This window comes from Streptomyces albidicamelliae, assembly GCF_025642175.1.
In the GTDB taxonomy this organism is placed as follows: domain Bacteria; phylum Actinomycetota; class Actinomycetes; order Streptomycetales; family Streptomycetaceae; genus Streptomyces; species Streptomyces albidocamelliae.
In genome coordinates this window covers 227,367-673,663 of sequence record NZ_CP106795.1, presented here as the reverse complement: position 1 = coordinate 673,663, position 446,297 = coordinate 227,367, and the positions used below count along the sequence as shown (strand labels likewise).

Annotated in this window: 423 protein-coding genes and 22 pseudogenes (1 of these 445 only partly in view); 242 read left to right on the top strand and 203 right to left on the bottom strand. The window is 72.4% G+C overall.

Translation table 11 applies throughout. The features are described 5' to 3' along the window. The 10 genes and pseudogenes from N8I86_RS03315 to N8I86_RS03270 form a co-directional block, all read left to right on the top strand. A protein-coding gene (locus tag N8I86_RS03315; RefSeq protein WP_263277050.1) for a PQQ-dependent sugar dehydrogenase crosses the window boundary here: on the top strand, nt 1-2,016 show its 3' portion. The gene continues 471 nt to the left of window position 1, outside the view; 2,016 of the gene's 2,487 nt are visible here — the last part of the coding sequence; its start codon lies off the left edge, out of view; the stop codon is at nt 2,014-2,016. Nucleotides 2,017-2,030: 14 nt separating this feature from the next. Continuing rightward, nucleotides 2,031-3,359, top strand: a complete 1,329-nt coding sequence (locus N8I86_RS03310; RefSeq protein WP_263277049.1) for a ThuA domain-containing protein — start codon at nt 2,031-2,033, stop codon at nt 3,357-3,359. An 87-nt stretch (nt 3,360-3,446) separates the two neighbouring features. Continuing rightward, nucleotides 3,447-4,566: pseudogene (locus tag N8I86_RS03305) on the top strand (inositol-3-phosphate synthase). Further along, nucleotides 4,563-5,488: pseudogene (locus tag N8I86_RS03300) on the top strand (SCO3242 family prenyltransferase). The pseudogenes N8I86_RS03305 and N8I86_RS03300 overlap by 4 nt, the downstream one beginning before the upstream one ends. Next, nucleotides 5,485-6,360: a sugar phosphate isomerase/epimerase family protein gene (locus N8I86_RS03295; protein ID WP_263277048.1), complete on the top strand. Its 876-nt coding sequence runs from the start codon at nt 5,485-5,487 to the stop codon at nt 6,358-6,360. The pseudogene N8I86_RS03300 and the gene N8I86_RS03295 overlap by 4 nt, the downstream one beginning before the upstream one ends. A 43-nt stretch (nt 6,361-6,403) precedes the next feature. Next, complete coding sequence (locus N8I86_RS03290; protein WP_404830776.1) at nt 6,404-7,045, top strand: EboA domain-containing protein; 642 nt, start codon at nt 6,404-6,406, stop codon at nt 7,043-7,045. Then, nucleotides 7,045-7,893 carry a TatD family hydrolase gene (locus tag N8I86_RS03285; RefSeq protein ID WP_263277047.1) on the top strand — a complete coding sequence of 283 codons (849 nt, stop codon included), beginning with the start codon at nt 7,045-7,047 and terminating at the stop codon, nt 7,891-7,893. Before N8I86_RS03290 ends, N8I86_RS03285 begins: the two co-directional genes overlap by 1 nt. A gap of 3 nt (nt 7,894-7,896) precedes the next feature. After that, nucleotides 7,897-9,066, top strand: coding sequence for a metabolite traffic protein EboE (gene eboE / locus N8I86_RS03280; protein ID WP_263277046.1), 1,170 nt, complete (start codon nt 7,897-7,899; stop codon nt 9,064-9,066). Beyond that, nucleotides 9,063-10,454, top strand: a complete 1,392-nt coding sequence (locus N8I86_RS03275; RefSeq protein ID WP_263277045.1) for a nucleotide pyrophosphatase/phosphodiesterase family protein — start codon at nt 9,063-9,065, stop codon at nt 10,452-10,454. The genes eboE and N8I86_RS03275 overlap by 4 nt, the downstream gene beginning before the upstream one ends. 12 nt (nt 10,455-10,466) lie before the next feature. Then, the gene (locus N8I86_RS03270) at nt 10,467-11,609 is read left to right on the top strand and encodes a sugar phosphate isomerase/epimerase family protein (protein ID WP_263277044.1); all 1,143 of its coding nucleotides are present in this window, start codon (nt 10,467-10,469) and stop codon (nt 11,607-11,609) included. 61 nt (nt 11,610-11,670) lie between these two features. Here the strand turns inward: N8I86_RS03270 and N8I86_RS03265 are convergent, their stop codons facing one another. From N8I86_RS03265 to N8I86_RS03255, 3 genes are all read right to left on the bottom strand, one after another. Next, nucleotides 11,671-12,084: an SRPBCC family protein gene (locus N8I86_RS03265; RefSeq protein ID WP_073895608.1), complete on the bottom strand. Its 414-nt coding sequence runs from the start codon at nt 12,082-12,084 to the stop codon at nt 11,671-11,673. A 122-nt stretch (nt 12,085-12,206) separates the two neighbouring features. Further along, nucleotides 12,207-12,437 carry a response regulator transcription factor gene (locus N8I86_RS03260; protein ID WP_073895610.1) on the bottom strand — a complete coding sequence of 77 codons (231 nt, stop codon included), beginning with the start codon at nt 12,435-12,437 and terminating at the stop codon, nt 12,207-12,209. Between the two features lie 217 nt (nt 12,438-12,654). After that, a complete protein-coding gene (locus N8I86_RS03255) occupies nt 12,655-13,476 on the bottom strand; it encodes a class A beta-lactamase-related serine hydrolase (RefSeq protein ID WP_263277043.1) in 822 nt (273 codons plus the stop codon). A 203-nt stretch (nt 13,477-13,679) separates the two neighbouring features. Between N8I86_RS03255 and N8I86_RS03250 the strand changes: the two genes are divergently transcribed. From N8I86_RS03250 to N8I86_RS03225, 6 genes are all read left to right on the top strand, one after another. Continuing rightward, a complete protein-coding gene (locus N8I86_RS03250; RefSeq protein ID WP_241841149.1) occupies nt 13,680-14,717 on the top strand; it encodes a permease in 1,038 nt (345 codons plus the stop codon). Next, nucleotides 14,714-15,445: a TIGR03943 family putative permease subunit gene (locus tag N8I86_RS03245; RefSeq protein ID WP_263277042.1), complete on the top strand. Its 732-nt coding sequence runs from the start codon at nt 14,714-14,716 to the stop codon at nt 15,443-15,445. Before N8I86_RS03250 ends, N8I86_RS03245 begins: the two co-directional genes overlap by 4 nt. A gap of 158 nt (nt 15,446-15,603) precedes the next feature. Then, nucleotides 15,604-16,047 carry a universal stress protein gene (locus N8I86_RS03240; RefSeq protein ID WP_263277041.1) on the top strand — a complete coding sequence of 148 codons (444 nt, stop codon included), beginning with the start codon at nt 15,604-15,606 and terminating at the stop codon, nt 16,045-16,047. A 257-nt stretch (nt 16,048-16,304) separates the two neighbouring features. After that, nucleotides 16,305-18,689 (top strand): phosphoketolase family protein, encoded by a 2,385-nt coding sequence (locus N8I86_RS03235; RefSeq protein WP_263277040.1) that lies wholly within the window; start codon nt 16,305-16,307, stop codon nt 18,687-18,689. 267 nt (nt 18,690-18,956) lie between these two features. Further along, nucleotides 18,957-19,553, top strand: a complete 597-nt coding sequence (locus N8I86_RS03230; RefSeq protein ID WP_263277039.1) for an Rv1733c family protein — start codon at nt 18,957-18,959, stop codon at nt 19,551-19,553. Between the two features lie 358 nt (nt 19,554-19,911). After that, a complete protein-coding gene (locus N8I86_RS03225) occupies nt 19,912-20,721 on the top strand; it encodes a LamG domain-containing protein (RefSeq protein WP_263277038.1) in 810 nt (269 codons plus the stop codon). Between the two features lie 9 nt (nt 20,722-20,730). Here N8I86_RS03225 and N8I86_RS03220 read toward each other — a convergent pair whose 3' ends face one another. Further along, nucleotides 20,731-21,099: an STAS domain-containing protein gene (locus tag N8I86_RS03220; protein WP_263277037.1), complete on the bottom strand. Its 369-nt coding sequence runs from the start codon at nt 21,097-21,099 to the stop codon at nt 20,731-20,733. A 197-nt stretch (nt 21,100-21,296) separates the two neighbouring features. Between N8I86_RS03220 and N8I86_RS03215 the strand changes: the two genes are divergently transcribed. Next, nucleotides 21,297-21,749 (top strand): ATP-binding protein, encoded by a 453-nt coding sequence (locus N8I86_RS03215; RefSeq protein ID WP_073895618.1) that lies wholly within the window; start codon nt 21,297-21,299, stop codon nt 21,747-21,749. Between the two features lie 150 nt (nt 21,750-21,899). Next, nucleotides 21,900-22,745 carry an SDR family NAD(P)-dependent oxidoreductase gene (locus N8I86_RS03210; protein WP_263277036.1) on the top strand — a complete coding sequence of 282 codons (846 nt, stop codon included), beginning with the start codon at nt 21,900-21,902 and terminating at the stop codon, nt 22,743-22,745. On the opposite strand, the gene N8I86_RS03205 is transcribed toward N8I86_RS03210, so the two are convergent. Further along, nucleotides 22,709-23,023, bottom strand: a complete 315-nt coding sequence (locus N8I86_RS03205; protein WP_263277035.1) for a hypothetical protein — start codon at nt 23,021-23,023, stop codon at nt 22,709-22,711. The genes N8I86_RS03210 and N8I86_RS03205 overlap by 37 nt on opposite strands. Before the next feature lie 164 nt (nt 23,024-23,187). Further along, nucleotides 23,188-23,451, bottom strand: coding sequence for a GlsB/YeaQ/YmgE family stress response membrane protein (locus N8I86_RS03200; RefSeq protein WP_263277034.1), 264 nt, complete (start codon nt 23,449-23,451; stop codon nt 23,188-23,190). 191 nt (nt 23,452-23,642) lie between these two features. On the opposite strand from N8I86_RS03200, the gene N8I86_RS03195 reads away from it, so the two are divergent. Together N8I86_RS03195 and N8I86_RS03190 are read left to right on the top strand one after the other, a co-directional pair. Next, nucleotides 23,643-24,005 carry an ArsR/SmtB family transcription factor gene (locus N8I86_RS03195; protein WP_263277033.1) on the top strand — a complete coding sequence of 121 codons (363 nt, stop codon included), beginning with the start codon at nt 23,643-23,645 and terminating at the stop codon, nt 24,003-24,005. Nucleotides 24,006-24,213: 208 nt separating this feature from the next. Then, the gene (locus N8I86_RS03190; protein ID WP_263277032.1) at nt 24,214-25,923 is read left to right on the top strand and encodes an LCP family protein; all 1,710 of its coding nucleotides are present in this window, start codon (nt 24,214-24,216) and stop codon (nt 25,921-25,923) included. Nucleotides 25,924-25,933: 10 nt separating this feature from the next. Here the strand turns inward: N8I86_RS03190 and N8I86_RS03185 are convergent, their stop codons facing one another. The 4 genes from N8I86_RS03185 to N8I86_RS03170 all read right to left on the bottom strand — a co-directional run bounded on the left by N8I86_RS03185 (nt 25,934) and on the right by N8I86_RS03170 (nt 28,496). Next, nucleotides 25,934-26,167 carry a hypothetical protein gene (locus tag N8I86_RS03185; protein WP_263277031.1) on the bottom strand — a complete coding sequence of 78 codons (234 nt, stop codon included), beginning with the start codon at nt 26,165-26,167 and terminating at the stop codon, nt 25,934-25,936. A gap of 102 nt (nt 26,168-26,269) precedes the next feature. Further along, entirely contained in the window at nt 26,270-27,115 is an 846-nt protein-coding gene (locus N8I86_RS03180) for a DUF1206 domain-containing protein (RefSeq protein WP_263277030.1), read from the bottom strand. 66 nt (nt 27,116-27,181) lie between these two features. Beyond that, entirely contained in the window at nt 27,182-28,051 is an 870-nt protein-coding gene (locus tag N8I86_RS03175) for a class II glutamine amidotransferase (protein ID WP_123439089.1), read from the bottom strand. A 157-nt stretch (nt 28,052-28,208) separates the two neighbouring features. Further along, nucleotides 28,209-28,496 (bottom strand): DUF4190 domain-containing protein, encoded by a 288-nt coding sequence (locus N8I86_RS03170; protein WP_073895632.1) that lies wholly within the window; start codon nt 28,494-28,496, stop codon nt 28,209-28,211. Nucleotides 28,497-28,729: 233 nt separating this feature from the next. On the opposite strand from N8I86_RS03170, the gene N8I86_RS03165 reads away from it, so the two are divergent. The 4 genes from N8I86_RS03165 (at nt 28,730) to N8I86_RS03150 (ending at nt 31,486) form a co-directional block, all read left to right on the top strand. Further along, nucleotides 28,730-29,578 (top strand): RNA polymerase sigma factor SigF, encoded by an 849-nt coding sequence (locus N8I86_RS03165; protein ID WP_073895634.1) that lies wholly within the window; start codon nt 28,730-28,732, stop codon nt 29,576-29,578. A gap of 140 nt (nt 29,579-29,718) precedes the next feature. Then, entirely contained in the window at nt 29,719-30,381 is a 663-nt protein-coding gene (locus tag N8I86_RS03160; protein ID WP_123439091.1) for a ScbR family autoregulator-binding transcription factor, read from the top strand. Between the two features lie 207 nt (nt 30,382-30,588). After that, a complete protein-coding gene (locus tag N8I86_RS03155) occupies nt 30,589-30,897 on the top strand; it encodes a hypothetical protein (RefSeq protein WP_263277029.1) in 309 nt (102 codons plus the stop codon). A gap of 4 nt (nt 30,898-30,901) precedes the next feature. After that, nucleotides 30,902-31,486 carry an NADPH-dependent FMN reductase gene (locus N8I86_RS03150; protein WP_241841052.1) on the top strand — a complete coding sequence of 195 codons (585 nt, stop codon included), beginning with the start codon at nt 30,902-30,904 and terminating at the stop codon, nt 31,484-31,486. 57 nt (nt 31,487-31,543) lie between these two features. On the opposite strand, the gene N8I86_RS03145 is transcribed toward N8I86_RS03150, so the two are convergent. Next, a complete protein-coding gene (locus N8I86_RS03145) occupies nt 31,544-33,574 on the bottom strand; it encodes a phosphocholine-specific phospholipase C (protein ID WP_263277028.1) in 2,031 nt (676 codons plus the stop codon). A 338-nt stretch (nt 33,575-33,912) separates the two neighbouring features. Here N8I86_RS03145 and N8I86_RS03140 point away from each other — a divergent pair, with 338 nt between their 5' ends. Then, nucleotides 33,913-35,127: a dipeptidase gene (locus tag N8I86_RS03140; protein ID WP_263277027.1), complete on the top strand. Its 1,215-nt coding sequence runs from the start codon at nt 33,913-33,915 to the stop codon at nt 35,125-35,127. Nucleotides 35,128-35,263: 136 nt separating this feature from the next. Here the strand turns inward: N8I86_RS03140 and N8I86_RS03135 are convergent, their stop codons facing one another. Further along, the gene (locus tag N8I86_RS03135) at nt 35,264-36,190 is read right to left on the bottom strand and encodes an SDR family oxidoreductase (RefSeq protein WP_263277025.1); all 927 of its coding nucleotides are present in this window, start codon (nt 36,188-36,190) and stop codon (nt 35,264-35,266) included. 86 nt (nt 36,191-36,276) lie between these two features. Between N8I86_RS03135 and N8I86_RS03130 the strand changes: the two genes are divergently transcribed. The 7 genes from N8I86_RS03130 (at nt 36,277) to N8I86_RS03100 (ending at nt 41,394) form a co-directional block, all read left to right on the top strand. Then, nucleotides 36,277-36,855, top strand: coding sequence for a TetR/AcrR family transcriptional regulator (locus N8I86_RS03130; protein WP_073895646.1), 579 nt, complete (start codon nt 36,277-36,279; stop codon nt 36,853-36,855). Nucleotides 36,856-36,972: 117 nt separating this feature from the next. After that, nucleotides 36,973-37,464: an SRPBCC family protein gene (locus N8I86_RS03125; RefSeq protein ID WP_263277024.1), complete on the top strand. Its 492-nt coding sequence runs from the start codon at nt 36,973-36,975 to the stop codon at nt 37,462-37,464. After that, nucleotides 37,457-39,076 (top strand): phytoene desaturase family protein, encoded by a 1,620-nt coding sequence (locus tag N8I86_RS03120; RefSeq protein WP_263277023.1) that lies wholly within the window; start codon nt 37,457-37,459, stop codon nt 39,074-39,076. Before N8I86_RS03125 ends, N8I86_RS03120 begins: the two co-directional genes overlap by 8 nt. Nucleotides 39,077-39,191: 115 nt before the next feature. Further along, nucleotides 39,192-39,644 carry a hypothetical protein gene (locus N8I86_RS03115; protein ID WP_073895652.1) on the top strand — a complete coding sequence of 151 codons (453 nt, stop codon included), beginning with the start codon at nt 39,192-39,194 and terminating at the stop codon, nt 39,642-39,644. A 67-nt stretch (nt 39,645-39,711) separates the two neighbouring features. Further along, nucleotides 39,712-40,593, top strand: coding sequence for an SDR family oxidoreductase (locus N8I86_RS03110; RefSeq protein WP_263277022.1), 882 nt, complete (start codon nt 39,712-39,714; stop codon nt 40,591-40,593). Nucleotides 40,594-40,646: 53 nt separating this feature from the next. Beyond that, complete coding sequence (locus tag N8I86_RS03105; protein ID WP_073895656.1) at nt 40,647-40,880, top strand: hypervirulence associated TUDOR domain-containing protein; 234 nt, start codon at nt 40,647-40,649, stop codon at nt 40,878-40,880. Between the two features lie 25 nt (nt 40,881-40,905). Beyond that, entirely contained in the window at nt 40,906-41,394 is a 489-nt protein-coding gene (locus tag N8I86_RS03100; protein ID WP_123439101.1) for an MSMEG_6728 family protein, read from the top strand. 13 nt (nt 41,395-41,407) lie between these two features. Here N8I86_RS03100 and N8I86_RS03095 read toward each other — a convergent pair whose 3' ends face one another. From N8I86_RS03095 to N8I86_RS03085, 3 genes are all read right to left on the bottom strand, one after another. Continuing rightward, entirely contained in the window at nt 41,408-42,208 is an 801-nt protein-coding gene (locus N8I86_RS03095) for a cytochrome c oxidase assembly protein (protein WP_263277021.1), read from the bottom strand. Further along, on the bottom strand, nt 42,208-42,735 hold the full coding sequence (locus N8I86_RS03090; RefSeq protein WP_073895662.1) for a DUF2243 domain-containing protein: 528 nt from the start codon (nt 42,733-42,735) through the stop codon (nt 42,208-42,210). The genes N8I86_RS03095 and N8I86_RS03090 overlap by 1 nt, the downstream gene beginning before the upstream one ends. Before the next feature lie 128 nt (nt 42,736-42,863). Beyond that, nucleotides 42,864-43,730, bottom strand: a complete 867-nt coding sequence (locus tag N8I86_RS03085) for an alpha/beta fold hydrolase (protein ID WP_263280056.1) — start codon at nt 43,728-43,730, stop codon at nt 42,864-42,866. A 152-nt stretch (nt 43,731-43,882) separates the two neighbouring features. On the opposite strand from N8I86_RS03085, the gene N8I86_RS03080 reads away from it, so the two are divergent. The 3 genes from N8I86_RS03080 to N8I86_RS03070 all read left to right on the top strand — a co-directional run bounded on the left by N8I86_RS03080 (nt 43,883) and on the right by N8I86_RS03070 (nt 46,275). Next, the gene (locus N8I86_RS03080) at nt 43,883-44,740 is read left to right on the top strand and encodes an MBL fold metallo-hydrolase (RefSeq protein WP_263277020.1); all 858 of its coding nucleotides are present in this window, start codon (nt 43,883-43,885) and stop codon (nt 44,738-44,740) included. A gap of 137 nt (nt 44,741-44,877) precedes the next feature. Next, complete coding sequence (locus tag N8I86_RS03075) at nt 44,878-45,303, top strand: DUF6003 family protein (RefSeq protein ID WP_073895666.1); 426 nt, start codon at nt 44,878-44,880, stop codon at nt 45,301-45,303. Nucleotides 45,304-45,354: 51 nt separating this feature from the next. Further along, nucleotides 45,355-46,275, top strand: coding sequence for a GNAT family N-acetyltransferase (locus N8I86_RS03070; RefSeq protein WP_263277019.1), 921 nt, complete (start codon nt 45,355-45,357; stop codon nt 46,273-46,275). Nucleotides 46,276-46,292: 17 nt separating this feature from the next. Here the strand turns inward: N8I86_RS03070 and N8I86_RS03065 are convergent, their stop codons facing one another. Further along, entirely contained in the window at nt 46,293-47,084 is a 792-nt protein-coding gene (locus N8I86_RS03065; protein ID WP_073896702.1) for an SDR family NAD(P)-dependent oxidoreductase, read from the bottom strand. 104 nt (nt 47,085-47,188) lie between these two features. Between N8I86_RS03065 and N8I86_RS03060 the strand changes: the two genes are divergently transcribed. Continuing rightward, nucleotides 47,189-47,788: a TetR/AcrR family transcriptional regulator gene (locus N8I86_RS03060; RefSeq protein ID WP_073895670.1), complete on the top strand. Its 600-nt coding sequence runs from the start codon at nt 47,189-47,191 to the stop codon at nt 47,786-47,788. A gap of 39 nt (nt 47,789-47,827) precedes the next feature. On the opposite strand, the gene N8I86_RS03055 is transcribed toward N8I86_RS03060, so the two are convergent. Further along, entirely contained in the window at nt 47,828-49,744 is a 1,917-nt protein-coding gene (locus N8I86_RS03055) for a glycoside hydrolase family 5 protein (protein WP_263277018.1), read from the bottom strand. 284 nt (nt 49,745-50,028) lie between these two features. On the opposite strand from N8I86_RS03055, the gene rpmG reads away from it, so the two are divergent. The 3 genes from rpmG to ykgO are packed head-to-tail and all read left to right on the top strand — an operon-like array spanning nt 50,029 to nt 50,661. Next, nucleotides 50,029-50,193 carry a 50S ribosomal protein L33 gene (gene rpmG, locus N8I86_RS03050; RefSeq protein WP_073895674.1) on the top strand — a complete coding sequence of 55 codons (165 nt, stop codon included), beginning with the start codon at nt 50,029-50,031 and terminating at the stop codon, nt 50,191-50,193. 47 nt (nt 50,194-50,240) lie between these two features. Beyond that, on the top strand, nt 50,241-50,501 hold the full coding sequence (locus N8I86_RS03045) for a type B 50S ribosomal protein L31 (RefSeq protein WP_263277017.1): 261 nt from the start codon (nt 50,241-50,243) through the stop codon (nt 50,499-50,501). Nucleotides 50,502-50,538: 37 nt separating this feature from the next. Next, a complete protein-coding gene (ykgO, locus tag N8I86_RS03040) occupies nt 50,539-50,661 on the top strand; it encodes a type B 50S ribosomal protein L36 (RefSeq protein ID WP_073895679.1) in 123 nt (40 codons plus the stop codon). 108 nt (nt 50,662-50,769) lie between these two features. On the opposite strand, the gene N8I86_RS03035 is transcribed toward ykgO, so the two are convergent. Next, on the bottom strand, nt 50,770-51,585 hold the full coding sequence (locus tag N8I86_RS03035) for a DUF427 domain-containing protein (protein ID WP_263277016.1): 816 nt from the start codon (nt 51,583-51,585) through the stop codon (nt 50,770-50,772). A 309-nt stretch (nt 51,586-51,894) separates the two neighbouring features. Between N8I86_RS03035 and N8I86_RS03030 the strand changes: the two genes are divergently transcribed. Next, a complete protein-coding gene (locus N8I86_RS03030) occupies nt 51,895-54,009 on the top strand; it encodes a SpoIIE family protein phosphatase (RefSeq protein WP_263277015.1) in 2,115 nt (704 codons plus the stop codon). Between the two features lie 7 nt (nt 54,010-54,016). On the opposite strand, the gene N8I86_RS03025 is transcribed toward N8I86_RS03030, so the two are convergent. Then, the gene (locus N8I86_RS03025) at nt 54,017-55,363 is read right to left on the bottom strand and encodes a hypothetical protein (protein ID WP_263277014.1); all 1,347 of its coding nucleotides are present in this window, start codon (nt 55,361-55,363) and stop codon (nt 54,017-54,019) included. Nucleotides 55,364-55,476: 113 nt separating this feature from the next. Between N8I86_RS03025 and N8I86_RS03020 the strand changes: the two genes are divergently transcribed. Continuing rightward, on the top strand, nt 55,477-56,775 hold the full coding sequence (locus tag N8I86_RS03020) for a molybdopterin-dependent oxidoreductase (RefSeq protein WP_263277013.1): 1,299 nt from the start codon (nt 55,477-55,479) through the stop codon (nt 56,773-56,775). Between the two features lie 316 nt (nt 56,776-57,091). Here the strand turns inward: N8I86_RS03020 and N8I86_RS03015 are convergent, their stop codons facing one another. The 3 genes and pseudogenes from N8I86_RS03015 to N8I86_RS03005 form a co-directional block, all read right to left on the bottom strand. Further along, nucleotides 57,092-57,883, bottom strand: a complete 792-nt coding sequence (locus N8I86_RS03015) for a class I SAM-dependent methyltransferase (RefSeq protein ID WP_073895691.1) — start codon at nt 57,881-57,883, stop codon at nt 57,092-57,094. Next, nucleotides 57,880-58,497 carry a TIGR04282 family arsenosugar biosynthesis glycosyltransferase gene (locus N8I86_RS03010; RefSeq protein ID WP_073895693.1) on the bottom strand — a complete coding sequence of 206 codons (618 nt, stop codon included), beginning with the start codon at nt 58,495-58,497 and terminating at the stop codon, nt 57,880-57,882. The genes N8I86_RS03015 and N8I86_RS03010 overlap by 4 nt, the downstream gene beginning before the upstream one ends. After that, nucleotides 58,494-59,209, bottom strand: a pseudogene (locus N8I86_RS03005) (glycosyltransferase family 2 protein). The gene N8I86_RS03010 and the pseudogene N8I86_RS03005 overlap by 4 nt, the downstream one beginning before the upstream one ends. 103 nt (nt 59,210-59,312) lie before the next feature. Between N8I86_RS03005 and N8I86_RS03000 the strand changes: the two are divergent. Together N8I86_RS03000 and N8I86_RS02995 are read left to right on the top strand one after the other, a co-directional pair. Further along, nucleotides 59,313-60,044, top strand: coding sequence for a response regulator transcription factor (locus tag N8I86_RS03000; RefSeq protein WP_263277011.1), 732 nt, complete (start codon nt 59,313-59,315; stop codon nt 60,042-60,044). A gap of 2 nt (nt 60,045-60,046) precedes the next feature. Continuing rightward, nucleotides 60,047-61,156 carry a sensor histidine kinase gene (locus tag N8I86_RS02995; RefSeq protein WP_073895699.1) on the top strand — a complete coding sequence of 370 codons (1,110 nt, stop codon included), beginning with the start codon at nt 60,047-60,049 and terminating at the stop codon, nt 61,154-61,156. Between the two features lie 18 nt (nt 61,157-61,174). Here the strand turns inward: N8I86_RS02995 and N8I86_RS02990 are convergent, their stop codons facing one another. Next, nucleotides 61,175-62,176, bottom strand: a complete 1,002-nt coding sequence (locus N8I86_RS02990) for an NAD-dependent epimerase/dehydratase family protein (RefSeq protein ID WP_263277010.1) — start codon at nt 62,174-62,176, stop codon at nt 61,175-61,177. Nucleotides 62,177-62,228: 52 nt separating this feature from the next. Beyond that, nucleotides 62,229-62,447, bottom strand: coding sequence for a hypothetical protein (locus N8I86_RS02985; RefSeq protein ID WP_263277009.1), 219 nt, complete (start codon nt 62,445-62,447; stop codon nt 62,229-62,231). A gap of 177 nt (nt 62,448-62,624) precedes the next feature. Between N8I86_RS02985 and N8I86_RS02980 the strand changes: the two genes are divergently transcribed. Next, on the top strand, nt 62,625-63,557 hold the full coding sequence (locus N8I86_RS02980; protein WP_263277008.1) for a hypothetical protein: 933 nt from the start codon (nt 62,625-62,627) through the stop codon (nt 63,555-63,557). Between the two features lie 43 nt (nt 63,558-63,600). Here N8I86_RS02980 and N8I86_RS02975 read toward each other — a convergent pair whose 3' ends face one another. Beyond that, nucleotides 63,601-63,978, bottom strand: a complete 378-nt coding sequence (locus tag N8I86_RS02975; protein ID WP_263277007.1) for a hypothetical protein — start codon at nt 63,976-63,978, stop codon at nt 63,601-63,603. Next, nucleotides 63,975-65,714, bottom strand: a complete 1,740-nt coding sequence (gene ctaD / locus N8I86_RS02970) for an aa3-type cytochrome oxidase subunit I (protein ID WP_263277006.1) — start codon at nt 65,712-65,714, stop codon at nt 63,975-63,977. The genes N8I86_RS02975 and ctaD overlap by 4 nt, the downstream gene beginning before the upstream one ends. Nucleotides 65,715-65,924: 210 nt before the next feature. Between ctaD and N8I86_RS02965 the strand changes: the two genes are divergently transcribed. Beyond that, nucleotides 65,925-66,461 carry an AAA family ATPase gene (locus N8I86_RS02965; RefSeq protein ID WP_404830775.1) on the top strand — a complete coding sequence of 179 codons (537 nt, stop codon included), beginning with the start codon at nt 65,925-65,927 and terminating at the stop codon, nt 66,459-66,461. 36 nt (nt 66,462-66,497) lie between these two features. On the opposite strand, the gene N8I86_RS02960 is transcribed toward N8I86_RS02965, so the two are convergent. Beyond that, on the bottom strand, nt 66,498-68,561 hold the full coding sequence (locus N8I86_RS02960; protein WP_263277005.1) for a SpoIIE family protein phosphatase: 2,064 nt from the start codon (nt 68,559-68,561) through the stop codon (nt 66,498-66,500). Between the two features lie 181 nt (nt 68,562-68,742). On the opposite strand from N8I86_RS02960, the gene N8I86_RS02955 reads away from it, so the two are divergent. From N8I86_RS02955 to N8I86_RS02920, 8 genes and pseudogenes are all read left to right on the top strand, one after another. Then, nucleotides 68,743-71,205, top strand: coding sequence for a SpoIIE family protein phosphatase (locus N8I86_RS02955; protein ID WP_263277004.1), 2,463 nt, complete (start codon nt 68,743-68,745; stop codon nt 71,203-71,205). 102 nt (nt 71,206-71,307) lie between these two features. Then, complete coding sequence (locus tag N8I86_RS02950) at nt 71,308-72,123, top strand: maleylpyruvate isomerase family mycothiol-dependent enzyme (protein ID WP_263277003.1); 816 nt, start codon at nt 71,308-71,310, stop codon at nt 72,121-72,123. Between the two features lie 89 nt (nt 72,124-72,212). Then, nucleotides 72,213-72,521, top strand: coding sequence for a hypothetical protein (locus N8I86_RS02945; RefSeq protein ID WP_123439863.1), 309 nt, complete (start codon nt 72,213-72,215; stop codon nt 72,519-72,521). Between the two features lie 77 nt (nt 72,522-72,598). Further along, nucleotides 72,599-72,896 (top strand): annotated as a pseudogene (locus N8I86_RS02940) (substrate-binding domain-containing protein); the annotation flags it as partial. An 86-nt stretch (nt 72,897-72,982) separates the two neighbouring features. Further along, complete coding sequence (locus tag N8I86_RS02935; RefSeq protein ID WP_263277002.1) at nt 72,983-74,308, top strand: FAD-dependent oxidoreductase; 1,326 nt, start codon at nt 72,983-72,985, stop codon at nt 74,306-74,308. A 69-nt stretch (nt 74,309-74,377) separates the two neighbouring features. Next, nucleotides 74,378-75,106, top strand: coding sequence for a FadR/GntR family transcriptional regulator (locus tag N8I86_RS02930; RefSeq protein WP_263277001.1), 729 nt, complete (start codon nt 74,378-74,380; stop codon nt 75,104-75,106). Between the two features lie 186 nt (nt 75,107-75,292). After that, nucleotides 75,293-76,435, top strand: coding sequence for a DUF3103 domain-containing protein (locus N8I86_RS02925; RefSeq protein ID WP_263277000.1), 1,143 nt, complete (start codon nt 75,293-75,295; stop codon nt 76,433-76,435). 250 nt (nt 76,436-76,685) lie between these two features. Continuing rightward, nucleotides 76,686-78,298 (top strand): annotated as a pseudogene (locus tag N8I86_RS02920) (sigma-70 family RNA polymerase sigma factor). A gap of 172 nt (nt 78,299-78,470) precedes the next feature. Here N8I86_RS02920 and N8I86_RS02915 read toward each other — a convergent pair. Further along, nucleotides 78,471-79,085, bottom strand: coding sequence for a TetR/AcrR family transcriptional regulator (locus N8I86_RS02915; protein ID WP_073895726.1), 615 nt, complete (start codon nt 79,083-79,085; stop codon nt 78,471-78,473). Between the two features lie 155 nt (nt 79,086-79,240). Between N8I86_RS02915 and N8I86_RS02910 the strand changes: the two genes are divergently transcribed. The 3 genes from N8I86_RS02910 (at nt 79,241) to msrA (ending at nt 82,912) form a co-directional block, all read left to right on the top strand. Next, complete coding sequence (locus tag N8I86_RS02910; RefSeq protein ID WP_263276999.1) at nt 79,241-81,445, top strand: MMPL family transporter; 2,205 nt, start codon at nt 79,241-79,243, stop codon at nt 81,443-81,445. Nucleotides 81,446-81,485: 40 nt separating this feature from the next. Further along, entirely contained in the window at nt 81,486-82,205 is a 720-nt protein-coding gene (locus N8I86_RS02905) for a DUF2993 domain-containing protein (protein WP_263276998.1), read from the top strand. A 185-nt stretch (nt 82,206-82,390) separates the two neighbouring features. Next, nucleotides 82,391-82,912: a peptide-methionine (S)-S-oxide reductase MsrA gene (msrA, locus tag N8I86_RS02900; protein ID WP_073895733.1), complete on the top strand. Its 522-nt coding sequence runs from the start codon at nt 82,391-82,393 to the stop codon at nt 82,910-82,912. Between the two features lie 85 nt (nt 82,913-82,997). Here msrA and N8I86_RS02895 read toward each other — a convergent pair whose 3' ends face one another. Continuing rightward, nucleotides 82,998-84,149 carry a glutathione-independent formaldehyde dehydrogenase gene (locus tag N8I86_RS02895; protein ID WP_073896706.1) on the bottom strand — a complete coding sequence of 384 codons (1,152 nt, stop codon included), beginning with the start codon at nt 84,147-84,149 and terminating at the stop codon, nt 82,998-83,000. A 484-nt stretch (nt 84,150-84,633) separates the two neighbouring features. On the opposite strand from N8I86_RS02895, the gene N8I86_RS02890 reads away from it, so the two are divergent. Together N8I86_RS02890 and sigJ (N8I86_RS02885) are read left to right on the top strand one after the other, a co-directional pair. After that, nucleotides 84,634-85,845: a S8 family peptidase gene (locus tag N8I86_RS02890; protein WP_352063884.1), complete on the top strand. Its 1,212-nt coding sequence runs from the start codon at nt 84,634-84,636 to the stop codon at nt 85,843-85,845. A 347-nt stretch (nt 85,846-86,192) separates the two neighbouring features. Then, nucleotides 86,193-87,107: an RNA polymerase sigma factor SigJ gene (gene sigJ / locus N8I86_RS02885; protein WP_263276997.1), complete on the top strand. Its 915-nt coding sequence runs from the start codon at nt 86,193-86,195 to the stop codon at nt 87,105-87,107. Nucleotides 87,108-87,172: 65 nt separating this feature from the next. On the opposite strand, the gene N8I86_RS02880 is transcribed toward sigJ (N8I86_RS02885), so the two are convergent. Next, the gene (locus N8I86_RS02880; RefSeq protein ID WP_263280053.1) at nt 87,173-87,910 is read right to left on the bottom strand and encodes an SDR family oxidoreductase; all 738 of its coding nucleotides are present in this window, start codon (nt 87,908-87,910) and stop codon (nt 87,173-87,175) included. A 234-nt stretch (nt 87,911-88,144) separates the two neighbouring features. Continuing rightward, nucleotides 88,145-88,492 carry a DUF1330 domain-containing protein gene (locus N8I86_RS02875; protein ID WP_073895741.1) on the bottom strand — a complete coding sequence of 116 codons (348 nt, stop codon included), beginning with the start codon at nt 88,490-88,492 and terminating at the stop codon, nt 88,145-88,147. Nucleotides 88,493-88,686: 194 nt separating this feature from the next. Here N8I86_RS02875 and N8I86_RS02870 point away from each other — a divergent pair, with 194 nt between their 5' ends. The 5 genes and pseudogenes from N8I86_RS02870 to N8I86_RS02855 all read left to right on the top strand — a co-directional run bounded on the left by N8I86_RS02870 (nt 88,687) and on the right by N8I86_RS02855 (nt 93,914). Beyond that, nucleotides 88,687-89,838, top strand: a complete 1,152-nt coding sequence (locus tag N8I86_RS02870) for a permease (RefSeq protein ID WP_263276996.1) — start codon at nt 88,687-88,689, stop codon at nt 89,836-89,838. Nucleotides 89,839-89,932: 94 nt separating this feature from the next. After that, a complete protein-coding gene (locus N8I86_RS02865; RefSeq protein WP_263276995.1) occupies nt 89,933-90,652 on the top strand; it encodes a FadR/GntR family transcriptional regulator in 720 nt (239 codons plus the stop codon). A gap of 71 nt (nt 90,653-90,723) precedes the next feature. Continuing rightward, a pseudogene (locus N8I86_RS38960) lies at nt 90,724-93,129 on the top strand (GMC family oxidoreductase N-terminal domain-containing protein); the annotation flags it as partial. Continuing rightward, nucleotides 93,030-93,233 (top strand): annotated as a pseudogene (locus N8I86_RS39205) (hypothetical protein); the annotation flags it as partial. The pseudogenes N8I86_RS38960 and N8I86_RS39205, both read left to right, overlap by 100 nt. Nucleotides 93,234-93,392: 159 nt before the next feature. After that, on the top strand, nt 93,393-93,914 hold the full coding sequence (locus tag N8I86_RS02855) for a GMC family oxidoreductase (RefSeq protein ID WP_263280052.1): 522 nt from the start codon (nt 93,393-93,395) through the stop codon (nt 93,912-93,914). 90 nt (nt 93,915-94,004) lie between these two features. Here N8I86_RS02855 and N8I86_RS02850 read toward each other — a convergent pair whose 3' ends face one another. After that, on the bottom strand, nt 94,005-94,178 hold the full coding sequence (locus N8I86_RS02850; RefSeq protein WP_263276994.1) for a hypothetical protein: 174 nt from the start codon (nt 94,176-94,178) through the stop codon (nt 94,005-94,007). A gap of 149 nt (nt 94,179-94,327) precedes the next feature. Between N8I86_RS02850 and N8I86_RS02845 the strand changes: the two genes are divergently transcribed. Then, nucleotides 94,328-94,492, top strand: a complete 165-nt coding sequence (locus tag N8I86_RS02845; protein ID WP_263280225.1) for a hypothetical protein — start codon at nt 94,328-94,330, stop codon at nt 94,490-94,492. A 47-nt stretch (nt 94,493-94,539) separates the two neighbouring features. Here N8I86_RS02845 and N8I86_RS02840 read toward each other — a convergent pair whose 3' ends face one another. Next, the gene (locus tag N8I86_RS02840) at nt 94,540-95,349 is read right to left on the bottom strand and encodes an SGNH/GDSL hydrolase family protein (protein ID WP_123439135.1); all 810 of its coding nucleotides are present in this window, start codon (nt 95,347-95,349) and stop codon (nt 94,540-94,542) included. Nucleotides 95,350-95,619: 270 nt separating this feature from the next. On the opposite strand from N8I86_RS02840, the pseudogene N8I86_RS02835 reads away from it, so the two are divergent. Then, nucleotides 95,620-95,988, top strand: a pseudogene (locus N8I86_RS02835) (VOC family protein); the annotation flags it as partial. A 58-nt stretch (nt 95,989-96,046) separates the two neighbouring features. Beyond that, entirely contained in the window at nt 96,047-96,664 is a 618-nt protein-coding gene (locus N8I86_RS02830; RefSeq protein ID WP_073895825.1) for a TOPRIM nucleotidyl transferase/hydrolase domain-containing protein, read from the top strand. 21 nt (nt 96,665-96,685) lie between these two features. On the opposite strand, the gene lpdA is transcribed toward N8I86_RS02830, so the two are convergent. The 3 genes from lpdA to N8I86_RS02815 all read right to left on the bottom strand — a co-directional run bounded on the left by lpdA (nt 96,686) and on the right by N8I86_RS02815 (nt 99,451). After that, nucleotides 96,686-98,098, bottom strand: coding sequence for a dihydrolipoyl dehydrogenase (lpdA, locus tag N8I86_RS02825; protein ID WP_263280051.1), 1,413 nt, complete (start codon nt 98,096-98,098; stop codon nt 96,686-96,688). Between the two features lie 284 nt (nt 98,099-98,382). Then, complete coding sequence (locus N8I86_RS02820) at nt 98,383-98,775, bottom strand: nuclear transport factor 2 family protein (RefSeq protein WP_263276993.1); 393 nt, start codon at nt 98,773-98,775, stop codon at nt 98,383-98,385. Then, entirely contained in the window at nt 98,756-99,451 is a 696-nt protein-coding gene (locus N8I86_RS02815) for an HAD family hydrolase (RefSeq protein WP_263276992.1), read from the bottom strand. The genes N8I86_RS02820 and N8I86_RS02815 overlap by 20 nt, the downstream gene beginning before the upstream one ends. A gap of 134 nt (nt 99,452-99,585) precedes the next feature. Here N8I86_RS02815 and N8I86_RS02810 point away from each other — a divergent pair, with 134 nt between their 5' ends. Together N8I86_RS02810 and N8I86_RS02805 are read left to right on the top strand one after the other, a co-directional pair. Beyond that, a complete protein-coding gene (locus N8I86_RS02810; protein ID WP_263276991.1) occupies nt 99,586-100,335 on the top strand; it encodes a TetR/AcrR family transcriptional regulator C-terminal domain-containing protein in 750 nt (249 codons plus the stop codon). Further along, nucleotides 100,335-101,219, top strand: a complete 885-nt coding sequence (locus N8I86_RS02805) for an alpha/beta fold hydrolase (protein ID WP_263276990.1) — start codon at nt 100,335-100,337, stop codon at nt 101,217-101,219. The genes N8I86_RS02810 and N8I86_RS02805 overlap by 1 nt, the downstream gene beginning before the upstream one ends. A gap of 21 nt (nt 101,220-101,240) precedes the next feature. Here the strand turns inward: N8I86_RS02805 and N8I86_RS02800 are convergent, their stop codons facing one another. The 4 genes and pseudogenes from N8I86_RS02800 to N8I86_RS02785 form a co-directional block, all read right to left on the bottom strand. Next, nucleotides 101,241-102,359: an NADAR family protein gene (locus N8I86_RS02800; RefSeq protein ID WP_263276989.1), complete on the bottom strand. Its 1,119-nt coding sequence runs from the start codon at nt 102,357-102,359 to the stop codon at nt 101,241-101,243. 60 nt (nt 102,360-102,419) lie between these two features. Continuing rightward, nucleotides 102,420-103,319 carry a YihY/virulence factor BrkB family protein gene (locus N8I86_RS02795; RefSeq protein WP_073895834.1) on the bottom strand — a complete coding sequence of 300 codons (900 nt, stop codon included), beginning with the start codon at nt 103,317-103,319 and terminating at the stop codon, nt 102,420-102,422. A 499-nt stretch (nt 103,320-103,818) separates the two neighbouring features. Beyond that, nucleotides 103,819-104,163, bottom strand: coding sequence for a hypothetical protein (locus tag N8I86_RS02790; protein WP_263276988.1), 345 nt, complete (start codon nt 104,161-104,163; stop codon nt 103,819-103,821). Between the two features lie 115 nt (nt 104,164-104,278). After that, nucleotides 104,279-104,608, bottom strand: a pseudogene (locus N8I86_RS02785) (DUF6584 family protein); the annotation flags it as partial. Between the two features lie 331 nt (nt 104,609-104,939). Between N8I86_RS02785 and N8I86_RS02780 the strand changes: the two are divergent. Continuing rightward, on the top strand, nt 104,940-105,437 hold the full coding sequence (locus N8I86_RS02780; protein WP_404830869.1) for a Rieske (2Fe-2S) protein: 498 nt from the start codon (nt 104,940-104,942) through the stop codon (nt 105,435-105,437). A gap of 103 nt (nt 105,438-105,540) precedes the next feature. On the opposite strand, the gene N8I86_RS02775 is transcribed toward N8I86_RS02780, so the two are convergent. Further along, nucleotides 105,541-106,020 carry a hypothetical protein gene (locus N8I86_RS02775; RefSeq protein ID WP_263276987.1) on the bottom strand — a complete coding sequence of 160 codons (480 nt, stop codon included), beginning with the start codon at nt 106,018-106,020 and terminating at the stop codon, nt 105,541-105,543. 487 nt (nt 106,021-106,507) lie between these two features. Here N8I86_RS02775 and N8I86_RS02770 point away from each other — a divergent pair, with 487 nt between their 5' ends. The 11 genes from N8I86_RS02770 (at nt 106,508) to N8I86_RS02720 (ending at nt 117,873) form a co-directional block, all read left to right on the top strand. After that, nucleotides 106,508-106,972 carry a hypothetical protein gene (locus N8I86_RS02770; protein WP_263276986.1) on the top strand — a complete coding sequence of 155 codons (465 nt, stop codon included), beginning with the start codon at nt 106,508-106,510 and terminating at the stop codon, nt 106,970-106,972. Then, a complete protein-coding gene (locus N8I86_RS02765) occupies nt 106,969-107,502 on the top strand; it encodes a GNAT family N-acetyltransferase (RefSeq protein WP_123439144.1) in 534 nt (177 codons plus the stop codon). The genes N8I86_RS02770 and N8I86_RS02765 overlap by 4 nt, the downstream gene beginning before the upstream one ends. A 201-nt stretch (nt 107,503-107,703) precedes the next feature. Continuing rightward, nucleotides 107,704-108,573, top strand: coding sequence for a nucleic acid/nucleotide deaminase domain-containing protein (locus tag N8I86_RS02760; protein ID WP_263276985.1), 870 nt, complete (start codon nt 107,704-107,706; stop codon nt 108,571-108,573). Beyond that, nucleotides 108,548-110,299: a WD40 repeat domain-containing protein gene (locus N8I86_RS02755; RefSeq protein ID WP_263276984.1), complete on the top strand. Its 1,752-nt coding sequence runs from the start codon at nt 108,548-108,550 to the stop codon at nt 110,297-110,299. Before N8I86_RS02760 ends, N8I86_RS02755 begins: the two co-directional genes overlap by 26 nt. 340 nt (nt 110,300-110,639) lie before the next feature. Further along, nucleotides 110,640-112,328: a WXG100-like domain-containing protein gene (locus tag N8I86_RS02750; protein ID WP_073895851.1), complete on the top strand. Its 1,689-nt coding sequence runs from the start codon at nt 110,640-110,642 to the stop codon at nt 112,326-112,328. 68 nt (nt 112,329-112,396) lie between these two features. Then, nucleotides 112,397-113,014: an SUKH-4 family immunity protein gene (locus N8I86_RS02745; RefSeq protein WP_073896739.1), complete on the top strand. Its 618-nt coding sequence runs from the start codon at nt 112,397-112,399 to the stop codon at nt 113,012-113,014. Between the two features lie 92 nt (nt 113,015-113,106). Continuing rightward, the gene (locus tag N8I86_RS02740) at nt 113,107-113,628 is read left to right on the top strand and encodes a cupin domain-containing protein (RefSeq protein WP_123439146.1); all 522 of its coding nucleotides are present in this window, start codon (nt 113,107-113,109) and stop codon (nt 113,626-113,628) included. Then, nucleotides 113,625-114,140 (top strand): GNAT family N-acetyltransferase, encoded by a 516-nt coding sequence (locus tag N8I86_RS02735; RefSeq protein WP_073895855.1) that lies wholly within the window; start codon nt 113,625-113,627, stop codon nt 114,138-114,140. Before N8I86_RS02740 ends, N8I86_RS02735 begins: the two co-directional genes overlap by 4 nt. Before the next feature lie 81 nt (nt 114,141-114,221). Next, nucleotides 114,222-114,965 carry a beta-phosphoglucomutase family hydrolase gene (locus N8I86_RS02730; protein ID WP_263276983.1) on the top strand — a complete coding sequence of 248 codons (744 nt, stop codon included), beginning with the start codon at nt 114,222-114,224 and terminating at the stop codon, nt 114,963-114,965. Continuing rightward, entirely contained in the window at nt 114,962-117,361 is a 2,400-nt protein-coding gene (locus N8I86_RS02725; RefSeq protein ID WP_263276982.1) for a glycoside hydrolase family 65 protein, read from the top strand. The genes N8I86_RS02730 and N8I86_RS02725 overlap by 4 nt, the downstream gene beginning before the upstream one ends. 83 nt (nt 117,362-117,444) lie before the next feature. Further along, entirely contained in the window at nt 117,445-117,873 is a 429-nt protein-coding gene (locus tag N8I86_RS02720; RefSeq protein ID WP_073895861.1) for a hypothetical protein, read from the top strand. Nucleotides 117,874-118,153: 280 nt separating this feature from the next. On the opposite strand, the gene snpA is transcribed toward N8I86_RS02720, so the two are convergent. Then, nucleotides 118,154-118,843 carry a snapalysin gene (gene snpA / locus N8I86_RS02715; RefSeq protein WP_263276981.1) on the bottom strand — a complete coding sequence of 230 codons (690 nt, stop codon included), beginning with the start codon at nt 118,841-118,843 and terminating at the stop codon, nt 118,154-118,156. Nucleotides 118,844-119,056: 213 nt separating this feature from the next. Here snpA and N8I86_RS02710 point away from each other — a divergent pair, with 213 nt between their 5' ends. The 3 genes and pseudogenes from N8I86_RS02710 to N8I86_RS02700 all read left to right on the top strand — a co-directional run bounded on the left by N8I86_RS02710 (nt 119,057) and on the right by N8I86_RS02700 (nt 122,657). Further along, the gene (locus N8I86_RS02710; RefSeq protein WP_263276980.1) at nt 119,057-120,094 is read left to right on the top strand and encodes a LysR family transcriptional regulator; all 1,038 of its coding nucleotides are present in this window, start codon (nt 119,057-119,059) and stop codon (nt 120,092-120,094) included. Between the two features lie 129 nt (nt 120,095-120,223). After that, nucleotides 120,224-120,803 (top strand): annotated as a pseudogene (locus tag N8I86_RS02705) (SDR family NAD(P)-dependent oxidoreductase). A 105-nt stretch (nt 120,804-120,908) separates the two neighbouring features. Then, nucleotides 120,909-122,657 carry a serine/threonine-protein kinase gene (locus N8I86_RS02700; protein ID WP_263276979.1) on the top strand — a complete coding sequence of 583 codons (1,749 nt, stop codon included), beginning with the start codon at nt 120,909-120,911 and terminating at the stop codon, nt 122,655-122,657. Between the two features lie 37 nt (nt 122,658-122,694). On the opposite strand, the gene N8I86_RS02695 is transcribed toward N8I86_RS02700, so the two are convergent. Beyond that, nucleotides 122,695-125,538, bottom strand: coding sequence for a type 2 lanthipeptide synthetase LanM family protein (locus N8I86_RS02695; protein ID WP_263276978.1), 2,844 nt, complete (start codon nt 125,536-125,538; stop codon nt 122,695-122,697). Between the two features lie 68 nt (nt 125,539-125,606). Then, on the bottom strand, nt 125,607-125,807 hold the full coding sequence (locus N8I86_RS02690; protein WP_198960451.1) for a DUF6229 family protein: 201 nt from the start codon (nt 125,805-125,807) through the stop codon (nt 125,607-125,609). Nucleotides 125,808-126,046: 239 nt separating this feature from the next. Here N8I86_RS02690 and N8I86_RS02685 point away from each other — a divergent pair, with 239 nt between their 5' ends. After that, nucleotides 126,047-126,685 carry a hypothetical protein gene (locus tag N8I86_RS02685; protein ID WP_263280049.1) on the top strand — a complete coding sequence of 213 codons (639 nt, stop codon included), beginning with the start codon at nt 126,047-126,049 and terminating at the stop codon, nt 126,683-126,685. Nucleotides 126,686-126,727: 42 nt separating this feature from the next. On the opposite strand, the gene N8I86_RS02680 is transcribed toward N8I86_RS02685, so the two are convergent. Further along, nucleotides 126,728-127,768 (bottom strand): spore photoproduct lyase family protein, encoded by a 1,041-nt coding sequence (locus N8I86_RS02680; RefSeq protein ID WP_263276977.1) that lies wholly within the window; start codon nt 127,766-127,768, stop codon nt 126,728-126,730. Nucleotides 127,769-128,029: 261 nt separating this feature from the next. Next, the gene (locus N8I86_RS02675; RefSeq protein WP_073895873.1) at nt 128,030-128,788 is read right to left on the bottom strand and encodes a TetR/AcrR family transcriptional regulator; all 759 of its coding nucleotides are present in this window, start codon (nt 128,786-128,788) and stop codon (nt 128,030-128,032) included. 129 nt (nt 128,789-128,917) lie between these two features. Here N8I86_RS02675 and N8I86_RS02670 point away from each other — a divergent pair, with 129 nt between their 5' ends. After that, nucleotides 128,918-130,141, top strand: a complete 1,224-nt coding sequence (locus N8I86_RS02670) for a saccharopine dehydrogenase family protein (RefSeq protein ID WP_123439157.1) — start codon at nt 128,918-128,920, stop codon at nt 130,139-130,141. Nucleotides 130,142-130,436: 295 nt separating this feature from the next. Here the strand turns inward: N8I86_RS02670 and N8I86_RS02665 are convergent, their stop codons facing one another. Then, nucleotides 130,437-130,928, bottom strand: coding sequence for a MarR family winged helix-turn-helix transcriptional regulator (locus N8I86_RS02665; RefSeq protein ID WP_073895876.1), 492 nt, complete (start codon nt 130,926-130,928; stop codon nt 130,437-130,439). Nucleotides 130,929-131,029: 101 nt separating this feature from the next. Between N8I86_RS02665 and N8I86_RS02660 the strand changes: the two genes are divergently transcribed. Further along, nucleotides 131,030-131,884, top strand: coding sequence for an SDR family NAD(P)-dependent oxidoreductase (locus tag N8I86_RS02660; RefSeq protein WP_263276976.1), 855 nt, complete (start codon nt 131,030-131,032; stop codon nt 131,882-131,884). A gap of 69 nt (nt 131,885-131,953) precedes the next feature. On the opposite strand, the gene N8I86_RS02655 is transcribed toward N8I86_RS02660, so the two are convergent. Further along, nucleotides 131,954-132,550 carry a TetR/AcrR family transcriptional regulator gene (locus tag N8I86_RS02655; RefSeq protein ID WP_073895880.1) on the bottom strand — a complete coding sequence of 199 codons (597 nt, stop codon included), beginning with the start codon at nt 132,548-132,550 and terminating at the stop codon, nt 131,954-131,956. 70 nt (nt 132,551-132,620) lie between these two features. Between N8I86_RS02655 and N8I86_RS02650 the strand changes: the two genes are divergently transcribed. Next, nucleotides 132,621-134,237 carry an FAD-binding oxidoreductase gene (locus N8I86_RS02650; RefSeq protein WP_263276975.1) on the top strand — a complete coding sequence of 539 codons (1,617 nt, stop codon included), beginning with the start codon at nt 132,621-132,623 and terminating at the stop codon, nt 134,235-134,237. A 40-nt stretch (nt 134,238-134,277) separates the two neighbouring features. On the opposite strand, the gene N8I86_RS02645 is transcribed toward N8I86_RS02650, so the two are convergent. After that, entirely contained in the window at nt 134,278-138,030 is a 3,753-nt protein-coding gene (locus N8I86_RS02645) for a glycoside hydrolase family 78 protein (RefSeq protein ID WP_263276974.1), read from the bottom strand. Between the two features lie 303 nt (nt 138,031-138,333). Between N8I86_RS02645 and N8I86_RS02640 the strand changes: the two genes are divergently transcribed. The 5 genes from N8I86_RS02640 to N8I86_RS02620 all read left to right on the top strand — a co-directional run bounded on the left by N8I86_RS02640 (nt 138,334) and on the right by N8I86_RS02620 (nt 142,138). Then, the gene (locus N8I86_RS02640; protein WP_241841085.1) at nt 138,334-139,137 is read left to right on the top strand and encodes a thioesterase family protein; all 804 of its coding nucleotides are present in this window, start codon (nt 138,334-138,336) and stop codon (nt 139,135-139,137) included. Between the two features lie 97 nt (nt 139,138-139,234). After that, nucleotides 139,235-139,477 carry a hypothetical protein gene (locus N8I86_RS02635; RefSeq protein WP_185091504.1) on the top strand — a complete coding sequence of 81 codons (243 nt, stop codon included), beginning with the start codon at nt 139,235-139,237 and terminating at the stop codon, nt 139,475-139,477. A gap of 62 nt (nt 139,478-139,539) precedes the next feature. After that, nucleotides 139,540-140,004, top strand: coding sequence for an ATP-binding protein (locus tag N8I86_RS02630; protein WP_260148703.1), 465 nt, complete (start codon nt 139,540-139,542; stop codon nt 140,002-140,004). Nucleotides 140,005-140,103: 99 nt separating this feature from the next. Beyond that, nucleotides 140,104-140,862, top strand: coding sequence for an IclR family transcriptional regulator (locus N8I86_RS02625; protein ID WP_263276973.1), 759 nt, complete (start codon nt 140,104-140,106; stop codon nt 140,860-140,862). Between the two features lie 118 nt (nt 140,863-140,980). Further along, the gene (locus N8I86_RS02620; protein ID WP_263276972.1) at nt 140,981-142,138 is read left to right on the top strand and encodes a PP2C family protein-serine/threonine phosphatase; all 1,158 of its coding nucleotides are present in this window, start codon (nt 140,981-140,983) and stop codon (nt 142,136-142,138) included. A 95-nt stretch (nt 142,139-142,233) separates the two neighbouring features. Here N8I86_RS02620 and N8I86_RS02615 read toward each other — a convergent pair whose 3' ends face one another. Then, nucleotides 142,234-142,659, bottom strand: a complete 426-nt coding sequence (locus tag N8I86_RS02615) for an ATP-binding protein (RefSeq protein ID WP_073895886.1) — start codon at nt 142,657-142,659, stop codon at nt 142,234-142,236. Between the two features lie 198 nt (nt 142,660-142,857). On the opposite strand from N8I86_RS02615, the gene N8I86_RS02610 reads away from it, so the two are divergent. Together N8I86_RS02610 and glpK are read left to right on the top strand one after the other, a co-directional pair. Next, nucleotides 142,858-143,625 (top strand): IclR family transcriptional regulator, encoded by a 768-nt coding sequence (locus N8I86_RS02610; protein ID WP_073895888.1) that lies wholly within the window; start codon nt 142,858-142,860, stop codon nt 143,623-143,625. A 43-nt stretch (nt 143,626-143,668) separates the two neighbouring features. Beyond that, entirely contained in the window at nt 143,669-145,183 is a 1,515-nt protein-coding gene (gene glpK, locus N8I86_RS02605; protein WP_263276971.1) for a glycerol kinase GlpK, read from the top strand. 104 nt (nt 145,184-145,287) lie between these two features. Here glpK and N8I86_RS02600 read toward each other — a convergent pair whose 3' ends face one another. Next, nucleotides 145,288-145,764, bottom strand: a complete 477-nt coding sequence (locus N8I86_RS02600) for an SRPBCC family protein (protein WP_073895892.1) — start codon at nt 145,762-145,764, stop codon at nt 145,288-145,290. A gap of 173 nt (nt 145,765-145,937) precedes the next feature. Here N8I86_RS02600 and N8I86_RS02595 point away from each other — a divergent pair, with 173 nt between their 5' ends. The 7 genes from N8I86_RS02595 to N8I86_RS02565 all read left to right on the top strand — a co-directional run bounded on the left by N8I86_RS02595 (nt 145,938) and on the right by N8I86_RS02565 (nt 156,002). Continuing rightward, complete coding sequence (locus N8I86_RS02595) at nt 145,938-146,894, top strand: DUF4344 domain-containing metallopeptidase (protein WP_263280048.1); 957 nt, start codon at nt 145,938-145,940, stop codon at nt 146,892-146,894. A gap of 200 nt (nt 146,895-147,094) precedes the next feature. Then, complete coding sequence (locus N8I86_RS02590; RefSeq protein WP_073895893.1) at nt 147,095-148,030, top strand: ABC transporter ATP-binding protein; 936 nt, start codon at nt 147,095-147,097, stop codon at nt 148,028-148,030. Beyond that, a complete protein-coding gene (locus tag N8I86_RS02585; RefSeq protein WP_263276970.1) occupies nt 148,027-149,406 on the top strand; it encodes an ABC transporter permease in 1,380 nt (459 codons plus the stop codon). The genes N8I86_RS02590 and N8I86_RS02585 overlap by 4 nt, the downstream gene beginning before the upstream one ends. Next, the gene (locus N8I86_RS02580) at nt 149,387-152,146 is read left to right on the top strand and encodes an alkaline phosphatase family protein (protein ID WP_263276969.1); all 2,760 of its coding nucleotides are present in this window, start codon (nt 149,387-149,389) and stop codon (nt 152,144-152,146) included. Before N8I86_RS02585 ends, N8I86_RS02580 begins: the two co-directional genes overlap by 20 nt. 185 nt (nt 152,147-152,331) lie before the next feature. Continuing rightward, on the top strand, nt 152,332-153,003 hold the full coding sequence (lexA, locus tag N8I86_RS02575) for a transcriptional repressor LexA (protein ID WP_073895895.1): 672 nt from the start codon (nt 152,332-152,334) through the stop codon (nt 153,001-153,003). A gap of 378 nt (nt 153,004-153,381) precedes the next feature. Then, nucleotides 153,382-154,995 (top strand): phospholipase D-like domain-containing protein, encoded by a 1,614-nt coding sequence (locus N8I86_RS02570; protein WP_263276968.1) that lies wholly within the window; start codon nt 153,382-153,384, stop codon nt 154,993-154,995. Between the two features lie 191 nt (nt 154,996-155,186). Continuing rightward, nucleotides 155,187-156,002 (top strand): transglutaminase-like domain-containing protein, encoded by an 816-nt coding sequence (locus N8I86_RS02565; protein ID WP_263276967.1) that lies wholly within the window; start codon nt 155,187-155,189, stop codon nt 156,000-156,002. A gap of 231 nt (nt 156,003-156,233) precedes the next feature. Here the strand turns inward: N8I86_RS02565 and N8I86_RS02560 are convergent, their stop codons facing one another. Then, the gene (locus N8I86_RS02560) at nt 156,234-157,478 is read right to left on the bottom strand and encodes an LmeA family phospholipid-binding protein (protein ID WP_263276966.1); all 1,245 of its coding nucleotides are present in this window, start codon (nt 157,476-157,478) and stop codon (nt 156,234-156,236) included. A gap of 308 nt (nt 157,479-157,786) precedes the next feature. Between N8I86_RS02560 and N8I86_RS02555 the strand changes: the two genes are divergently transcribed. The 3 genes from N8I86_RS02555 to N8I86_RS02545 all read left to right on the top strand — a co-directional run bounded on the left by N8I86_RS02555 (nt 157,787) and on the right by N8I86_RS02545 (nt 161,553). Continuing rightward, nucleotides 157,787-159,397 carry a GntP family permease gene (locus N8I86_RS02555; RefSeq protein WP_263276965.1) on the top strand — a complete coding sequence of 537 codons (1,611 nt, stop codon included), beginning with the start codon at nt 157,787-157,789 and terminating at the stop codon, nt 159,395-159,397. 178 nt (nt 159,398-159,575) lie between these two features. Beyond that, nucleotides 159,576-159,779, top strand: a complete 204-nt coding sequence (locus tag N8I86_RS02550; protein WP_073895899.1) for a cold-shock protein — start codon at nt 159,576-159,578, stop codon at nt 159,777-159,779. 88 nt (nt 159,780-159,867) lie between these two features. Continuing rightward, nucleotides 159,868-161,553 (top strand): DEAD/DEAH box helicase, encoded by a 1,686-nt coding sequence (locus N8I86_RS02545; protein ID WP_317633586.1) that lies wholly within the window; start codon nt 159,868-159,870, stop codon nt 161,551-161,553. A 2-nt stretch (nt 161,554-161,555) separates the two neighbouring features. Here N8I86_RS02545 and N8I86_RS02540 read toward each other — a convergent pair whose 3' ends face one another. The 4 genes from N8I86_RS02540 to N8I86_RS02525 are packed head-to-tail and all read right to left on the bottom strand — an operon-like array spanning nt 161,556 to nt 166,850. After that, nucleotides 161,556-162,563 (bottom strand): DUF5914 domain-containing protein, encoded by a 1,008-nt coding sequence (locus N8I86_RS02540; protein ID WP_263280046.1) that lies wholly within the window; start codon nt 162,561-162,563, stop codon nt 161,556-161,558. A 5-nt stretch (nt 162,564-162,568) separates the two neighbouring features. Further along, complete coding sequence (locus N8I86_RS02535) at nt 162,569-163,606, bottom strand: phytoene/squalene synthase family protein (RefSeq protein WP_073895901.1); 1,038 nt, start codon at nt 163,604-163,606, stop codon at nt 162,569-162,571. Beyond that, complete coding sequence (gene crtI, locus N8I86_RS02530; RefSeq protein WP_073895902.1) at nt 163,603-165,210, bottom strand: phytoene desaturase; 1,608 nt, start codon at nt 165,208-165,210, stop codon at nt 163,603-163,605. Before crtI ends, N8I86_RS02535 begins: the two co-directional genes overlap by 4 nt. Continuing rightward, nucleotides 165,207-166,850: a polyprenyl synthetase family protein gene (locus tag N8I86_RS02525; protein WP_317633585.1), complete on the bottom strand. Its 1,644-nt coding sequence runs from the start codon at nt 166,848-166,850 to the stop codon at nt 165,207-165,209. Before N8I86_RS02525 ends, crtI begins: the two co-directional genes overlap by 4 nt. Nucleotides 166,851-167,104: 254 nt before the next feature. Here N8I86_RS02525 and N8I86_RS02520 point away from each other — a divergent pair, with 254 nt between their 5' ends. From N8I86_RS02520 to N8I86_RS02485, 8 genes are all read left to right on the top strand, one after another. Beyond that, nucleotides 167,105-168,298 carry a lycopene cyclase family protein gene (locus N8I86_RS02520; RefSeq protein WP_263276964.1) on the top strand — a complete coding sequence of 398 codons (1,194 nt, stop codon included), beginning with the start codon at nt 167,105-167,107 and terminating at the stop codon, nt 168,296-168,298. 37 nt (nt 168,299-168,335) lie between these two features. Further along, nucleotides 168,336-169,067, top strand: a complete 732-nt coding sequence (locus N8I86_RS02515; protein WP_263276963.1) for a methyltransferase domain-containing protein — start codon at nt 168,336-168,338, stop codon at nt 169,065-169,067. A gap of 97 nt (nt 169,068-169,164) precedes the next feature. Next, complete coding sequence (locus N8I86_RS02510) at nt 169,165-170,721, top strand: FAD-dependent oxidoreductase (RefSeq protein WP_263276962.1); 1,557 nt, start codon at nt 169,165-169,167, stop codon at nt 170,719-170,721. A gap of 219 nt (nt 170,722-170,940) precedes the next feature. Further along, nucleotides 170,941-171,279: a universal stress protein gene (locus tag N8I86_RS02505; RefSeq protein WP_263276961.1), complete on the top strand. Its 339-nt coding sequence runs from the start codon at nt 170,941-170,943 to the stop codon at nt 171,277-171,279. A gap of 148 nt (nt 171,280-171,427) precedes the next feature. Then, the gene (locus N8I86_RS02500; protein ID WP_263276960.1) at nt 171,428-172,207 is read left to right on the top strand and encodes an SDR family NAD(P)-dependent oxidoreductase; all 780 of its coding nucleotides are present in this window, start codon (nt 171,428-171,430) and stop codon (nt 172,205-172,207) included. A 165-nt stretch (nt 172,208-172,372) separates the two neighbouring features. Continuing rightward, a complete protein-coding gene (locus tag N8I86_RS02495; RefSeq protein WP_073895912.1) occupies nt 172,373-173,203 on the top strand; it encodes an alpha/beta fold hydrolase in 831 nt (276 codons plus the stop codon). Nucleotides 173,204-173,213: 10 nt separating this feature from the next. After that, on the top strand, nt 173,214-173,999 hold the full coding sequence (locus N8I86_RS02490; protein ID WP_263276959.1) for a hypothetical protein: 786 nt from the start codon (nt 173,214-173,216) through the stop codon (nt 173,997-173,999). Between the two features lie 82 nt (nt 174,000-174,081). Beyond that, nucleotides 174,082-174,870, top strand: coding sequence for an AAA family ATPase (locus N8I86_RS02485; protein WP_123439876.1), 789 nt, complete (start codon nt 174,082-174,084; stop codon nt 174,868-174,870). Nucleotides 174,871-174,907: 37 nt separating this feature from the next. Here N8I86_RS02485 and N8I86_RS02480 read toward each other — a convergent pair whose 3' ends face one another. After that, nucleotides 174,908-175,699, bottom strand: coding sequence for a class I SAM-dependent methyltransferase (locus N8I86_RS02480; RefSeq protein ID WP_263276958.1), 792 nt, complete (start codon nt 175,697-175,699; stop codon nt 174,908-174,910). Nucleotides 175,700-175,901: 202 nt separating this feature from the next. Here N8I86_RS02480 and N8I86_RS02475 point away from each other — a divergent pair, with 202 nt between their 5' ends. Further along, nucleotides 175,902-176,654 (top strand): DUF3592 domain-containing protein, encoded by a 753-nt coding sequence (locus tag N8I86_RS02475; protein ID WP_263276957.1) that lies wholly within the window; start codon nt 175,902-175,904, stop codon nt 176,652-176,654. A gap of 10 nt (nt 176,655-176,664) precedes the next feature. Here the strand turns inward: N8I86_RS02475 and N8I86_RS02470 are convergent, their stop codons facing one another. Together N8I86_RS02470 and N8I86_RS02465 are read right to left on the bottom strand one after the other, a co-directional pair. Then, nucleotides 176,665-177,168, bottom strand: coding sequence for a DUF3592 domain-containing protein (locus N8I86_RS02470; RefSeq protein ID WP_263276956.1), 504 nt, complete (start codon nt 177,166-177,168; stop codon nt 176,665-176,667). 97 nt (nt 177,169-177,265) lie between these two features. Beyond that, nucleotides 177,266-178,201 carry an SDR family oxidoreductase gene (locus tag N8I86_RS02465; RefSeq protein WP_263276955.1) on the bottom strand — a complete coding sequence of 312 codons (936 nt, stop codon included), beginning with the start codon at nt 178,199-178,201 and terminating at the stop codon, nt 177,266-177,268. 315 nt (nt 178,202-178,516) lie between these two features. Here N8I86_RS02465 and N8I86_RS02460 point away from each other — a divergent pair, with 315 nt between their 5' ends. Beyond that, nucleotides 178,517-179,683: a hypothetical protein gene (locus N8I86_RS02460; RefSeq protein WP_263276954.1), complete on the top strand. Its 1,167-nt coding sequence runs from the start codon at nt 178,517-178,519 to the stop codon at nt 179,681-179,683. Between the two features lie 43 nt (nt 179,684-179,726). Here N8I86_RS02460 and N8I86_RS02455 read toward each other — a convergent pair whose 3' ends face one another. Beyond that, the gene (locus tag N8I86_RS02455) at nt 179,727-180,305 is read right to left on the bottom strand and encodes a TetR/AcrR family transcriptional regulator (protein ID WP_263276953.1); all 579 of its coding nucleotides are present in this window, start codon (nt 180,303-180,305) and stop codon (nt 179,727-179,729) included. Between the two features lie 143 nt (nt 180,306-180,448). Here N8I86_RS02455 and N8I86_RS02450 point away from each other — a divergent pair, with 143 nt between their 5' ends. Further along, nucleotides 180,449-180,898, top strand: coding sequence for a nuclear transport factor 2 family protein (locus N8I86_RS02450; RefSeq protein WP_263276952.1), 450 nt, complete (start codon nt 180,449-180,451; stop codon nt 180,896-180,898). 103 nt (nt 180,899-181,001) lie between these two features. Here N8I86_RS02450 and N8I86_RS02445 read toward each other — a convergent pair whose 3' ends face one another. From N8I86_RS02445 to N8I86_RS02435, 3 genes are all read right to left on the bottom strand, one after another. After that, complete coding sequence (locus N8I86_RS02445) at nt 181,002-181,619, bottom strand: hypothetical protein (protein WP_263276951.1); 618 nt, start codon at nt 181,617-181,619, stop codon at nt 181,002-181,004. 234 nt (nt 181,620-181,853) lie between these two features. After that, entirely contained in the window at nt 181,854-182,570 is a 717-nt protein-coding gene (locus tag N8I86_RS02440) for a hotdog family protein (RefSeq protein ID WP_263276950.1), read from the bottom strand. Continuing rightward, the gene (locus N8I86_RS02435) at nt 182,567-182,914 is read right to left on the bottom strand and encodes a helix-turn-helix transcriptional regulator (RefSeq protein WP_073895934.1); all 348 of its coding nucleotides are present in this window, start codon (nt 182,912-182,914) and stop codon (nt 182,567-182,569) included. The genes N8I86_RS02440 and N8I86_RS02435 overlap by 4 nt, the downstream gene beginning before the upstream one ends. Before the next feature lie 117 nt (nt 182,915-183,031). On the opposite strand from N8I86_RS02435, the gene N8I86_RS02430 reads away from it, so the two are divergent. Further along, nucleotides 183,032-183,451 (top strand): STAS domain-containing protein, encoded by a 420-nt coding sequence (locus N8I86_RS02430; protein ID WP_263276949.1) that lies wholly within the window; start codon nt 183,032-183,034, stop codon nt 183,449-183,451. A 30-nt stretch (nt 183,452-183,481) separates the two neighbouring features. Here N8I86_RS02430 and N8I86_RS02425 read toward each other — a convergent pair whose 3' ends face one another. From N8I86_RS02425 to uppS, 5 genes are all read right to left on the bottom strand, one after another. Then, nucleotides 183,482-185,209 (bottom strand): SpoIIE family protein phosphatase, encoded by a 1,728-nt coding sequence (locus N8I86_RS02425; protein ID WP_263276948.1) that lies wholly within the window; start codon nt 185,207-185,209, stop codon nt 183,482-183,484. A gap of 1,079 nt (nt 185,210-186,288) precedes the next feature. After that, the gene (locus tag N8I86_RS02415) at nt 186,289-187,479 is read right to left on the bottom strand and encodes a cysteine desulfurase family protein (RefSeq protein ID WP_263276947.1); all 1,191 of its coding nucleotides are present in this window, start codon (nt 187,477-187,479) and stop codon (nt 186,289-186,291) included. A gap of 343 nt (nt 187,480-187,822) precedes the next feature. Beyond that, entirely contained in the window at nt 187,823-188,818 is a 996-nt protein-coding gene (locus tag N8I86_RS02410; protein WP_263276946.1) for a hypothetical protein, read from the bottom strand. A gap of 194 nt (nt 188,819-189,012) precedes the next feature. After that, complete coding sequence (locus tag N8I86_RS02405) at nt 189,013-190,521, bottom strand: oxygenase MpaB family protein (protein WP_263276945.1); 1,509 nt, start codon at nt 190,519-190,521, stop codon at nt 189,013-189,015. A 2-nt stretch (nt 190,522-190,523) separates the two neighbouring features. After that, nucleotides 190,524-191,321 (bottom strand): polyprenyl diphosphate synthase, encoded by a 798-nt coding sequence (gene uppS / locus N8I86_RS02400; protein ID WP_385330638.1) that lies wholly within the window; start codon nt 191,319-191,321, stop codon nt 190,524-190,526. 285 nt (nt 191,322-191,606) lie between these two features. On the opposite strand from uppS, the gene N8I86_RS02395 reads away from it, so the two are divergent. Continuing rightward, nucleotides 191,607-192,611 (top strand): mechanosensitive ion channel family protein, encoded by a 1,005-nt coding sequence (locus tag N8I86_RS02395; protein WP_263276944.1) that lies wholly within the window; start codon nt 191,607-191,609, stop codon nt 192,609-192,611. 154 nt (nt 192,612-192,765) lie between these two features. Here the strand turns inward: N8I86_RS02395 and sigJ (N8I86_RS02390) are convergent, their stop codons facing one another. Next, on the bottom strand, nt 192,766-193,704 hold the full coding sequence (gene sigJ / locus N8I86_RS02390) for an RNA polymerase sigma factor SigJ (protein WP_263276943.1): 939 nt from the start codon (nt 193,702-193,704) through the stop codon (nt 192,766-192,768). Nucleotides 193,705-193,789: 85 nt separating this feature from the next. Here sigJ (N8I86_RS02390) and N8I86_RS02385 point away from each other — a divergent pair, with 85 nt between their 5' ends. From N8I86_RS02385 to N8I86_RS38955, 6 genes and pseudogenes are all read left to right on the top strand, one after another. Then, entirely contained in the window at nt 193,790-194,197 is a 408-nt protein-coding gene (locus N8I86_RS02385) for a hypothetical protein (RefSeq protein WP_263276942.1), read from the top strand. Between the two features lie 154 nt (nt 194,198-194,351). Continuing rightward, complete coding sequence (locus tag N8I86_RS02380) at nt 194,352-194,804, top strand: phosphatase PAP2 family protein (RefSeq protein ID WP_317633584.1); 453 nt, start codon at nt 194,352-194,354, stop codon at nt 194,802-194,804. Between the two features lie 215 nt (nt 194,805-195,019). Beyond that, nucleotides 195,020-195,391: a phage holin family protein gene (locus N8I86_RS02375; protein ID WP_073896776.1), complete on the top strand. Its 372-nt coding sequence runs from the start codon at nt 195,020-195,022 to the stop codon at nt 195,389-195,391. Further along, on the top strand, nt 195,388-195,867 hold the full coding sequence (locus tag N8I86_RS02370; RefSeq protein ID WP_263276941.1) for a DUF3618 domain-containing protein: 480 nt from the start codon (nt 195,388-195,390) through the stop codon (nt 195,865-195,867). Before N8I86_RS02375 ends, N8I86_RS02370 begins: the two co-directional genes overlap by 4 nt. 678 nt (nt 195,868-196,545) lie before the next feature. Further along, entirely contained in the window at nt 196,546-196,818 is a 273-nt protein-coding gene (locus N8I86_RS02365; RefSeq protein ID WP_123439198.1) for a hypothetical protein, read from the top strand. Between the two features lie 29 nt (nt 196,819-196,847). Beyond that, nucleotides 196,848-198,323: pseudogene (locus N8I86_RS38955) on the top strand (aminotransferase class I/II-fold pyridoxal phosphate-dependent enzyme). 71 nt (nt 198,324-198,394) lie between these two features. Here N8I86_RS38955 and N8I86_RS02345 read toward each other — a convergent pair. The 3 genes from N8I86_RS02345 to N8I86_RS02335 all read right to left on the bottom strand — a co-directional run bounded on the left by N8I86_RS02345 (nt 198,395) and on the right by N8I86_RS02335 (nt 200,074). Further along, the gene (locus tag N8I86_RS02345) at nt 198,395-199,144 is read right to left on the bottom strand and encodes an anti-sigma factor (protein ID WP_073895960.1); all 750 of its coding nucleotides are present in this window, start codon (nt 199,142-199,144) and stop codon (nt 198,395-198,397) included. After that, complete coding sequence (locus N8I86_RS02340) at nt 199,141-199,725, bottom strand: sigma-70 family RNA polymerase sigma factor (RefSeq protein ID WP_123439201.1); 585 nt, start codon at nt 199,723-199,725, stop codon at nt 199,141-199,143. Before N8I86_RS02340 ends, N8I86_RS02345 begins: the two co-directional genes overlap by 4 nt. Nucleotides 199,726-199,903: 178 nt before the next feature. After that, nucleotides 199,904-200,074, bottom strand: coding sequence for a CsbD family protein (locus N8I86_RS02335; RefSeq protein WP_073895965.1), 171 nt, complete (start codon nt 200,072-200,074; stop codon nt 199,904-199,906). Nucleotides 200,075-200,322: 248 nt separating this feature from the next. Between N8I86_RS02335 and N8I86_RS02330 the strand changes: the two genes are divergently transcribed. Beyond that, nucleotides 200,323-200,493: a DUF5670 family protein gene (locus N8I86_RS02330; protein WP_073895967.1), complete on the top strand. Its 171-nt coding sequence runs from the start codon at nt 200,323-200,325 to the stop codon at nt 200,491-200,493. Nucleotides 200,494-200,811: 318 nt separating this feature from the next. Here N8I86_RS02330 and N8I86_RS02325 read toward each other — a convergent pair whose 3' ends face one another. The 4 genes from N8I86_RS02325 to N8I86_RS02310 form a co-directional block, all read right to left on the bottom strand. Beyond that, nucleotides 200,812-202,098 carry a M48 family metallopeptidase gene (locus tag N8I86_RS02325; RefSeq protein WP_263276939.1) on the bottom strand — a complete coding sequence of 429 codons (1,287 nt, stop codon included), beginning with the start codon at nt 202,096-202,098 and terminating at the stop codon, nt 200,812-200,814. A 111-nt stretch (nt 202,099-202,209) separates the two neighbouring features. Beyond that, nucleotides 202,210-203,199: a glycosyltransferase gene (locus N8I86_RS02320; RefSeq protein WP_263276938.1), complete on the bottom strand. Its 990-nt coding sequence runs from the start codon at nt 203,197-203,199 to the stop codon at nt 202,210-202,212. A 173-nt stretch (nt 203,200-203,372) separates the two neighbouring features. Then, a complete protein-coding gene (locus N8I86_RS02315; RefSeq protein ID WP_073895973.1) occupies nt 203,373-204,311 on the bottom strand; it encodes a M56 family metallopeptidase in 939 nt (312 codons plus the stop codon). A gap of 15 nt (nt 204,312-204,326) precedes the next feature. Then, a complete protein-coding gene (locus tag N8I86_RS02310) occupies nt 204,327-204,716 on the bottom strand; it encodes a BlaI/MecI/CopY family transcriptional regulator (protein WP_073895975.1) in 390 nt (129 codons plus the stop codon). A 129-nt stretch (nt 204,717-204,845) separates the two neighbouring features. On the opposite strand from N8I86_RS02310, the gene N8I86_RS02305 reads away from it, so the two are divergent. From N8I86_RS02305 to N8I86_RS02270, 8 genes are all read left to right on the top strand, one after another. Further along, nucleotides 204,846-205,502 carry a DedA family protein gene (locus N8I86_RS02305; protein ID WP_241841094.1) on the top strand — a complete coding sequence of 219 codons (657 nt, stop codon included), beginning with the start codon at nt 204,846-204,848 and terminating at the stop codon, nt 205,500-205,502. Then, nucleotides 205,499-206,716, top strand: a complete 1,218-nt coding sequence (locus N8I86_RS02300) for a glycosyltransferase family 4 protein (protein WP_263276937.1) — start codon at nt 205,499-205,501, stop codon at nt 206,714-206,716. Before N8I86_RS02305 ends, N8I86_RS02300 begins: the two co-directional genes overlap by 4 nt. 102 nt (nt 206,717-206,818) lie before the next feature. Beyond that, nucleotides 206,819-207,655: an undecaprenyl-diphosphate phosphatase gene (locus N8I86_RS02295; protein ID WP_073895979.1), complete on the top strand. Its 837-nt coding sequence runs from the start codon at nt 206,819-206,821 to the stop codon at nt 207,653-207,655. Beyond that, entirely contained in the window at nt 207,652-208,524 is an 873-nt protein-coding gene (locus N8I86_RS02290; RefSeq protein ID WP_263276936.1) for a glycosyltransferase family 39 protein, read from the top strand. Before N8I86_RS02295 ends, N8I86_RS02290 begins: the two co-directional genes overlap by 4 nt. 373 nt (nt 208,525-208,897) lie before the next feature. Next, a complete protein-coding gene (locus N8I86_RS02285; RefSeq protein ID WP_263276935.1) occupies nt 208,898-209,125 on the top strand; it encodes a hypothetical protein in 228 nt (75 codons plus the stop codon). A gap of 13 nt (nt 209,126-209,138) precedes the next feature. Next, nucleotides 209,139-209,507 (top strand): Chromate resistance protein ChrB, encoded by a 369-nt coding sequence (locus tag N8I86_RS02280; RefSeq protein WP_317633583.1) that lies wholly within the window; start codon nt 209,139-209,141, stop codon nt 209,505-209,507. Between the two features lie 50 nt (nt 209,508-209,557). Then, complete coding sequence (locus N8I86_RS02275) at nt 209,558-210,712, top strand: MFS transporter (protein WP_263280044.1); 1,155 nt, start codon at nt 209,558-209,560, stop codon at nt 210,710-210,712. A 141-nt stretch (nt 210,713-210,853) separates the two neighbouring features. After that, entirely contained in the window at nt 210,854-211,714 is an 861-nt protein-coding gene (locus N8I86_RS02270) for an oxygenase MpaB family protein (protein ID WP_263276933.1), read from the top strand. Nucleotides 211,715-211,777: 63 nt separating this feature from the next. Here N8I86_RS02270 and N8I86_RS02265 read toward each other — a convergent pair whose 3' ends face one another. Then, the gene (locus tag N8I86_RS02265; protein WP_263276932.1) at nt 211,778-212,290 is read right to left on the bottom strand and encodes a GNAT family N-acetyltransferase; all 513 of its coding nucleotides are present in this window, start codon (nt 212,288-212,290) and stop codon (nt 211,778-211,780) included. A 33-nt stretch (nt 212,291-212,323) separates the two neighbouring features. Here N8I86_RS02265 and N8I86_RS02260 point away from each other — a divergent pair, with 33 nt between their 5' ends. From N8I86_RS02260 to N8I86_RS02245, 4 genes are all read left to right on the top strand, one after another. After that, entirely contained in the window at nt 212,324-212,461 is a 138-nt protein-coding gene (locus N8I86_RS02260) for a hypothetical protein (protein ID WP_158075346.1), read from the top strand. A gap of 212 nt (nt 212,462-212,673) precedes the next feature. Then, on the top strand, nt 212,674-214,146 hold the full coding sequence (locus N8I86_RS02255; RefSeq protein ID WP_263276931.1) for an FG-GAP-like repeat-containing protein: 1,473 nt from the start codon (nt 212,674-212,676) through the stop codon (nt 214,144-214,146). 176 nt (nt 214,147-214,322) lie between these two features. Continuing rightward, on the top strand, nt 214,323-215,690 hold the full coding sequence (locus N8I86_RS02250) for a PhoX family protein (protein WP_263276930.1): 1,368 nt from the start codon (nt 214,323-214,325) through the stop codon (nt 215,688-215,690). Nucleotides 215,691-215,708: 18 nt separating this feature from the next. Next, nucleotides 215,709-215,873 (top strand): hypothetical protein, encoded by a 165-nt coding sequence (locus N8I86_RS02245; RefSeq protein WP_263276929.1) that lies wholly within the window; start codon nt 215,709-215,711, stop codon nt 215,871-215,873. A gap of 139 nt (nt 215,874-216,012) precedes the next feature. On the opposite strand, the gene phoU is transcribed toward N8I86_RS02245, so the two are convergent. Both phoU and N8I86_RS02235 read right to left on the bottom strand, forming a co-directional pair. Then, the gene (gene phoU, locus N8I86_RS02240; protein ID WP_073896018.1) at nt 216,013-216,684 is read right to left on the bottom strand and encodes a phosphate signaling complex protein PhoU; all 672 of its coding nucleotides are present in this window, start codon (nt 216,682-216,684) and stop codon (nt 216,013-216,015) included. A 147-nt stretch (nt 216,685-216,831) separates the two neighbouring features. Beyond that, on the bottom strand, nt 216,832-217,338 hold the full coding sequence (locus N8I86_RS02235) for a TspO/MBR family protein (protein ID WP_073896020.1): 507 nt from the start codon (nt 217,336-217,338) through the stop codon (nt 216,832-216,834). 204 nt (nt 217,339-217,542) lie between these two features. Between N8I86_RS02235 and N8I86_RS02230 the strand changes: the two genes are divergently transcribed. Further along, nucleotides 217,543-218,256, top strand: a complete 714-nt coding sequence (locus N8I86_RS02230; protein ID WP_263276928.1) for a FadR/GntR family transcriptional regulator — start codon at nt 217,543-217,545, stop codon at nt 218,254-218,256. Between the two features lies 1 nt (nt 218,257). Next, nucleotides 218,258-219,091: a sterol desaturase family protein gene (locus N8I86_RS02225; protein WP_263276927.1), complete on the top strand. Its 834-nt coding sequence runs from the start codon at nt 218,258-218,260 to the stop codon at nt 219,089-219,091. A 223-nt stretch (nt 219,092-219,314) separates the two neighbouring features. On the opposite strand, the gene N8I86_RS02220 is transcribed toward N8I86_RS02225, so the two are convergent. The 6 genes and pseudogenes from N8I86_RS02220 to N8I86_RS02195 form a co-directional block, all read right to left on the bottom strand. Further along, on the bottom strand, nt 219,315-219,524 hold the full coding sequence (locus tag N8I86_RS02220) for a DUF6207 family protein (RefSeq protein WP_073896026.1): 210 nt from the start codon (nt 219,522-219,524) through the stop codon (nt 219,315-219,317). Nucleotides 219,525-219,614: 90 nt separating this feature from the next. Continuing rightward, complete coding sequence (locus N8I86_RS02215; protein WP_263276926.1) at nt 219,615-220,619, bottom strand: ABC transporter permease; 1,005 nt, start codon at nt 220,617-220,619, stop codon at nt 219,615-219,617. A gap of 23 nt (nt 220,620-220,642) precedes the next feature. Then, complete coding sequence (locus N8I86_RS02210; RefSeq protein WP_263276925.1) at nt 220,643-221,605, bottom strand: ABC transporter permease; 963 nt, start codon at nt 221,603-221,605, stop codon at nt 220,643-220,645. Beyond that, nucleotides 221,598-223,116 (bottom strand): annotated as a pseudogene (locus tag N8I86_RS02205) (sugar ABC transporter ATP-binding protein). Before N8I86_RS02205 ends, N8I86_RS02210 begins: the two are co-directional and overlap by 8 nt. 1 nt (nt 223,117) lies before the next feature. Next, nucleotides 223,118-224,215 (bottom strand): ABC transporter substrate-binding protein, encoded by a 1,098-nt coding sequence (locus N8I86_RS02200; protein WP_263276924.1) that lies wholly within the window; start codon nt 224,213-224,215, stop codon nt 223,118-223,120. 167 nt (nt 224,216-224,382) lie between these two features. Then, nucleotides 224,383-225,396 (bottom strand): LacI family DNA-binding transcriptional regulator, encoded by a 1,014-nt coding sequence (locus tag N8I86_RS02195; RefSeq protein WP_093480133.1) that lies wholly within the window; start codon nt 225,394-225,396, stop codon nt 224,383-224,385. 160 nt (nt 225,397-225,556) lie between these two features. On the opposite strand from N8I86_RS02195, the gene N8I86_RS02190 reads away from it, so the two are divergent. Then, nucleotides 225,557-228,157 carry a PA14 domain-containing protein gene (locus N8I86_RS02190; protein WP_263276923.1) on the top strand — a complete coding sequence of 867 codons (2,601 nt, stop codon included), beginning with the start codon at nt 225,557-225,559 and terminating at the stop codon, nt 228,155-228,157. 87 nt (nt 228,158-228,244) lie between these two features. Here N8I86_RS02190 and N8I86_RS02185 read toward each other — a convergent pair whose 3' ends face one another. Both N8I86_RS02185 and N8I86_RS02180 read right to left on the bottom strand, forming a co-directional pair. Further along, nucleotides 228,245-228,466, bottom strand: a complete 222-nt coding sequence (locus N8I86_RS02185; RefSeq protein WP_073896041.1) for a hypothetical protein — start codon at nt 228,464-228,466, stop codon at nt 228,245-228,247. Between the two features lie 114 nt (nt 228,467-228,580). After that, the gene (locus tag N8I86_RS02180; RefSeq protein WP_263276922.1) at nt 228,581-229,726 is read right to left on the bottom strand and encodes an FAD-dependent oxidoreductase; all 1,146 of its coding nucleotides are present in this window, start codon (nt 229,724-229,726) and stop codon (nt 228,581-228,583) included. Nucleotides 229,727-229,926: 200 nt separating this feature from the next. Between N8I86_RS02180 and N8I86_RS02175 the strand changes: the two genes are divergently transcribed. The 6 genes from N8I86_RS02175 to N8I86_RS02150 all read left to right on the top strand — a co-directional run bounded on the left by N8I86_RS02175 (nt 229,927) and on the right by N8I86_RS02150 (nt 236,224). Then, entirely contained in the window at nt 229,927-230,511 is a 585-nt protein-coding gene (locus N8I86_RS02175) for a TetR/AcrR family transcriptional regulator (RefSeq protein ID WP_263276921.1), read from the top strand. A 286-nt stretch (nt 230,512-230,797) separates the two neighbouring features. Continuing rightward, a complete protein-coding gene (locus N8I86_RS02170; protein ID WP_263276920.1) occupies nt 230,798-231,994 on the top strand; it encodes an exo-beta-N-acetylmuramidase NamZ family protein in 1,197 nt (398 codons plus the stop codon). 81 nt (nt 231,995-232,075) lie between these two features. After that, complete coding sequence (locus N8I86_RS02165; RefSeq protein ID WP_263276919.1) at nt 232,076-233,065, top strand: GNAT family N-acetyltransferase; 990 nt, start codon at nt 232,076-232,078, stop codon at nt 233,063-233,065. Continuing rightward, nucleotides 233,062-234,402, top strand: a complete 1,341-nt coding sequence (locus tag N8I86_RS02160; protein WP_263276918.1) for an ABC transporter substrate-binding protein — start codon at nt 233,062-233,064, stop codon at nt 234,400-234,402. Before N8I86_RS02165 ends, N8I86_RS02160 begins: the two co-directional genes overlap by 4 nt. Beyond that, nucleotides 234,396-235,358 carry a carbohydrate ABC transporter permease gene (locus N8I86_RS02155; RefSeq protein WP_073896053.1) on the top strand — a complete coding sequence of 321 codons (963 nt, stop codon included), beginning with the start codon at nt 234,396-234,398 and terminating at the stop codon, nt 235,356-235,358. The genes N8I86_RS02160 and N8I86_RS02155 overlap by 7 nt, the downstream gene beginning before the upstream one ends. Then, nucleotides 235,355-236,224 carry a carbohydrate ABC transporter permease gene (locus tag N8I86_RS02150; protein ID WP_073896055.1) on the top strand — a complete coding sequence of 290 codons (870 nt, stop codon included), beginning with the start codon at nt 235,355-235,357 and terminating at the stop codon, nt 236,222-236,224. Before N8I86_RS02155 ends, N8I86_RS02150 begins: the two co-directional genes overlap by 4 nt. Before the next feature lie 3 nt (nt 236,225-236,227). Here the strand turns inward: N8I86_RS02150 and N8I86_RS02145 are convergent, their stop codons facing one another. Both N8I86_RS02145 and N8I86_RS02140 read right to left on the bottom strand, forming a co-directional pair. Next, the gene (locus N8I86_RS02145; protein WP_263276917.1) at nt 236,228-236,971 is read right to left on the bottom strand and encodes a response regulator; all 744 of its coding nucleotides are present in this window, start codon (nt 236,969-236,971) and stop codon (nt 236,228-236,230) included. 145 nt (nt 236,972-237,116) lie between these two features. Further along, nucleotides 237,117-237,773, bottom strand: a complete 657-nt coding sequence (locus N8I86_RS02140; protein ID WP_263276916.1) for a CBS domain-containing protein — start codon at nt 237,771-237,773, stop codon at nt 237,117-237,119. Between the two features lie 211 nt (nt 237,774-237,984). Here N8I86_RS02140 and N8I86_RS02135 point away from each other — a divergent pair, with 211 nt between their 5' ends. The 4 genes from N8I86_RS02135 to N8I86_RS02120 all read left to right on the top strand — a co-directional run bounded on the left by N8I86_RS02135 (nt 237,985) and on the right by N8I86_RS02120 (nt 241,677). Further along, a complete protein-coding gene (locus N8I86_RS02135) occupies nt 237,985-238,899 on the top strand; it encodes a universal stress protein (protein ID WP_263276915.1) in 915 nt (304 codons plus the stop codon). Between the two features lie 23 nt (nt 238,900-238,922). Beyond that, on the top strand, nt 238,923-239,825 hold the full coding sequence (locus N8I86_RS02130; protein WP_073896062.1) for a universal stress protein: 903 nt from the start codon (nt 238,923-238,925) through the stop codon (nt 239,823-239,825). 85 nt (nt 239,826-239,910) lie between these two features. Further along, nucleotides 239,911-240,981: a zinc-dependent alcohol dehydrogenase family protein gene (locus tag N8I86_RS02125; protein ID WP_263276914.1), complete on the top strand. Its 1,071-nt coding sequence runs from the start codon at nt 239,911-239,913 to the stop codon at nt 240,979-240,981. Between the two features lie 21 nt (nt 240,982-241,002). After that, a complete protein-coding gene (locus N8I86_RS02120; RefSeq protein ID WP_073896066.1) occupies nt 241,003-241,677 on the top strand; it encodes a helix-turn-helix domain-containing protein in 675 nt (224 codons plus the stop codon). An 88-nt stretch (nt 241,678-241,765) separates the two neighbouring features. Here N8I86_RS02120 and N8I86_RS02115 read toward each other — a convergent pair whose 3' ends face one another. Continuing rightward, nucleotides 241,766-242,224 carry a pyridoxamine 5'-phosphate oxidase family protein gene (locus tag N8I86_RS02115; protein WP_263276913.1) on the bottom strand — a complete coding sequence of 153 codons (459 nt, stop codon included), beginning with the start codon at nt 242,222-242,224 and terminating at the stop codon, nt 241,766-241,768. A gap of 343 nt (nt 242,225-242,567) precedes the next feature. Here N8I86_RS02115 and N8I86_RS02110 point away from each other — a divergent pair, with 343 nt between their 5' ends. Next, nucleotides 242,568-244,286, top strand: a complete 1,719-nt coding sequence (locus tag N8I86_RS02110) for a GAF domain-containing sensor histidine kinase (protein ID WP_073896786.1) — start codon at nt 242,568-242,570, stop codon at nt 244,284-244,286. 345 nt (nt 244,287-244,631) lie between these two features. Then, a complete protein-coding gene (locus tag N8I86_RS02105; RefSeq protein ID WP_263276912.1) occupies nt 244,632-245,315 on the top strand; it encodes a CBS domain-containing protein in 684 nt (227 codons plus the stop codon). A gap of 156 nt (nt 245,316-245,471) precedes the next feature. Here N8I86_RS02105 and N8I86_RS02100 read toward each other — a convergent pair whose 3' ends face one another. Beyond that, nucleotides 245,472-246,125 (bottom strand): CBS domain-containing protein, encoded by a 654-nt coding sequence (locus tag N8I86_RS02100; protein ID WP_263276911.1) that lies wholly within the window; start codon nt 246,123-246,125, stop codon nt 245,472-245,474. A gap of 86 nt (nt 246,126-246,211) precedes the next feature. Continuing rightward, nucleotides 246,212-246,670, bottom strand: coding sequence for a cyclic nucleotide-binding domain-containing protein (locus tag N8I86_RS02095; RefSeq protein WP_263276910.1), 459 nt, complete (start codon nt 246,668-246,670; stop codon nt 246,212-246,214). A gap of 241 nt (nt 246,671-246,911) precedes the next feature. Here N8I86_RS02095 and N8I86_RS02090 point away from each other — a divergent pair, with 241 nt between their 5' ends. The 3 genes from N8I86_RS02090 to N8I86_RS02080 all read left to right on the top strand — a co-directional run bounded on the left by N8I86_RS02090 (nt 246,912) and on the right by N8I86_RS02080 (nt 249,538). Beyond that, nucleotides 246,912-248,276 carry an MBL fold metallo-hydrolase gene (locus N8I86_RS02090; protein WP_263276909.1) on the top strand — a complete coding sequence of 455 codons (1,365 nt, stop codon included), beginning with the start codon at nt 246,912-246,914 and terminating at the stop codon, nt 248,274-248,276. Nucleotides 248,277-248,462: 186 nt separating this feature from the next. After that, a complete protein-coding gene (locus tag N8I86_RS02085; protein WP_263276908.1) occupies nt 248,463-248,795 on the top strand; it encodes a rhodanese-like domain-containing protein in 333 nt (110 codons plus the stop codon). Further along, nucleotides 248,792-249,538 carry a sulfite exporter TauE/SafE family protein gene (locus N8I86_RS02080; RefSeq protein ID WP_263276907.1) on the top strand — a complete coding sequence of 249 codons (747 nt, stop codon included), beginning with the start codon at nt 248,792-248,794 and terminating at the stop codon, nt 249,536-249,538. Before N8I86_RS02085 ends, N8I86_RS02080 begins: the two co-directional genes overlap by 4 nt. Before the next feature lie 21 nt (nt 249,539-249,559). On the opposite strand, the gene N8I86_RS02075 is transcribed toward N8I86_RS02080, so the two are convergent. Then, nucleotides 249,560-249,847, bottom strand: a complete 288-nt coding sequence (locus N8I86_RS02075) for a metal-sensitive transcriptional regulator (protein WP_073896789.1) — start codon at nt 249,845-249,847, stop codon at nt 249,560-249,562. A gap of 81 nt (nt 249,848-249,928) precedes the next feature. Here N8I86_RS02075 and N8I86_RS02070 point away from each other — a divergent pair. The 3 genes and pseudogenes from N8I86_RS02070 (at nt 249,929) to N8I86_RS02060 (ending at nt 251,698) form a co-directional block, all read left to right on the top strand. After that, nucleotides 249,929-250,506: pseudogene (locus N8I86_RS02070) on the top strand (rhodanese-like domain-containing protein). Nucleotides 250,507-250,727: 221 nt separating this feature from the next. Next, nucleotides 250,728-251,018, top strand: coding sequence for a hypothetical protein (locus N8I86_RS02065; RefSeq protein WP_073896085.1), 291 nt, complete (start codon nt 250,728-250,730; stop codon nt 251,016-251,018). 122 nt (nt 251,019-251,140) lie between these two features. Next, complete coding sequence (locus N8I86_RS02060) at nt 251,141-251,698, top strand: DUF4383 domain-containing protein (protein WP_073896087.1); 558 nt, start codon at nt 251,141-251,143, stop codon at nt 251,696-251,698. Nucleotides 251,699-251,747: 49 nt separating this feature from the next. Here N8I86_RS02060 and N8I86_RS02055 read toward each other — a convergent pair. After that, nucleotides 251,748-251,908: pseudogene (locus tag N8I86_RS02055) on the bottom strand (IS5/IS1182 family transposase); the annotation flags it as partial. Between the two features lie 35 nt (nt 251,909-251,943). Here N8I86_RS02055 and N8I86_RS02050 point away from each other — a divergent pair. Continuing rightward, nucleotides 251,944-252,420 carry a hypothetical protein gene (locus N8I86_RS02050; protein WP_263276906.1) on the top strand — a complete coding sequence of 159 codons (477 nt, stop codon included), beginning with the start codon at nt 251,944-251,946 and terminating at the stop codon, nt 252,418-252,420. Between the two features lie 196 nt (nt 252,421-252,616). Here the strand turns inward: N8I86_RS02050 and N8I86_RS02045 are convergent, their stop codons facing one another. The 6 genes from N8I86_RS02045 to N8I86_RS02020 form a co-directional block, all read right to left on the bottom strand. Beyond that, nucleotides 252,617-253,066: a hypothetical protein gene (locus N8I86_RS02045; RefSeq protein ID WP_263276905.1), complete on the bottom strand. Its 450-nt coding sequence runs from the start codon at nt 253,064-253,066 to the stop codon at nt 252,617-252,619. A gap of 179 nt (nt 253,067-253,245) precedes the next feature. Further along, nucleotides 253,246-253,473, bottom strand: coding sequence for a hypothetical protein (locus N8I86_RS02040; protein ID WP_263276904.1), 228 nt, complete (start codon nt 253,471-253,473; stop codon nt 253,246-253,248). Nucleotides 253,474-253,555: 82 nt separating this feature from the next. Further along, nucleotides 253,556-253,735 (bottom strand): DUF6480 family protein, encoded by a 180-nt coding sequence (locus N8I86_RS02035; protein ID WP_073896093.1) that lies wholly within the window; start codon nt 253,733-253,735, stop codon nt 253,556-253,558. A 39-nt stretch (nt 253,736-253,774) separates the two neighbouring features. Beyond that, nucleotides 253,775-254,002, bottom strand: coding sequence for a hypothetical protein (locus N8I86_RS02030; RefSeq protein ID WP_073896095.1), 228 nt, complete (start codon nt 254,000-254,002; stop codon nt 253,775-253,777). A gap of 149 nt (nt 254,003-254,151) precedes the next feature. Further along, the gene (locus tag N8I86_RS02025) at nt 254,152-255,300 is read right to left on the bottom strand and encodes a MerR family transcriptional regulator (RefSeq protein WP_263276903.1); all 1,149 of its coding nucleotides are present in this window, start codon (nt 255,298-255,300) and stop codon (nt 254,152-254,154) included. Nucleotides 255,301-255,336: 36 nt separating this feature from the next. Further along, nucleotides 255,337-255,954 carry an RNA polymerase sigma factor gene (locus tag N8I86_RS02020; RefSeq protein ID WP_073896795.1) on the bottom strand — a complete coding sequence of 206 codons (618 nt, stop codon included), beginning with the start codon at nt 255,952-255,954 and terminating at the stop codon, nt 255,337-255,339. A gap of 262 nt (nt 255,955-256,216) precedes the next feature. Here N8I86_RS02020 and N8I86_RS02015 point away from each other — a divergent pair, with 262 nt between their 5' ends. Beyond that, nucleotides 256,217-258,247, top strand: a complete 2,031-nt coding sequence (locus tag N8I86_RS02015) for an ATP-binding protein (protein ID WP_263276902.1) — start codon at nt 256,217-256,219, stop codon at nt 258,245-258,247. Here the strand turns inward: N8I86_RS02015 and N8I86_RS02010 are convergent. Next, nucleotides 258,219-260,356, bottom strand: a pseudogene (locus N8I86_RS02010) (MMPL family transporter). The gene N8I86_RS02015 and the pseudogene N8I86_RS02010 sit on opposite strands and share 29 nt — an antisense overlap. 291 nt (nt 260,357-260,647) lie before the next feature. Here N8I86_RS02010 and N8I86_RS02005 point away from each other — a divergent pair. After that, nucleotides 260,648-262,150 carry a cryptochrome/photolyase family protein gene (locus tag N8I86_RS02005; RefSeq protein ID WP_263276901.1) on the top strand — a complete coding sequence of 501 codons (1,503 nt, stop codon included), beginning with the start codon at nt 260,648-260,650 and terminating at the stop codon, nt 262,148-262,150. 16 nt (nt 262,151-262,166) lie between these two features. Here N8I86_RS02005 and N8I86_RS02000 read toward each other — a convergent pair. Next, nucleotides 262,167-263,422: pseudogene (locus tag N8I86_RS02000) on the bottom strand (FAD-dependent oxidoreductase). Nucleotides 263,423-263,986: 564 nt separating this feature from the next. On the opposite strand from N8I86_RS02000, the gene N8I86_RS01995 reads away from it, so the two are divergent. From N8I86_RS01995 to N8I86_RS01985, 3 genes are all read left to right on the top strand, one after another. Beyond that, complete coding sequence (locus tag N8I86_RS01995) at nt 263,987-264,262, top strand: STAS domain-containing protein (protein WP_158075347.1); 276 nt, start codon at nt 263,987-263,989, stop codon at nt 264,260-264,262. A 41-nt stretch (nt 264,263-264,303) separates the two neighbouring features. Beyond that, nucleotides 264,304-264,750, top strand: coding sequence for an ATP-binding protein (locus N8I86_RS01990; protein ID WP_185091509.1), 447 nt, complete (start codon nt 264,304-264,306; stop codon nt 264,748-264,750). 150 nt (nt 264,751-264,900) lie between these two features. Then, nucleotides 264,901-265,077 (top strand): hypothetical protein, encoded by a 177-nt coding sequence (locus N8I86_RS01985; RefSeq protein WP_185091510.1) that lies wholly within the window; start codon nt 264,901-264,903, stop codon nt 265,075-265,077. 13 nt (nt 265,078-265,090) lie between these two features. Here N8I86_RS01985 and N8I86_RS01980 read toward each other — a convergent pair whose 3' ends face one another. Further along, nucleotides 265,091-266,611 (bottom strand): MFS transporter, encoded by a 1,521-nt coding sequence (locus N8I86_RS01980; RefSeq protein ID WP_263276900.1) that lies wholly within the window; start codon nt 266,609-266,611, stop codon nt 265,091-265,093. A gap of 264 nt (nt 266,612-266,875) precedes the next feature. Here N8I86_RS01980 and proP point away from each other — a divergent pair, with 264 nt between their 5' ends. Both proP and N8I86_RS01970 read left to right on the top strand, forming a co-directional pair. After that, on the top strand, nt 266,876-268,366 hold the full coding sequence (gene proP / locus N8I86_RS01975; RefSeq protein WP_263276899.1) for a glycine betaine/L-proline transporter ProP: 1,491 nt from the start codon (nt 266,876-266,878) through the stop codon (nt 268,364-268,366). A gap of 168 nt (nt 268,367-268,534) precedes the next feature. Beyond that, complete coding sequence (locus N8I86_RS01970) at nt 268,535-269,377, top strand: RNA polymerase sigma factor SigF (protein WP_263276898.1); 843 nt, start codon at nt 268,535-268,537, stop codon at nt 269,375-269,377. A gap of 288 nt (nt 269,378-269,665) precedes the next feature. Here the strand turns inward: N8I86_RS01970 and N8I86_RS01965 are convergent, their stop codons facing one another. Next, complete coding sequence (locus N8I86_RS01965) at nt 269,666-271,927, bottom strand: SpoIIE family protein phosphatase (protein ID WP_263280042.1); 2,262 nt, start codon at nt 271,925-271,927, stop codon at nt 269,666-269,668. Between the two features lie 463 nt (nt 271,928-272,390). Here N8I86_RS01965 and N8I86_RS01960 point away from each other — a divergent pair, with 463 nt between their 5' ends. Both N8I86_RS01960 and N8I86_RS01955 read left to right on the top strand, forming a co-directional pair. Then, nucleotides 272,391-273,968 carry an alpha/beta hydrolase gene (locus N8I86_RS01960; RefSeq protein WP_404830773.1) on the top strand — a complete coding sequence of 526 codons (1,578 nt, stop codon included), beginning with the start codon at nt 272,391-272,393 and terminating at the stop codon, nt 273,966-273,968. A 204-nt stretch (nt 273,969-274,172) separates the two neighbouring features. Further along, complete coding sequence (locus tag N8I86_RS01955) at nt 274,173-274,451, top strand: glutaredoxin domain-containing protein (RefSeq protein ID WP_317633643.1); 279 nt, start codon at nt 274,173-274,175, stop codon at nt 274,449-274,451. Between the two features lie 176 nt (nt 274,452-274,627). Here N8I86_RS01955 and N8I86_RS01950 read toward each other — a convergent pair whose 3' ends face one another. Continuing rightward, nucleotides 274,628-276,244: an ADP-ribosyltransferase domain-containing protein gene (locus N8I86_RS01950; protein WP_263276897.1), complete on the bottom strand. Its 1,617-nt coding sequence runs from the start codon at nt 276,242-276,244 to the stop codon at nt 274,628-274,630. A 199-nt stretch (nt 276,245-276,443) separates the two neighbouring features. Here N8I86_RS01950 and N8I86_RS01945 point away from each other — a divergent pair, with 199 nt between their 5' ends. Continuing rightward, on the top strand, nt 276,444-277,121 hold the full coding sequence (locus N8I86_RS01945; RefSeq protein ID WP_263276896.1) for a macro domain-containing protein: 678 nt from the start codon (nt 276,444-276,446) through the stop codon (nt 277,119-277,121). A gap of 11 nt (nt 277,122-277,132) precedes the next feature. Here the strand turns inward: N8I86_RS01945 and N8I86_RS01940 are convergent, their stop codons facing one another. Further along, a complete protein-coding gene (locus N8I86_RS01940; RefSeq protein ID WP_263276895.1) occupies nt 277,133-277,381 on the bottom strand; it encodes a hypothetical protein in 249 nt (82 codons plus the stop codon). 163 nt (nt 277,382-277,544) lie between these two features. On the opposite strand from N8I86_RS01940, the gene N8I86_RS01935 reads away from it, so the two are divergent. Next, entirely contained in the window at nt 277,545-277,868 is a 324-nt protein-coding gene (locus N8I86_RS01935) for a hypothetical protein (protein WP_073896127.1), read from the top strand. Between the two features lie 211 nt (nt 277,869-278,079). Continuing rightward, a complete protein-coding gene (locus tag N8I86_RS01930) occupies nt 278,080-278,283 on the top strand; it encodes a hypothetical protein (RefSeq protein WP_263276894.1) in 204 nt (67 codons plus the stop codon). Nucleotides 278,284-278,293: 10 nt separating this feature from the next. On the opposite strand, the gene N8I86_RS01925 is transcribed toward N8I86_RS01930, so the two are convergent. Next, nucleotides 278,294-279,334, bottom strand: a complete 1,041-nt coding sequence (locus N8I86_RS01925; RefSeq protein WP_263276893.1) for a helix-turn-helix domain-containing protein — start codon at nt 279,332-279,334, stop codon at nt 278,294-278,296. A 22-nt stretch (nt 279,335-279,356) separates the two neighbouring features. Beyond that, complete coding sequence (locus N8I86_RS01920) at nt 279,357-280,328, bottom strand: MerR family transcriptional regulator (RefSeq protein WP_263276892.1); 972 nt, start codon at nt 280,326-280,328, stop codon at nt 279,357-279,359. 153 nt (nt 280,329-280,481) lie between these two features. Here N8I86_RS01920 and N8I86_RS01915 point away from each other — a divergent pair, with 153 nt between their 5' ends. Next, nucleotides 280,482-281,948 carry an alpha/beta hydrolase gene (locus N8I86_RS01915; RefSeq protein ID WP_263276891.1) on the top strand — a complete coding sequence of 489 codons (1,467 nt, stop codon included), beginning with the start codon at nt 280,482-280,484 and terminating at the stop codon, nt 281,946-281,948. Nucleotides 281,949-282,056: 108 nt separating this feature from the next. Further along, complete coding sequence (locus N8I86_RS01910; RefSeq protein WP_263276890.1) at nt 282,057-282,470, top strand: thiol-disulfide oxidoreductase DCC family protein; 414 nt, start codon at nt 282,057-282,059, stop codon at nt 282,468-282,470. Here N8I86_RS01910 and N8I86_RS01905 read toward each other — a convergent pair. Beyond that, nucleotides 282,439-282,813 (bottom strand): SgcJ/EcaC family oxidoreductase, encoded by a 375-nt coding sequence (locus tag N8I86_RS01905; RefSeq protein WP_123439252.1) that lies wholly within the window; start codon nt 282,811-282,813, stop codon nt 282,439-282,441. The genes N8I86_RS01910 and N8I86_RS01905 overlap by 32 nt on opposite strands. A gap of 244 nt (nt 282,814-283,057) precedes the next feature. On the opposite strand from N8I86_RS01905, the pseudogene N8I86_RS39200 reads away from it, so the two are divergent. Further along, nucleotides 283,058-283,296: pseudogene (locus N8I86_RS39200) on the top strand (hypothetical protein); the annotation flags it as partial. Here the strand turns inward: N8I86_RS39200 and N8I86_RS01900 are convergent. After that, entirely contained in the window at nt 283,293-284,216 is a 924-nt protein-coding gene (locus tag N8I86_RS01900; protein WP_317633582.1) for a LysR family transcriptional regulator, read from the bottom strand. The pseudogene N8I86_RS39200 and the gene N8I86_RS01900 overlap by 4 nt on opposite strands. Nucleotides 284,217-284,554: 338 nt before the next feature. On the opposite strand from N8I86_RS01900, the gene N8I86_RS01895 reads away from it, so the two are divergent. Together N8I86_RS01895 and N8I86_RS01890 are read left to right on the top strand one after the other, a co-directional pair. Beyond that, entirely contained in the window at nt 284,555-285,724 is a 1,170-nt protein-coding gene (locus N8I86_RS01895; protein WP_263280039.1) for a YbfB/YjiJ family MFS transporter, read from the top strand. 77 nt (nt 285,725-285,801) lie between these two features. Beyond that, on the top strand, nt 285,802-285,996 hold the full coding sequence (locus N8I86_RS01890; protein ID WP_263276889.1) for a hypothetical protein: 195 nt from the start codon (nt 285,802-285,804) through the stop codon (nt 285,994-285,996). A 128-nt stretch (nt 285,997-286,124) separates the two neighbouring features. Here N8I86_RS01890 and N8I86_RS01885 read toward each other — a convergent pair whose 3' ends face one another. Together N8I86_RS01885 and N8I86_RS01880 are read right to left on the bottom strand one after the other, a co-directional pair. Next, entirely contained in the window at nt 286,125-286,631 is a 507-nt protein-coding gene (locus N8I86_RS01885; RefSeq protein ID WP_079192553.1) for a DUF1003 domain-containing protein, read from the bottom strand. Nucleotides 286,632-286,792: 161 nt separating this feature from the next. Then, on the bottom strand, nt 286,793-287,044 hold the full coding sequence (locus N8I86_RS01880; RefSeq protein WP_263276888.1) for a hypothetical protein: 252 nt from the start codon (nt 287,042-287,044) through the stop codon (nt 286,793-286,795). Nucleotides 287,045-287,426: 382 nt separating this feature from the next. Here N8I86_RS01880 and N8I86_RS01875 point away from each other — a divergent pair, with 382 nt between their 5' ends. Next, nucleotides 287,427-287,945 carry a hypothetical protein gene (locus N8I86_RS01875; RefSeq protein ID WP_263276887.1) on the top strand — a complete coding sequence of 173 codons (519 nt, stop codon included), beginning with the start codon at nt 287,427-287,429 and terminating at the stop codon, nt 287,943-287,945. Between the two features lie 683 nt (nt 287,946-288,628). Here the strand turns inward: N8I86_RS01875 and N8I86_RS01870 are convergent. Further along, the gene (locus N8I86_RS01870; protein WP_404830868.1) at nt 288,629-288,826 is read right to left on the bottom strand and encodes a helicase associated domain-containing protein; all 198 of its coding nucleotides are present in this window, start codon (nt 288,824-288,826) and stop codon (nt 288,629-288,631) included. Between the two features lie 295 nt (nt 288,827-289,121). On the opposite strand from N8I86_RS01870, the gene N8I86_RS01865 reads away from it, so the two are divergent. Next, on the top strand, nt 289,122-290,648 hold the full coding sequence (locus tag N8I86_RS01865) for an NHL domain-containing protein (RefSeq protein WP_263276886.1): 1,527 nt from the start codon (nt 289,122-289,124) through the stop codon (nt 290,646-290,648). 52 nt (nt 290,649-290,700) lie between these two features. On the opposite strand, the gene N8I86_RS01860 is transcribed toward N8I86_RS01865, so the two are convergent. Then, nucleotides 290,701-291,231, bottom strand: coding sequence for a hypothetical protein (locus N8I86_RS01860; protein WP_073896816.1), 531 nt, complete (start codon nt 291,229-291,231; stop codon nt 290,701-290,703). Nucleotides 291,232-291,271: 40 nt separating this feature from the next. Further along, on the bottom strand, nt 291,272-292,369 hold the full coding sequence (locus N8I86_RS01855) for a hypothetical protein (RefSeq protein ID WP_263276885.1): 1,098 nt from the start codon (nt 292,367-292,369) through the stop codon (nt 291,272-291,274). A 401-nt stretch (nt 292,370-292,770) separates the two neighbouring features. Between N8I86_RS01855 and N8I86_RS01850 the strand changes: the two genes are divergently transcribed. Together N8I86_RS01850 and N8I86_RS01845 are read left to right on the top strand one after the other, a co-directional pair. Next, on the top strand, nt 292,771-293,490 hold the full coding sequence (locus N8I86_RS01850) for a hypothetical protein (RefSeq protein WP_263276884.1): 720 nt from the start codon (nt 292,771-292,773) through the stop codon (nt 293,488-293,490). Between the two features lie 66 nt (nt 293,491-293,556). Further along, nucleotides 293,557-295,386, top strand: coding sequence for an FG-GAP-like repeat-containing protein (locus N8I86_RS01845; RefSeq protein WP_263276883.1), 1,830 nt, complete (start codon nt 293,557-293,559; stop codon nt 295,384-295,386). 330 nt (nt 295,387-295,716) lie between these two features. Here the strand turns inward: N8I86_RS01845 and N8I86_RS01840 are convergent, their stop codons facing one another. Beyond that, a complete protein-coding gene (locus N8I86_RS01840) occupies nt 295,717-296,112 on the bottom strand; it encodes a peptidase inhibitor family I36 protein (protein WP_263276882.1) in 396 nt (131 codons plus the stop codon). 204 nt (nt 296,113-296,316) lie between these two features. On the opposite strand from N8I86_RS01840, the gene N8I86_RS39195 reads away from it, so the two are divergent. Further along, nucleotides 296,317-296,433: a hypothetical protein gene (locus tag N8I86_RS39195; protein ID WP_352064236.1), complete on the top strand. Its 117-nt coding sequence runs from the start codon at nt 296,317-296,319 to the stop codon at nt 296,431-296,433. A 66-nt stretch (nt 296,434-296,499) separates the two neighbouring features. Here N8I86_RS39195 and N8I86_RS01835 read toward each other — a convergent pair whose 3' ends face one another. Together N8I86_RS01835 and N8I86_RS01830 are read right to left on the bottom strand one after the other, a co-directional pair. Then, nucleotides 296,500-297,534: an STAS domain-containing protein gene (locus N8I86_RS01835; protein WP_263280038.1), complete on the bottom strand. Its 1,035-nt coding sequence runs from the start codon at nt 297,532-297,534 to the stop codon at nt 296,500-296,502. Nucleotides 297,535-297,928: 394 nt separating this feature from the next. Beyond that, nucleotides 297,929-298,051, bottom strand: coding sequence for a hypothetical protein (locus N8I86_RS01830; protein ID WP_263276881.1), 123 nt, complete (start codon nt 298,049-298,051; stop codon nt 297,929-297,931). Between the two features lie 248 nt (nt 298,052-298,299). Between N8I86_RS01830 and N8I86_RS01825 the strand changes: the two genes are divergently transcribed. Both N8I86_RS01825 and N8I86_RS01820 read left to right on the top strand, forming a co-directional pair. Then, nucleotides 298,300-298,554: a hypothetical protein gene (locus tag N8I86_RS01825; RefSeq protein ID WP_263276880.1), complete on the top strand. Its 255-nt coding sequence runs from the start codon at nt 298,300-298,302 to the stop codon at nt 298,552-298,554. A gap of 497 nt (nt 298,555-299,051) precedes the next feature. After that, nucleotides 299,052-299,912: an alpha/beta hydrolase gene (locus N8I86_RS01820; protein ID WP_263276879.1), complete on the top strand. Its 861-nt coding sequence runs from the start codon at nt 299,052-299,054 to the stop codon at nt 299,910-299,912. Here the strand turns inward: N8I86_RS01820 and N8I86_RS01815 are convergent. Further along, complete coding sequence (locus N8I86_RS01815) at nt 299,909-300,502, bottom strand: DUF6098 family protein (protein ID WP_317633642.1); 594 nt, start codon at nt 300,500-300,502, stop codon at nt 299,909-299,911. The genes N8I86_RS01820 and N8I86_RS01815 overlap by 4 nt on opposite strands. A 39-nt stretch (nt 300,503-300,541) precedes the next feature. Further along, nucleotides 300,542-300,769, bottom strand: coding sequence for a DUF5133 domain-containing protein (locus N8I86_RS01810; protein ID WP_263276878.1), 228 nt, complete (start codon nt 300,767-300,769; stop codon nt 300,542-300,544). A gap of 421 nt (nt 300,770-301,190) precedes the next feature. On the opposite strand from N8I86_RS01810, the gene N8I86_RS01805 reads away from it, so the two are divergent. The 4 genes and pseudogenes from N8I86_RS01805 (at nt 301,191) to N8I86_RS01790 (ending at nt 303,917) form a co-directional block, all read left to right on the top strand. Beyond that, entirely contained in the window at nt 301,191-302,417 is a 1,227-nt protein-coding gene (locus tag N8I86_RS01805) for a PP2C family protein-serine/threonine phosphatase (RefSeq protein WP_404830772.1), read from the top strand. A gap of 58 nt (nt 302,418-302,475) precedes the next feature. Further along, nucleotides 302,476-302,799 carry an STAS domain-containing protein gene (locus N8I86_RS01800; RefSeq protein WP_263276876.1) on the top strand — a complete coding sequence of 108 codons (324 nt, stop codon included), beginning with the start codon at nt 302,476-302,478 and terminating at the stop codon, nt 302,797-302,799. Between the two features lie 509 nt (nt 302,800-303,308). After that, nucleotides 303,309-303,537 (top strand): annotated as a pseudogene (locus N8I86_RS39190) (hypothetical protein); the annotation flags it as partial. Nucleotides 303,538-303,653: 116 nt separating this feature from the next. Continuing rightward, on the top strand, nt 303,654-303,917 hold the full coding sequence (locus N8I86_RS01790) for a hypothetical protein (protein WP_263276875.1): 264 nt from the start codon (nt 303,654-303,656) through the stop codon (nt 303,915-303,917). Nucleotides 303,918-304,205: 288 nt separating this feature from the next. Here the strand turns inward: N8I86_RS01790 and N8I86_RS01785 are convergent, their stop codons facing one another. The 4 genes from N8I86_RS01785 to N8I86_RS01770 form a co-directional block, all read right to left on the bottom strand. Next, nucleotides 304,206-305,189, bottom strand: a complete 984-nt coding sequence (locus N8I86_RS01785) for a helix-turn-helix domain-containing protein (RefSeq protein ID WP_263276874.1) — start codon at nt 305,187-305,189, stop codon at nt 304,206-304,208. Between the two features lie 237 nt (nt 305,190-305,426). Beyond that, on the bottom strand, nt 305,427-306,023 hold the full coding sequence (locus tag N8I86_RS01780; protein WP_073896190.1) for an NADPH-dependent F420 reductase: 597 nt from the start codon (nt 306,021-306,023) through the stop codon (nt 305,427-305,429). Between the two features lie 40 nt (nt 306,024-306,063). Continuing rightward, nucleotides 306,064-306,882, bottom strand: a complete 819-nt coding sequence (locus N8I86_RS01775; RefSeq protein WP_263276873.1) for an inositol monophosphatase family protein — start codon at nt 306,880-306,882, stop codon at nt 306,064-306,066. 186 nt (nt 306,883-307,068) lie between these two features. Next, a complete protein-coding gene (locus tag N8I86_RS01770; RefSeq protein ID WP_079192556.1) occupies nt 307,069-308,574 on the bottom strand; it encodes a GMC family oxidoreductase in 1,506 nt (501 codons plus the stop codon). A 340-nt stretch (nt 308,575-308,914) separates the two neighbouring features. Between N8I86_RS01770 and N8I86_RS01765 the strand changes: the two are divergent. Continuing rightward, nucleotides 308,915-309,069, top strand: a pseudogene (locus tag N8I86_RS01765) (IS5/IS1182 family transposase); the annotation flags it as partial. A 75-nt stretch (nt 309,070-309,144) separates the two neighbouring features. Here N8I86_RS01765 and N8I86_RS01760 read toward each other — a convergent pair. Further along, a complete protein-coding gene (locus tag N8I86_RS01760; RefSeq protein WP_263276872.1) occupies nt 309,145-309,882 on the bottom strand; it encodes an SDR family NAD(P)-dependent oxidoreductase in 738 nt (245 codons plus the stop codon). Nucleotides 309,883-309,966: 84 nt separating this feature from the next. Here N8I86_RS01760 and N8I86_RS01755 point away from each other — a divergent pair, with 84 nt between their 5' ends. After that, on the top strand, nt 309,967-310,566 hold the full coding sequence (locus N8I86_RS01755; RefSeq protein ID WP_073896201.1) for a TetR/AcrR family transcriptional regulator: 600 nt from the start codon (nt 309,967-309,969) through the stop codon (nt 310,564-310,566). A gap of 216 nt (nt 310,567-310,782) precedes the next feature. Here N8I86_RS01755 and N8I86_RS01750 read toward each other — a convergent pair whose 3' ends face one another. Continuing rightward, the gene (locus N8I86_RS01750; protein WP_263276871.1) at nt 310,783-311,682 is read right to left on the bottom strand and encodes an MMPL family transporter; all 900 of its coding nucleotides are present in this window, start codon (nt 311,680-311,682) and stop codon (nt 310,783-310,785) included. A gap of 31 nt (nt 311,683-311,713) precedes the next feature. On the opposite strand from N8I86_RS01750, the gene N8I86_RS01745 reads away from it, so the two are divergent. Continuing rightward, nucleotides 311,714-312,556, top strand: a complete 843-nt coding sequence (locus tag N8I86_RS01745; RefSeq protein ID WP_263276870.1) for an aminoglycoside phosphotransferase family protein — start codon at nt 311,714-311,716, stop codon at nt 312,554-312,556. 362 nt (nt 312,557-312,918) lie between these two features. Here N8I86_RS01745 and N8I86_RS01740 read toward each other — a convergent pair whose 3' ends face one another. The 3 genes from N8I86_RS01740 to N8I86_RS01730 all read right to left on the bottom strand — a co-directional run bounded on the left by N8I86_RS01740 (nt 312,919) and on the right by N8I86_RS01730 (nt 316,790). Beyond that, nucleotides 312,919-313,989, bottom strand: a complete 1,071-nt coding sequence (locus N8I86_RS01740; protein WP_073896205.1) for an alpha/beta fold hydrolase — start codon at nt 313,987-313,989, stop codon at nt 312,919-312,921. 514 nt (nt 313,990-314,503) lie between these two features. Continuing rightward, nucleotides 314,504-315,940: a dihydrolipoyl dehydrogenase family protein gene (locus N8I86_RS01735; RefSeq protein WP_263276869.1), complete on the bottom strand. Its 1,437-nt coding sequence runs from the start codon at nt 315,938-315,940 to the stop codon at nt 314,504-314,506. A 229-nt stretch (nt 315,941-316,169) separates the two neighbouring features. Beyond that, a complete protein-coding gene (locus N8I86_RS01730) occupies nt 316,170-316,790 on the bottom strand; it encodes a TetR/AcrR family transcriptional regulator (RefSeq protein WP_263276868.1) in 621 nt (206 codons plus the stop codon). Between the two features lie 173 nt (nt 316,791-316,963). Between N8I86_RS01730 and N8I86_RS39185 the strand changes: the two genes are divergently transcribed. Beyond that, entirely contained in the window at nt 316,964-317,866 is a 903-nt protein-coding gene (locus N8I86_RS39185) for a hypothetical protein (RefSeq protein ID WP_404830771.1), read from the top strand. Next, entirely contained in the window at nt 317,829-319,139 is a 1,311-nt protein-coding gene (gene secY / locus N8I86_RS01720) for a preprotein translocase subunit SecY (protein WP_073896208.1), read from the top strand. Before N8I86_RS39185 ends, secY begins: the two co-directional genes overlap by 38 nt. A 119-nt stretch (nt 319,140-319,258) precedes the next feature. On the opposite strand, the gene N8I86_RS01715 is transcribed toward secY, so the two are convergent. After that, a complete protein-coding gene (locus N8I86_RS01715; RefSeq protein WP_079192558.1) occupies nt 319,259-319,843 on the bottom strand; it encodes a hypothetical protein in 585 nt (194 codons plus the stop codon). A gap of 639 nt (nt 319,844-320,482) precedes the next feature. Here N8I86_RS01715 and N8I86_RS01710 point away from each other — a divergent pair. Beyond that, complete coding sequence (locus N8I86_RS01710; protein ID WP_263276867.1) at nt 320,483-321,196, top strand: SDR family NAD(P)-dependent oxidoreductase; 714 nt, start codon at nt 320,483-320,485, stop codon at nt 321,194-321,196. A gap of 153 nt (nt 321,197-321,349) precedes the next feature. Here N8I86_RS01710 and N8I86_RS01705 read toward each other — a convergent pair whose 3' ends face one another. Next, nucleotides 321,350-322,054, bottom strand: a complete 705-nt coding sequence (locus tag N8I86_RS01705) for a YoaK family protein (protein ID WP_073896211.1) — start codon at nt 322,052-322,054, stop codon at nt 321,350-321,352. A 13-nt stretch (nt 322,055-322,067) separates the two neighbouring features. Then, complete coding sequence (locus tag N8I86_RS01700) at nt 322,068-322,718, bottom strand: response regulator (protein WP_073896212.1); 651 nt, start codon at nt 322,716-322,718, stop codon at nt 322,068-322,070. A 671-nt stretch (nt 322,719-323,389) separates the two neighbouring features. Here N8I86_RS01700 and N8I86_RS01695 point away from each other — a divergent pair. Both N8I86_RS01695 and N8I86_RS01690 read left to right on the top strand, forming a co-directional pair. After that, entirely contained in the window at nt 323,390-323,719 is a 330-nt protein-coding gene (locus N8I86_RS01695) for a hypothetical protein (RefSeq protein ID WP_093471806.1), read from the top strand. Between the two features lie 213 nt (nt 323,720-323,932). Continuing rightward, complete coding sequence (locus N8I86_RS01690; RefSeq protein ID WP_073896213.1) at nt 323,933-324,211, top strand: GlsB/YeaQ/YmgE family stress response membrane protein; 279 nt, start codon at nt 323,933-323,935, stop codon at nt 324,209-324,211. Between the two features lie 167 nt (nt 324,212-324,378). Here N8I86_RS01690 and N8I86_RS01685 read toward each other — a convergent pair whose 3' ends face one another. Beyond that, nucleotides 324,379-324,732, bottom strand: coding sequence for a hypothetical protein (locus N8I86_RS01685; protein WP_263276866.1), 354 nt, complete (start codon nt 324,730-324,732; stop codon nt 324,379-324,381). Nucleotides 324,733-324,901: 169 nt separating this feature from the next. After that, on the bottom strand, nt 324,902-325,459 hold the full coding sequence (locus tag N8I86_RS01680; protein WP_263276865.1) for a TetR/AcrR family transcriptional regulator: 558 nt from the start codon (nt 325,457-325,459) through the stop codon (nt 324,902-324,904). A 171-nt stretch (nt 325,460-325,630) separates the two neighbouring features. Here N8I86_RS01680 and N8I86_RS01675 point away from each other — a divergent pair, with 171 nt between their 5' ends. After that, a complete protein-coding gene (locus tag N8I86_RS01675; protein ID WP_263276864.1) occupies nt 325,631-326,464 on the top strand; it encodes an oxidoreductase in 834 nt (277 codons plus the stop codon). A gap of 69 nt (nt 326,465-326,533) precedes the next feature. Here N8I86_RS01675 and N8I86_RS01670 read toward each other — a convergent pair whose 3' ends face one another. The 4 genes from N8I86_RS01670 to N8I86_RS01655 form a co-directional block, all read right to left on the bottom strand. Then, nucleotides 326,534-328,741 (bottom strand): xanthine dehydrogenase family protein molybdopterin-binding subunit, encoded by a 2,208-nt coding sequence (locus N8I86_RS01670; RefSeq protein WP_263276863.1) that lies wholly within the window; start codon nt 328,739-328,741, stop codon nt 326,534-326,536. Then, on the bottom strand, nt 328,738-329,727 hold the full coding sequence (locus tag N8I86_RS01665) for an FAD binding domain-containing protein (RefSeq protein ID WP_073896223.1): 990 nt from the start codon (nt 329,725-329,727) through the stop codon (nt 328,738-328,740). Before N8I86_RS01665 ends, N8I86_RS01670 begins: the two co-directional genes overlap by 4 nt. After that, nucleotides 329,714-330,244 (bottom strand): (2Fe-2S)-binding protein, encoded by a 531-nt coding sequence (locus tag N8I86_RS01660; protein WP_123439276.1) that lies wholly within the window; start codon nt 330,242-330,244, stop codon nt 329,714-329,716. Before N8I86_RS01660 ends, N8I86_RS01665 begins: the two co-directional genes overlap by 14 nt. A 140-nt stretch (nt 330,245-330,384) precedes the next feature. Beyond that, nucleotides 330,385-331,122 carry a class I SAM-dependent methyltransferase gene (locus N8I86_RS01655; RefSeq protein WP_263276862.1) on the bottom strand — a complete coding sequence of 246 codons (738 nt, stop codon included), beginning with the start codon at nt 331,120-331,122 and terminating at the stop codon, nt 330,385-330,387. A gap of 341 nt (nt 331,123-331,463) precedes the next feature. On the opposite strand from N8I86_RS01655, the gene N8I86_RS01650 reads away from it, so the two are divergent. Together N8I86_RS01650 and N8I86_RS01645 are read left to right on the top strand one after the other, a co-directional pair. Further along, nucleotides 331,464-331,898 (top strand): VOC family protein, encoded by a 435-nt coding sequence (locus N8I86_RS01650; protein WP_073896228.1) that lies wholly within the window; start codon nt 331,464-331,466, stop codon nt 331,896-331,898. An 80-nt stretch (nt 331,899-331,978) separates the two neighbouring features. Beyond that, a complete protein-coding gene (locus N8I86_RS01645; RefSeq protein ID WP_073896231.1) occupies nt 331,979-332,623 on the top strand; it encodes a DUF1963 domain-containing protein in 645 nt (214 codons plus the stop codon). Nucleotides 332,624-332,670: 47 nt separating this feature from the next. On the opposite strand, the gene N8I86_RS01640 is transcribed toward N8I86_RS01645, so the two are convergent. After that, complete coding sequence (locus N8I86_RS01640) at nt 332,671-333,174, bottom strand: winged helix-turn-helix transcriptional regulator (protein ID WP_263276861.1); 504 nt, start codon at nt 333,172-333,174, stop codon at nt 332,671-332,673. Nucleotides 333,175-333,269: 95 nt separating this feature from the next. Here N8I86_RS01640 and N8I86_RS01635 point away from each other — a divergent pair, with 95 nt between their 5' ends. Continuing rightward, entirely contained in the window at nt 333,270-334,682 is a 1,413-nt protein-coding gene (locus tag N8I86_RS01635) for an MFS transporter (RefSeq protein ID WP_263276860.1), read from the top strand. Nucleotides 334,683-334,844: 162 nt separating this feature from the next. On the opposite strand, the pseudogene N8I86_RS01630 reads toward N8I86_RS01635, so the two are convergent. Further along, nucleotides 334,845-335,178 (bottom strand): annotated as a pseudogene (locus N8I86_RS01630) (hypothetical protein). 86 nt (nt 335,179-335,264) lie between these two features. Then, entirely contained in the window at nt 335,265-336,257 is a 993-nt protein-coding gene (locus N8I86_RS01625) for a SecDF P1 head subdomain-containing protein (protein WP_263276859.1), read from the bottom strand. Between the two features lie 160 nt (nt 336,258-336,417). Here N8I86_RS01625 and N8I86_RS01620 point away from each other — a divergent pair, with 160 nt between their 5' ends. Beyond that, on the top strand, nt 336,418-336,741 hold the full coding sequence (locus N8I86_RS01620) for a hypothetical protein (protein WP_263276858.1): 324 nt from the start codon (nt 336,418-336,420) through the stop codon (nt 336,739-336,741). Between the two features lie 113 nt (nt 336,742-336,854). Continuing rightward, nucleotides 336,855-337,544 carry an SDR family oxidoreductase gene (locus tag N8I86_RS01615; protein WP_263276857.1) on the top strand — a complete coding sequence of 230 codons (690 nt, stop codon included), beginning with the start codon at nt 336,855-336,857 and terminating at the stop codon, nt 337,542-337,544. Here the strand turns inward: N8I86_RS01615 and N8I86_RS01610 are convergent. The 4 genes from N8I86_RS01610 to lanKC form a co-directional block, all read right to left on the bottom strand. Continuing rightward, nucleotides 337,480-339,378 carry an ATP-binding cassette domain-containing protein gene (locus N8I86_RS01610; protein WP_263276856.1) on the bottom strand — a complete coding sequence of 633 codons (1,899 nt, stop codon included), beginning with the start codon at nt 339,376-339,378 and terminating at the stop codon, nt 337,480-337,482. The genes N8I86_RS01615 and N8I86_RS01610 overlap by 65 nt on opposite strands. A 79-nt stretch (nt 339,379-339,457) precedes the next feature. After that, nucleotides 339,458-341,206 carry an ABC transporter ATP-binding protein gene (locus N8I86_RS01605; protein WP_263276855.1) on the bottom strand — a complete coding sequence of 583 codons (1,749 nt, stop codon included), beginning with the start codon at nt 341,204-341,206 and terminating at the stop codon, nt 339,458-339,460. Between the two features lie 133 nt (nt 341,207-341,339). Continuing rightward, on the bottom strand, nt 341,340-341,483 hold the full coding sequence (locus N8I86_RS01600; protein WP_241841109.1) for a SapB/AmfS family lanthipeptide: 144 nt from the start codon (nt 341,481-341,483) through the stop codon (nt 341,340-341,342). A 96-nt stretch (nt 341,484-341,579) separates the two neighbouring features. Continuing rightward, nucleotides 341,580-344,138, bottom strand: a complete 2,559-nt coding sequence (gene lanKC / locus N8I86_RS01595; protein WP_263276854.1) for a class III lanthionine synthetase LanKC — start codon at nt 344,136-344,138, stop codon at nt 341,580-341,582. 354 nt (nt 344,139-344,492) lie between these two features. Here lanKC and N8I86_RS01590 point away from each other — a divergent pair, with 354 nt between their 5' ends. Together N8I86_RS01590 and N8I86_RS01585 are read left to right on the top strand one after the other, a co-directional pair. Continuing rightward, nucleotides 344,493-345,167, top strand: coding sequence for a HEAT repeat domain-containing protein (locus N8I86_RS01590; RefSeq protein WP_263276853.1), 675 nt, complete (start codon nt 344,493-344,495; stop codon nt 345,165-345,167). Next, nucleotides 345,161-346,255 (top strand): HEAT repeat domain-containing protein, encoded by a 1,095-nt coding sequence (locus N8I86_RS01585; RefSeq protein ID WP_123439286.1) that lies wholly within the window; start codon nt 345,161-345,163, stop codon nt 346,253-346,255. Before N8I86_RS01590 ends, N8I86_RS01585 begins: the two co-directional genes overlap by 7 nt. Here N8I86_RS01585 and N8I86_RS01580 read toward each other — a convergent pair. Together N8I86_RS01580 and N8I86_RS01575 are read right to left on the bottom strand one after the other, a co-directional pair. Further along, a complete protein-coding gene (locus tag N8I86_RS01580) occupies nt 346,183-347,013 on the bottom strand; it encodes a helix-turn-helix transcriptional regulator (RefSeq protein WP_263276852.1) in 831 nt (276 codons plus the stop codon). The two genes, N8I86_RS01585 and N8I86_RS01580, sit on opposite strands and share 73 nt — an antisense overlap. Before the next feature lie 296 nt (nt 347,014-347,309). Next, nucleotides 347,310-347,465, bottom strand: coding sequence for a hypothetical protein (locus N8I86_RS01575; RefSeq protein ID WP_185091513.1), 156 nt, complete (start codon nt 347,463-347,465; stop codon nt 347,310-347,312). A 459-nt stretch (nt 347,466-347,924) separates the two neighbouring features. Between N8I86_RS01575 and N8I86_RS01570 the strand changes: the two genes are divergently transcribed. After that, the gene (locus tag N8I86_RS01570; protein WP_263276851.1) at nt 347,925-348,200 is read left to right on the top strand and encodes an alpha-amylase; all 276 of its coding nucleotides are present in this window, start codon (nt 347,925-347,927) and stop codon (nt 348,198-348,200) included. Nucleotides 348,201-348,222: 22 nt separating this feature from the next. Here N8I86_RS01570 and N8I86_RS01565 read toward each other — a convergent pair whose 3' ends face one another. Further along, complete coding sequence (locus tag N8I86_RS01565; RefSeq protein WP_073896244.1) at nt 348,223-348,435, bottom strand: helix-turn-helix domain-containing protein; 213 nt, start codon at nt 348,433-348,435, stop codon at nt 348,223-348,225. A gap of 260 nt (nt 348,436-348,695) precedes the next feature. On the opposite strand from N8I86_RS01565, the gene N8I86_RS01560 reads away from it, so the two are divergent. After that, nucleotides 348,696-349,745: a fatty acid desaturase family protein gene (locus tag N8I86_RS01560; RefSeq protein WP_263280036.1), complete on the top strand. Its 1,050-nt coding sequence runs from the start codon at nt 348,696-348,698 to the stop codon at nt 349,743-349,745. Between the two features lie 89 nt (nt 349,746-349,834). Here the strand turns inward: N8I86_RS01560 and N8I86_RS01555 are convergent, their stop codons facing one another. From N8I86_RS01555 to N8I86_RS01545, 3 genes are all read right to left on the bottom strand, one after another. After that, complete coding sequence (locus N8I86_RS01555) at nt 349,835-350,254, bottom strand: SRPBCC family protein (protein ID WP_263276850.1); 420 nt, start codon at nt 350,252-350,254, stop codon at nt 349,835-349,837. Between the two features lie 54 nt (nt 350,255-350,308). After that, the gene (locus N8I86_RS01550) at nt 350,309-351,319 is read right to left on the bottom strand and encodes an aldo/keto reductase (protein ID WP_263276849.1); all 1,011 of its coding nucleotides are present in this window, start codon (nt 351,317-351,319) and stop codon (nt 350,309-350,311) included. A gap of 266 nt (nt 351,320-351,585) precedes the next feature. After that, nucleotides 351,586-352,206 carry a cysteine hydrolase family protein gene (locus N8I86_RS01545; RefSeq protein WP_073896827.1) on the bottom strand — a complete coding sequence of 207 codons (621 nt, stop codon included), beginning with the start codon at nt 352,204-352,206 and terminating at the stop codon, nt 351,586-351,588. A gap of 235 nt (nt 352,207-352,441) precedes the next feature. Between N8I86_RS01545 and N8I86_RS01540 the strand changes: the two genes are divergently transcribed. From N8I86_RS01540 to N8I86_RS01515, 6 genes are all read left to right on the top strand, one after another. Then, complete coding sequence (locus tag N8I86_RS01540; RefSeq protein ID WP_263276848.1) at nt 352,442-352,798, top strand: hypothetical protein; 357 nt, start codon at nt 352,442-352,444, stop codon at nt 352,796-352,798. An 80-nt stretch (nt 352,799-352,878) separates the two neighbouring features. Continuing rightward, nucleotides 352,879-354,156 (top strand): MFS transporter, encoded by a 1,278-nt coding sequence (locus N8I86_RS01535; RefSeq protein WP_263276847.1) that lies wholly within the window; start codon nt 352,879-352,881, stop codon nt 354,154-354,156. 30 nt (nt 354,157-354,186) lie between these two features. Next, nucleotides 354,187-355,464, top strand: coding sequence for a HEAT repeat domain-containing protein (locus tag N8I86_RS01530; RefSeq protein WP_263276846.1), 1,278 nt, complete (start codon nt 354,187-354,189; stop codon nt 355,462-355,464). Between the two features lie 131 nt (nt 355,465-355,595). Further along, a complete protein-coding gene (locus N8I86_RS01525) occupies nt 355,596-359,375 on the top strand; it encodes a CHAT domain-containing protein (RefSeq protein ID WP_263276845.1) in 3,780 nt (1,259 codons plus the stop codon). A gap of 33 nt (nt 359,376-359,408) precedes the next feature. Beyond that, nucleotides 359,409-359,783: a CATRA system-associated protein gene (locus N8I86_RS01520; RefSeq protein ID WP_073896251.1), complete on the top strand. Its 375-nt coding sequence runs from the start codon at nt 359,409-359,411 to the stop codon at nt 359,781-359,783. 10 nt (nt 359,784-359,793) lie between these two features. Beyond that, complete coding sequence (locus N8I86_RS01515; RefSeq protein WP_185091515.1) at nt 359,794-360,510, top strand: hypothetical protein; 717 nt, start codon at nt 359,794-359,796, stop codon at nt 360,508-360,510. A 114-nt stretch (nt 360,511-360,624) separates the two neighbouring features. Here the strand turns inward: N8I86_RS01515 and N8I86_RS01510 are convergent, their stop codons facing one another. The 3 genes from N8I86_RS01510 to N8I86_RS01500 are packed head-to-tail and all read right to left on the bottom strand — an operon-like array spanning nt 360,625 to nt 361,973. Continuing rightward, nucleotides 360,625-361,011: a hypothetical protein gene (locus N8I86_RS01510; protein ID WP_073896252.1), complete on the bottom strand. Its 387-nt coding sequence runs from the start codon at nt 361,009-361,011 to the stop codon at nt 360,625-360,627. A 30-nt stretch (nt 361,012-361,041) separates the two neighbouring features. Next, a complete protein-coding gene (locus tag N8I86_RS01505) occupies nt 361,042-361,215 on the bottom strand; it encodes a hypothetical protein (RefSeq protein ID WP_158075352.1) in 174 nt (57 codons plus the stop codon). A gap of 38 nt (nt 361,216-361,253) precedes the next feature. Then, nucleotides 361,254-361,973 (bottom strand): hypothetical protein, encoded by a 720-nt coding sequence (locus tag N8I86_RS01500; RefSeq protein WP_143611302.1) that lies wholly within the window; start codon nt 361,971-361,973, stop codon nt 361,254-361,256. 239 nt (nt 361,974-362,212) lie between these two features. Between N8I86_RS01500 and N8I86_RS01495 the strand changes: the two genes are divergently transcribed. Then, complete coding sequence (locus N8I86_RS01495) at nt 362,213-363,166, top strand: helix-turn-helix domain-containing protein (RefSeq protein ID WP_263276844.1); 954 nt, start codon at nt 362,213-362,215, stop codon at nt 363,164-363,166. Here N8I86_RS01495 and N8I86_RS01490 read toward each other — a convergent pair. Both N8I86_RS01490 and N8I86_RS01485 read right to left on the bottom strand, forming a co-directional pair. Further along, a complete protein-coding gene (locus tag N8I86_RS01490) occupies nt 363,127-365,508 on the bottom strand; it encodes an ATP-binding protein (protein ID WP_263276843.1) in 2,382 nt (793 codons plus the stop codon). The genes N8I86_RS01495 and N8I86_RS01490 overlap by 40 nt on opposite strands. A 347-nt stretch (nt 365,509-365,855) precedes the next feature. Continuing rightward, on the bottom strand, nt 365,856-367,982 hold the full coding sequence (locus N8I86_RS01485) for a CATRA conflict system CASPASE/TPR repeat-associated protein (RefSeq protein WP_263280035.1): 2,127 nt from the start codon (nt 367,980-367,982) through the stop codon (nt 365,856-365,858). Nucleotides 367,983-368,071: 89 nt separating this feature from the next. On the opposite strand from N8I86_RS01485, the gene N8I86_RS01480 reads away from it, so the two are divergent. The 6 genes and pseudogenes from N8I86_RS01480 to N8I86_RS01455 all read left to right on the top strand — a co-directional run bounded on the left by N8I86_RS01480 (nt 368,072) and on the right by N8I86_RS01455 (nt 374,253). Continuing rightward, the gene (locus N8I86_RS01480; RefSeq protein ID WP_143611304.1) at nt 368,072-368,425 is read left to right on the top strand and encodes a CATRA system-associated protein; all 354 of its coding nucleotides are present in this window, start codon (nt 368,072-368,074) and stop codon (nt 368,423-368,425) included. 19 nt (nt 368,426-368,444) lie between these two features. Further along, on the top strand, nt 368,445-371,321 hold the full coding sequence (locus N8I86_RS01475; protein ID WP_263276842.1) for a hypothetical protein: 2,877 nt from the start codon (nt 368,445-368,447) through the stop codon (nt 371,319-371,321). Further along, nucleotides 371,285-372,721 carry a CHAT domain-containing protein gene (locus N8I86_RS01470; RefSeq protein ID WP_263280034.1) on the top strand — a complete coding sequence of 479 codons (1,437 nt, stop codon included), beginning with the start codon at nt 371,285-371,287 and terminating at the stop codon, nt 372,719-372,721. The genes N8I86_RS01475 and N8I86_RS01470 overlap by 37 nt, the downstream gene beginning before the upstream one ends. 134 nt (nt 372,722-372,855) lie before the next feature. Then, nucleotides 372,856-373,251: a hypothetical protein gene (locus N8I86_RS01465; protein WP_073896258.1), complete on the top strand. Its 396-nt coding sequence runs from the start codon at nt 372,856-372,858 to the stop codon at nt 373,249-373,251. A 218-nt stretch (nt 373,252-373,469) separates the two neighbouring features. Beyond that, nucleotides 373,470-373,798, top strand: a pseudogene (locus N8I86_RS01460) (phosphatidylserine decarboxylase). A 14-nt stretch (nt 373,799-373,812) separates the two neighbouring features. Then, on the top strand, nt 373,813-374,253 hold the full coding sequence (locus N8I86_RS01455; protein WP_263276841.1) for a VOC family protein: 441 nt from the start codon (nt 373,813-373,815) through the stop codon (nt 374,251-374,253). 108 nt (nt 374,254-374,361) lie between these two features. Here N8I86_RS01455 and N8I86_RS01450 read toward each other — a convergent pair whose 3' ends face one another. Beyond that, entirely contained in the window at nt 374,362-374,844 is a 483-nt protein-coding gene (locus tag N8I86_RS01450; protein WP_263276840.1) for a GNAT family N-acetyltransferase, read from the bottom strand. A gap of 89 nt (nt 374,845-374,933) precedes the next feature. Next, a complete protein-coding gene (locus N8I86_RS01445; protein WP_263276839.1) occupies nt 374,934-375,668 on the bottom strand; it encodes an SMI1/KNR4 family protein in 735 nt (244 codons plus the stop codon). A gap of 155 nt (nt 375,669-375,823) precedes the next feature. On the opposite strand from N8I86_RS01445, the gene N8I86_RS01440 reads away from it, so the two are divergent. Then, nucleotides 375,824-376,402 carry a Type-2Aa cytolytic delta-endotoxin gene (locus N8I86_RS01440; RefSeq protein WP_263276838.1) on the top strand — a complete coding sequence of 193 codons (579 nt, stop codon included), beginning with the start codon at nt 375,824-375,826 and terminating at the stop codon, nt 376,400-376,402. Nucleotides 376,403-376,502: 100 nt separating this feature from the next. Here N8I86_RS01440 and N8I86_RS01435 read toward each other — a convergent pair whose 3' ends face one another. Then, a complete protein-coding gene (locus N8I86_RS01435) occupies nt 376,503-376,688 on the bottom strand; it encodes a hypothetical protein (RefSeq protein ID WP_073896264.1) in 186 nt (61 codons plus the stop codon). A gap of 413 nt (nt 376,689-377,101) precedes the next feature. Between N8I86_RS01435 and N8I86_RS01430 the strand changes: the two genes are divergently transcribed. The 4 genes from N8I86_RS01430 to N8I86_RS01415 all read left to right on the top strand — a co-directional run bounded on the left by N8I86_RS01430 (nt 377,102) and on the right by N8I86_RS01415 (nt 382,332). Beyond that, nucleotides 377,102-378,364 (top strand): hypothetical protein, encoded by a 1,263-nt coding sequence (locus tag N8I86_RS01430; RefSeq protein WP_263276837.1) that lies wholly within the window; start codon nt 377,102-377,104, stop codon nt 378,362-378,364. Next, nucleotides 378,361-379,428 (top strand): FUSC family protein, encoded by a 1,068-nt coding sequence (locus N8I86_RS01425; RefSeq protein ID WP_263276836.1) that lies wholly within the window; start codon nt 378,361-378,363, stop codon nt 379,426-379,428. Before N8I86_RS01430 ends, N8I86_RS01425 begins: the two co-directional genes overlap by 4 nt. Nucleotides 379,429-379,663: 235 nt before the next feature. Continuing rightward, a complete protein-coding gene (locus N8I86_RS01420) occupies nt 379,664-380,878 on the top strand; it encodes an MFS transporter (protein ID WP_263276835.1) in 1,215 nt (404 codons plus the stop codon). 182 nt (nt 380,879-381,060) lie between these two features. Continuing rightward, on the top strand, nt 381,061-382,332 hold the full coding sequence (locus N8I86_RS01415) for an MFS transporter (protein ID WP_263276834.1): 1,272 nt from the start codon (nt 381,061-381,063) through the stop codon (nt 382,330-382,332). Nucleotides 382,333-382,632: 300 nt separating this feature from the next. On the opposite strand, the gene N8I86_RS01410 is transcribed toward N8I86_RS01415, so the two are convergent. Next, complete coding sequence (locus N8I86_RS01410; protein ID WP_263276833.1) at nt 382,633-383,004, bottom strand: MarR family winged helix-turn-helix transcriptional regulator; 372 nt, start codon at nt 383,002-383,004, stop codon at nt 382,633-382,635. A gap of 397 nt (nt 383,005-383,401) precedes the next feature. Between N8I86_RS01410 and N8I86_RS01405 the strand changes: the two genes are divergently transcribed. Together N8I86_RS01405 and N8I86_RS01395 are read left to right on the top strand one after the other, a co-directional pair. Beyond that, the gene (locus N8I86_RS01405; protein ID WP_263276832.1) at nt 383,402-386,227 is read left to right on the top strand and encodes a multifunctional oxoglutarate decarboxylase/oxoglutarate dehydrogenase thiamine pyrophosphate-binding subunit/dihydrolipoyllysine-residue succinyltransferase subunit; all 2,826 of its coding nucleotides are present in this window, start codon (nt 383,402-383,404) and stop codon (nt 386,225-386,227) included. 131 nt (nt 386,228-386,358) lie between these two features. Then, nucleotides 386,359-387,864: an SLAC1 family transporter gene (locus N8I86_RS01395; protein ID WP_317633581.1), complete on the top strand. Its 1,506-nt coding sequence runs from the start codon at nt 386,359-386,361 to the stop codon at nt 387,862-387,864. A gap of 121 nt (nt 387,865-387,985) precedes the next feature. Here the strand turns inward: N8I86_RS01395 and N8I86_RS01390 are convergent, their stop codons facing one another. Next, nucleotides 387,986-389,131: a TDT family transporter gene (locus N8I86_RS01390; protein WP_263276831.1), complete on the bottom strand. Its 1,146-nt coding sequence runs from the start codon at nt 389,129-389,131 to the stop codon at nt 387,986-387,988. Nucleotides 389,132-389,423: 292 nt separating this feature from the next. Here N8I86_RS01390 and N8I86_RS01385 point away from each other — a divergent pair, with 292 nt between their 5' ends. After that, nucleotides 389,424-390,428 carry a GlxA family transcriptional regulator gene (locus N8I86_RS01385; protein ID WP_263276830.1) on the top strand — a complete coding sequence of 335 codons (1,005 nt, stop codon included), beginning with the start codon at nt 389,424-389,426 and terminating at the stop codon, nt 390,426-390,428. A 173-nt stretch (nt 390,429-390,601) separates the two neighbouring features. Then, on the top strand, nt 390,602-391,018 hold the full coding sequence (locus N8I86_RS01380) for an ester cyclase (protein WP_073896835.1): 417 nt from the start codon (nt 390,602-390,604) through the stop codon (nt 391,016-391,018). 47 nt (nt 391,019-391,065) lie between these two features. Here N8I86_RS01380 and N8I86_RS01375 read toward each other — a convergent pair whose 3' ends face one another. The 3 genes from N8I86_RS01375 to ribB form a co-directional block, all read right to left on the bottom strand. Continuing rightward, a complete protein-coding gene (locus tag N8I86_RS01375; protein ID WP_263276829.1) occupies nt 391,066-391,968 on the bottom strand; it encodes an FG-GAP repeat domain-containing protein in 903 nt (300 codons plus the stop codon). A 179-nt stretch (nt 391,969-392,147) separates the two neighbouring features. Next, nucleotides 392,148-392,852, bottom strand: coding sequence for an HAD family hydrolase (locus N8I86_RS01370; RefSeq protein ID WP_263276828.1), 705 nt, complete (start codon nt 392,850-392,852; stop codon nt 392,148-392,150). Continuing rightward, entirely contained in the window at nt 392,849-393,505 is a 657-nt protein-coding gene (gene ribB / locus N8I86_RS01365) for a 3,4-dihydroxy-2-butanone-4-phosphate synthase (protein ID WP_260148732.1), read from the bottom strand. The genes N8I86_RS01370 and ribB overlap by 4 nt, the downstream gene beginning before the upstream one ends. Before the next feature lie 256 nt (nt 393,506-393,761). Here ribB and N8I86_RS01360 point away from each other — a divergent pair, with 256 nt between their 5' ends. Beyond that, on the top strand, nt 393,762-393,953 hold the full coding sequence (locus tag N8I86_RS01360; protein WP_263276827.1) for a hypothetical protein: 192 nt from the start codon (nt 393,762-393,764) through the stop codon (nt 393,951-393,953). 112 nt (nt 393,954-394,065) lie between these two features. On the opposite strand, the gene N8I86_RS01355 is transcribed toward N8I86_RS01360, so the two are convergent. Both N8I86_RS01355 and N8I86_RS01350 read right to left on the bottom strand, forming a co-directional pair. Continuing rightward, nucleotides 394,066-395,271 (bottom strand): cytochrome P450, encoded by a 1,206-nt coding sequence (locus tag N8I86_RS01355; protein ID WP_263276826.1) that lies wholly within the window; start codon nt 395,269-395,271, stop codon nt 394,066-394,068. A 108-nt stretch (nt 395,272-395,379) separates the two neighbouring features. Then, entirely contained in the window at nt 395,380-395,706 is a 327-nt protein-coding gene (locus N8I86_RS01350) for a UBP-type zinc finger domain-containing protein (RefSeq protein WP_263276825.1), read from the bottom strand. Nucleotides 395,707-395,887: 181 nt separating this feature from the next. Here N8I86_RS01350 and N8I86_RS01345 point away from each other — a divergent pair, with 181 nt between their 5' ends. Continuing rightward, nucleotides 395,888-396,478, top strand: coding sequence for a lysozyme family protein (locus N8I86_RS01345; RefSeq protein WP_263276824.1), 591 nt, complete (start codon nt 395,888-395,890; stop codon nt 396,476-396,478). Between the two features lie 1,327 nt (nt 396,479-397,805). Further along, nucleotides 397,806-398,795: a polyphosphate kinase 2 gene (gene ppk2 / locus N8I86_RS01340; RefSeq protein ID WP_263276823.1), complete on the top strand. Its 990-nt coding sequence runs from the start codon at nt 397,806-397,808 to the stop codon at nt 398,793-398,795. A gap of 140 nt (nt 398,796-398,935) precedes the next feature. Here the strand turns inward: ppk2 and N8I86_RS01335 are convergent, their stop codons facing one another. The 4 genes from N8I86_RS01335 to N8I86_RS01320 all read right to left on the bottom strand — a co-directional run bounded on the left by N8I86_RS01335 (nt 398,936) and on the right by N8I86_RS01320 (nt 401,935). Then, nucleotides 398,936-399,427 (bottom strand): hemerythrin domain-containing protein, encoded by a 492-nt coding sequence (locus N8I86_RS01335; protein ID WP_123439315.1) that lies wholly within the window; start codon nt 399,425-399,427, stop codon nt 398,936-398,938. Between the two features lie 101 nt (nt 399,428-399,528). Further along, nucleotides 399,529-400,173, bottom strand: a complete 645-nt coding sequence (locus N8I86_RS01330) for a response regulator transcription factor (protein WP_073896286.1) — start codon at nt 400,171-400,173, stop codon at nt 399,529-399,531. Continuing rightward, the gene (locus N8I86_RS01325; RefSeq protein WP_263276822.1) at nt 400,125-401,402 is read right to left on the bottom strand and encodes a sensor histidine kinase; all 1,278 of its coding nucleotides are present in this window, start codon (nt 401,400-401,402) and stop codon (nt 400,125-400,127) included. The genes N8I86_RS01330 and N8I86_RS01325 overlap by 49 nt, the downstream gene beginning before the upstream one ends. Next, the gene (locus N8I86_RS01320; RefSeq protein ID WP_263276821.1) at nt 401,399-401,935 is read right to left on the bottom strand and encodes a CPBP family intramembrane glutamic endopeptidase; all 537 of its coding nucleotides are present in this window, start codon (nt 401,933-401,935) and stop codon (nt 401,399-401,401) included. Before N8I86_RS01320 ends, N8I86_RS01325 begins: the two co-directional genes overlap by 4 nt. A gap of 442 nt (nt 401,936-402,377) precedes the next feature. Between N8I86_RS01320 and N8I86_RS01315 the strand changes: the two genes are divergently transcribed. Beyond that, nucleotides 402,378-403,148: an SAM-dependent methyltransferase gene (locus N8I86_RS01315; protein ID WP_263276820.1), complete on the top strand. Its 771-nt coding sequence runs from the start codon at nt 402,378-402,380 to the stop codon at nt 403,146-403,148. A 15-nt stretch (nt 403,149-403,163) separates the two neighbouring features. Here the strand turns inward: N8I86_RS01315 and N8I86_RS01310 are convergent, their stop codons facing one another. Further along, nucleotides 403,164-404,240, bottom strand: coding sequence for a GlxA family transcriptional regulator (locus N8I86_RS01310; RefSeq protein WP_263276819.1), 1,077 nt, complete (start codon nt 404,238-404,240; stop codon nt 403,164-403,166). Between the two features lie 142 nt (nt 404,241-404,382). On the opposite strand from N8I86_RS01310, the gene N8I86_RS01305 reads away from it, so the two are divergent. Beyond that, nucleotides 404,383-405,189 (top strand): dienelactone hydrolase family protein, encoded by an 807-nt coding sequence (locus tag N8I86_RS01305; protein ID WP_263276818.1) that lies wholly within the window; start codon nt 404,383-404,385, stop codon nt 405,187-405,189. Nucleotides 405,190-405,231: 42 nt separating this feature from the next. Here N8I86_RS01305 and N8I86_RS01300 read toward each other — a convergent pair whose 3' ends face one another. Then, nucleotides 405,232-406,317, bottom strand: coding sequence for a helix-turn-helix domain-containing protein (locus N8I86_RS01300; protein WP_073896294.1), 1,086 nt, complete (start codon nt 406,315-406,317; stop codon nt 405,232-405,234). 99 nt (nt 406,318-406,416) lie between these two features. Here N8I86_RS01300 and N8I86_RS01295 point away from each other — a divergent pair, with 99 nt between their 5' ends. After that, on the top strand, nt 406,417-407,607 hold the full coding sequence (locus N8I86_RS01295) for an MFS transporter (protein WP_263276817.1): 1,191 nt from the start codon (nt 406,417-406,419) through the stop codon (nt 407,605-407,607). Nucleotides 407,608-407,639: 32 nt separating this feature from the next. Here N8I86_RS01295 and N8I86_RS01290 read toward each other — a convergent pair whose 3' ends face one another. Further along, complete coding sequence (locus N8I86_RS01290; RefSeq protein ID WP_263276816.1) at nt 407,640-409,064, bottom strand: VCBS repeat-containing protein; 1,425 nt, start codon at nt 409,062-409,064, stop codon at nt 407,640-407,642. Between the two features lie 188 nt (nt 409,065-409,252). Between N8I86_RS01290 and N8I86_RS01285 the strand changes: the two genes are divergently transcribed. The 3 genes from N8I86_RS01285 (at nt 409,253) to N8I86_RS01275 (ending at nt 412,629) form a co-directional block, all read left to right on the top strand. Then, nucleotides 409,253-410,071, top strand: coding sequence for a DUF3592 domain-containing protein (locus tag N8I86_RS01285; protein ID WP_263276815.1), 819 nt, complete (start codon nt 409,253-409,255; stop codon nt 410,069-410,071). A gap of 133 nt (nt 410,072-410,204) precedes the next feature. Beyond that, on the top strand, nt 410,205-411,317 hold the full coding sequence (locus N8I86_RS01280) for a S8 family peptidase (RefSeq protein WP_263276814.1): 1,113 nt from the start codon (nt 410,205-410,207) through the stop codon (nt 411,315-411,317). A 649-nt stretch (nt 411,318-411,966) separates the two neighbouring features. Next, nucleotides 411,967-412,629 (top strand): hypothetical protein, encoded by a 663-nt coding sequence (locus tag N8I86_RS01275; RefSeq protein WP_263276813.1) that lies wholly within the window; start codon nt 411,967-411,969, stop codon nt 412,627-412,629. Between the two features lie 21 nt (nt 412,630-412,650). Here the strand turns inward: N8I86_RS01275 and N8I86_RS01270 are convergent, their stop codons facing one another. The 5 genes from N8I86_RS01270 to N8I86_RS01250 all read right to left on the bottom strand — a co-directional run bounded on the left by N8I86_RS01270 (nt 412,651) and on the right by N8I86_RS01250 (nt 416,654). Then, entirely contained in the window at nt 412,651-413,196 is a 546-nt protein-coding gene (locus N8I86_RS01270) for a carboxymuconolactone decarboxylase family protein (RefSeq protein ID WP_263276812.1), read from the bottom strand. Beyond that, nucleotides 413,193-413,654 (bottom strand): DUF6187 family protein, encoded by a 462-nt coding sequence (locus N8I86_RS01265; protein WP_263276811.1) that lies wholly within the window; start codon nt 413,652-413,654, stop codon nt 413,193-413,195. The genes N8I86_RS01270 and N8I86_RS01265 overlap by 4 nt, the downstream gene beginning before the upstream one ends. Continuing rightward, nucleotides 413,647-414,987 carry an FAD/NAD(P)-binding protein gene (locus tag N8I86_RS01260; RefSeq protein WP_263276810.1) on the bottom strand — a complete coding sequence of 447 codons (1,341 nt, stop codon included), beginning with the start codon at nt 414,985-414,987 and terminating at the stop codon, nt 413,647-413,649. The genes N8I86_RS01265 and N8I86_RS01260 overlap by 8 nt, the downstream gene beginning before the upstream one ends. After that, nucleotides 414,984-415,433, bottom strand: a complete 450-nt coding sequence (locus N8I86_RS01255) for a DUF6423 family protein (RefSeq protein WP_263276809.1) — start codon at nt 415,431-415,433, stop codon at nt 414,984-414,986. The genes N8I86_RS01260 and N8I86_RS01255 overlap by 4 nt, the downstream gene beginning before the upstream one ends. Nucleotides 415,434-415,682: 249 nt before the next feature. Continuing rightward, the gene (locus tag N8I86_RS01250) at nt 415,683-416,654 is read right to left on the bottom strand and encodes a DUF6235 family protein (protein ID WP_263276808.1); all 972 of its coding nucleotides are present in this window, start codon (nt 416,652-416,654) and stop codon (nt 415,683-415,685) included. Between the two features lie 696 nt (nt 416,655-417,350). Here N8I86_RS01250 and N8I86_RS01245 point away from each other — a divergent pair. Further along, nucleotides 417,351-418,484 (top strand): hypothetical protein, encoded by a 1,134-nt coding sequence (locus tag N8I86_RS01245; protein ID WP_263276807.1) that lies wholly within the window; start codon nt 417,351-417,353, stop codon nt 418,482-418,484. A 62-nt stretch (nt 418,485-418,546) separates the two neighbouring features. Here the strand turns inward: N8I86_RS01245 and N8I86_RS01240 are convergent, their stop codons facing one another. After that, nucleotides 418,547-418,720, bottom strand: coding sequence for a hypothetical protein (locus N8I86_RS01240; protein WP_198960457.1), 174 nt, complete (start codon nt 418,718-418,720; stop codon nt 418,547-418,549). 104 nt (nt 418,721-418,824) lie between these two features. On the opposite strand from N8I86_RS01240, the gene N8I86_RS01235 reads away from it, so the two are divergent. Then, complete coding sequence (locus N8I86_RS01235) at nt 418,825-419,610, top strand: endonuclease/exonuclease/phosphatase family protein (protein WP_263276806.1); 786 nt, start codon at nt 418,825-418,827, stop codon at nt 419,608-419,610. Nucleotides 419,611-419,754: 144 nt separating this feature from the next. Then, entirely contained in the window at nt 419,755-419,958 is a 204-nt protein-coding gene (locus N8I86_RS01230) for a cold-shock protein (protein ID WP_073896324.1), read from the top strand. Between the two features lie 89 nt (nt 419,959-420,047). Here the strand turns inward: N8I86_RS01230 and N8I86_RS01225 are convergent, their stop codons facing one another. After that, entirely contained in the window at nt 420,048-420,416 is a 369-nt protein-coding gene (locus tag N8I86_RS01225; protein ID WP_073896327.1) for a gas vesicle structural protein GvpA, read from the bottom strand. Nucleotides 420,417-420,862: 446 nt separating this feature from the next. On the opposite strand from N8I86_RS01225, the pseudogene N8I86_RS01220 reads away from it, so the two are divergent. Next, nucleotides 420,863-421,273: pseudogene (locus N8I86_RS01220) on the top strand (sigma-70 family RNA polymerase sigma factor); the annotation flags it as partial. An 84-nt stretch (nt 421,274-421,357) separates the two neighbouring features. Here N8I86_RS01220 and N8I86_RS01215 read toward each other — a convergent pair. The 17 genes from N8I86_RS01215 to N8I86_RS01135 all read right to left on the bottom strand — a co-directional run bounded on the left by N8I86_RS01215 (nt 421,358) and on the right by N8I86_RS01135 (nt 437,738). Then, on the bottom strand, nt 421,358-421,804 hold the full coding sequence (locus N8I86_RS01215) for an ATP-binding protein (RefSeq protein WP_073896330.1): 447 nt from the start codon (nt 421,802-421,804) through the stop codon (nt 421,358-421,360). A 94-nt stretch (nt 421,805-421,898) separates the two neighbouring features. Beyond that, nucleotides 421,899-422,246 (bottom strand): STAS domain-containing protein, encoded by a 348-nt coding sequence (locus N8I86_RS01210; protein WP_241841122.1) that lies wholly within the window; start codon nt 422,244-422,246, stop codon nt 421,899-421,901. 123 nt (nt 422,247-422,369) lie between these two features. Continuing rightward, nucleotides 422,370-422,846, bottom strand: a complete 477-nt coding sequence (locus N8I86_RS01205; protein ID WP_263276805.1) for a hypothetical protein — start codon at nt 422,844-422,846, stop codon at nt 422,370-422,372. 298 nt (nt 422,847-423,144) lie between these two features. After that, the gene (locus N8I86_RS01200) at nt 423,145-423,876 is read right to left on the bottom strand and encodes a dienelactone hydrolase family protein (RefSeq protein ID WP_263276804.1); all 732 of its coding nucleotides are present in this window, start codon (nt 423,874-423,876) and stop codon (nt 423,145-423,147) included. A 91-nt stretch (nt 423,877-423,967) separates the two neighbouring features. Next, entirely contained in the window at nt 423,968-424,993 is a 1,026-nt protein-coding gene (locus tag N8I86_RS01195) for an MBL fold metallo-hydrolase (RefSeq protein ID WP_263276803.1), read from the bottom strand. Between the two features lie 128 nt (nt 424,994-425,121). Next, complete coding sequence (locus N8I86_RS01190) at nt 425,122-425,982, bottom strand: DUF6282 family protein (protein ID WP_263276802.1); 861 nt, start codon at nt 425,980-425,982, stop codon at nt 425,122-425,124. After that, nucleotides 425,975-427,759, bottom strand: a complete 1,785-nt coding sequence (locus N8I86_RS01185) for an isocitrate/isopropylmalate family dehydrogenase (protein WP_263276801.1) — start codon at nt 427,757-427,759, stop codon at nt 425,975-425,977. Before N8I86_RS01185 ends, N8I86_RS01190 begins: the two co-directional genes overlap by 8 nt. Next, a complete protein-coding gene (locus N8I86_RS01180) occupies nt 427,756-428,529 on the bottom strand; it encodes an alpha/beta fold hydrolase (RefSeq protein WP_263276800.1) in 774 nt (257 codons plus the stop codon). Before N8I86_RS01180 ends, N8I86_RS01185 begins: the two co-directional genes overlap by 4 nt. Continuing rightward, nucleotides 428,526-429,461 (bottom strand): beta/alpha barrel domain-containing protein, encoded by a 936-nt coding sequence (locus N8I86_RS01175; protein WP_073896347.1) that lies wholly within the window; start codon nt 429,459-429,461, stop codon nt 428,526-428,528. Before N8I86_RS01175 ends, N8I86_RS01180 begins: the two co-directional genes overlap by 4 nt. Nucleotides 429,462-429,494: 33 nt before the next feature. Further along, nucleotides 429,495-430,928 (bottom strand): FAD-binding protein, encoded by a 1,434-nt coding sequence (locus N8I86_RS01170; RefSeq protein ID WP_123439339.1) that lies wholly within the window; start codon nt 430,926-430,928, stop codon nt 429,495-429,497. A gap of 54 nt (nt 430,929-430,982) precedes the next feature. Continuing rightward, complete coding sequence (locus tag N8I86_RS01165) at nt 430,983-431,573, bottom strand: YciI family protein (protein WP_263276799.1); 591 nt, start codon at nt 431,571-431,573, stop codon at nt 430,983-430,985. Between the two features lie 58 nt (nt 431,574-431,631). Then, the gene (locus tag N8I86_RS01160) at nt 431,632-432,621 is read right to left on the bottom strand and encodes an NAD(P)H-dependent flavin oxidoreductase (RefSeq protein ID WP_263276798.1); all 990 of its coding nucleotides are present in this window, start codon (nt 432,619-432,621) and stop codon (nt 431,632-431,634) included. A 399-nt stretch (nt 432,622-433,020) separates the two neighbouring features. Next, nucleotides 433,021-434,049 carry a LysR family transcriptional regulator gene (locus N8I86_RS01155; protein ID WP_263276797.1) on the bottom strand — a complete coding sequence of 343 codons (1,029 nt, stop codon included), beginning with the start codon at nt 434,047-434,049 and terminating at the stop codon, nt 433,021-433,023. A gap of 115 nt (nt 434,050-434,164) precedes the next feature. Further along, on the bottom strand, nt 434,165-434,812 hold the full coding sequence (locus N8I86_RS01150; RefSeq protein ID WP_206745526.1) for a TetR/AcrR family transcriptional regulator: 648 nt from the start codon (nt 434,810-434,812) through the stop codon (nt 434,165-434,167). A 66-nt stretch (nt 434,813-434,878) separates the two neighbouring features. Further along, a complete protein-coding gene (locus N8I86_RS01145; protein ID WP_263276796.1) occupies nt 434,879-435,580 on the bottom strand; it encodes an HAD family hydrolase in 702 nt (233 codons plus the stop codon). Continuing rightward, entirely contained in the window at nt 435,577-436,722 is a 1,146-nt protein-coding gene (locus tag N8I86_RS01140; RefSeq protein WP_263276795.1) for an acyl-CoA dehydrogenase family protein, read from the bottom strand. The genes N8I86_RS01145 and N8I86_RS01140 overlap by 4 nt, the downstream gene beginning before the upstream one ends. Before the next feature lie 44 nt (nt 436,723-436,766). After that, nucleotides 436,767-437,738 (bottom strand): ScbA/BarX family gamma-butyrolactone biosynthesis protein, encoded by a 972-nt coding sequence (locus N8I86_RS01135; protein WP_263276794.1) that lies wholly within the window; start codon nt 437,736-437,738, stop codon nt 436,767-436,769. A 202-nt stretch (nt 437,739-437,940) separates the two neighbouring features. Between N8I86_RS01135 and N8I86_RS01130 the strand changes: the two genes are divergently transcribed. Further along, nucleotides 437,941-438,588: a ScbR family autoregulator-binding transcription factor gene (locus N8I86_RS01130; protein ID WP_123439345.1), complete on the top strand. Its 648-nt coding sequence runs from the start codon at nt 437,941-437,943 to the stop codon at nt 438,586-438,588. A 104-nt stretch (nt 438,589-438,692) separates the two neighbouring features. Here the strand turns inward: N8I86_RS01130 and N8I86_RS01125 are convergent, their stop codons facing one another. After that, nucleotides 438,693-439,958 (bottom strand): MFS transporter, encoded by a 1,266-nt coding sequence (locus N8I86_RS01125; RefSeq protein ID WP_073896373.1) that lies wholly within the window; start codon nt 439,956-439,958, stop codon nt 438,693-438,695. Nucleotides 439,959-440,069: 111 nt separating this feature from the next. Here N8I86_RS01125 and N8I86_RS01120 point away from each other — a divergent pair, with 111 nt between their 5' ends. Further along, nucleotides 440,070-440,447, top strand: coding sequence for an ArsR/SmtB family transcription factor (locus N8I86_RS01120; protein ID WP_263276793.1), 378 nt, complete (start codon nt 440,070-440,072; stop codon nt 440,445-440,447). A 96-nt stretch (nt 440,448-440,543) separates the two neighbouring features. On the opposite strand, the gene N8I86_RS01115 is transcribed toward N8I86_RS01120, so the two are convergent. Continuing rightward, the gene (locus N8I86_RS01115) at nt 440,544-441,092 is read right to left on the bottom strand and encodes a hypothetical protein (RefSeq protein WP_263276792.1); all 549 of its coding nucleotides are present in this window, start codon (nt 441,090-441,092) and stop codon (nt 440,544-440,546) included. A gap of 136 nt (nt 441,093-441,228) precedes the next feature. On the opposite strand from N8I86_RS01115, the gene N8I86_RS01110 reads away from it, so the two are divergent. Then, nucleotides 441,229-441,582, top strand: a complete 354-nt coding sequence (locus tag N8I86_RS01110) for an antibiotic biosynthesis monooxygenase family protein (RefSeq protein WP_263276791.1) — start codon at nt 441,229-441,231, stop codon at nt 441,580-441,582. A gap of 225 nt (nt 441,583-441,807) precedes the next feature. Here N8I86_RS01110 and N8I86_RS01105 read toward each other — a convergent pair whose 3' ends face one another. The 4 genes from N8I86_RS01105 to N8I86_RS01090 all read right to left on the bottom strand — a co-directional run bounded on the left by N8I86_RS01105 (nt 441,808) and on the right by N8I86_RS01090 (nt 446,197). Continuing rightward, nucleotides 441,808-442,641 carry a PIG-L family deacetylase gene (locus N8I86_RS01105; protein WP_263276790.1) on the bottom strand — a complete coding sequence of 278 codons (834 nt, stop codon included), beginning with the start codon at nt 442,639-442,641 and terminating at the stop codon, nt 441,808-441,810. 207 nt (nt 442,642-442,848) lie between these two features. Next, nucleotides 442,849-444,075, bottom strand: coding sequence for a hypothetical protein (locus N8I86_RS01100; protein ID WP_263276789.1), 1,227 nt, complete (start codon nt 444,073-444,075; stop codon nt 442,849-442,851). Nucleotides 444,076-444,299: 224 nt separating this feature from the next. Then, on the bottom strand, nt 444,300-445,649 hold the full coding sequence (locus N8I86_RS01095) for a PQQ-like beta-propeller repeat protein (RefSeq protein WP_263276788.1): 1,350 nt from the start codon (nt 445,647-445,649) through the stop codon (nt 444,300-444,302). After that, nucleotides 445,646-446,197, bottom strand: coding sequence for a SigE family RNA polymerase sigma factor (locus tag N8I86_RS01090; protein ID WP_073896393.1), 552 nt, complete (start codon nt 446,195-446,197; stop codon nt 445,646-445,648). Before N8I86_RS01090 ends, N8I86_RS01095 begins: the two co-directional genes overlap by 4 nt. Nucleotides 446,198-446,297 lie beyond the last annotated feature (100 nt).

The window sequence follows — 446,297 nt, the reverse complement described above, 5'->3', positions numbered from 1 at the left end:
CCCTTCGACGGCGTGAACCGGCTCTCCCGCTTCGTGCTGAACACCGACGGCACCCTCGACAAGGCCAGCGAGAAGAAGATCCTCGACGTGTCCACCACGCGCGGCCTGTGCTGCCACGTCGGCGGTGACATCGACTTCGACGCGGACGGCAACCTGTACCTGTCGACCGGCGACGACTCCAACCCCTTCCAGTCCGACGGCTACAGCCCGCTGGACGAGCGCGCCGACCGCAACCCCGGGTTCGACGCCCAGCGCACCGCGGGCAACACCAACGACCTGCGCGGCAAGATCCTGCGCATCAAGGTCGCTGCCGACGGCTCGTACTCCATCCCGGACGGCAACCTCTTCGCGCCCGGCACCGCCAAGACGCGGCCCGAGATCTACGCGATGGGCTTCCGCAACCCCTTCCGGTTCAGCGTCGACAAGAAGACCGGCATCGTCTACGTCGGCGACTACGGCCCCGACGCCGGCGCCGCCAACCCCGGCCGCGGCCCGGCCGGCCAGGTCGAGTTCGCCCGCGTGACCAAGGCCGGCAACTTCGGCTGGCCGTACTGCACCGGCGCCAACGACCCCTACGTCGACTACGACTTCGCGACGAAGACCTCCGGCGCCACCTTCGACTGCTCGGCGCCGAAGAACCACTCCCCGCACAACACCGGTCTCACCGACCTGCCCCCGGCCCAGCCCGCCTGGATCCCGTACAACGGCCCCTCCGTACCCGAGTTCGGCGACGGCTCCGAGTCCCCGATGGGCGGCCCGGTCTACCACTACGACCCCGCGCTCGACTCGCCGGTGAAGTTCCCCGAGGCCTACGACGGCGACTTCTTCGCCGGTGAGTTCGGCCGCCGCTGGATCAAGCGCATCAGCAGCGACGCCGACGGCAAGGTCCAGTCGATCAAGGACGTCCCCTGGAGCGGCACCCAGGTGATGGACATGGCCTTCGGCCCCGACGGCGCCCTCTACGTGCTGGACTACGGCACCTCCTGGTTCGGCGGCGACGACAACTCGGGCCTGTTCCGCATCGAGAACGCCACCGACGGCCACTCCCCGGTGGCCCAGGCCGCCGCGGACCGCACCTCCGGACAGGCGCCGCTGAAGGTGGCCTTCTCCTCGGCCGGCACCACTGACCAGGACGGCGACGCCCTCACCTACGGCTGGGACTTCGGCGACGGCGCCACCTCGACGGCGGCCGACCCCACCCACAAGTACAAGAAGAACGGCACCTACACCGCCACGGTGACCGCCAAGGACACCACCGGCCGGACCGGCAGCGCGAGCGTCCGGGTCGTCGTCGGCAACACCGCGCCCAGGGTCACCCTGGAACTCCCGCAGGACGGGCAGCTGTTCAGCTTCGGCGACGCCGTACCGTTCAAGGTGAAGGTCACCGACCCCGAGGACGGCAAGGCGGTCGACTGCGCCAAGGTCACCGTCAACTTCATCCTCGGCCACGACACCCACGGCCACCCGCTGACCTCCGCCCAGGGCTGCTCCGGCACCATCCAGACCAGCGCCGACGGCGGCCACGACGAGGACGCGAACATCTTCGGTGTCCTCGACGCCCAGTACACCGACGGCGGAGGCGGCGGCCAGGAAGCGCTCACCACGCACGCCCGCAGCGTCCTCCAGCCCCGCCACCGCCAGGCCGAGCACTTCGGCGACTCCTCCGGCGTCACGGTGAGCGCCCGCAGCAGCGCCCACGGCGCCAAGGTGGTCGGCGACATCCACGACGGCGACTGGATCTCCTTCACCCCGTACGTCCTGTCCGACGCCAAGAAGATCACCGCGCGCATCGCCTCCGGCGGCGCAGGCGGCACCCTCGAGGTACGCGCCGGATCCGCGACCGGCACGCTGCTGGGCAAGGCCACCGTGCCCGCGACCGGCGGCCCGGACACCTACCAGGACGTCACCGCCGGCCTGTCCCGCGCACCGCGCGGCACCACCACCCTCTACCTGGTCTTCAAGGGAGGCGGCGGAGCCCTGTTCGACCTGGACGACTTCACCTTCACCACCGGCTGAGAGGAGGGCACACCATGCGACCCACGGGCAGAATCACCACCGCGGTGCTCGGTGCCGCCCTGCTCCTCGGCTCTGTGACCGCACCCGCCGTGTCGGGCCCGGCCCACACCAAGCGCGTCCTGGTCTTCTCCAAGACCGCGGGCTTCCGGCACGACTCCATCCCCGAGGGCGTCGAGGCCGTCCGGCAGCTCGGCCGGGCGAACGGCTTCACCGTCGACACCACCGAGGACGCGGGCGCCTTCACCGGCAAAAACCTCAGCCGCTACGACGCCGTGGTCTTCATGTCGACCACCGGTGACGTCCTCGACGCCGCCCAGCAGGACGCGTTCGAGGGGTACATCCGGCACGGCGGAGGGTACGTGGGGGTCCACGCGGCCGCCGACACCGAGTACGACTGGGCGTTCTACGGCGGCCTCGCGGGCGCCTGGTTCCAGAACCACCCGGCGATCCAGCCGGCCACGGTGAACGTGGAGGACCGCGCCCACCCGGCGACCTCGCACCTGGGACGGACCTGGGAGCGCACCGACGAGTGGTACAACTACCGCTCCGACCCGCGCGACCGCGCCCACGTCCTCGCCTCCCTCGACGAGACGTCCTACACCGGCGGCACCATGAACGGCGACCATCCGATCGCCTGGTGCCAGGACTACCAGGGCGGCCGCGCCTTCTACACCGGGGGCGGCCACACCAAGGAGTCCTACGCCGACCCCGCCTTCCGGCAGCACCTGCTGGGCGGCATCCGCTGGGTCATCGGCGACACCCAGGCCGACTGCCGGCCCGAGAACGGCTACCGGCCGCTCTTCGACGGCACCTCCCTGGACGGCTGGCGACAGGCGGGCCCGGGCGGCTTCACCCTCTCCGACGACGGCACGCTCACGTCGACCGGGGGACTGGGGCTGCTCTGGTACACCCCGTCGAGCTTCGGCTCGTACTCGCTGAAGCTCGACTGGAAGGCCGCCGGCGACGACAACTCCGGGGTGTTCGTGGGCTTCCCGCCCTCGGACGACCCCTGGTCGGCGGTCGACAACGGTTACGAGATCCAGATCGACGCCACCGACGTGCCCGAGAAGACCACCGGGTCCGTCTACGGCTTCCGGTCCGCCGACCTGAAGAAGCGCGACCGTGCGCTGAACCCGCCGGGGGAGTGGAACACGTACGAGATCCGGGTGCAGGGCGAACGCCTGCGCGTCTGGCTCAACGGCGTGAAGATCAACGACTTCACCAACACCGATCCGGCCCGGAGCCTGCGCGACGGACACATCGGCATCCAGAACCACGGAACCGGTGACGACGTGTCCTTCCGCGACATCCGGATCAAGGAACTGCCCGCCACGGGCAGGTGAGCGGCGGCGGGCGGGGGACGCCGGACCCCCGCCCGCCGTCCTGGTCCCCCACTCACCCGGGGCTCGTGCCCGTCAAGGAGGCTGCCCATGTCCGCGTCCCTTCCCCGCACCCGCGTGGGAGTGTGGCTGATCGGTGCCCGCGGCTCCGTCGCCACCACCGCCGTGGCCGGCTGCGCCGCCGTAGCGGCGGGCCTGCACCCGCCCACCGGCATGGTCACCGAGACGCCCCCGTTCGCCGACAGCGGTCTGCCGGCCCTCACGTCGCTGGTCTTCGGCGGCCACGACACGATGGACTGCCCGCTGCCCAAACGGGCGGAGGAACTGGCCGCGGGCGGTGTCCTGCCGCACGGCCTCCCCGCGGCCGTGGCGGCCGAACTCGCCGCCGCGGACGCGGAGATACGGCCGGGCGGGCCGGCCCCGGCGACACCCGCGGCACCGAGCGGCTGATCGCCGCCTTCACCGCCGACATCCAGGACTTCGTACGGCGCGGCGGGCTGGAGCGGGCCGTCGTCGTGAACGTGGCCTCCACCGAGCCGGCCGCCGACGGCGGGGCCCTGCCGCCGAGCTCGCTGTACGCGGCTGCGGCCCTGCGCGCCGGCTGCGGCTACGTCAACTTCACCCCGTCGACGGGACTGCACCACCCGGCACTGGCCGCGGCCGCCGCGGCGAGCGGTGTGCCGTACGCCGGCCGGGACGGCAAGACCGGCCAGACCCTGCTGCGCTCGGTCCTCGGACCGATGTTCGCGCAGCGGGCGCTGGACGTGCGCGCCTGGTCCGGCACCAACCTGCTGGGCGGCGGCGACGGCGCGGCGCTCGCCGATCCCGCGGCCGCCGCCGCCAAGAACGCCGGCAAGGAACGCGTCCTCACCGACACCCTCGGCGGCAGCCCGAGGGCGAGGTCCACATCGACGACGTACCGGCGCTCGGCGACTGGAAGACCGCCTGGGACCACATCGCCTTCGACGGGTTCCTCGGCACCCGCATGGTCCTGCAGACCACCTGGCAGGGCTGCGACTCGGCGCTGGCGGCGCCCCTGGTCCTGGACCTGGCCCGACTGACCCTCCGGGCACAGGAGTCGGGCGTCCGCGGGCCGCTGACCGATCTCGGCTTCTACTTCAAGGACCCGGTGGGTCAGGGGCCTTCGGCGCTCGCGGAGCAGTACGCGGCCCTCGTACGGTTCGGACGGCAGCTGCGGGAGGCCGCGTGAGCGCGCGCGCCTGGGCCGAACTGCTGCGTCTGCCCGCGCTGTTCACCGTACCCGGGGACGTGCTGGCCGGGGCGTCGGCGGTACCGGGCCGGCCGGGCGGCCGCACCCTGCTGGCGGCCTGTTCCTCCCTCTGCCTCTACGAGGCCGGCATGGCCCTCAACGACTGGGCCGACCGCGCGGAAGACGCCGTCGAGCGACCGCACCGGCCCCTGCCCTCCGGCCGTGTCCGCCCCGCGGCAGCCCTCAGCGCGGCCGGTGCCCTCACCGCCGCGGGCCTGGCCCTCGCCGCCCGCGCCGGCCGCCCCGCCCTCGCCGTCGCGGCACCGCTCGCGGCGACCGTGTGGGCGTACGACCTGGTCCTCAAACGCACGCCTGCCGGGCCCGTGGCGATGGCGGCGGCCCGCGGTCTCGACCTGCTGCTCGGCGCGGCGGCCACCGGGCCGGCACGCGGATCGGTGCGCCGGGCCCTGCCCTCCGCAGCGCTGCTGAGCGCCCACACCCTGGCCCTGACCGCGGTCTCCCGGCACGAGACCACCGGGGGAGCCGTACTGCCGCCGCTCGCCGCACTGACCACGTCGGGCGCCCTCGGGCTGCTGCTCGCCCGTGAACTCCCGGCGGGCCGGGGTGCCGCACCCACCCCCGGTCCGCCGGGCAGCGCCGGCGCCCGGCCACGGACGGCCCGGCACCCGCTCGACAGGGTGCTCACCGCCGCCTACACGGCCCTGGCCGCCCGCCCCTACCTCCACGCCGCTCTCCACCCCTCACCCCAGCTCACCCAGCGCGCCGTCGGCGGCGGCATCCGCGCGACCATCCCCTCCAGGCCGCCCTGTGCGCCCGCGCCGGCGCCCCCGTCGCCGCGCTGTGCACCGCCGCGCTCGCCCCGCTCGCGGCGCGGTTCGCCAGAAAGGTGAGCGTCACATGACCCTCCGTTTCGGATACGGCACCAACGGCCTCACCGACCTGCGGCTGGACGACGCGCTCGCCCTGCTCGCCGACCTCGGCTACGACGGCGTCGGCCTGACCCTCGACCACATGCACCTCGACCCGCTCGCCCCCGGCCTCGCCGGCCGCACCCGCCGGGTCGCGAAGCGGCTGGCCGAGCTGGGCCTCGACGTCACGGTGGAGACCGGCGCCCGCTACGTCCTCGACCCGCGCCGCAAACACGGGCCCTCCCTGCTCGACCCGGACCCGGAGGCCCGCGCCCGGCGCGCGGACCTGCTCCTGCGGGCGGTACGGGTCGCGGCGGACCTCGGCGCGCGGGCCGTGCACTGCTTCAGCGGAATCGTTCCGCCGACGGTGCGGGAACCGGCCACGGCATGGCAGCGGCTCACCGCGTCCCTCAGGCCCGTCCTGGAGGCCGCGGGCACCGCCGGCGTCCCGCTCGCCGTCGAACCCGAGCCCGGCCACCTCCTCGCCACCCTCGCCGACTTCCACCACCTGCGCGAGCTCCTCGGCGACCCGCCCGCCCTCGGCCTCACCCTGGACATCGGGCACTGCCAGTGCCTGGAACCCCTGCCGCCCGAGGACTGCGTGCGCGCCGCCGCGCCCTGGCTCCGGCACGTCCAGATCGAGGACATGCGGCGCGGGGTCCACGACCATCTCCCGTTCGGGGAGGGCGAGATCGACTTCCCGCCGGTCCTCGCGGCCCTCGACGCCTCCGGCTACCAGGGCCTCACGGTCGTGGAACTGCCCCGCCACTCCCACGCCGGCCCCCACCACGCGGAGACCTCACTGCCCTTCCTCCGCCGCGCCGCCGCCCGTCCCGTTCCCGTACCGGAAGGGAGCGCGTCGTGAATCCGCTCCGCCGGGACCGCGCCACCGATGAAGGGAGCACGCCGTGACCCACGCCACCGTCGCGGCGTCGCCCTCCCTCGGCGCCCTGCGCGACCACCTCGACGCCCACCCCGACCGGGCCGCCCGCGAGTGGTGCCGGCAGGCCCTGGCCGAAGCCGCCGACCATCCCGGCGGACACGGCCCGATCACCGTGTGGGAACTGCGGCTCGCGGAGGCCGGGCGCCGCTGCGGCAGCGGGCACGCCGACGCCGCCCGCGTCCTCATCCTGCACGCGGCCGGCGCCGACACCACCGCCCTCACCCGCGTCTACCGGCAGGGCACCGCCGCCGAACGCCGGGCCGTCCTGCTCGTCCTGCCCCACCTCGTGCCCGGACCGGACGCGCTCCCCCTGGTGGAGGACGCCCTGCGCACCAACGACACCCGGCTGATCGCCGCCGCCGTCGGCCCCTACGCGGCCCGCCACCTGGACGGCCACGCCTGGCGGCACGCCGTCCTCAAGTGCCTGTTCACCGGCGTCCCCGTCGACGCCGTGGCCGGCCTCGCCCAGCGCGCCCGCGCCGACGCCGAACTCGCCCGCATGCTCACCGACTTCGCGGCCGAACGCACCGCGGCCGACCGTCCCGTCCCCAGCGGCCTGTACCGCGTGCTGGCCCTGGCCGGCGTGGAGACCCGCAAGGAGTCCTGATGCGCCTGTTCGACCCCCACATCCACATGACCTCCCGGACCACCGACGACTACGAGGCCATGCGGGCCGCCGGGGTCCGCGCGCTGGTGGAGCCCTCCTTCTGGCTCGGCCAGCCCCGCACCTCACCCGCCTCCTTCCTCGACTACTTCGACTCGCTGCTCGGCTGGGAGCCGTTCCGCGCCGCCCAGCACGGCATCGCCCACCACTGCACGCTCGCCCTCAACCCGAAGGAGGCCAACGACCCGCGCTGCGCCCCCGTCCTGGACGAACTGCCCCGCTATCTCGTCAAGGACCAGGTCGTCGCGGTCGGGGAGATCGGCTACGACTCGATGACCCCCGCCGAGGACAAGGCCCTCGCGGCACAGCTCCAGCTCGCCGCCGACCACGGCCTGCCGGCCCTCGTGCACACCCCGCACCGCGACAAGCTCGCGGGCCTGCGCCGCACCCTCGACGCCGTCCGCGAGTCCGCCCTGCCCATGGACCGGGTCCTGGTCGACCACCTCAACGAGACGACCGTCGAGGAGGCCAAGGACAGCGGCTGCTGGCTCGGGTTCTCCGTCTACCCCGACACCAAGATGGACGAGCGGCGGATGGTGGAGATCCTGCGCGCGTACGGGCCGGAGAAGGTGCTCGTCAACTCCGCGGCCGACTGGGGCCGCAGCGATCCGCTGAAGACCCGCGCGGTGGCCGACCTGATGTTGGCCGAGGGCTTCACCGAGGACGACGTCGACCGGGTCCTGTGGCGCAACCCGGTCGCCTTCTACGGGCTCAGCGGACGTCTGGACCTCGACGTGGCCCCGGCGGACGCCACCCATGAGGGCAACTGCCTCGCCCGCGGCGGGGAGTGAGGGATGCGCTTCCGGCATCCGGACGGCACGACCGTCCACCTCGCCTACTGTACGAACGTCCACCCGGCCGAGACCCTCGACGGTGTCCTCGCCCAACTGCGCGACCACTGCGAGCCGGTACGGCGCCGGCTCGGCCGTGACCGCCTCGGCGTCGGCCTGTGGCTCGCCCACGACGCCGCCGGCGCCGTGGACACCGACCCGTCCGCGCTGCGCACGCTGCGCGGCGAACTCGACCGGCGCGGGCTGGAGGTCGTCACCCTCAACGGGTTCCCCTACGAGGGCTTCGGCTCCGACGAGGTCAAGTACCGTGTGTACCGGCCGGACTGGGCGGATCCCGAGCGCCTGGAGTACACCACCGCGCTGGCCCGGATCCTCGGCGCGCTGCTGCCCGACGACGTCACCGAGGGCAGCGTCTCCACCCTGCCGCTGGGCTGGCGCACCACCTGGACCGCCGAACGCGCCCGCATGGGACACGAAGCCCTGCGCACCCTCGGCGCCCGCCTGGACGCGCTGGCGGAGCTGACCGGCCGCTCGATCCGCATCGGCCTGGAACCCGAGCCCGGCTGCACCGTGGAGACCACCCAGGACGCCCTGGCCCCGCTCACCGCCGTGGACCACCCCCGTATCGGCGTCTGCGTCGACACCTGCCACCTCGCCACGTCCTTCGAGGACCCGCGGACCGCACTGGACGCCCTCGCCACCGCACGGATCCCCGTCGTGAAGTCGCAGCTGTCGGCCGCCCTGCACGCGGAACACCCCGGCCGCCCCGAAGTCCGGGACGCCCTGGGCGCGTTCGCCGAGCCCCGCTTCCTGCACCAGACCCGCACCGTCACGCCCGCGGGCCCGCGCGGCACCGACGACCTGCCCGAGGCACTGAACGGCGACGCCCTCCCCGTGACCGCACCGTGGCGCGCCCACTTCCACGTCCCCCTGCACGCCGACCCCGACGGACCGCTGACCGCCACCCTCCCGGTGCTCCGCGCCGCGCTCACCCGTCTCGTCGGCGGACCCCGCCCGCTCACCCGTCATCTGGAGGTCGAGACGTACACCTGGCAGGCGCTCCCGCCCGGCCTGCGCCCCCGCGGCCGGGGCCGGCTCACCGACGGCATCGCCGCCGAACTCGCCCTCGCCCGCGACCTGCTGACCGATCTGGGCCTGAAGGAGCTGCCATGACCGGACCCACCCCGCTGCTGGTCCTCGACGTCGTCGGCCTGACCCCCCGGCTCCTCGCCCACATGCCGCACCTCTCGGCGCTCGCCGAGGCCGGCTCCCGGGCCCACCTCGGCACCGTCCTGCCCGCCGTCACCTGCGCCGCCCAGTCCACCTTCCTCACCGGGACACTCCCCGGCGAGCACGGCATCGTCGGCAACGGCTGGTACTTCCGCGAGCTCGGTGACGTCCTGCTGTGGCGCCAGCACAACGGCCTCGTCGCCGGCGACAAGATCTGGGACGCGGCCCGCCGCGCCCACCCCGGCTACACGGTCGCCAACATCTGCTGGTGGTACGCCATGGGCGCCGACACCGACATCACGGTCACCCCGCGCCCCGTCTACTACGCGGACGGCCGCAAGGAACCCGACTGCTACACCAGGCCGCCCGCCCTGCACGACGAACTCACCGCAAAGCTGGGCACGTTCCCCCTCTTCCGGTTCTGGGGGCCGGGCGCCGACCTGGTCTCCAGCCGGTGGATCATCGACGCCACCCGGCACATCCTGCGCACCCGCCACCCCGACCTGGCGCTCTGCTACCTCCCGCACCTCGACTACGACCTCCAGCGCTACGGCCCCGACGACCCGCGCTCCCTGCGGGCCGCCACCGACCTGGACACGGCGCTGGCCCCGCTGCTCGACGAGGCCCGCGCCGAGGGCCGTACCGTCGTCGCCCTCTCCGAGTACGGCATCACCCGCGTCAGCAGGCCCGTCGACATCAACCGCGCGCTGCGCCGGGCCGGCCTGCTGGAGGTGCACACCCAGGACGGCATGGAGTACCTGGACCCGATGGCCTCCCGCGCCTTCGCCGTCGCCGACCACCAGATCGCCCACGTCTACGTGCGCCGGCCCGAGGACCTGGCCGCCACCCGCGCCGCCCTCGACGGGCTGCCCGGAATCGAGGAGCTCCTCGACGACGAGGGCAAGAAGGCCCACCACCTGGACCATCCGCGCTCCGGCGAACTCGTCGCCGTCGCCGAACCGGACGCCTGGTTCACGTACTACTACTGGCTGGACGACGCCCGCGCCCCCGACTTCGCACGGCTCGTGGAGATCCACCGCAAACCCGGCTACGACCCGGTCGAGCTGTTCATGGACCCCCACGACCCCTACGTCAAGCTCAAGGCCGCCACCGCGCTCGCCCGCAAGAAGCTCGGCCTGCGCTACCGCATGGCGGTCGTGCCCCTCGACCCCTCACCCGTCCGGGGCAGCCACGGCCGCCTCCCCTCGAGCGACGACGACGGTCCGCTCCTCCTGTGCTCCACCCCCCGCGCCGTCGGCGACCGCATCGCGGCCACCGACGTGAAACCGCTCCTGCTCCACCTCGCCGGTCTGAGCACCGACCACCTGTGAAGGAAGGCATTCGTGAACAACACGCCTGACACCGACGACCAGCTGCGCCGCACTCTTGGCATCGGCCGCCGTCGCTTCCTGAGCACCTGCACCGCCGTCACGGCGGGCGCGATCGCCGCACCCGCCTTCGGCGCGAGCCCCGTCCAGGCCGCTCCCCGGCCGGGCGGTGAGCACGGCAAGGGGCAGGTCCTCGTCCCGGCCGACAAGCGCGGCATCATCCTGTACACCGTCCGCGACGCCGTCGGCCGCGACCCGCAGTCCACGTCGCTGCCGTCCGGCTTCCGGGAGGTGTTCGAACAGCTCGCCCGATTCGGCTACCAGCAGGTCGAGTTCGCCGGCTACGGCCAGCACGCCAACGCGCCCGGCGGAGCGAACCTGGAGTCCGTCGAGGGCGCGAAGCAGCTGCGCCGCTGGCTCGACGACTACGGGCTGCGGGCCCAGGGCAACCACGGCTTCATCCCCGGTTCCTGGCCGCTGAGCAGCACCGACCTGGACACCTTCAAGAAGCACCTGGAGATCGCCAACATCCTCGGCATGGCCCACGTGGGCACCGGTGGCGACCCCACCGGCAGCGCCTACAAGGCGGACTGGGACGTGGCCGCCGACAAGTGGCACGCCCTCGGCGAGCTGGCCCGCCGTGCCGGCCTCAAGCTGTACACCCACAACCACGACGCCGCCTACGGCTTCCTCCTCGACGGCGGCCCGCTCGACGCCCAGGGCCGGCCGACCCGCAGCTCCGGCATCCGCAAGCTGGAGTACTTCCTCTCCATCACCGACCCGAAGCTGGTCTGGCTGGAGATGGACATCTTCTGGGCGCACGTGGCCCAGTACAAGTTCCGCACCTACACCGCCCACGACGGCTCGACGCAGACGGACATCTTCGACCCGGCCGGCCTCGTCACCCGCCACGACAAGCGCTACCCGCTCTTCCACGCCAAGGACGGCGTCGTCAACGCGACGAACGGCATGGGCTACGACATGGTTCCGTTCGGCACCGGTGTCATCGACTACCGGACGTTCTTCTCCCGCGTCGGCCACCGCAACTACCACAACCCCATGGTCGAGCAGGACAACGCCCCGAGCTCCACCAGCCCGGGGCAGTCCCTGGAGCACGCGGCGATCGGCTACCGCAACCTGGCCGCGCTGCGCCGCTAGCGGCGGCGCCCGGCACACGAGTGCCTCCCCGGCGGCCCCGGGGAGGCACTCGCCCCTTCGCTCAGCCGGCCGTGTTGTCGGTCCGGATGCGCACCTGCTCCTCCAGGCGGCGCAGGCTGCCGTCCAGCGCGTCGTTGACCGCCTGCTCGCCCGGGTCGTGGCCGGCCTCGAAGAAGGACAGGTGGACGGTCACCTCGCTGGCACCGCTGCCGATGCCGGCGACCTGCAGCCAGCCGGTGTAGCTGCCCTGCTCCCGGGTGCCCCACTCCAGGCGCATCTGGTCCGGCCGGGCCCGCAGCAGGGCCGCCATGTCCTGTCCGGAGCGGTCCTCGTGCACGGTGACGGCGGGCGGGTCCGCCGCGTCCACGTGCAGCGCCTCGGGCAGCCAGGCGTCGAGCTGAGCGGTGTTGGCCGCCTGGTCGAAGACGTGCTCGGGCTGTGCGGGCATCGTGCGGGAACGTTCGTACTCGGCCATGGCCGTACCGCCCCTCCGGTCGGAATCCTTACCCCGGCCGCGTGCCCCTTCGGGAGCCACCGAAAAGTCGGCATCCTGCGCAAACGGGACGCGGGGGCGGCCGGTCGCCGCCGTCGGCGCCGTCACAGGCCCAGCGCGATCGCCACACGGGTCAGCTCGGCGGTGTTGGTGATGTCGAGCTTGGCCCGGATGCGGCGCAGGTAGGCGTCGACGGTGTGCTTGGAGAGCCCCATGTGGCGGGCCGTCTGCAGGTAGGTGCGGCCGGCGGCGATGTGCCGGAGCGTCTCCCGCTCGCGCGGAGCCAGCTCGGGGGCGGGGGCTTCGGTCTGCGGAAGGGTGAGAGTGGCGCTCATGGGGGTTCCTCCGGCGGGCGGCTCGGGGGTCGCTGCGCTTGCGGGACAGCGGGGAGGTCTCTGACCGTTTAGGGCGATTTGCCCTTGTTTCAATAGATTGCGCGCCCGACTTCATGGGGATGTCCGCCGACTGTCACAGGCGCGTCACAGGGGCGGGGAGGTGGTTTGAACCACCTCCCCGCCCCTGTGTTCACCCGCGCCCCGGGCCGGCCCGCCGTCACGCCGCGGCGTCGCGTACCGCCCGTTCCACCAGGGAGACCCCGTCGCTCATGGACGCGCTGCCGTTGGACAGGGCCGCCACGAGGTAGCGGTGCCCCTTCACGGTGACCTGGCCGATGCTGTTGACGTCCCACAGCCCGGTGGTGTTGCGCTGCAGCCAGCCGTTCTTCAGTGCCTGACCGGCAGCGGACCCCGGGAACGCCGAGACCCCCCAGGTCTGCTCTGGCACGACCTTGTTCATCAGGGTCCGGACATAGGCCCGGGACTGCGCGTCCAGGGCGCCGCGGCCCTTCTTCGCGGTTCCGGCGTCGTCGAAGACGGCGCGGAGCAGTCGTATCTGGTCGCCCGCCGTCGTCTTCGTCAGTCCCCACCTCGGGCCCGAGCCGCCGGTCGTCTCGGTCAGTCCGAGGCGCTTGTTGGCCGCGGCCAGGCCGGGGGCCCGGCCGATCGCCCGCCACAGGGTGTTGGCCGCCGCGTTGTCGCTGCGCCGGATCATCGGCTCGGCGAGTTTGCGTTCCGCGGCCGTCAGGTGCCGCCCCGCGTCCTGCGCCTCGAGCAGCAGTGCGGCGAGGATGTCGACCTTGACGATGCTGGCGGTGTCGTACGCCCTGTCCGCCCCGCGGATCACGGGGGTGCGGCCCGCGCCGTCCAGGTCGAGCACGGCCGTCGTGGCGTGCGGTGCCTGCTTCTCCGTGGCCGTGCCGGAGCCGTTGGCGGCCGCCGCCGTCGCGGGCGCCACCAGGCCGAGGGAGAGCAGGGCCGCCGTCGAGGCCAGGAGCGTGCCGGCCGCGGAGCGCGAGGTGGGGGAGGGGTAGGACATGGCTCCTGAACGTAGACAAAATGTGCGTCCGGCGACGTGGCCGCCATCACTTCCGACCCTGTTCGCACCGGATTGTGAGAAGAGCCACCGTCCCGGTCGGCCGGTCGCGCATTGGGGTGCTCGCCCGCGCGCGGCGGCGTGTACGCGCGGCCGGACGGTTGCCCTCGCATATCGTCGCCCGGACACCGACATCCGGAGTGATGATGGACAAATCGGATGAGTTGGTCGGTGTGGCCGAGGGTGTGGCGGTCGTACCCGTCGCCCCGCCCCTGCGCCGCATCCGCCCGTGGCCGTTCGGCGCCGCCCTCGTGCTCGCGGCCGGTGCCACGGCCGCGGCGCTCCTCGTGGGCGCCCGCTGGCTGGACCAGCCCGCGGTGCAGGCCTGGCGCACCGTCTGCCTGGCCATCACCGTCCAGGCCCTTCCCTTCCTCCTCCTCGGGACCGCCCTGTCCGGCGCCATCAACGCGTTCGTGCCGGCCGACCTGTTCACCAGGGTGCTGCCGAAGCGGCCCGCCCTCGCGGTGCCGGTCGCCGGAGTCGCGGGCGCGGTGCTGCCGGGCTGCGAGTGCGCCTCCGTACCGGTCGCCGACAGCCTGATCCGCCGGGGCGTGACCCCGGCCGCCGCGTTCGCGTTCCTCCTGTCCGCGCCGGCCATCAACCCGGTCGTGCTGACCGCCACCGCCGTGGCGTTCCCCGGCAACCCCGCCATGGTCGCCGCCCGGCTGCTCGCCTCGCTGGGCACCGCCGCCGCCATGGGCTGGCTGTGGCTCTGGCTGGGCAAGGAGAAGTGGCTGCGGCCCCTCGTGCGCCACCGGCACACCGGCCACCGGCACGGTCACAGCCGCTGGACCGAGTTCCGGCTCGGCTTCCAGCACGACTTCCTGAACGCCGGCGGCTTCCTCGTGCTCGGCGCCATGGCCGCGGCCACCTTCAACGTCGCCGTGCCCCGCTCCGTCCTCGACACCTTCTCCGGATCCACCTGGCTGTCGGTGCTCTTCCTCGCGGCGCTCGCCGTGCTGCTGGCCGTCTGCTCGGAGGCCGACGCGTTCGTCGCGGCCTCCCTCACCGGCTTCTCGCCCACCGCCCGGCTCGCGTTCCTGGTCGTCGGCCCGATGGTCGACCTGAAGCTCATCGCCCTCCAGGCCGGCACCTTCGGACGTGCCTTCGCCTGGCGGTTCTGCGCCGCCACCACCGTGGTCGCGGTCGCCGCGAGCGCCCTGATCGGAGGCGTACTCCTGTGAGACGGCCCGTACAGAGCATGCTCCTGACACTGACCGGTCTCGGCCTGCTGCACGCGACCCTCCTCACCGACACCTATCTGCGCTACGTGAAGGCCGGACTGCGTCCCCTGCTGATCGTCTCCGGGCTGGTCCTGCTGGTCCTCGGCCTGGCGGGAGCCGCCGTCCGGGGATGGCAGCAGACCGCGGCGGGCACCGGCCACGAGCACGGCCACGACCACACCGGCACCCCGCGCGTCGCCTGGCTGCTGTTCCTCCCGGCCGTGAGCCTGCTCTTCTACGCCCCGCCCGCGCCCGGCGCGTACACCGCCGCCCACGCGAGCGACAAGCCGATCACCGTGCAGCGGGGATTCGCCCCCCTGCCAGCCGGCTCACCGCTGCCGCTGACCCTCACGGACTTCACCAAGCGCGTCCAGCAGGACCGCAGCCGCGCCATCGCCGGCCGCACCGTCCGGCTGACCGGGTTCGCCAGTCCGGCGGGGGACGACGGCTGGTACCTCACACGGATCATCTTCAGCTGCTGCGCCGCCGACTCCCAGACCGTCAAGGTGCGCATGTACGGCGGTGAGGTCCCCGCGGCCGACACCTGGCTCGCCGTGACCGGAACCTGGCACCCCCGGGGAACCCTCGGCACGAGGACCGCCACGGCGGCACTCGACGTCCGGGACGCCCGGCCCGTCACCCAGCCGGTGAACGCCTACACCGACGACCTGCCGCTCCGGCCGTCCTGACCCCGGCCGCGCACCCGCCGCGGGCGCGCCCCCGTCGGCGGTAAGCCGCCGTCATGCCCCCGGCCGCCCAATTCTGGCGGCAGGGCGGCACCGCGGGCAGCGTGGAAGGAGGGAACAACGCGCGGGCCGGCGCCCTTGCCGCAGGAGAGGTGGCACACATGGACAGGGAAGTCTCCCAGCCGCGGGTCGTGGTGGGCGTCGACGGCTCGCCGTCCTCCTACGAGGCGCTGCGCTGGGCCGTACGCTACGCCGCCCTCGTCGGGGGCACCGTGGACGCGGTCACCGCCTGGGAGCTGCCCGGGCTGTACGGATGGTCGGCGCCGGCCGTCGACACGGACATCGACGTGGACGAGGCCCGGCAGCGGATGACGCGGGAACTGACCGACGTGCTCGGCGAGGAGGGGGCGGCCTCGGTCAGTACCCACGTGGCCCACGGCAACCCCGCCGAGGTGCTGCTGCGGGCCGCCGAGGGCGCCGAGGTCCTGGTCGTCGGCAGCCGGGGCCGGGGCGGCTTCGCCCGCGCGCTGCTCGGCTCGGTCAGCCAGCACGTCTCGCAGCACGCCGGCTGCCCGGTCGTGATCGTGCGCGCCCCGGCGTCGTAGGGCGGCGCCATCCGCGCAGCGGCCGGCCACCCGCCCCCGGACGTCCTTCCTGCGCGGCGCCGCCGCCGAGGGGCCGGTCGGCCCCGGCCGGGGACCACCGGTCCCTCGCCCGGCCGCCGGAGCGCCACCACGCTGGAAGGCGACCGCCCGTCCGGGAGGTGGAGACCACGCCCGCCCGGGGTACCGCGACACAGGACCCGCCGCCCGCCGTCGCACCCGGAGCCCGCCCGACCCTGCCGACCACCATCGGAGTTCCCATGACCGAGAAGGCCGTCCACCAGGACGCCCCCGCACTCACCGACGAGGAACTGCGCACCCTGGACGCGCACTGGCGCGCCGCCAACTACCTGGCCGCCGGCCAGATCTACCTCATGGCCAACCCGCTGCTGACCGAACCGCTGCGAGCCGAGCACATCAAGCCCCGGCTGCTCGGCCACTGGGGCACCTCGCCCGGCCTCAACCTCGTGTACACGCACCTCAACCGGGTGATCAAGGCGCGGGACCTGGACGTGCTGTGCGTATGGGGACCGGGACACGGGGGACCGGCCGTCCTGGCGGGCTCCTGGCTGGAGGGCAGCTACAGCGAGACGTACCCCGACGTGTCCCGGGACGCGGCCGGCATGGGACGGCTGTTCCGGCAGTTCTCCTTCCCCGGCGGGGTGCCCAGCCACGTGGCCCCCGAGACGCCCGGCTCCATCCACGAGGGAGGCGAACTCGGCTACTCCCTCGCGCACGCCTACGGCGCCGCCTTCGACAATCCCGACCTGCTGGTGGCCTGCGTCATCGGCGACGGCGAGGCGGAGACCGGCCCGCTCGCCACGTCCTGGCACTCCACCAAGTTCCTCGACCCGGTGCACGACGGAGCCGTGCTGCCGATCCTCCACCTGAACGGCTACAAGATCGCCAACCCGACCGTGCTGTCCCGGCTCCCCGAGGACGAACTCGACGCGCTGCTGCGGGGATACGGCCACGATCCCCTGTACGTCGAGGGCGACGACCCCGCCGAGGTGCACCGCGCCCTCGCGGCCGCCCTCGACGAGTCCCTGGACCGCATCGCGCGTGCGCAGCGCGCCGCCCGGGCCGAGGGGACCGCCGAGCGCCCGGCCTGGCCGATGATCGTCCTGCGCACCCCCAAGGGCTGGACCGGCCCCGCCGAGGTCGACGGCGAACCGGTCGAGGGCACCTGGCGCGCCCACCAGGTCCCGCTGGCCGGTGTCCGCGACAACCCGGCCCACCTGCGGCAACTGGAGCAGTGGCTGCGGTCCTACCGGCCACAGGAACTGTTCGGACCCGACGGACGGCCCGGCCCCGACGTCGTCGCCTGCGTGCCCGAGGGGGGCAAACGGCTCGGGGCGAGCCCGCACGCCAACGGCGGCCTCCTCGTCCGCGCCCTGCCGATCCCGTCCCTCGACGACTTCGCCGTACCCGTCGACAAACCGGGCACGACCCTGCACGAGCCCACCCGGGTCCTCGGCTCGCTCCTGCGGCAGGTCATGGCGGACACCCGGGAGAGCCGGAACTTCCGGCTCGTCGGCCCCGACGAGACCGCCTCCAACCGCCTCCAGGCCGTCTTCGACGCCAGCGGCAAGGCCTGGCAGGCGGCGACGCTCCCCGTGGACGAGCACCTCGACCGGCACGGCCGGGTGCTGGAGATCCTCTCCGAGCACCTCTGCCAGGGCTGGCTGGAGGGCTATCTGCTGACCGGACGGCACGGCCTGTTCTCCTGCTACGAGGCGTTCGTGCACATCGTCGACTCGATGGTCAACCAGCACATCAAGTGGCTGAAGACCTCGCGCACCCTGTCCTGGCGGGCTCCCGTCGCCTCGCTCAACTACCTGCTGACCTCCCACGTCTGGCGCCAGGACCACAACGGCTTCTCCCACCAGGACCCCGGCTTCGTCGACCACGTCCTCAACAAGAGCCCCGAGGTGGTCCGCGTCTACCTGCCGCCGGACGCCAACACCCTGCTGTCGGTCGCCGACCACGCGCTGCGCAGCCGCGACTACGTCAACGTGATCGTGGCCGGCAAGCAGCCCTGCTTCGACTGGCTGACGATGGAGCAGGCCCGGGACCACTGCGCGCGCGGCGCCGGGATCTGGGACTGGGCCGGCACCGAGAACGGCGGCGAACCCGACGTGGTCCTGGCCTGCGCCGGTGACGTGCCCACGCAGGAGGTGCTGGCCGCCGCCCAGCTGCTGCGCCGCCACCTGCCCGGCCTCGCGGTACGCGTGGTCAACGTGGTCGACATGACCCGGCTGCTGCCGCGCGACGACCACCCGCACGGCATGGGCGACTTCGAGTACGACGGCCTCTTCACCGCCGACAAGCCGGTGATCTTCGCCTACCACGGCTATCCGTGGCTGATCCACCGCCTCGCGTACCGCCGCACCGGGCACGGCAACCTGCACGTGCGCGGATACAAGGAGTCGGGCACCACGACCACCCCGTTCGACATGGTCGTCCGCAACGACCTCGACCGCTACCGGCTGGTCATGGACGTCATCGACCGGGTGCCCGGGCTCGCGGTGCGGGCCGCCGCGGTACGCCAGGCCATGGCGGACGCACGGACCCGGCACCAGGCCTGGATCCGCGCGCACGGCACCGATCTGCCCGAGGTCGCGGACTGGACCTGGGAGGGCTGAGCGCACCCCGGGCGTTCCGGCCTCTCGGACGGCCGGGACCCGGGGGGAGGTGCACGATGGTGTAGTGACCCTCGGTGGCCGAAGCCGGGAGACCGTCCCGGTGCCGCTCGCCGTCCGCCTCGCGGTTTCCGTGCCCGGCGAAGCGGACGCGCGATGCGCGCCGGCCGGCCGCCCCGGCACCCGGACCCCGGTCCGGGCGCGCCGGACGCCGAGCGCACGGGCACGCCCCGAGGCGTGGCCGCCGGCGCACGAGAGGAGGCGGTGACGATGACCCGGACACCTCCCACAACGGTCACCCCGGTACGGCTGTGGCGATGGCGCCGCAACCCGCTCAGACGCCACAGCGACGTCGTCGAGGCCTGGATCGTCCTGGCCACCTGGGTGCTCGTCCTCGTCGGCGGAGCCCTCGCCGGCATCCTGGCGGCACAGTCCTCCGACGCGGCGTTCACCGCGCGCCGGGCCCAGCTGCACTCCGTGTCCGCCGTGCTGACCGACGACGCCGCGCGGACCCCGCCGTCCTCGACCGGCTACGACGACGGGCGGGTCTGGGCGGCCGTGCGCTGGGCCGACCCCGACGGCTCGGTGCACACCGACCGGGCCAAGGTCTTCCCGGGCGCCCCCGCCGGGAGCCGGCTGACAGTGTGGGCCAACCGCTCGGACCACGTGGTGCCCGCCCCGGTGACGGGGTCCGCGGCCGACGCTCAGGCGGCCCTCACCGGTGCCATCGTCGCGCCGTCGGCCGCCGCCGCCGTCTGGGCCGCGGGATGGGTCGTGCGCAACCGGCTCATCCGTCGGCGCATGGCCGAGTGGGACGAGGAGTGGAAGCGGATCGGGCCGCGCTGGGGGACCCCGAGCGGAGCCTGAGCGACGGGACGCGCCCCGGCCGGAAGACGACGCCGTGCCCGGGGCCGTGCGACAGGGGACGGGTGGGACAGGGGCTGTGCGGACAGGGGCTGTGCGGACAGGGGAGGGCGGGAAGGGCCATCCGCTTCTCGCGGATCCTGATTGCGCGGTGCGCGGCTCCCGGCCGCTTCCCCGCGTCTGTTTCGGGTCCTTCCCGCCACCACCAGCACACCACGGAATCGGCTTGGGCACCAGGGGCGCACCACCGGGTTCCGTGACCCCGGCGCGCTTCGGTGCGCCGCCCCTCGAAGGGGTGGTTCCCGAGGCCCGGCCGGAGTGTCGGCGCATGAGGCGGAAGGCAGCCGGTGAGAAACACGGCATGCAGCAATCGCATCCGGGCAGCCCGTTCCCGGTTCCGCGCACCCCGTCCCCGACCGACGTCGTCTTCACGGCGGACTTCGCCTCCACCGAGCAGTGGGTGGAGGGCCGTTCCTGGGCCTATCCCGGCGGCGGCCCGGTGAACCCGGACGACGACAAACTGGACTACCTCGTGACCGACCCCTCCTACTGCCGCACGGGCCTCTTCCGGGCCGTACGCAGGCGGGACGGCAGATGGAACACGGGGCTGCTGACCACCGAGGGCAGCGACCAGTCGTTCATGGTCCGCTCGGGAGACGTGCTGGAGGCCCGGGTGCGGCTGCCCCGCGAGGTCGGGGCGTGGCCGGCGATCTGGACCTGGCGCGACGGCGGCCAGGAGATCGACGTCTTCGAGTACCACCCGGACAATCCGAACCTGCTGGAGTTCGGCAACCATGTGCGCGACACCGGCTCCGCCTTCCGCAGCGACGCCGTACGGCCCGGCGCCTGGATCGACCTGAGGACCGAGTTCGGGGCCGAGTCCGTCGTCTGGTGGGTGAACGGCACCCGGGCCTTCGCGGACCGGCGCGGGGTGGGCCGCCGCTGGCACGCGTACCTCATCGTCAACCTGTCGGTGTGCGCGGGCCGCTACCACCCGGCGCCCGCGCCGGCGACGCGCGAGATGTCGTACGAGGTGAGCGGTCTCCTCGTACGCCGTCCCGCGCCGGCCGGGGGCAAGCCCCACGCGCTGCACACCGAGGACGGGGACGCGCCGGCGGTGCCGCCGCCCGCCGCCGGGGACGCGGCCGCCCTGGACGACGCGACCGGATGAGCGGCCGGATCAGGCCGCCATCGCCTCCCGGACGTCCGGGTAGCAGTCGATGAGGGTGGTGAGGCCGACGATCTCCAGGGTCCGCAGGACGGGCCTGCGGACGCCGGCCAGCCGCAGCCACCCGCCGGGATCGTGGGCCTGGTGGGCGCCGATGAGGACGTTGATGCCGCTGGAGTCCATGAAGGCGACACCGGTGAAGTCCGCGACGGTCCGGGCCGCCCCCGGCGGGTCGGGCATCAGGGCCTGCCGGAGCAGACCCGAGGTGTGGTGGTCGATCTCCCCGGCCAGCGTTACGACGGCGACGCCGTCCACGACGGCGCGGCTGATCGACAGCCCGTCCGGTTCGGCTGCTTCGTATATGTGTGCAGTGTCTGCCACGCGTTCCTCGACAACGCTCGACGATCCTTGACCACAGCTTCCCCCCACCCCCTGGCTGCCCCGGATCGCGCGGAGGATGCCTGAGGACCCGTCTCCGATCGGCAGGCGTGCCGGACGGGAACCCGGGTACACGCGGCTCTGTGAACGGGGTGACGAAGTGTGTCCGGAAGGAATCGGGCTCCCTCGATGAGGGTCCCTTGGCGCCGCACCGCGAGCCGTTGCAGCTGGCGGTGGAGCTGGACGGCGGCGACGGCGGGTGCATCGCACGGGCCCGCGACCGGGCGGGGGTGTTCCTCGCCCGGGCGCAGGCGGCCCACGGCGTGCCGGTGACGGCACGCACGATGGACCTGACCCAGCTCGTCGTCAGCGAGCTGGTCACCAACGCCTGCAAGTACGCGCCCGGACCGGTGCTGCTGGTCCTGCGCATCGCCGACGGCGCGGTGGAGACGGAGGTCTGGGACAGCGATCCCGTCCTGCCGGTGGCCAGGGCCGCCGACCCGGGCCGGGTGGGCCAGCACGGTCTGGAGATCGTGATGGCCGTCGTCCAGGGCTTCGAGGTACGGCGCGAACCGGTCGGCAAGCGCATCATCGCCCGCATCGCCCTCTGGGACGACCCCGTCCGGGACGTCGGCGACAGCGCCTCCCACTGACTGACGCGGTCCGGCGGAATCGGCGCACCCGCCCGGTGCGGGGACGTGGTTTCGCCCGCGCCGGTGCCGGAAACCCGGCGGCGCGACGAGGACCGTCCCGGCTGCACGTCCGGGACGCGCCGGCGAGCCGTCGAGGGAAGGAGCGGGTCGATGACCTGGTACCAGACACCCGGCACGGCCCTGGTGACCGGAGCGTCGTCGGGCATCGGCGCCGAGTACGCCCGGCAACTGGCCGAGCGCGGCTGGGACCTGGCTCTGGTGGCCCGGCGGGCCGAACGGCTCACCGCGCTCGCGGACCGGCTGCGCGAGCACACGGGAGCGGCCGTGGAGACGCTGGTCGCCGACCTCGCCCGCCCCGCCGATCTGGCCCGCGTCGAGGCGCGAGCCGCCGCCGACGACGTGACCCTGCTGGTGAACAACGCCGGGATCAACGGGTACGGGCCGTTCGCCGAGGCCGACCCGGCCCTGCTCACCAAGGTGCTCCACGTGAACGTCGTGGTGCCCACGGTGCTGACCCGCGCGGCCGTCCCGGGCATGCTCACGCGCGGCCGGGGCACGGTGGTCAACGTCGCCTCGCTGCTGGCGTTCGCGGGGGACCTGCCTCCCGGCCCCCTCCCGCACCGGGCCGTCTACGCGGGCACGAAGGGCTTTCTCGTGACGTTCACCAGGACCCTGGCCGCCGAACTCGCCGGCACGCCGCTGCACGTCCAGGTCGTCTGTCCCGGTCTCACCGCCACCGAGTTCCACCTCACATCGGGCGACGCTCCCGTACCGGGCGAGGAACGGGTCCACGACGACGGCGGGATGGCCGCGTCCGACGTCGTCACCGCGTCCCTGGCCGCCCTCGACTCCGGCGAGGCGGTGTGCGTGCCCGGTCTGCGGGAGGCGGAGGCCGTGGACCGGCTCGCCGCCGCGGAACTCGCCCTGCGCGAGGGCTCCGGGCGGTCGCTCGCCCCTCGCTACCGGACCGTGGCGTCCTCGGACATCGGCGGCTGAGCACGGTCGTACACGCCGGCCGTCGCGCCGTGGGCGACCACCGCCGTTGGCGGGAAGTGCCGGTCCGCCGCGGCACCGCCCTGCGAATGGCGGCCGGAACTCGGCAGCCGGCACAGCAGCGTCATGAAGCCGAACGCGGCGACGAACAGGACCACCGCACAGACCGCCCAGGCCGAACTCCGCACCCCGCTCACGACCTGGGCGGTCCATGCGGCGAGGCCGGTCACGGCGGCGAGGGCCTCATGGCCCGGTACGAGCCACAGCGGCAGCCGTGTCACACCCGTGTGCGCCGGCGCGGCCCGCCGTGGCGGATCCACACGGCGGCCTCAGGGGTCAAGGGAACAGAAGTGGCCCTCCATGGGGGAACCCCCGCCGGATCCTCTTCTCCGGCGGGGGTTCGGGCTGTGCCGGCCGACGACGGGCCGCGTCCCGGCGGGCGCCCTCAGTTCCGTACCTTGACCCGGCTCAGGGCGGCCACGCCGAGCGCCGCGAGGGCGATCTGGATGAGCCACTCGATCCAGTCGACGCCCTTGGTGTCCGCGACACCGAGTCCGGCCGCGATGGCGGTCCCGATGAAGGCGGCGACGATACCGACCACGATCGTCCAGAGAATGCCGATGTGCTGACGGCCGGGGACGACGAGCCGTCCCAGGACACCGATCACGATGCCGATCACGAGTGCGCTGATGATCCCGGATATCTCCATGGCTGGCAGGCCACCCCTTCGTCGTTGGTGGCATACGTCTGCCCCCTCGGCATCGCGCCACGCTCACGGGCGCGGCGTTCCCGCGCCGTCCGTCCGGACGCGGCACCCCGCCCCGGGGTCCCTGGAACGCCCCGCCTACACTTGGTGAGCACGTGTGCCCCGACGGTGACGAGCGCGGACGGGAGGAAACCGTGAGGAACGACGGCACCGGCTTCGAGGATCCGCCCGCCGAGGTGCTGTCAGACGCCGCCGCTGCGTTCGGCCTGCTCGCCTCCGCGGCCCGTCTGCACCTGATGTGGGCCCTGTCGCAGGGGGAGAGCGACGTCACGCATCTCGCCGACCGGGTGGGCGGAGCCCTGCCCGCCGTCAGCCAGCACCTGGCGAAACTGAAACTCGCCGGCCTCGTACGCTCCCGCCGCGAGGGCCGCCGGCAGGTGTACTACGTCGACGACCCCGACGTCGTCACCCTGGTCCGGGTCATGGTCCGTCAGCTGACCGCACGCCCGCGCCACCGCACCGCGGGAGCCGACCGGCTGCGCGGGACCGGAGCCTGAGACCACCCGCCCGGCGGCGGGCGGCACATGAGATGCCTCACCTGTGAATTGCGTATGGATCTGTACGGTTCGCGCCACGCGTTTGTTAGATTGCGCAACTACGCAACCGAGGTGAACCACCCCTTCACCTGCCCGCACACCGCCGCGCGACCCCGTCCGCTCTCCGGACGGCCCGGCCCGACGGGCCCGACCGTTCCTGGGAGTGCAGATGAGCGACCCGTGGGACGGGCCTTCCGGTCGGGCCACGCGCAGCCGTGACGCGCGGGTGCCGGGACAGCGTACGGCCGGACCCGACGGGCCGCGTCCCTCCGGCGGCCGGGCCGCGGCCCGGCTCGCCGCCCGCTCCGGTGGCGGCAGGCGGCCCCGCCGCGGCCGTCGGGCGGGCCGGGGCAGGCGGATCCTGAAGGTCCTCGCGATATGCCTGTCCGTACTGGTCGTGCTCACCGCGGGCGCGGGCTGGTGGTTCTACGAGCACCTGAACGGCAACCTCCACAGCGTCTCGCTCGACGGCAAGGGCGGCACGGAGAAGGCCGACGCGTTCGGCCGCACCCCGATCAACATCCTGGTCATGGGCTCCGACGGGCGGACCAGCAAGACCGACTGCAAGCTGGGCGGCGGCTGCCGGACCACCGGCGTGCAGACCGGCAGCAACGCGGACGTGCAGATGGTGATGCACATATCCGCGGACCGTTCCAACGCCACCGTGATGAGCATCCCGCGCGACACCATGACGAAGGTTCCGGCCTGCAAGGACCGGGAGACCGGCCAGGCGACGAACGGCTACTACGGGCAGATCAACAGCGCGCTGCAGTACGGCCCCGCCTGTCAGGTGGCCACCGTGCACCAGCTCACCGGCATCCCCATCGACCACTTCGTGAAGCTCGACTTCTCCGGTGTCGTCAAGATGTCCGACGCGGTCGGCGGGGTCTCCGTGTGCGTCAGCGACGACGTCTACGACACCTACTCCCATCTGAAGCTGTCCAAGGGGACCCACACCCTCAAGGGAGTCGCGGCCCTCGAGTTCGTCCGCTCCCGGCACGGCTTCGGCGACGGCAGCGACCTGGGCCGGACCCTCTCGCAGCACATCTTCCTCAGCGCGATGATGCGCAAGTTCAAGGGCGCCGGCACGCTCACCGACCCCACCGCGGTCTACTCGCTCGCCGACGCCGCGACCAAGGCGCTGACCGTGGACGACGGCCTGGGCACGGTGAAGAAGCTGATCGCGCTGGCCGACGACGTCAACAAGGTCCCCACCAAGCGGATGACCTTCACGACCATGCAGACGGCCCCCGACCCGGCCGACGACAACCGCCTGGTGGTGGGCCCGGGCGCGAAGACCCTGTTCTCGACCATCGCCGGCGACCAGTCCCTGACCACCGGGTCCGGCAAGAAGTCCGGGGCGGCGTCCGCGACCGCGAAGGCCGGGGCGTCCGCCTCGCCGGTGCCCGCGTCGGAGATCGCCGTGACGGTGGAGAACGGCACGTCGATCGGCGGCCGCGCCTCAGCCGTCGCCGCCGCCCTAGTCGACCAGGGCTTCAGCTCCGCCACCACGGCCAACGCCCCGAGCCCCGCGACGGCCACCACCCTCACCTACGGCCCCGGCCGAAAGGGCGCCGCCCGGACGGTCGGCGAGGCGCTGGGACTGCCCGCGTCCCATCTGCGGGAGGGGGCCGGTGCAGGCCTGACCCTGGTGATCGGCGGCGATTGGCCGAGGGGCACCGGCTATCCCGGCGGCAACTCCTCGCCAGCGCCCGCCGACACCGGGGCCGCGATCTCCCACGCACACGCCTCCACGGCCGCCGAGGCCAGGACGTGCGCCAAGGTCAGCCCCTACCGGACCGTCTCCTTGAAGGGCGTCTCGATGACGCCGTCGCAGGCGTACGCCGCGGCACGGAGCAAGCCCGACTCCGACGAATGAGCCGGCCCGGTCAGGGACTGGCGATGTCGAAACCGTAGCGCAGGGGCTCCTCGGTGACGGTGTGGTCGCGGCGGTAGACGTACACCGCTTCCGCGCGCATGCCCTCGACGGACGCGCCCTCCACCTGGCAGGGGCAGGTCACCTGGACCGTGCGGGGCCGGGCGGAGACCTTCATGCGCAGTCCGTGCGCGGGCCCTCCCTCGAGCACCGCGATCTCCCAGCCGGTCACTTCGGTCGTTTCCACGGCCGACAGTTTAGAGGTTGCGCAAGTTTCCGTCCGGTGAGCCGGATCACCTTCCGGACGGCCGCGTCCCCGGGTCCGCGGCGGCTGGGCCGGGCCGTCGGCTCAGATCTTCCGCCAGCGCGCGTTGCACCACGAGAAGAGCCCGAACGCGGCCAGGCCGAGCGCGATCAGGGCGAGCAGCCAGGGGCCGGCGGGCAGGTCCCGGAACGCGCGCAGGGTGTCGTCCATGCCCTTGGCCTTGCCCGGCCGGTGCTGGACGGCCGCGACGACGGCGAAGACGCCGGCCACCGCGAAGACGAGGCCGCGCGCCGACCCGCCCGTGACCCCCAGGAAGTCGGTGACCTGCCGGGTCCGCTTCGACATCTCCCCGACGCGCAGGTCCTCCCGGAACTTCCGCTGCACCGCGCGGAACGCGATCCACAGACCGGCGCCCACCACGACGAGCCCCGCGACACCGACGAGCCACTGGCCCGCCGGCCACTTGAGCACCATGGCGGTGACGTCGTCGGACTGCTTGTCCGAGGAGCCGCTGCCGCTGCCCCGGGCCCCGGCCGCGTACGACAGCACCGAGTACGACAGGAAGGCGTAGAACACGAACCGGCCGGCGTTGGCCGCGCGCTTCGACAGCTTGGAACCGTCCGGTCCCGTCCCGCCGAACACGGCCTCCGACAGACGCCACAGCCCCATGCCGGCGAGCGCGATGCCGACGACCCACAGCAGCACCGACCCGAACGGCTTGTCGGCCAGCTCGCCGAGGGCGCCGCCGCGGTCGGCCTGCTGCCCGCCGCCGTCCCCGGCGAAAGCGATCTGGAGCGCGATGACACCCACGAGTACGTAGATCAGCCCGCGTGCCGCGAATCCGGACCGCGCCGCCACCACCATCGCCTTGCTGTCGGCCGCGCGGCGGGCCTTGAACCGTCCGTGAAGTGCCCAAGACTGTGTCCCCATACTTCGCCGATGCCCCCGGCTCCCGGTCCGACACCTGTCCGGGTAACTCCGGCCGGGTCCGCCGCGCTACCCCGTCCGCTGCGAGGCCGCCGCGGTGGGACGCAGGTCGGCGAGGGTGAGGGGATGGGCGGGCGGGTCGGGCAGGACCAGACGGGACGTGGTGTGCAGATGCGCGTCGACGTGCAGCAGCTCGCCGGGCTCCATGAGCCGCCAGTGCGGGTGCTCGTCCATGGGCTCGCTGGCCACGACGACCGCCGGGCGGTCGCCCAGACCAGGCGAGTGCACACGCATCCGGCCGTGGCTGCCGGTGTGGTCGAGATGCCGCGAGCCGTGATGGCCGCCCGCCGGCCGCCGGAGCACGTACAGCTCGTGCGTGGCGGGATAGCGCAGCGCCCACAGTTCACCGGGGGTGACGAGAATGATGTTGAGGGCGTACAGCGGCAGGTTCCCGGCGGTCCAGCGGGCCGCCGCGGCGATCCCGGCGGAGACGTCGCCGCCGTTCGCGGCGGTCTCCCGGGTCACCAGGGCGAAGAAGCGCTCGGAGTCGGTGTCGCCGTGCACCAGGGACAGGTCGTCGCCGAGACGGCGGTCGAGTTCGTCCAGCCCCTCGATCACGCCGTTGTGCGCGAGCAGCCGCCCCTGCTGCTCGAAGGGATGGGTGTTGCGGACGTCCAGGCCGCCGGTCGAGGCGAAGCGGATGTGGGCGATGAAGGTGGCCGACTCCACCTGCCGGGCCTCCTGGGCGAACGCGCGGTCCTCGTAGGCGGCCATCGGTGCCTTGTGCACCTCGGGGGTCCCGTCCGGGGCGAAGAACCCCAGACCGGTGCCGTCGGGTTCGCGGTGACTCTGCGCACTGAGGCTGTCGGGGGCGTCCAGCAGCCAGAACGTGGCGAAGGTGCGCAAGGGGGAACTGCTCAGCCCGAAAAGGCGGCACACGGTGTCCTCCTTCGTCGCCGCTGTACGACCATCGTCGCGCGCCCGGCGCCGCCCCGCACGTGGCACGGCACCCCGCGCGGGGTGGGGCCGCGCACACGCCGGGGTGCGGCCCACCCCGTAGGTGGACCGCACCCCGTACGGCGTGCCCGGCCGGGCGTCAGCCGCCCACGTGCCAGCTGAAACCGCCGTTGTGCGCGGCGACGGAGAACAGCACCAGCCACAGCACCACGTCGACGATGCCCAGGACGATGCCGGCCTTCGCCATGCCCGCGCCGTTCTTCACCGCGGCCTGCCGCCGGGCCACGGCGCCGAAGACGATCGCCAGCGGGCCGAGGACGATGTTCAGGACGAAGAGCCCGACGATGCCGCAGCACAGGCTCGCGACCGCCAGACCGTTGGTGCCCGAACGGGAGGAACTGGCAGAGTGGCTGCCGTAACTCGTCATGACGACTCCAGTGTTGACGGTTGTCGGGCCGAACGGCCCCCACGTTTCTTGGTTTTCGCTTGACCGACCGGATGCCCTCTTTACCCGCCGGCATGTCGGCCCGGTTTTCCCGGCCGGGACGCCCGGCTGCCGTCGATCCCTTCCGAACGGACAGGCATGCATGGCGAGCGTGCGGGTACGAGGCGTGTCGTTGACAACACCGCAGATACGGACCCATCCGGGAGGGGAACACCATGACGACGCAGACCGTGGCGGGTCAGGACACGCGAACGGCATCCGAGTTGCCGCAACTCGTCGACCCGTCGAGCGTGGCTCCCCGGGACGCGCGGGCGCTGTCCAAGGTGTTCTTCGACCAGCTCGCGGTGCTGGAGGAGGGCACGCCGGAGTTCCAGTACGCGCGCAACACGCTGATCGAGATGAACATGTCCCTCGTCCGTTTCGCGGCGGCGCGGTTCCGCAGCCGTGGGCCGGAGGAGATGGAGGACATCGTCCAGGTCGGCATGATCGGCCTGATCAAGGCGATCGACCGGTTCGAGCTGTCCCGCGAGGTTGAGTTCACCTCCTTCGCGGTGCCGTACATCGTGGGCGAGATCAAGCGGTTCTTCCGTGACACGTCCTGGGCCGTGCACGTGCCGCGGCGGCTGCAGGAGGCCCGGGTCCAGCTGGCCCGCGCGACCGAGGAACTGCGCAGCCGGCTCGGCCGTACCCCCACGGTCAAGGAGCTGTCCGAGCTGATGTGCCTGTCCGAGGACGAGGTCATCGAGGCCCGGCTCGCGGCGAACGGCTACAACTCCGCCTCCCTCGACGCGGCCATCAACAGCAGCGAGGACGGGGAGACGGCGCTGCAGGACTTCCTCGGGACCGAGGACACGGCGCTGGAACTGGTCGAGGACTTCCACGCGCTGGCCCCGATGATCGCCGAACTGCCCGAGCGGGACCGCCTGATCCTGCATCTGCGCTTCGTCGAGGAGATGACCCAGGCGCAGATCGGCGAGCGCCTGGGCGTCTCCCAGATGCATGTGTCGCGTCTGCTGTCGCGCACCCTGAAGCGGCTCCGGGAAGGCATGCTGACGACCCAGTGAGACCGTCCCCCGGTCGCCAACCGGGCGTACGACTACGGCTCCAAGAGGCCGCGGTGACCCTGTCGCCGCGGCCTCCTTGCCGTATCGCCGTGCGGTATGGTACGAGCTGGATGGTTTAATCTTCAGCTTGAGGAGGGTCGATGGCTCAGCAGGAGCGAGCTGTCCGGACCCGACGCGCGGTTCTGGAGGCCGCGGCGGCCGTCTTCGCGGAGCGCGGGTACGCGGCGGCCACGATCGCCGAGATCCTCCAGCGGGCCGGCGTCACCAAGGGCGCCCTGTACTTCCACTTCGACTCCAAGGCGGCCCTCGCCCAAGGCGTGCTGCAGGAGCAGATCACCACCGAGTACCACCTGCCCCGCGAACTGAAGTTGCAGGAGTGGGTGGACGCCGGCATGACCCTGGCCAAGCGCCTGCCGCAGGAGCCGATGCTGCTCGCCGGGGTCCGGCTCTCCGCGGACCTCCAGGGCCGCGACGTCTTCGGCAGCGCCTGGCCGGCCTGGGCCGAACTGACCGCCCGCGTGCTGGCGGAGGCCAAGGAGCGCGGGGAGGTGCTCCCGCACGTCGTGCCGGAGGAGTCCGCGCAGGTCTTCCTCGGCGCGTGGATCGGGGTGCAGTTCGTCTCCCAGGGTGTGGCGGGCTGGACCGACCTGGACGCGCGGATGTCGGCACTCTTCAAGCACCTGCTTCCCGCGATCGCGGCGCCGTCCGTCCTCGGCCGCCTCGACACCGCCCCCGACCGGGGCGCCCGGGTGCTCGCCGAGGTACGGCGAAGGCCGAAGGCCCTCGCGAACGCCACCGGCTGATCCACACGGCCGGACCGCTCCGCCGCCGTCCGGCAGCCGGGCCCGTGTGTCCTCGGGGACGCCGCCGGAAAATCCGTGGGGGCGCCGCGGGTTCAGGTGCCATCATGTCCGGCGTGACCACGACACGAAACGCCTGTGCCGCGTAGACGGCCCGGAGAGGTCCGGACCGCCCTTTGCCAGCGGCACCGGACACACGCCGCGACGACGGTGATCGACGGCCTGTCCCGCCGTGCGCTGGGTGAGATCGATCGGCTCGAACGCACGCGGGCCTACCTGGGGCCGGGAGAGGTCGCCGCGGCCGTGCGCCTGTGGAAGGAGTACGTCCGGACCCCCGAGCGCCTGCTGTGGCAGGACCACGAGCGGGGCAACAGCCACTGGGACTGCTGCGGCGGTGATCCCTGGGAGGCGCGTGCGCTCCTCGGCACCGTGACGCACGCGCTCTCGGCTCGCTCGGCGCGCGAACTCAGGGCCGTCGTCGCGAGGTCCGATGGGGTGTGGGGCTCGGCGGTAGGTTGATCGGGTGAGTTCACTGCCGATGATTCTGCTGCTGTCGGGGAGCCTGCGGACCGGATCGACCAACGAGACCGTGCTGCGTACCGCGCATGCCGTGGGTCCCTCCGCCGGGGTCGCGACTTCGTTCTACGACGGCCTCGCCGGGCTTCCGCACTTCAACCCCGACGACGACAACGACCCCCTGCCCGCTCCGGTGACCGCACTGCGTACGGCGATCGAGCGGGCGGACGCGATCCTCGTCTGCACGCCCGAGTACGCGGGCACGCTGCCGGGGTCGTTCAAGAACCTGCTGGACTGGACCGTCGGCGGCACCGAGATCTGTGACAAGCCGGCCGCGTGGGTCAACGCGGCTGCTCCCGGCCGCGGGCAGGGCGCCGAGGCCACCCTGCGGTCCGTCCTGGGCTACACCGGCGCCGACATCGTGGAGCCGGCCTGCGTACGGATCCCGGTGGACCGGGGCATGGTCGGCCCGGACGGCCTCCTCACCGACCAGGAGGCCCGCGAGCGGCTCCGCGCGACCCTCGAACTCCTGGCCGGCGCGTCCGCCCCCCGTCCCGGCGGTCTCCGGTCTCCCGCGGGAGGGGACGAGTAGCGCTGTGCGCCGAGGCGGGCCGTCGGGGCCCTGGTCGTCCCGACGGCCCGGTGGGGGTCAGCCGCTCACGCTCGCCCCGCCCGTCTCCAGGTGCCCGGTGAACCGCCGCGACCAGGTGGCGTCGGAGTCGACGGTCACCGTGAAGTCGTACCAGCCGTCCTGGTACGCCACGGCGTTGAAGAAGTCCTCCGCCGAGGCGCCCGCTGCGACGGTGTACGTCCACGGGCCGTCGCCGCGGTAGTGGTTCGAGGTGATGGTGAACTTCACCTGGGCCGCACCCGAGTTGGTCATCCTGAAGTACACGGCCGGCTTTCCGGTGCCGGGCTCCACGGCGTACCGGGATTTCACCTCGGCCGCCTTGCCGGCCTTGGTCGCGTCGCCCCTGAAGCGCCGCAGGAAGCGGTTCGGGCCGAGCATCGTCAGGTCGTACCTGCCGTCGCCGTAGCCCGCGCCGATGGAGAAGTAGTCGGAGGTGGTGCCGCCCGCGTCGACGGTGTACTGCCAGGGCGTGGTGTCCCGGTAGGCGCCCGGATGGATGGAGAAGTGGGCCGCCCGGGACGCCGGTGCGCCCTGGTTGGACATGGTGAACCAGGCGGTGATCTTCCCGGCGGCCCCGAACTCCAGGCGGTCCAGGTAGCCGTTCGGCTGGTACGGCAGCGCACGTGCCGGACGCGTGCCGCTCTCCTGGGCGGGCAGGGCGTTGTTCGTGGGCACCGGGTTCGGCAGGGGACCGCAGGTGCTCATGCCGAGGACACCGGTCGCCGGCAGGTCCACCGGGCCGTACACCGGGTGGGCGAAGTCGAAGACCCCGGTGAGGTCGCCGCTCACCCTGCGGCGCCAGTCGCTGATGTTGGGGCAGGTGGCGGGCGTGCCCAGCGCGCTCGTCCAGGTCTCCAGGAAGCGCAGCACCGAGGTGTGCTCGAACACCTCCGAGGAGACCCAGCCGCCGCGCGTCCACGGTGACACGACGATCATCGGGACGCGGAAGCCGAAACCGTACGGCACCCCGTTGAGGAACTCACCGGCCGTACCGGCGGGAGGCGCCGGCGGGGGCACGTGGTCGAAGAAGCCGTCGTTCTCGTCGTAGTTGAGGAAGAGGACCGTCGAGTCGAAGACGTCCCGGTCGGCCGTGAGGGCCTGGTGGACGAGACCGACGAAGTGGGCGCCGTCGCCGGGCGGGGCGTAGGGGTGCTCGGAGAAGGCCTGGTTGGGGACGACCCAGGAGACCTGCGGGAGGGTGCCCGCGACGACGTCCGCCTTGATCGCGGCCGCGATGTCGTCCGGGGTCGAACCGGTGGCCCTCGGCACGGAGGACATGCCCCGGTCGTACAGCGCGCTGCCCGGCTTGGCGCTCGCGAAGGTCTTGAAGTAGGCGCAGCCGTTGTCGCCGTAGTTGTCCGCCGCGTTCTGGTAGACCTTCCAGGTCACCCCGGCGCCCTGCAGGGCCTCGGCGTAGTTCTGCCAGGTCAGGCCGGACTCGTCGCCGCCGTCGTAGCTGGACTGGTCGACCTTGCCGCTCCACAGGTAGGTGCGGTTGGGCCCGGTGGCGCTGAGCGTGGAGCAGAAGTAGGCGTCGCAGATCGTGTAGTTGTCGGCGAGCGCGTAGTGGAACGGTATGTCGGACCGGTCCAGGTAGCCGAGGGAGCGGACGTTGCCGACTCCCGCGACCCAGTTGTCCATACGGCCCTTGTTCCAGGCGGAGTGCTGCGAGGACCACGAGTGGGGCAGGTCGCCGTCGCACTGCGCCAGCGTCTCGCCGTCCTTGCCGCCGGCGGGCGGGGTCGCGCTGAGCTTCCACGGGTACTGGCGGCCCGTGCCGTTGGGCTGATCGAAGACGCCGTATCCGCCGTTCAGGGGGATGCCACTGCGGTCGTCGAAGCCGCGGACGCCCTTCAGGCGGCCGAAGTAGTGGTCGAAGCTGCGGTTCTCCTGCATGAGGATCACCACGTGCCGAACGTCCTTGATCGTGCCGGTCGCCGTGGCCGTCGCCGGTGCGGCGGCCGCCGTACGCGGACCGGCGCCGAGCGTCGCACCCGCTGCGATGGAAGCGCCGAGCCCCACGAAGCCTCTTCGGCTGATCGGTGTCATTCGCCCCGTCCTCGTCTCAGGGGTGCCCCAGCGGCACATCGCCAAGGTGCCCGCGGCGAGGGTCAGGGTCCATAACGCGCGATGACACGAGGATGAAGAAGGGCGTCCGCTTCTCGCTGCCGGCCGGCGGCCCGGGTCGGCCCGCGTCCGGCGGGAGTTGCGGGCCGTGTGGCCGCGCCCCGCCGGGGCAGGATCACCGGGTCCGGCGCCGCCGCCCGGGCACCGGGGCGGCACGAGGGGGAGGAGCGCGCACGGCAGTCGTGGCCGCCTCCCCTCCCCGCACGAGTGCGGCCGTGCGCGCCGGCAGCCCGTTCCCGTCGACGAAGGAGTACGAGCCCATGAGCGATGTCGTAGCCGAAGCCCTGCGGAGCACACCCGTCGTCGACGGCCACAACGATCTGCCGGTGGCCCTGCGCGCCCGTTCCGGCTACAGCGTCGAGGGTCTCGCGGACGGCCGGCCCGATCTGCACACCGATCTGCCCCGGTTGCGCGCGGGAGGCGTCGGCGCGCAGTTCTGGTCCGTGTACGTCTCCTCCGAACTGCCCGAGCCCGAGGCGGTCGTGGCGACCCTGGAGCAGATCGACGCCGTGTACCGGCTCGTAGCCCGCTACCCGGAGGCCCTGCGCATGGCCTACACCGCCGCCGACGTCGAGAAGTCCTTCGCCGACGGCCGGATCGCCTCGCTGCTGGGTGTGGAGGGCGGCCACAGCCTCGCGGAGTCGCCGGGTGTGCTGCGGTCGTACGCGCGGCTCGGGGTGCGCTACGTGACCCTGACCCACAACGACAACACCTCCTGGGCCGACTCGGCCACCGACGAGCCCGGGGTGGGCGGTCTCGACGACACGGGGCGGGCGATCGTCGCCGACCTCAACCGCACCGGGATCCTCGTCGACCTCTCGCACGTCGCCGAGTCCACGCAGCGCGCGGCCCTCACGGCGTCGACCGCGCCGGTGCTGTTCAGCCACTCGTCGGCCCGGGCCCTCAACGACCATCCGCGCAACGTCACCGACCCGGTCCTCGAACTCCTCCGGGACAACGGCGGGGTCCTCCAGCTGACCTTCGTGCCCTACTTCATATCCGCGCAAGTGGCCGAGTGGGCCGAGGAGTTGCAGGCGGAGCGCGAACGCCTCGGGCTCGCCGCCGACACCTGGCGGTGGCCGCGCGCGCCCCGCCCCGGCGAGGACCCGGCGGCGGTCGCCGAGGAGCACGCGGACCTCTTCGACACATCGCCCGACGACCGCCTGCGCCGCTGGCTGGAGGCGCATCCGCGACCCGAGGTGACCGTGGCCGAGGTCGCCGACCACGTGGAGCACGCCCGTGACGTGGCAGGCGTCGACCACATCGGCCTCGGCGGGGACTACGACGGCGTCGACCATCAGCCGGCCGGCCTCGCCGACGTCTCCGGCTACCCGGTGCTGCTCGGGGAACTCGCCGGCCGGGGCTGGTCCCGGACCGAACTGGAGGCCCTGACCGGGCGCAACGTCCTGCGGGTGCTGCGGGCGGCCGAGGAGGCGGCGACCGAGCCGCTCTGGCCGACGGCGCCCCTGCGGTGAGCAAGTAAACGCGAATGTAGGGGTGTTGAGGTGCCAACCGGCTTCGAGGCCGTTCAACCGCCCGGTGTGGGCATCCGCGTCGAGGACGGCGGGCCGGGGTCGCACGCCTCCCGTGGCGGACCCGGCCTCCCGCCGGTCAGGCGCCCGTGGGGGCGGGTGCCCGGAAGTAGTGGCCCGCCTCCAGGTCGGCCAGGAGACCCGGGCGGGTCGGCGCCCAGCCCAGGAGCTCCCGGGTCAGTGCGCCGGACACCGGGACGTCGGTGCCCAGGAAACCGCTCAGCCAGGTGAAGTGCTCCGGCGCGGCCTCCGGCGGCACGGAGACGACCGGCACGCCGAGGTGGCGTCCGATCACCTCGGCGACGTCGCGGATCGCCACACCCTCCTCGGCCACTCCGTGCAGCACCGACCCGGCGGGGGCCTTCTCGACGGCGAGGTGGAACAGCCGGGCGGCGTCGAGGCGGTGGACGGCGGGCCAGCGGTTGCCGCCGTCGCCGACGTGGCCGGACACCCCCTTCGCGCGGGCGATCGCGACCAGGGTCGCCATGAAGCCGTGGTCGCCCTCGCCGTGGCAGGTGGGGGAGAGCCGGACCACGGAGGAACGCACCCCCCGGGAGGCGAGGTCGAGCGCCGCCTGCGCGGTGGCCGACCGGACGGAGACGGGCGAGCCGTCCACGGTGGGCCGGTCCCGCTCGGTCGCCACCCGCCCCGGCGCGAGGCCCACCACGCCGGAGGCGATGACGAGGGGGCGGCCGGTCCCGGCGAGCGCCTCCCCGAAGACGTCCACGGCCCGGCGATCGGCCTCCGCTGCGCCCTGGAAGTCGCCGGTGAAGGCGATGTCGTGCTTGAAGGCGAGGTGGATCACGCCGTCCGACGCGGCGGCCGAGTCCCGCAGGAGGTCCAGATCGTCGACGGTGCCGCGGACCACCTCCGCCCCGGCCGCGGTGAGAGCGGCGGCGGAGGTCCCGGAGCGGGCCAGCCCGACGACCCGGTGGCCCGCGTCGACGAGCTCGGGGACGACGGCGGATCCGATCCAGCCGGACGCACCGGTCACGAAAATGCGCATGGCAAAGCTCCCGGACAGTTCGATGTCAGTTACTGTCATCGACCCTACACCTGATGTCAGGCACTGTCATCGCGTACGATCGGCCCATGGGTAGATGGGAGCCGAACGCGCGGGGGCGCCTGGCGGAAGCGGCGTTGGAGCTCTACAGCGAGCACGGGTACGAACAGACCACCGTGGCGGAGATCGCCAAGCGGGCCGGCCTCACCGAGCGGACCTTCTTCCGGCACTACGCCGACAAGCGCGAGGTGCTCTTCGCCGGCTCGGGCGAGCTCCAGGACCTCTTCGCACGGGCGGTCGCCGAGGCTCCGGAGCGGGCGGCACCGGTCGACGCGCTCGCGGCGGGCCTCGACGCGGTCTCCGGGGCGTTCGCCGACCGGTGGGAGCACGCGCGCCGACGGCACGCCGTGGTCGTGGCCAACCCCGAACTCCAGGAGCGCGAGCTGATCAAACTCGCCTCGATGACGGCCGCGGTCGCCGGCGCCCTGCGCGGCCGCGGGGTCACCGAGCCGGCCGCGAGCCTCGCCGCGGAAGCCGGGACGGCCGTGTTCAAGGTCGGCTTCGAACGCTGGATCGCGGCGGCCGAGGAAGGCGAGATGGCGGGCCTGCTGCGGGCGGCGCTCGCCGAGCTGAAGGCGGTCACCGCCGGACACGCGGCCGCGGTCTGACGCTGCCGCTCTGCCTCCCCGGGGCCCCCGTCCCGGGCCGGTTCCCCAGGTTGGAGCGACGGTGTCCGGGGCACTCGGCCGGGGTTCCGACCCGAGCCCGTGAGACCGGAGGCGTTCGTGGCCGTACGTCATCGCCTGATCAAAGCCAGCCCCGCAGCGGTGTGGGACGTCCTCGCCGACGGCAGCAGATACGCGGAATGGGTGGTGGGCACGTCGTCCGCGTCCCCCGGACTCGGCCGGTGGCCGGAGCGGGAGGCGTCGATCGGCTACCAGGTACGGCTCGGCCCGTTCCGCCTGGGCAACGAGACCGTCGTACGGCGCTGCGAGGAGGGCTCCCTGCTGGAGCTGGAGGCCCACGCCGGCATCCTCGGCACGGCCCGCATCGCGATCGAGCTGCGCGAGTGGGGCGAGCACTGCCTGGTCATCGTCGACGAACACCCCCTCCAGGGGGCCGGCGGGGCGCTGCACAACGTCGGCTTCGAGGCGCTGATACAGCTGCGCCACCGCGCCATGCTCGCCCGCCTCGCCAAGGCGTGCGAGGACGGGGAACGCGACCGGGGGCGGGCCGCCCGGCGACTGCCGCGCGGCGGAGGGGCCCGCCATGCCTGACGCCGTGGTGATCGGGGCGGGCCCCAACGGACTCGTCGCCGCGAACCTGCTGGCCGACGCCGGATGGAGCGTCCAGGTCCTGGAGGAGCAGCCGGAGCCGGGCGGCGCGGTCCGCCACGACCGGGGCGTCGACCCGGACTTCGTCAACGACCTGTTCAGCTCGTTCTATCCGCTGGCGGCCGCCTCCCCGATCCTGTCCGCGCTCCGTCTGCAGGACCACGGGCTGCGCTGGAGCCACGCGCCGCACGTGCTGGCGCATCCCCTGAGCGACGGCCGGTGCGCCGTCCTGGACCGGCACCTCGACACCACCGCAGACTCCCTCGAGGCGTTCGCGCCCGGCGACGGAGCGGCCTGGCGGCGCCTGTGGGACCTGTGGGACACCATCCGCTCCGACCTGCTGGGTGCCCTGTTCACCCCGTTCCCGCCTGTCCGGGCGACCACCCGGCTGGCGCTGAGACTGCGGGCCGCGGGCGGCCTGCGCACCGCACGCTCCCTGGTCCTCCCGGTGCGCCGGCTGGGCGAGGAGGAGTTCCGCGGCGAGGGTGGCCGCCTGCTGCTGGCCGGCAACGCGCTGCACGCGGACCTCACCCCCGAGTCGGCGGGCAGCGGCGGCTTCGGCTGGCTGATGTCGATGCTCGGACAGACGTACGGCTTCCCCGTCCCCGTCGGCGGCTCCGGCGCCCTCACCGAGGCGCTGGTGCGACGTCTGGCCGCGCACGGGGGAGAGGTGCGCTGCGGGGAGCGCGTGGCCGCCGTCGCCGTACGCGACGGACGGGCCGTGGGCGTGCGGACCGCCGGCGGGGAGACGGTGCCCGCCCGCAGGGCCGTGCTCGCCGACGTGGCCGTACCGGTCCTCTACCGCGAACTCGTCGGCCCCGAGCACGTGCCGGCGCAGCTCATGGAGGACCTGCGGCGCTTCCAGTGGGACTTCGCCACCTACAAGGTCGACTGGGCGCTGGACGGGCCGGTGCCCTGGCAGGCCGAGCAGGCCCGCCGGGCCGGGACCGTCCACCTGGCCGACGGCATGGACGAGCTGACCCGCTTCGCCGCGCAGATCGCCATGCACCAGGTACCCGACCGCCCCTTCGCCCTGTTCGGCCAGATGACCCTGTCCGACCCCGTCCGTTCCCCCCGGGGCACCGAGTCCGCCTGGGCCTACACGCACGTCCCGCACGACATCCGGTCGGACGCCGGTGACGAGGGCATCACCGGCGACTGGGGGCCCGCGGACCGGGACCGCATGGCGGACCGCGTCGAGCGGCAGGTCGAGCGGTTCGCCCCCGGCTTCCGCTCCCGCATCCGCGCCCGCCGCGTGCTCGCCCCGCCCACCCTCCAGGAACTGGACGCCAACCTCCTCGGCGGCGCCATCAACGGCGGTACGACCGCCCTGCACCAGCAGCTCGTCTTCCGGCCGGTACCCGGCACCGGCCGCCCGGAGACCCCGGTGGCGGGACTCTTCCTGGCCTCCGCCGGCGCACACCCGGGGGGCGGTGTGCACGGTGCCCCGGGCGCCAACGCCGCCCGCGCCGCACTGCGCGCGCACCGGGCACCCGGACTGGTCCGCGCCCAGCGTCTGCTGACCCGCCGCGACCGGGCCGGGCACCCGGTCTGAGCGGCCGTTCCGGCGAACGCATCCGGACGTCCGACACAGCGAGAAGAGGTGCACACAGACGGTACGCACCGAGTCCCACGGGCCGGCACCCCGGCCACCGCACCAAGGGAGCGTCATGAGCGAGCACCAGGACGGACCCGACCGCCGGCACCGGCGACCCGACGGAGTCAGCGACAAGACCGTCGAGGCCCTCGGATCCCTGTCCAAGGCACTGGAGACCACCGAGCGGGCCCGCGGCCATCTCTACAGCTTCCACCAGCTGACCGGCGGAGCCGACCTGGAACTGGACCGGGCGGTACGACTGCTGCGGGAGGCCGGCCATCCCGAGTGGGCCGACAAGGTCCAGTCGGAGATCCTCGGCCGCAACGTCATCCCCGGCCACTGGACGTTCCAGGTCGTCGAGGCCTACGACGACACCTACTACCGGCCGTTCCGCGACCTCGAACGCAGCGCCGTCGACGAACTCGCCGAGGGCCGGGACCACCTGTACGAGGCGGAGATGAAGGAAGCCCGCCGCACCGCCGGCCATCCGGACCACTCGGCGGTGCCCGGGGCCACCGAGTGGTGAACCGTGCCGGACGCCCGCCTCCGCGGAGCAGCCCGGTGACCGGCCCGCAGGACAGAAAGGCCCTCCCGTGCGAACCAGCCCCCTGAAGAACCGGACGGTCGTGGTGACCGGTGCCGCGCGCGGCATCGGTGCCGCGCTCGCCCGCGAACTGGCCGCGCGGGGAGCCAGAACGGCCCTGCTCGGCCATGAGAAGGACCTGCTGGAGGAGCTCGCCGCGAGTCTTCCCGCACCCGCCCTGGCACTCGGCGCCGACGTGACCGACCTGCCCGCGCTGCAGGCGGCCGCGCGCGAGGTGCGCGGCCGGCTGGGCCCGCCGTCGGCGGTGATCGCCAACGCGGGCATCGCGGAGGCGGGCCCCTTCGACACCACCGACCCCGCCGACTGGCGGCGGGTGATCGACGTCAACCTCACCGGCAGCGCGCAGACGGCGCGGGCGTTCCTGCCCGACCTCTACGCCACCGCGGGCCACTACCTGCAGGTCGCCTCCCTCGCCTCCCTCGGCGCCGCCCCCCTGATGAGCGCCTACTGCGCCTCCAAGGCCGGCGTGGAGGCCTTCGCCCACGCGCTGCGGGCCGAGGTCGCCCACCGGGGCGTCGGCGTGGGCATCGCCTACGTCAACTGGACCGACACCGACATGGTGCGCGACGGCGACCGGCAGGCCGCGCTGCGTGAACTCCGCGCCCACATGCCGCGCCCCGCCCGGCGCGTGTACAGCACCGAGACCGTCGTCGGCCGTCTCGTACGCGGGCTGGAACGCCGGCGCACCGCCGTGTACGCGCCGCCGTGGCTGCGCCTCGTGCAACCGGTACGGGCGGTGCTGCCCCCACTGGTCCTGCGCCTGTCCCGCCGTGAACTGGCCCGGCTGGAAGCCGGGGGACCGCTCCTGCCCACCGGGCTGCTCGGCGCCGGGGGCGAGGCCGACCGCGCCGCCACGGGACGCGCCACCTGACCCCCAAGGCCCGTCCGGGGCCGGGGAGACATCGGGCAAGGAAGGAACACACCATGGCGAAGAAGTCACAGCGCAAGTCGGACGACACGTTCCGCAAGGGCGACAAGGTGGCCTGGAACAGCCACGGTTCGACCGCCGAGGGGAAGGTCGAACGCAAGATCACCAAGCGCACCGAGGCCGCCGGACGCGAGGTCGACGCCTCCCCCGAGGAGCCGCAGTACGAGGTGCGCAGCGACAAGTCCGGCAACACCGCCGTGCACAAGCCCTCCGCCCTGCGCAGGCGGTGAACGACACCCGCGGAGGACGGCGACCATGCAGACGTTCCTGCCCGATCCCGACTTCCGGCGCTCCGCACTGCTCCTGGACCGCCGCCGCCTGGGCAAGCAGCGGGTGGAGGCCCTCCAGGTGCTGCGCGGACTGACCGTGCCGGGATACGGCTGGCGCAGGCACCCGGCCGTGCGCATGTGGAGCGGCTACGAGGAGGCGCTGGTCCGGTACGGCCTGGAGGTCTGCCGGGTGTGGCGGGAGCAGGGCCACCAGGACAGCTGTGCCGCCTCGCTGGTCGCCGGGTTCGCCCACTGCCGCCCGGGCTCGCCCGTGCGCGGGCAGCACGACCTGGCGGCCGCGGGCGAGCTGCCGCCCTGGCTCGGCGACGAGGGCTTCCACCGCAGCCACCAGTCCGCGCTCGTCCGCAAGGACCACGACGCCTACGCCGACGCGTTCCCCGGCGTACCGGACGATCTGCCGTACGTGTGGCCCGGATCCGACCGGGAACGCGGGGAGGCCACCGTGGACGGCTGACCGGCACGCGGCCTCAGGCCCGCGCCGGGTGAGCGCGGGGTGCGGGGCGCCAGGTGGTCACCAGGGCCGCCGCGAGGAGGAGTTCGGCGATGTCACCGCCGTAGTACATGATCTCCGCACCGCCCCGGACCTCGGGGACCGGGGCGTGGACGTCGACCCAGAAGCCGCCGTACATCAGCTGCGCGACGACCGAGTGCACGGCGATGGCGCAGCCGAGGAGGACGAGCCGGGTCCGGACACCCGGACGGCCCGGAGCGGGGTCGGGCCCGGCGACGGCATGGGCGAACAGGCAGCCCGACAGCAGGAAATGCGCGTGCAGCAGCCAGTGGCCGGCCGGCCGGTCCATGGCGGCGTTGTAGAGCGGCGTGAAGTACAGGACGGCGAGACTGCCCGTCGACAGCACCAGGCCGACGGCCGGGTGGGCGAGGAACCGGGCCGGTCGGCCGTGCAGGACGCCGGTCAGCCGGCGCGCTCGGGGCGCCGGCAGCACCCGCAGCAGCAGGGTGACCGGTGCGCCCAGCACCAGGGCGAGCGGGGCGTACATCCCGATGAGCAGATGCTGCGCCATGTGCCCGCGGAAGTCGGCGTGCGCCCACGGCGCCACGGGCGGCAGCAGTGCGACGGCCAGCATGAGCAGCCCCGACAGGAAGCAGGCGGTACGCCGGCGGCTCCAGCCCCGCACCGGGTTGCGCAGCCGGGCCAGCCGGCCCAGGTACAGGTAGCCGCCGGCCCAGAGCAGCAGGACCAGGGCGGGCAGCAGCTCCGGGAGGGCGCCGCCCGCGGAGTGGTGCATGTGCGGGGTGCCCGGATGCATCAGGCGGTCCGTCCGGCGCCGGTGGCCGGCGGTTCGACGGGCCGGCCGCCGCGGGCGAGGAGCCGGCCGCCCGCGACGAGCAGTGCCCCGAGGACGAGGAAGCCGATGTCCCACCACCTCTGGTGGGGTCCGCCGCGGACGTGGTGGATGCCCAGGATCTGGTGGTCGAGGACGCCTTCGACCAGGTTGAAGAGGCCCCAGCCGACCAGGATCCAGCCCCACAGGGCCCGCGAGGTCCACACCTGGCGTCGTCCGGCCGTCACCCGCGAGTACAGGATCGCCAGACCGGTGAGCACGGCGATCCAGCACACGGTGTGGAAGACCCCGTCCCACACGGTGTTCATCCGCAGACCGGAGACGGTGTGCGGATCGTAGTACCGCACGCCGATGCGGTCGTGGTTGGTGCTGGTGAGCATGTGGTGCCACTGGAGGAGCTGATGCAGGAGGATGCCGTCCACGAAGCCCCCGAGTCCCACCCCCAGCACGATCCCCGGTAACCGCAGACTCGTCGGCGTGCTCTGCGCCATGGTCACGCTCACGCTGGTCGCCCTGCCTCTCTGCTCCGTCGAAGTCGGCCGTCCTCAAGAGGAATTACCAGTTCCCCGGGCCCGCCGCCGCAGCATCCTCGGCCAAATGCCGACCGGCCCGGACGCCCTCAACCGGCCGCCGCGAAGAAGTCGCCCAGGGCGGCCGCGAGTTCCCCCGGGGCCTGTTCGGCCACGTGGTGCCCGGAGTCGATGCCGTGGCCGCGGACGTCGACGGCCCAGCGCCGCCAGATGGCGACCGGGTCGCCGTACAGCTCCTCCAGGTCGTCCCGGTCGGACCACAGGACCAGGGCCGGGCACCGGATCCGCGCCCCGGCGGCCCGGTCCGCCTCCTCGTGCCGCCGGTCGATCGTCAGGCCGGCCCGGTAGTCCTCCAGCATGGCCCGGACGACCCGGGGGTCGCGGGTGGCCCGCCGCCACTCGGCGTGGTTCTCCCGCCCCATGGTCTCCGGGTCGCCGCGGTACCAGCTGTCCGGATCGGCGTTGATCACGCGCTCGGGGACGTCCGGCTGGGCGAAGAAGAACCAGTGCCACCACCGTGTGGCGAACTCCGCCGTGATCCGGGAGAGGTGCTCGCTCAGCGGGAGGCAGTCGATCAGGGCCACACGCGAGACCACGCCGGGATGGTCCAGCGCAAGCCGGAGCGCCACCGGGCCCCCGCGGTCGTGGCCGGCGAGTGCGAACCGCTCGTGGCCGAGCGCGCGCAGCACGGCGACGACATCGCCGGCGACGGCGCGTTTGGCGTACCCCGCGTGGTCGGGCGTCGGCGCCGGGCCCCGGGACCTGCCGTAGCCGCGCAGATCGGGACAGACGACGGTGAAGCCGCGGCGGACGAGGAGCGGGGCGACCCGGTGCCAGGTCGCCGACGTCCGCGGATGTCCGTGCAGCAGCACCACCGGCGGCCCTTCGCCGCCGTGGCGGACGAAGATCGACGCGCCGTCCGTCCGTACCCGCCCGGCCTCGAACCCCTCGAACACGAACCGGCCCTCCGTCCTGTCGGTGCCGCCTGCCGCGACGCGGTGCCACGGTTCGCGTGGCACCACCCGCCGAGGGGTACCCCGTCCGGCGAAGAGCGCACCGGCTCCTGCGGCGGCGCCGGTGCCCGGCCTCGGGCGAAGGGCGGCCGACCATGTCCGGGAACCACGCCGACCCCGCCGGTGACGCGGTCGACATCCACTTCATCGGCAACGCGACCGTCCTGCTGCGCTACGGCCCGCTGACCCTGCTGACCGACCCGAACTTCCTGCACCGCGGCCAGTACGCCTATCTCGGGCACGGCCTCGTGAGCCGGCGTCTGACCGAACCCGCCACCGGACCGCGCGAACTGCCCGGCCTCGACGGGATCGTGCTCTCCCACCTGCACGGTGACCACTGGGACCGGCAGGCCCGCCGGCACCTGGACCACGACGTCCCGGTGCTGACCACACCCCATGCCGCACGCCGGCTGAAGGTGATCCAGGGTTTCGGGCGCACCGCGGGACTGCGGACCTGGCAGGGGCTCACCCTCACCCGGGGCGGGGCACAGGTCCGGGTCACGGCACTGCCCGGCCGGCACGCCGGCCACCCGGTGCTGAGGGCCCTGCTGCCGCCGGTGATGGGCAGCATGCTGGAGTTCGGCCCCGTCGCGGGCCCGCCCCGGCTGCGGCTGTACCTCTCGGGCGACACGCTCGTGTACGACGGCCTCGACGAGATCACCGAGCGCTTCCCCACCGCCGACCTGGCCGTCCTGCACCTGGGCGGAACCCGGCTGCCCGGCGGCTTCGTGGTGACCATGGACGGCGCGCAGGGCGCGGAACTCGCCCGGCGCCTCGCGCCCCGCAGCATCCTGCCCGTGCACTACCACGACTACACGGTGATGCGGTCGCCGCTGTCCGCCTTCCTGAGCGAGGCCGACAGGGTCGGCCTGGGCGACCGGATCGTGCACTGCCGCCACGGCGGACACGCCACCCTTACGGCCGCTCCCGGAGCGGTGCCGGTGGTCCGCTGACCGCGCGACGCGCCGGTGCGCCGAGCGCGGTGGCGCCGGTGGGCCGTACCCCGGCACGGACGGGGTAGGCGGGACGGCGACGGACCGACGAGTTGTGCCGCGGCGACGCGCCGACGACATGTGACGAGGAGTCGCTGATGACCGATGACGCCTACCTGTTCCTCGTGGAGGACCCGGACTCGCCCCTGGGCGTGCCGGTGCCCGCCCTGGGCGAATTGTCGTGCATGGAGACGGCCTCGGTGCGGGCCTGGCTGCACGCCCAGGGTGTGCCGGCCACCTCCCCGTGCCTGCGGGTGGTGGCCCCCGAGGACACGGACGACATCCCCGGCGGCGCGGAGCGGCTGCCGGTTCCGCTGAGCGACGAGGAACTGAGCCGGCTGCGCCACCACAGGGCCCCGGAGACGGTCGCCGCCGTGGAGAACGACCTGCTCGCCTACCGGGACTGCACGGACGGCCGCGACGAACTGCTCGCACGGGCCCTGGCCGCCGGTGTCAGCCCCCACCGCATCGCCCGGCTCACCGGTGAGGACCTCGCCGCGGTGACGGCCGCCGCCGGTCGCTGACGCACCTCGGCACGGTCGACAGGGCGGCCCCGATGGCGGAGGGTTCACCTCATGTCTGATCTCCAGGAGCGGCTGCCACACGGTTACCGGGCCCGGCCGGCGGGCACGGCCGACGCGGGCACCGTCCACCGTCTGGTCACCGCCTGCGAGCGTGACCTGCACGGCCGCGCGGTGACCGACTTCGACCGCATCGCCGCCGACCTCGGCGTGCCGGACACGGATCCGGCCGCCGAGGCGGTGCTCGTGCGCGACACGAGCGGCGAACCGGCCGGCTGGGGCTGGGTGAAGGGGCGCCGGGCCCGGGTCGACGTCCACCCCGGGCACCGGGCGCGGGGTCTCGGCGGCGCGCTGCTCGACTGGGCGGAGGTACGCGCCCGGTGCCTGGGGAACGACCGCCTGTCCCAGTCGGTCCCGGACAGCGACCCCGGGGCGAGCGCGCTGCTCCGGGCCGGTGGCTACGTCCCGCTCGTCACCGAGTGGCTGCTGGAGATCGGCCTGCCCGCCGGTCCGGCGGTGCCGGGGCCACCGCCGGGTGTCACGATGCGGCCCTTCCGGCCCGGTGACGAACAGGCGGCGTACCGGGTCACGGAGGACGCGTTCGACGAATGGCAGCAGCGGCGCAAGAGCTATCCCGAGTGGGCCCGGCTCACCGTCGAACGCGCGGCGTTCGCCCCGGCCGCCTCACCGCTGGCCTTCGCGGGCGGCGAGCTGGTCGGCGTCGTGCTCTGCGAGGACGATCCCGGCAGCGACGAGGGATACGTCGAGCGGGTCGCGGTACGACGGGACCAACGCGGCCGGGGGATCGCCCGCGCGCTGCTGCACGAGGCGTTCCGCACCTTCCACGACCGGGGGAAGCGGTCCTGCACGCTGTGGACCCACACCGACACCGGGGCGCTCGCGCTCTACGAGGGCATCGGCATGACGGTCCGGCGCAGCTCCACGGTCTACAGCAAGCCGCTCATCGCGGTGTGACCCGGCCCGACCGGCCGTCAGCGGCTCGCCCGCTGGGCGGCCACGATCGTGTCCACGGTCCGGTCCGCGCCGGCGAGCCGCTGCACACGCTCCGCGAATCCGGGGAACTGCGACGCGACCTTCGTGAGGAACCGCAACTCCAGCGGCGCCACGTTGAGTTCGGCGACGTCCCGTTCGATCGCCCGCGCCACGCCCCTGACCACCCGGTCCGGCGACACGGTGCGGACGCCGCCCGGCGTCGGTGAGCCCGTCTTCGCGAACATCCCGAGGTCGCGTACGAATCCGGGCTGGACGATCGAGACGCCGACCCCCGTGCCGTGCAGGTCCTGGCGGAAGGCCAGCGAGAAGCCGCGGAGTCCGAACTTCGAGGCGTTGTACATGGTCGACGACTTGGTGGCGGCCATGCCCGACAGCGATCCGACGAAGCAGACGTGCCCGCGCCCGGCGGCGACCATCCCGGGCGCCAGCAGCCGGGCGAGCACCGCGGGGGCCCGCAGGTTCACCGCGAACGCCCGGTCGATCTGCTCCGGGGTGTAGTCCAGCACGTCGCCGCTGGACGGGAGGGCCGCGTTGGCGACGAGTATGTCCGTGCCGGCCGCCTCCTCGGCGAGGCGCCGCACGTCGTCGGGGTCGGCCAGGTCGGCCAGGACCGTGCGCGCGCCGTACCGCTCGGCGAGGGGTTCGAGGGCCTCCCTGCGGCGCCCGGTGAGTATCAGACGCGCGCCGCGGTCCGACAGTCCGGCGGCGAGTGCGCTTCCGATGCCCCCGGTGACCCCGGTGAGCAGAACTGTTGCCCCAGCAATGTGCACGGCCATCCTCCATGTCTGTTCGTTCGAACGAACAATAGGTAGGGCGGGCGGAGCTGTCCACCGGTCCGTCCGGACGCCCGGGCGCTGATGGAACAATGAGCGGCATGCAGAACGCCGCCCTCGCCGCCCCGACGCGCCAGCGCATCATCCAAGCCGTCCTGCGGATCATCGGGGAGGACGGAGTCGCGGCCGTCACCAACCGGCGCATCGCCAAGGAAGCCGGAGTGTCGCTGGGTTCGGTCACCTACCACTTCGAGACCCAGCACGATCTGTTGCGGGAGAGCCTGCTGCACTTCGTGCGCGAGGAGGCCCGGCACTTCACCGAGTTGGCCGACCAGTGCCAGACGGAGGGCATCGCCATCGAGGACGCCGCCTCGCTGGCCGGCCAGGTCGCCTGTGGCACGGTGTTCGACAGCGCCCATCTCGCCCCCTTCGAGCTGTACATCCACTCGGGGCGCGACGAGCGGCTCCGGGAGGCGGCGGCCGAGGCGTTCCATGCCTACGACCGCCTCGCCACCCGGATCCTCACCGCGCTCGGCGTCCCGGACGCGGAACGGCTGGCGGCCACCACGGTCGCCCTGGTGATGGGCCTGCAGCTGCGGCGGCTGGCCACGGGCAGCCCCGCCGACGACCTGGTCGACGCCCTGCTCCTGCTCGTACGCGGAGCCGGCGACCGGCTGCCGGGGCAGGACCGGCCGGCGTGACGGCGACGGCACGGCCCCGGCCCGGACAGCGCCGCGTCGTCAGGACAGCCGGCGGCACAGCAGTGCGTCGGGGCCCGGCCTGCTGCCGAACCTCGTGGTGAAGGCGATGCCGGCGGCGTACTCGTCGGCCGCGCACTGCCCCTTGTAGTCGCCCTGGGCGAAGTCGCCGCCCGCGGCGTCGGCGGGCCGGTTGTCCGACCGGTCGAACCACACCGTGCGCCCCGCCCCCGCCAGGGGGTCGCGGCCGGACACGCACAGCGCCGCCGACACCCGCTCGCCGCGCACGCTGTAGCCGGCGAGGAAGGCGCCCGCGGGGCACTGGAGCTTGGTGTACCCGGACGCCCAGTCGCCGCCGGCGGGGACGTGGCGTTCGTCGGTGACGACGGTCTGGCCGCCCGTGGAGGAGCGCAGGCCGTCCGTGCCGCTGTCGGTGCACAGGCCGCGGCCACGGGTGTGGCTGAGACCGATGAGCCGCAGTCCGTCCGGACAGGCGGCCTTGTACGCCCCGGGGTCCCAGTCGCCCGTGGCGCGGACGCGCACGGACTCCACCGCGTCACCGTGGTCGACGGCGAGCATCCGCCACACGGGGACGGGGGCCACGGGGCCGGTCCGGCCCGCCGCCTGACCGAGGTGCCGCCAGGCCGCACCGCGCCAGTCGTCCGCGTCGAGGACGCCGGATCGGTGCCCGGCGCCGTCGTAGCGCAGCAGCGCCCAGTCGTCGTGTCCCGCGTGTCCCACCAGCGGCCAGTAGGCGTAGTCGGTGTCGTGGTCGGCGAAGTAGTCGGTGATGGCGGTGAACCAGGTGCGGGCGGCCTGGTTCGTCTCACCGGAGCCGATGCCGAACTCGCTGATCCAGACGGGCGCGGTGTAGTGCCGGCCGCTCTCCTCGACGAAGAACGCCTCGTCCGCCAGGGCCGCGGACAACTGGTCGCGGGTCAGGTCCTGGTAGCGGGCGTCGTGGGTCTCGCCGATGCCGGTGGCGCCGCTGTGGTGGGGGCCGGTGTAGCCGTAGAAATGGGCCGAGTAGACCAGCTTGTGGGCGTCGACGAGGGTGTGGGACAGAGTGCGGGCGGGTGTGAGGACGGGCCTGCCGTGGGGGAGTCCGTCCACGGGGACGCCGGTCCAGTTGATGCCTTCGACGACGATGAGCAGCCTGGGGTCGGCCTCCGTGAGGATGCGGTCGCCGGCCGCCTGGGCCGCGGCGTACCAGTCGTGGGCGTCGCCCATGCCCCAGTTCGGGTCGTCGAGCACGTCGCGCCGGACCTCGTTGTAGAGATCGGCGCCGACGACGCGGGGCACGCCGGCGTAGCGCCGGGCCATGTACACCCAGTCGTCGGCCCACGCCTGGGTGGACTGTCCGCTGTTCCACCGCTCGTTGCCGTCGACGCCGCAGCACCAGCGCGAGGTGTTGGTGTGGTTGTTGAGGATCACGGCGAACCCGCTCCCGTCGAGCGCTTCGACCACCGCGTCGAAGACCTGCAGCGGTGTCCTGCCGCGGAGCCGGGGGTTGGCGGCCACGGCGGCGTCGGGGACGGGCGTGGTGCTGTGGATCATCTCGTTGGAGAACGGCAGGCGGACGGTGTTGATGCCCAACTCGTGGAAGTCGGCCATCAGTTGCGGCAAAGCGACCCGGTCGAGACCCAGGGGTATGCCGTGGGAGTCCTGGCCCGCGTGGTGGTTGGCGGGATCGGCGACGCTGCCGCTGCCGGTCCAGGACCCTTGTGCGCCGTCCCAGTTGGCCGCCCTCAGCCGGAAGCGGTCGCCCCGGCTGTCGACGATGTAGCGGCCCCGGGTCGACAAGGGCGCCGACCAGGCGCCCGGGTCCGACGCCTCGGCGGTGTGCGCGGTGCGGGCGGGTAAGGGCTGGGCGGCGCCCGCCGTCGTGGCGGTGGCGGCGACGAGCAGGAGTCCCGCGGCTGTACAGGCCAGGCGGAGGCCGGCAGGTGCGATCGGCATAAGGGCAGCCCTCGAAGGTGGGGTGGGGGAGAGCAGGGTGGCCGAAGGGGCGGTGCGGCCTCCGGCTGAGCGGAGTCTCCACCACGGCTCGCGCCGAGGGAAGAGCGCGAGCGGCGTCCCCGCGCCCGCCCGGAGACGCCGGGAATAGGTGGGGGCCCCTTCCGGTTGTGGCCGGTGGACCTCGCGGGGCCGGAACCTACCGGGAATGACACGGCAGGGTGCGGTGTTGCAGACATGTGTGACATGGCCCGGTCAATCCGGGGTCCGGATGAAGGGAGAACCCCATGGCCCGCAGCACTCTGCGTCCCGTCGTCAGGCTCAGGTCGACGGCCGGGACCGGCGTCACCTACGTGACCCGCAAGAACCGTCGGAGCCACCCCGACCGGCTCGTCCTGCGCAAGTTCGATCCGGTCGCCGGCAAGCACGTCCCCTTCCGCGAGGAACGCTGACCCCACGCCGCCGCCCACCCGGCGGCGGCCACCAGGAGGCACCACCCATGAGGCCCGGCATCCACCCCGAGTCCCGGCCCGTCGTCTTCCGCGACCGCGCCGCCGACGCCCTGTTCCTGATCCGCTCGACCGCGACCACGTCGAAGGCGATCGAGTGGCGGGACGGACACACCTATCCGCTGATCGACGTGGAGATCTCGTCGGCCGGCCATCCCGTCTACACCGGCACGGCGCGGGTCGTGGACAGCGCCGGCCGCGTCGAGCGCTTCCAGCGGCGTTACGGCCGCCGGGCGGCACTCCGCGGCTGATCACGCCGTACCCACCCCAGCACGAGGAGGCCCAGCCATGAAGGTGCGCAAGTCCCTTCGCTCCCTGAAGTCCCAGCCCGGCGCCCAGGTGGTACGCCGCCGCGGCGTGGTCTTCGTGGTCAACAAGAAGAACCCCCGCCTCAAGGCCCGCCAGGGCTGACACGGCTCCCCTGAGATCCACGCACACGGAACGGCCCCGGCCGGCTCGCCGCCCGCCGGGGCCGTCCGTGTGCGCCGTCAGCGCGCCGGGGCCGTTCCGTGTGGGCCGTCAGTGCGCCGGTCCGGGGGACAGGGCGGCCGTGAAGGGCGTGACCGGCCGATCGAGGCGCTCGCCGTCCACGGTGATGTCGACCGCCTCGTTGTAGAACGCGAGCAGCCCCCTGACGGCACCGGCCGCCGGCAGGGGATCGGCGTAGCTCCAGACGATGTCGGCGGGGACGTCCCCCTCGCCGCGCCAGGACCAGTACGCGGCGGTGCCCTTGTAGGGGCAGGCCGTCCGGTGCTCGGTGGGCTCGAACAGGTCCAGGCGGACGTCCTCGCGCGGGATGTAGTAGCGGGTGGGCAGCCCGGTCTCGAACAGCAGGACCGGACGGCCGGTGTCGGCCACGACGGTGCCGCCGATCTCGATCCGCACGTGCCGGCTGCTCGGCAGGGCGTCCACGCGTTTGTACGGGTCCCGCGGGTGGACGAAGATCTCCTCTTCCTCCTCGTACCAGTGGTCGAGCCCCCTGCCGGTACGGCGGAACCACTCGAAGGCGATGTGCCCGGCCAGGTCGGCGGCCGGGAACGTCCAGGCCGCGTTCTCCAGCAGTTCGCCGCCGACCAGGAGGTCGTAGAAGACCGTCGAGCCGGTATGGGTGCCGGTGCGCGGGTTCCCCGCCGGGCGCAGCAGGTCTGTGCGGACCTCGTCGCGCGGGAAGGCGTACAGCGGTACGGGGACGTCCGGCTCCCACACGAGGACGGGACGACGGCTGTCGACGACCGTGACGTCGCCCTTCCGGCCGCGGACCCATCGCGCGCTGGGCTCCCACCGGAGCCCCTCGGGAGTGCCGCGCAAAGACGGGGCGGTGCTCGGTGTGCTCATGCCGGATTCTCCCTCTCCCCGGGCGCGCGGGCGACTCCGGCGACGGACGAAGGCCGGCGGGTTCCGGCCGTCGTCCGTCGCCGTCCGGCCGGGGCTTCCCGGCCTTTTCCGGACCGGCTGCGGGCGGTGCCGGGAGCCCCGGACCGTCCGTGCGGGACCCCGTGCCGAGCGCGGTACAGGAGCGTAGCGTCCCCGTATGGACGACGTCGGACGCGTGCGGTGGGGTCGTTCCGCGCGTTGCGGGAAGACGAGTCGTAAGACGTCGCCGTGAGCCGTCCCCCGGGCTGGAGGTGCCGCGTGGGAGAAGCGGTGGATTCGCCCAGGAACGAGCAGGCGCGGGACGCGGCGTTCGCCGAGACGGTGCGCCGCACGGGTGCCTCCATCGGTGCCCTCTACCTGCTGGCCCCCGACGGGCAGCAACTGCTGCTGGACGTGCTGTGCGGAGCCCCGGCCGACTTCGCCGCGCCGTGGACCAGGATCCCGGTGACCGCTCCGGCGCCGGTGGCGGCGGCGGTACGCGAGGAGCGGATGGTGTGGCTGGGCAGCCAGGAGGAGCTCGCCCGCGCCTATCCGCGCACCGCCATGGCGCTGCCGTACCCGCTGGTGCTGGCCGCCGCACCGGTGACCGGAGTGCGTCGCTGGGGCGTGCTGCTGCTCATGTGGCCGGCCACGCGTCCGGCGTACATGACCCAGCGGGAACGCGGGAACATCGCGTCCAGCTGCGGCCGGCTGGCCAGGCTGCTGGAGGAAGCCGTCGAGGACGGGTCCCTCGTGACCCCCGGCGACAAGCCGCGCGTGCTCCCCGCCGGCTCGGGGCACCGGCCGGCGAGCCCGGAGCTGGCCGTCGCCGACTTCGTCGAACGGCTGCCCGGCGGCAGCTGCGCCCTCGACCTCGAAGGGCGCTTCACCTACCTCAGTTCCGGCGCCTGCGAACTGCTGGGCAAGGAGGCCGGCGACCTGCTGGGCACCCTGCCGTGGAACTCCCTGCGCTGGCTCGACGACCCCACCTACGAGGACCGCTACCGTGCCGCCGTGATCAGCCGCAGGCCCGTCGCCTTCACGGCCTGCCGCCCACCGGACGGCTGGCTGGACTTCCACCTCTTCCCCGACGCCAGCGGCATCAGCATCCGGATCGTCCCCAGCGGCGCGGACACCCCGCCCACCCCGGCACCCCGCCACTCCAGCCGGAGCGTCACCCCGGCGCGCGCCGGGCGGCTCTACCAGCTCACGCACCTGGCCGCCGCGCTGACCGAGGTCGTCGGGGTCCAGGACGTCGTCGACCTCGTCGCCGACCAGATCATGCCCGCCTTCGGCGCCCAGGCGCTGGTGCTGTCGACGGCCGACGCCGGCCGCCTGCGGATCACCGGCTACCGCGGGTACGACCCCCGCACCATCGAGCGTCTCGACGGCCTGCCCGTCGACACCGGGTTCACCCCCGCCGGCCGGGCCATCCGCACCGGCATCCCGGCGTTCTTCTCCACCCCGGAGGAGATGCGGCGGGCCCACCCCGAGGCATCGAAGATCAGCCGGAAGCAGGCGTGGGCCTTCCTGCCCCTCGTCGTCTCCGGCCGTCCCGTCGGCTGCTGCGTCCTGTCCTACGACCGGCCGCACGCGTTCCCGGCCGAGGACCGCGCCGTCATGACCTCGCTCGCCGGCCTCATCGCCCACGCCCTGGACCGCGCCCGCCTGTACGACACGAAGCACGAGCTCGCCCACGGCCTCCAGCAGGCGCTGCTGCCCCGCGCCCTGCCCGCGATCCCCGGGCTGCGGGTCGCCGCCCGCTATCTGCCCGCCACCCGGGGCATGGACATCGGCGGCGACTTCTACGACCTCATCCCGCTCGGGGACACGGCCGTCGCCGCCGTCATCGGCGACGTCCAGGGACACGACACCGCGGCCGCCGCCCTCATGGGCCAGGTGCGCACCGCCGTCCACGCCCACTCCGCTCTCGGCACCGCACCGGACCAGGTGCTCGCCGGAACCAACCGGCTCCTCGGAGACCTCGGCCCCGACCTGTTCACCAGCTGCCTGTACGCCCACCTCGACCTCGCGGGCCGCCGGGTCACCCTGGCCAGCGCCGGGCACCCGCCGCCGATCGTGCGCCGGTCCGCACACGACACCGGCCCGCTCGACGTGCTGCCCGGACCGCTGCTGGGCGTGGATCCCGAGGCCGTCTACCCGGTGACGGAGATCCCTCTCACCCCCGGCCTGATGCTCACCTTCTACACCGACGGCCTCATCGAGCGGCCGGACGTCGACCTCGACGACGCGATCGCCGGCCTCGCACGCCATCTGGCCCACGCCGACCACCGGGACCTCGACGCCCTCATCGACGGCGTGGTGGGGCAGTCGGGCTCCCATGCCCGGCGCACCGACGACATCGCCCTGCTCGTCCTGCACGAGGCGGCGGACCGGTCACTCTGACGGACCGTCACCATCCGGTCAGCAAAAGATGGTTGATCAGCAGCGCCAGGACGGCTTGCGCGGTCAGCCAGGCACGGGGGTGCGACAGGAAGGCGCAGGCCGGGAGCAGCCACAGCGCGAACGGCAGCCAGATGCGTTCCGTCTCCGCCTTGCTCATCCCGGACAGGTCGGCGACCAGCAGGGCGACCAGGGCGGCCGCCACGAGGACGGCGAGACGCGTCCGCGCGGCGGCCCCGTCGGGCGTGGTGCCGCCGCGGCGGGTGAGCAGGACCGTCGCGGAGCGGCGCAGGCCCGCCGCCGTGGCCAGGCCGGTGATGAGCACGGTGCAGGCCAGGTTGGCCCACACCCAGTAGCCGTAGGGGCGTTTGCCGCCCACGCCCTGGTAGTAGCGGGTGATCAGCAGGTGGTAGGCCGTCCACCAGTCGAACCCGGCGAGGGCGAACACGACGGGGACCACGGCCAGTCCGGCGACCAGCGGCAGCAGCAGGGCGGGGCGCCGCCGCAGCCCGTCCCGGCCGAGCACCAGTACCGCGGCGCCGATCAGCGCGAAGAGCGTCAGGCCGTAGGAGAGGTAGCAGGTCAGACCGAACAGCAGTCCGGAGCCGGCCGCGCAGGCCAGGGACCGGCGGGTCAGCGCGAGCGCGAGCAGGGCCACGGCCCACGCGGCCACGGCGGCGAAATAGGCGTCGGCGGAGGCGCCTTGCCACACGGCGGCCGGAGCCAGCACCAGGAAGGGGGCGGCCCGCCGCGCCAGGGACTCGTCGGCCAGGGCCCGGACCGCGACGAGCACCGCCACGCACCCGGTCGCGCCGACCACCACGCACCACGTCCCGGCCCAGCCGCCGCCGTGCAGCCCGATCCGGTCGAACAGGACGAAGGTCACGGTGGCGCCCGGCGGATGACCGGCCACGTGCGCGGGCCAGGGGTCGGGGGTGCCGCTGACGATGTGGTGGGTGAAGTCCCGCAGGGTGGCCGGGATGTCACCGAACCGGTCGATGACGCGCAGGTACTCGTTGCGGGTGGTCAGCCGGTCCGCGAGGCCCCGCTGCCAGCCGTCGACCAGCGCGAGCGACCCGATCCAGGCCGTGCAGGTCGCCCAGGCGGCGGCCAGCACCCCTCGCCACGGCAGCCGGGCCGCGAGCGGCGGGCCGTACACGACGGTGGCGGCGGCGACCACGAGTGCCGCCGGAGTGCCGGGGCCGACGTGCGGATCCCACTCGGCGAGCACCGGCGGCCAGTGCACGAACAGGGTGTGGCGGGTGTCCTGGATGTGGCGGCCGGTCAGTACGGCCGCCGTCACGAGCAGGACGGCGGCACCGGCGGCGTACAGGTCGCGGCGAAGGGAGCGGGTCACACCCGAACGCTAGGCCGGGGGAGCGGCGGCGGACCGCCGCCCGGGCCGGACGTCAGCGTTTCGTCACGGGTCGCGCACCGGTGCACGGCACCTTCCCGGCCTACCGTCGGGACATGAGCGACCATCCCCGGCTCCCCACGTCCCCCGGCTTCTGGCGCAGCCCCCTGCGCGGCCCGTGGTTCACCTCCGTGCTCGGCCTCGTCCTGCTCGTCGGCATCACCGTGCTCTTCGTGACCGGTCTGGTGTCGTACGCCGCCTACAACCCCGACCTCGCCCCGGTGAACGACCAGACCCCGGACAAGGGGCTCCTCGGCTTCTACCTCTTCGCCTGGCCGACCGGCCCGGTGTGGCTGTACCGGTTCACCCAGGGCACACACGTCACGCTCGGCATCACCCTGGTCCCCGTGCTGCTCGCCAAGCTGTGGTCGGTGGTGCCGAGGCTCTTCACGCTGCCGCCGGCCCGCTCCGTGGCGCACGCCCTGGAGCGGATCTCCCTGCTGCTCCTGGTCGGCGGCGGCCTGTTCGAGTTCACGACCGGAGTGCTCAACGTCCAGCTGGACTACGTCTTCCCGGGCTCCTTCTACCCGCTGCACTTCTACGGGGCCTGGGTGTTCTTCGCCGCGTTCGTGGCCCACGCCGCGCTGAAGGCACCGACCGCCGTGCGCACCGTACGGCGGCGTATGCGGGAGGGTGCCTTCCCGGAACGGCCGGCCGCTCCGGCAGCGGACACTCCGCCGCCGTCGGACCCCACGGCGCCGGACAGCCTGGTGTCCCCGCGACCCGATCCGCCCACCGTCTCCCGGCGCGGCGCCCTCGCGCTGGTCGGCGGCGGCTCGCTGCTGCTGTTCCTGACCACCGTCGGCCAGAGCCTTGGCGGCCCCTTCCGCCGTACGGCCCTGCTCGCCCCGCACGGCACCGCGGATCCGGGCGGCGGTCCGAACGGCTTCCAGATCAACAAGACGGCCCGCTACGCCGGGATCACCCCGGCCGACACCCATGACGACGTCTGGCGGCTGGTCGTCACCGGCCGCACCGGCACCGTCCGGCTCAGCCGCGCCGACCTGCTCCGACTGCCGCAGCACAGCTCGTCGTTGCCCATCGCCTGCGTGGAGGGCTGGTCGACCGCCGACCAGTGGTGGCGCGGCGTACGACTGCGCGACCTCGCGGCACTCGTCGGGTACGACGGCGATCCGCCGGACGTGTTCGTGGAGTCCCTGCAACGGCACGGCGCCTTCCGTCGCGCCGCCCTGCGCGCCAACCAGACCGCCGACCCGCGCTCCCTGCTCGCCCTGTACGTCAACGGCGAGGAACTGTCGCCCGACCACGGCCACCCGGCGCGGATCATCGTGCCCGCCGCGCCCGGCGTGATGAACACCAAGTGGGTGGCCCGCCTCACCTTCGGAGACCTGTGATGCCTCGCCGCGTGCTGCCCCTCGGCAGCCCCCTCCAACTGCTTCTGCTCGCCTGCTCGTTCGCCCTCGCCGCCTACGCCGGGGTACGGCTGCTCGCCGGGGACTGGCGGGGCGTGGCGCTGTGGATCGTAGGTGCCGCGCTGCTGCACGACCTCGTCCTGCTGCCGCTGTACACGGCGGCGGACCGGGCGGTGACGCGCGGCCTCGACGCCGGCGGACAGCGCGCCCGGACGCCGTACGTGCGCGTGCCGGCCGTGCTGTCGGGACTGCTGCTCCTCGTGTGGTTCCCGCTGATCAGCGGAATGGTGAGCGAGCGCTACCGGACGGCCACCGGGCTGTCCCCGGACGGCTTCCTGGCGCGCTGGCTGCTGATCACCGCCGCACTCTTCGGCGGCTCCGCGCTGCTGCTGGCGCTGCGGGTGCGCAGGGCGGCGAAGCACCTGCCGCCCGCCTCCCACTGAGCGGCGCGCCGCCAGCCGGCCCTGCGTCCGTGGCGGAGCAGGGCCGGAGTGCCGAGACGGGCCCAGGAGAACGGGACCCCGTCGGCCGGTGAGGCGCCGACGACGTCGACGACCTGCACTTCGGCGCGTTCGTCCACGTTCACCGGCAGGGTCTCGGCGATCAGCAGGCCGCCCGGGCGCAGGAGGCCCGCCACGCGTTCCAGCAGGGCCTGCGGATTCCCGCCGATGCCGACGTTGCCGTCCATCAGCAGGACGGTGTCCCAGCGGCCCTCGCCGGGCAGCGGCTCGAACACCGAGCGGCGCAGCGCCCGCGCCCCGTCCTCCTCGGACGCGGGCGGCGCCAGCCGTCCCACCGTGCGGGCGACGGCCGCCTCGCTGACGTCGATCCCGAGCACCGTACGGCCGCGCGCGGCGAGTTCCACGACCAGCCGGCCCGGTCCGCAGCCGACGTCGAGCACGGCGCCCTCGCACCGGTCGAGCACCGCCCGGTCGGTCGCGTCCGCCCGGGCGCACCAGCGCTCCACCTCCAGCGGCAGCAGCCAGCCGTCCGCGCGGCGCAGGAACAGCGGGCCCCGGCCGGTGCGCAGCGCCGCCGCGTACGGGTCGGCGGCCGCCCACGCGTGCCGGGCGGCGGGCGGGGCGCTCATCGCCGCGCCACCGGCGCGCAGCGGGCCAGCCGCGCGGCGAACCGGCCGTGCGGGGCGAGCGCCGCCACGGCACGGGCGTCGGCGGCGACGTCGACGTCCCGCAGCACGGGCAGGTCGCGCACCCGCAGCCCGGCGGCGACCAGCCGCTCACGCTGCAGCGCGCCCGTCACCGGCGTCGACATGGGCACACCCCGCAGCAGCGCCGGATCGGGATCGGCCAGGCCCAGGGCCCAGAAGCCGCCGTCCTCCGCCGGGCCCAGACACGCGTCGCAGTCCGCGAAGTCCACCGTCAGCAGTTCCGGCGTCACCTGCGGAGTGTCCATGCCGATCAGGAGCGCGGGACCGGGACAGTGCGCGAAGGCGTCCGCCAGCCGCTCGTCCAGTCCGCCCGCGCACTGCGGGACGACCTCGAACCCGGGCGGCAGCCAGGGTCCCGGGGCCCCGTCGAGGACGAGGACGCGCCGGGACGCGGGCGCGGCCGCCACGGCCCGCAGCGTGTCGGCGAGGGCCGCCTCCGCGAGCTGTGCCGCCTCCTCGGGGGAGAACGGCGGGGTGAGCCGCGTCTTGACCCGTCCCGGGCGCGGTTCCTTGGCGATGACGAGCAGGGTGGTCACCGTACGGCCCTCCGTTCGGCACGGGCATCGGACCCGGGTGCTTCGGCCAGGACCCGGCGCATGTCCCGCACGGCCTGCCAGGTGCCGCGCCAGGTGCCGGTCACCTTCGACGCACCGGTGCGCGGCAGGTACGGCACGTCGTGCTCGGCGATCCGCCAGCCGGCGTCGGCCGCGCGCACCACCATCTGCAGCGGGTAGCCGCTGCGCCGGTCGGTGAGGCCGAGCGCGAGCAGCGGCTCACGGCGGGCGGCACGCAGCGGCCCGAGGTCGTGCAGACGCAGGCCGGTACGGCGGCGCAGCATGCGCGCCAGGGCGAGGTTGCCGGCCCGCGCGTGGACGGGCCAGGCACCCCTGCCCCGGGGCGTCGCCGCCCGAGGACCAGGTCGGCGCCGCCCTCGTGGACCTCCCGTACGAAGGGGACGAGCAGCGAGGGGTCGAGGGAGGCGTCGCAGTCGCAGAAGCAGACGAGGTCGGCGGTGGCCGTGGTCAGCCCGGCGTGGCAGGCGGCGCCGAAGCCGCGCCGCGGCTCGTGCACCACGGTGGCGCCGAGCGCGCGGGCGACCTCGGCCGAGCCGTCGGTGGAACCGTTGTCGACGACGACGGCGCGCCAGCCGGCCGGAATCCGGGCGAGCACCCAGGGCAGGGCCTCGGCCTCGTTCAGGCAGGGCAGCACCACGTCGACGTCCGTGGGAGTGGTCGTCACGCTTTCCACCCTACGAAGCGGAATCGGGCATAAGGGACAGCTGATCCTTACGAAACACGGACGCCGCCCGCGGGGGCCCACGAAGGGCGCCGCACGGTGCGAGGCTGGAGCCATGCACCAGCAGTACGAGCCCCACGGGTCCGCGGCCGCCGACGTTCCGGCCCGGGTCCTGGTCGTCGACGACGACCCCACCGTCGCCGAGGTCGTCACCGGCTACCTCCACCGCGCCGGCTACGCGGTCGATCGGGCCGGCGACGGCCCGACGGCCCTCACCCACGCCGCCGCGCGCCTGCCCGACCTCGTCGTGCTCGACCTCATGCTGCCCGGCATGGACGGCCTGGAGGTCTGCCGGCGGATCCGGGCCCGCGGCCCCGTGCCGGTCATCATGCTCACCGCCCGGGGCGACGAGGACGACCGCATCCTCGGTCTGGAGGTCGGCGCCGACGACTACGTCACCAAACCGTTCAGCCCCCGGGAACTCGTCCTGCGCGTCGAGTCGGTACTGCGCCGCAGCCGCCCCGCCACCGCCGGGCAACCGCTCGCCGCGGCCGGCCTGTCCGTCGACCCGGACGCCCGCCGCGCCACGAAGGAAGGCAGGGAACTCGGCCTCACCCTGCGCGAGTTCGACCTGCTCGCCTTCTTTTTGCGGCACCCCGGCCGGGCCTACAGCCGCGAGGACCTGATGCGCGAGGTCTGGGGCTGGGACTTCGGCGACCTGTCCACCGTCACCGTCCACGTCCGCAGGCTGCGCGGCAAGGTCGAGGACGACCCGGCCCGGCCCCGCCTGATCCAGACGGTGTGGGGCGTCGGCTACCGCTTCGAGGCCGCCGGGGCGGTGGACTGACCATGCGCGACACCCTCCTCATGGCCCTGTACGCCTTCGCCGGCGCCACCGCCTCCGGACTGGCCGGAGCGGCGGTGCTGCGCCTGATCCGCCGGCGCTCACTCACCGCCTCGCTCACCGTGGTCGCGGCGGTCGGAGTGGTCGCCATGCTCTCCGGAACCCTCGCCGTCGCCTGGGCGATGTTCCTCTCGCCGCACGACCTGAGCGTCGTCACCACCGTCGTCGCGATGGCGGCCGTCGTCTCCCTGGCCACCGCCCTGCTGCTGGGCCGCTGGGTCGTGGCCCGCAGCCATGAACTGGCTCTGGCGGCACGCTCGTTCGGCGACGGCGGCACCTTCGCCGCCCCCGACGGCCCGGCCACCGCCGAACTCGACGCCCTCGGCCGGGAGCTGGCCGCGACCAGCGCCAGGCTCGCCGAGTCCCGCGAGCGGGAGCGGGCGCTGGAGACGTCGAGGCGCGAGCTGGTCGCCTGGATCTCGCACGATCTGCGCACCCCGCTGGCGGGCCTGCGCGCCATGTCGGAGGCGCTGGAGGACGGGGTGGCCACCGACCCCGGCCGCTACCTGAGGCAGATGCGCACGGAGGTCGAACGGCTCAACGACATGGTCGGCGACCTCTTCGAACTCTCCCGCATCCACGCGGGCACCCTCCCGCTCAGCCCCTCCAGGATCTCCCTGTACGACCTGGTCGGCGACGCCCTGGCCGGGGTCGACCCGCTGGCCAGGGAGCACGGGGTGCGCCTGGTGGGCGACCGGGTCGAGCCGGTGCCGGTCGAGGTGGACGGCAAGGAGATGAGCCGGGTGCTCGGCAACCTGCTGGTGAACGCCATCCGCCGCACCCCGTCCGACGGCACCGTCGCGGTCGCCGCCGAACGCACCGGCGAGGGCGTGCTGCTGTCGGTCACGGACGGCTGCGGCGGCATCCCCGAGGAGGATCTGCCGCGCGTCTTCGACACCGGCTGGCGCGGCAGCGACGCCCGGACGCCACCTGCGGGCGCGGGCCTCGGCCTCGCCATCGTCCGGGGCATCGTGGAGGCGCACGAGGGCCGGGCGACCGTCCGCAACATCCCCGGCGGCTGCCGCTTCGAGGTGACCCTCCCGGCCGCGCCCTGACCCGTCCGCGCCCTCGGCTCACTCCCCGCGCAGGCCGGCCCGCGCGAACTCCCGCATGCCCTCGGCGAATCCGACCTGCGGCAGCCAGCCCAGCGCGGTTCGCAGCCGCGAGGAGTCCGCGGTGATGTGCCGCACGTCGCCGAGCCGGTACTCGCCGGTGACCACCGGTTCCGGCCCCCCGTACGCGGCGGACAGCGCCGACGCCATCTCGCCGACGGTACGCGGCTCCCCGCTGCCGGTGTTGTAGGCCGTGAGGGCCCCGGGCTCGGTCTCCGCCTGAAGGGCCGCCACGTTCGCCGCGGCCACGTCCCGCACGTGCACGAAGTCCCGGCGCTGGCGTCCGTCCTCGAACACCCGGGGCGCCTCGCCGCGGGCGAGCGCCGAGCGGAAGAAGGACGCCACCCCGGCATAGGGGGTGTCGCGCGGCATCCGGGGGCCGTACACGTTGTGGTACCTCAGCGACACGGCCGACCCGCCCGTGCACCGGGCCCACGCGGCCACCAGGTGCTCCTGGGCCAGCTTGGTCGCCGCGTACACGTTCCGGGGGTCGGCGGGGGCCTCTTCGCCGACCAGGCCGGGGGCGAGGTCCCGGCCGCACTCAGGGCACCGCGGCTCGAACCGGCCCGCGTCGAGGTCGGCCACGGCCCGTGGGCCCGGCCGCACGGCACCGTGCCGCCCGCACGCGTACGTGCCCTCCCCGTAGACGACCATCGAACCGGCGAGCACGAGGTGCCGCACGCCCGCGTCCGCCATGGCGGCGACCAGCACGGCCGTACCCAGGTCGTTGCGCGAGACGTACTCCGCCGCGTCGGCGACCCCGTCGCCGAGGCCGACCATCGCCGCCTGGTGGCACACGGCGTCCACACCGGCGAGGGCCGTGGCGACGGCCGACGGGTCGCGGACGTCCGCGCCGGGATCCTCCCGGACGTCGTACACGAGCGGCTCGTGCCCGCCCGCCCGCAGTGCCTCCACCACATGGGACCCGATGAACCCGGCACCGCCGGTGACCAGTACGCGCATGGGGCCACGCTAGGACGGCCACCGCCGGGAGCACGGGCGCCGGGCCGCCACGTCACGACTCCGTAAGAGGTGCCCGGCTCCGGGAGGTGGACATCCGGTCCTGCTCGCGCCGGACCGCCTCGGCGGCGACACGCCGCATCACCGGCCGCCACGACTCCGGCGCCGCCACCCCGAGGCCGGCCACCTTGCCCGCGTCGTCGGCGCGGCGCAGTGCCACCGCGGCCTCGTGGTCGCGATCCGCCTCGAACTCAGCCTGCTCCCGCGCGCTCATGGGGCCGCCCTGACAGCCGAGGGCGCGGGCGCTCTCTGTTCCTCGTGGGGGCAGGTCTGAACCCCTGTGCGCAGGGCGGGGAAGGTCAACCGGGCGGTGCAGGGCCTCCGTTGATGCCACCGTATTCTCGAGGTCCGCCGGGCACCCGCGCGCCGTCCCGGCCTACGCTTCCCACCCATGACCACCGATCCGGGCACGCCCACCCACGAGACCCTCCTCGACCGCTGGCTCGACGATCTGCAGGTGCTCGCCGCACGGCTCGAACAGGTGCATCTGCCCGCCGACTTCCCGTTCGACTACTCGCCCGGCTCCCTGGCCGTTCTGGAGCGGGCGCTGCTCGACGGGGAGCACGACGACGCCTTCCGCCGTGCCGCCACCGCGTACATCGGGGAAGTGCTCATGGACGTCTGCGGCGGCCGGTGGGACATCGATCCCGCGACGGGAGGCGAGGACGGCGATCCGCTCGTCAGCCCCGACCCCGCCCTCGGCCTGCCCCCGCTGTCCGTCGGCACCCTCGTCGACGTCGCCCTCGCCGAAGGCTCCGGTGAGGTGCTGACGCGTGAGCGCGACCGGCTGGCCGACGCCGTGTCCGAGCGGCGCCGGACCGCACCGGGCTGGGAGCCGCACAAGGAACGCTCACCGCTGGACCCGATCGGCCCCCAGCCGGCGGACGCATGGCTGCAACTGTGGCTCGCCGAGCGGGAGGAGGCCCACCCGGAGTGGGCCCGCCGAGTGCGCGGATCCGACGACCCGTGGGACGGCGACTTCACCCCCGCCGGCCTGGACCTGCTGGAGCAGCGGCTCCGGGAGCGCTACGGCACGCTCGCAGAGTTCGACGCCGACCGGGAGAGCCCCTTCCTGCAGGGCGCCGTCTGGTACCTGGGGCAGGTCCTCTGCCGGCACCACGACAGCACCTGGGTGTACTGGGCGATCGAGCCGGACGCTCCGCGCGGCAGCCACCACCACGCGGAGAACCCCTGGTCCGGCATCCCCTTCACCCACCAGCCGCACAAGCGCGGGGCCGCCCCCCGTGACCCCCTGGAGATGCTCCGGGGCGTCATCCGCTACGGCACCGGCCACCGTCTGACGAAGATCATCGCCGACGTGTAGCCGGGGCGCGCCGCCGTCCGGGCCGGAGCCGGTACCGGTCGCGTCAGCGGGTCAGCCAGGCGGCACCGGTGCTGACGCCGATCGACGAGGCGAGCAGGAGGCACGCCCACACGGCGTGCCGTCGGAGCAGGGTGCGGCGCAGGTCGGCGTAACGGGCCTCGTACTCGCCGCGCAGGCGCCCCGCGCGGTCGGCGAACGCCTGCAGGGCCTGCCGGGTCAGTCCGAGGCGCTGCTCGGTGTAGTGGCGTGTCAGGTCCTCGGCCTGCCCGGTGGTGAGCCAGGGCAGGCGCGCGCAGAGGGCTTCGGCCTCGCGCTGCGCCTGCTCCCGTTCCGCCTGCAGGAGGAGGAACCCCTCGACCTCGTTGGCGAGTTCCCCGCTGCCCCGGTCCGGCGGGGCCCCCTGACCGCGTGGCGACGTCAAGACCGGCCGCTTTCCGGTCCGTGGGTGTCCACGACGTCGCGCCTGGCGAGGTTCGCCTCGTGTTCGAACTCGGCGATCTCGGGGTGGTGCAGGTCGAACGCCGGGGATTCGCTGCGGATCCGCGGCAGGGTGACGAAGTTGTGCCGCGGCGGCGGGCAGGACGTCGCCCACTCCAGCGAACGGCCGTACCCCCAGGGGTCGTCGACGCCGACCATCTTGCCGTACCGGCCCGTCTTCCACACGTTGTAGAGGAACGGCAGGATCGACAGGCCGAGCAGGAACGAGCTGATCGTGGAGACGGTGTTCAGGGCGGTGAAGCCGTCGGTCGCCAGGTAGTCGGCGTACCGGCGCGGCATGCCCTCGGCGCCGAGCCAGTGCTGCACCAGGAACGTGCCGTGGAAGCCGACGAACAGTGTCCAGAAGCACATCTTCCCGAGCCGCTCGTCCAGCATCCGGCCGCTGAACTTCGGCCACCAGAAGTGGAAGCCGGCGAACATCGCGAAGACGACGGTGCCGAACACCACGTAGTGGAAGTGCGCCACCACGAAGTACGAGTCGGAGACGTGGAAGTCCATCGGCGGCGAGGCCAGGATGACACCGGTCAGACCACCGAAGAGGAAGGTGACGAGGAAGCCGGTCGCCCAGAGCATCGGTGTCTCGAAGGAGATGCTTCCCTTCCACATCGTGCCGATCCAGTTGAAGAACTTCACGCCGGTCGGTACGGCGATGAGGAACGTCATGAAGGAGAAGAACGGCAGCAGTACTCCGCCGGTGACGTACATGTGGTGGGCCCACACCGTCACGGACAGACCGGCGATCGCGATGGTGGCCGCGACGAGGCCCATGTAGCCGAAGATCGGCTTGCGGGAGAAGACCGGGATGATCTCGGTGACGATGCCGAAGAACGGCAGCGCGATGATGTACACCTCTGGATGGCCGAAGAACCAGAAGAGGTGTTGCCACAGCAGGGCGCCGCCGTTGGCGGCGTCGAAGACGTGGGCGCCGAACTTGCGGTCCGCCTCCAGGGCGAACAGCGCGGCCGCGAGGACCGGGAAGGCGAGCAGCACGAGGACGGCCGTCAGCAGCACGTTCCACACGAAGATCGGCATGCGGAACATGGTCATGCCGGGCGCGCGCATGCAGATGATCGTGGTGATGAAGTTGACGGCGCCGAGGATGGTGCCGAAGCCGGAGAAGGCCAGACCCATGATCCACAGATCCGAGCCGAGCCCCGGGCTGCGGACGACGTCCGACAGCGGGGAGTAGGCGAACCAGCCGAAGTCGGCCGCGCCCTGCGGGGTGAGGAAGCCACCGACCGCGATGGACGAGCCGAACAGGTAGAGCCAGTAGGCGAACATGTTCAGCCGCGGGAACGCCACGTCGGGCGCGCCGATCTGCAGCGGCATGATCCAGTTCGTGAAACCGGCGAACAGCGGCGTCGCGAACATCAGCAGCATGATCGTGCCGTGCATCGTGAACAGCTGGTTGTACTGCTCGTTGGAGACGATCTGGATACCCGGGCGGGCCAGCTCGGCGCGCATCAGCAGCGCCATGACGCCACCGATCAGGAAGAACGCGAACGACGTGCCCAGATAGAGCGTGCCGATCGTCTTGTGGTCGGTGGTCGTCAGCCACCTCACCACGACGTTCCCGGGCTGCCTCCGTTTGATCGGCAGCTCGTTCTCGTACGAGTCCTCGGCTGCCGCGGCACCGTGGGGGTCGTTGAGGATGCTCACAAGAAGGTGTCTCCAGATGCTCGCGGTTCACATCGTCCGTAAGCCGCCATCCTTTCCGGGCCGGGGGCCGGATGGCGGCGTGGAGCGGCCCGAATGCACCCTTCGGCATGACAGTCCAACCCGACTGGAGTAGCCGGCGCGTCGCCCGTGCGACGACCGGCACGCAGCGTCGGCCCCGCGGCGAGCCCGGGCGCCGGTACGCTGCGGCGGATGAGAGTGGGCACCGGACAGACCCCGCTGGTCGTGCTGCGCGGCAACAGCGCCTCGGGGAAGTCCTCCGTCGCCGCCGGTGTCCGTGACCGGTTCGGCCGCGGCGTGGCCCTGGTCGCCCAGGACAACCTGCGCCGCGTCGTCCTGCGCGAGAGGGACCGGCCCGGCGCGGCGAACATCGGCCTGATCGACCTGACCGCCCGCTACGCCCTGGAGGCGGGGTACCACGTCGTGGTGGAGGGCATCCTGTCCGCCGACCGCTACGGCGAGATGCTCGCCCGGCTGCGCGCCGACCACCGCGGCCCCACCCACGGCTACTACCTGGACGTACCGCTCGACGAGACCCTGGCCCGGCACGCGGGCAAGCCCATCGCCGACGAGGTCGACGCCGCGCTGCTCCGGGAGTGGTACCGCCCGCGGGACGTGCTGCCGGGAGGGGTCGAGACGGTCATCGGTGCGGACAGCACCCTCACCGCCACGATCGACCGCGTCATGACGGAGACCGGTCTCGCCGGCCTTCCCCGCTGGGGGATCTGACCGGGCCCCGCGGATCACGAGCGCCCGCCATGCCCCCTACAGCGCGCGGGCGATGAGGAGGGCCACGTCGTCGTGGTCGTCGGGGTGACGCAGGCCGTGGAGGAGGAGGTCGCAGGTCTCCTCCAACGGGCGCCGGGGCTTGTCCAGGAAGCTCAGCAGGACGCCGAGACGGTCGTCTATGGGGTGCTGACGGGTCTCGACCAGACCGTCGGTGTAGAGGACCAGCAGGTCACCGGGGAGCAGTTCGAACGACGTGGCCTCGAAAGCGATGCCGCCGACGCCGAGCGGGGCGGCGGCGGGCAGATCGAGGAGCGCGGGGGAGTCGCCCCGGACGAGGGCGGGCGGCATGTGTCCGGCGTTGGCGATGGTGCACCGCCGGGTGCCGGGGTCGTACACCGCGTACAGGCAGGTGACGATGTAGTGCTCCAGGTCGCAGGTGACCTTGTCCAGGTGCTGGAGCACCTCCGCCGGAGCGAGGTCGAGCTCGGCGTAGGCGCAGGTGGCGGTGCGCAGCCGGCCCATGGTGGCGGCGGCGTCGATGCCGTTGCCCATGACGTCGCCGACCACCAGCGCGGTCTTGTCGCCGGCCAGGGAGATGACGTCGTACCAGTCGCCGCCGACCTCACTGGTGGCCTGCGCGGGCTGGTAGCGGGAGGCGACCTCCAGGCCCGTGTGGTGCGTCGAGTGGTCGGGCAGCAGACTCCGCTGGAGGGTCAGCGCGGTGTTGCGCACGCTCTGGAACCAGCGGGCGTTGTCGATGGCCACGGCGGCCCGGCCGGCGAGTTCACCGGCCAGGACCACGTCGTCGTCGTCGAACGGCGCCGGATTGCGGGTGCGCTTGAGATCGAGGGCGCCGATCACCTCGCCGTGGGCGATCAGGGGAACCGCGAGGTACGAGTGGACGCCGGCTCGGGCCAGCAGCGCCCCGGCCTCCGCGTCCCGGGCGATGCGCGGCAGGTCCCGCGCCCCGACGTGGCGGACCAGCACCGGCCGGCCGGTGTGCACGCAGAGGGTGACGAGACGGTCGCCGTCGTACGTGGCGAGATCACCGGGCGGGTCGGCGGCGCGCTCGGCGACGGTGGGGTGGGCGGCCTTCAGGGCGAGCGCCCGGAAGAGCTCGGGGCCGTTGTCGGGCTTGCGGATGCGGCGGCAGGCCAGCGCGGAGTCGAGGACGTCCACGGCGACCACGTCGGCCAGCGCCGGAGCGGCGATCTCCGCCAGCTCGTCGGCGGTCTGCTGGACGTCCAGGGTGGTGCCGACCCGCGTCGAGGCCTCGGCGATGAGTGCCAGGCGCCGTCGCGCCCGGTCGGCCTCGGCCGCCGCGCGGTGCCGTTCGGTGACGTCGACGACCGAGACGGCCGCGCCGAGGATCCGGCCGCCAGGGTCCGCCAGCCGGTAGAAGGAGAGCGACCAGGCGTGATCGTGCTCCGGATCGACGGGTGGACGGCCCACGTGGTACTGGTCGATGAGCGGCGTGCCGGTGGTGAGCACCTGACGCAGGGCCGATTCGACGGTGTCGACGTCCGGGAACGGCAGGGTCTCCCGCAGACGGCGGCCGATGTGGTCCTCGGCGGGAATGCCGTCGATGCGCTCCAGGGCCGGGTTGACCAGCAGGTAGCGCAGGTCGGGGTCCAGGAGGGCGAGGCCGATGGGGGACTGGTTCACCAGCTGCTCGCACAGCGCCAGATCCGTCTCGACGCGCTGGAGAAGGGTGTGGTCCGCCGCGATGGCCAGGGCGTAGACGTCCCCGAGGTCGTCCAGCAGCCGCATCGCGCGGAACTCCGTCAGCCGGGTGCTGCCGTCCTTGTGCCGTACGGGGAAGGCGCCGGCCCAGCCGCGGCCGGTCTCCAGCACCTCCGTGAACAGGCTCGTGACGGCCTGCAGATGCTCGGGACGCACGAGCAGACGCGTCGCGTTCTCGCCGAGGGCCTCCCGAGCCGTGTAGCCGAAGAGGTCCTCGGCCTGCGGCGTCCAGAAGACCACCCGGCCACGGGTGTCGATGGCCACCGCGGCCACACTGAGCACATCCAGCAGACCGGTCGGCCGCGGCAGCTCGGGCCGCTCGTCGTCGTGGCCGGTCTCGAAGGATTCCACTGCCATCCCGGATCCACCTCCACCGGCCGGCCGGGCCGGTCTCGCGGTCGGTGCCGGCCGGCCGTGCGGGTCTGTGCTGAGGGCCGGTACCCCCATGGTCCCCCCGGTGCCGCCGGGGCGCACTGATGGCCAACATTAAGCCCATCGCGCGCATAAATGGGACCATTGTCGTGTAAGGGTCTAAATGATGGAATCTCCGCGAAAGGGCATCTCCGCATCCACGTCCGCGGGACCGGATGACCTCTTCGACGCGTCCAGCGACGCGGCCGCGGTGATCGCACCGAACGGCGTCGTGCTCGGCTGGACCCTGAGCGCCGAGGCGCTGCTCGGCTACCCGGCACGGGAGGTCGTCGGCGGCTCCGCCGCGCACCTGCTGGCCATGCCCGACGATCCCCTGCGGGCCGCGGCCGTCGCCGAGCGGTGCCGCGCCGGTCACGGCTGGAGCGGGCTGATCGCCGTACGGCACCGGGACGGCCGCTGCCTCGACGTCCACCTCCTGGTCTCGGCGTCCTTCCGGATCGGCGCGGACGAGTGCTTCCTGGTGTCGGCGCGTGAGCAGCGACCGCAGTGGACGGTCGCCCGGTCCGTCCTCGACGGATTCCTGACCCGCCTGCCGGTCGGCATGGCCGTCATGGACCAGGAACTGCGCTACGTGTGGCTGAACGACACCCTGGAGCAGTTCGGCGGCGTCCCCCGCGAGCAGCGGCTCGGCCGCCGGATGAGCGAGGTGCTGCCGGGACTGCAGGCCGAGGCCCTGGAAGGGCTGATGCGCAAGGCGCTGGCGACCGGGGTCCCGGTCACCGACTACGAGTACGCGGGATGGAGCTGGGCCGACCCGCACCGCCAGCACGCCTTCTCCACGTCGTTCTTCCCGCTGGTGGACGCCGACGGCGCCGCCAGCGGCGTCTGCTACCTGGTCCAGGACATCACCGAGCGCTGGACCGCCCGCCAGCTGCTCACGCTCGTCAACGAGGCGGGCACCAGCATCGGCACGACCCTCGACGTGCTGCGGACGGCACAGGAGCTCGCCGACTTCGCGGTACCCCGCTTCGCGGACTTCGTCGTCGTCGACCTGCTGGAACCCGTCCTCAGCACCGAGGGGCACGGAGCGTGGCTGACCGACGCGGGGCCCGCTCCGGTCACCCCGGCGATGCGTCGCGCCGGCATGCAGTCGGTGCGGGCGGGCTGCCCCGAAGCCGTGGCCCGCATCGGCGAGGAGGTCGGCTTCCTCCCCCCGCCCCGCGACGTGAACATGCTGATCAGCGGGGAGCCGCGGCTCATCCCGGTCCTCGACCCGTCGGACGCCCTGTGGGCCAGGGAGGAGCCCGTGCGGGCGAAACGGATCCGCGAGTTCGGCCTGCACACGATGATCGCGGCGCCGATGCGGGCCCGGAACACCGCCCTCGGACTCACCACCTTCGCCCGGTCGCTCAACCCCGTCCCCTTCGGGCCCGACGACGTCCTGCTGGCCCGGGAGCTGGTCGCACGGGCGGCGGTCTGCGTCGACAACGCCCGCCGCTACACCAGGGAGCACATGGCGGCGGTGACGCTGCAGCGCAGTCTGCTGCCACCCGCCCTGTCCGGCGGCACCGCCCTGGAGGTCGCTTCGTCCTACCTGCCCGCGGACCCGACGGGCGGCGTGGGCGGCGACTGGTTCGACGTGATCCCCCTGTCCGGCGGCCGGATGGGCCTCGTCATCGGGGACGTGGTCGGTCACGGCATCGCCGCGGCGGCGAGCATGGGAAGGCTGCGCACCGCCGTCCAGACACTGGCCGACATGGAGCTGCCCCCCGACGAACTCCTCGCCCACCTCGACGACCTCGTGCTGCGGCTGAGCGACGAGGAGAACGCCGCCGGCTCCGGAGAACGCAGCACGACCACCTTCATCGGCGCGACCTGTCTGTACGCCGTCTACGACCCCGTCACCAGGCGCTGCGAGATGGCCCGGGCCGGGCACCCGCCCCCCGTCGTCGTCGCCCCCGGCGGACGCGCCTACTTCCCGGAGATCCCCGCCGGACCCCCGCTGGGGCTCGGCGGCATGGCGTTCGAGGCGACCGAGATCGAACTGGCCGAGAACAGCCTCTTCGGCCTCTACACCGACGGCCTCATCGAGGGCGGTGACCAGGACGTGGAGCGGGGCATGTCCCGGCTCGGCGCGGTGCTCGCGCGCACCGGGCACAACCTGGGCACGCTCTGCGCGTCCGCGGTGCACGAACTCGTCCCCGTGCCGCAGCCCGACGACATCGCCCTGCTGCTGGCCCGGACCCACGCCCTCGGCGCCGACCGGCTCGCCACCTGGGAGGTGCCCCCCGACCCGGCCGCCGTGGGCGATCTCCGGACCCGGGCCATCCGCCAGGTCGAGGAGTGGGGCCTCGGGGAGCTCGCCATGACGACCGAGCTCATCGTGAGCGAACTGGTCACCAACGCCATCCGGTACGCCGCCCTGCCCATCCGGCTACGGCTCCTGCGCGACGCCCGGCTGACCTGTGAGGTCTCCGACGCCAGCAGTACCGCGCCCCGGCTGAGGCACGCCCGGAGCACCGACGAGGGCGGTCGCGGCCTGTTCCTGGTGGCCCAGCTCGCCCACCGCTGGGGTGTCCGGTACACCGGGGACGGAAAGATCATCTGGGCCGAGCAGGAGATCCCCTGACACCTCGGGCGGCGGACCTGCCCGGATTTGCCTTCGAGTGGACTCCAGCAGCGACACTGGGCCCGACGTGACAGGGGTTCAAGCACAGGAACGGCGGCACCGATGGCAACGACGAGCAGGGCAGGACATCCGCTGCCGTACGACACCTACCGCGAGGCCGTGGCGCGCGAGACCCGGCGCTTCGCCGACACGGTCGCGGGCGCCGACCCGGCGACCGCCGTGCCCTCCTGCCCGGACTGGACCCTGGACGACCTCACCGTCCACGTGGGGGCGCTGCAGCGCTGGTTCTCGGCACTCCTGACCCGGCGGGTGCAGGAGCCGCCGCGCAGCCGCGAGGTGGACCTGGGGCTGCCGGACGACGTGCGGGACCGTCCGGCATGGGTGGCGGCGGGTGTCCCCGCCGTGGCGGACGTGTTCGAGGCCACGGACCCGCTGGCCGCGATGTGGGCGTGGGGCGAGGACCAGCACGCCCGGTTCTGGGCCCGCAGGATGCTCTTCGAGACCCTGGTCCACCGCACGGACGCGGAGCGCGCCGTCGGCCGGACGCCGGACGTCGACCCGGCCCTGGCCGCCGACGGCGTGGACGAGTTCCTCGTCAACCTCCCCTACGCGGGTCTCTTCGCACCGGGCGTGGAGAAGCTGCGCGGCGACGGCGAGACCGTCGCCTTCCGGTGCGCGGACGCCGCGGACGGGGCCGTCGAGGAGTGGCTGGTACGGCTGGACCCGGACGGTTTCCGCCTGCTGCCCCCGGCCGAGGACGAGGCGGCAGCGCCCGCACCGAGCACCGTGGCGGTACGAGGGCGGGCGGCGGATCTGCTGCTGTTCCTCTACGGCCGGGTGTCGCACGGGGACCCCGCCCTCGACGTCACCGGAGACATCCGGGTCCTCGACCGGTGGGTCGCCCACACGGCCTTCTGAGCAGCGGGGTATCCGTAGCGCGGTGGGTGCTCGCGGCCACCGCGTACCGCCGGGGTGTCAGCCTGCCGCCCGGGGGAAACCCGGGCGCCATGGCAGCACACGAGCGGCAGGAGCCTTCCCCCTCCGACCGGCAGGTGGTGGACCGGCTGGTGCCCGTCTGGCTCGCGGAGACGGAACGCCACGATCCCGGCGCCGCCCGACGGGCCCGGGAGGGCTGGCGGAACGGCACGCTGGGCGGCGAGTGCGCGCAGGACCTGGCCACCTGGGTGACCGCGCGGGTCACCGACACGGCCTTCAACGAGGACGAGGGCCCGGAGGTCGAGGGCCCCGCGCGCATCACGCCCGCGGACAAGGAGAGCGTGCACCGCTGGCTCGCGGCCCAGGGGCATCCGGTCTGACCGCCCGACGGTCGTGCGAACACGTGATCAACGAGCTCGCCGGCCTCGGGGAGGTCCACCACCCCGCCCACGCTCGTGTCGTCCTGCTGAGCGGCCGGGGCGCCCCCGACCACGCCCGCCCCTCCCGCCCGTTCCCGCTCAGCCATGTCGACCCGGCGCACCGGGACGGCGGGCGGCTCGCGGCGGAGCGCCTGCCCGCCCGCGGCTGCCGCAGGCTCGCCGAACGCCCCGACCGGGACGCGGTGTTCGCCGCCTAAGACCTCCTGGCCCAGGGCGCCTGCCAGGTGCTGCGGGAGCGGGTGCCGGCGGGTGCCGGAGGGCGTGGCGGTGATCGGTTGCGACGACTCGGCGGTCGCCCCCTGCCGGCCTGGGCTCAAGAGAGGGTGGCCGGGCAGCGGCCGGGAGGCGTAGGATATTCATCGTCCGATGAATTACTGCTCTCCCGGAAGGGCAGGGCCGACATGGAACGCACCACATGCTGTGTCGTGGGAGGCGGCCCCGCGGGCATGGTGCTCGCCCTCCTGCTGGCCCGGGCCGGCGTCGCCGTGACGGTGCTGGAGAAGCACGCCGACTTCCTCCGCGACTTCCGCGGTGACACCGTCCACCCCTCCACCCTGGCGCTGCTCGACGACCTGGGGCTGGCCGAGCGCTTCGCCCGGCTGCCGCAGCGCCGGGTGCGCACCGTCCAGCTGCCGGTCGGAGCGGGCCGCTCGGCGGTCACGGTCGCCGACCTCGCCGTACTGCGCGGTCCGTACGACTACGTGGCGATGGTGCCCCAGTGGGACCTGCTCGACCTGCTCGCGGACGAGGCCCGCCGGGAGCCGGGCTTCGAGCTGCGGATGAACACCGAGGCGACCTCGTTCCTCACCGAGTCGGGACGCGTGTGCGGTGTGCGCTACCGGACCGCGGACGGCCGTACGGGAGAACTGCGCGCCCTCCTCACCGTCGCCTGCGACGGCCGCGGATCACTGGCACGCCTGCGGCCGGAGCTCGGACTGCGTGGCTTCCCCTGCCCGATGGACGCCTGGTGGTTCCGGCTGCCGCGGTTCGAGGGCGACCCGCGCGGGCTCTTCGGCGGAGCAGGCGACCGCTTCCTGACCGCGATGATCGACCGCGGGGACTACTGGCAGTGCGCCGCGCTCATCCCCAAGGGCACCGACGCCGAGCGCCGCGCCGTCGGACTCCCGCGCTTCCTGGCCGACTTCACCGCCGCCGTCCCCTGGATCGCCGGCCGCACCGGCGCCCTGGACTCCTGGGACGACGTCAAGCTGCTCGACGTACGGCTGGACCGGCTGCGCCGCTGGCACCGGCCGGGCCTGCTGTGCATCGGCGATGCCGCGCACGCCATGTCCCCGGTGTTCGGCATCGGCATCAACCTCGCGGTGCAGGACGCCGTGGCCGCCGCCCGCATCCTGGCCGGGCCGCTTCTGCGGGGACGGGTGAGCCTGCGTGACGTGCGCGGGGTGCAGCGCCGCCGCGGATTCACCACGGTCGCCACACAGGCGCTCCAGCGCACGGCGCACGCCCGCTTCATCGCTCCTGTGCTGCGGGGCCGGCCGCCCCTCGGCAGCGCGAAGCGCGCCCGGCGTGCCGCGCGGCTGATCGCCGGGATGCCCTGGACGCGGCGCCTGCCCGCCTACTTCCTCGCGTACGGCGCACTCCGCGAACGTCCGCCCCGGGAGGCGGTGCGAAGCGGCCGCCCCGCGGCGGCGGCCCGGTCAACTCCGCGTCTCCTCGGGGGCATTGACGACCTCCGAGGGCAGCTGCTTCACTGGCGCCGTGGCTGAGCCACCGAACCACCGAGCCGCCTTCCGGTGAACCGCCGGACCGCCGTACCGACGCATCGGAGACCCCGCGTGGCCGTCGAAAGCCTTCCCCGCCGATCCGTGGTCGACCTGCTCGAGGACCGGCTGCGCCAGGACATCCTCGGCGGTACCCACCGGCCCGGCTCGCTGCTCCCTCCCGAACGGGAGCTGGCGGCCGGATACGGCGTCACACGCACCACCCTGAAGCACGCGCTGACCCGGCTGGAGAAGGCGGGGCTGCTCAGCACCCGGCACGGCGTCGGGACCTCCGTGCTGGACTACCTGCGGCTCGGCGGTGCCGACCTGCTCCCGATGCTGGCCACGCAGGACTCCGCCTGGCTGAGGGAGGTCTTCGAGGTGCGGCGGCACATCGGCGCGCTGATCGCCGGCCGGGCCGCCGCCCGGCGCACGGCGCGGCAGGCCAGGTCGCTCGAGGAGCTGCTGCGCCGGGTGGCCGAGGCGCCGGACGCCGACGCCACCCAGCTCGCCGACGTGGAGGTGCACCGCGAACTGGCCCGGGCCACCGGCAACCGGGTCTATCTGCTCCTCACCAACACGCTCTTCAACGCCTACCTCCCGGTGCGGGGCGCCCTGCGGTCCCCGTTCGAGGACGCGGCCGGGGCGGCGGCGCGGCTGGCACCCGTCGTGCACGCGGTGTCCGAGGGCCGGCCCGAGGACGCGCGGCGTGCGGCCGAGACGTACCTGAGGACCACCGAGAAGCTCATGCTGAGCTCGCTGAAGCCGGCCCGGCGCGGGGAGGCGGGCGGGCGCCCCGGCTAGCGGATCGCCCCCTCACCACCCTCCCGCGGCGGGCCGGGGCCGATTCCCGGCCCGCCGCCGTCGAGGAGACGCGCGTGCGGCACGTCTCTGGATTGTCATGCACGCGCCATACCGTTATCGCCGACCCCCACGCACGCCGTACCGCGTCCCCGCGGTGCGGCGGCCGACCACAACAGAAGGAGCACGGTGAGCAGACCCAGCAAGCGACGCGGCGCCCTGATGGGCATCACGCTGGCCGCCGTCATCGGCACGGCGCAGCCCGCGATCGCCTCGACCGCACCCGACCCGGCGCGCCCGGCCACCGAGTCCCGGCATGCCCAAGTCCACGACATCGAGGACCGGATCGCACGCTCCCTGTCCTCCTCGCTGGCGGCGCCCGGGTGGAGGGAACAGGTGCGCAGGGCCGCGCTCGGCACACCGGAGGTGGACCTGCGGGCCCTGGCCGCACGGTCCGCGGACCCCGGGGGTCGGCGGCTCGAGACCGCGGTCACCACCGCGGACCGGCACATCGCCGCCCTCAAGGGGCTGCCCGCGGCGACCGGTTCCCTGCTGCGCGTACGCCTCGGCGCCCCCTCCATGCGCGGGCGCCTCGAAGACGGAGCCACACCGTGGGTCGCCGTCGCGGCGGCCGACGAGCGCACCAGGACCATCACCGCCTACGACAGCCGGGGCCGCGCGCACGCCGTGGACGCCACCCGGATTCCCGACCGTCCCCTCTACGTCCTGGACATCGACGTCGCCAAGGCCCACCGCGCCGGACTCGCGGTGCTGCGCGGCGCCCTCGCCGACAAGGGCCTCGCCACCCCGCGGGACCGGGCCGCGAACGGGGCCGGTGCGGCCGGCTGGTGGGCCACCAAGGTCACGGCCGTCGAGGTGAACGACGACGAGGAGCCCTGGTTCAAGGGCGGTGCCGAGATGTTCGCCCTGGTGACCGGCTTCGGGCCGGACGGCAAGGCCCGCGTCGACTCGGTCGACATGCCGTACCTGGACGACGACGGCACGGTCTACCACCCGAACCAGATCCTGGTGAACTGGTCCAGCTACAAGTACGACCTCGCCGACGTCGTCATGATGGAGGACGACGACGGCACCAACTACAAGGCCCTGGCCCAGGCCCTCACCACCGCCCTGCTCACCGTCACCGACCAGGGGACGTACATCCCCCTGGTGAACGCGGTGCTGAGCGCGATGCCGGACTCCTGGTTCACCGACGACCCCGACTACGTCGAGTCCTGGTACACCCTGTCCAGGAACTCCACGGGCCGGCTCGACGGGGCCGCGGGCAACGGCTGGATGACCGTGGAGCCGTACTTCGTCCAGCAGTTCTGACGCTCGCCCCCCCGCCCGGTCCCGGGCTCAGGGCGCCGAGCCGTCCGGGTGCGCGCCGCGGTCGCGCAGCCGGGCGGCCAGTCGCCGACGTGTCCTCACTGTCCGTCACCGGACCGCAGCCTCGCGTGGAAGGTGCGGCCCGGCGGGAAATTCCGGGGACGAGTTTTCGAACAAGTGTTATCCGGGGCGCCCCCGGCGGTCTCCCAGGCATCGGACACAATCGTTCGGCGTCGAGGACGGGAAGCATTTGATGAGCGCACAGCACGGGGCGGGGTCGGCGGCGTTGGTGATCGCCGCGCGGGAGGGGGACACGCAGGCCCAGGACGCCCTGGTCAACGCGTACCTTCCGCTGGTCTACAACATCGTCGGGCGGGCGCTGAACGGCTCGGTGGACGTCGACGACGTGGTGCAGGAGACCATGCTGCGCGCCCTGCACGGCCTGGACGGGCTGCGGACTCCGGAGCGCTTCCGCTCCTGGCTCGTCGCGATCGCGATGAACCAGGTGCGCACGCACTGGCAGGACCGGCAGAACGCCCCGGGCGCCGTGGACGAGGCCCAGGACCTGGCTGATCCGGGTGCCGACTTCGTGGACCTGACGGTGATGCAGCTCCAGCTCTCCGGGCAGCGCCAGGAGACGGCGCGGGCGACGCGCTGGCTGGAGCCGGACGACCGCGGTCTGCTGTCGCTGTGGTGGCTGGAGTGCGCCGGGGAGCTGACCCGGACCGAGGTCGCCGCCGCCCTCGACCTGTCCACCCAGCACACCGCGGTCCGTGTGCAGCGGATGAAGGCGCAGCTCGAGGCCGCCCGCGTGGTGGTGCGGGCGCTCGACGCGCGGCCCCAGTGCGAGGAGCTCCGGGTCGTGCTCGCCGCCTGGGACGGACTGCCCTCGGCGCTGTGGCGCAAGCGAATAGCCAGGCACGCCCGCGAGTGCGTGCGCTGCTCCGGCCTGTGGTCCGGACTGATGCCCGCGGAGGGGCTGCTGGCCGGACTGGCGCTGGTCGGAGTCTCGTCCGCCCTCCTCGCGAGCGTGCGCTCCGCCACCGGCGGGATGGCCGCCGCCGGTTCCGCGACCCCCTCGGCGCGTCGGCCGGCCCGGTGCCGGGCCAGGGCCGCGCGGCCTCCCGCACCGAGTCCCTGCGCCGGCGGCGCATGCGGCGCCGGGCCGTCAGCGCTGCCGTCGTGGCGGCCTGCGTCGCCGGCGGCGGCTTCTGGTACTTCGGCACGGACTCCGGTGACGGTGCCGGTGGTACGACCGCCGAGCGCGCGGAGGCCACCCCCGTCGTGGACCTCTCGGCGCCCAGCCCCGAGAAGAGCTCACCCTCGGCCTCCGCCTCACCGTCGCCTTCCGTCTCGAAGACGAAGAAGGCACGCCCCTCCAAGTCGCCGAGCCCCACTCCGAAGAAGACGACGCCCGCGCCCCGGCGTTCCACCCCGCCGGCTCCCACGCCGGCCGGTACACCGCAGTCCCAGCCGGCCCCGTCGGGCACGGTCGCGCAGGTGGTCGCGCTGGTGAACAAGGAGCGCGCGAGCGCCGGCTGCGGTCCGCTCACCGAGGACCCGCAACTGGAGAAGGCGGCCCAGAACCACTCCGACGACATGGCCGCGAGAGGCTTCTTCGACCACACCAACCCCGACGGCGCCGACCCGGGGCAGCGCATCACCGCGACGGGCTACCGCTGGTCCACGGAGGGCGAGAACATCGCGCAGGGGCAGCAGACCGCCGCATCCGTCATGGACTCCTGGATGCACAGTCCCGGCCACCGCGCGAACATCCTCAACTGCTCCTTCAAGAACATCGGCGTGGGCGTCCACAAGGGCGCGGGCGGTCCGTGGTGGACCCAGGACTTCGGTACCCGCATGTGATGCCCGCGGTCCGAGGGGCACGGGGACCGAGGCGGGCACGGGGACCGAGGCGGGCACGGGGACCGAGGCGGCCACGGACGCCGGAGACGGTGGACCGTGCCCGCGCGGGGCCCCGGGCCTCGCGGGACTCCGGCCCTCGTGAGCGGCCCGGAAGGCGCCGCCGCCCGCCCCGCTACGGGGTGCCGATCCCCCGCAGGATGCGGAAGGCCCGCAGCAGGGTCGCCGGGCCCGTGTCCGTCGGGCCGGTCGCCCGGCGTGCCCGGCGCGTCCGCAGGACGGCGCGTACCGCGGACAGCGCGGCGCACGCGATCACGGCCGCCTCGAGGTCGGCGTCCGGAGTGTCCGGCGGGAGCCGGCGCCGGACCAGGGCGGTGAGCCGCTCCTCGAAGTCGGAGAAGGCCTGCACGAGGCGGGCCGTGACGACGTTCTCGATGTCCTCCAGCGGATGGCTGAGGGCGGTCAGGGTGGAGGCCGCGAACGGCTCGGCCGCCTCCAGCAGGGCGTTGCACACCGCGTCCAGGGGCTCCTCGTCCGCGGGACGCGCGGCCAGGGCGTTCTCCACGTACGCGAAGATCTCGACCCCGTCCGGCAGCAGCAGCGCCTCCTTGCTCTCGAAGTAGCGGAAGAACGTGCGCACCGAGACGTTCGCGTGAGCGGCGATGTCCGCGACCGTCGTGGCCTCGAAGCCCCGCTCCCGGAACAGGCGCGCGGCTCCCTCCAGCAGCAGGCGCCGCGTCTCCACCTTCTTGCGCTCACGCAGTCCGGCGGTGGCGGTCTCGTTCGGCATGGGGCGAGCCTCCGCCATGCTGTCGCGACTGTCAATCGGCACGCGTGTCACGCCGGGCACCTCCTCTTCACATATGTCATCCATGCCAATTGTCATGCATGCCATTTCTTCTCTAGAGTGCGCGTCAGTCGTGACACTTTCCTCTGGAGGCCACGGTGCCCCGTTCCTCGCCCCACCTCCCGGCGCCGGCCGGAGCGTCCGCCGGGCCGCGTCCGCCGACCGGACCCGAGCCCGCGCCCGGCCGGCTCGGCCGCCTCGGCGCCCACTGCGCCCGGCACCCCGCGGCCGTCGTCGCCGTCTGGCTGCTGGTCCTCGCCGCGGCCCTGGCCGGACGGCACCTGGCCGACCCCACCTTCAGCGACCAGGTCAGCCTGCCCGGCACCCCCTCCCACACCGGTGCCGACCTCCTGGCCCGGTCCCTGCCGGACGCGGGCAGGCCCAACGGCAAGGTCGTCCTCCACACCGGCTCCGGCACCGTGGACGACCGGCGGTCCGCCGTGGACCGGACCCTGGCCGAGCTGCGCGACCTGCCCCGTGTCACCGCTGTCTCCGCGCCCGTGACCAGCGACGACGGGCGTACCGCGTACACCACCGTCTCCTTCGACGAGCAGCTGAAGAGCCTCGGTCACGACTACACCGCGAAGCTGGACAGGGCGACGGAGCACGCCCGGGCGGCGGGGCTGGGCGTCGCGTACGGCGGCGACCTCGAACAAGTGGTTCGGGAACCGGCCGACGACAAGCTCAGCGAGGGTGTGGGCGTCGCCACCGCCCTCGTCATCCTGCTGCTGGCCTTCGGCAGTGTCCTCGCCGCGCTGATGCCCCTGGTCACCGCGCTGATCAGCGTCGGCGTCGGTCTCGGCGTCGTGGGCGTCGTCGCCGCCACCCTCTCCTTCGCCACCTCCGCCACGACCCTCGCGGGCATGATCGGCCTCGGCGTCGGCATCGACTACGCGCTGTTCCTGACCACGCGCTTCCGGCAGGACCTCGTCGAGGGGCGCGATCCGGTCGAGGCCGCGGCGCGCACCGCGCACACCAGCGGACGCGCCGTGCTCATCGCCGCCCTGACCGTGGCCGTCGCCATGCTCAGCCTCTACGCCTGCGGCCTGACCTTCATCGGGAAGATCGGGCTGGCGGCCACCCTCGCCGTCGTCGTGACCGCCGCCGCCGCCCTCACCCTGGTCCCGGCGGGCCTGGGACTGGTCGGCCGGCGCATCGACCGGCTACGGGTGCGCCGCCCGGTGGCCGAGAGCACGGGAGCGCGCGACGGCTGGCACCGCTACGCCGACGTCGTCTCCCGGCGCCCGTGGACGTTCCTGGCCGTCGGCCTCGCGATCCTCGGCGTGTGCTCCGTGCCCCTGCTGTCGATGCGCCTCGGCCACGTCGACGCCGGAGCGGACCGGGCCGGCAGCAGCACGCGCACGGCGTACGACTGGATCGCGCACGCCGACGGGCCGGGCTTCGGCCCGGGGGCGAACGGCCCCGTCCTCGTCGTCGCCGACGTGAGCCGGGCGACGACACCCGTCGACCGGATCTCCGAGGACCTGACCGCCGCTCTCCGGGGCACCCACGGCGTCGCGTCCGTGAGCCCCGTCAGGGCGAGCGCGGACGGAAAGGTCCTCGCCGCCACGGTCACCCCGGCGACCGGCCCCCAGGACCGGGCGACCGGCGACCTGCTCGACACCCTGTCCGGGCGGACGCTGCCTAAGGCCCTCGACGGCACGGGAGCGAAGGCGTACCCGACCGGCAGTGTGGCCGGCCAGGCGGACTTCCGCGCCACCATCGGCGAGCGGCTTCCCCTCGTCATCGGCATCGTCCTCGTCCTCGCCTTCCTGCTGCTGATGACGGTCTTCCGCAGCCTGGTGATCCCCCTCAAGGCCGTCGTCCTCAACCTCCTCACCACGGCCGCCTCCTACGGCGTGCTCGTGGCGGTCTTCCAATGGGGCTGGGGCGACTCGCTGCTGGGCCTGTCCGAACCGGTGCCCATCGAGTCGTACGTCCCGATGATGATGTTCGCCATCGTCTTCGGCCTGTCCATGGACTACGAGATCTTCCTGCTGTCCCGGATCGCCGAAGCCTGGAACCGCACCGGCGACAACAGGCTCTCCGTGGGGGAGGGGCTGTCCTCGACGGCGCGGGTCATCTCGGCCGCCGCCTTCATCATGACCGCGGTGTTCCTGTCGTTCACCGCCTCGCCCACCGTGGTCGTGAAGATGCTCGCGCTGGGGCTGGCGATCAGTGTGATCATCGACGCGACGGTGGTCAGGCTGGTCCTGGTGCCGTCGGCCATGTTCCTCATGGGCCGGGCGAACTGGTGGATACCCCGCCGGCTCGACCGGCTCCTGCCGCACGTGCACGCCTGACCGTCCCGCACCCACCCGACCGAACCGGAGCAGAACCCCCGTGATCCTCAACCGCCGAGGCAGGACCCTCACCCTGGTCGCGGCCGCCGCGACACTGGCCGCCGTCGTCTGCGCGACCGATCTCCTCGTCGAGCACCGGACCGAGGCGAAGGTCGCCGACCGGGCGTCGCACAGTCTGCGCCCCGACGGGCCGGTGCACGTCGACCTCACCACCTCGCTCGCCGGACTGCGCACCCTCGGCGGGGACGTCGGCGACGTGGAGGTGAGCGCCGAGGGCGTCCACCGCCACCACGCCGTGATGGACGTGACCGTCCAGCTGAAGGACGTCACGACGGACGGCCGCAGCGCCGGCGGCACGGCCACCGCCACCGTCGGATACGACCAGGTGACCCGGCGCCTGGGGGCACTCGGCGACGGGCTGACAGCCGGCGGACAGGACGGGGACCTGGTCCTCGGTGGGAGCGTCGGGACGCTGGGGCTGCCGGTCACCGTGCGGGCGAAGGTGTCCACCAGGTCCGACGCCTTCACCATCACACCCACCACGGTCGGTGTCCTCGGCCGGAACGTGCCGGTCGACGACCTCGACGCCCTGCCGGCCGCGTCCGGGCTGCGGGACCGGCTGAAGCCCCGCACGGTCGCCGTCACCGGACTGCCCCGCGGGGTCGCGCTGACCTCCGCCCGCGCCGGCGGCGATGGCCTCGCCCTCAACTTCTCCATAGCCGCGGGACCGACACCGCAAGGGGACGGGGGAGCCGCCTGACCCCCCGGCGGAAGGGCCGTCCGGCAGGGCGGCGACCGGGAATCAAACGCGCCGCTCCCCGGTTGCAGAATGTGTCGTGAGCGGCCGTCGACCGGCCGCTCGTGGACAGCAAGAGGCCGAGTGACCGTGGGGCCGGCACGCCGACGAGCGCGCCGGCCCGTGGGTCGAGCGTGAGGGAGCGACCGATGACAGTGGGAACCGAGCGAGCCGTGCTGGCGGGCGGTTGTTTCTGGGGCATGCAGGACCTGGTCCGCAAGCAGCCGGGTGTCGTGGGCACGCGCGTCGGCTACACCGGCGGTGACACGCCGAACGCCACCTACCGCAACCACGGCGACCATGCCGAGGCCATCGAGATCCTCTTCGATCCCGCGGCCACGAGCTACCGCGACATCCTGGAGTTCTTCTTCCAGATCCACGACCCGACGACGCGGGACCGCCAGGGCAACGACATCGGGCGAAGCTACCGGTCCGCCATCTACTACACCGATGCGGAGCAGCACCGCGTCGCCGTGGACACCATCGCGGACGTCGAGGCGAGCGGTCTGTGGCCGGGCAAGGTCGTCACGGAGGTCGAGCCGGTGGGCGACTTCTGGGAGGCGGAGCCCGAGCACCAGGACTACCTGGAGCGCTACCCCAACGGGTACACCTGCCACTTCCCGCGCCCGAACTGGAAGCTGCCGCGCCGGACTCCGTCCGCCACGAACTGAGACCCGGCCGCCCCGCGGCACCCGAGAAGGTCCCGGCGCACCCGTGCGCCGGGACCTTCCGCGTCATGCGGACGTCACGACCGCCTCACGCGGCGAGTGCGTGACCCGGGTGCAGCACCACCTTGGTGTAGCCCTCGATCCGCTTGTCGAACTTCTCGTACGCCAGCGGTGCGTCCTCCAGCGGCAGCTCGTGCGAGACCACGAAGCTGGGCTTGGCCCGCCCGGCGATGATCATGTCGCGCAACTGGCGGTTGTACCGCTTGACGTTGCACTGACCGGTGCCCATCTGCTGGCCCTTCTCGAACATCTTGCCGATGGAGACCAGCAGCTGGCCCTGCTTGGCGTGCTCGTCGGGTCCACCCGGGTCGGACGGCACGTACAGACCCGGTACGCCGAGCATCCCGGTGGGCCGGACCGTCATGACGAGTTCGTTGAGGACGATGGCCGGTTCCTCGTGGCTCGTGTCGTGCGACTGGGCCTGGTAGCCGACGGCGTCCACGCCCTTGTCGGTTCCCTCGCCTCCCGTCTGTTCCTTGATCTGTTCGGCCGGGTCGCCCTTGGTGAAGTCGATGGGGATCGCCCCGATCTCCTCCGCCTTGGCGAGGCGCTCGGGCACGCGGTCCACGGAGAACACCTTCGACGCACCACGCAACAGCGCGGAGTAGGCGGCCATCAGGCCCACCGGGCCCGCGCCGTAGACGGCGACGCTCTCGCCCGGGGAGACCTGGGCGAGCTCGCATCCGTGGTACCCGGTCGGGAAGATGTCGGCGAGCAGCACGAAGTCGGTCTCGAATTCGTCGCCCGGCGGCAGCTTCAAGCAGTTGAAGTCCGCGAACGGCACCCGCAGCAGCTCTGCCTGGCCGCCCTTGTAGGGGCCCATCGCGACATAGCCGTAAGCTCCGCCGGCGAAGCCCGGATTGACCGTCAGACAGAACCCGGTCTTTCCGGCGAGGCAGTTCTTGCAGAATCCGCAGGCCACGTTGAACGGCATGACCACGCGGTCGCCCTGGGACAAGGAGGTCACACCGCTGCCGACCTCCTCGACGATGCCGAGGTTCTCGTGCCCGAAGACGATGCCGGCCTCCGCTGCGGTGCGGCCCTCGTACATGTGCAGGTCGGAGCCGCATATCGCGGTCGACGTCACCCTCACCAGCACGTCGTTCGGGTGCTGGATCTGCGGATCATCGACGTCCCTCACCGTCACGCTGAACGGCTTTTCGTAGACGACGGCTTTCACCTGGACCACCTCCGCGGCTGGCGCTGGACGACGGCGGTGGAAAGGCCGCTGCCCGGGGGACGCACAGGGGGAGCGTGGGCCCGCTGTCCATGCCGTGGCCCCCATGCGCTCGTTTCACCGCCGGTACTTACCAGGTAACGACCCCGGGACAGGGGTTGCAACCCATACCGGCGCGCATCCTCGATGTCGTACACAAGTGCGAATTCCTGGGCCGAGGTGCGCCCCTCCGTGGATGGCCGGTGAAGGAATGGTCACGGACTTTTCTTGATCGTTCCTTGGTGATTCAACCAACGCGACGGGCTGCGCGAATGCGTGCGGGTTGCCTCGTGGATGCGTGAGTCCTGTGGAGATCGGCCTCGCCCGGGCCGCCGTCGCGGGAGGCGGGGATTGATCTGCTCGCGACAAGTAGGCACGCTCCATGGCGCGAGCAGGGCTTCGCTGCTCGCGCGAATCCCCCCACACACACAGCATGAGGAGACCCCTCTTGACGGCGCATCACAAACGCATAGGCAGGGCCAAGACCGTCACCGCGATCGCGGCCGCTGCGACCGTCGCGGGCACCGCCCTGTACGTGACCCCCGCCGCGCAGGCGGACCAGCCCGCGGAAGGCGTGGTCTACGGCCTGAACGCCGAAGGAGCCGTGTCCGGCAGCTACATCGTCCTGCTGGACCAGAAGACCTCGGGCGCCGAGAAGCAGGACCTGGCCCAGGAGTACGGCGGGCAGCTCAGCCGGACCTACGGCTCGTCGGTCAACGGGTTCTCCGCGGACAGCCTCAGCGAGACCGAGGCCAAGCGCCTGGCCGCCGACCCCGCGGTCGCCACGGTGGTGCAGAACAAGAAGTTCCACATCGACGCCACGCAGGACAAGCCGCCGTCCTGGGGGCTGGACCGCATCGACCAGAAGGACACCGCGGGCGACGGCAAGTACACCTACCCCGACAAGGGCGGTGAAGGGGTGACCGCGTACGTCATCGACACCGGCGTACGCATCAGCCACAAGGACTTCGGCGGCCGTGCCGCCTACGGGTTCGACGCGGTCGACAAGGACGACACCGCCGACGACGGCAACGGGCACGGCACCCACGTGGCCGGCACCATCGCCGGCACGGCCCACGGGGTGGCCAAGAAGGCCAAGATCGTCGCCGTCAGGGTCCTCGACGACAAGGGCTCCGGCACCACCGAGCAGGTCGTCGCCGGCATCGACTGGGTGACCAAGAACCACAAGGGCCCGTCCGTCGCCAACATGAGCCTCGGCGGAGGCGTCGACCAGGCCCTCGACGCGGCGGTCGGCAAGGCCATCGCCTCGGGCGTGACGTTCGCGGTCGCCGCCGGCAACGAGTCGGCCGACGCCGGCCAGAGCTCCCCGGCGCGGGTCCCCGAGGCCATCACGGTCGCGTCCAGCACCAAGGACGACGCCCAGTCGGACTTCTCCAACTTCGGCAAGACGGTGGACCTGTACGCCCCCGGCTCCGACATCACCTCCGACTGGAACGACAGCGACGAGGGCACCAAGACGATCTCCGGCACCTCGATGGCCACCCCCCACGTCACGGGCGCCGCCGCCGTCTACCTGGCCGGGCACCCGGACGCCACCCCGGCCCAGGTCGCGACCGCCCTCACCGGGGGCGCGACCGCCGACAAGATCACCAACCCCAGCAGCGGCACGGCCAACAAGCTGCTCAAGGTGATCGAGTAGGTTCCCTTCCCACCCCGACCGACCGGACCCCGTGACCCGGCGGTGCCCGCCCCCGAGGAAGAAGAGGCGGCGTCGCCGGGGCGCGGGGCCGCCGGGGTCGGGGACGAGAGAGAGGCGCCCGGTAGGGGATCGTCCCGGCTTCCGGGTCGTAGGAGCGCTGGCCGCCGAGCACCGCGCGGCGGGCCGCGCCGTCCTGCGGGGCGTCGACTCCGGGGCCCGAGCGGGCCGACGCGGTCGCGACCGGCCCGCCCCGGCGGGAGGGCCGCCGTAGGATCACGGCGGGCCCTCCCCGCGCCGCGGGCACGCCACCGCGAGGGCACGGGTCGACCTGCGGAGGCACCGGCACCATGGATGAGCGACAGCCCCTCACCGACGACTCGCTGCGGGCGGCGGCGGAGGCGTTCGAGCGGCTGCGGCCACGGCTGTTCGGTATCGCCTACCGCGTCCTGGGCAGCGTGTCCGAGGCCGAGGACGTCGTGCAGGACGTGTGGGTCCGCTGGCAGGGCACCGACCGCGGCGCGGTGCTCGACCCCGGGGCGTACCTGGCGAAGGCCGCCACCCGTCTGGCGGTCAACGTGGCCCGGTCGGCACGGGTCCGCCGTGAGGCCTACGTGGGCCCGTGGCTGCCCGAACCCGTGGACACCAGCGTGGACCCCCAGGTCGGCGCGGAGCGCGGCGAGGCCCTGGAACTGGCCGTGCTGCTCGTCCTGCAGCGGCTGAATCCCGTGGAGCGGGCGGCCTACGTCCTGCGCGAGGCGTTCGCCTACGCCTACGACGAGATCGCCGGCATCCTGGAGCTGAGTCAGGCCAACACCCGGCAGATCGTCAGCCGGGCCCGCAAACGCCTGGCCGCCGAGCGCCGCGCACCCGTCGACAGCGCCCAGCACCGGCGCCTGCTGGACGCGTTCGTCGCCGCCGCACGCCACGGGGACGTGGCCGCGCTGGAGGACGTGCTCTCGGCGGACGTCGTGGCGTACGCGGACGGCAACGGCATGCGCGGCGTGGCACGCCTGAGGGTCGACGGAGCATCGCGGGTGGCGAGGGTCAGCGCGTTCGCGCGGAAGTTCTTCCCGCGGGCCGTGTACGGCGTGGTCGAGGCCAACGGCCGGCCCGCCGTGCTGCTCGTCCAGGACGGAGCCGCCGTCGCCCTGGTGAGCGTCACCGTGGGTCCGGACGGGATCGACGGGCTCTACTGGGTGCTGGCGCCCGACAAGCTGCGGGCGTACGAGCGGTCGGCCCACAGGCTCACCGGGCAGCCGTAGCACCGGCGGGGCGGCACGCGTGCACGTGTGGTCCGTGGACGCGTGCCGCACCCCGGGTCCGCCGGTCAGTTCCGCTTGAGCCAGTCCTCGTAGCGGGTGGTCACGACGTCCACCGTGTCGTCGCCGGTGAGCACGTCGGGCATCCCCGCGAACAGGCCTGCGGTCTCGTCGGTGACGACGGTACGGCCGTCGGGCTTCACCTCCAGGGTGATCTCGCCGAGCCGGTCGAGTCCGTGCACCTCGGGTCCGGCGATGTTGCGCACGCCGTTCGACGGTTCGGACTGCGCCGCCTCCGCCACGGCCGCGGCGACATCGGCGGAGGCGATCGGACGCAGCCGCAGGGAGGGCAGCCGCACCTCCCCGCCCTCGCTGGTCATGTCCATCACGGGGGCGACGAACTCGAAGAACTGGGTGGCGCGCACGATGCTGTACGGAACGCCACTGCCCTTGACGGCGTCCTCCTGGGCGACCTTGGCCCGGTAGTAGCCGTAGTCCGGCACCTGGTCGACGCCGACGATGGAGAGCGCCACATGGTGCCGGACACCCGCCTCCCGCTCCGCCTCGCCGAGGTTGCGCCCCGAGCGGGTGAAGAAGTCCAGCGCCGGCTCGGCGTCGAAGGAGGGGGAGTTCGACACGTCCACGACCACGTCCGCGCCCTTGAGGGCGTCCGCCAGACCCTCGCCGGTGAGCGCGTTGACGCCCGAGGAGGGGGAGGCCGCCACCGCCTCGTGACCCCTACCGCGCAACAGCGCGATCACCTGCGAGCCGATGAGCCCCGTACCGCCGACGACCACGATCTTCATCACTGTCTCCATCCGTTGATCCGGCTTGGCTGACGGACACCGGTGAGGCCTCACCGGATCCGGTGCGGGAACCCGCACATCAACAAGACAGGACAGCTGCCGGGTCTGTGACAGCCGAGGTGACGCGGATCCCGCCCGCCACGGCGACGCGGGGCCGCCCGGTCCCACGGCCCGCCGCGCGCCTTCCCAGTCTGTGGCCGTGTGTCGGGCCGTGCCAGCGGACGTGGCCGCGGGTCACGGGTGGGGCAGGGCCTCCCGCATGGCCTCGGCGGTGGCCGTCGCGTCGTAGTCCTCACCGACTCCCGGTACGAAGATGATGTCGCCGTCGATGTGGCGCGAGCGCAGCGGCGCGATCGCCCGGTAGGCGTCCGAGTCCCACCACGCCCGCGCCTCGGTCATCGAAGGGAAGCCGATCACCACGACGTGCCCCGGCCAGGCGCCCTCCTTCACCTCGTGCTGGGCGGCGTGCACGAGGAACCGGCCGCCGTACGGTTCGAAGGTCGCGGTGATCCGGGCGATGTACTCGGCGATCTCCGGGTGCGGGGCGGCTTCCCGCAGGTGGCCTATCACGTAGGCGGTCATGGCATCCTTCCGGCCGGTCGGCGTCTGACGTCGACGATCGTGCCACCGGCTGGGACGCGGGGCGATTACTTTTCGGGTAAGCGCCCGGCCTCCCGTTCGGGGCACCGGCCGGCCGCGGACGCCACCGCCCGCCCGTCTCCGGCGGCGGCGTGTCCTTCGCTCGCGCGCGGTGCCCCGAACGGGAGGCTGCGAGGATGCACGCCGTACTGCACGCGTTGTCGATCACCGGGTCCATGACCTGGGAGATCACCTGGGCCCTCATCCTGGGGTTCACCCTGTCCGCCGTCGTCCAGGCCGTGGTCCGCAAGTCCACCGTCGTCTCCCTGCTCGGCGACGACCGGCCCCGTACCCTCGCCGTCTCGGCCGGCCTGGGAGCGGCGTCCTCCTCCTGCTCGTACGCCGCCGTGGCGCTCGCAAGGTCGCTGTTCCGCAAGGGTGCGAACTTCACCGCCGCCATGGCCTTCGAGATCGCCTCCACCAACCTGGTCGTCGAACTGGGCGTCATCCTGGCGCTCCTGATGGGCTGGCAGTTCACCGCGGCCGAGTTCGTCGGCGGCCCCGTGATGATCCTCGTGCTGGCCTTCCAGTTCCGGCTGTTCCTGAGCGAGCGGCTGCTGCGGCAGGCTCGCGAGCAGGCGGAACAGGGTCGCGCCGGGTCGATGGAGGGGCACGCCGCGATGGACATGTCCGTGCGGCGCGGCGGCTCCTTCACCGAGCGGCTGTTCTCCCGCGAGGGCTTCACCGCCACCAGCCACGTGTTCGTCATGGAGTGGGCGGCCATCCTGCGCGACCTGGTCGTCGGCCTGCTCATCGCCGGTGCCGTCGCCGCCTGGGTGCCCGACTCGTTCTGGCGCGCCTTCTTCTTCGAGGGACATCCGCTCGCCGCGAAACTGTGGGGACCCCTCATCGGTCCGGTGGTGGCGATCGCCTCGTTCGTGTGCTCCATCGGCAACGTGCCGCTGGCGGTGGTGCTGTGGCAGGGAGGGATCAGCTTCGGTGGCGTGGTCGCGTTCATCTTCGCCGACCTGCTGATCCTGCCGATCCTGAACATCTACCGGAAGTACTACGGCCGCAGGACGGCGGTCTTCCTCCTCGGCACCTTCTACGCCGCGATGGTCCTCGCGGGGTACTTCGTGGAGTTCGTCTTCGGCGGCCTCGGGCTGATCCCGGACCAGGCCGACGCGAAGGTCCCCATGGAGGGCGTCCGCTGGAACTACACCACCTGGCTCAACATCGTCTTCCTCGCCCTCGCCGCCGTGCTCGTGGTCCGGTTCCTGCGGACCGGCGGGGCGGCCATGCTCCGCATGATGAGCGGCGCACCGGACCCGGGCGGCGGCCGGCGCTGAGGGCCGATACCCGCCGTAACACGCCCAGTTCGCACCCCGCGGGGCCGGGCCGGCCGTGCCGTGCCCATTGACTCCACCGCGTCGCACTGGTTCAGTGGCTCATCCACTGAGCCACTGGGAGGACGGCGTGGCGGCACTGCCCCGAGAGACCATCGTGGACGTTCTGGAGGGCCGACTGCGGGAGGACATCCTCGACGGACGCCATCCGGCGGGCAGTTACCTGCCGCCGGAACGCACACTCGCCGACGGATACGGCGTCACCCGCACCACCCTCAAGCACGCGTTCGGCCGTCTGACACAGGCAGGGCTGCTGGAGACCCGGCACGGCGTCGGCACCCGCGTACGGGACTACCTGCGCCTGGGCGGCGCCGACCTGCTGCCCATGCTCGTACGGCACAGCCCCGACTGGATCGGCGAGGTCTTCGAAGTACGGCGTGGCGTCGGCGCGTTGATATCGGAGCGCGCCGCGCTCCGGGCGACCGACCGGCAACGGGACGAGCTGCGCGCCCGGTTGGCGGCCGTGCGCGGCGCGCCGGACGCGGACGCGGTGCAGCTCGCGGACATCGAGGTGCACCGCGCCCTGGCCCGCGCCACCGGCAACCGCGTCTACGTCCTGCTGACCAACACCCTCTTCAACGCCTACCTGCCGGTGCGTGCCGCGCTCAGGGCCCCCTTCACGGAACCCCAGGCGGCCCACGAGCGCCTCGAACCCGTGGTGGACGCGGTGACGGCCGGTGACGCGGCGGCCGCCCGGCGGGCCGCCGAACACTATCTGACCGTCACCGAGCGGATCATGCTGGAGGGTCTCGCGTGAACACCGGCAGCTCCACGCACGCGACAGCGCACAGCGGCCCGCCCGCTCGCGGGACGGCCTTCAGCGAGACGATGGTCGGCACCCTGCGGCTCGACGGCGAGGACCGCACCCGGCGGACGCGCCTCGACCTCACCGTCTCGGCCGACCGGGTCCTACGGCTCCTCGGCACCACCGAGGCCCGCGCCACCGGCCGGATACGTGTAGCCGGATGGGCCGACGCCCCGGACGTCGAGGGCGAGTTGGAGATCTCACCGCTCGCCCGGCGCCGTATCCGCTATCGCGTCGACTTCACCGCCGACGGCCGCCGGCTCACCCTCGACGGCTGGAAGTCCGTCACGCCGCGCAGGCCAGTCACCTCCATGACCGTCCTGCCGTACACCCTCCTGGAGGACGGTGTGCGGATCGGCACCGGCACCCTGCGCTTCCCCCTCGCCACGCAGCTCCTCCCCTTCCTCGCCGGTTTCCGCTTCCCCAGGCGGGAGGACGGCGCCGAGTTCCTCCGGCCGCGCTGGCGCGGGGAACCGGGACGCACCGAGGTCTGGTACACGACCGTCACCGACCCGGCCACGGGCGCCGGGCTGTGGCTGCACCACGAGCTGACCGCCCCCGACGACGGGTCCGAGCCGTACGCGCACGGCTGGGCCGCGGTCTTCCCCAAGGACGGTCCGGTGCGGCACGCCCGCTTCGGCCCCACCGGGTGGCGCCCCCGGGAGACCGGGTTCGGCGCCGACGGAGTCGAGGTGCGGCCCGGGCGCCTCTCCGGTTCGGCGGACGGCGGTGCACTGCGCTGGGACCTCGCCGAACAGCCCACCGACGGCCCGCTGTTCACCTTCCCCCGCTGGGCCTGGCGCCGCCCGCTGCTGCCGGCCGCCCAGATGCTCCCCGCCGCGCGCGCCCGCTACGACGGGACCTTCACCCACGACGGCGAGACCCTCATCCTGAGCGCGGCACCGGGCGCGTCGGCACGCATCTACGGGCACGGCAACGCCCGCCGCTGGGCCTGGCTGCACGCCGACCTCGGCGGGGGAGACGTCCTGGAGATCGTCGCCGCCGTCTCCATGCGCCCCGGCCTGCGCCGGCTCCCCCGCTGGTCTTCCTCCGGCTGCGCCGGCACGGTCGCACCTGGCCGCGCCGGGCCGAGCGGTCCGCGGCCGGCTGGGCCGGAGGGGACGCTTCCGTGCCGACATCGCGCTGCCCACCTGGACCGTCGTCGGCCGCAGCGGGCTGCGCCGGGTCCGGGTCGAGGTCACCCAGCCCGCGGACCGCACCCTCTCGCTCGACTACACCGACCCCGACGGCCGGCACGCGACGTGCCGCAACAGCGAGCGCGCCGACGCGCACGTCCTGCTGGAACGGCGGCGGTTCGGCGGCTGGCGCACCGAGGCCGAGTGGACCCTCGACGGAACCGCCCACGCGGAGGTGGGCACCCGATGAGCCTCGCCGGACTCGTCTCCGCCCTCATCGCCGACGACGCGGGCGCCGACTGGACCCGCCGTGTCCCCGCCCGGCTGGAGACGACGCTCGCCGCTCTGCCGTTCGCCGCCCGGGCCGGCGTCCGGGCGGCGGCGCGCGGCATGGACGCCTACGCCGTCGTGCGCACCGGACGCACCCTGGGCGCCCTCACCGCCCCCGAAAGGGAGTCCGTGCTGGCGGAACTGGCCGCGCGCCCCGGCCTCCAGCCGCTGCTGGACGTGCTCAAGGTGCCCGTCCTCATGGCGGCCGGCACCGAGCGGATGCTCCAGGACGGTCCCGCGCCGCGCGCCCTCCCGCGCGCGGACCCGCCCCTCGACCTGACACCCGCATCCGAGTGGCCCGCCCGCTCCACCGCCGACGCGGTGGTCATCGGCTCGGGCGCGGGCGGGGCGACGGCCGCCCGGACCCTGGCCCGCGCCGGACTGGACGTGGTCGTGCTCGAAGAGGGCCGGCACCACAGCACCGAGTCCTTCGGCCGGCGTCCGCCCCTGGACCGGTTCACCGAGCTGTACCGCGACGGCGGAGCGACGATCGCCCTCGGCCGCCCGCCGCTGCTGCTGCCGGTCGGCCGCGCCGTCGGCGGTACGACCGTGGTCAACTCCGGTACCTGCTACCGCACTCCGGACCACGTCCTGACCCGCTGGAGCGAAGACTTCGGGTTCCGGCCCGCCGACGGCTTCGACCGGTACCTGGACGAGGCCGAGCGCGCGCTGAAGGTGGCCGTGCAGCCTCTCGACGTCCTCGGGAACAACGGCCGTCTGACGCTCGCCGGAGCCCGGGAACTCGGCTGGCGGGCCGCCCCCCTGCGCCGTAACGCGCCGGGCTGCCGGGGCTCCTGCCAGTGCGTGGTGGGCTGCCCCACCGGCGCCAAACAGAGCGTCCAGCTCTCCGTGCTGCCCGACGCCTGCGCCGCGGGAGCACGCATCGTCACCGGGGCACGGGTCGAGCGCGTCCTCGTCGACGCGGACCGGCCCGGGGGGCCGCGGGCGGCGGGCGTCAGGGTACGCCGGGACGACGGCGCCTTCGAGATCCTCGCGCCGCTCGTCGTCGTCGCGGGGGCGCCCTGCAGTCCCCCCAGCTCCTGCGCCGCTCCGGCCTCGGCCGGCACCCGCGCCTCGGTCGCAACCTCAGCGTCCACCCGGCCACGAGCGTCGCCGGACGCTTCGCCGAACCCGTCACCGCATGGAAGGGCGTGCTGCAGAGCGTCGGCGTGGAGGAGCACCACGCGCGGGGCGTCCTCATCGAGGCCACCGCCACCCCGCCCGGGATGGGCTCCTTCGTCCTGCCCGGACTGGGCGCCGAGCTGCGCCGCGAACTGGAGGGCGCCGACCGGCTCGCCACGCTCGGCGCGATGATCGCCGACCGTCCTTCCGGCCGGGTCCTCGGCCGCGACCGCACCCTGCTCCGCTACGACCTGGACCGCCGGGACGCGGGCCGGCTGATGCACGCCGTGCGGGCCATGGGCGAGCTGCTGTTCGCCGCGGGCGCCGAGGAAGTGCTCACCGGCGTCCCCGCCACCCCCCGGGTGCGCACTCTCGCGGAGCTGGACACCGTCCTCGCCGGAACCAGCGCGCGGCAGCTGCATCTGACGGCGTACCACCCCACCGGCACGGTCGCCGCGGGCGCGGACCCGCAGCGCTGCCCGGCCGACCCGGAGGGCCGCCTGCGCGGTGTACGGGGTGTGCTCGTCGCCGACGCCTCGGTGCTCCCCAGCTGCCCGCAGGTGAACCCGCAGGTGAGCATCATGGCAGCGGCGCTGGCGATCACCGAGGCGCACACCGGCCGTTGAGCCGCGGGTCGAGCGCGCGCCCTGTCACCATCCCGCCGGAGCGGGACCGTGACAGGGCGGCCGGGCGAGGCACCTCCGTGAGCGACCGGGTCAGACCGCGGGTCCGACGGCCTCCGGTACGGCCTGCCGCTCCGCCCCGCGGGCTTGGGTCGGCAGGGTGAGGACGGCCAGACAGGCGAGGGCGGCCAGGGCGGCGAAGAAGGAGAAGCCCCACGGGTGGCTGACCCCCCGGGCGGTGACGAGGTCTGCGGGGAGGGGCGGCACGGGACCGTGTGGGGGAGCGTGCTCAGGAGGGAGTGGTGAGCGCCGTGTCGACCTGTACGAGCCGCGGACCGTCCGGGCGCTCGGCGAGTACGGCACGCAACTCCGCCGCGCCGTGCACCTGTCGGGCCGGCACGCCGTAACCCTCCGCGATGCGGGTGAAATCCAGACCGGAGGTCGCGCTCTACGCCCGGCACGAGGCGTCGCGCAGTCCGGCCCAGCGCCGGCTGGTCCCGTTCATGGCCGAGGTGCTGGGCGAACGGGTCGGCCCGGCACAGCTGCCGCCCGGCCCGCTGACCGACGCCGGGATCCGCTGACCCGCGCGTCCTTCGCGCGCGCGGACGCCGGGGGTGCGGCGCGGGGCTCACACCGCGCCGCTGAGCAGGGGCAGATAGCCGAGGGACTGCCCGGGGGCCGTCGGGTGGTACGACTGCATGGGATCCAGCCAGTCGACGCTGCGCATCCACGGGTTCGCCGAACAGATCTCGTGCCCGGCGAAGGCGGTACGGGCGTCCGCGAACGTGAACCCGTGGGCGACGGCACGGGCTGCGATCACCGCGTTCAGGCCGTCCACGGCGTCGTTCAGGGCTCCCCGCTCCACGTCCTGGAGACCGCGCGAACAGCCGCCGTGCAGCTGGTAGAAGTGCGGGTAGCCGAGCACCACGACACGTGCGGCCGGCGCCTTGCCCCTGATGGCCGAGTACAGCACGTCGAGACGGCCCGGCAGGGTGCCCTGCACGAACGAGCGGGCCGCGGTGATGGCGGACAGGCACGCGGTCCGGCCGGGCAGCGCGCAGGTGGCCATGACCTTCGCGAAGCCCGAGTCACTGCCGCCGACCGTGAGGCTGACCAGCCCGGTGTGCGGCCCCAGCGGGCCGAGTTGCTTGTTCAGCACGTCGTCGGTGTGCGCGCCGTTGCACGCGGTGAAGCTGAACGAGGACGGCGCGTGGGCCGCGGCCCACAGGGCGGGGTACGACCGCGTGCTGCGCAGGCAGGACAGGCCGGCGGAGAGGTAGTCGCCGGCCCCGACCCCCGACGAGTAGGAGTCGCCGAGCGCCACGTAGGCCAGGGCTGCCGAGCCGGGCGCCGGACGCGCGGTCGCGGGACCGGCCAGGGTGCAGGCGACGGCGAGGAGGACCGAGGACGCGCGGGACGCGATGCGGGACTGTCTCATATCCCCCTGATAGCGCGGCCGGGGCGGCTCGGCCCGCCCTGACCGGGCACGCTCCGTGACCCTGTTGCCGAACACCGGTGATGATGCGGCCACCCGGCACGCCCGGGGAGACCGCCTCGGCGGATCGCCGGCGACGGGCCTCCCCGCCCCGCCGGAGTTCACCCGGTGGGCCGTCACCCGTTCGGCGGTACCCGCACGTGCGTCGAGTGTGCCAGCGGGTTGCCGGAATCCCCTGGACGGCGCACCGTGTTCATGATCGGATGACCGGCCATGACCTCCTTGATCCGCCACATCACCATCGACGCCGCCGACCCCTACACCCTCGGGAGCTTCTGGGCCGAGGCCCTGGACGGCTCGCTCGCCGACGACGACTTCCCCGGCGATCCGGCGGCGCTGGTCACGACCCCGGCGGCCACGTTGCTGTTCATCAGGGTCGACGACCGCAAGACCGTGAAGAACCGCGTGCACTGGGATCTCCAGCCCGAGGACCGCAGCCGGGACGAGGAGGTCGAGCGCCTGCTCGAACTCGGCGCCACGCTTCAGGGGGACCACCGGCGGCCCGACGGCACCGGCTGGGTGACACTGCGGGACCCCGAGGGCAACGAGTTCTGCGTGGAGCGCAGCGCCGCGGAACGCGCCACTGACTGAGATCGGAAATTCCCTGGCGTGACGCCCGGCGGGAGCCAACACTCGTCGCATGGCTGACATGGGGGAGTTCCGGGACGCGGTCACGGCGTGGGCGGCCGGTGCTCCCGGCGACCCCGCACGGGAACTGGCCGCGCGGCTGTCCGTCCGGGCGGTCGTGCTCCTGGAGGGGCCGAGCGACGCCGCGGCGGTCAGCGCGCTCGCCGTACGCCGCGGCCGGAACCCGGCGGCCGAGGGGATCTGCGTCCTGTCCATGGGCGGCGCGATGAACGTCGGCCGCTTCGCCGGCCTCCTCGGACCGCCCGGTCTGGGCCTTCGCCTCACGGGACTGTGCGACGAGGCCGAGCGCGGCTACTACGCCCGCGGTTGGGAGCGGGCCGGTGTGCCGCGGCAGGAATTCTTCGTCTGCGCGGCCGATCTGGAGGACGAGCTCATCCGGGCACTCGGCGTGGCGCGGGTGGCGGAGCTGATCGGGGTGGAGGGCGACGAGCGGGCCCTGCAGACGTTCCTGCGCCAGCCCGCCCAGCAAGGCCGCGGCTCCCAGCAGCAGTTGCGGCGCTTCCTCGGTACGAAGAAGGGCCGCAAGATCCACTACGGCCGCGTCCTCGTCGAGGCCCTCGACCCCGACCGCGTGCCCGCCCCGCTCGACGCGCTGCTCAGCAGCCTCTAAGGCGGGACGGGCCCGGGCGCTTCACATGTTGATCATGTGGCCCGCCAGGCCGTGGACCGCCTCCTTGACGGCCTCGCCGAGCGTCGGGTGGGCGTGGACGTTGCGGGCGACCTCGTGCACGGTGAGGTCCCACTGCTGAGCCAGCGTCAGTTCGGGCAGCAGCTCGGTGACATCGGGGCCGATGAGGTGTCCGCCGATCAGCTCGCCGTACTTCGCGTCGCTGATCAGTTTGACGAAGCCGGTGGCGTCGCCCAGTCCGTGCGCCTTGGCGTTCGCGGTGAACGGGAACTTCGCCACCTTGACGTCGTAGCCGCGTTCACGTGCCTGCGCCTCGGTGTAGCCGAAGCTGGCGATCTGCGGCTGGCAGTACGTGGCGCGCGGGATCATCGCGTAGTCGAGTTCCATGGTCTCGGCGTCCGCGAGCGTCTCCGCGGCGATCACTCCCATGGCCTCGGCCGCGTGCGCGAGCATCAGCTTCGCGGTGACGTCGCCGATGGCGTAGAGGTGCGGGACGTTCGTACGGCAGCGGCCGTCGACCTCGATCGCGCCGCGGTCGGTGACCTGGACGCCGGTGTTCTCCAGGCCGTAACCGGTCACGTTGGGGGCGAAACCGATCGCCTGGAGGACCTTGTCGGCCTCCAGGACCTGCTGGGCGCCGTCCTTGCCGGTCACCGTGACCCGGACCCGGGGGCCCGACTCGTCGATGGCGTCGACGCGCGTGGAGGTGAGCGTCTCGACGCCCAGCCTGCGGTACTGCTTGGCGAGTTCGGCGGAGACCTCGGCGTCCTCCAGCGGGGCGAGGCGGTCCAGGAACTCGACGATCGTGACCTTCACGCCGTAGTTGTGCAGGACGTAGGCGAACTCGACGCCGATCGCGCCCGCGCCCGCGATGACGATCGACTCCGGGAGGTCCTCGGCGAGGATCTGCTCCTCGTAGGTGACCACGCGCGCGGTGCGGCGGGTGCCGGGCAGCAGCCTGGGCGTGGCGCCGGTGGCGATGATGCAGTGGTCGAACCCGATGGTGCGCGTGTCGCCCTCGAAGCCGGAGACCTGGAGGGTGTGCGCGTCGAGGAACGTGCCGTGTCCGTCGATCTCCGTGATGCGGTTCTTCTTCATCAGGTAGTGGACGCCCTTGACCCGGCCGTCGGCGACCTTGCGGCTGCGGCGGAACGCCTCGCCGTAGTCGAAGGACACCTCACCGTCGACGCGGATGCCGAAGGTCTTCGCCTCGCGGGTGAAGATGTGCGCCAGCTCCGCGTTGCGCAGCAGGGCCTTGGTGGGGATGCAGCCCACGTTCAGGCAGACACCGCCCCAGTACTTCCGCTCGACGACGGCGACGCGCTTGCCGAGCTGGGCGGCGCGGATCGCGGCGACGTAGCCGCCGGGGCCGGCGCCGAGCACCACCACGTCGAAGTGGTCGTCCTGCTCGTCCATCATCGATGCCTCCTCTTCGGGGCGCATGCCGCCGCGGTCGAGGACCGGTGCCCTGGCTCCGGCCCGGAGTCGGCCGACCGGACGACGCCGGCGAGCAGCGGGACCGATCGGCGATCATGGACTCTACCCGTGCGTCCGCCGCCCTTCTCGGCGGCCTCCACCTGCTTCACGCTTCAACCAGATGAGGCTGTTGTCGGGAGATCCCCGCACGTCTTGCCCGCCGACAGCCCACCGAGCGCCCGCCGCACCGCTACGGCTGCTCGGCTACGCCTGCCCGGCTACGGCTACCCGGCTACGCCTCCGGTCGGGACGGGAGTGGCCTGGTGGTAGTACATCCGCCAGCCGGCCTCCCCGTCGCCCCTGCGCCACAGCGAGCTACGGCGCGCCCGCCTGCCGGCGATCGTCGTCTCGTAGGTGAGGTGCACCACGCCCGGAGCCAGGACGACACCGGTCATGTGCGACGGCTCGTACCGCGGCCCGTCCTCGGTGCTGCCGGACATCTCGGGCAGCGCGGCGAGCATCTGCTCGTAGGTCCAACGCCGGCCCGAGGCCCCGACCTCCACGAACTCGGGGTCCAGCAGCCGCCCGGCCACTTCCCGGGACATCCGTGCTCGCGGGTCCATGAGCCGCAGCTCGGCCCGGATCACCTCGGCCACGTCATCCGGTGCGGTGCGCATGTGCCTGCTCCTGTGGTCGTGCCGGTGCGCGGTGTTCCGCGAAGGACAGGATGTGCGGGGCCGCCTCGCGCAGGCTGCGGAAGTGGCGGTGCACGCCGTCCACCGCGACGGCGGTGTTCACGCCCCACACCGTCATGCCCGCCTCCCGTCCGGACCGCACGCCGGACGGGGCGTCCTCGATGACCAGGCAGTCCTGCGGCGCGGCGCCCAGCAGCTCGGCCGCCCGCAGATACGGCACCGGGGACGGCTTGCCCTCCTCGACGGCGGCCGCGTCCACGATCAGTCGCGGCACCGGCAGATCGGTCCGCCGGAACCGGCCCCGCACCCGGTGCGCGTAGTTCGAGGTCACCAGCGCCCAGCACTGCGTCGGCAGTGCGCGCAGCAGTTCGGCCGCGCCGTCGAAGGCCGTGTAGACGCCGGTCCGGACGTCGTCGTCCTCCAGGTCGTGCAGCGCCGCCAGGCACTCCTGCGGGTCCCGGTCGGGAGCGACTTCGGCGAAGGTCTCGAGCGGACGGGTGCGCAGCGCCACCCGGTGGACCTCGTCCGCGTCCAGCCCGTACCGCCGTGCCCAAGTCGCCCATACCCGGCGCTGGTTGCTCACCGCGTCGATCAACGTGCCGTCGACGTCGAACAGTACGTACCTGGCGCGGTCGGGCCGCGCGGCTTCACCGGTCACTCGATGATCATGTCAGGCGGGGCCGGTCGAGAGGGAGTCGATATCCCCGGATCCGCACCTCCCTTGTTATGCGTCCACTGGACGCGTACTCTGCGTCCGATGGACGCGTGTTCCCCGGACCTGTGAGCGGACGGATGCCCGAGCGACCGAACCCACGGCACGAGCCGTCGAGCGAGCCGAGCGCCCCGGTGGGCTCGGCCGCCTGGTGGAGCGAGCGGTACGCCGTCCGGGCGCGACAGCGGTCCCGGGCCGGCGGCATCACGCTCGGCGCGATCATGGACGCCTCGCTGCACATCGCCGACGAGCAGGGCCTGGACGCCCTGACGATGCGCGCCGTCGGCGAGCGGATGGGGCTGCGGCACACCTCCCTGTACCGGCACGTCCCGAGCCGCGAGGCACTGCTGGTGGAACTGGTCGACCACATGCTGGGGGAGATCGCCCTGCCGGACTCCGGCCCGGCCACCGACTGGCGTGCCGGGACGGAGGCCGGCGCCCGGGAGTACCGGCGGGTGCTGCTCGCCCACCGCGCCCTCGTGCCCCTGCTGACGCGGGGTCAGCTGCTCGGGCCTCATGCCCTGCGCGCCCGGGAACACGGCCTTCGCCTGCTGACCGACGCGGGCTGGTCCGCGGAGAGCGCGGTACGGATCTACCTCACGGTCACGCACCACGTCGTCGGCACCGTACTCCTGGACACCGGGGGAGCGGCCCGCACACCCGGTGAACGCGCGGCCATGACCGGCCTGTTCACCTCGCTGCCCGCCCGGACACACCCGCTGCTCACCGCCCATGCGGCGCTGCTCAACGGCGTGGACGGCGACGGAGAGTTCGACTTCGGTCTGCGCTGCCTCCTGGAGGGCATCGCCGCAACACGGGAGAGCCACTGATGGCCAGGACCGCCATGCCCACCGGCGACCGGTGGACCGCCGGGGGAAGCCGTACGACCGTCGACGGGCGGACGGGCCGCCACACGCTGTTCGTCCGCCAGGACGGTCCGGCCGACGGTCCGCCGGTGACGCTGGTGCACGGCTTCCCCACCTCCTCCCACGACTGGTCGCCGACCGTGCCCCGGCTGGCGGCGCACGGGTACCGGGTCACCACCTTCGACCTTCTCGGCTTCGGCCACAGCGACAAACCGCGCCGGCACACCTACTCGGTGCTGGAGCAGGCCGACCTGGTGGAGGCCCTCTGGAGCGGCCTCGGCATCGGCGACACGGCGCTGGTCGCCCACGACTACGGCGTGAGCGTGGCGCAGGAGCTGCTGGCCCGCGACCCCGCCCGGATCACCCGCATGGCCTGGCTCAACGGCGGCCTCTACCCGGACCTGCACCGGCCCGTCCGGGTACAGCGCTTGCTGCACGGCCCGTTCGGTCCGCTCCTCGCCCACGCCGTCACCGAACGCGGGTTCCGGACGACGATGCGTCAGGTGCTGGGCCGGCCCGTCCCGCCCGAGGATCTGCACACCATGTGGGAGAGCGTCCGCCGGGACGGGGGCCGTCTGCTGGCTCCGCGGCTGCTGCGCTACATCGACGAGCGCCGCACGCACGAGGCGCGCTGGGTCGGGGCGCTCGAAGGCTACGGTGGCCCCACGCTGTTCCTGTGGGGGCCCGCCGACCCGATCAGCGGGGCCCATGTCCTCGACCGTGTCCGCCGGCGCATGCCGTCCGCGACCGTGACGGAACTGGCCGGGCCACCCGCCGTGGGCCACTACCCGCAGGTCGAGGCCCCGGACGAGGTCGCCGCCCATCTCCTCGGCTTCCTCGCGGCCTGAACGACGGGCGGTGCCGGCCGCCTACAGTCCGGAGAACCCGCCGCGCCGCACGCGCAGTTCGGAGCGGACGAGTTCGAGGAGGCGACCGGCCCAGTTGCGGCCCCGGCCGCCGTTGTCACCCCAGAAGGCCGAGTCCACGTCGTCGTAGATCACCGTGGCGTCGTCCGTCGCCAGCAGGATGTCGGCCAGCTCGGGGTGCTGCTCGAACTTGGCGTGCAGCAGCCTGGTCATCACGGCGACGCGGGCCTGCTCCCACCCCTCGCGGCGCGGTGCCCCGGCCGCGATCCCGCGTGCCGCGGCAGCGGTGTCCGCCGCCGAGACCGCCGCGGCGATCTCCGGCCGGGCGACCGACAGGGCCCAGTAGGCGTGCGTGACCGAAGGGTGGCTGACCTCCCCGACAGTGATCGGGGCGGGGTAGTCGTTGCGCAGGGCCAGCCGGCCCGGATCGGGCACCGGTTCGTCCGGACAGGAGTGGGGAAGGTGGACCGCGGGGGCCTGCGGCGCCGCCGGCCCGTCCGCTGCGGCGCGCACCCGCAGCTCGGCCTTCCGGCCGGCCCGCTCCTCGAAGTACGCGAGGGCCCGGTCGTAGGCCTCCTGGGTGACCGGCGGGTCGGCCGGCAGGTAGGTCCGCCCTCCGGGCCCCGCCACCAGCGTCCGCAGCGGCCAGTCCTTGCTGTCCATGTCGCCGAGCGCGTACCGCCGCCGCGAGGCGGGGACGGCCAGGAACGCGGTGCGTGCCGCGGCCCGGTTCTCCTCCGTCCGATCGGCGAGGAAGACGTCGACGGCGGCGAGGCAGCGACCCGTCGAGTCGGGGCGCCCGTTGAGCCGGTCCACGGAGTCGCGGACTTCGGCGACCAGCAGTTCGGGGCTCAGCCGGCTGCGGGGCTCGCCGAATGTCCAGGTCGCCAGACCGTGCGCGGATGCCCTGGCACCGTCCGGCAGGGTCGTGGCGACCCACCCGGAGCGGACCTTCTCCTCGAACTCGTCGAGGGTGACCAGGCCCCAGCAGTCGACGAGTCCGTCGGCGTAGATGACGAGGTCGGTCAGGAAGTGGCTCCCGTTGCGGATGAAGGCGTGCCGCCAGGTCCCGGGTATGCGGACGCCGTCCACGACGCGATAGGTGTTCCTCTTGCCGATCATGCCGCGATTGTGTCGCAGCGGCCGCCCGGGTTCCCCGCGACGGCCCTGTCCGTACGCCGGTCAGCCGTCCGCACGCGAGGCGTCCCCGCCGTTCAGCTCGGCGGTGAACTGCGCACCGGTGAGCAGGGCGAGGTTCGACAGCCACAGCCAGATGAGGAAGACGACGACACCCGCGAGGGAGCCGTACAGGCGGCTGTAGGTGCCCAGCAGACTGGCGTACAGGGCGAAACCCGCGGAGACGGTCAGCCACAGGGCGGCGGCCAGGCCGCCGCCGGGCAGGCTGTGGCGGCCCCGGCGGGCCGCGGGCGGACCGGTGTGGAAGACCACGACCACCAGGACGGCCACGAGGCACAGCAGCAACGGCCAGCGGGCGACGCTCCAGATCAGCGGCACGGTGTGGTCCAGATGCAGCAGGCGGCCCACGTCCTGGGCGATCGGCCCGCTCAGCATCAGGACGAGGGCGCTGACGACGAGCAGGGTGAGCAGGACCAGCGCGGTGGCCACGATGCGGGGGGCCTTGCGCCAGGGCGAGCGGCGATCGGGCAGGCGGTGCATGCGGTGCAGGGCCCGGCGGAAGACGGCCAGGTAGCTGCAGGCCGACCACAGGGCGCTCGCGGCGCCGGCGGCCAGCAGGGTCCACGCGGCCGACTGCCGGGCGAGCATGCGACCGAGGACACCGTGCAGTTCGGCGCCGGACTGGCCCGGCGCGTAGTGGGTGACATGGGCGACGAACTGTTCGGCTGTGCCGGGGCTGATCAGCCCGAAGGCGAGGACGGTGACGAGCAGCGCCGGCAGTACCGCCAGGATGGCGTAGTACGTCAAGGCCGCGGCGTAGTCGGTGATGTCGTCGTTCCACATCCGCACCGGGGTCCGGCGCAGGGCAGGCCACCACGAGCGGGCGGGCCGGCGGAAATGGCCGGCGCTGCGCGGCCGCCGGGCCGGTGGCGATTCAGCGGACATGAAGGATCCCGAGGGCAGAGCGGCCGGAGGCCGGGCGGACGTGAGGCGTGTGCGGCGCGGTGGCGGCGGAACGATCGGCCTCCGGCGCACCGCCTGTGCCGCGCTCCCGGGGAGTCTGCCGTGCCGTCAGGTCCGCGGCCGTGACGTTTACCGCCACCGGCTCGCACGCTGCCGGTTCGCCCGCTTCCCGGTCGTACTCCGCCGGCTTGTCTCCCGCCGGCTGGGGACGGGAGCCCGCCGGGGGAGCATGGCATTCCGGTGGTCTCTGCTGGCTGGTCATGCGCACTTCCTCTCCCTGTGCACCCGTGTCACGCGCGGGGGCCACCACGGGCTTCACTCGGACGGCCACCGGCCGCCGGCGGGCTGTGACGCACCTTCCCCGAAATCGCCCGGCCCACCACCACGCGTGGTGATCGGTCCGCGCGGGGAGAGGGGAGACGCGGTGCAGGCCGGGGCACCGCCGACGCCGAGCCGGTCCCTGCCTCTACGATCCGGTTGATCACCGAACCGGGAAGGGACATGGTCGAAGACCGGGAGAGGGCTCGCCGCACGGCAGGGAGACGTCAGGGGGAGTGTCGACGACACCGGGCTTCGGCTCACCACCGCGCACAGCTCGGCCCGCTTCGACTGGCACCTCTGCGAGGGTGGGCACGCGGGTCTGGCGTTGGTCGTGCTCGACGGAGTCGACCAGGACGCGCTCGGTCTTGGTGGCCGACCAGCGGCGGTCTTTGTCGTACGGGAGGAAGCGGCCGGTTCCCGCGAGGTCCACGACGGCCTCGAACGGTTGGGAGAGCGGGTCGCCCTGTCGGACGGGCCCGAGAGTCGGCACGTACGCCACGGGCATCACGGCCTCCATCCAGTCCCAGTGAAGCGCATGCTCGCACGCTACTCGAGCCGGGCATGTCGGGCGTGGACTGGACGCCTTCCCTCTCGCTGTTACCCACCCCCGGTGACTTGGGTCAGTCGAAGAGGGCAACGAGTCCATTCACCCAGATGGCGAGGAACACAAGGACCGCCCCCAGGCAGCCGACGCCCGCCAGGACACCGCCGACCGTCCACCGCTCGGAGGGCGCCTCGTACTCACCTTCCAGGTCGCCCTGGTAGGACGCGGGATTGTCCCAGTCGACGGGGTGCCCCAACTCCTCGGCGCAGGCGGTCCGTACAGCGACCAGCTGCTCCTTGGCGAAAGCGGTGGCGGCCTTCGCTTCGGGGCCCTGCCAGGCGAGGGCCTTCATCCGCCGTCCGGGAGATTCGTACCGAGCCTCGAAGGCAGCGGTCTCGTCGTCGTTCCGGTCCTCTTCCGATCAGCGCCCCACCGTCGCCGGTCTCCTCGACCGGCTCGCCTCCGCGGACGGAGCCGGCGGTGACACGGACACAGCCGTGTTGCTGGCCGAACCCGGCTGGATGCCTGACCGGGTCGCCCGGCTGGTCCAGACACACAACGTCACCGACCTGCTGGGCACCCCACCAGCCGAACAACCCAGTCCTGCCCGCCCCGTCAGCCCGCCACCGGCCCCCGGGCCGCATCGGGCACCGCCCCCGACCACGGGACACCACCACCCCGTCACCCCGGCCTCGCTGCAGTCCGCACCCGCCGGGCCCACCCCGGCAACAAGGCCGTTGGGTGTCATCCCGCGCCCGCCCGGGCAAAGCCTCGAACCCGGGCGGCCGATTGCCCGGCGCAGCACCGTGCTCGGCCTGGCAGGCACCGCTCTCACTGCGGGAGCCGGTCTCACCGGCTGGAAACTACTCACCGACCACGCCTCGGACTCCGGCGCCAGGCCTTCGGAGTCACCCAGCGTGTCCCCCTCACCGAACTCCACCAGTTCCTCGAAGGAGCTCGCGAAGACCACCGACATTCCGGAGGGCGGCGGCAAGGTCTTCAAGAGCGAGGGGGTGGTTGTCACCCAGCCCGAGGCGGGCACCTTCAAGGCGTTCTCGGCGACGTGCACCCACGCGGGCTGTGCGGTGACGAGCATCGCCAACGGCGTCATCGCCTGCCCCTGCCACGGCAGCAGCTTCTCGATCACCGACGGAAGTGTGCAGAGCGGGCCGGCGACCAAGGCGCTGCCCGCGACACGGATCACGGTGGACGGCGACGCGATCACGCTGAGCTGACTGTGCCGGGTCCGCCCGCTGTTCATGCACCCTCGGCCCGGTCTCTTTCAGCAGCGTCCGCTGCTCGGTCCTCGCCGCCCTCGGTACACCATGAGGAGCGCTGTCAGGAGGACTCGGACGGCGAGGCCAGTGACTTGAGGTGCTTGTGCCACGCCGCGCTCACGCTGGGCGGGATCTTCGTGGTCAGGCCCTCTTCCCTGGTGAAGGCGAGGCCCTCGCTGTAGGCGCCGCCACCGCAGCCGTCGGACTGGCGGGTCAGCTTGACGTCGGAGGACGCGTCGATCTCGGGATGGGTGCTGCCCTTGGGAGTGACGCGTAGGCGGACTGTGCCGAGATTCGGGGCCACGTCATCGGGAAGAGGCAGACTGATCCGGGTGATGTCCCCCCGTTCCAGGTGGTCCTTGACGCACTTACCGCCTGCACACAGTTCGTAGGAGGCGCCGGCAAGGTCGGTGTAGCCGCGCTGGAGGAACATCACGCCGACCTGGGAGGTGACGCCGACTCCGGCGCACGGCTTGGAACTGCTGCACGCCGACGCGGTCATCGCCACGACGGACACGGCGGCGAGGACTGTGCATCTCACCGTTCGCTTCACCACTTCTTGCCCCCTCCTGGGAGCGCCTTCTCTGCCAGAGCGATGTCTGTGAAGAACCGCCGGAGTCACCGGAGATCACGCACGATTCACCGCCTGAGTACTTGAAGCGCTTGCTGGTTTCCGCCACCTTCCAGCCGCACACTTCGCTGGAGCGGGCACCTCCGGTGCAGAACTTCTGCCCTTTGGACGAGCGCGTGGTGAAGCGGTTGTCCACTCGCCGCATCACACTAGTTCTGGCCGAAGAGTTTCACCGAGCCCTTGTCGTCGGCGTAGTTGTCGACATCGACGAAACCGACCGTGACCGAGTTGTCGGTGCCGCTGTCGTCCCAGCTGCCCAAGTATCCGTTGGCGTAGGTGCAGTGTCCGGCGCTGACGATCTACGGGTGACTCTTGTCCGTCCAGGCGAAGCGGGTGGTGCACACCTTCAACTTATTGTGCAGATCGCCGTCGGGCCAGTGAGCGTCTCCTGGAACTGGTGGACACCGGGATTGACGCGGACGGTGACGGTGTCGATGCCGTACCACTGGCCGAGCGCGTCGGCGAGTGGAGCGTTGTCCGCGGCGATCTCGACGATGACCCTGTTCGTCTCGGCGTCGACCTCTGCACTGGCCGGCGCGGAGGCACCGGGCAGGTCGTCCTCGTCGAGCAGCAGTACTTCGTCGGCGTGCTGGTTCGCGAGCCGGACGCGTCCGGAGCACGGTTGGCCGGCATGGCCGTCATGAGGCGAGCGCGTCGAGTGCCGGCCCCAAGCCGGCCGGTCGCGGTCGGTCCGCGTGAGAGGAGATCGAAAAAGCCCGGCGCGTTCCCTCGTGGCCCGTTCCTTGCGCGGGAATGTCCGGTTCTCCGCTGCTGCCGCCCCACCGCGGCCGGTGCCAGGAAGGATCCGGCACCGGGCCGGATTACCGATGCGGCGTCCGCTTTCGGCAGGATGGGCACATGACCGAGATCCGTACCCCCCGCCTCCTCCTCCGCCGCTGGCACGACGACGACCTCGTGCCGATGGCGGACATCAACGCGGACCCACGGGTCATGCGCTGGATCGACGACGGCTCGGTGCGCGACCTGGACCACACGGCCGAGGCCATCGAGCGGTGGGAGGAGGAGTGGGACGAGGAGGGCTTCGGACTCTTCGCCGTCGAGCTGCTGGCCTCGGGCGAACTGATCGGCTTCACGGGACTGTCCGTGCCCGAGTTCCTGCCGGAGGTGATGCCCGCGGTGGCGATCAGCTGGCGGCTCGGATCGCAGTACTGGGGCCAGGGGTACGCCTCCGAAGCCGCGCACGCCACGCTGGAGTTCGCCCTCCAGGACCGCGGCCTGGACCGTGTCGTCGCCATCGACCGCGTCGGGGACAACGCCTCCGAGAACGTCATCCGCAAGCTCGGCATGGAGCTCGAGCGTGAGACGGCACACCCGGTCCACGGCTACCCGCTGCGCGTCCACGCCATCGATCTCACCGAGTTCCAGGCGTAGACCGGCTGGACCGGGCATCGCCGAGCATGCCTTGCCGGCGGCCGTCCGGCGCCGGCCGTCGGGCGTCGCCGGGCAGTCCTCGCCGGCGGCCTCGGGACCCGCCGAGCATGCCGTGCCCGCGGCCTTCGGTCCCCGCCGTGAGTGAATCCCCGCCTGCGCATAGGGTGGAGCAGGTAAGTCCGCCACCGTGAGAGGTCTGTGATGCCCGAGCTCCCCTCGGACCCCGCCGTCGCACAGTTCGGCCCCCAGGGGCTGCGCCGCATCAGCGTCCCCGCCTCCTACGGAACCGTGCCGGCGTCGGCCCGTGCCCACCTCGCACAGGTCGGTGTGCCGCTGCACGTCGGCCCGTACTTCATCGCCGCGGACGACACCGACGGGCCGACCCTCGGGATGTACACCGGTCACCACGGCGTCGCTCTGCAGGGTGACTGGGCGGAGTGGGTGCGCATCGGCACCGACCGGCTGGCCGACCTGTGCGTCCGCACCGACGGCTCGGTGCAGGCCCTCTTCCTCGGTCGCGGGGAATCCGCCCTGTTCGTCAGCTCGGACGTCGCTGCCTTCACCCACTGCGCCGCCGTCCTGGACCGCGCGCTGCCGGTCATCGCCGCCTCCGAAGGACTCCAGTCCGCCGCCGAGGCGTTCGCCGCACTGGTCCGGGAGATCCGCCAGATCGACCCGGAGGCCGTCGCCGACCGGGAGAACTGGTGGTCGCGGGTGCTCGACGACGTCCGCCACACCCTCAACTTCCCGTTCTCGTCCGCTTTCGAGTACGTCGGCGAGGACGGCACGAAGCAGATCGTCACCGCCCAGACCGGCCCTGGCCGCCTGCACCCGGAGGAGCAGCTGTGGCAGCAGCTCTCCTCCGCCGGGGTGGAACCCGAGCAGGTCCGCCGCGTCTACTGCGAACTCGAACCGTGCATGATGCCCGGCCACTACTGCGCCGCCTGGCTGCAAGCCGTCTTCCCGCACGCGGAGTTCACGCACAGCTTCGACTACGGCAGCACCGCGGAGTCCCGCGAGGAAGGCCTCAAGGAACTCATCACCCATGCCGCGCAGCAGGCCCGGCAGTGACTCGCCGCCCGGGCGCCGCGGGAACGCGGGCGGTGCCATGACCGCGGATCCCGCCGCGCGCTGGTCCCGGCCCGCTTCCGGGCGGGAGCCCGCCGCGGCCGCCCTGCTAGCCTGGCTCGGCGATCCCGGCGCCCCGGGCCTCGCGGTCGTCACGGGCGCCGAGGGCAGCGGCAAGTCGCGGCTCCTCGCCTGGCTGATTGGCCACGGCACCCGGCCCGGGACCATCGGCGAACGCCGCATCCACGGCTTCGTGCCGCTGCCCGGCCAGACCGCGACCACGGCCGCCTGGATGCTCGGCGACCAGCTGTCGAACGCCGCGCGCTCCCCGGGCGACCTGGTGGCCGCGCTCGCCGCCGACCCGCGCCGCACGGTCATCGCGCTGCCCGAACTGCACGGCGCCGAGCAGCCCGGTCCCGTCGTCGAACTCGTCCTGCGACTCGCCGCGTTGGACCATGTCCGGGTGCTCGTGGAGGTCCGCTCCGGTACGCGATGGGAGCGGGCGCTCACCGCCGGGCCCTGCGCCCGCATGGACCTGGACGAGCCACAGTGGACCGACGAGGCCCGCCGCGCGTCCTGGGACGCGTCCCATCCCGTCGGCCCGGCCGGCCGCGCGGAGCAGGACCCGGAGCCGGAGGTTCCGTTCGACCTGGACGACCCCGTCTCGGTCTGCGCGGCCGATCCCTGGAGCGTGACCACCGCGTACGAACGCTCCCAGGAGAACCACGGCGGACTGCGCGCCGCCTGGCTGCGGGCCGGCGCCTCCCTGACCCGTGAGAAACCGGCCGCCGAACGCGCCCTGGTCCTCCGCGCCGCCCTCGGCGACGCCGGTGATCCGCGACTGGCCGCCGCCCTCGACTCCGCTGTCCGGGACGCCTCCTGGGCCGTCGTGTGGCACCGGGTGCGCGGCGACGTCACGCCACCGTGGCCCGGCCCGGTGCGCTCCCTGGTGGCGGGTACCGGCCCCCTGGCCGGACAGCTCGTCGTCGCCGACCACCAGGGCACCGTCCGGGTCCTCGACGCGGAGAGCGCCCGCTCCACGGGCCGCCTCCCGCACTCCGCGCCCGGCGTCCGCGCCACCGCCGACCACGGCGACGGCACCGTCACCGTCCTCGACGAACACGGCCTCCTGCACACCCAGCGCGCCGCAGAGTCCGCGCGGCCCAAGGGACTCGCCGCTCTCCTCGACGACGGCCCCTCCGCGCAGGAGCGCCTGCTCGCGGCCGTACGGGAGTACGCACAGCGCCAGCGGGAGACGGTCACCGCGCTGACCGGCGCCGGAGACCGTGTCGTCCTCGGTGACGCCGCCGGGACGGTGCACGTGGTGTCCGCCGGCGCAGAGCCGCGCGCCGCCGCCCTGCACCGGGGGCGCGTCACCGGGGTCGCCGGCACCGACCTGCCCGTCTCCGCGGCGGGGGACACCGTCCTGCTGCTGTACACGGGCGGCGCCGACGGCACCGTACGCGCATGGGCCCCCCACACCGACGCCATGCCCGAGCCGGTGGCCGCCCGCAACTGCGCCGTCGACGCGGTGGCGGTGGCGACGGTCGACGCCGGGCTCGTCCTGGCGATCGCCTGGGCCGACGGTCTCGTCGAACACCGGGCCCTGGACGACGACAGGCTGCGCACCTTCCACCCCGGCAGCCGGGCCCACGCCCTCGCCTTCACGGCGGAAGGTGACCTGCTGGTGGGGACGGACGAGGCACTCCTGCGGATGCGGGCACGGTGAGGGCCACCGCGCGGTGACGGCCACCGCGCGGTGAACGACCGCCCGGGGGTGACCGACCGCCAGGCGGTGAACGACCGCCTGCGGTGAATGTCCCACGCCCTCCACCGGCGCCGACACCCGGATGCGCGCCGGACCACCACCGGTACCTCACCGGGCAGTTGCAGTGCCCTGCGTTCCGCATCCGTGTGACGTCCGGTCAACTCCGTTGCCGTCACCGTCGGATGGGACCCTTGTCACGAACTCGTGACGCGGCCGGTTTACCCTTGTGTACCTGACAACGTTCTCCTTTGCTGGGGGGAGCGGGAGACGCAGTAGTCGACGGGGGACGGAGCGCGCGGCCATGGGGCTGGTACTGCCGAGCATCATCGACGAGGCACTCGACCTCATCGGGGTCAACTGGCCCAACGTCGACGAGGACGACTACTTCGAGATGGCGACGTCCATGCGGGACTTCGCCGATCAGTTCGAGGGCCACAGCGGCAACGCGCACAAAGCCGTGACCCGCATCCTCTCCTCCTCCGAGGGCTGGGCCGTAGAGTCCATGCAGAAGCACTGGTCGCACGTGAAGGTCAACCACCTGGAGAAGATCCCCGAGGTGGCACGGCTGTTCGCGGACGCCTGTGACGGGGTCGGCCAGATCATCCGCGGCATGAAGGTGAAGGCGGGTGTCGAACTCGCCGTACTGGCCGGCACCATCGTGGCCGAACTCGCCGCCGCCCCGCTGACCCTGGGCATCTCCGCCGCGGCCGCCGCAGGTGAGATCGCGCTGATGCGCACCATCGTGAAGCGGCTCGTCGACGAGGCGGTCGACCAGATAGTCGACGCGCTCATCGCGAAGGTCACCGAGCCCGTCACCGGCAAACTCCAGCAGCTCATCTCGGACATGGTCCTCGACCTCGCCGAGGGCGCCTTCAACCCCGGTGACAACCCGGGCGGTATGCAACTGGCCTCGGCGGGCGACTCCGACAGCGGCGGCTCCGGCAGCGGGGGCAAGAAGACGGTCATCGACCACACCGAGTTCGAGGAAGGCGCCGGTCATGTCTCCCGCCAGGGCAGCGACCTGGGCAGCCAGTCCCGGATCCATCTGGGCAAGTCGAAGCACACCTTCGGCAGGACCAAGGGCAGGGACGTTTTCACCAAGGCGTTCGACGGCATTCTCGAGGATGCCATCGACGGCATGGAGAAGGCCGCCAAGAAGGTCAGCGACCACGTCACCGACACCATCCCGGACCGGGTGAAGGCCGCCTCCCGGCACCAGAAGCGCAAGGACCACGATGTCGGCGACGAGGCCGACAAGGTCGACGTCAAAAAGGCCAAGCACGACGACGACACGCCCATGTACCTGCTCAGCGACGACGGTTCGATCCGTCAGTTGCACCACGACGGGACCACCAGCCCCGTCCATCACACCGACTCGTCCGGAGTGAACGACGTACTCGGCGACAAGGCCTGGTACCCCTGGAACAACAAGGGCGAGAAGCAGCGCAAGGGCAAGCCCGCCAACGGCACGGTCAATTCCACGAAGGTCGCGCCCGGTTCCACCGATCTGGCTCGCGCGGCTCAGCTCGGCCGCTATGCCAACCGCACCGAGCGCCCCGATTCCTACGTACCCGGCGGCAACTACGCCTCGGCGCTGCACGACGACGGCAAGGGGAACCGTTTCATCCTGGTCGGCGCCAGCGGTGAGGCCCACTCCGAACGGTCCATCGGGCACCCGCTGATCAAGAACGGGCACGAGGGCAACGTCCATGAGCTGTACACGGAACGGGAGCCCTGCCAGAAGAATCCCAAATGCGACAAGTATCTCGCGAGGGAATTCCCCGACGACCTTCAGGTCACCCACAGTTCGAAATACGACCAGTCCGAAAAGGATCTCAACGGCCAAGAGCTCAGCAAATACAAGAAGGACCGTGAGCACCGCGCCTATGTCAAATGGCTGCACGACCAGTGGGACCAGCACGGTGTCTCCGGCGGACGCACTGATACAGTGATGAACCTCTCGCCCTCGGACAACAAGTTCGTCCCGTAAGAATCCCTTTGAGAATCCATTGAATGTCCTACGGCGTCCGTGGCGCCGCCGACTTCGGAGTTCCGCCAGTGCTTTTCGACGTCACCCGCAGTGAACTCGCCGACATCTTCGGCGAGGACCGGCTCGCGACCGTGCCCGCCACCGCCTTCCCGCCCTCCGCCGCGGACACGGAGGGCGCCCGCCTCCTGCAGACCGTCGGCGTCCCCACCGGGACGCTCCACCTGCGCGAGCCCGACGAGGACTCCGGCCGGCTGCCCCTCGTCCAGGACGTCGTCGACGTCGAGGACTTCGAGGACGCGGCGGAGGGCGCCGGCGAATGGCCCGTCATCGGCTGGCTCCTCAACGCCCACCTCGCCCTGGACCCCGGTTCCGGCACGGTGCACGCCTTCGACGCCGACGAGGAGACCGTGCGGGAACTCCACGCGGACGTCTCCTCCCTCGTCCAGGTCACCCTCCGGTTCCAGCGCCTGCTGGAGGAGTTCACCTTCAGCGGCGACGACGCCGACGAGGAAGCCGACTTCGAGCGCCTGGAGGGCGAGGTCGAGCGCATCGGCCAGGAGACGAGCCGCGTCGACCCGCTCCCCTTCCAGGACGACGAGACGGTCTGGTCGATCGTCGGCGAGGAGATCGCCGCGGGCCAGCGCTTCAAGGGCGACAGCCCGGGAGCCCGCTCCCTGTACGGGTGATCGCCGGGGGCGGTGCGGGAGGGGCACGTCGATGCGCGGACCCCGGGAAAATTCACCTGACCGCCGCCCCCGCCCTGCGTCACAATGCCGGGATGACCGATGACCCCTCCCGGATGCCCGCCGCTCCGCTGCTGCGCCGTCCGGGGGACGGTGAGCTCATCGACGTCGCCGGTGTCGCGCACTTCTTCCGGCTCACCGGGGAGCACACGGGCGGGCGGTTCGCCTTCGAGGAGTTCGCTCTGGCCCCCGGCACCGTCGGAGCCAGACCGCACGTGCACGAAGGGCACGACGAGTACTTCTACGTCCTCGAAGGCGAGCTGACCCTGCACACCGGCGACGGCGAGGTGACCGCGGGCCCGGGCCATCTCCTCGCCGCCACCCGCGGCACCCCGCACGGCTTCCGCAACGCGGGACCGGTCGTCGCGCGCGCCCTCTGTCTCTACACCCCGGCCGGCTACGAGAACTACTTCCGCGAGGTGCACGCGGCCGTCAGCGCCGGCGCCGAGGCGACCGACGAGCTGCTGGCCGAGTTCCGCGGCCGCCACCGGACCACCTCCCACCCCCTGCCCTCGGCACGGTCCGAGTCCGAGCCCGTCGGCCCTGATCTCCCATGACGCAGCCCCCGCCGCGGCTGCGACTGCTCCACCCGGGCCACGCCCCCGCACTCCTCGCCTTCGAACGCGAGAACCGGGCCTACTTCGCGCGATCCGTTCCCGACCGCGGGGACGACTTCTTCACACGGTTCGACGAACGGCTCCGTGCTCTGCTCGCCGAGCAGGAGGCCGGCGTCTGCCACTTCCACGTCCTGCTCGGCGGCGAGGGCGAGGTACTGGGGCGGGTGAATCTCGTGGACGTGGCGGACGGCGGTGCCGACCTCGGGTACCGGATCGCCGAACGGGCGGCGGGCCGTGGCCTGGCCACCTGGGCCGTGCGGGCACTCTGCCACCGTGCCGCGGACCGGTACGCACTCACCCACCTGCGCGCCGCGGCGAGACTCGACAACCCCGCGTCCCGGGCGGTACTGGTCAAGACCGGGTTCACCGTCGTCGGTGAGACACGGCTCTCCGGCCACCCCGGTCTGACGTACCGGCGCCCGCTCGGCGAGGTCCCGGCCCCGCCCCCCTGACGTGGACCGAGCGGGTGCCTTCCCGCCCGCCGGACGGTGTCGCCCCGCCGTCGGACGCCCGCACCTCCTAGCCTCGGCGGCATGCTACGGCTACCTCCCCACATCCGGGCCTGCCTGTTCGACCTCGACGGGGTGCTCACCCAGACGGCGAAGGTGCACGCGGCCGCCTGGAAGGAGATGTTCGACGGCTATCTCCGCGAGCGCGCGGCCCGCGAGGGCGCGCCGTTCGTGCCCTTCGACGCGGTCGGCGACTACGACGAGTACGTGGACGGACGGCCCCGCGAGGACGGGGTGCGCACCTTCCTCGCCGCGCGCGGGGTGCACCTGCCCGAGGGATCGCCGGACGACCCCCCGGAGTCGGAGACCGTCAACGGTCTGGGGACGCGCAAGAACGCCCTGGTGCTCCGGCGGATCCGCGAGGCCGGGGTGGAGCCCTACGAGGGGTCGGTCCGCTTCGTGCACGCGGTCCGCGAGGCCGGTCTGCGCTGCGCGGTGGTGTCGTCCAGCGCGAACTGCCGGGACGTCCTGGCGGCGGCCGGTATCGATGACCTGTTCGACGAGCGGATCGACGGCGTCGTGGCCCGCGACCGCCGGCTGCGCGGCAAGCCCGCCCCGGACACCTATCTGGAGGCGGCCCGCGGACTGGACACCGAGCCGGACGCCGCCGCGGTCTTCGAGGACGCGCTGGCCGGTGTCGAGGCCGGACGGGCAGGCCGGTTCGGCGTCGTGGTCGGGGTCGACCGGGTCGGCCAGGCGGAGCAGTTGCGGGCCCACGGGGCGGACATGGTGGTCCGTGACCTGGCGGAACTCCTGGAGTCGCGGTGATCACACATCCCAGCTTCACGGTCGAGCCGTGGTGCCTGCGCGAGACCGAGCTGAACCTGGAGGTGCTCGCACAGAGCGAGTCCGTGTTCGCCCTGTCCAACGGGCACATCGGCTGGCGCGGGAACCTCGACGAGGGCGAGCCCCACGGGCTGCCCGGCGCCTACCTCAACGGCGTCCACGAGCGGCACCCGCTGCCGTACGCCGAAGCGGGCTACGGATATCCCGAGTCCGGCCAGACGATGATCAACGTGACCGATGGCAAGATCATCCGCCTGCTGGTTGACGACCACCCGTGCGACCTGCGCTACGGCCAACTGCTGGAGCACGAACGCGTCCTGGACTTCCGGACCGGTGTGCTCAGCCGTACCGCACGATGGACCTCACCCGGCGGCCGCACCGTCCGGATCACCTCCCGGCGGCTCGTGTCCTTCGCCCAGCGGGCGGTGGCCGCCGTGGTCTACGAGGTCGAGCCGGTCGACGGACCGGCGAGCGTCGCCGTGCAGTCCGAACTCGTCGCCAACGAGCAACTGCCCACCATCGCGGGCGATCCGCGCGTCGCCGCCGCCACCAGGTCACCGCTCGTCGGCGAGGAGTACTTCGCGCAGGACACCCGGCTCCGGCTCGTGCACCGCACCGAGGCCAGCGCGCTGCGGGTCGGAGCGGCGGCCGACCATCTCGTCGAGGGCCCCGGAAGCACCCGCTGGACGGCCCAGTGCGAGCCCGACGTCAGCCGTCTGACGGTGACCGCCGACCTAGAGCCCGGGCAGCCGCTGCGCCTGGTCAAGTTCGTGGCCTACGGCTGGTCCGGCGAGCGTTCCCTGCCGGCCGTGCACGATCAGGTCGACGGAGCGGTGGCGGCCGCGGTCAGCACCGGCTGGGACGGGCTGGTCGCCGCGCAGCGCGCCTACCTGGACCGGTTCTGGGCCGGCGCGGACGTCGAGGTGGAGGGCGACGCGCAGATCCAGCAGGCGGTGCGGTTCGCCCTCTTCCACGTGCTCCAGGCCGCGGCCCGCGGGGAGAACCGCGCCATCCCCGCCAAGGGCCTGACCGGAACCGGCTACGACGGGCACTCCTTCTGGGACACCGAGTCCTACGTCCTGCCGCTGCTGACGTTCACCGCACCGGAGGCCGTGGCGCCGGCACTGCGGTGGCGGCACGGAACGCTGCCGGCGGCACGTGAGCGCGCCCGCCAACTGGGGCTCGCCGGAGCGGTGTTCCCCTGGCGGACGATCGAGGGCGCCGAGTGCTCCGCCTACTGGCCGGCCGGGACGGCCGCCTTCCACATCAACGCGGACATCGCGAACGCCGCGGTCCGCTACGTCATGGTCAGCGGGGACGAGGAGTTCGACCGGGGCGAGGGACTCGACCTCCTCGTGGACACCGCCCGGCTGTGGCGCTCCCTGGGGCACCACGACGCCGCGGGCGTCTTCCACATCGACGGGGTGACCGGACCCGACGAGTACAGCGCCATCGCGCGGGACAACCTGTACACCAACCTGATGGCCCGGCAGAACCTGGTCGCCGCGGCGGACGCGGTCACGCGCCACCCCGACCGGGCCGCGGAACTCGGGGTCGACGACGAGGAGTCCGCCGTCTGGCGGGACGCCGCGGCCCGCATGGCCATGCCGTACAACGACACCCTCGGCGTCCACGAACAGTCCGCCGGCTACACCCACTTCCAGCGCTGGGACTTCGAGGCGACCCCGCCCGAGAACTATCCCCTGCTGCTGCACTACCCCTACTTCGACCTGTACCGGAAGCAGGTCGTCAAGCAGGCCGACGTGGTCCTGGCGATGTTGGAGTTCCCGAACGCCTTCACCGAGGAGCAGAAGGCACGCAACTTCGCCTACTACGAAGCGCTGACCGTCCGCGACTCCTCACTGTCCGCCTGCTGCCAGGCGGTGCTCGCCGCCGAGACCGGGCACCTGCGGCTGGCCTACGCGTACCTGGGCGAGGCCGCGTTGATGGACCTCGACGACCTGGAGCACAACACCCGCGACGGTCTGCACATCGCCTCCCTGGCCGGGACGTGGATCGCGCTTGTCTCCGGTTTCGGGGGCATGCGCCGGCACATCGGCGAGGACGGCAGGCCGGACCTGCTCGGGTTCGCGCCCCGCCTGCCCGAAGCGCTCTCCCGGGTCGCGTTCACCGTGCTGATGCGCGGCCGCCGGCTCAAGGTCGACATCGGGCCCACCCACGTGCGCTACCGGCTGGTGGAGGGCGAACCGCTGGAGGTGCTGCACCACGGGGAGCCGCTCACCGTGACCGCCGGAGCGCCGGTGGAGCGCCCGGTGCCGCCCGCCACCGCCCGTCCCGAGCCGCAGCAGCCGCGCGGTCGGCGCCCCGCCGGCCTGGCCACCGAGGAGGAACAACTCCGGCCGGAGGCGCAGGAGTAGCCCGGAGGGACGCAAGAGGTGGCATACCGGGCCGGCTCGGCGGTCCCACGTTTGTCCCGCCGGGTGCGGGCAACGCGAAGTCCATGACTGAATCGAACGATGACTCGAGCCGGAAGTCCGCAGCGGTGCGCGAGAGCGCGTCCAAGGCGCGGCGGACGGCGGACAAGGCGACGGCACCGGCCGGCCGGGCGGCGAAGAAGGCCGCGACGACCACCGACGGCGCCGTGTCGGCCGCGAAGGCCGGCACCGAGCGTGCGGCCGGGGCGACGAGCGCGGCCGCCCGTACGGCGGCCCAGGGCGTCGAATCGGGCCGGCAGGCGCTGATCACGGCCTCCGGCCAGGTCGCGGCCACGGCCAAGACGGCCTGGACGGTCATCGCCCACCGCAAGATGATCGCCGCCGGTGTGGGCGCGGGTCTCACGGCGTGGACCGCCGCGTCCTACGCGCTGGGGCGACGCTCCGAGCGCCAGACGCACGGACCGCTCACCCGCCTCACCAGCGGACGGTTCTGACCCGTCCACGGACGCGGTCCGACATGTCCACCGGTGGACCAGGACGCCCCAGCCTTCCCGGACGCACCAGGGCCGGCCCATCGTTGTCGCACAGGCGACGATGGGCCGGCCCCCTGCCGTCGTAGGGCCGGTGGGGCCGGGGCCATGCCGTCGCAACGGCCGGTGGGACCGCCCCCGGCCGTTCCCGCGGCAGCGGTACGGACCACGGTCGGCGCCGCGGTCCGGACCGCGGCGGGCGGACCGGCGGGCGCCTGAGGCCGGTCCGCCTCGTCCACCTGGGTCAGCCGGTCTTGCTCAGCCGTGCGACGGCCTTGGCGAGACCGTTCACCCAGAGCTGGTTGACGCGGGCGCGCTCCGTGGAGTTCGGGTACCGGTTGGTGCAGGACGTGCCGGGGCCGCCGCCCGACATCAGCTCGCTGCACGGGCCGCTGTAGTGGTCCGGCAGACCCAGCACGTGACCGGTCTCGTGGGCGGCGACCCGGATCGAGTCGTACTGCCGGTTCTGCGCGTAGTCCAGGAAGATGTAGCCGCTGCCGTGGCCGTTGGTCGACGCGTACGAGCCGCGTGAGTCGTTGCCCTCGTAGTAGGCGAAGTCCGCGCCGCCCGAGGTCGCCTGGAGCTTGACGTTCGACACGGAGCTGTTCCAGATGGACGCGGCGCTCGATATCTGGGAGCGGAAGCTCGGCGCCTGGGAGGCGTTGTAGTAGACGGTCACCACCTTCAGGGAGGGCTGGGCGGCCTGCCGCTTCGCCACCGAGTTCAGCACGGCGTCGAAGAACGCCTTGTTGCCGGAGCTCTCGGCCGAACCGACGTAGCCGGCGGCGGAGGTGCGGGCCGGGGCCTCGGCGGCGCTCCGGGCACTCGCGGGGGTCGCGGTGCCGAGCGCGGCGGAGGCCAGGCCCAGGCCGAGCGCGAGGGCCAGAAGTCTCCTGGAGTTCTTCGGCCGGTCGGGCATGGGGAACGAAGCCATGTGGGGGGCTCCTTCTCGTCCTGTGGGGTTGAACGATCGGTTGCCCTGGAGTCTCCTTCAGTCCAACGGGACTGCGGATGATGGCAGTTGGGGATAGCCCGGTGCTATCGGCGGGCGGCTCGCCCCTCGCGCCGCCCGGCTCGGCCGACTCGTCCGTATTCGTTGGAACTTGAACATCTGGTGCACCGACCCGCTCCGCCCTACGCTCCCTCCATGGAGTTGGAGGTGAGGCACCTGCGCGTTCTCTGTGCCATCGCCGACACCGGCAGCCTGCACAAGGCGGCACGGCAACTCGGCCTGGCACAGCCCTCGTTGAGCACGCAGCTGCGACGTATCGAGCATGCGCTGGGCGCCCCGCTCTTCGTGCGCGCCCGGACCGGCTGCCGGCCCACCCCGCTGGGGCTCGCGGTACTGAGCCGCGCCAGGCCCCTGGTGGCGGAGTTCGCCGCGATCGTCACGGAGACCAGGGCGGCGGCCGCCCGCGCCGCCGGGGGCTTCCAGCTGCGCATCGGCGCCACGGCGAGCCGGGCCATCCCGGGCTGGTTACGTCTGCTGCGGGCCCGGGTCCCACGGATCGAACCCACCCTCCAGATGAACGTCTCCGCCAACTTCCTGCTCGGCATGGTCGCCGCGGGACGGCTCGACATCGCGTTCGTGCACGAGGTCGAGGGCAGTCCGCTGCGCATACCGCCCGGGCTCAGCCTGCGCGTCCTCGTCGAGCGGGAGCCGCAGTTCGTGACGCTCGCCGCGGACCACCCGGCGGCGGCCCGTCGGCAGGTTCCGCTCAGCGACCTGGCAGGCGACCGCTGGATGGTCGATTCCACGGTCGACGGGGAGTGGGACGCCCTGTGCCGGGCGCTCCGGGCGGCCGGACTGGAGTCGGAGATGCTGCACGGCGACTATCTCACCGCGTACTCGCTGGCCGCCACCGGCGAGGTGGTCACGGTGAGCCAGCCCACCGCCCACCCCCGTCCCGATCTCGCGATCCGTCCCCTGGAGGGCGACCCGATCGGCGTACGGCTCCTGCTCGCGGCCCGTACGGAGGCCGAACTGGACGACGTCTACCAGGAGTTGGCGGAGTCGTACTGGACGGTGGCCCGTGACGCTCCGGCCTACCGGGAGTGGCTGGAACGGGCACGCGTGCCGCTCGTACCGCTCGACCGCGCCGCCGAGCCCCCGCTCGGCCGACGAAGACCGGGCTGTCCGGCCCAGGCGTCCGCGAGACCGGCGGCTCCCAGCACCCACCGCTGATCGTCGAGCCGGCGCTCGCCCGGACCCACGCGCTGGTGTCCGGCGCCCCTGAGTGGCCACGGCACGAGGGCCGGACCCGGACTCACCCTCCCGCGGTTGGGCCGCGGGAACGGTGGACACTCGGACGTCATGGACGATGACAGGCCGCTCGCCCTGGTGACCGGGGCATCGAGCGGAATCGGATACGAACTGGCCGGTCGGATCGCCGAGAACGGCTTCGACCTGCTGATCAACGCGGAGGACGACCGGCTCGACCACGCCGCGCAACGGCTGCGCGAGTCCGGCGCCGGCGTACGCGCCGTACGGGCCGACCTCAGGGCGCCGGAAGGAGTGGACAAGCTGGTCGCGGCCACCACCGGCCTGCGGATCGACGTCGCCGTACTCAACGCCGGAGTCGGGCAGGGCGGTGCCTTCGCGGACACCGACCTGGCCGACGACCTCGCGATCGTCGACCTGAACGTGGCCTCCACGGTGCGGCTCGCCAAGCCGCTGCTGCGCGACATCCTCACCAGGGGTGAAGGCCGGATGGCGTTCACGTCCTCCATCGCCGCCACCATGCCGGGGTCCTTCCAGCCGGTCTACGACGCGATCATGCAGGACGAAGGCCCAGGGCCTGGCGAACAAGGTCCTGCCGGACAGTGCGAAGGCCGCCCTGCACCGCTCCATGGCCGAACCGGGAACGGCCGAGGACACCGACGGACGCGACTGACCGGCCGGTGAACCGAGCGCCGCACGGTGACCGCGCGCCGGGGCCGCCCGCCCGGCCACGAGGCCCGTGCCACGGGTGTCGGCGGCGACAACTATGCTCCCGCGCATGAGCGATGCGGGCAGCGACACCAGCGGCAGACGGGTTGTGGACGGGCGCTTCGAGCTGGAGAAACGGCTCGGTGGCGGCGGTATGGGCATGGTCTGGCTGGCCCGCGACCTGATGCTGCACCGGCACGTGGCCGTCAAGGAGGTCCGGCCGGCCGACCCCGACCTCGCGGAGTACGACCCGGAGGCGGCGCGGCAGCTGCGGGAACGGGTCCTGCGGGAGGCCCGCGCCCTGGCCCGGGTGGACCACCCCAACGTGGTGACGATCCACCACATCGTCGACGGCGGCACGGGCGGCTTCCCCTGGATCGTGATGGAGCTCGTCACCGGCGGCTCCCTGGCCGATCGCCTCGCCCGCGGGCCGATGGACCCGCGGGAGGCGGCACTGCTCGGACGGGAGGTGCTGGCGGCTCTGAGCGCGGCGCACGCCGCGGGCATCCAGCACCGTGACGTGAAACCCGCCAACGTGCTCCTGCGGCCCGACGGGCGCCCGGTGCTCACCGACTTCGGCATCGCGGCGATCCGCGAGTCCACGGCGCTCACCGCGACCGGATCGGTGATCGGCACCCCCGACTACATGGCCCCGGAACGCGTCTCGGGCCACGACGGCGGGCCCGCCTCCGACCTGTGGTCGCTGGGCATGATGCTCTACACGGCCGTGGAAGGCCGGCATCCGCTGCGCAGGGGTTCGACGTTGGCGACCCTCGCGGCCGTCATCAGCGAGGACATCCCGCCGCCGGTCCACGCCGGGGCGCTGACCGACGTCCTGGCCCGGGTCCTCGTCCGCGACCCCGCCGCACGTCCCGGCGCCGGTGAGCTGGAGCGCATGCTGGAGGCCGCGGCCCGCGACGCCGGAACACCGCCGACGTCGTACCAGCTGCGGCCGCCGCCCGTCGAACCACCGCACCCCGCCCCGACGACGGTGACGCCCGGTGCGCCGGGTCCCGGCCACACCACGGCGGCGGACGGCTTCGGCCCGGCGCCCGTGATGCTCCCGGGGCCGTACGGCGGCACGGGGCAGACGGTGGTACCGGGTCCCGAGGACGCGCGGCCGGGGTCGACGACCATGCCCGTGCGCCGCGGACGCGGCCGGCGCTGGACCCTGGTGACCGTGCCGGTCGTGGGAGTGGCGCTCGCCGGCACCCTCATGTGGACGCTGCGGCCGGACGGGGGCACCCACGACTCCTCCTCCGGGTCGGGGTCCTCGCACTCCGCCGACGCCACCACCGGGGCGGCGACACCGACCGGGCCGGCCCGGGTCTCCGCCTCTCCGGCAGGAAAGGAACAGACGACCGGCAAGAGCCTGTTGACCCCGGACGGCATCCGCACCGCCGTCGAGGCGATCAAGAAGGCGACCGGGCGGGACCGCTTCGGCAGTCTCACGGTGTACCCGGAGTACGTCTCCGCCGACGTGATGGTGAAGGGCAGCGACACCAAGTACGACTCGTACACCTACCGTCCCGGGCAGGAGGTGGAGGAAGGCATCATCCACGGCAAGCTGACCCTCGGCGACGCCGCCATCACCCTCGACGGATTCGACTGGGACGCGGTCCCGGCGCTGATCCGCGAGGCGGAGAAGAAGCTGAACGTCGACCACCCCAAGACGCGCTACCTGGTGCTGGAACTGGCGGACGACGCCTTCGGCACTCCCGACGGCATGGCCGTGTACCTGAGCGACGACTACGGCACCGGCTACCTCCAGGCGGACCGCAAGGGGAAGGTCGTACGGGTGATGCCCGCCGACGGCTGAGGGGCGCCCCGGCCCGGGCGCCCCGCGTCGGCGCGGGCTAGTCGAGGAGCAGGGGATCGGGCAGGGACGCCGACCGGTGCATGCACAGCAGGGTGTGCACGACGCCCGAGAGTCCCGACATCAGGCTCGGGGAGAACGCCTCGCGGGCCAGCCCGCCGACGGGACCGCGCTGTTCCAGGCCGGTGAGGATCTCCCCGTCCAGGTCGTCAAGGGTGCCGAGACCGTCGGCGCCTTCACCGCTCATGGACGTGAGGAACCGCCAGAGGCCCAGGTCGCCGTGGCACAGCGTGTGGCTCCAGCCGAAGCCCTCGGCGGCGCAGGCACGGGCGGCCCGGCGGGCCATGTCGAGGTGGGCCGGCTCGCCCGTGCGCCGGTGCAGGTCGAGCATGCCGATCCCGACGCCCGCGCTGCCGTGGCACCAGCTGGTGAAGAAGTCCTCCTCGGCGCCGTCGCGGATGTCGAGCCAGTTGCCCGCGGCGGGCTGCCACAGGGATTCCTGGAAGTCGAAGGCCCGCTCGGCGATGTGCCGCCAGGCCCGCCGCTCCGCCGGGGTGCCGGCCCCGCTGAGCGCGAGCCTGGCCAGCGCCCAGCCGATGCCGGTGGCGCCGTGCGCGAACCCGCCGATGCCCTCGGGGTTCAGCCGGGTCGTCCAGCGCGCGCCGCCGGAGTCGACGGCGGCGAGCCGGATCAGCCGGCGGCCGATGTGCGCGGCGACGGACAGCCAGCGGTCCTGACCGGTGGCCTCGGCCAGGCCGATCAGCGGGACGATGCCGCCGGCGGCCCCGTTCAGGAGATCCACCTCGACGTCGTCGTCGACGAGGCGCCCTTCGAGGAGTACGGCCCGTTGGGCGGCCCGCGCCAGCGGCCACGGCTCGTCGAGGACCCGGTGCAGCGCCAGCCATGTCCACACCTGCGAGGCGGCCCCGCTGAACGCGCCCGCCGACGGCGTGGGTGTCCGGTCCTCGGTGCCGATCAGCACGCGCAGCGCGCCCTCGAAGGTCTCCTCGACGCCCGGTACCTCGTCCGCCCGGCCGGCGCGGACCTCGTGCACGTACTCCGCGAGCGTGAGCGCCACCCCGCCCTGCCCGGTGTAGAGGTCGGCGGGCAGCACCCTGATGGACCATCCCGCCGGGGTGAAGACCGGGCTGATCCAGGTCACCGTGCCGTCCGCGCCCCGCACCGCCCCGTCGCACAGCCGGCGCACCATCGCCGCGGCCAGCCGCCGCCGGCGGGCCTCCCGGTCACGGGCGTGCGGTCGCTCGGCGGCGGCCCGCACCCGTGCGGGCAGGGACCGCTCGTTGAGGTACGCGCCCACCAGGGCGTCCTGGATCACCGACTCCTCCAGCGCGAAGTCGGCGGTGCGCCAGTCCTCGACGGTGTTCCGTACGACGGTCCGGTCCACGGTGAAGGCGAACAGCGGCACGTCACCGGCCAGGAGGTCGGCGATCTCGCCGTCGATGGTCCCGGTGTCCGTCGGCGCGCCCGGCAGCACCTCGGCGTTGCGCCGCAGGATGTCCCGGGCCCGTGCCACGGCCGTGGCCTCGTCGTGCAGCGACGCCGGGTGCCACAGCATCCGGCCGATGTCGACATAGGCCTGGGTCGGCCGCCGGATCCGCCGCACGCGGGCCCCTTCGAAGCGGTGCAGCAGCCGGAGCGGGTCCACCTCGTCGCGCCGCAGATGGGCGGTCATCTCCTGGAAGCCGGCCAGGATCCGGTCCCAGTAGGTGCTCAGCACGGGGGTCGGGCTCGGGTGGTTGCCCGCCGTGGGCATCGCCACCAGGTCCACCTCGAAGCGGGCCGCCGCGGTACCGCCCTCGGCGATCACCGGGTTGGGGATCAGCGGCTGCTGGCCGGGCAGCGCGCCGACGCCGGAGATGTCCACCCCGCCCAGCGCGAATCCGGTGCCCCGCACGGGCAGCAGCCCGGTGCGCAGCACGGTCCGGCGGATGGCCGCCGCCGCCAGGTCGACCGCCTCCCCGCGGCCGCTGGGCGGGAAGGGGGCGGGGGCGTCGAAGAGCGTCTCGGCGTCCACGATCACCGGCACCGGACCCGCCGCGATCATGTTCTCGGCGTGCATGTCGGTGCCACCGGTGAAGCGGAGCACGGCGAGCCAGTGCCCCATGTTGCGGTAGAAGGCGGCGAGTTCCGTGTCGTCCGCGCAGTAGCGGTGCTCCACGAACTCGGCCCATCCGTAGCCCTCGCGCGGGAGGGTGCGGGGCACCCGGATCCGCTCGTCCCGAGGGGGTGCCTCGGGGAAGTCCGCGAACAGCTCCTCCAGCAGGGCGCCGAGGGCGACGTCCACCTCGGACGGGCGTGGCTTGTACATGACCGTCCCGCCGGTGAGGTCGAGCCGGCTGACGGTCAGGCCGCCTCCGTGGCTGTCGCCCGCGCCGAAGGTGACGGCCCCGAGGCGGCCCGCGGGTGCGCCGAGCAGCGGCGCGAGCAGGTCCCGGTCGGCGGCGAGGCGTTCGGCGAGGGCGGCCGTGGCCGCCACCGACATCCGGGCGACGACGGCGACGCGCCGCCCGAGGCTCGGGTAGCGGCCGGCCAGCTTGTCCAGGTAGCCCTCCGCTCCGGCCTGTTCGACGAACGCGTTCCAGGTGGCGGTGTCCGGGGCGCCGGACCGCCCGGCGTCCGGAACACCCTGCGCCATGCGCAGGGCGTGCAGTTCGACGAGGAACAGCCGGGTGAGCTTCGCGTGCAGGGAGTTGAGCAGTGCCGTGTGGCCGGCCTCCAGCAGGACGTCCCGCTCCTCCCCGTGCAGTGCGGTCACGGCCGCCAACCGCCGGGCCAGGTCCTCCCGCCACGGACGCGCGATGCCGCGCACGGGACCGTCGAACCACTCCGCCCGTTCTCCGCCGTCCGCTGCCGATGCGTTCACCCGCCACCCTCCCTGCTTCTTCGGACGGCACGCGCCCCTTCGGACGCGTGCCGGGAAAACACGGGAGGTCAGCAGCACCAGCTGCCGCGCGACCCGCTCGGGCTGGAGCAGAAGCCGTAAAGGGAGTCGCTCGGGTCGGTGAGCGCGGCCTCCGCGGCGGTGCCTCCGACGTACAGCGGGCCGGCGGGGTTGAGCTCGCCGTACGCGGTCTCGGCGCCCGACAACCAGGCTTCGAGCACCGCGGCCGTGCGCACACTGTTCTGAGACATGGGTGGCCTCCGAATTCGCGAGTGAGGGCGGTTCGCCCAGCCCGAGTATCGCCGTGTTCGACGGCCCGTCAGCCGATCAATCAAGCCACTGTAGTGCGGTGGTCCACGGGGGAGCCGGGGCTGCTGGGACGGGGGAGGGGCGTCCGATGGCACCAGTCCGACTCGCGCGGCCGCCCGGCAGCACCGACGATGAGTCCAAGATCTCCTCGTGCACGTTCCCCACCTGCAAGGAAGACCGCATGCCCTCCCACCGCCGGACCGGCCTCCTCAGCGTTCGTCCTCGTTCCCTGGCATCGATCACCTTGACGTGTTGCTGCCTCGTGGCAGCGGGCGCGCTCACCGGTTGCGGCAACGGCGGCGGTGGCACCGGCTCCACCGCCAGCGCGACGCCCACCGCCCCGGACACGGCCTCGTTCAGCGGGGCGCCGCCCTCGGCGCTCGCCTCCTCCGCGTCCTCGGCCATCGCCTCGGCCCGGGAGTCGGCATCGGCGGCCGCCTCCTCGGCGTCGGCCCGCGCCGAGGAGTTCGAGGCCTCGGTGTCGGCCGAGTTCGAGCGCAGGACCCAGGCGGCCCAGAACGCGCTCAAGGGGGTCAAGGGCAGCGGCAACGCGGTGTCCGACGTCGGCATGACCGGCATTCCCAAGGCGCAGACCGGGGGAGTGCTCGCCGTGCTGGTGACCATCACCAACAAGACGAGCCAGAAGGCGTCCTACGCCGTGCAGATCGACTTCGAGGACGCGGACCACCACGTCGTGGAGACCAGGTACACCGGCGCCGAGAACCTCGAACCCGGGAAGAAGGAACAGCCCATCGTCTTCAGCCACCAGCAGTCCGAGCAGAATCTCACCCCTCGTCTGGCCAAGGCCCAGCGCTACTGACCCACCGACCGGCCGGCCCGCTCGGCCTCCCGGACAGGGCGGTCAGAAGGCGTAGCGGATGCGAAGCCACGGCGCGTGGGCCGCGACCAGCGTGCGCACGGCCTGTACGGCCTCCGCCTTGACGCGGTGGTCGTACCGGACGTTCACCGCCCCGTTCTCGGAGCGTTTCGGCTCCTGCAGACCCGGCTGCCACAGCGCCTCCTCGGCGCGCGGATGCCAGCCGAGGTTGACCTCGTGCAGTTCCCGGTTGTGGGTCAGCATGATCACTTCGGCGGCCGCCTGCTGTTTGACCCGGTCCGGCAGGACGTCGTCGAGCTGCCGCAGCACTTCGGCCCACGCCTCCTTCCAGCCGGGGCGCAGGACGACGGGCGAGAGGTTGAAGTGGACCTCGTAGCCCGCGTCCAGGAAGTCCGCGGCGGCGGCGATCCGCTCGCCGACCGGTGAGGTGCGCACGTCCAGCAGGCGTGAGTCCTCGGCGGGCATCACCGAGAACCGGACGCGTGTCCGGCCGCGCGGGTCGAGCGCCAGCAGGTCGGGGTTGACGTACTTGGTGGCGAAGGAGGCCTTCGCGGTCGGCCACTGACGGAAGGCGTGTACCAGGTCCGCGGTGTTGTCGCAGATCAGCGCGTCCACGGAGCAGTCGCCGTTCTCCCCGACGTCGTAGACCCAGGCCGTGTCGTCGCACTGGTTGGGCTCCCGCTTGGGGCCCTGGCGCGCGATGTGCCGCCCCAGGTGGGCGATGATCCGGTCGATGTTGGTGAAGACGGTGACGGGGTTCGCGTACCCCTTGCGGCGCGGCACGTAGCAGTACGCGCAGGCCATCGCGCATCCGTTGGAGGCGCCGGGGGCGATCCAGTCGGCGGACCGTCCGTTCGGCCGGGTGGTCAGCGACTTCCGCTCACCCAGGACGAGGGTCTCGCCCTTCACCCGGACCCAGCGCTCGACGTTGCCCTCGTTGCCGTGCAGCCCCGGGATGCGCCAGTGGGAGTCCACCTCCACCACGTTCGCGGCCGGGAACCGGGCGAGGATCTCGCGGCCGCGCGGGGACGCAGCGGCCGCGGGCTCCGCGTAGACGTGCCGCACCGGCAGCAGACGGCGCGCCGCGGGCGAGTCGCGGAACGGGCGCGGCCCTCCGGCCGGCGCGCCGGGCCTGTGCCGCCCCCGCCGGGCGTGGCGGTACCGGCCAGCGCGTCGAGACCGAACAGGGCGTCGGAGTCGCCGTCCGGTCCGGCGGTGGGGTACGGCATCGTGTGCTCCGCTCGGCGTGGGGGAGGAATGGCCTGAATCAGGTCCAAGCACCCACCGTACGTGAGGCGGCGCGCCGACCCGCGGCGCGCGCCCGGCTCACCGGCCGTCGGCCGGTCCGTCCGGCCGGGCGGACCGGCGACGGGCGGTGCCGGACCTCGCCGGCGCCAGTTGTGCGGCTGCGCCGTCCAGCAGGGTGTCCAGGACGGTCGCATAGGCGCTGTGCGGCATGCGGGCGGCCAGCAGGGGGGCGGTCGCGGCGATGTGCGGATAGCTCTCCGCGGGCAGCCGGGCGTAGGTGGAGGTCCACATGTCCTCGTCCGCCGCACGGGCCTCCTCCGTGAGGGCGAGCGCTCCGGCGTCGAGGGCCACGAAGGCCAGGCTCAGATCGATGAAGGCGTGGTAGAGCCGGACGGCGGCGGGATCGGGGAAGCCCGCGGAGCGCAGGATGCCCAGGATCGTCTCGTCGACCGCGATCTCCCGGGGCCGGCCCGACACCCGGCTCGCGGTCAGGGCGGCGGCGTGTGGGTGGGCGAGGTACGCGGAGTGGATGGCCAGGCCGAGGGCGCGCAGGTCCGCGCGCCACTCGCCGGTTGCGGTCCAGCTGTCCAGCGCCCGCCCCATCAGCTCCTCGCCGATGGCCCGCGTCAGGTCGTCCATACCGCCGAAGTAGCGGTACAGGGTGCTCGGGTCCGCGCCGAGCGCGGTGCCCAGCCTGCGTGCGGTCAGGCCGGCGCTGCCGTGCTCGCGCAGCACCCGCAGCGCGGTCCGCACGATCAGCGCCTCGGACAGCACCGTGCCCTGCTGGGTCGGCCGGCGCCTGCGCCGCGCCGCCTCGGGCACCACCTGCTTGGCCATACGGACCACTCCTCCTCGGCGCGCCACGACCGCGCTCCTTATGCCAACGCAGTTGACTTTACCTTGAGCGGTCCCGTTGCATCGGGGCGTCCCGCATAGGCGGGTGCCTTGCGGAGAAAGGTGTCGGACATGCGAGTACTTCTCGTGGGCGCGGGCGGTGTCGGAACCGCGGTCACCCGGATCGCGGCCCGCCGCGGCTTCCTGACGCACATGGTCGTGGCGGACTACGACCTGAGCCGGGCCGAGGCGGCCGTCACCGCGCTGAAGGAGCGGGGGGACCGCTTCAGCGCCCGGCGCCTGGACGCCTCGGACGAGGACGGGGTGCGCCGGCTGCTCGCGGAGGAGCGCTGCGACGTCCTGCTCAACGCGACCGACCCGCGGTTCGTGATGCCCCTGTTCCGCGCGGCGTTGGCGGCGGGCGCGCACTACGTGGACATGGCCATGTCCCTGTCCGCCCCGCATGCCGAACGCCCGTACGAGGAGTGCGGCGTCAAGCTGGGCGACGACCAGTTCGCACTGGCCGGCCGCTGGGCCGAGTCGGGCCGGCTCGCGCTGGTCGGCATGGGTGTGGAACCCGGCCTGTCCGACGTCTTCGCCCGGTACGCCGCCGACGAACTCTTCGACGAGATCGAGGAGATCGGCGTCCGCGACGGGGCCAACCTGACCGTCGAGGGCTATGACTTCGCCCCCTCCTTCAGCATCTGGACCACCATCGAGGAGTGCCTGAACCCGCCGGTGGTCTACGAGAAGGACCGGGGCTGGTTCACCACCGCGCCGTTCAGCGAGCCGGAGGTCTTCGACTTCCCCGAGGGCATCGGCCCGGTCGAGTGCGTGAACGTGGAGCACGAGGAGGTGCTGCTCATCCCGCGCTGGGTGGACGCGCGCCGGGTGACGTTCAAGTACGGCCTCGGCGACGACTTCATCGCCAAGCTGAAGACCCTGCACGAGCTGGGCCTGGACTCCACCGCGAAGGTCGGCGTCCCGGGTGAGGACGGGGCCGTGCGGGTCTCCCCGCGGGACGTGGTCGCCGCGTGCCTGCCGGACCCGGCCACCCTGGGCGACCGGATGACCGGCAAGACGTGTGCCGGCACCTGGGTGAAGGGCACGAAGGACGGCGCTCCCCGCGAGGTGTACCTCTACCACGTGGTCGACAACCGGTGGTCGATGGACGAGTACGGCTCCCAGGCCGTGGTCTGGCAGACCGCGGTGAACCCGGTCGTCGCCCTCGAACTCCTCGCCACCGGGGCGTGGTCGGGCAAGGGGGTCCTCGGCCCCGAGGCCCTGCCGCCCCGCCCGTTCCTCGACCTGCTCACCGAGTACGGCACTCCCTGGGGCCTGCGCGAGCAGGGCTGAGGCCCGGCTCCTCGGCCCACATGCCACGAGAGAGGTGGGGGCCGGGACGACGAAGCCGCCCGCCGGGTGTGCCCCGGGCGGGCGGCTGCTGCCGTAGCTGTTCAGAGATCGAGGTCGGCGGCGGCTGAGGTGTCCTGGGCCGCTGGACGACACCGGCAGGAAGCCGGTGACGGGATTCGAACCCGCGTTTCCCGCTGTGCAGGCGAAGTAGCCGCTGCCTGCGCACCTGAACGAGCACCACCCTAGTGCGCGGCCGCTCCGCGGGGCACCTCATTTACCGGCGCGGTCACGGGCGTCACTCGGTGGGCCCGCTCACCGGGTCCTGCGCCAGCCGCTCCTTGTCCGCCTTGAGTTTCCGCCACACCGTGCCGAGCGCCTCCAGGTCGTGCTCGTCGAGGAGATCGGTGAACACCGGCGCCAGGACCTCACGGCGGGTGGCGTCGGCCCGCTCGAAGAGGCGGTGGCCCTCGTCGGTCAGCGAGATCTCGACCGACCGTGCGTCACGCGCGGACGGGGTGCGGCTGACGAGGCCGCGGGCCTGGAGGGCGTCGACCACCCGCGAGACCTGGCTGCGGCTGAGCATGGTGCTGTTGCCGAGGACGGACGCGGGCACCGGGTCGGGGCTGGAGGCCAGCCAGAGGATGACCTCGAACCAGGACACCGGGAGGTCGTGCGCCTTCGTGAGGGCCCGGTCGACGCGTTCGGTCATCACGGTGCCGGCCCAGACGAGCCCGTAGAAGGCGTAGTCGGCGGCGGGCATCTCGGCCTGGGGCAGCTTCTTCGGCATGCGTCGAAGTATAGGCGGGGTTGCGTGCGCACACACATAAAGCTATGTTGTGTGTGCACGCACATAAACCAGCGTGTTTCGATCGTCCGAAAGGCCCCGCCATGTCCGCCACCCCCCGCACCGCCCGCACCGTCCTCATCACCGGTACCTCCTCCGGTATCGGCCTCGCCGCGGCCGTGGCCGCCGCCCGGGCGGGCTGGCGCACGGTCGCCACCCTCCGCGACACCACACGCGCCGACGCGCTGCGCAAGGCCGCCGCCGAAGCGGGCGTGGAGCTCGACATCCGCCGCCTCGACGTCACCGACGAGGCCTCGGTCGCCGCCGCGATCGACGGTGTGATCTCCGACTACGGCCGCCTCGACGCCGTCGTCAACAACGCGGGCGCAGGGCACCTCGGCACCCTGGAGAACGACTCCCTCGCGGACGTCCGCAAGGTGATGGAGGTCAACTTCTTCGGTGTGCTCAGCGTCTCCAAGGCCGCGCTGCCCCACCTCCGCGCCGTCGGCGGCCGCCTGATCACCGTCACCAGCGTCGGCGGTGTCGTCGGCCAGCCGTTCAACGAGGCCTACTGCGCCGCGAAGTTCGCCGTCGAGGGCTACATGGAGAGCCTGGCCCCCGTCGCCGGGACGCTCGGTGTGAGCGTGTCCGTCGTGGAACCCGGCGCCGTGGCGACCGAATTCGTGAACAACATCGGCGTCGACCTCGAAGCCGGCATCGACGCCGGCGCGTACACCGGCGCGCTGCGCCACTACATCGACCGCACCGTGGAGCAGTTCCTGGACGGCACCGCGCAGACCCCGGCCGGTGCGGCGGAGGTGGTCATGGAGGCCCTCGACGCCGAGCGGCCCGCGTTCCGGATCCAGACCACCGACTGGGCCCGCGCCTTCGTCGGCGCCAAGCTGGCCGACGTCGACGGCTCCGCCGTGCAGGCCCTGACGGGCTCCTGGGTCGGCTGACCGGTCGCGCGATCGCGCGACCGGTCAGCCGGCCCGCGCGCGGCGGCGGTTCCGGCACCGGGACGCGGGTCAGCCGGCGCCCAGTGAGGTGAGCAGGCGGGCGCAGCGGGCCGTCATCTCGGCCGCGCTCTGGTCCGGGTGGTCGGACCACCAGCGCATCACCGCCGCCACCGTGTACTGCCAGACGTGGTCCAGGAGCTGGTGGTCCAGCGGGTCGTCGTGCCCGGCGTGACTGAGGAGGCCCGCCGCGCCGGCCGCGCCCATGGCCGCCAGGCGCCCGCGGTAGAACCGCACGGCGTCGCGCGTCTCACCGGCCGGCGGCAGGGCCGGGTCGTAGAGCACCGCCCAGGCGTACCGGCAGTCCTCGACCGCGGTGAAGATCGCGGACAGCGTGTCCAGCGCGTGCTGCGCCGATCCGCTGCGCGTCCCGGCGGCGGCCACGGCGTCCACCAGCAGGCCGCCCACCCGGTGGACGCAGGCGAGGTACAAGCCGTCCTTGGAGTCGAAGTAGCTGTACACCAGCGGCTTGGAGATCCCCGCGCGCAGCGCGACGGCGGCGACGGACACCCCCGAGTAGCCCTTGCCGCCGAACTCCTCCAGTGCCACGTCGACGATCTGTCGCTCCCGCTCGGCGCGGGAGACGCCCTTCGTTCCGGCCTTGCCCATGGGCCCGACCCTACCCCACGATATGACTGAACAGTAATTTACCCATGGGTCAATTGACGGGAGTGGTGTCATGACGCGGTCGTGGTGGGGCTGGGGCAATGTCGAGGACGCGGTGAAGGGCGCCGAACTCAAGGCGCTGCTCGAACGCGCGCGCATGCTGATGCCCGGGGAACCGACCGATCACGAGCCGCCGGACATCGCCTCGCTCGGCCTGCCCGCGCCCCGGGTGACCGCGCCCGCCTCCCTGGCCGGCCTGTGCTCCGCCGACCCGGCCGACCGGGCGGCGCACGCGCACGGCAAGGCGTTCCGGGACGTGGTGCGCAACCTCCAGGGGGACCTGCGCCATGTGCCGGACCTCGTGGCAAGGCCGCGCGACGAGCGGGACGTCGTCGACCTCCTCGACTGGTGCACGCGCGAGGGCATCGCCGTCATCCCGTTCGGCGGGGGCAGTTCGGTGGTCGGCGGGGTCGAGCCGCGCTTCGACGACCGCCCCGGCACGGTCACCGTGGACCTGGAACGACTGGACCAGGTAATGGAGATCGACCGGACCAGCCGGGCCGCGCGCATCCAGGCAGGCGTGTTCGGCCCGCGCCTCGAGGAGCAGCTGCGCCCCCACGGACTGACCCTGCGTCACTTCCCGCAGTCCTTCGAGTTCTCCACGCTCGGCGGCTGGCTCGCCACGCGCGCCGGCGGCCACTACGCGACGCTGTACACGCACATCGACGACCTCGTCGAGTCGATGCGCGTGGTCACGCCGAACGGGGTCAGCGCGTCGCGGCGGCTGCCCGGCTCCGGCGCGGGACCGTCACCGGACCGCCTCTTCCTCGGCAGCGAGGGCACGCTGGGCATCATCACCGAGGCGTGGATGCGGGTGCAGGAACGTCCCCGCTGGCGGGCCGGGGCGTCGGTCCGGTTCGGCGACTACGCGGCGGCGGTGGCGGCCACCCGGGCGATCGCGCAGAGCGGGCTCAACCCGGCTAACTGCCGCCTCCTCGACGCCGCCGAGGCCCTGCTCAACGCGGGCGCCGACGTCGGTGGAGGGCTGCTCGTCCTCGCCTTCGAGTCGGCGGACCACCCGGTCCACGCCCGGCTGGAGCGGGCCCTTGAACTGTGCCGTGACCACGGCGGAGAGCCGTCGGGCGTCACCTCGGGCGAGGCGCCCGGGCACGCCGGGGGAGAGCCGGACGGCGCCCCCGGCGACGGGTCCGCGGCGGAGAACTGGCGCTCGTCGTTCCTGCGCATGCCCTACCAGCGCGACGCGATGGCCCGTCACGCGGTGATCGCCGAGACGTTCGAGACGGCGTGCACGTGGGACCGGTTCGACGCGCTCCACCGGGCGGTCACCGAGGCGGCCCGGCAGGCGATGTACGAGGTCACCGGCACCGGCGTGGTCACCTGCCGGTTCACCCATGTGTACCCCGACGGGCCGGCGCCGTACTTCGGCGTGTACGCCCCCGGCCGCTGGGGCAGCATGGTGAGCCAGTGGGACCACATCAAGGCGGCGGTGTCCGAGGCGATCGAGACGCACGGCGGCACGATCACCCACCACCACGCGGTCGGCCGCGACCACCGCCCCTGGTACGACCGCCAGCGCCCCGGCCCGTTCGCCGCGGCACTGACGGCCACCAAGACCGCCCTGGACCCGGCCGGCATCCTCAACCCCGGCGTGCTGCTGCCGGCCCCGTGAACCGTGTGCCGGCCACCACGGGCGTGCCGTGCCGGTCCGGTCAGACCGGCGCGGTGAAGGTGTAGCCGCCCGCGGGCACGTGGTAGGTCGCCGAACCCGTCGGGACGGCCTCGGCGGGGGCCGTGACCGACTGCGGGCGGGAGGTGGGGACCGTGACCGTGGCGAAGGTGTTGGCCGGCACCGTCACCCGCAGGGTGAGCCGGGTGCCGGTCACCGACCAGGCGCTCGCCGCGGTGCCGAAGGGCGTGTCGTAGATGGTGTCGGCGGACGTGAGGCCGCCGCCCGGCCGCGGAGCGATACGCAGGGAGGCGTAGCCCGGACTCGCGGGGCCGAGTCCGCCGACGTACCGGTAGAGGAAGTCACCGACCGAGCCCAGGCCGTAGTGGTTGAACGAGTTCATGCCGGGATCGTTGAAGGAGCCGTCGGTACGGATGCCGTCCCAGCGCTCCCAGATCGTGGTGGCACCGTGGTCGATCATGTAGCCCCAGCCGGGGAAACCGCGTTGCAGCAGGATGCGGTACGCCGTGTCGGCGTGCCCGTGGTCGGCCAGCACGGGCAGCAGGTGCTCGACGCCGAGGAAGCCCACGCTCAGATGCCCGTCGTTCGCGGCGACCTTGGCGGCCAGCCTGTCCGCTACCGGCTGGACCAGGGACGCCGGGAGCAGTTCGAAGGCCAGGGCCAGCACGTGGCCGGTCTGGGTGTTGCCGCGCACCGTGCCGTCGCCGGAGACGAAACGGGCGCTGAAGGCGGCGGCCACCTGGTCGGCGAGCCGTCCGTACGACGTGGCCTCGGCCTTGCGGCCGGTGGCGGCGGCCATGCGCGCGACCAGCCGGGCCGAACGGGCGAAGAAGGCGGTGCAGATGAGGTCCTGGGCGGTGTTGTCGTTGACGTTGAGCCAGTCGCCGTAGGTCTGCTGATTGCGTATCAGGTCACTGCCGGAGGTGCCGCGCAGGTAGTCCACCCATTTCGCCATGGCCGGGAAGTGCCGGTCGGCGACGCTGAGGTCGCCGAAGCGCTGCCACAGCGTGTAGGGGATGATCGTGCCCGCGTCGCCCCAGCCGGCGGTGCCCGAGCCGTTGATCACCGCGGGCGCGACGTCGGTGAAGGCGCCGTTGGCCTGCTGGGCGTCGACCAGGTCGTCCGCGAACTTGGCGAGGAAGGTGTGGGTGTCCAGGTTGAACGTGGATGTCGCACAGAACGCGGCGATGTCGCCCGTCCAGCCCAGACGTTCGTCCCGCTGCGGGCAGTCGGTCGGGATGGAGAGCATGTTGCTGCGCTCGCCCCAGACGATGTTGTGCTGGAGCCGGTCGAGCAGGGGTTCGGAGGTCTGGAACGAGCCCGGCTGTGCCGCGTCCGTCCACACCGCGCGACCGGTGACGGTCGACTCGTCGGGTCTGAACCCCTCGGGCAGACCGGTGAGTTCGACGTAGCGGTAGCCGTGGACCGTGAACCGCGGCTCGTACGTCTCCGCGTCCCCCGTGCCGGCGAGGGTGAACCGGTCGGTGGCCTGGGCGGCGCGCAGGTTGGTCGTGTACAGCGTGCCGTCGGGATCGAGCACCTCGCCGTGCCGGACGGTGACCGTCGTACCGGCGGCCCCGCGGACCGAGACGCGGTTCCAGCCCGTGAAGTTCTGTCCCAGGTCGAAGATCCACACCCCCGTCTTCGGCTGGGTGACCGAGACGGGACGGAACTCGTGCTGCACGGTGACCCCGTTGTCCACCTGCGCGACCAGGTGGGGCGCGGTCCCGTCCCGTACGGTCGCGGGGGCCCAGCCGCTGTCGTCGAAGTCGGCCGCGTCCCAGCCGTCGACGTGCAGCCGGGCGTCGTAGGACTCGCCCTGGTACAGGTCGTCCGCGGTGATCGCCCCGGTCGTCGTCCGCCAGTTGCCGTCGGTGGTCACCCACTGGGTGGTGCCGTCGGTGAAGGTGAGGAGCAACTGCGCCGAGTACCAGGGTTGTGTGCCGTACCGCTGGCTGCCGGCGAAGCCCAGGCTGCCGGAGTACCAGCCGTTGCCCAGCCAGGCGCCGAGCGCGTTCCTCCCCTGGCGGATCCGCTCGGTGACGTCGAAGACCCGGTACTGCACGCGCTTGGTGTAGTCGGTCCAGCCGGGGGCGAGCACGTCGTCGCCCACCCTCGCCCCGTTGAGCCGGGTCTCGTGCAACCCCAGCGCGGTCGTCGACAGCCGGGCGGACGCCACCGGTCGGCGTACGGTGAAGGTCCCCCGCAGGAGCGGCGCGGGCCGCACGACGCGTACGTTCGACCCCCACGGCCCACCGCCGTAGGACGCGACCACCCGGACGGCCGGCCAGCTCCGGTCGTCGAATCCCGTGCCCTCCCAGCCGGACGGCGCGTCCTGGTACGACTTCCACGAGCCGTCCGTCACCACGGTGGGACCGCCGGTCACCGTCAGCTTGGCGATCAGACCGGCGGGGGACTGGCTCGAGTTCCGGCTCGCGATCGCGATCGTGTTGGCGCCGCCGACGAGTTGGGCGGTGACATCGACCAGTGCGGCGCTCTTCCACGAGTCCGTCACGCGCGTCGAGGCGCTCACCAGCACTCCGTTGACCCATACGTCCGCCGTGTCGTCGCCGGTCACGATCAGCGTGGCGCCGGCCGGTGGGCCGGTCAGCGTGAAGGTGCGCCGGAAGTACCGGGTCTCGGCGGGGCGGCCCGCCCCGGGATCACCCTCCGGGTACCAGATCCACGCGGCCCCCGACAGGTCCGGTCCCGGCGGCCGGCCGATGAACGCGGCCCGCCACGCGTCGCCGTCCGCCGCCGGCCCGGTCTCGAACCACTGGCGGTCGCTCCAGGCGCTCGCCCGGCCCCGGGTGTCCCACACCCGCACCCGCCAGAAGTAGCGGGTCAGGCCGGCCAGGCGCCCACCCGCGTAGGCGACGTCGACCTGCCGGTCGGAGGCGACACGGCCGCTGTCCCACACGTCGCCCGTGCCGTCGGCCGCGGACGAGACCTGGATCTGGTACGCCGCCTGCCGCTGCTGCGGTGCCGTCGAGTCGAGCTTCCAGCCGAACCGCGGCCGCGCGGCGTCGACCCCGAGGGGACGCGTGCGGTGCTCCACGGTGCGGGCGGCCACGCTCAGCGGTGACGCGCCCGTGAGGTCGGGAGCGGCCACGGCGGAGTCCCAGGGGGCGATGCCGAAGGCGCCCAGGTCCCGGGCGGTGGACCAGCCGTCGTCACCGGAGTCGGGCTGTTCCCACCCCTCGGTCACCGTCCTGGCGGCCGTCCAGCGGGCGTCGGTGACGACGTCGGCCGTGCCGCCGGAGGTCTGGACCCGCACCCGCCCGATGACGCCGGCCGGTCCGCCCTGGTTCCGGCATGCCAGGGCGAGGGTGTTGGTGCCGGACGACACGGCGGGACGCAGGTCCACGTACAGGGAGTTCCGCCAGGAGTCGGCCACTCGGGGGGAGGCGGCCAGCGGCTTTCCGTTGAGCCACACGTCGACCGTGTCGTCCCCCGTGACGACGAGCTGGGCGTCGGTCACCTCGCCCTCGGCGACGGTGAACCGGGTGCGGAAGTAGCGGTGTCCGGCGGGTGCGTCGCTGCGCGGATCCCCTTCCGGGTACCAGATCCAGTGTGCGGGGGACAGGGCGACGGGTTCGGTGTCCGCCGGGCCGGCGGACGCCTGGGCGCGACCGGAGAGCGCGCCGAGGGTGCCGGCGGTGAGGGCACCCACGGCCAGCGCCGAGCCGGTGCCGAGGAAGTGGCGCCGGCTGAGCGGCTGTCGGCCCTTCGGGGCGGGCGAGTCCGGTGCGGGGGGTGTGGGCTGACCGGCCAACGGAGTACTCCTTCACTCGGGCGGGGGCGGAGCGGAGTGGGGCCATGAGGGGTGTTGAAACGTTTCAAAACGGCGAAGCGGTCGCAAACTAGGGGAGTTGTCAGTGGTCCGTCAAGGTGAGCGACCGTAGCTTTCCAGCCGGTTCCGGGCGAGTGCGCGGGGCGGGTGTGGGCGCGGGCGACGGCGGGAGTGCGGTCCGGACGTACCGGTGCGGGTGACCGTGTCGCGATTCCCCTGACTCTGTGAGCAAGCGCTTAGTAACATGGGTGACCGGATGATCCATGCGACGAGGAGGAACCGCCCATGACGCCGGTGCCGGAGGCCGAGGCCTTCTACGTACGGGAAGCCGCCGACCGGTTCTCTCCCACCGTCAGCACGCGGGGTCCCTGGGACGCGAACTCCCAGCACGCGGGCCCCCCGGCCGCCCTGCTCGCCCTGGCGGTCGACGAACGGCCGGGCGCCCGGCCGGACATGCGGATCACCAGGCTCACGTACGAGATCACGCGCCCGGTCCCGATCCGTCCGCTGACCGTGACCACGCGGGTCCTGCGTGCCGGGCGCAGCGTCGAACTCGTCGAGGCCGTGATCGCACCCGACGGCGGCCCGGAGGTGATGCGGGCGACGGCCCTGCTGATGAAGACCGTGCCGGGCTCGGTGCCGGAGGTGTCACCGGGCCGCCGGGTGCCCGGGCCCGAAGCCGCGCCCGCGAAGGCGTTCTTCCCCGTCCCGTGGGACCAGGGCTACCACACGGCCATGGAGGTGCGCTTCGCCGCCGGGTCGTTCCTGGAGGCGGGCCCCGCCACGGCCTGGATGCGCATGCGGGTCCCGTTGGTCGCGGGCGAGGAGATCAAGCCCCTCAGCCGGGTGCTCACCGCCGCCGACTCGGGCAACGGCGTCAGCGCCGCGCTGGACTTCCACCGCTACGTCTTCGTCAACGCCGACCTCACCGTCAGCCTGCACCGCCACCCCGAGGGCGAGTGGGTCTGCCTGGACGCCCGGACGATGGTGGACGGCGCGGGCATCGGCCTCGCCGAATCGGCGCTGCACGACGAGAAGGGCCCACTCGGCCGCGGCACCCAGAGCCTGTACGTGGCCGCCCGCGGTTGAGGCGGCCGACGGACCTGTCCGGCCCGTCCGTAAGGGTGCCGCCCGGGTGGTGGGTTCGACGGGCGGCGGGCCGTGCCGGACGCGTAGGCTCGGGTACGTGGCAGACATCCCCGATGAGCTGATCGCGTTGGAGTGCACCGCCGAGGCGGCGCGCGCTCGTCTGGCGGGCCTGACCGGTGACGAGTACGAGGCGCAGGTGCGTCGCTGGCGCGCCGCGCAGGACGCCGTACAGGCGGCGATCGGCGCGCACGCCGAGGCCACGGGCGCCGGCCGTACGGACGTGGAGCGCGCGGTGCAGCAGGCGGTGCGGTGCGCGCAGGAGGATCCGGCCGTCGAGTAGCCGAGGACGGCGGCGCGGCTCCTCGCCGGGTGGCCGGGGCCGGGAGGGGAAGGCGGGGCGCGGTGGCCGAACTGGTGGTGTTCGTCGGCCTGCAGGCGTCGGGCAAGTCCACCTTCTACGAGCGGTGCCTGCGCGACGGTCACGTGCGCGTCAGCAAGGACGCCTTCCCGCGGTCGGCCCGGCACAAGCAGAAGCGGCAGATGCGGCTCGTGACGGAGGCGCTCGCCGCAGGGCGGTCCGTGGTGGTCGACAACACCAACCCCTCACCGGCGGAGTGGGAGCCGCTGGTGGCCGCGGCGCGCGCCCACGGCGCCTCGGTCGGCGCCTACTGGTTTCCGCCCGATCTCGCGGGCTCGCTGCGCCGCAACGCCGCGCGCACCGGCCGCGCCCGGGTGCCCGACGTCGGCGTCCGCGCCACGCTGCGGCGCCTGCGCCGGCCCACGCCCGCCGACGGCTTCGACACGGTGTACGACGTCCGCTTCGACGGAAGGGGAGGCTTCCAGGTAGGCGTGCCGGAGGAGGCCTGAGGCTCCCGACCGACGGAGGCGCCCCGTACCCGTCGGCGACGCGCCCGAGGCGACCGGCGTGTCTTGCCAGTGCGCGGTGCCCGGCGCAGGCTTGGTGTCATGGGCGGTCAGGACGGCCCCACGCTCATCAGTTCCGTACAGCGGGCCTTTCGTCTGCTGGAAGCGGTGAGCGCGCACGAGAACGGGGCGCCGGCGAAACAGCTGGCGCGCGAGACGGGGCTGCCCCTGGCCACCGCCTACCACCTGCTGCGCACGCTGGTCCACGACGGATATGTGCGCAAGCTCGGCGACGGGGGCTTCGTCCTGGGCGACAAACTGCAGGCCCTGCACGTCGCGGGACGCGATCAGGCGCTGCTCAGCCGCGTCCGCCCCACCCTCGCCGCGTTGCGCGACGAACTGGCGACCGCCACCTACCTCACGTTCTACGAGGAGGGCGAGATCAGGGTCGCCGAGATCGTCGACGGCCCGCGAGCACCCCGCGTCGACCTCTGGGTGGGGTTCGAGGACGCCGGGCACGCCACCGCTCTCGGCAAGTCCGTGCTCCGCGAGCTGGACGAGCAGTCCCGCCGGGACTATCTGTCCAGGCACCACCTCTCCGACCTCACCCCGCGGACGATCACCAGCCTCCCGGAACTGCTCCGCAGGATCGAGGAGTCCCCCCTGGCCCCGGCCGTCACCGACCTGGAGGAGTACGCCCTCGGCACGGTGTGCGTCGCCGTACCCGTGTACTGCGGGGACACGCTCGGTTCGCTCGGCGTCTCGCTGCCCGTGGAGCAGCACTCGCGCCTGCCGGAGATCCGCTCCCGTCTGCTCCCCACCGCGGACCGCGTCACCCGGAGCCTCTCGCTCACTATCTGAAATCCCGCTCCTTGTGAGCACCTCACCCGAACCCGTTTGCTTGAGTACACGGACATTTCGGGAACACCTCTCGCACCCCGGGAGGTGTCCGTCGTACAGGTGAGGATCGCGCGGACCCATGAGCCACACCCGAGACCATGGTCACGGCCACCGCCCCGGGTGGCCGTTCGGCAACCAGGTGGGCAGGTCGGGTTCCTGGCTGCGCGGGCGGGCCGCCCCGCAGCTCGCCGCCGGCCTGCCGGTGCTGCCGGTGCTGGTCGTGGTCGGCATCGTCATCGTGGACGCCGTCGGCGGCGCCGGGATGATCTGCCTTCCGGTCCTGGTCGTCGGGCCCGCGCTGGCCGCCGCCACGAACGGACCGCGCGGTGTCCTCCTCGTCGGCCTGCTCGCCGCCGCGCTGGGCGCCGCGCTCGGCAGTGACGGCCTTCCCGGCCGCGAACTGTCGGCCCTGCTCGCGGCCCTGCTGGCCGTCACCCTGGCCAGCTGCCTGGCCAGCGCGCTGCGGCGGCGCCGGGAACGTGTGCTGGCCGCCGTCCGCTCGGTCGCGGAGGCCGCCCAGCAGGCCCTGCTGGCGCCCGTCCCGGAGACCGTCGGCCCGTTCCGGGTGGCGGTCCGCTACAGCGCCGCGGCGGCGGAGGCCCGCATCGGCGGTGATCTCTACGCCCTGGTGCCCACGCCGTACGGGGTCCGGCTGATCGTCGGCGACGTGCGGGGCAAGGGACTGCCTGCGGTGGGCACCGCGGCGCTCGTGCTCGGTGTCTTCCGTGAAGCCGCCTACGACGAACCCGACTTGCTCGCCGTCGTCGGCAGGATCGAGCGGAGCCTCGCGCGCAACCTCGGCACCGACGACTTCGTCACCGCGGTGGTCGCCGGGTATCAACGCCCCGGGGAGCTGGAAGTGGTCAACTGCGGACACGGGCCCCCGCTGCGGATATCCCCCTCCGGCGAGGTCGACGCGGTGCACCCCTCGCATCCCGCTCCGCCCCTCGGACTGCGCGCCCTGTCCGGTGAGGCACCGCGCCTCCAGCGCCTGTCCCTGGCCGACGGGGACCAGTTGCTGCTCTACACCGACGGGGTCACCGAGGCCCGCGACCACTCCCGCGAGTTCTATCCGCTCGCCGAAGGCCTGGCCCGGCACGCCTCCGACGATCCGGCGCGCACCCTCACCGGGCTGCACAGCGAGCTGCTGGCGCACGTGGGCGGCCGCCTCCACGACGACGCGGCTCTGCTTCTGCTGCGCAAGGAGCCCGTGCGGGAACCGGCACCCTGCTCGTGACCGGCCGGTAGAGCCACGCCGAGGCCGGGCCGCCGGCATGGAGAAGCCGGCCGGGCCCTGGGGATCGTAGGGCCCGGCCGGCTGGTTTTGGGGGGTCAGTGCGTGACGAGGTCCGCCCATCGGCTGAAGCCTCCCGCGTGGGCGCGTATCCCGTGCCGCGCGGCGAGTGCGTGCACGATCTCCTCGCCGCGCCCGTGCTCGTCCGGGTCGAGGCCCAGTACGGGCTGGCCCGCCGGGAGCGCGGGCCCCGCGTCGGTGACCTCGACGCGCAGTGTGCCGGCACCGTCGAGCCGCACCCACGACAGCCGCAGCACGGCCGGGGGCACGGCGTGGATCAGCGCGTTGGTGACCAGTTCCGACACCACGAGGAGCGAGTCCTCGACGATCTCGGGGGACACGTTCCATTCGGCGAGGACCGCGCCCACGCGTCGGCGAACGGCCGAGACGGCCCCGGCGACGTGCGGCAGCGGACAGACATGCTCGCATGCCTCCCGAACCAGCGTATCCAGCTGTATCGCCATCTTGTCTCCTGGATGATCACCGCCCCCGTGAGGGGGCGCCGGGCCGATGCGGATTACCGGCCTGTATGCACGCTAGGAAGCGGGACGGGGACGGTCAATGAACGATGGTCGGCATTACCGAACACCGCATTTCGGGAGTAGGGGATCCGCCGTCATCCACGACCGGCGAACCCTTCTCGGCAGTAATAGGCTCGCTACATGGCCGGACCGGTCCAGTCGATCGAACGGGCGGCGGCGATCCTGCGGCTGCTCGCCGGGGGACCGCGCCGCCTGGGGCTCGGCGAGGTCGCGACGTCGCTCGGCCTGGCGAAGGGCACGGCCTACGGCATTCTGCGCACCCTGCAGCACGTGGACTTCGTCGAGCGGGACGCGGCCACCGGGAAGTACCAGCTCGGAGCCGCCCTCCTGCACCTCGGCACCAGCTACCTGGACGTCAACGAGCTCAGGTCCCGCTCGATCAACTGGGCCGACGCCCTGGCCGCCCGCAGCGGGGAGGCCGTACGCCTCGGCACCCCGCTGGAGGGCGAGGTCCTCGTCATCCACCACGTCTTCCGCCCGGACGACACCCTCCAGACCCTGGACGTGGGCTCACTGCTGCCGTTGCACGCCTCGTCGCTCGGCAAGGTACTGCTGGCCTACGGGACGACGTCCCTGGAGCCGGCCAAGGAAGTGGAGCTGGAGGCCTACACGCGGCACACCCTGGTCCTGCCGGAGCAGCTCGGCCGGGCCCTGACGGAGGTCCGGGAAGTCGGCTGGGCCGCCGAGATCCAGGAAATGAGCATGGGGGAGGCGGGGCTCGCCGCGCCGATCCGCGGACACGGCGGCCTCGTCGTCGGTGCCATCGGCCTGTCCGGCCCGGTGGAGCGGATCTGCGACAGCCAGGGTCACCCCCGGTCGAGCCTGATCACCCTGCTCCGTGAGGCCGCGCGGGCGATCTCCAGAGAGCTGGGCGCCGCCCGCTGGTAGGCCCGGCCCCGCTCGTCCCCGACCGCCGGGAGGCAGACCGATCATGGTGGAACGGTACGTAATGTCCATCGACCAGGGCACCAATTCCACCCGATGCATTCTCTTCGACCAGCGCGGGCGGCTGGTGTCGGTCGCCCAGCACGAGCACCAGCAGCACTTCCCCCGGCCGGGCTGGGTCGAGCACGACGCCGTCGAGATCTGGCACAACCTGCGGCGCGTGGTCCCCGAAGCGCTGTCCGTCGCCGGTGTCGAAGCGGACCGCATCGCCGCCGTCGGACTCGCCAACCAGCGGGAGACCGCCGTGGTCTGGGACCGGCGGACGGGCGTCCCCGTCGGCAGGGCGATCGTCTGGCAGGACACCCGCACCGCGTCCCTGGTGGACGAGCTCCGTCGGGACCCAGGCGACGAGTACTTCATGGAACGGTGCAGCCTGGTGCCGTCCACCTACTTCTCGGCGCTGCGGCTCCGCTGGCTGTTCGACAACGTCAAAGGCCTGCTGGAGCGCGCACGGGACGGCGAGGTGCTGTTCGGGACGATGGAGAGCTGGCTGATCTGGAACCTCACCGGAGGTCCCGACGGCGGACTGCACATCACCGACGCCACCAACGCCAGTCGCACCATGCTGATGAACATCCGCACCCTCAGCTGGGACGACGAGCTGCTGGCGCTCTTCGACGTGCCCCGTCCGATGCTGCCCGAGATCAGACCGTCGGCCGAGACATACGGCGAGGCCCGCTCGCTGCTCCCGGGGGTCCTCATCACCGCGGCCCTCGGCGACCAGCAGGCCGCCCTCTTCGGCCAGACCTGCTTCTCCCCGGGCGAGGCCAAGTGCACGTACGGAACGGGCAGCTTCCTGCTGCTCAACACCGGCACGGAACTCATCCGGTCCCGGCACGGACTCCTCACGACCGTCGCGTACAAGATCGGGGACCGGGAGCCGGTGTACGCCCTGGAGGGATCGATCGCCGTGACCGGCTCCCTCGTCCAGTGGTTCCGCGACCGCCTCGGCCTGATCAGCAGCGCGCCCGAGATCGAGACCCTCGCGCGGACCGTCGAGGACAACGGCGGCTGCTACATCGTGCCCGCCTTCTCCGGCCTGTTCGCCCCCCGCTGGCGCAGCGACGCGCGAGGCGTCATCGTCGGCCTGACCTCGTACATCACCAAGGGCCATCTGGCCCGGGCCGTCCTGGAGGCCACCGGCTGGCAGACCCGCGAGGTCGTGGACGCCATGAACGCCGACTCCTCGGTCGCGCTGAAGCAGCTCAAGGTCGACGGCGGGATGACGGCGGACAACCTGCTCATGCAGTTCGTCGCCGACGTGCTCGACGTCCCCGTGGTCCGCCCGATGGTCGCCGAGACGGTCTCCCTCGGCGCCGCCTACGCGGCGGGACTCGCCGCCGGCTACTGGCCCGACCTGGAGGTGCTGCGCCGCAACTGGCACCGGGCCGCGCAATGGCTGCCCGCGATGGACCCCGGCCGGCGGGAGTACGAGTACGAGAACTGGCGGCGCGCCGTGGAACGGTCCCTGGACTGGGTGAGACAGCCACGAACGCCGTGATCATCTCCCACGGCCGGGCCCTCGGTCACCCGCCTGTGGACGTACGACCGCCCCGGCGGCCGCCTGGACCGCCGGGGCGCCCGTGCCCGTGAAGCCCGGAGCGGTCAGCGGGAAGAACCCGCGTCTCCGGGCTGGATGCGGCCACGCCAGGCACCGGACTCGGCCTCGCGCTCCTCGATGTACCGCTTGAACCGCTTCATGTCTCCCTTGACGCGCCGGTCGATCGTGCCGAGCATGTCCGCGGCCTTCTCCGCCGCCCCGCCGGGCTGCACCTCCATCACCAGCTCCACCCTGGTGTGGTTGTCGTCCAGCCGCTCGAAGTGGACCATGCCCCGCTGGCTGGTGTCCCCGGTGGTGGTGCGCCAGGTGATGCGCTCGTCGGGAAGCTGATCGACGATCTCGGTGTCGAACTCCCGCCGTATCCCGCCGATCTTCGTGGTCCAGTGATTGTGCCGGTCGTCGAGCTGCCTTACCTCCTCGACGCCCTCCATGAACTGCGGGAACTGCTCGAACTGCGTCCACTGGTTGTAGGCCGTGTGGACAGGGACGTCGACGTCCACCGCTTCTTTGACCGTGCTCATCTGTGTGCCTCCGTTGTCGCCGGGCGGCTGTGGAAGGCCCGTCGGCCCCGACGGACCCGCGCGACGGGTACCCCATGGGCCGAGGGTGACGACCCCGCCCCGGGATCCGTTCTCGTCACTCGTGCCGTTCCGGCGAAAGCGCCTAAACTGGATCATTACGGAGGTTGATCAGGGTGTGGTGCAGCGGTGGGCGGTCGGCCGCGGCCAACGCCGTCCTGGCCGGGTCGGTGCTCGTCTCAGGCCTCGCGGTCGCCCCGGCCGACGCCGGCGACGGCCGGGGCGACGCGAACGGCAGGGTCTCGGTCGTCTACGAGAACGACACGTTCGGGCCGAGGGACCGGCATGCCGTGGCGGTGCTCAAGGACGCCCGCGCGATCGAGAGGATCACCGAGTGGGTGAACGAACGGGTCGCGCTGCCGCACGACCTGACCGTGAAGGTCACCGGCAAGGTCCCTCCGGGAGTCACGGACGCGGTCACCCAGCCCGACGGCAGGACGATCTACGTGCCCCCGGCGTTCCTGACCCGGATCGAAGGCGTGCTCGGGCGGGTGGTCAAGACCGTCAAGCGTCCCGCGATCCTTCCGGCGGACCGGTACAACACCGGCGACCTGGCCGCGTTGTCGGTGCAGTTCGTCCTCGGCCACGAGCTGGGGCACGCCCTCCAGCGCCAGCTCCAACTGGCGAACCTCGGCCTCGAAGAGGACGCCGCGGACGGGTTCGCCTCCTTCTCCACCGTCAACGGCTCCGGAGCCGGCCCGTCGCTGGCGGCCGCCCTCCTCTTCGACCAACTCGCCCGTGACGAGGGCGAGCTGACACTGGAAGGGCTCTCCAGCGATCACCCCGTCACCCAGCAGCGGGTCTTCACCTTCCTCTGCCACCTGGCGGGAAGCGACCCGCGGAAGTACGACGGCCCTCTCGTCGGCGCGGGCTACCTGCCGAAGACCCGTGCCCTGCTGTGCCCGCAGGCGTGGGCGATGCTGGACTACGGCTGGTGGACCCAGCTGCAGCCGCACTTCCCCCGGGCGTTCGAGGCACAGGGGGACAGGGCGCGGGCGAAGGCGCACGCACGCCTGGTCGCGGAGACGAAGGCCCTCGCGGACAAGCTGGACGAGATCCGCAGCGGGCAGTGAGCCCGACTGGCCGATAGGGTACGGCACTTCCTACGAACCGGGTGTGTTGCGGGTTTGCCCGTGTGCGATGTGAAAACAGCCAATCGTGCGGGCGGCTTGCCGACGCCTTGACGATCCGTTCTCCGAGCGTTCAACTGGCTGTCCGTGTACGCGTTGTGTGTGCTCCCTAAGGTCCCTGAGCGTTGCGGAAGAAGGGACTCATGGACGCACCCCTAGCAGTCCGGGCGCGCGGGATCACCAAGTGCTTCGGCGAAGTCGTGGCACTCGACGGCATCGATCTGGAGGTCGGGCAGGGCCGGATCCACGGTCTCGCCGGGCCCAACGGCGCCGGCAAGACGACCCTGTTGGGCCTCCTGCTGGGTCTGGCCGTCGCCGACAGCGGCCGTCTCGACATCCTCGGCACACCGGTCGGCCGGGCGCTTTCGGCCCCGGAGGGTGTCGCCGGCTTCGTGGACGGGCCCGGCCTCTACCCTTCGCTCACCGCCAGGCAGAACCTCGTCGCGCTGGCCGCCCTGCACGGCCGTGACACGCGGACGGGCATCGACGCCGCGCTCGAACAGGTCGGCCTCACCGACGTCGCCGACGACCGCGCCCGTGGCTTCTCGCTCGGCATGCGCCAGCGGCTCGGCCTGGCCGCCGCCCTGCTCACCAGACCCCGGCTGCTCGTGCTCGACGAACCCTCCAACGGCCTCGACCCGGCCGGCAAGAAGCATGTGCACGGTGTCCTCAGCCGGCTCGCCGAAACCGGAACCGCCGTCGTGCTGTCGAGCCACCGCATGGACGACCTCGAGGCGCTGTGCTCGGACGTCACCATCCTCGCCACCGGCCGGGTCGTCTTCTCGGGTCCGCTGGGCAAGCTGGCCGCCGAGAACGGTGAACTCGCCTACCGGATCCGCACATCCGACCCGCTGACCGCACGCCGCCTGGCCGCCGACGCGCCGGGCGTCGTCGTCGACGGGACCGGGACCCGGCCCGGCGACGAGGCACTCGTCGTCCGCGCGCTGGTGCCCGCCCTCGACGAACTGGTGGCCCGGCTCGTGCGGGCGTCGGTCGCCGTGCGCGAGCTCGCCCCCGTGGTGTCGCCGCTGGAAGCCGCGTTCCTCACCCTCACCGAGCAGCAGGAGGCCGACCGATGAGCGCGACCGCCGTGGCGGACGACGTCGCCCCCGTCCGCCGCGTCCCGGTGTCCCGCGGATACCGCTTCGAACTGACCAAACTGGTCGCCCAATGGCGGATCCGCCTGCTGGTCCTCTCCTGCTGGATCGCACCGGCGCTCTTCGTCGCCGGAGTGAGCCAACAGGGCACCCTCCCCTCCGACACCCTCTTCGGCCGCTGGATGCACGCCACGGGATGGGCCGGACCGCTGGTGGTGCTCGGCTTCGCGGGCACCTGGGCGCTCCCGCTGCTGACTTCGGTGGTCGCCGGCGACGTCTTCGCCGCCGAGGACCGGCTCGGCACCTGGCGCCATCTCCTCGTCGCGGTCCGCTCGCCGCGGCGGATCTTCGTGGCGAAGGCACTCGCCAGCCTCACCGTCATCCTGCTTCTCGTGACCGGGCTGGCGTGTTCCAGCGTGGTCGGCGGGCTCGCCGCGGTCGGCAACCAGCCCCTGGTCGGTCTCGACGGCCACCTGCTGGCACCGGGGGAGGCCGCGGGGAAGGTGCTCCTCGCCTGGGTCTGCGTGATCGCCCCCACCCTGGCCCTCGCCGCGATCGGTCTGCTCGGGTCGGTCACGCTGGGGCGGTCCCCGATGGGCCTGCTGGTGCCCGCGCTCGTCGCGTTCGTCATGCAGCTCGCCCAGATGCTGCCGCTGCCCGTCGTCGTGCGGCTCGCACTGCCCAGTTACGCCTTCGTCGCCTGGAACGGGCTGTTCACCGACCCGGCACAGCTCGGTCCGCTGCTGATCGGGGTCGCGGTCAGTCTGGTCTGGGCCGTGCTCGCGACCGCGCTGGCCCATGTGCTCTTCCTGCGGCGGGACTTCACCAACCCGCTCTACGACGGCTCCGGGCGCCGTGCGGTCACGGCGGGCGTCCTGCCCCTCGCCGGGCTGACCGCCGTGACGGTCGCGGTCGTCTCCGTGACGACCGGGGCGGAGGGGTCCGGCATCGAGCAGGACAAGGTGCAGCGCTCGGTCGCCACGGCGTTCGCGCACCTCTACCGCCTGCAGACCGACGAACTCAACCGGCCCGCCGTCCGCGAAGCGCAGCTGAGGGCCACGGCCACGTGCGACAAGGGCAGCGTCAAGGTCGCCGCCGAGGGGCCCGGCAACGACTGGCGGTGCGTCGTCTCCTGGCACCTCCCCGGTGTCGAGGCCGTGGGGTCGGCCATCTACCAGCTCGACGTCACCCCGGACGGTCGTTTCATGGCCGACGGCGACGGACCGAAGGAAGTGAACGGCTACTTCCTGGTCCGCACCCCGACCGGGGACGCACCCAACCCGCTGTGGCAGTTCGACGGCAACGTCGAGCTGCTCCCCACGTCGAAGGGACAACTCCATGCAGGTAACACGCCGTAGGCGGCGTGGCGGGAAGGACGACCTGCCCGGCCTTCTCGGTAGACGCATCGGTCGCCGGATACCTCTGGTGACTGCGGGCACCACCGCTCTCGCCCTCGTGGCGGCCGGTGTCGCCTTCGCCCAGACCCACCAGTTCGGCACCGACCAGGTCGGCCAGACGACCGACCGCGGTCAGGTCGTCTCCAGCGACCAGTACATCGCCCCCTACGGCGACCGCCTCGTCATCGACAACGGCAAGATCATGTCGTCCTCGGTCAGCCCGGACGGCAGCCATCTCGCGGCATCGGTCACCGACGGCGGCAGCGCGCTCGCCGTCGTCGACCTGAAGGACTGGAAGGTGCAGCAGCTCGTCGGCACCTCCGCGGCGTCGACCCCGCGGCTGAGCAGCAACTCCGTCGGCCAGGAAGGCCCCACCTACTCGCCCGACGGCTCGCAGCTGTGGCTCGGCCAGACCGACGGCTACACCAGGTTCACCGTGAACCCGGACGGCAGCGTCACCGACCCCAAGCCCGTGCGCATCCCGGCGGACGGCGCCAAGCACGCGCTGGTCGGCGAGGCCGTGTTCTCGCCCGACGGGTCCACCGTGTACTCCGCGGTCAACGGCCAGAACCGGGTGGTCGCCATCGACGCGGCCACCGGCGCCGTCGAGCAGACCTGGGCCGTGGGCAACGCCCCGCGCGACATGGCCCTCGTCGGTTCCAAGCTGTACGTCGGCAACGAGGGCGGCCGCCCGGCGAGGCCCGGCGACACCACCATCAACTCGTACGGCACCCAGGTGCCCGCCGACCCGAAGACCGCCGCCACCACCACCGGCACGGTCAGTGTCATCGACGTGACGAACCCGTCGGCCTCCGTCGCGAGCATCGACGTGGGACTGCACCCGACCGCCCTGTACGCGAAGAAGGGCGCGCTGTTCGTCACGAACACCGCCACCAACGACGTGTCGGTCGTCGACACCGCCACCGACAAGGTCGTCCAGACCATCGCCACCCAGCCGTGGCCCGAGGCCTCGGTGGGCTACGAGCCCGACGGGGTCACCCTCACCGACGACGGGCATCTGCTGGTGACGCTCGGCCGCGCCAACGCGGTCGCCGTCTACCGCTACAAGTCGCCCCAGGAGCCCGTGAGTTACCTCGGGCTGTTGCCGACGGACTACTTCCCCGCGGAGATCGCCACCGTCGGCGACCAGGTGGTGGTCTCCAACACCCGCGGTGTCGACGCCCGCCGCCCGACCACCAGCGGGGGGCACGGCACGCACGACACGACGTCGAGCGTGCAGCGGTTCACGCTGCCGGGCGACAGCGTCATCCGGTCCCGGACGGCCAAGGTGTTCCAGCAGAACGGCTGGACGCCGGGTTCCGTCACATTCACCAAGGGCCACGGCAAGGCCCGGCCGGTGCCGGTCCCGACGCGGCTCGGCGAGCCCTCGACGATCAAGCACGTCTTCCTGCTGGTCAAGGAGAACCGGACCTACGACCAGGTCTTCGGGGACGTCCCGGAGGGCAACGGCGACCCGTCGCTGGCCCAGTTCGGTGAGAACGTCACGCCCAACCAGCACGCCCTGGCCGAGCAGTTCGGCCTGTACGACAACACCTACGACATCGGCACGAACTCGGCCGAGGGCCACAACTGGCTGATGCAGGCGGACGACCCCGAGTACACCGAGTCCTCCGCCGGTGAGTACGCGCGCAGCTACGACACCGAGGACGACGCCCTCGGTCACCAGCGGACCGGGTTCATCTGGACCGGTGCGCAGGCGGCCGGCAAGTCCGTCCGGGACTTCGGTGAGTTCCAGCAGTTCCTGACCAAGCCGTCGGGCGCGAGCTGGCAGAACCTGTACTGCGACTCGAAGAACATGGCGGCCACCGGGCAGGACACCGCCTACCCGCTGAACTCCTCCTCGCCGATCCCGTCCCTCAACGACGTCTCCGTGCACGGCTTCCCGAAGTTCGACACCAGCGTCCCGGACGTCTACCGGACCGAGATCTGGAAGCGCGACTTCGAGCGGAACGGGCCCGCGAACCTCAACATGTTCTGGCTCTCCAGCGACCACACCGGCGGCCCCGCGGGCGCGGCCGCCCAGGTCGCGGACAACGACCTGGCGGTCGGCCGGATCGTGGACGAGATCACGCACAGTCCGTACTGGAAGGACTCCGCGATCTTCGTCGTGGAGGACGACTCCCAGGCCGGCCTCGACCACGTCGACGGCCACCGCGCCCCGATCCAGATCATCAGCCCCTGGGCCCGGCACGGCGGTGTCGACAGCCGCTACTACACGCAGATCACCATGATCCGGACCATCGAGCAGATCCTCGGGATCCACCCGATGAACCAGAAGGACAGCGCGGCCAGCCCGATGCGCGGCGCGTTCACCCGGCACCCGGACTACACGCCGTTCGACGCGCTGCCCAACCGGACCTCGCTGACCGACGGCCTCAAGACCCCGCCGTCCTGCGGCCTGGACACCCCGGCACCGCAGGACCCGCACGCGGCGGCCGTACCGTCGGCCGAGGTGCCGGCGGACAAGCAGGCGCTCGCGGCCAAGTGGGACAGGTGGAAGTCGAAGCAGCGGCTGACCGGGCCCCACGCGGTGCCCGACTTCGCGAACCCGGCGCAGATGAACCACCTCACCTGGTACGAGACACACGAGTGGAAGAAGCCGTACCCCGGCGAGCACAGGATCTACGCGCCGGACGACGTGCCGGGCGCCTACATCCCCTCGGCGGAGTCCGACGGCTGACCCACCCCGACCGCCCCGGGGCCCCTGTCCGCCGGCACGGCCGGGCAGGGGCCCCGCCGGTTCCGCTGCCGTCCCGGCGGCTCCGGCGCACCCCTCCGACGCCACCTGGCCGAAAGAGTGTTCCCTTTGGCGGGGTGTGCCAGGTAGGGTCGTGCTCTGAGCGATCTTGTACGGAGGTGCCCCGGATGCACGACAACACACGCACTCGCCGGGGCAGGCCACCTGGGAGCCGCGCGCCGGAGGGTGAACTCACCGTCCGCCAGCAGGAGATCGTCCGGTTCATCGCCGGTGCCGTCCGCAGTCAGGGCTACCCGCCGTCCATGCGGGAGATCGGTGAGGCCGTACATCTCGCCAGCACCTCCTCGGTCGCCCATCAGCTGATGGCCCTGGAACGCAAGGGCGTCCTGTACCGCGACCCGCACCGGCCCCGCGCCTACCGCGTCCGGCCCTCCTGGGCTCCCGATCTCGACAGCAGGGGGCAGACGCCGGTCGACGTACCGCTCGTCGGCCGTATCGCCGCCGGTGCGCCCCTGCTCGCCGAGGAGATGGTGGAGGACGTCTACAGCATGCCCCGCCAGGTGGTGGGCGAGGGCGAGCTGTTCGCCCTGACGGTCTCCGGTGACTCGATGATCGAGGCCGCGATCTGCGACGGCGACATCGTCACCGTGCGACGGCAGGACAGCGCGGATCACGGGGACATCGTCGCCGCACTCCTGGACGACGAGGCCACGGTGAAGCAGTTGCGGCGCCGGGACGGCCGGGTGTGGCTCATGCCGCGCAATCCGGCGTACGAGCCGATCCCCGGCGACCAGGCTCAGATCCTCGGCAAGGTCGTGGGCGTCCTGCGCGTGCTCTGAGGCCGGCTCCCGGGTCCGGACGGGACCCGGGGCGGCCGACCGCTGTCAGCCCCGGTCACGGTGAGGCGGGCGGCGAGGTCCCGGCCCGCGTCCTTGCAGGCGGGCGGGAAGGTGAGTTTCCGACCCCGCTCCTGCCCGTGCACGCTGAGCACGGTCCGCAGTCCGAGGCCCAGTAGCGCCTTCCTCGTTTCACGGAGACCGGGCCGACCTTGGCGAGGGAGTGGCCTCGACCCGCTCGCCCTCGGCGAGCACCTTGAAACCGGGGGGAGAGCGGCCGTGACGGGCTCGTCGGATGACGGTTCGACAGCCCACCGCCGACCGGGAGACGTTGCCGGGTCCACGGCCGAGGGAGCCCGTACTCCCTGGTAACTTCTGGGCATGATCATTTCGCTCCGCTTAACCCGCCCCGCCTGCGCCGCGGTGACCTCCGCCCTCGCCCTGGCCGTGCTGCCCGCCGCGCCCGCCACCGCCGCCGGCCCGGCGACTCCGCATCTCGACGCGGTGGAACGCACACTGCGGGACGTCTCACCCGGTCTCGAAGGGGACGTGTGGGAGCGGACGAGCGGCAACCGGCTCGACGCCCCGGACGACGACCGGACCGGCTGGCTGCTGCAGACTCCCGGCTGCTGGGGCGACGCCGCCTGCGAGCACCGCACCGGCACCGAGCGCCTGCTGGCCAGGATGACCTCGAACATCGCGCGGGCCACGCGAACCGTCGACATTTCCACCCTCGCGCCCTTCCCGGACGGCGCGTTCCAGGACGCCGTCGTCGCGGGCCTGAAGTCCGCCGTGGCCTCCGGCCACCACCTCAAGGTCCGGGTCCTGGTCGGCGCCGCGCCGCTCTACCACATGAACGTGCTGCCCTCGAAGTACCGGGACGACCTGCGCGGCAAGCTCGGCCCGGCCGCCGACGCCGTCACGCTCAACGTCGCGTCGATGACCACGTCCAAGACGGCACTCTCGTGGAACCACTCCAAACTCCTGGTCGTTGACGGCGGTTCGGTCGTCACCGGCGGCATCAACGACTGGAAGGGCGACTACCTCGACACCGGCCACCCGGTCACCGACGTCGACCTCGCCCTGACCGGCCCCGGCGCCGGTACGGCCGGCCGCTACCTGGACCGGCTGTGGAAGTGGACCTGCGAGAACAAGGGCAACGTCACCGCCGTCTGGTACGCCGCCTCCGCCGACGCGGACTGCATGGCCGGCCTGGAGCGGGACACCAACCCCCGTGCCGTCGGCCCCACGGGTGACGTACCGGTGATCGCCGTGGGCGGTCTCGGCGTCGGCATCCAGGACGCCGACCCCACGTCCACCTGGCGTCCGGCTCTGCCGGGCGGCGCAGGCACCCGCTGCGGGATAGGTCTGCACGACAACACCAACGCCGACCGCGACTACGACACGGTCAACCCCGAGGAGGGCGCGCCGCGTTCGCTGATCTCCAGCGCGAGCGACCACATAGAGATCTCGCAGCAGGACCTCAACGCGACCTGCCCTCCGCTGCCCCGCTACGACACCCGTGTCTACGACGCCCTCGCCGCGAAGCTCGCGGCGGGTGTCAAGGTGCGCATCGTCGTCAGCGACCCCGCGAACCGCGGCGCCGTGGGAAGCGGCGGCTATTCGCAGATCAAGTCCCTGTCCGAGATCAGCGACGTGCTGCGCGACCGGCTCGCCCGGGTCACCGGCGACGGCCGAAGCGCCACCGCGGCCCTCTGCTCGAACCTCCAGCTCGCCTCCTTCCGCGGCTCGGCGAGCGCGAAGTGGGCGGACGGCCACCCGTACGCCCAGCACCACAAACTGGTCTCGGTCGACGGCTCCGCGTTCTACATCGGTTCGAAGAACGTCTACCCGGCGTGGCTCCAGGACTTCGGCTACATCGTGGAGAAGCCCGACGCCGCCCGGCAGCTCGACACCGAACTGCTGAGCCCGCAGTGGTCCTACTCCAAGGAGACCGCCACCGTCGACTACGAACGGGGTCTGTGCGACATCTGACCCGCCCGGCCGGGCGGCCCGCCGAGCAGAACGGGTGAGGTGGGGCACGGCGGCAACGAGGGATGGGCCCTGCGGCCCCGGGGGGGGCGGCTCCGGACGCGCGCGATCCGGCCCCGGGAGGTAGTTGAACGTGTTCAAAATTCCTGTCACCATACGGCCTGTCGGCCGGACACTGGCGAGAGGACCCCGACATGACGAGCTCGCTTCTCACCCCGCGAGGCCGTGTGCGCACGCCTGCGGCGGACGGAGCCGTGGCCGCGGGGAGCACGGCCGCGACGCGGATCCTCGACTGGCGGCATCCGGACGTCTGCGCGCTGCTCCGGAGGATCGACGTGCCGGAAGACCCGGATCCCGCCCACCGGATCGCGGCTCTGCGCCGGGCTCACCGATGGATCGCGGCGGCGGTGCGGCCGGTGTACTCGGTCCGGGACGAGCTGCCCGTGTCGGAGGTGCTGCGCCGCCGCCGGGGTTCGTGCAGCCAGCGGCTGGCGGTGCTGGAGTCCGTGGCGCGTGCGTCCGGAGTGCCCACGCGGGTGCGTGGTCTGCTGGTCGACGGACGGTTCTGGTATCCGCGCTTTCCCCGGTTCCACCGGTTGGTTCCGGACCAGGTGGTCCTCGCGTGGCCCGAGTTCCGGTTGGACGGACCGTCGTCGGACGGACCGTCGTCGGACGGACCGTCGCCGGCCGGTCGTCGCGGCGCACCCTGGCTGACGGTCTCCGAACTCTTCGGTGATCTGGGCGAGTTGGGTGAGGCGGGCGGCGGCGGCTTCACGAACGCGGGCGCGGAGACCCTCTTCGAGGCGTTGTCCAGGACGGCCGTCGACTGGGACGGCGCGACCGCCTGCCCGGCCGGCGGCGCCGCGTGCGACCTGTCGGGGTACGTCCTGGCCGACCTCGGCCGCTTCGACTCACGTGACGAGCTCTTCACCCGTCACGGGCAGACCCTCTGCGGGACGGCGAGACTGTTCGCCGAGCCCGTCATGAGCCGCCGTTCCGCGGGCGCCTAACGCGGCACCGCGTACAACCCACACCGGCTCATGCGCGTGCGCGGCCCTGTGAACGGCCGGGGCGCGACGGTTCGCGCACGGAGGGGGACCGGCCGGCGCTCCGCCGGTGCGCTGCTGGCCGTTCGAACGAACGAAAGTCGTTCGTGCATTCCGCGGGCGGGCGGGGGGAGCCGGGCACCGCCCTCGGTGCCCGGCTCGCCCGCCCGTCCGAGCCGGCTCCGCGGATCGCGCTCAGTGGCCCAGCAGCAGCCCCGACGCCGAGACGTCGGCGCGGATGCCGTCCTTGCCCACCGACACGCGCTGCAGGCGCAGGTCGCCCGCGGGCGGCTTCGGCAAGCGGAACGCGAAGGAGAAGCGGTCCGCGATCTGCGGGCGGGTGAGCTTGGTCAGCGCCGTGAGCAACGACAGGTCGAGGCCCAGCCGTTCGAGGAGCCGGGGATGGGCCAGCGCCGCGTCCACCAGGTTGACGCGGGTCAGGCGGTGCAGGAAGCGCGGCGCACCGGTCAGCCGGTGCAGCCGGTCCTCGTCGTGCAGCGCCGCCCGCACCGCGCCGTCGGGAACGCCCAGGCGGTGCACGATCTCCGGGATCGACAGGAACGCCTTGATCTTCTCCGCCTCTCGGGTCAGCCGGCGCGCCGAGGCGCGGGTCAGGTGCAGCCCCTCGGACGGCCCGGTGCCGGGGCGGTACGTCGCGAGATCGCCGATGTCGAGCCGCATACCGTCCACGGAGGCCGCGATGCCGCGATCCCCGTCGCGCCGGATACGCGTGTCGGCGCGTACCCGCAGATCGCGTCCGCCGATGCGCAGCGATCCCCGCGCCCGGACGCCGCCGGGCCCGTGGGCGGTGAAAGCGACCTGGGAGGCGCCGAGTTCCCGGTTCATGTCGGCGAAGGAGAGCAGGACCCGGCCGTGCATCCGCCGAACGAGGGCGCCACGGACGGCGGTCGGGCCGTCACCGTCGATGCGGATGTCGTCGGCGTCGGCGGTGACCTGGGTGAGGGTGACCCGCTGGGCCGGGATGTCGGGCACGGTGACCTGGACCGAGTCCAGGCGCCGTGCGGCCAGTTGGGTGAGGAAGGGAAAGCCTGCGATCCGTACCTCCGGGGCGGCGGCGAGGTCCAGTTCGTCCTTGAGCCGTTCGGAGGCCTTGTGCTCCGCGTAGAGCAGGGCCCAGCGATCGGCCAGGGTGACGAGGCAGGCCAGGGTGAGGGTCCAGGCGAGGAACCGCACGATCGTGGGCAGACCGGTGGCGCGGTTGCGACGGCGGCTGCCCCGTCGGTGGTTGGGCGGCGCCCACGGCTCCTCGGAGTCGTCGTCGCGCCGGGTCCCGGTGGTGTCGCCGGCGAGGAGGTCGTCCGGCGGATCGTCCGCCAGCGACGCCAGTTCGTCGTACGGATTGCGGCCGAGTGGAACCCTTTCGGCGGGAGGACCGTCCGACTGGGCAGGTTGATGCGTCTGTATGTGGGGGGTACGCATCGGTAGATTTGATCACATACCGCCACCCGCACCGCAAGTCCTTCACCAAATCAGCCGCGAAATAGGCCGGTTGGCGTTCGATACGCCCCTGCACGCAAGACCCGGGCGTGGTGCCGGTCACCTTTGTCGTCCCGGTCGATGACCGGGGGGTGGACGGGGATGTCGTCTCCGGGGTGGCCGATCGGGGGAATGCCCGCGCGTACCGGCGACCCGACGATCGTGGCGTGAGCACTTCCCCCATCGGGTCCGGGCCCACCGGACCCGGGGAAGGATCTTCGACAGAAAGCTGTACGCGCATGATGGCAGCGTTGGCATCACGCTCCGGGCCCGCCGCCGTCGCGGCGACCTCCTGGTCGGGCCACGACACCTGGCTGATGACCGTCGTGGGTCTCTCCGTCGTCCTGGTCGTCGTCCTCGTCAGCTGGGCGAAGCTGCACGCCTTCCTCGCCCTGATGCTGGGCGCCTTCGCCGTCACGGTGCTGTCGGGGCAGGGCGTCGCCCGGGCGGCCGGTGCCTTCGCCACCGGCTTCGGCAGTACCGCGGGCCAGGTGGGCGTCCTCATCGTCCTCGGCGCGGTTTTCGGACGACTGCTCGCGGACTCCGGTGGCGTCGACCAACTGGTGTCGGCGCTCACGCGGCGGGTGGGCCCGAGAGGACTGCCCTGGGCCGTGACCGGCATCGCCTGCCTCGTGGGGCTGCCGATGTTCTTCGAGGTCGGGTTCGTGATGCTGGTGCCCCTCGTGCTGCAGATCGCGCGCCGTGCCGGCCAGCCGGTGCTGAGGATCGGCGTACCGGCGGTGGTCGGCCTGGCGACCGTGCACGCCCTCGTGCCGCCGCACCCCGGTGTCCTGGCGGCCGTCACGGCCGTACACGCCGACACCGGCCTCACCCTGCTCTACGGCCTGATCGTCGCCATTCCCTGCGCCGTCGTGGCCGGCCCGCTGTTCACCGCCTACATCTGGCCCCGAGTCGCCGCCCACGTGCCCGACGCCGCGCTCGCGGCCTTCACCGCCGATGTCCCGGCGCCCGCCGCCGCGCCCCTCAGACGGGTGGTACGGCTCAGGGCGCCGGCCGCGGCATCCGCACCGGCCGCGGCGGCACCGATCCCGGTGGCCGCTGCCGGCGGCCCGCCCAGGTCGGCGGCCGTCGCTCCCCGCACGGCCGCCCCCGCCGCCCCGGCCGGCCCGCCCGAGCGGACGGCGCGCGAGCCCGGCGCCGAGGACCGGACGGCGCCGGGCGGCGCCCGTCGCACACCGCCTTTCGCGGTGACGCTCTGTACCGTCCTCCTGCCCGTCGTGCTGATGATGCTGGAGGCCGCGTCCGGCACCTTCCACCTGGGGCACGGATTCACGGCGCGGGCGATCGCCTTCCTGGGCACCCCCGTGGTGGCGCTGCTCCTGGCCGTCCTGGTGGCGCTCGCCGTCTTCGGCTGGGCGGCGGGCGCCTCGCGACGGCGGGTGCACGAGACGCTGACGCGTTCCTTTCCGCCGATCGCGGGGGTGCTGGTGATCGTCTGCGCGGGCGGCGGGTACTCAGCGGCGTTGCGCGGCGCCGGGATCGACGCCGTGATCGGTGAGGCCGCCCGGGACCTCCACATCCCGCTGATCCTGCTGGCCTGGCTGGTGGCCGCCCTCATGCGCGCGGCGACCGGCTCGGGCACGGTGGCCACGGTCGCCGCGGGCGGCATCGTCGCGTCCATGGCGCACGGCCTGAACGGCCCGCACGCCGCCCTGCTCGCCCTGGCGCTCGGTTCCGGCGCGGTCTTCCTCGGCCATGTCAACGACGCCTCATTCTGGATGTTCAAGGAGTACTTCGGGCTGTCCGTCGGCGGCACGCTGCGCACCTGGACGGTCTCCCACATGCTGATCTCGCTGCTGTCGCTGGGCGGAATCCTGCTGCTGAACGCCTTCGCCGCGTGAATGGCGGACGGCGCCGAGTGCGCGGCACGCCCCCGCCGACCTGTGCTAAGCTTCTTGTTGTTGCAGTTGTGGTACCCATGAACCTATGTGCGCCTGACGGGAATGCTTATCCTTCAGGCGCATTATTTGTTTTCCGGCGTTTCCGGATGGGGCCTCTGCCTACCAGAAGGAGAACGTCATGGCACAGGGAACCGTGAAGTGGTTCAACTCTGAAAAGGGTTTCGGCTTCATTCAGCAGGACGGCGGCGGCCCCGACGTCTTCGCCCACTACTCGAACATCGCGTCCCAGGGCTTCCGTGAGCTCCAGGAGGGCCAGCGGGTCAGCTTCGACGTGACGCAGGGCCAGAAGGGCCCGCAGGCGGAGAACATCGTCCCCGCCTGATCGCCGGACGCGTAATCCGCTCACCGGGGTCCGCACCGACATGGTGCGGATCCCGGTTTGTGCTGTTTCCAGGAAGGCAGACAACCGCATGTCCCGCAGGCCCCAGAAGTCGAACCGGCGAGCCTCGTCACCCCCACCGTCCTCGTCGTCGCCGATGGAGTTCCGGCTGCCGGAAAGCACGACGCCCGCGCTTCCCGCCGTCGAGGACTTCGCCGGTCTGGACATGCCCGCGGGGCTGCTGAAGACCCTCGCCGCGCAGGGCGTGACCACCCCTTTCCCGATCCAGGCCGCCACCCTGCCCAACTCGCTCGCCGGCCGTGACCTGCTGGGACGCGGACGGACCGGCTCCGGCAAGACCCTCGCCTTCGGGCTGGCGCTGCTGGCCCGCACGGCCGGCCTGCGCGCGGAGCCCAAGGCGCCCCTCGCCCTCGTGCTCGTGCCCACCCGCGAGCTCGCCCAGCAGGTGACGGACGCGCTGACCCCGTACGCGACGGCGGTCAACCTCCGCCTGGCCACAGTGGTCGGCGGGCTGTCCATAACCAAGCAGGCCGGCACGCTGCGGCGTGGCGCCGAGGTGGTCGTGGCGACTCCGGGCCGCCTCAACGATCTCGTGGAACGCGGGGAGTGCGTGCTCGACGCCGTACGCATCACCGTGCTCGACGAAGCCGACCAGATGACCGACATGGGCTTCCTGCCGCAGATCACCAAGCTGATCCAGCGGGTGCGGCCCGACGGCCAGCGCATGCTCTTCTCGGCGACCCTGGACCGCAACATCGACCGCCTGGTGCAGCGGTTCCTGACGGACCCCGTGGTGCACTCCGTGGACCCGTCCGCCGGCGCGGTGACGACGATGGAGCACCACGTGCTCCACATCCAGGACGAGACCGACAAGAAGGCCGTCACCACGCGCATCGCGGCCCGCGACGGCCGGGTCATCCTCTTCCTCGACACCAAGCGGTCCGCCGACCGGCTCGCCAAGCGGCTCCTGGCCGTCGGCGTCCGCGCGGCGGCGCTCCACGGCGGCCGCTCGCAGCCCCAGCGCACCCGCACCCTGGAACAGTTCAAGAACGGCCAGGTCACCGCGCTGGTGGCGACGAACGTCGCGGCCCGTGGCATACACATCGACGACCTCGACCTCGTCGTGAACGTCGACCCGCCGACGGACCACAAGGACTACCTCCACCGGGGCGGCCGTACGGCCCGGGCCGGCGGCTCCGGCAGCGTGGTCACCCTGGTGCTCCCCGAGCAGAAGCGGGACGTCACGCGGCTCATGTCGGACGCGGGCATCCGCCCGCGGGCGGCCCGCGTCAGGTCGAGCGACACGGAACTCACCACCATCACCGGCGCCCGCGAGCCCTCCGGCGTGCCCGTGACCATCGAGATCCCCCAGCCGACCGCACCGGCGGCGTCCCGCCCGAACCGGAAGGCCGGCGCTGAGCCCGGCGCCCGGTCCGGTCGTCGGCGCCGCAGCGGTGGCGCGGCGAAGGCGGCGACGGCCGCGGCCGCCGGGACGGGGAGCGGGGCCCGGACCGCCGGGCCGGCGCCGGAGCGGCAGCGGCCGGTGGCACCGCCGCGACCGGCCGGCGCCGTGCCCCCGCCGGACGGGCGGCGGCGGGACCACGGGCGGTGCCGCCGGCACGGGCGGCCGTGGCGCCGACCGCCGGGGCGGCCGCCGCACCACCTCCTAGGGATGTGTCCGAGCGGTCCGGCCCGCCTGCTCACGCAGCGGCGGGCCGGACCGCTCGCCCGTTCCCGGTGGCCTTCGCGGCCATGACGTCAGCCGGGGAACCGTCCCGTGGAGCGCAGGTGCCAGCGTCGTTCCGCGTACGCCAGGTCGTCGCGCCACAGGCGTCCCGCGGCGCCGCGTACCAGCGGACGCAGCAGCGGGGCCGCGCGGCGCGCCAACGAGAACCCCGGCCGGTGGGACGTGGCGACGACGGCTTCGACGACGGCCGTGCGCGGTCGGCCCCGGCCGTCGGGACCGAGAGGGGTGGCGTGGGTCTCGACAACCGAGCCCTGCCCCTCCCCGTCGGTGATGTGCATGACGACCGTACGAGGCTCCGGCGCCGTGAACACGGCACGCACGGGAACGACCAGCCGGCCGGCGACCTTGAAGGAGACGTCGACGGTGAAGCCGTCGTCCGCTCCGCCCGCCGGGCTCTCCGGCTGGTCCACCACCGTCAGGTCGACGAACGAGTACGGATGGAACCAGGCACCGTGCCAGGGGTCCAGCCGGTTGGCGACCACGTCCTCGGGTTCGCAGACGCCCGTGCCCACGTAGACCGTGCTGAGGGACCGGGCGGGGTCCGGACGCGGGGGCAGGACCGGCGCGTCCAGCGGCGGTTCGTCCCCTATGTCGTCGAGCCGCACCCACAGCAGGATCCCGTCGTCGTGCACCGGAAGCGGCTGCCACCCGCCGAACGGCGTGCCGTCCAGGCTCAGACCGTGCCAGTGGCACACGAGGGTGCCGCAGCGCACCGGACTGTCCTTCAGCGGCGCGCCCAGATGGGGGCAGATCCCGGGGCCCGCCACGAGACGGCCGTCGGCGGCACGCCAGACGATCACCTCGCGTCCCGCCACCGTACAAGCGAGGGGACGGTCGTCCCGCAGAGCGCGCGAGGCGCCGACGACGTACCAGTTGCCCGACGGGCGTGCCTGGGCGCGCTTGAGCGCCTCGGCGATCGACGCGGGCTTCGCGTCGCGCCACGTGGGGCGCTGCCGCTCCCAGGAGACTGGCTGCCGGCGCAGGGAGAGCGGGAGGCGGTTCCGCCGTCCCGGCCGCATGGGGTTCACGCGACCTCCTGGTGTGCGTGCGGTCGTACGGACTCCGCGGACACGGTCGTCGGCGGTGCCGGGGCCGCGCAGGCGGAGCGGTCCGTGCGGCGGGCGTCCTCGCGTGCGCGCAGCCGGGCCGCGATCACCCGGGCGAGCCCGTCGGCGGCGACCGCCGCGCGTCGTCGGCGCGGCACCACGGCCCGGCGGTGCAGCACCGTGTACCCGTCCCGGGCGACGGCGTCGAGGATGCCGCTGTACAGGACGAACGCGGTACGGATGCACGGCCTGGACACCGGATCCAGCATGGCGAGACCCGGGAGCGCCTCGCGGTACACGCCCCGGGTCAGCGCCTCGAACTCCTTCAGCGCGGCGGTGACACGCGGGTCGGTACGGCCGGTGTCCCGGCACCGGCGGAGCAGCGCCCTGTCGACCCCGTGGGCGCCGAGCAGGTCGGCGGGCAGGTAGACCCGGCCCCGGTCGAGGTCCTCGCCCACGTCCCTCAGGAAGTTGCTCAACTGGAAGGCCACGCCCAGGGCGGCCGCGTGCGGCGCGGCCTCCTCACGGGGGACGACGGTTCCCAGTACCGGGAGCATCTGGAGCCCGATGACGGCCGCGGAACCGTGCATGTAACCGCGCAGGTCGGCGTACGTGGGATAGTCCGTGACCACCAGGTCGGCGCTCATGGCGGCCATGAAGTCGTCGAAGTGCCGGTGGGGGATGTCGTAGCGGCGAGCGGTGTCGGCCAGCGCGAGGACGACCGGTTCGCGGCTGCGTCCGCTGCGCAGTCCGTCGGCGAGGCTCTCCCGCAGCGCGGCCAGCGCCGCCACCCGTTGTCCGGCGCCGAAGTCCGGGTCGAGGGAGTCCACGATGTCGTCCGCCCAGCGGGCGAAGCCGTACAGGGCGTGCACGGCGGGCCTGCGCTCGATCGGCAGCAGCCGGGTGGCGAGGAAGTACGTCTTGCCGTGGCGCGCGTTGAGCGCCCGGCATCGGCGGTAGGCCTCGCGCAGCGTCTCGTCCGTGATGCCTGCCGCCGCGAGTTCACGGGTGGTCATACGGCGGTCTCCTTCGTGCACGGCGACGAGGCGGGGGGCGGTGACGTGTCCGGTGACGACTTCGGTCCGGGCCGCGCGGGCGACGGGCGCGACGACGTGCGCGCGGGTGCCGAGGCGGGCCGCGCGACGCCGGTGATCCGTGCCGCGGCCAGCTTTCCCGACAGCAGCACGGTCGGTACGCCGACACCCGGTGTGGTGCCGCAGCCGGCCAGGACGGCGTTCTCCGTGCCGCGCACCAGGTTGCGCGGGCGGAACGGGCCGGTCTGCGCGAAGGTGTGGGCGGCCGAGAACGGGGTGCCCGCCGCATGGCCCTGCGCGTGCCAGTCGGCCGGGGTGACGAGGCACTCCTCCTCGATGGCGGCCTCGATGCCGTCGAGGCCGCGTCGTTCCAACTCCCGCAGGAGGTCGGCCCGGTAGCGGGGCGCGAGGTCCGTCCAGGCCTGTGCGCCGGGTCCGAGGTCGGTGTTGGGGCAGGGCGCGAGGATGTAGTGCAGGTGCCGGCCCGCGGGCGCGAGCCCGGGATCGGTGGCGGTGGGCCGGGTGATGAGCAGTGAGGGATCGCTCATCAGGGTGCCCCGACGCGTCAGTTCGTCGAAGGTGCTGCGCCAGGCCCGGCCGAAGGAGATGGTGTGGTGGGCGAGCCGGGGCCAGGTGCGGTCGGTGCCGATGTGCAGCACCACCGCGGAGGGGGAGTGGCGCAGCGGCAGGGGGCGGCGGGGCCGGTGACCCAGCAGACCGTAGGCGACGGGCAGGTCCGGGGTGAGGACGACGGCGTCGCACGGGATCCGCCCCTGGTCGGTGACGACCGCCGTGACCCGCTCTCCGGAGCGTTCCAGTCGGGTCACCCGTTGCCCGAAGCGGAGCTCGGCGCCCGCGTCGGCGGCGGCGTCCGCCATGGCCCGCGGCAGCGCGTGCATGCCGCCCCGAGGGAAGTACACGCCGGCGACGGTGTCCATGTAGGCGATGACCGCGTAGGCCGCCAGCGCCCGGGCCGGCGGCACCCCGGCGTACAGGGCCTGGAAGGAGAACACCCGGCGCAGCCGTTCGTCGCGCAGGAAGCGGCCGATGCGCGCGTCCAGCCTGCCGAAACCGCCGAGTGCCGCCAGTCGCGCGAGGTCGCCGTTGAGCAGGGCCAGCGGGGAGTCGAAGTTGGCGTCGATGAAGCGGCGGATCTGCGCCCGGTAGAGCCGCTCGAGCCACACCCGCAGTCGCCGGTAGCCCGCCGCTTCCGCGCTGCCCGCGAAACGCTCGACCTCCGCGGCCATGGCCTCGCCCTCGGTGTGCACGTCCAGGGAGCTGCCGTCCGCGAACAGGGCACGGTAGGCGGGGTGCAGGGGGATCAGGTCGACGCGGTCGTACAGGCTTTGGCCGACCGCCGCGAAGGCCTCGTCGGCGAGTTCGGGCATGGTCAGCACGGTGGGGCCGGTGTCCAGACGGTAGCCCGCGAGGTCCAGCCGCCCGGCACGCCCGCCGGGCAGGGGGTCGCGTTCGACCAGGGTGACGCGGCGGCCCGCGCCCAGCAGATGCAGGGCGGCCGACAGCCCGGAGAGTCCCGCGCCCACGACGACGACGTGATCGTTGCGGCCGGGCAGGACGCGGTTCATGCGCGGGAGTCCTCCGAGTGCGAGGCGAACAGGGACAGGGGCGTGTCGTGCTGGGGCGCGGGGGCGGGGGCGGGGGCGGTGACGCGGGTGGCCGGACCGGTCGCCGGCGACGCGGTCGGACCTCCGGGCGGCGACGCGTGCGGGCGGCCGGCCGGCGCGTTCGCCGTGGACGGTTGCGGGTCGGCGGGCGTGCCACTCGCCGGGGATCCCTGCGCACGGGCGGCCGGACGGGTTGCCGGGGTTCCCTCGAAGCGGCCCGCCGGACGGGTTGCCGGGGTTCCCTCGGGGCGGCCTGCCGGACGGTTCGCCGGGGTTCCCTCGGGCCGGGCCGCCGAGCCGGCCGGTGTGCCGCCCGCCGCGGCCACGAGGAGCTCCCTCAGCGGGCCCGCGCCCGCGGGGTCGAGGGGGACGGCGTCGAAACGGCGCAGGCCCTGCGCGACGAGTCGGCCGGCCTTCGCCTCGACCGTCGCCAGCGCGCCGGTGCGCCGCAGGATGTCGCGCACCTCCTCGAGGTCCGCCGGGGACAGGTCGTGTTTGCCGAGGGCGCGGTCCAGCACCGTCAGGGCGAGGCGGTCCCCGGCGGCTTCGGCCCGGGCCCGGGCCAGTGCCGTCAGACACGTCGACTTGCCCTCGCGGATGTCCCCGCCCGCCGGCCTGCCGGTCCCCTCGTCGGCGGAGAAGACGTCACCGACGTCGTCCCGCAGCTGGAAGGCCATGCCGATACGGCGGCCGGCCGAGCACAGCGCGCCCGTCGTCGCCCCGTCGGCCCCCGCCAGCGCCGCACCCAGCGCCAGCGGGCGCTCCACCGAGTACAACGCGCTCTTGAGGCAGGCGGAGCGCAGCGCCCGCGACAGTGAGCGGGAGCCCGTGATCTGCCCCTGCAGGTCGAGGTACTGACCCGCCACCATCTCCGTACGCAGATCTCCCCAGAGCCGCCGCACCAGGTGACCGGTGCCCGCCGGCAGCGCCGTACCGGCGACCAGGTCGTCCGCCCAGGCGAGAGCGAGATCCCCGGCGAGGACCGCCGCCGCCTCCCCGAACCGCCCGGCGCGATCCGGCGCGACGGCCGCGCCGTACTGGGCCCCGATGTCGGCGTGCAGCGCCGGCCTGCCCCGGCGCCGGGGCGAACGGTCCATCACGTCGTCCTGGACGAGCGCGCAGGTCTGCAGGAGCTCCACCGCGGCCCCCAGTCGCAGCGCCGCCAAGGTCGACGTGTCGTCACCGCCGCCGCAGGCCCGCATGGCCCACCACAGCAGCTGCGAGCGGACGCGTTTGCCACCCCGCTGGGTGAAGTGCGCGACCCGCAGGGCGAGGTCGTCCGCGAAGACCGGGTCCACGGCCCGGGACCGCTCCAGCCGTTCGGCCAGCTCCTGATCCAGCACGCGGCTCACGGCCGCCCGCACGTCCCGGTCGGCGGCACGGACGCCCGCGAACCCGCCCGGCCCGCCGCACCGGTCCGGCTCCGGGCGGCCGGCGGACGGCCCGCTCCGCGCGGCGTCGGACTCGCAGGACCCGTGGGAGCCGTCCGACCCACGGGGACCGCCGGAACGCACCCGGACGGGCGAACGAGCCAGGGCGACCAGTCGGAAGGCCGGCGGCGCCCCGGCCTCATGGTGATCCGTCGCCTGTGTCGGACGCATCGCGGTTCCTTTCGTGCTCATCGCGGACAGCTCCGTTGAGCAGGCATTCGCTCCGCGACCCGCGAACGGATGCGGAAGGGGAGCCGAAGCACGGCGGGCGGACGGCGCATGACATTCCCTCCAGACTCGCCCGACTCGGCGACGATCGCCTGTCGCATTCGAGTGACCCGCATCCGAAGGGGCACACGGGCGGGAACATCGGCCAGGTGCGCCATCACGGAAGCGGGCCGCAACAGCAGAGGGAGGCAGCCGTCGTGGAGCGGACGGATGTGGCGATCGTCGGCGCGGGGGCGGCCGGCCTCTCCCTGGCACACCGGCTGTCGGGGCACGTGCCCGGCAGACGCATGCCCTCGGTGGTCCTGCTGGACGCCCCTCCCGGACCACTGCGCCCCCCGAGGCGGACGTGGTGCTTCTGGGAGACCGGCATGAACCGCTTCGAAGCCGCCGTCACCGCCAGCTGGCGCTCCCTCCGGGTGCGCCCCTCGACCGGCGCGCCCGTCACCGGGGACATCTCCCCCTTGCGCTACAAGCTGATCCGGTCCACCGACTTCGAAGCCCTCGTCGATAGCGACCTGCGGCTCAGCCCCAACGTGCGGCGCCGGGAGGCAACCGTGGACACGGTGGAGGACGTCTGCGGGGGAGCCCAGATCCGCTTCCGGACGGCCGACGGCCGTCCGGGCGTCCTGCACGCCCGCTGGGTGTTCGACTCACGTCCCCTGCACAGCGTCCCGGCCGCCCGCACCACCCTGCTCCAGCACTTCCACGGCTGGTTCGTCCGCACGGACGAACCCGTCTTCGACCGCGACACCGCGGAGCTGATGGACTTTCGCACCCCCCAGCCCGACCGGGGCCTCTCCTTCGGCTACGTGCTGCCCATGAGCCCCCGCGAAGCCCTGGTGGAGTACACCGAGTTCTCCCCCCGCGTCCTGACGGCCGAGGGCTACGAGGCCGCCGTACGGCACTACGCCGAGGACGTCCTGCGGCTCGGCGACGTCGAGGTGGTCTCGACCGAGACCGGCGTCATCCCGATGACGGACGGCCCCGTCGCGCGCCAGGTGGGGCAGTCCGTCTTCCGCATCGGCACCGCCGGCGGCGCCACCCGCCCGTCCACCGGGTACACCTTCGCGGGACTCCAGCGGCAGACACGGTCGGTCGCGGCCGCCCTGCGGCGTGGGCGCCGGCCCGTTCCGCCACCCGCCCACTCGGCACGCTCCCGCGCCATGGACGCCGTACTGCTGCGGGCGCTGGACAGCGGTCGGGTCGACGGCCCGGCGCTCTTCTCGCGGTTGTTCGCGGGCCTGCCCATGAACCGCCTCCTGCGCTTCCTCGACGGCCGGACCCGCCTGACCGAGGACCTGACCATCGGCCTGCGCACGCCGGTCGGTCCCATGCTCCGCTCCGCGCTGGAACTGCCCGTCCTGCCCCGCCGACCCTTCGACCAGCCCTGACACCTCCGCGCCGCACCACGTCCCTCCTGGAGACCGCATGACCCTGCTGCACGACGAGAGCCTCGCCACGGCGTTCGACCATGCCGCCCGCAGCTACGACACGCTGGTGGCCGCCAACCCCGGATACCACGCGCACCTGCGCCGTTCGGTGCGCAGGCTCGGCCTGCCCGGACACGGCGAAGGGCTGCGGGTACTGGACCTCGGCTGCGGCACGGGTGCCTCGACCGCGGCGCTGCGGTCCGCGCTGCCGGCCGCCGACATCACGGCCGTGGACGCCTCCGCCGGCATGCTGGAACGCGCGGCGGCCAAGCCCTGGGCGGCCGGCGTGTCCTTCGTGCACGCGCCGGCGGAGCGCCTGGACCAGGCCGGTGTGCGGGGCCCCTTCGACGCCGTCTTCGCCGCCTACCTCTTCCGCAACCTCGCCGACCCGGACGCCGTCCTGAGGACGGTGAGCGCGCTGCTGGGGCCGGACGGACGGCTCGGAGTGCACGAGTACACGCTCAGCGGCCGGCCCGTCGACCGCGCGGTGTGGACCGCGGTCTGCCGCGGCATCGTCCAGCCCGTGGCGACCGTGCTCGGGGACGGGCAGCTCTACCGTCATCTGTGGCGCAGCGTCGTCGAGTTCGACACCGCGCACCGGTTCGCCGAACGGCTGCGTGCCGCGCACTTCGAACAGGTCTGGACGCTGCCGCTGCCGGGCTGGCAGACGGGCATCGCCCACACTTTCGTCGCCCGGCGCGCCGGCTCGACGGCGCGGGAGGCGCGATGAGTCTCTCCGCTCGGGACACGGGACGAGCGGTGGCCGCACCCCCGGTACGTGGCAGGACGTGCGCCGACCGCGCCGAGCGTGCGCGCCGGGAGGCACGATGAACGCCTCTGAGCGGTCCGACGGCTCCCGCCGCGGGCGTGATCGTCGGGCCCGCCTGCTGCCGGCGCGCCCGGGTACCGCGCGCGTCACCGGCACCCGCCCCACGACCGCCGTCGTGGGCGGCGGCATCGCCGGACTGGCCGCGGCCACGGCACTGGCCGAACGGGGGGTGGCGGTGACCCTGTACGAGCGCGAGCCCTACCTGGGCGGACGCGTCGGCGGCTGGCCGATCGACCTGACGGACGGCTCCTCCACCACCATGAGCCGCGGCTTCCACGCCTTCTTCCGCCAGTACTACAACCTCCGCGGTCTGCTGCGCCGCACCGACCCCCGGCTCGAACGCCTCACCGGGCTCCCGGACTACCCGCTGCGGCACAGCGACGGCATGCGCGACAGCTTCCGGCACGTCCCGCGCACCCCGCCGTGGTCCGCGCTCGGGTTCGTCGCACTCAGCCCGTCCTTCGGCCTGCGGGACCTGCGCGCGATGAACCCGGTAGCGGCCCTGCCCCTGCTGGACGTGCGCGTCCCCGAGGTGTACGCCCGCCTCGACCGCACCAGTGCCCACGACTTCCTCGAAGCCGTCCGCTTCCCCCCGTCGGCCCGACACCTGGCCTTCGAGGTCTTCTCCCGCAGCTTCTTCGCCGACCCGCGGAAGCTGTCGGCGGCGGAGATGGTGCTGATGTTCCACATCTACTTCCTCGGTTCCGCCGAGGGACTGCTCTTCGACGTCCCGCGCGCGCCCTTCCCGGCGGCCCTGTGGGAACCGCTGGCCGACTACGTGCGGCGGCACGGCGCCGACGTACGGACCGGAACACCCGTCGAGAACGTCACGCCCGCCCCGGACGGCGGGTACGTGCTCACCGCAGCGGGCGGGGAACGGCGGCACGACACCGTCGTGCTCGCACTGGACACCGCCGGCCTGCGCTCCGTCGTGGGAAACTCGGAGCGACTCGGCGACCGGCAGTGGCGCGAGAGCGTCCAACGCCTGCGCACCGCACCGCCGTTCCTGGTCACCCGCCTGTGGCTGGACCGCCCCGTACGCCGCGACCGGCCGGGCTTCCTCGGCACCAGCGGGTACGGGGGCCTGGACAACATCAGCGTCCTGGAGCGCTACGAGGACGACGCGGCCCGGTGGGCGGCGCGCACCGGTGGTTCGGTCGTCGAACTCCACGCGTACGCGGTACGGGCGGATGCCGCTCGCGACGTCGAGGAGAAGCGGCTGATCGAGCAGTTGCACCGCGTGTACCCGGAGACGCGCGACGCCCGCACCGTCGACGTCCGCCACGAATGGCGGGAGGACTGCCCGCTGTTCCCCGTGGGCGGCTACTTCGACCGGCCGACCGTACGCACACCCGAACCCGGACTCGTCCTGGCGGGCGACCTCGTCCGCACGGACCTGCCGGTGGCCCTGATGGAACGCGCGGCCACGAGCGGGTTCCTCGCCGCGAACGCCCTGCTGGAAGGGTGGGGAGTGCGGGGCCAGACGCTCTGGACGGTCCCGGACCGCGGGCGAGGTCCAGCGCTGCGTGCGCTCGCCCGGTGGGGGAGCGCCTGACCGGACCCGGCCCGCCCCTGACCGTGCACAAGCAGGTCAAGGAACCTGGCACGCAGGCCGATCGCCTGATGCTCGCCGTGGAGCAACTGGTCCGCCACGTCCGCCGAAGCGCGAGAGGCGGCGGGCCGAGCGTCGACTCCTCGTCGGCACTGGAGCGGCTCGCCCGCGGCACCGGCAGCCCGCCGGAGGTCGTCCACGTCCGGCTGCGAGGACCAGGCCGTGGACACGGAAACCAACAAGCAGGCCCGTGCCGCCGTCGCCGTCCACCCCGCCCGGCCGGTCCGCCAGGGCGTCGCCGCGCGCGGGCAGGTCCTGTCCGGTGTCGGCGACCACGCCGCCGCCGGACTCGCCCTGGCCCGGCACGCCGACGACGTCCACGCGCGCACCGTCGCCGTCGGACGCTCGCCACGCGGCACCCTCGCCCCGTTCGCCGACGGCGGCTTCACCACCGCACTCACCCATAGCGCCTCCTGCCCCGTCGCGCTCGTCGACCCCGGCGCGTCCCCGCGCCGCCTCGCCGCGGCCGGCCCGGCGGAGTTGAGGGGCGACAGCACCTGATCGGCGGGTCGCGGCCGCAGACAGCGAGACGGGTGCGTCCGGCTCGACGGGCCGCGCTCGACTCGCCGGGACAGGTGACGGCGTCGCAGGCTGGTACCTGCCTCTCGGGTCCACCGAGCCTCCGCGCCCGCCGTCGTAAGGAGCACCCATGAACGCCCGCCTGGAGGGCCGTACCGCCGTCGTCACGGGTGCCAGCAAGGGCATCGGGCTGGCGGCCGTCGGCGCCCTCGCCCGAGCCGGGGCCACGGTCTTCGCCGGCTCCCGCACCTCCACTCGTGAACTCGACGCCCTGGTCGAGCAGGGCACGGTCACCTGGGTGCCCGTAGACCTCGGCACGGCGACGGGGGCCGAGCAGCTCGTCGAGGCGGCACAGGGCCGCGTCGACGTCCTGGTGAACAACGTGGGTGCCGCGCCGGCCCGCACCGGCGGCTTCCTGTCCGTGACCGACGACGACTGGCAGCAGGTCCTCGACATCAACCTGCTCAGCACCGTACGGGTCACCCGTGCCGTCCTGCCGCTCATGGCGCAGGCCCGGCAGGGCTCGATCGTCACGGTCGCCTCCGTCAACGCGACCCTGCCCGACCCCATGGTGATCGACTACAGCGCTTCCAAGGCCGCGGTGGTGGCCTTCTCCAAGGCCCTGTCCAAAGAGGTCGGTCCCCAGGGCATCCGCGTCAACACCGTCAGTCCGGGGCCGGTGCAGACCGACCTCTGGCTGGCCGAGGGCGGCGTCGCGGAGACCATCTCCGCGGCCGCCGGCGTCAAGCCGCGCGACGTGGTCGCGCAGGCCGCCGCCTCGACCGTCACGGGCCGCTTCTCCAGCCCGGAGGAGGTCGCCGAGGTGATCCTCTTCCTGGCCGGTGACCTCTCGCGCAACATCACCGGAAGCGACGTGATCATCGACGGAGGCTTCATCCCGACCTGGTGACCGGCCGCGCGGTGCGAAGATGCAGCGCCCTCGGCCCCCGCGTAGCGTGATGCGGGAACGAAGTCCCGCGAATGATCTCGCGCCCTCACGCGCGCATTCGCCGGTTGCGCGCGTCCGATCACTCGTCCACCACCGAGGTACGCGCGGTCGAGCGGAGGTACGGCAATGGGAACAGTCACCACCGACGACGGCACGGTCATCTTCTACAAGGACTGGGGCCCCCGCGACGGCAGGCCGATCGTCTTCCACCACGGATGGCCGCTCAGCGCCGACGACTGGGACAACCAGATGTTGTTCTTCCTGTCGCACGGCTATCGCGTCATCGCCCACGACCGCCGTGGACACGGCCGGTCCGGTCAGCCCGCCACGGGCCACGAGATGGACACCTACGCCGCCGACGTGACCGCGTTGACCGACGCGCTCGACCTGCGCGGGGCCGTCCACATCGGGCACTCGACCGGCGGCGGCGAGGTGGCGCGCTACGTCGCCCGTGCCAAGCCCGGCCGCGTCTCCAAGGCCGTCCTCGTCAGCGCGGTGCCACCGATCATGGTGAAGTCGGACGCCAACCCGGGCGGTCTGCCGATCGAGACGTTCGACGGGTTCCGGGCCGCCCTGGCCGCCAACCGCGCCCAGTTCTACATCGACGTTCCCTCGGGGCCGTTCTACGGCTTCAACCGTCCCGGAGCAAACGTGCTGCAGGGGCTGATCGACAACTGGTGGCGGCAGGGAATGGCGGGCGCGGCCAACGCCCACTACGCATGCATCAAGGCGTTCTCCGAGACCGACTTCACGGACGACCTCCGGCAGATCGACGTCCCGGTCCTCGTGGCCCACGGAACCGACGACCAGATCGTCCCGTACGAGGACGCCGCGCCGCTGTCGGTCAAACTCCTCAGGGACGGCACGCTGAAGAGCTACGACGGGCTGCCGCACGGCATGCTGTCGACCCACCCCGACACCGTCAACCCCGACATCCTGGCGTTCGTCGAATCCTGAACGCACCGGCGTGAACGACAGCGACGGTCCGCCCGGCCCCACCGGCCTCAAAGGTGTCCTGGAGAGCCCGATCGTCGGGATGTCCCCCTGGATCGTCTTCTCCCTGGTGGTCGGACCGGGCCGGTTCGAGATCGCCGTCGCCCTGGCCCTGGCCTGCACCGTGGTGCTCGTCGCGGCCGGCAGACTGCTGAACCCGGGCAGCTCCTGGAAGATCCTCGAAGTCTCCGACCTGGTCTTCTTCGCCGGGCTCGCCGTCGTCGGCGCGCTGGCCGGCCAGGGCACGCTGCGCTGGCTGGAGACGTACGCCGGAGAGGTGTCCAACATCGCCCTCGTGGTGATCGCGTTCGGATCGATGGCCGTGGGGATGCCGTTCACGCTCCAGTACGCCCGCGAGCAGGTCGACCCCGCCCACTGGCACACACCCGGGTTCCTGCGCACCAACCACGTCATCACCTGTGTGTGGGGCCTGGCGTTCCTGGTGGCCGCCGTGTCGGGAGCCTACGGCGACATCGTCCTGCGCGACCCGAACGACCTCTGGACCGGCTGGATCATCCAGATCCTGGCCATCGTGGCTGCCATCCGTTTCACCGACTGGTACCCGAAGGTGGTCCGGGCCCGGGTCCTGCGGGAGCGCGGGGAACCGCTCGCCGAGGAGCCCGGGCTCTCCGGCCTGCTGCTGCCCCTGGCCGGCCTGCTCGTGCCGGTGGGGATCGCCGTCCTCATCTTCGAGAACACCTGGGGCGGTCTGTCCCTCATCGTGCTCGGCTCCGTACTCACCAAGATCCTGCGTGACTGACCCGCGCCCCCCGTTGGTGCGGGAGGGACGGTAGCGTGACCGCGAAGCGCAACCCCGGCCCGCGAAGTGTGGTGTGTTCCCGATGGCGTCCGCTCCCGGCAGGTTCATCCGGCAGATCCGGCTGGCCCCGGGCGTCGACGACAGCCGCTACCCCTTCAGCCTTCCCGCCGTGCGGCAGCTGGCGCGTTCCGGGGCGCTAACCCTGCCGCCGGGGGTCACCTTCCTGGTGGGGGAGAACGGTGCGGGCAAGTCGACGCTGATCGAAGGGATCGCCGTGGCCGCCGGGTTCAACCCGGAGGGCGGCAGCCGCAACTTCAGGTTCACCACCCGGGCCACCGAATCCGAGCTGGGGGAGCATCTGGTCCTGGCCTGGGACGTCCGCAAGCCGCGGACCGACTTCTTCCTGCGGGCGGAGTCCTACTACAACGTGGCCAGCGAGATCGAACGGCTCGACGCGGCCGGCGGGCGGCCGCTGCTGCCTGCCTACGGCGGAGTGTCCCCGCACGAGCGCTCCCACGGAGAAGCGTTCCTCGATCTGGCCACCCACCGCTTCGGGCCCTCGGGGCTGTACCTGCTGGACGAGCCGGAGGCCGCCCTCTCGGTCCAGAGCTGCCTCGCCCTTCTGGCGCGCATGCACGAACTCGCCGCGCAGGGCAGCCAGCTCCTGGTGGCCACCCACTCGCCGGTGCTCCTCGCCCTCCCGGGCGCCACCATCCTGGAGATCTCCGACGACGGCGGACTGGAGCAAGTCGCCTTCGAGCAGGCTCTGCCCGTCCGTCTGACCCGCGAGTTCCTCGAAGCACCGGGCCGGTTCCTGAAGAACCTGCTGGGCACGGGCGGGGCCGACGCGAACCGGAACAGCTGGTACTGAACGCCGGGGCGGCAGCGGCAGCGGCAGCGGCGGCGGTTCACGGTCCGGGCCGACGGCCCCACGCGGTGATCATGCCGGGGGAGAGGTCGGCGAGCGAGGGCGAGGAGAGGTAGTCCAGCGCGTCGTCGAGTTCGCCCGCTGTCAGCGCGCCGCCCGATACGAGGGCCTCACGCATGCTCAGCCAGGTGGTCCTCCAGAACGCGGTGATGGGGGCGTCGACGGTCAGCGGGGGCAGGACGACCTCGGCGCCGACGTCGGCAAACCCCAGCCGGCTGAGGATGTGCGGGTAGTCCGTCATCCAGGTGATGTCGGTTCCGATCGTGTCCCGCAGGACCCGCCACATCGCCTCCATGGCCCGCCGGTAGGCGGTGTGGGGCGAGCCGGCGGTGGTCAGGTCGAGGGCGTCGCCGACGACCAGCCGGCCGCCCGGAGCCACCCAGCCGGCCAGGCGCGCCAGCACCTCCGCGTGCTGGGGCAGGTGCATCAGGACGAACCGGCAGTGGACCAGGTCGAACCGGCCCGGGTCCAGCGCCGGGTCGGTGATGTCCGCGGCCATCGTCCGCAGCCTGCTGTCCTGGGCGGGGCGCACGAATCGGGGGTCGCGGTCGAGGGCCAGCACCTCGTCGGCACCCGCCTCCTCGGCCAGCCAGCGGCTGATCGTCCCGGTGCCGGCGCCCACGTCGAGGCAGCGCCAGCCGGGCCCGACGCCCAGGGCGGCCAGGCGCGCCCGGCTCACCGCGTCGTAGGCCAGCGCGCCGTAGTCGATGCGCTCGGCCTCCCCGGACCGGTCCGGGGGGAAGAGGTCCTCGCCGTAGTGCCCGCCGTCCACCGCGACTCCTTCCCACCCCTCGTCCGAAGGGTCCCGTGTGCCGGCGGCCGAGCCGCGCCGCACCAGTGTCGGCACGACGTCCGAGAGGCGAGCGGGCGACGGGCGGCGGTATCCCCCGGATGGCGGCGAATCCGTACGCGGACAGGGAAAGTTCGGTGCGCAACCAGAACAACCTTTGGCCGATCCCGATCGTCATTCGATCATGTCGCAGATTCTCACCGGCCGCCGTGCCAGCGCGAAGTTCGACTCGGACGGCGTCCGTATCATCCGCTCCGGCCAGCAGGTCGACATACCGCTTCCCGCGATCGAGGCCGTCCGGGCCGCGGAGCCCCGGACCGTCGAGATCGTGCTCACCGACGGTACGGTCCACCGCGTCGAGGGAGACAACCCGACGGCCACCACCGCCTTCGTCGACGCCCTGAGCGCCGTACTGCCCGAGGAGCGGGACCCGTCCAGCCGTGCCGTGGTCACCGACACGAGCGGGCCGCGCGACCCGGGCCTCTACGTCATCGGCGCCGTGCTCGCCCTTCTGGTGCTCGGCTACATCGGGTACGCGGTGTGGGTGGCCCGCGCGCACGGAGCCCGGGTGGTCGGAGTGATCATCGGTCTGCTCCCGCTCCTGCTCGGCGCCGCGATGCTGTTCTCGGGCGTACAGGAGGCATTCCGCCGCATCGTGCTGGCCCGGCGCGGCATCACCGTCCTCGCCGAGGTCGTCGGCAGGGAGGGCAAGAAGAACGTCGTGTACCGGTACACGACCGTCGAGGGCGACGACCGTAAGTACTCCTGCAAGCGGAACCAGCAGCGCATCCACGTGCTCTACGACCCGCAGGCGTCCTGGCGGGCCGTACACGCGGACTGGCTGCCGTTCGTGCTCGGCCGGGTCCTCGTGCTGATTCTCGGGTCCTTGTTCTGGCTGGTCGTCGGCGTCGTGATGATCTTCGGAGTGCTGTGGTGACCCGTGTTGCCTACGGCCCGGTGGTCCGAAGTGATCGCCGGGGCCGGCTCCGCCTGCGGGTCACCAGCGCGACGACCGTGGCGATCCCCGAGGTCAGCAGCCCGAGCCCGCCGAAGACGAGCGGCAGCAGCCAGAGAGAGGCGAACCCGTTGATCTGCGCGTCCTCGGGCGAGTCCGCGTGGTAAAGCACCTCGACGCGCTCACCCACCTCGTACGAGGGCGGGTTGGCGCCCGTGGAGCTGCGGAACCGCGTCGGCGTGCCCTCCGCCGGTGTGAACTCGACCACCGGGTACGCCGCGGGCCGGTCGTCGCTCCGGTTCCGCCGGGAGGAACTGCTGTGGTCCTTCCGCCACTCCAGGCCGACCACCGTTCCCCGGGCGCGCTCCGCGTCGTTCAGGAGCGAGACCGACTGCCCCGCGAGGACCAGCCCGACGACCAGGAACACCGCCCCGAACGCGATCGTCCCGAAGATGATCCACCGGCGGGCCTTCCGCCCGCGCGCCTGCGCCTGCACAACGTCCCTCTCACTCGTGCGGAGTGAGAGGGACGCTATCCCAGCGGTCCCGGCCGCCGTACTCCACCCCAGGACTTGTGCGGTCCGGCTCGGACCCCTACGGCTCGGTGGGCGGACGCGTCGCCGACAGGTAGGAGTTCCAGTCGGCCCGGCCGCCTTCGCCCAACACGCCTACGTCGGCCGAGAGTTCGGTGCGGGGGCGGGTGCGCAGTTCACGTCGCGCGATCCGGGCGACCATGGCCGGGAAGAACGGGCGCATGGGCTGGCACCAACGCAGCCACGGCGGTGCGTAGATGTAGGGGGCGCGCCGGGCGATACCGGTGGTCAGCCACCCGGCCACCTGCTCCGGCGCGTGGACGCGGCGGGCGAAGCCGGGCTGGTGGCGGCGCAGGGCCTTGAGTACGGGGTGCTCGTCGATGCCGGCGACCATGTCGGTGCCGGTCCAGTGCAGGTAGGCGACACCGACGGCGATCCGGTCGGGCTCGACCTCACCGCGCAGGGCCTGGGCGAAGGACTCCGCGCCGGCCTTGGAGGCGCAGTAGGCGCTCATCATGGGGGCGGAGCCGAAGGCGGCGGTGGAGGCGATCTGGAGGAAGTAGCCCTGCCGGAAAGCCAGTTGAGGGAGGAAGGCCCGGGCCGTGTTGGCGGATCCGATGAGGTTGACGTCGACGACCCGCTGCCACAGCTCCGCCGGAGTGTCGGCGAACGGGCCGCCCGCGGCGATGCCGGCGTTGGCCACGACCACGTCGGCCGGGCCCAGTTCGTCCGCCACCCGTCGGGCGGCGGCCGCCAGCGCGGCGCGGTCGGTGACATCGGCCTCGGCACACATGCTCCGGTGCGGCAGGGAGTCCGCCGTGCGGCGGAGGGTCTCCTCCTCGCGTCCCAGCAGAGCGAGGTGCATACCGGCCTCGGACAGCTGCCGTGCCAGAGCCGCACCGACCCCGCGCGCGGCTCCGGTCACGACCGCGACCCGCCCACGCAGGGGTGCGAGGGCGGGCGCGCGATGCCCGCCCACGCCGAAGATGTCGCGCATGTGTCGTCCTCAATCACCAGTTCGCCGGATCACACAGCCGTCAGTCGACGTATGCCTCGCGAACGGCACGCCCTAACGGCGGGCGGGGCGGGTTTCGCGCCCGGCACGGTTGATGCGGGCCTTGCCCGGACGGTCGGACAGTGCGGGCGCCGTGGGTGCACCGTCGGGCGAGAGGCCCGGCCGTTCGGCCGTGTGAGTGGTGGGGCGTGAGTATGTGTACTCAGGCAAGTCCGGCCGGGAACCGGCAGAATCGCCGCCATGATGTCTGGAGAGGCTGCCGGGGTGCCACCTCGGGGCCTGGGCGGGGGAGAGCACATGACGTACCGGCGCGCGGTGATACCGGCACTGGTCGGTGGACTGCTGATCACACTGCTGTTGTGGTGGGCGGGGGCCGGCGCGGGAGCCCTGCGACTGCCCGGCACCGGTACCGTGTTAGACGTCCAGTCCGCGAGTGAACTGCGACGCTGGCTGACGCCCTGGGCGTACGAGCCCCCCGGCACGCCGCTGTCCGACGGGTCCGCGGGATCGACCTTGGCCGCGAGCACCGGGTACGCCGATCTGTACCGCACCGCCATGCAGATCAGGTACGTGGCGGTCTTCGCGTTCTTCCTGGCGGGCGCGCTGCTTCTGCTCCGCGGGATCCCGCCGACGCGGGGCCGTACGCCCGCCACGCTGCTCGCGCTGTGGGCCTGGGGTCCGGTGGCCGGGACGCTGGCGGTGACGGTCTCCGCGCCCTGGCTGATCGCCTCCATGGGGCGCGGCGGCTTCCGGGTCCTGCCGCGGCTGGCGAGTGCGACCGCGTCGAGCGGGCCGGTCGTGGTGTTCGCCGCGCTGGTGGCCTCCGTGGTCACCGTGGTCGTGGCGCGTGTCACCGTCAAGGACACCGATCCGCCGCCCCGGCGGGGCACGCCGCCGCGCGCCGCCCGTCTGGCGGCGAGCGCCGGGACCGCGGTGATCGCGTTCTCGCTGGTGATCCTGTCGTACCAGTCGGTGGCGGCCCGGATCCAGACCTCGGCCGGCGGCTCGGGGCTGCTGTCCGAGCCCGGGGACCTGCTGCGACAGTGGCTGCTGCTGGGCGGCTGGACGGGCCCGTCGACCACGCCGCTCGGCGACTGGCTGCTGTACCGGGCGGCCGACGTGGTCATGCTGGCGGTGGTGTGGTGGGCGCTGCGGCTGCTGCCCGGCCTGCTCACCCGCACCACGGCGCCCGCGATGGCGGTGGGCGCCGTCTGCGCCACCGTGCTCGGCCTGCTGGCGAGCCAACTCCTGCACATGGCGATGGACGACACCGTCGCCGTGTGGGGTCCCGTGCACCTGTTCTCGAGGCTCGGGGAGAACGTACCGGCCGCCCTCACCTTCGGCGGCGCGGCGGGACTCGTGGCGTTCGGCGTCCTGCGGATGGCGGGCGCCACGCGACCGGTGGCCGCCGGGCACCACCCCGGCGGCGAGACCAGGACCGCGGCGGAGGACGTCCACCGGTGAGCGGGGGCCGGGCCCCGCGGACCCGGCCGCTCACCGTGGTTCGTCAGTGCGGCCGAAGCCCCGCGAAGACCACCTCGAAGATCCGCTCCCGTCCGGCGGGGTCCGCTCCCAGCTGCTCCACCGCCCGGCCGATGCCGGCCAGCAGGGCGAGCAGCTCCGGCAGGCCCAGCTCCGGACGGACCGCCCCGGCACGCTGGGCTCCGGTCAGCAGGTCGCCCAGCTGATCCCGGATCGCCGTACTCGACTCCCGCAGGGCCGATCGGACGTCCACCCCGGCCGCGGCCAGCGCCTCCACGAAGTCGCTCTTGCCCACGGACTGTTCGACGAGCAGCCGGAAGCAGTCGAAGAACGCCTCGGCGGGTGCGGATCCGGTGGTCAGCTGCTCGGTCCGGGCCGCCATCGTCTCCAGCCGGCGCACCATCACCGCTTCCAGCAGTGCCTCCTTGGTCGGGAAGTGCCGGAAGAGGGTGCCGACTCCGACCCCGGCGGCCCGGGCGATCTCCTCGGTCGGCACGCCCACACCCCGGGTGGTGAACACCTCGGTGGCGACGTCCAGCAGACGGGCCCGGTTGCGGGCGGCGTCGGCACGCATCGGGCGCGGGCGCCGTGGGGCCTCCCCCATCGTTCCTCCCTCTTCTCCTCGGCTTCGACAGTACGCCGGGCGTTTCAACGGCCCTCTGGACAAACGGAGTTGGCAGTCCGTATCGTCGAAAACGGAGTAACCAGTCCGATTCCAGTGACGGTTCGCCGACCCGGGGGTTTGTCATGTCCGAAACGCGTTCACCGCGCGAAGTGTTCCACAGGCTGCTCGAAGGCATCACCGGCGGACGGTTCTCCGAGCTGGCCGAGCTGTACGCCGAGAACGCCGTGGTGGAGACGGTCTTCCAGCCCGTCGGGCCGCGCCGCTTCGAGGGCCGCGCCGTGCTCATGGAGCGGTTCGCCCTGGTGGCCGCGCACTCCCCTCTCGAACTGTCCGCGACGAACGTGGTGTTACGGGAGACCGACGATCCCGAGGTGGTCGTCGCCGAGTGGGACTACCGGGTTCACCACCGGGTGACCGGGCGGGCCTTCGAGGCCGCCAACATCCAGGTACTGCGCGTCCGCGACGGACTGATCGTCGAAAGCCGCGACTTCCACGACCACCTGGCCCTCGCTGTGGGCGGTGGCGGCCTGCCGGACCTGGTGGCGGCGCTGGAGGGCAGGCAGCCCGCGTGACCCACCGGGCCCGGCACACCCGGGTGTGCGCGTGCCGGCTGCCGGGCATGCGCCCGCCGGACCGGCGTCACGCCGTCCGGCAGGGCGGTGGCGGGCCCGTCGGTCAGGGCGTGAACACCTCGTCGAGGTGGTCGATCGCTCCGTCGTCGCCCAGGTGGTACTTGAAGACCAACCCGCTGTTGGGATGCGCTTCGAGCCAGTCGAGGAATTCCTGGACCCCGATGTGCTGGTTCTCGGTGCCGGCGACGATGGGGTCGGTGGCGGTGACGTAGGCGGCCTGGTCCATGGGCAGGTAGATCTCCTTGCCCACGGTCTCGAACGGCGCGCCGTCGGAATCGGCCGGGGCGCAGCCCCAGTTGCCGTACTTGACGATCAGGCCGAGGGAACCGCCCTCGGGGGTGTAGCGGTAGACCGCGATCTCGTCGGGGGAGATGGGCATCTTGTGGTCGCAGCCGCTGGAGCCGTCCGCGGCACTCGGGGTGCCCGGCTCGGCGGGTGCCGGAGTGGCCGCCGCGGAGGGCGACTTGGCGCTGCCCGGCGCCTTCGTCGGTGTCGCGGCGGCGGGCTTCGTGCCGGCCGCGGTGGAGCCGGTCTTCGTACCGTCCGCCGCCGGCTCGGCCGTCGCGGTGGGGCCGCCGCCCGAGGACGTGTCCGTGCCGCCGTCTCCGTCGCAGGCCGTGAGCGTCAACGCCAGGACGGCGACGGCGGACGCGCTCACCACGGTCCGATGGAGAACGGCGACGGGTCTCTGCCGGACGTTCTGTCTGTTTCTGGCCACGGTGGCCCCCTTCTGCCTCTGCTGGTCGCAGCCCGTCTCGGGCTGATGCCTGTCGCAGAGACGGATGATTTCAGGCCAGGAGCAGTTGCGGCGGCCGGGGGGTCGTTGCCGAGTCGTGACGAGCCCGTGCACGGGGAGACGAGGACGGCTTCGCGGCCCCGGTGTGGGTCGGTTGCGCTACCGCGGGTCCACCCACAGCGCCGTGGCGAGGGCGCAGAGGTCGCCCGGCGCCGTGGCGAGGGCGACGCCCATGCGGTGCTTGCGCCCTTCCTCCGAAAGGACCCACGCGTACGAGATCAGCGGCGCGGACGCCGGAACCGGCCGGAGCAGTCGCGCGGTGAGTGACGCCGTCACCGCCCCCTCGCGCATGCTGCCGAGCAGCCGGCCCGCGGCGTTCCCGGGGCAGTCGAGCGCCCCCCACACCAGTTCCGGCCGTAGCTCTCCCTCGGCGTCGGCGAGCGCCGGTCCGGCGGTCCAGGCGGTGGCCACGACATCCCGTCCCGGTACCACTCCGCAGTGCTGGCGCAGTCCGGTGTCGGGCGTACGGTCGAGTCCGCATCCGAAGCAGTCCACGGCGCCTGCCGGCGGAGCCGCGCGGTACGCCTCGGCCGCCGCGTACGCCTCGTCCCAGGAGGGCGGTTCGGGGACGTCGAGGTGTACCTCGTCGGGCGTCGCCACCGCGAGCGGGCCGTCCGGGCCGGTCAGTACGGCGCCGCCGTCGGCGCTCTCGGTGACTTCCACCGGCACCTCCACCGGGGTCGGCCGCCGGAAGTCCACCCGTACGGTCCTGGCCGGCGCGCGTCCGGCGAGGACTCCCGCCACGTACCCGCCGAACGCCACCCCCGGGTAGCCCCGCAACCGGCCCGGCACCGTGATCGTCGCGATGTCGGTCATGCGCCCGCCCCGCCGTCGTCGGACGGCGGCGTCCGGCCGGCCTCGTCATGGGCGAGCAGGGACAGGAGTGAGGCCACGGTCAGTCCCAGCCCGGCTTCCGCCGGGTGGCGGAGGATCTTGCCGGGGTCGATCCGGTAGGTGTTGGACCGGCCCTCGCGGGTGTGGGAGAGGTACCCGTCCTGCTCCAGATCGGTGATGATCTTCTGCACGGCGCGGTCGGTGAGCCGGCAGTGCGCGGCGATGTCGCGGATGCGGGCGTTGTGGTTGTCCGCGATGGCCGCGAGTACGCGGGCATGGTTGGTCAGGAAGGTCCATCCGCTGTGGGGCTCGGGTACTCCGTCCATGCCGCACAGTCTAAGGGTGTGAGGTTCACGCATTCAAAAACACGTACTTTATTTCGTGCATCGGGTGACGTATTTTGAGCTCCCGGGGAATCGGGTCACCGGATGTCGGAGGGAGCCATGCAGAAGCCGGCCGAGCACAACAAGTCCCTCGTGGCGCGAGGTTGTCTCCCGCGAGACGGAACAAGCGGCCGCGGCCCCCTGCCGCCGGGCCGGCTGACCGTCTCGTACACCTCTGCCGGGCCACGGACCCGCGCGACGGTCCGCGGCGAACTCGACCTGAACGCCGGTCGCCGGCTGCACCACACGCTGCACCGGGCACTGACCGGTTCGACCGAGGGCCTCGACCTGGACCTCAGCGGACTTTCCTTCTGCGACTGCGCGGGTCTGAACGTCCTGCTGGACCTGCGACGCCAGGCCCTCCGGCAGCACAAGACCCTCGCCGTCACCGCCGCCGGCCCCGCGGTCGGCAGGCTCCTCGACCTCATCGGGGCGCGTGAACTCCTCACCGGTCCGCGAGCGCGGTCCGGCCGTCCGTGACGCACCGCCCGCCCACCGCGGTCACGCCGTTCAGCGGTCGCCCGTACCGCCGCCGGGCGGGAGGCGCAGGGCGAGAAGCGCGACGTCGTCGTGGCCCGGCGGGCGGACACGGCGCAGGAGCTGGTCGGTGAAGGACGGCAGCCGGCGGTGCGCGAGGGCGGCGGCGTGCTGCCGCAGTCGGCGCAGGCCCTCGTCGAGGGGTTCACCGGGTGCTTCGACGAGGCCGTCGGTGTACAGCACCAGGGTCGAGCCGGGTGGCAGCAGGGTGGTGGCGTCCGGGCGGGGGAGGTGGACCCCCGTGCCCAGCAGCAGGCCGTGGCCGTCGGTGAGGTACTCCGCCAGCCCGTCGTGGGTGACGAGCAGCGGTGGGGGGTGGCCCGCGTTGGTCCAGGTCAGCCGCCAGTGTCCGTCGGAAGTCTGCGCGAGACGGGCGAAGACGAGGGTGGCCATGGCCACGTCGGTGATGTGGTGGATCGCCTCGTCGAGCCGCTCGGTGACCCGGCTGGGCGTGTCCTGCTGGGACCAGGCGTAGGCACGCAGCATGTTGCGCACCTGGGCCATGCCCGCCGCGGCCTCCAGATCGTGGCCGACGACGTCTCCGATGGCCAGGGCGGTGGCCCCGTCGGACAGGGTGAAGGCGTCGTACCAGTCGCCACCGACCTGTGAGGCGTCCGGAGCGGGCAGGTAGCGGACGGTCATCTGGAGCCCGGGCACACGCGGCATCTGGGGAAGCAGGTGCTTCTGCAGCGTCTCGGCGACCGCCCGCTGGCGTTGGTAGAGGCGGGCGTTGTCCAGCGCGAGGGCGGCCCGGCGGGCGATGTCCTCCACCAGGGACAGGTCGGCGGCGGTGAAGTGCCCCGGCATCCGGGCGCGGCCCAGGGTCAGGGCACCCAGGACGTCCCGGGTGCTGCGGATGGGCGCGATGGCCGCGGAGTGGATTCCGGTGGTGTCGAACAGCCGGCGCTGTTCGACCGCGATGCCGGAGTCGGGGGCGCCCCGGTAGGTCTCGGGTCCGGCCAGGGTGGAGGCGACGCCGCGCAGGGCACGGGACAGCGGCATCGGCGACTCCTCGGGGATCGGCGGCATCGGTCCCTGGAGGTCCTCGTGCGCCACCAGCACGTCACCGTCCGCCTGCACCACCGAGGTCCGCCACACCTCGTCGGCCTCGGTGATCAGATCGATGACGACCCAGTCCGCCAGGCGGGGCAGGACCAGTGCCACCAGCCGGCGCAGCGCCTCGTCGACGTCGAGGGTGGAGGTCAGTTTCGTGGTGGTCTCGGCGAGCAGGGACAGCCGTTCCAGGTCGGTCAGCGATTCGGCGGCCTGGTCCGCGACCGGTCCGGTGCCGTGCGCCTTGTCGAGGCCGTGGAGGACCACGAGCGCGCCGGTTCCGTGATCGCCGATGGCGTAGGGGGTGAGCATCCAGGAGAGGGGCAGCAGGGAGCCGTCGCCGTGGGCGAAGTAGTCCTCGTCGGCCTGTGCCGGACGTCCGGCGTGGAACGCCTGCCGCATACTGCACTGCGTCGCCGGCAGCGACTGCCCCGAAGGCCCGCGGTGCAGCAGGTCGTGGGCGTCATGGCCGATCAGTTCGTCGGCGCTCCTGCCGAGCAGCCGTGTGGCGCTCGCGTTGACGGCGATGATGCGGCCCTGGTCGTCCACGGCGTAGGCGGCGACGCCGATGGCCTCCAGGGTGAGCCGGCCGTTGGATATCTCCTCGGACCGCTCCCGGGGAACATCCGTCTTCTCCTGCCCCGTCATGCCCTCGCCTCCTGGATGTCGAGCCCGTGACCTCGGCGCCGTGTCCGCCGGGCGCCCGGCTCCGTCCTGCCACGCCTTCACCCCCCGTATGCCCAGCCGTCGCGAAAGAACCGGCCGTAGCACCCGGCGATCTTGGTGGACGGGCGGTCCGGCCTGGTCGGAGACGCGTGCGGAGCCGTCGCCCGACGCGGTGGCGCCGCGGAGACGGGTTCCCGCTCGGATGCATCCGGCGCTCGGATCCGTACGGAATCAGAGATGAGGGGACGGGGCGACCTACCCGTCCGAGCGCCCGCTGCCATGAGGGATGCACGGGAGGCGGCGCGCTCCTGGGCCCCTTGCACGGCGGTGCGGGGGGCCCGGTCCTACCCCGGGAGTCTCCCCGTCAGTGAGCGGCGCCGGTGAGCGCGAGGAACTCGCCGCGGCCGCGCGTCGGAGCGGAGGATGCCGAGGAGGGTGCAGGTCATGGTGCCGGCCCCGGTGGCCCGGACACCGGGCTGGGTCCTGCACGTGGCGGAACGTCGTCTTCGTGATCCCGACCGGCACCCCCGCGTTCCGTACCGGCCTCAGGTCGAGGAAGCCGACCGTGGCCGCGAGCAGGGCCCCGATCACCCCGACCGCGATCAACCACCGCGAGGAGTGGGTCAGGAATTCCGGACGGTGCACGACGTGCGAGGCGACGGCTGCGCAACAGCCCCTTCCACCCGCTGGCCGCGAGGGCTCCGGACCTGGTCTGCGGGATGAACCAGGCCTTCCTCAGCGGGTACCTCGACGGCCTCGAGGTCAACGGCGTCGAGGCCGTCCTCGCCGCGCGTTCGGGGGAGTGCTGCGTACGGCTGGGGTCGAACGACACCGCCCCCGACGGCGCCGCACCCGAAGCCACTGGCCCCGACGCCACCGGCCCCCAACACCGACGACACCGACGACACCGACGACACCGCGCAAGGCGACCCGGGGGCCGACGACCGCTGATGCCCCGCGGGCCGCGCTCGCGTGGGCTCGCCCCCGCTCGTCAAGGACATGCACGGCACCACCGGCCTCGCGGGGCCGCCGGCGCCGTCGGCTCGGCGGGGTCGATCAGGTCAGTGCCGGGCGACCGCCTCGATGAGCGTGTTCGCCGCCGTCTCGATGCCCGCGGGCGTGGACCAGCGGCCCAGCGTCAGCCGCAACGCCCCCAGCGCGCGGGCCGGGTCGAGTCCCATGGCGGTCAGCACCGGCGACGGCGTGTGGGTGCCGCTGTGACAGGCCGAACCCGTCGAGGCCGCGACGCCGGGCGCGGCGGCGAGGAGTTCATGTCCGAGCACGCCGTCGATGCGGACGTTCAACGTGTTCGGCAGGCGCGCCTTCTCGGGGCCGTGGAGATGGACGCGGCCGGGCAGCGCGGTCCTCAGGCGCTGATGGAGGGTGTCGCGCAGGGTCGCGATCCAGTCCGGTGTGCCGTCGTCGAGCTCATGGGCCGCGATGCGGGCCGCGGCGCCGAGGGCGACCGCCAGGGCGACGTTCTCCGTGCCGGCCCGCCGCCCCCGCTCCTGCGGGCCGCCGTGGACCACCGGCTCCAGCCGCACCCCGTCGCGCACGTACAGCGCGGCCACGCCCTTCGGCGCGTACATCTTGTGCCCCACCACGGTGAGGAGGTCCACGCCCAGCTCGCCGACGTCGAGCGGGATCTTCCCCACCGCCTGGGCCGCGTCGCAGTGGAAGAGAGCCCCGCGTTCGTGCGCGAGGGCGGCGAGTTCGGTCACCGGCTGAAGCGCGCCCGTCTCGTTGTTGGCGGCCATGACCGACACCAGCACCGTCGCCTCGGTGAGCGCGGAGGCCAGCGCCGCCGGGTCGACCTGCCCGTCGGCGTCGACCGGCAGCACGGTGACGCGCGCTCCGTGCAGGCGCTCCAGGGACCGGCAGCTCTCCAGCACCGCCGGGTGCTCGGTGGCCTGCGTGATCACCTGCGGCCGTGAGCGCCCGGAGGCCAGGACCGCGCCTCGCAGTGCGAGCAGATCGGCCTCCGAACCGGAGCCGGTGAACACCACCTCGTCGGCGCGGGCGCCGATGAGGGCGGCGACCCGGGCCCGGGCCTCACCCAGCGCGCGCCGGGGCTCGGCGCCGTAGGAGTGGCTGCTGGAGGGGTTGCCGAAGAAGCCGGTCAGGTACGGCATCATCGCCTCGACGACCCGCGGGTCGACGGGCGTGGTGGCGTTGTAGTCCAGGTAGACGGGTGCGTCGGGCGGCCCGGGGAAGGGCGGCAGCGCGCCGACGGCGTCGCCCCGGCCGGTCATGCCGGCTCCGCCGTGTGGCCGGGCGTCGCGGCCGGGCGCCGTTCGGGCATGCCGTCGTCGGGTCGGACGGCACGTGTGCCGGTGCTCTTCACCGTCATCCTCCGCAGATCCACACCGTCATCCTCCGTAGATCCACGAAACAGCGTAGGTGAGGGTGGCGCGCTGCGGCCACGGCTCCCTCACACCATGACGGATGTCGGAGGACCGCTGGTGGATCTCCCGGCCGGCGGGCTGCGTGTGTCCCGTCCCTCGGGGCGGGGCCCCGCCCCGAGGGACGGCCCCGGCCATGAGCGCAACACCCGGATGGCGCCCGGGTGTTGGGCTCACGCTCCTGACGAGGGGGTCACGGACGCCAGTCCGCCTCCAGGTCGTGGGAGTCGGTCTTGGTGAGCTGGGTCAGACCGGTGCCGTCGGCCCGCACCAGGTAGAGGTGTTCGGGGTCCGCGTCGTCGCCACCGCCCCGCGTGAAGACCAGACGCTTGCCGTCCGGCGACCACGAGGGGTTCTTGTCGTTGCGGCGGGACGCGGTGATGCGGTGCAGCCCGGTGCCGTCGGGGCGGACGAGGTAGAGACGGGCGAAACCGGAGGAGTCCACGCGGCTGAACGCGATGCGGTTGCCGTGCGACCAGTCGGGTGTCCAGTCGTGGGAACCGGACACGGTGACCGGGGTCTGCGCCAGGGTGGACAGCCGGATCCGCATCACCCTGCTGTGCCCGCTCGCGTCCGCACGGTTGAACGCCAGGTACTTGCCGTCCGGCGACCACGTCGGGTGGAGATCGTCCGCCGCCGTGTGGGTGAGCCGAGCGGCCGGGGAGCCGTCGATGTCGGCGACGTAGATCTCGCGCTGGGTGCCGACCGGCTTGGCGTAGGCGATGCGCTTGCCGTCCGGGGACCACGCCGGGTCGGAGGCGCCCTTGGTGCCGGGCACGGCCTTCAGCCCGCCGCCCGTGGTCTTCATCGTCCAGATGCCGTCGACGGCGCCCCCGGATCCGTAGCGGACGAAAGCCACCCGCTTGCCGTCGGGGGACCAGGTGGGCATCACGTCGCTGACGGTGGCGGTGTGGGTGAGCGCGACGGGCGCCCCGCCACCGGGGGAGATCGCGTACAGGTCCTCGACCGGCGCGGTCGCGGTGTAGCGGGCGAAGACGATCGAGTGGTCCGGCGCCGCCCCCGCGTCCGCCGCCGCGCCGAGCGTCAGCGGTACGGCCATGGCGAGCGCCGTGGCCGCCACCGTCGCCCGGAAGCGCCGTGTCGTGCCGCTCGCGCCGGTCCCCTCGGTGCTCCGTGTCCTTTCGACGGGTCTTCCGTCGCGGTGTCGTCGGTACGTCAAGGTGTCCACCCCGTTTCCTCCCGGCGGCCCCCCGCGGGCCGCTCCGGGCGGTAAAGATCCCACCGGGCGGAGCGGCAGGGAAGCCATGTCGCCCGGCGGTACGAGCCCTGTGACAGGTTCCGTACGCCGCTGTCACACGGGACGTGCGCGGCGGCCGTGGACCGGGGGCGGACCCGGTCCACGGAGGGCTGCCCCGACTCCGCTCACGCGTCCGAGAGGAGTGGATCGAAGCGGGCCGAGCGGTGCCGGCCCGACATGAACGCGAGGAAGTCGTTGACGAACGCGCTCCGGCCGCAGCCGCCGGCGGCGGCGTCCGTGTCGTGGTGGAACGCGGTGCGGAACAGGGTGCGGTACTCGTCCGCGTCGATGGTCCCGTCTCCGTCCTTGTCGGTGGCGGCGAAGAGGACCTCCGCGACCTTGATGAGTGCCGGTCCGGCCAGCCGGGGCACCGCGGCCGCGTACTCGTCGGCGCTGACCCGGCCGTCGCCGTCGGTGTCGAGAGCCGCCTGCAGCTCTCGCCACCAGTCGGCGCAGGAGTCGTACAGTCGCGTCTCCTCGGGCTCGTCCAGGTCCAGGCGGGTGGACAACTCCCGTGCCATGGCGGCGAGGTCGGGCCAGTCCAGGTAGCCGTCGCCGGTCTGGTCCAGCACCGCGCGGAAGAACTCCTCCGCGCCGCGCCGAGCGGCCGTCGCCGGGGTGGGCTCCGGATCCGGCAGCGGAGTCATGAGCCGGATCAGGGCTCCGGCCCGCCTCATCCTCTTCCGCAGGGCGGCGATCGTCCGTGCCCGGGGGTCGTCGCTGTCGGGGGAGAGGGCCAGCAGGTCGGCGACGGCGTCCACGCGGAGCCAGCCGTCGGGCAGGAAGCGGGCCAGGCCGACGGTGAGATAGGCGCCCTGCATCAGGATCTGGGCGCCGGGCATCTCGGGCAGACCCGCGCGCCTGCGGAACGGCTCCGGGAGGGAGGCCACGGTGATCGCGCCGATGAGCGGCCCGGCGACGGCCCGGCCGGTGGCCCACAGCGTGGGCAGACCGGTCAGCACCGGCGGCGCCGGGAGGTGGTCGAACAGTTTGTACAGGATGACGCGCATGGCCTCGGTGTTCTCCAGCTCCTGCGCGACCACCCGGTCGTAGTAGATCCAGAACTCGCTGAGAGTGGGCGGCAGCAGCCCGGGATCGTCGCCCAACGCGGCCAGGTAGGCCCGGAATTCGGCGTACAACCGCTCCACGACCTCCTCGCCGAGGGGCTGTCCGCTCAGCCGGCACATGGTGACGGCGCTGTCGAACAGGGTCGCCACCACCCAGGCCCGCACCTCCGGGTCCATGGCGTCGTAGGGCCTGTTCCGCGCGTCGGTCCCGTTCAGCCGCGCGTGCAGACGGTTGAGGCGCGCCGCCTCCCGCGCCCGTACCTGCTCGTCGGCGCCGAACATCCGCTGCAGGCTCATGAGGGTGTTGCGCAGCCGCCGCCAGGGGTGGGCGACGAACGTGGAGTTGTCGATCAGCGCGCCGCCGATCTGCGGGTGCGCGGCCTCCAGCACGGTCGCCCGGACCATCGCCAACGCCCAGCGCGGGTCGTCGAAGAACTCGTTGAATTGGGACCCCTCGCCGAACAGCGACTCCTGGCCGTCCTCGGCGCCCGGACGGGCGGAGGCGCCGTCACCTCCACTGGTGCCCGCGTCGGTGTGGATCGCATGACCGTCGGCTTCGGTGCTCATGATCAGAGTTCTCCGTTCTGCGTCGGCGGCACGTCACCGAAACGGCGATCGCGCTGCTGGTAGCTGTGCAGGCACTCCAGGAAGTGCGGCGCGCGGAAGTCGGGCCACAGCACGGGCGGGAAGACCCACTCGGCGTACGCGACCTGCCAGAGCATGAAGTTCGAGATGCGCTGTTCCCCCGAGGTCCTGATGACCAGGTCCACATCGGGTGTGTCGGGGAAGGACAGGTGAGCGGCGAAGCTCTCCTCGGTCACCTCCTCCGGCGGGACCCCGGCGCGGATCAGCGACCGGGCGGCCTCGACGATGTCCCGGCGTCCGCCGTGGTCGAACGCGACGGTCAGGGTCATGCCCGGGTTGTCGCCGGTCAGGGTCGTCAGGTCGGCGAAGTCCTCGGCCAGCGGCCGGGGGATGCGGGGGTCCGTCACACCTAGGAAGCGGCAGCGGATGCGGCGGGCGTGCAGCAGCGGCGCGTGTTTGCGGACGACCCGGCGCACCAGCCGCATGAGGAAGTCGACCTCGGTGCTCGGACGGCGCCAGTTCTCGGTGGAGAACGCGTACAGGCTCAGCCACTCGACCCCGGCGGCCCTCGCCGCCTCGATGACGTCGATCACCGTGGTCTCCGCCGCGTGATGACCCGACGTACGCGGCAGCGACCGCTGGGCCGCCCACCGTCCGTTGCCGTCCATCACGCACGCGACGTGACGCGGAACCCGGCGGGGCCGCCCGGCGGGCTCCGGACCCGCCGGAGGCGGAGGACCTCCGTCGCCGTGCCGAACCGAACCGTTCGCACCCTCTGTCACGCTGACGAGCTCACCCCTCACGTCCCGGCCGCCCCGCCGCCGGAACGGGGAACGGATCACTTCGAGCAGCGTGTCAGCCGTTGATCCGACGGGCCGTGGGAGTTCCCGCCGTTCACCCCTGGAACAGCAGTCCGGGCCGGGTGCCCTCGCCCCGCCGGGGCCGGTGTCCCCGACCCGCTGCCCGGGCCACGCGGAACGATCCGGCCGCATCCGGCGATCATGATCCGGGTGACACGGGGTAGGCACGGCCGGTGAATCGTGAACCACTCGAAGAACGGAGGCACTGTGCCGACACCGAACCCGCTCGAACCGACCGGTCCCGTCGCCGCCGACACGCTCGCCGTCGCGTGGCCGGGCTGGATGCGTGAGCACGCCGCGGCCTGGGTCGAGGTCCCGCTGCGCATCGCCCTCATCGTGGTCGTCCTGGCCGTCGTCCGCTCGGTCGCCAAGCGGGCGATCACCCGTGTCGTCCAGCACATCCTGGAGCCCTCGGGCGGCGGCGGCGAAGGACGGCGGCCGCGTTCGGACCGTGGGGTAGCCGTCCTGCACCGCGACCGGTCCCGCGCCCGGCAGCGACGCGAGCAACGGGCACGCACCATCGGCTCCGTGCTCAGCAGTGCGGTGACCATCGTGCTGTTCCTGATCGGGACGGCCATGATCCTCGACCAGGTCGGCATCGCCCTGGGGCCGCTGCTGGCCAGCGCCGGCGTGGTCGGGCTGGCGATCGGCTTCGGTGCGCAGAGCCTCGTCGCCGACTATCTGTCCGGGCTGCTCATCATGATCGAGGACCAGTACGGAGTCGGTGACTCGGTCGACCTGGGCGAGGCCGTGGGAGAGGTCGAGCACGTCGGCATGCGGCTGACCCATGTACGTGACCTCAACGGCGGCCTGTGGCACATCCGCAACGGCGAGATCCTCCGCGTACGCAACGACAGCCAGGACTGGGCCCGCGCCGTCCTGGACGTCGCCGTGGCCTACAACGCCAACCTCGACGACGTCTACCGTGTGCTGGAGGAGGCGGGACGCGCCGTGCGCCAGGACCCCGCCTTCACCGACCTGCTGCTCGAGGACCCCACCGTGTGGGGCGTGCAGTCACTGGACGCCGACGGGGTGGTCGTCCGTATCGCGGCAAGGACCGTCCCCCTGCAGCAGTGGGCCGTCACCCGCGAACTGCGCCGCCGGGCCAAGGACGCCCTCGACGCCGCCGAGATCGACATCCCGTTCCCGCAGCGCACCATCTGGCTGCGCACCGACGACTCCGCGGACGAGGGTGTGGCGCCCACGCGCTGAGGGCGCGCGCGCCCGTTCCCGCACGCCCGCTGGGCCGAGCGAGGTGGCCGTCGGCTTCCCGCACGCCCGCTGGGCCGAGCGAGGTGGCCGTCGGTGCCCGGCCGCCGGCGGCCCGCGGAGACCCGCCCCCTCGCCGCTCGCGGACACGGAGGGGTCAGCTCCGGCCGTCCTCCGTCCACGGGCGGAGCTTCTCCGGATTGCGGACGGCCCAGATGCGGGTGATGCGGTCGCCGGAGAGGTCGAAGGCCGCCACGGTCATGGTGACGCCCGAGCGCTGGGCGACCAGGCCGGGCCGGCCGTTGACCGTCCGCTCCAGGAGCGTCAGCCCGGGGGCGATGGTGGCGATGTGGATCAGGTACTGGGCGATGCGGTCGCGGCCCTCGACCGGGCGGAGGACCGCGCCGACCATCCCGCCGCCGTCGGCGGCCATCGTGGCGTCCGGGTCGAGGAGGCCGACCAGGGCCTCCATGTCCCGTGCCTCCCACGCCTGCTTGAAGAGCCGCACGACACCGGCCTGCCCGGCCTTCGGGACCGCCGGGACCCGTGCGGCGCGCACCCGGCGGCGGGCGGAGGACGCCAGCTGCCGGCAGGCGGCCGGCGTACGGCCGACGATCTCGGCGATCTCGGCGAAGGAGTACCGGAAGACGTCGTGGAGGACGAACGCCACACGTTCGGCCGGCGTCATCGACTCCAGTACGACGAGGAAGGCCATGTCGACCGACTCGTCCAGGGTGATCCGGTCCGCCGGGTCGGCCCGGTCGCCGCCCGCCGACCCGCTGATCCACTCCGTACGGTCGGGCAGCGGCTCGGGTATCCACTCGCCGACGTAGCGCTCGCGCCGGACCCGCGCCGAGCCGAGCAGGTCCAGGCAGATACGACCGGCCACCGTCGTCAGCCAGGCGCCGGGCGACCGGACGGCCTCCTGCTGCTGTCGTGGCATCGCGTACCAGCGGGCGTAGGCCTCCTGCACCGCGTCCTCGGCTTCGGTCAGTGAACCGAGCAGCCGGTAGGCGACGTTGACGAGCCGGCGCCGCTCCCCGACGGCCGTCCCCGGCCCGGATCCGTCGTGCCCGTGTTCGGGTGGGGTGCTCATGTCGCCTCACATTTTCCGGGCCTGCGTCGTCGGACCACCGAGACATTACCGATCATCGCCGTGAGGCAGAGAAGGGGACCACGCCATGGCCATCACCCGGACGACGGCGGACCAGCGCGGCCTTACGTTCCTTCAGGTCGCGATCGCCCTGCAGACCCTGTGCATCTTCTTCCAGGCGGTCACCGCCGGAGTGCTGCTCTCCTCGTCCCACGGAGAGGTGCTGCACGGTGTAGGGGCGCGCGTGATGTACGGCGCGTCGATGCTCTACGTGCTCGCCGCGATCCTGGCGTGGAAGCCGGGCGGAGGGTCGGCGCGTCCCGTCCTGCACGCCTCCGGATTCCTCGTACTCGCCTCCGTGCAGGTGGTGTTGGGCATTGCGCACGTGCCGTCGCTCCATGTGCCGCTCGGAGTCACGATGTTCGCCCTGAGCGTGCTGGCGCTCGGGCAGGCGCTCGCCGCCCGCCGGCCGGCCCGCGCGGGGGACAGGCCGTAGCCGCGCGGGTGGCGGGCGGGCCTGGCATACGGCGGTGACCTCGGGATACCTGCCTCTCATGAGGATTCCGGCGGGTTTGTACGACGCTGATCGGTCACTGGCCACACTGGCTGCCGCACGTATTCCCCCCGATGTCGGCAGGGTGTTGTCGGCGGTGGAGGAGGCCGCCGAGAGCACGAAGCTGTGGTGGGGCGCCGCCGCCGCGATGGCATGGCTGGGCGGGCGGCGCGGCCGTAGGGCGGCGGTGACCGGCCTGACCGCCCTGCTCCTCGGCCAGCTCGTCGCGAACGGCCTGGGCAAGCGGCTGGCCGACCGGCCCCGGCCGCCGAAGGAATGGTTCCCCCACGACGAGGTGGACGACCGCCCCGACTCGTCGTCCTTCCCGTCCGGTCACACCGCGGCCGCCGTGGCCTTCACGGCGGGCGTGGCGTCGGCCTGGCCCGCCGCCGGGGCGGTGTGCGCACTGCCGGCCGCCCTGGTCGCGCTCGAACGGGTGCAGAGCGGGGCGCACTACCCGACCGATGTAGTCGGCGGCGCCGTCATCGGTTTGGCCGGCGCCTGGCTCACCCATCGGGCTCCGCGTCCGATCGCCCGCCGCCGGGCCTAGGCCGGTCGCTCCTTGGTCGGGACGTCCGGCCAGACGGAGACGCCGTCCGACGATTGACTCGCCCGTTCGGGGTACTCGCGCGCTCGTCGGACGGCCGGGCGAGGGCCCCAGCCCGGCCTGCGGAAACACAGAGGAACGGAGGTGACGCCGTGTCGACCACGCAGCCGCACAACACCGCGAACGAAGTCAGTGTGGACCGCTCAGGTCAGGAGCCGGTGGGCGAGTTGGTGCAGCGGGCGTCGCAGCAGCTGACGGAGCTGGTGCGGGGTGAGCTGAGGCTGGCGCAGGCGGAGATGAAGGAGAAGGGCAAGCGCTACGGCAAGGGGGGCGGTCTGTTCGGCGGCGCCGGCGTCGTCGGCTTCCTGATGCTGGAGGCGCTGGTCGCCACCGCCATCGCCGGGCTGGCGGTGCCGTTGCCGGTGTGGGCGGCGGCACTGATCGTCACCGCGGTGCTGGGTGTAATCGCCGCCGTGATGGCCATGAGTGGAAAGAAGCAGGTCGACCAGGCCGCGCCGCCCGCCCCCGAGCGGACGGTCGAGAACGTGAAGGCCGATGTGGCCACGATCAAGGAGAGTGCGCACCGATGACCCAGCCGCCCCACGACGAGCCCTCGGCCGCCGGCCCCGAGGAACTGCGTGAGCAGGTCGAGCAGACCCGGACCGAACTCGGGCAGACGGTCGAAGCGCTCGCTGCCAAGGCCGACGTCAAGGCGCGCACGCAGGAGAAGGCCGCCGAGGTCAAGGAACAGGTCGCCACGAAGGCGGGCGAGTTGAAGGTGCAGGCCGCCCTCAAGGCCGGGGAACTGAAGGCCAAGGCCGCCGACTTGGCGCAGCAGGCGCAGGACAGCCTGCCCGACCCGGTCAAGGACAAGGCCTCCCGCGCGGCGGAGCAGGCCCGGACGAAGGCGGCCCAGGCCGGTCAGCTGTGGGAGGAGAAGGCACCCGAACCGGTACGGCAGAAGACGGCCCGGGGCGCACGCGCGGCGCGGGACAACCGCAACGTGCTGCTCGTGGCCGCCGGCGTGGCCGCCGTGGTGTGGCTGGCCTACCGCCGGAAGGGATGAGCCGGCCGCGGGCGACCCGTACCGCCTGCGACCCCGCCGTTCACCGCCGTGGCCGACGCGCACAGGAAAGGAGGAGGGCCGGCGACGACACCCGGCCCTCCCACCTGGCCAGGTCCGCATGCCTGGCCTTCGCATCGGGCGGGTCGCGGATGCCTGGCCTTCCCATCGGCTGGGTCCGGATGTCCGGCCTTCCGTCGGGCGGGTTCGGATCCCCGGCCTTCTCAGCGGGTGGGTCCGGATCCCCAGTCCTCACCGGGTGGGTCCGGATGCCCGGCTTTCCCGTCGGGCGGATTCGGATCCCGGCCCTCTCACCGGGCCGGTCCGGACGCCTGGCCCTCCCGGCGGGCGGGTCCGGTTCCCCGACCTTCCCACCTGGCGGGTCCGGCCCCCTAACCCTCCCACCTGGCGGGTCCAGCCCCCTGGCACTCCCACCTGGCGGGTCCAGCCCCCTGGCACTCCCACCTGGCGGGTCCAGCCCCCTGGCACTCCCACCGGACGAGTCCGGACCCCCGGCCTCCACCGGACGGGTCCGGACCCCCGGCCCGGCCCTCCTACCGGGCCGGTACGGATAGCCGACCCTCCTACCGGGCCGGTACGGATAGCCGACCCACCCACCTGGCCGCTACCGATCCCCGACCCCGCCCCCGCGATCCGCACGCGACGAAAGACGCCCACCTCATGTCCGATCAGCAAGCCTCCGCCGCTCTGACGGCCGCAGCGGTCGTCGCCGTCGTCCTGGTCGCCCGCGCCGCGGTCCTCCACCAGGGTGGCCGGGGCCCCACCGCCCGGGCCGTCCTGCGGCTGCGCCGCCGCTTCGCCACCGGTACGGCCGACGCCGCGCCGTCCGCGGCCGGAGTCGCGGACGACGCCTTCATCCCGGTGCTGGAGGCCGAACAGCATGTGTACGGCTACTGGCAGAAGGTCCGGACGCGCTCGGAGCCGCCCGAGTGACTCCGACGACCCGGGGAACCCGTGCGGCCATGGCTGTCGACCACACCCGAGCACCCGTTCTCGAAGCGCTCGTCGAGTACCGCCGCACTCGGCAGACGTCGTTCACCCCACCCGGACACAAACAGGCACGCGGCGCCGATCCCGCCGTGCGGGAGATCCTCGGTGACGCCGTCTTCCTCGGCGACGTTCTGGCCTCGGGCGGTCTGGACGACCGGCTCACCCGTGGACGGGTGCTGGAACGGGCCGAGAAACTGATGGCGGACGCCGTCCACGCCGAGCACACCTTCTTCACCACGTGCGGCAGTTCGCTGTCGGTCAAGGCGGCGATGCTCGCGGTCGCGGGCCCACACGAGCGGCTGCTGATCGGCCGGGACGCGCACAAATCGGTCGTTTCGGGGCTGGTACTGGCAGGCATCGAACCCGTCTGGGTGGATCCCCGCTGGGACGCGGAGAGGGCGATCGCACATCCGCGTCGGCCGCGGACTTCGCCGCGGCCTTCGACGCCCACCCGGGCGCCAAGGGCGCCCTGATCACCAGCCCCACCCCGTACGGCGCCTGCGCCGACCTGCGGGCCGTCGCCGAGGTGTGCCACCGGCGCGGTCTGCCCCTGATCGTCGACGAGGCGTGGGGCGCCCACCTGCCCTTCCATCCGGATCTGCCGTCGTGGGCGATGGACGCGGGCGCCGACATCTGCGTCACCAGCATCCACAAGATGGGCAGCGGCCTGGAGCAGGGCTCCGTCTTCCACCTCCAGGGCGACCTCGTCACACCGGAGTTGCTGAAGACACGGTCCGATCTGCTGAGCACCACCAGCCCCTCGGTGCTGATCTACGCCGGACTGGACGGCTGGCGCCGCCAGATGGCCCTGCACGGCCGGGACCTCGTGGGCGGCGCACTGGAACTGGCGGCCGAGGTCCGCTCGGCCATCGAGGACATCGACGGCCTGCACGTCCACGGCCACGGGGACTTCTGCGGTCCCGGGCGCGCGGACGACTTCGACCCGCTGCCCGTCGTCATGGACGTCTCCGCCCTCGGACTCAGCGGATATCAGGCCGCCGACTGGTTGCGCGAACACCACGGTGTCGACGCACACCTGGCGGATCACCGTCGTATCAGCGCGCAGATCACGCACGGCGACGACCAGGAGACGACGGGGCAACTGGTGGCCGCCCTCAAGGACTTGGCCGGGGCCGCCGTCGATCTCCCGGGCGGCCCCCAGGTGGACGTGCCCGCGCCGGCCGATCTGCGCACGCAGCAGGCCCGGTTGCCCCGGGACGCGTTCTTCGGCCCGGCGGAGCACGTGCCGATCGCCGAGGCCGCGGCGCGTGGCAGCGGAGATGATCACACCGTACCCCCCGGGGATTCCCGCCGTCCTGCCCGGCGAACGCCTCACGGAACCGGTGCTGCGCTACCTGTCCACCGGGCGGCAGGCGGGCATGAACCTGCCCGACGCCAGTGCTCCGGACCTCGACACGATCCGGGTGGTCGCACCGGCGGCCGACTGACCCGGCCGGACGAGTCCGCGGGCGCAGCGGAGGGGGGGAGGCGGCCGGGTGCCCGGCTGCCTCCCCCCTGGTCAGGCCGGCATCCGCAGCAGTGCGAGTGGTGCGGAGGTCGGCTGCTCGGATCCCCCGGGCGGCTCGACGGTGATGCCGACGCCCGAGGCCCGGCCGACCGCTCCGTCCATGAGCACGGCCTGACTGCTGCGGCCGGGGTTCATCAGGCCGGCCGAGCGCATCTTCCCTCCGTCGGCGAACCACAGTTGGTACACCTTGCCGTGCGGCGGGGCCGGCATCCGCGAGGCGACGAACACGGCCTGGTCGCGGCCGGCGGACACCACCAGCGTTCCCGCGCCCCCCGCCACCTTCGCGGACCGGCTCCGGGCATCGGGAGCCGCCAGCACCCGGGCCAGTTCGTCGGCGTGCCGCTGGGCCCGGACCACCTGCCGGTGAGCGTCCTGGGCGCGTTCGTACTGCCATACGGCGGTGCCACCGAACGCGACCGCGGCGGCCACGCTCGCGGCCAGCGCCCACCGGGCCGGCCCGCGCCACCGCGGCATCAGGCGGCGGGCCTGCTCGGGCCGGGTGGCTTCGGGGTGCACCTGGCGGACGGTGGTGATGCGGCCGAGAACCTGATCCCGCATGGCGGGGTGGACCGGCGCGGTGGCCGCCAGTGCCAGGCGCGCGGCTGTAGCGGTGAACTCGGCGATCTCCTGCCCGCACGCCTCGCAGCCGGTGAGATGGTGCGCGAAGGCGGCGCGTTCGTCGTCGGGCAGCGCGTGCAGGGCGTAGGCGCCGCTGAGGCTGTGCAGGTCGGTGACGGTCATGCGGTCACCCCCAGGCAGTCGCGGAGCCGGATGAGACCGTCCCGCAGGCGGGTCTTGACCGTGCCCAGCGGCAGCGCCAACGCCTCGGCGACCTGCCGGTAGGTGAGCCCCTGGTAGTACGCCAGGGTGACGGACTGGCGCTGCAGCTCGGTCAGGGTGCGCAGGCAGCGGCGTACCTGCTCCTGCTCCAGGCGGGTCTCCACCTGCTCGGTCACCTCGTCGTACGCCGGTGTCCGCTCCAGCAGGGCGGCCTTGGTGTCGCGTGCGGCGGCGGCCTCGGCCGAGCGGACCCGGTCCACCGCCCGCTGGTGCGCCACGGTCAGGATCCAGTTGATGGCCGATCCGCGCTCGGCCCGGTAGCGGGGAGCGGTGCGCCAGACCTCGACCAGGACGTCCTGGGCGACCTCCTCCGACTGTGCCTGGTCACGCAGGACCGCGCGGACGACTCCGAGGACGGAGCCGGCCACCGCGTCGTAGAGCGCGGCGAACGCCTCGTGGTCGCCCAGGGCCACCTCGCGCAGCAATTGCTGCAGATCAGGCCCGGGAGAGGGCTTCCTGCCGATGAACACGGCTTCCTTCACAACGTTCCTCTCACGGGTGCGACGAGCCAGAACCTGCCCGCGTAATCCGGTACCACGCGCCGTCCGGATTGGTCCGTCGGGAATCGTTCTTCCGGTGTCGCGCCGGAGGAGGGTCGCACGGCATGCGGCGGGGGCGGCCCCGACGATCGGAGCCGCCCCCGTGGCGCACGGGAATGCGTCAGTGGCCGACGTCCTTGGCCGACTCCTTGGCCTCGCGGGCCCTGCCCGCGGCCTCGGCCGCGTGCCCCTTGGCGATCAGCGTCTCGTTGCCCGTGGCGCGTCCGGCTGCCTGGGCGGCCTTGCCGACTGCCTGCTCGGCCTTGGCGCGGACCTTCTCGCTGGCGGTCATGTTGTCCACCTTCCTGGGTTGCCGGTCTGAGGTGCCGGCAGTGCGCATGACCCCTCGCGAGGCCGGTAAACCACTCGGAATCCGGAGCGAGGCATGATCCACGCCCGTGGAGGTGTGACACGCGAGATGCGGGAGAAAGGGGAACAGCGCGACCCACCCCCATGCCCCGCGTCCCGTGAAAATAACTCACATTTTGTGTGCTTGTAGGGGTGAAGTAAGGGCATCCGGTGGCCAGGAGGTTGATAACAATGGTTCCCCTGCTTCTGGTTCTTCTTCTGGCTCTGATCCTCTTCGGCGCGGGCTTCGCACTGAAGGCGCTGTGGTGGATCGCGGTGATCGTGCTGGTGCTGTGGCTGCTGGGCTTCGTGGTCCGGCCGGCCGGCAGTGGCGGCCGCAAGGGCCGCTGGTACCGCTGGTAGACGTGGGCGCCGGGTACCACAGCGCGCCGCACGGGAAGTAGGAGTGAGGCCCGGCCGTTCACGGCCGGGCCTCACTCGCGTGCGGAGCCGGCGCGGCCGAGGTGGCCGGACGAAATCGGGCCCGATGGGTGGGAGGCGGGCCTATCGGACGCACCGCGGGGTAGGCGAGCAGAGCAGCGGCCCCGTGGAATCAGCAGTGGAACCTGCGCCTCCAAGTTCCGCGGGGCCGCTGCGCCGTGGGTTCCGGCGCCCGGCCGGTTCAGGGAGCCGACGAACCGGTGCACCCGTGCCCGGACGGCCGTCGATCAACCGCTGTGCTCAGCCCGCCATTCCGTCGCGCAGGATCCGCCGCGCCACTTTCCGCCGAGCCTCCGCCAGTTCCGCCGCGATGGCACCGGTGGTCTCCTGGTCGCAGGTGACGGTCGCCGGCACGGGCTCGCCGACGAGCAGGCACTGCTGGCGCAGGTGGGTCGGCGGATGGGTGTCGTCGACGCTGTGACCGCGCAGCGCACCGGCCCGGCGCAGCCGCTCCCGCTCCAGTTCGGGCACCGAGTCCAGGTCCGCGACCAGGTGCTCCCACAGTCCGTTCGCCCGGGTGTCGTCCCGGCCTCCCGAGTGGGCCCCGCCCCGGGCGGCGGCATTGACCTCGCGGTTCAAGGCGGTGACGACGGAGTCGCTCAGCAGCAGCCGGTCGAGCATCCTCACCGCGGCCTCGGTCGATCCGGCGCGGGCGGCGGTGCGGTCGGCCAGGTACTCGGCGCGCTGGCTCGCACGCATCGTCAGCCGGTCCAGCAGCATCATCACGCCCCGGACCAGCCAGGACAGTACCCCCAGAAGGGCGTTGGCGACCGCCTGGACCAGGGTCGGATCGGGCAGGGGCGCCATGACGTAGCGCCAGGTGTACAGGGACCGGTAGGCGGTGCCGACGACGAGTCCGTGACGGGCGTCCCCGTTCGCGTAGTGGCCGAGTTCGTGGCCCAGCAGCGCGATCCGCTCCTGGGGCGACAGGATCTCCCACAGCGGCATCCCCAGGGTCAGCAGCCGGCGCCCGCGCAGACCGTACGCCATCACACTCGCGTTGACCCTGCCGTCCACCGCGATCACGTCGACGCCGCGGGTGCCGGCCGCGCGCGCGACCTCGTCCACGAGAGCGAACAGTCCGGGCGCGTCCGCCCGCCGAAGGAGCGGCACGTCCTCCGGCAACCCGAGCGGACGCGGCCTCAGCGCGAAGGCCAGCGTCAGCAGGACGATGCCGAGCACCAGGGCGGGTCCGCCCCAGTACCGGACCACACACCAGGTGCCGGCCGCGGCCAGGGCCAGCGTCAGTCCGTGTACGGCGAGAGCGATCACCCCGGCCAGGACGGACGAGGCGTCGCGGCGGGCGCGCAGCTCGCCACCGGCACTCACCTCGGCCAGCAGCTGCTCGCCGTAGCGGCGGGCGAGGGCCCGTCGGACGCGCTCCAGCCGTCCCGGCTGCTCCTCGGGCCCCTCCGGGTCCACGTTCCACTCGCACCGGACGCACCAGGGGCTGAACCGCCCGTCCCCACGGATGTCCGCACCGCACCGCGGACACGGCTGTACGACTTCTTCCACAACGGCACTCACGTGCTCTCCCCCCTCGCCGAGCACCTCGCTCTCGGGAGCGAGATCGTGCCATGAGTGGCGGGAACACGACAAACGAGAGCCGACCGCCCCCGCGGACCGCCGCTGCCACGATCAGCCGAAGACCGCCTTCTCCCACAGGGGGGCGACACGACTGCTCGCATGCGCCGAGGCGTGCTCTCTGGCCGCCGCACCCATGCGGTCGCGGAGATCGGCATCGTTCGCGAGGACGTTCAGGAACCCGTCCCACTCGTGGGGGCGGCGCACGAGGTATCCGGTGACTTCCTCACGGACATGGCGTGCGTAGGGGCCGACGGCGGAGGCGACCACCGGAATGCCCAGGGCGGCGTACTCGAGGGTCCGGAGCGCGGACTTGCTGTGGTTGAAGACGTGTTTCCTCAGGGGCGCGATGCCGATGTGATAGTCGACCGCGCGGAGATAGGGCTCGACCCCTTGGATCCACGGAGTGAATCTGGTGCGCCCCTCGGGAGTGAGGCCGAGGTCGTAGTCGGCGCCCATGCAGTGCATCTCGGTGTGGGGATGCCGGGAGAAGAAGCCGCGGATCGGCTCGGCGTGATCCTCCCAGTCCATCGCGTGGGTACCGTCCCCGCCCCAGCCGACGGTGATGATCCCGTCCGTGCGCCGGGCCGGCCGGTGATCGAGCAGCCAGTCCGGAACCGCGTTGGGGATGACGTGAACGCGGGGATTGATCGTCCTCACACGGTCGGCGAGCGGCTCCGTGGTGACCGTGACCGCGTGCGCGACTTCGATGTTGCGCCGCAGGTTCTCGCGGACGTCCTCGCGTTGCATGAGGCCGTGGAAGAAGGGCGAGGAGCGGTCGACGTTCCACAGATCGTCGTCGATCTCGAAGATCAGTCTGCGTCCCGCCGCCGCCATCTCCTGCCACAGCCGGCTGGCTCGGGGTTCGAGGACGCGCTGCCCGACGACGATCATGTCCGGGTGGTCGCGAAGCCAGTCGACCGGAAGCGCCGTACCGCCGGCGACGGCATGCCCGAGACCGGCGAGGCTCCTCATGGGGAGCTGCACCCGGTAGTAGCCGCCGGCGCTGCCGTTCTCCCAGCCGAAGACTTCGCAGGTGGTCATGACGAACTGCTCCACGTCTCTGCTGGTGGGCGACGGGCGACGGGCGACGGGCGACGGGCGGTCGGCGGCGGGCGCGGCCGAGGGCGCTGCCATCTATAGCAGCCCGTGTGCGCCCCGCGAAGAACCCGCCGGGTCACCCCTGATCTGTGTCGCGATGCCCGTCGTCCACCGGGCTACGACGCGCCCACGGCCTCCAGCAGGGCGTTCAGATCGTGGGCCGCCTCGGCGGTGGACAGGGTCGCGGCCGCGAGGATCGCCACGGTCGCGGCGGCGAGCCAGGGGTGCCGGCCGAGGGGCGGGGCGAGCAGGGCGGCGACCCGGCGGGGCACGGGCCCGGCGCCGGCCAGCGGGCCGCGGCGGCCGAGGATGCCCAGGGCGGCTCCGGGGGCGCGGGCCACCGTGTCGTGTGCGGCCAGCGCGGCCTTGCCCACGGTGCGGGCGACGCGGACGCGGTCGCCGGTGACCGTGCCCGCGTGTTCGTCGGCCCAGCGCTCGATGGTGTACGTGACGGCGGTGGCCAGGGGGCGCAGCAGCGGATTGGCGGCGGCGCCCAACTGGGCGAGCGCCACGAAGAGATAGTGGTGCGCGGCCAGGTGGGCGCGCTCGTGAGCGAGCAGAATGCCGCGCTCGGACGTGTTGAGGGTGTGGAGCATGCCGGTGGAGACGACGACACGCCCGGGCAGTCCGGGCAGCGCGTAGGCCTCAGGGGTCTCGTCCTCGACGACGACCAGGCCGTCGTCGGGCGCGGGCATGCACGCCGCCTGCAGCGCGGCGGTGGCCAGCGAACGCGCGCGACGCCAGAGCATGCGTGCCGCGGTGAGCGCGGCGCCGCCGAGCAGCAGGCCGGCGACCAGGGCGACCGACAGCTCGGTGGGGTCGTCGTGCTGCGCCGTGTGCAACGACCAGTGACCGAGCCCCGCGAGCACCGGCACGCGGATGAGCCCCGTGATGGCGAGCAGGCCCAGCGAGATGGTGCTGGCCGTGGCGAGCACCAGGGCGGAGGCGGTGAGCAGCCAGGTGGCCAGGCGGGGTTCGCACCGCTCGGAGAGGGTCCGCGCGCCGAGCGGTGCGAGCAGCGGGAGCAGCAGCGGGAGGTAGACGGCGATGCGCATCCGGGTGGGCTCTTCCTACCGGTCCTCGTCCTGGTCGGCGCCGAGCAGCTGGCGGAGCAGGTCGGCGTCCCTGGCGGACAGGCTGTCGGCGAAGCGGGCGAGGACGGCCTCGCGGTCGGGTCGCTCCTCCAGGACGGTGCGCATGCGGCGGGCGGCGAAGCCGGGGTCGTCGGTGACGGGGGCGTACGCGTAGGCGCGGCCGCGCCGGGTGCGGTCGAGCAGCTGCTTGGCGTGCATCCGGGTGAGGATCGTCACCACGCTGCTGTACGTCAGCTCACCGCCGAGACGCTCGGCCACCTCGCCCGGGGTCAGGGCGCCGTCGGCGCGCAGCAGCAGGTCGAGGACCTCCGCCTCTCGCTCGCCGTTGGCCCGTTTGGGAACTCGCTCGTGGGCATCCGCGGTCATGGGTTTGTCGATCCCTCCCTCATCTTTTACAGTCGTGTAGAACTTCTACGGCGGTGTAAAAGCTGCCGCCTTCCGAGTGTGCCACGCGCTCAGGTCCCAAGGACAGCGCGGGCAGGAGAGGACCGCCGGGTGACCCAGGCCCTGAACGTGCTCGACGCCACCTCGCTCCTCACGACCGTCGGAGCCGCGGGCGTCTTCCTGGTGCTGTTCGCCGAGACCGGGCTGCTCATCGGGTTCTTCCTGCCCGGCGACTCACTGCTGTTCACCGCGGGCCTGCTGTGCACCACCAGGGCCTCGGGCGTCCACCTGTCGCTGCCCGGCGTGCTCGCAGCCGCCGTGGCCGGGGCACTGCTCGGCGCCCAGACCGGATATCTGGTCGGCCGCCGCGCCGGCCGGGCCCTGCTGGGGCGCAGCCGCAACAAGCACCTGCTGGACGGCGTGGCCAGGGCCGAGGCGCTGCTCGCCCGGTACGGCCACGGCAAGGCGATCGTGCTGGCCCGGTTCATCCCGGTGGTACGGACCGTGCTCAACCCGCTGGCCGGCGTCGCGCAGGTGCCGCCGCGCACCTTCGCCCTCTGGCAGATCACCGGAGGACTGGTGTGGACGGTGGGCCTGGTGCTCGCCGGCTACGCCCTGGGGAACAGCGTCCCCGACGTCGACCACTACCTGCTGCCGCTGGTCGGCGCGCTGGTCGCCGTGTCCCTCCTGCCGCTGGCCCTGGAGATGCTCCGCTCCAGGCGCCGCGCCCACCCGACCACGGAGCCCAACGGGGAGGAAGCAGCGTGAAGATCACGTTTTTGATCCACAACGTCTACGGGATAGGCGGCACCGTCCGCACCACGCTCAACCTGGCCGCCGCACTCGCGGGCCGGCACCAAGTCACGATCGTCTCCATGCTGCGCCACCGCGCCCGCCCCCGCTTCGCGGTCGACCCGAGGGTGACGGTGGTGCCCCTGGTCGACACCCGCGAGCACGGCGCCGACGCGGCCGATCCGCTGCTGCACCAGCCGGCCGAGGTCTTCCCGGCGGCCGAGAAGCGGTACAAGCAGTACAGCCGCCTCACCGACAAGCGCGCCGAGGAGTACCTGCGGTCCAGCGACGCGGACGTACTGATCGGCACGCGGCCCGGTGTCAACGTCTACCTGGCCCGCTTCGGCTCGCCGCGCGCCCTGCGCATCGCGCAGGAACACCTCACCCACGACTCCCACAGCAAGAGGCTGCGCGCCCAGCTCGCCCGGCACTACCGCGACCTGGACGCGGTGGTCACCACCACGGAGGCCGACGCCGCCGTCTACCGGTCCCGGATGCCGCTGCCCGGCGTGCGGACCCTTGCCGTCCCCAACTGCGTGCCCGATCCCGGCCTCCCGCCGGCCGACGGCAGCGCCAAGGTCATCGCCGCGGCCGGCCGGCTGGTGCCGGCCAAGCGGTTCGACCTGCTCGTCGAGGCCTTCGGCGAGGTCGCCGGCAAGTTCCCGGACTGGTCCCTGCGCATCTACGGCGCGGGCACCGACAAGGACCGGTTGCGCCGGCTGATCGAGGAGCACGGACTGGAGGGCCGGGCGGCTCTGATGGGAGTGGTCTCACCCATCGAGGAGGTGTTCGCCCGGGCGTCGATCGTGGCCTCCGCCTCCGACGCCGAGTCCTTCGGGATGACGCTGGTCGAGGCGATGCGGTGCGGTGTGCCGGTGGTCGCCACCGACTGCCCGCTCGGTCCCGCCGAGATCATCGACGACGGCGTCGACGGCCGTCTGGTGCCGATGGGCGACAAGCACGCGCTGGCGGCCGAGCTGTGCCAGCTCATCGCCGACGAGTCCGGCCGCCGGCGCATGGGCGAGGCCGCCCGCGCCGCCGCGCACCGCTTCGACCCGGCTCGCATCGCGGCCGTCTACGAGGACCTGTTCGCCGAGCTCACCGCCTCGCGCCGGACCCGTGCCCGGCAGCGCGGCAAGGCCCGCTGGCGCGCCCGGGCCGGCCGCGTCCTCCGCCGACTGCGTGGCTGATCACACCCCTGACGAGGGCGTCTGAACCGCGCACCGCTGGGTACGAGCCCCCTTCCGTGCCCTCCCGAGCAGCATCCGTCCGCCCACCGCAGAAATGGTTCCATGAGCGCGATCAGCATCGGCCAGGCAGCCGTCCTGGGAATCGTCGAGGGAGTGACCGAGTTCCTCCCGGTCTCCTCCACCGGCCATCTGAAGATCACCGAGGGGCTGATGGGCATCCCGGTGGACGACGCGGCCGTGGTCGGGTTCACCGCGGTGATCCAGGTCGGCGCCATCGCCGCGGTGCTGGTGTACTTCTCCAAGGACATCGCGCGGATCGTCTCCGCCTGGGGCCGCGGCATAGTCGACCCCGAGCAGCGCCGGCGCCACGACTACAAGTTCGCCTGGTGGGTCGTCTACGCCACCCTGCCCGTCGTGGCCGTCGGTCTGGCGGCCAAGCCGCTGATCGACGGCCCGCTCGCCTCGCTGTGGGTGGTGGCGGGCTCGCTGATCGCCGGATCCGGTCTGATGTGGGTGGCCGACCGGCTGGGCCGGCACAAGCGCGGCGAGGACGACACCGGCCCCAGGGACGCGATGCTGGTCGGCTCCTCGCAGATCCTCGCCCTGCTCCTCCCCGGCTTCTCCCGCTCCGGGGCGACCATGTCCACCGGGCTGATCCTCGACCTGGACCGGGTGGCGGCCACCCGGCTGTCGTTCTTCCTCGGCATCCCGGCGCTGACCGGCGCCGGCCTGTACGAACTGAAGGACGCGCTCGGGGCCGGGATGAGCCCGCTACCGGTCGCCGTGGGCACCGCCGTGTCCTTCGTGGTCGCCTACGCCTCCATCGCCTGGCTCCTGAAATTCGTCGCCCGGCACACCTTCAGCGCTTTCGTCGTCTACCGGATCGCCGTCGGCGTGCTCCTGCTCGGCCTGCTGGGAAGCGGGGTGCTCACCGCATGACCATCCTGGACACGCTCACCCGGCCGCGTCCCGCCGCCGGGGCCCGCCCGCCGCGCCCGATCCCGTGGCTCGCCCTCGTCGCCGCCGCCTACGCCCTGGCCCAACTCGTCCTCGTGGTCCCGCACCTGGGGCTCGGCTGGGACGAGACCGTCTACCTCTCCCAGGTCGACCCGCGCAACCCGGCCGCCTACTTCAGCGCCCCGCGCTCGCGCGGCATCAGCTTCCTGGCGGCCCCCGTCCTGGCCGTCACCGGCTCCACCACCGCACTCCGGATCGTGCTGGCACTGCTGTCCGCGGCCGCCCTGTACGGTGCCTACCGCATCTGGCAGCCGCTGACCGGCCCCAGGCGGACCGCGCTCGCCGCGCTGCTGTTCGCCGGCCTGTGGACCACCCTGCTGTACGGGCCGCAGGACATGCCCAACCTGTGGGTGGCCCTGTCCGCGGTGGCGGCGGTCGGCTGTCTCCTGCGCGCCGTACGCTCCTGGGCGCGCCGACGGTACCTGTTCGGCCTGGGCGCCATGGTCGCGACCGCCACCTGCTTCCGCTTCTCCGACGGCGTCTGGCTCGCCCTGCCCCTGCTCGCGGCCTGCGCGCTCGTCCCCGCCCGGCGGCGCGCGGCGCCCGCGCTCTCGCCGTGGCCGCCGGCCTCGCCGCGGGCAGTGCCCAGTGGGTCATGGAGGCGTACGTGCGCTGGGGCGGGATCGGCGCCCGGCTGCACGCCTCCAGCGCCACCGAGGGCGGCATGGGCACCCACTGGGCGGGCGGCCTGGCCTGGCGAAGCCTCAACGGCCCGCTGCTGTGCCGCCCCTGCACCGTGGGGCTCAGCCACCCCGAACTCACCCTGTGGTGGCTGGCCCTGCCCGCCCTAGCCCTCATCGCCTGCGCAGTGGCCCTACGCACCGGGCGGCACCGGGCGGTGACCCTGCTGCCCGTCGCCTGCGCCGCCGCGCTGAGCATTCCGTACCTGCTGCTCATCGACTACTCCGCACCGCGCTTCCTGCTGCCGGCCTACGCCCTGCTCGCCCTGCCGCTCGCCACCCTGGCCGCACGCGCGCTGCGGGCCGTCCGCCCGCCCCGCGCGCGCGTGGCCCGGTCGCGGCAGCGGCGGTCGTCCTGCTCGCCCTGCACCTGTCCGCGCAAGTCGCGGTCCTCGACCACAACGCGGCCGACGCCCGCGCCACCGCCGGCAAGTACCGCACCGCCGCGCACGACCTGCGCCGCCTCGGACTCACCCCGCCGTGCGTGGTCAGCGGCAAACTCGCCCCGCCCGTCGGCTACTACGCGGGCTGCGCCTCGGCGAACGTCGGCGGCAACAACCGCAACACCAGCGCGCACGCCCTGCTGCACCGGGCCGCCCGGGTACCCGCCGCCGCCCTCACCAGGGCCCGCTCCGGGCCACCCCACTACGCCCGCCACTGGAAGAAGCACCGGCTTCCCGGCACCGGGCTGACGGCGTACACGCCTCGATGACCGAGCCGATGCGATGCGCGCTACATTCGCGAATGTGTCGACCCTGAGCGCCGCCGGGCGCGGCCCCGAGGACGCGGTCCGCTTCCGGGCCGTGTTCACCGCCGCGCGGTCCGCGGACCGGGCGGAGTTCCTGGCCGACTGCGGCAAGTTCGAGGCCGAGCCGGCCAAGGAGATCCGGACCCGGAAGTTCACCCTCGCCGAACTGGAGGAGGAGCGGTCGATGGAGCGGCTGCGGCGTCGGCACCGCGACCTGACCGCACGCGACGTGTTCGGCGGGCCCGAGGCGGCCGAGGCCGGCGAACGGCTCGAGCAGTCCGCCGCCGCCTGCGAGGACTACGCCGAGCGCGTTCTCGCGGTCCTGCACCAGGCCCCGGAGCGCTAGCGGTGAGCGCCTCGACCGGTGCGCGGGCTGCCGGTGCGCCGCCCCGGCAGATGTGGCCGCTGTACGCCGCCGGGTTCACCACCGCGTTCGGCGCGCACGGCGTCGCCGCCAGCCTCGGCGGTGACGCCACCGACGCGGTCACCTCGCTGCTGGTCCTCGGCGGACTCCTCGCCCTGTACGACGGCGCCGAGGTCGTCCTCAAGCCGGTCTTCGGCACCCTCGCCGACCGGGTCGGGGCCCGTCCCGTCATGGTCGGCGGGCTGATCGCCTTCGCCGTGGCCTCCGCGCTGTACGCCGTCGCCGACAGCCCAGGCTGGCTGTGGGCGGCCCGCCTCGGCCAGGGCGCCGCCGCCTCCGCGTTCTCGCCGTCCGCCTCCGCCCTGGTCGCCCGGCTCAACCCGGCCGCCAAGCAGGGCCGGGCCTTCGGCAGCTACGGCTTCCACAAGTCCATCGGCTACACCCTCGGCCCCCTGCTCGGCGGCGTCCTGGTGTGGGCCGGCGGCCTGCGGCTGCTGTTCGCGGTCCTCGCGGTGCTCGGCGCCGCGGTCGCCGTGTGGGCCGCGCTCGCCGTCCCGGTCGTACCCCCGCTGCCCAAGGCCCGGCAGACCGTGTTCGACCTGGCCCGCCGTCTGGCCGACCCCTCCTTCCTGGCCCCCACCGCGGCCCTCGCCGCGGCGACGGCCGCCCTGTCGGTCGGGGTGGGGTTCCTGCCCGTCTCCGGACGGGCCGCCGGACTCGGCACCGTCGCCACCGGCGCGGCCGTCTCCGTGCTCGCCGCCTGCGCGGCACTGGTGCAGCCCCGAGCCGGGCGGGCGTTGGACGACGGACGCCTGACCACCCGCTCCGGCCTGGCCGCCGGACTGCTGACCGCCTCCGCCGGCCTGGCCTGCGCCACGCTGCCCGGCCTGACCGGAGTGCTCCTGGCAGCCGCCCTGATCGGCGCCGGCACCGGCCTGATCACCCCGCTCGGCTTCGCCTCCCTGGCCACCGCCACCCCGGCCGCGCGGCTCGGCCAGACGATGGGCGCGGCGGAACTCGGCCGCGAACTCGGTGACGCGGGCGGCCCGCTGCTGGTGGCCGCCGTCGCCACGTCCACCACGCTCACCCACGGCTACGCGGCCCTCGCGGTCCTCCTGGCGTCGGGCGCGGCACTCCGGCTGGCCCACCGCCGGACCACGGCGACGCCGTACAGGACAAAGACGTAGGAAGTACGTGCGTCAGGGGTACGGGGTTACCGGGGGACGGGGTGACGAGGCCCAGGCGCCCCGGCCGCGTCCTCGGCCGGCCCGCCCGCTCCCCAGGACACGCCTCGGCGCAGGACACTGTCGGCAGGACGGGAGGCCACCATGCTGACGGACATGCGGGAACACCTGGGCAGAGCCCTGTTCCACCGGGTCGCGGGCCCCGACGGGCCGGTGAACCGGGCCCGCATCCACGGCACCCCCGGAGCGCGCTGGTTCGGCCCCGACCGGCCGATCCGCACGGTCCACGGCGACGCGTCGATGTTCATCGGCGGGATCAGCGCCCTGCTGCTCCAGTCCCTGCACCCCCTCGCCATGGCCGCCGTCGCCGCCCACTCCGGCTACCGGGGCGACCCGTGGGGACGACTGCAGCGCACCAGCACCTTCCTCGCCGTGACGACCTACGGCACCGCCGAGGACGCCCAAGGGGCGGTCGACCACGTCCGCGCGATCCACGACAGGATCCGCGGGCGGACGGCCGACGGGTCGGCGTACCACGCGGCCGACTCCCACCTGCTCGGCTGGGTGCACGCCGCCCAGACCGAGAGTTTCCTGCGCGCCCACCAGCACTACGGGGCCCACCCGCTCGACACCGCCGCCTGCGACGCCTACGTCGCCGACACCGCGCGGATCGCCGAATCGCTCGGCGTGGCCGACCCGCCCCGCGACCTCCGCGGCCTGACGGACAGCCTCGCCACCTACCGGCCCGAACTGCGGGCCACCGCCGAGGCCCGTGCCGCGGCACGCTTCCTGCTGCTCCAGCCGCCGCTCCCGCTCATGGCCCGGCCGTTCTACGCCGGCCTGGCCGCCAACGCCGTCGCACTGCTCCCGTCCTGGGCCCGGAGCATGCTGCTCCTGCCCCGCGTCCCCGTCCTCGAGGGCCTCGCGGTACGCCCCGCCGGCCAGGCGCTGACCAGAACCATCCGCTGGGCCATGACCCCGCCGCCGCGGCCGCACACCGACTGACCGGCCGACCTGCGCGCCGCCGCCGCGCGGGTGTCCCCACGTACCCGCGCGGCAGCGGTGGGGTCAGATGCCGAACGGAGCGGCGTAGCGGACGGTTCCACCGGGGAGCGGATGGCCGTCGTCCAGGCTGAGGGCCATCAGCGCCTCGTCGGGGACGTCGACGGTCAGGCCGATGCCGTGAGCGGAGGCGCGGGTGAAGCCGAACCGCGGGTAGTAGGCGGGGTGCCCGAGGACGACCACATGGTGTTCGCCCGCCGACCTCGCCGCGGCCAGGGCGGCGCGGACGGCCGCCGCACCCGCGCCGCTGCGCTGATGCTCGGGGCGGACGGCGCACGGAGCCAGACACAGGGCGGGTACGGCGTCGATGTGGCAGCGGGTCAGCAGGGCGTGGCCGACCGGGCGATCGGCCTCGTCCACGGCGACGAGGGAGAGACCGTCGATCCAGGCGGTCGGGTCGGCGCGCAGGGTGTCGACGAGATCGGCCTCCGCCGGGGTGGGGAAGGCGGCGAGGTTGATGGCGCGGACGGCGGCGATTTCGGCGCCGGTCTCGGCGCGCGTGGTCCAGGTGTTGCCCATGACGAGGGGAGATCCTTTTCAGGAGGGGTTCGTGTGGGTTCCCCGCGAGCGCACGCCCTCGGCGAGGGCGGACAGGATCAGGCCACGGCCCGGGACGCGAGGGAGACCCGGGCACGCACGGCGGCCATCCACACGGTCATCAACCTCACCTCCCTGATCCTCGACTCCTGACCGGACACGAACCCCGTAACCGTACCGGAAGCGGCGGACACGGAGGCGCGGGCAGGACCGGATCGGGATGTGGGACGGCTCCCCGAAGCGGCGATCGTCCCCTCGTTCATCCGCCGTTCACCGCACAACCATCCGTTCGTCCCGGGTGTCTCACCGTCGAAGCTCACCCGCGTACGCGCGCTTCGCCACCACTCGTGCTCCCAGGAGGAACCGTGGGCATCCGCAGGCCGGCCCTCGCCACCGCCGCAGCCGCCGCGCTGATCGGCGCGTTCACCGTGCCGCTCGCCGCAGGCACCGCATCCGCCGGGGAGGCGGCCGCCCCGGTGCGCGAGGACTTCAACGGGGACGGTTTCCAGGACCTGGCCGTCGCCGCACCCGCCGCCAAGGTGGGCGGTCACACCTGGGCCGGCTACCTGGCGATCAGCTACGGCTCGGCGAACGGCCTCGGCCCGGCCCGCACCACGGTCATCACCCAGGACACCCCCGGTGTGCCCGGCACCTCCGCGGACAACAGCGGCTTCGGCTACGAGTTGTTCCCGCGCGACCTGGACGGCGACGGCATCACCGACCTCGCCGTCGCCACGCACGAGTACCAGCCGGCCGGCAACATCGGCGGTTCGGTGATCATTCTCTGGGGCCGGACCACGGGGATGTCCGGCACCGGCGCCGTCCGTGTCCCCGCACCCGCCAACGCGTTCGTCGGCCAGGACATCACCGCCGGCGACTTCGACGGCGACGGCCACACGGACCTCTTCCTGAGCGACGGCGAGGACTACGACGTCCGGACGGTGCTCTACGGTCCGTTCGGCCGCAACGGAGCACCGGCCCGTGAGCAGCAGCTGACCGTGTTCAGCACGGACAACACGATCTGCTCCACCGCCGCCGGCGACTTCAACGGCGACGGCGTCGACGACCTCGCGACCTTCTACGTCTACGAGGACCACGCCGAGGGCGGCAAGCTGTGGCTCGGCACGAAACAGGGCCTGTCCACCGTCCCGCAACGGCTGAACTCCGCCAACGCCACCGCCGTCGGCGACTTCGACAAGGACGGCTACGCCGATCTCGCCACCCGGGTCTACCCGAACGGTGAGACGTACCTGGACGAGGACCCCGGGACGATCAAGATCTACTACGGTTCGCCGACCGGTCCCAGCACGACCCGCACGAGGACCATCACTCAGGAGACCTCGGGCGTGCCCGGTACGAGCGAGAAGGGCGACCGGTTCGGGGCGCGACTGAGCGCGGGCGACGCGAACGGCGACGGATACGCGGACCTCGCCGTGGGCGTCCCGGGCGAGGCGATCGGCACGGTGGCGAAGGCCGGCTCGGTGGTGCTGCTCAAGGGCGGAAGGAGCGGGCTGACCGGCACGGGCGCGCTGGCGTTCCACCAGGACACCCCGGGTGTGCCGGGGGCGGCGGAGAAGGGCGACCTGTTCGGCGGTTCGCTACGGCTGCTGGACGTCACGGGGGACAGGAAGGCGGACCTGGCCGCGGGCGCGCCGGGCGAGGACCTGGGCACCGTCGTGAACGGCGGTGCCATGTGGCTGCTGCGCGGCACGACTTCGGGCCTCACGGCCGCGAGGGCCTTCGCAGAGAACCCGGTGGACCTCGGGGCGCCGTCCGCGAAAGCGGAGTTCGGCGAGAACCTGGGCGGGGACAACGGGCCGGTCCTGCTGATCCCGTAGGGCCGGTCGCGCACCGAGGGCGGCGTGCGGCGGGCCGCTCAGGCGATTCGCCCGTGCCCGGTGCCCGCCCCGGTCACCCGTGACACACGCTACGCGCGTGGTTCCCGTGGTCCGTGGCAGATGGTAGACACGGCGGGGTCACAGTTCCTGTCCGCCAGCAGGAAGGTTGCTGCCGCATGTCCGCAACACGACGTCAGGTCCTCGCCGGCACCGGGGCCTTGGGGGCGGGGATCGCCTTCACCGGCGCCCTGTCCGAGCTGTTCGCGGGTACCGCCGCCGCGCACGGCCTCGGCCACACCGGCTACGGTCCGCTCGTCCCCGATCCGAACGGCCTGCTCGACCTGCCGAAAGGATTCCGCTACCGCGTGCTCTCCCGCGAGGGCGACCGGCTCCGCTCGGGAGAGGGCCGCGTCCCCTCCAACCACGACGGCATGGCCGCGTTCGCCGGCGGCGGGGGCCGTACCCACCTCGTCCGCAACCACGAGAACCGCGTCACCGCGGCGATCGCGGTCCCCACGGTCGACGGTCTCACCTACGACCCGGCCGGCAAGGGCGGCTGTACGGCCCTGACCCTCGACGCGGACCGGCACGTGCTGTCCGAACGGGTCGCCATCGCCGGTACGGCCGTCAACTGCGCCGGTGGACGCACACCTTGGAACACCTGGCTCACCTGCGAGGAGACCGAGGACCGGGCGGGCACCAACGGCTACACCAAGGACCACGGCTTCATCTTCGAGGTCCACCCCACCGACCCGCTCCGCACCGGCGCCGTACCGCTCACGGCGATGGGTCGCTTCCAGCACGAGGCCATCGCCGTCGACCCCCACAAGGGCGTGGTCTACGAGACGGAGGACGCCTTCGAGAAACCCTTCGGTCTCTTCTACCGCTTCCTCCCCGCCAAGCCGCTGGGCGGAGTCGGATCGCTCCGCGCGGGCGGCCGGCTCCAGGCGATGCGCGTGCCGGGCGTTCCGGACCTGTCGACGGTCCAGGAGACGGGCGCGCGCTTCGACGGCATCGAGTGGGTGGACGTACCCGACCCGCTCGCCGCCTCCACCCCGACCCGGCTGCAGGACTACGGCCCCGGGGGCATCACCCACGCGCAGAAGCTGGAGGGCTGCTACTGGGGCGGCAGTTGCGTCTACTTCGTGTCGTCCTTCGCCCGCAGCGCGGACGGCTCCACCGCCGACCACTACGGGCAGATCTGGCGCTACGACCCGGCGCGCCGCCGGCTGACCCTGGTCGTCGTGTTCGGCCCGGACACCGATGTGCAGCTGCCGGGGGAGTCCCCGGACAACATCTGTCTCGCCCCGGGCGGCGGCCTGATGGTCTGCGAGGACGGCAACGGCGCCCAGCACGTCTTCGGCGTGACCCGTAGGGGCGAGGTGTACGCGATGGCCCGGGGCCGCCAGAACATCGGGACCCCGGACAAGCCCGAGTGGGGCGAGTTCGCCGGCGTCACCTTCGCCCCGGACGGGCGGACGATGTACGTCAACTGCTATACGCCCGGCACCACTTTCGCGGTCACCGGTCCGTGGCAGAGGTAGCCGCCGGACCGTGCGGGCATGGGCGGCGCCGGCTTGACGGTGGCACCGGCCGCGGCGCGTACGGCCCACCGGGCGGCGAACACCACGGCGCCGATACCGATGAGCACCCTGCCGAAGGTCTGCTCCTCCTCGGCGATCCGCTTGTCCTGCTCGGCCTCGAACCTGGCGTCCCGCGCGGACTGATCGGCTTCGTGGCCGAGGGTGTCGGCCCACTCGGCGGATGACGCGTCGACGGCTTCCTGGTCGGCCGTGACGCTGTCGCTGCCGGCCGGGAGGTGGACGACCGGTCCGATCGCGGCGATGATCAGCCCCGGCAGGGCGGTCAGTCGGGCTCGATGTCGGGGACGTACTCGTCGGCGTGCTCGCCGGTGACCAGGTACACCACGCGGCGTGCGAACGAGACGGCGTGGTCGGCGAAGCGTTCGTAGTAGCGGCCGACCAGCGTGACGTCGACGGCCGTTTCCACGCCGTGCTGCCACCGGTCGTCCAGCAGGTGCTGGAAGATCATGCGGTGCAGCTCGTCCATCCGGTCGTCCTCCTGCTCCAACCGGAGGGCGGCCTCCACGTCCAGGGTGAGGAGCGTTTCGGCGGCCTGAGCCATGAGCCGCTGGGCGAGCTGCCCCATCTCCAGGACGGTGCGGTGCAGGTCTCCGGGCACGGCACGGTCGGGGTAGCGCCGCCGGGCGAGCTTCGCCACGTGCGCGGCGAGGTCCCCACAGCGTTCGAGGTCCGCGCTCATGCGCAGGGAGGTGACGACGGTCCGCAGGTCCGTCGCGACCGGTTGCTGCCGCGCCAGCACGGCGATGGCACGATCTTCGAGGTCCCGCTGCAGGTCGTCGACCTCGGTGTCGCCGGAGATGACGCTCTCGGCGAGGGTGAGGTCCGCGTCGAGGAGGGCGGTGGTGGCGCGGCCGATCGCCGAGCCGACCAGGCGGCTCATCTCCATGAGGCCGGCGGCGAGCGAGGCCAGCTCCTCCTGGTAGGCCCCTCGCATCGAACTCCTCCTCCTGGCGTGGGTCTCGTCCCTCCTGCCAGGCTGCCACAGCCTCCCGCCGGGCTCTCGTCGCCGGGTCCGGGACGATCGCTGCCTCTCCTGGCCGAAAAGCGCCGGACCGAGGTGCCCCGCGCGATCGGGCGGCCTTCAGTTCTGGCGGACGATGGAGGCGTTCAGCGCCGTGGCGAAGGCACACCACGTCGCGTAGGGGAGCAGCGCGGCGGCCGCCGTCCGGTCGGTTCGTGCCACGCGGCGGATGAGTTCCCCGTTGCTGACGTCGAGCAGTACGGTGCCGGCCAAGCCGGCCCTGGTGCTGCGCAGGCCGAAGAACAGCCGGCTCCACCCCGCGTTCAGGGTGAGGTTGGCGGCCAGGCTCGCGGCCAGCAGCCCGCGTTCCCGCCGGTTGGGGGCGGTGGCCAGCGCACGGCCGCCCGCGTAGGCGATCGTCGCGTACAACGGTGTCCAGACGGCACCGAAGGCCCGGGGTGGAGGTTCCCACAGGGGCTTGCGCAGGGACCGGTACCAGTCGCCGTCGGCGTCGACGGCTCGCGCACTCGCGAGGGCGGCGGCGGCGACGGCCACGCCGGTGACGGCGAAGTACGGCCAGGACCCCGTCCGCCGCCCGTCGCCGCCGTACCTCCTGATCAGCCTCATGGTGCTAGTGCTTCCCCGAGGAGGACGCCCGTACCAGGCGCGGCCGCGCTTCTCACCGTATGCCCGCCCGCTGCGCCACTCGGGTGGCGGGGGGATGCGGGGCGGCCGTGATCGCCGTCGAGTCGCAGGGAGTGCCGCCGGCGATCGTCGGGAATCTGGTCCAACCAGTTGACCAGTGACCCACCTCCGGCCACCCTGTGCGTCATGACCGAGCGACACATCCGGCGCGAGGCGGTCTCGGACCAGCTCTTCGCCGTGCTGCGCGACAGGATCCTCGGTGGTGGCCTGCCCCCGGGGTCCGCCCTCACCGCCGAACGTGACCTGGCGGCCGAGTTCGGGGTGAACCGGCACGCGGTCCGCGAGGCCGTCAAACGGCTGCAGCAGGCCCGGCTGGTCGAGGTCAGCCATGGTGGTCGCACGCTCGTCCTGGACTGGCGGCGCAGTGCCGGCCTCGAGCTCGCCGTCGGGATCGCCGCCTCCGACGGCGGACCCTCGGTCGCGGACCTGGCACGCGACGCCCTGGAGATGCGGGCCTGCATCGGCGCGGACGCCGCCCGGCTGTGCGCGATCCGGTGCTCGGAGCCGGCCGCCGAGGAGATCGTCGAGGCGGCGTGGCGGTACGCGCGCAGCGGACCCGATCTGGCGGACCTCGGCCTGGCGGACGTCGCCTGGTGGCGGCTGATCGTGGAGGGGTCCGCGAACCTCGCCTACCTCCTGGCGTTCAACAGTCTCGTGGACGGCACGCTCCCGGTCGCCGACGTACCGGACGACCTGCGGACCGCCGAACTGCTCGACGTGGAGACGCACGTGCGGCTCGCCGAACTCATCGCGGCACGCCGGTCCGAGGCGGCCGAGAGACTGGCACGCGAGCTGCTGTCCCGCAGCGTGCCCGCGACGCCCCGGAAGGTGGTGCGCTGACATGATCCCCGCCGTGGTCTACGCGATACCGGCGTTCGTGCTGCTGGTGGTCGTGGAGGCGCTCTCCTACCGTTTCCTGCCGGACGACGACGAACGCGGGTACGAGCTGCGGGACACCGTCACCAGCATGTCCATGGGCGCCGGGAGCCAGGTCGTCGCGGTGCCGTGGAAGGTCGTGACGCTCGTCCTGTACGCGGCCCTGTTCACCGTCGCCCCCTGGCACCTGTCCGCGTCCTCGGCATGGACCTGGCTGCTGCTGTTCCTCGCCGACGATCTGGCGTACTACGCCTTCCACCGCGCCCACCACCGGGTGCGGGTGCTGTGGGCGAGCCATGTGGTGCACCACTCCAGCGTCCGCTTCAACCTCTCCACCGCCCTGCGCCAGAGCTGGACTCCGATGACCGGCCTGCCGTTCTGGCTGCCCCTGGCGCTGCTCGGCATCCCACCCTGGATGATCCTGCTCCAGCAGGCCTTCAGCCTGGTCTACCAGTTCTTCCTGCACACCGAGCGGGTGGACAGGCTGTGGCGCCCGGTGGAGTGGTTCTTCAACACGCCCTCCCACCACCGTGTCCACCACGGCTCCAACAACGCCTATCTGGACCGCAACTACGGCGGCATCCTCATCCTCTGGGACCGGCTCTTCGGGACCTTCGAACCCGAGGGCGAGCGCGTGGTGTACGGGCTCACGAAGAACATCGACACCTACAACCCCCTGCGAGTCGCCTTCCACGAGTTCGCCGCGGCCTGGAGCGACGTCCGCACGGCCCGCCGCTGGCGCGACCGCGCCGGCTATCTGTTCGGCCCGCCCGGGTGGGTGCCGGACGCGCAGCGGTGAGGCCGTGACGGGTCGCCGGAGCGACCGCCCGCCTTACGAACCGGTGACCCGGCGGGGCGAACGGTGTCCGTACGGCCGTGCGATGCGGGACCCTGGGTGCTCGGCGCCGGTCACACAGGGCGTCGTCGCGGTACAGGGAAGCGGCTGCCGCGAGGGGTGCCCCGGGCCGACCCCGGGGCACCCGCCGCGTGCCGATCCGTGCGCCGGTCCGCCGGCCCGGCCGTCACGACGTGAGCGGCTGGCGCATGTCCAGGTAGCAGCGCAGCCGGACGCCCGCCTGGCCGGGCCCCCGGCTCGCGCGTTCGACGGCGGTGACGGCCCACAGCGAGGCCAGGACCGCCTGGAAGGCGAACGCGGTCCGGTCGTCGGCGGCCGCGATGTCGACCACCACCAGGCCGGGCTCCGCCACGTGCACCTCGTGAATCACATCCATGACCGGAACGACGCCCTCCGGAGTGCGGAGGGTTCGTCCGTGACTCACCTTTCACCCGGTTGGACACCGCGGCCACACGACAGCGTCCGGTCACAGCACCCGCTGCCGGCGCCCCAGCCAGGTCTGGGCGACGACCACGGCCGCCAGGAAGGCCCCGCTGACCACCTGTTGGTAGGCGGAGTCCAGCGAGCCGATCTGGTTGATGACGTTCTGGATCACCTTCAGCAGGGCCACCCCCACCAGCGAGCCGCTGATGAAACCGAAGCCGCCGGTGAGCAGCGTGCCTCCGATGACCACGGCCGAGATGGCCTCCAGCTCCATGCCGGAGCCGAGGATGGTCACCCCCGACACGAGCCACGCGGCGTTCAGCGCACCGGCGAGACCCGCGCACAGCCCCGACAGGGTGTACACCGCGACCTTCGTCCGGGCCACCGGCGCACCCATCAGGGCGGCCGCGTCCTCGTTGCCGCCCACCGCGTACACGTACTGGCCGAAGCGGCTGCGCCGGAGCACCACGGAGCCCGCCACGAACAGCGCCACGGTGATCCACACCGGCACGCCGACCCCGAGCAGGGAGCCCTGGCCGAGCCGCGCGAAGAACGAGTCCGTGTCCACGAGATAGGTGCGTGAGCCCTCGTCGGTCAGCGCGAGCAGCACGCCGCGCGCCCCGAGCATGGCGGCCAGGGTCACGATGAAGGGAGCAAGCCCGGAGCGCGCGATCAGCAGCCCGTTCACCAGTCCGACGAGCCCGCAGACCGCGAGCGGCAGCAGCAGCGCCACCGCGGTGCCGTACTGCGACCCCCACGCGGCGAGGACACCACCCAGGGCGAAGAGGGAGCCGACGGACAGGTCGATCCCGCCGGTGACGATGACGAAGGTCATGCCGAGGGCGACGACCGCCAGGAAGGCCGACGACAGCGCCATGTTCGCCAGGTTGTCGCCGGTCAGGAAGGTGTCGAAGCCGAGCGACGCGGCCACCATGGCGATCACCAGGGTGACCAGCGCGCCGTGCTGCTGGGCGAGCGCGCTCAGACGCTCGGACCGGGTGGCACCGGGCGGCGCGTCCTGGGTGACGGCGGCGGTCGTGGTTCCCATGGCTGCTTCCCCGGTGTCGGGGGTCATCGCATCCTCCGTTCGCGCGCCGCGTAGACGGCACCGACGATCACCACGGCCTGCGCGATCTGTGTCCACGACGGCGGCAGGTCGTGCTTGATGAGCGTGGTGGTGAGCAGCTGGATCAGCAGCGCACCCGCGACCGTGCCGCCGATCCGGACCCGGCCGCCGCTGAGCGGGGTCCCGCCGACGACCACCGCGGTGATGGCGGACAGCTCCATCAGCGTGCCCAGGGAGGTGGGGTCGCTCGCGGTGAGCCGGGCCGTGGCCAGGACACCCGCGACCGCCGCCAGGGCGCCCGAGGAGACGTAGACGACGACGAGGACCCGTCGCACGGGCAGTCCCGCGAGGCGCGCCGCCGGCCGGCTGTCGCCGATGGCGAGCAACTGGCGGCCGAACGTGGAGCGTTTGACGGCGAACGCCACGAGCAGCGCGAGCACGGCCGCGATCAGGACCAGGTACGGGACGCCCAGCACGTCACCGGAGCCGAGAGCCGCCATGCCGGGGTCGTGGACGTCCTTGAGCCGGGGGAGCAGGACCAGGGCGAGACCGCGGGCCCCGACCATCAGGGCGAGCGTGGCCACGATGGGCTGCACACCCATGAAGGCGATCAGCGCCCCGTTGGCCACCCCGACCAGCATCCCCCCGAGTACGGCGATCAGCGTGGCGAGCCACGGCCCGTAGCCGAGGTAGAGCGACAGCAGCGAGGTGGACAGGGCCATGACCGAACCGACGGACAGATCCACTCCCTCGGTGCCGATCGCGAGGGCCATGCCCAGGGCGACGATCAGCACGGGGGCGACCTGTACGGCCTGGGTGCGGAAGTTCTCGGCGGAGGCGAAGTGCGGCGTGAAGGCGAAGTTGAACAGCAGGAGCACCACGACTCCGCCGTAGACGCCGTAGTTCTGCAGCAGGCGCAGCGCCCGGTCGCGGTCCACCGTGCCGCGCGCGAGGCTCAGGTCAGTCACGGGCTGCTCCTTCGGGTACGTCGGCGATCGCACGCAGCAGTTCGTCCTCGGTGACGTCGTCACCGGTGAGTTCCCGCACCACCGCACCGTCCCGGAGGACGACCACGCGGTCACTGCCCTCGATCAGCTCCTCGGTGTCCGAGGAGATCAGCAGCACGGCCAGGCCCTCGTCGGCGAGTTCGTCGACGAGGGCCTGCACCTCCGCCTTGGCTCCCACGTCGATCCCGCGCGTGGGCTCGTCCAGCAGCAGCACCTTGGGGTGCAGCGCGAGCCAGCGCGCCAGGAGCACCTTCTGCTGGTTGCCGCCCGACAGTTCACCGACCTTCTGGTGCGGGCTGGAGGCCTTGATGCGCAGCCGTTTCATGAACGTGTCCACGACGCGGTCGATCCGTGCGTCGTCCACCAGCCCGAACCGCGACAGCCCCGGCAGTGCGGCGAGCGCGATGTTCTCCCGCACCGACAGGCCCGGCACGATGCCCTCGGTCTTGCGGTCCTCGGGCAGCAGGCTGATTCCGGCCCGGATCGCCGCCGGCGTGGACCCCGCGCGCACCGGCGCGCCCGCCACCACGACCCGGCCGCCGTCGACGGGCAGGGCACCCGCGATGGCCTTGGCGGTCTCGCTGCGCCCGGAGCCGAGCAGCCCGCCGAGCCCGACCACCTCTCCGGGGCGCAGCGACAGCGAGACGTTCCGCAGCCGGTGACGCGCCGTCAACCCCCTCGGCGGTCAGCACCGGTTCGGCGGCGGTCTCGTGGGACCCGCTGAACTTCGTCAGGCCCTCGCGGCGTACCTCGCCGATCTCCCGCCCGAGCATCAGCCCCACCAGACGCAGCCGGTCGAGGTCGGCGAGCCGGCCGGTGTGCGCGACCCGGCCGTCGCGCAGGACGGTGACCGCGTCGCAGATCTCGTACAGCTCGTCCATGCGGTGGCTGACGTAGACGACCGCGATACCGCGCTCGCGCAGGGTGCGGATCACCTCGAACAGCGTCCGCACCTCGCGGGGCTCCAGCGACGAGGTGGGCTCGTCCATGATCACGACTCGGGCGTCGATGGCCACGGCCCGGGCGAGAGCGACCATCTGCTGGGCGCCTACGCCGAGTTCCCGCAGAGGACGGCGTACGTCCACCCGGATGCCGAGCCCGCGCAGGGTCTCGTCCGCCTCGCGGTGCATACGGCCGAAGTCGATCAGGCGCAGCCAGTTGCGCGGCTCGCGGCCGAGCAGGAGGTTGCGGGCCACGCTCATCAGCGGGACGAGGTTGACCTCCTGGTAGATGGTGGAGATGCCCGCCTGCTGCGCCTGCAGGGGAGTGGTGAATCGGACCGGGGAGCCGTCGTAGGTGACCTCACCGGCGTCGGGCTGATGGACGCCGGTGAGGACCTTGATCAGGGTGGACTTGCCGGCGCCGTTCTCGCCGACGAGGGCGTGCACCTCCCCGGCGCGGGCGGTGAAGTCCACGTCGGACAGCGCCCGCACGCCGGGGAAGGTCTTGCACAGTCCGGTGACCGCGAGCATCTCAGTAGGCCTTGCCGAGGTCGGACTTGGCGTTGCTCTCGGTGTAGGAGCTGTCCTGGATGACGATGTCCTGGGACACCTTCCGGCCCTGGGTGAAGGTGTCCAGGGTCTGGAACGCCAGCGGCCCGAAGCGCGGGTTGGACTCGACGACGCCGTCGATCCAGCCGTCCACGATGCCCTGTACGGCGTTGCGGGTGCCGTCGATCGTCACGATCTTGACCTCGCCGGGCTTCTTGCCGGCCCCCTTCAGGGCGTTGACGGCGCCGAGGCCCATCTCGTCGTTCTCGGCGTAGATGCCCTTGATTCCCGGCTTGGACTGGATGAGGTTCTCGGTGACGGACTGCCCCTTCTCACGGGCGAAGTCCCCGGTCTGCCGGAAGACGATCTTGAGTCCGGGCGCCTTCTCCTTGATGCGGTCCTCGAAGCCCTTGGTGCGTTCGGTGGTGACGTTGTTGCCCGCCGCGCCGAGCAGGATGGCGATCTCGCCCTTGCCGCCGGTCGCTTCGATCATCTGGTCGGCGGCCCGTTCGCCCTGCTCGACGAAGTCGGAGCCGATGAAGCTCACGTAGTCCTTGCAGGCGGTGGCGTTGATCTTGCGGTCGATGGTCACGATGGGGATGTGCTTGGCGGCGGCGGCGCGCAGCACCGGCTCCCACCCGTCGGAGTTGAGCGGGGCGACGACCAGCAGGTCGGCCCCCTTGGCGATGAGGTCCTGGACGTCGCTGATCTGCCTGGAGAACTGCGACTGGGCGTTGGCGGTGAGGAGTTGGACGCCCCGCTTCTTCGCCTCCGCCTTGATCGAGGCGGTCTCCGCGATGCGGAACGGGTTGGCCTCCTTCTCGGACTGGGAGAAGCCGACGGTGGCGGACTTCAGGTCGATCTTCTTGCCGCCGTACGCGTCGATGGCGCAGGTCGGTCCGGACCCGCCGCTGGGCGAGGCGACGACCTGGCCGGAATCGGTGTTCTGGGAGGCGCCCTTGTCGCTGCCGGAGTCGTCCTCGGACTTGGCGCATCCGGCCACGAGGGCCAGGCTCGTGACGAGGCCGGCGGTGAGGAGGGTCCGCGCGTGGACGCGGCGCTGTGCTGCGATGGGCTTCATGAAAGTCCCCAAACGGCGTGGCCCCGGCGCACTGGGAGCGCTCTCGGGGTCGGACGGCTCTTGCGGTCAACTCGATGTGCACGTCGTTCGGGGAGGTTTTTACATCGTTGGAAGAGTGGTGTAAACCCCTCCCGCTCGAACTCCAGGCCACAGCGCCGGCGCCACCGTCAGCGCCGGCCCAGGGTGCTCTCCCGCTCCACCAGCCGGAATTCCGCGCTCAGTTCACGTCCGCCCGTCTCGCCCCGGCCCGACAGGCTGCGCAGCAGCGACGCCACGGCCATCCGCGCGATGGCCTGCTTGTCCGGCGAGATCGTGGTCAGCGACACGGCACCGAAACGGCCCTCCGCGATGTCGTCGAACCCGACCACGGCGACGTCCCAGGGCACCCGCAACCCCCGCTCGTGCAGCACCCGCATCGCCCCGATCGCGATCAGGTCGTTGAGCGCGAACACCCCGTCGGGCCGCACCCCCGAGTCGAGCAGCTGGGCCATGGCGCGGGCGCCGTCGTCCCGGTCCCAGCCGCCGACCGGGACCACCAGGTCGTCCGGCGCGGGCACCCCCGCGGCGGCCAACTCCTGCCGCCAGCCGAGGAGTCGCAGGTCGGCGGGCCGGTTGGCGGCGTCGGTCCGGGCGCCCAGGTAGGCGATCCGGGTACGGCCCCGGCCGAGCAGATGCCGGACGGCGACCCTCGCCGCGGTCACGTTGTCGATGACGATGTGGTCGTGCGGGGTGTCGTACTCGCGCTCGCCGAGCAGCACGAGCGGCACGTCGTCGGACCGCCCCTGCAGGTCCTCGGCCTCCAGCTCCAGCGGGCTCAGGATCAGTCCGTCGATCACCCGGGCCCGGAACCCCTGGCTGACCAGCACTTCCTGCTCACGCCTGCCCCGTGTGTGATCGAGCAGCACCGTGAACTCGTGCTCCGCCGCCGCGTCGATGACCGCGCTCGCCAGCTCCGCGAAGTACGGGTTGCCGAGCTCCGGCACGGCGAGCGCGATGATGCCGGTGCGGCCCTTGCGCAGGTGCCGTGCGGTCAGGTTGGGCCGGTAGCCGAGTTCGTCGATGGCCTCCTGGACCCGGGCCCGCATCCCCGGTGTGACGTGCGGATAGTTGTTCACGACATTCGACACGGTCTTGATCGAGACACCGGCCCGTTCGGCCACGTCTTTCAGACTCACCCGCAAGGGAACTCCTCGACGTCGACTCAAGCTCCGGGGGGCGGAGCCCTGTCATGACCCTGGACAGCGGCCGGGAGCCGTGCTCTCATGCCAACTGCCGTTGCTTCCAACGTTGTACAGACTGAAGCAGTGAGCCGCCACCCTTCCCCTCAGTCAAGGGAGAACCGTGCGCATCCGACCACTCCGACACCGATTGTCCCTTCTGCTCGCCGCCGCCCTGGGTCTCGCCGGGCTGGCCGCCGTACCCGACGCCACGGCCGCGGACAGCACCGAGGTCCACGGCCTCAAGGGCGAGTACTACACCCAGTCCGCCCCCGGAGCCTTCGACTTCGCCCAGCTCAAGGCCACCGGATTCGACCCGCAGCTCGACTTCGGCTCCCTGGAGTCACGCCTGAACTCCGCGACCGGCCGGTCGGACGACGTCAGCGTCCGCTGGACCGGCCGGATCGTGCCGGAGAAGACCGGTGCCACCACCTTCTCGATCACCGGCGACAACGGCTTCCGCCTCTGGATCGACGGCAAGCTCACCATCGACCACTGGGTCGACGACTGGGACCGTGAACAGACCAGCGCCCCCGTCGAACTGACCGCCGGCAAGGCCTACGACATCAAGGTGGAGTACTTCGAGCACTACGGAGGCTCCAACCTCCACCTGCGCTGGACGCCGCCCGGCGGCGCCAAGTCCGCCGTACCGCAGTCGGCGTTCCTGCTGCCCGAGGGCTACGCCTACAACGGCGCCATCGCCACCACCGTGCTGCGGGACGGCCGGACCCTGCGCCTCGACTTCGCACAGACCCTCGCGAAGCCCGCGAAGGGGCTCACCGACCACCTCGACGCCGTGATCGGCGGCGCGAAGTGGCCTCTGGGCGCCGCCCGGCTCGACCCGGACGACCCCAAGTCGCTGCTGGTCTCGCTGAAGGAGCCGGTCGTCGGCAACAAGACCGGCACCGCGCCCGGTCTGGCGGACGTCCGCTACGACGGCGAGGGGAGCCTCGCCTCCCAGGACGGCAACGTTGTCAACGCCTTCTGGAGCAGCGGCGCCAACCACTCCACCTACGAGCTGCGCACCAAGTGGGCCGACGACGTCACCCCGGCCAACGCCCACCGCGAGTACCCGAGGCCCCAGCTCACCCGCGACGCCTGGCGGAACCTCAACGGCAGCTGGCAGTTCGCCGCCGCCAAGGCCGGTGAGCAGCCGCCCGTGGGCCGCACCCTCGGCGAGCGGATCCTCGTGCCCTATCCGGTGGAGTCCCAGCTCTCGGGCCTGGAACGGCACGAGGACCGGATGTGGTACCGGCGCACCTTCACGGTCCCGGCCGGCTGGAAGGTCGGTGACGGCAGGCGGCTGCAGCTGAACTTCGGTGCCGTCGACTGGCGGGCCGAGGTGTACGTCAACGGCACCAAGGTCGCCGAACACCAGGGCGGCTACGACAAGTTCAGCGCCGACATCACCGACGCCCTCAAGCCGGGCCGCACCCAGGAGCTGATCGTCGGCGTCCACGACCCGACCGACGCGGCGAACGGTGAGAACCCGCCGATCGGTAAGCAGCGCCTCGACCCCAGCGGCATCTGGTACACCCCGACCTCCGGCATCTGGCAGACGGTGTGGCTGGAGCCCGTGGCGTCCGACCACGTGGACCAGCTGAAACTCACCCCGAACGTCGACGACGGCACCCTCACGGTCGAACCGCGGGGCGTCCGCGACGGCCTCCCGGTCACCGCGACGGCGTACGCCGGAAAGCGCAAGGTGGCCACGGCGACCGGACGCACCGGTGAACCCCTCACCCTGAAGATCCCGCACGCCCGGCTCTGGTCTCCGGACGACCCGTACCTCTACGACCTGAAGGTGAGCGTCGGCCAGGACCGTGTGGGCAGCTACTTCGGGATGCGCTCCATCTCCGTGCGGAAGGTGAACGGCGTCCCGCGCACCGTCCTGAACGGCAAGCCCGTCTTCATGATGGCCACCCTCGACCAGGGATTCTGGCCGGACGGCCTGCACACCGCGCCCAGTGACGAGGCTCTCGCGTACGACCTGAAGATGCACAAGAGGATGGGCTTCAACTCCGTCCGCAAGCACATCAAGGTCGAACCCGACCGCTGGTTCTACTGGGCCGACCGGCTCGGCCTGATGGTGTGGCAGGACATGCCGGCGATGACGGCCGGCGTGAACCCGTCCACCGCGGCACGCGCCGAGTACGAGCGCGAGATGAAGCAGATGATCGACGAGCACATCAGCAGCCCGTCCGTCGTCATGTGGGTCGTGTTCAACGAGGGCTGGGGCCAGTACGACATCGGCCGCGTCGCCTCGCAGGCCAAGTCCTGGGACCCCACCCGCCTGGTCAACAACATGTCCGGCCTCAACCTCGGGGCCGACGGCGGGGCCGGCGACATCATGGACGAGCACGGCTACCCGAGCCCCGCCCTGCCACCCCACCCGGACGGCCGGCGGGCCCTGGTCAGCGGCGAGTACGGCGGCCTGGGCCTCGGCATACCGGGCCACGCCTGGTCGGTCCAGCAGTCCTACGTGGATGTCGACCCGACGACGTACACCGACGACTACCTGGAGAAGCTGACCGAGGTCCACGCGCTCGCCTGCCGCGGCGGCAACGGCGCGGTGTACACGCAGATCTCGGACGTCGAGGGCGAGCTCAACGGCCTGCTGACGTACGACCGCAAGGTGGTCAAACCCGATGTGTCCCGGTTGCAGGCGGCACAGACCGCCCTGATCGACGACGCGTCACGGCCGGTGCCCGCGGGCTGCGCCTGACACCGGGACGCAACGGCACACGTCGTCGGTAGAGGTCGGTCCGCCCATGGCCCAGGCCGTGGGCGGACCGCCGCGCGGCACCGGACGTCAGCCGACCTGGCGGCAGCCGACGGTGGGGTAGATCCGCTGGATCAGGGAGGTGGCCTGGGGTGTCGTGGTGATGGTGAACACCGGGCCGCCGTTGCAGGACCACTTGGTCGTCACCAGTTCGGCCGCCTGGGCGGAGGGCGCCAGCGCGAGGGTGGCGAAGACGAGGGCACCGGCGATCGCCGCGAGGCGGACACGAGTGGTGGAGGGGCGCAGCTTCATGACACTCCTTGGTCTCGGCGGACTGCGGGCTTCTGACCGCTCTCCCCTCGATTGTTCGGAAGCTTGCCGACGACGGTTGACCGGACTACCCCGATCGGCCTCCCGACCGCACTTTCAGGTGCGGGGGCGGCCGTCCTCGGCGGAGCCGGGTCCGTCGGCGGCAAGGAGGTGCGCCGCCCCGCCGTCGAGGAGGCGGGCCGTCTCGATCGAACGGGGGAGCATGGTCTTCTCGTAGGCGCGCAGGGCGTCGTCGACGCTGGAGGCGTGCGCGAGTGCGAGGGCCAGTTCGCTCGCGTCGAGCAGGGCGAGGTTGACGCCGACGCCGAGCGGCGGCATGAGGTGGGCGGCGTCGCCGAGCAGGGTCACCGCCGGGTCCGGCTCCCAGGCGTGCGGCACCGGCAGCGCGAAGATCGGGCGGTCGACATAGGGGCCGTCGTTGTCGGTGATCAGCCGGCGCATGCGGGGCGACCAGTGCGCGTAGCGTTCCAGGAGCAGGGCGCGGATCCGCTCGGTGTCCTGCCGCGTCGGTCCGCTCGCGGGGATCCAGTCGGCCGGGACGCGCTGGATGAGGTAGACGCGGATGTGGTCGCCGCCGTTGCGCTGGGCGAACATGGCTCGCTCACCGTCGGCGGCATGGGCGCCGCCCTGGCCGACCAGGCCGGCGATCTCCGGGTGACGAGACTCCACGTCGTCGAACCAGGCCTCCAGGAAGCTCACGCCGGTGTACCGGGGAGTGGCGGGCGAGAGGACCGGACGCACCCGGGACCAGGCGCCGTCCGCGCCGATGACCAGGTCCGTCTCGATGGTGGAGCCGTCGGCGAAGTACAGCCGCCGCGGCCCCTCGGCGGGCCCGCTCACGCGTTCCAGGGAGCGGCTCCAGCGCACGGTGCCCGGGCTGAGGGAACCGAGCAGCAGGTCGCGCAGTATGCCCCGGTCGATCTCCGGTTTGAACCTCTCGTCGGGTGCCGGGACCTGATGGTCCATGAGTGGGCCGGCGGGGCTCAGCCGGCGCATCTCCTGTCCTTCGGGCCTTGCCAGGGCGAAGAACTCCTCGAGCAGGCCCGCCGCGCGCAGGGCCGCCTGGCCGTTGTCTGCGTGCAGGTCCAGGGTGCCGCCCTGGTCGCGGGCGTCGGCCCCGGGGTCGCGGTCGTGGACGGTGACCGTGATGCCGTGCCGCTGGAGGATGCGGGCGCAGGCCAGCCCGCCGGGGCCGGCTCCGACGATGCTGATCCGGGCGTCGCGGGGGTGGGGTGAGGTCATGGGTGTGCCCCTTCATCGGTGCGGTGGGTGTGTGGGTGCGTTCCTCGATGCGGTGCCGTACGGGAACCGCACGGCGGCTCGGAGGCCGGTCCGACGACCGGGGAGCGCCTGGAAAGCAGAGTACGCAAAAAAGTGGAACAGGCAAACCTTTTGCATGGGACCACTAATTTGCTGGTGCCGTGATCCGCTAGGATCGCCCCATGACCGAGCCCCCGATCGGCCGCCGCGAACGCAAGAAGGCGGCCACCCGGCAAGCGATCGCCGACGCCGCCCTCCGCCTCTTCCTGGAGCACGGCTACGACAGCGTGGGCGTCCGCGACGTCGCCGAAGCGGCCGACGTCTCGACCACCACGGTGTTCAAGCACTTCACCGGCAAGGAAGCCCTCGTCTTCGACCGGGAACAGAGCACCGACGAGGGGCTGGTCGCCGCGGTGCGCGGGCGGGCGGCGGGCGAGAGCGTCCTCGACGCCCTGCGCCGGCACGTGCTCGACACCTGGCTGCCGATCGCCGAACACCCCCAGCGGGAGCAGTTCCACCAGCTGGTCGACTCCACCCCGGCGCTGCGCGCGTACGCCGAGCGGATGTGGGTCCGCCACACCGGCACGCTCGCGGCGGCCGTCGCCGACGAGTTCGGCGTGGACCACGGCAACCTCGCCTGTACCGCACTCGCGCGGTTCGTCCTCGAGGTCCCCGCCCTCGCCCAGGGCCAGAAGGACCGTCGTGCCGCGGTCGAGGAACTCTTCGGCATCCTGGCCAACGGCTGGCGGCCGCCGCCGCGGACTTAGGACCTGTCGTCTGGATCATGCCCGCGTCGCTGGGGGCCTGGCACGCACCGTGAGCCCGACGGGCCCCGGGCGGCTGCGGTCCGCCGGCCGCCCCGGCGCCCCCGCCCGGCGCGCCACGCGGCCGCCGGGCGGTCTCGGACGACGCGCGACATTCCGTGGCCGGCTTCCCCCCAAACGGGGGCGAACCGGTGCAGAATTCCGAGCTGGCAACCATGCCGGCCCCAGGGAACCGCGCCGGCTTACAGAACCACCGCTTCCAGGTGTCACCGGCGGACGGGGGCAGAGGATGACCACGGACCACCGCGTCGGCGTGACGACCGGGATCGCACGACTGCACGCGTCCCCGGACCTCGCCGGACCCGGCCGGCTCGGACTCGTCACCAATCACACCGGCGTCCTCCCGGACCTGCGCACCGCCGCGCCCGCGCTGCTCGACGCCGGCGCACGGCTCGTCGCGCTGTTCGGCCCCGAACACGGACTGCACGGAACCGGTCAGGCCGGCGAGAGCGAGGCCGTCCGGACGGACCCCGCGACCGGCCTGCCGGTTCACGACACCTACGGCCGTGACGCCGAGCGCCTCGACAAACTGCTCATCGGCAGCGGTGTCGACGCGCTGGTGTACGACCTCCAGGACATCGGCGCCAGGTTCTACACCTACGTGTGGACCATGTTCGACCTGATGGTCTCGGCGGCCCGCACCGGCGTACGGTTCGTGGTCGCCGACCGTCCCAATCCGCTCGGCGGGCTGGTCAGCGAGGGCCCGCTGCTGGACCCGGCGTACGCCGGCTTCCTCGGGCGCGCCCCGGTGCCCGTCCGGCACGGGCTCACCTGCGGCGAACTCGCGCGGTACTTGAACACCTCCGCCGTGCTCGACGCGGCGGGCACCGCTGCCGACCTGACGGTGATCGACGCGATCGGCTGGCGGCGAGCGATGCACGCGGAGGCCACCGGGCTGCCGTGGGTCGCGCCGTCGCCGAACATGCCGACCACCGCCACCGCCACCGTCTACCCCGGGACCTGCCTCTTCGAGGGCACGAACCTCTCCGAGGGCCGCGGCACCACGCAGCCCTTCGAGACCGTCGGAGCCCCCTACATCGACGCGGGGTTCGCCCCCGCGCTCGCCGAACTCGCCCTCCCCGGAGTGCACTTCCGCGACCTGCGGTTCGTACCGACCTTCCACAAGCACGCCGGACGGCCACTGCGCGGAGTCCAGCTCCACGTCACCGACCGCGACACCTTCGCCCCCGTACGCACCGCCGTCGCCATGCTCGCCACGCTGCGACGGCTGTACCCGGACGACTTCGCCTGGCACACGCCCGGTGGCGGCGCGGAAGGCGCCGGTCACCGGCACTTCATCGACCTGCTGTGGGGATCCGACCGGTTGCGGCGCGCCGTCGACGCGGATGACGACCCGCTGAAGCTGTGCGATCCGCCCGCGCCGCCCGCCCGGTGGGCCGGCGAGGACGCCCTGCTCTACACGTGAGCGCCACCGCCCCGTCGCCCGGGACCGCCCGACCCGCCCCCGACACACCCGCCGCCCGTGCAGGGAAGGACCACGCCGTCGATGACCGAGCAGAGCGACCGCACCACGCCCGGCCGGGCCGGGGTGCGCGGCTTCCAAGCGGGTGACGGGCCGCGACTGGTGGAGGCGTGGTGCCGCAGTGCCCCCGCCGATCCCCTCACCCCGGACCGCTTCCGTTCGTCGGTGCTGCTGGACGCCAACTTCGATCCCGAGGGGCTGCGGATCGCCGTCCACGAGGACCGCCTGGTCGGCGCCGCCTACGCCGTGCGCCGCCTGACGCCGATGACCGGCACCGACCTGGAACCCGAGCAGGGCTGGATCCCGTTCTTCTTCGTCGACCCCGCCGCCCGCGGGCAGGGACTCGGCCGCCGGCTGCTGACGGACGCGCTCGACTGGCTGCACGGTCACGGCCGTACCCGGGTGGACTTCTCGTCGTACACCCCGCACTACATCCTGCCCGGCCTGGACGCCGAGACGTATCCGCAGGCCGCCGGGCTCCTCGAGTCGCTGGGCTTCCGCACCCTGTACGAGGCGGCGGCCATGGACCGCGGCCTGGTCGGCTACCGCCTGCCGGAGGAGGTCGCACTCCGCCTGGACGAACTCCGGTCACTGGGCCACCGGTTCGGCACCCCGTCCGACGACGACCTGGTGGAACTGCTCGCGCTCGCCGGGAACCACTTCAACCCCGACTGGGCCCGTGCGATCCGCGAGTGCCTGGCCGCGGGAACGCCGCTCGACCGGATCGTCTGCGTCCGGGACCCGGCGGGCCGCCTCGTCGGCTGGGCCATGCACGGCGCGTACGCATCGGCCGACGAGCGGTTCGGTCCCTTCGGTGTGCTGGAGGAGACGCGCGGCACCGGGCTGGGCAAGGTCCTGCTCCACCTGGTCCTGGAGCGGATGCGGGCGCGCGGCGCGCACTCCGCGTGGTTTCTGTGGACCGGGGAGCGGTCCCCGGCGGGTCAGCTGTACCGCAAGAGCGGCTTCGCCACCACCCGGGTCTTCCGCGTCTTGCGCCGGGAGGCCGCACGATGAGACCACCACACCGCGGCAGCGGCCCGAGCCGTCGGCACTTCGCCCTCGCGCTCCCCTCGGCGCTGCTCACCGCCGGATGCGCCGCACCGCACCGGGGCACCGGGCGTCCCGGTGACCCGATCGTCCTCACCCTCCTCTCCCACTACACGAGCGGAGAGCTCAAGGAAGCTCTGCAGAGCCCGGTCGACGAGTGGAACGCCTCGCACGACCGGGTCAAGGTGCGGACCGAGGCGGTCGAGTTCACCGACCTCCTGACCACGTTCATGGTCCGGCAGGCCGCCGGGCAGGGCGCCGACATCCTCCACCCCTACTGCCTGTGGAACGGCCAGCTAGTCCAGGCAGGCGTCCTGCGACCCGCCCCGCCCGAGCACGCCGAGGAGATCCGACGCGGATACGGAGCGGCCGCCGTCCGCTCCGCGTCGATCGAGGGCAGGATCTACGGCTATCCCACCGAGGTGCAGACGTACGCCCTCTACTACAACAGACGACTGCTCCGCGAGGCCGGGATCACCCGTCCTCCGCGCACCTGGCGGGAGTTGGAGGAGACGGCCCACCGCACCGCCGTGCGCGACCGCTACGGCAACACGCTCATCCAGGGTTTCGGGCTGTCGACCTACGACGACTCCACCACCGTCGGCCAGACACTCGCCCTGCTCAACGCCGCCGGCGGTACCTTCGTCTCCGCGGACGGCAGGAGCACCGCCATCAACTCGCCCGCCGGCCGGGCCGTGTTCGATCTGGAGCACCGCCTCGTCGCCGAAGGGGCGAGCGCCCCCGGCATCAACGTCTACAAGGCGTTCGCGTCCGGGCAGGTGGCCATGGTGATCAGCGCCGGCTGGTGGACCGCCAACCTCAAGTCCCTGATGGGCAAGGCCTATCGGGACGTCGGGGTCGCACCCGTGCCCGTCCCCCGCATCGGTGACACGAACGCCACGCTCTCCACCGGCTTCATGCTCGGCGTCAACGCCGCGGCCCGACACCCCCGGGAAGCCTGGGACTTCCTGCGCTGGCTCAACACCGACAGGACGGGCGCGGGCCGCACCGCACAACACACGACAGCGACCAGGATGAGCTCCCTGCAGGTCTCGGTCGGGTCCCTGACCGGCCGCGCCGACGACATGCACGTCCTCCTCGGCCGGGGCGGTGACCCGAACCTGCGCCCCTTCCTCGACGCGCTGGCGTACTCGGTGCCCGAGCCGAACGGCCCTGGCGCCCAGCAGGCCAAGTCGCTGCTGCGCAAGAACATCGAGGCGCTGTGGACCGGCCAGCAGTCGGTCGACGAGGCCCTGCGCACCACCCGCCGGCAGGTCGACCAGGAGGTGTCGCGCTCATGGTGAACACTCTGGCGCCGGAGACGACCGGGCGGCCGGCGCACACCCCGGCCGCCACCGAGCCCGCCGTCGACGGCCGCAGCCGGAGCCGACGCCGTCAGGCCACGGTCGCGTACCTCTTCCTGGCGCCGACGCTGCTGTTCTTCGCCGTCTTCCTGATCCTGCCGCTCGGCTTCGCGCTGCTGCTGTCGACGTCCCGCTGGGCCGGGTTCGACCTCGGTGACATCGATCCGGTGGGCCTGGACAACTTCACCGGCCTCTTCGCGGCCGGATCGACGTTCCTGGCACCGATCCTCACCAACACCCTGCTGTTCGCCCTGGGCACCGTGACCCTCGCCCTCGCCGGCTCCCTGCTCGTCGCCACCTGCATCGACAAACTCCGCCTCCAGGGCCTGTGGCGCACCCTGTACTTCCTCCCGATCGTCACCACCGTCGTCGCCGTCGGCAACGTGTGGAAGTACATGTACGAGCCGGGCGGTCTGGTCAACGGCGTCCTCAACGCCCTCGGTCTCGGCTCGGTGGCCTTCCTCCAGGACCCCGACACCGCCCTGCCCTCGGTCGTCGTCGTCCAGGCGTGGGCCTCGGTGGGCTCGGCGATCCTCGTCCTGACCGCCGGACTGAAGTCCGTCCCCGAGTCGTACTACGAGGCCGCCGCTCTCGACGGGGCCGGACCCGTCACCGTCTGGTGGAAGATCACGCTGCCGCTGCTGCGCCCCTCCCTGCTGTTCGTGTGCGTCACCCAGTTCCTCACCGGCCTGCAGTCGTTCGCGCTGATCATCGTGATGACCAAGGGCGGCCCGGGGGACGCCACCAACGTGGCCGCGCTGGAGATGTACCGGCAGGCCTTCTCGTACGGCGACTGGGGCACCGCGAGCGCCGCCGCCTTCGTGCTGTTCGTGGTGGTCCTCGCGGTCACCCTGGTGCAGCTGTGGATCTTCAGGCGCAAGGGAGAGGACGCATGACCCGCCGCCGGTTCCCCTGGTTCTCCTACCTGCTGGTCGTGACCGGCGCCGTGCTCACGGTGGTGCCGTTCCTCGACATGGTGATGACGTCCTTCAAGGGGCCCGGTGAGTCCGGCACGCTGCCGTACCACTTCCTGCCCGAGGCCTTCGACCTGTCCAACTACCGTGCGGCGGTCGACCAGCTCGACCTGCCGGTGCTCTTCCGCAACAGCGTCGTCGCGACCGCCGTGATCACCGGCTCGGTCCTGCTCACCTCGTCGCTCGCCGGCTACGCGCTGGCCAAACTGCACTTCCCCGGACGGGACTTCGTCTTCCGGCTCGTGCTGTCGACGATGATGTTCCCGCCGTTCCTCTTCTTCGTCCCGCACTTCCTGATCCTGGTGCACTGGCCGCTGGCGGGCGGCAACGACCTCTTGGGCCGCGGCGGCGCCGGGCTCACCGTCAGCATCGTGGCGCTGTCCGTGCCGTTCCTCGTCAACGGCTTCGGGATCTTCCTGATGCGGCAGTTCATGGTCGCCATCCCGGACGAGGTGCTGGAGGCGGCCCGCATCGACGGTGCCGGGGAGTTCACCGTGTGGTGGCGGATCGTGGTGCCGCAGACCAAACCGGTCATGGTGACACTCGGACTGCTGACCTTCGTGGACGCCTGGAACGAGTACATCTGGGCCCTGCTGGTGTCGACGGCCAACCCGGACGTGATGACACTCCCCGTCGGCATCCAGCTCCTCCAGGACTACGTCGACCCCACCCGCACGATGCCCATCGTCATGGCGGGCCTCGTCCTGAGCATCCTGCCGGTCCTGGTCCTCTTCCTGCTGCTGCAGAAGTACTACATCCGCGGCGTCATGCTCAGCGGCCTCAAATAGCGGTCACCGGGACATGCGGTCCCGCGCCTGATGGGCGTCACCAACGCGCCGTACGTCGTGCGGGTCGGCTTGGTGGGTGTCCAGCTGGGAGGCGAGGACCGCCGCCTGGACCCGGCGCTGCACGCCGAGTTTGGCCAGCAGCCGCGAGATGTGGTTCTTGACGGTCTTCTCCGACAGGAACAGCCGCTTGCCGATCTCACGGTTGGTCAGACCGTCACCGATGAGTGCGAGGATGTCCCGCTCCCGCGGCGAGAGGCCGGCCAGCTCCGGAGGCAGCGACGGGGCCGCGGCCGGGTCCGTGCGCAGGGAGCGCATCAGCCGGGCGGTCGTCGCCGGATCGAGCATCGACTGCCCCGACGCCACCGTGCGCACCGCCGACACCAGGTCCGAGCCCTTGATCTGCTTCAGGACGTATCCGGCCGCGCCGGCCATGATCGCGTCCAGCAGCGCCTCCTCGTCGTCGAACGAGGTCAGCATCAGACACGCCAGCCCGGGCATCCGGTCGCGCAGTTCCCGGCAGACCGAGATGCCGTCGCCGTCCGGCAGGCGCACGTCGAGGACGGCCACGTCGGGGCGCAGCGCCGGGCCCCGGGCGAGGGCGTGCTCGGCGGTGTCCGCGTCGCCGACCACGGAGATGTCCGGTTCGGCGTCGAGAAGGTCCGACAGGCCGCGCCGCACCACCTCGTGGTCGTCGAGCAGGAACACACGGATCGGGTGCTGCTCGCTGAAGACGCGCGTCTCGGTCATGGCGATCCCACGTTTCGCGGACGACGACAGCCTGCCGACTGCCCCTTGCGGACCGATCATCGCCGGTCGGTGCCGGTGGCACCAGGGCCGACCGGCCCCCGTCACCCCGTGGCCGCGGCCCGTCGGCGCCGCAGTCGCCGCGCGGCTAGTGCGCCACCCTGTCGTGGGCCAGGTCGAACTCCACGTCCACCACCCCTTCGACGGCCCTGACCAGCCGCGCCGCCACGGGGACGAGGGCGGTGTCGCGGATCCTGCCGGTCAGCGTCACGACCCCGTCGTGCACCTCCACCCGCACGGCCGACGCCGGCGGCGGGAAGAGGTACACCGCGACCTCGCGCCGTACCTCCTCGGCGATGTCCTCGTCGTCGCGCAGGAACACCTTCAGCAGGTCGGCGCGGCTGACCACACCGGCCAGCATGTCGTCGTCGTCCACCACCGGCAGCCTCTTGACGCCCGCGCGCGCCATCACCCGCGCGGCCTCGGCGAGGGTGGCGTCGGCGTGGACCGTCACGGCGGGCGACGACATGAGGTCCCCGGCGGTGAGGGCATCGGCCTTCGCCACGTCGACGGGCCGGCGCAGCTCCAGATACGCCCGGTCGGGGCCGTCCCGCAATTCCTCCTTCGGCAGCAGGTCGGCCTCGGACACCACGCCGACCACCCGGCCCTCACCCTCGATCACGGGCAGGGCGCTGACCCGCCAGTCCTGCATCAGATGCACGACCTCCTTGAACGGGGCCCGGCGGCCGACGGCGGCGACCGTCAAGGTCATCACGTCACTGACGATGTGCGGGAAGCCGTGCATGGTCACTCCACAAGCGCCTCGACGATGTCCGGCTCCTTCCAGGGTGGGCCGAGAACCCGGAAGGTGCCATGGGCCGCCCGGCCCCCGCCCCGCCCGCCGGCTTCCGCGCCACGGCGGGCCGATCGGCCCCGATGGGGCCGTGTGGCCCCTGATCCCGCCGCCCGCCCGGGCGCCACGCTGGTGTCGGACGCCGACCCGGGAGGTGGAGACCATGGCGCCGACCGTCACCGTGGGCCTCGACGACGCGCCCGAGAGCCGGGCCGCGGCCGAGTGGGCGGCCCGCGAGGCGCTTCTGCGCCGTCTGCCTCTCAAGATCGTGCTCGTCCTGGAGCCGTCGCCCAGGAGGGTGGCCCGGACACCGCTGCTGGACCTGGAGAGGTACCGGCAGTGGGCCGAGCGGACGGCACAGGAGTCCGCCGAGGGCATCCGGCTCCGCCACCCCGGCCTCGACGTGACCGCCGAAGTGCTCACCGGGACCGTGTCCGACGTCCTGTGCGAGGTCGCGGGCCACGCCGAGCTGCTGGTACTGGGTTCGCGAGGCCTCGGCCGGCTCGGCGGCCACCTCGTCGGCTCGGTCGCCCTCGCGGTCGTCGCCCGCGCCGAGCGCCCGGTGGTGCTGGTGCGCGCGGGGGAGGGGGCCGCCGACGAACACCGACCGGACCCGGCGGGCGTGCCCTCCGCGGCGGCGCCCTTCCGGCCCGTGGTCCTCGGCCTCGACCTCGACCGCCCGGACGGCACGCTCATGGAGTTCGCCTTCGACGCCGCCGCACGCCGCCGAGCGCCCCTGCGGGCGGTCCACGCCTGGCCCGAGCCGCCGACCTCCTTCCACGATCCGGACGACGTTCCCGGTGACGTCGACGTCCACGACTCGCTCGAACGCGGGCAGGCGGCCCTGCTGACCAAGACGCTCCATCCGTGGCGGCAGAAGTTCCCCGACGTCGAGGTGATCGAGGCGAGCCGGTCCGGCAGCGCCGCACAGGTCCTCGTCGCCGCCTCCCACGACGCCTCGCTGGTGGTCGTCGGCCGGCGTGTGCGCACGGGCCTGTTCGGCTCCCACATCGGTCACGTCACCCAGGCCGCCCTCCACCACATCGCCGCGCCCGTCGCGGTCGTCGCGCACGGATGACCGGCCCCGAGGAGTGAGAAGCCATGAGCGCAGCATCCGCACATGCCTTCGGCGAACCCCTGGACCTTCCGCTGGTCGTCGGCGTCGACGGCTCCGAGCCGAGCCTGCGCGCGGTGGACTGGGCCGCCGACGAGGCCGCCCTGCGCGGCGCCTCGCTCCGCCTGGTGCACGCCTCGCTGTGGGAGCGCTACGAGGGCGTTTCCCCCGCCGCCGACACCGAGGAGCCCTCCGAGGAGCTGATGGCCGAGGACGTGGTCGGGGCCGCGGAACGGCGCGCCCACCGCCGGCAGCCCGGCGTCAAGGTCTTCACCGACGTGCTGCCCGAGGAGCCGGAGTACGCCCTGACCCGGGAGAGCCGCTGCGCCCTCCTGCTGGTCCTCGGCCGTCGTGGCCGCAGCGGCATGGCCGAGGCGCTTCTCGGCTCGGTCGGCGTCGCGGTGGCCGGCCACGCCCACTGCCCGGTGATCGTGCTGCCCGCGAACCAGGCCGGCCAGGGCCGCCCGCGCCGGATCGTCCTGGGGGTGGGCGACAGCCCCGCGGGCTCGGCCGCCGTGCGGTTCGCGGCCGAGGAGTCCCTGCTGCGCGGGGTCCCGCTGGAGGCCGTACGGGCGTGGCGCCGACGGCACCCGTACGCGCCGCACGCACATCCGCCGACCGCCGACGGGCCGGCCCGGCCGCAGGAGCGACAGGCCATGGACCTCGTGGAGCAGGCCCTGCACGACTCTCCGGCCTTCCCGGGGGCGCGACACCGTACGGTCGAGGGCCGCGCCCAGGACGTCCTGCCGGCCGCCGCGCACGGAGCCGACCTGCTCGTCGTCGGCGCCCGGCGCCGCCAAGGCCATTTCGGGCAGCAGCTGGGCCGGGTCGCCCAGGGGGCGCTCCACCACGCGGACTGCCCCGTCGCCGTCGTACCCGAGCCGGTCTGAGACGGGGACCGGACCCGGCGCCGTGACGGTCCCGCACCCGTCCCGCCGACCATGGACAGCACACCGGAACAGGGTGAGGAACAGCATGAAAGGCTTCGTCTTCCACGGTCCCGGACAGGCGTCCTGGCAGGACGTCCCGGATCCGGCCGTCAAGGAACCCACCGACGCGATCGTGCAGGTCGGCGCCGTGACCATCTGCGGAACGGACCTCCACATCCTCAAGGGCGACGTCCCCGAGGTCCGCCCCGGCACAGTCCTCGGCCACGAAGCCGTCGGTGAGATCGTCGAGGTCGGCGGCGACGTGCGGACCGTACGCCCCGGCGACCGGGTGCTGGTCTCCTGCATCACCTCGTGCGGACGGTGCCGGTTCTGCCGGGACGGCTCCTACGGCCAGTGCCGTGGCGGCGGGGGCTGGATCCTCGGCCACCTCGTCGACGGCACCCAGGCCGAGTACGTCCGGGTGCCGCACGCCGACCTCTCCGTCCACCCCCTGTCCGCCTCCGTGCCCGGTCAGGACGCCGTCCTGCTCGCCGACATCTTCCCGACGTCGTACGAGGTGGGTGTGCTCAACGGGCAGGTGCGTCCCGGGGACACCGTGGCCATCGTCGGGGCGGGCCCCATCGGACTCGCGGCCATCGCCACGGCACGTCTGTTCGCGCCCGAACGGATCATCTCCGTCGACCTGGCCCCGGCCCGGCTGGCGGCCGCCCATCGCCTGGGCGCCGACGCCGTGGCGGACGCGCACGAGGACCCCGGCCAGCTGGTCGCCGATCTGACCGGCGGTCTCGGCGCCGACGTGGTGATCGAGGCGGTCGGTGTGCCGGAGAGCTTCGAACTGTGCACCCGTATGGTCCGGCCCGGCGGCCACGTCGCCAATGTCGGTGTCCACGGCGGACCGGCCACGCTCCACCTCGAGGAGCTGTGGATCAGGAACGTGACCATCACCACCGGCCTGGTGGACACCTACTCCACCCCCACCCTGCTCCGGATGGCCGCCGCGGGGCGGCTGCCGACCGGGCAACTCGTCACCCACACCTTCCCGCTGGACCACATGGAGGAGGCCTACGAGGTCTTCGCCGGGGCCGCGGACACCGGGGCGCTGAAAGTCGTGCTCGGTCCGGTGCAGCACGCGGAAGTGGCCGTTCCCGCGGCCTGATCGAGAAGGAGCGTGACGGCCATGACCGAACGGACGAGCGCGCACACGACGACGGAGGCGCCCCTCGGCGACCTGGGCCGCCGCCTGGCCACCCGGCGCGCCCGCCTCGGCCTGACGCGCGGGCAGACCGCCGCACGGGCCGGCATGGACGCCGGCTACCTCCGCTACCTGGAGGAGCACCCCGGCGCCGCCCCCGGCACCGGGGTGCTGCACCGGCTGGCCGACGCGCTGGAGACCACCGTCACCGAGCTGACCGGCGGCGCCCTCGACACACCGCCCGGCTCCGGACGCGCGGCCCGCGAACCCCGCCTCACCGAGCTGAGCGCGGCCGAGTGCCAGGCGCTCCTGGGTTCGCACGGAGTGGGAAGGCTCGCGGTCCCCACCGGCTCGGGGCCGGAGATACTGCCGGTCAACTACAGCGTCGTGGACGGGGCGATCGTGTTCCGGACCGCGGCGGGCTCTCCCGCAGCGCCGGCCGACGGCCGCCGGGTGGCCTTCGAGGTCGACCGTATCGACGACGCCTTCAGCCAGGGCTGGAGCGTCCTGGTACGCGGGGTCGCGCGCACCGTGACGGACCCCGAGCGACGGCGCCGCTACGCCGAACGGGCACACAGCAGGCCGTGGGCGGGCGGTGTGCGCGAGGTGTGGATCCGGATCGAGCCCGACGTCGTCTCGGGGCGCCGGATCACCGTGTGAGCGCGGTGGTACGAGGACGCGACCGTCCGGCACTCGTACGGCCGCACCGTGGACGCGCGGGGCACCTGGACGCGGCACCCGCCGGGTGTCAGCCGGGGGCCGGCGCGGTCTCGCCGGCCCCCGCCAGGCGGACCCCGGCGACCAGCTCGGGGCGGATGCGCACCGCCTGGTCCATGCCCTCGGAGGGGACCCAGGGCTGCAACAGTGCCTGGATGCGGGCCAGTTCGGACGGATCGGTCACCAGGCGGGCGTAACCGGTGACGACCACGCTCCAGCCGAGATGTGTGTCGGGGTCGATGACGTCGGCCTCGTACGCCACGACGACGCCCGCGCCGTCGGCCTCCTGAGCGTGTGCCGTCAGTGCCGCGCCCTCATGGGTGCGGATGACGATGTCCCCGCCGTCCAGCACGTGGTTGACGGGGCGGACGGTGGGCAGGGCCTGCCGGGTGAAGACGATCCTCCCCAGGGACACGCTGCCCAGCAACCGCAGCGCCTCGGCGGAGTCGAGGTCGATACGCCGGCGCACCGGGTCGTGGTGAGGAGTCATGGCCTGCTTCTCCAGGAGGGGGGCAACTGTCCGGCCGGCAGCGCCCGTTGCTCCGCGAGCTGCCCTGCCGGGGCCCGGTCGCGGAGACCGAGGCGTGCTGCGGGCGGAGCGACACCGCGGGGGATCGGCGCCGCTCCTGACCTCACTGTCGTCCACGGCGCACGCGCCCTCCAGTGCCGGTCGGACCTGATGGGGGGCCGTACGTCCCGCCGACGGGGCGGCCGGGCCGGACCGGCGGGTCCCGCTCGGGGCGGCCGCGCTGCCGGACACCACCGGCGAAGGCTACTGTGGCAGTGACCCCGACAGTCCACCCTTCGCGCGCGAGGGGACACGGAGGCACGTGGTGGCACACCCGGAGGAGTCCCGCGTTCGGCTGCCGCAGCTCAAGCTGGACGAGTTGCTGGAGGAACTGCAGGCCCGGATCAACGCGGCCAGGGGCACGCAGAAGAGGGTGCACAGCCTGCTGGAGGCGGTGCTCTCCGTCGGCCGGGAACTGGACCTCGAACAGGCACTGCACTCCATCGTGGAGGCGGCCGCCGTGCTCGTCGACGCCGAGTACGGCGCCCTGGGCGTCATCGGCCCCGACGGACGATCCCTGTCGGCCTTCCACACCGTGGGCGTGAGCGAGGCGAGGATCGCCGAGATCGGCCCCTTCCCGGAGGGACACGGCATCCTCGGCGAGGTCATCCGGCACCCGGCGCCCCTCCGGCTGGAGAAGATCGCGCAGCACCCGGCCTCCTACGGCTTCCCCGCCCACCATCCGCCCATGAACACCTTCCTGGGCGTGCCGATCCGGGTCCGTGACCAGGTCTACGGCAACCTCTACCTGACCGAGAAGCGGGGCGGCGCGCAGTTCGACGAGGAGGACGAGTCGGTGCTGTCGACGCTGGCCGTGGCGGCGGGCGTGGCCATCGACAACGCCCGGCTGTACGAGGACTCGCGGCTGCGCGAGCGCCGGCTGCTGGCGAACGCCGAGATCAGCCACAGTCTGATGTCCGGCAGCGGACGAGCCGAGGCCCTGAAGCTGATCGCCGAACGAGCCCGCGAGCTCATGGGCTCGGCGCTGGCGGCGGTGGCGATCCCGCTGGGCGCGGAGGCGTCCCTCAGCGTGGAGATCGCCGTCGGCATGGACGCGGACGCGCATCGCGGACTGGTGCTGCCCAGTTCCGGCACGCTGATGGGCCTCGCGTTCGCCGCCGCCGCGCCGGTCGCCTCCGAGGACGTGCAGCGGGACGAGCGTGTCTCCCCGGAGCCGCCGCGCTTCGAAGGGCTGGGCCCTGCCGTCGCCGTGCCCATCGGCACCGGGGAAGGCGGTGCCCGGGGCGTGGTGCTGGTGGCGCGGGAAGCCGGGCGGCCGGTGTTCTCGGGCAAGGAGACCGAGATGTTGCAGGGGTTCGCGGCCCAGGCCGCCATCGCGATGGAGCTGGCCGACCGACGGGAGGACGCCGAGCAGATCGCGGTGCTCCAGGACCGCGACCGTATCGCCCGGGACCTGCACGACCTGGCCATCCAGCGGTTGTTCGCCACGGGCATGACCCTGCAGAGCGCGGGACGTTTCATCGAGCACCCGGAGGCCGCCGAGCGGGTGCTGCGGGCCGTGGACGACCTGGACGAGACCATCAAGATCATCAGGTCGGCCATCTTCGGGCTGCGCTCCCGCACGCCGGGAGCCGACGACGGGCTGCGGGCCCGGGTCATGCGCGTGGTGGGGGAGGAGACACCCGTGCTCGGATTCCCGCCCAGTGTGCGCATGGAGGGCCTGCTGGACACCGATGTCCCACGCGAGATCGCCGACCACGTCGTGGCCGTCCTGTCCGAGGCACTCACCAACATCGCCCGTCACGCGCACGCCGGCCGGGCCCAGGTCGTCCTGACGGCCGGCGGCCGGGAGGTGTCGCTGACGGTGTCGGACGACGGCGTGGGCATTCCGCCCGGCGGCCGGCGCAGCGGGCTGCGCAACATGGCCGAGCGGGCGGAACAGCTGGGCGGGCACTTCGACACGTCCCGTCCGGACGCGGGTGGGGCCACCCTGCGCTGGCGGGTTCCCCTGCCCGACGCCTAGGGCCTGTCGTTTGGATCACGCCGGCGTCGCGGGGCGTGGCACGCGCATCTGCGGCGTTGTCGTCGGTTGTCGACGCTCCGCGTCGCCGCCCTCCTCCGCCTTGCAGCTGCACGCACCACGCCCCGCTCGGGTCGGCCGACAAGGCACCGTGGGCCAGACCGGCCTGATCCAAACGACAGACCCTAGCCGGGGGCGTCGTACCCCGTGGTCCGGCGGAGGGCGCCAGGGCACCGCCGAGCCGGTCGAAGGGCCCGCGGGACGGGCCACTCGGCCCATGCCCCGCGACGACCGGCCGGCGCAGCCTGGAGGTGTGGCAGAACGGCATCCAGCTCCTGGGAGGAAGCCATGACCGGCACCCCGACCGTCGTGGACGACGTGATGACCCACCGGGTGGTCGCCCTGCGCACGGGAGCGGCGTTCAAGGAGATCGTGCGCACCATGCAGGAGTGGGGGGTCAGCGCCCTGCCGGTCCTCGACGACGGCGCCCGGGTCGTGGGCGTGGTCTCCGAGGCCGATCTGCTGCCGAAGGAGGAGTACAGCGAGGGCGGTCTCGACCCGTACGAGCGGGTACGGCGTCTCGCCGACGTCCGCAAGGCGATGGCCGTGACCGCGGGCGACCTGATGACCGCGCCCGCCGTCACCGCGGCGCCGGACTCCACCCTCGCGCACGCGGCGCGGGTCATGGCCCGCAGCGGGGTCAAGCGGCTGCCGGTCGTGGACCACGACGGGGTGCTGAAGGGCATCGTCAGCCGGTCCGACCTGCTGAAGGTCTTCCTGCGGGACGACGCCGACATCGCGGAGGACGTCCGTCGCGAGGTCGTGGACCGGCTCTTCGGCGCGCACGCGGCAAGGGTGCGGGTCGAGGTGAGCGAAGGCGCGGTCACGCTCACCGGCCGGGTCCGGGAAACGGCGCTGGTTCCCCTCGCCGCGCACCTCACGCGGGCCGTGCCCGGGGTGGTGGACGTGCGGTGCGCGCTGACCGGGCCGCCCCGGCGCCCGGATCTGGACCCGGACCTGCCGGATCCGTAGCGGTCCACCCCGGTACGGCACCGGTAGCCGGCGCCGAAGGCCGGCAGCAGCGGGCCGGGCCCGGTCCGGTACCGGTAGCCGGTCCCATTCAGTGGGTCGCGTACGGTCCGACCGGAGGGGGCGACCGCCGGAGACCGGCGTTGGGGGAGCGGGGCGTCAGCCGACGTCCTCGGCGGTGAGATGACACTCCACGCCCACGACGCCCTCCACGCCCCGGACGAGACGCGTGGCCAGCGGAACGCGGGCAGCGTCCTCGACGCGCCCGGTCAGGACGACCACGCCGTCGGTCACCACGACGTGCACGGGTTCGACCGGTGCGGGGAAGAGGACGTCGAGGATGTCCCGGCGGATCTCGTCGGCGAGTTCGTCGTCCGGGCGCAGGAACACCTTCAGCAGGTCACCACGGCTGACCACGCCTTCGAGCATGCCTTCCGCGTTCACCACGGGCAGCCGTTTGACGTGTCGGAGGGCCATGATGCGCGCGGCCTCGGCGAGACCGGCGTCCGCGTGGACGGTGACGGCCGGTGCGGTCATCAACTCCTCGGCGCAGGCGGCGCCGGCCTTGGCGAGGTCGGGCAGCCGCCGCAGTTGTGTGAGGCGGTCAGGGTCGCTGTCCCGGAACTCCTCCTTGGGCAGCAGGTCCGCCTCCGAGACCACCCCGATCACCCGGCCGTCGCCCTCCAGCACCGGCAGCGCGCTGACCTGCCACTGGTACATGCGCTCGACGATGTCCTTGAACAGGGCCCTGCGGCCCACCGCCACGGCGGCACGCGTCATCACGTCACCGACCCGGTGCGGACTGCCGTCCATCCTGTCCTCCTCGCACTCTCGTGGCCGCGTGTCCCGGCGCTGTCGGGCCGAGCGCCCTCGCCTTCCCGGGCCGGTCGGACGTGCGCTCAGGCCGGGTCTCCGCTGCCGTACGGGGCGTAGAGATCGAGCAGCCGGACGCGCGAGGCGTGCAGTCGCTGGGCGATTACGCGTCCCACCCAGACGGCGATGGACCGGCCGAACTCGGCGTCCGCCGAGCACAGGGCGCGTACCTCGTCCGCGTCGAACTCCCAGGCCCGTACGGGGCTCATCGTCTCGGCGCCCAGGTGCCAGATGCACGGCGGGAAGTGCCAGGACCAGCCGACCAGTTCGCCGTGGCCGAGGGTGTCTATGACGGCGGGCCTCCGTCCGGGCACGTGCAGGTCGAGGGCGACGGTGCCGGTGCGCACGATCCAGAAGCGGTTCGCGCGGCGGCCCTCCTCGAACAGACGGGTACCGGCGTCGAAGGAGACCTCGCGGGCGAGGCGCATCAGCTGTTCGCGGTGCACCAGCTCGAGAGCGGTCGTCATGGTGGTGGCGGAGGTCATCGCACCGGCTCCCTTCGTGCGGTTGTGGTCTCAGGGTGCGGGTCCGCTCGCCCTGGCACCACGGGCCGCCCGGACCCGGTCGGGGGCTCTTCGGCCCATGCTCCGGAGCCGCTAGCCGCTTCCGAGCACCTCGCAGTTGTCCGGAGGTCCCTGCCGACCGCTATCAAAAATACCCCCGGGGGTACTCATGCTACGGTCGACACATACCCCGGGGGGTAATTTCTCAGGGAAGGAGAGACGCGTGTTCTTCGTCGACACGATCGAGCTGGCCGGACTCGGCAACCGCAGCTACCTGGCCGGCGGTGAGCGGACGGCCGTGGCCGTCGACCCGCCGCGTGACATCGACCAGGTGATCGCGGCGGCGGCTCGGCGCGGGGTGCGGATATCCCACGTCGTCGAGACCCATGTCCACAACGACTACGTCACCGGCGGCCCGGAACTGGCCCGCGTCACCGGCGCCGCCTACCTCGTGCCCGCCGCGGCCCGGGTCGCCCACCGGCACACACCCGTCCACGACGGGGAACGCCATGAGATCGACGCCGCCGCCGGCCTCGTGCTGCGGGCGCTGGTGACGCCCGGCCACACCCCGCACCACACCTCGTACGCGCTGGAGGAGGACGGGACGGCCGTCGCCGTGTTCACCGGCGGCTCGCTGCTCGTCGGCACCGTCGGCCGGCCCGACCTGGTCGAACCGCGCCTGACGCACGATCTCGCCAGGGCCCAGCACGCGTCCGCGCACCGCCTGGCGGCCGAGCTGCCGGACGACACGGCGGTGCTGCCCACCCACGGGTTCGGCAGCTTCTGCTCCTCCGGCCGGGCCGCGGGCGAGGCCACCACGATCGGCAGGGAGAAGACCTCCAACGAGGCACTCACCCGGGACGTGGACACCTTCGTCGCCGACCTGCTCGCCGGTCTGGACGACACCCCCGCCTACTACGCCCACATGGCTCCGGCCAACGCCGAGGGGTCCGCGCCCGTCGACCTGACCACGCCCCCCACGGCCGACGCCGACGACATCGCCGCCCGGCTGGCCGCCGGCGAGTGGGTGGTCGACCTGCGCAACCGGGTCGCGTTCGCCGAGGGGCACGTCGCCGGTTCCTTCAACTTCGAGGCCGAGGGGCAGCTCGCCACCTACCTGGCCTGGCTGATCCCGTGGGGCAAGCCGGTGACCCTGCTCGCCGAGTCGGCCGCTCAACTCGCGGCCGCCCAGCGCGAGCTGGTCCGCGTCGGCATCGACCGCCCGGCCGCGGCGGCCACCGGAGAGCCGTCGAGCTGGACACGCGACGGCGAGACGCCGGCCGCTTTCCCGCGGGCCACGTTCGCCGACCTCGCCGATCACCCGCGCGAGGGCATCGTCGTCCTGGACGTCCGCCGGACCGCGGAACGGTCCACGGGCTTCATCGAGGGTTCCGCGCACATCCCCGTCCACTCCCTGCACCGCCGCGTGCACGAGGTCCCCGACGGGCAGGTGTGGGTGCACTGCGCGGGCGGTATGCGCGCCGCCATCGCCGCCTCGCTGCTGGACGCCGCGGGACGGGACGTCGTCGCCGTGGACGACTCCTTCGCCGCCGCCGAGAAGGCCGGGCTGACCGTCCGCACGCGCTGAGGGCCCGCGGCTGAGTGCCCGCGGCCCCGTACGGTCCGCATCCGCTGGCGGCCCGCGGTCCTGCACGGTCGCACACGCCGGCGGCCTGCGGTCCCGCACCTCACGTTCACGCACCCCACCACCGACGACGGCCGCCACCTTCCGCCGTACTGCCCACCGACAAGATCCACAGAAGTGAGAACCATCATGAGCCTCTTCGGGCGCAGCCCGCGGGGCGGAAACACCGGGACCGCCGTCCTGCTCGACATACGCGAACCCCACGAGTGGCAGGCCGGGCACGCCCCCGGCGCGGTCCACCTGCCCCTCTCGGCACTCGCCGGCGGCGACGGGCTGCCCGCGGCGGCGCGATCACGGTCCGTCGTGGTGATCTGCCGCTCGGGCAACCGCTCGCGCCGGGCCGCCGAGCTGCTGCGGGACCGGGGCGTCGAGGCCGTCGACGTCATCGGCGGTATGCGCGACTGGGCCGGGGCCGGCCCGCCGGTCGTGGACGCGCGGGGCGGGCACGGGGCCGTCGCATGAGCGCGCTGTTCCTCGCCCTGGCCGGCGGAGCCGTCATCGGTCTGGCCCTCGGGGCGCTGGGCGGCGGTGGCAGCGTCCTCGCCGTCCCCGCCCTGATCTACCTGCTGGGATTCACCCCCGTGGCGGCCACCACGGCAAGTCTCGTCATCGTCACCCTCACCTCGGCCACCGCCCTCACCGCCCACGCGCGCGAAGGGCACGTCCGCTGGCGTACGGGACTGCTGTTCGCCGCGGCGGGCATCGGCCCGGCGTTGCTGGGCGGCGCGCTCGCCGGACATCTGCCGGCGGCCGTGCTGACCGTCGCCTTCGCCGCGGTCGCGGCGGCCGCAGCGATACGGATGCTCCGGCCGCACACCGCGACGGACGACGTCGTCGCCGTACGACCGGGACCGGCGGCGACCGCCGGAGGGGGCCTCGGCGCGGTCACCGGCATCCTGGGCGTGGGCGGCGGATTCCTCGCGGTCCCGGCCCTGGTCGACGTCCTCGGCATGCGGATGCGCGAGGCCGTGGGCACCAGCCTGCTCGTCATCACCGTCAACGCCCTGGCCGCCCTGACCATGCGCGCCGGTACGGCCGACGGTCTGGACTGGACCGTCGTAGGGCCGTTCGCCGGGGCGGCGGTCCTGGGCGCCTGGGACGGCAAGCGGCTGTCCGCGAAGCTGTCCGGCCGAACCCTTCAGCGGGCCTTCGCCCTCGCCCTGCTGGCGGTGGCCGGCTTCATGCTCGTGGACGCGATCACGTGAGGGAGCGGCGACCCGCTTCCCTCACGCCAGCGACAGGAAGAGCTTCTCCAGCCGCGCGCGCATCGCCTCCGTGTCCTCACCGTTCTTCCGGCCGGACTCGATGTCGGTCACGCACTGCTGCAGTCCCGTGGCGATGATCGCGAAACCGGCTCGGTCCAGGGCCCGTGAGGCGGCCGCCAGCTGCGTGATGACGTCCTCGCAGTCCCGCCCCTCCTCGATCATCCGGATCACACCGGAGATCTGACCCTGCGCCCGCCGCAACCGGTTCAGCACTGCCTTCAGGGACGCGCCCTCAAGCTCCAGTTCCACCATCACTCCTCAAGACATACCCCTAGGGGTACTGTACGTCCCGGTTCGGGACGGCGACGAACAGCAAGGATCACCTCTGCCATGACCACCCCTCTCGTCCTCGACCCCGCCGAGGCCGCCGCCCGGCTCCCCGAACTCACCGTCGTCGACGTGCGAACCCCCGGCGAGCACGCCGCCGGACACCTGCCCGGCGCGCTCAACATCCCGCTGGACCGGATCCGGACCGCCCTGCCGGAACTCCGGCGGGCGGCCGAGCGCGGCGAGCTGCTGCTGGTGTGCGCCTCCGGGGCCCGTTCGGACACCGCCCGCAAGCTCCTGGCCGAGGCGGACGTTCCGGCGGCCTCCTCGCCGGCGGCACCGGCGCGTGGGCCGGCGAGGGCCGCGAGCTGCACCGGCCCGTCGCCTGTGACACCCGAGCCCGCTGGAGCATGGAGCGCCAGGTGCGCCTCACCGCCGGCGCGGCCGTGCTCCTCGGCCTGCTGCTCGCGCTGTTCGTGCACCCGGCCTTCCAGATCCTCTCCGCGGGTATCGCGGGCGGTCTCGTCGTCTCCGCGGTCACCGACACCTGCGGTATGGCCGCCCTGCTGGGCAGGCTGCCCCACAATCGCCCGCGTCCGGCGGACCTCGCCGCGACCCTCGCGGCACTGCGCAGCGGCTGACCGGGCAGGGCGCCGGACGACACGGATCGCCCGCCACGCCCGGATCCGGGGGCCATCGGACCCCGGAGAGGCCGTTCGGCGACATGACAGGCGCGGTCCGCCGGGTGAGCCTGAAAGGGCACGGCGCCTCCGCCGTCGCCGCCAGCGGCACGGGGAGTGCCGCTGCCCGAAGCCACCGGGCTCCGGCGTGAGCCGGGCACCCGCACAGAGAGGCTGATGTCATGGTCTGGGCATCATGGACCACCCCCGGCGTCTTCACCGGCCGGGGCGGCGCACTGACCGACGAGGCCGGGGTCGTCACCGGCGACCTGACCGTCCACACCACGTGGGACGGCAAGGAGGCCCAGGTGAAGGTCCAGTACACCGGCACCCTGGACTGGTTCACCCTCACCGGGAGCCCGCTGCCCTGCGGCTCCGAGCAGCACAGCCGCGAGCTGCACCAGGCGGCCGTGGAAGCGGTCAAGGCGGGCGGCGCCTCCCTCGCGCAGCCCCGCACGAGCACCGCTCGTTGATTCGATCAGGACTGCATCCTTTCGCCGGATTCGACCGGAACTGTCTCTGGCGGTGGGGCGTACCCGACATCCGGGGTGACCGCTCCGCCACAGACCCTGTCCGCCGTAGGGAAGGATGCGTCATGAGGCTTCGCGACGAGATGCCCGTGGACCACAGGCTCGCAACGGTCTACCGGTACGGCGCCGGACTGTGCGGAGTGATCCTGCTGGTCTTCGGCTGTCTGGGCTTCGCCGACGAACTGCGCCCGTTCGACACCGCCGGGACCGACGTCGCCGGAATGTCGACCAACGGACTGCTGAGCCTGATCTCCGTGCTCTTCGGGGTACTGCTGATCGCAGGCGCGGTGATCGGGGGCAACATCGCCTCGGCGCTCAACATGACGGTCGGCGCGCTGTTCCTGCTCAGCGGCTTCGTCCACCTCTTCATCCTCGACCGGCCGGCGAACATCCTCGACTTCGGCCTGACGAACGTCCTCTTCTCCTTCGCCATGGGCCTGCTCATCGCGACCTTCGGCATGTACGGCCGGGTGTCGGGCGGGCTCCCGCACGACAACCCGTACTGGCGCCGCCGGCACGCGCGGGAGGCCGCACAGGAGTCCCTCGCCGCCCGCCGCAGGCAACGCGCCCAGGGAATCCTGGCCGGCCCCCAGGAAGCGACCTCCGCCCGTCCCCGCGGCTGAGTCGGGCAATCGGCGGTCGGTGTCGAAGCCCTGGAGCACGAGGCGCCGGCAACGGCCGGTCTTGGAGTGGCGCACCCCACGGCCGGCCCTTGCGTACGGGTCGACACCCTCCCGCCGCAGCGCTTTCATCAGGTTGCAGAACTGACGTGCGCTCAGGCCCGTGAACGGGGTTGTCCAGGACGGCTTTGACGCCGTGATCACACCAGCCAGCGCGAGATCGTCTCAAGGACCGACGTCATGGGACGATGATCGTCATGTCAGGTCAGGTCTGGGTGTCACTCATATCGTTGGGCGGCGTTGTGCTCGGCGGCATGTTGTCCTACCTCGTCCAGCACAGGACTCAGCGGTCAGCGGAACGCGCTGAACGGCAACGGCAGCAGATCGCGTTGTCGGAAACCCGGCGCGCGGAGCGGCTGGCACTGCTGGAGCGGTTCATCGAAGTGTCGGCAGAGGCGGAACGCTGCGCGTACACCCGGCCTTCCGACTGGGAAGACACCGACACCTGGTACCTCACGACCCGGGATGTGATGTACCGCTTCTGGGTCGCGGACCGGCTCATCCGCATCCAGTTCCCCCCACCGGTGCATGACGCCGCACACGCACACTTCCTGGACCTCAACCGGACCGTCTGGGAAGGCTTGCCCGATGGCGAGAGCGTGCGGGACTACCTGGAGGGCAATCGGTCGGCGTTTCTCGACGCGGCCCGCGCCGTCATGGGGTAGCCCACCACAGAGGTCCGGACATCTCTTGTGGGACACTCATCGTCACCCTGAGAGTCCGACTTCGGGCTCGGCGCCCTGAGCTAGGCCGCGCTCCGGGACATCGACATGCCGTGACGGCCGCAGGTCGAGCGGTTCGTTTGACGCGCCATATGTAACGCCCCGCCCGGCGAGGGTCGTCCGCTTCAGCCGGCGGGCGTCAGTGATAGGCGGCGATCATGGCAGCGAGGAATATCGCCGTTGACGCCATGAGCGCCGGAACGCGGAAGCGCTTCCAGGCGGCGAGAGCCAGGCACCCCGACCAAGCGGCGCCGGTGAGGGCGACGGCCGACCACCCGCTCGCCGCGCCGACGGCGAGGGGAATGGGGGCCAGGAGAACCGTCGACGGGATGATGACGAGCCTCGGTCTTATGTCCAGGTGCTTGTAGGTGACGGCGAGCACGAGCAGGGTGACCGTGAGGATGAGGGGCAGTGCCGTCAGGTTCCACCAGGTGATGCAGGCGATGTCGCTGTCCCGGCAAGTCCGAGTGCTGCGGCGGTTGGCCCAGGAGAGGTAGCTCCGGGCGCCGGTGGCCAGAATCGCCCCGGTGGCAGCTGCGCCCAGCACACGCGGCAGAGCTGGGTGGGGAGGCGCCGAAGAGGTGGTCATGGGGCCAGACTTGCCAAGAACCGGGTCGCGGGCATGAGTACCTGTACTCACACCTCAGCTGGTGTGGCCTGCCGGCCCAAGTGTGAGAAGCCCGAGGCAGCAGATGGTGAAGAGGGCGGAATCACGACGTGCGCTGAACCCCGGCACCCCGCTCCCGCCCCCGCCACGAACCCGAACCGCTACTGCCCCTGCCGCAGATACTGGGCGCCGCAGCTCCGGCAGAAGGACTCGGCCGCCTCCGTGCCCCAGGCCTCGGCGGGCCGGGTCTCGGAAGCGGGGTCGAGGTCGCGGCCGCACAGGGCACGGGCCTCGCCCGCCTCCGTCATGTGCCAGGTCGTGTCGCGGGCCTCGCCCGACCGTGGCGGCGTCGTGCCCTCCGCGTACTCCGCGCGCAGTTGGAATTCCACGACCGACCCTCGCTCTCCGTACCGCTGGTGACGTGCGGTCAGTCTCCCAAACCCCGGGCGCGGACGCCGCCCGCACCCGCGCTCAGAGGTCGATGACGCGAACCACGAAGAACGCGGCGACGAGCAGGCAGCCGAACACGATCAGGGACAACCAGACGCGCGGGTGTTCCCAGATACCGCCGTCGGGCCGCTCGGGGTGGGCCTCCGCCGTCGACCCTTCCACGGGGGGTGTCTCACCGGGAGGACGCAGTGACTCGGTCATGATCACTCCAGGATGGTGCGTTAGCTTCGGTCGGGCACCCTAGGCGGCCGGACGCCGCGGGTCTTCGTAGTTGGCCAGCGCGAGTCCCAGGGCGAAGAACGTCGGGGCCCACTCGCCGACGAAGATGCCCCAGCGGTCGGCGCGCTCCAGGTCCTCCGTCCTGCTGGAGGTGAGCCAGGAGACGAGCGACAGACCGATGGAGGCGGTCCCGGCCAGATAGGCGTGCTCGCTCGTGACGCCGGCGTCGTGCAGCTTCTTGACGATCATGGTTACTCCCGGTGCGGTGGGTGGGCCCGCGTCCCGTCGGGGCCGGACCGGCTCGCACGACGGGATGGAGCGGAAAGTCGTACATATTTCCGCCGCACTCGGGCGGTCGGATGCACCACCGCCTCACGGGACAGCCCCCGCGCGAGGCGTCAGGCCGTACCGTACGGCCCGTCACCGGCCAGCGCCGTCACCGCATCCCGCAGGCTCCGCGGGCGCCGTAGCTGCGTCTCGTGCTTGGCGGCACCCCAGCCCGGTCCGCAGACATGCACGGCCGTGTGCGTGCGGGCACCGCGCACACCCCACCGCGTGGCCGCGAGATGGCGGGCCAGCGCCAGGCTCGCGGTGGACCGGGACTGGGACCACAGGACCACCGCCGTGGATCCGATCCGCCGTACGGTGGCCACGAGGGCCTCGGCCGGCACGGCGCCGCCCAGCATGAGCACGGGCAGCCCCCGCTCCGCCAGCACGGCGCTCAGCGCCTCCAGCGGCAGGGTGTGCAACTCCCCGGGCATACAGGCCAGTACGACGGGGAGCGCGTCGCCGCTCCGACCCGGTGCCTGCGACGAGCGGACGTAGCAGTGCCGCAGCGTCGCGGAGACGTGCCAGGACAGCAGGTGCTCGACCTCGACGTACTGGTCACCGGCCGACTCCCACTTGCGGCCCACCGCGTGCAGCGCGGGCGCCAGGATCTCCTCCCAGGCCGTGATCAGCCCGTACGTCGTGACGGCCCGGGTCAGTTGTTCCTGCACCGCCACGGCGTCCAGCCGTACCGCGGCCCGTGCCAGACCTCGGCACTCCTGCCACACACTGCCGAGCGGCAGCCCACCGCCTGAGCGCCCCGCCCCGGTCCCTTCCAAGACTTCGCCGCTCCCGGAACCTTCGCCGCTCCCGTGACCTTCGGACACCCGCCCGCCGTCGGGCGGCCGTCCGGCAGGGGAGGGGCGCTCCGGGGACGACGCCTGTCCCGCCGCGGATTCTCCGGGCGGCCCGGGCTCCACGGCGGACCCGAGCGGCGTACCGGTGCCCTCCGGCACCGCGCGTCGCCTCGCGACCCTCGCCGCCTCGGCCGGTGGCACGCCGGCGGCGGTCATCCGGCACATGTCCTGCATCATGGCCACGTCGTCCGGCGACCAGCGACGGTGGCGTCCTTCCACGCGTGCCGCCGGGCCGAGCCCGTAGCGGCGGTCCCAGGAGCGCAGGGTCGTGGGGGAGACTCCGAGCTTGCGGGCCAGGAACCCGGTCGTCACGCCGGCTTCGTCGCCGGGGTGGCCACCGCTGTGCGGTTCGGTCGTAGTCATCGTCCGGCCTCCAGAACGCCCAGGCGACCGTCGTTCCTAAGCGGCACAGGAGACGAGGGCGTCCTCCTGGAGGCAGCGGCTCAGACGGTGCAGCGCACGTCGCTGGTGGCTCTTCACCGTTCCCAGGGGCCAGCCCGTGACCTGGGAGATCTGCACCTGCGTGAGGTCTTCGTAGTAGGCGAGGTTCAGCACCCGGCGCTGCGGCTCGGTCAGCTCCGCCATCGACTCCCCGATCACCACGCGGTCGAGCACGGTCTGCGGATCGGTGAGCGGAGGGCCGTCGTCCAGGGCGAGCAGGGAGGACGCCGTGGCCACCAGTTCGGTGCGGCGGGTGCGGGCCGCCAACGCGTCGGCGATCTTCCGCCGGGTGATGCCCACCAGCCACGAGGACAGGGAACCCCGCTCCGGGCGGAACCCCCCACGGCCGCGCCATGCGGCCAGGAACACGGTCTGGGTGACGTCCTCGGCCTCGCAGGGGTCGCCGAGGGCGCGGCGGGCGAGTGCCTGCACCAGCGTGCCCCACTCCCGGTAGACCTCGGCCAGCGCGTCCTCGTCCCCGGAGACGAAACGATCGGCCACCTCGGCGGCACCGGAGGGACGGGCCGGTTCCGGCGTGGGGCCGCAGTCGGTGGGAACTGTCTGCGTAGCTGTCATGGTCGGCCACTCCCGTGCGAAGAACGGCACGCCCCGCGCTGTTCGCGGATCGCCGACGGTCACCTGTGGCTGTCCGTCCCGGTCAGCCTCACGCGGAATCGATGCACGCAACAACTCGCATCGTTTTTGCAGCGTTCTGGTCGCACCGCTCCCGCCTCGTACACGGCAAACGGTGCACCGATCTCGCGTCCTCGGCGGGAACCTGCGCACCGTCCGTGACAACACCCCCCGTACGGGTCACCGGACACGCCAGACTGTGCGAATGCTGAACCGCTTCTCCGATGTCCCGGACGACTTGATCGGCCGTGCGAACGAGTTGACCCTCCTCGCCGGAAGCCTGGGCGGGGGACGTCTCGTCACCCTCACGGGCGTGGGAGGCGTCGGCAAGAGCCGGCTCGCGCTCCACGCGGCCGACCAGGTGCGGCGATTCGACGGGCGAGCGGTGGCCTGGGCCGATCTCTGGCAACTCCGGGACGACCGGCTCCTGCTGCCCCTGGTGGCCGACGCGCTCGGCTTCGCCGACCACACGTACGGGGAACCGGTCGACTCACTCGCCGGCTGGCTGAGCGGCCAGGACCAGCTCCTGGTACTCGATTCCTGCGAACACCTGACGAGCAGCTGCCGTGCCCTCGTCACCCGGCTCCGCTCGTCGTGCCCGCGGCTGACCGTGCTCGCCACCAGCAGGGAACCGCTCGGCATCAGCGGGGAACAGGTGGTCGGCACAGAGCCGTTGCCGGTCGACACGGATGCCGTGGAGCTGCTGTCCCGCCGAGCGGCCGCCCTGGGCGTGCCGCTCACCCGCCCCGAGGACCGGGTCGCCGCGGCACGGCTGTGCCGCTGGCTGGACGGCATTCCGCTCGCCCTCGAGATGGCCGCGGGCCAACTGGCCGGCGCCACCCTCGGCGAGATCGAACACCACGTCCGCTCCCGCTTGGACCTCACCGCTGCGGCCTACGGCCCGGCGGCACCCTCGCACCAGCGCGCGCTGCGCACGACGATCGGCTGGAGCCACGAACTGTGCGAGCCGTCCGAACGGCTCCTCTGGGCCCGGCTCTCCGTCTTCCGCGGGCCCTTCGACGCCGAGGCGGCGCTGCACGTGTGCGAGGACGACGCGCTCCCCGCCACGGCGGTGCGTGCCTGCCTGGACGCGCTGGAACGCAAATCAGTCCTGACCCGGCACGGCGACCGCCACCGCATGCTCGACACCGTCCGCGAGTACGGACACCTGTGGCTCGGCGAACTCGGCGAGGAACCGGAGGCGAGGAGCCGGCACGCGCGGTACTTCCGGGCACGCGTGCGCAAGGCCGACGAGGAGTGGCAGAGCGCCGCCCAGACGCACTGGTACCGGTGGATCGAGGACTCCCACGCCGACCTGTGCGCCGCTCTGGACCACTTGACCTCGACCGGATCGGCGGCCGCCCTCGACATGAGCGGCCGCCTCGGCTTCTTCTGGAGCTGCGGCGGGCACCTCCGGGAGGCCGCCGCGTACCTGGAGGACTGCCTGGCCCGTTGTCCGGCCCCCGCCGAGGTGCGCGTCAGGGCCCTGTGGGCGCTGGGCGTCACCCGCGTGCTGTGCGGAGACGGCGCCGCCGCGCGCGAACTGGCCGAGCGCTGCTCCTGGGAGGCCGACCGCTGCGCCGACGCCGACGGGAGCCTGCGGGCCGCGTACCTGCTCGCGCTGATCCATCTGCTGGACGGCCGCCCCATGGCCGCCGGCCACGCCGTGGACCTGGCGCTCGGCCGGGCCACGGGCTCGACGGACGTCACGGCGGCCACGGTGCTGTGCCGCCTGGCCCGGGTCTTCGCCCTGACCGGACAGGGCTTCCTCGGCCGAGCGCGAGCCGGCGCACTGGAGTTGCGTGCCGACTGCGCGGAGCGGGGGGAGTGGTGGGGCCGGTCCTACGCCGACTACCAGTTGTCGCTCATCGCGCTGTTCGAGGACCGGAGCACGGACGCCGTGGCCCACGCCCGGTCCATGGTGGAGGGCAAGCACCGTATCGGTGACACGTTCGGCATGGCCCTCGGCCTGGACCTCCTCGCGGCCGCCCTGGCGGCGCAGGGAACGGGCGAGCCGGCGGCGGCCGCCTACGCGCTCGGCGAGGTCCTGTGGAGCGCGGTCGGTCATCCGCAGCGCGGCACACCGGAGTTGGGCCCGGTGCGCGCGCAGTGCGAGCGCACCACCCGCGCGCTGCTGGGCACCGAACGCTACGAGGCCGTGCTCGCGCGGTCGGCGGTACGGGACCCGGAGACCGTACTCGGCGAGATCATGGGACCTTCCTGGCCGGCGGCCTGACGTCGGCCGTGACGGCGGACGGGGCCTCCCTGCCCGCCGGACGGCTCAGCCGGCCCGGCCACCACGCGGCCCGGCCCAGGTCCCGCACCAGGGCCGGCACCAGCAGCGAGCGGACCACCAGCGTGTCCAGCAGCACCCCGAACGCGACGATGAACGCGATCTGCACCAGGAAGGCGAGCGGGATCACGACCAGAGCGGCGAAGGTCGCGGCGAGCACGACCCCGGCGGAGGTGATCACGCCACCGGTGGTGACCAGTCCGCGCCGCACCCCCTCGCGTACGCCGTGCCGCAGCGACTCCTCCCGCACCCGCGACATCAGGAAGATGTTGTAGTCGACGCCCAGGGCCACCAGGAACACGAACCCGTAGAGGGGGACGGACGGATCGGTGCCGGTGAACCCGAGCGCGTGCTGGAAGACCAGGGCGGACACCCCGAGGGTGGCCAGGAAGCTCAGGGCCACGGTGGCCACCAGCAGGACCGGCGCCACCAGGGACCGCAGCAGGCCGATCAGTACGACGAGGATGACGGCCAGCACCACCGGGACGATCAGCGACCGGTCGCGCTCGGCGGTCCGCTCGGTGTCATGCCGCTGCGCGGTGAATCCGCCGACCAGGGCACCGGCCGACGGCACCGCGCGTACCGACGACCGCAGCCGGGCCACCGTCGCCCGTGCCGCCTCACTGTCCGCGCCGTCCCGCAGGGTGACGTGGAGAAGCACCCGGCCCTCGGCGACCCGTGCCCGTGCGGCGGGGCCGGGGCGGCCGTCGCGGGTCAGCGGCGCCACCGAGGCGACGCCCGCGGTGCGCCGCGCCGCCGCGGCGACCTGGGTGAGGCGGTCGGCCCGCGCCGTCACGAGCGTCGGATTGCCCGATCCACCGGGGAAGTGCCGGGCCAGGGTTCGCTGAGCGGCGACGGACGGCGCGTCGTTCACGAAGATCTCGTCGAGGGGCACCCCCTTCGAGGCCAGCGTCGGGGCGGGTGCGGCAAGGGCGAACAGGGCCACCAGGCAGACGGCCCACACCCGGCGCGGGGTGCGGTCGACCCGGCCCGCGACCCGCTCCCACAGCCGCCGCCCGCGCTCGCCCGAACCCTGCCGGGACGGGTGCGCGGGCCAGTAGGCGGCACCCCCGAGCAGCGCGAGCACCGCCGGCAGGAACGTGAGCGCCGTCAGCAGGGCGCACACGATGCCGATGGCGCCGACCGGCCCGAGAGCGCGGTTGTTGGTGAGATCGCTCAGCAGCAGAGCCAGCAGGCCCGCGGCGACGGTGGCGGCACTGGCCACCAGCGCACCCGCCGACCGTCGTACGGCGGCCCGCACCGCGGCGAACCGGTCTCGTCCGGCGCCGAGTTCCTCCCGGTGCCTGGCGGTCAGCAGCAGGGCGTAGTCGGTGGCGGCGCCGATGACGAGGATCGACAGGATGCCCTGCACCTGACCGTCCACGCGCACCACGCCACGGTCGGCGAGGACGTAGACCACGGCACACGCCACCCCCAGCGCGAACACCGCCCCCAGGATGATCAGCAGGGGCAGCAGCACACTGCGGTACACCGCCAGCAGGATGACCAGCACGGTGACCAGAGCCACGACCAGCAGCAGCCCGTCGATGCCGGCGAACGCGTCGGACAGGTCGGCCTGGCTCGCCGCCGGGCCCGCCAACTGGACCGTCGCCCCCGGCACCCGCTCCGCCGCCGACCGGACCCGGTCGAGGGTGCCGGGGAGCCGGTCGCCGAGGTCCGGTCGCAGCGGTACGACACCCTGGAGGGCCTCACCGTCCCGCGCGACCAGCGGAGGGGAGACCGGGCCGGCCAGGGCGGGTCGCCGTTCAGCGAGGCCAGCGCCCGCGCCGCGCGCGGCTCCAGCCCGGCCGCGGAACCGCGTTCCGCGGCCGTCCACACGACGATGGCCGGCAGCGACTCGTCCTGCGCGAACGCCTCCTGCTCCCGCAGTACCCGGGTCGACTCGGCGTTGCGCGGCAGGAAGGCGGCCTGGTCGTTGGTGGCGACCTCGCCGAGCCGCCCGGCGAAGGGCCCGAACGCGGCACCCGCGCCGAGCCACACGACGAGCAGGACGAGGGGGACGAACCAGCGGGCACGCCGGACGCTCGACATCGGTCTCCTTCAGGAAAACGGACTGCGGGGCCCGGTGACGGGTCGGCACCGGTGAACCCGATCCGACTACGGCTGTCCCGGCGCCCGCGGATGCACTCCCGCCGACCGGCCGGCTTCCGACCGGCTTGCGCCCGACCGGACGCGGGACTCACCCGACTGCCACGGCCACTCGCGCCCCTCGCATCCGCCGCGGTCCCCTGGACGGAAGACATTCATGACGCGCCGATGACACCGCCCGGACGTGCGCCCGGGCGCACCGGCACCACCACGGGCCCCAGGGAGGCCGCCGGAATGACGGACTGGCACTGGCTGTTCGGCGACCAGCTCGGCCCGCACTTCCTCGCACCGGGCGACGGCGGGCCCGCCCGGGACGCCGGGGTGGTGATGATCGAGGCCCGCTCGGTGTTCCGCCGGCGCCGCTTCCACCGCGCCAAGGCCCACCTGGTGCTCTCCGCGATGCGCCACCGGGCCGCCGAACTCGGCGACCGCGTCCGCTACGTACGCGCCGAGACCTACCGGGAGGGACTGCGCAAGGCCATCGGCGACGCCCCGGTGACCGTGCACCACCCGACCTCGCGCGCCGCCCTGCGTCTGGTCGGCTCTCTGGACCAGGCGCGGATGCTGCCGGCGAGGGGATTCCTGCTGCCGCAGGAGGCCTTCCGCGCGTGGGCCGGGGAACACGACGGGGGGCGGCTGCGGCAGGAGGACTTCTACCACTGGGTGCGCCGGGAGTTCGACCTCCTCATGGACGGTGACTCCCCGGCCGGCGGCCGCTGGAACCACGACCACGCCAACCGCGAACCCCCGCCCAAGGGGGCAGGGACCCTGGGCGCCCCGAAGCCGTACCGGCCTCGCGAGGACCACATCGACGACGAGGTGCGCGCCGACCTCGACCAGTGGCAGGAGGAGGGAATCCGCTTCGTCGGCCGGGACGGCCCGAGGCGCTTCCCCGCCTCCCGGCGCGAGGCCCTGTCGGCGCTGCGCCGGTTCACCGAGCACCGGCTCGCCGGCTTCGGCCCGCACGAGGACGCGATGCTCGCCGACGACCCGGTGATGAGCCACAGCCTGCTGTCGTCCTCCCTCAACCTCGGTCTGCTCGACCCCGCGGAGTGCGTGGCGGCCGCCGAGGACGCCTGGCGTGCCGGGCACGCTCCCGTCCACAGCGTCGAGGGGTTCGTACGGCAGATCGCCGGCTGGCGCGAGTACGTGTGGCAGTTGTACTGGTACTTCGGCGAGGACTACCGCCGGAACAACGCCCTGCGCCACCACGCTCCCCTGCCGGAGTGGTTCCTCGAACTGGACGCCGACGCCGTCTCCGCCCGCTGCCTGGCCACCGTCCTCGCCCAGGTGCGCGACACCGGCTGGACGCACCACATCCCCCGGCTGATGCTGCTGGGCAGCTTCGCCCTGCAACGGGGCTGGGATCCGCGGGAGGTGACCGACTGGTTCCACCGCTGCTTCGTCGACGGCTACGACTGGGTGATGCTGCCCAACGTCACCGGCATGTCCCAGTACGCCGACGGCGGCCGGATGACGACCAAGCCGTACACCTCCGGCGGCGCCTACATCCACCGCATGAGCGACCTGTGCGACGGCTGCGTCTACCGGCCCGGCGACCGTACCGGCGAGCGGGCCTGCCCCTTCACCACCGGCTACTGGTCCTTCGTCCACCGCCACCGCGCGCTGCTCTCGGGCAACATGCGGACCTCACGCGCCGTGCAGGGCCTGGACCGGCTCGGAGATCTGGAAGAGGTGCTGCGGACCGAGCGGGGGCGCGGCGAGGGGCCGCCCTGACGGCTCTCGCGCCGCCTCAGCGCCGCGCGAGGTCGGCCGCGACCTCGCGGGCCGCCCGCGCCCCCGACGCCAGCGCCCCTGCACCGATCCGGTGGCCCGGTGGTCGCCGCACACGTACCGTCCGGGAGCGACCCGGCTACGACGGCTGAGCGGCAGTCCCGGCGGCATGACGGGCAGCGCGTCGGACACCGTGCGGACGGTGAGCCGCTCCCAGCCGCTCGTGTCGGCCTCGTAGCACTCGGCGAGCGCCGCGCGCACCGTCCGCTCCCGGCCCTCGGCGTCGTCACCCAGCACGGAGGTCGCCACCAGCGCGTGGCCCCGGGGCGCGTGACCGGGGTGCACCTCGGTCAGCACACAGCTGTTGGCGAACCGGCGCCGCACGTCCGTCACCAGCGTCGGTTCGCGCAGCGGCGACCGGGACGCCAGGTGGTAGTAGGTGGTGACACTGCGGTACGGCCCCACGGCCTCGCCCGGCAGCAGCCGGGTCGCGGCCGCCGGCCCGGCCACCACCACGGCCCGCGCCGCGAGGGCGCGTTCGCCGCCGGCACCGCCGACGAGCACACCGTCGTCGGTGAGCTCCGTCACCGGTGACTCCAGGGCGATCGTCCCCGGCGGCAGCGTGGACGCCAGCAACTCCGGTACGGCACCCACCCCGGCGGCGGGCAGGCAGATGGTGCCGCGCGCCATACTGCGCCACACCAGGTGGAAGAACCGGCTGGAGGTCGCCAGTTCGTCCTCCAGGAAGACCCCGGACAGGAACGGGCGGAAGAACCGTTCGACGAAGTCGTCGCTGAAGCCGGCCCGCGCCAGAGCGCGCCGGGTGGAGACGTCCCCGGACCGCCGCCGCAGTCCGGCCGGGGCCAGCGCGTCCCAGCCGGTCAGCGCGGCCAGAGCGGCCAGGTCACGAGGTCCGGCCAGGCCGGCCGACAGCCCGCTCAGCGCCTGCCGGGGCGCCCGCGTGGGATCGGCGAACCTCAGCCGCCGTTCCCCCGTGTGCACCAGGATCCCGGGGGTGAAGGGCCTCAGCCGAAGCTCCCGGAGCGGCAGACGCCTGCGCACCTGCGGGTAGGCGGTGTTGAAGACCTGGAATCCGCGGTCCACCACGCAGCCGTCGATCCGGTCGGTGCGCATCCGGCCGCCGACGCCGTCGCCGGCCTCCAGCACCCGCACCCGCAGCCCGAGCGCCCGAAGGTCCCGCGCACACGCCAGTCCGGCCAGCCCGGCACCCACGACGACGACGTCGTACGACTCCCCGTCCCGTCCGCTCCGCAACGCCGGTCCTCCTCACGCCCGGGACCCGCACCGGGCCCTTCACGCGTTCCCGCCGACGGCGCTCCACGGATGCACGTACACCCGGTCGGCCCCGCGCCACGCACGCATTCGCCGTGCCGGAGCGGGACTCCCGCCGCCCGCGAACGAACCTCCCGCGAGCCGTCCGGGTGAGGCGCAGGGCCCGTACGGCATGGTGCCCACGGCCGGGACGGCCCGGGGCGGATCCGGGTGTCTCCGCCCTACCGGGCGCCCGGCATTGCTCGCCGTACCTGCGCGGCCCGGTCGCGTACTCCCTGGTCGTCGGGCTGTGCGTGGCGATCGCCCTCGCACCCCTGCCGCAGCCGCGCCTGGCGGCCACGACGACCCTGTGGCTGCTGGTGTACGGGCCGGGGGTGGCGGCCCCGTCCGCCGTGTCAGATGTTCGATCGGTCATCCGTACGCGTAAAGCGGTCTCCCTCGGCTTCCGAAGCGTTCACCGTAGATGTGGTGAAGCGAGGTGACAGTCAGGGCCGTGTGTCGCAGAGGTGTTCCGTCGAGGTGGACACCGCGTGCGACGGGCGCGTCATGGTGATCAGACTCAGCGGTGAGTTCGACGTCGAATGCGAACTCGACCTGGAACTCGTCCTCGAAGTCGCCACTTCCGCCGTGTCCATCGAACTGCACGTGGGCGAGGTACGGTTCGCCGACTCGACACTGCTCAATCTGCTGCTGCGCATGACGGACCGGTTCGAAGTCCGGATCGTCGGCCCGCTCCGGCCGCAACTGGCCAAGCTCATGCGCCTCACCGGCGTCCTGGAGCGGTTCCGTCTGTGCGGGCTGGAAGAGGAGGGACCCGCATGAGGGCCGAGAGCGTCGGGTGGCGGCCACGGACGAAGGGTGGTGTGGCAACGGACGACAGACACCGCTTCGTCTGCCGCTGCGAGTGGCCGGGCGGCGTCTGGCGCCGCACCCACGGCGAGTTCCCCGCCCTGCTGATGCTGGACAGCGACGGCTCGTCCATCGGCGAGGCCCGTCGTGCGGCGGCGCAGTACACCGCGGCCTGCTGCCCGCCGGTCGACGCCGGGGACGTCGAGCTCATCGTCTCCGAGCTGTGCACCAACGCCTACCGGCACGCCACCGGCTGGTGGCGGCTGTGCGTGCACGCCCATCAGGGGCGTCTCGTGCTGGACGTCGACGACGCGTCGACCACGCCGCCGCGCCCCAGGGACCCGGACAACGTGCACGGCACCGGGGGCCTCGGGCTCCTGCTCGTCGCTCAACTCGCGGACGAACAGCGGCTCTTACGGTATCCCGCGGGCAAGACGGTACGCGTGGTCCTGCGGTTCTGACCCGGCGAATCGCCCGGCGGGGCACAACTCGCCCCACGGGGGCGGTTCGTGGTGCCGGCGCGCGGAAGAGCCGGGGTGTGCGGTGCCCGGCAAGGGGCATCCGCTGTGCACCAGAGTGCGTTTCCACGCGGCATCGAAGGGATCGACACCATGCTGTCCATCGTCTCGGCGGTCCTGTTCTTCATCGCCTTCCTGATCAACGCGGCCGACATCTCGACCAACGACACCTTCACCTCGACGAACATCATGCTCCTCGGACTCACCGTGCTCGCCCTCCACCTCGCGGGTGTCGGGAGCGGCTGGTCGGCCCGGGGCCGCAGACGCTGAGCCGGGCAGGCGGTCACGTCTGGCGGGAGTGCACCGGATCGTTGGCGACCTCGTCGGGGCACTTCCGGCGCGGCTCGCGCTTTCGCCGGTCACCCCGCCAGTCGTACGCCGCGAGGGCCAGGGACGCCGCCATGCCCACCAGCGCGGTGACCATCGCGGTGACCAGTGCGCCGCGGTAGTCGTGGCTCCTGCCGAGCACCAGGTAGAACAGGCCGGGCAGCGCCGCGGTGCCCACCGCGGCGCCGAGCCGCTGCCCGGTCTGCAGGGCACCGCCCGCCGCGCCCGCCATGCGCACGGGTACGTCCCGCAAGGTCATGGTGATGTTGGGGGACACCACGAAACCACTGCCGATGCCGCCGAGGAAGAGGGCCGGCGCGGCGAGCCAGGGCGCGGGATCCAGGGGTGCGAAGCGGAGCAGCAGCGCGGTACCGCCCAGACCGGCGATCACCCCCGTGAGACCACAGACGGTGAGCAGCCGGCCGAACCGGTCCACCAGCCGTCCGGCCACCACGGCCGCACTCGCCGAACCCAGCGCGAAGGGGGTCACGGCGAGACCGGACCGGAGCGGCGAGAAGTGCAGGGGCCCCTGCTGGTAGAAGAGGGCGAAGACCAGCCAGATGCCGCTGAAGCCGACGAAGTACAGGGTGCCGACACCGGCGCCGACGGCGTAGCCGCGCACAGTGGTGAACAGGCGGGGGTCGAGCAGCGGCTGCCCGCCGCGGGCGACGAGGCGGTACTGCCACCGCACGAAGACGGCGAGGATCGCGGCACCGACCAGGAACAGCCACCACCGTCGGCCGATGCCTCCGGAGTCCGCCTGGACCAGCGGGAACATCAGCGCGAGCACCCCGAGGCCGAGAAGCAGCACACCCGGCAGGTCCACGTGCCCCCGGCCGGACCGCCGCAGGTGGGGCAGCAGGTGGCGGCCGAGGAGGACGGCGAGGACGCCGATGGGGACGTTGACGTAGAAGATCCACCGCCAGCCCTGCGCGCCCGAGGCGAGGGCCAGGATGAGACCGCCGGTGAGGGGCCCCGCGGCGGAGGAGACGCCGACGGTTGCTCCGAAGAACCCGAAGGCACGACCGCGTTCGGCACCCCGGAACATCTGCTGGATCAGCGCGGAGTTCTGCGGCGCCATGAAGCCGGCCGCCAGGCCCTGCGCGAGGCGGGCCACGACGAGCAGGGTGATGTTCGGGGCCGCTCCGCCGGCGGCGCTGAACAGCACGAAGCCGCTGAGAGCCAGCAGGAAGATGCGGCGCCGGCCCAGCGCGTCGCCCAGGCGTCCCGCGGTGACCAGGGCGAGGGCGAAGGTGAGGGCGTACCCGGACACCACCCACTGCACCTGCGCGGGCGAGGCGTGCAGCTCGCGCTGGATGGTGGGCAGGGCGACCGCGACGATCGTCACGTCCAGCAGGCTCATGAAGCCGGCCACGAGAGTGACCCACAGCGCACGCCACCGGCGGGGGTCCGGCTCCTGACCGGCCTCGGCGGATTCCGGGCTCCGGCCGTCCGCCGCTGATCCCGACGTCGTCACATGTGCTCCTCTCACCGGGGCGGCACCCGGCTCGGGGCGGGACCCGGGCTGATCAGGTTCCCCGGACGGCGTCCGGGTGAACACCGCGATCCGCGACGAAGCGCCCCTGTCACCCTGTGTAACGGATCCTGTGGTGTGTGACGCCTCTCGTTTATGCGGGGGAGAACTGCGCACACGTTGTGTCACGGGACCTGCGCGGTCGCTAAGTGTCACGCGACGCGCGGTCCCGGTGTGTGGAACGTGTCCCAGGAAAGGAACCCCGTCATGGCGGCGCCCGACGAGTCGATGAACAGCGCAGCGGTCAAACGCCACCCCGTGCTGTTCCGTGCGATCGAGAGGCGACGCCACCCGAAACTGCGCCGCGGCGACATCACCGTCACCGACGAGTCCGCGGTCAGGCGCGCCACCAAGGCGGCCGCCCTCGGCAACGCCATGGAGTGGTACGACTTCGGGATCTACAGCTATCTCGCGGCGACGCTCGGCAAGGTCTTCTTCCCGTCGGGGAGCGACACCGTCCAGTTGCTGAGCTCCTTCGCGACCTTCGCGGTCGCGTTCCTGGTGCGTCCCGTCGGCGGGATGGTCCTCGGGCCGCTCGGCGACAAGGTCGGCCGCAAGCGCATCCTCTCCTTCACCATGATCTTGATGGCGGTCGGGACCTTCGCCATCGGCCTCATTCCCTCGCACGCGGTGATCGGCCTCTGGGCGCCGGTCCTGCTGATCTTCTTCCGGCTGGTGCAGGGCTTCTCCACCGGCGGGGAGTACGGCGGCGCCTCGACGTTCATCGCGGAGTACGCGCCCGACAAGAGGCGCGGATACTTCGGCAGCTTCCTGGAGCTGGGCACGCTCGCCGGTTACGTCGCCGCCTCCGGGCTCGTCGTCGTCCTCAGCAGCCTCCTCAGCGACGACCAGATGCTGACGTGGGGCTGGCGCATTCCCTTCCTGGTCGCCGCCCCGCTCGGCCTCATCGGCCTGTACCTGCGGCTCAAGCTGGACGAGACGCCCGCCTTCCAGAAGCTGGAGGGCGGCCAGGCCAGGGCGAGCGAGGCCGCCGACGCCGTGGAGACCTCCGCCACCGGGGACCTCGCCGAGATCTGCACCCGCTACTGGCGGCCGCTGCTGCTGTGCATCGCGCTCGTCGCGGCGTACAACATCACCGACTACATGCTGCTGTCGTACATGCCCACCTACCTGTCCGACGAACTCGGCTACGGCACCGACCACGGACTGCTGATCCTGCTCGTCGTGATGGTCGTCCAGATGTGCGTCATCAACCGGGTGGGACGGCTCTCCGACCGCTTCGGCCGTAAGCCGCTGCTGATGACGGGCATGCTCGGCTTCCTCTTCCTGTCCGTGCCGTCCTTCCTGCTCATCCGGCAGGGCAGCGTGGTCCTCATCGCCCTGGGCCTGCTCCTGATGGGGCTCTCCCTGGTGGCGATGCTCGGCACGATGTCGGCGGCGCTCCCGGCGATCTTCCCCACCAAGGTCCGCTACGGCTCCCTGTCGGTGGCCTACAACCTCTCCACCTCGCTCTTCGGCGGTACGACCCCACTGGTGATCACCGCCCTGATCAGTGCGTTCGGCACCAACCTCATGCCCGCCTACTACGCCACCGCCGCGGCGGTCGTGGGCGCCGTCGCCGTCCTGCTCATGAAGGAGACGGCCAACAAGCCGCTGGCGGGCTCCCCGCCGTCGGTCGAGACGGAGGCGGAGGCCGCGGAACTCGTCCAGGCGCAGTCGCCGGTTCCGAGGTTCTGACCAGCAGGTAGTGCTGAGGGCCGCCCGGCGGGGATCCGGGCGGCCCGAGGGCGCGCCCGCCGGGTCGGTGGGCGCGCCGAGCGGGATCACCAGTACGCTGGGTCATCGGCTGTCGCCCGGCACCGGGGCGGCGGCGAGATCGACTCCGACTGTGGGAGGGGATGCAGCATGCCGCTCACGAGCCTGACGACCGACACCCATACGGCCGAGTTGCCCGAGATCGCCGACCCTTCGCAGGTGGCGCCGAAGGATGCCCGGGAGTTGTCGAGGTTGTTCTTCGGGCGGCTGGCGGTGCTGGAGGAGGGTACGCCGGAGTTCCAGTACGCGCGGAACACGCTGATCGAGATGAACATGTCCTTGGTCCGGTATGCGGCGGGGCGGTTCCGCAGCCGGGGTGCGGAGGAGATGGAGGACATCGTCCAGGTCGGCATGATCGGTCTGATCAAGGCGATCGACCGGTTCGAGCTGTCCCGGGAGGCGGAGTTCACGTCTTTCGCGATTCCGTACATCGTGGGGGAGATCAAGCGGTTCTTCCGTGACACCACGTGGGCCGTGCATGTGCCGCGGCGGTTGCAGGAGGCCCGTGTGCAGCTGGCCCGTGCGACGGAGGAGTTGCGGGGGCGGCTGGGCCGGATTCCGACGGACGGGGAGCTGTCGGAGTTGATGAGTCTGCCCGTGGAGGAGGTGCGGGAGGCCCGTCTGGCCGCGAACGGCTACACCTCGGCCTCGCTGGACGCCACGATCCACGGCAGCGAGGACGGCGAGGCGGCGCTGGCCGATTTCATCGGTGCCGAGGACCGGGCCTTGGGGCTGGTGGAGGACTTCCACGCCCTGGCCCCGCTGATCGCCGGCCTCGGCGAGCGCGACCGGCGGATTCTGCACATGCGGTTCGTGGACGAACTCACCCAGGCGCAGATCGGCGAACAGCTGGGCGTCACCCAGATGCACGTCTCCCGCCTGCTGACCCGCACCCTCGCCCGCCTGCGCGAAGGCATGCTCGCCGACAGCTGACCGCGGCGCCGCGCCGCGACACGTCCTGCCGGGAGACACCACGGACCCGGCCGGCCGGTGATCGCGCCGCCCGGCTCCTGTCTTCCGGCGACCCGCCCACCGGTCATCGCCTTCGGCGACCGGTGGGCCATCGTCTGCCGGCGCCCTTGGCCCGCGCGGGCGTCGCCGTGCCCGGCCGGGTGTCCGTCGCCGAGTACGACGGCGGCCCTCCCGGTCGTCCGTAGCACCGCGGGAGGGCGTCGCGGCGGCTCCTGAACGAGCAGGCCGGACCGGCCATGACCCTCGCCCTCACGTCTTCAGGCTGAACCACGTGGTCTTCCCCTCGTCCGTGGGCCGCACCCCCCAGTCGTCGGCGAGTGCGCGGACGAGCAGCAGGCCGCGCCCGGACTCCTCGTCCTCGGCCGCCTGACGGGGCTGGGGCAGGGCCGGACTGCGGTCGCTGATCTCCACGGTGAGGTCGGCGTCCGTCCGGCACAGGTGCACGCCGATCGGCCCCTGCCCGTGCTGCACCGCGTTGGTGAGAACCTCCGAGAGCAGCAGCCGCGCATCGTCCATCGCCTCCGCGAAACCCCACGCCGCCAGCGTCCTGGAGAGGAATTCCCGGCCCGCGGCCACGGACTCGGGGGCGGCCGCCAGATCCGTGACGGCGGTGGCCAGGGGAGCGGCAGGCAGCTGGGTCAGCAGGAGCGTGACGTCGTCGTGGCCGTCGGCGTCGGGCAGCAGCGTCTTCAGGACGTGGTCGGCGGAGGCCTCGAGACCGGGATCGACCTCGACGAGCTCGTCGAGGGTGGCGACGAGCTTGTTCAGCTGGTCCTCGATGTCGCTGCCCGGAGTCTCGATCAGACCGTCGGTGTACAGCACGAGGGTGGAGCCGCGGGGAACGGTCGTACTGCACTGCTCGTAGATCATTCCGCCCACGCCCAGGGGGGCGTTCACCGGCGCCTCGAGCGTCTGGGTGCTCCGTCCGGGAACCGCCACGAGCACGGGCAGGTGTCCGGCGGAGCAGATGGTCACCTCGCCCGCGTCCGCGGCGATGATCAGATAGCAGCAGGTGACCAGCTGGTCGGGCACGTCAAGATCGGCGACGACGGTGTCCAGCGCCTGCATCAGCTGGCGGGGCTGCAGTCCGGTCTTCGCCAGGGCGTGCGCCGCGGACCGCAGCTGGCCCATGACGGCGGCGGCCTCCAGACCGCGGCCCATCACGTCACCGATCAGCACCCCGACCCGGCCCGCGCCCAGCGGGACCAGGTCGAACCAGTCACCGCCGACACCCGCACCCGTGGTCGCCGGCCGGTAGCGGCTGGCGGTCGCCAGACCGGGGATGGCCGGCGGGGTCCCCATGAGGCTGCGCTGCAGCGTGAGGGCGATGTGCCGCTGCTGCTCGTACAGCTCCGTCAGCTCCGCCTCGGCGCGCTTGCGGTCGCTGATGTCCCGGACGATCGCACACGCCCCGACGACCTCTCCGCTGCGCGCCCGGGTCGGCCACAGGGTGACGTCCACGTCCAGCAGGGCACCGGAGCGGGTGACGCGGAGCGTCTCGAAGTGCTCCACCTTCTCCCCCTCGCGCAACCTCTCCAGGAGCGCGCTGATCTCGTCCTCCCGGTCGGGCGGCGCCAGCACGGAGACGTGCCGCCCCAGCACCTCGCCGGCGGTGAACCCGTACAGCCGCTGTGCCGCCGCGTTCCAGTAGGTGATGTGGCCGTCCAGGGTCTTGGCGAGGATCGCGTCCTGCGAGGACTCCACGAGCGCCGCGAGCTCGTTGATGCGTTCCTCCGCCGCCTTGCGTTCGCTGACGTCGCGTACGGCGGCGGAGACGAGCAGGCCGTCCGCGGTCTCCAGCGGGCTGAGGCTGATCTCGACGGGGAACTCGGTGCCGTCCTTGCGCAGTCCGTACAGTTCCAGTCCGGCCCCCATGGGGCGGACCTGCTGGTTGTGGGCGTAGCCGTTGCGGTGGTGGGTGTGATGGCTGCGGAAGCGGCCGGGTACGAGGAGTTCGACGGGGTGGCCGAGGAGTTCTTCGCGCCGGTGGCCGAAGAGGGCCTCGGTCTGGGCGTTGACGAGCCTGATGATTCCGGCGTCGTCGACGATGACCATGGCGTCCGGTGCCGCCTCCAGCAGTCCCCGGAACCTTTCCTCCGCCGCCTTGCGTTCGCTGACGTCGCGTACGGCGGCGGAGACGAGCAGGCCGTCCGTGGTCTCCAGGGGGCTGAGGCTGATCTCGACGGGGAACTCGGTGCCGTCCTTGCGCAGTCCGTACAGGTCGAGCCCGGCGCCCATGGGGCGGACCTGCTGGTTGTGGGCGTAGCCGTTGCGGTGGTGGGTGTGATGGCCGCGGAAGCGGCCGGGTACGAGGAGTTCGACGGGGCGGCCGAGGAGTTCTTCGCGCTGGTAGCCGAAGAGGGCCTCGGTCTGGGCGTTGACGAGCCTGATGATTCCGGCGTCGTCGACGATGACCATGGCATCCGGTGCCGCTTCCAGCAGACCGCGAAACCTTTCCTCGGCCGCGCCGGGCGCGCCCGCGGGTTCGCCGGCACCGCACCGGCACGACATGACGCTCCGCCCGTCGGCGGGACGGGGCTCCACAGTTTCGGCCAAGTCACTCATTTCCACTCCCACCCCGAGACTCAGCATGAGACAGGCCATCCCAGCGCAACTCGGATGGTTTCGCGGCGGCATGTCGCTTAGTGGCCCGCAACGGTCGGACCCTGTCCGCGAACAACGGTCGTAGTGACCGCTTGTGACCCTCCGTCGCCCGCTCACCGCGCGAGAGCGGCGACGGTCCCGCGACGCTCCGGTCACCCCCCATCCGCACGCGGCACCCGCGTACCGCGAAGACGCCTGCTCAAGGCACTCAAGTGCGGATGGGGAAAGGCCCGTTCAGGTTCTCCTCCTCACGTCTCTTTCTGTGTACACCGCAGGTCGTAGCAAGACCGCTCCGCAGAGGGATTCGCCCACCTCTCGTACGCGAAAGGGTGGTGCCGTCCTGGAAGTTGATCGAAAGGAACGGCCCATCGTGCGGATCGGACGCATGGCGCCCCTGCTCACCGGGGGAGTCGCGGCAGCGCTCGTCGCCACCCTGGCCCCCACGCAGGCATCCGCGGCGGAACCACGGCAGAGAGCGGAGCAACAGAAGCCCGCATGGCACCGGTGCGACCGGTCGCTGCCCACCGCCTTCCAGTGCGCGACCATCAAGGTTCCGCTCGACTACAGCCGCCCCGACGGCAAGACCGTCAAGCTGGCCATCTCCCGCATGAAGACCGGCGTCCCCGGCAAGAAGCGCGGCGCCCTGGTCTTCAACCCCGGCGGCCCGGGCGGCGAAGGGCTGGACATGCCGGTCATGATGAAGGAAATGCTGCCCAAGAACGTACGCGAGCAGTACGACCTCGTCGGGTTCGACCCGCGCGGCGTAGGCCGCAGCAGCCCGGTCACCTGCGGCCTGACGGCCAAGGAGCAGAACTCCGAACGCCCTTACAAGACAACGACGTTCAGCCAGGACGTCAAGTGGGCCCGTACCGTGGCCGACAAGTGCCGTGCCAAGAACGGTGACACGCTTCCCTACATCACCACCCGCAACACCGCCCGCGACATGGACGTCATACGCGCCGTCCTGGGGGAGAAGAAGATCTCCTACCTGGGCTACTCCTACGGCACCTACCTCGGCGCCGTCTACGCCCAGATGTTCCCGGGCCGGACCGACCGCTTCGTGCTGGACAGCTCGGTAGACCCCGCACGTGTGTGGCGTGGCATGATCCAGATCTGGGCGGAGGGCACCGAGCCGGCCTTCACCCGCTGGACCAAGTGGGCCGCGCAGCGCCACCGCACCTACAAGCTCGGCGACACCCCGGCCAAGGTGCGGAAGTCGTTCTGGGACCTGATCGCCCGCGCCGACCGCACCCCGATCGACGACGGCGGCCAGAAGCTCGACGGCGACGACATCCGCGCCGCCCTGCGCGCGCAGTTCTTCAGCCCCGAGTCCGCCACCGAGTCCGTCGTCCAGCTGAAGAAGGCCGCCGCCGGCCACCGGGTGTCCCACCTCCTCGCCACCCCGGACGGCCGGCCGGAACCGCGCCGCTTCGCGGCCGCCGCGCAGCCGCCCGCCGACAACGGCTCCGCCGTGTTCTGGACCGTGGTCTGCGGCGACACCGCCGCCTGGTCGCGCGACCCCGAGCAGTACCGGCGTGACGCCGTCCGGGACAAGGCCAAGTACCCGCTCTACGGCGACTTCGCCTCCAACATCACGCCCTGCGCGTTCTGGAACGAGCCCTCGGAGCCCGCCACGACGGTCGACAACAAGGTCGGCCTGCTCACCGTCCAGAACCAGTGGGACTCCCAGACCCCCCTGGCCAGCGGCCTCGGCATGCACCGCGCCCTCAAGGGCTCGCGCATGGTGTACGTCAAGGGCGGCGAGGGCCACGGCGTGTACTCCGGTGACCCCCGGGCCTGCGCCGACCGCGCGGTGAACGCCTACCTGAACAACGGCAAGCTGCCCGCCCAGGACGTCACCTGCAAGCCGTCGGGCCGTCAGGGTGCCGGCGTCAAGCAGCGCATCCTCCCCGCCCCGCAGCACACCCCGGCACCGCCCCGCTTCTGAGGTGCCTCCGTCCCGCCCGGCCGCTTCTGCTCGCGGCCGGGCGGAACGACGCCGTCGCGGACCGTCCGGCGGTCGCGACCTCGCGTCTGGCTCACTCCTCGCGGCCACCCTGGTGGTGAGACGCGCCCCGCGCCGCCGCTGCACAGCCGCTGTTCTTCGTCCTGTTCGCGGGGATCACCTCCCCGCTGGTGTTCCCCCCGGTAGATCGGCGCGGCGGAGGCACAAGCCCGCGGTGCCGTCGACGGACGGCCGGTCCTGTACCGGCGGGCGTGCTGCACGTACTGCCTGCGCCTGCGTTTCCGCCTGGGCCGCGGCGCCCGCCGTCTGCACTGGGTCCACATCTGGCGGGACCCGGCCGTGGCGGCCGCCCTGCGGGCCGTCAACGACGGCGCCGAGACCGTCCCCACCGTCATGGTGCAGGGGCGGCCTTACGTCAACCCCGACCCCCACTGGGTGCGGACCCAGGTGTTCCCGCCCACGTGACGAACGAGCGGACGTGAGCACTGCGGTGCCGCAGCCGAGTCTCGGGGGTCGGCCACGGCACCGCGCCACCCGGCTCTTCACCATGTGACGGGCCCCGAGTGCCCTGCGGCGGCGCGCGCATTCGGAGCCGAACGGGTGATCCGCCCGCAGCCGGAGCAGCGGCCGGCCCCAGGGCCTCACGACACCTGCGACTGCTCCTCCAGCTCGGTCAGCCTCACGGTGCACAGGCCGCCGCGCTCCGTCTTGACGTCGGTCACCTTCAGCTGCGTCCCGGGCAGCAGGAGGAACTCCTCCTCACCGGTGAAGGCGGAGAAGTCCCGGATGCCGACGGCCCGGGCCGGGGACACCTCGAACAGCGTCCGCTTGCCGCGGCTGCCGAGGAAGGACCTGGCCACCGCCGGCTCGGACGTGCACGAGGACACACCCCACCAGGTCACGGTCCGCCCGAGAGGGTACTGGGCCCGCAGGTCCAGCGACACCCCGCGCCACAACGGCGACGTGCGGACGGGCAGTTGCGACACCGCGGAGAACAGCAGCCGCAGGTACGGCAGATAAGGCACGAGACGGGCGCGGTCGGGGGAGCGCAGTATCGCGTTGATCTCCCGGTAGAAGGCCGACTCGCAGGTGTACAGGTACAGGGCGGCGATCGCGTCGGCGGACAGTCCGCCGCCCACGTGGTCGGCCCGCCGCTTGCCGAACTCGTGGGAGCGGTCGACATGCCCGCCCAGCCCGGAGAGCAGGGCGGCGACCGGGGCGACGGCATCACCGAAATTCATGAGCGGCGTGTCGAACACGCCCGTGATCGCGGGGAGGACCAGGCCCTCGTCCTTGACGCCTGCGAGCCGGTCCAGATAGAGCTGATGCAGCTCCATGGTGGACGCGATGAACGCGCCCATGCGGTCGGCGACGCCGTCGCCCTGCCCTTCGGCCTCCCCGGCAGGCGCGTTCCAACCGGTGCTCGGCAGCCAGTCGATCTCGTCGGCACCCACCGACGCCAGGGCCTCGTTGACCATTCGGAAGTGGTCGCCGTCGCAGAAGATGTCACCTTGAGCGGCGGGGTTGGCGTGGTCGATGTGCCGGACCTCGACGTCGGGGTACTTCTCCTGCAGCTTGAGGACGACCTTCTTCAGGCTGCGGGCGTGCGCGCCCCACCAGGCGAAGACGACACCGCGGTCCTCGCCGTCGGCGCTCTGCTTCGCCCTGAGGATCTCCTCGACGATCCGCTCGACCACCGGCCGCCAGAACCGGGTGTGCCGGTCGGTGCCGAGCGCCCCGTCGCTGCCGGCCGTCAGAGCGGCGTTCAGCAGGAGCACGCCCTGGGTGAGCATCGCCTGGAACCACTCCGGCGGCTGCACGGTGTCCTGCTTCTTCAGCAGCGCCCGGACATCGGCTATCGGGGTCTTCTTGGGGATGCCGTACTTCCACATCGCCGCCGCCTTGATGATGCAGCGGATGCTCACGACCCTGCCGAACTGGCTGTCCCGCCAGTCGTGGAAGGCGTTGTCGAACATCGCGATGCCGGTCGCGCTCTCCGGCCGCGGATACGGGTTCTGACCGAAGACCACGACCTTCCACTTGTCCGGCGCGTTCGGCTTGAGCGCCTGGAACGTCAGCTCGCGCACCGGCACGACCTCAGGGCCGCGGCCGGGGCCGATGAACGCGGCCGCGTCGGGCTGCGCCTCGATGACCGGCTTCAGCAGCGGCAGCCACGGTTCGCCACCGCCCCGGAACAGTTCCGCGAGGGCCAGCGGGTCGCCGGGATCGGGCAGGGCAGGGGTGCGGTCATCGCTCATGGTGGAGGCACTCCGAATGGTCGAAACAGCCGAACTGCGCAGGTGGACGGCCTGGTTGACGAAGTGATCACGAGCATAGGGGTGCCCACTGACAGCGCCCTGCGGACGCGTCGGCCACGGCCGCTCGGCGACGGCGCTGTCAGTGGCGCGCGGTAGCTTTCCGATCAGTTGAGTGATCGTCTCCCGACAGGAGTGAACCGTGACCGAAGACCGCGTGCAGTCGCCGCTCAGGGTGGTTCTGACCGACATCAACACCGCGGTGGTGGAGTCATGGCGAGCGGCGTTCGCCGACGAGCCGCAGATCGAGATCCGCAACGGCTCGCTCCTCGACGAGGACGTCGACGCCTGGGTCAGCCCCACCAACTCCCGTGGCCGGATGGACGGCGGGGTCGACGCGATCGTCAAGCGGTACCTGGGCGCGGGAATCCAGCTGCGGGTGCAGAAGGCGATACGCGACGAGTTCGCGGGCACGCTCCCGGTCGGCAGCGCGGTGTGCGTCCCCTCCGGAGCGGTCAGGCCGCGCTTCCTGATCTCCACGCCGACGATGGAGACGTCCTCGCAGAACGTGAGCGAGACCCTCAACGTGGCCCTGGCCTGCGCGGCGGCCTTCCAGGCCATCCACCGGCAGAACAAGAAGGCGCCCGGCAGCATACGGTCGGTGGCACTCGTGGGCATGGGCGCCCGGACCGGCCGGGTGCCGGCGCGGGTGTGCGCCAACCTGATGTGGACGGGCTACACCCTGTTCCACGACCACACCTTCGCGGACTACGACGACCTGCGCGCCACGATCGAAGCGCAGCTCGACGACATCGAGAACGCGCCCGTGGACAAGCCCGTCCGCATAGAACCGCACCGCCGGGCCGGCAGCCACCGCTGACGGCACCGGTGTCAGACGTGCTCGCCCGGTGCCGCGGCCACCTCCTCGGCCACCGTCCTGGGGGCCCGGTCCCGGGGGCGGGGGGCCCCGGTCTCCCAGAGGCACCAGGTCGACCACAGCAGCAGCACGAGGAAGATGGCGAGCAGGCCCAGCAGGAACACCGTCTGCCGTTCCGTCCCGTCGTCGCCGACCAGACTCAGGAGCAGGCAGAAGGTCCAGGCGACCACACCACCGGCGTACACGGCCCTGAGCTGTCGCATTTGATTCGCCGAACCCATCGTCACCCCTCGAAGCAGCCGCGTCACGCGTCGCCCTGCCGGTACCCCCGTCGCGCGAGTTCAGCCCGCCCGATCCCGGCCGTCATGTTCCGGCCGGGCGGTCACCGCTCGCGAGAGGCCGGCGGCAGCGCGCAGAATCGTTCCCATGAACGCGCGGCAGCCCCCCGAGCGGACTCCCGACGGACACTTCGTCGTGGTCGACGGCCGGAGATGGCGGGCAACGGATCCGTCCCTCCCGGAGGAGAGCGCCGCCCGTCTGCGGCGTCACCTGATGGCGGCCCGCCGCGCGGTGCGGACCGCCACCGGGGCGGGCGATCCGGAGGCCGAGCGGTCGGCCCGCGCGCGGGTGCGGTGCGCGAAGATCGCCCTCGGGGAGCGGGGCGCACCGTGGTGGGAACAGTCCGAGGAGGAGCGCCGCCGGCGATGGCAGGAGGGGCTCGCCCGACTCGACGCGGACACGGCGGATTGACGCTCCGTCGCCTGTCCCGGCCGCCGCGCACGGTCTTCGCACGTTGTCCTGTCCACGGCGGTGGCGGTTGCGCGGGACCCTCACCACGGTCCTTCGCGCACCGCCTCGTCGGACGCCTCACGCGGCCTTCGGCGGAGCGCGCGGAATCGTTCTGGGGGCGGCCGGGGGTGCGACCCTTGCGGGTCACTGTCACGAGGAGGGTCGTCTGCCCGTGCCGGCCGCCGTCCCGGAGCCCTGCTCCTCGGGGACTCGACGCGCGCGCACGCACTCCGGCGGCCGTCGGCATGTCGGCACGGTCGCCCCGGCGGCGTCGGTCCTCGCGGACATCGACGCCGCCGACGGCGGGCGCCTCGCGCCGAGGGCGCGGCAGGGCACCCCCGTGGCCCTGGCGCGCCATCGGCTCTGGGCCTGGTGAGCGACCGGGATCAATGATCCCCGTGGGACCCGGGAGTTGTCCTTCGCGCAGCGTCCACGGCCGTGTGCGCACCGTCCATATCAGGACGGCACAGCGCCCGTTCCCGCACCTCGCTCGGAGTGCCGCCGTGCACGGAGCGGAAGGCGCGGGTGAAGTCACCGGGACGCGGGAAACCCCAGCGGGCCGCGATGACGTGGATGGGGACCGTGCGCGCAGCGGGGTCGGTGAGATCCCTCAGGGCACCGGCCAGCCGCTGTCCGCGTACGTACGAGGCGACGGTCAGCCCCTCCTCCTGGAAGAGGCGGTAGAGGTAGCTGCGCGAGATGTGGTGGGCCTCGGCGATCTTCACGGGCGTCAGGTGCGCATCGACCAGGTGCTGTCGGACGAAGGACTTGATGCGCAGCATCAGGGTGCGGGCGTGCGTCTCGGGCGGCAGTCGGGGCTCCGCCTCCAGGGCGTGGGCGAAGACGGCGGTGACCAGGTCGCCGACGACCGTTCCCAGCCGCTCGGCGTCGGCCGCCCGGTAGGAGGAGGTGTCCGAGGTCAACTGCACCAGCAGTCCGGCGAGCAGCGCGCCCATGCCCGTACGGCCGGAAATCCGGCGCCCGACCACGTCGTCGGCCCGGCGGACCGGAACGCCCACCGCGGTACGCGGGATCTCCACCCCGATGATGGTGACCGGCTGGGACCCGGTGGAGATCTCGTACGACCGGGACGAGCAGTTCACGTGGAAGTCGGAGACCCCGTAGCCGACTTGCTGCCGGCCCCAGCTCGCCGCGGCGTCGCCGTGCCGCAACAGGGACAGGTGGAACACCTCGGGGTCGGACTGGCGCACGAGCCTCGGTGTCCGGTGGAACACCAGGTGGTCGAAGGTCGCCGGCCACACCGTCACCTCGCCCAGGCCGATCACGCGCTGGTGCCCCCGGTAGTCGGCGGCACGCTCGCTGCTCAGGTGCATCGGCGCGTGCGTGCGCCCCAGTTGCTCAGTCCACGCCTCGAAGCGGTCGCTCGCCGGCAGGTCACGGGTGGTGAAGACGGTTTCAGGCAACACCTGGGCAGTCAACCACACTGCGTCACAAGGGAGGTGAGAGGGAGGAACGCACCGGCTGGGCCCGATGCGGCGCCGAGTCCACGGCGCTGTCGGCACGCAGCGCCAGGAAGAGCCGGTGGTGCAGCAGACCGAGCCCCGGCTCGTCCGCCGGCAGCAGGGGCGCGGCCAGCTTCCAGTAGCGGGCCATCACGGGGCCGTCCTCGCGCGCGAGCAGCTCCGCGAGCCGCCGCCGGAAGTCCGGGCTGTCACGGGTGCCGAGCGCCGCCGCGTAGGCGGCGACGAAGCAGTCGAGCGCGCCTCCCCCCTCGGGTGGACGCCCACCGCGCACCTGGGCCCCCGCCAGGCCGTACGCCTCGTCCAGCGCTTCGTACAGCACGGTGGGCCGGTAGGTCTCCCCGGCCAGCGGTGGCCGCGGCCGCAATGACGGCACACGGTCCAGGCGGGGATCCGAGACCAGCGCGTGCAGGCGGCCGAGGGCGAGGACCTGCTCGGGGACCGGCGCCTGCGGCGGGGCCGGCACCACCGCGTCGAGCACCCCGGACACCAGGCGCGCGGGCAACCGGACCGGCAGCACCCGGCGCCAGAACCGGATCACGGCGTCCATGTCGGGAGGAAGGGTCAACGCCCCCAGCAACAGCAGCCGTTCTTCGCGCTCGTCGCCGCTGGAGTCCGCGAGGAGCCGCAGCGCGGCCTCCCGCCACCGCAGCGCGGCCAGTTCCCGCTCGACACCCCGCAGCCGTTCCCCGAGCACCTGCTCCAGAGCCCCGTCCCGGTCCAGCGCCCGCTCGACCTCCGGCACGGCGAGATCGAGGCTGCGCAACGACCGTATGACCCGGAGCCGTTCGAGCGCCTCGGGCCCGTACCGCCGGTGCCCGCCACCGCTGCGGCCCGCCTCCGGCAGCAACCCCCGGTCCGAGTAGAAGCGCACGGTCTTGACGGTCACCCTGGCGCGCTCGGCGAGCTCCCCGATGCTCCACAGCCCGTCCGACTGCACGACACGTCCCCCTCGGAGTCTCGACGGCCCGAACACCCAGCCTAGCGAGGCGATTCGACGCCCTCGCCCACCGGCTCTTGAAGCTCCCCCTGGAGGAGTTCCTAGCCTGCCGACGACCGCGGAGCCGCGCGGTACTGCTGACGAGGAGGCGGCATGACGGAGTTCGTACTGGTGGGTGGCCCCTTCACCGGTGGCTGGATGTGGGAGGAGGTGGCCGGACGGCTGCGGGAGGCGGGGGAGCGGGTGTGGCCGGTGACGCTCGACGGCGCACCCGACGCCGGACTGGCCACCCACATCGCGGAGTTGTCGAGGATCGTCGACCGGATCGAAGCCCCCCGGGTCGTGCTCGTCGGACACGACTACGGCATCCACCCCGTCCTCGGCGCCGCCGACCGGCGCCCGGAGCGGATCGCCCGGGTCGTCCACGTCGCCGCCGGCCTGCCCCGGGACGGCGACACCGCGCGCCAACTCGTTCGTGACGAGACCGTACGCACCCGGTTGGCACACGACGACGCCCCGGTGCGGCCGCCGCAGGGCCGCGCGTGGGAGCGCTGGGGCAGCACCGCCGGCCTGTCCGCCGAGGCACTCGGTCGGCTCGACCGGCTCGCGGTACCGCAGCCCGCCGCCACCTTCACCGAGCCGCTCCGGCTCACCGGCGCCGCCCAGCGGCTGCCCGCCACGGCGGTCCTCTGCACCGCCGACGGACCGGGCATCGACACGGTGGAGATGCTCGTACGCTCCGGTCCCCCTCAGTTCAGGGAACTCGCCGGTCCCCGGGTGAGCTACTTCGAACTCCCCACCGGGCACTGGCCGATGCTGTCCCGGCCGGACGAGCTCGCCGAGGTGCTGATCAAGGCGGCGGCGGGGGAGGGCCACCGTATCGCCGCACCGGACGACGATCCGGCCGGCCACCGCGAAACCTTCCTCCTCGATCCGCCCGAGGCGCCCCGGGAGCGCGTCGGCCGCCTCGACCTCCATCTCCCGCGGGCCGATCGTCCCCGGCCAGCCGTCCTCTTCGTCCACGGCGGCCCGGTGGACCCCACCCACCGGCCCACCCCGCGGGACACGCCCTTCTTCCTCGGTTACGGACGTTACGCGGCAAGCCGAGGTGTCGTCGGCGCGACCCTCGATCACCGCCTGCACGCTCTCACCGACTACGCGAAGGCGGCGGAGGACGTCGCGGAGGCCGTCGACCGGCTACGTGCCGACCCCCGAGTGGACCCGGACCGGATCGCGCTCTGGTTCTTCTCCGCCGGCGGTCTCCTCGCGGCGGACTGGCTCGCGGCACCCCCGCCCTGGCTGCGCTGCCTGGCCCTGACCTACCCCGTCCTCGCCCCACCGCCCGGCTGGGAGACGGTGGACGCCCGCTTCCGTCCCGTGGCCGCCCTACGCGGCGCCGGACGGTTGAACACGGTTCTCACCCGGGCAGGACGTGAACACCCCTCCTTCGCCGCGACGGTCGGGCAGTTCCTGGACGCCGCCACCGAGTGCGGGGCGACCGTGGAGGTCCTCGACGTGCCGCACGGCCGGCACGGCTTCGAACTGCTCGACCACTCCGAGGAGTCACGGGCCGCGGTGGAACGGGCGATGACCGCCGTCACGCGCCTGCTGGACACCTGAAACGCCGGCGTTCCAGGCCAGGCCCGTGACCGCCACGTTGCCGTGACCCCGCGGGCGCCACCCCACCCGATGGCGAGGGAGCGCGTCGCCCACGGCACCATGGAGGGTATGCGGACGCAACCAGTGCTGGTGTACGACGGCGACTGCGGCTTCTGTACGGCCTCGGTCGCCTTCGCCCGGAAGTGGATCAAGCCTCGCTGCGAGATCACGGCCCAGCAGGGCGCTCCCCTGGAGGCCCTGGGGATCACCCGTGGGCGGGCCGAGTACGAAGCGCTGTGGGTGACCCCGGACGGAAGGGTCCACGGAGGCGCCCAGGCGGTCGCCGGTCTTCTGTCGAGTGCCGGTGGTGGATGGGTGGTCGTCGGCGCGCTGCTCCGTCTGCCGCCGATGCGCTGGATCGCGCACGGCGTCTACCGCCTCATCGCCGCCAACCGCCACCGACTGCCCGGCGGCACCGCGGCCTGCGCGCTCACCCCCCGCGCGTCCGGGTCTAGCCGAGGTGCGAAACCTGGTAGTGCGTGATGTACCAGCCGTCTTCCGCGCGCTTGACCAGCACGGCCAGGTTGACGGTGAGCGTGGGCCGGTCGGTGAAGGAGAAGTCCACGCTCAGGTAGCCCAGGGCGAGGTCGTCCGCGAGCCGCCTGGTCTCGACCATGCGGTAGTCGGCGGTCAGTCCCAGGGGCTGTGAGGCGTAGTAGTCGGCCACGCCTCTGCGTCCCACGCTGTAGGGGTGCAGTCCTTGGAAGATCGCGTCCTCGGTGAACAGCGACGCGACCCGCTCCGGTTCATGCCCGTCGACGGCTGCCTTCCACCGGTCGAGGACCCCGCGCAGGATCGCCTCCGTGTCCGTCGTGCTGCTGTCCATCGTCGTGCTCCTGTCGGTCGGAACCAGCTGCGGCCGGGTGCTCTCCAGCGGACCGGCGCGCCCGCTCCTTCATCATAGCCGACCGGTCGGCTAATTAGCCGGATGCGCCGCGCGCCAGCATCGACGGACACGTGGGCCCCGACGGACGCGCACGGTGTTCCGCTAGGCGATGTCTTCAAATGATCTTGCTTGATAGGTCATGGTGGTCTGATTGGTCGCCATGAACTCTTCGATGGCGAGTGGGATTCCCGAGCGGGCCGACCGGGTCCGTAACCGGGCCCGGCGCGGCAGCCGAGGGGCCGCCCGCCGGCCTTCGACCGCGAGACATATAAGCACCGCGACGTCGGGGAACGGTGCTTCAACCGGTTGAAGCAGTGGCGTGGGATCGCCACCCGCTACGACAGGACTGCCGAGTCCTACGGAGCAGCCGTCGCCCTCGCATCACTCCTGAGGTGCGCCTTGACATTTGACGACACAGCCTAGGCCCGGTACGGGTCGTCGAGGGGCAGCCATGCGGCCGGGCCGTGGATGCCGAGGTCGCCGACGCCGTCGCACAGGGCCTCCACGACGGCGCGGACCGCGCCACGGACGTCGCTCCGACGCCACACCAGGGACCAGGTCCACCAGACCTCCGGGGCCACGACGGTGCGCCGGACCAGGTCGGGCGGCACCGGCGTGGTCTGCCCCTTCGGGCAGTTGACGACCGGCAGCCGGCTGCGCCGGACGTGGTCGAAGAAGGCCGGGCCGGTGATGCCGTTGTCGGAGATGCGCATCGCGCGCGCCCCGGTGTCCCGCGCCAACTGCTCGGCGTAGGCGTTCCAGGAGAACCAGGAGGTGGTGTCGTCGTCGAGGAGGACGACGGTGTCCCGGACCGCCACCTCACCGGTGTCGTCACCGGCGGCGACGGCGTACAACCGGTCGGCGCCGATGAGCCGGGCGTCCAGGCCGTGCTTCACGAGGTCTTCCGTCCGCACCCAGCACACGGCGAGGTCCAGGCTGCCGTCGGCCACCCGCGCGGCCTGGGTGTGCGACGGCGCGACCCAGGCGTCCAGGTGGACCTGGGCCACCGCGGAGGTGCGGGCGCTCAAATCCGCGGGGAGCCAGTTGACGTAGCCGAGGCGCAGTGGCTCGGAGCCGGACAGCCGGCGGGCATGCTGCTGGAGGTCGTCGGCCTGTGCCAGCAGGGCGCGCGTCTGCGGAAGCAGGGCGGTACCGGCCGCCGTGAGCGAGACCGAGCGGCGGTCCCGGTCGAAGAGCCGTACGCCGAGGTCGCGTTCGAGTGCCTTGATCTGCTGGGACAGGGACGGGCCGGCGATCAGGAGACGCTCGGCCGCCCGGCCGAAGTTCAGCTCCTCGGCCACCGCCACGAAGTACCGCAGTTGGCGCAGCTCCACACCGGCCATGCTACGTCCGGTAGGAGGTTCTCCCTACCAGCAGCGAGGAATCCGGTCGTGGCCTGGGCGAGGCCGGCGGGAGCACGCTGGGAGCCGGAGCCCGACGGTGTACGGGCGCACCCGGCCACCTCGCGGCGGTGCGCACGGTGTCCGGCCGTTACGTCCCGTACGACGGGTTCCAGCCCCCGCGGACCCGTCCACGAGGAATTTCCGGCCCCCGCGGACCCGCCCACGAGGAATTCGCCATGCCCGTACGACACCTGCGCGCCGCCCGGGCCCGAACGGGAGGCTCCCCTCCCTCGCCCCGGGTCCACGTCGCCCGGACCGCTGCCGCACTGGCGGCGGCGATGGGCATCGGCCGCTTCGTCTTCACCCCGATCCTCCCTCTGATGCACGCGCAGGCGGGGCTGTCGGCGAGTACCGGCGCGAACCTGGCCACCGCCAACTACGTCGGCTATCTGGCCGGCGCGCTCGCGGGCATCCTCGCTCCCGCGCTGGTCCGCTCACCGGCTCTCCTGCGCGCCGCCCTGGTCGTGCTGACCGGGACCCTGACCGCGATGCCCGCCACGCACGACGTGCGCCTGTGGATCGCTCTGCGCCTGCTGGCGGGAGCGGCCAGCGCCCTGGTCTTCGTCATCGCGGCCGCCTCCCTCCACGGCAACCTCCGCGGACACCCCGCCCACCTGTCCGGGTGGGCCTTCGGCGGAGTGGGTACCGGCATAGCGCTCTCCGGCCTCCTCGTCCTCGGGCTGCACTCCGTAGCCGACTGGCGGTTCGCCTGGTGGGCCTCGGCCGCACTGGCCGCCCTGTTCACCGCGGGAGCGTGGCACCTGCGCCCGGCGACGGCACCGGAAGCCGGTACGACGGCACCGGGAGTCGGCGGGCCGGCAGCGGAACGGTCGACCACGCGCACGCGCCGCTGGTTCACCACCCTGTTCGCCTCGTACACCCTGGAAGGCGTCGGGTACATCGTCGCGGGCACCTTCCTCGTCGCCGCGATCGAGCAGAGTTCACCCGGTCCGGTCGGCAACGCGGCCTGGGTGCTGGTCGGCCTGGCGGCCGTACCGTCCTCGGCGATGTGGGCGGGGTTGGGGCGCCGCTGGTCCCACCCCGACCTGCTGCTCGCCGCACTCGTCGTCCAGGCGGTCGGTATCGCCTTGCCCGCCCTGATCGGCGGGGCGACGGCCGCGCTGATCTCGGCGGTCCTGTTCGGCGCGACGTTCATCGGGGTCAGCACCCTCGCACTCGCCGCAGGCGCACACCTGCGGTTCCCGCGCCCCATCGCGCTGCTGACGGCCGGGTATTCCGTCGGGCAGATACTCGGCCCCCTCGTCGTCGCGCCGCTGATCCACCACGGCTACCACCGGGCCCTGATCCTGGCCGCCGTCGTCGTCCTGGCCGCCGCCGCGGCAGCGGGTCTGCTGCGCATCGGGTTCCCGAGCCCTGGCGTGGTGCCCCGCGCAGCCGCGCCCGGACAGCGCTCCGTCCACGAGTCCTGTCATGCGTCACCGCCTTGACAGGTGACGCGCCGGGGGCGCAGTCTGATGGCGACCGGGTCCTGTGGGCCGGTCGCCACGACGGAGAGGGAGCCACCATGGAAACCGAGTCCTCGTTGGACGCGGCAGCGGCAGCCCGGCACGCACGCTTCGGCAGGCTGCCGGACCGTATCCAGTTCCACGAAATGGTCGAGGAGAAGGTGGCCGAGCCGAACGCTTCGGGGATCGCCTCCTACAACCCGGAAGGGTCGTGGAATCACTTCTCGTGTCTCGCGCTGGATCTGGGGCTGTAGGCGTGACCAGTCCGTCAGCCAGGCGTCCGGATCGGTGATCCGCCGCATTCCCTGACGCCCGCATCGCACCCGGACGGAGCGTCCACGCCATGGGAACGACAGCAGAAGACCTCGCCGCCGGTCGCCGGTTATGTGGAGGAGCGGCCGGAACCGAGCATCCGGGCGCGGTTCTCCGCGAGGACGTCCTGCACCTTGCGCTCGACCTCCGTCGGGTCGACGCCCAGGGCGCGGCCCATGTGGATCGACCAGACCTCCGAGCGCACGTTGGTCTCGAAGTCGAGGTCGGCGCGGACGTTCTCGCGGGCGGCCTGGCGGTTCTGGCTCACCATCACGAAGGTGGACAGGAAGATCGCCTCCAGGCTGACGATCATGGTGAGCAGCCCGAAGGGGAAGGGGTCCCAGACGATCTCCTGACCGAACACGCCTTCGTTGCACACGATCCAGATCGTGAACCACGCCGCGTGGATGTAGACGAAGTGCATGGTGCCGGCGAAGGCGGTGATCGCGTCCGCGATCCGGTCCTCGGTCCCGCGCATCCGCGCGAGCACGTCCTGCTCTCGCCGCAGCCGCAGAGCCAGGCTGCCCGGACCGCCCGGACGGCCCTGTCCACCGGGGCCGCTCGCCGCATCGTCCATGCCCACTCCCGGCTGTCGTCGACGCCACCGGCCGACAGCGTACGGGCGTGCGGGTTCGAACCTCGCGACGACTGTCGGTGGACACACTCGAATGCACCGCGTGGTCGAGTGCGTCGCGTGGCCGAACCGGGACGGGCCGGGCTGGTCGGGGCGGGCGGTGTTCAGGCGCCCAGGGCATGGACCATGCTGACGATGGCGGTCATCTGCGGTGCGCTCTTCACGGCGTAGTCGGATCCGGTGTAGCCGAACCAGTCCCAGCAGCCCTGCGGGTTGACGGGCCAGAGGCTGGAGACGGCCTGCGGGTAGAGGACGACCAGGTCGTTGGTGTCGGCGTAGGTGTCGAGGTTCCCCTTCTCGGCGAAGGACGTGCCAGGGAGCTGCTGGGCGGACAGGTAGTCGTGCAGGGCCACCACCGGCTTGCAAGGAGCGCCGCTCGCACAGGCCGGCGGAACTCCAGGCTCCCTATTAGGTCGGTCTCGGCGGCGATCGCGGCCTGCTCGGCTTTCCAGAGCCGGTAGCGTCGACGTCCGCGGTGATCAGCAGCCGGGACCCAGGAGAGGATCGTGCCGGCCGTGCGCCTGCCGGCAGCGGCGGATCGAGGCGACCGCGAGCGCGGCCCTGTCGTTGTCGCCCCTCAGCCGGTGTTCGCGCTCATGCCAGAGATTCCGTTCACCCCGGCCCTCTCAACCGGCTGGTCCGCCGATTGGTGGAATCACGGCGGCAGTTGACGGGACTGGAATGGGACTACGCAATTCCATCCATCCATCCCGAACCGAGAGGCGCGAGGTTTCCCTCATGCTCAACACCCGACGTCACATAGCCCGGATCGCCGGCGTCTCCTGTGTCGCCGCACTGGCCGCCGGAACGGTCGGCGTGGCCAATGCCGAGGCGGCACCCATGCCGAAGGCCCAGGCGGCCGCGCCCGCGACACTCGCGCACTACCAGCCCTACCCGCACGGGCCGAGCAACTGGGGGTACTGGCAGTGGTGGCTGTGGTGGCACCACTACTACTGGTGCTTCCCGCCCTACTGGCACCACTACCAGGACAACTGGCCTTACGACGGCCCGTGGCAGGACGGTGGCAACGGCTACGGCAACACCCAGGGCGGCAACGGCAACACCCAGGGCGGCACTCAGGGTGGCTACGGCAACACCCAGGGCGGCACTCAGGGTGGCAACGGCAACACCCAGGGCGGCACCCAGGGTGGCTACGGCAACACCCAGGGCGGCACCCAGGGTGGCGGGGACGGTGGCAACACGCAGGGTGGCACCCAAGGCGGCAACGGCAACACCCAGGGCGGCACGCAGGGCTGACGGCCGAGGGGGCCGGCACCGCGCATGGGCCACCTGTGCGCGGTGTGGGCCCTTCCGAGGGTCCGACGGCCTGATTTGTGGCTGACCACTGCGGCACTGCTCGTACCGGCAACCGCCGCAACCGCCGACACCGCTGTTGCCAGGCGTCCGCTGCCCGTCGTACCTCTCATCCGTGGGACAAGCGGATCAAATGCCAGGCCAAGGACCGACCGGCCTGAAGAGGCGGCGGCCGTGAACCCACCGCCGCCCCAGCTGTTGGCGTCTTCGAATCCGAGAGAGCGCGGGACGGCTTGGCGGTGCCGCCCCGGTCCTCTACGGTCCAGCAGAAGAGTTCGACGCCGTACTGGCCCGGATTCAGGCAGGGAATCTTTGCCAAGCGCGACGTCTATGAGACCCGCGAAATCTCAGCGTTCTTCCACGACGGGTCCGAGAGGCCGTCACGTGAGTTCGTGGACCAGTGTGAGGCCCGCGCACGCCGGCTAGTCGACGGCACCAGGTTCGCGGTGAACCGGACGAGCGTCTGGTCGAGCAATGCGGCCTCGCGACAGCTGCCGTATAACCGGCGCACGGGGGAGTGGCTGGAGGAGTTCGTAGACGGTGAGGCGCCGCTCGAGATGGGGGGAGCAGCTGCAGGGCCTGGCGGAGCGTCATGGCATCAGCATGAGCGACATCGAGTTGCGGGACTACCTGCCGCCGCCTCCTGCCAGCCCCTGGGCATGCCGCTGTTCGTCGACTGCCGCTCGCCGGGCGGCGGCCCGTGCGTTTTCCAGCCAGGTCCCCACGCGGTATCCCTGGTAGGTGGCGTCGGTCGGTGCTGCGAGGTGCCCGTTCTCGGCAGCCCAACCACGGGCTGCGGCGAGGCCTTCTCGATCGTCCGGCAGCCCCCTCGTGTGAGTGATCTTCTCTCAGCCTGCTTCCCGGGGCCGGCAGCGGAAGGCGGGGCGTGCAGGTCGGGGGAAGAAACCGTCCTGCTTTCTGCCGAGCCCTGTCCGGAAATCCGTTTTGGACATACATTCCCCTTTCTGTGCCTAGCGGGCGGCGCGAGCATCAGTTGGGGGTTCGCCTCCGGGCGGGCGTAGACGATCCGACCTTGGAAGAAGAGCGCGCTATGACGGCGGAGCAGGAACGTCTGGGCGGCTTCGAGGGGCGATCCGGCGAACGGTGAAAGGGATGACGATGACCACTGCCCAAGGGGCGGCCACAGGTGGTGAGCAATCTGCCTCCTCGATCAGCACGGTCGCGGGGACCGGGGTTGCGGGGTTCAGCGGCGAGAACGAGCCTGCTGTTTCGGCTCAGTTGCATCGCCCGTACGGGATCGCGGTGGACAGCACCGGCACCCTGTACTTCTCCGACCACAGCAACCACCGGATCCGGAAGATCACGACTGACGGGAGGATCAGCACGGTCGCGGGGACCGGAGGCGCGGGCTACTCGGGTGACGGCGGCCCTGCGGGTTCGGCCCAGGTGAACTGGCCGCGTGCGGTGGCGGTGGACAGCGCGGGCACCGTCTACATCACCGACACCAACAATCACCGGGTCCGGAAGATCACGGCCGACGGGAAGATCTGCACGGTCGCCGGCACGGGTGTCGCCGGCTTCAGCGGGGACGGCGGCCCCGCCGTCGACGCCCGGCTGCACACTCCGTTGGGGATCGCGGTGGACAGCAACGGTGTCCTGTGCATCACCGACCACGGAAACCACCGGATCCGGAGGGTTACGACTGACGGGAAGATCACCACGGTCGCGGGGAACGGGGTCGCGGCCTTCTCAGGAGACGATGGGCCGGCGATCTCAGCCCGGCTGAACGCTCCGCACGGTTTGGCGATGGACGGTGCAGGTGGCCTCTACATCGCCGACTACGGCAACCACCGAGTCCGGAAGATCACAGCCGACGGGAAGATCAGTACGGTCGCCGGCAAGGGCGTCGCGGGGTTCAGCGGTGACGGCGGCCCCGCCGCCTCGGCCCAGCTGAACGGCCCGGTAGACGTAGTAGTCGACAGCACCGGCACCCTCTACGTCTCCGAATACAACAACCACCGTGTCCGGAAGATCACTGCGGACGGGCAGATCAGCACGGTCGCGGGTACTGGGGTCGCAGCCTTCGGCGGGGACGGCGGACCAGCCGACGCGGCGCGGTTGTACAACCCGTTCGGACTTGCTGTGGACTGCGTGGACACCCTCTACGTCGCCGACTTCGTCAACAACCGGATCCGGAGGATCGCGTCGGCGAAGATGGCCGGCCGGCCCGAGTCGGGCACTGTGGTCTGCGTTGCCAACGTCCGCAGCAAGCTGCGGATGGCGGTCCTGCGCGAGTCCCTCAAGGACGGCGCCGAGATCCACCAGCTGCTCGCCGTCCCCAGGGATCACCAGCGGTGGCGGCTGGTTGCGGCGGGCCAGGACAACGGCGACGTCCTGTACCGGCTCGAGAACGTGCGCAGCGGCAAGGTCCTGGAAGTCCTCGGAGCGCAGGAGGCGTCCGGGGCGGTGGTCGCGCAGCGCACCTATGAGGGTGCTGACGCTCACCATCAGCAGTGGAGGCTGATCCCGGTGGGCCCGGTGAACGGCACTTCGCGGGTGTACGAGATCGCGAACCGCAACAGCGGTCTGCTGCTGCGGGTCGGCACCAATGCCCGTACGGCGATCACGCAGGACGGGTCGGAGGGCGATCACCAGGGCCGCCAGTGGCAGCTGCTTCCCGTATGACGCACGTGGGGGCAGGGGCGGTCTCGCCCCTGCCCCTCTGCCGGCGCGTGCGCTACTTGGGCGGGTCGTCGGCGGCCGGCTTGAGCGTCTTGGGTGTCCGGGGCGGCTCCGGTTCCCCGGCGTCCGGTTTGGCCGCCTGGGGGGCCGCCGGGGCTTTGGGGGGCTTGGTGAAGTCGCTCTTCGTCGGCCTGTTCTCCAGGTCCTCGTCCTTTTGCAGGCCCCTGTGCCCGGTGACCGTCGTGCTCGACTCCTGCATGCCGGCGGCCGCGGCCGCGGACACCGAGCCGGGATCCTGGGCGTACTGGGACTGCGTATCGGCTGACGCCTGGGTGGTCTGGATGAAGGAGCCGAGGAAGCCCAGGATCGCGCGGGCTTCCGGAGACGTCTCCTGCACGATCTTCGCGCGGGAGGAGGCGCCGTGGATCGCGCTGTCGAACAGGCTCGTGCTTGTGTCGTCGTATGTGCTGTCGTCGGCGTCCTCGAAGTCGACGCCGGCACCCGGCTGCGGCTTGGTGCTGTCGGTGGTGACGGAGAAGAGCCTCGCGCTCCTGCCCGCAGAGCCGAAGATGTTGTCGAACACCATGATGGTCATCCCTGGAAGTCGTGGCGGCGGCTTGCGCCGGTCAAGGCTGCTTGTGCAGGGCTCGGTGGCTGTCGGCCATGCCCTCGCTGTCGAACATCGTGTGATGGACGTCCAGAGCGGAGACGACCTCGGCCCATCCGTGCATCAGGAAGCCGCCGCCGGCCAGATCGATGTCGCTGATGGGACGGGCGACCACGTGGTCGAGGCCGGGGTGGTTCCCGGGCTGGGGCGGGGACAGCACCGCCACCGGCACGTCGTACTTCACCGCGATCAGCCCGGAGAACGTCACCGGGATCTCATAGCAGTACAGCTTGCGGCACCGCCGCTGCGTGACGATGGTCTCCACGCGGGAGCCCGGCGGGACCTTGCCGGAGATCTGCGACTTCGAGGCCCAGCTGGTGGTCAGCGAGCCGCCGACCGAGCCCGAGATGCCCAGCAGCAGCGAGGCGTTGAGCGACGCGGACCCCGTCGCGCTGCCCTGCGTGGTGAACCCCACCGAGTTCGTCACGGTGTTCGCCGCGGAGTTGCCCGCCGAGTTCGTCGTGGCCGTGTCGGTGGCGTTGGCGTTGTCGACCCCGACGTTGTCCTTGCTGTTCTTGTTGGTGACCGTGGTCGTGTTCTTGTTCGTCATGTCGTTGCGCAGCTGGGTCGCCAGCTGCGACTGCAGGTCCAGCCGAAGCTGGTTCTGCAGCATCAGCTGGAGCTGCGCGCTGACGCTGCCGCCGAAGGTGAGTTTGGCTTCCCCGTGGAGCTGCCACGTGACCCCGTTCGACACGGTGAAGTCGACCGAGTCGGTAAAGGTCATCTCGGACGTCTGGCTGCGGTTGACGTAGGCGCGCGAGGAGAACGTGTCCGGCGGTGGCTGGCTGATGTCGCACCGCTCCTCGATCAGCGGCTCCCCGAGGTTCATGTAGGAGAGCCACCCGAGCTGGTGCGCACTGCCGGGGAAGACGCCGAAGCTCGACTTGTTCACGGAGAAGCCGGTGGGCTTGTGCTTCACACCGTTGTCGTCGACGTAGACCAGGTTGGGATGGTTCAGGAGGGACTGCCAGCTCTGCTGAATGTTGAGTTCCCGCAGGTTCTTCTTCGTCAGCGGCTGGCGCTTGGCACGTGCCAAATTGTACGCGGTGGAAGACATCACCCGTCCTCGACTGATTCCAGTAGAACCGCGCCCGGCGAATAGGGCAATACATATGCGCGCGATCCGGCAAACAAAAGTACCAGCAACCAAATTTCCAAGGGAAGGCGTCTGCCGCTATCACGCTCAATCGAGTGACTAAGCCGTCCTGGCTGCTCAAGTACCCAAGTTTCAGGGTACTTTGAGGAACAGTCGGCCGCTTGGCCTGGGCGGATCGCGGGCAACCCTGCCCTCAGGTTCTCACCGAATACGGCCATGAATTACGCTCGCCATTCGGTTTCCCAGCCGTTTCCGGAACCGCTTAGGAATGCGCCGCTTCGACTGCTCGCATTCCCTCCGCAGGCGGGGCGCCGAGTGCCCGACTCAATATTCCCGCATCACAAAAAGATGAGGTTGGCGCGATGTACACCCAAGAACGCACCACGATGACGAATCTGGTGGTCGGCGGCCCGGTAGCGGTCAACAGCTACGACAACGCGATCGTCGCGGCCCTGGTCGAGAACCGGCCGGTCATGCTCGTCCACGCCTTCAACGGCGGCTACCTGCGACCCGCAGAGCTGAAGGAGGAGAGCCACGACAAGGGAGTCAAGCTGGCCACCATGCTCGACGCGGCCACCAAGGAGGCGAAGGGCCACCTCTGGTACATCACCCCCGCCGGGTTCTTCGGACAGCGGCCGCTGTACGTGCTCGAGAGCGCCGCGGGCCAGGTGACACCCAAGCCGGCCGCTGCGGGCAACGCCGACGCCGGCCGCGGCGACGACGGCACACCCAAGCCGCAGCGCAGGCGCATCACCGTCCACCAGGAAGCACCGAAGAGCACCTGCGACACCGTCCAGGTCGGCCTGCCGGACAAAGTCGGGGACAAGTGGCGCGGGAAGAACGGCGCACCGGAAGACACCCAGCTCTGGATCGTCACCGTCACCCCGTGGGGCGGGATCACGTTCGTCCCGATCACCCACCCGGACGCCATCCTCGGCTTCAAGGACCACGCAGTGGCGGCCGACGGCGAAGTACGGGTCACCTACAACTGGGGCGGAGACTTCACCGGCACGGTCATCAACACCTTCTACCCGCGGCTGCCCAACGAGTGGGACGTCCCCTACCACCACGTCTTCACGTGATCCGCGGCCACCACCACGCCGCACCCTCCCGCATCAACGGCCCAACCGCCTGGAAGAGGCAGCACCATGCCCGTTCCCACGGAAGAACTGAAGCTTCAGATCATCAACGCCGCCACGGGGAAGACTCTCGCCACCAAGGCCGCGCCGGGCGCGGACGGGGCACTCGCCGTCCGGGACTTCCCCGACGACGGCCCCAGCCCCCAGCAGTGGCAGCTCACCCCCGTGCCCGCCGCGCAGGACGAACAGGCGTATGTGATCCGCAACGCGGCCAGCGGCAAAGTACTCGACAACCCCGCCGCCGCCGACCGCGGCGCCCGCCAGCAGGACGCGGCCGCCGGAAAGAAGAGCCAGCAGTGGCACATCGTCCCCGTCCACGGCGAAGCGGGCCTGTACTTCATCGAGGCCGTGACCGACAGCGCCGTCCTCGACCTCGCCCACCCCGGCGACGAAACCCGCGTCGTCCTCAGCGACTACGACGACAACGCGGAAACCCAGCGCTGGCGGTTCGTCACGGCCGAGCCCCAGCGCACCAGCGACCCCGCGCTGCGCTGGGCACCCCTCAGCCACTGGAACAGCCGCCAGTCATGGCGGCTGGCCCGCTCGACCGCCCTGCGGCCGGCACCCGACGCCGCCCCCTCCTTCAGCAACATGCTCCTCGTCCTGAACCAGTTCGGCAGCGACCAGGACGCCGGCGGATGGAAGAACACCGGACCCAGCCCCTCGCCCAGCGGACAGGCAGGCTGGTGGGCCGGGCTCGGCGCCCGCTTCCTCGCCGACCCCACCGGCGCCGGGCACGCGGACATCGTCGGCCTCAAACCCGCGAAGGGGGCCGTGACCTCGTCCAGCAGAGGCGACGGAACATTCGACGAAACCGAGCACGTCCTGCACCCACCCGCCCCCACTGCGACCCCCGCGGACCTGTGGACCCTCATGGACACGACGGGCGACGGCCGGCCCGACATCGTCGTGCTCGCCGCCGACGGTGTGCGGGTCTCCGCTCAAGACGACGCCGGCACCTTCGCGCCCGCAGGCGGCAAGCTGGTCCTCAAGGCCTTCGGACACGGCAGCCAGGCGGGTGGCTGGGTCGCGGACAAGCATCCCCGCTTCCTCGTCGACACCACCGGTGACGGCAGACTGGACATCGTCGGCTGCCACGACGACGGCGTCTGGATCTCACTCCAGGACGAAGACGGAAACTTCACACCGCTCGCCGACGAACCGGCCCTGCGAGCCTTCGGCCACCACGAGAAGGCGGGTGGCTGGGTCGCGGACGAGCATCCCCGCTTCCTGGTCGACACCACCGGTGACGGCAGACTGGACATCGTCGGCTGCCACGACGACGGCGTCTGGATCTCACTCCAGGATGAAGACGGCACATTCGCCGACCCCCTCTACGTCCTCGACGACTTCGGCACCGACCAGGGGTGGAGCTCGACCGAGGAATACCCCCGCTTCCTGGTCAGGACCACCGGCGACGAGACAGCGGACATCGTAGGGTTCGGCCCGCAGGGCGTCGTCGTCGCACGCGGGCACGGCGACGGCACGTTCGAGCCCCCGAAACTCGTCCTGAACGACTTCGGCTCCGCCCAGGGGTGGACGAGCCGCAAGCACCTCCGCTTCCTCACCGACGTCACCGGCGACGGCAACCCCGACATCATCGGCTTCGGCAACGAGGGCGTCTGGGTGTCCCACAGCCGCGGCGACGGCCGCTTCGACCAAGCCCAGCTGGTGTGCCGCGGGTTCGGCGACAACGACGACGCCGGCGCCTGGCGCGTCGACCGCCATCCCCGCTTCCTCGCCGACATCACCGGTGACGGACGCGCCGACATCGTCGGCTTCGGCGGTCCAGGCGTATACGTGGCCCGAAACCTCTACCGCCGCTTCAGAACCCGATAACCCGCAACTGTTCTACGCTCGAGATGCAACCGACATCACCCTCGCCACCGCGGTTCGCCACTGATCATGCGACAGGCCGGGCTTGCGCGCGGTGACGAGCCGCGCGCCGCCACCGAGCCGGGCCGCAGTGCCTGGCGCGGCCGCGGTCGGGACGAGGGGCCTGCACGACCGAGGCCCCACTCCGCGGACCTTCTTTGCGTTGCACGCGAATGACTACGCGCGTTCCGGGACCGCGGTCGGTGCGACGGGATCCGGACACCGCTGTGCGCGACCGGGGCGCAGCCGCCCGCTCAGGGGCTGGCGTCGGTGCGTCTTGCTCCGGGACGTCTGTCAGGCGCCGCAGGGGGTGTCGTTGTTGCGGAGGCTGTGGGTGGTGTCGTTGAGCCGGTAGGAGCGCAGGTCGCTGATGGTGCCGCCGTCGCGGCCGACGCAGACGTGCCGGCCGAAGCAGTTGTCCTTCTGGTAGACGCGGGCGGTGCGGCTGCTGTTGTTGACGACGGAGCTGCCCTCGCCGCGGGTGTAGTCGGGCAGGTGCCGCACGGAGCCGTCGACGGCGCGTTTACCGTAGGGCTGGCCGTTGAAGTTGATCTCGGGATAGGTGCAGACGAAGCCTCGCGGGCACGCGATCTGGCCCCGGACCGCGGGGGCCGTGGCATGGGCGGGTGCGAGGCCGGCCAGCGAGGTGGCCAGGATGGTGGGGACGACAGCGGCGAGCAGCGTGCTCACGCTTGTGCGGAGCCGCCGTGGACGCAGGATTCTCATGACATCCGGCCGTCCTGGTGGAACGGTTCGCCATTCCGGTTGTGACCGTCACGAACAGGACCGCAGCCTGCCGAGCCGTGGACACCGAGTCGTACGACAGCCCCCCGATGACACTGCCGGTCAGCTTCGGCGGTCACGCGCCTGGCCCTCGACCCCGGCGACCGGATTATGTGCTTCACCGACGGGCTGCTCGAGGAGCGCGATGCCGCCGGCGAGGAACAGCTCATCGGGCGCCGCTTGGACCGGCCTCACTTCTGCGCGCGGACTCGCGCGGCGGGCACGTGAGCACGGAGCGCCCGTCAGGAGTCCGGCCAACCCGGACTTCGACAGCGGGGAGCGGACTGGACGTGGTCATGGACCGGACCCGACTCCGGGCCGGCCGCGGGCGGTCCGGTCGAGTATCGCCGTACTCTGCATGACGGTCGTCATAGGCCCTTCCGTTCCCTGGCGCTCCTGTGACCGCAACTGCCCTGGCCCGTCTGCCTGGAACAGCTCCAGCACGCGAGGAGCGCCCGTGCCGGGCAGGCCTACCATTTCGCCGCAGTTCTCCCATCCCCAGGACTCGAAGGCGGCTTGCCCGCCCCTGTCGGTCGCAAGGAGCAGGCTGACTCCGAGCGCGGTGTGCCGGTCGGCCAGCAACCGTTGTTGCAGGCGGTGGCCGATGTCGCGGCGCTGGGCGTGGTGAGGTGCCACAACCTGCGTGAGGAACAGGAAGTGGGCGCGGCCCGTCAGCCGTTGAACGCTCTCCTGTAGTTGCCGCTCAGAGCGTGTCCCTGGTCCTATCGGAAATCCGAAGACGCACCCCACCAGCGCGGTCGTCTCGGCGACCACCAGTGCGAAGCCCGGCCGCCTGGCGTTCGCAGCAAGCCACCGCAAGAAGCCACCCCGCTCCCGGTACGCCTGCGCCGAGAGCCACGCGACTGGCTCCACGGTCAGGTCGGCGATGTCGCCACTCATGTCCTGCGTCTGCTGGCGGGTCAAGCGACGCAGACGGATCCCGTCTCTGACGATCGGTGGATCGGCAGGATCGCCGCCGTCATCCTGCACATCGGCCGACGCAAGCGCCTCGGGTACCCCGCTGAGCAGCCAGGCGGAACCTGTTCCGGCGAGGAGCCGGGTGATCTGCGCGCAGGGAAGGTGCAGTCGTACGGAGGCATGCACCCGGTCTGCGGATCGTGATGCCATCAGGAACACGTCCAGGCCCGTCGAGTCACAGGAGCCGACGGCGGCGAGGTCGACGTCGATGGCGGTCACGCCGTCTCGCAGGCACTGGTTCAGCGCAGCCCGCAGCAGAGGAGCCGTGACCGGCCCGATCGCACCGGACAGGGTTACGCAGGCTCTCTCTCCCCGGTCGTGCCGGTGGATGTCCAGCCGCTGCACGGCCATCACGCAGCCTGGCAGAGGGGCAGCTCAACGGCGGGCGAGCGCCCTGCGGTTGCTGCTGTCGCGGCGGACATGATGCTCCCCGTCTCCGGGCCATCCTGTCGGGCGGTCCGGGCTCGTCCCTCACCGACCGAGCAGGCGGCCTACCGAAACGGTCTTGGGAGCCTTCAATGGCAGACGGCCCGCTCGTGGAGCAATCTGCCTTACCCCATACCTGCTGGGTAACCACCAATCCTGAGTCCAAGCGCATTCCCTGGCCCTACCTCACACCCGCTGACGCACAGGCCCGAAAGCAAGCAGCGCCAACAGGTGAGCTCTTGCGTGCCGTGCGGGTTCTTCCGGCTGCCGGGAGCCGTGCAGACGTGGCTGCGGCCTAGCTGTCAGTGTGGGGGCTGGGTCAGTGTCCGGTCGACAGTCCGGTCGACCGGGGCAGGCGACGGCGTTTGATCTTGACGCGGCGGCCGTCGTCGGTCAGGTACCAGTTGCCGTCGAGGAAGAGGCCCGTGTCGTCCTGGCCCACCGGGGTACGCAGAGCGCAACCGCCCGGGGCGGGCTCCTGATCGACCCACTTCGAGCCGTTCCAGCGCAGCCGGATGGGTTCGTCCCGGACCCCGCAGTCGTCACTCCGACCGTCTGGAGCTGCCGAGCGGGCCGTGCTCGATCAGGGCGTCACTGCACGGTGAGGGCAGCGTTACATCCTGTGAGCCCTGCGCTGTGCCCGCACTCGTGTCTCACCCACCGCCCCACACAACTCGTAGGGTGGCCACGATGAACGACGACGCGCAGGTCCTGGCCCTGCTTCACGCTCTGGACCGGCTTCCGGGACCAAACCACCTGCAATTCCCCAATGGTTTCGACCATACAGCGGCCATGGTGCGAGCGACCCGGCTCAAGGAGCGGCTGACCGAGGACTTCCGGCATGCGTGCGAGCTGGACGACCACATCAACGACGCCAGCTACTCCTTCCACATCGTCCTTCCTGCCGAGGCGCCGAGGCCGGCGAGGCCGTGGGAGTGCGGCTGAGTAATTTCGCAGAAGAGTTCCGCCTCATCGGTCACGGCTCACGCCCCGGCCGTGCAACATGGTGGACCCGCTACTTCGAGCACCTGTGACCTGCCGTCAGGTGTCGAGGGCCGGCTGGCCGGGACGCGTGCTGGGCCGGTTGGTCACCCACGCGGCCGGACGGCCCGGCAATGCGGCTCAGTCGGCGGCAATGGTCGGTCGGCGGCAATGGTCGCAGCCGGCAAAGCTGCCGCCCCCACCACCTACCTAAGCCTCCTACGTCGTTCAAGGGTCCCGGCACCGGCCGGCCTGGGCAGCACTCTGCGCCGCCCTGTTTCACACCGGCCGGACCGGGGCGCCCTGAACCCCCAGCACATGCACCATGTGGACCTTCTCGCGCCTTGCCGATCTCGCCAGGATCATTCACCCGGATGCCCGGTGTGAAGAGCCTCGGCGAGGGAGAGACTCGATTCTGGTCTTCCAGGCGTCACCCGACGCCCTTGGACCAAAGGAATGGCATGGGCATATTCAAAAAGCCGCGCTACGCTGCCACCTTTCGCTGGGGTGCAGCATTCCTGGCGGTAGCGGGAACCGCAACGGCGCTCGCCACCGTGTCGGCGGAGGCTGGCGGCCCGAGCGGCCAGTCCGACAGGGGGAAGCCGACCATCGTGCTGGTACACGGCGCCTTCGCCGACGCGTCCAGCTGGAGCGGTGTGGTCGAACGTCTTCAAAGGAGCGGCTATAAGGTCGTCGCGGCCGCTAATCCTCTGCGAGGCGTCCCGCAGGACTCGGCCTACATCGCCAGCCTGCTGAAGTCGGTCAAGGGGCCGATCGTGCTGGCAGGCCACTCCTACGGGGGCGCGGTCATCTCGCAGGCCGCAGCCAAGAACAACAACGTCAAAGCCCTGGTCTTCATCAACGCGATCATGCCGGATGTCGGAGAGTCCTTCACCACCCTCTCCGCGAAGTTCGCACCCCCGCTCCTCTCCCAGGCCCTCAGGCAGGTGCCGTTCCGCAACGGCGACGGCAGCACCGGCACGGACAACTACGTCCAGACCGACAAGTTCCACAAGGTCTTCGCCGCCGATCTCCCCACCAGCCGGACCGACGTGTTCGCCGCCTCTCAACGGCCGATCGCAGCGTCGGCCTTCACGGACAAGCTCACCGGCGCCGCCTGGCGCGACAAGCCCTCCTACGTGCTCGTCGGCAAACAGGACCGGGCGATCAACCCCGACCTGGAGCGCTACGAAGCCAAACGGGCCAAAGCCCGCAAGACGGTGGAGATAGACGCGTCACACGTATCGCTCATCTCGCAGCCGCAAGCTGTAGAAAATCTTATCGTCGACGCCGCCGAAGACTACGAATGGCACCGAAGTTAGTCGGACCTTCGGCTGCAGGCAGGTGTCAATGACGGCACGGGGCGGGTGTGGCTCCGGCGGTGGGCGCGACCGTAGACCGGTCCATCGCCGCCCCTGTCTAGCCACCGGCTGAACGAACAGCAGGCCATACGCGAGGGGCGGGCAGGACTGTGTTCCTCACCCGGCCGGTCGCGGTCGAGTGGGCCCCAGCGGCCGGGCTGTGCGGTGACGATCCGGCATGCCTCGGCGATGACACAGTCGGCGATCCAGCCGACGGGTTCGACGTCCCGTACCAGGGGTTCGTTGTCCGGTCCGCGGGCAGCTTCGCTGCCGTGCAGGATCCACGGCCGCGTCCGTGCGTCCTTGACGCGGGGGAGGTGGCAGTAGTCGTACAGCCGACGGGCCCCCCACACGTCCGCCGGCCGCTCGCCCCACCAGTCCTCGATGCCCAGGGGGCTGGCCGACAGGCCCGGCAGCCTGATGCCGGTCAGGTCGTCGGTGCTGCTGACGGCCGTCAGGTCGCGCTCGGGACAACGGGACCAGCGCACGTACAGGAAACGCCGACGAGTGACGAACCGGGTCAGCTCGTCCAGGCTGGTGAACGTCGGCAGGCGGGCAACGGTGCTCGTGGCGGCGGGAGGGCAGAGGAGTCAGCCGGTGAGCAGGGAGTCGTCCTCGGGACGAGCGCCGGGCAGCTGCTGACGGGCGGCGGCGAGAGCGGTATCGAGGTCGCCGGTGCCGGTCGATACGCACAGGGTGTAGGCGACGTCATCCATACGCTGCCGCACTGTCTCGCTGCCTTCCTCCGCGTGGAGAACACACAGCGCCTCGTACTGCGCGATCAGATTCTTCAGTACCACCGGGTGTGCCATGAGCATGGAGAGCCCCCTCATTGCCGCTATTTGCGTATTACACCGACTCGTGTGCCCAAGGCCTGGACAGTCAACCTCTTCTCCTGCGCACACCAGCAGCGCGCTGACCCGGGGCAGCGGGCCAGGGCGCCTGAGTGCTCGCGTTCGGCCCGCCTCCCGGGAGCAGGAAGTACATGCAAGCCGGCGGGTACTCAGCTGTCGGGGGTGTAGCGACCGGGGCAAGGAGGATCCGCAATGTTGACGGCGAACGCCGCCGAGGTTCAGAACTCGGGCGGCGAACTTTCCACACGGAAGCGGGCACAGGACACGGGGTACGCCCTGTGCCCGCCGACGGGGCGAGGAGGATGAGTGCAGTGTGCGGCCGTGGCCCGGCAGTAACGACTTTTCCCCGAGACCGCACCAGCCGGCCGCTCGCCCTGGCTGGGGCATGACGGTGTCCTTCCCTCTGGGCAGAGAAGGCGTCCTGCTGCAGTTGATAGCCAGGAGTCACACCGCCACGTTCGAGCAGCTGCCCGACCTCGTCGCCGAGCACGCCGCTCCCCTCGGCGTGCGGGACGTCAGGATTTTTGCCGTGGACCTCCAGGAGACGGTACTGCGGGAGATCACCGGACAGGGCTTGGACGCGGGGGCCGGCGGCGAGCAGATAAACGTCGAGGGCACGTTGCCCGGGCGCGCCTACCAGAGGGTGGATCTGCTGGCCGAGCAGGGATCCGGCGGCCGGCAGGGGCGCAGGTGGTGGGCGCCGGTGACCGACGGCGTGGAACGCCTCGGCGTACTGGGCGCGCAGGTGGAAGCCGAGGACGATGAGGACGCGCGGGGCTTGTTGCGGGATGTGGCGTCGGTGGTGGCGCTGCTGCTGCTGAGCAAGAGGTCCTTCAGCGACTCCTTCGCTCGCCTCGTACGGACACGGTCGATGAACGTGGCCGCCGAGATGCAGTGGAACCTTATGCCGCCGCCCGCGTTCGCCGGGAACGACCTCACCATCGGCGGCGTGATCGAGCCCGCCTACGAAGTGGGCGGCGACGCATTCGACTACGCCATCGCCGGCCAGACCGCGCATCTGGCCGTCTTCGACGCCATGGGGCATGACATCAGGGCGGGCATCACCGCGAACCTCGCCGTGGCCGCCTGCCGCAACGCTCGCCGCCAGGGCACCTCTCTTGCCGACACCAGCGAAGCCGTTGAACACGTCCTCGCCCATCATGCGGGCACCAGCCGCTACGTCACGGGCGTCCTGGCCTCACTGGACCTGGTCAGCGGGCAGCTGACGTGGGTCAACCGCGGACACCCCCTGCCCCTGGTGATCCGCGGCAACCGCCGGGTCACCGAACTGAGGTGCCCGCCCGCCGGGCCCATGGGCACCAACCTGAATCTGCCCCTCACCACATGCCACCAGCGGCTCGAGCCCGGCGATCGGCTGCTGCTGTACACCGATGGCATCACCGAGGCACGCGACGCCCGTGGCGAGGAGTTCGGCCGCGACCGCTTCGTCGATTACGTGCTCCGCCACCACTCCGCTCACCAGACCCTGCACGAGACGCTGCGCCGCCTCATGCACGCCGTCATCGACCACCACGCCGGCCGACTCAACGACGACGCCACCGTCCTCCTGGCCGAATGGCGCGCCGGCCACCAGCACGAGCTCACTCCCTGATCCCAGACAGGCAACCTCGATGACCGAGCACCGAGCACCCCGTCCTCCAAGTCTGAGCGTGCGTGCGAGGCAGATGGCCCAGGACACGTACGTCATCGAGGTGGACGGTGAGCTCGACCACCACACCACCGGCCAGCTCGACGCAGCCATCGACCACGCCCTGATCAGGGGAGCGGCCGCCGTACTCATCGACCTGCAACCCACCACCTTCCTGGATTCCTCGGGCCTTAACGCCCTCCTCACCGCTCACCGCGCCGCCGCCCGCGCCGGCGCCCGTCTTGCACTGATCGCACCGAGTGCAGCCGTGCACCGCATGCTGTCCCTCACCGGAATCGACCGCGTCCTACCCACCTACCCGACCACCGAGGCAGCCCTGCCCTGATCACGCGGCCCTGAGGTGTGCCCGCTCGAACCACTGGAACTGCTCCGGGTCGCGCAGTTGTCCGATGAGCGGTCCTCGGTGGCGGGATCGCCTTCGGCCGTCCACGACATGTCCCTGGCGTGCGGGCAGCGCTCGTCCCCGGCGAACAAGCGACGGCACGGGCGTGTGCGAGGCGGAACTTCCGTGGCACTCGCCGGGTGCGGGCCGCCCGACCTGTTCGGCGGCCCGACCAGTTCATCTCGTCGAAGCGGAGGACGGCGCCGATGCCGCACAACCATCCGCACACAGCGAAAAGCACATCGTGAAACGGCGCAAACAGTTCGCCGTTGCTGCCTCCAGCCAGTGGATGGACGAGGAGGATGGTGGTCGCAGGCTTCCTGCCGGCGAGGTTCATGCCTGGGAGCAGGGCCGGAACGAGACTGTCTGGCGGCGCCACCCTCCTGCTTTCCCGGTCTGCGGCGCGGACGACCGTGGAGACCGCGCACCTGCACGTGCCCTGAGAAGCGGGCGGAGGCGGCGGGTTCGACACCGTCCCCCTGTCCGGCGCTCGTACCGCACTGGTGGTCGGCGAAGTAGCCGGTCAAGGAATCCACGCGGCCGCTTTGCCGCCCGGTGACGCCATGCCACTAACGGGAACCCTGCGCGTACGCGGTCTACGACCCGCTCGCCCCGACCTGCACCATCGCCCTGGCCGGCCACCCCCCACCCGTCATCGCGTATCTCGACGGGAGCACCGAGATCTTCCTGCGGACCAGGTCGGCGCATGGCATCTCGACCACCACCCCAAAGCCGTTGCCACGGCGCGCACTCACATCCAGCGCCAGCTCACCGTGCCCTCCGGACTGAGTGGCCTGGTGACCGACGAACTCGTGGAACGCACCGCCGCCGCGTACGGCCTGCCGCCCGGCAGCGGCGGCGTCACCGCCTACCGCGCCGCTGTTCCCGGCGCGAGCCCCGGCGAGGTGTTCGCGGACATCGCCACCGACTGGTTCTACCGCCTGCCCGCGCTGCGCCTGGCCGAGGCCCAGGCACGCCACGGTGCTCGCGCCTTCGTCCACGAGTTGACCTGGCCGTCCCCCGCCTTCGACGGCGCGCTGGGCGGGTGCGGTTCGCCGTAGGCGGCCCACCCGGGATCGCCAGTGGTGGCTAAGGCCACCCAGGCGGCGTGCATGCTCTCCGCGATCGCCTGCAGCGGGCTGTCTCCGAGCAGGAGCGCGAAGGCCGGGTCGGCCAGGTTGCCGAAGACGAAGGGGCGTCCAGCGCATGGCACGGCCCCGTGGGCCGACCTGCGCTGACACGGTGTGCAACCCGTAAATCCCCGGCCGGAGCTCAGCCGGGGCCTTCTTCCAGCGCAGTTACGGGCACAGATGAGGGCCGGCGAGGTGGAGTGAGGAGACACGCCTAGGTCATGCGCTTTCCGTCGACGCGTCGCTCGGCAGGGGTCGGTGCGGCGAGGGCGAGGCTGCTTCGGTAGCACGGGCGTACTCGGTGGGAGTCTGGCCGAAGTGCTTCTTGAAGGCGCGCGTGAAGTGGCTGCTGTCCGCGAACTGCCAGTGTGCCGCGAGTTCCGAGACGCTCAGTCGTGACGGGGCGGCAAGGGCGAGGCGGGCCTCGTGCAGGCGCCGGTGGCGGATGTAGGTGCCCACCTGCTCGCCCACCGCGGCGAATGCCCGGTGAAGGGTACGGACGGAGACGTTGAGTTCACGTGCGAGCATCGCCGGAGAGAGTTCCGGATCAGCGAGGCGGCGGTCCGCGAGGTCCTTGGCTGCCCGGGCTAGGGCGGGGGCCAGCCGGGATTCCCCATCGTCGAATCGGCCCTTCGCCACCGCTTTGGCCAACTCGATCAGGGTGCCCTGAGCAGCTGCCACACCGGCCGGGCCGAGGTCGGCCACGGTGGTGTGGATCATGTCGGTGAGGGCCGTCAGCAAGCGCACTTCGGCCGATTCCGCCGGCCCGGTGATGGCCCGGTTCCCGAGCAGGGGCTTGAGCTCGCCGGGTGGGAGGACGAGGAATTTCGCCGTGAGGTCCGCCGACGTCTCGAAGGCCGTCAGGCGCCCCAGGTGGCGGACGAGGAACTGCCCGGCCGACACCGCCCGGTCGCCGTGTCCGGGCGCTCCACCCAGAGTCCACGCGCCGCGCCGCACGATGTACATGGCCACCAGATCCTGGTCGCCGCCCGGGACTTCGGCCGTCCGGGTGGCCGAGGCGGCGTGAAGGTCGGCGATCGCCGCGCCGTGCACCTTGGTGACTTTTCCCTTGACACGGAAGTCGCCGGTCGTCTCCGGGCTGAAGGCCGGTAGTTGGAAGACGTCGTCGCCGATCTGCGTCTGCCAGCCGCGCCGGAAGGCGTCGAGTCCCCGCGGCGCGGCATCCGGCGCGGTCGAGTCCACGGTGAAGACCCCGCGGGCGCCGTCGACTCCGTCTCCGGTGCGACGTATCCCTCTGCGGTCCCTCGTATTCATTGCTTCAACGCCAACCTGTGGTGATCGTGTTCCGTAGGACGCCGACATGGCTCATGTGGGCACTGGGCCCATCTTCCTACGGACGGCACAGGGGCAGGCGGTCGAGGGGCGGAGCTGATGATTCCGCGCCGGCTGCAGTTCCGTGCAGTCGGCACGGCCAGGCGGTCAGCGGGCGATCGAGATCGCGAAGGGGGTGAATCCGCTGGCGCGGATGACGTGCGGTACGAACAGGATCGCGGCCTCAGCGGCGCGGGCGGTCCGGATCCCGCCGAGGTCGGTGATCCACTCCTTCCTCCAGCCGAGGTCGGTGAGCAGTTCGCGGACGGCCTCCTTGGCCGGCGGGAACTCGCCGGACAGGAACACGGTGGGCGGCTGGGTGAGCGTGGCCGGCGCGGTCATCACCGGGAAGAGCATGGTGTTGAGGGTCTTGACGACGTGCGTCTCGGGGAGGGCTTCCTGGAGTTTCTCGGCGAGGCTTGAGCCGGGGTGGATCAGGTCGGCGGGCAGGCCGTCCGGTCCGTCGGTGGTGGCGTTGGAGACGTCCACGAGGATCCTGCCGTGCAGTTCGTCGCGCAGGGCGGCGAGGCGTTCCAGGGAGCCGGCGCCCGGCGTGGCATTGATGACGATCCGGGCTGTGCGGGCGGCGTCCGCGGCGGCGCCCGGCTCTCGGTCGGCCACCGTCACCTCGTGCCCTGCCCGGATGAGGGCTGCGGCCAGGTTGCCGCCGACGCGGCCGTTTCCGAGTACTGCGATCGTGGTCATGGTGATCCGGTCTTTCCGTGCGTGGACTGTGTGGTGCGGGTCAGCGGGAGAGGGTGGCGACGGCCTCGGCGTGAACGCCGGGCGCGGCGGCCAGGAAGCCTTCGCTCTGCGGGGTCCAGGGGCGGCCCTCGGCATCGGAGATGCGGCCGCCTGCCTCGGTGACGAGCAGCGCCCCGGGAAGCAGGTCCGCGCGGGCTCCGGCGAACTGCCAGAAGACGTCGAGCCGGCCGGCGGCCACGTTCACCAGGTGCAGGGTCGCGGGCACGGAGGTGCGCACGACGAGCGCGTCGAAGAGCATCGCGGTGACGGAGGACCCGACGCGGCGTACGACCTTCTCGTCCTCGTCCGGCCTGGCCTGGCTGGTGGCGACGATGCTCAGGCCGAGCTCCGCCGTCTCGGAGACGCGCAGCGGGCGTCCGTCGAGGTGGGCGCCGGCTCCCGCGAGCGCCGTGTAGGTCTCGCCCGTCAACGGCAGGTGGACAACGGTCAGTACGGGCCGATTTTCGCGTACGAGGGTGACGGTGACCGCCCACTCGGGCAGGGCGTGGAGGTGGTTGACGTTGCCTTCGGCCGGGTCCACGACCCACCACTCACCGGGCGGCAGTGCTCCGCCGTCGAGCTCGTCCTCCACCCAGCCGGCGTCCGGGCGCAGCCGTGTGAGGCGGGGGCGCAGGACGTCGAGGGCCGTGTCGTCGTTGGCGGCGAGCGCGCTCATCAGCTCCTCGCGGGTCCTGTAGCGGACGACCTCGCCGAAGCGTTCGCGCAGCGCCGAACCGGCCGTGCGCACGGCGACCACAGTGTGGTCCAGCAATTCGGCGTCGGAGGTGGCGACGTCCATGCTCGGAAGGGGTGCGGACATGGTGGTACTCCTGTCTGAGGAGGGGGGAGGGGCAGATCGGGGGGGCGACGCGATACGCAGGGCAGATGGAGGCGGGTCTGCTTCTCGCGCTCGACGGGCTGCTGAGCCGAGGTCCGGGCCACACAGGCCAGGACCGGGGGTGAGCGCGCGTTGCGGAGGCGGCGCCGTGGGCGCGCTGCAGGGGGCTCAGTCGAGCAGTTCGGCGGCCCGCTCGGCGATGGCGTAGACGGTCGCGTTGGTGTTGGCCGACGGGATGGACGGCATCACCGAGGCATCGGCGACCCGCAGGCCCCCCATTCCGTGGACGCGGAGGGTGGCCGGGTCGACGACGGCATCGGTGTCGGTTCCCATGCGGCAGGTGCCGGTGAAGTGGAAGTACGGTCCGGTGGCCTTGCGGAGGAACTCGTCCACGTCATCGTCGCCCGTGCCGGGACCCGGTACCGACTCCTGTTTGCGCCAGGCGGCGAACGCGTCGGCCTCCCCGATGCGGCGTGCCAGGGCCAGACCCCTGCGCATGACCTCCAGGTCGCGGTCATCGCTCAGGTAGCCGGGGTCGACCACGGGAGCGCCGGCGGGGTTGCCGTCCGCCAGGCGCACGGTGCCGCTGCTGTGCGGCGCCATCGCCGAGAAGGCGATGGAGTAGCCGTTGGCCGGCGCCTGGCCCCCTGCCGAAGGGAGCGGTGCGGCGACGACGTAGACCTGGAGGTCCGGGCGCGCCGAGGAGGCATCGCTGTAGAGGAGGCCCATCATCTCGGCCGGCGGGTTGGCGGGGACGAACGGCACGGGCCGGCCGGCCTCGTACACCACGGCCGCCAGCGGATGGTCCTGCAGATGGGAGCCCACTCCCGGCACATCGGCGACGACATCGACCCCGTGTTCGTGCAGGTGTCGTGCCGGGCCGATCCCGGACAGCATCAGGAGGTGTGCGGAACCTATGGCCCCCGCGGTCAGGACCACCTCGGCGCCCTCCACTGCCAGGTGCTCGCCGCCCTTGGTGTATTCGACGCCGGTGCAGCGGCCCGCGCGGGTGCGCAGCCGTAGCACGGTCGCGTCCGTGACGACGTCCAGGTTCGGCCGGTCGAAGAACGGACGGATGTAGGCGTCGGCCGCGCTCTGGCGGGCGCCGCCGGGCAGGTTCATGTCACTCCACCCGAAGCCGGTCTCCAGCCCGCTGCCGATGTCAGCGGCGCGTGGAAGTCCCGCCTGCGCCGCGGCCTCGATGCCCGCCGCGGCCAGCAAGTGAGGTTCGGGGACCGGGGCGACCCGGACCGGCCCGTCCGTGCCCCGTACGGAGATGTCACGACCGCGTGCGCTTTCGCTGCGGCGGAAGTAGGGCAGCAGATCGTCGAAGCCCCATCCCGGAGCACCGAGCCCGGGCCATTCGTCGTAACCGGAGCGGTGCCCGCGCAGGTGGTAGAGGCCGTTGATGCTGGACGATCCGCCGAGCGCCTTGCCCCGCAGCACGTCGGCGGTCCGGCCGGTACCGGCCTGCACGGTCGAGGCGCTCAGCCACAGGGATGACGGGGCGAACTCCAGGAATCCCCAAGGAGACGCCATCGCCTCGGTCGCGTCCCGGGCTCCCGCCTCCACCAACAGGACCCGCACGCCGGAGCGTTCCGAGAGCCGCGAGGCAATCACGCAGCCCGCGGTACCCGCCCCCACCACGACGTAGTCATAGAGTTGTCTGCCCATCATGTCTCCGCTTTCCCACGGCAGCGCCGTCCGACCACCGGGCTTCAGAAAAGGCAGCTCCTCGAGGATCGAAGAGCTGATGACGTTCACATGCGAGAGGGACCGAAGGGGGAGGGAGGGCGTTTTCACGCGGGCCGGTGCCCGGCCCGGCCGCGGCCGGGCTCCACTCGCAGACGCAGGTACAGCCCGCTTTCCCCCTCTGTCATCGAAGCTTAGGAAGCTGACGTGCCAAGCACTTGAACCACCGCGCCATTCGCCCTGAACCTCAGCGCCAGACGACAACATCGAGCACACGCCGCGTCCGGTTCCAGGCAACCGAGGCACCAGGCGATCGGTGTCGGACTCCACCCCCTGCCGGGCCCACCACCACGCCGCGGGAGCATGCAGGAAACCCCCGTCGCTTCGGGGAAAAGGCACATGCCCTCGCGGCACCGCCCCGACGAGGGCCTGGGACGCTCACGGGGCGGCCTGGCTCGTTGCTTCGTGCACTGGGCCTCGTACGACGCACACGCGCGGCCGGGAGCGCGCGCGATCGCTTCGAGGCGACGGACGCGCACCGCCGGCCGTCGTTCAGGCCCGGGTGTAGCCGCCGTCGGCGAAGAGTTCGGCGCCGGTGACGAACGACGAGGCGTCCGAAGCCAGGAAGAGGGCCGCCTCGGCGATCTCCTCGGCTTCGGCCAGCCGCCCCAGTGGCACGACAGCCTCGGCGAACTGGTCGACGTGCGGCCCCGCGGCGCCCAGCAGGCCAGGGGTCCGGGTGGGTCCCGGGCTGAGCACGTTGACTCGGAATCGGCGCTCCCGCGACTGCCGGGCCCAGTTGTGCACGAGGTTGCTCACCGCCGCCTTCGAGGCGCTGTACACCTCGAGTTGCTCATTGGGCCGCACGCTGTTGCTGGAGCCGATGACCAGGACGGAGGCGTTCTCCGCCAGCAGCGGAAGCGCCTTCTGAACGGTGAACAGTGGACCCTTAACGTTGACGGCGAGCGTCAGGTCGACGTTCGCCTCGGTGTGGGCTCCGAGCGAGGCGTCCGCGACGATTCCCGCGTTGGCCACCAGCACGTCGATGCGTCCGGCCTCCTCGCGGACTCGCGTGTAGAGGGCATCCAGATCGGCCAGGACCGAGACGTCGGACCGTACGCCGGTGGCCGCGGGGCCCATCTCCTTGACTGCCGCTTCGAGGCGGTCGAGGTCCCGGCCGGTCACGAAAACGCGTGCGCCCTCCCGAACGAAGCGGTGGGCGATGGCCAGCCCGATCCCGCTGGTTCCTCCAGTGATCACGGCCACCTTCTCCTGCAGCACACCTGGCATGTCGAACCCCTTCAGTTATGGAATCGATCGTCCATAACGTAGGCAGTAATGGACGATCGAGTCAAGAACGGATAGGCTGAGATCATGCCGAGACCACGCGAATTCGACGAACGACAGGTCCTGGAGCGGGCCCGGGAACAGTTCTGGGCGACCGGCTATGCGGGAACCCGGATGGACGACATCGCCCAGGCGACCGGCCTGGGCAAGGGCAGCCTGTACGGCGCGTTCGGCGACAAGGGCAAGCTGTTCCACCGTGTCTTCGACGACTGGTGCACCGCAGTCGTCGAGGTGGCCGAGGGGCAGCTGGCGGGCGGCCCGGACGCCGAGGCCCTGGCCCGGCTGTCGGGGTACGTGCATCTGATGGCGGACAACGCCGCCTCCGACACCGAGCGCCGCGGGTGCCTGTTGGCCAAGGGCGCGGCGGAACTGGCCCAGCACGATCCGACGGTCGCCGGGCGGTCGGCCGAGACCATGACGGCGCTGCTGGCCCTGCTGCGGGCGGAGATCAGCGCCGCCCAGCGTCACGGCGACATCGACAGTGCTGCGGATCCGGAGCGGTTGGCGGCACTTCTGCTGACGGTGGTCCGCGGCATCGAGGCCGTAGGCAAGGCCGGCCTGGACCCCGAGACGCTGCGGAACATCGCAGACACCGCGCTAGCGGTCCTGCCCAAGTGCGAGGGGTAGGGATACCGCAGGCACGTCTGCGGACGCGTTCATCCGGGAAGCGAGTCGGTTCGCGAGGCTCTGGCAGAGCTCTCGCATCCGGTCAACTGTGGTCATCACGCGGGTGTGTCGCCGTGGCGGGTGCCTGCAGGCGGACGGGCGTGGACTGCTGACGCGGCGGTGGAACAGAAGCCAGCCGCTGCTGCCTCCGCTTGCGGCGGAGACAACCCGGTGCGGTCATCGGCCCTGCGGGCTGCCTTCACGGACGGGCACAGTGGGGGCGCCTTCACCGGAGTTGGTGTGGGGTCGGATGGGGGTGATGCGCAGAAGTCGCCGCACAGGTGTGGGGAGCCACCAGTTGAGGCCGCCGAAGAGGGAGACGAGGGCGGGTGCGAGGACGCCGCGGATGACGGTGGCGTCGAGGATGATGCCGGCGGCCAGGCCGGTGGAGAGGATTTTGACGTCGGTCTGGGGGACGCCGCCGAGGGCCACGAACGCGAGGAAGAGGATGAGGGCGCCGGAGGTGACCAGGCGTCCGGTGTGGCCGATTCCGCGGACCACCGCTTCGTCGGTGCTGTGGCCTGCGGCGTACTCTTCGTTGATGCGGGTCAGGATGAAGACCTCGTAGTCCATCGACAGGCCGAACAGCAGCGCGAAGACCGCGAGCGGCACCCACAGGGTGATGGCGCCGGTGGCCGGGCTGGCGAACAGCGAGGATCCGTGACCCTCCTGCCAGACCAGCGTGAGGACACCGAATGCCGCGGCCAGCGAAACGGCGTTCAGCAGCAGGGCCTTGATGGGCAGCCAGACGGAGCGCAGTGCCCGGCTGAGCAGCAGAAGGGTCAGGACCACGATCACGGTGATGATGATCCACAGGTTGCTGCCGTAGAGGGCGTCGATGAAGTCGCCGTCCTGCGCGGGCGTACCCCCTACGCGTGCACCGGGGACGCCGGCTGCGGCGGACCGCAACTGGTTCAGGGTCTCCTTCCCGGCGTCGCTGGAGGCGTCGTCGCGGCCCCACGCGGCAGCGATCCGCAGTCCGTCATGGCTCCAGGTACCAGGGTGGATCACCGTGGTCTGACCGGGGGCGGTGATGGTGCGATCCGCCGGCAGCAGAATCTCGGTGGGCCTCAGCACGCCGGCCCCGATTCGATGATGGGGGCACGACATGGAGCCTGCGGAACTGCGTCGCGCGTTCGAGGCGGCACGGGCGACTGCCACGGAGCTGGGCCTGCGTGTGGACGACGTGGTCGTCGTCCACGACTCGGACCGCGTCGCGCTGCGTCTGCTCCCCTGCGACGTGCTGGCCCGGGTCGCGCCGCCGGGGCAACTGGCCGACTCCACGTTCGAGGTCGAGGTGGCCCGCCGGCTCGCGGCCGTCGACGCCCCGGTGGCCGGGCTGGACCCCCGGGTCGAGCCCCGCCTGTACGTGCGGGACGGTCTCGCCGTCTCGCTGTGGACCTATTACGCACCGGTGGCGGCACAGGTCACGTCGGCCGCGTACGCGGACGTGCTCATGCGGCAGCACGCCGCTCTGCGCCGCATCGAACTCGACGCGCCCCACTTCACGGACCGGGCCGCCCGCGCGCTGCGGGAGGTGACCGACCCGGAGCAGTCGCCCGACCTGTCCGACGCCGACCGGGAACTCCTCGCCCGCACCCTGGGCGAGGTGAGCGCCGCGATCGGCGCGGACCGGTCCGGCGACCAGTTGCTGCACGGCGAGCCACACGAGGGCAACCTCCTCGCCACGGAGCGGGGGCCGCTCTTCGTGGACCTCGCCACGTGCTGCCGCGGGCCGGTCGAGTTCGACCTCGCCCACGCTCCCGACCGTGTGGCGGAGCATTACGCGGGGGCAGACCCGGATCTCCTGCACTGGTGCCGGGCCGTGGACTGGGCCATGTTCTCGGCCTGGCGCTGGCGCCGCACGGACCGGATGCCCGACCGGGACCACTGGAGAGAGGAGGGACTCGCCCTGGTCCGTGCCTCGCTCGACCGCCGCGGACCGCGCTGACCAGGCGGCGGGGGTAGGCGCGTCCGAGTGTCGTCCTTGGGAGATCAACCGTCCAGTCCCGCTCATGTGCTGGCTTCTGTCGCTGCCTCGTACCAGCCCACAAAGCGCGGGTGGACCCGGACCGTGCGGCGAACGCGAACGCCAGGCAGGCGCCGGCGCCTGTCGCGGCTGTCGCGTCCGGTGGGGGAGCGGAGAAGCTTCGGGGTGTGGCGCGCCGAGGGCGAGTCGGAGCTGGGGAGACGGCGGGCATGCTCGCCGCGGGTGCCGCGGGATGTGTCGGACGCGGGTCGTCGCCGAAGTCCTGTGCACGGACGGCCGGCGAGCGCGGGGGCGGATCTCGAAGCCCCGCCGCTGATCGAGCGTCAGAAAGCGCGGTCCACGTCGACGACCGCCTGGGCGAAGGCGGTCGGCGCCTCCTGCGGCACGTTGTGGCCGATGCCGCTCAGGGTGCGGTGGTCGTACGCGCCCGTGAACCGGTCGCGGTACGACGCCCCGTTGCCGGGCGCGGTGAACGGGTCGCGTTCGGCGTCGATCGTGATGGTCGGCACCCCGATGACGGGACGTGTCGCGAGCACCTTCTCGTAGCGGTCGTAACGGCGTTCACCGTCCGCGAGTCCCAGGCGCCAGCGGTAGTTGTGGATCACGATGGCCGCGTAGTCGGGGTTGTCGAACGCGGCCGCCGTCCGCTCGAAGGTGGCGTCGTCGAAGTGCCAGGTCGGGGAGACGGTGTCCCAGACGAGACGGCACAGACCGTGCCGGTCGGTCCTGTCCTCCATGGCCAGGCGGCCTCGCTCGGTGCTGAAGTAGTACTGGTACCACCACGCGTACTCGGCCTTCGGGGGCAGCGGCTTCTTCTGCGCCTCGACATCGGTGATGAGGTACCCGCTCACGGAGACCAGTCCGTTGACCCGCTCGGGCCACAGCGCCGCGATGATGTCGGCCGTGCGCGAGCCCCAGTCGAAGCCGGCGAGAAGGGCCTTGTCGATCTTCAGGGCGTCCATCAGGGCGATGATGTCCAGAGCGACCGCCGACTGCTGGGCGTTGCGGACGGTCCGGGAGGACAGGAAGCGCGTGGTCCCGTGCCCCCGGAGGTACGGAACGACGACCCGGTAGCCCTGCGCCGCCAGCAGGGGGGCCACGTCCACGAAACTGTGGATGTCGTAGGGCCAGCCGTGCAGACACAGGACGACGGGTCCGTGCGCGGGGCCCGCCTCGGCGTAGCCGATGTCCAGCACTCCCGCCCTGACGCGCTTCAGCGTGTCGAAGGACGTGCGGGTGCCCGGGGCCACCGCGGGCACCGTGGGGGTCGGCGTGCCATCCGTCGCCCGGTGCGCGGACACGGCGTTCGCATGTGCTCCGAGTCCGGCCAGCGAGGCGGCGGCCGCACCCGTGCCGATGCCGGCGGCCTTGGTGAACGTGCGCCTGTTGATCATGAGAAACCCCTCCGTCGTACGGATGACAAGGCGTGGGTGCCAGTCGCAGGCGCTCCCGTCGCACGTCGTCCGGCCCTCGCGGTGCGCGTGTGCGATGACTGTTCCACAGCGTGCGTCACCAGTCAAACAGGTGACGCACCCGTTTCCCCTCGGCTCGTTGGGCCCGGGGCGACGACGACTCGGGCTGAGCGCGAACCACCTCCCTCCCAGGGGCTGACGGGCGGGTGCCGGGCCGGTCGACCGCGGTGAGAGGCCTCACACGGCCGGCCGCGCCTCTCGCGGAATGAGGCGCCGGCTGCCGCGGTTTCCCGGTCACCCACCACGATCCGAGCCGGCCGCGCCGCACGCCGGTGTACCGAGGAGAAGCGCCATGAATCGATCGGTGTGCAAGGAGAGCCCGGCTGGTCTGCGCCGCGTCCGCCTGCCCGGAACGGTGCGCGCCTGCCCCGCCAAGGTGCCGCCGCGACCGCGCCCGACAGGACCGGATCCGGACCCGGCCTAGGCGGCCGGAGTCTCAGCCCCGGCGCGTCTCCAGCAGCCTCAGCCAGACCTCGCTGATCGTCGGGAAGGCCGGCACGGCATGCCACAGTCTGCGCACGGGCACCTCGCTGACGACGGCCACCGTGGCCGAGTGAAGCAGCTCACCCACACCGGGGCCGACGAACGTCACGCCGACCACGGTGTCCCGTTCCCCGTCGAGCAGCATGCGGGCCCGGCCGTGATATCCCTCGGCGTACTGGCGCGCACCCGCGACGAATCCGATGTCGTAGTCCACGATCTCGACCCGCCGCCCCCTGCGTTCCGCCTCGCGCGTGGTCAGGCCCACCGACGCGACTTCGGGATGGGTGAAGACGACCTGCGGGACGGCTTCGGTGTCCGCGGTCGCCACGTGGTCGCCCCACTTGGCGTCGTCGACGGGTTGCGCACGCGCGCGTGCCCCGATCGCGGCACCCGCGATCCTCGCCTGGTACTTGCCCTGATGGGTCATCAGTGCCCGGTGGTTGATGTCGCCGACGGCGTAGAGCCAGCCCTCGGGCACGATGGTGACCCGGCAGGTGTCGTCCACGGGCAGCCACTGGCCGGGTGTCAGCCCGATGCTCTCCAGCCCCAGATCCTCCGTCTTCGGTGAGCGGCCGATGGCGAACAGGATCTCGTCCGACGCGATCTCGTCGCCGTCGGACACCGTCGTGCGCACCTCGCCGGACACGTCACGCGCCACCGACATCACCGAGCATCCGACGCGCACGTCGACGCCGAGTTCACGCAGCCCCTCCGCGACCAGTTCGCCGGCGAAGGGCTCCATCCGGGGGAGCAGGCCCTCCCGGCTGCGCACCAGCAGGGTCACGTCGGAGCCGAGCGCCTGCCATGCGGTGGCCATCTCCACGGCCACCACACCGCCCCCGACGACAACGAGCCGGCCCGGTACGTGGTCGGCGCTGGTCGCCTCGCGGCTGGTCCAGGGCCGTACCGCGGCCAGGCCGGGAAGGTCCGGAAGCGCCGCGCCCGTGCCCGTCGCCACCACGACAACCTGCCGGGCGGTCAACGGGACAGTTTCGCCCCCGGGGGTGCGCACCTCCACCTGTCTCGGGCCCGTGAACCGTCCGTGACCGCGGATCAGGTCCACCGACACGGAGTTGAGCCAGTCGACCTGGTCGTCGTCCTTCCAGTGTTCCGCCATCGCGTCACGGTGCCCGAGGACCGCGGGTGCGTCGAGCGCCCCCTGCACGGCCTGACGCAGACCGGGCACACGGCGTGCGTCGGCCCGTGCGATCACCGGTCGCAGCAGTGCCTTGCTGGGCTCGCAGGCCCAGAACGAGCACTCGCCGCCCAGCAGTTCATGCTCCAGGATCACGGTGCTGAGGCCGGCGGCACGCGTGCGCTCCGCCACGTTCTCGCCCGCCGGTCCTGCCCCGATGACAATCACGTCGTACGTGCGGGAGGCGTCGTTCATCACCGCTCCTGTGATCCAGTCGCCTCTCTCGGCTCACCGGACCGCACGGACGTGTCCGCACCGGGCAGCACCCGGGGAGTCCGCCGGCGCTGTCGCCCGCGCACGACGGTGCAGGAGAGGCGGCACATGGCGACCGAATGCCACACTATGCCCTGAGAAGAGCGCGTGCATGCGGGCGTGACGCCGTGGGGTGCCGCCCCTCAGGACCCGACAGTGACCGGTGTCCTCGTCAGGCGTGGACCGGGGCCTTGGGGTCGTCCTGGACGCCCAGCAACGCCCGGCAGCTCGGCCAGAGCGTGTTCAGGCGGGCGGGGTTGTTGTAGAGCTTGGCGAAGAGCACCTGGCCCTCGAGTTGGGCCACCATCGAGCGGGCGGCCTCGTGGGTGTCGGCCACGGCCACCTCGCCGCGTTCCCGTGCCGCGGAGACGACCGCCTCGACCATCGCCACCTGGGCCTCGAAGATCTCCTGCAGCCGGCCGCGCAGGGCGTCGGCCTGGTTGCTCATCTCCAGGGAGAGGTTGCCGAACATGCATCCCAGGACCGCGCCGCAGCTGGCCTGCGCCGCCTGCTGGCGGGCTTCGGTGGCCTCGAACAGGCGCTGGAGCCGCTGCAAGGGCTCGGCGTCGGTGTTCAGGACCTGCTCCCAGTCGCGTCGCTCGGCCGTCCAGTGCTCGTCGATCACGGCGAGCGCGAGGGCCTCCTTGGACTCGAAGAAGTAGTAGAAACTGCCCTTCGGCACCCCAGCAGCCTTGCAGATCTCGGCGACGCCCAGGGCCGAGTAGCCGCGCTGCTCGAACAGTGTCCGAGCGGCGGTGAGGATCTTGTTCTTGGCATCGCTGGTCCGTCCCATACCACGAGTATACGACCGAACGACTATCCGGGTGGATCGTGCCGTCGGGGTCGCTGAAGGCGGCGAAGGAGCTGCAGCCGGCCCGGTCCGGGGGCCTGCCTCACGTCCAGTCGGCACCCCCCCGCGCGTGCGTGCGTTGAGGTGTTGCCGTACGGGCATCACCTGTCTGACCGGTGAGGTATGGCCATCGCCCCACGCCGCCAGCCAAGCCGCTGACGACTGCCGGGCGGCGGTCGGGCGACCTCGACCCCGCATGCGCCCTGCCGGACTCGTCCATAGGCTGGAGCCAGCTTCACGACCCGTATGACCAGCTGCCGGCGGTGCCTTCGTTCGAGCCGAGCAGCTGCGACATCGAACCCGACGGGCTAAGTGTCGGCCGGGGGCGACGCCGACGGGAAGAAGCTGCCGTCCGGCGCCCGGACGTCGGCCGACGAGGCCGGCCGGCACGCTTCCTCGGTGCCGCACCGCCGCCCGGGGAGGCCCCTCACCGGTACATGTTGGTCGTTCACGCTCTGGATACGCCCGGCTCGACATCGCCGCGGAGGCGACCCTCGCGTGGCTCGGTTTCCGGCTCGTGTCGCACGGCCTGGCACGCTCTCACGCCCGTGTTCGGGATCCCGGCCCGACCGCGGAGCGGGGCCGAGAGCGAGACTGCGCCCTCCTTGCTGCTGGCGACCAGGATCAACGGCGAGTCGCCCTTCAAGGGGTACCGGGTGACGGGCTTCACCAACGAGGAGGCGGAAGCCGTCGGTCTGGCGTCCAGGGCGCCCTGGCTGCTGGAGGACGAGGATCGCCTTCTGGAGCTCCTCAAGCGAGGAGTCGCCGAGTCCCCGCGGCCCAGGCGGAAGTCCCACGGCACGTCGACGATCCCGTCGGCGTCCGTCGGGCTCCGGTTGCTGAGCGGGCGGGTCCGCCAGAGGATGAGGTGTGTCGCGGCCGTTCCGCGACCACTTCCGCCCTTGCGGCACCTCGCGTCCGTGGGCTCGGCGACCGAGAGCCCCATGTCTTCGCGATCCGGTGCGGGCCGAAGGAGGGATCTTGCTCAGCGCGTTGACCAAGGTGTTCGGAACCACTGATCTGCGGAAGAAGCTGCTCTTCACGCTGGGTGTCATCGTCCTGTACCGAGTCGGGTCGCACATCCCGATCCCGGGGATCTCCTACAAGGACGTCCAGCGGTGTGTGGACGCCGCGGCGGCCGGCAACGGCGGTCTGCTGGGCCTGGTCAACGTGTTCAGCGGTGGGGCCCTGCTGCAGATCACGGTCTTCGCCCTGGGAATCCTGCCCTACATCACCGCGAGCATCATCCTGCAGTTGCTGACCGCGGTGATCCCGAGGCTGGAGGCGCTGAAGAAGGAGGGCGCGGCGGGGCAGGGGAAGATCACCCAGTACACGCGCTACCTGACCGTCGCCCTCGCCGTACTGCAGGGGACGGGCCTGGTCGCCACCGCGCGCAGCGGTGCCCTGTTCCCCGGTTGTCCCTCGGCGGCCGGCATCGTGCCGGACACCTCCATCCTCACGACCGTGGTGATGGTCCTGACCATCGCCGCGGGCACGGCCTGTGTGATGTGGTTCGCGGAGATGATCACCGAGCGGGGCGTCGGCAACGGCATGTCGCTGCTCATCTTCATCTCCATCGCCTCCACGCTCCCGGCCGCGCTGTGGGCCGTGAAACAGCAGGGCAAACTCGCGGACGGCTGGATCGGCTTCGGCGCCGTCATCCTCGTCGGGCTCGTCATGGTGGCGCTCGTCGTCTTCGTGGAGCAGGCGCAGCGACGTGTTCCGGTCCAGTACGCGAAGCGCATGGTGGGCCGCAAGTCCTACGGCGGGACGGCGACGTACATCCCGTTGAAGGTGAACCAGGCCGGTGTGGTGCCGGTCATCTTCGCCTCGTCCATCCTGTACATCCCCGCGCTCGTCGCTCAGTTCTCCCATTCGCGAGCGGGCTGGGCGGAGTGGATCACGCGCAACTTCGTCCGGGGGGATCATCCCTTCTACGTGGTCGCGTACTTCCTGCTGATCGTGTTCTTCGCCTTCTTCTACGTGGCGATCACCTTCAACCCCGAGGAAGTGGCGGCCAACGTCAGACAGGCCGGCGGCTTCATCCCGGGCATCAGAGCGGGCCGCCCCACCGCCGAGTACCTGAGCTACGTACTCAACAGGCTGACCTGGCCGGGCTCGCTGTACCTGGGTCTCATCGCGCTGGTGCCGACCGTGGCGTTCGCGAGTTTCGGCGGCGCGAACCAACTCACCGGCACCAGCATCCTGATCATCGTGAGCGTGGGCCTGGAGACGGTCAAGCAGATCAACAGCCAGATCGAGCAGCAGAGCTACGCGGGCTTCCTGCGCTGACCCGGTCTCCGAGGAGCCGACGAAGAGTGAGCGATCGATCGGATCGATCATCGGCACATCGCCGTTCTCGGTGGCCAGGCGCCCGCCCCTCCCTGCCCACGCGGAGGAGCCGCGACAGGTCAACGGGCGGTGTCGTCGTACAGACCCAGTTGATCCAGGGCGACGCCGCTCGCCCACCGCCGCAGCCGGCTGCCGTCGAGGAGGTGGACGCCACCCTGCTGGGACACCCGGACGGCGTCCGCACGGCTGATGGTGCCGGGATCGATCACGATCCGGATGACACGGTCGTCACCGGCGTGGGCGGCCGTCCAGCGCAGAGTGGGGAGCTCGGCGCTCTCCTCCTCGTCCGTCGGGGCCACCGGCCTGAGTTCCACCTCCAGTTGGCGGTCTCGGTCATCCCGTGCGTACAGGCGCGGCCGGTCGCGCAGGCTGACGTCGGTGACCTGCCAGCCGTCGCGCTGAAGCATCCGCGACGCCGCCAGTTTCAGGGCCCGGTCGCTCAGCACGGCGATCTCGGCCGGGGTGTAATGGCCGCCCCGCCGGCGGACGAGCGGCCGGCGCAGAATCCGGAGGGCGGTACCGGCGGCCGCGAGGCCCACGACGCCCAGGACCAGTCCGGCGACGCCGAGCGTGCGGTGGAACGACGTGAGCAGCAGAGCGGCCGTGAGCGCGGTCAGGCAGAGACCGACGAAGACGGGCAGCACATCGCGCAGCTCAGGTCCGTACCGTCCCCGGGCGCGGGCGTCGGACAGCGCCCGCTCGCGCTGTGACCGACGAGCGCCGGGGCCGTACGACGGCCTCGAACGCCTCGCTGTGTACGGCCGCTTCCTTGTCTCCGGGGCCAACTCTCCACCTTTCCGAGGGGCATCCCATCGTGCCGTACGGACAACCGGACCTTCCGCGCGGTCCCGGTCCGGGCGAACTTCCGCACGCCGCTGCCGGCTTCCACACCGTGATCGCAACGGTACGTCCCCGGCTTCCCCCGACTGCCGGACCTGCACCGCGCGAGGGGCAGGGCCCTTGTGTTTCGCGGCCTGCTGGGGTCCAAGCAGGCCCTATCGGGGGTGACCTAGGTCCGCGAAGTCGCCGAGCGCATCGGGGCCACCCCGGCGCAGGCCGCTCCCGCCCGGCTCCGCGCACACGGCGAGCACCGCGTGCCGATCCCCCGCACCGGAGTCCGACAGGACCGGTTGGCTCCCACCTCGTAGACACAAGCTCCCACCGCAGGTCAGAGGCTTGACCGTACGAGTCCCCCGTCGACGGGCGAGGAATGTAGACGACCGGTTGGCCAGTTGTGTGCGGTGACCGGTCAAGGTGACCGGACCTCAACCCAAGGACAGATCATGACCACTCCCGACCAGAAGGTCGCCGTCATCACCGGCGCGTCGCAGGGCATCGGCGCGGGTCTCGTGGAGGCGTACCGCAAGCTCGGCTACGCCGTGGTGGCCACCTCGCGCACCATCGAGCCCTCGCAGGACCCCGACATCCTCACCGTCCGGGGAGACATAGCCGATCCCGCCACCGCCGAACGCGTCATCGCCGCGGGCATGGAACGGTTCGGCCGGATCGACACCCTGATCAACAACGCCGGAATCTTCGTGGCCAAGCCTTTCCACGAGTACACCCAGGCCGACTACGAAGCCGTGACCGGCATCAACCTGACCGGGTTCTTCCGCATCACCCAGCTCGCGGTGGAGCGGATGCTCGCGCAGGGCGGCGGCCACGTCGTCCAGATCACCACGAGCCTGGTGGACCACGCCAGCTCCGACGTGCCTTCCGTGCTGGCCTCGCTGACCAAGGGCGGCCTGCAGTCGGCGACCAAGGCCCTGGCCATCGAATACGCCACGCGCGGCATCCGCAGCAACGCCGTCGCCCTGGGCGTGATCAAGACGCCGATGCACGCCGAGGAGTACCACGAGACCCTCGCGGCCCTGCACCCGGTCGGCAGGATGGGGGAGGTCGGCGACATCGCCGACGCGGTCGTCTACCTGGAGAACGCCCCCTTCGTCACCGGTGAGATCCTCCACGTCGACGGCGGTCAGAGCGCCGGACACTGACGCGAGCGGTGGGATGTGCGAACCCCGGCACACCGGCGGGGTGAGCGGCGGAGCGTACGACCGGTCGTCCGAAGTCCTGGACGACCGGTCCTGCACGACGTCCCACCAAGGGACTTGAAGCCCGGTGACGGCCGGACGGCCGCTCGGTGCCGGTCAGGGACCGGGGTGTAGGGGCGGGGCGGCCTGCCGGCGCTGCAGTCGTCGCGTCTCGCGGATCAGCAACGCCAGGACGGTCGCCAGCAGTGCCGCCGCCACGGCTACCGCGGGAGCGCCGAGGACACGGGTGAGAACAGCGCCGAGGACGGCGCCGACGACGAACCCCGTGACGATCGCGGTGTATCGCGCGGCGCGGCGTGCGGCTTCCGGTCGTCTGCCGGCGAGCCACTGATGTGCGGCGGCGAGCCCTTTCTGCAGGTTCCCGCTCTCCGCGAGGGTGGTGTACGGCATGTCGCGCAGAGTGGTGAAGGTGGAGAACTGCAGGGCGGCGACGAACGACACCGTGACCGTGGTGATCTGCTCGGGTGCGTCGTCGGGCAGGGCGGCGATCGCCGCGAGCAGGGTGATCTGCACGGTCAGGACGAGCCGGAGCGGCCGGCGCAGCAACCGTTCGACGCGGGGCAGGCCGAGTGCCTCCACGAGCAGCACGCCGACGCAGAAAGCCGCGACGGGGATGAGCAGCAGGACCGCGCGGTGCCAGTGCCGTGCGGTGGCTTCGACGCAGAACAGCAGGACGTTGCCCGATTGCAGGTTGGCGAACACGGTGTGCCGGATGAAGGTGTAGGCGTCCAGGAAGCCACCGACGGCTGCCAGGAGCACCCCGACGGCCAGCGTGTCGGGGCGACGGTGGATCGTGGCCATGTCGGGTGCGGGGCTATTCGAGGAGGCCGCGTCGCATGGCCTCGGCGACGGCTGCGGCTCGGTCGGACACTTTGAGCTTCTCGTAGAGGCGCTGGGCGTGTGTTTTCACGGTGCTGGTGCCGAGGAACAGTTCCTGGGCGATTTGCGGGATGCTGAGTCCGCGTGCCATTCCGTCGAGTACCTGGCGCTCACGTTCACTGAGTGCCGGGGTGTTCTGGGACCGCCGCATGCGAATTTCCTCGGCCAGCCCTCCGGTGATTTCCGGCGGTACGACGGTCTGCCCGCGAGAAATGGCATGCACCGCTTCCACGACTTCCGACCGCTTGCTGTCCTTCGTGAGGAATCCCGCGGCCCCTTCTTCGAGGGCGCGGTAGACCGAGGAGCTGTCGGTGAAGGCAGAGAGCAGGAGGACGCGGGTGTTCACTTGGTCGCGGACGAGGGCGTGCAGTACGGCGATGCCGTCGAGCTCCGGCATGCGCAGGTCGAGTACGGCGACTTCGGGTAGCTCCCTGCGAATTATCTCCAGTGCGTCCCGACCGTTTTCCGCTTCGGCCACGACCTCAATGGTTCCGCTGAGCTGCAGCGCGCGGGAGATTCCCTCCCTGAACAATGGGTGATCGTCGGCGATGACCACTTTGATACGGGCGGGGCTCGGTGTCGCCACGGCAATCCCGACCTTTCCTCTGCGCGAAGCTGCTCTATTTCGGCCGTCGACAGGGTTTCTTAACGCCGTTCCGCTCTCTGATTACTGTTCTCAAGGGTATGGGAGCCCCTGCCACCGGGCCAGTGAAGCACCGGCCCCCGTGGGCGTGCATTTGGTGTCGGTACACCACCCCTGCCTTCGGCTCGTGGCCACGATCGCGCCCCGGCCCAGAGACCTGCCGGTCCGGCCGGTCCGGGCCCTGCTCGCGGCCCGCGAGTCCCCTTGCCCCCGCGCGTCACCCGACGAGGGGACGACCCCGTTCCCCCGGACGGTCCACCGGCCGGGGGACGTACAGCGGCGGCCCAGAAGGCTGAAATGAATGTAGGCAGTCGCTCACCAGGAACTGCCACCAGCCAGAATCAGAAATCGAAATCCGAGGAATTCTCATGATGAACGCTCGACGTCACCTGGCCCGTATCGCCGGTATCTCCTGCCTCGCCGCTCTGGCCGCGGGATCGGTCGGTGTGGCCAGCGCCGAGGCCGCGCCCATGGTGAAGCACCACACGGCATCGCACGCCAGCGACCATCACCACCAGCACAGCTCTTCCCACCACAGCTCCACGAACTCGATGAACAGCTCGTCGAAGAGCAGCAGCTCCAACAGCTCGTCGAAGAGCAACTCCTCGAAGAGCATGCCGAAGGGCGGAAACACCCAGGGCGGTACGCAGGGCTCCGGCAACGGAAACACTCAGGGCGGTACGCAGGGCTCCGGCAACGGGAACACCCAGGGTGGTACGCAGGGTGGCGGGAGCGGCAACACCCAGGGCGGTACGCAGGGTGGCGGGAGCGGCAACACCCAGGGCGGGACCCAGGGTGGAGGCAGCGGCAACACCCAGGGCGGGACCCAGGGTGGAGGCAGCGGCAACACCCAGGGCGGGACCCAGGGTGGAGGCAGCGGCAACACCCAGGGCGGCACTCAGGGTGGAGGCAGCGGCAACACCCAGGGCGGCACTCAGGGCTGATGGTTGAAAGAAGGCCGGTACCTCGCACAGGGCGACCTGTGCGAGGTACCGGCCTGTCGAGCGTGAGCCCGGCCGTGGATCGGCGGCGCTCCCTCTGACGGGCCTTCACGCGGCCGCCCGGGTTCGGAACTCGCCACAAGGGACGTTTGTTCGGGCGCAGACGGTGCACACGAAGAGCTAACAGAGTCTTTATACGACGAAGTGGAGACGGACATGGGCATCCTCGCGTGGATCATCATCGGCCTGCTCGCCGGCGCCATCGCCAAGGCACTGATGCCGGGTAAGGACCCGGGCGGCATCATCATCACGATGCTCATCGGTATCGCCGGCGGTCTGCTCGGAGGCTGGCTCGGCAAGGTCATCTTCGGTGTCGACTCCGTGGACGGGTTCTTCGAGCTCTCCACCTGGGTCGCCGCGATCGTCGGCTCCCTCATCCTGCTCATCCTCTACCGACTCGTCACCGGCAACCGGCACTCGCACCGTCACGCGTGACCGCCCACAGCCGCACACCGGATCGGCTCCCTCCCGCACGCGGGACGGGAGCCGATCCGGTGTTCAGGGGGCACCCGGCCCACGCGCTCGGACAGGAAGGCCCGGTCGAGCGACTGTCCGTCGAGCGAGAGTCGGTCTGACCCTCGACCGGGAGACCGCGCGGCCCGTCAGGCGCGACGGATGCTGACGCCGCCGACCAGCCCCCAGGCGTCGATGCGGACCGTGGGGCCCCCGGGTTCGCTCGGCCCGTCGTCCTTCACTCCGCCCAGCCGCAGCCCACGGACGTCCACCCGGACGTTGCGGGGGACTCTGAGGCTGACACCGCCGATCAGGCTCAGCTTGGTGATCCGCAGCTCGGCACCGTCCGGGATGCCGACGTCCGTCAGGTCGATGTCGGCCCCGCCGATGAGGGAGGCGGTCACGGTCCGCTCGTGGAGGGTGGCTCCGGCCAGGCGGTGACCGCCGATCAGGCTCACCTTGACATCGGTCTTCCGCGGGTCCGCTCCGCTGCTCTTCGTCATGGAACTACCGTATGCGCGCCGGGGAGTTGGTCCCCAGTGTCCGCGGTCCGGAATTGCGCATGACAAGTGTCATGCCGCTGGACCCGCTTCTTCGTCCGCCGGCTGAGGATGCGCCGAGTCGCCGGCTTCGCCCGCTCGCCGTGCGCCTGTGCCGACGATCATTGTGTGCCTACGACGCGGCTCGCCGTGCGCCGACGCCGCGCAGGAAGGTGTCCGCGACGAGGTCGGCCGCCTGCGGGGCCTCCATGGACGGGAAGTCGTGGGCGACGGTTTCGACGAGTCGGTCGAGGACCCCCCGGGTCCAGGCCGCGTCGATGTCGGTGCGGAGATGGCCCTCGTCGGCGGCCCGCCGGAGGAATGCGCTCAACCGCTCACTCAGCGCGTCGCGGCGGGCCCGTGCCTCCGGGTCCCGCTGCATCATCTGCCGGGTGTCGACCGGCCACTCGCGGCTGACGGGGATGATCCCCTCCAGGTAGCGGTGGAGCGCCACGGGCACCGGTGCCTCGGTCAACCGGGCCTCGTTGAGGACTCGTTCGGACGAGTCGAGCTTCGCCTGGAAGACCGCGCGCAGCAGCGCCTCGCGGCTCGCGAAGCGGCGATGGACGGTGGTGCGGTCCACCCCCGCGGCGGCGGCGATGGCCGCCATCGACGTGCTCGGATCCTCCGCTAGGAGACGGGCGCCGGTGCGGAGGACGGTGGCCAGATTGCGGGCGGCATCAGCTCTCATGGTGACCGGAACCCTACCAGGTGTGGCGTTTCTCCACGCTAAACACCCGTTCGCGAGGAGACTTGCCTGATAACTGCAACATCGATGTTGCGTTTTCTCGGAGAACGGCTACATTGGAGTGGTGCCGTCGCTCACCGGGGTGGCGGGCGAGAACATCGTGAGGAGTACGTCATGACACAGACCTGGCTGATCACAGGGGCTTCCCAGGGGCTCGGCAAGGCGCTGGTCGTCGAAGCACTGGCGGCCGGGAACCGCGTTGTCGCCACCTCGCGGAAGCCGGAGGCGCTGGCCGACCTCGAAGCCGGCTACCCGGAGAGGCTGGCGGCCGTGTCGCTGGACGTGACGTCGCCCTCCGAGGCGCGGGACGTGGTGGCGGCCGCGGTGGCGCGGTTCGGTTCCCTGGACGTCGTGGTGAACAACGCCGGCTACGCCACCAGCGGCTCCATCGAGGATTTCCCCGAGGACGAGTTCCGGGCGCAGATCGAGGCGAACCTCTTCGGGGTGATCAACGTGACCCGCGCCGCGCTCCCCGTCATGCGCGGCCGGCGGTCGGGAAGCATCGTGCAGATCTCGTCCGTCGGCGGCCGGGTCGGCGGCACTCCGGGACTCGGCGCCTACCAGACCGCGAAGTTCGGCGTCGAGGGCTTCTCCGAGGTGCTGGCGAACGAGGTGGCGCCGTTCGGCATCGACGTGATCATCGTGGAGCCGGGTGCCATCCGCACCGGCTGGGGTGCGGGCGCGGCGACGGCTTCCGGACCGGTGGCTCCCGACTACCGGCAGACGGTCGGCGCGTGGCTGGAGCGCAGGACCGAGCACAGCGGCAAGGAGTCCGGTGACCCGGTGAAGATGGCCCGTGCGATCGTCGAGGCGGTGGCGGCGGAGCAGCCCCCGCGCCGCCTGCTGCTGGGCGGCGACGCCCTGGACCTCGCGATCGGGGCGGAGGAGCGCCGCCTGGCCGAGGCCCACGCGTGGAGCGAGGTCAGCCGCTCCGTCGCGCACCGGTGAGCGACGCGGCGGAGCGGTTGCCGTGCACGCGGCGGGCCCTGATCGCGGACGCGTCGCACACGGCGCTGGTCACAGCAGTGCGTCCAAAGTGATCGGCAGGTCGCGGAGCCGTTTCCCGGTGGCGTGGTACACGGCGTTGGCGATCGCGGGTGGGATGCCGACCAGGCCGACCTCACCGACGCCCTTGGTGGCGGTGGCGGTCCCGCGGTCGGGTTCGCCGACGAAGATCACGTCGAGGTCCGGAACGTCGGCGTTCACGGCCACGAGGTAGTCGCCGAACGTGCCGTTGGCTATGCGCCCGGTGCGGGGGTCGGTGACCGTGTCCTCGAGCAGGGCCATGCCGATGCCGCCGACCGTGCCGCCGATGATCTGGCTCCTCGCGGTCTTCTCGTTCAGGATGCGGCCCCCGTCGATCGCGGAGACCACCCGGGAGACCCGGATCAGGCCGAGGTCCGCGTCGACCCTGACCTCGACGAACTTCGCGCCGTAGGCACCGGCCAGCGACATGCCCAGTTCCTCGGCGTCCGGTGGGGTGCTGCTTCCGTTCGCCGTGAGCTCGGACAGCTTGTGCCGGGCGAGAACGGCGGCGTACGACTCCCCTCGGTCAGGACGGCCCGCGAGTTGAATCCGTCCGCCGGTGCACTCCACGTCGTCCGGCGAGGCACCCTGGAGGGGCGACTCGGCATCGCCGCGGGCGAGTTCGACGAAGCTGCGGACGAGCCGCCGGCAGGCGTCGTGCACGGCGTTGCCCAGGCCGCCGGTCAGCCCCGAGCCGCCCGCCATCATGGAGTTCGGCATGTCCGAGTCGCCGAGGTCGAAGCGGACGAGGTCCAGCGGCAGGCCCAGTTCACCCGCTGCCAGTTGGGCCATCACGGTGTAGGTACCGGTGCCGATGTCGGTGGCCGCGCTGCGTACCAGCGCACTGCCGTCGCTGTTGATGGTGGCCTGCGCCGCGCAGGGCTGCGCGAAGTACGGGAACCACGCGCTCGCCATGCCGTAGCCGACGAGCCAGTTGCCGTCCCGCATGGAGCGCGGCTCGGGGTTCCGGTCGGCCCAGCCGAAGCGTCGCGCACCGGCCTCGTAGCACTCCAGAAGCGCCTTCTCGGACCAGGGCAGCCCGTTGCGCGGATCGACGTCGGTGTGGTTGCGGCGCCGTAGCTCCACGGGGTCGACGCGCAGGTCGCGGGCCAGTTCGTCGAGCGCCGACTCCAGGGCGAAGTTGCCCTGCGCCTCCGCCGGGGCGCGCATGGACGTCGGCACGGCGACGTTGAGCCTGGCCTGCCGGTCCTGCGTGACCACGTTCGCGCACCGGTAGGCGAAGGCGCTGCCCGAGGAGAACGGTTCGAAGTCGGTCTCCTCCATGCTCAGGGAGCTGAGGCTGCGGTGGTCGACGGCGGTCAGGTCGCCCTCGCGGGTGGCGCCGACGCTCACCCACTGCACCCCGCTGGGGCGATGGCCGATCGAGGTGAACATCTGCGGTCGGGTCAGCACCAGTTTGACCGGCCGCTTGATCAGGCGGGCCGCCATGGCCGTCAGGATCACGTGGGGCCACGCGCGCAGTCCGGCGCCGAAGCCGCCACCGACGTAGGGCACGAGGACCCGTACCGCACTCTCGGGGATGCCGAACACCGCGGAAAGGGTGGCGCGCACCATCGACGGCCACTGACTGGTGTCGTGCACGGTGAGGGTGTCGCCCTCCCAGGCGGCGAGCGTGGCGAAGAGCCCCAGGGGGTTGTTGGTGTTGTCGGCCGTGGTGTACGTGGCCCGCACCGTCACCTCGGCGGACTCCAGCGCCGCGGCGGCGTCTCCGCGCGCGGTGTCCGTGCCCCAGGGGTCGACGAGTGTCTCGGCGCGCGGGTCGCGGAGGTCCAGCAGCGGCTCCGCGGCGTCGTAGTCGGCATGCACCAGGCGTGCCGCCGCCACCGCCTGCTCGGGTGTCTCGGCGACCACGAAGGCGATGTGCTGTCCGTGGTGCACGATCCGGTCGTTGCGCAGGGGTGACGGTGGTGACGCCCCGAGCGCGGTCATCGGGCCTGCTCCGACCTCGGGGCGGTTCTCGTGGGTGAGGACGCTGAGCACGCCGGGCGCACCCTCGGCCGCGTCGGTGTGCATGCGGACGATCCGGCCCGCGGCGACGGTGCTCTGCACCAGGGCGCCGTAGGCCTGACCGGGAACACTGAAGTCCATCGGGTACGGGGCCGTGCCGGTGACCTTGCGCGGGCCGTCCACCCGGTTGACGCCCGTGCCGACGAGTGGCCTGCTTTCGACGGTGCTCATACGTCAACTCCGGATACGTTCTGCAGTTCCCGCACCAGGGTGCGCCGGGCGAGCGGCACCTTGAAGGCCGTTCCGGGCACGGTCCAGGCGTCGCGCATCGTCGCGTCGGCGGCGTCCAGGAAGGTGGCCGTGGTCGCGGGCGCGCCCGTCAGTACGTGTTCCGCCTCGTACGCGCGCCACGGCTTCGTCCCCACACCCCCCAGGCCGACACGTGCCTGACGGATCGTGGCGTGGTCGACGACGAGGAGGACCGCCGCCGACGTGAGGGCGAACTCGTACGAGGTACGGTCCCGGACCTTGAGGTATCCCGACCGGGCCGCCGCCGGCGGCAGCGGGATCTCGACCTCGGTGATCAGCTCGGCGTGCTCCAGGACGTTCTCGCGCTGAGGACTCTCGGCGGCCGTCAGGTAGAACTCCGTGAGGGGAACGGTGCGGGAGTGCGAGGGCCCCTGGACGTGCACGGCCGCGTCGAGCGCCACCAGCGCGACGGCGAGGTCCGACGCGTGCAGCGCGATGCACCGCTCGCTCGCGCCGAGGACGGCGTGCATGCGTGCCACGCCTTCGACGGCGGCGCAGCCGGAGTCGGGTGTGCGCTTGTTGCACGCGCTGACGGTGGGATCGCGGAAGTAGCGGCAGCGGGTGCGCTGCAGCAGGTTGCCGCCGATGGTGGCCATGTTCCGCAGCTGTACCGAGGCCCCCTGGAGAAGGGACTCGCGCACCATGGGCAGCCGCTCGGCCACCGTCGCGTCGGCGGCCAGCTCCTCCATGGTGACCAGCGCCCCCACATGGAGGATCTCGCCACGCCGTTCGATGCCGTGCAGGGGCAGGCGGGTGATGTCGATCAGCGTGGGCGGCTCGAGGACCCCGTCCTTCATCAGGTCCAGTTGCGTGGTGCCGCCGGCCAGGCAGGCCGCTGCCGGGTCGTCGGCCAGCAACTGCACGACCTCGCGGGTGTCGGTGGCCCGGACGTACTCAAAGGTGTGCATCGGGGCCTCCCTGGGACGCGGCCTGGCGTACGGCCGCCACGATGTTGCTGTACGCCCCGCAGCGGCACAGGTTTCCGCTCATGTACTCCCGGATCTCCTCGTCGGAGCCCGCGCGGCCCTCGGCCATCAGCGCCACGGCGGACATGATCTGCCCGGGTGTGCAGAAGCCGCACTGGAAGCCGTCCTGGTCCATGAACGCCTGCTGCACGGGGTGCGGTCCGTCCGTACCCGAGACGCCCTCGATCGTGGTGATCTCCCGGCCCTCGGCCTGAGCCGCCAAGGTCAGGCAGGCCAGCACCCTCCTGCCGTCCAGATGGACCGTGCACGCACCGCAGGCGCCCTGGTCGCAGCCCTTCTTCGTCCCCACCAGGCCGAGCCGGTCCCGCAGCGCGTCCAGCAGGGTGACCCGGGTGTCCAGGCGCAGCGTGTGTGACCGCCCGTTGACGGTGAGTGTCACGACCCGTTCGGTGATCGCGGGACGTTGGTCCACGCCCCGCGAGCTCGCCAGGTTGCCCATGCGCGTCCTCCTCCGGGTGGGTCGTCCACGGCTCAGGTCCCACCTGCGAGCGAGTCCTGTCCGGTGAACCGCATCGACCACGGGGTGCGAATTGCACGTGTTTGCCACCCTATAGGCCGAAAGGGTGATCGTGCATGTGGTCAGAGGGGCGGGACCTCGACGACGAAGAACAGGAAGCAGGGACTGGTGGAGAGGGCCTGGAAGTCGTCGGGGAACAGTTCCCGGGCGGCCGGGTCGGGCTGCGGCTCGCTGATGACGGAAAGCCGGAAGCCCGCGGCGGTGAAGGCGGCGGTCATCGCGTGCAGCGACTTGCGCCAGAACCGCATCGTCGATGTCTGTCCCTCGAAGGTCCAGTCGAAGGTGTAGGTGGTGTTTGCGAAGTAGTCGGGCCGGGGCTCGGTGAAGGTGTACGCCACGATGGGATGGTCCACGGAGGCGATGAGCCTGCCGCCGGGTGTGAGCACGCGCCGCATCTCGGCCAGCGTCGGCTCCCAGTCCTCCAGGTAGTGCAGCACCAGCGAGGCGATCACGTCGTCGAAGGCGCCGTCGTCGAACGGCAGGGGGTCCCTGAGGTCGACCCTGTGCAGGGCCACGTCGTCACCGAGCCGCCGGCCGGCCAGCGCCAGCATCCCGGCGCTGGCGTCGATGCCGGTGACCACCGCGCCGCGGTCGCGCAGGGCGGCGGACAGGGCGCCCGAGGCGCAGCCGGCGTGCAGGACGCGACGGCCGGCCACGTCTCCGGCGAGGGCCAGTGTCGCGGGCCGCGCGTAGTACGCGTTGACGAGGTTGTCCTCGGTCGCCGCCGAGTAGCCCTCGGCGATTCTGTCGTAGTCGTTCACCCGCACGGGATCGGCGGGCTGCGGCAGCCTTCCGGGCACATGGGCTACGGATTCATCGGCTACGGGCTCATGGGCTGTGGGCTCATCGGTTGTGGGTTGATCCACTGCGGGCTCCATCGCCGCAGCCTAGTAGTCGCCTGATCGGCCGGCCAGGAGCGGCCGATCGGTGCTTCTCAGGTGCGGCGGTGACCACCGCGGTCCCGCGGAAATCGCGAACTCCCCGTGTGGCCGTGGCGATTCGGGTGCTCGAAGCGAAGTACAGCCGTTCGGCACCGCAGAGAGATCCCGCGCGCGAGGGGACCGTCTCCCCCCAGCGGGGGAGCAACATGCGCACAGACGCCGGGAGATGAGTGACGGATGCCCCCTGCTATCGTGCGCCGATGTCATCGATCAAGCAGGTCCAGATCACCTTCGACTGTGCGGAACCGGAGCGGGTCGCGCGCTTCTGGTGCGAGGTGCTGGGGTACGTCGTCCCGCCGCCGCCGGAGGGGTTCGCCTCGTGGAGCGATTACGATCGCTCGCTGCCGCCTGAGCGGCAGGGGGCGGCTTTCGCGTGCGGTGATCCCAAGGGTGTCGGCCCCCGACTGTTCTTCCAGCGGGTTCCCGAGGGCAAGGTCGTCAAGAACCGGGTACATCTCGACGTGCGGGTCGGCACCGGGCTGGTGGGTGAAGAGCGCCTCGCCGTACTCCAGGCCGAGTGCGATCGGCTGGTCGCGCTCGGCGCGGTCCGCGAGCGAGTGCTCCTCGCCGACGACTACAACGAGTCGTGCATCGTGATGCAGGACGTCGAGGGCAACGAGTTCTGTCTCGACTGAGCCCGCACCCCCGGAGACGGCGAGGTGGGTGCCGTCTTCGGGGGATCAGCACACAGGGCGCGGCCCCTTACAGTTCGGCCATGACGACCCTGATGATCGATGCCGGACCGTCCGCGGCGGATGCGCTGGTGACCCGGACCGGCGGACTGCCCCTGGCCCCGGCCGGTACGGAATGGCCCTGCTGCGCGTCGTGCGAAGGTCCGATGCAGTTCCTCGCCCAGGTTCTTCTGGACGACCGGGTAGAAGGGCCGGGGGAGGGCGGGCGGGGCGTTCTCGCCCTGTTCGCGTGTCAGAACGACCCGGGAATGTGCGCCGATTGGGAGCCGGCCTCCGGCGGGAATCGAGCCTTGCTCTTCCCGGTCGCCGGCCTCGGGCCGCTGACCCGGCCTGACGGCGTCGAAGAGGAAGTGCTCGTGCTGGGCGCCGTACGGGCCGTGGACCTCGAGCGCGGGTACGGGGACGAGTACGAACCGGCCCGCGAGGCGTGGGCGGTGGAAAGCGGACGCTCCGAGTCCTGCGTCCTCGGGCAGCTCGGCGGACGTCCCGCCTGGATACAGGCCGACGAGACGCCGTCCTGTCCCGCGTGCGACCGCACGATGCCCTTGGTCGTCCAGCTCGAGGAAGGGCCGGATCACCGCTCCGCCATGAATTTCGGCGGGGCGGGCAGCGCGTACGCCTTCGCCTGTGAGCCCTGTGGGCGCGCGTCGTTCTTGTGGCAGTGCTGAGACGGCGGTGCTGAGGCGCACGCGGACGAGTCCGCGGTGGTGCGGCTCTACCGGGACGACCCCGGCCGCCGGCTCGGGGGCTGTACCGGGCCGGAGCGGTCCCAGCCGGGGATCAGCTCCTCCCGATGGACGTCCTCTGCGTGCACCTGCTCGCCGCAGGTGTCACAGACCGCGTGGGTGGCGAGTGCGTGGTCCCGGTGGAGGAAGCGCACGGGGGGCGTGGTGACGGCCCAGCGGTCGCCCCAGCCGATGAGCTCGCGGGTGACGCCCGCCAGGTCCCGTCCCGCCTCCGTCAGGTAGTAGCCGTGGTGGCGTGCGTCGTCCGGCAGCGGGCGCCGTTCGAGGACACCGCTCTCCACCAGCGCTTTCAACCGCGCCGCCAGACGGTCGGTGGGGGCGCCGGTGTTCCTGGCGATCTGCCGGAAGCGGTGGTTCCCGAGCATCACCTCGCGGATCGCCGGCAGGGCCCAGCGGTCGCCGACCACTTCCAGGGTGGCGGCGAGCGAGCACGGGCGTCCGTTCATGCCCTGCGGATCGATGTGCTTGTTCACCTAGCCAGTATCACCCTGAGGGGTTTGATTTCCAAACCATCTCATGCTTGGCTTGCGCCATGCCCATGATGCTTCGATTTTCAAAGCACCCTCGCATGGCCACACTGGTCGTCCTGGTTGCCGTCTTCATGACCAACCTGGATCTGTGGATCGTCAACGTCGCGCTTCCGGCCATGGGGACGGCGTTCTCCGGGGGTGGCGCGGGTGCGACCCTCGGTTCGCTGTCCTGGGTCCTCAACGCCTACGCGATCACCCTGGCGGCCCTTCTGGTGGTGGCCGGGCGCGCCGGTGACCGCATGGGGCAGCGGCCGGTCTTCCTCGCCGGGATCGCCGTCTTCACCCTCGCGTCGCTGGGCTGTGCCCTGGCGCCCGACCTGGGGACCCTCGTGGTGGCCCGAGTGGTGCAGGCCGTCGGGGCGGCCGCCCAGATTCCCACGTCCCTCGCCCTGCTGCTCGCGACGGTGCCGGCCGAGCGCCGTACCCACGCCACCCGGAGCTGGGCCGCGGTCGGCGGACTCGCGGCGGCCGCCGGACCCGTCGCCGGTGGTCTCCTGGTCGAGATCGACTGGAGGTGGGTCTTCGCCGTCAACGTGCCCATCGGCATCGCGGCGCTCGTCGCGGGCCGATCGGTCCTGCCGAGGCCGACCACCCGGGAGGCCGGACCGCTCCCGGACCTCCTCGGCGCACTGCTGGTGGTCTCCTCGGTCGCTGCGCTGTCCGGAGCGCTGGTGCAGGCGCCCGACTGGGGCTGGACCAGTGGCGGGACCGTCCTGCTCCTGGCCGTCGCCGTGATCGGCGGCGCCGGGTTCGTCCTCAGGTCCCTGCGTCACCCGCACCCGCTGTTCGAACTGCACCTGCTGCGGCTGCCGCGCTTCGGAGCGGCGAACGCGGGCAGCTTCCTGTTCGGCGTCGCCTTCGCGATCATGCTGCTGTCCAACGTGCTGTGGTGCCAAGAGGTCTGGCACTGGAGCGCGCTGCGTACCGGTGTCGCCCTGGTGCCCGGTCCCGCCCTCGTCCCGGTCGTCACCCTGCTGACCGCCCGCACCGCGCAGCGCTTCGGGCACGGCCCGCTGGTCGCCGCGGGCGGACTGCTGTTCACCGCAGGCATGGTGTGGCGGGCGGGCTTCGCGTCCGTCGACCCGGACTATCTGCGTGACCTGCTGCCGAGCCAGGTGATGACCGGCACCGGTGTCGGGCTGGCCCTCGGCACGCTGGTGGCCGCCGGTGTGCACGCCCTGCCGGGGCACCGCGCGGCGACCGGATCGGCGCTGGTCAACTCCGTCCGTCAGATATCGGCCACGGTCGGCGTCGCCGTCCTCGTCGCGGTGGTCGGTTCGCACGTCGGTGCCGCCTCCCGCCAGGACTTCCGGATCGCCTGGTACGTGGCCGCCGTGCTGAGCCTGGCGACGTCGGTGATCGGCGTGCGCCTCAGCCGCGGCGGCGGCCCGGCCCGGACGGCGCCCGTCGCCGCGAAGGAGTCCGAGGCGGACACACAGGCTCTGGCCTGATCACGCTCACCCACGAGGTTCCGCTTCGGGGAGTTCACGGTCATCCCGAACCACGGCGGCGGCCGAGGTGGACCGCCTTCAAGACCGAGATCGACGGGGTGGTGTGAGGGCGACCGTCGTCGCCCTCGACCTCCTGCGCTGCCGACGCGGCGGGGACGCACCTCAGCCCGAGGGGATAGCTGGGGCCCGTGCGCCGAGCCACTGCTCGGCGCCGTACCTCTCGTACCGCTCCACCTCCGAGAACCCGAGCTTCGCCGCCACCCACACCGCCCGGGAGTTGGCGGTCTGGGTGCGGAGCACCACCGGCTGCTCCGTCGAAGTCGACCACGAAGCAACCGGGGCGGCGGCCGGGTACCTCGGGCACCACGCGTTCGAGCTGCTCACGGGGTCGAGGGCCACCGGTGTAGGCACCCACCTCCGGTGAGGCGAACAGTTCGACGAACGCCGCACGGTCCCGGGCTTCGGACCCGCGCAGCAGGAGCCGTTCGGTCCTCATCGGCGCAGGCGGCCAGAGACCGGGTCCGAGTTCACTCGTGGCGGGCAACCTATCGCAGGGCCTTTGGAGTGAGCCGAGGACGCACCTCAGCGCTCGGTGACATGTGTCGCTTCGGCGAACCTCAACGGAGTGGGCAGCGCACCGGAGTTCAGCTTGGCGGCCAGCTCCCGTGCTCCCTTCTCGGTGAAGCTGCCGGAGATCTGCGCGGTACCGTCGGTGAGCGCCTGGCTGACGAAGGGCGCGGACACCACGCCACCGTCCACGACGATGGCGAACTCGTTCTGCGGCGACTGGTTCTGCGCAAGCCTCGCGGTCGCGTCGGCGAACTTCGCGGCTCCCGCGGCCGTGAAGTCCAGTTGCACCATCCAGCCCGCCCCGTTCGTGCTGTCGTTCACCGCCTTGGCTGATCTGAGTTCGCTGCCCGTGAGAATGGCCGGCCCGAGCAGGTACTTCGAGGGTGGTTGGCCCGCGGAGCGGTCGGTGGCACAGGCGACGGCGGAGCTGTCGGGGCTCGTGTCCTGTTCGGACTCGGAGTGCGTGGACCCGGCGGAGCAGTCCAATGCCCGGAACTTCGCCAGGAGGGAGGCGGACGTACCGTCGGACCCGCCGGAGGCACTGGCCTGCGGGGAACCGGCAGGGTCGGCCCGGAGTGCCCCCGTGGTCGCGCGCCCCTGTGCGGGGCTGGCGCTGGGCCCGGGCGTGGGTGTCCGGGAGCCGGCGGTCTCCTGCGCCAGCACCGGCCGGAAGCGGAGTTGCCCCAGAGCGCCGAGCTTCTGCAACTGCTCGGCCGTATAGGGTCCGACGACGGTGAGGGACGTGCCCTCGGTGGTGACCCGGGTGCCTGTCATCCCGAGAGTGCGGACCCGTTCCCGCACTCGGTCGGCGGTGCGATCCAGTCCGTCCGCGGCCCCGGCCGTCGATGCGGTGAAGGTCACCGACCAGTCGGTGCCGGTGGTGGCCGTCCGGCCGCCGGGCACTGTGCCGGACGGCTTCGCGTCCGGCCGGGACGGGGACGACGCATTCGAGCAGCCGGTCGCGGTGGCCAGGCCCAGGCACAGCAGAACGGTCGCGCTTCTCACGTGAAGGGTATGCACGGTGTGCAGCCTCCCAGCCGTAATGCCGGGTGTGCAGGCAAATGGCCGACTCTCGGGCGGCCCGCTCGGCCAGACGTTAATCTTGTTCGGCCCTGTGGGCCGCCCGGGCCGACGCGAGGGCGCGGTGAGACTGCACAATCATTCTGTGACGGGTGGGGACGAGCAGGCGCAGGTACTCCGGTACGACCGAGGGGCGGAGGACGACGACCGCCGACGGTCGCGGCGTGGCCCGATCCTGCTCACCACTCTGGCCGTCCCGGCCGTCGGAGCCGCCGGTTTCCAGGCGAGCTCGCTGCGGGCCGGACAGGGCGGAAACGGCATCCTGCACCTGGTGGTGGTCGTCGCCCTGCTCCTCATCGCCTTCGTGGTGCTGGCACTTGGCATCATCTGGGCCATCAACACCGTCGCGTCCCTGATCGGCGGGATCGCCGCCGGTCGGCGCAGGGCGCGCAAAGACGTCACTCGCTAGCCCGGTCCCGCCCGACGACGCACCGGACCTGCCCTTACCCAACGCCGTTCATTTCAGGCCGAACTGACCAAGGCTCAGTGACTTACGGCCCCATCATGGGTACATACCATGCCATGGGCGTACATTTCATCACAGGTGCCGGTTCGGGTATCGGGGCGGCCCTGGCCGCGGCTTTCGCGGCCAGGGGTGAGGAGTTGTGGCTGCTGGCGCGTAACGAGGAGCGGGCGCGGGTACTGCGGGCCAGGTTTCCCCGCAGCCGGACACCGGTGGCGGACCTGGCCGCCACGGGGTCGCTCGGCGGTGGGCTGACCGAGCAGGAACTGCCCGCTCGGCTCGACTCGTTGATCCATGTCGCCGGCGTCGCGGAGTCCGGGACGGTCGCGGCACTCGGGGCGGACGTCTGGCAGGACACGCTCGCGGTCAACGTGGCCGCACCGGCGGAACTCACCCGGCTGCTGCTTCCCGCACTGCGCGCGGCACGCGGTCACGTCGTGTTCATGAACTCCGGTGCGGGTCTGCACGCGCCGCCACGATTGAGTGCCTACGCGGCGTCGAAGTTCGCGCTGAAGGCACTCGCCGAGTCGCTCAGAGCCGAGGAGTACGGCAGCGGGATCCGGGTCACCACCGTCTACCCGGGCGAGACCGACACCCCGATGCAGGTCCGCCTGCACGAGCAGTTCGGCCTCCCTTACGACCCCGAAGCCCATATGAGCCCGGATTCCGTCGCCGCCGCCGTGCTCACGGCGCTGGATCTGCCGAGGGACACGACGATGAGCGATCTGATGCTGAGGCCGGGGCGCTGACCGCGCGGCCGGTGTTCCCGGGACACGCCTCGTCCGTCCCGGGAACCCCGGTGTCCCAGTGACCGACCAGATCGGCGTAGAGGGGCGCGGACGCCAGTAGCGCGTCATGGGTACCGGTGAGCGGCCGTACGCCGTCCAGGAGCAGCACCCGGTCCGCCCGGCGGGCCGGAGCGATCCGGTGGGCGATCGTCACCACCGTCCCCGGCCGGCGCCGGAACGCCTGCTCGACGCGGTGTTCGGCCACCGCGTCGAGGTGGCGGGTCGCCTCGTCGAGGATGACCAGTCTGGCTGGGGACAGGTAGGCCCGGGCCAGGGCGATCAACTCCGCTTCGCCCGAGGACAGTTCGGCCGGGGTGAGGATCGCGTCGAGGCCGCCGAGCCGCTGCACCGTACGAGCCATACCGAGCTGCTCGACGGCCGCGGCGACGGCGTCGTCGGGAGTGTCCGGGGCGAGGTAGCACAGGTTCTCCCGTACCGATCCGGCGAAGACGTAGGGATCCTGGGGCAGAAGCACCCGGGCTCGGTGCAGATCGCCGCGCGCGATGTGCTCCAGGGGGACGCCGCCGAGCAGGACCTGTCCGCGGTCGGGGGCCAGTATTCCGGCGAGGACGTCCGCCATCGTGGACTTGCCGATCCCGGAAGGGCCGACGACGGCCAGGTGGTCGCCGTCGGCGAGCGAGAGGTCGAGCCCGTCGAGCACCGGTTGCGCGTCCGGCCCGTACGCGAAGGTGAGGTCCGACAGTTCCGCCGAACCGTCCACGGGCGTCCGTGCGGGCTGCGGATCGGTGCCCGGCGCGGGATGCCGTGAGGCCGCTGACAGGCGCTCGGCGGCCACGGCGAGGCGCAGCCAGGAGGCGCCGACGCCTTGGATCAGCAGGCGGACAGCGGGTTCGAGGGTGGCCAGCACATAGGCGACCACGCCCACGACGTCGCCGGACGTCATACCGTGCCGCACCAGGGTCGGAGCGGCGAGGACTATCAGCAGGAGCGGGGCGTGGGCGCCCAGTGCCACGATCATCCTGCGTACCGCCGCCAGCCGCGCGAGGGCCCGCGACGCTCGCAGGTGGGCGTCGATCGCGTCCAGCATCTCGCGTTCCGCCTTCTCCGCGGCGCCGCACGCGACGAGGTCGCGCAGCGCGTGCAGGGTCGAGACGGTGCGGTGGGCCAGGACCTCCTCCGCGACGAACGCGGTGCGCTGCCTGCGGACGGTCGCGGGGGCCAGGACGGCGAACACGGTCAGGGCGAGCACCAGCGGTGCGGCGACGAGGGGGACCGCGCCCGGGGCGATGGCGGCGGTGCCGGCCACGACCGCGGCCACGGTGAGGACGAACTGCCACACGAGCATCAGCTGACCGGCGAGCGAGTCACGGACCGCCTCCACCTGGCGGGTGAGCTGGGCGACCGCGACGGCGGCGGAGTCGTCCCGCCGCCGGGGGCCCCGTGCCACCGCTCGGCGCAGGGTCCCCGTGACGACGTCGCGCAGCAGGCGGTCGCGCTGGGGTTCCACGATCTCGGCCAGCGACGGGTAGGTCTGCCGGCTCGCCCAGGCCCCGGCGAGGGTCACCAGGGCGAACACACCGAGCCACAGCGCCGCCGTCCTCGGCCGGTGCAGGAGGAAGCCGTGGTCGACGGCCAGGGCGAGCGTCTTGCCGGCGACCAGTGCGGGCGCGGCGTGGAGCAGTGTCCACAGGGTCAGGCGCACGGCAGCGGCTCGGCTGTGCGACAGACTGCCCCGGACCAGGCGCATCGCGCTGTCCGTGAGGTCGGCGGGTGGTCGGGCGGTCCGGTCGGTTTCCGGCTGGGGGTGCGGTGCGTCGGCCGTGGGGTCGCCCACTGGCGGTCTCCTTTCGTCCGGTCGCGTCCGCCGTCCGCCGCCGCGGAGACGGTGCGCCGCTGCACGCGGTGACGGTGCGTCAGTCGTCGCCGTCGCGGAACACGCTTCGGTAGGCAGGGAGTTCCCACAGTTCGTCGTGGTGGGCGAATGCCCGGATGCGCCCCTCGTCGAGCCATGCCACGGCATCGGCGCGGGCGGCCGTCGAGGCGCGGCGGGTCACCATCAGCCGGGTGCGGTCCCGGTGGGTCACGGCCATCGCCCCGAGGACCAGGGCCTCGGTGGTGGTGTCGAGACTCGACGTCGCGTCGTCGAGGACGAGCAGCCGGCTGTCGCGTGCCAAGGCCCGTGCCAGGCCGAGCCGTTGACGCTCACCGCCCGACAGCGGAGCCTCCGGCAGCGGAGTCAGGTAGGTCTCGGGCAGCCGGCTGACGAAGGTGTCCGCCTGTGCCGTGCGGGCCGCGGCGCGCACGCGGTCGGCGGCGACCGGGTCCGCAGCGAGAGCCACGGCGTCCTGCACCGTGTCCCCGGTCAGCGCCGGGTCGGCGAAGGCGAAGGCGACGGCGGTCCGCAGCCGGTCGGGCCGGATGTCGTCCATGGGGACGCCGTCGAGCAGGGCGAGGCCCGTGTCGGGGACCAGGAGTCCGCCGGCCACGGCGGTGAGCAGCGAGGTGCCCGCGCCGGAGCGACCGACGAGTGCGACGAAACTCCCGGCCGGGAGCGTGAGGTCCAGCCCGTCCAGGACGGCACGGCCGGACCGGCGCACGGTCACCCCGCGCAGTTCGAGGAGTCCCGGGCCCGGCGGCAGATCGCGTGTGCCCGGCGGCTGGACGGGCGTGGCGAGCACGTCGGCGACACGGTCGCGGCCCGCGCGGGCCCGCGCGTAGTCCAGCAGACTCTGTGCCGTACCGAACCCGCCGAGGCCGATGGTGGCGTAACCGAGCGCGGCGATCAGGCCGCCCGGGCTCAGCCGTCCGACGGACAACTCGTACCCGGCGCTGGCGAGCACGGTGATCTGCGTGGCCGGGGCGAGGAGTCCGGTGGCCCAGGCCACGCGGCGCTGGCTGTCCCACAGGGCGCGCCCGCACCGGGAGAGCTCGGGCACAGGACCCATGACCCGCGCGATCTCCTGGTCGACCGTGCCGGCGGCCGCGATGGTACGGCTGCCCGTGAGCGCGTCCACCAGCCGTGCCGCCACCTCTCCCTGCGCGCGCTGGTAGCCGGCGCCCTGCTGTGTCGTACGCCGGAGATGGCGTCGCACCAGCACATAGCCCGCCGGTGCGGTGACGAGGAAGGCGGCGGCGAGTTCCGGGGCGAGCAGGCCCAACGCGACCACGGCGCCGACGGCCATGAGGAGTTGGGCGGCCGCGTACACCACCGCCTGTGTGGCGAGGGCCGCCTCCGCGCCGCTTCCGGTGAGCCGCGCCACCAGGTCGCCCGGTGCGGTCCGGCCCGGCGGAAACGCACCGGCCGCCATGACGCGCCGTACCATCGCGCGGCGCAGGCGTGCCGTCTCGTCGGCCGTGGCACGCGGACCGGCGTACTGCGCCGTCGCCTCGGCGGAGGTGAGCAGAACGAGGACGGCGGCCAGCGGCAGGAAGCCCGTGCCGGTGCCGTCGGACAGGGCCTGGTCGACGGCTCGCGCGAGCACCGCGGGCAGGGCCAGGCTCGCCAGCGAACCGGTCGTCACCGCCAGTGCCAGCAGGGTGGGCCACAGCCAGGAACGTGCTCCGGGCGTGCGGCGGAACCGGTCCGACCGGCCCGACTCGCCCACCCGGCCCTTGCCGGGTCCAGGGGCCCGCTCGCCACGGCGGTCGCGGTCGCTGTCCATGCATGCCTCCTCGGTGGGCCGGCCGGAACGGGTCCGGACACGAGACGGAGCCGGTCCGGGCTGCGATGCAGTCCGGACCGGCCGTGCTACCCGGGTCAGTCGGCGGCGCCTGTGGCTGACCCGGTCGCGTCCACTAGAGGCAGAGCAGGGTGCTGACGGTGCTGTTGGTGCAGTTGACCGCGCTCAGCGAGCTGATCACCGACATGTACTCGGTGGTCTCTTCGGGGGTCTCCAGTGCCTGCAGGCCGAGGATCGACATGTTGCTCTCCCATCGCATGGTGTGGTGCTCCTGCTTTCCGGCGATCGCCGGAAACCTGTGGACCGCGGTGCGGTCGTCGCGGCGGGCCGCCGCTGTCTTGCGTGGATCAGTCGCTCAGGGCGCCTGCAGGACCGGGGCGGACGCCGGCTTGTCGGCCCGCTCAGCGGTCAGGAAGGGAAGGGCCGGGGTGTCGGCGAGCGCCGAGCCCAGCGCCAGGAGGATGCCGGCCGAGCCGGTGGCCAGGTCCATGGACAGCCGAAGCAGCTGCTCGCCGGGGAAAGCGACGTGGCCCTGGTAGGGGATGAGATGCCAGGCGAGCCGCCGGATGTGCCGTCGGATGACCTGGCCGTGGACCTCGGTTCCGTCCTGCAGCGTGTGCAGCAGCGAGATCAGTCCGGCACGGCCGTTGAACAGCCCCGGCTGGACGATGAACTCGGGTTCCGCGGCAAGGCGGATTCGTTCGACGTGCTGCCGCAGCTCCGGGTCCGGACGGTGGCGCAGGAAGTCGTGGAGCACGGCGGCGATGCCGGCGCTGCCCGATTCGAGGTACGGCAGCACCCGGGTGCCGTCGTCGACCTGCAGGGTTCCGTCGTCGGTCAGGACGCAGTGGGCGAGGTCCTGCTCCAGCGCCTGTTCCGCGAGATCGAGCAGGCCGGTGTCGGCGGTGCTCTCGTAGAGGCGGAGGAAGAACAGGGCGGCGCCGGTGGTGCCGTACATGAGCCCGGTGCGCCGGCCGGGTGTCGGATCACCGCTCGCGTCGGCCGGCTTCAGACGTGCGGCGAGGCGTTCGGCGGTGTCCAGCGCGGCGGAGTGCAGGAGGCTGTCGCCGGTCGTGCCGGCGAAGTGCAGCAGGGTCAGGCCGATTCCGGGGAGACCGCCCGCGAGATCGGTGCCGTGGCCGTCCGGGGGATCCTGGAGCAGACGGTCCAGGAGGCGCTGCGCCTGCGGGGCGTGGCCCAGGCGGTCCAGGGCGTAGGCCACGCCGTGGGAACCGATGAACAGTCCGGGCCGGCACGGCTCGCGGGGGACGGCGTCCAGGAGCCACTGGAGGTGGTCCGGATCGACCTCGGCGCCGGTGGAGTGCAGGGCCCACAGGACTCCTGCCGCGCCGTAGGCGAGCCCCAGCCCGTCGTGGGTGAACTGGGCGGGGTCGCCCGGGAACAGGCGGTCGGTGCGTTCGGGGGTCGCGCTGGCGTGGATGGCCGCTGTCATGGAGTCGCGCAGGGCGGGCCACATCGCGCTGTCGCCGCGGAGGAGGGCGGTGAGTCCGGCGCGCTCAGGGTCCCCGGGGGGATCGGGGAGGTGTGGGGAGGGAAGCTGGAACCGGCCGGCCGCGGCCGAGGTGAGTTCGGCTCTCTTCCCGGGATCCAGCGAGGTCAGCTGCATCAGCGGCATGTAGATCCAGAGCCGGAGCGCGTCGAGGGCGTATGCGTCCACGGCGAACCCCTCGAGCTCCGGAGGCGCCGCGAAGCCGGCCGCTCCCAGGGCGGGTCTGACGAACTCCGCGGCCAGTGAGGCGAGTTCGAAGTCGATGAACGTCACCCGGCCGTCAGGGCCGACGATCAGGTTGCGTGGGTGCAGGTCCCCGAAGACGACGCCGCGCTCGTGGATGGCGCGCAGGCCTTCCTCGATGCTCGCCAGGACGGCTTGTGCCTCCTCGCGGTACCGGATGACCGTTTCCTCGTCCGGATCGGGGTGGACCAAGGGGTAGCGCTGCCCGAACCAGCGGTTCAGGGGCTCCCCCTGCACGTACTCCTGCACCAGGAAGTGGTGTTCCCACGCCGTCAGGTAGTCGAGTGCCGCGGGTACCGCGGACAGTCCCGCCAGCCGGTCGAGGATGTCGCGCTCCCGGCCGAGTCTGAGCACCGCGTCGTCGCCGCGCTGGTCGAGGCCGGCGTGCGGCCGCGCCTCCTTCAGGACCACGTGGTCGCCGCCGCCGACGGGCCGGCCGACATAGATGCCCCCGCCGTTGGAGAAGTGCAGCGCACGTTCCACCGTGTACGGGAAGTCCGCCATGCTCGCCCGGCTCTGATCGGCGAGGGCCTGGGCGAGGACCGCCGGCACGGGGGCCCAGTCGGGCACTTCGAACACGGCGCGCCGTACGTCCGGGCGGAGGCGGCCCGACGGCTCGCGGAAGGCGAGCACGAGCTCCCCGGTCTCCGAGCGGCAGAACTGCTCGGTGAACCCGCCGTAGCGCAAGTGGAGCGGTCCCTCGCGCCAGCGTAAGTCGCTGAGGATGTACGGCCCTTGCTGTCCGGTCAGTGCCGCGCCGAGGTCGTGCAGACATCGCTCCAGTGCGTCGTCGCCGACCGGGTACAGCGTCATGAACTTGCCGCTCGAACCGCGCGAGGCGTACTTCGCGTTCTGCGTCTGCACCAGTGCGGGGCTGCGCAGGAACTTGAACGCCATCCGGTTCCCGAAGCAGTACGCGCTGACGACGGAGAGGATGTGCTCGGCGTTGTCCAGGCATGCGGACACATGGATCTTCCAGCCCTGTTCGGGCAGGTCGAGGTCCGCCGGCTGACGGCCCACCCATACGTCCCTCGCCCTGCCCACCCAGCCGTCGGGTAAGGGCTCGCCGGCGGCGGCGAACTCCTCGACGGTGGCCCAGCGGACAGGCGAGTCGTAGAACAGCTTGTCGGCGTATGAGTACGCCTCATAACGCATGTCCATGGCGACCCCCGATGTGACGAGCTCTCGCGACCACATTCATCGCGAATGACGTTCCCGGTCGCGGACGCCTCCACCGTGTGGTGGCTTCGCCGCTCGCGGCCTCTGATGTGAAGGTAGGGGAGGGGAACCGTGAGGGACAGGGCGCGCGCAATGTACGGAGAGGGGGCGCGAGGCCCGCACTCAAAAAGGAAGTGTATGTAAATGCGCCCGTATACTTATTCGAGAGCTGTTTTTAGGATTGGCCCACCGGTATTCCTGCGCGACGTCGGGCATCAGGCGCCACACCAGCGGTCCCGGCTTGACCCTGACACGGTGACAAGCCTTTGACTGCCTGGCCGAAGGAGGTGGTCGCAGATGGCGATCAGCACACAGGAGCCCGACGCGGAACGAGCCCTCCAGGGACTGGAGGACGGTCGTGCGTCCGTGCGTCTGCGGGCCGCTCTGGCGCTGGGCACGGCGCCCGAACCGCGCTTCGTGGACAAGCTCGTCCAACGGAGTGCGGTCGAGCCCGAGTTCTTCGTCCGTGACATGCTGACGTGGGCACTCACCCGCCACCCGGTGGACACGACACTGCCCGCACTGCTGCGCGAAGTCCGCGCCAAGTCCGCGCAGGCAAGGAGCCAGGCCCTGCACACGCTGTCCAAGATCGGGGACCCCCGGGCATGGCCGGCGATCACCCCGACGCTGCTCTCCGACCCGGACATCGAGGTGGCGCGGAGCGCCTGGCGGGCCGCGGCTGTCCTCGTCCCGGAAGGGGAGGAACACGCCTTGGCCACGGTGTTGGTCACCCAGCTCGGGCGTGGCGGACGGGAGACACACCTGAGTCTCAGCAGGGCGCTGGTCGCGCTCGGGGATGTGCCTCCGCTGCTGGCCGCGACGACGGCTCCCGATCCCGTCGTCCGCGCGCACGCGCTCGCCACGCGCCGGCTGCTGCGCGACCCCGACGCCGGATTCGCGTGCGCGATCGAGGAGGCCAAGCGCGTGGTGGCCCTCGGCGGGCCCGGCCAGGAGGGACGACAGGCGTGCTGATCGGTGAGGTGGCGCGGCGCTCCGGGGTGAGTGCCCGCATGCTCCGGCACTACGAGTCGCTCGGGTTGGTGCGTCCTTCGGGGCGTACCGTCTCCGGCTACCGGGAGTACTCCGGGGAGGACATCCAGCGGATCTTCCACGTCGAGAGCCTGCGCTCGCTCGGACTGTCGCTGCGGGAGATCGGGCGGGCGCTCGACGATCCCGGCTTCACGCCCCCGGCGCTGGTGGAGGACCTCATCGGCCGGACACGCGAACGCATCGCGGCGGAGACCGAGCTGCTCACCCGGCTGTGCAGGATCGACGCCACGGACCCCACGGGCTGGGAGGACGTCCTCCAGGTCGTCGCGCTCCTCCAGGCACTGGAGTCGACGAGCGCCGGCACACGCCAGCGCGCGGCCCTGTCCTCCGCCCACGACGTCACGGTGCCGGTGGAGGCACTGGTCGAGGCGGCACTCGGTGAGTCGGACGCGAACGTCGCCGGAGCCCTTCGGTGGGCGTTGGCTCGCACGGGAGATCCGGGCTCCGCGCTGCTGGCGGAAGGGCTCGGGTCACCGGTGGCCGCGGTACGGGAACGTGCCGTGCGGGCCCTGGCCGAGATTCCCGGTGACGAGACCACCACACGCCTGCGGGACGCTCTCGCGAACCATGATGTCGTGGTCCGCCGGTACGCGGCCCTGGCGCTCGGGACACGCGGCGTGGCCGACGCGGTCCCGACGCTCGTCGACATGGTGGTCGACGGGAGCAACGACACCGACGCGGCCGACGCGTTGAGCGTGCTGGCCGGTGACACCGGGACGGCCGACCGGATCGCGAGCGCACTCGTCGACCTCCTCACGCACGGGACCACCGGGGCGCCTGCACGCGGGCGGCTGACCCAGGCCCTGGCCGGCATCCCAGGGACGAGGGCGTCAACCGCCCTCGCGGAGCTGTCACATGACCCGGACCGCGCCGTGGCGCTGACCGCCGCGTACGTCCTTCGGCTGCGCGGTGACATGGGAGGTGACATGCGGACGGTTCAGCCGGCGAGCAGGAGCAGGGCCTTCTCGGAGGGCGATCCGGGTTCGACGGTGTACAGACCGAGCGTCTGATCGTCATCGCCCAGCGGGGTGAACACCTCGAACCCGAGGGTCAGGTCCCCTGCCAGCGGATGACGGTACCGCTGGACGCCGTACCGGGGCAGGTACACCTCAGGGCCGGCCCACCAGCCGCGGAAGTCCCGGTCGTCGGCGGACAGATCACTCACCAGCTGGTCGAGCGTCGGGTCGTGCGGGTGGTGGCCGGCGTACAGGCGCAGCATGCCCACGATCTCGCGGGCCGTCTCGGCCCAGTCGACACACAGCTCACGGGCGGCCTCGCTGAGGAACATGTAGCGAGCCATGTTCCACTCCTCGGCCGGACGGCCGTCGAAGTCGAGATGGAGGGCGCGGGCCAGGCGGTTCGTGGCCAGGACGTCCAGCCGATGGCCGAGCAGCAGTGCCGGTACGTCGCTGATGTTGTCCAGCGCCCGCACCAGTCCGAGCCGGGCCTGCTGCTCCACCACGGCGTGGGGGCGCTGTCGCACACCTTCGACCAGCGCGAACAGGTGGTCACGCTCCGTGTCGTCCAGTTGCAGCGCGCGAGCCACGGCCCGCAGGACGGAGGGGGAGACACCCGCGCCGCGCCCGGCCTCCAGCCGGACGTAGTAGTCCGCGCTCACGCCGGCCAGCTGGGCGACCTCCTCGCGCCGCAGGCCCGGTGACCGGGGCAAGCCCGGGTGTGCGGGAAGTCCTGTCTGCTCCGGCGTGAGGCGTGCCCGGCGGGTCCGAAGGAACTCCCGGAGAGCGGTCTCAGGCGCAAGCTCACTCACGCTCTCAGGCTAACGGAGGGGTGGTGGGCACCGCCCGTCAATGCCACCCGGCCGACACGGGGCGCCAGTCCCGTACCGGCGGCACGGCCGTGGTGCGCGGTCGGTCGGCGGATTTCACACCGTCCGGCGCGATTCGCTGCCGACGGCTGCCGGCCGGGCGAAAACCGGCGCCGCACACCCGGCGGCGCCGCCCGCGCACGAGCCGCACGGCGGGCACCACGGTCACCCGCCGTGCAAGGGGAGCGGAGTGAGTCATCCCGTGGCGCCGACCCGGCCGGCCACGCGTCGGGTGTGGGTCACATTCCCGACCGGCGGGCCCGGAGCTTGCCGAAGAGCCGCTGGGCCTGCGCCCGGCGGCGTGGATCGGCCGCGGTACGGCGTGCCTGTTCGATGGTGCGCTGCCCCTGCGGGCTCCTCGCGAACTCCTTGAGTCGTTGCAGAACTCCCGGCATGTCACTCCTCTCGTCAGGGGTGCCCTCTCGTGGGCCCCGCAGCGTTCGCCTACCCGTTGACCGACGGTCCAGCCTCTTCCGGCCGAAGGTGAGGCGTCGCGGCGCCGTGCCGCTTGCAGTCCTTCCGGCGCGCACCCGACAGCGAGGCGCGCTGCCTGGAGGAACGCAGCCGGCGCGGGGGAGAGCACTGAAATGGTTGAAGGGCCGCGCGGTACGCGGACGCGGCCGGACTGCCCCGGTGCAGGGCGGCAGCCGGACACAGGGTGCAAGCGTCCCCCTGTCCGAAGGCGAGCCAGGCGTGTTGCTTCCGGCTCCGCCCCCTGATTCCTTCGACACCTGAACGCATGACGGGTGTTCGCCCCCACGCCTTCGCGTACATCTACACCTTCTGTCTGGAGCAAGGGAGTCAAGTCGGTGCACAACTATATGAATTGGGTTGCGCGGTGCGCTGGAATCGTCATGTCTTTGACGCTTCCGTTCGCCCTCGCGGAGCCGGCCTCGGCGCGGTCCGAAAGCCCTGAGCCGGCCCCCGCCTGCGTCGCCATGTACGCAAGCTGGCGCTACACCCAGGCCGCCAACGACTGCGCGGACACCGTGGCGCTGAAGGTCGTCTACCAGGACGGTGCCACCGGCCCGTGCCACACGCTGCCGCCGGGTGCGATCAGCACGGTCGGCGAGGGGTACCTCGGCCTGCACGGCCATGCGGACCACCTCGCCGTCTGCGCCCTCGACTGACCGGCGACGGGCCGGCCGGCTGTCACCGCGTCGACTTGGCGGCGCCGCTGCGCGCATCGCCGCCCCGTGCCCTGAGGGGCGCGCCGGCCTCGGTGAGGACGCGGTGCACGAAGCCGTACGACCGCCCGTGCGCCTCGGCAATCGCGCGGATCGACCGTCCCTCGCCGTACTCCTCGGTGAAGGTCCTGGCCAGGTCCTTACGGGCGCTGCCCGTTATCCACTTGCCCTTGTGCATGGTGATCTCCTCTCGATTCGTCGAGACGTGATCACCGGTTGCCCATCTCGCCGCTCCTCATGCGGCCGAGGTACGCGCGGGCGCCCGAGCGGCCGCCCGCGGGCCGCGGGCCCGGACGGTCGGCCGCCGTCGGATCCGGGGGATAACCCCCGGTGCCCGTGGGGGAATACCTCGGGGCAGACGGTGGCTGGCAGGCTTCTACGGGCTCCGGGCCCGAGGAAAGACTTGCGGGCATGACGACTTCCCCTGATGTCTCCGTGATGCCCGCGTCCGCCTCAGCCGCCGAGCAACGCGGCTTGGCCGGTAACGGCAGTGACTTCGCCCGGCTCTCCCAGCGGATAGCCGCGGCCGGCCTGATGCGGCGGCGCCCCGGTTACTACACGGCACGCATCGGCCTGGTGGTGGCGCTGTACGCGGCGGGCTGGGGAGCCTTTTTCCTCCTGGGGGACAGCTGGGGGCAGTTGGCCGTCGCGGCCTTCCTGGCGTTCGTGTTCGGGCAGGTCGCCCTGCTCGCACACGACCTGGCGCACCGGCAGATCTTCGGGCGGCGCCGGCCCAGCGAGATCATGGGCAGGCTGTTCGGCAATCTCGGTGTGGGCATGAGTTACGGCTGGTGGATGAACAAGCACACACGCCACCACGCCAATCCCAATCACGAGGACCTGGACCCGGACGTCGCCCCGGACATTCTGGTGTGGTCCACGGATCAGGCACGTGCCAGCCGTGGTGTGGCACGTGTGATCGGCGGCCACCAGGCCCTGCTGTTCTTCCCGTTGCTGACCCTCGAGGGCTTCAACCTGCACGTGTCGAGCCTGCGGGCCCTGCGCGCGCCGTACATGAAGAAGCGCGCGCTGGAGGGAGCCCTGCTCCTCCTGCACATCGCGGGTCTGCTGTCGGCTCTGTTCCTGGTCCTCTCGCCGGGCAAGGCGCTCGCGTTCCTGGCGTTGAACCAGTGCCTGTTCGGTGTGTACCTCGGCTGCACCTTCGCCCCGAACCACAAGGGCATGCCCACCTTCGCCGGTGACGAGCGGCCCGACTTCCTGCGGCGCCAGGTCCTCACCTCCCGGAACGTGCGGGGCGGCCGGCTGACCGACGTGATGCTCGGCGGCCTCAACTACCAGATCGAGCACCACCTGTTCCCGAGCATGCCCACCCCTCACCTGCGGCGCGCCCGGACCGTCGTGCGGCAGTACTGCGCGGAGATCGGGGTGGCCTATCACGAGACCGGATTGATCCGCTCCTACCGTGAGGCCCTGGTCCATCTGCACCGGGTGGGTGAGCCGATCAGGCGGCAGCGCAGGGCACGGTGACCCGTCGGGGACCGGCGGAGACATGCCGCAGCCCGGGCACGTACGACTGTGTCCGGCTGCGGAATCGGCGGTTTCGTGTGGCGGTGGTGTCAGGCGGTGAGGGTCTCCCGGAGAGCTTCGAGGCCGTCACGGTAGATCCCGGCGAAGAGGTCCTCCGCTTCGGCGTCGCTCACTCCGTCGGGCGTGAAGCGGCCGGACCACTGCACCTCGGCGACGTCGTCCCGGCCGGCGACCGGGTGGACGCGGAGCGTGGAGAGGTAACCGGTGACGGGAAAGGGCGCGTCGACGATGGCGTAGCTGTACGAGCGCTCCGCCTCGCTGTAGGCGATGAGGCGCTCGGTGATCACGTCACCGTCGGGGTTGGTGAGGCGGCGGACCCGGCCGCCTTCGAGCGGGGTGCTCTCGCGGATGAACGGGAGCCAGTCGGGGAGGGCGTCGAATCCGCCGATGAGGTCCGAGACCTGCTGGGGGGAGGCGGGCAGGACGCGGCTGACGGATGTGGAGGCCATGGTCGTGCTCCTGGGGGTCGTGCGGTGTGTCCGGGTGGGGGAGGAGTGCGGGGGTCAGGCGCCGTGGGGAAGGGGAGCGGCCGGGCTGACCAGGCCGGCGGCGCGCAGGTCGGCCCAGAACGCGGCGGGGATGTGCTCGTCGAGGGCGGCGGTGTCCTCGGCGGTACGGCTCGGGCGGGTGGCGCCGGGGATGACGGCGACCGCCGCCGGGTGTGCCAGCGAGAACTGCAGGGCGGCGGCCTTGATCCCGACTCCGTGCTGCGCGGCGAGGTCCTTCAGCCGCCCGACGCGCTCGATGATCTCGGCCGGGGCCTGCTGGTACTCGAAGTGGGTGCCGCCGGCCAGGACGCCGGAGCTGTAGGGGCCGCCGACGACCATGCCGACGCCTTGCTCCTGCGCCAGGGGAAGCAGGCGCTGGAGGGCGTGGCCGTGGTCGAGGAGGGTGTAGCGGCCGGCCAGGAGGAAGCCGTCGGGCCGGGGCTCGTCGAGGGCGAGGGCCAGCTCGATGGGCTCGGTGCGGTTGACACCCAGGCCCCAGGCCTTGATGACGCCCTCGTCGCGCAGCCGGGACAGGACGCGGAAGGCGCCGGTACGGGCCTCCTCGAACTTCTGGAGCCACAGGTCCCCGAGAAAGTCCTGGGCGATGTCGTGGACCCACACGATGTCGAGCCGGTCGGTGCGCAGGCGCTTCAGGCTGTCCTCGATGGACCGCTCGGTGGCCTCCGCCGTCCACTCGTGGACGATCTTGTTGGGGTTGCCGTGTTCGAAGAGGCCGCCCTTCTCGCCGAGGTCGCGGGCGGAGGTCTCGTGCTCGTCGAGGATGACCCGGCCGACCTTGGTGGACAGGACGTAGGAGTCGCGGGGCTTGCCGGCGAGTACCTCGCCGAGTCGCTGCTCGGCCAGGCCGGCGCCGTAGAAGGGGGCGCTGTCGTAGAAGCTGATGCCGTGGTCCCAGGCGGCTTCCACGGTGGCGCGGGCTTCGTCGTCGGGGATCGCGCGGAACATGTTGCCGAGCGGGGCGGTGCCGAAGCCGAGGCGGCCGGGGATGAGGTCGGTGAGTGACATGACTGTGCCTCTGCGTGGTACGCGGCGATACCCGGGCCCCGCGGCTCCGTCGGCGGAGCGAGCGCGGGGAGGGGGGTAGCCACGGGGTGGTCCGAGCGCCTGTGTTAGTTGCAGGCGCGCCTTATATGCGAGCACAATACTTGCACGCGCGGGCTATTGCAAGGTGTGTCGGATGCTCGTTGAAGTGCAGCGTGTTCGCAAATGTCGATCGGGGGCGACGCCGGAGTCCGGATCCGCACGCTCGGGTGATCGCTCTGCTCACGGGGTCACCCCGACAGCGTGTGGACCAGTTCCGCCGTGGTGACGATGGCGTGCGCGTAGGTGGGGCCGTTCAGCTCGTGTGCGGCGCGCAGCATGTCGGCACTGAAGGCCGCGGTCGCATCGGTGACGAGGGTGACGTGGTAGCCGAGTTCCATCGCGAAGCGGCCCGTGGACTCGACGCAGGTGTTGGCGAGCAGCCCGATCAGGATCACGTGGGTGACGCCGTGCTGCTTGAGCCGGCAGTCCAGGTCGGTGTTGGCGAAGCCGCTCTGGGCCCAGTGCTCCGCGATCCGCAGGTCCCCCGGTCGCGGCTGGAAGTCCGGGTGGAACTCGCCTCCCCAGCTGTCGCGGGCGAAGAGCCGCAGGCGTCGCGCCTTCCGCTGGGTGGGATTCGGGTGGTCCCAGCCGACGTAGTCGCCCTCCTCGTAACGCCGGTGCGGAACGAACGCCACCAGCAGGCCGGCCGTGCGGGCCGCGTCGACGACCGCGCGCAGGTTGCGCAACAGACCCACTTCGTCGGCCACCGGGGCCAGGCGCGACCACAGCTTGCCCCCTTCGGAGAGGAAGTCGTTGTAGGGGTCCACCAGCAGGACCGCTGTGCGGCCGGTGTCGTAACGGTCCGTCATGACGGCCGCCTTCCGGGGGAGTGTGCAGGTGATCCACTATCGGCTCGCGCACGCGGCCCGGCCCTGCGGCTCGCCGACCGGACCCCGCCTGCCCGCGCGTAAGCACTACATCTGAAGTCGTTTCTCGTGGGCATTGGTGGTATATCGACGACGAGAACGGACGACTTCTCACCGGGGACGGGGAACGGGACAGGAACCCCTGCGCCCACCGTCAAGACTGCGGATGAGGTGTGCGATGCGCAAGATCATGACAGGAACGGCCACGACCCTGCTCGCGGCAGCCGTGCTCTGCACCGGATCCCCCGCCCAGGCGCTCGACGGCACGCGGGCCGCCCCGGAAGCGAGCAGGTTCTGCGGTACGGACCCGGCCTCCGGCCTCGCCGTCTGGGGCGACCGTGCCGACGCCTGCGCCGCCGCCCTGGCAGTGGCGAGCGCCTACACCAAGGCCGCAACCGGTACGGCCAAGGGGCCCGGCACGGTCCGCGCGGGCGGAGCCACGTGGAAGTGCCAGGAGCGGCAGGGAGACCCCAACCCCTACCAGGAATGCGTCGACGCGAGCGACAGCGGCCGCAGGGTCGTCCTCTCGTCCTGACCCGCCCCCCACCTGACCTGGCGCTGGGCGCCGCGCTGGACTGCACTAAGGTGCTCGCTGCGCCGAGTCCAAGGGGGATCATGACGACTGTCGCCGAGTCGCCGCAGGCCAGCAGTACGCCTTTGCGGATCGCGGCTTTCCGGCGGTTCGTGTCGGCGAACCTCATCTCGGCGGCGGGGTCGGCGATGGCCCCCCTCGCGCTGGCCTACTCTGTCATCGAGCAGGGCGGGGGAGCCGGCTCCCTCGGTGTCGTCCTCGCCACGAACACCGTTCCCACGATCGTGTTCCTGCTCGTGGGCGGCGTCCTCGCGGACCGCCTGTCCCGGAGCCGGATCCTCTTCCTCGGCAACCTGCTGGCGGCGGGCGCGCAGGGCGCCCTGGCCGTCACCGTGGCCACCGGGCACGCGACGACGGCGTCGATCGCGGCTTGTGGGTTCGTCTCGGGAACGGCGGCGTCGTTCATCGTCCCGGCCACGCAGGGCGCCGTCGGGCAGATCGTTCCCGAGGAGCATCTGCAGCAGGCCAACGCGCTGCTCAGGCTCCCGAGCAACGCGGTCAAGGTACTGGGGCCGGTCGTCGGCGGATTGGTCGTCGCCGCGAGTGGCGCCGCATGGGCGCTGGCGTGGGACGCGTTCACGTTCGCCGTCGCCGCCGTCCTGCTTCTCGGTCTGCGCCTGGAGGCGCCGCCCGGCGCGGCCGCCGGAGTGCTGGCCGACCTGCGGACGGGGTGGACGGGTTTCCGGTCCCGCACCTGGCTGTGGACCTACACGGCCGCCGGTACGGTCCTCGTCGCGGCGTGGCTGGCCGGCTTCCAGCTTCTCGGCCCCCTCGTCGCCGCCCAGCGGTACGCCGGACCGCGCGACTGGGGCCTGATCCAGGCGGCCTTCTCCTGTGGACTGCTGGCGGGCACCGTCGTCTGCCTGCGCTGGAAGCCCTACCGCCTGCTGGCGGTCGCGATCGCCGCGAGCGGTGCCCTCGCGCTCCCGTTGGCGGCCATGGCCGTCGGCCTGCCGTTGCCGCTGGTGCTGGTGGCCGCCCTGCTGGCGGGTATCGGACTCGACGTCGCCATCGTCGCCTGGACCACCGCGTTCCAACAGCACGTGCCACAGGCGGAGCAAGGTCGCATGAGCGCCTTCAACGGTGTCGGGGAACGCCTCGCCATCCCCCTCGGCTACCTCGTCACCGCCCTCGCGGCCCAGTCGTCCAGCAGCCAGGTGGTGCTGCTGGCCTGCGCCGGCGTGATCGCCGCCGCCGCCGTACTCAACCTGTGTGTCCGGGACGTGTACGGCATCAACCGCCGTACGCGAGAGGATCGGCCCAGCGCCTCAAGCGAACGACGCGAGGTCGAGCAGCAGTAGCGGCTGCGGGGGACTTGACGGAGGAGAGCCATGGGTGCGGACAAGGCGACGGGCGGGGCGGCGTACGGCGAGCCGCCCCTGATCACGGCGGTTCGGGCCGGCGACATCGAGCTGGTGACGAGGCTGCTCGACGACGGCAGCGATCCCGACGCCCGCGACGCACACGGAACACCCGCTTTCCGGCTGGCCGTCGGCACGCGCTCCGCGGTCGTCGCCCGACTGCTGCTCGACCGCGGCGCCGATCCCGCCAAGCAGGGTCCCGAGGGTCCGCTTCCGCTGCGCGTGGCGGTCGACTGGGGATCGCCGGCGCTCCTCGACGTGCTCCTGGAGGAAAGGGTGCGCGGGCGGCTCTCCAGGTCGGAGCTGCTCGACATGCGGGACCTCGCGCATCGGTGGCACGAGACCGGGGTCGATGCCGAACTGCGCCGCCGTACCGGGGCCGAGGGCACCCCGGTCCGTACCCGGGTCCAGGACGACGAGTTCGACAGCGTCGACGAGTGCTCCCTCGGCGGGACGACCGTGCGGGACGGGCACGCGGCGATCCTCACGCGCCTGGAGCAACTGCTTGGCATCCGTGCCCCGTTCGAGACCCTGATGGACCGCGCGTTGGCCCACCCCGACCCGGACCACGCCGCGTGGGGGAGTTCCGCCATCCTGCTGAGCCTCCGGCGTGACCCGGCGACCTGGGAGTCCGCAGCGGCCTTGCGCGCACACGAGGATCCCCGTCGCCGGTTGTTCGGAGCCCATGTGCTGCGGCTGACCCACCTCTTCGACGGGAGCGACGAGGATCCGTTCGCCGGTCCCGCGCTGGACGTCTTCACCGACTGGGCGGCCGAGGAGGCGGACACCTCAGTGCTCCGCGAGGTGCTGGTGGCCCTCGGAGAACACCCTGGCCCCCGCGCGGAAAAGGCTATTTTGCTCCACGCCGGCCACCGCGAAGCCCGAGTGCGGTGGGCGGCGGCCTACGGGCTCAGCGCCTGGACCTCGCCGCCCGCGTTCTCCGGCCCAGCGCGCGAGGCGCTGCTTCAGCTGCTGAACGACCCGGAACCGGAGGTGAGGCAGCGCGCCTGCCTCACCGTGGCCGAAGGGAGGGACCGCGACCCCGCCCTGGCCGACGTCCTGGCCGCGCTGCTGGACGACACCGACCGCCGGATCCAGGTCGTCGCCGTGTACGGGCTGGCCCTCGTCGACGACGACCGCTGCGTGCCGGGGGCCGGTCGCCTCGGCCCGCCGCGCCCCGGCGACCCGGAGGAGGAGACGTACCTCGGCGCGGCATGGCGCTACGAATGGCGCCGGAACGCCCGATGACCCGTCCGTGCGAGCCGTCTCACCGCACCGGCCGGACCGTCGCGGCCAACCCGGTCTCGGCCGGGGCAGGTTGTTTGTCGGAGATTTCCGGATGACGGCCAAACCCGGTCCCCACGGGGCAGACTGGCGGCGTGTCAGACAATTTACGGACGGCCGTGGATCGTGTGCTGGTGCGCTGTGAGGCGGCATGGACGCCCGCTGTCGAACGGCACCTGGCCGGTGCCGGTGAGGACCCGGAGAGCTGGCTGCCCGCGGCGGCCGGGCTGCTGCGCGCCTCCTGGAGCGAGGGCGGCAGGGACTGCGCGGTGGCCGCTGTGGCGGTCATGGAGTACGCGCTGGACGTGGGGGAGAGGCAGGATCCGCGGCGGCCCCGCTGGACGCTGCACCTGTGGCTGTCCGAGCGCACGCTGGCCCGGCGGTTCGAGGACCACCGGTTGTCGGACGACGTCCACCACCATCTCGCCGCCCAGACCCAGGGCCGCCCGGCGGACGATCCGGTGGCGGTCGCGGCGTCCTACCTGGAGGAGCCCCCGCCCCGTCACTTCGCACCGCCCCGGCCCTCGCTTCCGCACGCCGTACGGCTGGCCGAGGGGCTCCCGGCCGACGACCTGGTCCGGCCCTGTCTGCTGGCCCGGCTGGCACAGGCCGCCTTCATCCGCCTGGAGTCCCGCGACACGTCCACGTCGGCGGACGCCGGGCGCTGGGCCGACGCGGCGTTCACCGGCATCACCACCGACCACCTGGAGGCCGGCCTCGTCAGCTGCACGGCCGTCCACGCGGCGCTGGTGCGCTTCCGCGACCGGCCGAGCGACACCCGGTGCGTACAACTGGCGTTGCGGGCCGGCCGGTCGGCGCTGCGGGCGGTCGAACACGCCCGGCGCCACGGCACCCGTCGGGTCGACGACGAGGCGGCTTCGGCCCATCTCCAGTTCTCCCTCGCCCTCACCGCGTCCCTGCCGCTCCATCCGGACGGGGAGGTCGTCGACGAGGCCATCGCGCAGTTGGAGGCATTCCGGGCGTGCGCGCCACCCGACGACCACGGTGTCTACGCCGGGAACATGCCGGGGCTCCTGGGCGCGCGGGCCTTCTTCACCGGGTCGGACGCCGACCTCCGGCGCTCGGACGAACTGTGGGCCGCGCTCGAGCGGGACTTGCCGGCGGACCATGCGCTGCGTCCGCACATCGCGCAGAAGCGCGCCGCGTGCGCCGAGATGGGGAAGATGCTGAAGTGGCTGCCGGTCAAGGGCGCCGGGCTCCTCAAGTTCGCGGGACCGATGCTCGGGCCCCTGCTGACGGGGGTACAGCTGCCGCCCATCCAGATGTTCGCCCCGCCGGGCCGCCCCGGTGTGCGCTCGCCCGGTCCCGGCCCGCAGGACTTCGCACCGCTCACCGGCGTCCCACGGTCCGCCGCGGCGGACGCCGGACCCGACCGCACCGGGGCCGGCGGCTTCGTGTGGCCGCCCGGGCCCCCCGCGGACCCCGGCCCCGCCGAGCCGACCTCCGCGGCCGACCTCGACGGGCTGCCGCCGGACGTCGCGGCCGTCCGCGGCGCCCTGCTGGGGGAGGGCGTGACCGATCCGCGTCGACTGTCCCTGGCCGTCGACCAGGTGAAGGCCGTACTCGCCGGACCGCTGCCCGACGGGGGGCGCGGCTTCGTCGCCGCCCTCCTCGTGCATGTGCTGGCCGCGCAGTACACCTTCAGCGAGGACCCCGACGACCTGGAGCGGGCCGTGCGGTGCGGGGACGAGCAGCTGGGCCTGCTGCCGCCGGCGAGTCCGCGGTACGCCGAACTGCTGTGCGCGGTTGAGATGCACCGGCACGCTTTGGGGACCCTGCACCAGGACGAGGCGACGATCGTGCGGGCGTGCGACGCGCTGGCCTGGGCGGTCGGCCGGATGCCGGAGATGTCGGCGAGCTGGCTCGGCTGCGCCATCCCCTACGCGCACGCCCTGGCCACCGCCTCCTGCCTGCGCCGGGACGTGGCCGGCACCCAGGAGGCCCTGCGGCTGGTCGAGCTGGCGGGGCGGAGCCTGGAAGCCCTGCCGGGCCGGCCGGAGTACTCGCCCGAGCTGGCCGCACTCCGCGAGCAGTTGCGCCCCGCCCTGGCCACCGTCGCCGAACTGGTCCGCCGGGCCCACGACGACGTCACCGGGTACCGCTACGGCGACGATGAGCCCGTCTCCTGGAACCCGGCCGCCGAACGGGCGCTGCCGCCGCGGGCCCGGTTCGAGAACGCGCGCGGCGCTCTCGGCGAGGCGGTCGAGCGCCGGGACTGGGGCCTGGCGACGGACGCCGCCGAAGCCGCGCTGGAAGCGCTGCCCCTGGTGGTGTCCCAGGCGCTGCACCGCGACGACCGCCAGGCCGTGCTGCGCGCCGCCCTGCTCGGCCGCCGCTATCCGGTCCCGGCAGGTCCACGCCGCACCGCCGAGCTCCCGGACCGGCTCGCCGGTACGAGTCTGGCCCGCACCGCGTGCGCCGTGGCACTCGCGGCGGGTCGCACGGAGCAGGCGGCCGCTCTGCTGGAGCAGGGACGGGCGGTACTGATGGGCCAGGATCTGCAGGCCCGCAGCGACGTCTCCGACCTGGCCGCCGTCCATCCGTCGGCGGCCCGTGAGTTCACCGCCCTCGCCCGCCGCATGCGGGAGACGGAGACACCAGGCGCACCGGCCGCGGGGCAGCCCCCCGCGCACGACGCGGCGCACGGTCCCGGCGAGGCCGCGAGGATCCGGGATCAGCACGCGGTGGCCGACGAGTGGCAGCGGCTTATGGCCAGGATCCGGGGGCTCGACGGGTTCGCGCACTTCCTGCTGCCGCCGAGCGCCGAGCAGATGCGCAGCGAGGCCGGGGAGGGGCCGATCGTCCTGATCAACATCGACCGGCTGCGCTCCGACGCCCTCGTCGTCACCACCGGGGGCATCGCACTCGTACCGCTCGACGTCACGGAAGGGCGGCTCGCGCACACCGCGCGGCAGTTCCTCACGGCGGTCTCCGTCGGTGCAGGCGAGCCGCGCCCCCGGCGCAAGGAAGCCGCCGCGACCGTGTTCGACATCCTCGAATGGCTCTGGGACGCCATCGCCGAACCGGTCCTCCGGACGGCCGGCCTGACCCGCCCCGTCCCCGACGGCACCCCGCGCGCCGCGGTGCCGAGACTGTGGTGGTCGGCGTCCGGGCCGCTCGCCCATCTGCCGCTGCATGCCGCCGGACACCACCGGGCGGACGCGCTCGGCGACGGGCGCTCGGTGCTGGACCGGGTCGCCTCCTCGTACACACCGAGCATCAGGGCGCTGCGACACGCCCGGCAGGCTCCGAAGGCAGGCCGGGGTGCCGGGCCGTACCTGGCCGTGCGCCGGCCCACCGGTGCGGACGGGCAGGAAGGCGCGTCCGTGGCGGAGGTCGCGGCGATGGCCCGCACCCTGGGCGCGGTGCGGACCGTGCAGGGCGCGGACGCGACGGTCGGGCGGGTGCTGGGCGAGCTGTCCTCGGCGGCGACCGTGCACTTCGCGTGCCACGGACTCAGCGACGCGGAGGATCCCTCCAGGAGCCATCTGGAACTCGCCGACGGACGGCTCGGCGTACGGGACGTGGCCCGCGAACACCTGCCGCACGCCCAGCTGGCCGTCCTGCTGGCCTGCCACACCACCCGCACCGACCGCCTCCCCGACGAGGCGGTCCACCTGACGTCGGCGTTCCAGACGGCCGGGTACCCGCAGGTCGTGGGAGCACTGTGGGAGGCGACGGACCTGGTGTCGGTGCGGCTGACGGAGCGTCTGTACCGCGCCGTGCGGACGTACGGCGGCGGCCTCGACGTCACCGGCACCGGGCGGGCTGTGCACGAGATCGTCAGGGAACTGCGGAAGCGGCATGCCGGCTCGCCGCGGGTCTGGGCGCCGTACGTCCACACCGGGCGCTGACGGATGACGACGACAGAGCGAAAGGAAGACGGCGTGAGCACATCGGACGGGACGGCCGCGATCGACCGGGAGACGGCCGGCGCGGCGCGGCTGGCGCTGCGGCTGATGCTGGAGGAGTGGCGGCTGCCGCCCCAGGGGTGGGAGGAGACCGCCGAGCTGCTCGCCGAGCTGTCGACGGCCGTCGCCGCGGGGGACACGGCGGCGGTGGACGCGCTCACCGGCGAGCTGGAGGAACTCTCCGGCAGCCGGGTCACCCGCATCGAGGGTGCCCAGGACGGGCCGCCCGACGGTGACGGGAAGGTGCCGCTGCCCGAGCCGTACCGGGAGCGTGTCGTCGCCCTCGTGCACGCGCTCGACCCGGACCCCACGCCCGGCGGGGCGCGGCCCGCGGCCGCCGAGCGGACCTGACGGCCGGCCGATGCTGTCGGTGGTCGCCAATGTCGCGATCGGTCTGCTGACGAGCCTCGTCGGTCTCGGTCTGGGCTCGTTGTGGGAGCGGGGACGGCGGGCCAGGGCGCTGTACCGCAAGGCCGCCTTCTTCGGCACCCGGCCCGGCGAGCACTGCGTCATCGTCGTCGGCACCAAGCACGGGCAACCGGGCACGACGCAGCAGCGCGACCTGCGCGCGGTCGTCGAACTCACCGTGCTGCTCGCCGAACTGGGCTGCCGGGTGAGCGTCGAGTCCGGCGATCTGCGCGGCAGCAACGGCGACCGCACCGAGTTCTGCGTCGGCGGGCCGATCGGCGGGTCCAATCCACGGACCGGCGGGCATCTCACGGCCCATCTGCCGGGGGTGACGATCGCCCCGTTCAGCGACCGCCCCGACTCCGTCGCGATCGTGGTCGGCGGGCAGCGCTACGCCTTCGAGCGCGGACACCAGGAGTACGCGGTCGTCGCCAAGTTCACCCCACCGGAGTCGAGCCGGCCGGTCGTCCTGGTCTGCGGGCAGAGCTCGGTGGCGAACCAGGCGGCGGTCCACTTCCTGCGGCGCGAGTACGCCCAGGTCGCCCGCTCGGTGGCGTCGGTGGACCAGTACTGCCTGCTGGTCAAGGTCTCCCACATCGACGTCTACTCCTTCCACCGGTCCGTACTCGAACGGGACGTGTCCGCCGAGGCGTTCACGGCGGTCGGCTGAGCACACCGACGGCTGGCCCACCCGGTGCGGACCCACCTACGACGACGAGCACCCGGCCCCCCGCGCCGGGTGCTCGTCAGGCCCTCGGTACCGAGGGCCGGTCGGTGGGTCCGGTCAGATCCCCGAGTACTCCGCCGACGGATCGAGGTCCGTCAGCGCGTCGACGTACCGGCGGATCTTGCGGTTCGCCTTGATGCCGAAGGAACCGAGGTTGCGGCCGACGCCCAGCATGATCTGGCGGTGGCCGCCCCGGTTCCACATGTACATGTGCACCGCGGACTTCTGGATCTCCGCTCCCCGGCCCCCGAGCAGCGCCAGCACGGCGAAGTCGGGCCGGTCCTCGGCCACGGTCTCGAAGACCGAGCCCCTGGGCTCCTCGAAGGTGGTGCCCGCGCCGGTGATGTGCTCGCTCCACCAGCTCACCCGCATCGCCATGCGGAAGACATCGGCTGCCTCCGCCATCGACAGCTGGGTCGTTATCTCCACCGGTGACTTGGCCATGCCCTGTTCTCCCTACTCGTCGCGCTCGCTCTACTTGTCCTCGAAGACCTTTTCGCTGAACCGGTAGCGCTGACCGCTGTCGATCCAGTTCTTGCAGGCGGGGTTGCGACACTCGTAGACGATCCACGAGCCCATGGGCTGCCGCTGTTCGCTCTTGACGCTCATGCGCTGCCGGCAGACCTGGCAGCTACGGCCCTTCGCCATGTGTTTTCTCTCCTTGGGAGTCGGTCGCCCCGGGATCCTCAGAAACGGGCCGGAGGCAGGGGGATGAAGGGCCGCAGTTCGTCCGCGACCCAGTGGACGGGTGTCTGGAACGCGTCGCCGATCCGGCCGTAGAGGTCGTCCAGGGTGTCCGCCGACATCCAGTCGAAGCGGCCCCTGGCGGGGTCGGTGTCGCTGGTCCGCGCATCGACGACGGCCGCGAAACGGCCGTCGTGCGCGGCGGCGACGTAGACGACGTTGGAGTCCGGTGCCGAGGTGATCTGCGCGACCCGGCGCAGTTCCCCCGGCAGGAGGGGCGCGATCCGGGCCTCGTCGGACGACGGCCGCGGGCGGCCCACCAGCCAGGGCTCGGACCGGTTCTCCTGCCAGAACCGCCAGTCGTCGGCGGACAGCCGGTTGCTCGGCACCCCGTTCGCGCGGAAGAACTCCAGCGCCGCCATCCGCACGGCGTCGTAGGCGGGGCTGCTGAAGTCGGAGCCGACCAGGTTCCACATCGTGCGCGCGGCGCCGAACAGGGCGAAGCCGCCGGCCGGCAGCACCGCGTCGGCCAGCGAGCGGGCGAAGCCGTCCGGATCCGACTGCGCGAACGGCAGGAACGGCGCCTGGAGTTCACCCCACACGTCCGAGGCGTCGATGTCGGTGCCGACCGGGTCGAACTCGAAGCGGCCGAACCGCTCCATCCGCGACACCACGTCGCCGGGCAGGCGTGCGGCGCGTGGCGTCCTGGGGAACAAAGCCATGGTCTTCTCCCGGCACAAGAGCAGGAACCGGCCGATGCGGACGCATCCGAGCCGGGCGCAACCTGTCTAACAAGGCCCGGAGCCGCCGCTCAACGGTTCTCCGGCGAACCGGACGATCTCCGGAAAACCCGGACGGTCCGCGGGCGGACCAACAGGACCGGCGCGAGTCGACCGGCGTGTGCCAGACTCGGCGGCGGCAGCGGCCTCACCGCCGTTGTGGAACAAGGGAGTTGTGTGCCATGGGACGTCCGCAGAAGGACCTCGTCCTGGACGGGTCGGCGGAGCGGCTCTTCGCGTACTGGCTGCGGGACCTGCGCGGATCGGCCGGCCTCACCCTGGAGCAGCTGGCCCGGCGCACCGGGTACGGCAGGACGACCGTCAGCGACGCCATGCGGGGGAAGACCCACCCCACCCGGCCGGTCACGCTGGCGATCGTCGGCGCCTGCGGGGGAGACGTGCGGCGCTGGGGCGAGTACTGGGCGCAGGTGCGCCGGGCCCTGGACCCCCACTGCCCGGACGGCCCGGCCGCAGTCACCCCGCCACCCTGGGACGGACCCGCGGACCGCGCGGCCGGGGTGCACGCCGAGCAGTGCCCGGCGGACTGCGCGCGCACCGAGCCGCACGGCTGGTACACCGAGTCGGTGTCCACCCTGCTCCGGCTGGACACCCCGACCCCGGAGGCGCTGGAGCGCCGCATCGTGGTGGCGACCTGCGACGGTCTGGCCCGGATACCGGTCGGGGTGAGTGTGCCCCGGCGCGCCGGGGACACGACGCCCGACCACGGGCTCGAGATCTCCGCCGTCCGCGGCGGACGCCTGGCGGACGGCGGCCCGCAGTACGAGAGCTACTTCGAGCGGTTCCTGATCCTGCCCGTACCCCTCAGGGCCGGGACCCGCCACGTGTACGAACTGCGGCTGCGCATCCCGCCGGCCCAGCCGATGGCTCCGCACTTCGTGCACGTGCCGCTGACCCGCAGCGAGCATTTCCGGCTGCGGGTCCGGTTCGACCGCGCGAAGCCGCCGCGCGCGGTGTGGCGGCTGACCGGGGTGCCCACCGCGGTGATCTACCAGCGGAATCCGGGAACCCCGGCCCTCAGCCCGGACGAACATGGGCTTGTCGACGTCGAGTTCACGGCGATGAAGGTGGGCTACGGCTATGGGCTGAGCTGGCTGGAGGCCGGCTCCGCGGCATAGCCCTCCGCCCGTGTACGCAGTCGGGCGCGGACCGGCTCGGCATCGGGGTGGTGCAGGTCCTCGAAGAGCGCGAGGGCCTCCTCCCAGAGGGCGCCCGCGTCCTCGTCCCGGCCGAGTGCCGCATGGGCGTCCCCGAGGTGCGCCAGCGCATGGGCCTCGCGGTAGCGGTCGCCCAGCGCCCGGTCCAGGCTCAGGGATACCTGGTAGTGCCCGATCGCGGCGGCGGGCCGGCCGAGCGCCTGTTCGGAACGGCCCATGCCGATCAGGATGCCCGCCTGTCCGTCGAGGTGCCCGAGCCGGGTGTAGAGGTCCAGGGCCCGGCGCGCGTGGTCCAGGGCCACGGTGTGCTCTCCGAGGCGCTCCCACTGCTGCGACACGGCGGTGCGGCCGTCGGCGAGCGCGAGCGGGTCCCCGGTGCGCTCCGCCATGGCGAGCGCCAGCCGGGCGTGCGGCAGCGCCCTGCGCGGGTCGCCGCAGGAGCCGTGGACCCGGACCAGGGAAAGCCGCACCTCCCGTACGCCCTCCTCGTCGCCGAGGTCGCGGCAGGTGCGCAGGGCCTCGTGCAGCAGGCCGAGCGCCTCCCTCGTACGGTGCAGGCGGGAGAGGGCGTCGGCGAGCCGGCGGGTGGCGGTGGCGTGCGCGGCGCGGTCCGCGGCCCGGGCGGCGGCGTCGCGGGCCAGCGCGTGCACGGCGGCCCGCTGGGTCCGGTGGCCGGAGCGGCGCAGGTGGACGGCGCAGGCGTCGGCCAGCCGCCAGGCGTACGGCTCCAGCCCGGGGGTGACGGCGGCCTGGGCGACCAGGGCCTGCAGCGAGGACAGTTCCGTCTCGAACCAGCCGGTCGCCGTGGCGCGGTCGCCGATCGCCGGTTGCGCGGCGGTGGGCTTCGGCGGGCCGCCGGGTGCCGGGCGCCAGGGTTCGAGGTGGTGATCGGCCAGGCGCGCGGTGTCCACGTAGTGCCGCAGCAGCCGCTCGGTGCCCTCCCGGCGCTCCTGCGGCGGGCCACCGTCGAGGAGCTCCGCCGCGTACAGGCGCAGCAGATCGTGCAGGGCGTAACGGCCGGGGGTGTGCTGGCGGACGAGGTGGGCGGCGGTGAGGGTGTCGAGGAGAGCGGTGGGCGGATCGGAGGCGCCGACCAGCCCCGCGCAACTCGTGCCGTCGATGTCGGGTCCCGGGTGGCAGCCGAGGAGCCGGAAGAGACGGGCGGCGGGCGCCGGCAACAGCGCGTACGAGCCGTGGAAGACGCTGCGCAGGTCGACATCCGCGTCCTGCACACCGAAGAGGTCCAACGGCGCGCGGGCGCGGCGCAGTTCGCGCACCAGGGCACCGACCGAGCCGGCGGGGGCGGTGGCCGTCCGGGCGGCGGCGACGCTCAGCGCGAGCGGCAACCGGGCGCACAGGTGGACCAGTTCGTCGGCCTCGCGCGGTTCCTGGGCGAGCCGCTCGGCGCCCATCTGCCGCTCCAGCAGGGTGCGGGCGGCGTAGCGGGGCAGCACGTCGAGGGCTATGCGCAGGGCGCCTTCGCGTACGACGAGACCGTCGAGGCGATTGCGGCTGGTGACGACGGCGACGGAACCGGGGTCGGTGGGCAGCAGCGGCCGTACCTGGTCGGTGGAGCGTGCGTTGTCGAGCACCAGCAGCACCCGGCGGCCGGCCAGCAGGGTGCGCAGCAGTCCGGAGGCCACGGCGGTGTCGGCCGGAACGGCGGCGGGAGTGACACCGAGGGCCTGGAGGAAGCCGTGCAGGGCCTCGCCGGCGTCCATGACCGCCTCGTCGCCGAAGCCCCGCAGATCGACGTAGAGCTGGCCGTCCGGGAAGCGGGCCCGCGCCTGGTGCGCCCAGTGCAGCGCCAGTGCCGTCTTGCCGACGCCCGCGGTGCCCTCGACGACGGCGACGGCCGCGCGCCCGGTGGTGCCGTCCTCGGACGTCCCCTGCAACGCGTCCAGCCGGGCGAGTTCGGCGTCCCGGCCGACGAAGACCGGATGGCTCAGCGGCAGCTGACGAGGCGTCGGGAAGATGGCGGCGGGCCCGCGCGGGACGGTCGGGCGCAGTCTCCGGGCGGCGTCGGCCTCGTCCCGCAGGGTGGCGAGCCGGCCGGCCTCGGGCCCGAAGACGCCCAGCGCGGCGAGGAGCGCGTCGAAGACTCCGGTGCCCGGCAGAGTGGTGCCGTTGAGATAGGCGTACAGACTGCTGGTGGAGACGCTCAGGCGCCGGGCGAGCTCGCGCCGGTCCAGTGTTCTGCCGGACCTCTTCTCGGCCCGGACGACGGCGCGGGTCAGCTCGACCGCCAGCCGCTGCGCGAGTGCCTTCGCGTCCTGGCCGGGCGGCCACGGGAATTCGTTCACCACCGTTCCCCCTCAGGGACGTTCACCGGTCCGCACCACGCGGATCCAGACGATTCCAGTGTGTTCCAGCACGGCGGGCGACCGGACGGATCCCCGTGATTGCCTGCGGATTCCACGCCGAGGGGATACCGGACCTCGGTCGGCCGCGGGAGGACGACAGCCGTGCAGACCCACTGAATCGCGGTGCCCCATCGAGAGCCGGCCCCTGACGTCCACCGGCGGGACGTGGGGGCCGGTCGCGCGCACGGAAGGGCTACGGCCCGGACGATTCGCTACGGCGCGCGGCCCTGGCTGTCCGGTGCGGGGGAGGGCGCGCGGATCAGCCGTGCCCCGGTCCGGACGAGGGGTCACCCGGTCTCGGAAGGCACGCAGCCGAGCACCGTGTCGGCAGCCGCGGCCCAGGTACAGCGGGCAGCCATCAGCTCGCGGAGTTCGGCGGCGTCGCGAAAGGCGGCCTCCGGGTTGTGCAGGACGGTGTGGATGGCCTGCGCCCAGGTCCTGATGTCCGCCTTGCGACTGCCCCGCGTCGCCTCCACGTCGACCACGGCCCGGTCCGCGACCCGCGACCGCTGAGCGCCCAGCAGCATGCCCAGCCCACTGCGGCCACTGACCAGCACGGGCACCCCGCAGGCGATCGCCTCCGCGCCTGCCAGACCGAACGCCTCCGCCCGCGAGGGCATCAGGACCAGACTGGCCCGCGCGAGATCGTTCTCGATCCGCCGCGGATCGGCGGAGTAGCGGCGGGGGATGACGTCCACGGCGGAGTTGTCGACCCACTTCTCCACCTGAGCCGCCAGCGACCGGGACTCGTCGTCCGGGACTCCGCGCACGAGAAGGTGGCACGAGCCGGGCCCGCCCGCTTTGGAGATCGCCTTTCCCAGGGCCTTGGCGGCGATGTCCAGGCCCTTCAGCGGAGCGTCGTCGAGCCGGCCCAGCAGCAGGATCTGCGGAATCTCCCCGGGCCGGGGCGGAGTGACGAGTGTCCCGCCGTCGAAGCCCGGGTCGATGCGTACGGGCGCGGCCAGGTCCCGGTACTCGGGCGTGCGCAGATGGGGCCACAGGGCCCGCTCCAGCCGGGGGCCGACCGGCACCGGGTGCAGTGCGCCGCGGCAGAGCCGCAGCTCCAGATCCGTGCGGTCCTCGGCGCGAGCCGCCAAGTCCCCCTCGGCGTACGGCTTGTGCGCTTCGGCTTGGTCGGGTTCGACGTGCAGGAAGTGCAGTCGCCCGGCGTTCCGGAAATGACGCTCCACCAGAACCTTGGCGGGCGGTCCCGTCACCCTGCCGTGCCCGAGGACGAGGTCGGGCACGAAGCCGTCGGCGAACTCCGGCGGCGCCGACAGCGCCGCGTCCCTGCTGAGCCCCTGCTGGGCGACGTCGATCAGCTCCACTCCGTACGCCGCGGCGTCCGCACGCTCCTGTGGGGTGGCGGCCTCGACCAGGACCCGGACGTCCGTCTTCCTCCGGGCGAGGGCGACGCACAGCTTGCTGTTGAACGTGCTCAGACCACCGCGCGCCGGGAACCACTCGTCGGCCACCACCAGCACGCGCACCGGCCGGCCCGGCTCCCGCTTCGGCCCCGCCAGCGGATCGCCTATCCCGGCCCGCTCCAGAAAGCCGAGGATGTCGTTCAGCCACTGGAGGAACTGCGACGTGAGCCGCCGGTCATGCTCCGCCACGGCCTCGCCGTCGAGTCCCGATGCCCGGAGGGCCCCTTGGGCGTTCTCCCAGATGCCGTCCACCGAGTCCCGGATGAAATGGGTCTCGGCCGTCGAGGGCAGTTCCTGGGGCACGCGTCCCTCCGGCCGGGTCACCACCGCCAGCGGGCCCCGCGTTCCCTCGCCCCGGGCGTCCGTCAGCCGGCGGTACGTCCTCTGCTGGTGGCGGATCGCCGTCATGTGCATCAGGTAGCGGACGAAGTGCGGCATCGCCGGCCGCCGGTTCGCCGACCAGGCCAGGGCGCCCAGCCGCGCGTCCGCGCCCGTACGCCCGAGCATCCGCAACACCCGCCACCGCGACTCGTCGTCGCCCTCCGGCTCCGTCAGGTCGACGTCCCCGGGTACGTCCTCCGGAAGCTTTCCCAACTCCATGGTCACCGCGCCCAGATGGCACGCGCCGAGTGGTCCTACGACCGTCTCCACCCGTTCGCGCAACCCGGTCCAGTCCCGGTCCGGGCCGGCGCCCAGGAGGACCGACAGATTCAGGATCTCCCGGTGGCGGCGCAGGATCGCCTGGTCGAGCCGGTCGGCGGACTGCACGCCCGCCACCACGACCGAGCCGTGCTCGGACGGGTCCGGCAGGTCGTGCGGCACCTCGACCGGCAGGGTGGCGTACAACTCCCTCTCCGCTTGCCGGAGTTCGCGGAAGCGTTGCCACATCGACCGCACGGAGGCCACTCCCTCCCCGGCCCGCGTGCCGTCCAGCGGGACGAACACGTGAACCGCGACCTCCTGCTCCGTGACCCCGGGCCCCGCCACCCCATGCCCCGTCACCCCTTGCTCGGTCACGTGCCGGTGCACCCCCGTATCGCGTCGCCACTCCTGGCGTTCTCGCTACAGTTGAGGGCATGCAGTCTAGGGCGGATTCACCCGGAACGGGCATGGACGCGGCGTTGCTCGCCCGGGCCCGCGAGTTGCTCGACGACATCCCCACCTGGCGGCTTCCGCCTGCGGCCTGGTCGCGTCCGGGCGCGGCCGTCGAGGCACTGGCGGCAGCCTACGGCGCCGGGGACGACGCCGCCCTCCGGGTCGCCATCGCCCGGCTCGAAGTCCTCAGCCCCAACCGGGTGGAGCGCATCACCGACCCGGACGACGTCCCGCCGCCGGAGCCCTTGCAGGAGCGGCTGACCGCCCTCGTGCACACCATCGCCGAGCCGGTCGATAGCACGTCGGGCACGGCCGACGGCGACGACGGACGCTGAACAGGGACAGCCGGCGCCCGTGACACGCTCGTCGTACCGTCGTCTGTGTCTCGCCCTGGCGCTGCGGCGCGCCCACCGGGCGACGGTGGACGGCCGCTTCCCGCGCCGTCCGGCCCGTTCCGCCGGCTTCCTGGAGGACGCCCTGCGGTACGCCGGGCGGGAGGACCGGGTGGCACTGCTGGAGGGAATCGCGGCCCTGTACGCCGAGTCGGCCCGCCGCGGCGCCGGCGCCGCGGCCGGGAGGCGGTCGGTGGAGGCCCTGCGCCGGGCCCTGGCCGACGCGGAGCCCGACGAGGCGCTGGTCCTCGCGCAACTCGCGGAGGCGCAGGCGGCCCTGCACGCGATGACGGGCGACACCGGGCCGCTGCGGGACGCCGTCGCCACCGCGCGCCGGGCGGTGGACCGGGCCCCGGAGGACCCGCTGTCCCGGGTCATGGTCCTGTCCTCGATGGCCGCACTGTTGCTGGGGGCAGGGGCGGACCTCGCGGATCCCGGTCTGTTCGAGGAGGCCGTCTTGATGATCGGGAACTCGCTCGCCGAGGGCGGCGGTTCGCTGCTGCGGCTGGCCCAGGCCCATCGGCTGCGGTACGAGTTCGACGGCGAGGCCGGGACACTCGCGCTCGCCGAGGAGGCTGCCCGGGCCGCGGTGGCGGAATGCGAGGAACACACACTCGACGCGGCCGACGAGTACGCCGAACTCGCCCAGATCCTGCGCTACCGCTCCGGTCGATCCGATGACCAGCGCCTCGCGCGAGAGGCCGCGGACGCGGCACGCGAGGCGCTGCGCCGCACGGCCTGGGGCGATGACGAACACGCCAAGAGAGCCTGCCTGTTGGCGGGCGCCCTGACCGAGTGCCACTACGCCGGGGACCCCGAGGCACTGGCGGAGGCGGTCGCGGTCGTACGCGCCGCCACGGCTGCCGAAAGGGTGGGAGCGAGGGGGAGGGCGGCCGCCCGCCGGGACAGCGGTGCGGGGGGAGCGGACGAGTGGCGGGCTCCCTCTGCTGGACGGGCGGGTGAGCAAGGAGCAACGGGTGCCGGGGCCTCGGACGATCACCGGGTGGCCGGTGGCGGGGCCATGGGCCCTCGCCGGGCGGCCGGTGGCGGTGCGCCGGATGAGCGCCGGGCATCCGGTGGCGCGGCGTCGGAGGATCGCCCGGCTGTCGCTTCCGGAGGGGCGGGTGAGCAACGCGCTACTGCGGTCGGGTCGTTTTGGGGCCAGGAGAGCACCGCCCCTGACACGCCGGCTGACCGCGGCGCCGCCACCCGCGGGACAACGAACGGAACCGACGCCGACAGAGTGGGCGCCACCCACGCGCCCGCGATCCCGACCGCACCCGCCCCGGCCGACGCCCGCTCCGACGTCTGGCAGATCGCCGCCGCGGTGCTGTGCGCGTGGGCCGATCAGCACGAGGACGCCGCCGTGGCGGAGGAGGCCGAGCGGGCGGCCCGGACCGCGCTGGCCCTCGCCGGGGAGGACGAGCAGCGGCGGGCCGACGCGCTGGACACCCTCGCCGACGTCCTGCGCTGCGCCTATCTGCTCGGCGACGACGCCCGGCCACTGGACGAGGCGATCGCGTACGCCGAGGCAGCCGCCCCGCTTCAGGCCGGCCCACCGGGCGACCGGGCGGGACGCATCGGCAACCTCGGAGTCCTGCTGCGCCTGCGGCACGAGGAGACCGGCGCCCGCGACGACCTGGACGCGGCGATCGGCCGGTACGGCGAGGCCGTCGCCCTGCTCGGCGACGAACATCCCGACGCCGCGCTGCACTTCAACAACCTCGGCTCCGCCCTCGCCGCCCGGACCCGCCTGCACGGCCTCGACCACGAACTGGACGAGGCGATCACCGCCGGCCGGGCCGCCGTACGCGGAGACGGTCCCGCGCACCAGCGAGTGCTGCGGCTGAGCAACCTGGGCGGGGCGCTGTACGCGCGTTACACCCGCGACGGCGACCTCGACGACCTGGACGAGGACATCGACCTCCAGCGCGAGGCACTGCGCCTGGCCCCGAATGACCACCCCGAGCGTCCCGGTCTGCTCAGCAACCTCGCCACCGCCCTCACCGAACGCCACGAGACCCTGGGCGCCCGGGACGACCTGTCCGAGGCGCTGGCCCTCCTCGAGGAGGCGATGGCGGCCGGACCCGCCTCCCGGCGGCTGGCGACGGTCGCGGGCGCCCACGGCCTGGCGCTGCACGCGCTCCACCGCGTCACCCGCGACCAGAACGCGCTGGACCGGGCGCTCGTCAGCCTGCGCACGGCGGTGGAGGCGACCTCACCCACCGATCCGCATATGCCGCTCCAGCTGGCCAATCTGGCGACCTCGCTCCAGGCGGAGTCGGCGCATCGCACGACGGCGGCCGCCGAAGCCGTCGACGCGGCACGCGTTGCCCTGGCCTCGCTCGGTGAGAGCCGGTCGGCCACCGCGGTCCGTGGCAGTCTGCTCCTCGCGCTGGCCGCCCGCTCCGGCGAGGGGGACCTCGACGAAGCGGTCACCCTGGCCCACCGGGTGGTCGCGGACACCTCCCCGGACGATCCCGACCTGAGCCGCTCACTGGCGAACCTGGCCTACGTGCTCAACGTGCGGTACGAGTCCACCGCCGAGACGGACGACCTGGTCGCGGCGACCGACGCGCTGCGGGCCGCCGCCAGGACCGGGACGGGCCCTGCGGACGTCCGGCTGCACGCGGCCCGCGGCTGGGGCCGGCTCGCGGCGCTGACGGGTGACGCGCGCGCGCGGCGGAGGCGTTCGCCCTCGGTGTGGAACTGCTGCCGACCGCCACGCCCCGCCGGCTGGAGCGGCCCGACGCGCAGCGGAGGCTCGCCGAGGCCGCCGGCCTGGCGAGTGACGCGGCCGCGATGTGTCTCGCCTGTGGTGATCCCGAGCGGGCACTGAGCCTGCTGGAACTCGGCCGCGGGGTGCTCCTGAACCGCCGGTCCGGGATCCGCGCCGACCTCGCGGACCTCATCGATGCCGACGCCGGTCTCGCCCAGCACTTCGAGCGACTGCGCGACGCCCTCGACCGGCTGGACCACCCTCCGCCGCCGCTGCCGGACGCGCCTCCGGAGCCGGGGGCGACCGGTTGGGAGCGGGAACGCCGCCGGGATCTCGAGGCCGAACTCGACGTCGTCGTACGTCGGATCAGGGCACTGCCCGGGCAGGCCGACTTCCAGCGGCCGCCGTCGTTCGAGTCGCTGCTGGCCGAGGCCGCGCACGGTCCGGTCGTCGTGGTGAACGTCAGCGAGTACCGGTGCGACGCACTGCTGCTCACCACCGAGGGGCTGCGGCACGTGCCGCTGGACGGCCTGGACGCGGACGAGCTGGAGCGGGCCGCGGAGGTGTTCCACGCGGACGTCGTCACCGCGCTCGATCCCCGGGCCGCCCAGGACGCCGTCGACGCGGCCAACGCACGCGTCACCGCGGTGCTCGACCTGCTGTGGCGGGACATCGCCGGTCCGGTTCTCGCCGAGTTGCGGATCGCGGACCCGGACACCCGCGTCTGGTGGGTACCGACCCGGGCGCTCTGCCGGCTTCCGCTGCACGCGGCCACGGCCGCCCGGGACGCGGCAGGGTGTCCGGCGGACGACACGGATGTCCAGGAGCCGCCGGCGGGCAGCGCGGCGCTCCCGCTGTCGCTGGTGGACCGAACGGTGTCCTCGTACACACCCACGGTCACCACGCTGCACCACGCGCGAGCCCGTGGCTCGGCGCCGGACCGCACGGTCGCCGCCGTCATGCACGCCGACGTGCGCCGGCCGGGACTGCCGGAGCTGCCCGCCGCGCGCCGCGAGGCCCGGGCGGCGGCGGAACGCCTCGGCGTCGAGCCGCTGGACCTCGCCGCATGCGAGCGGACCGTCCTCATCGACGCGCTGATCACCTGCACTCACCTGCATCTCGCGCTGCACGCGGTGGCGGACCACGACGACCCGGGCACCAGCCGCTTCCTGCTGCCGGACCTCGATCTGACGTTCGCCGAGATCGCCGCGCGCCGAGGCGGCTGGGGTCGTCTCGCCTACCTCTCGGCGTGCGAGACGACGCGGACGCCCCCCGACCTCGCGGACGAGTCGATCCACCTCACCTCGGCGTTCCTGCTCGTCGGATTCTCCGGGGTGATCGGCACGCTGTGGCGGGTTCCGGACGCCGTCGCCGAGACGACGGCCCGCTCGTTCTACGACGCCCTGGACACCGTCCGCGACGAACCGGCCGTCGCGCTGGCCCGTACGGCGCGGCTGGTCCGCGTCCACTACAGGGACGACCCGGCGGCCTGGGCGGCCCATCACCACGTCGGGGTCTGAGAGCGCCGGCATCCGCCGACCGCCTTGTCGACCGGTCGTTCCTCCGGTCGGGGGACGTACGGCCGGGGCCGCCGCGGCTGGAATGGATGAGCAGGTTCGCCCATCCCCCCCATCGAGAACGACGAGGTTTCCTCATGCTCAACGCCCGACGTCACATGGCCCGGATCGCCGGTATCTCCTGCATCGCCGCACTGGCGGCGGGAGCCTTCGGAGTGGCCGGGGCCGAGGCGGCGCCGATGGTGAAGCAGCAGCCGGCCGCGTACTCCAGCAGCGATCACCACCAGCAGGAGCACTGGCATCACCGGTACTGCCGGCACCACCGGGACAGCTCGTGGTCCGACGACTCGTGGAGGTACGACAACTCCGATCATCACGGCTCCCGGCACGGTGACTCGTACGACAACAGCTCGCGGCACGACCGCTCGGACCATGACGGCTCCAGGTCCAACTCCTGGTCGAAGGGCGGCAACACGCAGGGCGGCACCCAGGGTTCCGGAAACGGGAACACCCAGGGAGGTACGCAGGGCTGAGTGGCAGAACGGGCCGGCACCTTGCGGAGGGCGACTTCCGCAGGGTGCCTGCTCCGCGTGGGGCGGTGTGGCATCGCCGCGCCGCCGCCCGGTCGGCCGGCTCCCTGGACGGGAACGTACCCCTGCGGGTGGACGCGTCGGTCGGTCCGGGGGATGAGGGGCGGGCCGGAAAGAACGGACACGAAAACTCCTGAACAGAAACTGCGGAAACGCCCTGGCTGGTACCGACCGTCGCCACCGCGCCCTCAGCCCGGCCCGTGCCCGCCGCTCGGGCGCGGCCAGGGCCGTCGCCGTGCCCGCCACCGCGCTCGCGGCGGGCATGCTGTGGTTCTTCCGTGACCCCGAGCGCGAGATCGCCACGGGCCGGGTCATCTCGCCCCGGATCGCGCCCCACCTTCCCGAGGGCACGAAGGTCGAGCAGGGCGACCGTATCGGTCTGATCCGCTTCGGCTCGCGTGTCGACCTCTACCTGCCCGAGGGCGTGGAGGTCGCCGTCGAGGTCGGTCAGAAGACCGTCGCCGGGATCACCCGTCTCGACCGCAACTGACTAGGCTCGGCGTCATGAGTATTCAGCGGATGGACAACGTCGCCATCGTCGTCGACGATCTGGACGCGGCCGTCGGCTTCTTCACCGACCTCGGCATGGAGCTGGAAGGCCGGGCGCAGATCGAAGGTCTCTACGCGGACCGCACCGTCGGACTCGACGGCGTCCGGAGCGACATCGCGATGATGCGGACCCCGGACGGCCACAGCAAGCTGGAGCTGACCAAGTACCACGCCCCGGCGGTGTCCGACGCCGAACCGCGCAATCCTCCGCCCAACACGCTCGGCCTGCACCGCGTCATGTTCGCCGTCGACGACATCGACGACACCATCGCCCGACTCCGCCCGCACGGTGCCGAACTCCTCGGCGAGGTGGCGCGGTACGAGGACATCTTCCGGCTCTGCTACCTCCGCGGCCCCGCAGGCATCATCGTCGCCCTGGCCGAGCAGATCGGCTGACGCGGGCCCGCCGGGCGGAGCGGGCGGACGACCAGTGCCGGGCGCGTTCGGTCACGACGGAAGCCGTCGCGTTCGGTCATGACGGAAGCCGTAACACCCCCGCGGACGTCAGCGGTTGGCGTCCAGCGCCGTCAGGGGCTTTCCGGCAGGGTCTGCCGGATAGCCCTCCACGCGGTAGACGGTGGATCGCCGGGCGTGGAAGCCCAGGCGCTCGTACAGCCGGTTCGCGGCCTCGCGATCCGGCCGTGAGGTGAGATCCACCGTGTGGGCTCCGGCCTCCTCCGCGATCCGCAGGGCCTCCTGGATGAGCAGGCCCGCAATGCCCTGCCCCCGCGCCGCACTGTCGACGACCACGTCTTCGATCCGGCCCCGCAGGCCCGAGGGCAGGGGCAGGAGCGCGAGAGTCAGGGTGCCGGCGATGCCGTCCACCGTCCGGGCGACGAGCACGGTGGTGGCGTCGCTGGTGACCATCCGCTCGACCGCCTCGTGGTCGAGCGGCTCGGCTCTCGACGACAGTTGCGGCAGCAGTCGGCCGAAGGCGTCTACCAGTTCCTGACCTGCTTCACGGGCGATCTCCACACGGACGTCCATGCGCGGAGACTATCCGCCGTACCGCCGACGGCGGCGCTCATTCGGCTCGTCCGGGACGCGGCCGGCCGCGCGGCACGCCTCGCGCCCGGTCAGCGGTGGTCGTTGAGCCAGTCGCCCGGGATCAGGTCACGTACGCGGTCGAGGTCCTCTGCCGTTCGGCCGCGGGCCAGCACGGCCATGCCGTCGTCGTCGCGCAGCAGGACGTCCCGGCCAAGGAACCACCGGGTCCCGCGTCCCTCCTCCTCGCCGGGCGGATACGCCGGGATCGGCAGCCGGACGGCGGTCGACTCCAGCAGTTCCACGCTGTGATCGTCCGCGTCGAGGTAGTCGCAGAGCTGTTCATCGCCATGCAGGGACTCGGACAGGACGATCTCGACGAAGCAGAGGGAAAGCCGCTCCAGCCAGTTCTCCCACCGCTCGGCGCGCTTGTCGGCGAGGTCGAGCCGGACGAGCACCGCGGGATCGTCGTTCTGCAGGCTGTCGAGCAGGATGCCCCAGGAGGCGGCTCCCTGGTTCTCGTGCCGGAAGACCAGGGCTTCCTTGGCGTCGTCCACATACAGGTTCGCCGGGTCCAGCAGCGCATCGTGGTTGCTGGTGAGATCCCGCCGGCGCCCGACCAGCAGATACGCCTCGCGCAACGCCGTCGGCAACCTGAGTCCCAACCTCGCTTCGGCGGAGTCGAGTTCGGCTTGCGTGCATCCGTCGGAGCCGCCCAGGGCCGTGCCGTCCCAGTGGGCGGCGAAATCCCGGATGAAGGTCCACGCACCGCTGCGGCCCGCTACAGCTCCGGCGAGCGACGCGGAGAGGTTGAACTGGTGTGTCATGCCCGGACGATATCCGCCCCGCTCGTCAGCGCTGCCGCCCGTCGCCCCTGCGGCGAGGGGGCCTTCCGCATGGGCGTCCCGTGGGTTGCGGCGGCGCGGCGCTAGGGCATACTGACGCCCTCACTGGTGCAACAAAATGTTGAAGGAGGCGGGAGTTGGCAGCCTGTTTCAGGACGGTCACCGAGGTGGCAGAGGCGCATCTCTCCCAGGCAGAGGCGCTGGGGCGTGCCTTCCAGGAGGCGATCGCGCCGGCCACGGTGAACTACGACTTCGGTCATATCCGGGATGCGGCCGCCGCGCTCCCGGACAGCGACATCGTCAAGATGGTCCGCGGTTGGGGGCTCAAGGAGGAGGCGCCGATCCTGGTCATGGCGCTCTCCCTGAAGGAGGCGGTCCGTCAGGCTCTCCCGCCCGAGGCGGCGAAGGCCTCGTTCTGGGACACCGTCGAGCGGGGTCTCGTGGACGCCTTCACCGACCTCGCGGCCCAGGAGGGAGAACCGGGTCTGGCCTACTACGAACAGGGGCCGGACCGCACGAGTTACTACCGCGACCTGTTCTTCGCGCTCCAGGACGAGGAAGCCGGCGCACACCTGTACGGCGTCGCGTTCTGCACCGATGTCACCGTCGGCCTGGACAAGGCCCGTGTCGGCACACTGAGCCTCACCGACACCGCTCCGTTCGCGGTACGGCTCAACGCGATCGTCGTGCGCCAGGAACTCGCGATCCCGGCCTGAACGGTTCCGCACACCGTACGGCCCGCCGTCCCGGGCCGCGGACGTGCGTACCGTCGTGCGTCGGACACGGGGAACCTGGTCGGCGGCCGACGCCGCGGTGTCACCGCCGGATCCGGCTGAAGTGCGCGGCTCGCTGCGAGAGAACGGTCACCCGTTGTTCCGCCGAGGACCGGAGAAGGTACTCCCCGGAGAAGTCCCCGTTGGGGCCGTAGACCTCGAACCGGTCGGCGATCTGCTGGATCGTGAACCCGTTCCGGCCCGGAGCGGGAGCGTACTGAGCCGTCATGGTGGGTGATCCTTCCCAGGTGCGGGTGGGGGGCGGGAGGGGAACTACCGTCAGTCTGGCCGCGTGCCCGGGCGCCTCTGATCAGCTGACCGGGGGACCGTACGGGGGAATGCGCTGCCGTCGGTACGGCGGACGTCACGGCAGGCCCGGCCGCCGGGCGTGGGGGACCATGACCGTATGGAGACCGGGAGCCCGTCCTTCCGCCGCGCGGATCAGGTCCCTGCCGGGCACGGGGGCGGCGGTGCGGTTCCCGTACCGCGCCACGGGAGTGCCGAGGTTCCGGTACCGCGCCACCGGAGTGCCGACGACCGCAGGCCGGTGCGAGGCGCCCGAGGTGGCCGGGGACGACTGTGGGCCCCGGCGGACCTACCGGCGTCGGGCCGGGCCGTGTCGGTGGGCTGCTCGTGCCGCGCATGACCGGGCCTGGCCGCGGCCGGCGTACGGCGGGCCTGTTCGCTCCGGCGGCGGGGAGCCGGCCCGCGGTGGTCGCGGGGCTGGGCAACGGAGTCGCGATCAGCGTGCTGCTGCTGGCCGGTGTCGCCGCGGGGAACGCGGCGGCCGGAGCGTGGGCGGCGCTCGGCGCGTACGTGACCGCCTTCACGAACAAGGGCGGCCCCCGGGGACCGCGTACCCGGCACCTGCTCGTCGCCGCCGTCGTCAACGCCGCCATGTTCTGGGTGGGCGTCTGGACGATCCCGCTGGTGCCCCTGACGGGGCTCGTGCTCGCCGTGCTGGTCTTCCTCGCTTCGATGGGCTCGGCGGTGCACCCGGTGCTGGAGCGGCTCGGCACCATGCCCGCCACCGCGCTGCTCGTCGCGGCGGGCAGTACCACCGCCGGGGTGGACATGGAGTACGCGACGCTGCTGGTGCTGGCCGGGGGCCTGTGGTACGCCGCCGCCACCGCGGTACTGACCCCGCCCGCCCGCCTGCGCGACGTGCTCGCCGACGTCGCGCAGCCCTATCGCCTCGTCGGCCGGCACCTGACCGCCCTCGGCCCCGCCTCCATCACCCCTCCGGACGCCTCCGCCTCCACCACCCGTCCCGACGCGCCGGGCGACCGCGCCCGCCCGCCGCGCACCGCCCCCGTCGCCGCCCGCCGGCGTTCCGCCGCGGACCCGGCACCGCCGCACGTCACCGTCGGTACCGTCCATCCGGACACGACCGATGCCCTGCGGCGGGCCGAGGGCGCCACGCGGGAACTGCGCGGCCCGCGCGGTGACGAGCACCTCGCCGACCTGACCGACCCGCTGGTGCGGCACGCCGCCACTCTCGCCGACCTGACCACCGCGCTCGCCGCCACCGGCCCCCGCCGCCGGCCGTCCGTGCCCCGTACGCCATGCTCACCGACGCGGTCGGCCGGCAGCTCTGCCGGCTCGCCGACGTCCTCACGCGCCGCCGCCAGGTCACCGACAGCACCGGAGGAGACCCTGTCCCAGGGCTGGGACCGTTGGAGGAGGCCTGCGACCGGATGCGTGCCGAGATGCCGGCCGGTGCCCACACCTACCCGGAGATGGCACGCGCCGGACGGCAGCGCCGCCTGCTGGAACGCATCACCGCGACCCTCGCCGAAGCCCGGGCCGAGGCCCGCACCCTGGCTCTGCTCGCGGCGACTCCGTTGTCGGCGCAGCCCGCCCGACCGGTGCGGCTGGACGGCGCCCGGCTGCGGGACGCCATGACCCTCCGCTCCGGGGCGTTCCGTCATGCGCTGCGGGCCACCGTGGTGAGCGGCGCGGTGTTCGCCCTCGTCCACTGGGCCGCGTTGCCGCACGGCGAGTGGGCGGTGCTGGCCGTGCTCCGGGTGATGCGACCGCAGTACGCCGTCACCCGCGAACGCGTCGCCCAGCGGGTCATCGGCAACGTCGTCGGCGGCACCTGCGCCGCCGTACTGATCGCGGCCGTGCACGAGCCGGCCGCGCTGTCCCTGATCCTGTTCGTGGTCATCACGGTCGGATTCACGCTCCGCCCGGTCAACTACGCCTTCTGGGTCGTCTTCGGCACTCCTCTGGTGCTGCTGATCGGGGACGTCTCCCACCCCGGCAGCTGGCTGGACGCGGCCTTCCGCATCGCCATGACCCTGCTGGGCACCGCCGCCGCCCTGGTCGGCAGCCGTCTGCTGTGGCCCAGCTGGGAGCACCCGCGCCTGGACACCGAGACGACCCACGCCCGCCAGGCCTGTGCCGCCTACCTGGACACCACCCTGCGCTCCCTCAGCCATGACGGTCCCGGTGACGACAGCGACCCCGGCCCCGATGCGCGTCGGGCCCGTACCACCGCGGAGAAGGCCCTCGCTCAGGCGGCCGCCACGTCCCGGCACGCCCACCGCGAGCCCGGCCACGACCGGGCCGCCCTCGACCGCGCGGCCACCACGGTGGACGCCCTGACCACGCTCAACCTGCTCGTCGCGGCCCTCGCCACGCACCGCACTCCCCGCACCGCCCGCATCCCCGCCCTGGCCGCCTACACCGACAACGCGGGCCCGGCCCTCGCCGACGCCTCCCCGGAGGTGAGTCGGCGTCATGCCGACGCCCTCACCGACGCTCTCGACATCATGTCCCTCCACCTGGAAGAGCTCCACGTCCGCCGCCACGAGGAACTGGCCACCGGCCGTACCGGCGACACACCGGCGCGTGCCGCGATCCGCGAGAACGGGCCCGTCGTCGAACTCCTCCAAGCGATCGCCGCCGTCGTGGACGACGCCCGCGCACGGCCGCGGCAGGAGACCACCGCCCCCGGACCCTGACCGGACCCGCCCGCCCGGCCGACCGGCCCTCGTCCCCTTCCACCGGCCGACCCTCCGGGTGGATGACACAGGGCCGTGGCCCGCCGCGGGAGTCTGGCGAGTGACGCCGCCCGGCGACACACCCTCCCGGCGCACATGCCTCCTCGGTGCACGTGCCGGCGGGTGAGAGCGGGCCGCCGGGCGGCCGTCTCCCGTCGTACGCCCCCGCAAGCCGCCCTGGACGAAGGAACCGGCCGTGACGAGTACCGTCCTCGACCCGCCCACCACTCCGACGCGCACCACCACGGCTCCTGCCGGGCCGGCCGCATCCGCTTCACCCGGCTACCGTCGACTGCTGACCTCCCCGCATGTCCCGCGTCTCCTGACGGGCGCGGTCGTGGGGCATCTTCCGGTGGCGATGGCCCCGCTGGCCTTGCTGATCGCCGTACGCGCCCAGGGCGGGAGCGTCGGTCTGGCGGGACTCCTGGCGGCCGCTTTCGGTGTCAGCGCGGCGGTGGCCCAGCCGGGGTGGGCGACACTGCTGGAGCGCCGTGGGCAGACCGTGACCCTGCTGGCCTGCGGACTGGGCACGGCCGGCTGTTTCCTGGGCCTGGCGGTCGTACGGCCGGCCGGGCAACCCGTCTGGGCGCTGCTGCTGTCGGTCGCGGCGGGTCTGTGCACGGCACCGCTGGAAGCGGCGCTGCGTGCGCTGTGGCCCGAGGTGACGCGCGGACCCGCACAGTTGCGGACCGCGTTGAGTCTGGACGCCTGCGCCCAGGAAGTCGTCTTCATCGCCGGGCCCCTGCTGGTCCTCGCCCTGGGTGTCACCATCGGCGGGACCGCGACCCTGGTCGCGATCGGGCTGCTGGGCCTCGTGGGCGCCCTGGCGTTCGCCACCGCCCGTCCGGCCCGCCACTGGCGGCCTGCCCCCGCAGCACCCGGCCCCACCTCCGCCGCTCCCACCGCCCCGGCCGGGTTCGCAGGCCCTCTGCGGTATCCCGGGACGCGCACCCTGGCTTCGGCGCTGCTCTGCGCGGGCGTCGCTCTGGGGGCTCTCAACGTCCTGGCTCTGGCCTTCGCCGAGCACGACCACGACCCGGCGCTGACCACGGTCATGCCGGCCGCGCTGGCCGCCGGCAGTCTGATCGGCTCCCTGTTGTACGGGCGTCTGCGGCGGACCGGGACGCTGGCCGGGCATGCGCGAGTGGCAGCCTTCGGCCTGCTGGCCGGGCTGGTTCCGCTGCTGCTGGAGCCGGCTCCGGCGGCAGCGGTCCTCGTGGCGGTCGTCCCGGGACTCTTCCTCGCCCCGCTGCTGATCAACGTTTTCGCGGGTCTGGACCAGGTGGCACCGTCCGGCATGCTGCACACCGCGGCGGCCTGGATGATCACCAGCCTCGGACTGGGGCAGGCCGCCGGCACCGCCCTGGCGAGCACCGCCGTGGGCGCCGCCGCGCCCTCGCCACCGCGCTGACAGGCGCCGCCGCCGCGTTCGCCGTGCTGCTGCTGCGCCGTTCCAGCCTCGCCCCTCACCGGCCCCGTCCTCGTACGACGGCGAACAACGTCCCGGGCAGGTCCCGGCCGACGCCCGCACACCGCGGACGCGGCTCGCGCGGGCCGGTGGCGGACGTGCGACGCCCGACCTAGCTTCGGATCATGGACCCGACGAGCAGCGGACCCGGCCGCTCGGCGAGCAGCGGACCCGGCCGCTCGACGACCCGTGGGCCCGAGCCGGTGACGCCCCGCCTGTCGGCCGGTCTGGTCGCCCTCGCCTGGATGACGCAGTTCCTGGTGGGGACCGACCTGTTCGTGGTGGCACCGCTGCTGCCCGACATCGCGGCCTCCCTGCACGTCGCTCCGGCCCGCACCGGTCTGCTGATCACGGCGTTCTCCCTGGCCTACGTGGTGGCCTCGCCGTTCGCCGGCCGGCTGAGCGACCGTCACGACCGCGCCCGCATCCTGTCGGCCGCGCTGGTGCTGTTCTCGCTGGCCAACGTCGCCACCGCGCTGGCTCCGTCGTTCGGCCTGCTCCTGGCCACCCGGGTGGTCGCCGGTGTCGCGGCGGCGGCCACCGGACCCACCGTGTACGCGCTGGTCAGTACCCGTGCGCAGGCCACGGCCCGGGCTCAGGTGCTGGCGGTCGTGGGTTCGGGTCTGCTGACCGCGCTGTGGGTGGGTGCCCCGGCCGGCGCGGTGCTGAGCCGGCACGCGGGCTGGCAGGCGACGTTCTTCATCCTCGCCGCCGGCACGTGCGTGCTGGCCGTCCCGCACGCCTTCGTCTGGCGGTCGGGCCGAACCGCGCCCGCCGGGCCGACGGCCGCTGCCGGCAGTGTCCCGGGCGCCGGCACACCGGCGCCCGGCGGGCAGCGGGGCGGGGGTGAGGCGGCGTTCGCGGTCGCGGTCACCGCCTTGTGGGCCTTCTCCGTCTACAGCCTGTACACCTACCTGGCCGTCGCCCTGCATGCCGACGGCAGGGCGGCCGATGTCGCGTGGCTGCTGGTGGTGTACGGCATCGCCGCCGTCGCGGGTGGGCAGGCGGGAGGCCGTCTCGCCGACCGTGCCGGTGCCGTACGGGTCACGGGGGTGGCTCTCGCCCTGATGGCCGTGACCGAGGTCGCGGTCGCCCTGGTCTTCCCGACGACCTGGGCGCTGACGGTGGCCCTGGTGCTGTTCGCGTCGGCCGCCTACGCCTTCTTCCCCGCCCAGCAGCGGCATCTGGTGGACACCTTTCCCGAGCGGGCGACGGGGATGCTGTCGTGGAACAACAGCGCCCTGTTCGTGGGACTCTCGCTGGCCGGCGCGGTCGGCGGGCCGGTCGTCCACTCCTGGGGCTATCCGCAGCTGCTGTATCTGGGCGCGGCCGTGGCCGTACCGGCCTGGCTCCTCACCCGCCACCGCGCGGGCGCACGCCGGCCGCCCGGTCGGTGACATGACTGGGAGAGGTGTGCCGGGCGCCGGCCGGCGTGGCCGGCTTGAGGGAGGTGTGATGTGGGCTCCACCGTCGCGCTCCCGCTCGTGCTGTGCCTCGTCGTCGGCGAAGGCGTCCTGACCCCGCTGGGCCGGGCGCGGATCTGGCTGGAGACCCACAACGTGACGGTCACGGCCCTGGTCCTGGCCCTGATCGGTGTCCTGCTCCTCGTCGAGGGCGTCGTCGGGCTGCGTGCCGGACCGGCTCGCGGCGACTGCGTCCGCGAGCTGATCGTCATCCCCCCGCAGGCCCGCCGCACCTCACCCCGCGTGCGGGCCGAGCCCCAGGTGCCGGTGGAACAGCGCCTGCGCGGTCGTCTCCGCCTCGGCGAACCTGGCGTGTCCCGCGTCGGTCAGGGTCACCTCGACCGTCCTGCGGTCTCCGGCACGGCGTTCACGCTCGATCAGCCCGGCCGCTTGAAGGCCCTTGAGCAGGTACGACACCCGGTCGCCCGACTCGCGCAGGAGTGCCGTGAGCCGGGTGACGGGGACCGGCCCGCCCTCGGCCTCGGCGAGGGCGCCGAGCACGAGGTAGCCGCTCAACGACAGACCGTGCTGTACCCGCAGGTCGCCGTGCAGCAGACCCAGGGTCCGCAGGATCCCGGGCCGCTGCTGCCCGGTTGCCTCATCCATGTCGCAGTCGGTCATGTCTCTTCCCAGGGGTCGGGTCCGTCGGCCGCGCATCCGCGTCCGACGGTGGCAACGAGGTTCCGCGGGGCGCTGATGGCAGGCCGGAGCGACAGGAAGCCCTCGGATCAGGACACGGCGCCGCCCGCCGGATGCCCGGCCGTGCGATGCCGCCGGGCGGCACCACCCGGCTCTTCGGTCGATGTCCTGATATGAGGCCGTTGTGGCACGACCGGCGGTCCGGCTTCGGCCTCGCGCCGTCCTAGCTTCGAGGGTGCGACGCGGCCGAGGCGGCTGATTCCGCCCGCGATGCCAGGCACCGGACCAGGGCCGGTAAGGGCGGAGGGCCCCCTGCCGCGTCGGCATCCGACGACCTCGCACAGGGAAGAAGGCGTGGCACGCCATGGCGTCGCAATCGGACACCACCCAAGCGGTGGCTCACAGGCGGGAATTCGGGCTCAACGAATGGGTGGTGGACGAGCAGCGGCAGCGCTACCTCGACGACCCCGGATCGGTCGATCGGGCATGGCGGGACTTCTTCGCCACCACCACGTCCCCGGCCGCGGCGGCCTTCCCGAACCCTCGCACCGGTCCGCGGACGCCGGTGTCTCCGGACGCGTCGGCGACCTCCCCGATCGGACCGGGACGCACCGGCGCCGATCCGGGGCCTCGGGACGACGATGCGACGGCGCTCGGGGCGGTGCGGGTCGCGGCGCTCATCCACGCGTACCGGGTGCGCGGGCACCTGACGGCCGACACCGACCCGCTCACGGCGCGGGCCGCCGCCGCGCGTCCGGAGCTCGACGCCGCCGCCTTCGGACTCCACGACACGGACCGCACGGCGAGCTTCGTGGTGGACGGATTCGCCGGCCGTGCAACGATGACCCTCGACGAAGTGCTGGGCGCCCTGCGGGAGTTCTACTGCGGCACCGCCGGATTCGAGTACATGCACCTGCAGGACGCCTCGGAACGCCGCTGGATCCAGCAGCGCGTCGAGTCGCCGCGGAGCGGACCGGACCCCGCCGAACAACTGCGGATTCTCCACCGGTTGGGCGCCGCGGAAGCCTTCGAGACCTTCCTGCAGACCAAGTACGTCGGCCAGAAACGCTACTCGCTCGAAGGCGGCGAGTCGGCCGTCGTCCTGCTCGACGCCCTGCTGCTGCGTGCCATCGAGGACGGCGTCACGGAAGCCGTCATCGGAATGGCGCACCGCGGCCGGCTCAACGTCCTGGCCAACATCGTCGGCAAGTCCTACGCCCAGATCTTCGACGAGTTCGAGGACACGGCGGACATCCGGTCGGTGCAGGGCTCGGGGGACGTGAAGTACCACCTCGGCGCGGAAGGCGTCTACCGCTCGCAGGGCGGAGGCTCGATCGCCGTCTCGGTCGTGGCCAACCCCTCGCACCTGGAGATCGTGGGACCGGTGGCACAGGGAGTGGTGCGTGCCAAGCAGGACATGGCCGCGAACCCGGACGCCCCCTTCGCCGTACTGCCGGTCGTCGTTCACGGCGACGCGGCCTTCGCCGGCCAGGGCGTGGTCGCCGAGACCCTGAACATGTCGCAGCTGCCCGGATACCGCACGGGCGGGACCGTCCACGTGGTCGTCGACAACCAGGTCGGCTTCACGACGCTCCCCACCGCTGGCCGTTCGAGCACCTACGCCACCGACGTGGCACGGATGGTGGAGGCCCCGATCTTCCACGTCAACGGCGACGACCCGGAGGCCGTCGACCGCGTGGCGCGGCTTGCCTTCGACTACCGGCAGACGTTCCACAAGGACGTCGTGGTCGATCTGGTCTGCTACCGGCGCCACGGTCACAGCGAGGTCGACGACCCGTCCGTCACGCAGCCGGTGATGTACGACCTGATCGACGCAACGCCCTCGGTGCGCACAGCGTACGCGGAGTCCCTGGTGGCCCGCGGGGACGTCGGCGAGCGGCAGGTGGAATCGGCCCGCCGCGCGTACCGGGACCGCCTGGAGGCGGCTTTCGCCGAGACCAGGGCGCTGCCCGCTCCTGCCGAAGGCTCTCCCGCCGCCGGCCTCAGGACCAGCCCCCGCGTGGTCCGGACGGTGACCGCGATCGACGAGGAGACCGCACGGAAGGTCATGGCGGCGCAGACGGACCTGCCGCAGGGCTTCACCGTGCATCCGCGGGTACTGCCGCAGCTGCACCGGCGCACGGCCACGCTCGACACCGGCGCCGTCGACTGGGCCACCGCGGAAACCCTGGCGATCGGTTCGCTGCTGCTGGAGGGCCACCCGGTGCGGCTGGCCGGACAGGACTCGCGCCGCGGCACCTTCGGTCAGCGGCACGCCGTACTCACCGACCGGCTCACCGGCGCGGAGCACACGCCGTTGCGCTCCCTGGGGGCGCGGGCCGAGGGCTTCACACCGTACGACTCGATGCTCTCCGAACTGGCGGCGCTGGCCTTCGAGTACGGATACGCGCTGGCCCGCCCGGAGGGCCTGGTGCTGTGGGAGGCCCAGTTCGGGGACTTCGTCAACGGCGCGCAGACGGTCGTCGACGAGTACATCGCCTCGGCCGAGCAGAAGTGGGGACAGCGCTCCGCGGTGACCCTGCTGCTGCCCCACGGCCTGGAGGGTCAGGGACCTGACCACTCCTCCGCCAGGATCGAGCGCTTCCTGCAGCTGTGCGCGCAGGACAACATGACCGTGGCCCTGCCCTCCCTGCCCGGCAACTACTTCCACCTGCTCAGGGAGCAGGCTCTGGGCGGCTCGGGCGACACCGCACGGCCGCTGGTGGTCTTCACCCCGAAGTCGATGCTGCGGTCGAAGGCGGCCACCTCCGCCCTGGCCGAGTTCACCCGGGGCGGCTTCCGCCCGGTCCTGCCCGACAGCACACGGGACCCCGGGCGGGTCACGCGCGTGCTGCTCTGCGCGGGCAAGGTGTACTACGACCTCGACGCCCACCGGAAGGCCTCGGACTCGGCGGACACGGCGATCGTCCGCGTGGAACGCCTCTACCCGTTCCCCGAGGACGAGCTCGCGGCCGAACTGGCCCGCTTCCCGGCGACGGCGGACGTCCGGTGGGTCCAGGAGGAGCCGGCCAACCAGGGCGCCTGGTCCTTCCTCGCGCCGCGCCTGCACCGGCCGGCCGGACGCCCAGTGGATCGTGTCAGCCGGCCCGAGGCGCCCGCACCGGCGGTCGGCTCCGCTCGCCGGCACGCCCTGGAGCAGCAGGCCCTCGTGGCCTCGGCCTTCCGGTGAGCTCCTGATCATCACGCGCGGTGGTGCCCGTCGCTGCGGCGCCGGTCCCCGCACCCTCTCCGCAGCGAAGGTCAGTGACATGCATGTCCCACTAAAATGCCTATACGGCGAAAGCGGCCAAAGGACACGTCATGGCCAAGCAGATCAGCTGCCGCAGGATCGATGAGCGGACGCCCTCGGAGGACGGACAGGCCGGCGAGCGGGTCCTCGTCGACCGGGTCTGGCCGGAGGGCGTACGCCGCCAGGGCGCGCCTCTCGACCACTGGGTGCGCGAAGTCGCCCCGTCGGCCGAGCTGGAGCGCTGGTACGACCACGACCCCCTGCGGTTCGACGAGTTCCGCCGCCGCTACCTCACCGAACTGGGCGACCAGGAGCACCGGCAGGCCGCGGCCCGACTGCGGGACCTGGCCGAGCGCGACGGCCTCGTTCTGCTGAGCGCCGGCCACGACCTGGCCCACAGCCACACCGCGGTCCTCGCCGAATGGCTCAGCGGCGGCGATCGGCCCGTGTCGGAGCCACCCGGACCCTCGCCCGCCGGAACCGGGCCGTACGGGTTCCGCGCGGCCGTCTCCGCCGCGGTGGCCGGTCTCAACGCGGGCGCGCTCGCGTTCGTCATGGGGACCGGCATCGTCTCCACGGCCCTGTACGTCAACGGAGCCGGGACCGCCTCCGCCGTACTGCTCTGGACGGCCCTCGCAGGGTTCGCCGTCCTGGTGCCCGCCTACGGCTGGCGGCTGCTGCGCCACCGGCAGCGGTTCGTCGCGGACCTCCTGGGCCCGCGTGCCTTCGCCTTCCTCACGCTCGCCATCTCCTCCAACGTTCTGGCCGCCCGCATCGCGCCGGACGGCCCCATCGCGGTGGCGGGAGCGTTCCTGGCGTTCGGGGCGCTGGGGTGGCTGCTGCTGGACTACGGCATTCCGCTCGCGCTCATCACCACCCTGAAGCGGGACCCGACGTTCGACCAGGTGAACGGCACCTGGTTCCTGTGGGCGGTGGGGTCGGAGTCGGTGGCGGTCGCCGCGGCGGTGCTGGCCCGGACGACCTCGGGCCCGGTGCTGCCGGCGCTGGCGGTGGTGTGCTGGTCCGTCGGACTGCTGCAGTACCTGCTGACCGCCGCGATCGTGCTGGCCAGGCTGCTGGCCCGGCCCGTGCGGGCGGAAGGCCTCATGACCTCCGTCTGGATCTTCATGGGGGCCGCGGCGATCTGCGTGCTCGCCGGAGTGCGGCTGATCGCCCTCCCGCCTGGCACCCTGCTGCTCACGCGGCCGGTCATCGCGGGGTCCTCCGTCGTCCTGTGGGCGTTCTCCAGCTGGCTGGTCCCGCTGCTGCTGGCTCTGGGCGTGTGGCGGCACGCGCTGCGCCGGATCCCCCTGCGCTACGACCTCGGCTGGTGGAACCTGGTCTTTCCGATCGGCATGTACGCGGTCACCACGCACGAACTGGGACGCGCGACCGGCACGTCGTGGATGACCACCCTCGGCCGCTGGGAAGGCTGGGTCGCCGCCGCGGTCTGGGCCGTCGCCTTCGTCGCCATGGTGGTCACCATGCTTCGCCGCCGCCTAGGGGGCCGGGCGCGGAGCCGGGTCCCCGGCCGGCCGGAGGGAGCGCCCGGGAAGCCCGGCTTCCACACCACCTGAGACACGGCCCCAGGGGCGCCCCCGCCCGGCAGCGGGCGGACCCACCGGCCGCGGGCCGCGGCACGACGGGTCCGGTCTCCTCCGCGCTCGCGCGTCACGCGGGACGGGCGTGCGGGCCCGGTCATCGGCGTGCGCTCGCCCGCAGATGACCGACGGCGTGACGCAGGGACTTCCAGGAGACCGCCGACCACGCGGCGACGAGTACCACGTACAGCGTGACGGCGGCCCAGACGAACAGCTGCGAGCCGGTCCGGGCGGCGAGTGCGCCGGTACCGGTGACGCAGGCGCCGAGGGGGAAGATGAACGACCACCAGGTGGGCGCGAAGGGCAGACCCGTGCGGACCTCCCGCACGGTCAGCGCCGTCGCGAGCACCAGCCACAGCATGGCGAAGCCCCAGATCCCGATGCCGCCGAGCAGGGCCGCGACCGCGGTCCCACGCGCGTACGGCGCGGGCAGCGCGCTCGGCGCGGCCGATGCCAGCGTCCCGAGCGCCGTCACCGCCTGGTCCAGCGCGCCCACGCCGATCCACACCGTGGGAACCACCGCACCGCTCGGCGCGTCGTGGTGCACCAGGCGGCTGTACACCATGGCCAGCACCAGCAGGACGGCGACCAGTCCGAGCCCGAGCAGCGCGTAGCACCCCAGCAGCATGGCCAGCCGCGGCTGCCCGGCCGGTACGTGCGGGACGAGCAGCGCCCCGGTGGCAGCGGAGACCAGGGGCGGGACCACGGGCATGAGCCAGCCACCGAAGGCGGCCTGCGGAGCGAACCGGTGCCGGGTGACCATCAGGTACGGCACCGCGCAGGCGGTGGCCAGGCCGAGCGCCGTACCGGCGGACCACAAGGCCCAGCCGACATCGAGTGCCGCCCGCTCTCCGACCAGCCGGCGGCCGAGCAGCAGCGTGCCGGCGCCGACGGTGAGCAGGGCCATCGGCGGTGCCCCGAAGAACTGGGCCAGTGCGGGATCCCCGGCATGCGCCCGCAGCGTCCGCTGCCGGAGGTAGCCGACGGCGAGCACGATCAGCAGCACCGCGGCCCCCGCCCAGACCACGGTGGCGGCGTCGACCAGCCCGGGAAGTCCGCGGGGCAGGGTCGCGGCCGCGTCGGCGACGATTCCGGTGCCCATCACGGCCGCGAACCAGCCGGGACCGAACCGTGACGGCTGGTCGTGCGCCGCGGCCGGGCTGGCGCGGACGCGGTGGGAGCTTCTCGGACCCGGACCCTTCCGGGGCGGAACGGCTCGGGTGGTGCTGGAGTGGGATGTCACGGCGTGCGGCGCCTTCTCTTCTCGACTCGGGTCGTCACCGCCGGTGATCGACGGCGGTGACCGGCCGATCGGTTCGGTCCGCGCCCAGCAGCTCACGGGCGGTGGCCGAGACCGTCGGCCCGTGGCGTTGTCGACGCTATGGCGAAGTGCGGAGCCGGCCACAGCACAGCACGGGCCACGACGCCCTCACACCAGGACATGACCCTCCGAGCCCACTCCACCCTCAGTGAGTTTGGTAATCAAACTCGGTAGGTCTATGGTGGAAGGTGTCCAACTGGCCGGGAGGCGCACCATGCAGGGCAGGCCGTCAGGCGGGAAGCCGCTGCTGGTGACCGTCCTCGTCTTTCCGGGCGTACGGCTGCTCGACGTCACCGGCCCCATCGAGGTCTTCGCCTCGGCCAACGAGTTCGGCGGCCGCTACCGCGTGCGCACGGTCTCCCCGAACGGCGCGGACGTCGTCACCGCGGCCGGCACCGGGCTAGGCGTCGACCTCGCCGCCGCGGACGTCGAGTACGTCAGCGACGTGGTCGTCATCCCGGGGGGCCCGGAATGGCCCTCTCTCATCAAGGACGACGCGCTGCTCGACGCCGTACGGGCCCTCGACGCGCGCAGCCGCCGCACCGCGTCCATCTGCACCGGCGCCTTCCTCCTCGCCGCCGCCGGGCTGCTCGACGGACGCAGGGCGACCACGCACTGGCGCTTCGCCGACCAACTCGCCCTGCGGTACCCGCGGGTCACCGTGGACGCCGACGCCCTGTTCGTACGGGACGGACACATCATGACGTCCGCAGGCGTCAGTTCAGGCATCGATCTCTCGCTCGCCCTGGTGGAGGAGCACCTCGGTGCCGACACGGCCCGCGCGGTGGCCAAGGACATGGTCGTCTTCATGCAACGGCCGGGAGGCCAGTCCCAGTTCAGCGTCCGCACGCGTACCCCGCACACCAGACAGGAGCTGCTGCGCCGCATCCTGGACGCGGTCGCCGAGGACCCCTCCGCGAACCACACCCTCGCGGCCATGTCCCGCCGGGCAGGGGTGAGCGCCCGTCATCTCACGCGGCTGTTCCACGACGACATGGCCACCACCCCGGCCCGCTACGTCGAGCAGGTCCGGATGGAGGCCGCCCAGGCGATGCTGGAAGGCGGCGACGACCCCATGGCCTCCGTGGCCCACCGCACCGGCTTCGGCTCACCGGAGTCGCTGCGCCGGGCCTTCACCCGCAACCTCGGCATCACGCCGGGCGCCTACCGGGCACGCTTCCGCAGCACGAACGCCGCCCGCGCCGGTGACGGCAACTGACGTACCGCTGACAGGGTCCCTCGCCGAGTGAGGGACCGTGCCCGGCCCACCCGGCGGCACCGCCACCCGGACATGCTGAGGGCAGGTCGCGGATGTACGGTCGACCTACGGCGTAGGTGCGGTCCTCGCAGCCGGCAGACAGGCCGGCCGGAGGTCCGTGCCCGGGAGTGATCATGTCTCAGCAGACGAACATCGCCGCGCAGACCGCCTTCGGAGAAGCCGTCGTAGCCGGTGACCTCGACGCCCTCGACGCGATCGTCGCACCCGATGCGGTCGACCACGACCCGGCCCCCGGGCAGGGGCCGGGGCCCGACGGGTACAAGGCGATGTTCGGCGAGTTGCGCTCGGCGTTCCCCGACCTGCACGTGCAGGTGGAGCATCTGATGGCCACCGACGACGAGTTGGCCTTCGCCTACGTCATCACCGGGACACATCTGGGGCCGCTGATGGGACGGCCCCCCACCGGCCGGAAGGTGAGCTACCGCGGCATGCAGATCAGCCGTTTCGACGGCGACGGCAAGCTCGTCGAACGCTGGGGCAGCAGCGACGAACTCGGCATGCTGCGGCAACTCGGCCTCGCGGAGGTGTGAACCGCGAAGGCGGCCTACGCCGCCGGCTCGCGGCGCGCGGTCGGGCGTCAGAAGAGGTCGCGGTACTGCTGGAAACCGGTGCCGATCCTGACTCGTGTCCTGAACGGCGCCGCCTTCCTGCCCGTCCCCTTGTGCAGCCACAGGTAGCCCTTGGGGTCGCGGGCGAGCAGGTCGCTGTGGCCGTCACCGTCGACGTCCCCCGTGGCCACCAGCTTGTCGAACCGGTTCCAGCCGGTCCCCACCTTCGCGCGGGACGCGAAAGGCTTCCGCGGATCACCCGTGCCCCTGTACAGCCAGAGGGTGCCCTGCTTGTCGCGGGCGACGACGTCCGACCTGCCGTCGCCGGTCAGGTCGCCCTGCCCGGTGATCTTGGTGAACCGGTTCCAGCCGGTGCCGACCTTCACCCGTGGCGCCAGCGTGCCGTCCGCCTTGGTCTGGAAGCGCCAGAGGACGCCCTGCTTGTCGCGGGCCAGCAGGTCGGGGTGCTTGGCGTGGCCCAGGGTGCCGGGGGAGAAGACCACGTTGTACTGCCCCCATCCGGTGGCCACCTTCTTGAGGTGCCCGCCGCGCCAGAGATTGAGCTTGCCGTCGTCCATGACGTGGTAGGCGCCGTCCTGATAGCCCGTCAGGTCCGGGTCGACCGACGCCCCGTACCTGAAGTGCGGCCAGGCGTACGCGCCCGAGCGGTCCTCGAAACCGCCCTTGCCGTCGGGCATGTAGACGTACATCTGGCCCGACGGGCGGATCCCGGAGAGGAAGAAGAACGGCGCGGCGGGGGTGGGCTTGTGGTGCGCGGCCCCGGCACCGCTCCGAGCGACGTCCTTCGCCGGACCGCCCGCCGCGGGGTCGTCCGCCCGGGCGGTGGCGGCGGTGGCGCCTACCAGGGCGACGGCGATCGCCGAGGTGGCGAGACGGGACAGGGCGCGAGCACGCCGGGCAGACCGGGTCACGTACGGACTCCATGGGGATGTGCGGATCAAGCGGTGCGCTCTGCGAAAGGGTGAGAGAGGCCCGCAATCTTGTCCGGATCTTCCCATGTCCGTCCCGGCCGGCTCGCGGCGGGGCGCGGAATGCGACATTCCGTCCAGATGTCACCCCGAGGGTGGGTGGGGCGAGGGCCGTCGGCCTCTCAGCGGCCCTGTGCCGTTGTGCGGTGTGCCAGGAGTTCGGGCCGCGAGGTGTGCAGCCGGGTGAGCAGCGGCAGGGCTTCGACCGCGCTGCGGGCCTGGGCCGCGGGGAGGTGGGCGATGCCGGCGGGCAGGCGCATGCCGTGGCGAGGGATGGCGAGGACGCGTATGCCGGCGGCTGCTGCCGAGCGGATGCCGGCGGGGGAGTCCTCGACGGCCAGACAGGCTGAGGGCGGCAGCCCGATCCGGGCGGCGGCGCGCAGATAGGGGTCGGGCGCGGGTTTGGCCCGTCCGACGTCCTCGCCGCAGATCACCGCGCTCATCCGGGTGGTCAGCCGCAGTGCGTCGAGCACGGTGAGAACGAAGCGGCGCGGGCTGGCCGTGGCGACGGCGACGGGCCCGTGCCGTTCGGCGGCGGCCACCAGGTCGAGCGCTCCGGGGAGGGGGCGAACGGGGTGTGCGGCGTGTTCGTCGAGGATGATGTCGGTGCAGGCGTCGACGACTTCGGCGGTGGTCGCCCGGCCGCCGCACACGGCTGCGACATGGGCGGCCCAGTTGCCGTTGCCGTGCAGCGCGGCGGTGTCCTCGGGGCGCCAGCGGTATCCGTGGCGGGCGCTGAACGCGGCGCACGCCCGTGGCCATGCGCCGGCGGTGTCGACGAGGGTGTCGTCCAGGTCGAAGACCGTCGCCGTGTGCACCCCGGTCACAGCGCCGTGCCGGACCGGCGCAGCCTCTGGGCCAGCTGCTCGATCGTGACGACGTGAAGGCCGTGTTCCCCGGCGAAGTCCCGCAACCGGTCGTTGCGGGCGAGAGAGCCGTCGTCCTCGCACACCTCGCTGATCACACCGACGGGTGCGAGGCCGGCCAGGCGCAGCAGGTCGACGGTCGCTTCGGTGTGCCCCCGTCTCTCGGCGATCCCTCCCGCTCGGGCCCGCAGCGGGAACATGTGCCCGGGACGGTTCAGCTGGTCGGGTCCCGTGGTGGGGTCGGCCAGCACGCGGGCGGTCAGTGCCCGGTCCGCGGCGGAGATGCCCGAGCCGGTGCCGACCGCGTCCACGGAGACGGTGTAGGCGGGTGCGTCGGCCGTAGCGGTTCCGGGGGCCGCGGGCACCATCAACGGCAGGCGCAGCCGGTCGGCCGGCTCCCCGTCCATCGGCGCGCAGATCAGCCCGCTGGTGTACCGCACGAAGAAGCCCATGAGTTCGGCGGTCGCGAACTGCGCCGCCATCACGAGGTCGCCTTCGTCCTCCCGGTCCGCGTCGTCGACCACGATCACGGGCCGGCCCGCCCGCAACTCCTTGACGGCCACGGCCACCGCGTCGAGACCGTCGTCCGGCCTCGATACCGAAAATGACGTCACCACAACCAGCCCTTCGTCGGTCCGCGTCTTCCTGCGCCCTGCATCGACGCGCTGACCAGCGAACTTGAGAGCCCAGGACCCGGCGCTCGGATCACGAGGGTCCGAAACTCCACCCCACCCCGCGCCCGGCGCACCTCCTGCCGAGGGGGAAGCCGCCGGAGCGGAGGGCAGCCGTCTCCGTGCCGGAGGGGCGGAGTGCCTCATCGGCCGCTCACTGCCTGCCGTCGCGCAATGCCTCGTCGATCCGGGCCAGGGCATGAACGACAGTCAGGACCCGGTCTTCCTCAGCACACTCCGTGTCGGCGCCGACCGGTTCGCCGTCCTGCACCCGAAGGTCACCAGGGACGCCGACGGAGCGCGCGTTCTGCGCAGTGTGCTGATGAAGCCGGAATCGGAGACCTATGTGGAGCAGCTGCGTCGGTGTCTGGAGCGACTCGCTCGCTCATGAGGGGGTGTTGACGCCGACCGCCGTAGCGGCTTCCCGCCCGACGGGCACCCGGGAGGGATCTCCGGCGGCAGCTGCTGCCGTCCGGCGGGAAGCGGCTCCGGTCGGACGGCAGCTACCAGGTGACGGGCAGTTCGAGCGGGAAGCGCCGGATCGTCTTGGTGTCCCAGCGCACCTCCTCCGGAGGCACGGCGAGCCGCAGTGTGGGGAACCGGTCCAGGAGCCGCCCGATGGCCACTTCCAGCTCCGCCATCGCCAATGGCACGGCGACACACCGGTGGCCGCCCCAGCCGAAGGTCATGTGCGGGGTCGAGCACCGGTCCGGATCGATGAAGTCCGGGTCCGGGAAGCGCCGCGGGTCGCGGTTCGCGGTCAGGTACGACACATGCACGAAGTCGCCCTTGCGGATGCGCACCCCCTCCATCACCACGTCCTCTGTGGCCACCCGGGGAATGCCGACACCCTTGCGGAACGGGATGACCCGCAGGAGCTCGTTGATGACGTCGGTCAGGGCCTCCGGCCGGCCGTCGATGTGCTTCATCAGCTCGGGACGGGTCAGCAGGAGGTAGGCGATGTCGCTGATCTGACAGGTGACGGTGTCCTGGCCGCTGAGGGTCAGCGTCAGTGCCATGACGGCCAGTTCGTCGTCGTCGAACGCGTCCTCGCCGTCCACGGCTGAGGCGAGCACGCTGATCAGGTCGTCTCCGGGCGACGCCCGGCGCTGCTGGACCAGCGTGCCGAAGTACGCGCGCAGGGCCGCCTTCGCGGCTGCGGCCTTCTCGCGGCTGTCCGGGCCGGTGGCGAGGAGCTGCTGCAGGTTCCGCTGCATGAGGGGCCAGTCGTCCTGCGGGATCCCGAGGAGTTCGAAGATGGTCTGCTGGGGCATGGGGTCGGACAGATGGCGCACCAGGTCCACCGGAGGCTGCTGAGCGGCCATCTCGTCGAGCAGGGAATCCGTGAGACGGGTGATCTTGTCCCGCATGCCGTCGACCTGCCGCTGGGTGAACGCCTGCGATGCCAGGCGCCGCAGACGGCTGCTGAGCGGCGGGTCCATCACGTTGATCGATTCGGGAGAGACGATGGGCTCCGGCGTCAGCCGCGGGTAGTCGAACTCCATAATGCCGGCCCGGCTGAACCGCTGGTCCGTCGTCACCTGCTGCACCCCCTCGAACCCGGTGACCAGCCAGGCGTCGGCATCACCGTAGGGCAGCCGGATGCGGGTGAGGGAATTCCGTTCCATGAGCGCGGCCAGACAGGGGTCGAATTCAAGGCCCTCGCTGAAGTCGAACGGACATGCGAGTGTCTCGTCGTCTGGGGTCATCCTGTTCTCCTCTCTTCGCCGGATTTGCTGTGTCTTGAATATGCCAATTTGTGATCGCGGGCCACCGCATGCACCCGGGTGCGCCTCCGGACGATCGGGCGCGAGGGCTCAACGTGCCGGGGAGTCGCCGTGCGGGTCCAGATAGACCCCGTCGACATAGCACCAGGCCCACGTCTCGCCCGGCTCCGCGGAACGCACCAAGGGGTGCCCGCTGGATTCGTGGTGAGCGGTGGCGTGGGCGCCCGGCGAGCTGTCGCTGCATCCCACATGGCCGCAGGTCAGGCAGCGCCGAAGGTGCCCCCCGTCCCGCCCCCGGGCGGCGCACTCCAGGCACGAGTCGCTCCGCGCCGCGGGCTCCGTGGACAGGGCCGTGACATGGGCGCAACCGGGGCCATCTGGACGGCCACCGTCCGGTCGTACGACCCATCCGGTCATGGTGCCTCGCTGTCGGATCGCCCGCTGAATCGCCGTCTCTACTTCGCACCCGGACGCCACCCCGGATGCGGCGGAGCCGGTGCACCGATTGAGGTGAGCCGACGCGGGGCACGCGCATCGCAGAACGACGGACGCCTTGTCGCGCCAGAGGCGGCGGGCGGCAGGGGAAAGGTGAGTGAGGATGGCCGACGGATCGACCACGGTGCCGGGTTCGCGGACCGCTCCACCGGATCGCGGTGGCGTTCCCGCGCCACCGCTGCGCCCCGGCCATTACGACCCCGCCGACTACACCGCGTGCGTGGTGGGCAGCGCCGGTGAGACCGGGGTGTCGTCCGTGTTGGTGATGACGGTGCTTCACGTCGAGGCGTACAAGCCGCACCATCCGCTGCTGGAGCGGCTGTGGCAGTGGTGGAAGCCCGGGGCGTCCTTCGGGGTGGCCAATATGCACCGCGCGACGTTCGAGCGGGTGCGGCGGACCCACGGCCTGGCGGAGCGGTGGCAGGACCTGCGCGACGATCCCGCCTTCGCGATCCGTGCGGCGGCCCTGCACCTGAAGGACCTCGACCGGAGCCTGCCGCGGCGGCACGTGCGGCGCTACAGCCGCGAGGAGCTTCTGGCGCTGGGCTACAACACGGGCGAACGCAACATGCGCGCCTTCGCCAGGGGTGTTCCGCCGGGGCCCATGGCGCGGTCGTACCTGCGCCGTTTCCGCGCGTACCGGCACCGGGCCGCGCGGATCCTGGCGGACGATGGCGGACAGTCGGCGTCGTAGCCCCCGAGGCGACCACCGACAGTCACCCGGCGTCGGCGGCGGTGTTCCGTAGGCCACGCCCGACGCCGTGGCCGCCCACGCCCACCGTCGGCGGCGCCGACCGCGCACTGCCTGCCGTATCGGACCAGGATGGACACGACGGACGGGTACCTGTGGAGGCGCGGTGAGGCGAGGCGACGACGAGGAAGCCCTCGTGGCAGGAGGGCGCGCTCATGAAGGCGCCCGGCGCTTCCGGCGGCGAGACGGCCACCGGGCGCGGGGTGTCGCGTCTCGCCGCAAACCGAGGTGCTGGACCTGCTGAAGCTGAATGTGGGCGCCGACGTCACGCTGGGACGGGTGCACCTCGGCATCTCCGGCGTGGAGGCACAGGCACAGCCCAAGGTACGGCTGGACAACGTCGCGGCGATCATCGACCGGGTACTGACCACGCTCGATCGCAACCCCGAGCACCTGCACGAGCCGGCACGGGACGTGGGGGCGGCCGTGCGGAACGTCGGCGGAGGCGCCCGCCATGCCGTCGGAGAGCTCGGTGCGGGTACCGAACGCGCCGTCTGGGACGTGGGGCGCGGCGTCGGCTCCGCGGCCGAGGACGTCGGGGAAAGTGCCGCACCCACCACTGTCCAGGACGTCGGCCGGGGTGCCCGGCGCGCGGTCGAGGAGGTCGGCGGAGAGGCCGGACCGGCCGTCGTCAAAGCCGGTCAGAAGGTCGGATACGCGACCGGGAGTGTGACCGAGAAGCCCGCGGAGGTCGCCGGCACGACCGGCGGGGCGGCGGAGGGCGAACCGGGCGGCGACACGGTGCGCAAGGGCGCCAAGGCCGCCGCCGGCACTACCTCCGAGACGCCGGGCACGAAGCGTCCGGTCCGGTCCGGTCGGAAGGACGGGGCGTGGCAAGCAGGCCCGCGGCGGGGGACCGGGGCCGGCCCGCCCGGAGTCCGAGCGGCACATGCACCCGCCGCGTGCGGGACGAGGACGGGAAGCTGCCACCACGGCCCAGCCGCCGCCGTACGCCGCAGGAGCCCGAAGAGCCGCCCTGAACGGAGGGTGCGGACAGACGAGGCCCGGTACAGCCGTCCGCTTCCCGGGCAGCGGGGAACGGCAGTCGACGAGTCACAGCGACCGGACCAACCTTCCCGACAAGGTGGTCCCCGGCCGCGAATACCACGACACCACGGTGACCTACCGTCTCGCGAGCCGGCTCGACGGGAAGCAGCCGTAGGCGCCGTTCGGCCCCGGTGACCGCACGGAGCCGGGGACGGTGCGTCTGGTCCGGGCCTGTGTGGGCACGTGGAGGGGGATCAGGGGCGCAAGTGGCGAGGAGGGCGTCGTGGCCGAGCAGGTGCCGCAGGCACAGGGGAGCCGGAGTACGGAGCGTGAGGACGACCTGCTGAGCGGGCTCGCGGTGGACGACCGGCAGCCGGAGCGGCCGGTGCTGCTCGACGGCGAGGGCCGGCCGATCGAGACCTGGCGGGAGAACCACCCGTACGACCACCGGGTCGGGCGGCGCGAGTACGAGCGGACCAAACGGATCCTGCAGATCGAGCTGCTCAAGCTGCAACGCTGGGTGAAGGAGACGGGGCAGCGGATCGTCGTGGTCTGCGAAGGACGGGACGCGGCCGGCAAGGGCGGCACCATCAAGCGGTTCACCGAGCGGCTGAACCCCCGTGGGGCCCGCGTGGTGGCGCTGGACAAGCCGACCGAGCGGGAGGCGGGGCAGTGGTACTTCCAGCGGTACGTGACCCATCTGCCGGGCCGCGGTGAGATCGTCTTCTTCGACCGGTCCTGGTACAACCGGGCCGGGGTCGAACGGGTCATGGAATTCTGCACGGAGGAGGAGTACCGGCAGTTCCTCGGGCAGGCACCGCTGTTCGAGCGGCTGCTCACCGACGACGGCATCCTGCTGGTGAAGTTCTGGTTCTCGGTGTCGCGCGCCGAGCAGCGCACCCGGTTCGCCATACGGCAGGTCGACCCCGTCCGCCGCTGGAAGCTGTCCCCCACCGATCTGGACTCGCTCGACCGCTGGGACGACTACACCGCGGCCAAGGTCGACATGTTCCGGGCGACGGACACCGTGCACGCGCCCTGGACGGTCGTGAAGAACAACGACAAGCGGCGAGGCCGGCTCGAGGCGATGCGCAGCCTCCTGGACCGTTTCGACTACCCGGCCAAGGACCGCACGGCCGTGGGCGCGCCCGATCCGCTGATCGTCGGGGCGGCGGACACCCTGCTGGAGCCGGGGGAGGAACCCACCGCCCTGTCGCCGACACCGCTGGCCGGACCCGGCGGCGGACCGGGACTCCATCCGGACCCGCGGTGACGGCCGGCGCGTACCAGGACGGACGGACTCATCACGGCCACGGGCCCCCGGGGGCGGGGCTGCCCCGGGCCGGGGGCCGGCCCTCTCGGCCCCGCCCCCGCCCCCGGTCCGGCCCCGGAACGCCCCTTCCGTGACTGCGGCTAGGAATGGACGATGCGGCGTACGTTGTCGACCGAGCCGCAGCCGTCCTTCAGCCGGCGTTCGCGCTCCTCCAGGAAGGCCACTCCCAGTTCCGCGCGCCGCTCCATCGCCACGTTCTCGCGCGCGCCGTTGAGAATGGTGCGCTCCTCCTCGTCGGCGTGGTGGGTGACGGCCTCCACCAGGTCCTCCAGCTTGGAGTCCCACTCCTCGGAGCCGACCTCCGACACCTCCAGGAGTGCCAGGAGGGCCTTGTTGCCCTCGTCGTGCTCGTGCTCGCCGTGCTCGACCTCTTCGTCGTCGATGTTCTTGTACCGCTTCAGGGCGGGGTAGACCTTGGCTTCCTCGGCCAGCGCGTGGGCGATCAGGAGATCCGCGAACTCCTGGCGCGCGGCGGCCCGGTCGGCTTCGACGCTCCGCATCCGGCGGAACAGTTCCTCCATGCGCCGGTGATCCTGGAGGATGAGCTCGACGACGTCCTGTGTCTCGGCCATGGGACGGCACCACTTTCGTGCGAACGGTCAGGTCAGATCCGCCTACCCTGCCCCCTGGCGTTGATGACCTCCCGCCTTCGCGGCCCCGACGCGCCTCGGATTCAGCCCTTCAGGTACGCCAGTACCGCCAGCACCCTGCGGTTCGCTTCCGGTGACGGTCGCAGGCCCAGCTTCCCGAAGAGCGAGGCGATGTGTTTCGCCACGGCGCTCTCGCTGATGTGCAGGGTGCGGGCGATCGCCGCGTTCGAGTGGCCCTCGGCCATGCGGGCGAGGACTTCGTGCTCGCGGGCGGTCAGCGAGTGGACGCGACCGCGTTTCTCGCTGCGGGACAGGAGCTTGGCGATGACCTGGGGGTCCATGACCGTGCCGCCGGCGGCGACCGTGCGCAGGGCGTCGAGGAACTGCGCGGTGTGCGTGACCCGGTCCTTGAGGAGGTAGCCGACGGCGCCCTCCCCGCTGGCGAGCAACTCGTGGGCGTAGAGCTGGTCGACGTACTGGGAGAGGATCAGGACCGGGAGTCCGGGGCGGGTGCGGCGTGCTTCCAGCGCCGCCTTCAGTCCCTCGTCCGTGTGGGTCGGTGGCAGGCGGATGTCTATCAGCGCCACGTCCCACTCCGTGTCCGCGAGCGCCCGCCGCAGCTCCGGGCCGTTGTCCACGGACGCGACGACCTCGCAGCCGTGTTCGCGCAGGGTGCGTGTCAGACCGTCGCGGAGGAGGAAGAGGTCTTCGGCGAGGAGGACGCGCACGGGATCTCCAGGGTCGCGGTGGTCGGTCCGCCCGGCGGGCTGTGCAGGGCGAGCGTGCCGTCGAAGGTATCCAACCGGCGGCGTACGCCGAGCAGTCCGGTTCCGCGGGCCGGGTCGGCACCGCCCCGGCCGTCGTCGGTGATGCCGACGCGCAGGCACGCGCCGTCATGGGCCAGGGTGATGTCCACCCTCGTCGCCTCGGCGTGCTTGGTCGCGTTGGCGAGGAGCTCCGACACCGCGAAGTAGGCAGCCGATTCGACGGGGGAGGGCAAGCGTGGCGGGGCCGGGCACGCGGAGATCACGACGTCCAGGTGACTGTCCAGGGCCAGGGAGCGGACGGCGTCGGTCAGGCCGCGGTCGGCGAGGACCGGGGGGTGGATGCCGTGGACCAGTTCCCGCAGATCCCGCAGGGCGCGCTCGGAGGCGGCGCGGACGTCCAGGAGCAGGGCCCGGGCGGTCGCCGGGTCGGTGTCCAGCAGTCCGGTCGCCTGGTCGAGGGTCAGGCCGAGGGCCACCAGCCGTGCCTGCGCGCCGTCGTGCAGGTCGCGTTCGATACGGGTGATCTCCGCCGCGTGCGCGTCCAGGGCGGTGGCCCGGCTGTCGGTGAGCCGTGCCACCCGGCGTGCCAGCTCGACCGTGGGCGGCACGGCGAGCAGACGGTGGCCCAGACGGCCGTGCAGGCACAGGACGGAACCTGACAGGCGCAGGCCCGCCGCCATGAGGGCGAGGCCCAGCAGCAGTGCCAGCGACGCCGTCGTCGGGGAGGCGACCGGTACGAAGGCGTACCAGTTGCCGTCACCCAACTGCCGCCACACGAACGGCTGGACCAGCGCACCGAACGCCCCGAAGACGACCAGCGCCGGCGGCACCGAGGCGAGCGGGCCGCCCAGCAACGGTTCGAGCCACGCCCAGCGCAGATCCCGCCAGAAACCGTCGTCGCCGAGGATCGCGGCACTGGTGCGACGCGCGGACGTGCTCCGGGGCAGGGGGTCCGGCGGGCCGAGGTGGCGGCCGCTCCAGTGAGCGGTGCGGGTACGGCGGCGGTCGGCGACCCGGCGCAGAACGGCGGCCGCGCGGGGCAGCAGCCAGAGGCCGGGGCCGACGGGCAGGAGCAGCAGGGCGAAACCCACCAGGAACCCGGCTCCGGCCACCACGAAACCCGACAGCCCGATAAGCTGGCACCGGCCCAGCGCGACCACGTCGCCGTGCCACGACACCTTCACCCTCACGCCCCCGGGTCCCCCTCCACCGTCGGGGGGATCGTAACCGCCGTGCGCCTGCGCACCCACGCCGCCGCGACCAGCGCGGACGCCACCCCGAACAGGACCATCGGTGCCGTCCGTCCGGTCTCCTCGTCCATGAACAGGAGCATTCCGAGGTTCACCAGAGCATGGAAGGCGCCCGCCAGGAGCAGCCGTGCCATGCCGCCCGTCCCGTCCAGGGCCAGGCCCAGGACGACGGACATGGCGACGGTGGCGAGCAGGAAGCCCGCGGCGTACGCCGGGGACCGGCCCAGCACTTGCACGTGCCACAGCCCCCACACCGTGCCGACCGCCACCGACACGGGCAGCGGCCCGAACCTGGTACGCAGCAGGGGCTGCAGGAAGCACCGCCAGCCGATCTCCTCACCGCAGGCGCCGACGAGTTGCGCGACCGCGACGAGCGGGAAGGAGTGGTGCAGCGTGCGCGGGTCGGTGGCGTGGGGAGTGCCGCTGATGAGGGCGTACGGGCCCGCCGACAGCAGGATGATCAGGAAGGGCATGCAGAGAAGGGGCCAGGGGGAGGACGGCCGCCTCCGGGGCCCGCGCACCAGCCTCCACGTGGTCACCGGCCACACCACTGCGGCGACCGCTACCGCCAACGCCGGTCCGAACTGCGTGAGTTGAAGCACCTCGGCCGGGACGCCCGTCGCCGGCTGGAGGGAGCCCAATGCTCCGGCGGCCACGAACGCGAGCGTGACGTAGACCGCCGCCCGCGCTGCCGTACGCTCCGGCGGTCGCAGCGGCCCGGGCGTCCCCGTCGCCCTCGTTGCCCTGGTCGTTCGTATCGGCCCGGTCGCTCTCTTCGTCCACATGCCGTCGACGATGCCGGGTCGCCCGGCGGCGCGGACTGCACCTGGCTACCCAGAGGGGTGTACTTGAGTACACCCCGACAGGTCAGAAGGAAAAGCACTTGTGCGGGCGACGGCACCTCGGTTTGAGTGCGTGACCGTGACTGCTCTGAGCGACCTCGTACGGCCGGACCGCTACCCACGCTCGTCCGGCTACGACCCAGCCTGGCTCGTGGGTCTCGACATGGGGCCGAACCCGCTGTGGCTGCTGGAGGACCTGGCCCGGGACCTCGAACTGCGCCCCGGGATGAGCGTCCTCGACCTCGGATCCGGTAAGGGGGCCACGTCGGTGTTCCTGGCCCGTGAGTACGGCGTGGACGTCGTCGCCGCCGACTGGTGGACACCCGCGGAGGAAGCGGCGGCCGTCTTCGCCGGGGCGGGAGTCGCCGACCGGGTCCGTGCCGTGCGGGCGGAAGCGCACACCTTGCCGTTCGAACCGGAGAGCTTCGACGCCGTCGTGAGCATCGACGCCTTCGAGTACTTCGGCACCGCGGACGGCTACCTCCCCTACCTGGTGCGGTTCCTGCGCCCGGGTGGACAACTGGGCATGGCGACACCCGCCTTGACCCGGGAGGTCCGCGAACTCGGGGCGATCCCGGCCCACATCAAGAGGGTCGTCGGCTGGGAGGCCATCGCCTGGCACACGGCGCAGTGGTGGCGGTTCCAGTGGGAGATCACCGAGCTGGTGGACGTCACCTCCGCGCGCCTCCAGCCGGACGCGTGGAAGGACTGGTTGCTGTGGACGCGGGCGTGCGCGGAGCAGCGGCCGGACGGCCCCGAGGCCGGCCGACCGGTGATCGACATGCTCACCGAGGACGCCGGGAGGTTCCTCTCCTTCGCCTTGGTGACGGCACGCAGGAGGTGACCACCGGCTGGGCGTCTAGCGGGCCGGCCTCGCGGGCTTCGGCGATGACGCCGGCCCGGACACCTGGATCTCACCGCCGTCGGCGGGAACTTGGGAGGCACGGCGGAAGACGGCCCGGTAGGCGCTCGGCCGGTGGCCGGTGTGGCGGGCGAAGAGGGCGGCGAAGGTGCCGGGGTCCTGGTAGCCGACGGCCGCGGCGACGGCGGCGACGGTGCGGTCGGTGGTCTCCAGGAGATGGCGGGCGCGGCGGACCCGTGACGACTGCAGATGAGCCAGCGGACTGCGTCCGGTCTCCTCGGCGAAGCGGCGCAGCAGGGTGCGGGTGCTGACCCGGAAGGCGGCCGCGAGGCCGGCGAGGTCGTACCGCTCCGCCAGGTTCTGGTCGAGCCGCCGCATGACCTGCTGGGAGAACGCGCGGCCCGGCTGCGGCAGGAGCCGCGGGTCGACGTACGGGGTCTGGGAGGTCCGGGCGTCGTCCACCAGTGTCAGCCGGGCGGTGGTGCGGGCCACCCGGTCGCCGCTGTGCCGGCGGATCAGATCCAGTGCGAAGTCGTACATGGCGCTGAAGGCGGCCGTGGTCGTGACACCCGCCTCGGTGACGACCAGGTGCTCGGGCCGCACGTCGGTGTCCGGACAGCGCCTCGCCAGTTCGCCGGCGTGCAGCCACGAGGTGGTGGCCCGGCGCCCGGCGAGGAGCCCGGCCTCGGCGAGCAGGAACGCGCCGACGCACAGGGAGACGACGGCGGTGCCCGCGGCGGCCTGCGCGCGGATCGCCTCGACCTCGGGGCCCAGCCGGGCGAGCCGCGCGTCGAGGTCGGCGTCCGGGCGCAGTTCGAAGCCGGGGACCACGAGGACGTCCACCTCCCGCAGCGGACGCACCTCCAGACTCGCCCCGCCCGATGCGGTGACCCGGCGGCGGGGCGAGACGACGGACACCCGGTAGCCGGGCGCGTCCGGCCCGGCGACATGCGCCGCCATCGTCAACAGGTCCGGAACACCGAACACTTCGGACGCGAAGCACTCCGGGTACGCCAGCACTCCGACCCGCAGCGCACCCGGCCCGACGCCCGCACCCGAACCGTCCTGCGCCATCGATCCAGTCCCCCCTGGTGTGCCGCCGAGGCCGGGGCGCCGACCGCGTGCCCGCTCGCCCCTCGGCGTGTGGCGAGATTACCCCCGGCCCTGGCGATCCCGCCCCTGATCCGACTGCCCTCCTCGGGACCAGGCTGTCCTCATGAGCGACGACGATCCGATCACCGACTTCACCCGCCGGACCATGACCGTGGAGGGGGTGACGAAGACGGTCTACGTGGCCGGGACCGGGCCCGCGGTCGTGGTGCTGCCCGAGATGCCGGGCATCAGCCCCGACGTCCTGCGGCTCGCGCGCTGGGTGCGGGACGCCGGCTTCACCGTCCATGTGCCCTCCCTGTTCGGCACGGACGGCGCCTTCCCCACGGCCGAGGGCGGCCGGGAGGTCGTACGCCGCGCCTGTGTCAGCGCGGAGTTCCGCGCCTTCGCCGGCGGCGGAACCAGCCCGGTGACGGTCTGGCTGCGCGGCCTGGCGCGCCAGGCCCACGCCGCCTGCGGTGGGCCGGGGGTGGGCGCGATCGGCCTGTGCTTCACCGGCAACTTCGCCCTCACCATGGCCCTGGAGCCGGCGGTGATCGCCCCCGTCGTCAATCATCCGTCGCTGCCCCTGGACGACCCCGGCGGCCTCGAACTCGACGCGGCGGACGCACGGGCGGTGCGCGACCGCCTCGACCGCGACGGACTCACCGTGCTCGCCTACCGCTTCGAGGGTGACCGCTGGTGCACCGGCCGGCGCTTCGCCGCCTACCGCGCCCTGCTCGGCGACGCGTTCGACGGGCGCGTCCTGCCGGACAGCGCCGCCAACCCGGCCCCGCCGCCCTTCTTCGCCGATCTGGTCGGCACTGCGCACAGTGTCGTCACCGCGCACCTCGTCGACGAGGCCGGTCACCCCACGGTCCGGGCCCGCGACGAGATCCTCGCCTTCCTCACCGGCCGCCTCCACCCGCGGTGAGGCGCCCCGCGCTCCGCTCCGACGGCTGTGCGCCGGGCCTGTTCAGCGCAGTACGGCCGCCAACAGGTCCGTGCCCAGCGCCGCCAGGTCGGGCACGTTGAGGGTGTGACGGACGTAGCGGCCCTGCCGTCGGGCGGTGAGGAGGCCTGCCCGGCGCAGGACGGCCAGATGGCGGGAGACCTCCGGCGGCGAGAGTTCCCAGGCGTGGGCCAACTCACCGGTGGTGTGCGGGCCACGGGCCAGTGTGCGCAGCAGCCGCAGCCGTACCGGATGGGAGAGCGCCTCCAGCCGGAGCGTCACCGTTTCCAGCGGAACGGGCTCCGAGGGAGCCGGCTCGGCCACGGCGTACTGCACCACCGGATGCCAGCCGGGCGCGTGGACCGCCACCAGGTGCGGCCGGCCGAAGACACTGGGGATGAAGGTGACCCCACCGCCCTGGGCGGCGGTCGCCTTGTCCTGCAGCTTGTCCACGACGATGCAGTCACCGTCCGCCGCCAGGGTGACCGCCCCGGAGACCGAGGCGAGTGCCGCCGCCAGACCCTGGCGCCTCAGCAGGTCGTTCTTCAGGCGCAGGTCGGTGGCGAGGCGCACGGCGGCCGTCGTCCACGCGGCGTCGAAGAAGGCCGGGGCGCACTGTTCCAGGGTGTCGCGCACCCGCGCCCGGACCGCGGCCGGGTCCGCGAGCAGCCGTTCCGCGAACGCCTCCTGCAGCGCGCCGCGGGCCTGGGCCACCTCCAGGGCGCGCTCGCGCGCGGTCGCGTCGGTGAGCGGGGAAGTACCCGCGAAGTGCACCCGGTTGCTGCCGCACGTGGTGACGAGCGCCGCGGTCACATACCTCTCGTCGTCGATCCGGTCCACGTCGTCCAGCTCCTCGACGAGGGTCGGCCGGGGCCGGCCGGGGATCAGGAAGTCGGCCTGCGAGGAACGCCACAGGAACTCCGCCTCCCTGAGCCGCTCGGCCAGCTCCGGCGGCAGTGCGGCCCAGACGTCACCGGCCCAGTCGGCGAGCTGCGGATGATGTCCGGGTTCGGCCAGCACATGCAGCATCGCGGTCAGCTCGGCCAGCGGGGACGCGGCGAACCGCACCCGCTCGCCCGACAGGCCGCTGATGTCGATCCTCAACGTCATCCCCTCATCATCCCGGCCCCGGCCGCGGTCGCCGTCGTCGGTTGACGGTTCCCGTCAACCGACGTGCCCGCCGGTGCGGTGGTCCGCACCGTCTGACCCATGACGACCACCACCAAGATCCGGCCCCGCGCGCTCGTCCGCGCCTCCGGAGGTCCCCGCTACGCCCTCGCCCTGGCCGTGGACGCGCTCGGTACCGGCCTGCTGCGACCGTTCCTGCTCCTGTACGGCGTGACGGTGCTCGAGCTGTCCGCACCGGCCACCGGCACCGCCATGACGGCCGGTGTCGTCGCGGGCCTGGTGTGTGTGCCCGCGGTGGGCCGATGGCTGGACCGGGGCGCACGCAGCACGGTCGTGGCGGCGTCGATGCTGGTGCGGGTGCTCGGCGTGGCGCTGCTGCTGGCCACCCCGGCGGGGCACGTCTGGCCGTTCGCCGCGGCGGCGCTCTTCCTCGGTATCGGCAACCAGTCCTGGCCCGCCGCCCACGCGGCACTCGTGGCCACGGTCGCCCACGGCCGGGAGCGCGACACCGCGCTCGCGGCGGCCCGCGCCCTGCGCAACGCCGCGCTGGGTGTCGGGGCCCTCATCGCCACCGTGACCCTGGCGGGCGGCACCACCGCCCTGCGGGCGCTGGCGGCCGTCACCGGGCTCGCCTACCTCGGCGCGGCGAGCCTGGCCTGGTCGGTACAGCTGCGCGCGCGTCCGGCCGGCTCCCCGGGCGAGGAGGCCGCTACCGGTCCCACGCCCCGGATGCGGGCGCTGCTCGCCGCCAACGTGATCTACGTCTTCTGCCTCAACGTCCCCGAGATCGCCCTCCCGCTCGTCCTGGTGACACAACTGCACGCGTCCCCGGTGTGGTCGGCGGCGATATTCGTCGCCAACACGGTGCTGGTGGTCACCCTGCAGGTGCCGGTCACGGTCCTGCTGTCCCGGGTCCGCCGGCGGACGGCGCTCGCTCTCGCCGGCGTGCTCCTCACCGCCTCCTACCTCGGCTTCCTCGCCGCCACCTCACTCGGCCACGGCTGGGGTGCCCCGGCCGTGGCCGCGGTGTCCGTGCTCTGCACGATCGGCGAGATCGTCTACGCCGGCAGCGCCACCGCCCTCGTCACCCACCTCGCCCCCGCCCATGCCCTGGGGCGTGTCCTCGCCCGCTTCGAACTCTCCACGGGCTTCGGCCTCGCCGTCTCCCCGGCGGCCATCACCGCCCTCGCGCCCCACGGCCCGGCCGCCCTGTGGGGCAGCCTCGCCGCCACGACACTCCTGTCCGCCGCAGCCGTCGCCGCCGAGTCGTGAGGGGACCCGGTCGCCGACGCGCGGCGTCGGTGTCAGCGGGCGAAGACGTCAGCGAACTTGCGGCCTTCGACCACCGGAAACGCGAAGTCGGTCGCGTTGAAGGCGGTCGCGGACGACGTCGTCAGGCCCGAGGTCGTACCGCGCAGCACCCACGCCGCCCCGTCGTCGTACCCTCCGGGCACCACGTCCTCGCCGAACGCGCCGACCGCCAGGTCCGCCCTGCCGTTGCCGTTGATGTCGCGCAGCCGCAGCGAGGAGCCGAAGTGGTCGCCCGCTTCGGCGGCGCCCGGTACGCCCGGTGTGGCCTGGTGGAAGGACTGGGCCCCGCTCGTGGTCAGCCCGGTCGAACCGCCCTTGAGCAGGACGACGTCCCCGACGTTCCGGTGGCCGTCCACGTCCTCGTACGAAGCGCCGACCGCGACGTCCGCGTAGCCGTCGCCGGTCGCGTCGCCCACCGCGACCGCGGCGCCGAAGTCGTCGCCGCTCTCGTCGGTGCCCGGCACGCCGGGGCTGGCCTGGGTGTACGTCCGGCCCGTGGCGGGCAGCCCGGCCGCCCTGCCGTAGCGCACGGTGAACGAGCCGCCCTTGCCCAGGTTCTCGTTGCCGGTGACCAGGTCGTCGTATCCGTCGTGGTTGATGTCGCCCGCCGCGACGGCCCGGCTCCAGACGGTCCCGCCCGCGGCGCCGCTCTCGGCGAGCACCGAGTAGGAGGAGCCGATGTCGCCCGGACCGCCGCGGAGAAGACCCAGGTAGCTGCTGGTCGAGAAGCCGTCGCTGGCCACGCGCTGGCCGTGCAGGACGAAGTCGCTGCCGTCGGTGCCGGAGAAGTGTCCGGCGACGACACCGTCCAGGCGTACGCCCTCGGGCAGGAATCCCACCTCCGGTGCCAGCGCGCCGTCCTGGGTGGGCTTCCCCTCGCCGTACCACCAGAAGGTGTCGGCACCGACGACGACCAGGTTCCCGGCACCGTCGCCGTCCAGGTCCGCGAAGGCGGCTCCCGACCCGAACCCGTAGGCCTCGGCGGTCGGCGCGGTGAGCACGGTGCCGCCGGACGTGAACGGTTTCGCGCCGCCCCAGACGATCGTCACCGATCCCCCCGGCTTGCCCGCGACCTGCTCGTACGGTGCCCCGACGATCAGATCGGCGTAGCCGTCCCCGTTGACGTCACCACTGGTGACGTTCGCGCCGAACTGGTCCACGGACTCCGAGGTCCCCGGCACGCCCGGGGTGTTCTGGGTGATGTTCACCGACCGCGCGGGGCTGACCCCGGACGCCGAACCGAACAGAACGGTGACCGTCCCGCCGCCCGCCTTGGGCGTGCCGATGGCCAGATCGCGATACCCGTCGCCGTTGAAGTCGTCCGACAGTCCGGAGGGCGCCGCCACGGCGGCGGGAGCGCTCAGCCCCGCCACGGCAAGGGCGGCGGCCACGACGACGGCGTAGGTACTGATGCGCAAGGTGATGCTCCTGTCAGTGATCCCAAGTCTCAGCGACGTACGACGACCGCGGTGACCAAAGGGTTGTACGCGCGGGGTGCGCGGATCTCCCGTGCGGTGCGCTGCGACGATCGCCGCGAGGCCAACTGCCATTGCAACCACTGGCGTTGTCCGTGAGTCTCATCTCGTGACGGTGAGTGGAGGCGCACGTGGACGAGCGCGAGCCCATGCTGAACGGCGACCCGGACGAGCGCGCTCCCCTCTTCGGGTGGCAGGCACCGGCGGTCGCCCTCGCCATCGTGGTGTGGATGGCTTTCGAACCGCCCGTGCCGTTGTGGCTCTATGTCCTCTGCTGGGCCGCCGCGCTGGCCGCGGCGGACGGTGCCGCCCGGCTGCTGCGTCACCGGGATCCTGCCGGTCACCGGGATCCTGTCCGTCGCCGGGCCGGCCGTATGCCCGCCCCGAAGGCCCCGAACGCCCCGAGCGCCCCGAACCACCGCGTGGCGCACCTGCCCCGGCCGGGCCCTGACTCGTGGCTCCTGGACCCTCGTTGGACCAAGGCCCGAACGGCCGCAGCGGGATTCCTGGTCTTCGCCGCCCTCGCCGGAGTCCTGGGATGGAAGGCCGCGCAGGAGTACCGGATGCTGGCGGCCCTCCGCGACCAGGGCAGCCGGACCGAAGCCACCGTGGTCGAGGTCACCGGTCGCACGGAGGAAGGCCGGCCGACCGCCGTGACCGTCCGGTTCGGCACACCGTCCGGCCCCGTCCAGGCCGATGTGGATGTCACGGGCGGCTCGGCGAGCGGGGCGAAGCCGGGAGCGCGGATACCCGTCGCGTACGACCCGGCGCATCCCACCCGGGTCGTCCAGGCCGACCACCTCGACGGACGTGAAGCCGAGGGCATGCGCGAGGGCTCGATCGTGATCGGGCTGCTCGCCGCGGGTTTCCTGGTCGGAGCCACGTGCGAGGCCGTACGCGCCAAACGGCGAACGGACGCCGACAAGGCACCGCCTGACCACCGAACCTGAACCACGGCCCCCATGTGGGTCGGGCGGCCCGGCCGCCCGACCCGCCCGCAGGCGCCCCGGGAACCGTCCGCCCCCTGTGGCCGTCTTGTGCGCTGACTGTGCACGAAGCAGGGGGGACGTTGTGACGCGGAACATGACGAAGGCCGGTCTGACGGCGGTGGCCGTGGCGACGGTGCTCGGAGCCTCGGCCTGTGGCGGGGAGGGCGGTACGGCGGCCCGGGGGAGCGACGGTAAGCCCGCCGCGCACGGGAAGGCGGAGTCCGGGACGCGATCCGGGAACGACGCGGCGTCCGGTTCGTCGTCGAAGTCCGCCGCAGCCGTGGTGAAGACGTCGGGGCTCGCGCGGACCGCGGCGTCGCCCGTCACCCGGAAGGTGCCGTGGAACCTGGACGTCCTGGACCAGCGGGCGCGGCCGCTGAACGGCAGGCTCACCACCACCGCCACGGGCAAGGGCGTGCACGTCTATGTGATCGACACCGGAATGGACATCGGTCACCAGGAGTTCGGCGGACGGGCCCACCTCGGCGCCGACTTCGTCGGCCCCAAGGACTCCGGTGACTGCTTCAGCGAGGCGGGGACCGGCCACGGCACGTTCGTCGCGGGGATCATCGGCGGAGCGAAGTACGGAGTGGCGCCCCGAGCCGACCTCGTTCGGGTTCAGGGAATCGTGTGCGAGAGCGACGGCGGCGGCTCCCCGGCGCAGGCCGAGGCGGCCCTGGTGAAGTCGGTCAAGTGGGTCACCGCGCACGCGCAGCGGCCCGCGGTGGTGAACATGTCACTCAACCTCGACCACCGGTCGGCGGCACTCGAGTCCGCCGTGAAGAAGATGGTCGACGCCGGACTCCCCACCGTGGTGTCGGCCGGCAACTTCCACGACGACGCCTGCAAGCACTCCCCGGCCGGGGTCCCCGGCACGATCGTCGTGGCGGCCTCCACCTCGAACGACCGCCCGTGGAGCGACGGCGGCTCCTACGGATCGGGCTACGGACGCTGCGTGGACCTGTACGCCCCCGGCCAGAAGGTGACCGCCGCGCTCGCCGGCGGCGGTACGACGACGGAGGACGACGGCGCCACGTCCTGGGCCGCCCCGCACGCGACCGGCGTGATCGCGCTGTACCTGTCGGCACATCCCCACGCCACGGCCAAGCAGGTCCACGTCTGGCTCGACCACACGGCCACCCGGGGTGTCCTGCGCGGTGTCCGCTCCGACACGCCCAACCGGCTGCTGAACACGGGCGGCCTCTGACCTTCCCCGGCCACGACGGCCGTACGGCCAACGGGCACGCGGGGGAGGAGCACCTGCGACCCACCCCCCCCGGCCGTTCCCGTTCCCTCCTGCCCCGGCCCGCCCCTCCACCGTGAGGGGCGGGCCGCCGGCGTTTCCGGCCGACCGGGCGGCCGCCAGAACGGAAGGTTGCGCATGGGCTCGGACCGTGCCGCGGCGGCCGTCCTGGACCGGTTCCTCGCCCTGTGCGGATCCACCGACACGGCGAGCTGCGCCTTCTCCGCCGGCAGCCCGAAAGCCACCCGCGACGGGTACGACCAGCTGATGCGGCGGCGGCGACAGCCCCCACTCCTCACCAACCCCAGCAGCTGCGTGAAGACGTACGAGAGCCGGTACCTGATTGACGGCACCGTTCTGCCGCCCGGAACGATCTGTCGGCAGGACGAGCCCCCTTCCCGGCACCCAACCCGGTCGGCGGCATGGCCACCGGAGGCGGCGGCCTGGCGGCCGCCACCTCCTGAGCCGGTCACAGCACTCCGCCGAGGGTGTCACCGGCACCACCCCCGATCCGGTGTCCAGGCCCAGGGACGTCGGCCGCGACCGACGGCAGGCTGGACACGTCGGCGAACGGACCGACGCGCATCCCAGGCACGGACTCGGGGGAACTCCCATGAACGAACGCTTCGTCAGGCGCCTGACCGGCGTCTCCGGCATCGTGACCGCCGCCGCCCTCATCGTCGAAGTGCCCTTGTACTTCGTCTACTCGGGCCCGCCGCCGGACGCCAACGTGCTGACCAGGCTGCTGCTCGGCATCGTCGGCATCACCTCGCTGGCCGTCTTCGTCACCTCGTTCCGGGAGCTCGTCAGACTCGCCCGGCCCGACTACGAGTGGGCCGGCTCGATGGCATCCGCCCTCGGCCTGGTGTACACGGCGATCGCCCTGGTCTCGACCGGATTGGAGGCCGGTGCGGTGATCGCCGCCGACCGTCCGGTCGATCCGACCATCACGGTCAGCGGCACCTACATCCTCTACGGCACGATCTCCCGGCTGTTGCTGGCCCTGTTCCTGGCCACCCTGGGACTCGTCGTCTGCCGTACCGACCTGCTGCCCCGCTGGGTCGGCCGCTCCGCCTACGTCCTCGCGGGGGTCAACCTGGTCTTCGTACCGTCCCTGTTCTTCGGCAACACCCCGGCCCACTTCTACGCGGCCAACGGCTGGGGCACCACCGCTCTCATGGGGGCGCTCCTCAGCTACTGGCTGCTGGCCGTCGGCATCTCGACCTACCGCAGCTCCACCCGCCGCCAGGTCGTGGCCGCTTCCGGTGACCGCTGACGATAGCCGGCCCCGGCAGCCTCAGGGGGTCAGGCGGGTGGCGAGGCCGTGGTAGCCGTGATCGTGGAGGCGGGCCGCCGAGACGGGGAAGTAGCTCTTGTCCGCCACGACTCCAAGACCTTCGACCATGCGGTTCATGAAGTTGAACAGCGCGCCGACCATCACCGCGTCGTACAGGGCCCGTTCGTCCCAGCCGGCCGCGTAGACCGCTTCGGCGTCCGCCGGGGTGAGCAGGGCCGGGGTCCGGGTGAGGATGCCGAGATAGCGCAGCACGGGCTTGAGCTTCTCGTCGACCTCGGCACTGTCCAGATCGGCGAGTGCGTCGGCCAGCAGCCCCTCGGGAACGCCGAAGGCCTCCGCGGTCGCGGTGTGAATGCCGTGGCAATATGTGCAGTCGTTGAGGCCGGAGACGTACGCCGCCATCAATTCGCGTTCGGCGACGGTGAAGGGCGACTCCTCCCGGAGGACCGACTCGTGGAGCTCCAGGAGCGGCCGCGAGGTGCGCGGGTAGGCCTCGAAGACCTGGAGGAGCGCCGAGTCCGCGGGCAGGGACTTCAGGTAGGTCATGGTGCCGTCATCTCTCCATGGGCCGGGCACTGGGCCAGCCGGTCGATCTCGTTCCTGCGCAGCCAGCACGCCGCCAGGTGGGCGGAGGTGGCGGGGCCGGGGTCGCCCAGATCGCAGTGGGCGAACATGCGCAGCGTGTCCTTCCACGCCTTGCGCAGGGCGGCGGGCGGCGATGCCGGTCCGACGGCGGCGGCCAACGCCGGACGGGTCTCGCGCCAGCGCTGCGCACCGGCCTCGACAAGGGCCTCGAAGGTCATGGTCGCCCGTACCCCGTGCTTGATCCGGTCCACGGCGATGAGGACCTGCGCCGGGTCGTCGGCGAGGGCCGCAAGGCCCAGGCCGGCGAGGAGGCGTTCGGCCTCCAGCCCCATCAGCAGCACACCGGTCTCGGTCGTACCGGACTCGTCGACCGGGGTCAGGGAGAAGCGGGTGTCGAATGATGCGTCGAAGTCAGACACCGGCCATCACCCTGCCGTCGGTGCTGCGCCTGCCGGAACTCTGCGCAAGGCCGACGGCGACCGCCGTGGCCACCCGGGCCGTCGCGACGCGGTGGCCGTCGATGTTGCGGGCCGCGGGACCCAGCACCATGCCGGCGGCGGCGCCGACCGCGAAGACGCGCGGCGCGTTGCGGAAGGCAAGGGTCTTCTCGTCGAGGTCGGGCCAGCCGTCACGCGCCGCGGTCATACCCGCGGGCAGCAACCGGTCGCCGGTGGAGACGGCCGTGCCGAGAGCCAGTACGGCGTGGTCGGTGACCACGCGCTCGCCGTCGGAGAGGCGGACGGCCACCCGTCCGGCGCGCTCGGGCAGCAGCCCGGTGACCGCGCGGCCACGGTGGACGATCAGCCGGCCGTCGGCCTCGGCGGCCTGCATCCGCGGGCGGAACTCGAACATGACGGACGCCCTGCGCTGGCCGCCCATCAGGGTCAGGCGGTCCTCCCAGCTCGTCCCGTCGAAGCGGGCCCGGCCCTCGGCGCGGAAGAACGACGCGTTGACGTCGGCGCACTGGTAGCGCTCCTCGGCGGCCCGCACGATCCAGTGGACGCGCTTGCCGTCACTGAGGGCGTTAGCGATCAGGTGGGCGGCGCTCAGCCCGGCGCCGATGACGGTGAGGTGTTCGGCGTCCTCGGGTACGGGCTCGTCCCAGTAACTGACGCCGGGCGGAACGGAGTCACCCTCCCACCAGTCGCTGGGGGCGGCACGGCGTTCCTCGCCGAGGCAGAGGATGGCGTAGGGCGCGACGACCGAGACGCCGTCGGCGTGCACCGTGACCGCGTCGGCGGTGGGCCGGACGCCCCGGACGTCGGCCCGCCACGTGCGCTCGTCCACGTGGTGGAGCGTGGCCACGTGCCGGCAGTAGGCCTCGAACACGTCGACGGGCACCACGGAGCGGTGGCCCGCCTGGGCCATGCGGATCTCCCGGCGTTCCACCGGGGTGAGCCGGGACCAGTTCAGCCGGGCGAAGTCGAGCAGCTCGCAGTCGCGGTAGCCCTCGACTCCGGGGTGGTGCTCGTACGGCGAGCGCAGCACGCGCTGCTTGAGCGTGTCGATGCGGTCGAAGAACCGGCCGCAGGGCCGTCCGTCGCGGTCGAGCAGGACGACGTCGTGGACGCCGAGGTGCCACAGCGCGGAGGCCGTGGCGAGGCCGGCCGGGCCGGCGCCGACGATGACGACGTCGGCGGTGGCGGGCACCTCGTCCGCGCCGGCCGGCCGGGGAGCGCTGACGGGGGCCGGGGCCCAGTCACGGCCGCGGGGCGAGTCGAGCAGGTGGGGCTCGGGAACGAAGGTGGTCACCCGATGACCGTCACCGGAACGATGATCTCGATGACCGGGCGCTGGGGCAGTCCCTCGGCCACGAGGCGGTCGAGGGTCTTCGCCGCCGCCTCCGGGCTGTCGGTGGCCACGGGGGTGTACCGGGAGTACGAGTACGTGGGCCTGCGGCCGACGGTCTCCAGCGAGTACATCTTCACCACCGCCTCACCGGGGCGCACTTCACCGCCGTAGAAGGTCAGGCGACGCTGGTCGGGGGTGATGAAGGACTTCGAGAACTGTCGTGACATCACGAGGGTGTCGGCGTCGTTCACGAAGACGGAGTCCTCGTCCGTGGCGGCCTGCATGGCGACCCACGTACGGTCGGTCAGGTTGGTCTCGGACTTGACCACCTGCCAGCGTCCGGGCTCGGGAAGATTGACGCACACCGAGACATCGTGGTCGACCGTGTCGATGGCTCCGGAAATCATCAGCACACGGCGTCGCACGTCGGCGACCCCGGCCATTTGAATATCGCGAGCCCGCACTCGCGAAGAAACATCTATCCCCGACACTTCCAGCGACGGCATTGGATCTCTCCGAATTCTTGACAGGGACCTCTGGTGTCACAAGTGGGACCGAGATTTTCACAGGCCCCACACCCTGTCAAGCATGCTTGTGCGAAGGGTAGTTGGATGTTCGACAACTGGCCGGGGCGAAGATCGGTCGAGTAACCGCCGTCACGCCGCCCGACCGGTCTCGAGGTCGATTCCCGGTGTTTCGCCGACGGGTCCGACGTAGGCGATCTCGAACATGTCGAAGTCGCGGATGCGGATCTTCAGGACGAGACCCTGCCGTAACCGGACGAAGAACTCCTGCGGCTGCGAGGCGACTTCGGCCGTGGAGTGCGTCCTGAAGACCGTCCTGTCGACGACGGCGAACAGCGCCTGGTGCACGGCGTTCTTCTCGATCTGGTTCGCCGTGCCGGACCACTGCTCCAGCAGGTCCCAGCCCGCGACGAGCCGGAACGCCGGGCGTCGGGCTCCAGCGGCCTGGGTGCCGGGCTCCAGCTCCGAGCGACGCAGGGACTGGAAATCCGCTTCGAGGGGGCGCCCCAGCAGAGAGCAGGCAAGGCGCAGTTGGCTCCGCACCGAGGGCGCGGCCCGGTGGCGCAGCACGGCGCGCAGAATGCGCTCGGCCGTCCAGCTGTCACCGAGGCCGAGGTACCGTAGGGCCTGATCATGGAGGAAGTCCACCTCGTCCTCGCTGAGTTGCGCGCGGGAGCGGGCCAGGTGATCGATGCGCAGTTCCCGTCCCGAGACCGTGGCCGAAAGCTGCTCCTCGGAGTTGGCGAGTTCTTCCCTGCGGATGTCGACCAGGCCTTCGGACTGATCGGCGAGCGTGGCGAAGAACTCCCGGCTGCCGTCGTCGAGCAGGTCGGCGTCGATCACGTCGATGCGACACGGTCCCACCTGCTTCAACCAGGCGCGGCCCACCTCGCGGAAGCTACGGATCACGTGCTCGTGATGGAACAGGCGGAGACGGTCGGGGGGCAGTCGGCGGACAGCGTCGACGCGCCCCTCCTGGTCCCCGGGCGTGGCGCTCGCCGGGTCGTCGGGCGCTATCAGCTTCAGCCCGACGCGGGCCGGCCGCGGCCAGGCGGCGGTGACGCCCGCACCCATCAGAGCCCGCACGGGCAGGAATCCGATCATGCCGCTTTCGGCTCGCACGGTGAAGTGCCGCATCTGTACCCCAGATTCGAAGGGCCCGGGCAAGGCCGGGCGCAAGCGGGAATTTCCACCGCCCGCGGAGCGGTGGCGCTGTGTGCCGACGGGCCGCCAGGTGTTGTGGCTGCCCCAGGAACGCGCTGCCTCCGGCGATGGACGCAGCCGTCACTGAGTTCATCCGGTCCTCCTGGGAAAGCAGTTCCGGCAGTCCGACACTTTTGAAAGTAGGCACGTCTCCGCGCGCCGACATCTTCCAAATTGCTTTTGATCCTGCGGCGTTCTGCAATCCGGCCCATCTCGCCAAGTAGCCCTTGCCAGACGCCCCGGCGGCTTGCTGGGAGGCATGCGGGTGTTCAAGCGGATGTTCAACTCGCCGGCGGACGATCCAGGGTCCCGAGGGCGAGGCTCGGACGTGCCTCGGTCCGACAGGATCCGACGGAGGATGCACAGCAGGTCGGCCCCGTGAACCGTCCTTCTTCCGGCGATGCTGCCGCAGGCGCAGGACGTCACCCCGATGCGGTTCGGCCTTCTCCCACGTCGAAGTCCTCTTCGTCATCGATCAGTTCCCGGAGCTCGACGATGACCGCGAACCCCGCCCTACCGCCGTCGCCCCGACCTCCCGCCCGTCGGCATCTTCGCAGCCGGCGGCCCCCGCAGCGCCCCCCGTGTGAGGATGTGGCCATGACATCGCTGAGGAAGCGCGGGAGCCGGCGGGTCCGCCTCGTGGCCGCGTGGAGTACGGCACTGGCTCTGACCGCCTGCGCCACGAGCGTTTCCGACGAGGGGAGTTCCGGGAGCCGGGAGGCGCAGTACAAGCGTGTCATCGCGGACCCTCGTCCGAGCCCTGCCGACGTCATCGAGGCCGCCGGCGCACCCAGTGGCGTGGCCCGCGCGGACAACGGCTCGCTGCTCCTGACGTACGACGCCGGAAACGTCGAGGACGACGAAGGCCCGGCCGCCTCGGCCTGGCGCATCGTCGATCCCGGCGGCCGAACGGTCGCCGAGCACGCGGAACACACGGACGCGGAGGCGGCGCCGGTCGCGTTCGAAGGAGTGCGCGGCGGCTTCGTCCGGGTGCCATCCGGCGAGGGAGCCGGGGGAGCGTACGCCCTTGACCTGGCCGGCAAGCGGCACAGGGTGGTGATCAGCGAGACCGCCCTGCGCACCCGTCCCGGCGACATCCTGCTCGCCGCACCGGAGCCGACCCTGGTCTACCGGCCTGCCACGCGCACTCTCGCGCCTCCGGCCGGAGTTCCGGCGGACGGCATCCGCTTCGCCGTGGACGAGCGGGGCACGGTGTGGAGCCTCGACCAGCCCCTGACCGAGGAACCCCACCGCGTCGTACGGCAACGCGGCGGTCGCACGTTCGGCCGCATCGCCGTCCCGAAGCCGTACACGGGAGGCGTTCTCGCCGCGCGCGGCGGCACCGCGGGGCTGTCGCTCATCCAGGGGGAGCGCGTGCGGGGCCTGTTGCTGACGACGGACGGCGGCGGACACTGGCGGACCGTGCTCGGAGATGGGATCCCCTTCACCGCTCTGAATGGCGCACCGGAAGCACTTGTCCTGGAGGCCCTGGCGGACGGGCGGCTGCTCGTGGGGGAGGAGGGCGGCCGCTACTGGCTTGCCGGCGACCGTACCAACAGCGCCTTCCACGAGTTGACGACGCCGGCGAGATTCACGTCGCTCACCGTCGTCGGCACCACGCTCTACGGCATCGCGGACGCGACGACGGCGACGTACGACTTGGTCAAGGGCGAGGGTCTGTGGATCTCCAGCGACGGCGGACGCCAGTGGCGGCGTCACCGGCAGCGCTGATCATGGCCGGCCGGGAGGGTCCGGCCGGACCGGTCCTGTACGAGGCGTCGGGCAGGCTCTCCTCAGTGCTTGAAGCCGTCCTTCGCCCTCTCTTTGGTCTGCCGGGCCTTGCCCCGGGCCTCGAGCGCGGCCCCCTTGGCGGCGACGGTCTCCTTGTGCATGGCGTGAGCCGCCTTCCGCACCGCTTTCCCGAGCGCCTGCTCGCCCATGGCCATGGCCTTCTGTCCGGCACTCATGGCGGTCCCTTCATCGGCACTTACCCGTCCACCTGCCCCTGTCCCGGGCGCGGAAACGGCATGCGGTGCACAGGGGACGTAGCGGTCCACTCGACGGAGCGGGTATGACTCGTCCCGTGTCCGTCGTGACGGGAAGGGGAAGCGTGCAGGATCTGCCCAGGTCGGCGACGGAGCCCGACGGCTCCGTGGTGGTGCGCGTGCTCAGCTACAACATCCGCTCCATGCGCGACGACGTCGCGGCCCTCGCCCGGGTGATCCGGGCCTGCCGCCCGGACGTCGTGTGCGTTCAGGAGGCTCCGCGGTTCTACGGCTGGCGCAAGGCCGCCGCCCGCCTCGCACGGACCTCCGGACTCGTGTACGTCTCGGGCGGTGCCACGGCCGCCGGCCCCATGATCCTCTCCTCGCTGCGCGCGCATGTGGAGCGCGCCGAGGACGTCCTGCTGCCCCGTACCCCCGGCCTGCACCAGCGGGGCTTCGCGACGGCCGTGCTGCGGTTCGGCCGGGCCCGGCTCGGGGTGCTCAGCTGTCATCTCAGCGTCGACGACCATGAGCGCTACGCGCAGGGCCGACTGCTCCTCGACAGGGTGTCCGCCCTGGACGTGCCGTACGCCGTCGTCGGAGGCGACTTCAACGACCGGCCCGACGGTCGTACCTTCGGCCTCCTCGCCGACTCCCTGCAGGACGGCTGGGCGACCAACCCGTGGGGGAGGGAGCACACCACCCGGCTCGGTGATCCGCTGCAGCGGATCGACGCGGTCTTCGCTACGGAGGGAGTGGAGGTACTGGGGTGCGGGGTGCCGATGGGGCTCGGCGGGGTCCGGGAGGGCGATCTTCGGGCAGCCACGGACCATCTGCCGGTGCTGGCCGCCCTGCGGGTGCCCGCCGTGTAGCAGGCGGCTTCGCGGCACGCTGCGAAACCTGTCGTATGACCGGGCCGGTTCGGGGTAGAACAGTGCTGGCTTCCGGCGTCGCCGGAGCCGGAGCGACCCCCGCAGACAGGGCTGCTCCCGAGCATGAACGAAGGATCGGCATACATGGCCAGCGGTACCGTGAAGTGGTTCAACTCCGAAAAGGGTTTCGGGTTCATCCAGCAGGACGGCGGAGGCCCGGACGTCTTCGCGCACTACTCGGAGATCCAGGGGAGCGGCTACCGCGAACTGACCGAGGGTGAGCACGTCACCTTCGACATCGGGCAGGGGCAGAAGGGCCCGCAGGCGCAGAACATCGTCCGCGGCTGATCAAGCGTTGCACACAGTGGAGGGCGGCTGCCGTACGGCAGCCGCCCTCCACTGTGTCCCTCGACCGGCCCGTGCACGGCGTGGTCGCCCTAACGCCTCCTGCCGCCTTCTTCGCGCGCCTGCTTGAAGGCGTCCGAAATGGTCTCCGCGGCGCCGGAGAGGGCTCCCTTGGTCACTCCGCGGGCGCCTGACTCGGTGAGCTGTCCCTTGAGCTCGGTGAGGCCGGCCGGCTTGCGCGGCCCGGATTCCAGGTCGAGCCGGTTGCAGGCCTCGGCGAAGCGGAGATAGGTGTCGACACTCGCGACGACGATCCGTATGTCGATCTTGAGTATCTCGATGCCGACGAGAGAGACGCGTATGAACGCGTCGATGACGAGCCCGCGGTCGAGGATGAGTTCCAGTACGTCGTACAGGCCGCTGGAGCCGCCTCCGCCACCCTGTTGTGTCGCCACGGTCATCGCGACCAACCCCTGTCGTCTGATTCGGCCCGGACCCCCTGGGGGGAGCCCGCTGGCAGCACGGTGACCTCGATGTCCGTTGCTGCCGAGCAAGCTTCCCCGTGCGGATGCCCCGCCGGCCTTCGAGGAAACACCTGTGCGAGGACGACGAGGCGTGTTCCGCACGGCCCCGACGAGGGCCGCGCGCCGGGCGGCGGCGGTCCGGCTGAATGATCACCCGCCCGGCGGCCGCCGCCTGCGGCGATCGTCGGCGGCGTTCCGTTTTGGCGCTGATGCCCAGGTCAGAGACGGTGCCCACGGTTCACCCGAGGGCAGGCATGGGCGAAGCATGAGGGGGTATATGCGCGCCCGTCGGTCGTGCAGGCGGCGGGCATCGGTGTACTTCGATCTTGGGAGGGGAGACGAGATGGCGCTCGTGAGCACAGCCACCGTCCACGCGCAGGGAAGCGACGGAGGAGCTGCGGGGGCGGCTGGGCCGGATTCCGACGGACGGGGAGCTGTCGGAGTTGATGAGTCTGCCCGTGGAGGAGGTGCGGGAGGCCCGTCTGGCCGCGAACGGCTACACCTCGGCCTCGCTGGACGCCACGATCCACGGCAGCGAGGACGGCGAGGCGGCGCTGGCCGATTTCATCGGTGCCGAGGACCGGGCCTTGGGGCTGGTGGAGGACTTCCACGCCCTGGCCCCGCTGATCGCCGGCCTCGGCGAGCGCGACCGGCGGATTCTGCACATGCGGTTCGTGGACGAACTCACCCAGGTGCAGATCGGCGAACAGCTGGGCGTCTCCCAGATGCATGTCTCCCGCCTGCTGACCCGCTGCCTGGCCCGGCTGCGCGAGGGCATGCTCGCCGCGCGGTAGGGGGCGAACGCGGGTCCAGGGTTGAGGACGGGGAGGCCGTTCGTCGGAGGGCCCGCCTCTCAGGCCGGGCTGTGGTCCCCGTCGTCAGTTACGGCCGGGCAGGTGGAGGTGGGCCACGACCTGCTTGCCGGTCTCCAGGGCGATGGTGTGCAGCTGAGCGCACAGCTGGGTGACGAGGTGGAGGCCGTGGCCGCCGACGCGGCGGGCGTCACGATCCCGCGGCTCGGGTGGGCGGGGAGATCCGTCGCGTACCGCGATCCGCAGGAGGGCGGCGTCGGGTATGACCTCCAGCTCGAGCCCACCGGGGCCCGGCGCGTGCCGGTAGGCGTTGGTGACGAGCTCGCTGACCACGAGCTCCGCGTCCTGGGACGCCCGGTGCTCCGGTGGGTGCCCCGCGCGGGTGAGCAGGGCGCGCACCGCTTGCCTGGCTTCGGCGACGGGCGGGTGGTCTGCGTCCCAGACGGTGCTGTATCGCAGGGGCGCCGTCGGTTCTCGCTCATCCGGTGCCTGCTCTGTGAGCGGAATGGCCATGGCAGCGTTCCTGTGGTCGTTCCTTGCCTGATCACGTGGTGTGGCTGTCGGGCTAGTCCGCCTACCCACTGTCGGCGCTCTCATGGATCTCATGTCAGCTGGCAGCCGTGGGGCCGGTGCCGGCGATCTTGAAATGGCCGTACGTGCCGCTGAGGCTCAGCAGCCTGTGGACGGCCGGTTGCAGGGGCCCGAGGAGGATGAGGTCGCGGCCGTCGGCACGGTGGCGCCGGTGGGCGTCGAGCAGGGCGTTGAGGAGCATGCTGTCGACGAAGGTGACCTGGGACAGGTCCACCGCCGTGGTGCAGGGCGCTGCCTGATCGGCCTCGGCGAAGGCTGCTTCGACGGCATCGGTGTCGTCGTGGTCGACTTCCCCGCGCATGGTGATCAGCGAGACCTGCTCATAGCGTGTGACGTGCACTTTCGTCTCGAAGGCGGCGGGCATCGCGCTATCTTCACACCAGGTCCCCACAGAATCCAATCGCACGGAAGTACGGTTTTCCGGACTACGTGAAACAAAGCGGTCCGCCGTATCGGTGGCGAGGTGGCGTCGTCCTTCGGTGAGCGGTCACAGGCTGGCTGCCGGCGGTGTGCGCTGGTCGAGGGTGAGGATCCCGTCGGCCATGTGCGCGGACCGGGCCCGGTGTTGCCGGTCTTCGCATTCTTCGAGGAGGGTGTAACCCTCGCAGAGCGCGGCTTCATGTCCGCCGTAGGACTCGAGGTTGACGACGGCTGCTTCGAGATGCCGGATTTCGGTGGCCAGCATCGGTACACCGTCGGCTCCCCGGTCCCTGGCCGCATCGGCTCGTGCGCGGAGGGACGGCAGCAGTTCCGCGCCGCTGGCGTTGCGGATCGTGTCCGTGTCGCCGGCACCGGCCAACGCGAGGCGGGCCTGGGCGTGTTCGATGACGCGGACGAGCGCCCGGTATTCCCCGGCGGACAGCTCGAAAGCCGAAAGGCGCCCGCGCGGCGAGTCGCTGCGGCGACTGGTGTCGTGTGCGGGATGCGGACCACCGGCATGTCTTCGTCTGTCGAACCTCGACATAGCTCCCCCAGGAAGAAGCATCGGCTGATGCCGGCGTACTACTGCCCCGCTCCGACAGTCCAACACTCAACTGTTGTCCCCCGGAAAATCTTTAACCAACCTTGATCGGCTCAGGAGGGATCTTGAGGAACCGGCGGGACGAGGCGCTCACGGGGGAGGAGGGGACCCACTCGATCCTGGACATCGATCGGTGCCGTATGCGGGTTCTCGGGCGACTGAGCCCGCCCGGAGGAGTGTGCGGAGTCTGGTGCGCCGCGGGGCGGGCGTGTCGACGACAGGGCCGGGCGAACCCGTGGTCCTACAGGTGTGACGCCAGAGCGGAGTAGACCTTCCGCCAGGCGTCGGCTCCGGCCCGCGGGTCGTGGTCGGCCGGACGGTCGGCGCAGGCGAAGCCGTGACGGGCTCCCGGATAGGTCACCAGCTCGTGCGGCACCTCCGCCTTCGTGAGCCGCTGCTCGGCCTGCTCCCACTCCTCGGCCGGAATGATGTGGTCCAGCTCTCCGCGGAAGCCCAGCACGAACGCGCCCCCCGCGGCGATGCGCTCGCTCGTCTCCAGCGGGGGCACGGAACCGACCAGGGGAAAACCGGTGTTGAGCAACCAGCCGGGGTAGAAGACCGCGGCCAACTCGAAGCTCAGCTCGGTCGCCGCCCGCATCGCGATATGGCCGCCCATGCTCAGTCCGAGGAACGCCACGCCCCGCTCCCCGGCCTCGGCGCGCGCCGCCGCCAGCGCCGCGGAGGCGTCGGCCACCAGCTCGTCCCGGTCCAGCGCGCGCATCAGCACCAGGCCTTCCTCCCGCTCCTCGGCGGAGTAGCCGAGTCCGGTGCGGCGGGCACCGCGCCAGTAGTAGTCGGGCGCCAACGCGGCATACCCCGCCTCGGCCAACTCCGCGCAGGTCGCGCGGACGTAGGCGTTGACTCCGTACAGCTCGGAGCAGACCACCACCGCGCCACGCACCTCACCCGCGGGTCGGTGCACATACGCCTCGATGCCGCTTGCCTCGCCGAGCGTTTCCCACTGACCGGTCATCGCTACCCCCGTGTAGGAAATGACGGCGCAACTCTAGCGGCTGACAACGGAGTTCCGCGCGGCTGACAACGGAGTTCCGGGGATGCGCGGCTCAAGGCAGCCGGACCGGGGTGGGCAGGAGAGCGTGGGCCGGCAGCGGGTGCCATCGGTCCCCCGCGGCGACTCGGCCGAACGCCTGGTCGCCGAAGTGGAAGGCGAAGCCGTAGGTGCGTCGTTCGCGCAGCTGTGCCAGCAGCGCCGCTCGGGCCTTGAGCACGCCGTCGACGTTCACGTCGGGCCCGGACGGCCATTCGGGATGGGCCACCTGGGCGGGAGTGTGAAAGGCGTCGCCGAACACCAGGATCCTCCGCCCGTCACCGGCCGAGATCACGTAGGTGGTGTGTCCGGGGCTGTGTCCCGGAGTGATCAGCGCGGTGACGCCGGGCCACACCTCGTCACCGTCGTCGAACCGGCGCAGCACCCGCGACATCGGCACCATGAACCCGTCCCAGGACGGGGCGCCCACCTCCACCTCACGGTTCCAGAACGGACCCCACTCGGCCCCCGCCACCAGATAGTCGGCGCAGGGGAACGCCTTGCGCGGCGGCCGGCCGGACCCGGTGAGGAATCCGAGACCGGTGTGGTCCGTGTGGAGGTGGGTGAAGGCCACGGTGTCGATGGATTCCGCAGGCACCCCCAGCGCCCGGAGGGTGCGCAACAGCGCCCCGCCGCGGGAGACTCCGAGGGAGGGCGAGAGCACGTTGGCGCCGAGACCGACGTCGATCAGGAGCCGCCGGCCGCCTCGCTCGACGAGGACACCGCCCGCCGAGGCGGCGATGCGCCCCGACGGCGCCAGCGCTTCGGGATGGTCCTTCCAGTACGAGTCCGGGACGGCGGGGAGGAAGCCGGCACGGTCCAACTCCATGGCCGCGTCCACGACATAGGTGAGCCGGACGTCGCCCACGGTGAGAGTGCGCACGGCCGACTGGTCACCGAGCGATCCGGTGCGGGACCGCGCGGCGCCCGCCTTCGGGAGCGCGGGCGGCAGGGGTGCGGCGAAGGCCGCGCCGGAGACGAATGCGGTGCGCAGCACGCTGCGTCGCGACGGGCGAGGCTTGCGGCCGTCCGGCTCTGTCATGGCTGGGTGTCCTTCGTGACATCGAGGAGGCCGAGCGGCGGGCCGCCGCTCGGGCGGGCCGGCACGCCGGTGGCGTCGCCGACCAGGAGTGCCGGCCAACGGGCCGTGGGCGAGTGGTGCCGGTCCGGTCAGGGCGTCAGCAGGGTCACGGGGTTCGCCCAGGTGATGGCTCTGATCTCCCGGCTCGTCAGGCCCGCGGTCCGGAACCACTGCTCGCTCACGTCCAGCCACTCCTTCACGTCCGGCTGGTCGGGTTGGCCGAGGTCGGAACTGAACACCACCCGCGGGTGGGCTCGCACCACGTCCCCGAGGTGGCTGATGTCGCGGTGCCCCAGCAGCAGCATCAGCGCCGTGATCTCGACGTACAGGCCGGGTGTTCCGGACAGGTCCGCCAGGTCGGCGCCGGAGAAGCCCGACATGGGGTGCGTGGCGTGGGTGAGGACCAGACGCGGCACGCCGAGGCGTACGGCCTCGTCGACGACGCGCAGTGCCGCCTCCCGGTCGCAGTGCCCCGTCGCCACGACGACGGGCAGGTCACGGGCCGCCCGCAGGACCTCGCGCACGTCCCGCCGCAGCCGCCCGTCGGCGTCGAGGACCCGGCCGGTCCGCCAGCGGTCGGGATCGAGCCGGGGGTGGAAGGAGGTGCGGCGCAGACGGCTGGTGTGCGCGGGGCCGACCAGGGTCGGCAGGTGGACGACGAGACGGGCGGGGGCGTCCGGGCCGTGCGCGTAGACGGCCGATTCCACGGCCTGCGGGCGGACACCGCCGACCAGTTCGTTGAGGACGAGACTGCCCGAGACCGGAAGCCCCTCCTGGCGGGCCTCCCAGGCGCGCGCGGCCGTGGAGGTGAGATGGCTCTTCAGGACCACCCAGCCGCCGACCTCGGCATACGCCCGGCCCGCGCCGGCCGAGGTGAGCCGGCGACGGTACAGGTCGGGGCCCGCGTGGTAGTGGACGTCCACCACCACGCGCCCCGCCGGATCATGCACGGGAGGTCCGGGCGCCGCTGTCGTCCCAGGGCTTGGCGTAGCCGAACCGGCGGCGGGCCTCGTCGAGGCGCAGGCCGGCGCCGACGGCCCCGGCGATCGCCTCCTCGGTGTGCTCCACGCGTTCCGCCCGGTCGGCGACTTCGACGGCGTGGTCGGCGGGCACGATCAGGGCTCCGTTGTCGTCGGCGACGACGATGTCACCGGGCCGTACGGTGACGTCCCCGATGACGACCTCCCGGCCGGTCGCGGCCAGTTCCACCCGGTTCTTGCCACTGACCATGGTGACGCCCGTGCTGAACAGCGGGTATCCGGCGGCGCGGATCTCGGCGATGTCGCGGGCCGAGCCGTGGAGGGCGGTGCCGCGCACCCCGCGCCGCAGCGCCAGCCTCGTCAACAGCGATCCCCAGTTGGTGCAGGTGGTGCTGCCCGCGTTGTCGACCACCACGAACGCCCCCTCGGGTACGTCGTCCAGGTAGTTGGCGGCGTTGCGGAAGCCCTGCGCTGAGTCGTCGACGGGCTGGTAGGTGACGGTGAACGCACGGCCTGCCGCGCGGGTGCCGGGAACACGCGGTGCGATGCCGGCGAGGACACCGCCGACCCCGAGGCTGTCGAGTGCGTCGGAGACGGACGCGGTGTCGAGGCGGGAGAGCCGGTCCACCACCTCGTCGACGGTGTCCGACGCGTTCTTCTCCGCGGCGAGTTCCTCGGTCACGGCCTGCGCGACCTCGCGGGTGCCGCTCGTGCCGCCCATGTCGTAGGTGACGGTCGTACGGCGTGCGGCCACCGCGCGCACCGCCGCCCTGAGGTCGTCGCCGGGTACGGAGAGATCCAGGTGGTCGAGCATCTGGGCCACGGCGAGCATCATCGCCATGGGGTTGGCGCGGCCCTGTCCCGCCATGCCCGGGGCACTGCCGTGCACCGGCTCGAAGTAGCTGCCGTGGTCGCCGATGTTGCCGCTGGGTGCGAGGCCGAGGCCCCCCATGACGCCTGCGCCGAGGTCGGAGAGGATGTCGCCGAACATGTTCTCGGCGACCAGCACGCCGAACCGCTCGGGCCTGCGCACCATCCACAGGGCGACCGCGTCGACGTTGAGGATCTCGGTCTCGATGTCCGGGTAGTCGCCCGCCATCCGTTCGAGGCGTTCACGCAGGTGGTTGCTGGTGTGGCGCAGCACGTTCGGCTTGTCGACCAGGGTGAGCCGGGTGTAGCCGCGGGAACGGGCGTAGGCGAACCCGTAACGCAGCAGCCGGTCCATGCCGAACTCGGTCTGCAGGCGCAGCGTGACACCGGTCGCCCGCGGGCCGGACGCCTGCGCGTTGGGGTGTTCGCGGACCACGTTCCACAGCGCGTCGTCCAGGCCGTGGAAGTCGAACCCGGCGTACAGGCCCTCGGTGTTCTCGCGGATCACCGTGAAGTCGAAGCGCCGGTCGACCAGATCGATGACGGGGCGGACGTTGGCGTACAGGCTGAGCCGCTGACGCAGCTGGATGACGGGGGAGACGAAGGTGAGGCCGGTGCCCCTCAGCCCGGAGGGGAGCTCGGCCTCGGCCTCGCGCAGCGGCTTGCTGGTGATGGCGCCCAGCAGACAGGTGTCGGTCTCCTCCAGAAGCTTCCAGGTGCGCTGCGGGACGGGATCGCCCTCGTGGCGCCAGCACTCCCAGCCGATCTCGCCGAAGCGCAGATCGAGGGGGAGACCCAGCTTCTCCACGACGTCGAGGGCCGCGGCGGTGACCTCCGGCCCGATGCCGTCGCCGGGAAGTACAGCGACGCTCTTCATGTGAGTCCCTTCTCCCGCAGGAAGGATCCGACGAGGGCGGACACTTCCGCGGTGCGTTCGAAATGGGGGCGCATGCCGGCCCCCGGAATGACGGCGACCCGGTGGTGGGCCGCCGCCGCGGTGTGGCGTGGGGTGACGAGCTGCGAACGGCCGCCGACGATCTGCAGCAGCGGACCGGGGTGCGCCCGTACCGCGTCGGTCACGTCGATGCCGCACAGCATCCGCATCCCGGCGGCGAGCCGGCGCCCCGCGGCCGGGTCGTGCGGCGCCGGGGCCTCACCGGCGGTTTCGCGGCACCGGCCCTGCGGCTGGACGCGCCGGTCGAGGAGGGCCAGTGCGTGGTCGGACCGACCGCCCGCGGCCAGCTCGGCGATCTCCGTGAGCCTGGCTTCGAGGAGGGCGTCCGTCCGGGCGGGTCCGGAGACGAGTAGCACCGCGGTGTCGGGGGCGACGCCGGGCAGCAGTGCCTGGGCCACCGCGCCGCCCAGCGCGTTCCCGCAGAGCAGGTCCACGGGGCCGTACCGGGTCAGGAGCGCCCGGCAGCGGGCGGTGAGGGAGTGCAGCGAGTCGGTCTCCTCGTCCCACAGGGAGAGCGTGTCGACCACGGTCACCCGCAGTCCGGCCTGGGCCAGGACCCGCGTGACGGGGGCGAAGAACGCTCCCTCGTCCCAGCGCGGGGTGACAGGGGCGAAGACGAGGGCGTGTGCCGGACCGGCGGCGGCCTCGGGTCCGAAGACCGCCGCCGGGACAGCGAGTTCGGTGTGGGTCACCGAACGGTGGCGAGGGTGCGGGCGGTGGCGATGCCCTCACGGTGATTGCCGCCCAGGAGCTCCTTGCGGTGCTCGACCGGCAGGTCGTAGCGGCCGAGGACCAGATCGGGCAGGGGCAGGGAGGGCGTGCCCTCGGGAATGGTGGCGAGGAGCAGGTCCGCCAGTTCCAGGGCGGGGCCCAGGTGGAGCCGGGTGGACGCCTCGGGGTCGGTGCGGTCCAGGTGCGCCAGCCACTGTTCGGCGATGAGGTTGCCCGGGCCCTTGCCCATGCCCTGGATCGACGAGTCCATCCAGGTCGCACCCGCGGCGACCGCGCTGATCGCGTTCGCCAGGGCGAGCCCCAGATTGTTGTGCGCGTGCAGGCCGACCGGGCCGCCGGTGACCGACTTGGTCAGGGTGGTGAGATCGGTCGTGTCCACGGGGGAGAGACTGCCGTTGGAGTCGGCCAGGTAGACGAACTCGGCGCCGGCGTCGGTGGCGGCGGTCGCCACCTCGACGATGTCGCGGCCCGGCCACTGACTGATCCGCGCGAAGTTCACGCCGACGCCGAACCCGATCTCCCTGGCCTGGCGTATGTACTCCAGACCGCGTTCGTAGCCCTTGGCCGGCAGGATGATCCGGACCAGCCGGGCACCCGCCGCGTACATGGCGGGCAGGTCGTGCTCCGTGATGTTCTTCGGGTGCAGGATCATCGCGACACGCTGCGCACCGATCTCGCGGGCCACCGCGGCGATGAACTCGTCGTCTCCGCGGCCGGTGAGGCCGAGGTCGGGGATCGGCAGCAGCGAACCCTTGCGGTAGGCGATCTCGACCCAGTCGAAGCCCGCCTCGACGGTCAGCCTCGCGTGCTTGAGCGCGTAGCTCAGAGGGAAGTTGAAGCCGTTGCGGTACCCGCCGTCGCGGAGGGTGACGTCGATGTTGACGATGCTCATGGTTCCTCCAGGTAGCTGGTGTGGGGGGGGGTGTCAGGCGGACTGCTGGGCCGCGGCGTGGTGCGCGGCGAGCCGGCCGAAGATCAGCGACCGCAGCACGGACGTGGCCGGCGGGTAGGCGTGGTAGTAGAGGCCGGTGGCCTCGCCGGCCGCGTACAGCCCGGGAATGGCGGTGCCGGACGGGGTGACGACCCGGCCGTCCAGGTCGGTGCGGATGCCGCCGTAGGTGAAGCAGATGGCAGCGGTGACGGGGACGCCGATGAACGGCGGGGTGTCCAGCGGTGTGGCCCAGTTGGACTTCCCCGGCTCGAGACCCACGGTGGCCTTGCCGTCGAGGCGGGTCGGATCGAACTCGCCGGGCCCGACGGCCGCGTTGAACTCCGCGATCGTCTTCTCCAGGCCCTCGGCGTCGATGCCGAGCACGGCGGCGAGCTCCTCGAGGCTGTCGGCCTGCTCCGGCGGTACGTCGCTGAGCAGGGAGTTCATGATGCCGGGGATGGCGAGCGTCTTGGCGTCGGCGATCCAGTACGCCTCCTGCTCCTGGTTCCTCCAGATCTCGTAGCCGACGTGCTCGAAGGTGTTGTCCCAGGTGTCACGGCCTTCGTCGAAGAAGCGTTCCATCCTGCCGTTGACGAACACACCGGTGCTGAAGCCGTAGAGGACGGAGTCGGCCTTACGGGTTCGACGGTCGACGGGCTCGGCGTGGATGCCGTCGAACTGGCCCGCGGTGTCGGCGCCCAGCTCCAGGGCCATGCGCAGGGCGTCACCGCGGTTGTTGGTGATGCCCGGGGCGATCAGCGGAAGGTCGCACGCCTTGTCGCCGACGTAGCGGGTGAGCATCTCGGTGTTGCCCTCGAAGCCGCCGCACGCCAGGACGACGGCGTGGCCGGAGAGGCGCTGGGTGCGTCCGTCCGAGGTACGGACCAGCACGCCGTCCACGGAACCGTCGTCGGAGGTGGTCAGCCGCAGTGCCTCCGTCTCGTAGCGGATGTCGACGCGCGGGTCGTTCTCCAGGGCGGCGCCCAGGTGTTCGACGATTGAGGCACCGCCGCCGCGGGGGCTGGCCGGCGGTGTCATCGAGGGGGTGCCGCCGTCGAAGGTGTGGGGCAGCGGGAAGTCCTCGAAGGCGATCTCGACGCCGTGCTTCTCGATGAAGTCCAGGGTCCGGGGGGTCTCACGCTCGACCGTGCGGCAGTACTCGATGTCGGCGAGGCCGCCGGAGACCCGGCTGACGTGCTCGGCCCAGTCCGTGTCCAGCTTCCTGTCCTGGGTGATCCGCAGGAACGCTCCGGTCCAGCGGGTGGCTCCGCCCCGCTCGTCACGGCCGGCGCGCTCGAGGACGGCGATCCTGGCGGGGGTCTCGCGGTGTGCGGTGGCCTCGGCGAAGGACAGGGCGGCCGACAGGCCTGCCGCGCCGAACCCGATCACGATGAGGTCGTACTGCGGCGGGGTGTTCGAGGCTGACATGTTTTCTCCTCGGAAGAAGGCGGAGAGCTGTGGGTCCGTCGTGGGGGAGTGGGCTCAGCGGTTGGGCGTGATGACCCGGCTCGTGCGGTAGAGCCGGTACTTGGCGCCGGTCGTGGTTTCGGCGAACGCCTGGTAGCGGCGGGTGAACTCGGGGTCCTCGAAGATCGCGTCGAAGCGCTTCCGGTCCGTCCAGGCCGCGAAGTTGACGAGGGCGTCGCCGTCGACGCTCGTCAGCAGCCGGGAGCCGCGGAAGCCGTCGGCGGTGGCGGCGACGTGCTCCACGGCGGAGGCGAGCGACGCCACACTGGCGGCGGCGTCGTCGGTGGTGGCCACGTTGATGAGCAGCACGCCGTCGTCCGGCTCGGGAGCGGTGACCACGCCCGGGCTCGCGTTGCGGCCCTCGAAGGAGAGCTGCTCGTACGACGCGATGCCGAGCTTGTGCCAGGGGTCGCTCTCGATCAGCTCGCGTACCTGGGTGTCGTCGAGTTCGGCGGTCACGATGACGGCGCCGCCCTCGGGCCGGGGGCCGCTGAGCAGGATCCGGCCCAGGTCCGCGTGCTCGCGCAGCCAGGCCTTGTGCTCGGCCATGTGGGCGACGACCGTCTCGCGCGGCGTCAGGTAGGTGAGGGTCAGTACGTGGATCATCGGGTCCTCTGTTTCATAAGGGAAGAGATCGGTGGACGAGGCGAGGAGGCCGGCCCGGTCAGGCGGTGGGGGCGCCGGACCGGCGGGCGAGCCGGGCGAGGATCGCCTCCGCATCGGCCACGACGTCGTGGACGACCTGGGCGGCGGGCTGGATGTCCTGGATCTGGTCGAGGACCTCACCGGCGAACATGGCGCGCTGAGTGGTGTCGTCCCGGGCCACCGCGGCGGTCCACTCGGGCTCGACCGTGGCCCGCTGAGCGGCGAGTTCCGCGTCACGGCCGGTCCAGGTGCGGGTGAACTCGTTGCCCACGGAGCGGGCCTGGTAGGCCTCGTCCCACGGGATGCCGCGCACCACGTCGAACGAACGGGTGTCGACGGTGTCCGCGGTGCGCGCGGAGACCAGGTGGGACTTGAACCCGGCGGTGGCCAGAGACTCCTCGGTGGCGGCGAACCGGGTGCCCATCATCACCCCGTCGGCGCCGAGCGCGAGGGCCGCGGCCAGACCGCGGCCGTCCGCGAACCCGCCGGCCGCGACCACCGGCATCGCGCCCTGCGTGACGTCGAGTACGGCGGGGATGAGGGGCAGGGTCGCCAGCGACGCGTGGTGGCCGCCGGCCTCGGCGCCCTGGGCCACGAGCACGGACGCACCGGCCCGTACGGCGACGGCGGCCTGCCCGGCGTCGTGCACCTGGACGACGACGTGGGACCCGGCATCGGCGGCGGACGCCACGTACTTCTGGACCTGTGCCGTGTCGCCGAAGGAGAGGGCGATGACCGGCGGGGCGTAACCGAGCACCTTGTCCCACAGACCGGGCCGGGTGTCGAAGGTGAACATGACGCAGCCGACGCCCCAGACGCCACCGGTCTCCGAGGCCCGCGCCACGTGTTCGTCGATGAACGCCGGGTCGCCGTAACTGACGCCGACGAGGCCGAGGCCGCCCGCCCGGGTGACGGCGCCGGCGAGCCGGCCACCGGACACGGAGCCCATCGGGGCGCAGACGACCGGATGGTCGATGCCCAGCAGTTCGGTCAGCTTGGTCGAGATCACGATGCTCCTTGGTCGGGTCGATGGCATGGCACGGCCCGTCAGGGTGAAGAGGAAGAGATACGCCAGGGAATTCCGCTGGGGATTTCCCGGCGAAGGAGGGGCGAGGTGTTATCCGGATGGATGCCGTTTCGGAAGGAAGGCCGCCCTTGTTTCGTTCAAGAGGCTATCTTCGGTCTCCGCGGGCCGTCCAAGACGCAAACAGCGTGACGTCCATATGCGGGCGGCTATACCGCCTGACGGCATAAACGGGAAAGGCGTGTGACCCGGCCGTGAAGGCCTGGGTCACACGCCGGACGGGCACGTGTGCGGAACTGGGGCCTGTCGTTTGGATCATGCCCGCGTCGCGGGGCGGCGGACAAGGCACCGTGGGCCAGGCCGGCCTGATCCGGACGACAGGCCCTAGTCGGCGACGAACGCCCAGCCGCGCTCCGCCGCGACCTTCCGCAGGAGACGGGCGGTACGGCAGTCACTGCCGGTGATGACGGCGAGACGCTCGCGCGGCGGCCTGCTGGTGGGCAGGGGCCGCCACACCAGGTGCGGCTCCCGCTCCACGGCGTGGTGGGGGCGCAGGGCGACGAGGTCCGCCGTGGTCTGCAACGCGTGCAGGAAGAGGGCGTGCTGGTCCTGATTCACCGGGTGCAGCACGGAGTTCCACCCCAGCTGCGCCAGGTGGGCCGGGACGGTCTCCGCGAACCCCGGTGCGCAGCCTTCCTCGTACCAGAGCAGGCGCTGGCGCGAGAGGTCCTGCCATGTGAGCTCCGGGTGTGCGGCGAGTGGGTGTTCCCGCGCCATGACGAGACCGAGGGGCTCGTCGCGGACCACGGCGCCCACGACGTGCGGCATGGGGATCGGCAGGCGCACGATGCCGAAGGCGATCTCGCCGTGCCGCAGCAGTTCACCCTGGTCCGCCGCGTCCACCGAGCGCATCCGCAGCTTCCCGCCGGTCTCGCGGCTGCCGTCCGGACGGCTCCCGGACAGCGCGTTCTGCACCTCGATGAGAACCTCCGCCGGGACTCCGCCGCACACACCGACGGGCCAGGCCTGCGGTGCGGGGGCTGCCGCCGCGATGGCGGAACGCAGTTGACCGGGAATTCCTTGAATTTCCCGGAGAAATGCCCGGCCCCCGCTCGTCAACTCCACCCCTCGTGAACTGCGGATGAACAATGCGGCGCCGACACGTTGTTCAAGGCGTCGAATCTGCTGACTGAGACTCGGCTGCGATATCCGGAGTTCCTGGGCGGCGGCCGACACGGTTCCGGCGCGAACCACGGTCAGGAAGTAGCGAAGGTGGCGCATGTCGAAGTCGTCGACGCTGCGCGCGTCGGACATCGCGCGCAGTACCTCGTCCCCCGTCGGATCCGGGTTCCGCGGGTCCGTGTCCGTACCTTCCGGGGCGATCCGGTCGGTCCACTCGTCCAGCACGCTCATCCGCTTCCCTCCCAGGAGTCGCCGCCCCTGCCCCGCGCAGGGATGCCCCCACCCGGTCCCGCCGGTGCGGGACCCGGTGAAGCATGGCAAAAGAATTCGTTCTCGAAGGTATTTTTTACGGCCCTGAAACAGCGTCGTCCTCCGCGCGCAAGGGTCCTGGCCCGCCGGCTCCCGACAACGCGTTGAAGAGCAGCCGCCACAACGACTCCCCGCCGGCCGCGCGGTCCTCCTCGACGCGTCCGGGGGGCGCATGCAGCAGTCCGTACATCACGATCATCACCAGATGGGCGACGAGCCGCGGCGAGTACGCGGGAAAGCCGCTGTCCCGCTGGGCCCTGCGCACCAGTTCCATCAGGGCGCCGTGCACCTCGACGAGGATGTCGGACAACGCCCTCGCCAGGATGGGGCAGTCGGCGGCGAGCCGAACCCCGGCCCGCAGTCGCACATCCGACTGCAAGCGGCCGGCGAACCCCACGACGACCTCCTCGAGCACCCCGCCGGCATCGGCGCCCGGGGTGTCGTACTCGGTCCGCAGGCTCGTCCACGCCTGCCGGGACTCGTCGATCAGGGCCCCGGCCAACGATCTCTTGGAGGAGAAGTGTCCGTACAACGCACCCTTGGTCATGCCGATGCGGTCGGCCACCGAACTGAGGGTGGCCCTGCTGTACCCCTGGGAGGCGAACACCTCCGCAGCGGCCGTCAGCACTCTCTCCCTCGTGCGTCGCGCCCGTTCCTGTTGGGTCATGTCTGTGCCCTTCGTCATGGAAAGAGAGCACATACATACCATTGGAGCGACACGTCACCGCAGCGTTCCGGCCCGCGGGACGTCTCACGTGCCCTCCGATGCGAACGGCCCCCGGCGAGCGGAGGCCACCGACCAGCCGAAGCGCTCCGCCTCGTCGTTCAGCACGGGAGAATCTCCCACCACGACCGGATTCCCCACCGCGCGCAGCATGGCCAGATCGCTCTCGTGGTCGCCGTACGCGAAACAGTCCCGCGGGTCCGCACCACGCTCCCGCATGACCCGGACCACGGCCTCGCCCTTCGCCGCCCCGATCATCGGGCGATGCACCTCCCCGGTCAGCACCCCGTCGGCCCCCACCACCAACTCGGTGCACACGACCGTCGACACCTCCAACTCGTCGGCCAATGGGGCGAGGAGCGGACGCATCGAGCCCGAGACCAGCACGACCTCCCGGCCGGCGGCCCGGTGCGTGGCGACGGCGCGAAGGGCGGACCGCACGAAGGCCGCACCACCGCGCCGATAACCGTCGTACCAGAGCCGGCCCGCGGCTTCGAGGTCGGCCAGGGGCACACCCGCGTAGCGCCGGTAGTAGCCGCGGTTCAACGTCTCACGATCGGGAGGCACCGCCGCCTCCGCCCACCACTCCGGCCCGTCGGGGGCGACCCGCGCCGGATGCAGCCGCGACCAGTGCCTCCAGAAGTCGAGCATGCTCTTCTCGGCGATCACCGTTTCGTCCACGTCGAAGAAGGCCAGTGCGGGACACGCGGTCCGGAGCTCCGTCGTCATCGGACACCTCCTGCGCGCGTCAGAGCCGCGTCCGCGTACGCGTCGGCTGCCGCGTCGAGCCCGAGGGCACCGTGCGCCGCGGCCGTCGTGACATCCCGCCACGCACGTTGCAGCAGGCTGTCCGGCGACTGCCCGCGCAGTCCCGAGGCGTGGAAGAGGTCGTCGACCGCCTCGCGGCACCATGCGGCCGCGGTCGCCGCGTCCCGGCGGTTCTCCGCCACCGCGAGCGGGGTCGTCCCCTGCCGGTCCGCCCGGTCCGCGGCACCCTCGAGAAGCAGACCCGCGGCGTGCAGCCGTGCGGACGCCCGGGCCAGCAGCAGGTTCTGGCCCGGTCTACGGGACCCCTCCTGTACGCAGTCGTCCGCCCAGGCCCGCAGCGCCCCACGGGCGGCTCCCAGGACCGGAGCCGCGAACATCAGCCCGGCGACCATCGGATAGGGAACCCGGTGGCAGCGGGCCGCGTCGGGCAGGGGACTCAACAGCGCGCCCAGCGTGAAGGAACGGTGCGCGGGCACGACGATCCCGTCCGCCGTCACGCTGTTGCTTCCGCTGCCTCGCAGTCCGACGGAGACCCAGGTGTCCAGGACGGACAGCTCCTCGCGCGGCACGGCGAATATCCGGTGCTCCCGTGCACCGTCCGCGCCCGGCGTCCAGGACGCCAGCAGAACCCATTCCGCGTGGTCGACACCGCTCGCCGTCCGCCACTCCCCGTCGAGCCGCCATCCGCCGGTCACAGCCGTGGCGCGGCCCTGCGGCGGAACGACGGAGGCGGCGATGCGGACGTCGGGCCCGTCGGCCCAGAGGTCCTGCTGTCCGCGCTCCGGGAGGTAGGCGGCTAGACGGCCGTGCGCCGCGTAGAGCGCGGCGCACCAGCCCGCTGCGGCGCAGGCCTCCGCGACCGCCGAGGCATCCGCGAGCAGCTGCGTGAAGGTGCCGGCCGTGCCGCCCCATCTCACCGGTACGAAGTGGCGCGGGAACCCCGCGTCCACGAGGGCGGCGGCCACCTGCGGGCCGAGCCTGCGCCGCTCGTCGGCCGCCTGCGCGTCCTGCCGGGCGACTTCGACGAGCAGGTCTCGGGCCGGCCGCCCGGCCCGGCCGCTCCGCACACCCCGGACGTCCGACGCACCCTCACCACCTGTCACATCGCCGTCATTTCGTTGTACACCGGCGGCATTCTGGCGGGCCGTCAGCATGCCGCCTCCAGCCGCACTGCGGAGGACTCCGGCAGGCCGTGGCCCACTTCGGCGGAAGCGAGTTCACGCCCGGCCTGATGGGCGCGGAGGGTGAAGACGCCCGCACCTCGGCCGGCCCGTTCCGCCGTGATCGACACCGGCACATCCGGCTCGCAGAACGCGGTGAACGTCACGTTGAGCAGCGTCGCGCCGCTCGCGCCGGGCCGACCGTCCGCCGAGGCGACCCGGGCGGCCTGCCGGAACGCCTCCACGAGTGTCATGCCCGGTACGTGGTCGGAGTCGTGGTCGAACAGCACGGGTTGTGCGCGGTCGAGCCGAAGCCACCAGACATGAGCCGCTGATGCGTCGGCTGCGAGGAGCACGTCCCGCTCGGCGAGCTGGCCGACGCGAGCCGGCGGAAGGGGCACGCAGGACGGTGCCGTACGTGGCCCCGCCTCTCCCGGCCCCTGCCCTCCGCGCCGACGCAACAGGGCATAGCGGCGGGGCTCCATCGGCTCCCAGCGAACCCGTGCCCGCCCGACGGAGCGGTGCCGCACCACGACGTCCGCGTCCAGTTCCAGGCGCAGTCGCGGGCCCCCGGCGGGCTTGCGGCAGACGACGTCCAGTCCGACGGCCAAGTACTCCTCATCGACCGGCGGAAGTGCTTCGAACAGTTCGACGGAGATCCCGCTCAGCACGAACGGCACCCCGTGCGCCACACCGAAGAAGCGGTGCGACAGATAGATCGCGGTCTGCCGAGCGGTCTCGGCCAGCAGAACCGGATCGGCGGCGGGGCCGCCGTGGTGAGCGAGATAGTGGTCCCGGCGCCATGAGGCCCCGACCGCGAACCGCTCGTCACCGAGCCGTTCCGCGTCCGTCAGCAACACCTCGGCCGCGGCCGTCTTGTGGACGGTCTCCCGCGGGACAGAGCGGTCGAATCCCAGCCTTTGCCAGTGGCGCTCCGGCCCCGGTCGGCCGATGCTCATCCCTGATCCAGACATGGCGTGCACGCGCACAAACCTCCCCCTGGCCACCGTACGGATCGCGCCGGTATCGTCCCGACGCGCACGGCGACTCCCGAAGAAATATACCTTCAGGAAGGTATATTGCAGGGATTATTTTGCGCCACCGGGCACGGCCGAGCGTGACCGCACACAGCAGGACCGAGACCTACAGAGGATGCCCCTCATGCCAGAGCCGCACGTCAACGCCTTCGCCCCGAGAAGAACTCCGACCAGGAGGGGGCCCGACCCCAAACAGGAGCGCTCGGTCCTCACCCGCCTCCGGGTCCTGCGAGGAGCCGCGGAACTCTTCACCGAGCGCGGGTACCGCCAGACGTCGGTCAAGGACGTGGCCGACCGGGTCGAGATGACCAAGGGGGCCGTGTACTTCCACTACCCGACCAAGGAGGCCCTGGCGCTGGCCATCGTGGACGAGCACTACGCTCGTTGGCCGAAAATCCTTGATGAGGTCAACAAGGAGGGACTCGGCCCCGTGGATACCGCGGCCCGCATGCTGGAGCGTGCCGCGGTCGCGTTCCAGGACGATGTGATCGTGCAGGCCGGCGCCCGGCTGCAGCTCGAACGCCCGCAGATCGACGCCGAATTGCCCACTCCCTACGTCGACTGGATTTCGCTCCTGGAGTCGCTGCTCGTGTCCGCCCGGGAGGCGGGCGAACTCCGTCCCGGGGTCGATCCGGGCCCGGCCGCGCGCTCCCTGGTCTCGGCGTTCTTCGGTTCCCAGCACGTGTCCGACGTCCTGAGCGGCCGCGCGGACGTGGTGCGGCGCTGGCGCGACCTGGGCGATCTGCTCTTCCGGGCGATCCGGGCCGACTGAGCACGCGACGGCCCGACCACGCACAGCACGCTCCCGGGGGTTGGTGCACCACCGCCGTCCAGCGGTGCACCACGCCCCGGGAGCGTGCAGTTCCTCCGGGCCCGTCAGGCGGGGTCCGTGACCTGACGCCTGGTGGCTCGGACCACCAGGCCGCCGATGACGGCGAGACCCATGAGCACGGCACCGAAGATCGTGGCGCCACTGGTCAGGCCCACGGCGTCACTGAGGTAGCCCGCGGACACGGGCAGGATGCCGGCCGGGATGTAACCGCCCACGTTGAGCGCGGCGTTGGCCTCGGCAAGACGCTGCGTGGGCACACTCGAGTTGAGCAGCGACAGTCCGCCGAGCTGGCCCATGCCCTGGCCGGCGCCGGCGAGCAACGCGGAGATGATGAGGACGGCGACCGCCGAGGTGTGCACGGCGATGATCAGCATGATCATGCTCAGCGTGGTGCTGACCGCACCCGCCGTGAGGATGGTGCGGCGGCGCAGCCCCTGGACCGCGAACTGCACTCCGGTGGCGGCGAGGAACATCACGAACGCCATGGCACCGGCGACGATCCGGTTCGTGGTGTCCAGCAGGCCGGACAGCAGCGAGGGGCCCAGCGAGAGCACGAAGGACGTGGCGGTGATGCCCGGCGCGAACACCGCGATACCGAGAGCGAGTTGACGGCCGTTGCCACGCGGTACGCCCGGTACCCGCACCCAGCTGCCCTTGGCGCGCGTCGCGGGACGGCGCACCGGCATCCGCAGCACGCAGAGCACCGCCGTGACCAGGAGCACGGCCTCGACGACGAACACGGTGACGGTCGGCGCGGGCGCCAGCTCGGAGAGCAGCCCGGCCAGCAGCGGGCCGAGCCCGGCACCGAACACCATGGCGCAGGAGGCGAGGAGTGCGGCGATCCGCTTGCGCTCGGGTCCGGCGACGTCGGTCACCGCGGCCATGCCGGCCGAGACGACGGCGCCGACCGCGATCCCGGTGAACAGCCGCGCCACGATCAGCGCGGCCACGCTGGTGGCGGTCGCGAAGATGAGGCAGGCGGCCAGCCCGAGCGTCAACGCCGGGAGCAGCACGGGCTTGCGGCCGACCCGGTCGGAAACCACCCCGGACACCAGCAGCGAGCCGAGCAGCCCCACGATGTAGAAGGCGAACACCACGGTCAGCGTTCCCTTGGAGAAGCCGATGTCGCGCTGCCAGAGCACGTACAGCGGCGTCGCCGCGTTCGAGAGTACGAACACGGCCGTGACCGGCCATGCGGCCAGCCATACCCACCACAGCGGTGCCGCGGGCCTGCCGGCCACCGCCTCGGCGGTGCCGGTACGTCGCCCCCCATCGATGGCCTGCACGGATGTGGTCCGGGTCTCGGACATGACTGCTCCTCCCGATCGCTCCTGCCGCATCTCAGCAGTACGAGTTGAGTCGAACTTAGCATGCAGTACGATGAGACTCGTACATAGGAATCGCGTTATGAGGAGTTGCCTATGCCTGCGACCAGGGCCGCCGCACCCGCCATCAAGGTGCTCCCCGAGCCGGCCGAACTGCCCGCGCCACTGCCGGAGCCCGGTGTCGGCGAGCTGCGTCTGGAGACCGTTCTCGGCGCGCTCAGCGATCCTCTGCGCCTGACGATCGTCCGCAAACTCCTCCTGGAGTCCGAGGACTTCGACCACTCCTGCGGCTGGTTCGGGTTCGACCGGCCCAAGTCGTCGCTCACCCACCACTTCAAAGCGCTGCGGGAGGCGGGAGTCACGCGTCAGCGCCAGTACGGCCTCGAACGCCGCAGCCATGTGCGCATCGACGACCTCGACGCCCGGTTCCCCGGCCTTCTCGACCTGGTGGCGGCCTGGACTCCGCAGGCTTGACGCCTGCCAGGCAATGCCGCGCGACCTTCCCGGGTGCGCGGACCGCACGGTGTGTGCGCGTGCGGGGCCGCCGGCCCCGTGCCGCGGCGAAAGCCGTCAGGCGCCCGCGGCGGCACCGCCCGGGCCGGCCGCCGCCAGCGCTTCCGCCGCCACCCGCCGCAACGCCCGGTACGTGGCCCAGCGTTCTTTCCCGCCGGCCAGGTGGGCCACGGCACGCCCCACCCATTCCGGGTCACCGAGGAGGTGCGGCTTTCCCTCGTCGATGAGCTGCCGCAGCAGGTACTCCAGCCGTAGGGCGTCCAGTGCCCGGTACGGGCGCGCATGCTGGTCGAAGCGCAGCAGGTCGTTCTCGTACGGGTGACGCAGCGTCATGTGCATCCAGCCGCCGTCGCGGGAGGCGACCGCCCCCCTCAACGTGTAGATGCCCCTGCTGCTCGTGTTCCAGGAGTGCTTGCCCCAGGTGATCCCGATGCCGGTCATGATCCTGGACCAGGGGACGGACCGTCCCTCGGAGTCCGGCTCGTGCTGGTGCAGCCCGTCCGGGCGGAACTCCACCCAGTGGGTGCCCGGGCGCGTGGCGTCCCCGACTCCCCAGTGGCCGTCGGTCAGTTCCAGCGGTCCCAAATGTGTACGGCCTTCCCCCATACGGTCATTGAACCATGTGCCCTATGCCCCGTTCTTCCGGCTGTGCCACGGTCTTTGGTCAAGAGCTGGATCCCGTACGTATCCCGTTGCGGAAAGACGCTGGAGAGCGGGGCGCGGACCGCCCTACGGTGACGCCATGACCCATCACCCGCAAGCACCTGTAGCGCCCGTCGAGGCGTACGAACCCCCTTACTACGCAGCGGTCTTCACCACGGTGCGGACCCAGGAGCAGAGCGGCTACAGCGAGACCAACGCCCGCATGGAGGACCTGGTGAAGGACATCCCGGGGTTCCTGGGCGCGGATCACGCGCAGACCCCCGGCGGGCTCGGCATCACCGTCGCGTACTTCCGGGACGCCGACGCCCTCACGGAGTGGCGGACCAATGCCGAGCACCGGGCGGCGCAGAAGCGCGGGCAGGCCGAGTGGTACGAGACCTACACGCTTCATGTGGCGAGAGTGGAGCGTAGCCACGGGTTCAAGCGCGCCTAGGGTCTGTCGTTTGGATCAGGCCGGTCTGGCCCACGGTGCCTTGTCTGCCGACCCGAGCGGGGCGTGGTGCGTGCAGCTGCAAGGCGGAGGAGGGCGGCGACGCGGAGCGTCGACAACCGACGACAACGCCGCAGATGCGCGTGCCACGCCCCGCGACGCCGGCGTGATCCAAACGACAGGCCCTAGGTGGTGTGCGCTTTCCGGGCCCTCCGGAAGGCGGGCGGATCAGCGCAGGCCGGCGAAGAGGTCGTTCTCGGGTACGGCCGCGCCGGTGGAGTCCTGTACGCGCACGAAGGTCTCGACGCCCATCAGCTCGGTGAACCTTTCCTTGCCCATCCTGAGGAAGAAGATGTTCTCGCCCTGGCTGGCGTGCGCGGCCAGGGCGTCGAACTTCTGGCCGCCGAAGGCCGCGGTGTCCACCCAGGTGGTGATCTCCTCGTCCGGGAGTCCGATCTCGGCCAGCGCGGCGGCCTCGTCGGCATCCGGCTCCTGCCAGTCCCCACCGAACTCACGCATGGTCTCACCGAACTGCTGCATCTTCGAGCGCGGCGCCGTCGTCCAGTACACCTTCGGCGTCGGCTCGGTCATCGCCAGCGCCGCCATGGTGATGCGGTTCGCCTGGATGTGGTCGGGGTGACCGTAGAAGCCGTTCTCGTCGTAGGTGACGACCACATCGGGCCGGTAACGGCGCATGAGTTCCGCGAGTCGTGCGGCACCCTCTTCCACAGGCGTCCGCCAGAAGGAACCGGGGGCGTCATTGGTCGCCCAGCCCATCATCCCGGAGTCTGCGTAGTCCAGCGTCTCCAGGTGACTGATCTTCAGGATGGCGCAGCTCTCCTCGAGTTCCTGACGGCGCATCGAGGCGACGGCTGCCGGGTCGTGCCCGGGGTCGCCCGGCTTCACACCCCCCGGTCCGTCTCCGCACCCGCCGTCGGTACACGTCACGAGTACCGTGCGGATGCCTTCCGCCGCGTAACATGCGAGGACGCCTCCTGTTCCCGTGGCCTCGTCGTCGGGGTGGGCGTGCACGGCCATGAGCGTCAAGGGCCGGTCGTTCATGAAACAGTCCTCCTGTGGGAAGGGGCCGCCGCCGGAGTCCAGGGGCGGGCGCAAGAACAGTCCCGTCGATTATCGGGTGACCACGGTGTCGGCCGGGGGGCGGGTGTGGACGGACGGTCCTGTGGTCCCTTCGCACCGTGTCCGTGTCCGTGTCCGTGTCCGTGTTCGGGCAGGCCTCGGCTGCTACCCACGGGCTCGGGCAGCGTGTCAGCTGCGAATCCGGTAGCGGACCACGACGGCACGGCTGAAGTTCGCGTCGCCGTGGGCGCCGAGTTCGATCTGGCCGGCCGCCCATACCTCGTCCGTACCGGGGACTGGGGTGATCTCGTTGAGCCACAGCTTCTGTTTGCGGTCGACGGCGGTGACTCTTCCGGTGACGCCGGGAACGTACGGAGGACGGCCGATCTTGTGGGTACGGCCGACGCCGTCGCGCATCTTCCTGGCGCTCAACACCGCCGCGGGCGGGTGCTCGTCGCCCTGGGGGACGCGCCAGCGGGAGCCGTCGTGGAGCAGGGTGAAAGGCCGCTGATCGGCGGGGTGGTAGTCGCCGTCCTCGGAAGGTTCCGGTTCGGTGCCGGCGTAGCCCGTCGCCCACACCTCGTCGGCGGAGACGACGGTAGTGCCGGTGATGAGTGAGCTGAAGTCGTATCCGTCGGTCAGGGTGAGATCCGTCGGGATCGGCACACGTTGCCATCGCGTTCCGTCCCAGCGGGCCGAGGCCGGCTGCTGGGACGCGGGGGCGTCCGGGTTGGCCGGCGGCTCGGTTCCGGGCTTGGGCTCGCTGCCGACGGCCCACACGACGGTGCCGTCCGGATCGGTGACGAGGCGCTGGGCTTCGAAGGGCAGCGTGCTACGCGTCCAAGTGCGGCCGGTCCAGTGCCAGGCGGTCCTGCCGGAGCCGGAAGCCCACACATCCGCGGGGCCCAGCACGAGCACGCCCGCGATGCCGCGCTCGCCGTCGGGCAGCGGGACGACATGCCAGGCGGTTCCGTCGAAGCGTGCGACGAAGGACGTGTTGGCCGAACCAGGTCCGTGGGAGACCGACGCGGTGAGCCAGACCTCGCCTGACGGACGGGACGTCAGCGAGACCCTCTCCATCCGCCCGTCGGCGGCCTCGGTCACTTCCCTCGGCAGCGCGTAGGGCTGCCACTTGGATCCGTCGTAGTGCAGCAGTGCCTGCACCGAGCCGGCACCCTGGCGAAAGGCCCAGGCGTCCTTGGGGGAGACCACGGCGATGTCGGCCACATCGGTGCCGTACTCGAACTCGTCGGACACATAGGCATACGTCCAGCCTCCCGGCGCCCCCTGTCCGGCGCGGCTGCCGGAATCCTTCGCCAGAGGCTCAGCCTGCCGCGGAACGCCCGCCCCGCAACCGGCGACCAGGACGAGGACCAGTCCGGCGAACATGCGTCGAGCGGTACGCGGCAGATGCATCGCCGGATCGTACATGAGTACGACCACCGCGAGGCAGGCTTGGCTGGTGGCGCTGACCGGCGCAACTCGAATCAGCCCCAAGGCGGCACCGGCTCGCATGCCGGGCCGGGGCGGGCCCTTGAAAGGTCGGAGCCTGTGCCGGTGTCGTCCGGATCGACGTGGGTCGGGTTCACGCTGGAGCATCGGCCGGGGCGAAGGTCGCGCCCCGGCCGACGGTCCTCGTGTCAGGTGCCGATCCGTGGCAGGAGCGAGAAGATCCTGCTGCCGTTCCTCGCGATCAGCACGTCCTCGTACTGCAGGAGTTGGGGCGTGTCCGTGATGCCGGGCCTGGGCTTGCCGGTGTCCACGTGTCCGCTCCACAGCTGCTTACCGGTGCGCAGGTCGAGGCCCGACATGTCTCCGGCCGGGTTGAGGAAGTACACGACTCCCTGCCTAGCCGACCCCACGGGAGACGCGATAGAGGTCATCGCCTTCTTGTCGGGCATCGTGACGCCCACCGGCGCGGTCCACTCAGTCCTTCCGGAGGACAACGAGTAGGCGGAAGCCCGGCCCTTCATGGACACGGAGATCAGACGATCCCCGACGACGGCCAAGCCGGCCATGTGTCCCTTGACCTGCCCGGGCAGTGAGTTCCGCTTCCCGGAGCCGGTGAGAGTGGTCAGTCGAAGGTGGTCACCGGTCGTGTCCTGGGCTCCGATCAGGACCATCCGCCCCTCAGAGGTCCCGATCGGCTGCTGCCTGCCGGGAAGGGTCGTCACCTTGTGGACCTTCCCGGTGGCGGGGTCGAGACGGAAGACGTCGGTGTCGTGCACTTCCTCCGTGTCCGGCGCGCACAGGAGGTAGGGCACACCGCTCAGCACGGTCCGCTCACATACGACGCCCTTCGCCCAGGTGTAGTGCCACTTCTCCTTACCGGTCAGCGGATCGAGCGCCGACATCGAACGCACTGACGGAGTGTTCGCCCACACCGCTCCGTCTATGAGCATGGCGGCCTGGTCGGTGCGGTCGTCCTGCGGCATCTCGACCGTCCAGAGCCGCTTGCCGGTGCCGGCGTCCACGGCCATCACATCGGTTCCGCCGGCGTAGTCCCCGTCGGGCAGGTTCTTCGCGGTGTGGTTGCGGTACGCGTAGACCACGCCGTCGCGCACCCCGAAGGGGCGGTCGATACCGTCACCCTCGCGATTGACCTTCACCGTCCACAGCCGCTTGCCGGTGTTCGCGTCGATCTTCGCGACGTCGTACGTGGACCCGCTGCAGTACAGCGCGGAACCGTCCGCCAGACAACCCCGCTCGCTGGCTCCCGCAAGGCCGCTCTGCCACGGCTTCCAGCCCTCCGGTGCCACCGCCGACTGCACAGGCCGGCCGCGGTCGGCCACCCCTCCGTCACCGAGGCCGAGCATCGCGCCCGCCGCGACCGCGACGACGGCCACCGCAGCCCCGGCGGCCTGCGAGAAACGACGCCGGCTGCGCCGCCGTACGACCTGATGCGCGAGGTCTCCCGGCGCCCGCACCTGGTCCAGGGCGACCGCCCGCAGAGTCTCCCGGACCTTCTCCTCCACCCGCTCCGTCGTCATGTCTGCATCTCCTTCGCCGTGTAGCCGAGCGGCAGTTGCTGTTCCCCGGGCCCGCCCGGGTCGAGGTCCGGTACGAGCGCCCGGAGCTTCGCCAGTGAGCGGTGTGCGGTGCTGCGCACCGTGCCGACCGGGCAACCCAGGAGTGCCGCGACCTCGGCCTCCGGCAGGTCCTCGAAGTAGCGCAGTACGACCACGGCTCGCTGCCGCTTCGACAGACGGCCGAGCGCCGCCCACAACGCGACCCGCAGCTCCAGGTCCGCCCCGGCGCCCTCCTCCCCGCCGGACTCGGGCAGCACCGGCACCGTGACCTCGGCATGGTGCCTGCGCAGCCGCCAGCGGTTGACCTGCTGGCGGTACATGATCTGGCGGACGTACGCCTCGGGCTGCTCGATGCGCGCCCAACGCCCGTACGCCTTCATCAGCGCGATCTGCAGCAGATCCTCCGCGGCGTGCCGATCCCCGCCGGTGAGCAGCACCGCGAGCCGCAGCAGCGCCGTGGAGCGCATCGCCACGAATTCCCGGTACTCATCCTGTCTCGAGGCCTCCATCGACCCTCCCCTTCTGTACGACCGCTACGACGTGGTGCGTCAGCCGTGACTATCCCTGCCACATGCGAGTTCGTGTGTTCCTACCAAGTCGGGGTCGTCG

Bases quoted from the DNA above. Each gene is read 5' to 3' on its own strand.
- N8I86_RS02385 (WP_263276942.1), top strand. From the start codon at position 193,790: ATGGCCATCACCCGGACGACGGCGGACCAGCGCGGCCTTACGTTCCTT.
- N8I86_RS01445 (WP_263276839.1), bottom strand. From the start codon at position 375,668: ATGACACACCAGTTCAACCTCTCCGCGTCGCTCGCCGGAGCTGTAGCG.
- N8I86_RS03095 (WP_263277021.1), bottom strand. From the start codon at position 42,208: ATGCATCCGGGCACCCCGCACATGCACCACTCCGCGGGCGGCGCCCTC.
- N8I86_RS01950 (WP_263276897.1), bottom strand. From the start codon at position 276,244: ATGAGCGATGACCGCACCCCTGCCCTGCCCGATCCCGGCGACCCGCTG.
- N8I86_RS01165 (WP_263276799.1), bottom strand. From the start codon at position 431,573: ATGATCCACGTACTGACCCTCACCTACCTGACGCCGCGCGAGACGGTC.
- N8I86_RS02035 (WP_073896093.1), bottom strand. From the start codon at position 253,735: ATGACCGAGTCACTGCGTCCTCCCGGTGAGACACCCCCCGTGGAAGGG.
- N8I86_RS01940 (WP_263276895.1), bottom strand. From the start codon at position 277,381: ATGCGACAGCTCAGGGCCGTGTACGCCGGTGGTGTGGTCGCCTGGACC.
- N8I86_RS01235 (WP_263276806.1), top strand. From the start codon at position 418,825: ATGACTCGTCCCGTGTCCGTCGTGACGGGAAGGGGAAGCGTGCAGGAT.
- N8I86_RS02765 (WP_123439144.1), top strand. From the start codon at position 106,969: ATGACCGAGATCCGTACCCCCCGCCTCCTCCTCCGCCGCTGGCACGAC.
- N8I86_RS03060 (WP_073895670.1), top strand. From the start codon at position 47,189: ATGCAGAACGCCGCCCTCGCCGCCCCGACGCGCCAGCGCATCATCCAA.
- N8I86_RS01100 (WP_263276789.1), bottom strand. From the start codon at position 444,075: ATGCATCTGCCGCGTACCGCTCGACGCATGTTCGCCGGACTGGTCCTC.
- N8I86_RS01385 (WP_263276830.1), top strand. From the start codon at position 389,424: ATGCAGGGCAGGCCGTCAGGCGGGAAGCCGCTGCTGGTGACCGTCCTC.
- N8I86_RS01535 (WP_263276847.1), top strand. From the start codon at position 352,879: ATGACGACTGTCGCCGAGTCGCCGCAGGCCAGCAGTACGCCTTTGCGG.
- N8I86_RS01495 (WP_263276844.1), top strand. From the start codon at position 362,213: ATGGGACGTCCGCAGAAGGACCTCGTCCTGGACGGGTCGGCGGAGCGG.
- N8I86_RS02720 (WP_073895861.1), top strand. From the start codon at position 117,445: ATGACTGAATCGAACGATGACTCGAGCCGGAAGTCCGCAGCGGTGCGC.
- N8I86_RS02585 (WP_263276970.1), top strand. From the start codon at position 148,027: ATGAGCGCGACCGCCGTGGCGGACGACGTCGCCCCCGTCCGCCGCGTC.
- N8I86_RS02625 (WP_263276973.1), top strand. From the start codon at position 140,104: ATGGGCGGTCAGGACGGCCCCACGCTCATCAGTTCCGTACAGCGGGCC.
- ykgO (WP_073895679.1), top strand. From the start codon at position 50,539: ATGAAGGTGCGCAAGTCCCTTCGCTCCCTGAAGTCCCAGCCCGGCGCC.
- N8I86_RS03075 (WP_073895666.1), top strand. From the start codon at position 44,878: ATGACCGATGACGCCTACCTGTTCCTCGTGGAGGACCCGGACTCGCCC.
- N8I86_RS01965 (WP_263280042.1), bottom strand. From the start codon at position 271,927: ATGTCGTGCCGGTGCGGTGCCGGCGAACCCGCGGGCGCGCCCGGCGCG.
- N8I86_RS01505 (WP_158075352.1), bottom strand. From the start codon at position 361,215: ATGGCGAAGGGCCGTAGCTGCCAGGTCTGCCGGCAGCGCATGAGCGTC.
- N8I86_RS02880 (WP_263280053.1), bottom strand. From the start codon at position 87,910: ATGAAGATCGTGGTCGTCGGCGGTACGGGGCTCATCGGCTCGCAGGTG.
- lpdA (WP_263280051.1), bottom strand. From the start codon at position 98,098: ATGGACGAGCAGGACGACCACTTCGACGTGGTGGTGCTCGGCGCCGGC.
- N8I86_RS02320 (WP_263276938.1), bottom strand. From the start codon at position 203,199: ATGACCACCTGCGAAGTCTTCGGCTGGGAGAACGGCAGCGCCGGCGGC.
- N8I86_RS02955 (WP_263277004.1), top strand. From the start codon at position 68,743: ATGGAATCTCCGCGAAAGGGCATCTCCGCATCCACGTCCGCGGGACCG.
- N8I86_RS02525 (WP_317633585.1), bottom strand. From the start codon at position 166,850: ATGCGTCCGACACAGGCGACGGATCACCATGAGGCCGGGGCGCCGCCG.
- N8I86_RS02280 (WP_317633583.1), top strand. From the start codon at position 209,139: ATGCGCGCTACATTCGCGAATGTGTCGACCCTGAGCGCCGCCGGGCGC.
- N8I86_RS01645 (WP_073896231.1), top strand. From the start codon at position 331,979: ATGACGACCCTGATGATCGATGCCGGACCGTCCGCGGCGGATGCGCTG.
- N8I86_RS01760 (WP_263276872.1), bottom strand. From the start codon at position 309,882: ATGCCAGGTGTGCTGCAGGAGAAGGTGGCCGTGATCACTGGAGGAACC.
- N8I86_RS01250 (WP_263276808.1), bottom strand. From the start codon at position 416,654: ATGATCGGATTCCTGCCCGTGCGGGCTCTGATGGGTGCGGGCGTCACC.
- N8I86_RS01455 (WP_263276841.1), top strand. From the start codon at position 373,813: ATGAGTATTCAGCGGATGGACAACGTCGCCATCGTCGTCGACGATCTG.
- N8I86_RS02125 (WP_263276914.1), top strand. From the start codon at position 239,911: ATGAAAGGCTTCGTCTTCCACGGTCCCGGACAGGCGTCCTGGCAGGAC.
- N8I86_RS02370 (WP_263276941.1), top strand. From the start codon at position 195,388: ATGACCCAGCCGCCCCACGACGAGCCCTCGGCCGCCGGCCCCGAGGAA.
- N8I86_RS02245 (WP_263276929.1), top strand. From the start codon at position 215,709: ATGGGCGGCGCCGGCTTGACGGTGGCACCGGCCGCGGCGCGTACGGCC.
- N8I86_RS02915 (WP_073895726.1), bottom strand. From the start codon at position 79,085: ATGCCGAACGAGACCGCCACCGCCGGACTGCGTGAGCGCAAGAAGGTG.
- N8I86_RS01550 (WP_263276849.1), bottom strand. From the start codon at position 351,319: ATGTCACTCACCGACCTCATCCCCGGCCGCCTCGGCTTCGGCACCGCC.
- N8I86_RS01210 (WP_241841122.1), bottom strand. From the start codon at position 422,246: ATGCCCGCCGCCTTCGAGACGAAAGTGCACGTCACACGCTATGAGCAG.
- N8I86_RS01850 (WP_263276884.1), top strand. From the start codon at position 292,771: ATGTACACCCAAGAACGCACCACGATGACGAATCTGGTGGTCGGCGGC.
- N8I86_RS03275 (WP_263277045.1), top strand. From the start codon at position 9,063: ATGACCGGACCCACCCCGCTGCTGGTCCTCGACGTCGTCGGCCTGACC.
- N8I86_RS03035 (WP_263277016.1), bottom strand. From the start codon at position 51,585: ATGAGCACACCGAGCACCGCCCCGTCTTTGCGCGGCACTCCCGAGGGG.
- N8I86_RS01875 (WP_263276887.1), top strand. From the start codon at position 287,427: ATGCTCAACACCCGACGTCACATAGCCCGGATCGCCGGCGTCTCCTGT.
- N8I86_RS01225 (WP_073896327.1), bottom strand. From the start codon at position 420,416: ATGACCGTGGCGACACAACAGGGTGGCGGAGGCGGCTCCAGCGGCCTG.
- N8I86_RS02510 (WP_263276962.1), top strand. From the start codon at position 169,165: ATGAACGCCTCTGAGCGGTCCGACGGCTCCCGCCGCGGGCGTGATCGT.
- N8I86_RS02675 (WP_073895873.1), bottom strand. From the start codon at position 128,788: ATGGCCAAGCAGGTGGTGCCCGAGGCGGCGCGGCGCAGGCGCCGGCCG.
- N8I86_RS03210 (WP_263277036.1), top strand. From the start codon at position 21,900: ATGACCTGGTACCAGACACCCGGCACGGCCCTGGTGACCGGAGCGTCG.
- N8I86_RS01705 (WP_073896211.1), bottom strand. From the start codon at position 322,054: ATGGCCACGATCCACCGTCGCCCCGACACGCTGGCCGTCGGGGTGCTC.
- N8I86_RS01545 (WP_073896827.1), bottom strand. From the start codon at position 352,206: ATGACGGACCGTTACGACACCGGCCGCACAGCGGTCCTGCTGGTGGAC.
- N8I86_RS03180 (WP_263277030.1), bottom strand. From the start codon at position 27,115: ATGGGGACACAGTCTTGGGCACTTCACGGACGGTTCAAGGCCCGCCGC.
- N8I86_RS01615 (WP_263276857.1), top strand. From the start codon at position 336,855: ATGGGCGTACATTTCATCACAGGTGCCGGTTCGGGTATCGGGGCGGCC.
- N8I86_RS02760 (WP_263276985.1), top strand. From the start codon at position 107,704: ATGCCCGAGCTCCCCTCGGACCCCGCCGTCGCACAGTTCGGCCCCCAG.
- N8I86_RS01335 (WP_123439315.1), bottom strand. From the start codon at position 399,427: ATGGCCGAGACACAGGACGTCGTCGAGCTCATCCTCCAGGATCACCGG.
- N8I86_RS01695 (WP_093471806.1), top strand. From the start codon at position 323,390: ATGCCGAAGGGCGGAAACACCCAGGGCGGTACGCAGGGCTCCGGCAAC.
- glpK (WP_263276971.1), top strand. From the start codon at position 143,669: ATGGTGGAACGGTACGTAATGTCCATCGACCAGGGCACCAATTCCACC.
- N8I86_RS01805 (WP_404830772.1), top strand. From the start codon at position 301,191: ATGACGGTGTCCTTCCCTCTGGGCAGAGAAGGCGTCCTGCTGCAGTTG.
- N8I86_RS01745 (WP_263276870.1), top strand. From the start codon at position 311,714: ATGGAGCCTGCGGAACTGCGTCGCGCGTTCGAGGCGGCACGGGCGACT.
- N8I86_RS01775 (WP_263276873.1), bottom strand. From the start codon at position 306,882: ATGTCCGCACCCCTTCCGAGCATGGACGTCGCCACCTCCGACGCCGAA.
- N8I86_RS02600 (WP_073895892.1), bottom strand. From the start codon at position 145,764: ATGAGCACGGTCAAAGAAGCGGTGGACGTCGACGTCCCTGTCCACACG.
- N8I86_RS01865 (WP_263276886.1), top strand. From the start codon at position 289,122: ATGACCACTGCCCAAGGGGCGGCCACAGGTGGTGAGCAATCTGCCTCC.
- N8I86_RS01295 (WP_263276817.1), top strand. From the start codon at position 406,417: ATGACGACCACCACCAAGATCCGGCCCCGCGCGCTCGTCCGCGCCTCC.
- N8I86_RS01145 (WP_263276796.1), bottom strand. From the start codon at position 435,580: ATGACGACGGAGCTCCGGACCGCGTGTCCCGCACTGGCCTTCTTCGAC.
- N8I86_RS01110 (WP_263276791.1), top strand. From the start codon at position 441,229: ATGACCCATCACCCGCAAGCACCTGTAGCGCCCGTCGAGGCGTACGAA.
- N8I86_RS02830 (WP_073895825.1), top strand. From the start codon at position 96,047: ATGGCTGACATGGGGGAGTTCCGGGACGCGGTCACGGCGTGGGCGGCC.
- N8I86_RS01105 (WP_263276790.1), bottom strand. From the start codon at position 442,641: ATGAACGACCGGCCCTTGACGCTCATGGCCGTGCACGCCCACCCCGAC.
- snpA (WP_263276981.1), bottom strand. From the start codon at position 118,843: ATGGCTTCGTTCCCCATGCCCGACCGGCCGAAGAACTCCAGGAGACTT.
- N8I86_RS01380 (WP_073896835.1), top strand. From the start codon at position 390,602: ATGTCTCAGCAGACGAACATCGCCGCGCAGACCGCCTTCGGAGAAGCC.
- crtI (WP_073895902.1), bottom strand. From the start codon at position 165,210: ATGAACCGCGTCCTGCCCGGCCGCAACGATCACGTCGTCGTCGTGGGC.
- N8I86_RS01115 (WP_263276792.1), bottom strand. From the start codon at position 441,092: ATGGGGGAAGGCCGTACACATTTGGGACCGCTGGAACTGACCGACGGC.
- N8I86_RS02130 (WP_073896062.1), top strand. From the start codon at position 238,923: ATGAGCGCAGCATCCGCACATGCCTTCGGCGAACCCCTGGACCTTCCG.
- N8I86_RS01995 (WP_158075347.1), top strand. From the start codon at position 263,987: ATGGTGATCAGACTCAGCGGTGAGTTCGACGTCGAATGCGAACTCGAC.
- N8I86_RS01435 (WP_073896264.1), bottom strand. From the start codon at position 376,688: ATGACGGCTCAGTACGCTCCCGCTCCGGGCCGGAACGGGTTCACGATC.
- N8I86_RS01605 (WP_263276855.1), bottom strand. From the start codon at position 341,206: ATGGACAGCGACCGCGACCGCCGTGGCGAGCGGGCCCCTGGACCCGGC.
- N8I86_RS02700 (WP_263276979.1), top strand. From the start codon at position 120,909: ATGAGCGATGCGGGCAGCGACACCAGCGGCAGACGGGTTGTGGACGGG.
- N8I86_RS01240 (WP_198960457.1), bottom strand. From the start codon at position 418,720: ATGAGTGCCGGACAGAAGGCCATGGCCATGGGCGAGCAGGCGCTCGGG.
- N8I86_RS02005 (WP_263276901.1), top strand. From the start codon at position 260,648: ATGACGGACTGGCACTGGCTGTTCGGCGACCAGCTCGGCCCGCACTTC.
- N8I86_RS02985 (WP_263277009.1), bottom strand. From the start codon at position 62,447: ATGAGCGCGCGGGAGCAGGCTGAGTTCGAGGCGGATCGCGACCACGAG.
- N8I86_RS02160 (WP_263276918.1), top strand. From the start codon at position 233,062: ATGAGACCACCACACCGCGGCAGCGGCCCGAGCCGTCGGCACTTCGCC.
- N8I86_RS02660 (WP_263276976.1), top strand. From the start codon at position 131,030: ATGTCCGCCACCCCCCGCACCGCCCGCACCGTCCTCATCACCGGTACC.
- N8I86_RS01320 (WP_263276821.1), bottom strand. From the start codon at position 401,935: ATGCCCTTCCTGATCATCCTGCTGTCGGCGGGCCCGTACGCCCTCATC.
- N8I86_RS39195 (WP_352064236.1), top strand. From the start codon at position 296,317: ATGTGCTTCACCGACGGGCTGCTCGAGGAGCGCGATGCCGCCGGCGAG.
- N8I86_RS01885 (WP_079192553.1), bottom strand. From the start codon at position 286,631: ATGGACGATGCGGCGAGCGGCCCCGGTGGACAGGGCCGTCCGGGCGGT.
- N8I86_RS01825 (WP_263276880.1), top strand. From the start codon at position 298,300: ATGAACGACGACGCGCAGGTCCTGGCCCTGCTTCACGCTCTGGACCGG.
- N8I86_RS02105 (WP_263276912.1), top strand. From the start codon at position 244,632: ATGACCGGCACCCCGACCGTCGTGGACGACGTGATGACCCACCGGGTG.
- N8I86_RS02965 (WP_404830775.1), top strand. From the start codon at position 65,925: ATGAGAGTGGGCACCGGACAGACCCCGCTGGTCGTGCTGCGCGGCAAC.
- N8I86_RS02755 (WP_263276984.1), top strand. From the start codon at position 108,548: ATGCCGCGCAGCAGGCCCGGCAGTGACTCGCCGCCCGGGCGCCGCGGG.
- N8I86_RS02460 (WP_263276954.1), top strand. From the start codon at position 178,517: ATGACGTACCGGCGCGCGGTGATACCGGCACTGGTCGGTGGACTGCTG.
- N8I86_RS02620 (WP_263276972.1), top strand. From the start codon at position 140,981: ATGAGCCACACCCGAGACCATGGTCACGGCCACCGCCCCGGGTGGCCG.
- N8I86_RS01740 (WP_073896205.1), bottom strand. From the start codon at position 313,989: ATGATCAACAGGCGCACGTTCACCAAGGCCGCCGGCATCGGCACGGGT.
- lanKC (WP_263276854.1), bottom strand. From the start codon at position 344,138: ATGGACATGCGTTATGAGGCGTACTCATACGCCGACAAGCTGTTCTAC.
- N8I86_RS02855 (WP_263280052.1), top strand. From the start codon at position 93,393: ATGGGCTCCTTCGTCCTGCCCGGACTGGGCGCCGAGCTGCGCCGCGAA.
- N8I86_RS01910 (WP_263276890.1), top strand. From the start codon at position 282,057: ATGCGGACGCAACCAGTGCTGGTGTACGACGGCGACTGCGGCTTCTGT.
- N8I86_RS01150 (WP_206745526.1), bottom strand. From the start codon at position 434,812: ATGACGAAGGGCACAGACATGACCCAACAGGAACGGGCGCGACGCACG.
- N8I86_RS02100 (WP_263276911.1), bottom strand. From the start codon at position 246,125: ATGGACGGCAGTCCGCACCGGGTCGGTGACGTGATGACGCGTGCCGCC.
- N8I86_RS01360 (WP_263276827.1), top strand. From the start codon at position 393,762: ATGAACGACAGTCAGGACCCGGTCTTCCTCAGCACACTCCGTGTCGGC.
- N8I86_RS01900 (WP_317633582.1), bottom strand. From the start codon at position 284,216: ATGGCCGGTGTGGAGCTGCGCCAACTGCGGTACTTCGTGGCGGTGGCC.
- N8I86_RS03225 (WP_263277038.1), top strand. From the start codon at position 19,912: ATGCAGCAATCGCATCCGGGCAGCCCGTTCCCGGTTCCGCGCACCCCG.
- N8I86_RS02795 (WP_073895834.1), bottom strand. From the start codon at position 103,319: ATGTCCGCTGAATCGCCACCGGCCCGGCGGCCGCGCAGCGCCGGCCAT.
- N8I86_RS02820 (WP_263276993.1), bottom strand. From the start codon at position 98,775: ATGCGCACCGCACCGGATGACGTGGCCGAGGTGATCCGGGCCGAGCTG.
- N8I86_RS02315 (WP_073895973.1), bottom strand. From the start codon at position 204,311: ATGCGCATCGCCGTCTACCTCCCGCTGCTGCTCCCGCTGCTCGCACCG.
- N8I86_RS02495 (WP_073895912.1), top strand. From the start codon at position 172,373: ATGGGAACAGTCACCACCGACGACGGCACGGTCATCTTCTACAAGGAC.
- N8I86_RS02365 (WP_123439198.1), top strand. From the start codon at position 196,546: ATGTCCGATCAGCAAGCCTCCGCCGCTCTGACGGCCGCAGCGGTCGTC.
- N8I86_RS02810 (WP_263276991.1), top strand. From the start codon at position 99,586: ATGCCCGAGCGACCGAACCCACGGCACGAGCCGTCGAGCGAGCCGAGC.
- N8I86_RS02450 (WP_263276952.1), top strand. From the start codon at position 180,449: ATGTCCGAAACGCGTTCACCGCGCGAAGTGTTCCACAGGCTGCTCGAA.
- N8I86_RS02215 (WP_263276926.1), bottom strand. From the start codon at position 220,619: ATGGGAACCACGACCGCCGCCGTCACCCAGGACGCGCCGCCCGGTGCC.
- N8I86_RS02615 (WP_073895886.1), bottom strand. From the start codon at position 142,659: ATGGCGATACAGCTGGATACGCTGGTTCGGGAGGCATGCGAGCATGTC.
- N8I86_RS02435 (WP_073895934.1), bottom strand. From the start codon at position 182,914: ATGGACGGAGTACCCGAGCCCCACAGCGGATGGACCTTCCTGACCAAC.
- N8I86_RS02140 (WP_263276916.1), bottom strand. From the start codon at position 237,773: ATGCACGGCTTCCCGCACATCGTCAGTGACGTGATGACCTTGACGGTC.
- N8I86_RS02960 (WP_263277005.1), bottom strand. From the start codon at position 68,561: ATGGCAGTGGAATCCTTCGAGACCGGCCACGACGACGAGCGGCCCGAG.
- N8I86_RS02220 (WP_073896026.1), bottom strand. From the start codon at position 219,524: ATGGATGTGATTCACGAGGTGCACGTGGCGGAGCCCGGCCTGGTGGTG.
- N8I86_RS01710 (WP_263276867.1), top strand. From the start codon at position 320,483: ATGACCACTCCCGACCAGAAGGTCGCCGTCATCACCGGCGCGTCGCAG.
- N8I86_RS03265 (WP_073895608.1), bottom strand. From the start codon at position 12,084: ATGGCCGAGTACGAACGTTCCCGCACGATGCCCGCACAGCCCGAGCAC.
- N8I86_RS01665 (WP_073896223.1), bottom strand. From the start codon at position 329,727: ATGCACACCTTTGAGTACGTCCGGGCCACCGACACCCGCGAGGTCGTG.
- N8I86_RS02535 (WP_073895901.1), bottom strand. From the start codon at position 163,606: ATGACCACCCGTGAACTCGCGGCGGCAGGCATCACGGACGAGACGCTG.
- N8I86_RS02465 (WP_263276955.1), bottom strand. From the start codon at position 178,201: ATGCGCGACATCTTCGGCGTGGGCGGGCATCGCGCGCCCGCCCTCGCA.
- N8I86_RS01155 (WP_263276797.1), bottom strand. From the start codon at position 434,049: ATGAGCGTGCTGGACGAGTGGACCGACCGGATCGCCCCGGAAGGTACG.
- N8I86_RS01935 (WP_073896127.1), top strand. From the start codon at position 277,545: ATGAACGCGCGGCAGCCCCCCGAGCGGACTCCCGACGGACACTTCGTC.
- N8I86_RS03200 (WP_263277034.1), bottom strand. From the start codon at position 23,451: ATGGAGATATCCGGGATCATCAGCGCACTCGTGATCGGCATCGTGATC.
- N8I86_RS03100 (WP_123439101.1), top strand. From the start codon at position 40,906: ATGCAGACGTTCCTGCCCGATCCCGACTTCCGGCGCTCCGCACTGCTC.
- N8I86_RS02050 (WP_263276906.1), top strand. From the start codon at position 251,944: ATGATCGTCATGTCAGGTCAGGTCTGGGTGTCACTCATATCGTTGGGC.
- N8I86_RS02020 (WP_073896795.1), bottom strand. From the start codon at position 255,954: ATGACAGCTACGCAGACAGTTCCCACCGACTGCGGCCCCACGCCGGAA.
- N8I86_RS02065 (WP_073896085.1), top strand. From the start codon at position 250,728: ATGGTCTGGGCATCATGGACCACCCCCGGCGTCTTCACCGGCCGGGGC.
- N8I86_RS03230 (WP_263277039.1), top strand. From the start codon at position 18,957: ATGACCCGGACACCTCCCACAACGGTCACCCCGGTACGGCTGTGGCGA.
- N8I86_RS02690 (WP_198960451.1), bottom strand. From the start codon at position 125,807: ATGTCTCAGAACAGTGTGCGCACGGCCGCGGTGCTCGAAGCCTGGTTG.
- N8I86_RS01915 (WP_263276891.1), top strand. From the start codon at position 280,482: ATGACGGAGTTCGTACTGGTGGGTGGCCCCTTCACCGGTGGCTGGATG.
- N8I86_RS03140 (WP_263277027.1), top strand. From the start codon at position 33,913: ATGAGCGATGTCGTAGCCGAAGCCCTGCGGAGCACACCCGTCGTCGAC.
- N8I86_RS01345 (WP_263276824.1), top strand. From the start codon at position 395,888: ATGGCCGACGGATCGACCACGGTGCCGGGTTCGCGGACCGCTCCACCG.
- N8I86_RS02175 (WP_263276921.1), top strand. From the start codon at position 229,927: ATGACCGAGCCCCCGATCGGCCGCCGCGAACGCAAGAAGGCGGCCACC.
- N8I86_RS01770 (WP_079192556.1), bottom strand. From the start codon at position 308,574: ATGGGCAGACAACTCTATGACTACGTCGTGGTGGGGGCGGGTACCGCG.
- N8I86_RS01690 (WP_073896213.1), top strand. From the start codon at position 323,933: ATGGGCATCCTCGCGTGGATCATCATCGGCCTGCTCGCCGGCGCCATC.
- N8I86_RS01600 (WP_241841109.1), bottom strand. From the start codon at position 341,483: ATGCGATGGGAGAGCAACATGTCGATCCTCGGCCTGCAGGCACTGGAG.
- N8I86_RS02120 (WP_073896066.1), top strand. From the start codon at position 241,003: ATGACCGAACGGACGAGCGCGCACACGACGACGGAGGCGCCCCTCGGC.
- N8I86_RS01300 (WP_073896294.1), bottom strand. From the start codon at position 406,317: ATGACGTTGAGGATCGACATCAGCGGCCTGTCGGGCGAGCGGGTGCGG.
- N8I86_RS03170 (WP_073895632.1), bottom strand. From the start codon at position 28,496: ATGACGAGTTACGGCAGCCACTCTGCCAGTTCCTCCCGTTCGGGCACC.
- N8I86_RS02455 (WP_263276953.1), bottom strand. From the start codon at position 180,305: ATGGGGGAGGCCCCACGGCGCCCGCGCCCGATGCGTGCCGACGCCGCC.
- N8I86_RS01215 (WP_073896330.1), bottom strand. From the start codon at position 421,804: ATGGCCATTCCGCTCACAGAGCAGGCACCGGATGAGCGAGAACCGACG.
- N8I86_RS03160 (WP_123439091.1), top strand. From the start codon at position 29,719: ATGGCTCAGCAGGAGCGAGCTGTCCGGACCCGACGCGCGGTTCTGGAG.
- N8I86_RS01410 (WP_263276833.1), bottom strand. From the start codon at position 383,004: ATGGATGAGGCAACCGGGCAGCAGCGGCCCGGGATCCTGCGGACCCTG.
- N8I86_RS02235 (WP_073896020.1), bottom strand. From the start codon at position 217,338: ATGAGGCTGATCAGGAGGTACGGCGGCGACGGGCGGCGGACGGGGTCC.
- N8I86_RS02095 (WP_263276910.1), bottom strand. From the start codon at position 246,670: ATGACCTCCGCCACCACCATGACGACCGCTCTCGAGCTGGTGCACCGC.
- N8I86_RS02405 (WP_263276945.1), bottom strand. From the start codon at position 190,521: ATGAGCACCGAAGCCGACGGTCATGCGATCCACACCGACGCGGGCACC.
- N8I86_RS01675 (WP_263276864.1), top strand. From the start codon at position 325,631: ATGACACAGACCTGGCTGATCACAGGGGCTTCCCAGGGGCTCGGCAAG.
- N8I86_RS02790 (WP_263276988.1), bottom strand. From the start codon at position 104,163: ATGCCCGTGGCGTACGTGCCGACTCTCGGGCCCGTCCGACAGGGCGAC.
- N8I86_RS02015 (WP_263276902.1), top strand. From the start codon at position 256,217: ATGCTGAACCGCTTCTCCGATGTCCCGGACGACTTGATCGGCCGTGCG.
- sigJ (WP_263276943.1), bottom strand. From the start codon at position 193,704: ATGAGCACCCCACCCGAACACGGGCACGACGGATCCGGGCCGGGGACG.
- N8I86_RS02540 (WP_263280046.1), bottom strand. From the start codon at position 162,563: ATGCGGCCGGGACGGCGGAACCGCCTCCCGCTCTCCCTGCGCCGGCAG.
- N8I86_RS02545 (WP_317633586.1), top strand. From the start codon at position 159,868: ATGTCCCGCAGGCCCCAGAAGTCGAACCGGCGAGCCTCGTCACCCCCA.
- N8I86_RS02440 (WP_263276950.1), bottom strand. From the start codon at position 182,570: ATGACCGACATCGCGACGATCACGGTGCCGGGCCGGTTGCGGGGCTAC.
- N8I86_RS03235 (WP_263277040.1), top strand. From the start codon at position 16,305: ATGACCGAGAAGGCCGTCCACCAGGACGCCCCCGCACTCACCGACGAG.
- N8I86_RS01510 (WP_073896252.1), bottom strand. From the start codon at position 361,011: ATGGCCAAGTCACCGGTGGAGATAACGACCCAGCTGTCGATGGCGGAG.
- N8I86_RS01175 (WP_073896347.1), bottom strand. From the start codon at position 429,461: ATGAGCATCGTCAACATCGACGTCACCCTCCGCGACGGCGGGTACCGC.
- N8I86_RS01470 (WP_263280034.1), top strand. From the start codon at position 371,285: ATGTGTCTCGCCTGTGGTGATCCCGAGCGGGCACTGAGCCTGCTGGAA.
- N8I86_RS01970 (WP_263276898.1), top strand. From the start codon at position 268,535: ATGCCGCTCACGAGCCTGACGACCGACACCCATACGGCCGAGTTGCCC.
- N8I86_RS02650 (WP_263276975.1), top strand. From the start codon at position 132,621: ATGACGCGGTCGTGGTGGGGCTGGGGCAATGTCGAGGACGCGGTGAAG.
- N8I86_RS03240 (WP_263277041.1), top strand. From the start codon at position 15,604: ATGGACAGGGAAGTCTCCCAGCCGCGGGTCGTGGTGGGCGTCGACGGC.
- N8I86_RS01135 (WP_263276794.1), bottom strand. From the start codon at position 437,738: ATGAGCATCGGCCGACCGGGGCCGGAGCGCCACTGGCAAAGGCTGGGA.
- N8I86_RS01670 (WP_263276863.1), bottom strand. From the start codon at position 328,741: ATGAGCACCGTCGAAAGCAGGCCACTCGTCGGCACGGGCGTCAACCGG.
- N8I86_RS02250 (WP_263276930.1), top strand. From the start codon at position 214,323: ATGTCCGCAACACGACGTCAGGTCCTCGCCGGCACCGGGGCCTTGGGG.
- N8I86_RS02560 (WP_263276966.1), bottom strand. From the start codon at position 157,478: ATGCGTACCCCCCACATACAGACGCATCAACCTGCCCAGTCGGACGGT.
- N8I86_RS01205 (WP_263276805.1), bottom strand. From the start codon at position 422,846: ATGTCGAGGTTCGACAGACGAAGACATGCCGGTGGTCCGCATCCCGCA.
- N8I86_RS02935 (WP_263277002.1), top strand. From the start codon at position 72,983: ATGGAACGCACCACATGCTGTGTCGTGGGAGGCGGCCCCGCGGGCATG.
- N8I86_RS01500 (WP_143611302.1), bottom strand. From the start codon at position 361,973: ATGGCTTTGTTCCCCAGGACGCCACGCGCCGCACGCCTGCCCGGCGAC.
- N8I86_RS02155 (WP_073896053.1), top strand. From the start codon at position 234,396: ATGGTGAACACTCTGGCGCCGGAGACGACCGGGCGGCCGGCGCACACC.
- N8I86_RS02590 (WP_073895893.1), top strand. From the start codon at position 147,095: ATGGACGCACCCCTAGCAGTCCGGGCGCGCGGGATCACCAAGTGCTTC.
- N8I86_RS02570 (WP_263276968.1), top strand. From the start codon at position 153,382: ATGATCATTTCGCTCCGCTTAACCCGCCCCGCCTGCGCCGCGGTGACC.
- N8I86_RS01540 (WP_263276848.1), top strand. From the start codon at position 352,442: ATGCGCAAGATCATGACAGGAACGGCCACGACCCTGCTCGCGGCAGCC.
- N8I86_RS01735 (WP_263276869.1), bottom strand. From the start codon at position 315,940: ATGAACGACGCCTCCCGCACGTACGACGTGATTGTCATCGGGGCAGGA.
- N8I86_RS02485 (WP_123439876.1), top strand. From the start codon at position 174,082: ATGGCGTCCGCTCCCGGCAGGTTCATCCGGCAGATCCGGCTGGCCCCG.
- N8I86_RS03120 (WP_263277023.1), top strand. From the start codon at position 37,457: ATGCCTGACGCCGTGGTGATCGGGGCGGGCCCCAACGGACTCGTCGCC.
- N8I86_RS01755 (WP_073896201.1), top strand. From the start codon at position 309,967: ATGCCGAGACCACGCGAATTCGACGAACGACAGGTCCTGGAGCGGGCC.
- N8I86_RS02295 (WP_073895979.1), top strand. From the start codon at position 206,819: ATGAGCGCGATCAGCATCGGCCAGGCAGCCGTCCTGGGAATCGTCGAG.
- N8I86_RS01820 (WP_263276879.1), top strand. From the start codon at position 299,052: ATGGGCATATTCAAAAAGCCGCGCTACGCTGCCACCTTTCGCTGGGGT.
- N8I86_RS02990 (WP_263277010.1), bottom strand. From the start codon at position 62,176: ATGCGCGTACTGGTCACCGGCGGTGCCGGGTTCATCGGGTCCCATGTG.
- N8I86_RS03090 (WP_073895662.1), bottom strand. From the start codon at position 42,735: ATGGCGCAGAGCACGCCGACGAGTCTGCGGTTACCGGGGATCGTGCTG.
- N8I86_RS03255 (WP_263277043.1), bottom strand. From the start codon at position 13,476: ATGTCCTACCCCTCCCCCACCTCGCGCTCCGCGGCCGGCACGCTCCTG.
- N8I86_RS01305 (WP_263276818.1), top strand. From the start codon at position 404,383: ATGAGCGACGACGATCCGATCACCGACTTCACCCGCCGGACCATGACC.
- N8I86_RS03145 (WP_263277028.1), bottom strand. From the start codon at position 33,574: ATGACACCGATCAGCCGAAGAGGCTTCGTGGGGCTCGGCGCTTCCATC.
- N8I86_RS01425 (WP_263276836.1), top strand. From the start codon at position 378,361: ATGACCCTCCGCTCCGGGGCGTTCCGTCATGCGCTGCGGGCCACCGTG.
- N8I86_RS01985 (WP_185091510.1), top strand. From the start codon at position 264,901: ATGCTGTCCATCGTCTCGGCGGTCCTGTTCTTCATCGCCTTCCTGATC.
- N8I86_RS01680 (WP_263276865.1), bottom strand. From the start codon at position 325,459: ATGAGAGCTGATGCCGCCCGCAATCTGGCCACCGTCCTCCGCACCGGC.
- N8I86_RS01565 (WP_073896244.1), bottom strand. From the start codon at position 348,435: ATGCACAAGGGCAAGTGGATAACGGGCAGCGCCCGTAAGGACCTGGCC.
- N8I86_RS03135 (WP_263277025.1), bottom strand. From the start codon at position 36,190: ATGCGCATTTTCGTGACCGGTGCGTCCGGCTGGATCGGATCCGCCGTC.
- N8I86_RS02025 (WP_263276903.1), bottom strand. From the start codon at position 255,300: ATGACTACGACCGAACCGCACAGCGGTGGCCACCCCGGCGACGAAGCC.
- N8I86_RS02475 (WP_263276957.1), top strand. From the start codon at position 175,902: ATGTCGCAGATTCTCACCGGCCGCCGTGCCAGCGCGAAGTTCGACTCG.
- N8I86_RS01845 (WP_263276883.1), top strand. From the start codon at position 293,557: ATGCCCGTTCCCACGGAAGAACTGAAGCTTCAGATCATCAACGCCGCC.
- N8I86_RS02180 (WP_263276922.1), bottom strand. From the start codon at position 229,726: ATGACCTCACCCCACCCCCGCGACGCCCGGATCAGCATCGTCGGAGCC.
- N8I86_RS02845 (WP_263280225.1), top strand. From the start codon at position 94,328: ATGCGGGTGAAATCCAGACCGGAGGTCGCGCTCTACGCCCGGCACGAG.
- N8I86_RS01480 (WP_143611304.1), top strand. From the start codon at position 368,072: ATGCAGTCTAGGGCGGATTCACCCGGAACGGGCATGGACGCGGCGTTG.
- N8I86_RS01415 (WP_263276834.1), top strand. From the start codon at position 381,061: ATGGACCCGACGAGCAGCGGACCCGGCCGCTCGGCGAGCAGCGGACCC.
- N8I86_RS02840 (WP_123439135.1), bottom strand. From the start codon at position 95,349: ATGAGACAGTCCCGCATCGCGTCCCGCGCGTCCTCGGTCCTCCTCGCC.
- N8I86_RS02995 (WP_073895699.1), top strand. From the start codon at position 60,047: ATGCGCGACACCCTCCTCATGGCCCTGTACGCCTTCGCCGGCGCCACC.
- N8I86_RS02290 (WP_263276936.1), top strand. From the start codon at position 207,652: ATGACCATCCTGGACACGCTCACCCGGCCGCGTCCCGCCGCCGGGGCC.
- N8I86_RS03295 (WP_263277048.1), top strand. From the start codon at position 5,485: ATGACCCTCCGTTTCGGATACGGCACCAACGGCCTCACCGACCTGCGG.
- N8I86_RS03020 (WP_263277013.1), top strand. From the start codon at position 55,477: ATGAGCGACCATCCCCGGCTCCCCACGTCCCCCGGCTTCTGGCGCAGC.
- N8I86_RS01355 (WP_263276826.1), bottom strand. From the start codon at position 395,271: ATGACCCCAGACGACGAGACACTCGCATGTCCGTTCGACTTCAGCGAG.
- N8I86_RS02200 (WP_263276924.1), bottom strand. From the start codon at position 224,215: ATGAAGCCCATCGCAGCACAGCGCCGCGTCCACGCGCGGACCCTCCTC.
- N8I86_RS03130 (WP_073895646.1), top strand. From the start codon at position 36,277: ATGGGTAGATGGGAGCCGAACGCGCGGGGGCGCCTGGCGGAAGCGGCG.
- N8I86_RS02335 (WP_073895965.1), bottom strand. From the start codon at position 200,074: ATGACCGCCAGCGAGAAGGTCCGCGCCAAGGCCGAGCAGGCAGTCGGC.
- N8I86_RS03165 (WP_073895634.1), top strand. From the start codon at position 28,730: ATGACGACGCAGACCGTGGCGGGTCAGGACACGCGAACGGCATCCGAG.
- N8I86_RS01895 (WP_263280039.1), top strand. From the start codon at position 284,555: ATGGGCATCGGCCGCTTCGTCTTCACCCCGATCCTCCCTCTGATGCAC.
- N8I86_RS01530 (WP_263276846.1), top strand. From the start codon at position 354,187: ATGGGTGCGGACAAGGCGACGGGCGGGGCGGCGTACGGCGAGCCGCCC.
- N8I86_RS01430 (WP_263276837.1), top strand. From the start codon at position 377,102: ATGACCGGGCCTGGCCGCGGCCGGCGTACGGCGGGCCTGTTCGCTCCG.
- N8I86_RS01560 (WP_263280036.1), top strand. From the start codon at position 348,696: ATGCCCGCGTCCGCCTCAGCCGCCGAGCAACGCGGCTTGGCCGGTAAC.
- N8I86_RS02085 (WP_263276908.1), top strand. From the start codon at position 248,463: ATGAGCCTCTTCGGGCGCAGCCCGCGGGGCGGAAACACCGGGACCGCC.
- N8I86_RS01120 (WP_263276793.1), top strand. From the start codon at position 440,070: ATGCCTGCGACCAGGGCCGCCGCACCCGCCATCAAGGTGCTCCCCGAG.
- N8I86_RS01200 (WP_263276804.1), bottom strand. From the start codon at position 423,876: ATGACCGGTCAGTGGGAAACGCTCGGCGAGGCAAGCGGCATCGAGGCG.
- N8I86_RS01575 (WP_185091513.1), bottom strand. From the start codon at position 347,465: ATGCCGGGAGTTCTGCAACGACTCAAGGAGTTCGCGAGGAGCCCGCAG.
- N8I86_RS01170 (WP_123439339.1), bottom strand. From the start codon at position 430,928: ATGTCAGCCTCGAACACCCCGCCGCAGTACGACCTCATCGTGATCGGG.
- N8I86_RS01310 (WP_263276819.1), bottom strand. From the start codon at position 404,240: ATGGCGCAGGACGGTTCGGGTGCGGGCGTCGGGCCGGGTGCGCTGCGG.
- N8I86_RS02665 (WP_073895876.1), bottom strand. From the start codon at position 130,928: ATGCCGAAGAAGCTGCCCCAGGCCGAGATGCCCGCCGCCGACTACGCC.
- N8I86_RS03105 (WP_073895656.1), top strand. From the start codon at position 40,647: ATGGCGAAGAAGTCACAGCGCAAGTCGGACGACACGTTCCGCAAGGGC.
- N8I86_RS02735 (WP_073895855.1), top strand. From the start codon at position 113,625: ATGACGCAGCCCCCGCCGCGGCTGCGACTGCTCCACCCGGGCCACGCC.
- N8I86_RS02945 (WP_123439863.1), top strand. From the start codon at position 72,213: ATGGCAGCACACGAGCGGCAGGAGCCTTCCCCCTCCGACCGGCAGGTG.
- N8I86_RS02580 (WP_263276969.1), top strand. From the start codon at position 149,387: ATGCAGGTAACACGCCGTAGGCGGCGTGGCGGGAAGGACGACCTGCCC.
- N8I86_RS01810 (WP_263276878.1), bottom strand. From the start codon at position 300,769: ATGCTCATGGCACACCCGGTGGTACTGAAGAATCTGATCGCGCAGTAC.
- N8I86_RS02800 (WP_263276989.1), bottom strand. From the start codon at position 102,359: ATGATCGGCAAGAGGAACACCTATCGCGTCGTGGACGGCGTCCGCATA.
- N8I86_RS01280 (WP_263276814.1), top strand. From the start codon at position 410,205: ATGACGAAGGCCGGTCTGACGGCGGTGGCCGTGGCGACGGTGCTCGGA.
- N8I86_RS03000 (WP_263277011.1), top strand. From the start codon at position 59,313: ATGCACCAGCAGTACGAGCCCCACGGGTCCGCGGCCGCCGACGTTCCG.
- N8I86_RS02185 (WP_073896041.1), bottom strand. From the start codon at position 228,466: ATGAAGCTGCGCCCCTCCACCACTCGTGTCCGCCTCGCGGCGATCGCC.
- N8I86_RS01450 (WP_263276840.1), bottom strand. From the start codon at position 374,844: ATGGACGTCCGTGTGGAGATCGCCCGTGAAGCAGGTCAGGAACTGGTA.
- N8I86_RS02310 (WP_073895975.1), bottom strand. From the start codon at position 204,716: ATGACCGCGGATGCCCACGAGCGAGTTCCCAAACGGGCCAACGGCGAG.
- N8I86_RS02640 (WP_241841085.1), top strand. From the start codon at position 138,334: ATGACGCCGGTGCCGGAGGCCGAGGCCTTCTACGTACGGGAAGCCGCC.
- N8I86_RS01730 (WP_263276868.1), bottom strand. From the start codon at position 316,790: ATGGGACGGACCAGCGATGCCAAGAACAAGATCCTCACCGCCGCTCGG.
- N8I86_RS01650 (WP_073896228.1), top strand. From the start codon at position 331,464: ATGTCATCGATCAAGCAGGTCCAGATCACCTTCGACTGTGCGGAACCG.
- N8I86_RS01395 (WP_317633581.1), top strand. From the start codon at position 386,359: ATGGCCAAGCAGATCAGCTGCCGCAGGATCGATGAGCGGACGCCCTCG.
- N8I86_RS01230 (WP_073896324.1), top strand. From the start codon at position 419,755: ATGGCCAGCGGTACCGTGAAGTGGTTCAACTCCGAAAAGGGTTTCGGG.
- N8I86_RS02060 (WP_073896087.1), top strand. From the start codon at position 251,141: ATGAGGCTTCGCGACGAGATGCCCGTGGACCACAGGCTCGCAACGGTC.
- N8I86_RS01835 (WP_263280038.1), bottom strand. From the start codon at position 297,534: ATGGCCGTGCAGCGGCTGGACATCCACCGGCACGACCGGGGAGAGAGA.
- N8I86_RS01405 (WP_263276832.1), top strand. From the start codon at position 383,402: ATGGCGTCGCAATCGGACACCACCCAAGCGGTGGCTCACAGGCGGGAA.
- N8I86_RS01855 (WP_263276885.1), bottom strand. From the start codon at position 292,369: ATGTCTTCCACCGCGTACAATTTGGCACGTGCCAAGCGCCAGCCGCTG.
- N8I86_RS02270 (WP_263276933.1), top strand. From the start codon at position 210,854: ATGCTGACGGACATGCGGGAACACCTGGGCAGAGCCCTGTTCCACCGG.
- N8I86_RS03260 (WP_073895610.1), bottom strand. From the start codon at position 12,437: ATGAGCGCCACTCTCACCCTTCCGCAGACCGAAGCCCCCGCCCCCGAG.
- N8I86_RS02170 (WP_263276920.1), top strand. From the start codon at position 230,798: ATGACCACGGACCACCGCGTCGGCGTGACGACCGGGATCGCACGACTG.
- N8I86_RS01195 (WP_263276803.1), bottom strand. From the start codon at position 424,993: ATGACAGAGCCGGACGGCCGCAAGCCTCGCCCGTCGCGACGCAGCGTG.
- N8I86_RS02565 (WP_263276967.1), top strand. From the start codon at position 155,187: ATGACGAGCTCGCTTCTCACCCCGCGAGGCCGTGTGCGCACGCCTGCG.
- N8I86_RS03070 (WP_263277019.1), top strand. From the start codon at position 45,355: ATGTCTGATCTCCAGGAGCGGCTGCCACACGGTTACCGGGCCCGGCCG.
- N8I86_RS02330 (WP_073895967.1), top strand. From the start codon at position 200,323: ATGGTTCCCCTGCTTCTGGTTCTTCTTCTGGCTCTGATCCTCTTCGGC.
- N8I86_RS02740 (WP_123439146.1), top strand. From the start codon at position 113,107: ATGACCGATGACCCCTCCCGGATGCCCGCCGCTCCGCTGCTGCGCCGT.
- N8I86_RS03190 (WP_263277032.1), top strand. From the start codon at position 24,214: ATGAGCGACCCGTGGGACGGGCCTTCCGGTCGGGCCACGCGCAGCCGT.
- N8I86_RS02115 (WP_263276913.1), bottom strand. From the start codon at position 242,224: ATGACTCCTCACCACGACCCGGTGCGCCGGCGTATCGACCTCGACTCC.
- phoU (WP_073896018.1), bottom strand. From the start codon at position 216,684: ATGCGAGGGGCCTACCAGGAGGAGCTGGCCTCGCTCGCCGCCGGCCTC.
- N8I86_RS02515 (WP_263276963.1), top strand. From the start codon at position 168,336: ATGACCCTGCTGCACGACGAGAGCCTCGCCACGGCGTTCGACCATGCC.
- N8I86_RS02415 (WP_263276947.1), bottom strand. From the start codon at position 187,479: ATGACCGGCCGGGGCGACGCCGTCGGCGCGCTGCCGCCCTTCCCCGGG.
- N8I86_RS02950 (WP_263277003.1), top strand. From the start codon at position 71,308: ATGGCAACGACGAGCAGGGCAGGACATCCGCTGCCGTACGACACCTAC.
- N8I86_RS01890 (WP_263276889.1), top strand. From the start codon at position 285,802: ATGGAAACCGAGTCCTCGTTGGACGCGGCAGCGGCAGCCCGGCACGCA.
- N8I86_RS01660 (WP_123439276.1), bottom strand. From the start codon at position 330,244: ATGGGCAACCTGGCGAGCTCGCGGGGCGTGGACCAACGTCCCGCGATC.
- lexA (WP_073895895.1), top strand. From the start codon at position 152,332: ATGCACGACAACACACGCACTCGCCGGGGCAGGCCACCTGGGAGCCGC.
- N8I86_RS01860 (WP_073896816.1), bottom strand. From the start codon at position 291,231: ATGGTGTTCGACAACATCTTCGGCTCTGCGGGCAGGAGCGCGAGGCTC.
- N8I86_RS03055 (WP_263277018.1), bottom strand. From the start codon at position 49,744: ATGCCGATCGCACCTGCCGGCCTCCGCCTGGCCTGTACAGCCGCGGGA.
- N8I86_RS01570 (WP_263276851.1), top strand. From the start codon at position 347,925: ATGTCTTTGACGCTTCCGTTCGCCCTCGCGGAGCCGGCCTCGGCGCGG.
- N8I86_RS02165 (WP_263276919.1), top strand. From the start codon at position 232,076: ATGACCGAGCAGAGCGACCGCACCACGCCCGGCCGGGCCGGGGTGCGC.
- N8I86_RS01130 (WP_123439345.1), top strand. From the start codon at position 437,941: ATGCCAGAGCCGCACGTCAACGCCTTCGCCCCGAGAAGAACTCCGACC.
- N8I86_RS02230 (WP_263276928.1), top strand. From the start codon at position 217,543: ATGACCGAGCGACACATCCGGCGCGAGGCGGTCTCGGACCAGCTCTTC.
- N8I86_RS01095 (WP_263276788.1), bottom strand. From the start codon at position 445,649: ATGACGACGGAGCGGGTGGAGGAGAAGGTCCGGGAGACTCTGCGGGCG.
- N8I86_RS02750 (WP_073895851.1), top strand. From the start codon at position 110,640: ATGGGGCTGGTACTGCCGAGCATCATCGACGAGGCACTCGACCTCATC.
- N8I86_RS01590 (WP_263276853.1), top strand. From the start codon at position 344,493: ATGGCGATCAGCACACAGGAGCCCGACGCGGAACGAGCCCTCCAGGGA.
- N8I86_RS03250 (WP_241841149.1), top strand. From the start codon at position 13,680: ATGGACAAATCGGATGAGTTGGTCGGTGTGGCCGAGGGTGTGGCGGTC.
- N8I86_RS02550 (WP_073895899.1), top strand. From the start codon at position 159,576: ATGGCACAGGGAACCGTGAAGTGGTTCAACTCTGAAAAGGGTTTCGGC.
- N8I86_RS02030 (WP_073896095.1), bottom strand. From the start codon at position 254,002: ATGATCGTCAAGAAGCTGCACGACGCCGGCGTCACGAGCGAGCACGCC.
- N8I86_RS01185 (WP_263276801.1), bottom strand. From the start codon at position 427,759: ATGAAGAGCGTCGCTGTACTTCCCGGCGACGGCATCGGGCCGGAGGTC.
- N8I86_RS02265 (WP_263276932.1), bottom strand. From the start codon at position 212,290: ATGGGCAACACCTGGACCACGCGCGCCGAGACCGGCGCCGAAATCGCC.
- N8I86_RS02225 (WP_263276927.1), top strand. From the start codon at position 218,258: ATGATCCCCGCCGTGGTCTACGCGATACCGGCGTTCGTGCTGCTGGTG.
- rpmG (WP_073895674.1), top strand. From the start codon at position 50,029: ATGGCCCGCAGCACTCTGCGTCCCGTCGTCAGGCTCAGGTCGACGGCC.
- proP (WP_263276899.1), top strand. From the start codon at position 266,876: ATGGCGGCGCCCGACGAGTCGATGAACAGCGCAGCGGTCAAACGCCAC.
- N8I86_RS02425 (WP_263276948.1), bottom strand. From the start codon at position 185,209: ATGACGGGGCAGGAGAAGACGGATGTTCCCCGGGAGCGGTCCGAGGAG.
- N8I86_RS02610 (WP_073895888.1), top strand. From the start codon at position 142,858: ATGGCCGGACCGGTCCAGTCGATCGAACGGGCGGCGGCGATCCTGCGG.
- N8I86_RS02980 (WP_263277008.1), top strand. From the start codon at position 62,625: ATGACCACCGATCCGGGCACGCCCACCCACGAGACCCTCCTCGACCGC.
- N8I86_RS01270 (WP_263276812.1), bottom strand. From the start codon at position 413,196: ATGACCTACCTGAAGTCCCTGCCCGCGGACTCGGCGCTCCTCCAGGTC.
- N8I86_RS01635 (WP_263276860.1), top strand. From the start codon at position 333,270: ATGGCCACACTGGTCGTCCTGGTTGCCGTCTTCATGACCAACCTGGAT.
- N8I86_RS02045 (WP_263276905.1), bottom strand. From the start codon at position 253,066: ATGACCACCTCTTCGGCGCCTCCCCACCCAGCTCTGCCGCGTGTGCTG.
- N8I86_RS01465 (WP_073896258.1), top strand. From the start codon at position 372,856: ATGCTCAACGCCCGACGTCACATGGCCCGGATCGCCGGTATCTCCTGC.
- N8I86_RS02875 (WP_073895741.1), bottom strand. From the start codon at position 88,492: ATGACCGCCTACGTGATAGGCCACCTGCGGGAAGCCGCCCCGCACCCG.
- N8I86_RS02870 (WP_263276996.1), top strand. From the start codon at position 88,687: ATGCACGCCGTACTGCACGCGTTGTCGATCACCGGGTCCATGACCTGG.
- N8I86_RS02500 (WP_263276960.1), top strand. From the start codon at position 171,428: ATGAACGCCCGCCTGGAGGGCCGTACCGCCGTCGTCACGGGTGCCAGC.
- N8I86_RS01255 (WP_263276809.1), bottom strand. From the start codon at position 415,433: ATGATTTCCGGAGCCATCGACACGGTCGACCACGATGTCTCGGTGTGC.
- msrA (WP_073895733.1), top strand. From the start codon at position 82,391: ATGACAGTGGGAACCGAGCGAGCCGTGCTGGCGGGCGGTTGTTTCTGG.
- N8I86_RS02430 (WP_263276949.1), top strand. From the start codon at position 183,032: ATGCAGAAGCCGGCCGAGCACAACAAGTCCCTCGTGGCGCGAGGTTGT.
- N8I86_RS02080 (WP_263276907.1), top strand. From the start codon at position 248,792: ATGAGCGCGCTGTTCCTCGCCCTGGCCGGCGGAGCCGTCATCGGTCTG.
- N8I86_RS02145 (WP_263276917.1), bottom strand. From the start codon at position 236,971: ATGACCGAGACGCGCGTCTTCAGCGAGCAGCACCCGATCCGTGTGTTC.
- N8I86_RS02275 (WP_263280044.1), top strand. From the start codon at position 209,558: ATGTGGCCGCTGTACGCCGCCGGGTTCACCACCGCGTTCGGCGCGCAC.
- N8I86_RS03080 (WP_263277020.1), top strand. From the start codon at position 43,883: ATGTCCGGGAACCACGCCGACCCCGCCGGTGACGCGGTCGACATCCAC.
- N8I86_RS02670 (WP_123439157.1), top strand. From the start codon at position 128,918: ATGCGAGTACTTCTCGTGGGCGCGGGCGGTGTCGGAACCGCGGTCACC.
- N8I86_RS01090 (WP_073896393.1), bottom strand. From the start codon at position 446,197: ATGGAGGCCTCGAGACAGGATGAGTACCGGGAATTCGTGGCGATGCGC.
- N8I86_RS01245 (WP_263276807.1), top strand. From the start codon at position 417,351: ATGACATCGCTGAGGAAGCGCGGGAGCCGGCGGGTCCGCCTCGTGGCC.
- N8I86_RS01350 (WP_263276825.1), bottom strand. From the start codon at position 395,706: ATGACCGGATGGGTCGTACGACCGGACGGTGGCCGTCCAGATGGCCCC.
- N8I86_RS01685 (WP_263276866.1), bottom strand. From the start codon at position 324,732: ATGACGAAGAGCAGCGGAGCGGACCCGCGGAAGACCGATGTCAAGGTG.
- N8I86_RS01275 (WP_263276813.1), top strand. From the start codon at position 411,967: ATGAACGAACGCTTCGTCAGGCGCCTGACCGGCGTCTCCGGCATCGTG.
- N8I86_RS02345 (WP_073895960.1), bottom strand. From the start codon at position 199,144: ATGACCGTCACCGACCTGCACAGCCTCAGCGGCGCCTACGCCCTGCAC.
- N8I86_RS03015 (WP_073895691.1), bottom strand. From the start codon at position 57,883: ATGAGCGCCCCGCCCGCCGCCCGGCACGCGTGGGCGGCCGCCGACCCG.
- N8I86_RS01515 (WP_185091515.1), top strand. From the start codon at position 359,794: ATGCTGTCGGTGGTCGCCAATGTCGCGATCGGTCTGCTGACGAGCCTC.
- N8I86_RS02805 (WP_263276990.1), top strand. From the start codon at position 100,335: ATGGCCAGGACCGCCATGCCCACCGGCGACCGGTGGACCGCCGGGGGA.
- N8I86_RS02150 (WP_073896055.1), top strand. From the start codon at position 235,355: ATGACCCGCCGCCGGTTCCCCTGGTTCTCCTACCTGCTGGTCGTGACC.
- eboE (WP_263277046.1), top strand. From the start codon at position 7,897: ATGCGCTTCCGGCATCCGGACGGCACGACCGTCCACCTCGCCTACTGT.
- N8I86_RS01555 (WP_263276850.1), bottom strand. From the start codon at position 350,254: ATGGCCTCCACATCCGTCAGCCGCGTCCTGCCCGCCTCCCCCCAGCAG.
- N8I86_RS02685 (WP_263280049.1), top strand. From the start codon at position 126,047: ATGCCCTCCCACCGCCGGACCGGCCTCCTCAGCGTTCGTCCTCGTTCC.
- N8I86_RS03285 (WP_263277047.1), top strand. From the start codon at position 7,045: ATGCGCCTGTTCGACCCCCACATCCACATGACCTCCCGGACCACCGAC.
- N8I86_RS02135 (WP_263276915.1), top strand. From the start codon at position 237,985: ATGGCGCCGACCGTCACCGTGGGCCTCGACGACGCGCCCGAGAGCCGG.
- N8I86_RS02655 (WP_073895880.1), bottom strand. From the start codon at position 132,550: ATGGGCAAGGCCGGAACGAAGGGCGTCTCCCGCGCCGAGCGGGAGCGA.
- N8I86_RS02710 (WP_263276980.1), top strand. From the start codon at position 119,057: ATGGAGTTGGAGGTGAGGCACCTGCGCGTTCTCTGTGCCATCGCCGAC.
- N8I86_RS02730 (WP_263276983.1), top strand. From the start codon at position 114,222: ATGCTACGGCTACCTCCCCACATCCGGGCCTGCCTGTTCGACCTCGAC.
- sigJ (WP_263276997.1), top strand. From the start codon at position 86,193: ATGGATGAGCGACAGCCCCTCACCGACGACTCGCTGCGGGCGGCGGCG.
- N8I86_RS03045 (WP_263277017.1), top strand. From the start codon at position 50,241: ATGAGGCCCGGCATCCACCCCGAGTCCCGGCCCGTCGTCTTCCGCGAC.
- N8I86_RS03310 (WP_263277049.1), top strand. From the start codon at position 2,031: ATGCGACCCACGGGCAGAATCACCACCGCGGTGCTCGGTGCCGCCCTG.
- N8I86_RS01905 (WP_123439252.1), bottom strand. From the start codon at position 282,813: ATGGACAGCAGCACGACGGACACGGAGGCGATCCTGCGCGGGGTCCTC.
- N8I86_RS03115 (WP_073895652.1), top strand. From the start codon at position 39,192: ATGAGCGAGCACCAGGACGGACCCGACCGCCGGCACCGGCGACCCGAC.
- N8I86_RS01125 (WP_073896373.1), bottom strand. From the start codon at position 439,958: ATGTCCGAGACCCGGACCACATCCGTGCAGGCCATCGATGGGGGGCGA.
- N8I86_RS01780 (WP_073896190.1), bottom strand. From the start codon at position 306,023: ATGACCACGATCGCAGTACTCGGAAACGGCCGCGTCGGCGGCAACCTG.